A 461,373-nucleotide genomic window follows, 5' to 3' on the forward strand; every position below is an offset into this window, starting at 1 on the left:
GGGTAAATAATGCAAAAAGTTATGTTGATTTGTAATGCTGGTATGAGTAGTTCAGTAATGGCAAAAAAAACTACTCAACTATTACAAGAAAAAGGTCACGATATCCATTTAGATTCTACAACTATAGCATCTGCTGATAAAGTTTTTGCTTCAGATGAATATGAATTGATTTTAGTAAGTCCACAAATCAGGATGAAATTTGATGAATATTCTAAAAAAGCAGAAAAAAACAACAAAAAAATAGCCCAAGTAGGTTTTGATGCCTATGCTCCAATCCCAAGCGGAATTGAAAAAATGGCAAATCTTGTTTTAGAAAACATCTAATGAATTATCAAAAACCTGATGTAGAAAAAGTTATAAAAATCAGACGATATACCTCTCTGAGGTATCTAAATGCTATATTGTTTTTTATATGTCTTTATTGGCTTTTTAGTTTATTGCTTGTAGGAAAGAAGTTATCAGCCATTATTCCACTTATCATTATGATTCTAATATTGGTTACTGTTAAAGATCATTATTATTCCTTTACTAAAAAAGAAGTAGATATAAAAAGATCGAAAAACTTTTATATAATCATAACGATTATTAATATTATCGTAAGCATAGTGACCTTTAGCAATTATAGTTTGTTTTTTCCATATATAGCAAATAAAAACTATGCACTTATTTTAGCTGGAACAATGCTGATATTATCAATCTTACTGTATGTTAAAGCCAGCAAGATATATAAAAATACCGATAGGGTTTATGTAAAATACATGACAAATAATAAAAAATAAAAGAAAGTAGAAAATTATGTTTGAATTTTTAGAAAAATATTTTATGGGCCCTTTAACAAAACTTTCTCAGTATAAGTTAGTTAGAGCCATACAAGCGGCCGGCATGGCTTCAATATCATTTATTACAATTGGTTCATTGTTTCTAGTTATAAATGTACTACCGCAAGTAATACCAGGACTTGCAGGATTTTATGCAAATACATTTGATAAGATTACCCCGCTATATATGCTAGCAAATGTTGCTACAATGGGTATTATTACCCTATATTTCTTGGTGGTTATAGGTTTTGAATATACGAGATTGATTGCAGAAGAGGAAGATATTCCACTATCACCTATTTCTGGTATGCTTTTATCCTTATTTGGATTCTTTATGCTTGTGCCACAATTAGTATCAGGCCCTGAAGGGATCACAAAGTTAATGGATCCAGAAAATGGAATCATAAATGGTTGGACAATAGGAGATGCACCAGCAAGATTTGGTTCAACAGGTATCTTTACAGCAATTATAGTATCCTATGTAGTAATTAATATTTATAAATTCTTTATCAAACGAGATATAAGAATAAAAATGCCAGACAGCGTTCCTGAAGGAGTTGCTAACTCATTCTCAGCTTTAATACCAGTAGTAGTAATTTCAATTTTATTTATATTAGTAAATGGTATCCTAGTATCATTTGGAACAGACGTATTTGGACTTATTGCTATACCTTTTGGATTCGTGGCAAACTTAACAGGCTCATGGATAGGTATGATTATTATTATATTCTTCATCCAAGCTTTATGGTCAGTAGGTATTCACGGAGCTACTATAATAGGTTCTATACTTACACCAATATATCTATACAATATGGAACAAAACGCTGGTGGAGCACACATACCACTAGCTGGTGAATTTATGAACGCCTTTGCTTATAATGGTGGTTCTGGTGCAACCCTTGGTCTTGTTCTAATGATGGTATTTATTGCTAAATCAGACCAATTCAAATTATTAGGGAAAGCTGCGATAGTGCCAGGTATATTCCAAATAAACGAACCAATTATATTTGGTTTACCAATGGTTTATAACCCACACTTCATCGTTCCTTTCATATTATCACCAATGGTATCAGGAACTATAGCATACTTTGCTATAAGATCAGGCTTAGTAATGCCAGTAATAGCTCAACAACCATGGCCAACACCAGTAGGTATCAATGGATTTATCGCAACAGGTGGTGACTGGAAGGGTTTAGTATTATCTTTAGTATGTGCAGTTGCCAATACTTTAGTTTATTATCCATTCTTCAAAAAACGTGACAATGAACTATATCGCGAACAATTAGCAGCAGAGAAAAATATTGACCTTGAAGATGTAAAAATAAACGAAGAGACTAATGAAGTTTATGTTGATGATAAAGTAACAACAAAAGAACAAGTAATCAATAAGAATGAAGAAGTAATTGATAAGAACGAAAAAATAGTCATTGAATCTGATATAGATAAGGATAAGTAAAGGAGTAATAATGGCTTTAAGAGAAGATTTCTTATGGGGTGGAGCTACAGCTGCAAACCAGTGTGAAGGTGCTTATGACGTCGATGGGAGAGGTCTTGCCAATGTTGATCTATCTCCTGTTGGTGAAGATAGACAAGCTATAATCACTGGAAAAATGAAGATGTTCGACTTTGATGATGAACACTTCTACCCAGCCAAAGGCTCTATAGATATGTATCATAGATACAAAGAAGATATAGCACTTTTTGCAGAAATGGGCTTTAAAGTTTATAGATTTTCCATAGCTTGGACTAGAATTTTCCCAAAGGGTGATGAGAGCGAGCCTAATGAAGCAGGACTTAAATTTTATGAGGATTTGATAGATGAGTGTCTAAAACATGGCATAGAACCACTAATCACTATAACTCACTTCGATTTCCCAATGCATCTAGTACATGAATATGGCGGATGGAAGAATAGAAAAATAATAGATTTATATCAAAATTTAGTAACAGCTATATTTACTAGATTCAAGGGCAAAGTTAAATACTATCTAACCTTTAACGAAATAAATGTAATCCTAGAAGCTCCATTTATGGGTGCTGGTCTATACTTAGGAGATGAAGAAAATCCTAAGAAAGCAATGTATCAAGCAATCCACCATGAACTTGTTGCTAGTGCTCTTGCAACAAAGATTGCCCACGAGATAGACCCAGATGCTAAAATTGGGTGTATGTTGGCTTCAACTCCACATTATCCATTTAGTTCAAACCCAGAAGATATTTTTGCAGCTCAAAGAGTAAATTGGGACAACTACTTCTTCATAGATGTACAATCTAGAGGATATTATCCAACTTACAAATTAAAAGAGCTTGAAAGAGCGAACCTAATGCCTGAGATGGAAGAAGGAGACCTTGATATACTTCGTGAAAACACAGTAGACTTTATTTCATTTTCCTACTACACAACAAGAACCGTTAAATCGACAGGTTTTGATAAAAATGGAAATATAACCTATGAAGTAGTTGAAAATCCATACCTTGATAGAACAGACTGGGGATGGGAGATTGACCCTCTTGCATTTAGAACAACTCTAAATAATCTCTGGGATAAATATCAAAAACCACTATTTGTTGTAGAAAATGGTTTAGGAGTAGTAGATGAAGCTGATGAAAATGGCTATGTAGAAGATGATTATAGAATAAATTACCTAAGAGATCATATAAAACAAATGAAAGATGCAGTTGAACTTGATGGGGTTAACCTACTTGGCTACACAACTTGGGGACCAATTGATCTAGTATCAGCTGGAACTGGAGAAATGAAGAAGAGATATGGTTTCATCTATGTAGATCGTGACAATTATGGTAATGGAACTTTAAAAAGAACAAAGAAAAAATCATTTGATTGGTACAAAAAAGTCATAGCTTCTAACGGAGAAGATTTAGACTAATATAAACAAAGAAGAAGCCTTTATAATTCATTTTTGATTATAAAGGCTCTTTTCAAATAAAGGAGCATATAATGAAAGATGGTCTTAAGATTGTAACAATTGGTGGGGGGTCTTCCTATACGCCAGAGATAATTGAAGGTTTCATTGATAGATACGAGACTTTGCCTGTAAAAGAAATCTGGCTTGTCGATATCGAAGAAGGCAAAGAAAAGCTTGAAATAGTTGGCGCCTTGGCAAAAAGAATGATTAAGAAAGCAGGAGTAGGGATAGACCTACACCTTTGCTTGGATAGACGAGAAGCACTAAAAGATGCGGACTTTGTAACGACCCAAATCCGTGTTGGACAAATAGATGCAAGAATAAAAGATGAGAGAATACCATTAGAACTTGGCATGATTGGTCAAGAGACAAATGGGGCTGGCGGTATGTTTAAAGCCCTAAGAACTGTTCCTGTAATACTTGATATCATAAAGGATATGGAAGAACTTTGCCCAGATGCTTGGATGATCAATTTTTCAAATCCGGCTGGAATGATTACAGAGGCTGCCATAAATGTTGGAGGTTGGAAGAAGGCCATAGGTCTTTGCAATGCTCCTATAGGTATGCAGATGGAAGTTGGCAAATATTTGGGTGTCGATTACAGGGATATTCAAATGCAAATCCTAGGCCTAAACCATCATTACTTTGCGACAGATTTCTTAGTTGATGGCCTAAGCCAGATAGATAAAATAATCGACCTATATACAGGTAAAACTACTGGACCTATAACTATGAAAAATATAGATGCAGAGAAGTTTTCTGATGAATTTATCAGAGCAATAAGAGCTATACCAAACCCTTATATTAAGTACTATGTCAACAGCTCACAAATGTTGGCAGAAGAGCTAGAAGCTTTCAAAACAAACACTGTTAGGGCAGAAGAAGTCAAGAGAATTGAGCACGACTTGATGGAAAAATACAAAGACCCGAATCTTTGTGAAAAGCCAAAAGAGCTGGAGCTAAGAGGTGGGGCTTATTATTCGCTTGCAGCCTGTGAACTTATAAATTCTATTTATAATGACAAAGGAGACATCCAATACGTAAATACATTAAATGGAGAAGCTATAGATAATTTTGATTCCCAATATGTTATCGAATGTGCAGCAAAAATCACCAAAGACGGCCCAATCCCCCTAAAAATTGGCAAAGGCGATTACAAGCTTATGGGAACTATAAACACAATCAAGGCATTTGAAAAGATGACAGTAGAAGCTGCTGTTAGTGGAGATAGGGACCTTGCCATTGCAGCACTTACACTAAATCCTCTAGTTCCAAGCGAAGACCTTGCTATAAAAGTTTTTGATAGATTGCTTGAGGCTCACAAAGAATATTTGCCTAGATTTTGTGATTAATATGGTAAGCAAAAAAGTACTTTTGATTTGCCTAGGAGGAATGAGTAGTTCACTAATGGCAAAGAGCACAAACGAATCTTTAAAAAAACAAGGATATGACATTGCAATAGATGCCGTCTCTTCAACAGTCGATGATAAGATTTTAACAAGTGATAGCTATAAGCTAGTTCTAATTAGTCCACAAATCAGAATGAAATATGATGAATTTAAGCGAAAGGCTGATAAATTTGGCAAAAAGATAGTTCAAGTTCCTATTGATGCCTACGCACCTGTGGAACCATCAATGACAAAACTTACAAGCTTGATATTAGAAAGTTTATAAAGGAGTTACAAATGCGAAAACTATATCTAGTCCGTCATGGACAAACGCTCTTTAACTTAAGAGGAAAAACTCAAGGATGGTGTGATTCGCCACTAACAGAACTCGGTATAAAACAAGCAAAAATCACACGAGGATTTTTTGAAGATAATAATATAAAAATTGATGAAGTTTATTCATCAACATCTGAAAGAGCTATTGATACTGCAAGCATTATATCAGACTTGCCAATCAAAACATTGAAGGGTCTTAAAGAATGGAATTTTGGAAAGATGGAGGGAGAACCAGAAGACTTACAAAAAGTCCCGCGCCATGAAGGGCAAATGACCCATGAAAATTTCTTTGTCCCTTTTGGTGGAGAATCAGATGTAGAACTGCTAGAAAGATTCTCTGGTACAATAGATGATATTGTAGAAAATTCTCATGCAGAAAATATATTGTGTGTATCCCATGGAGGAGCCTTGTGGGTATATTACCTATCCAAGGTAGCAGAAAAAGATAACGAAGATGCCCAGTATTTTGGCAACTGCTGCATACTAGAATTTAATATAAGTGATGACAATGAGATTAAATATGTAGATATTCACAATCCAGCTAAGGGTAAGAACTAAATATTTAAAATATTGTAGAGAAATTAAAAAGACTTTCATTTTGACTACTTGTTTTTCAAATGAAAGTCTCTATTTTTTGTTTTATATAAATAATTTCAATCTCTTATTCCCAAACCTTCCAAAAACTCAAATATTTGCCTAAAGTATTCGTCTTGGTCGTAGAATTTGCATTCGGCGTGGTCGGCTGGAGTTGGGGTGTATAGGGATTTTTTGCCTTTGTGGGCCTTGTAGAGGTCGAAGCACATTTTTACTGGGACGAGTCTATCTGATTTGCCGTGAATGAAGAGGCCTGGAATTTTTGTGTTTTTCATGGAGTCTATGTTGGATTTATAAAAATCACTGGAGAATCTGATTTTACCTATTATATTTGCTATAAAAGTAATGGGATATACCAAGACTCCTAAATCGCCTTTTAGTTGGTCGATTTGCATGGCATAAAAACTTGTGTAGCCACAATCTTCTATGAAAGCTACTAGATTATCTGGATTGTCAGCTGCAAGAAACATAGTTGTCGCTGCTCCCATTGATTCGCCGTGGACAATGATTTTAGCTTCTTTGTCCATTTCTTTAATCCAAGAAATCCGTGCTTTCATATCTTCTTTTTCTTTGATTCCAAAGCTTGTGTAAGCTCCTTCACTTTGGCCGTGGGCTCTTTGGTCAGGAGCTAGTATTGAAAATCCTTTTTTGTAGTATTCATCTGCTAGGCTTAGCATGGATTTGGCGTCTGCTGTGTAGCCGTGGACTAAAATGACCCAATTGTTAGAAGTATCATTTTTTATGTACTTGCCATATAGTTTTAGGCCGTCAAAACTTTTAATGGTGCAAGGAGACATTATGTCCATATAGTAATCTTCTATTTTTGAGAGCCTTGCCTTATTTGCACTTATTTCTTGCTTAGCTTTTTTGTTTTCTTCCTTGCTTATTTTGATGGGGTCGTCTGTCATATAATATTTTCTAAGGCAAGCCTTGTTTACTAGGTGATTTGCCCCTATTATTAATGCTATTAGAATTATAAATAAGATTATAAGTATTATTTTCCCTATCATATTATATCTCTATGTTCTTTATTGAAGTCTATGAAGTCAAAGATTTTTTTATAGTAAATCTCCTCGTCATAGAGTTTGCACTCAGCATGGTCTGCGCCTTCTGCTATGTAAATTTCCTTTGGCCCTCTATGAGCTTGGTAGAGTTTTTGACACATAGATACTGGGACTATGTCATCTTTTCCTCCGTTGATGAAGAGGGTTGGAATTTTTGTTTTTCTCATAGCATCTTCAGTTGATTTGAAGAGGTCTGCTCCTATGAGAGGTTTTATGAATAGGTTTGCTACTAGAGCAGCAGGCTTATATAGGAATCTTAATCTCTTGTTGACCTGGTGTTCGTACATACCGTAGTATGTTGTGTAGCCACAGTCTTCAATTAAAGCTATGACATTTATAGGATTTTCTCCTGCCACATACATGGCTGTAGCTGCTCCCATTGATTCGCCTTGGATGACTATTTTTGCATGGGGATTTTTCTTTCTTATCCAATCTATCCAGCAGATTATATCCTTGCTTTCCTTTATACCATATGTAGTAAAGATGCCGGAACTTTTGCCGTGGCCTCTCAAATCTGGTGCAAGTACGGAATAGCCCTTTTTGTAATACCTGTCAGCTATGGTAAACATTGTGAGATTTCTTGCAGTGTAGCCATGGATTAGAATCACCCACAAATCCTTATTTGTACCAAAAAGATAGGCCCCGGATAGCCTAGTGCCATCGAAAGATTTTATAGTAACTTCATTCATGATCTCTGCATAGTGGTTTACTGTTGCAAAAACTTCATCTCTATCAGCAAAGAGATTTTCCCCAGCGTGTTCACTGATATTTTCTTTGATATCAGGATTGTAGTCCATATTGCCCAAAATCTTATTTATCCAAGTAATTAGATGGGCAAAGTGGCTTGCCATGACGAGAATTGCTAGAAGTATGATTATAAGAGATGCTATTCTTAAAATATACAATTATATCGCCTCACTTAATGGATCTTTATAGGACAAATTTCTCCAAATAATCCCCTATGCCATCTTCATCGTTAGAAAGTGTCAGGTAATCTGCCATATTTTTGATTGGCTCTACAGCGTTGGCCATGGCAACTCCCGTTCCCGCTATTTCTATCATGCTGGCATCGTTCATTTCATCGCCAAAGGCTATGATGTCAGCTTGGTCTATGCCGTATATCTTTGCAATTTCTAGGAGACTATTGCCCTTTGAAAGGCCCTTGGGCATAATCTCATAATAATTCCTATGGCTTCTTACTTGGCTTGTTTTATGACCAAAGTTTTCTTTTAGAAATGGGATGTGTTCTTCGAGGTTTGCCGAATCTGCTGCAAAGAGGATTTTGTTTGGATCAAAATCTAGCTTATCTCTAATGTCACTTACTATCCTTGCTTCAAGTCCTAGTAGCTTTTTTTCTGCCTCTAGAAATTTATGGTCTTTGTCAGATAATATCATATCTTTATAAGGGACTATTATATTTAGAAACCTAGTTTTGTCTAGGATTTCTAGGGCCAAATTTCTTTCTAAATTATGGTTTACTAAAACTTTGCCGCTAGCGTAATTTGTGATTGATCCACCATTATAGTTTGATAGGAGACCATCAAATTTGTCGAATTTAAGCTCTTTTGCTAGATCTTTGACTGCCTCTGTTGGCCTACCAGAAACTATAACAATTTTGTGTCCCATTTCGCCAGCCCTTATAAGGGCTTGACGTGTCCTGGGAGTGATTTTATTTTCGCTATTTAATAGCGTTCCATCGACGTCAACTCCAATGAGTTTCATATATTAGCCGATTACTTCCATTAATTCTTCGCCGTGGTTTGTTTGACCATTTGCCAGAAGATTGATTTCTTTATCGTCGGCATTGGTTATAATAACTGGTGATTCTACTGATTTGCCAGCTGCTTTGATTTTTTTAATATCAAATTCCATTAATAGGTCTCCAGCTTTTACCTTTTGTCCTTGGCTTACGTGAGAGGTGTATGGTTCGCCATTTAGTTCAACTGTGTCAAGGCCAATGTGTATTAGGATTTCAAGACCTGTATTTGAGGTAATTCCTAGGGCGTGTTTTGAGTCAGCTACCATTGAGATTTCACCATCAACAGGGCTATAAACCTTACCCTCGCTTGGTAAGATCAAGCTTCCCTTACCCACCATTTCTCCTGCAAAAACAGGGTCTTGGCATTCTTTGACGCTTGAAACTATACCTGTTATAGGTACTAAAACTTTATTGCTATAATTTGTATTTTCATTTTCTTTATCTTTTTTAAATAGATTTCCAAATAATGACATATTGCCTCCTAATTTTTTTGATTTGCTATAATTATACCCTTAAGTCGATTTTTTTAAGAATTAGTAACATATGTTACTGAATTTTTGTAAATTAGCTTTTATAATATAGACATAGTAAGAGAGATAAGAAAACACAAAGGAAGGTTAATATGTTTTGTTACCAATGTCAAGAAACAGCTAAAAATGAAGGATGTACTATTCAAGGTGTTTGTGGTAAAAAAGAAGATACAGCAAACAGCCAAGATTTATTAATATATGTTACAAAAGGACTTGCTGAAGTTGCTAATAAAATTGGCGAGGACAATGATAAAGTTTATGATAGGATTTCAAACAACTTATTTATAACAATTACAAATGCAAACTTTGATACAGATGCAATTATGAAAGTTGTTAAAGAAACTATCAAAATGAAAGATGAACTTTTAGAAAAAATTGAAAACAAAGAAGAATTATCTGATTTTGCTCTTTATACATCAATGGATGATGAAGAATTATCTAAAAAAGCAATTGAAGTTGGTGTTTTAAATATTCTTAATGAGGATGAAAGATCTCTAGTAGAACTTACTACATATGGCCTAAAAGGAATGGCTGCATACAACCACCATGCAAATGTACTTGGATATAGAGATGTGGAAGTTGATAGATTTATAGCTCACGCTCTTGAAGAGACCACAAAAGACGACAAGGAAATTCCTAGCCTAATTGACCTTGTAATGGCTACAGGTGAACACGGAGTAAAGGCAATGGCTCTATTAGATAAAGCTAATACAACAAGCTATGGCCATCCAGAAATTACAGAAGTAGATTATTCTGCAGGAGATAAACCAGGAATTCTAATATCTGGACACGATTTACACGATATGAAAATGCTACTAGAACAAACAAAGGGTAGCGGAGTAGAAATTTATACTCACTCAGAAATGCTACCTGCAAATTACTATCCAGAATTTAAACAATATGACCACTTCCACGGCAACTATGGTTCATCTTGGTGGCACCAAAATGAAGAATTCGAATCCTTTAATGGTCCAATACTTATGACAACTAACTGTATAGTGCCAATGAAGAAGAACAATACTTACCAAGATAAAATGTTTACAACAGGACAAGCAGGATATCCAGGATGTAAACATATAGAAGCAGATGAAAATGGCAACAAAGACTTCTCAGAAATCATTGAATTAGCAAAAACATGTGAAGCTCCAACTAATCTTGAGGATTTAAAGGTAGTAGGTGGATTTGCTCACAATCAAGTTATCCAATTAGCAGATAAGGTTGTGGAAGAAGTTAAAGATGGAAACATCAAAAAATTCGTAGTAATGGGTGGATGTGATGGTAGATTTAAAGAAAGAAACTACTATTCAGAATTTGCTCAAGGACTTCCAGAAGACTATGTAATTCTTACAGCAGGTTGTGCAAAATATCGCTACAACAAACTTGGTCTTGGAGATATCAATGGAATTCCAAGAGTCCTAGATGCTGGCCAATGTAACGACTCTTACTCACTAGTTCAAATTGCTCTAGCACTAAAAGATGCCTTTGGATTAGATGATATCAACGATTTGCCAATCGAGTATAACATAGCTTGGTATGAACAAAAGGCAGTAATAGTATTGCTTGCCCTACTAAGTCTAGGAGTAAAAAATATCCACCTAGGACCAACATTACCAGCTTTCCTATCAGAAACTGTAGTAGATTTCTTGGTAGAAAACTTCAATATTGCGCCAAACACAACAGTAGAAGAAGATCTAAAAACAATGACAGCATAAAATCACCAGTCTCCTTAATAAGGAGGCTGATTTTTTTAGAAAAAATTGACCTCGCAACTATATTTATAATAACTATGAAACCGTTTGCAAAATTAAAAAAAGTATATTATAATTTCTTTGGAGGACAATGAGTATGGATAAAAATCTGATAAACAAAGAACTTATCGATATTGTAAAAGAAGACTCGACTAAGGCAGTGGGATGCACGGAACCCGTCGCAGTTGCCTATGCTGCCAATGTAGGAGCAGAATATCTTGATAAGTCTAATATCGAAAAAATTGAGGTGCTTTGCAGTAAAAACATATTTAAAAATGGCAAGGCTGTCAAGATTCCAAACACAGGAAATCATGGTTTGGACTTAGCAGCAAGCCTAGGTGTTTTTACGGAGAAAACAACTAGTCCACTTTTAGTTTTTTCAAAGCTGACAGATGTTACTATTAAAAAAGCCAAAGACTTTGTCAAAGATGGGAAGGTTACAGTAAACTATATTGACAATGTTCCTGATGTATATGTAGAACTTTCAATATTTACAGGAGAAGATAAGGTCAAGGTAGTCCTAGCCAATTCCCACTCAAACATTGTAAAAATCATCAAAAATGGGGAAGTTATATACGATAATCCAACCGATGATGGCAAAGGGGACAAGGTCTCTATCAAAGATATGTCTTTTGAAGAGCTTGGACAAATTGTAAGGGACATGGACTATGATGATATTGCCTTTGTCTTAGAAGGAGTTGAGGTCAACCTCAATGCGGCCAATGAGGGCTTAGAAGGCTATGGTCTTGAACTTGGCAAGAAACTAAAAGAGCTAAAGGATGCCAAAATCTTGCCAGATAATTTTGTTACAGATACTAGGATTCTAACTGCAGCTGCAGCTGACATGAGAATGGGCGGTGGAGCTCTTCCTATAATGACATCTGGGGGCAGTGGTAACCAAGGAGTTGGCGTAGTTTTACCTATATACATAGTAGCAAAAAGAGAAAATCTGGATGATGAAAGTCTTGCAAGAGGTCTGTTTTTTGCACATATTATTAACCGCTATGTTAAGGAATATTCTGGTAAACTTTCTGGCTTATGTGGATGTGCTATAGGAGCAGCAATCGGTGCTAGTGCAGGAATTGCCTTTATGCTTGATGGTAGCGAAGAGGAGATAGAGGGCGCTTGTACCAATGTTTTTGCCAACCTTACTGGCATAGTATGTGATGGAGCAAAGGAGTCTTGTTCTATGAAACTATCAACCAGTGCAGAAGAATCGGTAATTGCAGCCTATCTTGCCCTAAATGGAGTGGTGACTGATGCTAATGTAGGCATAGTAGGTGATAGTATAGAAGAAACGATTATAAATATAGGCAAGTTATCCCACCTAGGTTTTGCCCAAACAGATAAAGTGATGTTGGATATAATAGATAGATAAAAGAGGTAAATTTATGGGAAAGAAAAAAATATTTGATAGTTTAATTTTTAAACTAGTTCTTGGTATCATTTTAGGAATAATTGTTGGAAATATAAGTAACGAGTCAGTTATAGTTGTAATAAATACGATAAAAGCAGTTTTGGGTCAATTGATCTTTTATGCAGTACCAATCATAATTTTGGGATTCATAACACCTGCCATAGTTTCTCTAAGTGAAGAAGCAGGCAGGGTGTTAACTATAACCCTAATCATTTGCTACATATCATCTGTTGGTGCAGCCTTGTTCTCACTAGTTGTTGGTAGGTCTGTGATTCCAAACCTACATATAGCATCAGAGCTTGCAGAGCAAAAACAAATTCCAGAGTCAATCTTTGAACTTAGCATAGATCCACTAATGCCAGTAATGACAGCTTTAGTAACATCAGTTATCCTAGGTCTTGGAGTAGTATGGTCAAAGTCAGAAACTTGGAATAAATTATTAAAAGAATCCAATAACATTACTTTGGAAGTAGTAAATAAAGTAATAATCAAAGTATTACCTCTATATATATTTACAACCTTTGCTGAACTTTCATACACAGGAGTGATAAATAAGCAATTACCAGTATTTATAAAGATTATATTTATCGTAATTATCATGCATTACATATGGCTTGCCTTGCTATACCTAATAGGTGGAGCTATTTCAAAGACAAATCCAATGGAAGTACTCAGAAACTACGGTCCTGCATATTTGACAGCACTTGGAACAATGTCTTCAGCTGCAACCCTATCAGTTGCCCTAAAATCAGCAGCAAAGGCTAAGACCCTCGATCCTAAGATAAGAGACTTTGTTATACCACTTTGTTCAAATACCCACTTATGTGGATCAGTACTTACAGAAACATTCTTTGTAATGGTTGTATCACAAATTCTTTATGGTAAACTTCCAGAATTAAGCTCCATGATACTATTTGTTATTCTATTGGGAATATTTGCTATAGGCGCACCAGGAGTACCAGGTGGTACAGTTATGGCTTCTCTTGGACTAATTATTTCTGTTCTAGGTTTTGATGATACAGGTACAGCGCTCATGCTTTCAATATTTGCCCTTCAAGATTCATTTGGTACAGCTTGCAACGTCACAGGAGATGGAGCAATAGCCCTTATGGTTACAGGATTACTAAAGAGAGTTCCAGGCAGGGGCAACAACCCAGCCTATGTTTATAAGGAAGAAGAAATTTAGAAAATAAATGCAAATTAATAAGCTCAGTCCTAGGAAATTAGGTCTGAGCTTTTCTTGTTTTTACCTTAATTTTTTATTGTTCTTTCTTCTTTTCTTATTTCCCACATATCATCTGCTGTCTTGTTCCATTCTTTTGCATATGGTGCACATTTGCCTTCTAGATCTTTTGGATCTTCTGGAGATATTAAATCAGTAGAGTGTGCATGTGTCTCATTGACCATTTTTGTAAGTTTGCCTGCATTTTCAAGCATTGGACATGGTTTAAACATATTGTCATTAAATGGTTGATTGTCATGGTAGGCCATAAATAGTGGAGCTTGCAAAGCTTCTAGGATAGTATTATCCCTAATATTTGAATCTGAATAGTGGATAAATACGCAAGGCTCCATATCCCCTTGAGAATTAATATGTAGGTAGTTTTTACCACCGGCTATACAACCGTTTATAAATTCACCATCATTTTGGAAATCTATGGCGTATATCTTGTGAGGACTAGATCCAGATCTAATCTCTCTAATTCTCTTTAAAATATATTTTCTTTGGTCTGGACTTGGTAAAAGTGATACATCAGCATCATTGCCAACAGGCATGTAATGGAAAAACCAAGCCAGTTTACAACCATGATCTATCATATTTGCTATAAATTCATCTGAAGTAACCTGTAAGTAGTTCTTTGATGTGTAGCAAACAGAAACACCGTAGAGAAGCTTGTGTTTTTTAAGAGTTTCCATAGCGTTAATAACCTTGCTATAAACTCCATCACCCCTTCTAAAGTCGGTAGATTCTTCTGTTCCCTCTACAGATAGGGCAAAGGAAATATTGCCAGCTTTAGCAACTTCCTCGCAAAATTCATCGTCAATTAGTGTGCCGTTTGTGAAGATATGAAAGGCAGAATCATTAAATTCATTGGCCAATTTTATAATATCTTTTTTTCTTACTAGAGGTTCTCCACCTGTTAGCAAGAAGAAATATGAGCCCATTTCATTACCTTGTCTTACTATACTTTGCATTTCTTCATAAGAAAGATTGTTTTTGTGGCCGTATTCGGCAGCCCAGCAACCAGTACAAGCAAGGTTACAAGCTGAGGTTGGATCAAATAATATTGTCCAAGGGATATTGCAATTATATTCTTTTTGCAATTGATTTCTCTTGGAGTTACCCTTATAGACAGCGTTGTAGGCTACTGTCATTATAAACTGTTTTAGGACATTATCGTCAATGTCATTTACTATATCTTCTGCAAAAGAGGCCCATTTTGATGTCGGATCGGAAAATTCTCCTCTGATTCTGTCAAGAGCGTGCTTGGCACTATTTTCCTCAGCATCTTTTGGCATTATGTACTTATCCATTATATCGGTGATATCTTCCATACCTCTTACTGGATCTTTTTTTATCTTTTTTAGTGCTATATCAATAGATTTTGAAAAAGCTAGCTTAGTAGTTTTATCTTTTAATGTTTCCTCCATATTTTAATCCTTTCCTATACTAAGACTATACTTAATATATTATATAAAACATAACTAATACAATAAAAAAATTTAAGATAAAAATATCTATAAATATAGTATATGAGGTTGATAAGGAAATTTCAAGTTATTTTAGTTTAATTTCTACAATATTTAAAGAAAATTCTTTCTATGGCAAGAGTAGAACAAAATTTGTAAAAACATCATCTATTTTTTATAATAAAGACGAGGTGAATTATGGATTTAAGACAAATTTCAATGTTTAAAAATTTAACTGACCAGGATATCAAATTAATAGAAGAAAAAAATATGATAGAAGAAAAGACATACCAAAAAGAAGACCACATCTTTAGGGTGGGAGATGTTACAGGAGATGCCTATTATCTTATAGAAGGTAGTATTTTGGTTTATAAAATTGATCCTAATGGCAAGAGATTTATCATAAAAAAGATTCAAAAACCAGGAGTTTTTGGGGAAGTCTACTCATATCTCAAAGAAGGCTTTGACTTTTCTGCCCAAGCAGAAGTAGCTAGCAAAATACTTATAATCCACGATTTTGCATCTATTTTCTCCTTTGGATCAGAAGAATTTTTGAAGTCATATATAGATATGCTTTCAAGAAAATGCCTAGAACTGTCGAGGACAAATCAAATCACGTCCCAGGCTAGCCTCCGCCAAAAAATAAGCAAGTATCTATTGTTAAATCAAGAAAACTCTCTAGTAAAGATAAATCTTTCTAGGGAAGAGTGGGCAGATATCCTAGCCACTACAAGGCCTTCCCTTTCTCGTGAACTTTCAAATATGGTCGATGATGGCTTGATAGAGATCAAAGATAAGACAATCAAAATTACAAATCTATCACAAATGGCTGATATCATATAAAAAAGGGTATTAGTGACTATAAGGAGAGTGCTATGGATTTAAGTAAAACATATGAATACGATGATATTAGTAAGTCAGATTTGCAAAAACGCCTTGCAAGGCTGATGAGAATTTGTGAAAACTTGGAGATTCCTGTCTTAGTTATGGTAGATGGTTTTGAATCTGCCGGCAAGGGTCATGTAATCAATGACCTAAGTGAGGAATTGAACCCTAAGTATTTTGATGTAGAAGTTTTTGAAAAAGACGAAGAATACGACAAAAAGTTTCCTTTTGCAAAGAGATTTTTTACTAATACCCCAAAAAAGGGTCATGTTAAAATATTTGATAGGTCATTTTACTATAAGCTATTTGACGATATAAAAATTAGCGAAAAGGACTTGGAAAAGCAAATCCAATCCTTAGAAAAAATAGAAAGAATGCTCTACGATGATGAGACTATCATTATCAAGTTTTTCTTAAATGTGAGCGAAAAAGAGCAAAAAAATCGAATAGATCAAATGAAGGATAGCAAGCAAAAGAGTTTCTATCTAACTAAGTCTGATATTGAGCAGAATAAAAATTATAAAAAATATAAAAAACACTTTGAAAATGTATTGGAGAAGACAAACTTTGACTTTAGTCCTTGGACTATAATTGATAGCGATGACTTGAAAAAAGCTTCAAAAATTATGCTCTACCAAATGCTTGAGATGCTAACTATTGGCATAGAGAGAGTATCTACACAGAAAAGAGATGATGAAAATACCGAAAGATTTATCGAAGATCAAAACTCTATTATTGAAAAATTGGACCTAGATAAGAGCATATCCAAAGACGAATACAAAGAGAAAAAGGATAAGCTCCAAAAAGAAGTTAGAGATGTAATATTTGAGCTTTATGAAGCTGGAATATCCACAGTTCTTGTCTTTGAAGGTGTGGATGCAGCAGGCAAAGATGGGGCTATAGAAAGACTTGTAAAAAAGGTTGACCCAAGACTATACACAGTCCATGCAATCTCAGCTCCAAGCAAGGAAGAGCTTGACCACCATTATTTGTGGAGATTTTATGATAAACTTCCTGAAGATGGCTATGTGGGAATTTTCTCTAGGTCTTGGTATGGCAGAGTTATGGTAGAAAGAGTGGAAGGATTTGCTACTACCAGACAATGGTCAAGGTCCTACGATGAGATTAAGGAATTTGAAAAAGAGATTGCAAATCACGGAACTTTGGTAATGAAATTTTTTGTGGTTATAGATAAGGATGAACAATACCAAAGATTCATGGATAGGGTTAATAATCCAGACAAAAATTATAAGATAACAGATGAAGATTGGCGCAATCGCAATAAATGGGGCCAATATATTGAAGCTATGGATGAGATGCTCTACCGCACTGATTTTGACTTTGCACCTTGGATAATAGTTGAGGGCAACGATAAGCCTTACGCAAGGATAAAGGTTATGGAAGAGTTCTTGGATAAGGCAAAGGCACATCTAAAAAAGATTGAGAAGAATAATAACAAATAATTTTTAATTTTCTTAAGTATTGTAGTATAATTAACACTGTAATATTTTAAGGAGATAAGATGAAGAATAAGAGATATTTAAGACTAGCATTAATTTTGGCTTTAGCAACACCACTAGCTGCATGTGGCAATAAGGCAGAAACTACAGAAGAAAAACCAGCTCAAGAGGCAAGTGAAGAAGTAAAAGAAGCTAAGGAAGATGGAGACCTAGCCGTAGAGCCAGATCCAGCAAATGAGATTGACAGCAAGGATTCAGGCGAAAAAGGCATCTATGACCTAGAATTTTCATACCTACCAGAAGGTTTTGGTGAAAACTTCAAAGATGAAAAAAATGATTTGCGTACTGTAGAATACGGTGCTCCAAAAAATCCAGCCCAAAAAATCACCGTTCAAATCTCAAATAATGAAGAGAGAATGGCAGGACTTGTAAGTGTTCCAGAAGATGCAGAAGATATCACCATTGGTGAAAACACTGGCAAATACTGGGATGATGGATCATTTAACTACATCTTTATTAAAGATGGCCAAAACGAAATCTACACCAGATCTACTCTTGAAAAAGAGGAATCTGTGAAAGTTGTTGAAGGTATAAAATAAGTTTTGTAAATGAGCTTCTGAGATATTTTTCTTGGGAGCTTATTTTTATAAGGAATAATCATGCAATATTACATAAGTTGTTTTTTTATTTATGCAGTAATTGGGTGGATCTTGGAAGTTTCTTTCCATGTGATTAGTCAGGGCAAATTTATTAATAGGGGCTTTCTAAACGGTCCTTATTGCCCAATATATGGATTTGGAGCTTTGGCTGTTGTTTTAATATTGGGAGATTTGGGCAATTCTAACAAGTTGTACATATTTTTTATGTCGGCGATTGTAGCTAGTGCCTTAGAATTAATCACAGGCTATATCTTGGAAAAAATCTTCCATAAGAGATGGTGGGATTACAGATCTAATAAGTTTAACCTTGGTGGTTATATATGTGCTGAGTTTTCCCTAATCTGGGGAGCAGTTTGCTATATCCTCTATGAAGCCATCCATCCCATGCTTAGAAAAGCTCTACATCTTATGCCAATAAAGATAATAATACCGATAAATGTAATAATGGGATTGATCTTTGTAGTTGATTTGATAGCTACAGTTATAACCTTGATGGGCTTAAGTGAGAAGTTCAAGATGATAGAAGACCAATCCAAAGATATCAGAAAAATGTCAGATGAAATCGGCCAAAAAGTTGCAGATAGGACCTTTGTTGCTTTAGACAGGAAAAAGGAACTTGAAAATTCTAAGATAGGCAAAGAATTTGACCAAAGAAGTGCTGAATTTAAAGAATTTTTTGACAAATTTGGAGAAAAGAGAATCCTACGTGCTTTCCCTAACCTATCAGAAGACTTGGAAGAGAAATGGAATAGGATTGATATCATCAAAAAGAAGAAGCACAAATGATTTTGAGGTGGTCATATGACTAAAGTTTATATAATATATTTTTTCATCTATGCCATAGTAGGATGGGTCTTGGAAGTTTCCTACAATGGGATAAGGGCTGGAAAATACATCAACTGCGGGGTTTTGAATGGTCCCTGGTGCCCAATCTATGGTTTTGCTGCCGTTTCTATAATATTGCTCCTAAACATGGTCGATACGGAGAATAAAATATTTCTATTTTTCGCTTCAATGATAATTGCATCAATTATAGAATTGATAACTGGATTTATCCTAGAGAAGATATTTCATAAGAAATGGTGGGACTATTCGGACAAGAAATTTAACATTGGTGGACATATTTGTGCGGAGTATTCCTTACTATGGGGAGCCCTTTGCTTTATCCTATACGAAGCCATCCACCCAATGATTAGATCTATGGTCTTTGCTATGCCTTACAAGCTAACACTTACTATAAATATTATAGTTGCTATTCTTTTTGCTATAGATACTACAGCAAGCTTCAATACAATTATAGGAATCAACAAGAAATTCAAACAGATCGAAAGATCATCAGAAAAACTTGGTGAGCTTACTAGCGAAATTGGCGAAAGAATTGCTGATAGGGGCATAGAAACAGCTGAATTAACAAGTGAAAAACGCAAAGAGTTCGACCAAAGAAGCGCCGAATTTAAAGCGATTTTTGAAAAGAAAAGTGAGAGGAGAATTCTCAAGGCCTTTCCAAATCTAATCCGTGACTTGGAAGATAGGGGCTATGATATCTCTGAGATAAAAGAAAAAATAAAAGAAAGATAAAATGCGCCGCCTTCCTGGCGGTTTTATTTTGCTGATTTTGCCTTATAATTATAGTAGAAAGTAGGTTTTTATGGTTAGAATTTATATAGTTGAAGATGACGAAGTTATATTAAAGTCTTTGGGGAAATTTTTGAAATCATGGTCTTATGAAGTATTTTCACCAGATGACTTTTCTTCTGTGTACGAAAATTTCCTTGAAATCAATCCGGACTTGGTCTTACTTGATGTGTCCCTGCCATTTTTTAATGGATATTATTGGTGTGAGAAAATCAGGTCTTCATCAAATGTGCCAATAATTTTCATTTCTTCTGCAGATGAAAATCTAAACAAGATTATGGCTATAAATATGGGGGCTGATGATTACATTACCAAGCCCTTTGACTTGGACTTGCTCCTTGCAAAGATAAAAGCAGTTTTGAGACGCTCCTACCAATACAGCGAAACTGTTAGCAAGCTTTCCTATAAAGATATAGAAATAGACAGAAATAGGATGGTATTAACTTTTGCTGGCAAGGATTTGTCCCTATCAAAAAATGAATATTTGATTCTTGAGATGATGTTCGAATATCCAGAAAAAGTCTACAAGAGGGAAGAAATAATGGACAAGATCTGGCAAACAGACGAATTTATTGACGATAATACTTTGACTGTCAATATAATGAGACTTAGGAAAAAACTGGAAGACATAGGACTTAGCGATTTGATAAAGACAAAGAAAAAGGTGGGTTATTACATTGAAAGAGATGTCTAAATTTATTAGAATTAAGGCCCATAGCCTGGTGATTTTCATAATCTTTTTTGTCCTAATGCTCTTTAGCATATCCTTTGGTATAGACAGAAACTATATTTATTATATCTTGATATTAGCAACGTTTTTCTTTGTGTTAAGTCTTGTAATTTCTTATATAAAATTTAGGAAAGCCTATAAGGAAATAACTATGTGGACCAATGACTTTTCATCTAAACCAAATTTTTTAATAAAAGAAAGCAAAATTTATAACAACATCATGACTATCTATGAGAAAAATAAGGACATGGAAAATTCTTTTGAAGATAAGATGAGACTTTTCAAGGACTATGTAAGCATGTGGGCCCATCAAATCAAAACTCCACTTTTTTCTCTGGACTTGATACTAAATGACCACCCCATAGATGATCATGCGGCCAAAGCTGAGCTTTTTGCTATAGAAGAATATATAGAAACTCTCCTATCCTACACCCGCCTTGAGTCCCTTTCTACAGACTTTGTCTTTGAGGAAGCCTCACTTGATGAGCTTATAAGTTCATCTATCAAAAAATATTCTAAAGTCTTCATAAGAAAGAAAAACAAGGTAGACTTTAAGCCAACAGGTCTTATGCTTACAACGGATAAAAAATGGTTTGCCTTTATCTTAGATCAGATTTTATCAAATTCAAACAAGTACACCCAAGCTGGGACAATTTCTTTTTATATGGAGGGTCTGAAACTCATCATAGAAGATACGGGCATAGGAATCAGAGAGGAAGACCTGCCTAGGGTTTTTGACAAGTCATATACCGGTTACAATGGCAGAATTTACAAGAAATCTACAGGTATCGGCCTAAGTTTGGTAAAAAGTGCTTGTGAAAATTTGTCTATAGATGTATCTATAGAATCAAAGCTTGGCCAGGGAACGAAAGTCATATTTGATCTAAAAAATGCCCTAAACTAACATATTGTCACATTAAGCCTATAAGTGTTATTTTAATGCAAGGATTTTTTCTTTTTTCTGTTGTAATATAGAGAAAAGATAAGAAAGGAAAGTGAAAATATGTTATTAAAAGTATCAAATTTAGAAAAAATATATAAGTCAAGATTATCTACAAACCAAGTTCACGCCCTTAACAATGTGAACTTTTCGGTAGAAGAGGGAGAATATATTGCAATCATGGGAGAATCCGGTTCCGGCAAGACTACCTTGCTTAACCTATTAGCTCTCTTGGATAAGCCAAGCAAGGGAAAAATAATATTAGAGGGTAAGGATCTTTCTTCCATAGCGGATGCAGAAATATCAAAGTTTAGACGTGACCACCTAGGTTTTGTTTTCCAAGATTTCAATCTTTTGGACACCCTAACCTTAAAGGAAAATATCCTCTTGCCTCTAATACTTGCAGAAGATGATCCCAAAACTTTTGATGAGAAGCTAATGAGCGTAGTCAAACCCCTAAGGATAGACCAACTATTAAATAAATATCCTTATGAAGTTTCTGGTGGCCAAAAGCAACGCTGTGCTGTGGCAAGGGCTCTCATTACCAATCCTAAATTGCTCCTAGCTGACGAGCCAACAGGTGCTTTGGACTCTAACTCTTCTAGGGAATTGATGGAAGTTTTCAAAGAATTAAATGAAAATGGTCAAACTGTAATAATGGTAACCCACTCCATCCAAGCGGCCTCAGGAGCAAGGAGAGTTTTGTTTATCAAAGACGGAAAGATTTTCCACGAACTTTATAACTCTGGATTTACTGACTATGAGATGAGCCAGAAGATATCTGACACCATGCAAATGCTCCAAAGAGGTGATATAAGATGAATTCCCTATATCACAGACTAGCAATAGATGGGATAAAAAGACATAAAAAACTTTATATACCATTTGTAGGCACAACACTATTTTTTATAGTATTAATAAATATATGCCTATCAATAAGTGCGGATCCATTGACAAGAAACTTTTTTGGACAAACAACCATAAGAACTCTTATGAATTTGGGTTCTGTAATATTGTTGATATTTGCACTATTAACAATTTTGACCAATTACAATTTCATTCAGAAAAACAAGGCTGAAGAATCTGCCCTGTACTTGACCCTGGGTATGGAAAAAAAGCATTTGGTAAAAATCTATATTTACGAGCTAATCAACTTATATATAAAGTCTATAATTATCGGAACTATAATTTCAGCTCTTATATATAAACTAGTCTTTGCTGGGTTTTTGCAAATGCTAGAGATAGATATGAATGTTTTAGAAACTGGGATATTTCCTACAATCCAACCCCTCCTACTCACAGCCCTTATATTTTTTCTAATATTTGCCTTATTACTAGCTAGGCAAATATTTAAAAGTAGAAACTTTAGCCCTATGTCTTTTAGATACCAAGCAAAATCTGGGCAAAAAACTCCGAAATATCCGATAGCTACAGGTATCTTTGGAATTTTGTGTATAGGGGCAGGATATTTTATAAGCCTTACAACACAAAATCCTATGGATGCTTTCAAACTATTTTTCCTTGCTGTAGTGCTAGTAATTGTAGGAACCTATGCAGCATTTTCAGTTATAGTATCAGGTGTACTGAAGCTTCTCCAACAAAAGAAGAACTTTTATTATAAAAAATCTAATTTTACAGCAGTTTCAGGCCTTATCTATAGGGTAAGAAATAGTGCCAAAACCCTTGCCAGCATTGCTATACTATCTACCATGGTAATTATTGTCTTAACATCTGGCTTCTCCCTTTACTTTGCAACAAGTGAAGTCCAAGAACAAATGTTTGCAACTGACTATAAATTGTCATTTCCAAATACCAATGACATTGATTTGTTTAGGGATGAAGTAGTCAAGGTTTTAAAAGATAATAATAAAACCGGACATATTTGGACCTACGAGAGTGCAGTACTTCCAGTCGATAGGGATGGAACAAGCATAAAAAAGAAAATTACAGATGACCAATCTCAAGATGGCAGCCAGATTGATGTGGTATATTTTGTCCTAGATCACCATTCTGCTTATGACTTTAAAGACAATGATGTTATCTTTTTACAAAGTAATGACAAAAGACAAATAGAAAAAATAGAGGGCATGGATCTAAAGATAAAAAAAGAATTGGCAGAAAAATATCCTACTCCTATATCCATAGCTGATTTATCAATCAATGACAAAGACCAGCTTATCTTTAAGGATGCTAAAATCTTTGAAAAAGTTGTACGTAGTTTTACACCTGACTGGTATGGTGGTGGCTATGAGACTGTAAATAATGTGAACTTTGATGTAGATGGAAATTATGATCCGAATTTAAGAGATAAAATATGGGATGAACTAAAAGATAATATGGATAATGATTGGTTTTCTTTGCAAGATAGCCAAGTTGAAAGAAATGATCTTCTAGCAGTTTATGCTGGAATATTCTTTGTGGGGATAATCCTAGGCCTAGGATTTTTGGTATCGACAGTTCTTGCAATTTACTACAAGCAACTTTCAGAGGGATTAGAAGATAAGGCAAGGTTTAAAACTATGAGACAGCTTGGTATGACTGATAAGGAAGCAAAAAAATCTATATCAAAGCAAATGGGCTTGGTATTTTTCTTGCCACTAATATTTGCTTTCGCCCATTCACTTTTTGCTATTCCTATCATAACTAAATTTTTACAAATGTTGAGTTTAAATAATCAAAATCTCTACTTAATGTGCTTAATTTGGGTATTTGTAGCTTATATAGTTTTTTACTTAGTGACTTTCAAGCTAACAGAAAAAACCTACAACAATATAGTATTAGACTAATAAAAAGCCTGCAAGGACTCCTTTCTTGCAGGTTTTTAGCTTATTATGTTTGTGATAAAGACCATTAGAGGCATTAGGATTACTGTTACAATGCCTGCTACAGCTATTGATAGGCCGCTCATGGCGCCTTGGACTTCTCCCATATCGCGGGCTTTGGTTGTTCCTAGGGCGTGGGCTACAGTGCCTATGCCAACTCCTTGGGCGACTGGATCTGTGATTTTGAAGACTTTGATAATTATTGGTGCTATTATGATGCCTACAATTCCACGAATTATAACTGCTATAGCGCTTAGGGCTACTATGCCACCGTATTCCTCAGATAAACCTATGGCTATGGCTGTTGTTACAGACTTTGGCAAGAGGGTTACAGTCATTACAAATTCTACTCCAAAAATTTTAGCAAGTATAACCGTAAGAAACATAGATATGAAACTTCCACCTATGATTCCAATCATTATTGCCTTGAAATTTTCTCTTAATATATCGATATTTTCATAAAGACTAACTACTAGGGCTACTGTTGCAGGTCCTATGAAAAAGGATATGATTGATCCTCCCATATTGTAATCTGCATAGGATATGCCAGCCAATGATAGAATGGCGGAGATGGTAACTATGGATAGGAGTAGTGGGTTAAAGATAGCTTTCAAAATCACATTATTAATCTTCTTGTTTACTTTTTTGCTAGCCTCAAAGACTACAAATGATAATATTATTCCAAAATACGAATTAGCAAACATCTTATTTTCCTTTTTGTACAATTGATACAAGCTTCATACTAACTACCATGGCAATGCTAGCAGTTATAAGAGTGATAACAAACATAGCAAAGAAATTTTGCCTAAATAAGTCAAAATTTTCTATGATACCTACGCCAGCTGGGACAAAGAGAAAACTCATATTTTCAAGTATGGTTTCTGAGGCTCTTTTGACATCGGTTGTTTTTAGGATCTTGGTCAAAAACAAGACAAAAAGTATGATCATGCCATAAATTGTTTCTGGTATTGGTAGGGGTAATATTGCTTTTAAGACGCTGCCGGCAAAGAGGGCTGCGATTAATATTGCAAATTGTTCTAAAAAATTCATATAAACTCCTTATTTTCTTTCCTTTATTATAATATAAGCTAATAAGATTTTAACATTAATTTTTCCCTTGACAAGTAAGAATTCCCTAGTATATTTAAAAGCAACCGGCAAAAGGCTAATTATTAAGCGTTAGCGTTTATTTTTAGATATTATCATAAATATTTCTAAAATTATGTAAAATATACCAATTAAGGCTTGATTTTATAAGTTTTTTGTTGTATTATTATATGGTGCTTTGAAGCAAGATGTTGCTTGGTTTGTAGGCCGCAAGCTAAGGGAACTCTTGACCAGCAAGTTTGAAAATATATTTCAAGCGCTTTCCAAAAAAATATCAAACGCCCGGAAGCGTGGCAAAGAAAGAGAGAGGAAAAATGGCTAATCAACAAAAGATCAGAATTAGACTAAGAGCTTACGATCACGAAGTTATCGATAGCTCAGCAGAGAAAATCGTAGAAGCGGTTAAAAGAAGCGGAGCAGAAGTATCTGGACCAATCCCACTTCCAACAGAAGTAGAAAAGATTACAATCTTAAGAGCGGTTCACAAATACAAAGACTCTAGAGAACAGTTTGAACAAAGAACACACAAAAGATTAATCGATATAATCAATCCAAATGCTAAAACACTTGATGCACTTAAGAAATTAAACTTACCTGCAGGTGTTGATATCGAGATTAAGTTATAATAACTGTAATTAGAATGATTGGATATTCAATCCGCTGTAATTAAGGAGGTACTCGAATGAAGAGTATATTTACAACAAAAGTAGGCATGACTCAAGTCATCGACGAAGATGGAGTTATTACTCCAGTTACTGTTCTAAAAGCTGAAGAAAATGTAGTTGTACAAGTTAAAACAGAAGAAATCGACGGTTACAACGCAGCTCAAATCGGCTACATAGACAAAAAAGAAAAAAATGTTAAAAAGCCACAAAAAGCTCATTTTGACAAAGCAGGTGCACCTTACAAAAGACACCTTAAAGAAATCAACTTCGGAAATGAAGCAGTTGAACTTAAAGCAGGTGACACACTAAGTGTTGATATCTTTGAAGAAGGCGAAATCGTAGACGTTGTTGCAACAAGCAAGGGTAAAGGAACTCAAGGTGCTATTAAAAGATGGAACTATGGTAGAGGTCCGGTATCTCACGGTTCTAAATCACACAGAGTTGCCGGTGCTCGTGCAGCAGGTTCAGATCCAGCTAGAGTATTCAAGGGTAGAAAAGGTTCAGGAAAAATGGGAAATGAACGCGTAACAATCCAAAACCTAAAAGTGGTTAAGGTTAGTGCTGACGACTCATACATCCTAGTTAAAGGTGCGGTTCCAGGACCTAAAGGCGGCGTAGTAGAAGTTAAACAAGCTGTCAAAGGCCAAAACTAAGGAGGACAGTAATGCCTAAAGTTAACGTTTTAAACATTAAAGGAGAAAATGTTGGCGAAATCGAGTTAAACGAAACTCTATTTGCAACTAATATCAGCAAGCAAGCTGTTTACGAAGTTGTAAAAAACCAACTAGCAAATAAAAGACAAGGTACACAATCTGCTAAGACACGTGCTGAAGTACGTGGTGGTGGACGTAAACCATTTAGACAAAAGGGAACAGGTAGAGCTCGTCAAGGTTCTATAAGAGCTCCACACTACACAGGTGGTGGTGTTGTGTTCGCTCCAAAGCCAAGAGATTATAGCTACAGCGTTCCAAAGAAACTTAGACGTAAAGCACTTTATTCAGTACTAACAAGCAAAGCTAACGAAAATGAACTAGTAGTACTAGATGAATTAAAGATGGATACATTTAAAACTAAAGAAGCAGCAAACATCCTAAATGCAATAGATGCTGGTAAGAAAGCATATGTTGTTACAGCTGAAAATGACAATGTAGTTTATAGATCATTTAGAAATATCGAAGGCGTAGATGTAGCTCCTGCAAACTTAGTGAATGTATATGACCTTGTAAGACATAACAAGTTAGTAATAACAAAAGATGCTATTGCTAAACTTGAGGAGGTATTTATCTAATGAAATCACCTTATGAAGTAATCAAAAGACCAATTATAACAGAAAAAAGCATGGGAATGCTTGATGAAAACAAATACACTTTTGAAGTAGATAAAAATGCTAACAAACCAGAAATTAAAGCTGCTATCGAAGCTATATTTGACGGTGTAAAAGTCAAAAAAGTTAGAACCATGAACTATGAAGGCAAAAAAGGTAGAACAAAATATGGTTATGGTAAAAGAGCAGACTGGAAGAAAGCTATCGTAACACTAACAGATGATAGCCAAGAAATCGAATACTTCGAAGGTTTATAAGGAGGATTTAAATGCCTATAAGAAAATTAAAACCAACCTCAAACGGCCATAGAAATATGTCTGTTTCTACATTCGAAGAAATTACTACAAACAAACCAGAAAAATCACTTCTAACTGACCTTAAATCTAAAGGTGGTAGAAACAATACAGGTAGAACCACAGTAAGATTTAGAGGTGGTGGAGTAAAAAGAAAATATAGAATTATTGACTTTAAGAGAAATAAAGATGGCATTCCAGCAAGAGTAAAGACAATTGAATACGATCCAAACAGATCTGCAAATATTGCACTCCTTGCTTATGCTGATGGTGAAAAAAGATATATCCTAGCTCCAAGAGGACTTAAAGTTGGAGATGAAGTACTTTCAGGAGCTGAAGCTGATATCAAACCAGGTAATGCACTTGAACTTAAAGATATCCCAGTTGGTACAACAGTACACAACATCGAATTACGCCAAGGTCAAGGCGGAATCCTTGTAAGGTCTGCCGGAGTTGGAGCACAACTTATGGCTAAAGAAGGTAAATTTGCAACACTAAGATTACCTTCAGGTGAAACAAGACTTATTCACTTAAACTGCAAGGCAACAATTGGTACAGTAGGTAACCAAGAACACGAATTAGTAAGACTTGGTAAAGCTGGTAAATCTAGATACCTAGGAAGAAGACCTCACGTTCGTGGTTCTGCAATGAACCCAGTAGATCACCCACACGGTGGTGGTGAAGGTAGAACACCAGTTGGTCGTCCAGCACCAATGACACCATGGGGCCAAAAAGCTATCGGTGTTAAAACACGTAATAAGAAAAAAGCTTCTAATCAATATATCGTAAGAAGAAGAGACGAAAAATAGGGGGATATAATGGCTAGATCACTAAAAAAAGGACCATTTGTCGATGATCATTTAATGAAGAAAATTGACGAATTAAATGAAAAAAATGAGAAAAAAGTTATTAGAACATGGTCAAGACGTTCTACAATATTCCCTGAATTTGTAGAACACACAATAGCAGTTCACGATGGTAGAAAACACGTGCCAATCTATATCACAGAAGATATGGTAGGACACAAATTAGGTGAATTCGTACCAACAAGAACATTTAGAGGCCATGCTAAAAAAGCTACTGAAGCAAAAGCGAAAATGCGTTAGGAGATAGAAATGGAAGTTAAAGCAACAGCTAAATATCAAAGAATATCTCCTCTAAAAGTTAACTATATTTGTAAAGAAATCAGAGGTAAGCAAGTAGACGAAGCACTAAACATTCTAAGATTTACAAACAAAAAAGGCGCTAGACTACTTGAAGATGTACTAAAAAGTGCTATTGCAAATGCTGAAAACAACAATGGTTTAGATAGAGAAAACCTAATAGTATCAAAAGCATTTGCTAACGATGCTCCAACATTTAGAAGATGGCATCCAAAAGCTAAAGGTGCAGCTTATCCAATACTTAAGAGAAACAGCCACATTGGTGTGGTTCTTACTAATATAGAAGACTAGGAGGAAAAAATGGGCCAAAAAGTAAACCCTAAGGGATTTAGAGTTGGTGTTATTAAAGACTGGGATTCAAAATGGTTTGCGGACAAAGAAGACTTCTCAGACCTACTAGTGGAAGACTATAACATCAGAAAATTAATCAAAAAAGAAATGTATGATGCAGGTATTGCAGATATCGAAATCGAAAGAGCTGTAAATAACCTTAAAATCACAATCTTTGCTGGAAAACCAGGAATGGTTATAGGTAAAGGTGGAGCAGGAATCGAAGAACTAAAGAAAAAAATCGAAAAAGTTGCTCCAGGTAAAAGAACAATCATCAACGTAGAAGAAATCAGATATCAAGACCTAAATGCTCAATTAGTTGCAGAAAATATAGCATCTGCTCTTGAAAACAGGGTTGCATTTAGACGTGCTATGAAACAACCAATCCAAAGAACAATGAGAGCGGGAGCTAAGGGTATCAAAACTATGGTATCAGGACGTCTTGGTGGAGCTGATATGGCTAGAAGTGAAGGATATTCAGAAGGAACAATTCCACTTCAAACACTAAGAGCTGACATTGATTATGGATTTGCAGAAGCAGATACAGAATATGGTAAAATTGGTTGTAAAGTTTGGATTTACAAAGGCGAAATCCTACCAGGAGAAAAAGCTGTTCGTGAACCAAAGATGAAAAATCAACCAAACAACAGAAACAAAAAAAGAAGAAATAATAACAGACGTCCTAATAGAAACAACAAGGAAAATACTAACAGATAGTATTTATATAAGGAGAGATAACTTATGTTAATGCCTAAAAGAGTTAAATATCGTAGACAACATAGAGGCAGAATGAAAGGTAAAGCTCAAAAAGGAAACCAACTAGCTTACGGTGAATACGGCTTACAATCACTAGAAGCTACTTGGATGACAGCTAACCAAATCGAGGCTGCTCGTCGTGCGATGACAAGATATATAAAAAGAGGCGGTCAAATCTGGATCAATGTATTCCCAGATAAACCAGTTTCTAAGAAACCTGCAGAAGTAAGAATGGGTTCTGGTAAAGGTGCTCCAGAATATTGGGTAGCAGTTATAAAACCAGGCCGTGTACTATTTGAGATGAGTGGTGTAAGCGAAGAGGTTGCTAGAGAAGCTATGAGGCTTGCTGCACAAAAACTTCCTGTTAAGACAAAATTCATCAAGAGACTTGAAGTGACAGGTACGGAGGAATAATAATGAAAGCAAAAGAAATCAGAAGTTTATCAGACCAAGATTTAGATAAAAAATTATATGATTTACAAGGTGAGCTTTTTAATCTTCGTTTCAGACTTGCAACTGGCCAATTAGAAAATCCATCAGAAATTGGAAATGTCAAAAAAGACATCGCAAGAGTTAAAACAATTCAAACTGAAAGAAAGCTTAATATAAATAGGGAGGCTTAAATTTCATGGAAAGAAATAGTAGAAGAGTAGAGCGTGGTGTTGTAGTTTCCGATGCGATGGATAAAACAATTACAGTTTTAGTAGAGGACAAAATCTCACACCCAGTTTACAAAAAAAGAATCAATAGAAGTAAAAAATACAAAGCTCATGATGAAAATAATGAAGCTAAAGTAGGCGATACAGTCGTAATTATGGAGACTCGTCCTCTATCAAAGACAAAAAGATGGAGACTTGTTAGAATTGCACAAGCTGCTGAAATTATTTAATTAATTAAGGAGATTATAATGATACAACAAGAAACTCGTATGAGAGTTGCAGATAACTCCGGAGCTCGTGAATTATCAGTAATTAAAGTTCTAGGTGGAACAGGTATAAGATACGCTAACATTGGAGATGTTGTAGTTTGTTCAGTTAAAAGTGCAACACCCGGCGGAGCGGTAAAAAAAGGTGACATTGTTAAAGCTGTAATAGTTAGAAGCAAAAGAGGTCTAAAAAGAATTGACGGATCAAAAATTAACTTTGACGAAAATGCAGCAGTAATCATCAAAGATGACAAATCACCAGTAGGAACACGTATATTTGGACCAGTTACCAGAGAACTAAGAAGAGAGGGATTTATGAGAATCATCTCCCTTGCTCCAGAAGTTTTATAGGAGGCACAAATGCACGTTAAAAAAGGCGATAAAGTTCAAATAATATCAGGCCAAGATAAGGGTCATGTTGGAGAAATACTTAAAGCTTTCCCAAAAGAAAATAAAGTAATAGTCGAAGGTGCTAACATTAGAATCAAACACCAAAGAGCAACTCAACTTGGTGGCGAAAGTGGAAGAATCGAAAAAGAATGCCCAATTGATGCTTCAAAAGTTCTACTTTATTCAGAAGAACTTAAAAAAGGTGTTAGAACTAGCAAAGTGTTTGAAGATGGTAAAAAAATCAGAGTAAACCATAAAACAAACGAGAAATTTGACTAGTTAGGAGATATTATGGCAAACAGATTAAAAGAAAAATACGAAAATGAAGTAGTAAAAGCATTAATTGAAAAATTTGACTACAAAAATGTAATGGAAGTTCCAAAAATAGAAAAAATAGTAGTAAACGTTGGTGTTGGTGAAGCAAAAGACAACCAAAACCTACTAAATTCTGTTAAAAACGAACTTGCTTTAATTACTGGTCAACAACCAATTGAAGCTCATGCTAAAAAATCAGTAGCTAACTTCAAACTTAGAGAAGGTCAAGCTATAGGAGCAAAAGTAACACTAAGACGTGAAAAAATGTATGATTTCCTAGACAAGCTAATCTCAATCTCACTACCACGTGTACGTGACTTTAGAGGTATCAATCCAAACTCATTTGATGGTCGTGGAAACTATTCACTAGGAATCAAAGAACAATTAATATTCCCAGAAATCAAATACGATGATGTTGATTTCATCCACGGTATGGATATTACAATTGTTACTACAGCTAAAACAGATGAAGAAGCTAAAGCATTCTTAGAACTAATGGGAATGCCATTTACAAAATAAAGGAGCGCTAAATGGCTAAAAAGTCAATGATAGCTAAACAAAAAAGACCACATAAATTTTCAACTCAAGAATATAACAGATGTAAAATTTGTGGTAGACCACATGGTTATTTAAGAAAATATGGAATTTGCCGTATTTGCTTTAGAGAACTAGCAAACGAAGGCAAGATTCCTGGAGTAAGAAAATCAAGCTGGTAATTAGGGAGGATAAATATTATGATGACAGATCCAATTGCGGATATGCTAACAAGAATTAGAAATGCAGTCAAAGCTAATCATAAACAAGTTAGCTTACCATCTTCTAATGAAAAGAAAGCTATTGCACAAATTCTTCTTGATGAAGGCTTCATAAACGGATTTAACGTAGAAGAAGACAATAAACAAGGAATTCTTACAATAGATTTAAAATATACAGAAAACGGTGAAAAAGTAATCTCAGGACTTAGAAGAATCAGTAAACCAGGTCTTCGTGTTTATGTAAAAGCAAACGAAGTACCAAAGGTATTAAACGGTCTTGGAACAGCAATTATTTCAACATCAAAAGGACTTTTAACTGACAAAGCAGCTAGATACGAAAATGTAGGCGGCGAAGTTATTTGTTACGTATGGTAAGGAGAAATATATGTCAAGAATAGGTAAACAACCAATCGATATACCATCTGGAGTAACAGTTGATATTGATGGTCAAGAAATTAGAGTTGAAGGACCAAAAGGAAAACTAGCTCAAAAATTCCCAACAACAATCGAAGTTGTTGAAAGTGACAATCAAATACTTGTAAATATTCCAGAAGAATATACAAAACAACAAAACATAGACCACGGTTTATTTAGATCACTAATTGCTAACATGGTAACAGGTGTTACTGAAGGTTATAGCAAGACTTTACAAATCGAAGGTACAGGATACAGGGCAGCAAAACAAGGCAACAACCTTGTAATGAACCTAGGTTTCTCTCACCAAGTAACAATGGCTGATCCAGAAGGAATCGAAGTAGAAGTACCAAACGATAGAACAATTGTTGTAAAAGGTGTAGATAAACAATTAGTAGGCTCACATGCTGCAAACATCAGAAAATGGAGAAAACCTGAACCATACAAGGGTAAGGGTATCAGATATGAAAACGAGCATGTAAGACGTAAAGTTGGTAAGACAGGTAAGTAGGAGATAATAAATGGCTAAAGATAATAAAAGACAAAGACTTTTAACTCGTAAAAAAAGAGTTAGAGCAAAAATCAGCGGAACTCCTGAAAGACCAAGACTATCAGTATATAAATCAAATGCCAACATCTATGCACAAATAATTGACGATGTAAACGGCGTTACACTAGTAAGTGCTAATACTTTACAAGAAGATGTAGCAGACGGATTAGAAAGCAAATCTAACATCGAAGCTGCAACAAAAGTAGGCGAAGCTATTGGTAAAAAAGCTATTGAAGCAGGAATTAGCGAAGTAGCCTTTGACAGAAATGGTAACCTATACCACGGTAAAGTTAAAGCTTTAGCTGAAGGCGCTCGTAGTGCTGGTCTTAAGTTTTAAGGAGCTATTAGATGAATTATTTATTAAGAAGTGAAGTAGAAAAACTAAACCTCGAAGATAGAGTAGTATCAATCAACAGAGTTGCTAAAACTGTAAAAGGTGGACGTAACATGAGATTTGCTGCATTAGTAGTTGTTGGAGACTCTAACGGTGTAGTTGGAGTAGGAACAGGTAAGGCTACTGAAGTACCAGAAGCAATCAGAAAAGCAAGCGAAGATGCTAAAAAACACATGATAAGAGTTCCACTAGTAGGAACAACAACTCCTCACAGAATCGAAGGAGTAAAAGGCGCAGGACATGTATTACTAATGCCAGCTAAAGAAGGTACTGGAGTTATCGCAGGTGGTCCAGTACGTGCTATATGCGAACTTGCTGGTTACAAAGATATCCGTGCTAAAAACTTAGGATCAAACAACCCAAGAAACATCATCAATGCTTGTCTAGACGCATTTGCTAAGATGAAGACTGTTGAAGATGTAGCTAAACTTCGTGGTATTCCGGTAGAAGAATTCGATTATTAAGGAGAAGACTATGGCACAATTAGAAATCAAACTTAAAAAATCTTTTATCGGCAGAAAAGATGATCAAATTGCAACAGCTAAAGCCTTAGGTCTTAGAAAGATCGGCCAAAGCGTTGTAAGAGAAGATAATCCAGCAGTAAGAGGAATGATTAACAAAATTCCATTTATGCTTGAAGTAAAAGAATTAAACTAGGAGTGTAAGATGAAATTACATGAATTACAACCTAACCAACCACTAAAAAAGAAAAAGAGAAAAGGTAGAGGTCCAGGTTCAGGTAATGGTACACGCGCAGGACGTGGACAAGATGGACAAAACTCAAGATCTGGTGGAGGAACAAGACCAGGTTTTGAAGGTGGACAAATGCCACTATACAGACGTCTTCCAAAAAGAGGATTTAGGAACATCAACAAAAAACAATATGAAGTCATCAATGTTGAAAGCCTAAACATCTTTGAAGATGGTACTGACGTAACACCAGAATTATTATTCGAAAACAAAATATTAAACAAAAACAAAGCTAAAGACGGAGTTAAAATCCTTGGCGATGGTGAGCTAAATGTTAGACTAAACGTTAAGGCTCACAAGTTTACAGCAAGTGCAAAAGAAAAAATTGAGCAAGCAGGCGGATCATTCGAAGAAATAGAAGTTAAAAAATGGGTAAAACCATCTAAGAACGATAAAGTTAGTGAATAATCTGCGAGGTGAGCAATGCTAGAAACAATAAAAAAAGCATCTAAAGAGCCAGAAATTAAGAAAAAGTTTTGGTTTACAATCCTAATGCTTGTAATCTATAGACTTGGAAACAATATTCCAATACCATTTATAGATCCACAAGCCCTTCGTGATGCATATTCAAATGTAGAAGGAACATTAGTTGATTATCTTAACATGCTAACAGGTGGGGGCCTATCAACCCTATCAATCTTTGCCCTAGGTGTACAACCTTACATCACTTCATCTATCGTAATGCAGCTATTAACAGTTGTAATACCAAGACTAGAAGAATTGACACGTGAGGGAGAACAAGGCCGTAAGCAAATCCAAAAATATACCAGATATATGACAATTGTCTTGGCTATATTCCAAGCAATAGCAGTAACTAATGGTCTATATGGATCTGCCTTATCAAATGCAACAGCATTTCAAAAGATTGTTATGAATGTTGTCCTAATCGGTGGCACAATGTTTGTAACATGGATGGGTGAAACAATTACCGAAAAAGGACTTGGAAATGGTACAAGTTTAATAATCTTTATGGGTATTATAGCTTCATTTCCAAAAACTATCGCTCGTTGGAAAGACCAAGTTCACTATGGACTAGTAGGTTACTTACCAATAGTAATCATGGTTATTCTAGTAATCTTAATAGTAATGAGCGTAGTATTAATATCAGAAGGTGAAAGAAAGATTCCAGTCCAATACGCCAAAAGAGTTGTTGGACGTAAGATGTATGGTGGCCAATCTACTCACATCCCAGTAAAAGTAAACATGGGCGGAGTAATGCCAATAGTATTTGCATCAGCAGTACTAGCAATACCATCAACTGTTTCCTTATTCTTTGGAAATGGTGGTCAATCTGGAATAACAAATTTCTTCCAAAATACAACAGTTGGATTTATACTATACTTAGTAATCCAATCTGCACTAATATTAATATTTGCTTACTTCTACAATCAAATTCAATTTAACACTGTAGAATATGCAAAACAACTTCAACAAAACGGTGGTTTCGTACCTGGAATTAGACCTGGTAAACCAACCAGTGACTACTTAGGAAAAGTTGCAACAAGAATCACATTCATTGGTTCGATTGCACTAGCCCTACTAACAATAATTCCAGCAATAGCTTCAAAATTACTAGGACTATCAATATCATTTGGTGGATCATCAGTAATAATCGTAGTAGGTGTAATAATCGAAACAATCAAACAACTTGAAGCAATGATGACTATGAAGCAATATAAAGGGTTTTTAAATAGGTAAAAGATGAATATAATTTTGTTAGGGCCTCCAGGAGCTGGTAAAGGTACACTTTCAAGCAAAATCATTGAAAACAAACAAGCAGTTCAAATATCAACTGGAGACATATTTAGATATAATATTTCAAATGAAACTGAACTTGGTTTAAAAGCAAAAGCTTACATGGATAAGGGAGAATTGGTCCCAGATGAACTAACAATAGATTTATTGTGGGACAAATTCGATAGCCTTGGTGAAGATCACAAGGACTCAATAATACTATTTGATGGATTTCCAAGAACCATAAGCCAAGCAAAAGCTTTGGATGATGGAATGGAAGAAAGAAATCAAAAGATAGATATGGTAATCTACTTTGATGTAGACGATGAAATCTTAATCCAAAGACTAACAGGAAGAAGAACTTGCCCAAAATGTGGAGCAACCTACCATATCACAAACAATCCACCAAAAATAGAAGATGTTTGCGACAAATGTGGAACTAAGTTAATCCAAAGAGCAGATGATACAATTGAAACTGTTAAAAATAGAATCGATGTATACAACAAACAAACCTCTGTACTCATTGAATATTACACAAATAAAGGTATATTAAAGAGTATTGATGGCACCAAAAAACCAGATCTTGTATACAAAGAATTCGAAGATAAGTTAGGGGAAATTAACTAACTTATGGTAAAAACAAAAGTTACATTAGAATCTTTAATTAGTTTCTAAGATATGTCTTATTAAGTTAAGGCAAAAGTAAAATTTTTTAAGACATGTTGAAGAATTAAAGGAGGTTCTATATATGTCAAAAAAAGATGCTATAGAAGTTACAGGAGTTGTCACAGAAGCTCTACCAAATGCAATATTTAAAGTAGAACTAGACAATGGACACGAAATACAAGCCCACATATCAGGCAAACTCCGCATGAACAGCATAAGAATACTAGAAGGAGATAAAGTAACAGTAGAACTATCTCCATACGACTTAAGCCAAGGACGCATTACTTGGAGACGTAAATAGTCCCATCATCTTGGGTGTAAAATCTGAAAGATTTTACATCTCTGAGATAAGCGAAGATGCAAAGCATCGAGCGAATCCAGAGAACTAAGCGAGTAGAAGCGAAGCTTTTGCGAGAGGATATCATCTTGGGTGTAAAATCTGAAAGATTACAAACTAAGATTATGACTATTCTATAAAGCATAAGTTTAACAGATAGGAGCATAACATGAAAGTTAGAGCATCAGTTAAAAAAATGTGTGATAAATGCAAAATTATCAAAAGAAACGGCAAAGTTATGATAATTTGCGAAAATCCAAAACACAAACAAAGACAAGGTTAGGAGGGTTTAATGCCTAGATTAGCTGGTATAGACTTACCAAGAGAAAAAAGAGCAGAAATTGGCCTTACCTATATCTATGGTATAGGACGTGCAACTGCAAACGAAATACTAAAAAACACAGGAATCAACCCTGATACTAAAATGAAAGATCTTACTGAAGAAGAATTAGGTAAAATCCGTGAACAACTAAACCACTACACAATCGAAGGTGACCTACGTCGTGAGACATCAATGAACATAAGAGCATTACGTGAAGTTGGTTCATACAGAGGATTAAGACACAAAGCAGGTCTTCCAGTAAGAGGACAAAACACAAAAAACAACGCTAGAACAAGAAAAAACAGAAAGGGTTAAGGAGAATAAATGGCAACTAAAGCAAAAACATCTCGTAAAAGAAGAGTTAAAAAACACGTTGAACGTGGCCAAGCTCACATTAACTCAACATTTAACAACACAATGGTAACACTAACAGATATGCAAGGTAATGCATTATCTTGGGCTTCAGCTGGACAATTAGGATTTAGAGGAAGCAGAAAATCTACACCATTTGCTGCACAAGAAGCTGCAGAAGTAGCTGCAAAAAAAGCAATTGATCAAGGATTAAAAACTGTTGAAGTGTACGTTAAAGGACCAGGTTCTGGACGTGAATCAGCAATCAGAAGCTTACAAGCAGCTGGCCTTGAAGTTACAATGATCAAAGACGTAACTCCAATCCCACACAATGGATGTAGACCACCAAAAAGAAGAAGAGTTTAATAAGGAGAAATAATGGCAGTATCAAAAGATCCAGTATATAAAAGAGCAAGAGCTTTAGGAATTTCTCCAGCATACTTAGGTTATACAGGCGAGTCAAAAAGACAATTACCACAAAGACGTGGCAAACTTTCTGATTACGGTATGCAACAAAGAGAAAAACAAAAAGCTAAATTTATCTATGGTGTATCTGAAAAACAATTTAGAGGATATTACGATAAAGCTACAAAAATCAAAGGACAAACAGGTGAACAACTAATAATCCTTTGCGAAAGAAGATTAGATAATATAGCATTTAGATCAGGACTTGCAAGAACAAGACGTGAAGCAAGACAAATCGTAACACACGGCCACTTACTAGTAAATGGCAAACAAGTAGACATCCCATCATACTTAGTAGAAGTAGGCGATGTAATAGAAGTTCGTGAAAAATCTAGAAGCAATACTTTATTTAAAACAATCAAAGAAGTAAATGCTACATTTGGTGTAGTTGATTGGATGACTTCTGACTTAGAAAACTTAAAAGTTACAATCAATAGATTCCCAGAAAGAGAAGATATTGATATTCCAGTTGAAGAACGTATGATCGTAGAGTTCTACTCTAAATAATAAATAAAAATAGTTGAGACTCAAGGAGATACCATGATCGAAAAATTAGATACAAAAATAGAAATTCTGGATATAAACGAAGAAGATAACTACGGAAAATTTGCTTTATATCCACTTGAACGAGGCTATGGTACAACCATTGGAAACAGTATGAGAAGGGTGTTATTATCATCCTTACCTGGTTCTAGCGTCTCTAAAATACTCATAGAAGGCGTACTTCATGAATTTTCAGTTATCGATGGAGTAGTAGAAGACGTTCCTGAAATAATATTAAATATCAAGGGTCTTGATGTAAAAAAACATTCTGATGAAGATGTAACATTATTTTTAGAAATCGAAGGACCAAAGATTGTAACAGCTAAAGATATCAGCAAAGATGCTTCAATTGAAATCGCAAACCCAGACCATTATATAGCAACAGTAAATGACAAAGCTAGACTATTCATTTCACTAGAAGTTACAAACGGTAAGGGATATAGAGTATCAGAATTTAACAAATCTGAATCAGATCCAATTGGAACAATTGCAATCGACTCTTCATTTACACCAGTAGAAAAAGTAAACTATTATGTAGAAAATACCAGAGTTGGAGAAATCACAGACTATGACAAACTTATAATCGAAGTTTGGACCAATGGAACAATCACTCCACAAGAAGCCCTTGCAGAAGGAGCAGGTATCCTAATAGATGACTTTAACTACTTTAAAGAATTACCAAACGCTTCTTTTGTAGAAGAAGACCAAAGTGAAGAAGTAGAAGAAGAAATCACTGAAGAAGAAGTGAGCGATAGCAACCTAAATAAAACTATAGAAGAATTAGACCTATCCTTACGTTCATTTAACTGCCTCAAAAGAGCAGGCTTTGATACAGTAGGTGACATAGTTGATAAATCTGAAGCAGAATTAAAAACTATCAAAAACTTTGGTAAAAAATCTTTAGAAGAAGTAAAAAATAAGGTTCATGACATGGGCCTTACACTAAAAGATGAATAGGAGGTAAGAATGGCAAATAAAAGAAAACTTGGCAGAAGAAGTGACCACAGAAACGCAATGCTAAGAAATCAAGTGACATCATTATTTGATAATGGTAGAATTGAAACAACAGTTACACGTGCAAAAGAAACACAAAAAGTAGCTGAAAAAATGATCACACTTGGCAAAACAAACACTCTTCACACCAGACGTCAAGCAGCAAGCTATATATATAAACCATCAACAGTACAAAAACTATTTGATGAAATCGCACCAGAATATGCCGAAAGAAATGGTGGATATACAAGAGTACTTAAACTAGGACCAAGAAGAGGTGACGGCTCTGAAATGGCTATTTTAGAGTTAGTTTAATAATCTATTGAAAATAAAATATTAAATCTCTGTTACATATAAGACCGCAAACTCGGCCTTATATGCCAAGAAATTGTGCGTCAAAATATGTCAAATCTAAAATGCCAATTTTAAAGTAGAGAGCTAGCATCTTTGTAAATCAAAGGTGCTTTTTTATTTGCAAAATTTTATGCATTTAATTTTATATATGCAATATATTGCAAAAGTATCTAGTTAACTTTACTACAATATCAAACAACATTTAGATTATTAGCTATGTTTAAAGGAATAATTTATTTATGGTTAATTTCATCTAATATATAAATATACCTAATTAAAAGCATATAAAAATTATAATGCTTCTAATCTTAAGCTTTAGCGTACTATTTAGTTGCAATAATATGAAATTTGTTTTATAATCATAACATATTGTAGGAAAGGAGAATTTATAATGAAAAATCACAAACAAAGAGCTTTATCATTGTTACTTAGCATGGTTATGATTTTATCTAATATTATGCCTGCCTTTGCGGCACATTCTTCTAATGAATTATCTAATAATGATTTAAGCTCGAAGGAAGTCACTAGTTTAGAAAGTGCACTTAAGAATTATTCTAATAATAATAACGGCACGTCTAAAGAACATTCCCCAAATGGGAAACTAAGGGTAGTAATTGAACTAAACAAAGAGCCTATAGCTAATATGGCAAATGCTATGGGCAAAACTGTTAAAGAACTTTCAACATCACAGATTAATACTTATGAAAAAAGAATCTTAGCTGAGCAAGATCTGCTGAAAGAAAAGATTCTTTCAGCTGATATCAAAACATATGATACAGGTGATGATAATAAGAAGTCAGATTATTCATATACTACGGTAATTAATGGTTTTTCTACTTATATAGATAGCAAAGATTTAGAAAAACTAGAAAGTCTTAAAGAAGTCAAGAATGTTTATATTGTAAATGAATACAATAGACCAAAAGACCTTCCAAATATGACTTCATCAGGTGTACAAGTTGGTGCCGACACTACTTGGAATTTAGGTTACAAGGGTCAAGGCATGGTAGTGGCTGTTCTTGATTCTGGTTTTGATATTAACCACAAAGACTTTAAAATCACAGATGCTAACAAAACAGCTCTTAAAAAGGCAGATGTGGAACTCATATCAAAGATAAATAATTTACCGGGAAAATATTATACAGATAAATTCCCTTATGCTTACAACTATTATGACAAGACTGATAAGATTAAGTCTGAAACAAGTAACCACGGTCAACACGTTGCTGGTACTATAGGAGCAAACGGACAAATCAAAGGTATAGCTCCAGAGGCACAACTTCTTGGTATGAAAGTTTTCTCAGATGATCCACTTTATTCTACCACTTTCTCTGATGTGTATGTAAAAGCTATAGATGATTCAGTAAAACTTCGCGCTGATTCAATAAATATGTCACTAGGTTCACCTGCTGGCAACTATATTTATGGATCGTTAGAGGATGTGGCAATAACTAAAGCTCGTGATGCAGGAGTGCAGGTGGCAATTGCTGCTGGTAATGAACACTCAATAATTGACGGTTTAGCTAATTTTGCAGATTCGTTGACAACTGGAGTTCCATATCCATTTGCCAAAAATGTAGATACAGCAGTTGTTGGTTCTCCATCACTTTACCAAGGAGATATTTCAGTAGCTTCTGTAAACAACACTCATATCCAAGGAAGATTTATAAAATATAAAACTAATAATGAAGAGGGAGAAATTCAAATTTCACCAGCTCATGAAGCCCCAAATCCATGGGAAGTTCTTACAGGAACTTACAAAGTATCTGATATCTTGGTGATGAATTCCGAAAACAAGGGTGATAAATCCAAGGCTCCTGGGGATGCCGCTTCATTTGAAGGTAAAGATGTCAAAGATAAGATTCTACTAATCGAACGTGGTAATACATTTACAGATACTATTGCTAATGCTCAAGAAAGAGGAGCTAAAGCAGTAATAATTTATAATAACAAGAGACCTGATGATACTTTGATGAATATGGCAGGTGGAGATATTGCAAAAATTCCATTTTTGCAGATTACTCGCCCAGACGGTCTAAAGATTATTGAAAACTTAGCTAGTATTAGTTTAACTTTCCCAGATGAAGTAAAAGCATTCAATCATCCACAAGCAGGATTTATATCCGACTTTTCATCTATTGGACCAACACCAGAACTAGGAATCAAACCAGAAATATCAGCTCCAGGTGGAGACATATATTCAACAGATAACGATGATTCCTATGTAAATATGTCTGGTACATCAATGGCAACACCACATGTTGCAGGAGCACTTGCTCTAGTGGGTCAAAGAATAAAAAATGATTCTAGCCTTTTTGGCAATATAAGCAAAGAGGAACGTGGAAGACTTGCTAAAATTCTTCTACTAAATACATCAAAACCTATTAAAAATCCTAATGGTGAATACTATGCAGTTCGCCAACAAGGATCAGGACTTATGGATATAAATGCTGCAACTTCCACAGATACTTATGTAATTGAAAAATCATCTGGTGAAGCTAAAGCAGAAGTTGGCAGTTTCAAAGATAATAAGATTACAATTAATCTTACAATCTTTAATAAATCAAAACAAAATAGACGTTTTAACATCCACGCCAATGCACTCACAGATGCTACAGAAGAATTTGAAGGATATGAATACTTGCTTGAGACAACAAGAAATATCGAAGGAATCAAAGTTTCTGGTGGTGGCGATGTAATCGTACCGAAATTATGCAAAAAAGAAGTTAGGGTCACAATTGATTTAAGTGAAGCCATTGCAAGTGGTGAGCTTAAAGAACAAAACTTTGTTGAAGGATTTGTTTTCCTTGATTCAAAGGATAAAAAAGCTAATTTATCTGTTCCATATTTAGGATTTTATGGAGACTACGAAGAGTTAAATGTCCTAGATGAACCTATAACAAATCTATACGACAATGATAAATCAAACGACCCAATGTTTACATCGACCCATCTATGTTATGTAGAAGATGGCAAAATAACATATCCAGCTACAAATCATACACCAAGCTATGTTAATACAAAAGTTAAGGGTTATGGAAATTCAGGATTAGTTTTAAGAACAACTCCATTACGTAATTTCGATAGGATAGAATACACTATCGAAGATAAAGATGGCAATGTCTTAGAAAACCTTGGTCAAACGGAAGCTGGCAGAAAAATTACAAATATGGCTACAGGACAAGCACCATACACATTCTTTGAAGAAGGAATCTGGGATGGCACTATTTCTGGCAAGCCACTAGAAGCAGGCAAAAGTGTTTACTATACAGCCAAGGCATACTATATGCCTAATTCTAAGCCACAAGTGATAAGATTTGAAGTTTCTACAGATGATACTTTCCCACAAGTAAAAGATATCAATGGAGAATTCAAATCTAGAAGAACTGTAGCTAGTTCAAGTGATCCATACTATAAAGATATAAATGGTGCCGACCTAAGATTAGCTTATGACAAAGAAAAAAGACAGATTACCTTTGAGGCCTATGATACTATCTCTGGTGTAGATGCTGTTATCCTATCAAATCCAGCAACTCTGAAATCAGAAAAACCACAGACTAAATTATGGCAAGGCTCTGATGAATTAAATACTATTAGAGATTTGGTTGATAAAGAAAAGGGTCTATACAAATACACAATTACCATCCCAGATGAAGGTTATGAAAATAACATAATTAATGTTCAACTAATAGATAAGGCATATAACCTTGTTACTGGAGCAGTAATCAGAGATGAAATTCAAGCCGATCCAAGGCCTACTGATGATACAAGTATTTATTCTTTTAATGAAAATACCAGAATACTAAGACTAAACGTAAAGCCAGGTGCCAATGTATTTTTGGTTCCAATCAAAGGTGGAGCTGATAATCCTACCCTAGATTGGTTTAACTTAGAGTCATTTGAAGATGATGATAAGGATGGCATAATAGACGGTAAACTTGCTAAGAAATATAAAGCTAATGAAGTATTTGCTCTAGTAAGTGGAGGTAGTCAAATCAAATACGTTCTTCCAGTAGGAGAAGACAAATCAAAACCTCTACCGCCAATTATTAATCCTATTATTAGTGGAGATACTACTAAAGAGATAACAGGTTTTGCTTATGAAGCAAATATGACTATCAAAGCTTATCAAAATGGAAAAGTAATCGGCGAAAGTAAATCTGATGATGATGGATTATTCAAAATTGATTTAGAAAATGATGTGAAAATGTCAGATGAAATTAGCATAACTGCTACACGTGATGGTCTAAATCTAACATCAGATCCAGCTAAGGTCCTTGCTGGTAAGATGAAAGCACCATTGGTTGACGGCAATGAGCTATTAGCTGAACAAACAGAAATAAAAGGTGATGCATTTTTACCATTTACTGATGTTGTATTTGAAAAAGATGGCAAAAATAGCCAAAGAGAAGAAATTGCAAAAGTTATATCTCAAGCCAATGGAAGATTTGCCCTATATGATATAAACTTTAGTGAACACGGTCTAAAAATTGGCGATAAGGTATATATCTATGCAGTAAAAGATGGACAAAAATCTGAAGAAACAGTTCTAACAATCAAAGAAGCTGACGGAATTGACCAACCTTCTGACAAATTAACCATGTTTATCAATTCACCAGGCCTTGTAAATGGATACAATTCAGCTGTACCATTTAACATAACAATGTTTGGTTGGGATAATCTAGATAAGGTCACATTTAATGGTGTAGAATTGCCATTTAAAGTAAATGAATATCAAAAAGTAATTCATCCAAAGACAAAAGAACAAGTTCACTACGGAAAAACATTCACAGTGGAAATATCCCTAGACCTAGAAGAAGGATATTATGATATACCAGTCATAGCTTACGATAACAAAAATGACCGCAAGTTTGGACTAACTAGAAGATTCTGGGTTGATAAAACAAAACCAGAAATATCTGTAGTAACATCAGAGCTTACAGAAGAAAGCACTGATGATGAGGGCAATAAAACTGTAAGCATAACAACTACAAATAATGAAGTTAACTTAAACCTTGTAGTCAAAGATAATGGACCAGAAGTAGTCCTACACAAAGGTCAAACACAACTTTATACAAGTGGAGTTACAGAAGCCAGTGGTTTTGCCCTTAAAGAAACAAATGCATCAGTAAATGATGTTATAAAACTAGGTGAAGAAAAAGAAGTAACTTATGAATATACTGTGAGTGATATAGCTGACAATAAGACAAAAATCACAGTTAAAGTCAAAAAAGAAGATCCTAGTCAAGAATCTCCTGACAAGTCGCCTATTATAAGAGCAAGTGATAGAACTGCTTATCTTGGCGAAAAATTAAACTTGCTATACCAAGTAAGTGCAAAAGATTATAAGGGCAATGACCTAACAAGCAAAGTGAGTTCAAATCCAAAAACCATAGATACATCAAAGCCTGGAGAATACAAAGTTAAATACTATGTCACAGATACAGATGGCAACTATGGAGAAAAAGTTGTTAGAGTAAAAGTTATAGCTCGTAAGGATAATCTAATCGATACAAGTGAACTTATAGCCAAAATTGGAGAAGCTAAAAAATATAGCAGTGAAAATTACTCACTAACTAGCTACCAACGCCTACAAGAAGCAATCAATGAAAGTGAATACCAAATAAAATCAGTATCATTGACAGATGAGCTTGTAAAGACATTGTTAGCTAACTTAGAAGAAGCTATAGAGGGTCTTGTTGATATTAGTGAACTTAAAAAAGCTTATGATATAGCAAATGAAGAGCTCACATATGGAAAAGAAGACTATACGTCAACATCTTACAATGAACTTAATAATATGGTTGAAGAAGCTAGATTAGTTTTGGCAAAAGAAAATCCTAGCCAAGTTGAAGTAGACCTTGCATTAAGAAATATAAATGAAGGATTGAAAAATTTACAAAGAAAAGCTAACAAAGATCAATTAATAAAACTTTATGATAGTCTAAATAAATCACTAGCAAATGGTGAAATTAGCTTAGATAAGTATAGCGAGGAATCTATGAATGCTCTTACAGAGATCCTTGCTAAGGCTAAGGAACTTATAGAAAATGAAGATGCCAGCCAAGAAGAGGTTGATAGCATATACGAAAAATTAATAGAAGCTCATAAAAACCTAGAAGAGAAGGAAATTCTTCAAGAAGTGGACAAGGAAAAATTAAACTTGCTATATGAAGAGGCCAATTCTATCGATAGAAACACCTTGACTCTATCTTCTGCAAAAGCTTTAGAAGAAGCCCTAAATAATGCTTATGAAGTCCTATCTAATGAGAATGTTAGCCAAGAAGAAGTTGATAAGGCTTATGATAATCTAGAAAAAGCTTTAAAAGATAGAAAAATCAAGGCAAACAAAGATAGCTTAAAAGCTCTTTTAGAAAAATATAATCAACTTGATAAGAATCAATACATGGAAGAATCCTACAAGATTTTTGAAGAAGTCTTAGCAAAGGCTAAAGAAATCGCTGAAGATAGCGAAGTAAGCCAAGAAGATGTTGATAAGATATCAAAAGACTTAATAGAAGCCTTTGACAAGCTTGAGAAAAAGCCAAGTGATTTAAGAAAAGAACTAGAAGCGTTGGTTGAAACTGCAGAATCTGAGCTTAAAAAATCAGGCTATAGTAGGCAGAGCGTGACAAACTTAAAACTTAGACTTTCATCAGCAAAAAGACTTCTTAGAAAAACAGATGTTAGCGATGAAGAACTAAAAAAGAATATCGAAGATTTGAAACTTGCCCTTAAAAATTTGAAATAAGCTATATGGAGCAGTCTTCTGCTCCTCTTGCTTATGAATATTAAGAAATTACAAATAGGAGTAATAAGTAGTGAAAAAGAATAAAATTCCAAAGGCGCTTGTCTTAGCCTTAGCGCTATTAACTCTTGCACCATCTTCAAGTGCAAGAGCTCAATCAGAAAATCCACCAGTATATAATTCTTCTGAAGTTGATAGCAGTGAAGTAGATAAGGCCCAAAGCGAAGTTGATAGGCTAGAAAAAGAAGTTGAAAAAGCAAAAGATGATTTAGACCTTGCAAAAAAAGATCTTGACCAAGCAAAGGCAGACCAAGAGAAAGCTGATAGTAAATTAAGCGATGCTAATGAAAAATATGAAGCTGCAAAAAAATCTGAAGAAGAAGCAAATCGCAAACTTAAAGAAGCCTTAGATAAACAGGCAGAAGCTAGCGACGAAGTAATAGATATCTTAGAAGAACAAAATACTCAAAGAGAAGCTCAAGCTGCCTTGGATGCTGCAAAAGCTGAGTTTACAGATGCAAAGGAAGATCAAGCTAAAAAACAAGCAGAAGCAAAACAAGCGGAAGCAAATTTTATAAAAGCAACAGCAGACTATTCAGATGCTTGGGAAGCTCTAGCAGCTGCAAATGATTATCTTGAAGAAGTTAAGTCAGACCATGACAAGCAAGTAGAAGAGATTAAGAAAAATATAGTTGATAGTGAAGCTAAGATAGAAGATTTAAACAAAAAAATAGATGAAAAAGATCCTGCTAAATATACAGACTCAAAAAAGGATGCTGATTTAAAGGAAAAGGATCAGTCTTTGGGCAATGTTGAAGAAGATTATATTGAGAAATCACAAAATCATACAGATGCAATCATTGACTTAAATAATGCAAAAAGTCAAATATTATCCAAAGAAAGTGAGCGTCAAAAACTCGAAGAAGAAACAAAAGAGGCTACAGAAAAATGGCATGAGATTTATACTAAATTAAAAAATGGTGACCCTTCTGTAAGTGAAGAAGATGAAGCAAAAGCCTACAAAGAGCAAAGAGAAATAGAAGAAAGAAATAAGGAAAAAATCACTTCTCTTAATGAAGAAATAGATCAATTAATTAAAGATTTGCCTGCTAAAGAAGAAAAAGTAGATCAGACAGCGAAGGCCTTGCAAGAAGTATTTAGAACGATGACAGATAAATCTGAAGAATACTACGGGTCTGAAGAAGGCAAAAATGTTATAAAAGATATAGCAAATGGTGATATAACAAAAGAAAATTATGAAGAAAAACTTGGAGAAGCCGAAAAAGCCATTGATGATGCCTTTGCCGAATCAGAAGAAGCTTTAGAAGCTTGGGAAAAAGCTCAAGAAGACTATAAAAATGCAGTCGATCAAGCAGAATTTGATAAGAAAAAGTATGAAGAAAATATAAGATATTATCAGGATCTTATTGACAAAGATAATGGATATTGGAAAGAATCGGACATAGAAGGATTTAAGCAAACGGTTGATTACTATAAGGGCTTATTAGAGAAGGTAAATGAACCAGTAGAAAAAGCTCAAAAAGATCTTGATGATGCTGAAGCTCGTTCATATAAGGCTAGTGAAAACCTAGCTAGGGCTGAGGCTAGACTAAATGCACTAGATGATGCTGAAAAAGCTTTTGATGATATAGAAAATATCAAGGCAGAAAAAGAAAAACTACAAAAAGACTTGAAAGAAGCCATAGAAAAATTAGCTGAAGATCAAAAGGCCTTAGAAGAAGCTGCTGCTGATCTTAAAGATGCTGAAGATATGGTTGATAAAGTTAAAAATATGATTGACGAGTCCAAGGCTGATTTGGATAAAACTCAAAAGGCATTAGAAGATGCTTACAGAAATAAAAAAGAAGCCGAGAAGAAAGTCAAAGAAGCTCAATCAGAAGTAGACAGATTAGAAAAAGTATTAGCTGGTAATAGTACTTCTCCTGAGGATTTGGCAAAAGCAAAAGAGAAGCTTGCAGCTGCAAAAGATGAAGCTAAAAATGCCAAAGAAGCTTTAGAAAAAGCAAAAGAAGATACTGCTAAGGCTAAAAAAGACTTGGATGATGCACAAGCAGAAAAAAATAAAGCTGATCAAAATCTTAAAGAAGCTCAAGATAAGAAAGACCAAGCTAATCAAAATCTTATTGATAAACAAGATCAATTACTTGATGCAAAAGATAAACTAAATTTGGCCAAAGCAAAGAAATCTATAGCAGATCTTGCTGACAGTGCTAAGGATATCGACGATGAAGATGTTAAAAACGCAGTATCCAAAGCAAAAGATGTATTGGCAAATCCAAGTGCAACAATAGATGAGATAAATAATTTGCGAAATGAACTTATAGATGCTATTGCCAAGGCGAAAGATAAACCATCTGAACCACAGACACCGGATCTAGATAGCAAATACAAAAAAGATGTCTTGGATAAGATAAAATCTCTAGATAATCTAACAGGTAAAGAAAAGGATGATTTTGCGAAAAGAATCGATGCAGCAAAGACCAAAGAAGAAGTCGATGATCTTTACAAAGAAGCTCTTGAATTAAATTCATCACGTGAAAAAACACATTCAGAAGAAAATAAACCAAGTAAGAAAGATGATTCAAGTGATCTTGCTAGTGATTTAATTTATGTACCTCATGGATATAAATACGTGAAAGAAGGCTTCTATCATAGATCAGATCTTGATTATATTTATAATAATCTCAAAAAAGCTATTGAAGATAATGAAGTTTATACTCGAGCAATCAAATTGTTATTTGAATATACTCCAAACACAGTTAAGAATGTAAGAAGTGAGCTTGAAAAACTTTTAGAAGAGTCACTCATCCTTCAAAAAGAAGGAAAAGATGCGTTATTAGAACTAGAGAAAATTCTAGGATATTAATGTGTTCTTGCAATAAAAGATAATATTACGTTAACGAAGATCCCACAATCTAGAGTATCTATTGTGGGATTTTTATATTAAGCTTTGGATTCCATAACGTAGATTGGGTAAATATCAGACAGGAAAGAAGGAGAGTTTATGAAATACGATTTGATTATATTTGATATGGATGGCTTGATGTTTGATACTGAGATTTTCTATTACAAATCTTGGAAGGCCTTTGAGGATAAGTACAATTTTTGCTTTGACATAGCAACACGCAACAGAATTGCTGGTATGAATGAAGATAATGTTAGAGATGAGTTTGCCAAAATTTTGGGTGACTATGATAAAGCGAAGAATTTGCGTGATGAAATTAATGCTTATAGGAAAGAAGGATTAAAAAACTACAAGGATTCTATAAAAAAAGAAGGCCTTGTTGAATTGCTAGAATTCCTAAAGGCAAATGGAATAAGAGCATGTATAGCTTCATCTTCTGACAAAGAGAAGATCTTATATTTAATAAAAAAAGAAAATATAGGAGACTACTTTGACTTTGTAGTATCTGGTGAAGATTTTGAAAACAGTAAGCCTGACCCAGAAATATTTGAAAAGGCTGCAGAGATAGCCAATGTTGATAAAAGTCGAGCACTAATCCTAGAGGATTCTCACAATGGGTACTTGGCAGCAAAGGCAAGTGGCATAGACTATCTAATCATTCACGACACATCATTTGATAAAACTTTTACAGCAGATAGAGAAGTAGCTTCCTTGTTAGATGTGATCGAATATATAAAATAATTATTTAAAATCACGGTTTAAAACTTGAAATAATTATTTAAAACAGATATAATTTCCTTAAGAAAAGCTTTTCTCTATAGGAGTACTATGGATTATTTAATAAAAATCAAAGAAAGATGGGATGAATTTACCCCCTCTGATAAAAAAATAGGTGAATATATAGTAGATAATCCCGAACAAATTGTAAACTATAATACTTTAGAGCTAGCTGATCTCATTGATACCAGTCAATCAGCTATAATAAGATTTATCAAAAAGATAGGCTACAAGGGATATATAGATTTTAAAATCGATGTTGCAAAATCGCTTGAAGAAAAAAATGAATTCTTATTGGATGAGGTCATATCAAAAAATGAAAGCATAGAAAATATTATTTCAAAAAGTAAGAATAATGTTTTAGCAACTGTAGAAAAAACTTATGCCCTCATTGATACTGAAGCCATTAAGAGATCTATAGATGATATTAACAAGGCTAATAATATCTATCTTGCTGGTGTTGGAAGTTCTGGGCTCATATGTGAGGATTTTTCCTACAAATTACAAAGATCGGGCAAAAAAGTTTTCTATCAAGTAGATGCCCATACAAACCTTGCCCTAGTTACCAATATAGACAAGGAAGATTTGCTAATAGCCATTAGTTATTCTGGCCTAACAAAAGAAATTTTAATTGCCTCAGAATATGCCAAAAAAGTTGGAGCAAAAGTTATAAGTATAAGCAAGTCTTTGAATAGTACCTTGGCTCATAATTCTAATGAACTCTTGCTCATTCCAGAAATTGAAAGAGAAATGAGATATGGGGCTATTTCTTCAAGATTATCATCACAAATAATAACGGATATTCTTTATTATGGCTATGTTGCTGCAAACACAGAAAAAGTTAACGAAAATATGAGAACTTCTAAAGAGTTGACAAATAAACTAAAGGATAAGTAAATGTTAGGATTTTCTTTATATTTTGAAAATGAAACTGATTTTGAAAAACAAATAGAAAAGTTTAAGGGTTTTGATTTATTATTTACATCTTTGCACTATCCTGCCAGTGATGAAACTTATGATAAGTTTCTAGACTTGTTGGATGTGGCCAAAGATATAAAAATTTGTGTGGATATCAACAATCAAACTCTAAAGGACCACCCAGATTTACTAGATAAGAATTTGATTATTAGACTGGATTTTGGATTTAGTCCAAGAGAGATAGCTAGTCTTTCAAAGAAGTGTCAAATAGCCATAAACGCCTCTACCGTCAATTATAAGTTTTTAGAAGACTTGGCAAAAGCAGATGCAAATATGGCAAATATGATAGCAATTCATAACTATTACCCTCTAGTATTTTCTGGCCTATCCCAAGAATATTTCCTAAGCCAAAATGAACTTATAAATTCCTTTGGCATTAGACTTGCGGCCTTCGTCCAAGGGAACACAAATCTTCGTGGCCCTGTATTTCGTGGCTTGCCTACATTAGAAGAAGATAGGAATCAAAATCCATACTTAAGCCTAGTTAAACTAAAAAGAAAATACAAGGTCGATGACTTTATATTGGCCGAAGATGTAGATGAATATAGTAAAAATTATATATTAAAATTTATCAATGCTGGAATTATAAGCCTACCTATTATTTGGGAAAATGATTATGAGTATTTATCAAAAATAAAAGTTCGTAATGACATTAGTGACTATATAATTAGAAACGAAAGAGAGAAAAAGGATATAAGCCCAGACAAGCCAAGGCCAATCAGGAGGGGAGATCTTGTTGTTTTGAACAATTTGTCAGGCCGCTACGGTGGAGAGGTTGAAATTGTAAAAAAAGACCTAGGTCTGTGTGATGATAGAAACCTTATCGGCAGGGTTGATGAGGCCTATATAGATATTTTGGATTTAATAAAAGGAGGTGATATTGTTGACTTCGACAGAAGATAGAAATCCTATAAGCTATGATTTGGATTTAAAATCAACTAGAGAAATTTTGGAAATTATCAATACTGAAGACCAGAAGATAGCTTACAAGGTAAAAGATGCCATGGATCAAATCGAAGCTTTGGTAGATGAACTTATCAATACATTTGCCAACGGTGGCAGATTATTTTACTTGGGAGCTGGAACAAGTGGTAGGCTAGGAGTTTTGGATGCATCTGAAACAGTTCCTACATTTTCAGTAGACCCAAAGATGGTAACAGGTCTTATAGCAGGGGGCGATGATGCACTAAGAAACCCTATAGAAAATGCAGAAGATTCCAAAGAAGCCGCAAAAGCTGACCTTAAAAAGGCAAATTTAACAAGCAATGATTTTGTAATTGGCATAGCAGCTAGTGGAAGGACACCATACTCAATTGGAGCTATAGAATATGCCAGAGAAATTGGAGCAAAGACTGGCTCTATTGCCTGCAACAAAAATGCTAAGATTTCTGAATATTCCGACTATCCAATAGAAGTAGAAACCGGTGCAGAAGTATTGAGCGGATCAACCCGTATGAAGGCTGGTACTGCCACAAAGATGGTTCTAAATATGATCACAACTACTGCCATGATTAAAATTGGCAAGGTTTATGACAACCTTATGGTCGACTTAAAACCAACCAATGAGAAGCTAGTAGATAGGGCGACAAAAATTATTTGCGAAATCATCGGATATGATTATGAATCGTCAAAGAAGATACTAAGTAAAGCCGATAACAATGTAAAGGCTGCAATAATAATGGCTACAAAGAATGTAGACTATGAAGAGTCTATAAAAATTCTTGAAAATAATAAAGGATTTATAAGAGAGGATTTGTAATGGATAATAATACATTAGCAAAATTATTAGTCGATGACTTTGGGGGTAGCGATAATCTCATAGAAGTTATCAATTGTATGACGAGAGTTAGAGTAAAAGTCAAAGATTCTAGCAAGGTAAACTACGGAGCTATTAAATCTCGCGAGGGCGTAATGGGCCTAGTTGAAGGAGATCAAATACAAGTAGTATTAGGACCTGGCAAAAGCGAAAAAGTTGCTAAGGCTATGGCAGAAATTTCAAATGCAACATTATCTGAAGAATTAGCAGCAGGCACTGACCTTGAAAGAAGAACTAGAGAAAACAAAGAAGCCTATAAGGCAAAACAAACACAAAGTGGCTTTAAGAAGTTCACAGCTACCATTGCTTCTATATTTGTTCCACTAATTCCAGCCTTTGTTGGTGCTGGCCTTATAGGTGGTATTGCATCAGTTTTGTCAAATATGGCAACAGCTGGTACTCTTACTGGTGACGGTGTAAATAACCTTATTCAGATTTTAAATGTCATGAAAAATGGTCTTTATGCTTACCTAAATATTTTTATAGGAATTAACACAGCAAAAGTCTTTGGAGCAAATGAGGGACTTGGTGGCGTTGTTGGAGGTATGGTTTACCTTACAGGCATGAATCCAGATATGCCTATAAGCAATATTTTCTTGGGAACTCCTCTTGCAGCAGGACAGGGTGGAGTAATAGGTGTACTAATTTCAGTTTTCCTATTATCTAAGATTGAAAATGCCCTCCACAAAATAATACCGGATTCTCTAGACATTATTTTAGTTCCTATGCTATCATTACTTGCAGTAGGACTTCTAACGATGTTTATCATAATGCCATTTGCTGGACTTATATCAAATGGACTAATAGGTTTTATTAACGGAGTAATCAATATCGGTGGTGCAGTATCAGGATTTATCTTAGGTGCCTTGTTCCTACCTATGGTAATGCTTGGCCTTCACCAAATCCTAACACCAATACATGTAGCGATGATTGAACAACAAGGTGCAACATACTTATTGCCAATTCTTGCAATGGCAGGAGCTGGACAAGTAGGAGCTGCGCTTGCAATACTTGTAAAATGTAGAAATAATAAACAAATCACAACCATAGCCAAAGGTGGACTTCCTGTAGGTTTCCTAGGAATCGGTGAACCACTTATATATGCCCTAACCCTACCAATGGGCAAGGCTTTCATCACAGCATGTCTTGGTGGCGGTATCGGTGGAGCTGTCATAGGAGCTATAGGATCAATTGGTTCAACAGCTATAGGACCATCAGGCCTTGCACTAATCCCACTTATTTACCAAAATAGATGGCTAGGTTATCTAGCTGGTCTTATCGCAGGCTATATAGGTGGATTTGTCTTGACATATTTCTTTGGAGTTGATCAGAAATATGTAGATGGAGCAAGCCTTGATAATACTAGCAAATTTGAATTTAAATAGATAATATAATGGAAAGTCCTAGGAAATAGGCTTAGTGATAAGCTTTGTTTCTTAGGGCTTCTTTTTATTTTCCTATGGATTTTTGCTATTGGCTCAAATGCTTGAAATTACAAGCTTTATACCTTGTGAAATTATTTGCCAAAGGACATATAAAATGATATAGTTAAATATAAGAAATTATACTTTTATAAAAATGAGGGTAAGGGTATGAAAAAGACACTGATTGATAAAGTTAATAATAAGAATTTCGCAGTGTTAAATTCCATGGATGATTGGGTGAGAGTTGTCGATTCAAATGCAAAGACAGTTTTCATCAATAATTCGCTAGACCTTGCTAGGAAAAAATCTGAAAGCTTAAGAATTTATCTTGATGAAAATATACCCTTAAACCTAGCTAGCGAGAATGATTCCATAAGAAATACTACTGTGATTGAAGAAAAGCTTATAAATGACAGATACTATAGTATCAAGGCTTCTCCTATTGTCATTGATGGGGATTATTCTGGTATTGTAGAAGTTTTTAGGGATATTACCCGCGAAACTAATATGAAAATCGACCTTTTTGATGCCAATAGAAATATGCTCGATGATGTGAGATTTGTAAGGAAAGTCCAATCTTCGATTTTGCCAAAAAATAAAGTTTATGGCAAGCTTGATCTCAAGGCTTATTACAATCCAAGCTCCAATGTTTCGGGTGATATGTTTGATGTGATAAAGCTTGATGATAACAAGTACGCTTTCTACATTGCCGATGTTATGGGCCATGGGGTTAAGGCATCTATTCTTACAATGTTTGTTAAGGTATCTATTAGCTCGATATTTGATAAGTATCCTGACTACACACCTAGCCAAGCCTTGCTAAAACTAAGAAGCCGTTTTTACGACCTTGATATAGATTCATCCCAATATTTCACTGCATGGCTAGGAATATTTGATTTGAATAATAATACCCTTTGTTTTTCAAATGCTGGTCACAATTGTCCGCCTATGATTTTTAAATCTGATGTAAAGGCTTGCGAATATTTGCACGCCAGCGGCAGGATGATATCAAATATTATAGAGCCAGATGTGTATAATGAGGTTACTACAGAGCTTAAAGATGGAGACCTGATTCTCTTTTTCACTGATGGAGTTATAGAAGCAACTGATGAAAATAATAAAGAGTTTGGTCTGGCAAGACTAAAAGAAGCTTTTTGCCAGCATAGGCAAATTGATAAGATATACGATGAAATAGAAGACTTTAGCTGGGGAGAACAAAAGGATGATATAACCTTGGCTATGATTACTTATAGGGAGAAATAATGGAATTAAATAAATTAATAGATCATACAAATTTGAAGGCTGAAGCAACAAGCGAAGATATCAAAAAGCTAGTTGATGAGGCTGTTGAACATGAGTTTTTTAGTGTATGTGTAAACTCATCATTTGTTAAATTTATCAATGATTATAACAAAGATGTAAAGATTGCAACAGTGGTAGGCTTTCCTCTAGGAGCTATGGCAACATCTGCCAAGGCCTATGAAACAAAGTGTGCCACCGAAGATGGGGCAAGTGAAATAGATATGGTTATAGAAGTTGGCCGCCTTAAGGAAAAAGATTATGACTATGTTTTAAATGACATCAAAGCAGTCAAAGAAGCTTGTGGAGACAATATCCTAAAAGTTATAATCGAAACTTGCCTATTAACTGAAGAAGAAATTGTAAAAGCCTGCGAACTTGCTGTAGAAGCTGGGGCAGACTTTGTAAAAACATCAACAGGATTTTCAACAGGTGGAGCAAAGGCTTCAGACATTGCTCTAATGAGAAAGACAGTTGGTCCAGATATTGGTGTAAAAGCATCTGGTGGCATCCACACTAAAGAAGAAGCACTAGAAATGGTAGAAGCTGGCGCAAGTAGAATTGGCGCAAGCAAATCCATAGAAATTTGCAAATAGGATAATTCATGGCAAATGAAGTAATGATGCAGTCTTTCGAGTGGGACACTTGGGCTGACGGCAGTTTTTATAAAAATCTAACAAAGAATGCAAAAAAATTAAAGGAAAATGGAATCGACGCCCTATGGCTTCCACCTATGACCAAGGGTGGGTCAGACATGGACGTGGGCTATGGAGCCTATGACCTATGGGACTTGGGAGAATTTGACCAAAAAGGAACTGTTAGGACCAAATATGGTACCAAAGAAGAACTCCACCAAGCTATAGACGCTCTCCATGATGCAGGCATCAAATGTTATGCAGACGTAGTATTAAACCACAAGGGCAACGGTGATGAAAAGGAAAAATTCCAAGCCATAATGGTAGACCAAAACAACAGGACCTTGGATGTTGCCGATGCGACTGACATAGAAGCTTGGACTCATTTCACCTTCCCTGGAAGAAATGGCAAATACTCTGACATGCAGTGGCACCGGTACCACTTCACAGGAGTTGACTACGACGACTTGTCCGGCACATCTGCAATTTATCGTATAGTTGGCGATGGCAAATATTGGGATACTGATGTTTCCAACGAAAAGGGCAATTTCGACTACCTTATGAATAACGACATTGACCACAATCACCCTGAAGTTCGTGAAGAATTATTTAAGTGGGCAGATTGGTTTATAGAAGAAACAAAAGTAGATGGCTTCAGATACGATGCATTAAAACATATATCAGAAGAATTTATCCACAGCCTATCAAGTCACATCATAGATGAAAAGGGCTTGGACAAGTTCTACTTGTTTGGTGAATTCTGGCAATATTCCAAAGAAGCCATAGAACATTATCTAGGTGCAACCAATCATCAAATAGACTTATTTGACGTGCCACTTCACTTCCACATGGAAGAAGCCAGCAAGTCTATGGGCAACTACGATATGAGAAAGATCTTTGACAATACCATTGTGGGAGACTTCCCAGCAGAAGCTGTAACCTTTGTAGATAACCACGACAGTCAGCCAGGCCAAGGCTTGGAATCTTGGATTGAACCATGGTTTAAGGAAATAGCCTATGCTCTTATCTTATTTAGGAAAGATGGATACCCTTGCATATTTGCAGGAGACTACTATGGCCTATGTGGACCAGTAAAAACAGAACCACTAGATCAGATGATCAACAATATGATAAGTGTCAGAAAGAAATATAATTTCGGAGACCAAGACGACTACTTTGACGACCCAGCAGTAATAGGTTGGGTAAGACGTGGCGATAATGACCACAAGCCACTTGCAGTTTTAGTATCTATCAAAGATATGGCAGAAAAACAAATGCACGTGGGAGAAGGTGAAGCAGGAGCGACCTATGTTGATCTATCTGGCAAAAACGAAGATGTTACAATAGATGAAGCTGGCAACGGAGTCTTTACAGTAGGACCAGGCCAAGTGACATACTGGGCAAACAAAGAAAGCTTATGAAATATTACGCAGTAAAAAAAGGCAGAAATCCTGGGATTTATACATCCTGGGATTCTTGTTTAAAGGAAGTAAAAGGATACAGTGGAGCAATCTATAAGTCCTTCAAAACTAAGGAAGAAGCCGAAATCTATATGGCAGGTGAAAAAAAAGAGTTAGAAATAGGAGCGAATTCAGTCATAGCCTATGTAGACGGATCCTACAACCAAAAGCTAAAAGTCTACGGGTCAGGAGTAGTATATATCACAGACGATAAAGAGCTTGAACTAATGAAATCCTACGACGATTCCTACCATATCCATAGAAATGTAGCCGGCGAAGTAAAGGCAAGCGAACTGGCCATAGAAAAAGCCATAGAAGATAAAAAAGAGCAAATTATAATCTACCACGACTACCAAGGCATAGCATCCTGGGCAAATGGAGATTGGAAAACAAACAACGACTTGACCAAAGCATATAAAAGATTTATAGACCAAGCAAAAAAGAAAATAAAAATAGACTTTGTAAAAGTAAAGGGTCATTCCAATGACAAATACAACGACAAAGCAGACCAGCTAGCCAAAGAAGCAGCAGGTATAGGATAAAAGGCAGGAGAAATCCCGCCTTTTAAAATCCTGGTTTTTTGCAAAAAAATTTATCTTTTTAATTATTAGTTTTATACGGTATGTAGAATATTGCATATATTGATTATATGTCTTATAGGTTTTTACTTGTTTAAGGATGTACCGTTGTATTAAGGGGGAAAACCCAGGGGAGTTACTTGTAATATATTTTTAAAAATATGAAAATGCTTTTATTATTTTACTTAATGAGTGTCTTTTATTCTTTTGGTAATTTTAGGCAATACCGCTGCACCTCGGGGGATAGGAATTAGGGGTAGCGGAGACCCCTTTTCCTTTCCCCCGATCCCCCTATACCTTCTACACCCCCTCCGCCACTGCGTGGGGCAATGATTAGTAGAAGTTCTCTTCGAGAATTCTTTTGTTATAATTGTTAATGCACTATAAGCTTGCACCATAAAGTATAAGTGTTTTTAAGCTTAGAGGTGGAAAAAATTGGTGTTTTAAGATCTCATAATTTCGTGTAAAAAATCGCACTGTTTGAGCGTAGCGAGTTTGCGATTTTTAGAAATTTGAGATTGATAAAACCCAAATTTTGGTATTTATACTACAACATCGCCCCACGCGAGTGGCCGTTTCGAGGGGGTAGCAGAAAAGGGGGTTTAAGGGGGAAAACCAGTTGGGGAGAATCGGAACTCCCCTGGGTTTTCCTCCTTAGGACGAAGCTATAACCTGAAATAACGGATTAATCTAAAGACATCAAAATAATATATAACTATCAAATCTTTACCAGTATTTTTCTAAAAAATACCAAACAACAAGTGCGCTGAAACCCCTGCAACCAAGCCTCCAATAGTATGTGATAAAATGGCTTTACCAGTAAGCTCTTTTGCTCCTATGGCGTCCATCATTGCTACGTGTGTTGATAGGTAGCCTGAGTAGCACATACATATAGATGTGAATACTGCCAAATCATTTGCTGTGGCTAGGTTATTTGCTACTAGACCCTTTACTACTCCAAGGGCTGCGCCAGCTGATCCTAGGGCTGTTATTGGGACAGCTATTGATTCGCTGAATGTGAAGCCGAATAGTGGGTTTAGGATGAAGGACAATTTGTTGCCTATCCAAGGTAATACTGGGACGCCTTCGTTGATTGCTCCTGTGTAGATGCCATCTGCTGGTGCTGTGTTTGTCAAAAGCATTATCATGGTGCAGATGCTTATTACTCCTGGGATTATTGAAAGACCCATATCTAGGCCTGATTTGCCACCTTCAAGGAGGGCTTGTATAAATCTTAGTCCAACAGATCCGTCTCTAATTATTCTAGAATTATGAGGTATGTCATCAAGGGATTCGACTGTTACCATTTCGCTTGTGCCATAATATTTTTTGCAAAAACTTTGCATTATCCTTACACTTACTATGGATCCTATAAGAGCACCTAGGTTTCCTATCATTGCAGCCTTGCCAGCTCCAGGGATTTTTAGAGATCCTATGCTACCTGTAACGATAAGCCCCATACCAAAGGCTGTACCAAGGTTTGTGAGCGATGGTAGCTGATATTTTTTAAAGAGCATCTTAAAATTATCTTCATCAGCCAAGGTTAAGATTGATGGGTTGTCTGACAGATAGCAATTCAATATACCAAGTGATGCTGCTCCTGGCAGATTGTATATTGGTTTCATTATTTTTGCAAGCATCACATTTATCAATGATATAAAACCAAATTCGGCAAAAAGTGCTGATAAAGCTCCTGTCAGTACGCATATGGCTGTCAGGTAGAAACAAGTATTAATCAACAAGTCAAAGGCTTGGTTCATAATAGTTGACAGCATATTGTATAGGCCCATGGTCTTTGCCAGGGGGATAAAAAATCCAAAAAATAAGATGACAAATATAAAGTTTTCTTTGCTAATATTTTTAGTATATTTTCTTTGATTTTCCATATAATACCTCTTACTAAATTATAATTGATTATAAAATTTATGTCTATTTGCTTGTAATAGATATTCCAATAAGTAAAATAGTATAAGTAATGGAAATGAAGTTCTTCCATAATTTATTTTAAAACCGCTAAAAGCTGATGACTTCTACACTTGTAGGGATTACCAGCTTTTTTTATTTGAGGAGATTTATGTTAGTAGATATAGGAATTATTTTTATTTTAGGAATTGTGTTTGCAAAATTTTCTGAAAAAATAGGCTTGGCACCAATAATAGGCATGCTCATTGCAGGAATTTTGATAAGTCCAAATCAATTGGGCTTAGTTAGCGATAATATTGTGAACTTAAGTAGTGATTTAAGGCAGATAGCCTTGGTGACAATACTAAGCCGTGCAGGACTTTCTCTAAATTTTGACAAGCTTAAAAAAGTAGGCAGACCTGCAATTTTGCTAAGTTTTGTGCCTGCTTCTATAGAGATGCTAGGAATTATTATATTTGGAAAGATGATCTTTAAGATTGACACTATTGATGCAGGCATCCTTGCAGCTGTTCTTGCTGCAGTAAGTCCTGCCATAGTTGTGCCTCGTATGATAAAGCTTATGAACGAGGGCTATGGCAAGGATAAGCATATAGCAGAGATGATTTTGGCTGGAGCAAGTGTTGATGATGTTTTTGTAATAGTATTCTTCTCTTCCTTCCTTGCCTTAAAAACAGGCGGAGAATTATCGGCTATGAATTTCCTAAATATCCCTATTTCCATAATTACTGGCATAATCTTAGGTCTTATTATTGGTAAAATACTAGGAAAAATACTTGTAAGCTTTGACATAGATCCGATTTATAAGGCTATGATTTTTATAAGTCTTGGATTTTTGACCCTAAGATTCCAAGAGATTGTAGCTGATTATATAGCAATATCAGCCTTGATTTCGATCATGACAGCTGGCATGGCTATAAATATGGAAGATGAGAGATTGACAAGTGACCTTTTAGGATCCTTTGGAAGATTGTGGAAGGTTTTTGAAGTGTTTTTATTTGTACTAGTCGGCATATCTGTAGACATGGCCTATGTAAAAGAATCGGGATTTCTAGCAGTTTTACTAATACTAATTGGCCTGATATTTAGGATGATAGGAGTGAATATATCACTTATTGGGACAAATTTAAATAAGGGCGAGAGATTGTTTACATCTTTTGCATATTTGCCAAAGGCAACTGTCCAAGCTGCCATAGGACCTGTGGCTTTATCCATGGGACTTGCTTCAGGCAATCTTATCTTGTCAGTATCTGTAATTGCTATACTTTTTACAGCTCCGTTGGGAGCAATCCTAACTGACAATACTTATGATAAACTACTTAAAAAGACTTAACTAAAAAAAGCTGAACCCTCCATCCCTAATGAGGATTTTGGGGTTCGGGTAAATTTTTATTTGTAAGATTCTTCTACTCTTATGATTTCATCTGCAAGTTTTAGATAGTACTTTTGGGCAACTTCTAGTTCAAATAGGCTAGAATCATCAAAATATGCTTGCATTTCATCTATTAATTCTTTTAATCTAGGGTCCTCACCGTGAGCTTCTTTTAAATCTTTGGCTCTGGCTACTAGGCCATTTATTCTATGGATAAGGCCCATAGTCCTTGCTTCTTTATCATTTTCTGTAAGGAGCTCTCTTAGGGTCCATTTGACATTATTTTCAGTTTCTCCTGCCTTATGTTGGATTGCTAGGTCGTTTTCACGCATCAAATCCAAGAAATCAAACAAATGATCTCTGTCAAAACCAACAAAAAGTATAAAAGGGAAATCAAGACTTGGGTCATCGGGAAGTTTTTCGTCACTTTTTTCAAAGCCATCAAAGCCCAATAAATAACCAATACGTTGGTCTATGCTATCTTTTTCCACTCTAATAATACCGACATTTTGATCATCGGCTAATTTTTCGAATTTTTCTATATCGTAATCTTCTTTGATATTATATAATAAAACTTTTGCCATATTACCTCTCTTTACTAAAATAACTATACTTTATAAGCAAATGATAAACAAATTTTCAAACTGGGTATAAATATGAATAAATACCACACAAACGGAGGGACTATGGCTATTAAGACAAGCGCTGGTTATCAAAGACCAGATTATTTAAGAAAAATAGAAAGTATATTAAGACAAGCAAAAGATGTATTAAGTCAACTTGAAAGATCAGAAAGAAAAATAGAAGGCAAATATGATTTCAATTCACATGGCTTGCTAAGAGGCAACTTTTTTGGCAACTTCCTAAGGGGCAACAAAGTATCTGCTGTAAATAGCAACATCGACCGTTCTCAGCAAGCCCTATTAGACCTTCATGCCAACTTGTTGCTATTTGATGAAGACTTGGCAAAGAAAATTTATTTGCCAAGCAAGATGAGCGAATTCTCATCAGCAAATGGCAAGACAAGTGACATCGCCATCAGAACAAATATGAGACTTAAACAATTTGACATAACAAAGGCAAAAAGATCCTTGCAAACTGTTATAAGAAGACTTGAAAACGAAGAGAAAAAAACTCGCTACGAGATAGCAAAAGAAAAAGAACTAGAAGAATATAAAAAAGATAAATTAAAGGGAAAAATAAATTAGTAAAAGGGACTTGCAATTCTGCAAGTCCTATTTGTATGGCATCAAATCATTGTCAATAAGTTTATTAATAGCATAGCCTACGCCAGATTTTAGATTGGATTTTGTTATGAAATCTGCATGAGCCTTTAATTCTTCGACAGAATTTTCCATGGCTACGGCAAAACCTGCATGCTCTAGCATAGGTATATCATTTCTTTCATTTCCTATACTCATTATCTCATCTTGGCTTATACCAAGTTCTTTTGCCATAACTCCAACAGCATAGCCCTTGTTGGTTTTCTTGTTCATTACTTCTATCAAAAATGGTGCAGTTCTTACTGCGTAATAATTTTCGTGAAGTGCTGTGGGCTTATTATGGTAAAGTTTATCAATAGCAGATTTACTACCCAGAATCAAAATTCTACCCAGTTTTTTATCTATGGGAAAGTCGCTGTAATTGATACGAGTTATGGGTAATTTGGAGATTTTTGCGTCTATCCTTGTGTAAATGCTAGGGTTTTTGTGGCGAGAATAAAATCCCTCATGATCCATAGCAGAAACTTCTACATTAAAATCTTTAACTAAGTCATCTACTATTTTAAAATCAGATGGGCATTGGTAGGTCCCAGAAATTGGCTCTTCTGTAAGATTATCAAATATATAAGATCCGTTTTGGCAAACAGAAAAATGATCTTTCCTATCTAGGCCCAACTTTTTAACTAGGCCCCTCATTCCAGAATAAGGTCTACCAGAAGCTAAGGCTATGTGCACACCCATGTCACGTGCCTTATCTATGGCTATTATATTTTCTTTTGTAAGTCTTTTTAGTGGAGTAACTAGGGTGCCATCCACATCAATTGTTATAAGTTTAATCATATGATTATTATAGCCTTAAAAATTATAATTTAAACAATTAAAGTAAATTGGGTATAAAATAAATATAAGCAAGTTTTAACAATATAAGGAGAAATTATGATAATCGGAATTCCAAAAGAGATAAAAGACCAAGAAAATAGGGTTGCAATAATCCCTGGAGCAGTAACAGAACTTAGCAAGAAAAATGAAGTATTTATAGAAAAAGGAGCTGGCCTTGGATCAGGCATAACAGATGAAGATTACATAGAAGCAGGAGCTAGTATCCTAGATACAGCAAAAGAAGTCTGGGAAAAAGCTGATATGATTTATAAAGTAAAAGAACCTCTAGAAGAAGAATACCAATATTTTAGAGAAGGATTAATCATCTATACCTACCTTCACCTAGCAAGCAACTTAGAACTGGCAAAAAAAATGGTAGATACAGGAGTAATAGGCATAGGTTATGAAACTGTACAATTAGAAGATAGAAGCCTTCCACTACTTCGTCCAATGTCTGAAATAGCAGGACGTATGGCAGTCCAAGAAGGAGCATCATACCTAACCAAACCAAACGGTGGGCGAGGAATACTTCTTCAAGGTGTACCAGGAGTAAGACCAGCTCATGTTGTAATAGTCGGTGCTGGTGTAGTAGGAACAGGAGCAACAAGAATAGCAGTAGGAATGGGAGCAAGGGTAACAGTCCTAGATGTAAACATTAATGCCCTAACAGCAATAACAAATATATTCCCAGATAAAGTTGAGACACTTTACTCAAACCCACTAAACATAGAAGAAAGCTTAAAAACAGCAGACCTTGTTATATCAACAGTACTAATCCCAGGAAGAAAAGCACCACAGCTAATCAAAGAAGACATGGTAAAACAAATGAAAGAAGGATCTGTAATAGTTGATGTGGCAATAGACCAAGGTGGATCAACAGACTTAACCAAAGGCCACCCAACAACACATACAGAACCAACATTTGTAAAATATGATGTAATACACTATGCTGTAGCAAACATCCCAGGAGCAGTAGCGATGACATCTACTTACGCCCTATCAAATGCAACAACAAGATATGCAAAAGCAATAGCAGACATGGGCTTAGAAGCAGCATGTCAAAGATTCCCAGAGCTTGAAAGTGGAATAAATACCTACAAAGGACATGTAACCTACCAACCAGTTGCAGAAGACTTAGAACTTGAATATAAACAATTAGATTTTGCTGAGTAAATAGCAATATATGAACACCTTAGAGGACTAGGGTGTTTTTTATTGGGACTTTTAACTATTATATTAGGCAAACCTAAAAAATACTTTACAAATAATAATAAATGCATTATAATGACCTTAATAAAATTATTAAGGAGAATTATATGATAAATAAAATTATATTATTAATACTAACATTAACGTCACTAACAGCTTGTGGAAATGCTAATCAAGCGGTAAATACTAACGATAAAGAGAATGCTGATGTTAGCCAAAGTGTAGAAAGTGAAAATAAAGAGCATGTAGATAAAGATGATAGTAAAGAAAAATCTGTTGGAGAAAATGATAAAGATACTGATGATAATAAAAAAACTATCACAGTTACAACAACTTTTATAGAAGATATGGTCCATGAGCTAATTGGAAACGATAAAGCAAATATTGAACTAATAATCCCAGCCGGTGAGGACCCACATATTTACGTACCAAAGCCAGAAGATTTCAACAAGATTACAGAAGCAGATCTAGTTTTATACCATGGTATCCACTTTGAAGGAAAGATGGTAGATGCCTTAGAAGGGGTAGGCTATGCTGTAACTGAAACTTTTGACAAAAATGATATAGGTGAAATGGAAGATGCAGAAGATGATTCTAGTATGGTAGAAGACCCTCATTTCTGGTTTGACCTAGACCTTTATGCTGAGGCTTTTAAAAATGCAGCAAACAAACTAAAAGAACTTTATGCTGATGATAGTGAAATGATTGGCCTAATCGATGAAAATCTTGATAAATACCTAAATGAGTTAGAAGATCTGGACGCGTATATAACTGACAGAATAGAAGAAATACCTGCTGGTCAAAGGTATCTAATCACCCCACATGATGCCTTCAACTACTTTGCTAGAAGCTACGATATGGAAGTTTTGGCTCCTCAAGGGGTCAGTACAGATTCAGAAGTAGCCAACAAAGACCTAGAAAGTACAGCAGACTTCATCGCCGATAAGAAAGTCAAAGCTATATTTGCAGAATCAACTACCAATCCTGAAAGAATGGAAAAACTTAAAGATATTGTAAAATCTAAGGGTTTTGAAACCGAAGTAATAAGTGGACATGGCAAAGAACTTTTATCAGATTCCCTAGCAGATCCAGGTGAAGCTGGCGACAATTTTATAGATATGTACAAACACAATGTCGACCTCATTGTAGATAATCTAAAGTAGGTGAGCTATGGAATATGCAATTAAAGTTAAGGACTTAAATGTCTCATACGGGGATAATTTAGTCTTAGAAAAAGTAAATTTACAAATTCCAATTAACACTAGAACAGCCATCATTGGAGCCAACGGGGCAGGCAAATCTACTCTAATCAAGGCGATTTTAAACTTAATCAAAAAAGATAGGGGAGAAGTAAAGATTTTTGGCAAGCCCTTAGAGGAAGTCAAGACCAATATAGCCTATGTACCCCAAAAAGATAGTGTCAATTGGAATTTTCCTACCACAGTTTATGATGTAGTCATGATGGGCCGCTACCCTTATATAAAAAAATTCAGCTCTCCCTCTGATAGAGACAAGGACAAGGTACAGGCCGCCCTTAATGAAATGGGCATCAGAGATTTGTCAGATAGGCAGATCAACAACCTATCTGGCGGGCAAAAGCAGAGGGTCTTTCTGGCCCGTGCCCTTGCCCAAGATGTCGACTTATATATATTAGATGAACCACTAACGGGCGTTGATATAAAAACTGAGGACATCATAGCCGATGAGTTTAAGAGATTGGAGGACTTAGGCAAGACTGTTATAGCTGTCCACCACAATATTTACACCTTGGATAAGTATTTTGATAATGTAGTTGTCCTAAACAAGGATGTCAAATATTCTGGTAGCTTATACAAAGATGATATAGATGTTGAAATTAACAAGGGCTTTAGGGGGTAGGCATGAGAGAATTATTATCGATGTATTCTTTTCAAATAGTCCTTATAGGAACAGTTTTGCTTGCTATAGTAGCTAGCATAATTGGTACTATCAATGTCTATAAAAACCAATCCCTAATAGGAGATGCCCTAGGCCACTCAACTCTACCTGGCATAGTCCTTGCCTTTATGATAACACGCCAAAGAGACCCAGCTATTTTGCTTATAGGAGCTATGGCAACAGCAGCCCTATCGTATTTTTTGATCCACTATTGCACAAAAAACAGCAAGATAGGAGCAGATGCCAATATGGCAATATTCTTATCTGGATTTTTTGGTCTAGGACTAGTCTTAAAGTCCTTTATCCAAGGCAATCCCAGCTATAGTGGCTCAGCTAGAGCAGGACTAGATAACTATATATTTGGCCAAGCAGCTTATCTACTAAGGCGTGACATAGACTTATTACTTATAGCCACAATCATATGTCTAGTAATAGTTGCTATAAACTTTAGAGATATAAAAGCTTATTTATTTGATAATGAGTTTTCCTATATGATAGGAGTTAAACAAAAATTATTAGATTACTTGATATTATTTATGACAATACTTGTGATAGGGGTTGGCATTAAGGCAGTGGGGGTAATCCTCATTAGTTCACTACTTATAATCCCAACTATTACAGCAAGTTATTTAACCAATGAATTTATGGGAGTAATGGCCCTATCAGCTCTTTTATCAACGATTGCTTCCCTTGCAGGTTGTGTAATCTCTACCATCTTTCCTGGATTTTCAACAGGACCTACTATAATCTTGTTTCAGGGAATGATTGCGCTACTTGTTATAGTTATTACAAAAATCACTCAGAAAGGAGCGAGAATATGACAAATTCCCTTATAGTTTTAATATTAACAGCAATTTCTTGCTCTCTGCTGGGTGTTTTTCTAGTCCTTAGAAATTTATCGATGCTAACAGATGCCATCAGCCACACAGTACTTTTGGGCATAGTCTTAGCATTTTTTATAGTACAAGACTTAGATAGTCCAGTTTTAATAGTTGGGGCATCACTGATGGGACTTTTGACAGTGTATTTAATAGAAACAATAGGTAACAAAGGAATTAGTAAATATGACGATGCCATAGGCATGGTATTTCCAGTACTTTTTGCTCTAGCTGTCATACTTATCAGCAAATTTTTTAGAAATGTCCATTTGGACTTAGATGTGGTTTTGATGGGAGAAGTCTTGTTTTCTTCACTTGTTAAAACTACTGTCTTTGGGATTGAAATTTCTAAAGCAGTTTTATACGGGCTTATCCTCTTGGCTTTAATCTTAGTATTTATCATAAGTCAATACAAAAAGCTTAAGATTTCGACCTTCGATAGGGAATTTGCCTATCTAATAGGAATACCTACAACAGCTATTTTCTATCTTTTGATGACTTTGACATCAGTAGCGGCGGTTGTGTCCTTCGATAGTGTAGGTGCTATACTTGTGATTTCATTTTTTATAGCCCCATCTGCCACAGCCCTAGCTTTTGCCAAGAGCCTTAAAACAAGCCTCCTATCGACAGCCCTAATAGCAACTATAAATTCAATAGTCGGTTTTGCCCTAGCCCTTAAGCTAAATGTTTCAATTGCTGGGGCGGTTGCAACTTGTAATATGCTTATTTATCTAGCTATGCTTATCCTAAAGAAGTATACTTCTAATAAAGCAAGCAACAAAGATGATGATAAGGAAAAAGCAAGAGATGACCAATTTGAATCCACAGAAGGAAGACTACTTAATCACCATATTTAAGCTAATGGGTGAGGGAGAGAAGGTTACCAATAAATCAATATCAACCCACCTAAACCTAGCCCCACCTTCTGTTACAGAAATGCTAAAAAAATTGAAAAAAGAAGGCCTGGTAACAGATGATAAAGAAAATCAGCTGACAGAAGAAGGGATAAAAGTAACTAAAAAACTCCTATCCAAGCACAGACTCTGGGAATATTTCCTAGAAAATGAACTGGGATTTTCCTGGAAAGATATCCACCCAATAGCAAGTGACCTTCAATCAGTAACAAACGATGAACTTTTAGAAAAACTCAACGCCTACCTGGGATACCCAGACTACTGCCCTCATGGTTCTATAATATTTATAAATAATGAAGAAACTCCAGATGATTTTATAAAAATGTCAGAAGCTAAAACTGGCAAAGCCTATATCATCAGGAGAATAAGAGATGATCACGATTTGTTAAGTTATTGTGAGAATATGGAAATAGGAATAGGAGATAAAATAAAATTTCTAGCCTATGACAAATTTGACAACACAGCTATAATTATAGAAAATGACAAAGAAAAAAGAATCTCTCCAAAGGCTTGTAAGGATATATACTTAAAAGAAATAGATTAGAAGAACTTAGTTTAACTAGGTTCTTTTTCTATATATTAACGGAAAATAAAGGTACAATTATCCCATGGAACTTAACAGAAAACGCTACAATGATTTAGATACTTATTATAAAATCAAATATGGAATGAAGATTATAAAGTTGCCCCTAGATGGTGGTTTTACTTGCCCCAACCGTGATGGAACTTTATCGTCACGTGGCTGCATATATTGTTCTGATGCTGGAGCTGGAGAGTGGACTTATAGGTCTGTTGGAGATATCAAAGAGCAAATTGCCTATCAGAAGAAAATCTTATCAAAGCCTGGTCGTGCGGAAGGATATATCGCTTATTTTCAAAACTTCACTAACACCTATGGAGAACTAGGAAAAATGCGTCAGATGTTTTATGCTGCCATAGATGAAGATGACATAGTTGGTCTATCTATTGCAACTCGTGCCGATTGCCTGCCATATGAAGTATTAAATTTGCTTGAAGAATTAAATGAAAACACAGATTTAACCATAGAACTTGGCATGCAAAGTGTCAATGATAACACATTGAAATTCATCAATCGTGGATATTCTCATCAAGAATTTGATAATGGCGTTCAAAAACTTGCTTATTTGGGTATAGAAATGGTAGCTCATATTATAGTGGGATTAGTTGGAGAAGATATTGATGACTATCTGAGAGATATATCCTACATAAACTATCGTGGGATAGAAGGAGTAAAAATCCACAATCTTTATATAGAAAATAATACTTATCTAAAATCCTACTATGAAAAAAATAATATAACTTATGATATGACCAAGGATGACTATGCAAATATAGTAGTAACTATGCTCCGTCATCTAAATCCTAAAGTTGTCGTAAATAGGCTTACAGGAGATGGGATTGGTGAAAATATAGCTTATCCAAGATGGTCAAAAAATAAGGGAGCAGTACTATCGACAATCGATAAAATAATGAAAGATGGAGATTTTAGACAGGGGGACCTATGGAAAGAAAATTAGCAAGCAAATATTATATAAATTCACTAGAAGGCGACAAATACTCAAAGAAAGATCAGACCATACTTTTGGTAGTTGACGAGCAACCAAAACTAATGAAAACCATGGAAAATGGCGAGCTTACTGTATTAAACACCTTGGTTTTGATAAAGGCGTTCAAAGAATATCAAATGCCAATTCTTGCAACAGAACAATATCCAAAGGGTCTGGGCAAATCTGACCAAAGATTACTAGAAGAAATTCCAGAAGATAAGATATTTGAAAAGACAATATTTGATGCGGCAACACCAGAAGTTCTAGACTTCATAAAAGAAAATAATATTACAAATGTTGTAGTGGTAGGAGCAGAAGGCCATGTTTGTGTTTACCAAACAGTGAGAACTCTCCTAGATTTGGGGCTAAATGTATTTTTTGTAAAAGATGCTATTAGCTCATATACAGAAGAACTAAAAGAAACTTCTGCCAATCTACTAGGTCAAATGGGAGCAGCAGTAGTAAATACAGAAATGCTATTATTTGACATAGCCTACGATTCCAAAGACAGCCACTTCAAAGTCATATCAAATCTTGTCAAAGAAATGAGAGCAAGAGACTAATAAATTTTCACCTAGTATTGCTAGGTGTTTTTTTATTCTGCTATTTTATCAGAGAAACTTGTCATTAATTATTTTATTATTATAAAAAATAGTTTATAATAATAAAATAAAGTTTAAGGAGAGTTTATGACTAATACTTTGATAAGTCCAGACAATATTTGGATGATTTGGGCGGTTTTATTAATTATTGTTGTCCTTGCTATGACAATCGAGAAAAAATATAAGTGGGGGAAAGTTTTAACTGGGGCAGTTATTGCTCTGATTTTTGCTGTGATTCTCACCAACTTGAAGGTTTTGCCTATGGAGTCAACAGTTTATGACACTGTTTGGGACTATGCTATTCCACTTTCTATTCCTATGCTCTTATTTAGGTCAAATATGAGAAAGATTTTTAAGGAATCTGGCAAAATGCTCTTACTTTTTACCATTGGTTCAATAGGAACTGTGCTTGGAGCCTTTCTTGCCTTTGGATTACTCAAAAATGCCATTCCAAACTTAGGAAGCGTCGCTGGAATGATGACTGGATCATACATTGGTGGAGGAGTCAATTTTGTAGCTTTAAGCCAAGTCTTTGACCTTGATAAGACCATGGTTTCAGCAACTACTGTAGCTGACAATTTCAATATGGCTATTTATTTTGTAATCCTATCAGCTTTGCCAAATATAGGATTTTTTAGGAAAAATTTCATCCAATCAGAAGCAAGTAACGAACACAAGGATGAATTTAACAAGAAAACCTATATATCAACCTTTGATTTGGCAATAATATTTGCAACATCTGCTGCTATAGTTGCAGTGAGTAATGTTATTGCAGGATTCTTTGCAGCAAAAATACCAACAACAAACGCCTTTAGCCTCTTGTTGAATCAACTTTTTGGCAATCCATACCTTATAATAACAACATTAACTATGATACTTACCACAACTTTTCCAAAATATTTTGAAAAGATAAGCGGAGCCGAAGAAGTTGGTTCATTTTTGATTTATATTTTCTTTGTAGTAATAGGAGTGCCAGCAAGCATACCACTTATCATAAAAACAGCACCACTACTTTTAGTATTTTGCTTTATAATGGTAGTAGTAAATATGCTTATGGTTTTATTGGGATCAAAACTATTGAAAGTATCCCTACAAGAAGCAATCATAGCATCCAACGCAAATATAGGAGGTCCATCAACAGCTGCAGCCATGGCCATATCAAAAGGCTGGTACCATCTGATAGGCCCAGGAATATTCGCAGGCCTCTTTGGCTATATAATAGGGAATTATCTAGGAACAATAGTAGGAAATGTACTAATGTAAAAGAGTCTTTATGGCTCTTTTTTCTTTTGTCATATTGCAAAAATTTTTTTATAGTATTTAATGAATTATGTACCGACATTTGCTGATTAATTCCTAGTAATTCACTTGGAATTAAGGCCCGTTTTGCGGTAGAATGTTAGTGTTAACTTTAAGGGAAATAAGTTATTTTTTAGATAACTTTTTTATAATAGAAAGGCTTTTTATGAATTTACATATGGGTCTTGATGTAGGGTCTACTACTGTAAAAATTGTGATTACAGATGAGAACTTTAATACCCTATACCAAGTATATAGAAGACATAAGTCTGATGTTAAAGAAACTGTAAGGGCTGTCCTTAATGAAGCTTTTGAGGAGTTTAAGGATGATTATATTACTATAAATGTTACTGGTTCTGGAGGAATGTTCCTTGAAAAGTATATGGGAATCAATTTCGTCCAAGAAGTTATTGCAGAAACTGCTGCAATTAGAAAATTTATTCCAGAAACCGATGTTGTAATAGAGCTTGGTGGTGAGGATAGCAAGATTACCTACCTATCAGGTTCTGTTGAACAAAGAATGAACTCAATCTGTGCTGGTGGTACAGGTGCCTTTATAGATCAAATGGCAGCACTTCTTGATACAGATGCATCTGGTCTAAATGACCTATCACAAAATTATAAGAAAATATACCCAATAGCTTCTCGTTGTGGGGTATTTGCAAAAACTGATATCCAAGCCCTTATGAACCAAGGGGCAAGTCGTGAAGATATTGCAATCTCAGTTTTTCAATCAGTTGTTAACCAAACTATATCAAACCTCGCCTGTGGTAGGCCTATAAAGGGTAATGTCACATTTTTGGGTGGACCACTTCACTTTTTGCCAGCCCTAAGAGACAGGTTTGTAGAAACTTTGGGAGAAGATGGTAATACATTCACAACTCCAGAGGATGCTCAACTTTATGTGGCAAAGGGCGCAGCTATCCTATCTGCAGAAAATGAAGAATATATTGCCTACAAAGACTTGATAAAGGAACTTAAAAAAGAATTGCCAGAAGATATGGAAATGACCAAGAAACTTGAACCACTTTTCACTTCTGAGAAAGAATACGAAGACTTTGTAGCAAATCATAAGACAGACCAAGTTATCTATGATGATATTAAGACTTATGAGGGACCGATATATGTAGGTATTGATGCGGGTTCCACAACTAGCAAGATGGTTTGGATTACAGAAGATGCCCACATCATCCATGAAGATTATAGGATGAATTTAGGTCGCCCACTTGAAGTTGTAATATCTATGCTAAAAGACGCCTATGCCAAGAAAAATCCAAAGGCATATATAGCATCATCTGGCATATGTGGCTACGGGGAGGACTTCATAAAAAACGCCCTCCATGTAGATAATGGTGAGGTAGAAACTATAGCCCACTATTCTGCGGCCAAATTTTTCAATCCTCATGTAGACTTTATCTTAGATATTGGTGGACAAGATATGAAGGCCATGCATATCAGAGAAGGGATAATCGACTCTATCCAGCTTAACGAAGCTTGTTCATCTGGTTGTGGTTCATTTTTATCAACATTTTCTGCATCAGTGGGAATGAGTGTAGAAGAATTCCAACAAAAAGCACTATTTGCCAAAGAGCCAGCAGACCTAGGAAGCCGTTGTACAGTTTTTATGAACTCCAAGGTCAAGCAAGCCCAAAAAGAAGGTTCAGAAGTTGGAGATATAGCGGCAGGTCTTTGCTATTCTGTAATCAAAAATGCTATTCAAAAAGTAATCAAGGTTCGTGATCCAAAGTCCCTTGGCGAAAATATAGTAGTCCAAGGGGGAACTTTCTACGGAGATGCTATACTTAGAGCCTTTGAAAAAATCACGGGCAGAAAAACCACAAGACCAGAGATAGCTGGACTTATGGGTGCTATGGGTATGGCCCTTATCAGCAAAGACAAGTCTACTGGCCAATCTTCATTGGCAGACATAGATGAACTTGAAAACTTCACTTATAAGCAAAAAAGTGCCCGCTGTGGTCTATGCACCAACAATTGCTCTCTAATCATTAACGTATTTCCTGACGGTTCTAGATATGTGACAGGAAATAGATGTGAAAGAGGTGCTGGTGTCAAAAAAGAAGAGACCATGGCTGATTTGAATATGTACAAATTCAAAAACGAACTTCTTTTCGATAGAAAGACTTTGGGAGATGCGGCTCGCATGGGTAGAGTTGGCATGCCTAGGGTTCTCAATATCTACGAAGATTACCCATTCTGGCACAAGTTTTTCACCTCTCTTGGCTTTGATGTAGTTCTATCTGGCAAGAGTGACAGGCAAATGTATGAGAAAGGAATTTCCTCAATCTCATCTGAAACAGCTTGCTATCCAGCCAAACTTGCCCACGGCCATATAGAAGATTTGGCAGCTCGTGATGACTTGGATTTGATATTTTACCCTGCAGTTTTCTATGAATACAAGCAATTTGACAAGGCCCAAAACCACATGAACTGCCCAGTTGTTTCTGGTTATCCTGACCTTATCAAAAACAACGTAGAAAGCCTAGAGGGTAAAAATTATATGAATCCTTACCTATCTCTAGAGAGCGAAAAAATTATCAGAGATAGATTAATAGAAGAATTTGAGGGCTACAGCCACAATGGCAATGTTCTTAAAAAGAAAGAGATTAAAAATGCAGTAGCAGCTGCTTGGCAAGAACTCCAAGACTACCACGATCAAATAAGGATTCGTGGTAAGGAAATAATTGACTATGTAAATGCTAACAAGCTAAATGCCATAGTCCTTGCTGGCCGTCCTTACCATATTGACCCAGAAGTCAACCACGGCATACCAGAACTTATAGAGGGAATGAAGATCCCAGTAATTTCTGAAGACGCAGTTGCCTACAACATCAAAGATATAGATGCCCAGGTTCGTGTACTAGACCAATGGTCCTACCATGCAAGACTTTATAGGGCTGCAGAATATGTAGCGGACAATCCAAATCTTCAACTAATCCAACTAAATTCCTTTGGTTGTGGTCTAGATGCTGTTACAACCGACCAAGTTCAAGATTTATTAGAAGCTCACGGCAAAATCTATACACTACTAAAGATAGACGAAGTATCAAACCTTGGTGCCATCAAAATCAGAATAAGATCCCTTCTCCAAGCCTTAAACCAAAAGAAAATGGAAGGTATTGAGTTTAAGACAGACCTAGATAGATTGGATTATTCTACACCAGAATTTACCAAGAAGATGGTTGAGGAAGGTTACACAATCCTTGCCCCACAAATGGCCAGGGAACACTTTAGAATCCTAGGCCCAGTCTTCCACCATTATGGTATTAATATAGAATTTTTAGACCATGTAAATGATAAGGTCCTAGACCAAGGGCTAAAATACGTAAATAACGACTCCTGCTATCCATCAATTACAGTAGTTGGTCAATTTATGGAAGCTGTCAACTCTGGTAGGTACGATACCGATAAGCTTGCAATAGTGATGACCCAAACAGGGGGAGCTTGCAGGGCAAGTAACTACGTTGGCTACATCAGAAAGGGTCTTCGAGATGCAGGATATCCAGATATTCCAGTAATTGCAATATCAGCCCAAGGAATCGAAACTAACTCTGGTTTTGACCTTAGAAAACCATCTGCTATACCATTTTTCAAGAGAGGCTTTAGGGCGATAATCTTTGGGGACTTGATAAATAGAGTCGCAAACGCAACTAGACCTTATGAAGTGGAAAAGGGAGCAACAGATAAGCTCAAAGAAGACTGGATTAGTCGTCTTGAAGTACTTGCTCCAACAATGACAGATAGAGAATATAAGGCTACCGTAAAAGAAATAGTAGAAGATTTTGATAATATTCCAGTGAAAGATATCAAAATTCCAAAGGCAGGAATCGTAGGAGAAATCCTTGTAAAATTCTTGCCAGAAGCTAATAATAACCTACAAAAGGTCCTAGAAGCTGAGGGGGCTGAGGTAATCCTACCAGATCTTACAGACTTCTTTATGTATTGTATGAAAAACTCAGAACTTAAGGCAGATATTTATAAAAAGTCCAAAATTTCTGCTGGAATTGGGAAAATCGGAATAAGCATTGTCGAATCCTACAGAAAACCAGTAAGACAAGCCTTAAGAGAATCAAAGAGATTTAACGAGCCGGAATACATCGACCAAATCGTAGAATACGCATCAGATGTAACAAGCCTTGGCAACCAAGCCGGTGAAGGCTGGCTACTAGCAGGTGAAATGGTAGAGTTGATTCACGCTGGAGCACCAAACATAGTCTGCATCCAACCATTCGGATGCTTGCCAAACCACATAACAGGTAAGGGTGTTATGAAAAAAATCAGAGAAGAATACCCTGAGGCCAATATCGTGGCCATAGACTATGACCCAGGTGCAAGTGAGGTCAACCAAATCAACCGTGTCAAGCTAATGATGAGCCAGGCACGTGACAATTTGAAGCAAAAAGAAATGGCGAATAATAATTAACTATTGAGGGGCTTAGGCCTCTCTTTTTGATTTCAATAAAATGCCATTGATGGTATAATCTTTCTTAAGTAAAAGAAAGAGAGATATATGAAAGCTAAAAGATTTTTTATTACACTTCTTGTAATACTTGTAGGATTTTTCGGATCAAAATTTATACTAGACAGACTTGAAGCTAGCCAAAGATTCAATATCAATGGCAACGAAAACATAATAAACGATGACGCAATAAACAAAGAAGAAGGCCAATATTTGATACTCTTAGTTGGAGTTGATAAGAACGGTAATGACGACAATACTGACTTTACTAGAACAGATACAATTATGCTCATAAGTGCTGACACAAAGACCGGTGAAATGGAGCTTATGTCCATACCTCGTGACTCAAGGGTGAAGATTAGAGACAAGTTTGACAAGGTAAACCACGCCCACGCCTTTGGAGGAATTGAGCTTACTATGCAAACCCTAAGGCAATTCTTGGGCCTTGACATAGACTATTATGTCCAAGTCAACTACCAAGCCTTGATAAACATAGTCGATGCCCTAGGTGGTGTAGACTATGATGTTCCAGAAGGTATCAACATCCACAAGGGTAAAGTAAAAATAAATCCAGGACCAAACCACCTAGATGGTAACGAAGTTATGTGGTATCTAAGAACCAGAAACATCTACAACAACGGAGACATAGGTAGGGTCAATACCCAACAAGCCTTTGTAAAAGCTATGGTAGATGAGATGGTCAAAAAGTCAAAAGATATGAACTTGATGACCTTTATCTCAAACTATATCAAATATGTAAAAACAAATCTACCAATGAGTGCTATGCTTGACTTGGCAGGCCATATCAATAGTTTTTCATCAGACAAAATGTCCACCCATACAGTTCCTGGTATGGAGCAGACCATAAATGGAACAAGCTATTGGATACCAGATTATGATAAGACCTGGCAAATTGTAGATGATAGTTATAGCAACTTCAAACTCAAAAATTGGAAAAAGGAAGACTCTGGTTACGAAGAATACAAGGACTTTGGGCAAATCGAAGACCAATCACAAACATCTGGCATTATAGAAAAAAAAGATGATGGTCAAGCAGAAGAGGCCCCTGTTCCAGAAACTCAAACAATACCAATGCAAAACAACAAGCAAAATTGGCAAGCACCAGCCCAAAATAACAACGAGTCATACCAAGCGCCAGCAGAAAATTATAATAATGATTATGTTGATGATGGTGGCTACGAAGAGTACGAAATAATAGAAATAACTACAACCACGACAGAAGAAGTGCCAGTTGAACAAGGAGAGTAGATCCTCAAGGAGGAAAGATGGATAGGCAAAGACGTCAAAGAAAAGACCAACACATAGAAAATTATCTAAAAACTAGAACAAGAGGAACAACCCTCCTAGACTGCGTATATATAGAGCACAATGCCCTATCAGACGTATCATTAAAGCAAATCGATACATCAGTTGAATTTATGGGCCAAAAGATTGCTATGCCCCTCATGGTAGATGCAATCACAGGTGGAGGCGATTCTTCAGCGAGCATAAATGAAGATTTATCTTCCATATGTGAAAGCATCAATATACCCATGGCAGTAGGAAGTGAATCTATAGCCCTCACAGATGAATCTAGCAGAGAGTCATTTGAACTAGTGAAATTAAAAGAAGATTTATTAAGGATAGGAAATTTGGGCTTTGAAAGAGACTATGAAGATTTTATATTTGCCAGAGACCTCATAGACGCCAAGGCTATGCAAGTCCACCTAAACATCGCCCAAGAGCTTGTGATGAAAGAAGGAGACAATGATTTCCACTCCTCAATAGATATAATAGGAGAACTAGTAGAAAAATTCCCCTATCCAATCATAGTAAAAGAAACAGGATCGGGCATATCAAAAGAAGTAGCCCAAAAACTAATAGAAAAAAATGTCCAATACATTGACGTTGCAGGCAAGGGTGGAACCAACTTCATAGAAATAGAAGACCTAAGAGACTTCGAAATGGACTATTCCGACCTTTACAACTGGGGCATACCAACAGCAAAATCTATAATAGATGTTAGAAGCGTATCAGATGATGTATTTATCATAGCATCAGGTGGCATAAAAACAGCCATGGATGTAGTAAAATCAATAATCATAGGAGCAGATATGGCAGCCATGACTGGAGAAGTTCTAAACTACCTATTAAGAGGTGGCTACCAAGCCTGCGAAGACTTCCTAAAAGAAGTCAACCACAAAATAAAAATTATAATGGCTCTACTAGGAGTAAGAAACATAGAAGAACTTAAAAAAGTAGATTATAAACTCATAGGAGAGCTAAAAGAATTAGTAGAAGGCTAGGAACCCCTGGTCTTTTTTCATGGAAAAAAGAGGAAAAAAGCTTTTTTATTTGAATGAATATATTTTTTTATTAATTTATTCTTTATAAGGAGCATTTCTTAAGCAACGGTTATTCTAGAGGGGAGCTCTGTCAAGAACCAACTGAAGGATTTTTTAAAGAAAACAGAAATGAAACATTTCTCTTTTAGTTCAAAAGTTTTGAATGTCTTATATTCTTTCTCTTATTTTAGGCTATACCCTTGTACCTCGGGGGATAGGAATTAGGGGTAGCGGAGACCCCTTTTTCCTTTCCCCCGATCCCCCTAAACCTTCTATACCCCCACCGCTCCTGCGGAGAGCAATGAGCAGTAGAAGTTTGCTTCGCAAATTCTTTTATTTTGATTTTATTAACTACCTGTATTATTCCAACACACCTGTCATTCTTGAGGGAGCTAAAGCGACCGAAGGATCTTTATCTACAACATTAATCTACTAAAAATCATATAGCTTAATATAGCTTAGAGGTGGAAAAAATTGGTGTTTTTAAATCTCATAATTTCGTTTGGAAAATCGCACTGTTTGAGCGTAGCGAGTTTGCGATTTTTAGAAATTTGAGATTGATAAAACCCAATTTTTGATGTAGATATAATACTCCGCCCCACGCGAGTGGCAGAGGGGTGCAATGGGTCGGGGGTCCGGGGAAGGGCAAAAGGGGCCTCTGCCGCCCCTACCGCCCTGCTCCCCGGAGTCGAAGGTATATCATAAAATAATAACTAAATTTAAGATATTTATTCCATAATAAATAAAAAATATTTCTTTATAAATGCTTATTTATTCCATTGAGCAATAAACAATTTAGTTATAGATATTTAGAAAATATCTATTGGTCATTATTTTACTTATATTTAATCAATTTTATTGCAATTTTTCACGTTTTATATGATAATTAACCTATAAAATATAGGAAGGTGGTAAAGATGCTTAATAATGATGTAACTATTGCTTTAAGTTTTATATTGGCAGTTATTTCACTGATATCTGTTCTGTTTACTGATAAGAAAATTCTTTTTGCCATAATTACTATTGGTCTTTTTGGATTTTTCTATTATCAAAATTCAATACACAATGTAGCAGATAATATGACTATCGTTACCTTTGTTATGGGAATCTCTTTGTTAGCCCTTGAGATTTTCATTCCTAGTTTTGGCATTATTGGTATCATTGGTACAATTTTGACTGTCTATTCTGTTATGGATAGCTATGAAAATAGTGAGACTGGAATAGCTGTTTTAGTTTTATCTGCTCTTGCTATAATTCTTACTGTGACAATTTATGTCAAGTTAGGTTTTTCTAATAATCTTTTTGACTCTTTTGTTTTAAAGAATGAAAATTCGGCACAAAGAGGCTTCAATAGCAAAAAAGATTATAGTGATTTGATAGGCAAGACTGGCAAATCTAAGACTATTCTTAGACCGACAGGTAGGGTTGAGATTGATGGCATATCCTATGATGCAAAGAGCGATTCCGATTTTATCGCAAAAGAGAAAGATGTTGAGGTTACTGGCATTCGTGATGGCCACATAATAGTAAAGGAGAAAATATGGACTTTATAATACCAGCAGCAATTATAATAATCGTACTTATAGTATTTTTCACAATGGTTCCAGTGGGACTTTGGATTACAGCTAGATTTTCGGGAGTTAACATTTCAATGGCAAGCCTTGTTGCTATGCGTTTTAGAAGGCTAAATCCTAATCTAATTGTAAATGCTCTTATCAAATCCCACCAAGCAGGTATTCCAATTAGAACTGAAGACTTGGAAAGTCACTACCTAGCAGGTGGTAACATCAACCAAGTTGTTGATGCCCTTATAGCAGCAGAACGTGCAAATATTGACTTAACATTTGAACAAGCAGCAGCAATCGACCTTGCTGGTCGTAATGTGTTCGAAGCTGTACAAGTTTCTGTAACACCAAAGGTTATCAATACACCAGTGATTGCAGCAGTTGCAAAAAACGGTATTGAAGTAAAAGTTATTGCAAAAGTAACTGTTCGTGCCAACATAGATAGACTTGTCGGTGGTGCCGGTGAAGAAACAATCATAGCCCGTGTTGGTGAAGGTATTGTAACAACAGTTGGTTCTGCAGATTCTCATGCCCAAGTTTTGGAAAACCCAGACAATATTTCCCAAACAGTTTTACTAAAGGGTCTTGATTCTGGTACAGCTTACGAAATCTTATCAATAGACATAGCTGATGTGGATGTCGGACGTAACGTAGGTGCAGAACTTCAACGTGACCAAGCTGAAGCTGATAAGAATATTGCCCAAGCCAAAGCCGAAGAACGCCGTGCCCAAGCTATTGCCCTTGAACAAGAAAACAAGGCAAAAGTTGTGGAAGCAGAAGCAAGAATACCAGAAGCTATTGCAAAGGCCTTTGAAGAAGGCAATCTTGGCATCATGGACTATTACAATATGAGAAATGTGAATGCAGATACAAAAATGCGTGAAAGCCTATCAGATGTAGATTCTGGTGATTTTGATGTCTAGGAAAAACAATAAGAAAAACTCCTACAAATCCTTTGATGATTGGCTAAACTCTGCCAAGAAATCAATAAATGAGTTTAAAGAAGAAATCGAAAGAGAACTAGAAGAAGAGGAAAATAAGAAAAAAGCCTCAGAATCCTCTGGCAAAAAGACAGTATATAGAAGATTTTCTGACAATGCTGACCTAAAAGAGCTTTTTCCAAGACCACAAAAGTCTAATCCTAGCCAAACTATAATGGATAAGAAATCCCACGAGGGCAATGTTAATCCAAAGGGAAGTATTAGTGGTAGTCCTATCATGGGCAATGAGGGAGATCCAGTAAATCCAGAGCTTAGAAAGAGGCTTGAAGAAAAAAGACGAGCTGAAAGAAATGCAGCAAGAAAAAAAGAAGAGAAGCTATCTATAGAAAGCTACAAGAGAAAATCTGTCAAAGAAGCTGAAAAGAAAGCTCAGATATCTTCTTTCAAAAAGTCTTTGAAAAACAAAGAAACATTTAGAAAGGCAATCCTTGCCTCAGAAATCCTAGGCCCTCCACTTTCTAAAAGAAATAATCATTAAAAAAGGTATAATAGAAAGACAAGAAAGCAATCGGAGGGATTGATATTAATAGAAGTATTAAGATAGATAATCAAAATGATATAAGAACCCTATTTGGAAATTTTGATTCCAATAGAAAATATATAGAAGAACGTTTCAATACAAAAATAAAACTTGCTGACGATGGAATTGAAGTAAGTGGCGAAGGCATAAACACAGAATTTGCCAAAGAGCTAATCATAGAACTATTAAATGAAATCAAGAAAAATGGTTCTATCGACTTTCAAAAGATAAAGTACCATGCAGATATGCTTGAACGCGAAAACAAGGATGTGATAAAACAAGCCTTGGATGATGCAATCATCACAACAGCAACAGGTAAGCCAATCAAACCAAAGACCTTGGGCCAACAAGCCTACATCGAAAAGATCAAAAACAATGATGTAGTCTTTGGCATTGGTCCAGCTGGTACAGGCAAAACCTACCTTGCAGTAGCCATGGCAGTAAGAAGTTTCAAGCAAGGTGAAGTCAATAGAATAATTTTGACTCGCCCTGCAGTTGAAGCTGGTGAAAGCCTTGGTTTCTTGCCAGGAGATTTGCAAGATAAGGTTGATCCATATCTTAGACCCCTTTATGATGGACTTTTTGAAATCCTGGGCTTTGAAACCTACCAAGGTTTTGTTGAAAAAGGCATGATAGAAGTAGCTCCCCTTGCTTACATGAGAGGTAGGACCTTGGATAATGCCTTTGTCATCCTAGATGAGGCTCAAAACACCACAAGTGAGCAAATGAAGATGTTTTTGACTCGCTTGGGATATGGATCAAAGGCCATCATAACAGGTGATAAGACTCAGGTAGACCTTCCAAGAGGTAGGATGAGTGGGCTAAAAACAGCCGAACGCATATTAAAAAATATCAATGGCATAGGCTTTCAAAACTTCTCGTCAATAGATGTTGTTAGACACCCGCTTGTACAAAAGATAATCGACGCTTACGACAGAGATGACCAAGCAAGAGAAGCAAAAAAACTTGAAGCAAAGAACAAAGAAGCTGAATAAAGTAGGTAGTAAATGAATCTTTTAATCACAAATGAAACTAATGAAAAAATAGAAATGGATGAGAAGTTAGAGAGCGTTATAAAAACAGTCCTTGAAACTGAGGGGCTTTCTTTGGCTTATGAAGTTTCTATTACTTTTGTAGATAAAGATGAGATTCACCAATTAAATAAAGAATTTAGGAAAGTAGATAGGCCAACAGATGTCCTATCTTTTCCTATGGATACAGACTTTATGGTTGAGGGTGTAGATGCCATGCTTGGCGATATTGTCATTTGCATGGATGTGGCAAAGGAACAAGCGAGAGACCTTGGCCATAGCCTAGATCGAGAGATAATGTATCTAACCTGCCATTCTACCTTGCATCTTTTGGGCTACGATCATATGAATGATGATGAGAAAAGAGAAATGCGTGCCCGCGAAAAAGAAGTTATGAAAATCTTGGGGGTCTTCAAAAATGACTGATAAGACTGATAGAGACCTTTTAAAAGAAGAACTTAAAAACGAAATCTTAGACGAATGGCGCAGAGAGGAAGATAGAAAAGAAGCTGCCCAGCAAAAGTTACACGAAAGGAATTTTGAAAAGGAAGAACTTTCCCATGGACAAAAGTTTCTAAAAGGCTTTGACTATGCCTACGAGGGCTTGGTTTGGGCCATCAACCATGAGAAAAATATGAAATTCCACTTGCTAATACTGGCCATACTTCTTGTAGGATCACTCTTCTTTAACCTATCTAGGGTTGAGATGATTACCTTGGTATTTGCAGTTTGTTTTGTCCTAGGCTTTGAGCTATTGAACACTTCCATAGAACAGGCAGTAAACCTAGCCAGTGGGGGCAAGTATTCATCCTTTGCCAAGGCTAGCAAGGACCTATCTGCTGCTGCAACCTTTATTGCTGCCCTAAATGCACTTTTTGTTGCTTATATGATATTTTTTGACAAATTTTTGGACTTTTATAATTCAGTTTTTGTGAGGATTACCAGAAGACCATCACACTTGGCAGTGATTACCATAGCCTTGGTTATTGTTGTCACAATATTTTTAAAGGGTATTTTCTATGAGGGACACGGTACAGCCTTCAAGGGTGGCTTTGTGAGTGGACATACCTCCCTTGCCTTTTGTATTGCTACCATAGGCATACTTTTGGTCGATGAACCACTAGTAAGGCTAATGTTTGCAGGTCTTGCTGTAATAGTTGCAGAAAGTAGGTATGAGGCTGATATTCACTCCATACCAGAGATATTTAGAGGAGCCATACTTGGTACATCCATGGCTATGGCTATATTTGGGATATTTTCATGAATGAGATTAAAGAATTAATACAAATGGCCCTAGACAACAAGGATAATTCTTACTCCCCTTACTCACATTTCAGAGTTTCATCAGTAGTAAAAACTAAGTCAGGAGCTATATATAAGGGAGTAAATATTGAAAATGCTGCATATTCGCCAAGTCTTTGTGCCGAAAGGTCAGCAATGAGTGCGGCCATCAGCAATGGTGAAAGAGACTTTTCCTATATTGTCATAAATGGCGATAGCAGGGATACTTTTCCTTGTGGAGTTTGCAGGCAATTTATCAGAGAATTTGCAGATTCTGACACCAAAATTGTAATAGCAAATTCTATAGATGATTACAAAGAATACACAATAGAAGAACTTTTGCCATATAGTTTTTCAAATGAGGACTTAAAAGATATATGAAATCAGGATTTATATCAGTAGTAGGTAGAGCTAATGTTGGCAAATCAACCCTCATGGCCAAGATCTTGGGTGAGAAGATTTCTATAATTTCCAACAAGGCCCAAACTACCAGAGATAAAATACAAATAATATATAACGACGAGGAAAGTCAGATAATATTTATAGACACACCAGGTATCCAAACCCCATCCAACAAGCTTCAAGAAAAACTCTTTGAATTTTCAGAAGAAAGCTTGAAAGAATCGGATATAGTTACTTTTGTAGTGGACAATTCCCTAGAAATCGGTAGGCTTGATAATGAGATTATAGCTATGCTTGAAAGAATTCACCTTCCAAAAATCCTAGTCATAAACAAAGTTGACTTATTAAGGGAAGATGAACTTGACCAAATCAAAGAAAAATACCAAGATATGGATATGTTTGATCAAATTATTGGGATTTCAGCACTAGAAGATAAAAATGTCAAGGCTTACATAGAAGCTATCAAGTCCATGCTAGATGAGGGCCCAGCCTATTACGATAGGGATATGATAACTGATAAGAGCGAACGCTTTATTGTATCAGAGATTATCCGTGAAAAGGCTCTAAATAACCTAAGCCAAGAAGTTCCTCATGGCATAGCCGTTCGCATAGATAATTTCAAAGAAAGGGAAAACAAGAGACTTATTGATATTGATGCAACAATCATAGTTGAAAGGAATTCTCACAAGGAAATTGTCATCGGCAAGGGGGGATCCATGGTCAAAAAAATCGGCATGGAAGCTAGAAAAGAGATCGAGACCTTCCTAGATTCAAAGGTCAATCTAAAGCTATGGGTCAAGGTTGAAAAAGATTGGCGCAAAAAAGAAAAAATGGTGGATAGATTTGGCTACAAATGACCTATCAGATGTGACAGGATTTATCCTAAGAGAATTCCCTTACAAAGAAACAAGCAAAATCTTGGAAGTTTTCACCAGGGAATATGGCAAAATTTCCGTAATAGCCAAGGGGATCAATGGGAAAAACAAATCATCTGCTACAAGTAGGCGCTTTGCCAAGGCGAATTTCAACCTCTATAAGTCTGGCAAAGACTTTTATGGCCTTAAGGAAATTAGCCTTATCAATGCCTATAGCAAGTCTAACAAAAATTTTGATGTGATATTGTATAAGTCGGCCATGGCAGATCTTTTATTAAGGACTATAGACCAAACTCAAATTGATGTGGTTTACAGACTCTTAGATAATAGTTTTTTGGCCTTTGAAAATGCAAGAGAAAACCAGTTAAATATTTTCTTGGCCTTTCTTTTGAAATATATATCATTTTCAGGATTTAAGCCAAACCTATCAACTTGCGGTGTTTGTGGGAAGAAGATTAACAATGAGGACTTGTATTTTTCCAATAGCCAAGCCTCTTTGATTTGTTCCGATGACAAATACCAGATTTATGATAAAATTTTTCTTACAAAAGAAGAATTTGTCTACCTAAAAAAATTATTATATACAAATTCAGAAGAACTTTCTTCTGTAAACTTAGTCAAATCAGTGGACAAAATGACTAAGCTAATTATTGACTACACCCTAGATAAGCTTGAAATAGCTAGATTTTCATCTATTGACTGGGTGTATAAGAAAGCTTTCGAAAGGAATTAATATGCTTTATTTTGAAGATTTAATACTAAAACTAGAACAGTATTGGATAGAAGCTGGCTGTTCGGTTATGTTTTCTTACGATACAGAAAAAGGTGCAGGAACTATGAACCCTCACACCTTCCTTAGGGCTCTTGGACCAGAACCATGGTCAGTTGTATATGTTGAGCCAAGCCGCCGTCCAGCAGATGGCCGCTATGGGGAAAACCCAAACAGGCTCTACCAACACCACCAATTACAAGTGCTCTTGAAGCCAACACCAGAAAATATCCAAGACCTATACCTAAAATGCCTAGAAACTATAGGCATAGATCCAAAAGAACACGACATCCGTTTTGTAGAGGATAACTGGGAATCACCAACTCTAGGAGCTTGGGGTCTTGGTTGGGAAGTATGGCTAGATGGCATGGAAATCACACAATTTACCTATTTCCAACAAGTTGGAGGCATCAACTGCGAGATTGAAAGTGGGGAGATTACAATTGGTCTAGAAAGACTTTGCATGTACCTACAAAATGTAGAAAGTGTTTACGACATCAAATGGTCAGAGAACTTGACTTATGGAGATGTCTTCAAACAAGCAGAGTATGAAAACTCAAAATATTCATTTGAAGATGCTGACAGCGATCTATTGATGAATTTATTTGATATTTACGAAAAAGAAGCCAATAGGCTCATTGACCTAGGTTTGATATATCCAGCCTACGACAATGTCCTAAAAACTAGCCACACCTTTAACACACTCGATGCAAAGGGAGCAATTTCAGTATCTGAAAGAAGCCACTACATCAAGAGAGTGCGTGATGTAAGTAGTAAGGTTGCAGAGAGATATTTACAAATTAGAGAAGAGCAAGGATACCCTCTTCTAAGAAAGGATAATGATGAGTAGATACTTATTAGAAATCGGTGTAGAAGAGATACCTTCAGATTATATTGACAAGACAAAGAGTCAATTAAAGGAAAAATTTGAAAAATTATTAGATGAAAACAAACTTACTTACGATCAAGTAAGGGTAGAATCAACACCTAGAAGATTTGCTATATTTATAGAAAATGTAAATGCAAATGAGTCTAGCGAGAAGATTTCAGTCAAAGGTCCAAGTGCAAAGATTGCCTACGATGAAAATGGCGAGCCAAGCAAGCCTTTATTAGGCTTTCTTAGAGGACAAAAGGCAGAGCTTTCTGATGTCATTGTAAAAGACTATAATGGCTCTGACTATATCTTCATAGAAAAAGAAGAAGAGAGCAAATCAGTAGCAGATGTTCTCAAGGAAAATGTATATGACCTTGTAAAATCTATTTCATTTAATAGGTCTATGCGCTGGGGTGGCAAATCAATCAGATGGGCAAGACCAATCAGATACTTTGTATCTATCCTAGATAATGAAGTCCTAGACTTTGATGCAGAAGGCATAAGAGTATCCAATGTCACAAAAGGACATAGAAGTCTTGGATCTGACCACATTGTAATAGATAAAATCGAAAATTATGAGAAATTATTAAAAGAAAACTATGTAATCCTTCCTTACAAGGAAAGAAGAGACACCATCCTCCGTGGCCTAAACAAGCACGACATGGAAAAGGGTGGGGAATACATGAAAGATGAGGCTCTACTTGATGAAGTCATAAACATAGTAGAATATCCAACAGTCCTAATTGGCGATATTGACCACAAGTACCTATCACTTCCAAAAGAAGTCATAGTAACACCAATGAAAGATCACCAAAGATACTTCCCAATGCTTGATGAAAACAAAAACCTCATGCCATACTTTATGCTGGTAAGAAATGGCGATGACAACCACAGCGAAAATGTAGTAGAGGGAAACAAAAAAGTATTGGTGGCAAGGCTTGAAGATGCCAAGTTCTTCTACGAACAAGATACAAATAAAAATCTAGAAGAATATGTGGAAGAATTGAAAAATCTAACATTCTTTGAAGGCTTGGGCTCCATGTACCAAAAGACCCAAAGGCTAGTAGAATTAACAGAGAAATTCCAACAAGAACTAAATCTTGGCGATGACATCAAAGAAGACCTAGCTCGTGCATCCTACCTTGCAAAAGCAGACTTGGTTACAAAGATGGTAATCGAGTTTACAGAATTACAAGGAACTATGGGCAAGATTTACGCTAAAGCTTCTGGCGAGGATCAAAGAGTAGCAAATGCCATAGAAGAACAGTACAAGCCAAAATCAGCAAATGACGATTTACCAGAATCAATGGTAGGCATAGTTCTATCCTTAGCTGATAAGATGGACTCAATAGTAGGTCTCTATGCCATAGAAAAATATGTAACAGGCAGCCAAGACCCATTTGCCCTAAGAAGGGCAGCTCTTGGACTTATCAATATTATCCTGGCAAACAACATAAATGTAGACCTAAAAGCCCTAGTAAACGATGCACTCATAGTTTATACAGAGAAAAATGGTCTTCCATTTGACTATGACCAAACTATGCAAAAAACTTTAGACTTTATCAAAGATAGACTAAAAAATATGTTAATCGATGAAGGTTATAGATACGATGTTGTAAACGCTGTGATTAACACAAGTGATTCCAATATCCTTAAGATCGACCAAAAAGTAAAGGCAGTAAGTGACTTTATCAAAGAAAATGACGAAGATTTGGCATATTTTACAAGAATAATAAATCTAACCAAAAATTCCAACGACACAAATATCGATACAAATCTTCTTGAAAATGATTTGGAAAAAGAATTTTATGAAGAAGTAGCAAATCTTCCTGAAGATGGTCTTGCAACAAGTGATGATTACAAAAATGAACTAGAGCTAATTGCTAAAACAGGATCAATTGGTAATAACTACCTAGACAATACAATGATAAATGTAGAAGATGAGGCCTTGAAATCAACAAGACTAGCTATGCTAAATATCTTGGCCAAGAGAATAAAAAAGGTATTTGACGTAAACGAAATTGTAAGATAGGAGATATGTATGCAAGATTGTCTAACTATTATAATAATTAGTGACTCGACAGGTGAGACTGCAAACACCTACCTAAAATCAGTAACAACTCAGTTTCCAGACCTTGAGACAAGGATTATAAGACGTCCAGATATCAGAAGTGAGGACGAAATCGACGAAATCATTAAAGAAATACCTGAATATTCTTTGATAGTCCAAACTATAGCAGACTATGACCTGGCACAATACCTAAGAGAGCTTTCAATAAAAAACAATATTGAAGTCTTAGACATCTTGGACTTTGGTATAGAAAAGTTTGAGAAAATTACTGGAAAAAAGGCCGTCAGAGTACCAGGTCTTACCCGTGCCCTATCCCAAGATTATTTCAATATGATAGAGGCCATAGAATTTGCCATCCAATATGACGATGGCAAGGACCCTAGGGGATTCTTAAAGTCTGATATAGTTCTCCTTGGAGTAAGCAGAACTAGTAAAACTCCAACAACTATGATTTTATCAACCAAAAATTACAAGGTTTCAAACTTGCCTTTGGTGCCAGAATCTAGACTGCCTCAAGAAATATTTGAAGTTGATCCAAGAAGGATAATTGGACTAATCATAGATCCAGACAAACTTGCTGACATAAGAGAGTCTAGGACCTTGGAATTGGGTCTTATAGGCAACTCTGTATACTACAAAGACCAAAGAATCCAAGCAGAACTTGCCTATGCCAAGGAAGTCTTCAGAGACTTGGATTGCAAGGTTATAGATGTAACCAACAACACTATAGAACAAACAGCAACAGAAATCGAAAGCTATTACAAGTCACAATTTGGCGAAGAAAATTAAAAAAAGATAGGAAGTATAAATGAGCTTAAATAAAATTATTGTCCTAAACTTTGGGGGCCAAACAGACCAACTAATCGTAAGAAGAGTTAGAGAACTTGGAGTATATGCTGAGCTACACCCATGTGATGTAGACATAAATTCCCTAGACTTAGAGGGACTTGCAGGCATAATACTCACAGGTGGACCACAATCAGTAAATGATAAAGAAAGCCTCAGAGCAGATAAGAAAATATTTGAACTTGGAGTACCAATACTAGGAATTTGCTATGGTCTCCAATACATCAACTTCAACTTTGGTGGAGAAATCGAAACACCAAAAAACGGCGAATACGGCAAAACACCACTATTTGTAGATAAAAATTCTAGTATTTTCCAAAATATCCCACAAGAATCAACCATTTGGATGAACCATAGGGATAGAATCAGCAAGCTTGCAGACGGCTTTAAGAAAACAGCTTGGACCCTAAACTGCCCAGTAGCAGGCATGGAAAACAAAGACAAAGACATATACGCAGTACAATTTCATCCAGAAGTAGTTCACTCAGAATACGGCAAAATCATGATAGCAAACTTTGTCCTAAACATCTGTAAGGCTGAGCAAACTTGGAAAATGGACGACTACGCCCAAAAAATGATAGAAGAAATCAAAGAAAAATACGCTGGCGAAAAGATGATTTGCGCCCTATCAGGAGGAGTAGACTCCTCAGTAGCAGCAACCATAGTATCAAAAGCAATAGGCGATAATCTCCAATGCATATTTGTTGACCACGGTCTCCTACGCAAAAACGAAGCAGAAGAAGTCATGGAAACCTACAAAAACCTAGGATTAAAAGTCAAAAAAGTAGACGCATCCAAGGAATTCCTAGACCTACTAAAAGGAGTAGAAGATCCAGAAACAAAAAGAAAAATTATAGGAAATCACTTCATAGAAGTCTTTGAAAGAGAAGCCAAAGAATTTGGAGATGCCAAATACCTAGTCCAAGGAACAATCTACCCAGACGTCATAGAATCTGGCAAAGACAAAGCAAGTGTCATAAAAAGCCACCACAACGTAGGCGGATTGCCAGAAGATATGCTATTTGAAGGACTAGTAGAACCACTAAGAGACCTCTTCAAAGACGAAGTAAGAGCCCTTGGTGAAACAATAGGAGTCCCACACGACATGGTATGGCGCCAACCATTCCCAGGACCAGGTCTTGGAATTAGAGTAATGGGAGACATAACAGAAGAAAAACTAGAAATAGTCAGAGAAACAGACGCAATACTAAGAGAAGAAGTCAAAAACGCAGGCCTTAACGAAGACATCTGGCAATACTTCACAGTATGGACACCAATCAAAACAGTAGGAGTAAAAGGAGACGCCAGAGCCTACGAAAACGTCATAGCAATCAGAGCAGTAGAATCCACAGATGCCATGACAGTAGAAGCAAGCAACCTACCATTCGACCTACTCCAAACCCTATCAAGCAGAATGATAAACGAAGTAGCCGGAGTCGGCAGAGTAGTGTATGATATAACATCCAAACCACCTGGAACAATTGAATGGGAGTAGTCCCGCGCTCCTGGGTGGAAAATGCGAAGCATTTTTCATCTCTGAGATAAGCTAATGCGCAAAGCGCGTTAGCGAATCCAGAGAACTAAGCGAGAAAACTCCACGAGAGTTTTCGAGAGGACAAACCATCTTAGATCAAAAATGAGAACTTTTGTCAAAAAGAATAAATTGAATAATAGTTCCAAGTGGTTTACATTTGGACAAAAAATTAGACCGTAGTTAAAAACTGCGGTTTTTTTTGCGTATATATTATGAGGATTAATTTATTTGGAGATCTACAATGGCTACTTTCAAATGTAACAAATAATATAAACCAGATTGCAAAAGCTACTAATACAATTGGTGTTATTTAAAAAAATGAAATCAAATCAATGAATAAAGAAATAGAAAAATTGGCAAAAGAAATATGGCAGATCCATTCCCTACTTCTTAATAAATTAAAAGAAAGTTCTGGTGATTAGTATGGCAATTACAAAAATACATCCTATAAAATCAACTCTAAATTTGGCAATAGATTACATTACCAAGAGTGAAAAAACTGATAAAAAAACTTAATATTCTCATATATAATTTATGAATATAAAAAAAGAATACCCTATATAAGAGTATTCTTGACAGGTAATAATATGCTGACCTTTGCGCCTATTTTATCAGTCCTATTTTCTAAAACAAGACTTCCTCCATGCATCTTAATAATTTGTTCGGCGACAAATAATCCGATACCATAGTTTTCTTTTGAATGCCTACTTTTGTCTCCTTTGTAGAATTGATCTGTTGCATATAATAGGTCTTCACTTGAAAATCCGTGTCCTTGGTCTACTATTGATATTTGAAGCTCATCAGCTTTGGAACATATAAGTAACTCAATGGTTGAGTTTTTAGGACTGTGTTCCTCAGCATTGCTAAGAATATTAAGAAAGGCTCGTTCAAAATTTTTTAAATCTACTATTAAAAAATCATCATCATAGTTAATATCTTCTAAAAGATTTAACTTATAAGTCGATGTGAATTCTTTAGCTAGTTTTTCAATGTTTTCTACAAATTCTTTTGCTCTAATTTGAGTAAAGTTTAATTCATTTGCTTGGTTAGATTTATTAACAAGCATTAAGGTTTCAATATATTTACCAATACGGTTTGTATTTTTCCTAATATAACCTAGATAGCTTTCCTGATATTCTGTTAGGTTTGTTTCTCCCAATAACTCTGAATTTCCCTTTATAATTGAAAGAGGAGTCTTTATATCATGGCTTAATGCTGAAATCTGATTTCTTTTTTTCTCTTCCTCTCTCCAGTTTGTCCTTAAAGATTCACTTAATCCTATTTTCATTTTTTCTAAACTATCTAATATGGCATTAAATTCCTGGATATTTGACTTTTTAACTTGGAAGTCTAAGTTTTGTTTCCCGATTTCTTCCGAAGCTTCTAGCAAAGGATTTAATTCTTTTGATATTTTCTTTGCCCAAATTAATGTGGTGGTAACAATACTAATAAGGCAAAATATTATCAGTAAAATTAGTAATAAAATATTTATTTGTGGTAGATTTTTTTGCATCCAAGGACTTTTATAATAAGGTTTTAGGTTATAAGCTACAAGTACATATCCATCTGATCTTTGTATTTCCATAAAAGATAAATTGGCATTAGAATAACCAGACCCCTTATGATAATTAAAGGCTATATCTTGGATATTCTTATTCATATTTGTTTCTAAAACTTTTTCGTCTTTTGATAAAAATAGATAAGAAGTATTGTTTGGTAGCATTGATTTATCGAAATTTTTTGAAGTGGCAATATCTATCCTTTTTTCAAGAATTAAACTCTCAGTATGGTTTGCAGGAAATATCCACTTAAATTGGAAAGAAGCAGATATAAAAGCCATTATTAATCCAACAGAGATTACTAGTCCTAGCCCAATACTTAACAAGTATTTAAAAAGTATATGTTTAAGAGATTGACCTTTTGATTTTAATTCCATTTATATCCGATCCCCCATACTGTTTCAATTGGATTTTCATCATATTTTTGAAATTTTGCCCTAATATTTTTTATATGTTCCGATATTGCAGATGCATCTCCTATACCATCAAATCCAAAGATAAGCTCATATATTTGGTCTCTTGAAAATACTTGTCCTTTTCTTTTTGCTAGTAATTCTGAAATTTGATACTCAGATTTTGTCAAATGAACTTTTTCATCTCCTACAAAGACTTCATTGGAAGATAAATCAAAACGAATCCCGCCTAGATTTAGACTAGTGTGTCGTTCTCTTTTTTCTCGTCTTAAATGTGCCTCTATACGAGCTAGGAGTTCTGCTGCACCGAATGGTTTTGTGATGTAATCATCTCCTCCAATTAATAAGCCTTCAACTATATCTTCTTCCATAGTTTTTGCCGTTAAAAAAAGAATAGGGCAGTCTACTTTAGCTCGAATATCCTTACAGAAACTAATTCCGTCAATACCTGGCATCATAATATCAAGTAGAATCAAATCATATTTACTAAGTTTAATATTATCAATCTCTAAAGGATTTTGATATACATCGACCTCATGATTGTTCTTTTTCAAAATATTTTTTATTAGTTCAAGCATATCTAACTCATCATCAACTGCAAGAATTAAAGACATTTTATCACCTCCTAATTTTAAATTAAAAACGTTTATTCACTAACAGATTTCCCATCCCACTTATTAAACCAAATAATTGAGGAAATAAATAGGATTAAGATAATAAACAAGGATACAAAACTCCAAATTCTAAACTCTTTATAAAAATAGGAAGGATCCGAAACTTTGCTCATAGTAATATACATAGCTGGAAGTCTAGATGACCACGTACAAGGAATAAAATACCAAATACTATCACCAATGGCAGTCATTGAAAGTAAAGCAATCATTGTTTCTAGAAAACCCAATCCTATAGATGCACCACTACTTAATTCAATTGATACCCAAAGATGAATCATGTATAGAGAAAGGCTGCTAATAAGAATTAAGAAAAATTCAATAAGCCAATCTAAGATATTTTGATATCCTGTTAATATTGCAAAAATTATAATAGCTAAAGATATCGAAACAACAAATCCCAATTCTAATACAAGGAGTTTTCCTAGATAAGCCTTAGTTCTAGATTTTGTAGTAGATAAGAGCACTTGAAATTTCCCAGCACCCATTTCCATATCAACAACTTTTGAACTTATAAAACTTAATATTATTGGGATTACTGCTCCTAAAAGTACAAAATAAGTTTGTACTATATCACTTTCTTCAAAATTTTCTAGTCCAGTGGTTTTTGATGCCAGATAAAATAATAAAGAATAGGCTATAGGTAAAACTATGTGAATCCAAGGAAGCCATGTGCCCTTGATTTTATATATTTCGGATTTTATTATTTTTATCATTATTTTACCTCTTGATTTGAAAACCATTTTGCACTTATAATTGTCAGTAATATAAATAGACATATAGATAAAATACAAGGAATAAGTAACGATGTGTTTGATATCATCGGATTTGATCCTTCTATTAAAACACCACTTGGTAGAATATGCATAACAGGAATCATTAATCTAATTCCCCAAGAATATGGACAATAAATCCAAAAAGCACTATCAGATATCAAAATTCCAAAGGCTAAACCTAATACTGCATTTATTGTAATACTTGCTATAAAGCCAAATTTTTTTGCTAAGAAAAAGCATAGAGGGACTTGCCAAATGTTGGTAATTATTAGTAAGAGACTTGCAAATACCAATGTGGAAAATCCATAGTTTGGTGTTAATTGCCCTCCAATTAAAAATTGAAAAATATACACTCCTAGCATATGAATTATAGCAGCAATACTCATATAAATAAATGCTGTAATTATTTTTGAAACCCATAACTTTTTGAGATTAATATTTAGAGGAAAAACTGCTCTGTAGTTTAATTTTCTACTTTCTTTTCTATCCATCATTGCTGGGATTAAGGCAAAAGTTGCAGGCATTATTATGACGTACCACCAGTTATAGGAATTAGTAGTGAAATAACTTGGCATAAGAAATAATGACAATAAGATTAAAGTTATTGGCATAATTACTAATAATTTCTTCAAGAAACTGTGCTTATGTTTTAAATTTTCTGCAAGAATATAATTTATCATTTTTTACATCCCCATTCCATTTTTTATAACATTCATAAAAAGTTCTTCTAAGTTGTCATCATGATTAATAATGTTTTGATATTGTAATTTTCCATTATTAATAATCCCAATATGATCAGCAGTTTGTTCAACTTCTGCTAAAATATGGCTAGACAAAATAACGGTTATTCCTTTTTCTGGGAAACTTCTTATTAAATCACGCAATTCCTGAATTCCTAGAGGATCAAGTCCGTTTGTTGGCTCATCTAAAATCAAAAGCTTAGGATTATTTAATAAGGCAATGGCGATACCTAGCCTTTGTTTCATCCCTAAAGAAAATTGACCACTTTTCTTTTTGCCAGTATCTTTTAAACTAACTATTTCCAAAACTTCATCAATCCTAGAATCTGGTAACCCTAGTAGGAGTGTCCTTACCTTTAAATTTTCCCTAGCTGATAAGTTCTCATACAAGGCAGGCATCTCTATCAAGGCACCAATATCCGATAAATCCTCACGACTCCACTCATGACCTTCAAAAAAGATTTGACCAGATGTTTTATGAATCATTCCAGTAATCATCTTCAATGTTGTCGATTTACCAGCTCCGTTAGGTCCTAGCAAGCCATAGATAGAATTCTCTTTTATTTTTAAAGAAACATCATCTACTGCTTTTTGTTTTCCAAATGTTTTAGTAAGATTTTTTGTTTCTAATATAAATTTGTCCATAAATGAACCTCCTATTCATTTTATAAACTTAGTATAAAATACAAATTTAAGGATTTCTTAAGGAAGATAAGATTATTTAAAAATTTAATAGCTTGTTTTTATCTTAAAAGTAAACATATTATCTGGGGCTGGGATGGGACTAAAAATTCGAAAACGTCCTATAATTAGGTGGATTTAGTGATACTCTAAAAAATAGAATCTAGTATTTTGAATGATTTGGGATATATCGGACGTTTGGAAAAGAAGAATGGGAATAAATCGACCGTTGATTTCGGTCGATTTATCCGAAAATCAGCTGAGGTAGCAGCGAGAGAGTTTGCGCAGCAAACGGGATTTTCGTTAGTCCCGCGCTCCTGGATGGAAAATGCGAAGCATTTTTCATCTCTGAGATAAGCTTTTGAACCGAAAGGTTCACAAGCGAATCCAGAGAACTAAGCGCATTAAAGACCATTGATTTTGGTCTTTAATGCCGAAAACCTAGTGCGAGAGCACGGGAGAGCTTTGAATAAGCGTGTTTTCGTGTAGCAAGCCGAGCGCACTTCCTTAAATATTAGGGTGAAAAATGCAGGGGTGGCCGTCATCCTGGACTCGGTCATTTTCGAGACCACTCCGTGGCGGGTATTCTCTGGATTGTCAACACCTATTTGTACAATCTAAAATCGAACGCACCATTATAATTTTAACTAGTTACTAGCTAAGATTTGGTTTCTATATTTAACTGGTGACAAGTAACCTAAGGATCCATGGATTCTTAGGTTGTTGTACCAATAAACATATTCTGATAGTTCTAATTTTAGTTGTTTTAAGTTTTTAAATTCTTTCTGATAAACAAATTCTGTTTTCATCACCTTATTAAATGCTTCAGCTACTGCATTATCATATGGACTTCCCTTTCCACTTAAGGATCTTTCTATGCCAAATATGTCTAGAATTTTATCTATGCTTTTGTTGTCAAATTCTCGTCCTCTATCTGTGTGAAATATTTTTATTTTATTTAATGGGTACTTGATTGAATATATTGCTTCTTTTACTAAATCTGCGCTCTTATTTTTTCCTGCTGCATATCCTATTATTTCTCGATTGTGTAAATCTATTATTGCACAGATGTAGTTCCAACTATTTCCTACTCTTACGTAAGTTAAGTCACTTACACATGCTTGTAAAGATGGCCTATTGTCAAATTGTCTATCTATCTTGTTATTAATCTTTTTATTGTTACATGTGGTTTTTTCTACCTTGTATTGTTTTACTGTATAGCTTGATACTAAGGCATGTTTTTTCATTATTCTGCATATTTTTCTTCGTGATACTATGATATCTTGTTTTTCCAACTCTACTTTGATTTTTCTTGATCCATATGCATTTTTACTTTTCCTGAATATTTCTTTGATTTTTTCTTCTAAAAGCTCTTCGGTTTTTAGGTTATATTTTGATTCTTTTTTGTTTAGATGATAGTATATTAAACTTCTTGGTATACCTAAAAACTTACACATTGCACTAGTACTGTATTTATCCCTATTTGAGATTATGAGCTTTACTTTTTGCCTAGTAGTAGTGCAGCTTGCTTTAAAATATCATTTTCCATTTCAAGCTGTTTTACTTTTTTTCTTAGTTTGATTAATTCCTTTTCTTCTTCTGTTCTATTATCATCAATGTCGAAGGAATTTGAGTTGTTGTATCTATTAACCCAATCTCTTATTGTTGATGGTGCTATGTCGTATTCTTCTCCCAATTTTTTATATGTGTAGTTACCTTGGTTAAAGATTTCTACCATCTGTTTCTTGAAGTCTTCTTCGTAGTGTCTAGCCAATTTAAAATCCCCCTTTGATTTCTTATTATTTATTGTATCAGATATTCGATTTTAAATTGTACTATTTACTGTATCCTTACCACTCAAAGCCAGACAGGCTAGCAAAAAACCAAGTGGAGAAACTCATGAGAGTTTTCGAGAGGATAGTACCCTGTGTGGAAGTTTTACCCAGAAAATAGCGCAGAGCGTGGAGAGCAGTGAAATTGTGATTTTCGTTAGTAGCAAAAAAATTATCTTTAAGTGAAAATAAAAACCTAATTGAAAGATTTATAAAAGAAAATCTAACATCACAAGAAATGATAGTAGATTATGCAATTCATGAAGGGTCAAGACAAAAATGGGTAATAATCTTATGTAGGTTGAAAGCTTTACTAGACTAAGAATAGATTTTTTACGAAAATTGTTACTTGTCCTAAAGCTTGGTAAGGTTCTAATTCTAATGAAAGTGATGATAAAATTATGAAAGAAAAACTCATTATTAAAAAATTAAGAGAAGATCGCAGAAATGAAACCTACACAAATAGAGGAATTAACCCAATATTCCAGCTAAATCCAAAATCAAAAATTTTGATAATTGGGCAAGCTCCTGGGGAAAGGGTTGAAGAAACTGGTATTTTATTTAATGATAAGAGTGGGGAAAATCTTGTCAAATGGTTGGGTATATCGGAAGACGTCCTCCATAGTGAAGATTTTTCTATAATTCCAATGGACTTTTATTATCCTGGAAAGGGAAAATCAGGCGATAAGGCTCCTAGATCTTTTATTGCAAAAGAATACCATCCACTATTATTAAATGAATTGAAGGATATAAAGTTAACCATTTTGATAGGAGCCTATGCTCAAAAATTTTATTTGAAGGATAAATTTAAGAAAAATTTAACTGAAACAGTAAAATCTTACAAAGAATTTTTGCCAGAATATTTCCCAATAGCCCACCCAAGTCCTCTAAACAACAGGTGGATAGCAAAAAATCCTTTTTTTAGAGAAGAAGTCTTGCCTGAGTTAAAGAAAATTGTAAAAAAGCTGAGATAAATTGTGTTTGTAAAAATTTATTGTATACCATTTTTATGGTAATGGTCATCAACAAGGAGAGAAAATATGAAAAAAATAAGTGCGAATATTTTAGACGGCAAATTTGAGCATTTGGTGGATGAGGATAATTTACAAATAACCCACCTACAAATCAAAAAGGGCGAAGAAATACCAAGTCACAAGTCAGATAAAAGTGCAGTAGTTGTAATTTATAAGGGTAAGGTAGATTTTAAGGAAGAGAACGGAAACCAGATAATAATCCCAGGTGATATAATCACAATGGATCCTAATGAAATCCATGCTCTTAAGGCTCTTGAGGATAGCGATTTGATGGTTATAAAAGTAAGAATTTAAGAATATATTTAGCTAAGATAGGCAGGTGGTTATTTTATCAACCTGCCTTTAATTTTTATATATTTAAGGAAAAATTTGGGGCATCATATATGAAAAAAGACTTAGTTTTATTGAAATTACAGAGGTTTTATGTTTTATAAGGCTAATTATCTTATTTTAGAAAGATATCGTGCTTGAAGATTATTTTATGGAGGTGTAAGACGGTATTATTGTTGGATTTTCCAAAAATGAACCTGGAGTTAATTAATATTTAGGGAAGATTGTTGCTAATGGTCTTGTTGGTACCCATATCCATGGTTACGATGGCAAGTATTTTGTCCATACTTACAACAAAATAAGCGGCTTCCACCTAAAACAACAAGAAAAGAAGTGATAAAAATGGCAGGTAGTTTTCATTTTTTGAATGAGCCATTAGAAAATGATGGGAAGGATTCGTTTTACAAATATATAGATTATCTCGATAGACTTCCTTCGTTTAAATTAACTGAAGAATAGAAAAAATATATTGAGAAGATTAGCTCACCCTTTGATATGAAAACTATAAAAATAGTGAAGAGTATCAAAATAGCATGATGAAACAGATCCAGGATAACTTTCAAAACTTTATCAAGGAAAATCAATATTATGAAATAGCAATTCCACTTATTAGAAAATTTAGCAATAGTTATGATAATTACTACAAGAAGTTGCTAAAGGCAAATGAACAGTATCTATATAATAAAAATCAATAATCGTAGGTTAGCGTCTACTTATCTTTAGTAGGTGCTTTTCTATGTCCAAATGTAAAGAGTTTTGAGGGGCAAGAGAAATAGTTTAATTGTATCAAAGATGGTTGGAAACTATAAATAGATTGAGTCTTTGGGAAAGGGACGAAACTAAAAATTTGAAAAGATATTATGATTAGGTGGATTTAGTGATACTTTTAAAAATAGAATGAAGTATTTTGAATGATTTGGGATATATCGTGCATTTGGGAAGGAAGAGTGGGAGTAAAGATTACTAGTTTATAGAAATCGAAGCATTATTAATAAAACATAATAAATTAAGACCACTTACATTTTAATAGAAGTGGTCTTAATTTAATTATATAGGATATTCATTTCATATTTTATATTTTTCTTTTATGTATTGAGCAATATTATCAGAATCTGGGTATATAAACTTTTTATTTATACCTATATTATCTAGTTCATGAAGTATTTGTTTTTTATTACTTATTACAATCTCATATTCATAATCAATCTTCTGTACCACCTGCTTAATCTCATTAATATTTAAAGTGGAGCTTTGTTTAGACGAAGGTAAGGTTTTTTCGGTACTTAATTGGTATATAAACAAACCCTCTTGATTTTTCCGTCTATCAAATTTTATAGAAGGTTTGTAAACTATTTTTGGGAATACGGGAAATTTATAATCACGTATTTCATAAGCTAATATAAATAGTATAATTAAAGGTTTATAATTTAATTTATCTATCCTATCAAGATAGGGGTTATCTTTATTAATATCGGTATCTATAATGATTTCCCTGACAAATTTTAGATTACAAAATTCTATATAAAACTTCTCAAGATTATCTTTTTCATTTGTATTACAATATCTATCTAACAGACTCATCAATTCTATTATTTTTTCTTCATTTTTAAGTATATTATAATCATCGTGTATAACTGTGTTCCTAAAGCCTTTATCATGAGCATCCAAGATATATTTACATAATTTTAATTTCGAATATATATTATTACTACTTATATAAGCCTTATCAAGTGACGCTTGAGCTAAGAAGTCAACCACAATATTTTTAAAAAAAGTTGAATTTGGGATTTTTAAAATTTTTCCTCCAGTTTCTTGAAAATGGCTTCCTATATCCTTAAATTCACTATTTATAGAGACTATATCACTTTCTTTATTATACATTTTAGAAGTTAGTGGATCGGCTCTACCTAGATCATTATTTATAGCATATATTATTCCATTAGAATCTATATCTTTTTCACAAGCGAAATATAGTGCTACTATTGGATTTTCAGTTATATCTAATAGTTCTGTTGGCAATCCATGATGTTGACAATATGCTATAAAACTTTCTCTACTATCACTGTCTAACATGTATCCAATTTCTCTAAAGTAATCACGTCTAGCTTCTCTTAGATCATTTTGAAATTGTGTTTTTCTATAGCTACTAGCTAGTAAAGGCTTTTTGTACTTGGCGCCTTCACCTCTAAAGAAAAATTTACTTCCATTTGATGTTATTTCTTGAAGAACTTCCATAAAACTAATTAAGTTTGTTATTTCAAATTTTTTCATGTCATAATTATACCGTTTAATGAGAGATATAATACCTTATAGGATTGTTAGATAATGCATATTTTGTTTATATATCTTGCTAAGATAAACTAGTGAGTGCTTAAGTTAAGTAAAAATAATGGTCTAGAATTAATAATAAAGGCGTATGGAGATACTTATAATCAAACTTATGAATTAAAAAATCAGGACTTTATTATAAAAAACTTTTAAAAGCAGAAATAATATAAAAACAAATACTTGAATAATAAAATAATATTAGATATTCTTTCTGGTCTATATTAATTTATTTAGAATTCTAGATCAAAATAAAATAAACAAGATTAGTATCATTCTTATGAAATTTTATAATTTCCAAACGTTAATGGAGGATTGTTAGAAAAAGAAAATATTACTCCATGAATGATTGAACAAGTAATAAGGACAGCAGATTATAACAAACCGTAAATTGCTATTATAACTATGGATTTTAGTAAAAATTATATTATGATTAGAGTAAAAGGAATTGATTCATTAGAAATTAATATGAGAGTAATAATCGGCATAGTTATTAAGAAAGGATGACAATGATAATACAGAATATTGAGTACCCCGAATTATTGATAGAAGCAATAAAAAATGATAAACTTGTGATTTTTTGTGGGGCTGGCATATCAATGAGTGAGCCAACCAATCTACCTAGTTTTAATGAACTTTCGGAAAAAATAGCTGAATTGACCAATCAAGAAAAAAGAAATGATGAATCCGATGAGCAGTACTTAGGTAGAGTAGAAAATTTAGGTCATGATGTACACAGTGAAGTTTGCAATATACTCAGTGAAACTCAGACTCAACCAAATACAAACCATGAAACTTTGATAGATTTTTTTAAAAAAGATATTCGTATTGTTACCACGAATTATGATATTATGCTTGAAAGCACCTTAGAAAAAAAGGATAGAAAAGCAAGAATATATTCATATCCAGCACTTCCGTATGGTGATAAATTTAATGGCATTGTTCATTTACATGGTAAAGTTAATAATCCTACTGATATTGTTCTTACAGATTCCGATTTTGGAAAATCTTATATGTATCGTGGAAATATAACAATGTTTTTAAGAGATTTATTTGAGTCAGAATATACTGTACTTTTCATTGGCTATAGTTATAATGACATTGTAATGAAGTATTTCACGAGGTCCTTACCAGACTTATCCGGTAAAAAAAGATATATTTTTACTAGTAATGACCAAGCTAGTAATTATAAGTTACTGGGATTGACCCCAATAATTTATGAAAAAAATAATTACAAACAAATATATGATTCTTTACTTAGAATATCAAATTTAGTAACCAGAGATGATAATAGCTGGAGTTTAAGAATTAATGACATTTCGGAAGAAGCTCCCAATAAAATAAATGATGAGTTTGATTTTGAAATTAAAGAAATATTAAATAATATACATTATTCCAACCAGTTCTTTGCAAAAGTAAAAGGTAGAGACTGGGCAGAATTTTTATTTAATCACGGATATTTTGATAATATTTTTTCTAATAATGATGTAAATGATTTTGGTATTCAAAGAATAGAATGGTTATCTAGAGAAATAATTGTAAATGAAACTGAGTTATTTCTGAGATTTTGCTACTATAAAGATTTTATATTGAGTAAAAAATTGCAGGTAGAAATTATAAAAATAATTTGTAATCATAATACTAAAATTAGAGTCATAGAAAAGTTGATTAATTTAATTGACTTTGATAATTTAGAATTTATATGGATAGGTCAATTGTTAGATGTTTGCTATTCAAATACACCAAAATTAGATTTTGTAGCAAGCGAAATTTATTCTAAAAGTTTATCATTCGTATCAAATAATAAATCCATTATTTCTGCAGATAAAATAGATATAGATTTCAAATTCGAAAAATATGTAAATGAACACTTATGGGAAAAGTACAAATTGTTCGATAAAACTGGATTGTCAACACCTATTTGTACAATCTAAAATCGATCGCACCATTATAATTTTAACTAGTTACTAGCTAAGATTTGGTTTCTATATTTAACTGGTGACAAGTAACCTAAGGATCCATGGATTCTTAGGTTGTTGTACCAATAAACATATTCTGATAGTTCTAATTTTAGTTGTTTTAAGTTTTTAAATTCTTTCTGATAAACAAATTCTGTTTTCATCACCTTATTAAATGCTTCAGCTACTGCATTATCATATGGACTTCCCTTTCCACTTAAGGATCTTTCTATGCCAAATATGTCTAGAATTTTATCTATGCTTTTGTTGTCAAATTCTCGTCCTCTATCTGTGTGAAATATTTTTATTTTATTTAATGGGTACTTGATTGAATATATTGCTTCTTTTACTAAATCTGCGCTCTTATTTTTTCCTGCTGCATATCCTATTATTTCTCGATTGTGTAAATCTATTATTGCACAGATGTAGTTCCAACTATTTCCTACTCTTACGTAAGTTAAGTCACTTACACATGCTTGTAAAGATGGCCTATTGTCAAATTGTCTATCTATCTTGTTATTAATCTTTTTATTGTTACATGTGGTTTTTTCTACCTTGTATTGTTTTACTGTATAGCTTGATACTAAGGCATGTTTTTTCATTATTCTGCATATTTTTCTTCGTGATACTATGATATCTTGTTTTTCCAACTCTACTTTGATTTTTCTTGATCCATATGCATTTTTACTTTTCCTGAATATTTCTTTGATTTTTTCTTCTAAAAGCTCTTCGGTTTTTAGGTTATATTTTGATTCTTTTTTGTTTAGATGATAGTATATTAAACTTCTTGGTATACCTAAAAACTTACACATTGCACTAGTACTGTATTTATCCCTATTTGAGATTATGAGCTTTACTTTTTGCCTAGTAGTAGTGCAGCTTGCTTTAAAATATCATTTTCCATTTCAAGCTGTTTTACTTTTTTTCTTAGTTTGATTAATTCCTTTTCTTCTTCTGTTCTATTATCATCAATGTCGAAGGAATTTGAGTTGTTGTATCTATTAACCCAATCTCTTATTGTTGATGGTGCTATGTCGTATTCTTCTCCCAATTTTTTATATGTGTAGTTACCTTGGTTAAAGATTTCTACCATCTGTTTCTTGAAGTCTTCTTCGTAGTGTCTAGCCAATTTAAAATCCCCCTTTGATTTCTTATTATTTATTGTATCAGATATTCGATTTTAAATTGTACTATTTACTGTATCCTTACCAAACATATTATATTAATATATTAAATAATATCTCAAATCAAATTTATAAATTGAAAAGATTTAAAATGATGGGATTTAATATAGAAGAATTTGATTTTGCTTCTTTCTATCCAAGATCTGAAGAGTATCTAAGCAATCATGAACAATTTCTTATTATTTTCAAAGAACTTTTATTAGGTATGGACAATAAGAATAAAGAATATTGGTATCAAACATATATTTCGTCAGATATTTCTATATTACTTAGATCTTCCTTGTTAATATTAAGGCACATGTCTAACATTACAGGTAAAGAGAAATTAGATTTATTAAAATCTAATAATATTAAAATTCTTTATATAAGCTTTAAGGAAGAGTTATTTTGGCTATATGCAGATATCTTCCCTAAATTGGAAGATGATGATAAAAAAATATTTTTAAATGAAATAATGAATGAAGAAAAGCTTTCTAATAATTTTACTGACGAATCATACTTTTATCAAAAATATAACTTACTAATTTGGCTACAAAGGTTTGATAAAAGCAATCAGGATATTATTAGTAACATAAATTCTATTAAAGAGAAATATGATTATTTTCAACCACGAGAAAACCCTGAAAAATCAATTGGACCTATTACAGTAAGATGGGGAGATGCTCAATTACCATATACTGACACAGATATTGTTAATAGCTTAGAAATAATTATTGATGAATTATTATCCTATGAAGGAGATGGGTTTGAACGAGCAGAGAGAATAACACTGATTAGAAAATTAGAGAAAATTTGTTCTGAAAATGAAAGTTTTAGAGAGAAACTTATAGAATTATTAATCAAGGAAAATGAACTAAATACCGATTTGTGGAGAGGCATTATAATGTCTTTAGAAAAATCTAATTTATATGAACAGAAGTTAATATATACTTTTGAGAAGATATTTTTTAATCCGCTAGTTGTTGATATTTATAATCTTGAGCTATCTCGTGTTATTTTTTCAATTGTAAATACAAGAAAGAGTATTAGTGATAATCTTGTAGATTTCTTTTATGAAAAGATCAAATTATTATGGAACGATTCTAGTAATACAGAAGAAAAATCACTTGGATATATGACGAGAGCATTGAATTCATCTAAAGGTAATTTAGCTCTATCAACAATAAAACTAATAGAAATTTCAATAAAGAATAGCGATGAAAAATGCTTAAAGGATAGTTTTAAAGTTTTTTTAGAACAAATGTTAAAAGAAGAAGGATATAATGATTCTTTAGTTGTTATACTAGGTAATGCTTCTTTCTTTTATAGTATTGATAGTGATTGGTGTGAAAAGTTTATTTTAGATAAATTTAAATCAAATGATGATGAAATACTAAAAATGGCATGGAGTGGTTTTGTACATCAGTCATATTTATATACAGAATTTGCGTTGGTTTTTGAACCTATATACCACGAAGCTATAAAAAACATTGATATTTTTGAGAAAGATATAAGAAAATTGATATTTAAGGGATATATGTCTTTAATTTTCAACTTTTCAGAAGATCCTATGGGAGATTATATTCATAATATATTTAGTGGTGATATTGCAGAGGAAACATTAGAATTATTTTATTTTGAGTTATAAAATGGTATTGACCAATTAGATAAAACGGGAAGGAAAGAAATATTTGATAAATGGATAAAGGATTTTTTAGATAGACGTTCACGAGATTATCCAATAAAAACATCTAACCATGAAAAAAACCTTATTATCAAATTTTTAGCGAAATTTCCTTACTTTACAAGCAATATAGATGAAATATTAATAAAATTTGATAAAGGATTTACTATAGAGCAATTTACTTTATATTTTTTCACAATAGATATTGAAATATCAAAAGATAATGTAAATCTAATAAATAAATTAATGATATTTATTACTAATCAAATGATAAATAATACACAGGAGTTAATAACTTATAATATTAAAGAAGATTTGAAAAGTGTATATTATGAAATTTTAAAATATGAATCGAATGCAGATAACTTAGAAGCAAACCTTAGGTTTATGAATATTATTCAATAAAGTCTCATACATCGCAAGATATTTAAAGAAAATTTATTTTAGAAGTATTAAAATTAAGCTCATAGAGTAACTTTAATAAAAAAACTAACAGCCTGGATAAAAAATACGACGGATACGTACCAATTAACTTAAAGAAGTTTTTGGTGTTGATAAGGAACAAATATCTAGTTTTATAAAATCAGTTATTGAAAACGGAAGATTAGTTTCAAGTAGAAAAAATGGAATGAAAATTACAAAAATTTATGACTATGGTGGGAAGCATTATGTTCTTTGTGCGATTGGAACAAATGGTTTTATAGTAACTGTTTACCCAAGATAGGAGTTAATTATGAAAAAATTAGAGATAATATTAGATTTAGGTGATGGACCAGTAGTGAGTAAGTATTACGACGAAAAATCTGATCGCTTGCTTACAGGCATAGATGTTGTTGATAATGATGAATATATCCAAAAATTAAATAATGAAATTCAAGATTTATATTCATCATATTATAAAATTGATTACAATGATGAACCCGTATATTTTGACAAAGACCAGGAGAAAAAAGATAAATACAAAATGCTTGATCTACTTGGGAAACTTATGAAAAAACTTGATGAAATAAATGATGGTTCATTCGAAATCGATGACAGAGAAACTGAGAGAGTTAAAAACTTATAAATTTTCTTCGGTATTGGGACAGGGGAGGGACTAAAATCTGAAAATCTCCTATGATTATATACATTAAAGGATATGATAAAAATTGTATATTAACAAAATTCAAGCTTAGTATAGTATCCTTGGTTTTTCATCCTGCTATAATTTAAATGAAGCTACTTAGAGCTTCCCCTACCTAATGTTTCAAACCGCTCTACTAGGGTATATTTATTTTAGTGTATATGAAACAAATAGTTTATTATAATAAAGGGAGAGATATATGAGTAAAAAAATTGGTTTTATTGTGGGGAGTTTGAGGAAAGATTCTTACAATAGAAAAGTTGCATAGAATATAGCGGAGCTTTTGCCAGAAGGCTTTGAGGCAAGCTTTATTGAGATTGGCGATTTGCCTTTATTCAATGAAGAATATGATGATGGCACATTGGAAATTCCAGAGTCCTATACTAGATTTAGAAACGAATTAGCAAATACTGATGCTTTTATATTTGTTACTCCTGAGTACAATAGGGCTATGCCAGCTAGCATCAAAAATGCTATCGATGATGGATTAAGACCATATGAAGATATGAAGTGGGCAGGAAAGAAAGTCGTTGTTATTAGTTCGTCAGTATCGATGACTGCAGGAGTTAGGGCAAATTATGAAGTCAGAACATCATTGGCATTTTTAGGGGCAACAGTTTTGGCTCAACCAGAAGTGATGCTATCAGAGATAAACAAATGCTTTGATGAAAATGGCAATATGATTGAATTTACTAAAGAATTTTTAGCAAGCTTTGTTGAAAAGTTTGTAGAATTTGTTAAATAAATTTTTGAAAGCTGTCAGATGATACTGGCAGTTCTTTTTTTATAGAAATGATGCCTAAGTGATTATTTTCTGTTTACTTGATATAGTTCTTATCCGGTATAGTTTAATTATAAGGAGTGCTTATGGAAAGAATTGAAAGCAAAAGATTAATACTTAGAAAATTTGTTAAAGAAGATGCCAAGGACATTTACCAAGGCTGGGCAAGTGATCCAGCAGTGACCAAGTATCTTACCTGGCACCCTCATAAAAATTTGAAAGAAACTGAACAGATATTGGATGTGTGGCTTGCAGCCTACGAGGGTAAAAATTGCTATAGATTTGCCATAGAATTAAAAGAAGAAAATAAGCTCATAGGTATGATTGATGTAGTAGGCTATGAAGATGGTATTCCAGAAATAGGCTATGTCCTTTCAAGGAACTATTGGAACAAGGGCTATATGTCAGAAGCCCTATCAACCTTTATGAATCTGCTCATATCTGAGGGCTTTGATAAGATCTACATAGAAGCCGATGAGAACAATATTGCTAGTAATGCCATTATAAGAAAGAATGGCTTCAAATTTCTGGGAAAAGATAGACGAATAAAATCTCAGTTCAAAAATGAAATGGTAAGCTTAAATACATATGAGTTTGTTAAATCTAAATGAGAATTTGGAGAAAATCTTAGAAATGAGGAAATATGGTAAAAGTTGTCGTATTGCTAATGTTAATTGTCCCGACTATTTATAACTTCATAGTCCAAAGAAATAATAAAATTAGGGTAAAAAAGAATTCTGACCTAGGATTTATCTTAGCGATTTTTGCGTCTATTACTAGCATTTTTTGGTACAGGCTAGATAGGAGTCTTATGGGTTTTCTTATTCTACTATCTGCAATCTTGCTTGTATATACTATAGGATTTTTACCAGGTCTTGGCAAAGATGGTATAGGTGTTTTTATGGGCTATAGTCCTATATTAAAATTTATCAGCTTTGATCAGATAAAAGATATAAATGTTGCAGAAAATTACAATGACATTGAACTTAGGATAAATGCCTTTGGTGATACATATAAGCAAGTTTATGAAATGAAAGATAAAGAGCAAGTGATTAAATTATTAAATGAAAATAGATTGATTAAGGGAGATATAGATGTTAGATAACAAGGGTTTTGACCTATGGGCAGATGATTACGACAAAAGCGTTGGCCTGTCAGATGATGACAATACTTATCCATTTGCAGGCTACAAGGAGATTTTAAATCAGATTTATAATGAGGTTCTCTCTATTGATGCTAAAAGAGTTTTGGACATAGGCTTTGGAACAGGAACTCTTACAAGCCAACTTTATGAAAAGGGAATCGAAATTTATGGTCAGGATTTCTCAAAAGAAATGTTTGATATAGCAAGAGAGAAAATGCCCCATGCAAAGCTATACTTCAACGATTTTTCTCGTGGACTAGATAAGAATCTTCTTACAAAAAAATACGATGCAATCATTGCAACATACTCCCTCCACCATTTAGCAGATGAGGATAAGGTTGACTTTATCAAGTCACTATTGCCTCTATTAAATGACGGTGGAAAGATTTTGATAGGAGATGTAGCTTTTAATACTCGCCATGAATTGGAAATTTGTAAAAATCAAGCAGGAAGCGATTGGGACTCTGAGGAATTTTACTTTGTCTATGATGAAATCAAAGACAGTTTCCCAAATTCGTCCTTTGATCAGATATCCCATTGCGCTGGTATAATAACTATAGGATAGTTACTTTCAATGAAAGTGAGATTACTATGGATAAAAGTAGTGAAGAATACATCAGCAAAAAAAGAGCCATTGACCTATGGGATTCTGGTAAAATAGATAATTTTGAAGTTGGCACAGTCAAGGGGCTTATGGACATACATTATGCCCTATTTCATGACCTTGAAGGATTTGATGCAGGTAAGATTCGAAAAGTCAACATATCAAAGGGGAATTTTCGCTTTGCCAATTCTATGTATCTGGAGCCTGCTCTTGACGCAATTGAACGAATGCCCGAAAATAATTTTGATCAAATAATTGAAAAGTACGTGGAAATGAATGTGGCTCATCCATTTATAGAAGGCAACGGAAGAGCAACGAGGATATGGCTTGACTTGATTTTAAAAAAGAATTTGGACAAGTGCATAGACTGGCAAAGGGTAGATAAGGTTGATTACCTGGAATTTATGAAAATTAGTCCTGTTAGAAGCAAGTACATCAAGATGCTTTTAAAAGAAGCTCTAACAGAAAAAATATCTGACAGAGAAGTGTTTATGAAGGGACTAGATCAATCATATATTTATGAAGGTCTGGATGATTTTAAGGCGGAGGAGATTGATTCTAAGCTTGATAAATAATATTTATACATGATTTAACCGTGTGCAATTCGACACGGTTGCCAGCTTAAGATAAGCAAAGCTAAAAATCATACATACAATGCATTTAAATTATAAGACCATCAAGGGGAAAATTTGATTAGTTTAGAAAAAATATCTGAAGAAAATTTCAAAGAATGCATAAATCTAGATCCTGGAGTCACAAACGAGGACTTTGCGGATAGTGTGGCCTACTCCTTGGCAGAAGCTTGGATTTATTATCCTGATATGAAGCCCTTTGCCATTTCTATGGATGGTGAGCTTATTGGTTTTGCTTTGCTATATCTAGGTGAGGAGAACTTTCAGATTATAAACTTTTTTATTGTGAAAGGCTTTAGGGATAGGGGATATGGCAGACAAGCTGCGAGACTTTGCATAGATTATTTAAAGGATGTTTACAAGGTAGATAGGATATCTGTTCCTGTTGATTGTAGAAATTATAGAGCTTTGAAATTTTGGAGAGACTTAGGTTTTGAAGAATCAAAGAATATCGAAGACGGATATGTATTTATGAGATGCCACTTGTAAGGTCTTAGTCACATCAACTTGGCTTTAGCGAGAAATAGTGGTATATTCTAAGGGAAATATAAAACATGGAGGTAAGTTTAATTGATTTTATAAGCAATATGGAAATTTTGATACTGATATTTAGCTCATTGAGCTTATTTTGGTATGCCATATTGTGAATAAGATTAGTCTACTTATCTAAGGATACGTCTATTCACTTTTTGTGGATAGGCTTTTTTTATTTTTCATAATGTGGCATAGGTCCAAAGGAGGATATATGTTACAGATTAAAAATTTAACAATACGATTAATAGAAGATGACAGGATTATTATCAAGGATTTTGATTTAACCTTAAATGATGGGGACAAGCTTGGCCTCATTGGCGAAGAGGGCAATGGCAAATCAATCCTTTTAAAAGCGATAGTAGATAGGGAAAATACAGAAAAATTTGCTAGTATTAGTGGAGAAATCTATGAGAATAATGAGATAATCGGCTACTTGCCCCAATCTTTGCCCAGCCAATATGAAAGTATGACTTCATTGGAATATCTTTACCACAAGCTTTCTTATGAATCCATAGAATACAATCTCTTGTATAGGTATATGAGTGAGTTCGACTTGCCAGACGACATCCTGGCAGAAGATAGACCTATGGCAAGTCTTTCTGGTGGGGAGAAGATAAAGTTTCTCTTGCTAGTAGAGTTGCTAAAAAATCCTAGTGTATTTCTCTTTGATGAGCCAAGCAATGACTTGGATTATGAGTCGGTGGCTTGGCTGAGAGATTTTATGGGACAATTAGAAATTCCTTTTATTTTTGTATCTCATGACACTAATTTGCTAAGTAAAATAGCTAATAGGATTGTCCACCTAGAACAGATTAGGAGAAGAAGTATGGCAAAGCACACAATTTCAAACAATACCTATGATGAATATGTGAGAAAAAGACAAAACTTTATCACGAGTGAAACCACAAGGGCTAATAAAGAGAGAGAGGAATTTGACAAAAAATTATACAGGTACAAGAGAGTCCACGATGCTGTCCAGCATGACCTTAGAGCTACTAAGGATGACTTAATCGGTAGAAATCTCAAGGATAAGATGCACACTGTAAAGTCCGTTGGCAAGAGACTTGAAAAAGAAGAGGAAAATCTAACCAAAAAACCAGACTATGAAGAAGCCATAGACATATTTTTCAACGAAGATATATATGTCCCAAATGGCAAGCAAATCCTAGATTTTAAGAAAGATGAGCTAAGGATTGGAAGTAAAATCCTAGCTAAAAATATTAACCTACAAATCATAGGACCAGAGAAAATCTGCATCGTTGGGAAAAATGGAGCTGGCAAAACCACTCTCCTTAAAGAAATCCTAAAAGAATGTGAGAACCTCAATCTAAAAGTAGGCTATATGCCCCAATCATATTTTGCATACGAAGAAGATGAAGTGAACGCCATTGATTACTTGTCACAATCTTTTTCCAAAGAAGAAAATATCAAAATATCAAACTTTTTGGGATCTTTGAATTTCAAAAGAGAAGAAATGTATAGAAATATATCAGACCTATCCGGAGGACAAAAAGCCAAACTTTTCTTTGCCAAGATGAATATAGACAAGGCAGAGGTCCTAATCCTTGACGAGCCAACAAGGAATCTTTCGCCCTTGTCAAAACCAGAGATTATAGAAGCACTCAAAGCTTACAAGGGAGCAATAATAGCTGTGTCCCACGACAAGGACTTTATAGACCAGGTTTTCGATAAGGTTTATGAGCTTAATAATCAAGGTTTAAAAATAATCGCCTAATCCTTTCGTTATCGCCTAAAATGTACCATATTTTAGGCGATTTTTTGGGGTATATAGTGAGCAAAGCTAAAGGAGGGAATTATGAAAGAAAATAAAACTATAATCAACAAAACTGTTAGGGAAGGAATCACCTTTGGATCAGCCCTTGCCATAGTTATTTCCTACACCACTTGGCACTCTATCCCTTGGGCGATCTTTCACGGAGTTTTAAGCTGGGCCTACGTTATATACTTTGTTCTAGTACATAATTAATGGATGATTTTGCCAGGTTAATATTTATCATTCATAACAATAGAACCTTATTCATCTAGGCCTCGGTTCTCTGCAAAATAAATATTTATTATCTTAGAATTGATGATATAATTAAGCTAAGAATACATAAAAGTGAGAGAAAAATGAAAATATTACGAAAAATTTTAAAACCTTGCCTTATCTTTGCCATGATAATAGCAATAAGCGCTTGCCAAAACAATAGTGCAGAGACCGAGAAACCATCTAAGATCTATCTTTATGGGGAAGAACACGGCAGTAAAGAGGACACAGAGAAGGAATTTGCCCTTTGGAAAGATTATTATGACAAAGAAGGAATGAGAAATCTCTTCCTCGAAGTGCCAAACTTTGTAGCAGGCTACCTAAACCGATGGATGGATGAGGATGATGATCAAATCCTAGAAATCCTTAGAGACCAGTACAAATATGCCCAAGGCAACAAACTCAAACATTATGGAACATTGCTAAGGCGTATCAAAAAAGAATGCCCGGAAACTGTCTTTTATGGGACAGACATTAGCGAATTTAATGATAGCTTGGGACTTGGATATCTAAAACTTTTAGATAAAAATAAGGACAAGACAGAAATCGATAGGGTCAAAGAGGTAATGGACCAAGGCGATAGAAGAGATGCCTATATCAAAGAGTACAAAGAAAACCAAGAAGATACCCACCTAGCAAGGATTGCTGACTATAGGGAACAAATGTTAGTCGAAAACTTCATTTACGAATTTGATAATCTTGAAGATAAGAGGATTATGGGCATATATGGAGCCTACCACGTTGCCAATCCCGAAAATTTACAATTTGGCGAAGCAGAAATAATGGCAGACCAGCTAAAAAGCCACTACGGTGATATAGTATCTACAAATATTTTGGCTGAAATGGAATAGTAAATATAGAGAGGACCAGCAGGATATTGTTGGTCTTTTCTTTATATAATAGTAAAAAACATACATTGCTAATCATTATTTTGGGTCTTTTGTTAGGAGGGATTTCTTATGGAGTGTCTTCCTATGTGCTAACACCTAAATATGATTCAAACGCTACTATGATAGTTAGCAATTCAACTGGTACAGATAGTCAAAATCCAGAACAGACCAATGTTGATTTTGGACAAATCCAAGCTAACAAGGCTTTGATTTCAACTTATTCTGAGATAGTTAAGTCAAGAGGTATTGCTGATAAGGTTATCAGTAACCTAAATCTTGATATGGATTATGGAGAATTTTCTGAGAAAGTTTCTATTGAGCCTGTAAAGGATACTCAGATTATATCTGTAAAGGTAGTTGATACCATTTCTGAGAGAGCCCAGGATATTGCCAATGAGACTGCAAATATCTTCAAAGATTCTATTGGGGATATTATGAAGGTTGATAATGTTCAGATACTTGATGGGGCGACATTGCCCGAAAAGCCTTCATCTCCAAATATCAAGAAAAATACTGCGATTGGAGTAGTTTTAGGACTTATTCTTGGTATTATGATTTCTATTTTTAAAGAACTTGCAGATACTACTATCAAGTCCCAAGACGATATTAACAAGTATTTCGACCTACCAGTTATTGGTATAATTCCAGATAAGAAGCAAGGATAAGATTATGGCAAAGAAAAAGAAAAATTATTATAATTCCTCAATGTATGATGAGGCTATAAGATCTGTGAGAACTAATATTCAGTTTTATGGTGTTGATAAGGAAAATAAAATAATATCTGTTACTTCGACCAAACCTGCTGAGGGTAAGTCTACAGTTATATATAATTTGGCCAAGTCTTTTGCAGAAAATGGTGACAGTGCTATTCTTCTTGACTGTGACCTTAGGAGTCCATCAATAGGCGAGATAGCAGGGGTTAATTTTAACCTTGGTATTACAAATTATCTTACTGGCAAGGCTGATATAAATGATGTTATTATCAAGGATAGGGAACAGAGCAATCTAGATTTGATTCTAACAGGTCCAATCCCACCAAATCCATCAGAGATGCTTGCTTCAAAAGTTTTTGCAAATCTTATCAAAAATCTTGCTGAGACCTATGACTATGTATTTATAGATACTCCTCCAGTGGGACTTTTTACAGATGCTTCAATTGTTTCTACTCTTTGCGATGGTATTTTCTATGTTGTGAAGTCATCTGATACCAAAAAGGAAGAAATATCCCAAGCTTTGGAAAATCTAAAGAGAGTAGATGCAAATATTCTAGGTATGGTTTTGACTCACGCTCAGCTAAAGAAGAGCAAGTACGGAAATTACTATTAAAATGATAGATATACACAATCATATAATCTATGGGGTCGATGATGGGTCTAGAGATATTGATGAGAGCTTGAAGATGGTAGAACTCTACCAAAAGGCAGGCTTTGACCAAATTATAGCAACAAGTCACTATGATAGGTCTAGGTATATGGTAGATGCTGGGGAAATCAAAGAAAAGGTTGAGATTTTAAATGAGCAATGCTCTAACAGGGGACTAGGTTTTAAAATATATCCAGGTCATGAGATTCAAGTTGAACTTGATATGATCAAGAAATTAAAATCGGGCGAGCTATTAACTTTGAATGCTTCAAAGTATGTGCTTTGTGAGCTTTCCTTTGTAAATAAGCCAAATTTTTTGAAGGACCTTTTTTACAACCTACAATTGGAAGGCTATATTCCAATCATAGCCCACGCAGAGAGATATCCTTATGTTGAAGACCACATAGAATGGCTTGAAGACTTTATCAAAGCTGGTGCCTTGGTTCAAATAAACTACGCATCTATAGAATCGCATGCTGACACTACTAGAGAACTATTGCAAAGAAATATGGTTCATATCATAGGGACAGATGCTCACCAATCAGAGTGGAGGAGCCCTGATATTTCAGCCTATAAGGATGAGATTCTAAAGATAATTCCAGAGGAGAAATTTGACAAGCTTTCAACCATCAACCCACAAAAAGTGATTGATGATGAGTATATTTCTAGCGACTTTGACAAAATCATCAGACCAGAAAAGACAAAGAAAAAAGGCATATTTAATTTTTGGAGAAAAAAATGAGAATAAGGAAATTTATTTATTCTGCTCTTATTTTATTCGCATTGACTTCTTGTAACAAAGAAGAGGAACATTATGAGAGTAAAAATGTGAAGGTGGATTCAGTCTTTGACAAGGCTGATGATTCTAAGGAATTCGACGCTGACAAAGAAAAATCTAAAAATGAAGATAAGGCAAAAGAAGAGAAAAAAGAAGAAAATCCAGCAGATGATAAAGCTGAAAACAATAATAAAGCGGAAGATAATGATCAACAAGCAAATAACAAGCCTGACAACAATGCAAAGAAATATAGGGTTGAAAATGGCGTAAATATGAGATCTGAGGCTAATACTGATGCTGACAATATAGTAGCTGTGATAGACCCAGGCACAGAGATTACCGCTCTTGAAGAAATCGAGCAAAACGGAAAAACTTGGATCAAGTTAGAATACCAAGGACAGACAGGATTTGTAGTAAAAGAATTTCTCCAAGAGGTAAATAATTAGCTTAGTTGAAAATGGCATCTTTGGCAATATAATAAACTTAAGAGAAGCCACCTCTTGAGCCAAAAAAGCCCTTGAATTTTCAAGGATAAAGGTAGAGGAAGATTCTCCATTAGAATCAAAAAGACAGTAGCTGCGAACTACTGTTTTTATTTTGCTAGTTTTGATAAAGAATGCTCCAAGGGTAAATAATTAGCTTTAGTTGAAAATAGACCTTTAAGCAATATAATAGTAGTAAGAGAAGCCACCTCTTAAGCCCAAAAAAGCCCTTGATTTATCAAGGATGAATGTAAAGGAAGATTCTCCATTAGAATCAAAAAAGACAGTAGGTGCAACTACTGTCTTTTTGTTTACTTGTTTTCGCATTTATAGACTATAAGACTAGCTACAATAGCTACTAACAAGGGAAAAATAAAATTTTCCAAAATGTAAAGGATTATCTCCATTTAAATCACCTCCTTTCGGAGACAATTTAATTATATCACAAAAATCTACAAAGACTTACAAAATACATGCGTTGATTGTGTATTTTTAAATAATATAATGATATCATGATTGAAAAAATATATAGACAAAAAAACAAAATATTATTAGGCCTACTTTCGATTTCTTTACTTACAAGTTGTGGTCAAAACCAAGGAGAAAAGGCAAAAGAGCCTGAAGTAGTCAAATTGGAAGAAAAAGAAAAGAAAGAAGAACCTACTCTTGATGACCTATCAGCCTTTTTGTATGAGAAACTTGACGGGCAAAAATTAGTCAGAAATTATGGGGAAGATACTGGATGGACCAACTTGGAATTTGGACCAGACGGAACTTTTACAGGTTCATATATGGGCAAAACTTCAGTTGATGGCTTCGATGGTGGCAGAAACTGGAAGGCAGCTGCTTATTATCTAGGAGAGGAAATCCATTCATCAGATTTTAAGGGAAGATTTACCATAGTCAAACAAATCAATGACTATGTATACATGATGAAACTTGAAGATTTTGAAATAACTTCAGAATACGGCCTCCACGACGACATATACTTTAACGTAGACTTTGCCCTAGGCATGAAAGAAGACGCCGACTACTACCTCTACATCCCAGGCACCCCAGGCAATCTAATGCCAGGAGAAGACTCAAGACTGGATAAGAATTACAAAAAAGAAGACGCCACAGAAGATAAGAGCCAAGGATTTATAATCTGGGAAAAATACGATGATGAGGTATTTAATCAGTTAAGTCTGTAGAAGACAATAAAAGATCCTTCGGTCGGCCATAGATGAATAGAAAACATATTTTTAAAAAATATGTGAAAATCTTTTTTATATTAGGAATAATGCATATCTTTTATTTTGTTTGTTGATTAAGGATATACCGTTGTAATAAGGGGGAAAACCCAGGGGAGTTAATAAGCCCGTCCGGCTGGTTGAGGACTCTCACCAACCGGTTACGAAAACTCGCTTCTTCGAAGCTCTCCCGTGCTCTCGCACTAAGTTTTCGGGGTAAAAGCCCAAAATCAATGGGCTTTTACCTCCCCTTTAAACCCCCTTTTCTGCTACCTCCTCGAAACGGCCACTCGCGTGGGGCGATGTTGTGGTATAAACACCAAAATTTGGGTTTTTGTAATCTCAAATTTCTAAAAATCGCAAACTCGCTACGCTCAAACAGTGCGATTTTTTAAACGAAATTATGAGATCTTAAAACACCAATTTTTTCCACCTATAAGCTTAAAATTACTTATACTTTATGGTGCAACATATAGTGCATTTACAGTTAAAACAAAAGAATTCTCGAAGAGAACTTCTACTACTCTGCGCACCACGCAGTGGCGGTGGGGGGAAAAAGGGGTTGGGGGGGGAAGGGGGTGTGGGGGAAGGGCCGTAGGGGTCTCCGCTACCCCTCGACCCTACCCCCTTAGGTCGAAGTCACAGCCTTAAACAATAATAAAATAAAATACATTTATTCCCTTCTATAATAATATGGGAAATTAAAAAGGGGTAAGTTATACTTCCCCTTTTTTCAAAATCCTCATTGCCCACAATATTGCAATGATTGATACTCCTACATCTCCAAATATTGCCATCCACATATTGGCTTTTCCTAAGAAGCCTAGGATTAGTATTACTAGTTTTACTAGCAAGATGAATGTTATGTTTTGTCTGACAGTTGTATTGGTGATGTCTGATATTTTTAATAGTTCATTTAGTTTTGAAAATTCGCCATTTACTACTAGGATATCTGATGATTCTATGGCGAGATCGCTTGCTGTTTCTCCCATGGAGATTCCAACACTTGCATTTGCAAGGACTGGGGCGTCGTTTATCCCATCTCCTACAAAGACTGTTTTTTCTCCTTTTTCTTCAAATTCTTTTAGGACCTTTAGTTTTTCATCTGGCATTACTTCTGCATAATAGTCGGTTAGTCCGAGTTTATTTGCTGTTTCTTTTACTACTTCTTCGCTATCGCCAGATACTACTAGGACTTCTTTGAAGTGTTTTTTGAGATTATCTATAGTTTCTTTTGTGTTTTTCTTGATATCATCTTCGATTATCACTTTTGCTGCTAGATTTCCATCTATAGAAAGGTATATTGACCTATCTTTTTCCTTCTCATCGTATCCAACGTATCTTGCTGAACCAATTTTGATTTCTTGGTCATCTGGGCTTATGGCTTTGACACCTAGGCCTTTTTCGTTTGTGACGTTTTTAAATAATTCTTGTTTTTCATCTCTATCTAAGCTTTCTACAACACCTTTTGCTATTGGGTGGGTGCTAAGTAGTTCGATATTGTAAATATAATCTAGGATTTCTTCCTTGTCATAATCTCCAAAATATTTGATATCTTCTACCTTGAATTTGCCAGTGGTAAGTGTCCCGGTCTTATCTGTCAGTAATACTTGGGCTTGGTTTAGGCTTTCGAAATATTGACTGCCTTTGATTAGTATGCCATTTTCACTAGCAAGGCCTAGGCCAGACATGAAGGTAAGTGGCACTGATAGGACTAGGGCACATGGGCAAGATAAGACTAAGAATGTTGCAGCTCGAAGCAAGTAATCATCCCAGGCTCCGTCAAAAAATAGGGGAGGGATTAGGGCGAGTAATACTGCAAGACCAACTACAATTGGTGTGTATACTCTTGCAAAACGTGTTACAGTTTTTTCGCTTTCTGACTTGCTACCTGCAGAATCTTCGATTAATTCCATAATCTTGGCAGCAACTGAATCTTCAAATTCTTTCTTTGCTTCCATTTGGATAATTCCTTGGGTCATTATTGACGAAGAAATTATCTCAGATCCTACTTCAACTTCAACTGGCATAGATTCGCCAGTCACCGATGAGGTATCCACAAGTCCGTGACCTTTGGTGACTACTCCATCAACTCCGATTTTTTCTCCATCGCGAACGAGGATTATATCGCCAACTTCGACTTCGTCTAGGTCGATTTCTGTTGTGGTGCCATCAGGATTTACCCTATTTGCAACTTCAGGTACCAAGTTTAATAGCCCTTTGATATTTTCCCTCGACTTATGTGTGGCAATCTCTTCGAAAAGCTCGCCAAAATTATAAAAAAGCATAACGGCAACAGCTTCTGTGTATTGACCGATTGCAAAGGCTGTGATAGTGGCTATAGACATCAAAAAGTTCTCGTCCAAAGCTTGGCCACGCTTAAGCATCTGGAAGGCTTCTTTTAGTACGTCAAATGCTACCATTATATAAATGATGGCAAAGACAATGATTATATAAGGGCTAGAAACATATCTATGATGATAAATACTTAGCACAAGAGTGAGGATGGCGATGACAATCAATCGCCTAAGCTCACTTTTGTGTTCATCTGTCATTGATTTAAACATATTATTTGGCCAAAAATACTGTTCCTGGTTCTATCTTGTCGGCTATTTTGTTAGCCTCATCAAGGATTCTATCAGCATTTGCATCATCTCTTACTTCAAGTTTTAGTTTTTCTGTCAAAAATGATAGGTTAGCATCTTCCACGCCGTCAATATTTTTGATAGCTTCCTCAATTTTTGCTGCGCAATTTGCACAAAGTGATTTGCTTGCTACTTTATATTTTAATTTCATAACTTACTCCTTAATATGTTCAATACCTGTCTCAAAAATCGTCTTTACGTGGTCATCAGCAAGTTCGTAGTACATTGACTTGCCGCTTCTCTTAGATCTGACCAAATTGTTATCCTTCAAACTCTTTAGCTGGTGGCTAATAGCCGACTGGCTCATATCCAAGGCTTCTGCAATTTCCCCAACAGAAGTAGGTCCACTAAAAAGCACATTCATAATCCTAAGTCTAGTCGAATCACCAAAAACCTTAAAAAGATCAGCTAAATCAAATAATATTTCATCATCTTTAATAGTTAACATTGCCACCTCTATTCATATGAGTATCTGTTCATATTTATTATAACTCATATGAAATTTTTGTCAATATAAACTTATATTAGGAAAATTTTACAAAGTAAGTGAAATATTAGGGTAGTAGATTAATGACAAGGAGGTGGATAGTGAATAATTTACTAGATATCAAAGGTCTGAGCGCTTATTATACTAAAGATAAGATGATTTTAAACTCATGTGATTTTAATATTGGCCAAAACGAAGTCTTAGCTCTTGTGGGCTCTAATGGATCTGGTAAGACTACTTTGATAAAGACTATTATGGATATTCATCCGGGTTTTAAAGTTGATGATGTTAGCTTTATGGGGGTAAAATCCGATTTTAAGGATCAAGACTTTAAGAAGAGTAGGATTGCAGTTTTTTCTGATGATAGGGCATTTAGATATTGGAGTTTTTGGGAATATGCCGAATTTTTACATAAGCTATATGGCAAGGACTTAGATCAAGATTATTTGAATTCTCTAATCAAAGGCTTTAACTTTAACAAATATGAAGATTACATATTAAAAGATTTGTCTATGGGTAATGCTAAGAAATTCTACATAATAGCTGCCCTTGGATTAAAGTTGCCTTTATTAGTTCTTGATGAACCGGTTGATGGTTTAGACTTTGAATCAACTGTATTTTTGTATCAAGAACTAAAAGCGTACAAAAAGTTTGGGTCAATTTTTATGTCGACTCATATCCTAGAGTCAATTAATGAAGTTGCAGATGCCTATATTCTCTTACACGATGGTAAAATTAGTGATAAAAAACAGATTACAGAAAAATTGAGAGCTGATGAAATAATGTCTAGTTTTGGAGCAAAAGATGTTTAAGCTTTTTACCAAAGACCTCCTAGATAGGCAGAGGATAATCAAATATTTTGTTTATGCCATCATCAGCTTTACTCTTTTGGATGGTCTATTGAAAAATAGACCAGAGATTACATTTAACAATAGATTTCTAATTTTTGTAGCTGTGGCTTTTGCTGGATCAATTTTTTATTATATAAGAGGATATGTTTCAAATGATAGAATATTATCTTATTATGCCTTGCCTGTGAGCAATGAGACTTTAAACAAAAACTTTATCTTTGCCATAATTATTGATAGCATCTTTAGCAAATTAGTTTTAGTTTTCATAGCTCTTTATCTATTAAAAGCACCTTTTGATTTTTATGCAAAAGTAACTATGATAATGCTTGCCATAACTTTTTTTGCCTTATCTATCAATACTTTAAACCTAAAATTGGCAAGTATGGCAATTATATTTATTCTAACAATTGTTTCTATTTATATGATTATCAGTTTTGATTTAGTTTACGGAGGGATTGCTACTATTGCAGACATAGTACTTGCGAAGATATTATTTAAAAACATATATTTTTCGAGTAAAAATAACGCAAAGATTTCCAAACTTAAGATAGCAAATTACTTCCTAAAGTTTTCTATGGATGAAAGTATATATATTATAAATACAATCTCAATTCTTGCTATGATTATATTTGCATCATTTGCCTTTGGAAATGAAATGGGGATTGTCATCGCCTTTGCAGTAGGAGCAGTGAATACTCCCTTGTTAACCATGTTTTCATCTAGTGAATCTCTAAGAGACTATGACAAAATGCTTCCAGACTCAAATATAAGCCTTAGAAAAGATTATATGAAAGTCCTAGCCATGTATTTTATAATTGTTAATATTTTTATAACTACAATTAACTTTAATAAGATTGAGCCCGGCTATTTATTATTTATAAATGCTTTAGTTCTTACAATTCTAGAAGTCTTATTTTCTTATAAGATTGAAACGCTAAGGCCAATCACAAATACAAAAACGCAAAATGAAATATGGAAACATCCTAGAAAATATATACTGCCAGTTCTTGTGTTTTGTATAAGTTTTGTGATTTTGATAATGTTATAAATTGTTTAAGTTCGAATAATTTTAATGAAAGGAGACAACCATGACTAATACAAGTAAAGCTTTAAGGATTATCATCTCTATAGTTTGGTTAGTAGCTGCTTACTTTTCTTACAAGCAAGACCAAGTTGTATTTGCTGTAATTTCTGTAGTTTTAGCTATTCTATTTCTTGTTATGGCCTTCAGAAATCCATCTGATCAAGCCAAGGGCAGGAAAAGAAATAGAACAAAATATTTCTTTTAATATGAATTGTTTTTAAACTCCTTTTTAGGAGTTTATTTTTTGGGTATAAATAGTGAAAATAATAAAAAATGATTAAGTATTGTGGCCTAAGCTATAAGTTGACAAATAATTTGCATATACTTTCGTTTTTTATATTTTTACTCAAAAGCTGAATTTTATAACATTTTGACAAATAGAAAGGAATTTAATATGAATAATAAAACGACAAATATCCTACTAGCAGTGGTTTTCCTTGTGGCTGCATTCTTTTCATTTAGATATGATCAAAGACCAATTGGGGCCTTCTCAGTGGTTATGGGCGTATTCTTCTTGTATAGAGCTTTGACAAACAAGGAAGATGTGAGTAAAGAAAAGGATTATAAATAAGAAGTATTACAGAAAACTCCCGCTTGGGAGTTTTTTGGGTATAATCTTAGTATAATAGTAAATTTATATGTAATTGTAAAAGAAGAAAGGATAGATAATGAACAAAACTAAGATTCAACAAATTATAGGAATTGTTGCAATGCTTTTCTCAGTTTATATGTTTTTTGATAAACGTGGGGGAGTAGGATTTATTGTACTTTTAATAGGGGCTATAGTATATGGCCTAGGTAAGAAAGAAGAAAAAGACAATCAAAATTACGTTCCTAGATAAGAATTTATGCCTTCCCAAGTGGGAGGCTTTTTTTGTATATATTTATTAGTGGAGATTTGTTATGAATGAGAGAAAATTGGAAAGTATACTTGCCGTAGTTTTTATAATCATATCCGTTTTTATGTTTTTTACTAAAAGGGGAGGCGTGGGATTTCTTGTGTTTTTGCTAGGCCTTGGCCTTTATATATTTAGTAGAAGAGGAACCGACTATAAATCAATGTAAAAAGGACCCCTGTGGGTCCTTTTGTGATTATTTGTGAAGTATGTCTCCGCTTTCAGCATCAAGTTCTACATCGTCGCCATCTTCAACGTCGATGCTGTAAACTATTTTGCCTTCGTCATTAGTTTCTATTTCGTATGATTTTACATAACCCTTGTTGTTTTCAAGAGCCTTTGCCATAGCATCTTTTGGAGCTAGGATTTTAGTAAAGTCGATAGCTGTATAATTTTCTTTATCATCATCAACTTCTTCTTCTTGACCTAGGATTTCACCGCTTTCAGCGTCAATTTTTGCTTGATATTCTTTTTCGCCGTCAAATCCTTCGATAGAGTAAGCGTAAGCTCCGTCATCTTCGTCAAGTTCTACGCTGTTGATTTCAAGGCCTTCAGCCGGGAAAGTTTCTTTGAATTTTGCTACAGCATCATCAAGGCTTACAGCAAATTCTTTTTCTTCTATACCAGATTTGAGGTCGTCAACTTTTTCTTCTACACTATCCTTTGCTTTGTCAACTTCTTCTGTAACTGCAGCTTCAGTATTCTTAGCTGCATCTTTGACATCTTCTTTAGCTTGGTTAGCATTTTCGTTGCCGCAGGCAGCTAATACTGTTGCCAAAGCTAGAGCAGATGCTCCGTATTTTAGGTTTTTAATTTTCATTATTCTTCCTCCTTAAATTTCATATTATGAATATACCCTCTTTATTATATTAATCAACAAATTAATAAAATAGAATTATCGGTGAAGATTTATTCGTAAAATGTAAAAGGAACTTAAAAACCTCTATGCTAGTTTGTTAAGGCTGTAGGAAGCCACTTGTTCTTTGATTTTCTCAAGAGTCGTATTTTCATCTATGGTTACTGCAATTTCAACGCTTGATTCAACTAGAGGAGAGCCGGCTAAGAGTACATTTTCCTTTAGGTCATCTTCTAGCATATCATAGGCCATCTCACAGTTCATCATAGATGATCCAAGGTCAAAGAATACTACGACTCCATCCTCAGCAAGTCTTGTCATTTTTTCGTTGATTTCTTCAAAGTTAGAGCCGAGTTCTCCATCTTCGGTCCCGCCAGAGTATTCGATATTGACATCACTTGCCATTTGACCTACCAATTCTTTTAGCCCTTCTGCTAATTTATGGCTGTGGCTGGCTATTAGTATATTAATCATTGATAGCTCCAAGAGTTTCTTTGACTAGGATATAAGAGCTTGCTGCGCCTGGGTCAATGTGGCCGATAGACCTTTCTCCAACGTAGGATGCACGGCCTTTTTTAGCCTTGATGTCCTTGGTTTTTTCCATGGATTCTTCTGCTATTTTAATAATCTCATCAAAAGATTTACCAGCATTTAGGGCTTCTGCTACTGGTTCTAGGACATCTACCATAGTCTTATCGCCTACTTCTGCCTTGCCTCTTTGCTTGACTCCATCTACTCCAGCTGTAAATGCTTTGTTTAGTTCATCACGGGTCAATTCTTCTACATCTTTAACGCTTGCGGCAAATTTCATAAAGAATGAACCGTAAAGAGGGCCGGATGCTCCACCTACCTTAGATAGCAAAGTAGTAGCAACTTTGTTGAAAAGAGTCTTGTAATCGTCAAAGTCAGCTTCTAGGGCTTCTTTAGTAAAGCCAAAGCCTTTGGCCATATTTACACCGTGGTCGGCATCTCCTATAGACCTATCTAGGTCTGTTAGATAATCCTTGTTGGCTATGATTTCATCTGCTGCTTGTAATATTAGTTTCTTAACATCATTAACTTGCATATATTTATTTCCTTACTATGTCTACATCTTGGTCTAGGAGGGCTAGTCTTTGGTCGTCAACCTTGTATAGGGTGATGGAGAATCCAGACATATCCATACTTGTCATAAAGTTGCCTACATAGGTGCGAGCAACTTTGATATTTTTTTCAGCTAGGTAGTCAGCAATGCTGTTGTTGATGACAAATAGTTCCATCTCTGGTGTAGCTCCCATACCATTTACCATGAGGGCATATTGGCTATTTGTATCTGTCACTTCAACCAAGAGTCTATCGATCATTTCTTTTGTGATCTCATCTGCTGATTTCATTTCTTCTTTTTGGATACCTTCTTCACCGTGGATTCCTATACCCATTTCAATTTCATTTTCTTCTAGGCTAAAGGATTCCTTGCCATCTGTTGGGTTGGTGCATGGTTTGCTTGCCATACCGATAGATTTGATATCTTCTACAATCTTATCAGCCATTTCCTTGATTTCGCTTAGGCTAGCTCCGTTTTCTGCCATAGCACCAAGGGTCTTGTGAACAAATATTGTTCCTGCAACTCCACGTCTGTCTTCCTTGTTTTCTACTACTATATCATCGTTGGTAATCACATAGTCGACTTCTATATCTTCCATTTCAGCCATTTCCTTGGCCATTTCAAAGTTCATAACATCGCCTTGGTAGTTTTTTACTACCATAAATACTCCCTTGCCAGAGTCAGCTCTTTTGATAGCTTCTAGGACTTGGTCTGGGGTAGGAGATGTGAAAACATCACCAGCTATGGCACAATCGAGCATACCCTTGCCAACATAACCAGCGTGAGCAGGTTCGTGACCAGAACCACCACCAGATATAAGGCCAACTTTGCCTTCTACTGGTGCATCTTTTCTAGCTATAACACTAGTGCCTTCGATTCTTACAATCTTTTCTGGATTTGCCTTTACCATTCCATCTAGCATTTGATCAATAATGTCTTCTGGCTTGTTTATAATCTTTTTCATACTTACCTCCGATTATAATATTCTTTCTATGATATATACCCATCATGGCAGATATTAATGATTGAAATATTGTAGTTTTCGCAGTATATTTATGGATATGATAATAGTGAAACAAAGGTCAAAGTAAGTCAAAAACTTTGGCTTTTTCATTGATATATATAAAGAAAGGATTAATCTTTGAATAAATTTAAGATAAATTCCGAATACAAACCAAAAGGTGACCAGCCCGAGGCTATTGCTAGTCTTGCCAAGGGCCTCAAGGAAGGCAAAAAGCACCAAATCCTCCGAGGGGTTACAGGTTCAGGTAAGACTTTTACCATGGCAAATATAATAGAAGAGGTCCAAAGACCAACTCTAATCCTTGCCCACAACAAAACCTTGGCCTACCAGCTATTTACAGAGTTTAAGGAGTTTTTCCCAGACAATGCTGTGGAATACTTCGTGTCCTACTACGACTACTACCAACCAGAAGCCTATGTAGCTGCAACTGACACCTATATTGCCAAGGACTCATCAATCAACGACGAGATCGACAAAATGCGCCACTCTGCTACCATGGCTCTTTTTGAGAGAAGAGATGTCATTATTGTGGCATCTGTTTCTTGTATCTATGGTCTGGGTGACCCTATTGACTACAAGGAACTTGTGGTTTCCCTAAGACCAAATCAAGAGATTGCCCCAGAAGAGGTAATGAGAAAACTCATAGATGTCCAATATGTGAGAAATGATATTGACTTTGACCGTGGGACTTTCAGACGTCGCGGGGATATACTAGACATTTTCCCGGCAGGTTTTGACCAAAAGGCCATAAGAATTGAGTTTTTTGGTGATGAGATAGAGGAAATATCTGAGTTTGATTCCCTTACTGGCAAGGTAACGGCAAAGCTTAGCCACGCCTACATTTACCCAGCCAGCCACTATGCAACAACTAGCGAAAAAACTGAAAAGGCTATAGTTACCATAGAAGAAGAGCTAGAGGAAAGACTTGCAGAACTCAATAGCCAAAATAAGCTATTGGAAGCCCAAAGGCTAGAACAAAGAACCCGCTACGACATAGAAATGCTAAAAGAAATTGGTTTTTGCTCAGGTATAGAAAATTATTCTAGACACCTAAGCCAAAGACCAGCCGGGTCTAGGCCATATACCTTGATTGACTATTTCCCAAAAGACTTTGTCCTCATGGTTGACGAATCCCACGTGTCTATCCCACAAGTAGGGGGCATGTACGAAGGAGACAGGTCCAGAAAGCAAAACCTAGTTGACTATGGTTTTAGACTTCCATCAGCTCTAGACAATAGACCTTTGAAATTCCATGAATTTGAAGGTTTAATCGACCAAGCAATCTATGTTTCAGCAACCCCAGGTCCTTACGAAATGGATAAGACTGGTGGAGAAATGGTTGACCAAATCATCCGTCCAACAGGTCTGCTCGACCCACTTGTAGAAGTACGACCTACAGAAAATCAAATCGATGACCTCATGGAAGAAATCAACAAGACTACAGAAAAGGGCGACAGGACTCTTGTTACAACTTTGACCAAGAAAATGGCAGAAGATTTGACAACCTATCTAACTCAAAATGGGGTAAGAGTAAAATACCTTCATTCAGATATCAAAACCATAGAAAGATCTGAGATTATCAGAGAGCTTCGACTTGGCGAATTTGACGTATTAGTTGGTATCAACCTCCTTCGTGAGGGTCTTGATATACCAGAAGTAAGCCTCATAGCTATACTTGATGCTGACAAGGAAGGATTCCTCAGGTCAGAGAGGTCTTTGATCCAGACAATCGGACGTGCAGCTAGAAATAGCGAGGGCCATGTAATCCTATATGGAGATTCCATAACCAAGTCCATGAAAATTGCCATGGATGAAACCAGTCGCCGCCGTGAAATCCAGATGGCCTTTAACGAAGAGCATGGCATAATACCAACAACAATCAGGAAAAACATCGGTGAAATGATTCAAGTAACCAAAGAAACCAAGGAAGAAGAAATCGAAGAATTTAGCCGTGACGATATAGATACAATTTTAATCAACCTTGAAAGTCAAATGTACAAGGCGGCAGAAGAGCTTGACTTTGAGCGAGCTGCCAACATTCGTGACCAAATCAAGTCTATGAAAGAAAATTTCCAAGGAGCATAAATTGACAGAACACGACATAGTTATAAAGGGTGCTCGCACCAACAACTTAAAAAATGTCAACATTACTCTGCCACGCGATAATATGATAGTTTTTACTGGGCTTTCCGGATCTGGAAAGTCCACTTTGGCCTTTGACACAATTTATGCCGAAGGACAAAGGCGCTATGTAGAAAGTCTATCATCCTACGCTAGGCAGTTTTTGGGCAATGTTGATAAGCCAGATGTGGATAGCATAGAGGGACTTTCCCCATCCATATCCATAGACCAAAAAACAACCAACAGGAACCCAAGGTCAACCGTAGCCACAGTCACAGAAATATACGACTACTATAGACTTCTCTATGCCAGAATTGGCGATGCTTATTGCCCAGTTTGTGGCAAGAAAATCGAAGCCCAATCCATAGACCAAATGGTAGACCATATCTTGGAATTACCAGAGAAAACCCGTATACAAATCCTTGCCCCAATGATAAAGGGCAAAAAAGGTCAGCACAAAAAAGCCCTAGAAAATATCCAAAAACAAGGCTTTGTGAGAGTTGTCATAGATGGCGAGAAATACGACTTAGCAGAAGAGATTGAACTATCCAAAACCAAAAAACACGACATATCAATTGTAGTAGATAGGATTGTAATCAAAGAGGGAATCAATGCTAGACTTACAGATTCTTTGGAAACTGCCCTAGGCCTTGCCAATGGCTTGGTCATAATCGATGTCATAGACGGTGAGCCTTTTATGATGAGTTCCAAGCTTGCCTGCCCAGATGGTCACGTGAGCCTGCCAGAGATTACACCAAATATGTTTTCCTTCAACGCGCCAATAGGCATGTGTCCAGATTGTAATGGCCTAGGTTTTCACTTGCAAATTGACCCAGAACTGGTAATCCCGCAGAAAAATCTTTCTATAGATGAGGGGGCCATAGATGCCTATGCTGGTTCTGCCAAGGGTTCATACTACTACGAAACTATCAAGGCCATAGCCGACCATTATGATTTTCCAACTGATAAGCCAATCAAAGATGCTCCACAAGAGATGATTGACGATATCCTTTATGGTACCGACTACGAGCTAAACTTTGTCTTTGACTCCAGATTTTCTGGCAGAAAGAGATACAAGGGCAAATTTGAAGGAGCTATCACTAACCTTACTGACAGGTACGAAAGGTCAAACTCTGACTCACTAAGAAAAAGAATTGGCGAATTCATGGGAGAAGAAGAATGCCACACCTGCCACGGAGACAGGCTAAAGCCAGAAGTTTTGGCCATCAAAATAAACGAGACAAATATATCAGATTTGACCAAACTATCTGTAGAAAAATCTATAGAGTTTTTTGACAAGCTAGAACTATCAGAAATGAAAGCAAAAATAGCTGAGCTTATCATCAAGGAGATTAAGGCTAGACTTAAGTTTTTAAATGACGTAGGCCTTGGCTACCTTACCCTAAGCCGAGCTGCTTCAACCCTTTCTGGAGGAGAAAGTCAGAGGATAAGACTTGCAACCCAGATTGGCTCAGGCCTTGTAGGAGTATGCTATGTCCTAGACGAGCCATCAATTGGACTCCACCAAAGGGACAACGACAAGCTAATCACTTCCCTAAGAAATCTCACAGACATAGGCAATACCCTAATTATCGTAGAACACGACGAGGATACAATACGTGAAGCCGACTATATAGTGGACATAGGTCCAAAAGCTGGTGTTCACGGGGGAGAAGTTGTGGCCAAGGGAAGTCTTGATGACATTGTAAATGCCAAAAATTCTATAACAGGCGACTACCTATCCGGTAGAAAAGAAATTCCAGTCCCTCAAACAAGGAGAAAATCTGACAAATTTATAGAGATTAAGGGCGCCAGGGAGAATAACCTCAAGGACATAGATGTAAAAATCCCTGTAGGAGTCCTCACATCTGTAACAGGAGTATCAGGATCAGGCAAATCTTCACTGATAAATGAGATTTTATACAAGTCTGTAACAAGAAGGCTCAACAAAACCAAGATTCGCCCAGGCAAACACGACGATATCCTAGGTCTTGATCAAATAGACAAGGTCATAGCTATCGACCAATCTCCAATAGGAAGGACACCAAGGTCCAATCCTGCAACCTACACCAAGGTCTTTGACAACATCCGCGATGTATTTGCCATGACCAACGAGGCCAAGATGAGGGGTTATGCCAAGGGCAGATTTTCATTCAATGTAAAGGGTGGACGTTGTGAAGCTTGCAAGGGTGATGGTACAATCAAGGTAGACATGATGTTCTTGCCAGATGTATATGTGCCATGCGAAGTTTGCCACGGCAAGCGCTACAACCGCGAGACTCTAGAAGTCAAATACAAGGGCAAAGATATATCAGAAGTTTTGGACATGACAGTTGAAGAAGGGATAGAATTTTTTGAAAACCACGCCCCAATTGTCAGAAAACTCCAAACCCTATACGATGTAGGACTTGGCTATATCAAGATTGGCCAACCATCCACAGAGCTATCTGGTGGAGAGGCTCAAAGGGTAAAACTTGCCACAGAACTAGCAAAAGTTGGCACAGGTCAAACCCTATATATACTCGATGAACCAACCACAGGCCTACACATGGCCGATGTCCACAAACTAATAGAAGTCCTAAACCGCCTAGTTGACCAAAACAACACGGTGGTTGTCATAGAGCACAACCTAGATGTAATCAAAGTATCAGACTATATCGTAGACCTAGGACCAGAAGGTGGAGATGGTGGTGGGACCCTAGTAGGAGCTGGAAGTCCAGAAGAGATAGCAAAAAACAAAAAATCATACACGGGCAAGTACCTAAAGAAAATTCTTAAAAAATAGGAGATAATAATGGGATTTGAAGATAAAAAAGACAACAAAGTAGACACAAAGAGAAACGGTAGACCAGTAAGTTTTTCAATGGGAGATGGTCAAGATTTATATATAGATCTACCAGAATCTATCCCAGGCCAAGAGGATATGGCTACTGATGACAGCGCAGAAGTTTCAGCAAAAGACTTAAGTAACAAGCTAAACAAAACAACAAAGGAAATCGAAGATTTACTAAAAAGTGTTGGTATTGACGATGTTTCAAAGATTTTAAATGAAGATAATTAATCAAGGCTGCTTCGGCAGTCTTTTTTAGTACTTAAAAATTAATTGTTGACAAGTACACTTGGCATATGTATAATTAAAATACCAAGTATACTTGTCAAAAAGGAGAAAAATATGAACAGAGAAGAAATACTGGCAAAGAGCAGAAAGGATTATGAGAAAAATGATGAATATCTCCTAGATGCACTGACAAAAGCAGGCAAGATTTCAAGTCAAGTTGGCCTAGTAGTGACTGCTATTATAGTGGCTGGAGATCAATTTGTCTTCAATACTTACAATTATGGAGCCCAAGCCATATACTTTGCTATTATGGGAACCATGGACATAGTTAGATATAAATATATCAAAGAAAAGAAAGACCTAGTTTGGGGAATAATCTTTGCAATAGGCTCAGTACTTAGTCTAGTCGCACATTTTATGAGTTTTAACTAAAAAAGGTCAAGCTATGAATGAAGAATTGATCCTAAAAAATAGGCTAAAAGAAGTAAGAAAGGCCAAAGGTTATTCCCAACAAAAGCTAGCTGACGAAGTTGGTGTTTCTAGAAATACTATAAGTTCAATAGAAACGGGCCAATTTAATCCGACTGCTAAGTTGGCCTTGATCTTGTGCATAGCCTTAGATGAAAAATTTGAAGATTTATTTTATTTTTAGCAATATTGATTTAATTTGGGTAAAATTGTAAGAGAAGTATTAATTATTTTTTGAAAATTATTAACTATAAAAGATAAAGGAGTAAAGCTATGATTGAGGTAAAAAATGTATCTAAATCTTTTGGCAAAGTCCAGGCTCTGGACGATGTTTCCTTTGAAGTAGACAAGGGAGATGTCTTTGGTCTGATTGGCCAAAACGGTGCTGGCAAATCAACCCTATTTCGTTCTATGATGAATTTCTTTGACGATTACAGTGGAGAGATTCTATATGATGGAAAACCAATAGCAAAAGTCCCTCTAGAAAAAATTGGATTTTTGCCAGAAGAAAGATCTCTTTCACCAAAAAAGACCATTGAAGAAGAAATCCGCTACTTCGCAAAGCTAAATCAAATGGACAGTATTCCCAAGGAAACTTTAGAAAAGTGGTTTGATAGATTCGAAATCAAGGGCAATCTTACAGACAAGATCAAGTCCTTATCAAAGGGTAACCAACAAAAAGTCCAACTCTTGGCAGCAGTAATATATAGGCCAGAATTTGTAATCCTAGATGAACCACTTTCAGGTCTTGACCCATACAATATCAGGCTATTGGAAGATATCATCAAAGAACTAAACTCCATGGGCATGACCATATTATTTTCATCCCACAACATGGAAAACGTAGAAGCCCTCTGCAATAAACTTGTCATGCTAAAAAACGGCAAAGTTGTCCTAAACGGTACTCCAGCAGAGATTAGAAATACTTATCCAAGAGAGGAAATCTTGGTAGAAACAGATAGGGACTTGCTGCCACTTATAGATGGCAAGGTCAAATCTTACACTAAAAATGGCAATATTTGGAAACTTTACCTCAATGACCAAAACGATAGCAGAGAGATCTATGAATCAATCAAAAATCACATAGGTTTTGTTAGCCAATTTAGCCAAGCTGCCCCTACACTAAACGAGATATTTGCAAAGGTGGTGGAAAGTCATGAATAGAATGAAAATTGTAGCCCAAGATACTTTGATGAAGCAAATCAAATCAGGTTCTTTCTGGTTTATGATCTTGTTCCCAATTATTATGATGGGCATAACCATGGCCATTGGCTATTTTGCTAGTAGCTCTGGCAACGACATGGCAGTCATAGCAGATGAAAGTATAGCACCATACTTTGAAAACAACCCAGACTATGATTTTAGGCTTATCAGCGAAGATGAACTTGATAAGTTATTAGACGATAAAGAAATATCATCCTATGCAAAAGTCAAAGATGACAATGGAATAATCACAGCAGACTATATGTCTGGCTCATCATCAATGGGTCAAAAACTAACCCTACAAAGTATCCTAGGCCAAATCCAAACTGATATCAACGCCCAAAAGGCCGACCTTAGCCAAGAACAGATAAAGGCCTTAGGAAAGATGCCAGTAATCAATGAAATCAGCGATGAAAAAGAAGAAAATAGGTCAATGGGTATGATAATCTACTTCATCTTCTTATTTTTGATGTATATGATATCAATCAGCTTTATAAATGTAGTCCTATCAGAAACAGCTACCGAAAAGGGAACAAAGATGATAGAATTCATCTTCTCATCAGTAAGACCTGGAGATTATTTTGCGGGCAAAATGACAGGCAACTTCTTAGCAGTCCTCATACAAATGATGACCTATGTAATATTTGGAGTCATAGGATTTAATATAGCAAAGGCCAAGGGCATACTAGATGGCTTGCCAATAGACCTAGCCATGGGCCCAAACTTTACCCCGATTTTGATAGAAATGATACTGCTATTCCTACTAGGGATATTCATCTTCCTAATAGCAGCAGGCATGCTAGGATCATTTGCAACAAAAGTAGAAGACGCCGGCAAAATGGGATCCCCACTAATATTTTTAATAGTAATCCTATTTTTCCTAGCCTTTAACCTAATCAATAAAGGAGATGTAATGGTTGGCAAAATCCTATCCTACGTACCATTCGCATCAACATTCTTCATGCCATTAAGACTACTAAACGGCTACGCCACAATAGCACAGGGAGCCATATCAGTAGTAATACTTCTAATCTCAATATTATTGATGTACAAATTTGGAGAAAAAGTTTATAAGAAAAATATACTAAACTATTCAACAGATGGTTTTTTCAAAAGAAAAAAGAAATAAAAAAGTTTTTATAAAAAACTTTAAGAAAAAATGGAGCATAATTGCTCCTTTTTTTGATGGGAAAAAAGTTTTTGAAAAAATAGTTTTTGTCTTAAGGAATTAATGTCTTTTATTTGATTATTCTTTAAGGGTGTACCGTTGCACCTCGGGGGATAGGAATTAGGGGTAGCGGAGACCCCTTTTTCCTTTCCCCCGATCCCCCTAAACCTTCTACAGCCCCACCGCCACTGCGTGGTGCGCAGAGCAGTAGAAGTTTGCTTCGCAAATTCTTAGTTTAGAAAATATATTGTATTTACTACATTTATAATTCCAAAAGACCTGTCATCCTTGAGGGAGGTTTTTTCAAGAGCCGACCGAAGGATCTCCATAAGATTGGTTAGCCTATGGGATTCTTCAGTCGCTATCGCTTCTTCAGAATGACAAGTAGGAGGGTACAAAACCGTGAGTATAGAGGAGGGAAAATTGTATTGTTTTCAAATTGTAGAATTTCGTTAAGAAATCGCACTGTTTGAGCGTAGCGAGTTTGCGATTTTAGAAATTCAAGATTTAGAAAACACCAATTTTTTTAGTCTATAATGCGAATTGACCCTATCAAATCGTAAGAATTTGCACAGCAAATTCTTACTAATTCGCTCCACGCAGTGGCAGAGGGGTGAAATGGGTCGGGGGCCCGGGGAAGGGCAAAAGGGGCCTCTGCCGCCCCTACCGCCCTGCACCCCGGTGTCGAAGAATAAACCTTAAACAATGATTAAATATAAGACATCTATCACTTTAAAAATGAAAAAATATATTTTTAGGAATTTTTTATAAAGATCCTTCGGTCACATTTGTTCCCTCAAGGATGACAGGTCTGTGTCATAACAATATATGAAAATTATATATTCCGATTAAAAAAGAAAAGTTCCTAACTTTGCCTTGCCCTAATATATCTCATAGGAGAATATATTGCCCAGGTGGTATTCCATAGCAAGTCTGCTCCCATTACAATTTCAAGCTTTCCATCATTTAAAGTTGGGTTTACTTGGGCTTGGGGTAATGTTATGGTGTCCTCATCTATTTTTATGGTGAGGGCGGTTTGGTATGTTAGATTTTCCTTGTCTAGGCCTAGCATTTCCATTGTTTCTCTTCGGCCATCTTTGCCTGTTATCTTATCGAAGATATTTTGGCTTATTGATGTGATTGGTCTTGATGTGTCTAGGGCAGCTAGTACTCGCTCTCCCATGAAGTCAACATATAGGACTGGGGAGTTAGGTTTTTCTTTGGCTTTTAGGTCTTTGAAATCATCTACTTGGACTTGGAAGTCGCCTATCTTTAGATTGCCCCTAAAGCATAGTTGGGAGATGATATTCCATCCTAGTATCATATCTGCTGGAAAGGCGTTGCCCTCTGGGTCTTTTATTAGGTCGAAATTTTCATCCTTTGTCACTACTACTGGTGCGGATCCTATTTCAAGTTCACCTAGATTTAGTCTGATTCTTGCTCGTCTCCATCCCTTTTTGTCATCAATTGGCTCATCGTCTATATAGTCTATGTCTATTTGCTCTGCTAGGGATTCCTTGATCAAGCTATTGCCCTTGGTGTCAAACATTGCTGTTACTGGCAAGCCCCCTGCTTTTGCCTCTATAAAGACATAGTTTAGGTATTTGGCATCAGAAACTGGTACTTTTGTAAATTTCATTTTTTCTCCTTAATTTCTCAAATCTTATAATTTCTTGTTGATTATGTCTATTTTTGTAATAGATTCGCCGTCAGTATAAAAAACATACTGGGTATCGTTGCCTGCATCAAAGACAAGGCTAACTTGGCCATTTTTGTCTTTTTTGCCAATGGACATTCTTTGAGGATCTTGATTTTGCTTATCAATTTTCTTAAGCTCATCTATGCCCTGGCCTAGGAATATATTGCCAATGCTTAGGTCAAGGCTCTGATCACTTGTGATTTTTGCAATTTGCCCATCTTTGATACTCACATCAAAGTTATTTGTATTCTTGATTACAAATTCTATATCATTAGCATTTTCATCTTTCAAAAACGGGGAATGTAGTTTTATCTTAGACTCCTCATTCGGGCCAAGGATTTTATCATTTTGATCTGTATCAAAACTTGCCCCCAAAAGCTCTTCTATCTCGGCTATGGTTTCTGGGAACTTGACACTTTGGCCAAATACTACAAATTCTCCATCCACATAGGACTTATCCCTCATAAAGCTTTTGGAAAATATTGCCGCTGATACTAGCTTGTCATTGGAAAAATATAGGGAAACATAGTCGCTTTTCGTTTGATAATTGATATTTTTTTCCTTATCAGTACTTGCTTCTTCTATATAATAATCATCCAAGACTTTCATGGCCCTGGAGTAATCGTCTCCAAACTTAAGTCCATTTATCTCGAAATTGTCATTTAGGGTAGAATTGATGTAAACCTCAGTAATCAAGGCATCCTTGCTAGGAATTTCCTTTTCGCTATTATTTTTAAGCGATGCTCCAAAATCATTTTGGGCTGATGAGAAATTTACCATCAACTGTTCGTCCTTGCTTAAAGTTTCCTTGTAATAATCATTTTCTACTAGCTCTACACCACTTTTTTTAAAGTCACTATACTTTAAAGGAAGCTTATAATTTTTGCCAGCTAGGCTAAAACTATTTTCTACTTTCTTGGGACTCTCTAGGGGAGCCAGAGAAGTTTTATTATTTTCCTTGGGATTTTGCCCGCATGATGTTAAAATAATTATAAATAAGACTAACAAAATTTTCTTCATATCATTTCCTACAATTTTAAAAGTTATTATAATTATAATACATTTTCTTTCATAAAAAAAGGCTAAATTTGAACAATGCAACCAGCAGTTTACAAATTTCCAAAACGAATTGCTGGTATGCACCTTTAAGATTTAATAAAATGATAGCAGAAAAACAAAGGAGGATTTTATGATATTAGCAGATAAAATTATAAATCTTAGAAAAAAAGAATCTATGACCCAAGAAGACCTGGCCCACGAAATGGGTGTCAGTCGCCAATCAGTTTCCAAGTGGGAAAGCTCTATGGCCATGCCAGATTTAGACAAAATAGTCAAACTTTCAAACATTTTTGGAGTATCCACAGACTTCCTACTAAATGATGACCTAGGTATGGAAAATATTATAGTAAATGACAATGAGGAAAGCAAAGAAAGATTGGTTGATCTTAAAGCTTTGAACGAATATTATGATAGCTACGAAAAAATTGCAAGATCAATTGCCCTTGCTATTCCACTTTTTATCCTATCTTCGTTGCCAGTCCTAATATTGGGAGGAACTAATGAGGGGTTGGCAATAGTTCTCACATTGATACTAGTGGCCATATCTGTAGCTATATGTATACACGCAGGCTTTGTTTCAGATTCTATAGAATATGTAGAAAAAGAATCCTACACCTTTGCCTATGGAGTGGAAGGCGTCATCAAGAAAAACCTTGATGCCTATATGCCGACATTAAAAAGAAACGTCATAATAGCAGTACTCTTATACATCCTATCCCCAATAGGCTATATAGTAGAAAACCCAGCAAAAGATGGATATAACATAGTATTTCTAGTCCTAATAGCCCTAGCAACTTCGCTTATTTCCTATACCCTTATCAAATATTCGTCACTTCGCGACATTTTGGCATACAGGGATCCTAAAAAACAAAAGAAAGAATCATGGATGAACAAGTTTTCAGCCATACTTTGGATATCAACCATAGCAATTTTCCTAATCTACAGCTACACAAGTGGCAATTGGGGCAGAAGTTGGATTATATTTGTCATAGCTGGCGTCATCCAAATAGCAGTTTCAATTATCTTTGACTAAAATAATATAAAGCACAGGTGTCAATTGGCACCTGTTTTTTTTCGGGAATTTTCACATCCTTTTTCTATATAAGTATAGAAGGGAGGTGAAAACCATGGAAGTAATCTGTATCTACAAAGAAGATGAAGATAAAGAAGACAAAGAGGACGAGACAGACAATCAATAGGAATGCGACAAGTTTTTTTCGCCCTATGGAAAGATTCTTTAGCGCGAAATAGTTTTTCTACTAGTATAAACTTCTAGAAATCCATGACCATCCTACAAATAAAAGCGAGGAGGTATATATGGATATAACAAAACTAATCGGAGACCTAGGCTTTCCAATAGTGATAACCCTGATACTAATCTATCAGATAGATGGGAAGCTAGACCAAATCTTACAAGAAATCAGAGAAATCAAAAACGACTAATAAGGAGGGCATATGCCATCAATTGACAAAATGCTAGCCTTTGCCAGATCCAAACACCACAAGGTGAAATATTCCATGGCCTACCCAGCTCGTCTGGGTCCAGGGTCCATGGACTGCTCATCCTTTGTCTACTATAGCCTCATAGCAGGGGGATTCTTGCCGGCAAACACCACCATAGGCAACACAGAAACCCTATACAAAGAAAAAGGCAAGGCCTTAGAAGAAATCTACTCCTACCAAGAAATCTTGCCCGGAGATATATTTATCAGAGGCATAGAGGGCAGATCTGCCGGAGCAGGCGGACACACGGGGATTTTCACCAGAAAAGGGGAAATCATCCACTGCAACGCCCTAAATAACACCGTCACCATCAACAACGAATCATCCTTCATCAGATATTTCTTGGACTGCAAGCGTTCATATGCCGAGCGCTACTTTAGGCCTGTAGGTAAAAGCGAGCAGAAATATATCAACAAAACTGGCAAGGCCATAGTCCACTACCCAACCAATGTCAGAGCTCACCCCTCAACCAAGGGCCCAATCGTAGCCACCTATCCAGCCAATTCCACCATCTACTATGATAGAATCCTTGCCGCAAATGGCTATTGGTGGCTATCATACATCGGCCAAAGCTCTGGCAAAAGGAGATATGTAGCCTACAAAGACAACAAAAATTCCTGGATTAGCCTCTAAAAGCTCACATTATGGGTATAAATAAAGCAAATAATCACACTTACCCAGATAAAGGAGGCTATTTTGGCTGATAAAAATACACAAAATCAAAACGAGAAAGTAGAACAAAATAAGAATGCAGAAGCTTTAACAAAAGACCTAGACCAAGGCGAAGAACTATACACAGGCTTTGGCTTTGGCAACATAGACACAGACGTAGAAGTCCCAAGCCCAGATCAATCAAGCTTCATTGAAAAAGAAGAAAAAATCATAGAAAAACCAAACTTAACAATAATAGATGACAGAAAAGAAGATCAAGTAAAAGAAATCGAAATAAGGACAAAAGAAAGCACAGATAGAAAAATCTCCTCAAAAATCACCAGCGAAAAAAGAGAAATACCAAGAGAAACAAAAGTAGTCATAGAGCCTCACCAAGGAAACATCAGAAGCCACCAAAGCACTATGGATGGGAGAGAAGTACAAACAAACTATCTCCTAGAAACAGAAGAGGGAAAGTCTTATCAAAGACCAATAACAAAGACTTATAGCGAAAGCTATCACAAAGCAAAGGAAAATGTGCAAAGATACACAGGCAAACAAAGCCCAGACTACGAACTAAAAGGCGTATACTTCACCAACAAACATCAAAGGGCAAACCCCCTAAGCCTCAAAAACCCACTAAACCAAGACCCAACCATAAACCCAATACCAATCAAACGCCACTACAAAAATATAAAAGCCAGCAAGAAAAAACAAATCCCATGGAAACCAATAGCCCTAGGCCTAGCCGCAACCATAGGAGCCTTCAAAATAATCACAGCAATCACAGATGATGAAGATGAAGGATTTATCTTTTAGAAAAAGAAACAAAACGCACTAAGAAAATGATGTGTACCCATAAAACTGGACACAATATTTAATTAACTAATTGTAGTGGATGCTAACCTATACTTTGTAGGTGGCATCCATTTTGTTTTGGATTGAATTCTCTCGTTATTGTAATAATCAATATATTCCTCTATTGCTCTCGAAAATTCTTCAAAAGAGCTATAGCTCTTTTCATAACCATAATAAATTTCATTTTTTAATCTTCCAAAGAATGTCTCCATAATGGAGTTATCATAGCAATTTCCCTTCCTTGACATTGATTGTCTTATGTCATGTTTTTTAAGCTCATTCACATAGTATTTATGTTGGTATTGCCATCCTTGATCTGAATGTAGTATCAGATTATTTAGTTTCGGAAATTTGTTAAATGCTTTTTCTAACATATTAGATATTTGTTTTAAATTAGGGCGTAAGGATAAGTCATAAGATATTATCTCATTTGTATACATATCAAGTATTGGAGAGATGTAGCATTTACCCCAAGAAAATTTAAATTCTGATACATCAGTGGCCCATTTTTGTAGAGGTCTATCTGCCTTAAAATCTCTATTTATTATATTATCAGCTACTTTACCTACCTTCCCCTTATATGAGTGGTATTTTTCTTTAGACCTTTTTCCGAATAGCTTTAACTCATGCATTATCCTTTGCACTCTTTTATGATTTATGACATAACCTTGATTTACCAACTCCATATATACTCTTCTTACTCCATATCTGCCTTTGTGTAAGTTAAATATTTGGGTTATTTTATCTGCGATATGACTATTCTTATTTTTTATCTTATCAACTTTATTTATTTCAAAATAGTATGTTGACCTTGGCATATCAATAGCTATTAAAAGATATTTTAGTTTGTATCCTTTTTCTTTGAGTTCTTTGACAATCGCTGCTTTTTCGCCTTGAGTTGCGCAGCGTAACGTTCTTCTCTCAAGGCGATCTCTTTTTTTATTATTTCATTTTCTGCCTTTATATATTCATTCTCTGCTCTAAGTCTTATTAGTTCTTCTCTTTCAGATTCATTAAGTTCTTTTACTTTATGGTTATTTTTACTTTTCATACTTGTATTTTTAGATTTACGGCCTTTCTTTTTATTAACAAGACCATTATATCCATAATTTTTATACTTGTTAACCCATGAATAGAGTTGTCCATCATTAATTCCGTATTCAATTGCTACAGACTTTATTGAATTTCCAGCTAATACCTTAGATACCATTTCTAACTTCTCATCAGGTGTCCAATTGATATTATTTCCATGTTTTAAAATTTCTGGTCCATGAAGTTCTTCTAACTTAAACCATATTCTAATTGAATCATGAAAGTTTTTTTCGGTGGTCCCTTCAGGTGTATCAGGCCATTTACCTTCCCTATACAACTGTACACATTCTTTTTTGAATTCATAACTATATTTCATAAAAAACACCCTCCTTACTGGTTTGTCCAGTAAAGAGGGTACATATCAAAAAAATGGTGCGTTTTTTTAATAAAAACTTTTAGAAAAAATCTTTTTTACAATGTTAACTTATATAGCATTACTTATTTCAACAGCCTATACTCTACGACATTCCCTGTCATCCTTCTTGACCTATCCCAATTTCGCTTTGTGAAATTGATGGAAGGTCAAATGTAGCGAAGTCCAAATCTATGATTTGGCTAACGGAGCCTACCGAGGGAGGTACTCTTAGGACCGACCGAAGGATCTCTATAAAAAATTCCAAAAAAGATATTTTTTTTATTTTAAAAATAATAGATGTCTTATATTTAATCATTGTTTAAGGCTGTCTCTTCGTCCTAAGGGGGAAAACCCAGGGGAGTTAATAAGCTCGTCCGGCTGGTTGAGGACTCTCACCAACCGGTTACGAAAACTCGCTTCTTCGAAGCTCTCCCGTGCTTCCGCACTAAGTTTTCGGGGTAAAAGCCCAAAATTAATGGGCTTTTACCTCCCCCTTAAACCCCCTTTTCTGCTACCCCCTCGAAACGGCCACTCGCGTGGGGCGATGTTGTGGTATAAACACCCAAAATAGGGTTTTATCAATCTCAAATTTCTAAAAATCGCAAACTCGCTACGCTCAAACAGTGCGATTTTCTAAACGAAATTATGAGATCTTAAAACACCAATTTTTTTCTCCTCTAAGCTTAAAAACACTTAGACTTAACGGTGCAGCTTATAGTGCATTAACAGTCCAAACAAAAGAATTTGCGAAGCAAACTTCTACTGCTCTGCGCACCACGCAGTGGCGGAGGGGGTGAAAAGGGTTTTGGGGGACCGGGGGAAAGGGTATAGGGGTCTCCGTAACCCCTAATCCCTATCCCCCGGGGTCGAAGCTATAACCTAGAATAAGCGAAAGAATATAAGACATTCAAAACTTTTGGACTAAAAAGAAACATATTTCTTTCTCATTTGTCTAAAACTTCCCATATCAAAAACGAAAGAAAATCTTAAATAGAGGGTCGTAAACCCTCTGTTCAAAGCCTACTCTTTATGGTACACTTAAAGTCTAATATAGACATCAAAAGTCATTTAATGTAAAATTATTATAGAAAGGAGACCCCTTATGTACCATATAATCGCTGTGCTTCCAGAAGAAGTGAAAGGATTTGGCTTGTGTGCTCGTGTTTATACAGAGACATCCACCTACATAGATAAGAAGACACCGACACATTTTTTAAATACTCTATACAAAGAAAAGGGCAGGTCCAAGAAGCTTATGGACCAAAAATTTAAGTCCATCACACAAATGTCAAGAAATATCCCCTACACCATCGACCAAAACCATGTGTTTTTCGGCTTCAAATACCGCAAGGCCATCTACGACAAGGAGGGACGTGGCTTTGTCAATGTCACTTGGGTTGACCATATCGAAGGCTCCCAGATTATCCTAAGGTCAGGTGAATCCGTATCCACCTTAAACCAGGCACCAAGCCTCATCCAAAACAGAAACAACGCCCTCATCATGCTCTACAGGGAAATGTCTGAGATCAATTATGACAACTTTGCCACCATCAGATACATCAACGCCAACATAATAAATGATAAAAGTTACAAAATTGAAACAAATAAACCTTGACACATTTATTTACAGTGCTAAAATATAAGTGAACTATCTATAATCATTTGCATATATTTGTATCAAACAAAGGCAAATGATGGAAAATAGATTAAGAAAGCATGGGCTGAAATCTTAATCATGAGTGCAAGCAAATACTGATAGTTTACCAAAGACTGCAGGCAAATATATATTTAAAATAAATATATCTATAAAATCATTGGCCAAGGTCTTAAAAATCTTTCATATTACCAATATGATAAAATACCCATTTGTAACCATTATGAAGACAATGTGTCTATTCTTTAATAGATATTTTTTAGAAATATTTATTTTTTGAACAAATGTGTTGCAAAAATGTAGAATCTAGGGTAATATAGAAAGTGTAAAGTGAGTACTAATTAAACAATTAGTAAATTAAAACGAGAAAACAAAAAGGAGAATATTTCTAATGAAAAGAAATAAAATCGCAGCTGGTGCATTAGCATTAGCTCTAGGACTAGGTGCAGTAGCACCATCATTCGCAGCTGATACAAAAGTATCTGCAGAATACACATATGACTACAAAGAAGCTAAAAATAAATTCATCGAAAAATGGAACGCTCTAAGAGCAGCTGAAAAAGCACTTGCAAAAGCTGAAGAAAATGAAGCAGCAGCAAAAGCAGCTTATGAAGCAGCACTTAAAGCATTAAACGATTTCGAAGCAGTATATGGTGACAATGGTTCATATATAACAACTCTTGAAAGATACAAAAAAGAAAGATATAGACACATTGACACATATGTAAAAGCTGGAGGACAAACACCAGGTACAGAACTTGTAAAAATTGAATCAGAAGATGTTGATACAATTGGTAAACATGTAACAGAAGTTTCAACAGAAGATGGTATCATTGACAAAACAAAAGCTGAAACACAAGCAGAAGCTGTTAAAGACATCGTAGCTCTAAACCTAAGAATCAAAGAATTCACAAAAGAAGATGGTTGGATTCAAAATCAAAGAGCTAACCTTCAAGCTGAATTAACAAGAAGACAAGGTGACTACAACGAAGCTCAAAACGCAAGACAAGCAGCTGAAAACGCTGTTGAAAAATTAACAAATGACGCAAAAACAGGTGAATACGATAAAGCTAAAAAAGAACTTATCAAAGAAGGCGTTGGCGTAGACGTAATCAACAGAGCTGAAAAAGCTGGCGACATCACACTTATCTTTAAAGATGTAAAACCAGCTAAACCAGTTGAAAAAGATGAAATCAAACCAGAAACAAGAGCAGCTCTAGAAAAAGCTATCCTTGACGCTAAAATCCAAATCAAAGCTGTTGAAACATTAAAGAAAACAACACCAAAAACAATCGCTGGCGTTGTTGACAAACTAGACAAACTAGTTAAAGAAGCTGAAGCAACAATCAAAATGTCTGAAGAACTTCTAGGCAAAAAAGCAGCTTTTAACGTAGTATCTACAGCTTACGCTGCAGACGAAGAAAAATCAGCTGAAGAAAAAGCTAAAGAATTAACAGAAAAATTAAACGAAAAAACAAAAGAGATCGAAGATACTCTTAAAGAAAACGAAGCTAACCAACCAGCTGAAGAAGAAACAAAACCAGAAACAAAACCAGAAGAAAAACCAGCTGACGACAAAAAAGACGAAGAAAAACCAGCTGAAGATAAAAAAGAAGACAAAAAAGAAGAAAAAACAACTACAACAACAAAAGTAGTTAAAAAAGCTGGTAACAACGCTAAAACAGGTATCGCTGGTGTAGCTGGCGTAGCAGGCGTTCTAGCAGCAGCTTCAGTTGCATACGCAGCAAGCAAAAAAAATAACTAATTAATAGTTATAAAAAAAGAGCCCACAAAAGAGTGCACTCAATAAGGCTCAAAAATAAATAAAGAAAAGTAACGCGCGGTACTCACTTGAAAAAACCATCCACAGCAATGTGGATGATTTTTTTTGGCCAAAAAATCCGAAAAATGCCTTTTAATATAATGATAATTTTTACAATTTGTATTCTTCACCACACCTTGTCATCCTTCTTGACTATCCCTAGTCTCTTCATCTTGGGTGGCAAATTACATTTGTCATCTTCGAGATGAGCTGAAAGCGAATCCGAAGAACTCTATGTGAAATTGATGGAAGGTCAAATGTAGCGAAGTCCAAAAGCAGGCCGCCCGCCACATACAGGGCGATTTGGCTAACGAAGCCTACCGAGGGAGGCCATTAAGGGCCGACCGAAGGATCTCTATAAAGAAAATGGAAAGAAATAGATTTCTTTACTATTTTAAATGAAAACATATCTTATATTTAATCATTATTTAAGGTTTATACTTCGACCTAAGGGGGAAAACCCAGGGGAGTTAATAAGCCCGTCCGGCTGGTTGAGGACTCTCACCAACCGGTTACGAAAACTCGCTTCTTCGAAGCTCTCCCGTGCTCCCGCACTAAGTTTTCGGGGTAAAAGCCCAAAATCAATGGGCTTTTACCTCCCCCTTTAACCCCCTTTACTGCTACCCCCTCGAAACGGCCACTCGCGTGGGGCGTTGTTGTAGTATAAACACCAAAAAAGGGTTTTATCAATCTCAAATTTCTAAAAATCGCAAACTCGCTACGCTCAAACAGTGCGATTTTTTAAACGAAATTATGAGATTTTAAAACACCAATTTTTTCCATTACTAAGCATAGCAGATTAATTACTTTAGATTTTTCGAAAACGTAAATAAAATCATTTTTAAAAAACAAAAGAATTCTCGAAGAGAACTTCTACTGCTCTGCGCACCACGCAGTGGCGGAGGGGGTGTAGAAGGTATAGGGGGATCGGGGGAGTTAAACAGCCGTTGACTTCGGCTGTTTAACCCGGAAACTCAGTGCGGTAGCACGAAGGAGCTTTGCAAAAAGCGAGTTTCCGTAGGAAAAAGGGGTCTGTCCTCTGTCAGCCGGACGGGCTAGTCAATCCCTAATTCCTATCCCCCGAGGTGCAAGGGTAAATACTTAAAACTATAATAAAATAAAAGATACTTATACACTTCTGATAGGAAAGAAACATATTTCTTTCCATTTTCTTTATAAAGATCCTTCGGTCGGTCCTAAAAGGACCTCCCTCCAGGATGACAGTGTGTAAGTTTCCACCGCTATAACTTATGTGTTCTTTACTTATATGCTTAGTGGTGCAGTTAATATTATGTAATCAGTCCAAACAAAAGAATTCGCAAAGCGAACTTCTACTAATCATTGCCCCACGCAGTGGCGGTGGGGGTGTAGAAGGTATAGGGGGATCGGGGGAAAGGAAAAAGGGGTCTCCGCTACCCCTAATTCCTATCCCCCGGAGTCGAAGTAAAAACTTTAAAAAGTAATTAAACTAAAGATATGCATAAAGTATAATAAAAAATAAATTTTTCCTATAGTTTTTGAAAACTATAGCACCCTCCATTTCTTTTGACTAAAGTCCAGAAAAATTGTATAATCATTGTGACTAAGTGTAAGTATTTTACTTACTTTAACACTGATTAGGAGACTAATATGTATAAGAAAAATATTAAAGTTGGAGCACTTGTTTTGGCACTTTCTTTTTCTGTTGCCAATCTGCAAGGACCACTACATACAAATACTGTTTATGCAAGTGAAGTGAGTGCGCCTACTAGTGAAAATTCCACTGTTGATACAAATGCTTTGAAGTCTTTGGTCGATGAAAGTGAGAATGTTAAAAAATCTAAGAAATATAACAATGCAACTCAAAGTGAAAAGAAAGCTTATGATGATGCTATTATCAATGCTTCTAGTGAGCTTGACAAAGGAAATCCTGCCAATATTGAAAAGCTTTATAAGGCTATAGAAGATGCAAAGGACAAACTTTCTGGCAATGTCTATGTGACTAGTTATGCCCGTGATGGTTTATCTTCTACTATTGCTATGGCAAGTAAATTAGCAGATGATGAGGCTCTTGATGAGACTGATAAGAAAAATCTTAATGATGCTATAAATAGTAGCAATGAGCTTTTGGCAGATGTTGAAAAATCTACCGATGAGATTGATAAGGCAAATTCTGATCTTGCTAGTCTAATCGATAAAATTATTAGCGAGAAAAACCTTGATGCTAGCAAGTATATCCTAAGTGGAGACGAACTTTCTAATCTAGAATCTGCAGAGCTCGCAGCTTATGGTAAGGCTAGGACCAATCTATATGAATTGATTGCTAATGCAAAAAAATTCCACGATGCAAATGAGAGTGCTGGTTTTGCTAATAAGCTTGCTGATGCTATTAATGCTGGCGTTGATGTTTATAACAATGTTAATTCCGAAACTGATGCTTTGCAAAAGGCTTACGATACCTTAAATAAGGCACTAAGTGATGCCCAACTTGCAAAAGATGAGAATAATACAGAGCTTAGCAGGTTAAAATCAAATCTAGAAAGCCTAGTTAATGAAAACTTTGCTGGAAAAGACAAGGCGAATAAGATTGCCCAAAGAACTTATGAGAATGCCCTTGCCTATGGTAAAACAGTTTTGGAAAAGAAAGATGCTAATCCTGCTGACTACCAAAGAGCCATCAAGAGCATAAGTATGGCAAAACTTGCTCTAAAACCAGTTGAAACCAAGACTATAGATGACGGTAAAACTGACTTACAAAGAGCAATTGAAAAGCTAGATAGATTAATAGCAGAAGCTGACACAATCAAAAATTCTGACGAATACAAAAATGCAGATAAAGATTCAAAAGATGCCTACGATATAGCCATTGGGGAAGCGAAGAAACTTAGCGAAAAAGATAAGGAAAGCTTAGATAAAGTCAATGAAGCTATTGGACTAATAGAGTCTGCAAAAGTAGGTTTTGGCAAAACTTCTGATGATAACGAAGAACTCAAGGCAGAAGCAAAGGCCCTACTTGATAAATTGAATACTTATACAAGTGATAAGAAAAATGTTGAATCAAGCAATTCATATAGGCAAGCTGACGATAAGTTCAAGAATGCTTATAAGCAAGCGATTGATGAAGCCCTTGCATTGCAAACCAAAAAAGCTGGTGGAAGGGCTATAACTCTAAAAGAGCTTAAAACTGCAGTAGATAAGGTAGAAAAAGCCCTCAAAGACATTGGCTATGATGCAAAAACAACTTATCCAAATGACCTACAAGCCTTAGTTGATGAGGCAAATGAATTTAAACAAAAAGAAGAATTTGTTAATAAAGCAAATTCAAACAATGAATACGAAAAAACTCTTGCAGATAACTATAGTAAACTTATAGAAGCAGCTAAAAAATATTTAGATAGCGGTAAAAACGACCAAGCTGTTTTAGACGACTATGTAAATAGGATCAATGACATTAAGATGGCAATTCTTGGTCAAATTAGCCAAGTTGAGCTCGACCTAAGAGGAGAGATTAGAAAAGCAAATCGCTTGATAAGTAAAGAAAGTTTCAAAACAGCAGAATCAAGTGCAGATAAGGATAAGAAAAAAATTGCTGATGATTACAAGGAGCTTATAGAAAAAGCTAACAGAATCTTAGCTAATGAAAATAGATCAGATGCTGATATGGCAAAACTTGTCGAAGACTTGAAAAATGCTCGTACAGTCATAGAAAATTTAGATCCACAAAATATAGCTATTGCAAAAATCAATGATTATATGGAACTGATAAGAAAAGTTTACAATCATCCAAAATATCTAGATGTGGCACAAAAGAATAGGACTAGATTGGAAGATGCTGTAAAAGCTGTAGAGAAAACTGACTTTACTAAAGAAGTTTCTCAAGATGAGCTAGATTTGTTGATTAGTAACCTTGAAGCAGGTCTTAATGCAAGTGATATCAAGGCAATAGTTGAAGAAATCAAAAATAACAAAGAATCTAAGCTAGAAGATCTAGTGGTAAAAGATTTAGTTGATCTTGCCAAAGAAGTTCAGAAAGATTCTGATTATCTAGATGTGTCACCAACTCAAAAGAAATCTTTTGAAGAAGCCCTATATGCTTTGGAAAAAGCTATATCTGATGATGATCAAAAAGCTATAGAATTAGCAAGAACTAGATTGATTTACACCCTTAATGCTAGCACTATAAAGCCTATTACAGATAAAATTTTGGCAAAAATTGGTGGAAATTCGGATTCAAAGAAAGAAATCAATCAATTAATTAATTTGATAAGCATTGGCGAAAAGGTCCAATCTCACAAAGACTATAAAGCTATCGACGATAGTTTGAAAAAAGACCTAACAGATGCTATTAGCCTTGCAAAAGATGCTATAAATAGAAAAGATGCTGGAAAAATTAATCAAGCCCTTAATAAATTAAGGGAAATATTAGAAAAAAAAGAATTTGAAAACATCCTTAAAGATATCAAAGAATCAATGCTAAATGACAACAAGGCAAAGATTAATGATTTCATTAAGGGAGATGCATCATTTAGAAAAGAAATAAAATATGTTAAGGCACAAAAGAGCCTAAAAGAAGCCTATATCAAAGCCCTTGATGATGCAAAGAAATTGATAGAAAAATCTGATGCAAGCAGTGAAGAAATCGAAGAAGCTTATAATAAGCTATTTAATGCTCGCAAAGAACTAGACGGTGATAAGTTCGAAGAAAGATTTGAAGCTCTTGCTAAAAAATACAAAGATAATTCTGATAAAATAACCGATTCTAAGATAAAGGCTGCTCTTGCTGACAAGATCAACGCTCTTAACGAAGATGGCAAGACTATGGACGACCTCATAGCTGTAGAAAAGGAACTAACAAACGCTCTACCAAAAGAAGGGGCTAAGGTAAGTGTAACAACTACAAGAGGAGGCGTACAGACTCCTGTAACTACAACAAGTACAAAAACAGTACCTGTGACAACAACCAAGAGTGTTCCAACAACTGTAACACCAGGATCAATTGTAAGAACAGGTATAGATTCTGTCATAGGTTATGTGGCAGTCCTAGCCATAGCAATATTGGGCTATGTATTTGTTTCAAAAAAGGGTAAAAAAGATAATACAAGTGATAAAAATGAAAAATACCAAGGAGATAAAAATGAATAATACAAGTAAGACAATTCTAGCAACCCTAGCGCTTTCTCTAGCACTAGTAGGTTGCGACAACGTAGTAAAAAATGACAAAGAAGGCGAAGCTCCAGTAGTAGAAGAAAACACTGAAAATGCTCCAGCAGAAAATGCTGAAGAAACTACTGATCAAGCTGCAGAAGACCAAGCAGGCGAAAATACTGACGAAAACTCAGAAGAAAATTCAGCAGAAGGTACAGAAGAAAACGCTGACGAAAATGCTGATGAAAACGCAGAAGAAACAAAAGATGACATGGCAGATGCTTCTGACAAAGACATCAGAGAAACACTAGAACAAGCAATCTTTGATAACAGAACACAAGCTCGTGCTATCGAAATCTTACTAGAAATGACACCAGAACAAGTAGCTGATATCAAACCAGAACTAGAACAAATGCTTGAAGATTCAAACCAACTTATTGACGAAGCACAAGCAACTCTAGATCAACTTGGAAACTAAAAAGATAAAAAAAGGGGAACTCCAAAAAATGGAGTTCCTTTTATAATGCAAAATTAATCTTCAAAAATACTTAAATACTTTCCATATCCTTCTTTTTCTAAATCTCCCTTTGGGATAAATCTTAGGCTAGCTCCGTTGATACAATAACGTAGTCCACCAAGTTCAGCTGGTCCATCAGGAAAAACATGGCCTAGGTGGCTATCAGCATCCTTACTTCTAACCTCAGTACGAACCATGCCGTGAGAGAGGTCTTCATGCTCCACTATATCAGAATCATCAAGTGTCTTAGCAAAAGAAGGCCATCCACAACCTGCATTGAACTTATCCTTAGATGAAAAAAGAGCTTCACCAGAAACTATATCAACATAAATTCCATCTTCATAAAAATCATCATACTCAGAAGAAAAAGGCCTTTCCGTAGCCGAATGTTGGGTCACTTCATAGGAAATTAGAGAAAGATTTTTCTTTAATTCTTCATCACTTGGTTTATTATACATAAAAAATCCTCCTTAAAAATGCACAAAAATCTTTGTTTAATAATGTGCTTCTTTGACTATACTATCATTATTGCCAAATCAAAATGTTTTTGTATTAATATATGAAAAAAATAAAATATTTTTATCGATATAGGGGATATCAACAAAGGATTTTTATAAAAAAAGTAAAAAGAAAAACTTTTCTTTTTACTTTTAAAGTGATGAATGTCTAGTATTCTCTCTATACTTTTAGGCTGTACCTTCGACCTAAGGGGGTAGGGTCGAGGGGTAGCGGAGACCCCTACGTCCCTTCCCCCTTACACCCCCAAACCCTTTTTACCCCCACCGCCACTGCGTGGTGCGCACAGCAGTAGAAGTTTGCTTCGCAAATTCTTTTGTTTGGACTGTTAATACAATATTCACTGCACCACTAAGCCTACAAGTGCAACATACATAGGATTTGAGGTGGGAAAATTGCTTTGTTTTCAAATTGCAGAATTTCGTTAAGAAATCGCACTGTTTGAGCGTAGCGATTTTGTGATTTTAGAAATTCAAGATTTAGAAAACACCAATTTTTTTAGTTTATAATGTGATTTCACCGTATCATATAGCAAGAATTTGCAGAGCAAATTCTTACAAGTTTCAGCTGGATTGTCAACACCTATTTGTACAATCTAAAATCGAACGCACCATTATAATTTTAACTAGTTACTAGCTAAGATTTGGTTTCTATATTTAACTGGTGACAAGTAACCTAAGGATCCATGGATTCTTAGGTTGTTGTACCAATAAACATATTCTGATAGTTCTAATTTTAGTTGTTTTAAGTTTTTAAATTCTTTCTGATAAACAAATTCTGTTTTCATCACCTTATTAAATGCTTCAGCTACTGCATTATCATATGGACTTCCCTTTCCACTTAAGGATCTTTCTATGCCAAATATGTCTAGAATTTTATCTATGCTTTTGTTGTCAAATTCTCGTCCTCTATCTGTGTGAAATATTTTTATTTTATTTAATGGGTACTTGATTGAATATATTGCTTCTTTTACTAAATCTGCGCTCTTATTTTTTCCTGCTGCATATCCTATTATTTCTCGATTGTGTAAATCTATTATTGCACAGATGTAGTTCCAACTATTTCCTACTCTTACGTAAGTTAAGTCACTTACACATGCTTGTAAAGATGGCCTATTGTCAAATTGTCTATCTATCTTGTTATTAATCTTTTTATTGTTACATGTGGTTTTTTCTACCTTGTATTGTTTTACTGTATAGCTTGATACTAAGGCATGTTTTTTCATTATTCTGCATATTTTTCTTCGTGATACTATGATATCTTGTTTTTCCAACTCTACTTTGATTTTTCTTGATCCATATGCATTTTTACTTTTCCTGAATATTTCTTTGATTTTTTCTTCTAAAAGCTCTTCGGTTTTTAGGTTATATTTTGATTCTTTTTTGTTTAGATGATAGTATATTAAACTTCTTGGTATACCTAAAAACTTACACATTGCACTAGTACTGTATTTATCCCTATTTGAGATTATGAGCTTTACTTTTTGCCTAGTAGTAGTGCAGCTTGCTTTAAAATATCATTTTCCATTTCAAGCTGTTTTACTTTTTTTCTTAGTTTGATTAATTCCTTTTCTTCTTCTGTTCTATTATCATCAATGTCGAAGGAATTTGAGTTGTTGTATCTATTAACCCAATCTCTTATTGTTGATGGTGCTATGTCGTATTCTTCTCCCAATTTTTTATATGTGTAGTTACCTTGGTTAAAGATTTCTACCATCTGTTTCTTGAAGTCTTCTTCGTAGTGTCTAGCCAATTTAAAATCCCCCTTTGATTTCTTATTATTTATTGTATCAGATATTCGATTTTAAATTGTACTATTTACTGTATCCTTACCAAGCACCACGCAGTGGCCGTTTCGAGGGGGTAGCGGAAATGGGGGTTTAAGGGGGAAAACCAGTTGGGGAGAATCGGAACTCCCCTGGGTTTTCCCCCTTAGTGCAACGGTACATCCTAAAATATGAGAGAGATTCTAAGACATTCAAAACATTTGAAGTAAAAAGAAAAATCTTTCTTTACTAATCTCTTTAAAAGATCCTTCAGTTGGCTCTTAAAAAAGAACCTCCCTCGGTAGGCTTCGTTAGCCAAATTGTAAATTTGGACTTCGCTACATTTGACCTTCCATCAATTTCGCAAATCGAAATTGGGATAGGTCAAGAAGGATGACAAGTGTGTTGATGAGATTCCGTTAGTAGACATAATAAAAGTTAATCTAATTTTATATGATAAATAAATCATACATATACATTATGATTAGATTTATTGGAAGAATATAAAACTCCTTTTAATGAAAAAACTGTAATATTCACCCTTACTGGAAAAATATTTTTTAATCAAATACCAATTTCTAGGATTTGATTTTTTATTTATTGATAGTACACTAATAATGTAATTAGCAATTAACACTAGCGAGTGCTAAAAATAATTAAGGAGATAATTTATGGAATTAAAACCTATAGGAGATAGAGTCGTTATTAAAAAAGCTGAGGCAGAAAAGACAACTCAATCTGGAATTGTTCTTCCAGAATCTGCTCAAGAAAAACCTGTATATGCAGAGGTTGTAGCTATCAGTGATGATATTTTAAAAGACGAAAAGAGAAAAGATTCTCTTGCTGTTGGGGACAAGGTAATTTATTCTCAATACGCAGGTACAGAAGTTAAATTAGATGATACTGATTACATTGTTGTAAAATATATCGATATTTTGGCAGTTGTAAAATAAGAAAGGATATAGATAATGGCTAAAGATATTTATTATGGTAAAGATGCCCGTGATGGTTTAGAACGTGGTATCGACAAACTAGCAAATGCAGTTAAAGTTACTCTTGGACCAAAGGGACGTAATGTAGTTCTTGACAAATCATACGGTGCACCAACTATTACAAATGATGGTGTAACTATTGCCCAAGAAATCGAACTTGAAGATAGATTTGAAAATATGGGAGCTCAACTTGTAAAAGAAGTTGCTACAAAGACAAATGATGTGGCAGGGGATGGTACAACAACAGCTACAGTACTTGCTCAAGCTATTATCAAAGAAGGCCTTAAAAACCTTGCAGCTGGTGCTAACCCAATCGTACTAAACAAGGGACTTAAAAAAGCAACAGATGTTACAGTTGACTACATCAAAGATAATTCTCACGACATAGTAGACAAACAATCCATAGAAAATGTTGGTACAATCTCATCAGCAGACCCAGAAATTGGTAAATTCATCGCTGATGCTATGGAAAAAGTAGGCAACGACGGAGTTATCACAGTTGAAGAATCAAAAACAACTGACACTTACCTAGATGTTGTTGAAGGTATGCAATTTGACAAGGGATACCTATCACCATATATGGCAACAGACAATGAAAAAATGGTTGCAGAACTTGAAGATCCATACATCCTATTAACAGATAAGAAAATCTCAAATATCCAAGACCTACTACCATTACTTGAACAAATAGTACAAGCTGGCCGCCCACTACTTATCATTGCTGATGATGTAGACGGAGAAGCACTAACAACACTTATCCTAAACAAACTAAGAGGAACATTCAACGTTGTAGCAGTAAAAGCACCAGGCTATGGTGATAGAAGAAAAGCAATGCTTGAAGATATTGCAATCCTTACAGGAGCAACAGTAATTTCTGAAGATTTGAATATGGATCTTAAAGAAACAGAAATTGAAATGCTAGGATCAGCTAAGAAAGTAAAAGTTGACAAAGACAACACTACAATAGTAGAAGGTAAAGGCGACAAAGATGCTCTAGAAGAAAGAGTAAGCCACATCCGCCAACAAATCGAAGCTGAAGAATCAACATATGAAACAGAAAAACTTCAAGAAAGAGTAGCAAAACTTGCAGGTGGTGTTGCAGTAATAAACGTAGGTGCAGCAACTGAAACAGAAATGCAAGAAAAGAAATACAGAATCGAAGATGCCCTATCAGCAACAAGAGCAGCAGTAGAAGAAGGAATAGTAGCTGGTGGTGGAGTAGTTCTAATCGGAGCTATCGAAAAAGTAGCAGAACTTAAAGAAAGCCTAGAAGGTGACGAAAAAACAGGAGCAGCAATCATAGAAAAAGCCCTAGAATCACCACTAAGACAAATAGTAGAAAACGCAGGAATGGACGGATCTGTAATAGTACAAAACGTTAAAACATCCGGCAAAGACGAAGGCTACGACGCATATAACGACGAATACGTAAATATGTTCGAAGCAGGTATCGTAGAACCAACAAAAGTAACAAGAAGCGCCCTACAAAACGCAGTAAGTGTATCAGGAATGATACTAACAACAGAAGCGGCAGTAGCAGACATACCAAAAGAAGAACCAGAAATGCCAGCAGGCATGCCTGGAATGTATTAAACTAGCCCGTCCGGCTGATGGAGGACCCTCCACGGAGTGGTCTTGCGAAGCAAGAGGCCTGCCCGGCGTCCTGAGAGGAGTCTCGCCCAAAAGGCGAGAAGAAACCGCAGGAGCGAAGCAACGAGGACTAAGCCAAGTGGCGATTAAGCGATATAAAAGAAAGTAAAACCAGTAGGATATAACAATCCTGCTGGTTTATTTCTTTTAGACAATTGATTATAAAAATGAGCCGAGGTGAAAAGATTAGATCCATGCTCCTCACCTTATCGTCATCCTCGAGCGACCGCAGGATCGAAGGATTCCTTTAAGTATCGCTTGCTAGGGGATATTTCGCATTTGCTGAATATGACAAGTGTCTTATTATACATAATTATTGTAAACTCAACGCAATTGTCATCCTTGAGCGAACGAAAGAGAGCGAAGGATCTCCCAAAGTACGATAAACCTAGGAGATATTTCGCTGTCGCTCAATATGACAGGTGTTGTAGTTAGATGAGCTATAGAAAATTAACACCCCTGTCATCCTAGAGTGACCGTAAGGAGCGAAGGATCTCACAGAATCCCCTTGTCTAGGAGATATTTCGCATTCACTCAATATGACAGGCACTTTATTAGGTATGAATAATGTAAATCTACACAATTGTCATCCTAGAGTGAACGAAGAGAACGAAGGATCCCTCAAAGGATCATCCCCTAGGGGATTCTTCGCAAAAGCTCAGAATGACAGTGTTAGTATATTAATTCAAATAGTGGGAACTCCAGTGCTCCTGTCATCCTAGAGCGAACGAAAGGAGCGAAGGACCTCCCAAAGTACGATTAACTATGAGATATTTCGCATACGCTCAATATGACAGTGGTACTTATATAAAACTATAAAAAAAAATTAGACTAAAGTCTGATCACTTATTATATGGTCGGGGTGAAAGGATTTGAAGTTTCGGGCGCCGCCTTCTCGAAGCCAGCACTATCAAAAAATAAAAATGGTCGGGGTGAAAGGATTTGAACCTTCGGGCCTCACCTTCTCGAAGCCAGCACTAACAAAAATTTAAAAATGGTCGGGGTGAAAGGATTTGAACCTTCGGCCTCATGTTCCCGAAACACGTGCGCTACCAAGCTGCGCCACACCCCGATAAGTATATGGTACTTTTGTATTGGTATTTTGCACATAATATTAAAAAAACTAGAGCATTCATTTATCCATGAACTCTAGTTTTATTTTTTATAAATTATGGTTTTTAATATATTCATAAGTGCTTTGAGGAACTAGGTTTTTGATTTGCTCAATCTTTCCATCCTCTATCAGTGCCCTCACTCGAGAGGCTGATATAACTTCTCCAGAGGATTCTTTTCTGGTGATTTCTACAAGGTCTAACTTATTTGGCTCATTTTCAAAGATTTCTCTCATAGTTTCATTATATAACCTAGTCGATTCATCAATTGGCTCAGTACCTACAAATCTTTTGTTGATACCAAGAGCTTTTCCTATATGGTATTTAAAAATTCTTGCATCAAGACTTGCGTGGATTTTGGTAATTGACTTCTCTTCGTCAATAAAATATGAAGGGAAGGTAGCCGATGATACAAGATATGAGTCTGTAGGATGGATTATGATATTATCGTAGTCTTTTACACCTAACTTTACCATGTTGTACCTATTTGTAGTAGAAAAATATGACGCATCTTCACTGACTACAAAAATATGTAAGTAAGTTGAGTGTTTTGCTCCATAATCGACTAAGTATTGGTGGCCCAGGGTAAAGGGGTTGGCATTTAGAACTACGGATCCAATTACATCGCCATCTACTTTAGATTGTTTAAGCTTTTCTATGTAAGATGCAAAACCATATCTTGCTTTTTGCATAAAGATTAATTCATTATCAACTCTTTCAATCACATTAAAACCTATTGCGGCAAATGAAGTCTCATAAATTGGCTTGGTGTAGACAAAAGCAGAATCATATGAATTTTGATTAATTTCATTAATAAGGGTGGTCATCATTTCGTTAAAAAGTGCCCCTCCCTTATAAGATGGGTCAATAGCTACACATTTTATAATGTTTTTATAAATTGAAGCTGTAGCAATGAGTTTGTCATCTTGGTACTTTCCAAATGTTTTTTGTACATTTTCTTCAAAACGTATCCCTTCTTGGTCGAGCAAAGCATTTACGTCATTTTTATCTTTTTCTATCAATTTAGGATAAATTTTAATCATTAAAGTCCTCCCTTAAATATTCCAAGGTCCTAATTGTAGTAAATAAATCAGCAACTCCGCCTGATGATATATGATTATTTACATAATAATCACTTAAAATTTTTGCTTGCATATAGAAATTTTCCCTATCATTTATTTTTAATATCTCACTAGATTTTTCTTGGACCATTCTCAGAGTTCTTAGATTAGACCTTCCTAAAGTAGTTGTATCATCAGTTTTTGCTATCAAATATAAAGTCAATTCTAAATCACTTATTTCTTTTAGGTAGTTATTATCTGCTATATTTGTTAGAGGTTTAAAGCCGTTTAAGGGATAGAATCTGATATCCTCTAAGTCATAGTTGTTCCGTTTTTTTGCTTTATTGTTCTTATTATAATCTGCAAGTAAGCCTTTTGATAATGTTTTTGTATAAGAACTTAAGTCCTTCCATTTTACTTTGCCCATATAAGCCTTGGCCAGAAACATATGCAAGAAAATCAAACCCTTATGGGTGTTTATGCCATCTGTAGCCTTAAACATTTGATCTTCAACATTTTTGCCGAATTCACGAAGTTGATAAAAATCACGAATTTCTTCCCATGGGACCTCTTGCAAAGATTTTATTATTGAATTTTTGGATTTTATAAACAGGTCGTAGTCCATGTCATCGTGAGATCCATTAGACCATAAGTTGACACAGCCAAAAGATAGTTTCCTATTCAATTCTTTATGTATTGCCTTTGCCAAAGCATTTGTGTAATTTTCAATATTTCTCATATAAATATTATAACATATGATAAAGGTACAAATACTATGAATAGATATAAAAAGCAAATTAAATGCTAATTTATAAATCAATGACTTCAATGAAATAGTAGTTACAGATTAGGATAGGAGTTTGTCAATGAAAACGATTATATTTTTACAATAAAACTAAAAAACATTTTAAAATAATACTTTATCAATGCCTTTGTTTTAAAGGGATAGATTTAACATGGATTTTACAAAAGGTTATATGAAAATGTTTGCAATATATACAACGCTGTGCTATAATAAAGCTGTAATTATATATTGTGGCAAAATATAAACTTGATTAGTTTCTATTTAATAAAAAATGATGCGTTTCTAATAACTTATAAATACTGGAGGGCAATTATGACTGAATATTACAACGCATGGAAAGAAATGTTTGAGAATTCTCAAAAAATGATGAATGACTGGATGGGAGCTTTTACTAATCCTGGCCAAGCTAAGGATAGTACCGATGCAAGTGCAAGCTTCAATCCTTACAACTATCAAGATTTTGTTAATATGCAACAAAATTGGTACAAAGATTGGAAAAATATGTACCAAGGAATGAACAATATGTACAAGGGGATGGATACAGCAAATTCAATGTTTAACGGTCCTTACCAAGTTTGGGTTGACATGATGGATTCTTATAATCCATTCCAAATAGGCCAAAGCATGAATCCTTTTAACCGTGACGTTTTTGAAAAAATGCAAAATTCACAAAAGTTGTATCTATCACTTTATGAACAATGGAAACAATTTAATGACCAAATTTTAAAACCAGGTAGTGATAATCTAAACAAGAACATCCATGAAATGGCTGAGCAGTTTAATAAAGTATTTACATCAAACTTTATTCCACTTATGCCAAAGGAATTGCAAGGTCTTGCACTAAATACTCAAAGCTATTTCAACACATATTTTAAATCAATGGAAAACTTCTTGGGTCCATGGGCATATGCTTATCAAAATATTGCTGATATTACAATGCAAAGTATGTTTGATGATCCTATGAAGTTCTCAGATACACTAAAACAATGGAAGGCTGCTTATGATCAAACATTTGGTATTTTGGTAAAATCACCAGTGGTTGGATCATCACGTGAGCTATTGGAACAAAATAACAAGGCTGTCAACGCTATGATTGAAATGCTTGTTGCAGTTTCTGAATATATGACAAGAACAGCTTCAATAGGATATAAGTACTCAAAAGAATACTTTGAAAACTATGCAACATCAATTCAAGAAGGAGAGCAACCAAAGACATTTAAAGAATTCTATGATATGTGGTCTAAATATGTTGAGGATGCTATCGAAACATATTTCTACACAGATGAATTTGCAGAAGTTTTAGCAAAAACAGCAGAAACTTCAATGATCTTTAAAGTTGAATATGATAAAGTTATAGAAAAATCTCTATCTAACCTACCAATAGTTACTATCTCACAAGTTGATGGTGTTTACGAAAAAGTATACAACTTAAGACGCGAATTAAGGGAAGTGAAAAAAGAACTAGGGGATCTAAAGGCTAGCCTTAATACAAAAACTGAACAAAAATAAGATGAACAATTAGATTGTGGAGGTTTATAATGTACGGAGATTTCAATTTCTTTGATATGAAAACCACTGTGGAAGATAATATCAAAACTCAAGAAAAATTTTTAAAAAGCTTTGAATCTATGATGAATGTCGAGGGCAACCTTGCCAATCAAACTCCTAGAGAGCTAGTATTCAAAGAGGATAAACTAAAACTTTATCACTACAACAAACAAGCAACAAAGGTAAGCAAGACACCAACTCTTATAGTATATGCCTTGGTAAATACTCCATCTATGATGGATATAAGCCAAGATAAATCTTTTATCAAAAAATTAGTAGAAAGTGGTCTTGACCTATACCTTATCGAATGGGGATATCCAACTCAAGAGGATAAGTATCTAACCCTTGACGATTATATTAATATCTATATAGATGATTGCCTTGACCATATTAGAAAAGAAAATAAAGTTTCAAAGATCAACATCCTAGGCGTATGCCAAGGCGGTACTTTCTCATTGATGTATACCGCTTTGCATCCTGAGAAAATCAAAAATGTAGTAACAATGGTAACACCAGTGGATTTCTCTACTGATGATGGTCTGCTATTCAAATGGGGCAAATATCTAAGCCCAGATACTATGGTAGATGCTTTTGGTGTGGTACCAGGGGACTTTATGAACACAGGATTTTTGACCTTAAGACCAATTTCTCTTATGGTAAACAAATATGTTGATGTTATAAATGACCTTGAAGACCCAGACTATGCATCAAACTTTATGACCATGGAAAAATGGATATTTGATTCACCAGGCCAAGCTGGTAATGCTTACAAGGAATTCCTAAATTCTATGTATAGAGAAAACAAACTAGCTAAGGGTGAGATGGAGATAGCAGGTAAGAAAGTTGACCTTAAGAAGATTACCCAACCTGTCTTAAACCTATATGCCAAAAAAGATAACCAAGTGCCAAACGCTGCATCCATACCACTAAAAGACCTAACAGGATCCAAAGACTTCACAGAAAAATGCTTCCCAACAGGTCACATTGGAATGTTTGTAAGTGGTAGAAGCCAAAAAGAAGTAGCACCAACAGTTGTTGAATGGCTACAACAGCGTTCTTAATAAAGGAGCTATGATGGAAGAAATTAAAGGATTAACCATAGATCAACTTGAAGTTGGCCAAAAAGCTTCATTTACAAAGACAGTAACAGAAGCAGATGTATATAACTATGCAGGAGTTTCTGGAGATTTTAACCCAGCTCATATGAACGAAGAGTATGCAAAAAATACTGCCTTTAAGACACGTATAGCTCATGGTATGCTTTCAGCAGGATTCATATCTGCAGTTCTTGGAACAAAACTTCCAGGACCTGGAACAATTTATCTTAACCAAGACTTAAAATTTACCAAACCAGTGCATTTCGGAGATACCATTACTGCTACTATAAGTGTTGAAGAATTGATAAAGGAAAAGAACAGAGCCATACTAAAAACAGTTTGTACAAACCAAGATGGTGACGTTGTTGTAGAAGGCACAGCAAAGGTAATGCCACCAAAATAAATTGACATTTGAAGGGAGCTTCTTTTGAGGCTTTCTTTTTTTGATATCGTTACCAATAATGAATTAACATTTAATAGCTATGATGTTATAATATAGAATATAGACTTATATAGTGAGATTAATGGTAGAAAATAAACCAATAAATCTCATCGTGCTTAGGCGAGAGTATTTTATCGCTTACATAAGAATTGTTATTCTAGAAAAAATAAAAGGAGTGAATCATGGACGTTTATGAAAAAGCATTAGGAAAGCATAAAGAATGGCAAGGTAAGGTTGGAACAGATGTAAAGGCTAAGGTTAATAATGCAGAAGATTTGACCTACGCTTACACACCAGGAGTTGCTGAACCTTGTAGAGAGATTGCAAAAGATGAAGCTTTAGCATACGAATACACAATGAAAGCAAATACTATTGCTGTAGTAAGTGATGGTTCTGCTGTTCTAGGACTTGGTAATATCGGTCCAAAAGCAGCTTTGCCTGTTATGGAAGGAAAGGCAGTACTTTTCAAAGAATTTGGTGGAGTAAATGCTGTTCCAATAGTTGTAGACACCCAAGATCCTGATGAAATCATAAATATTGTGAAAAACATAGCGCCAGGCTTTGGTGGAATCAACCTTGAAGATATATCTTCACCAAGATGCGTATATATAGAAGATACACTAAAAGAAGACCTAGATATACCAGTATTCCACGATGACCAACACGGTACAGCAATTGTAACAGTAGCAGCTCTTATCAATGCTCTAAAACTAGTAGACAAAAAACCTGAAGACATCAAACTAGTAATATCAGGAGCTGGTGCAGCAGGATTTTCTTGTGCAAAACTAATAAGAGATTTGGGAGTAAAAAACATCATAGTATGCGACTCACGTGGAGCAATCAGCGAACTTATGCTAAACTCAGGCAACCCAGTAAAAGCGCAGATTGCAGAAATGTTTAACCCAGAAAACTTTGAAGGAAGCCTAAAAGAAGCCTTAGTTGGAGCAGACGTATTTGTAGGAGTATCAGCGCCAAATATCATTGACGGTGATGACATCAAAAATATGAAGGATGATGCCATAGTATTTGCCATGGCAAACCCAGTGCCAGAAATAGACTACAACGAAGCCATAGAAGCTGGAGCAAAAGTAGTAGCAACAGGTAGATCTGACTATCCAAACCAAATAAATAACGTCCTAGCCTTCCCAGGAATCTTCAAAGGAGCCCTAGAATCTCGCGCACCACAAATCACAGATGAGATGAAAATGGCAGCAGCAAAAGCTCTGGCAGCCTTTGTAGAAGATGATGAACTAAACCCAGAATACGTAATCCCATCAGCCTTTGAAGAGGGCATAGCAGAAGCAGTAAGTAAGGCTGTAAAGACTTTAAAATAGAGTTATTTTTATAAAAAGAAGAACTAAATATGACCTGAACCCCAAAATCCGGAATACGGATTGAGGGGTTTTTCTATGCCAAAATACACAAAAAAATTTAAAATAAAATTAATACGAGAATACTTATCCGGTAAAAAAGGTGGACAACCTGCATTAGCAAATAAATATAATATTCCGGAAAGTACTCTAGAAAATCGGGTCAATAAATACAAGTCAGGAGGCTTTGATAACTTATCTAAAAAGTTAAAAAACAATAAATATACTAGTGAATTTAAACTATCTGTAATACAATATAGGCAAATCAATAATACTTCGCTTAGAGAGACTGCAGAGCATTTCAGCCTCGTAAATGGATCTATGGTATACAGATGGGAGAAATCTTATCAACAACGTGGTCTATCTGGGCTAGAAGATAACAGAGGAAGGCCTAAAAAAGATATGACCAAATCAAATAAGAAACAAAAGAATAATACTCCAATAAACGAAAGTGAAAGAGAAGAATTAATAAGACTAAGAGAAGAAAATAGACTTCTCAAAATGAAGATAATCTACGAAAAAAAGCTACAAGCCTTGCTACTAGAAGAGGAAGCAGAAGCAAGGAAAAGACAAAGATAATCCTCAATCTACAAAAAGAATATCCACAAAGTAAAATAGGTGAATGGCTAAGCATAGCTAAATTACCAAAATCATCATACTATGAGTGGAAGATAAAGTTACTTAATCCAGTAGATAAAGACAAAAAAGTTAAAGATGAAATTAAAACCATAGTAGAAGCGTCAAAAGGTAGATATGGCTACAGAAGAGTAACATTAACATTAAAAAATAAGGGATTTAAAATTAACCATAAAAGAGTTCTAAGAATAATGAGAGAGGAATCCTTGCTATGTACTAAATTCAAAACTAGATCAAGAAAATACTCATCATACAAGGGACAAATAGGCAAAGTAGCAGATAATGTTGTAAAAAGACAATTTACAGCAAGTAAACCAAATGAGTTATGGTTAACAGATGTAACAGAATTTAAAATTAAAGGTCAAGAAAAGAAACTGTACCTATCACCAATATTAGACCTATACAACAGTGAAATAATTAGCTATACACTAAGTAACCACCCAACAATAAACTTAACCAATACAATGCTAGAAAAAGCACTAGAAGAAAATAAAGACATTAAATATTTAACTATACACTCAGACCAAGGATTTCATTACCAACATAGTTCTTGGACTAAAAAACTAGAAAAGATGAATATAACCCAAAGTATGTCAAGAAAAGGCAATTGTCTAGACAATTCTCCAATGGAGAACTTCTTTGGGATATTAAAACAAGAAATGTATTATGGAGAAGATTTTAAAAGTTATGATCATTTGAGAAATGAGATTGAAAAATATATTAAATGGTACAATGAAGATAGGATTAAGACAAAATTAAACGGAATGTCTCCTGTTATGTACAGATTACATTCCGCTTAAAAGATTATTAAATTATTCCGTGTTTACGGGTTCAGGTCAATATAGTTTCTTCTTTTTTTGTCTAAATTTAAATTTAAAGTTTGAATTTCTAAAGATCTTTTAGTCAAAAATTACTTATTGACATATACAAAAAAATATGGTATTTTTATCTAGTTGCAAATGATAAGCAATATCAATAAAATGCAGCTTATTAAATTTAACTCACAAATATAGTAAATTTTACAAGGAGATCTGATGAAAAAAGGAAAAATTAAAAATACAGCTCTAGTAGCTGCATTATCTATATCATTTTTATTTTCCGGTGTATCATATGCCAGTGATGATTTTAAAGATGTCGATAAAAACGATGAGAATGTTATAGTTGAAAAAGAGGAAGTATTATCAAATTCAAGTCTGGATGTAAGCGATAATGAAAAAAAATCTGAGGAAGATCTAGAAGATAAAAGGATTACAAATGTTCTCTATTTTGAGGCCAAAGATCTTGAGGATAAGTCATCAAGTAATAATGGTGTTAATAAAGATGTGGTCATAAGCGAAATAGAGAAGACTGAGAGCCAGGATAATGCCGTAGCTGAGAGAGCATATCTAAACGATAAGCCAAATCTTACTAATGGAGAAGATGAACTAAAAGAAGAGAAGGATGCTAGTAAAAACATAGATACTGACAATAAATCAGAAGATCAGACTGATATTAAATCCAATACTGCAACCATAGAAAAGAAAACAATTATTGGAGATGTTGCTTATAAGAATGCAAATGATGAAAATAGAGTTGTCTATATAGCTGAGTTTACTGAAAAAGAATCTAGGGATAAAGCTTTAGAAGCTTTGAAATCAATAGCAAATACAAATGTTTTATATGAGTATAATACTTTGTTTAATGGGGTTGCTATAGAAACTTCATATGAAAATCTAGATAAAATCAAAGCTACCAATGGTATAAAATCTGTAGAGAAAGCCCAACAATTGCAACCTTTTATGAACCATGCCAGAGATGAAATAGGAGTAGATGAAGCAATTGATTATTTAAAGGCTATAAATGCAGAGTATGCTAATAAGTTTGATGGTAGGGGAAGTGTCATTGCAAATATTGATACTGGCGTTGATTACAGACACAAGGCAATGAGAATTGATGAGGATGCACTGCCATATCTTAAATACAAAAAAGAAGATTTGAAGGGGACTGATAAAGATTTTTGGTTGAGTGACAAGATACCACATGCATTCAATTATTACAACGGTGGAAAATCACTATTGAAAGATACGATGATGGAAGTGATTATTATGATCCCCATGGTATGCATATAGCGGGGATACTTGCTGGTAATGATACCAAGGAAGATATTGACAAATATAACGGTATAGATGGTATAGCTCCAAATGCTCAGATTTTCTCATACAAGATGTATTCAGATGCATCAAATGGTTTTGCTGGAGATGAAACCATGTTCCATGCTTTGGAAGATGCTATCAAACACAATGTAGATGTAGTTTCTATATCATCTGGATTTACTGGTACGGGTTTAGTTGGAGAAAAATACTGGCAAGCTATAAGAGCCTTGAGAAAAGCTGGTATTCCGCTGGTTGTAGCTACAGGCAACTATGCTACATCTTCTTCTAGCTCCTCATGGGACTTGGCAGCAAATAATGATTTGAGAATGACTGATACTGGAAATGTCACTAGAACAGCTGCTCATGAAGATGCTATAGCTGTAGCATCAGCCAAAAACCATATTGTAGAATTTGATAAGGTAAGTATAGGCGGAGAAGACTTTAAATATAGAAACATCGGAGCTTTCTTTGACAAGGATAAGATTATAAATACTGAAAAAGCCGATAAAGAAAGTGAAAAATTTAAATTTGTATATATAGGCAAGGGCCAGGACGAGGAATTAACAGGGCTTGATCTTAAAGGGAAAATAGCTGTAATGGATAGGATTTATACCAAAGACTTAAAGTATGCTTTCAAAAAAGCAACTGATAAGGGTGCTCGTGCAATCATGGTAGTAAATACTGTAAACTACTATAATAGAGACAATTGGACCGAATTACCAGCTATGGGCTATGAATCAGATGATGCAACTTCCGCCCAAGTATTTTCAGTATCTGGTAATGATCGTCTAAAAATATGGAATATGATCAATCCAGACAAACAAACTGAGGTCAAGAAGAACAATATAGAAGACTACAAGGATAAACTAGACCAATATTATCCACTTGATATGGCTTCATACAATGCCAACAAGCCAAATGTTGGAGATGAGAAAGAGCTAGATTTCAAATTTGCCAAAAACACAGACAAAGACTTGTACAAGGAAAATGTAATAGTACCGGCAGGGTCTACATCTTGGGGACCTAGAAATGACCTCTTACTTAAACCAGACATATCAGCTCCAGGCAAAAACATTAAGTCAACCCTAAATGTAATCGACGGCAAGTCAACTTATGGTTATATGTCAGGTACATCAATGGCTGCTCCAGTAGTAGCTGCATCAACTGTTTTAGTTAAGCCGAAAATCAATGAAATGTTAAATTCTCCTGTCCTAAAAGATTTGAAGGGGGATGACAAAATTGATTATACAAGCCTAACAAAAATAGCCCTACAAAATACTGCAACTCCAATGATGGATCCAACATCTTGGGAGGAAAAATCCTTGCATTATGCATCTCCTAGGCAACAAGGAGCAGGTCTTATCAATGTAGAAAAGGCAGTAAAAAACGATGTAATAGCTACTTACAAGAACACAGACTCATCTGGACAAGTAAACTCTTATGGGTCAATTTCCCTAAAAGAGATTAAAGGAAATCAAAAGTATTTTACAATCAAACTTCATAATACATCCAACAGGCCAATAACCTTTAAGGCCTCAGCATCAACTATTACAACAGATGCGATAACAGATAGGCTAAAACTAGACGAAACTTACAAAGATGAAAAATCAAATGATGGTAAACAAATAGTTCCAGAAATCCATCCAAACAAAGTAAACAATGCTTCAATAACGTTTGAGTACGATACTTTCACCATACCAGCCAACTCTAGTTTCGACCTAAATGCTGTAATAAATGTTGGGGATGCAGCAGACAAAAACCAATTTGTAGAGTCCTTTATCCACTTCCAATCTCAAGAAGAACTAGACCAAGCAAACTCAAATAATGTATATAAATTTGTTCAACCATCCCTGTCCATGCCGCTGATGGGCTTTGCAGGAAATTGGAACAATGAACCTATCTTAGACAAATGGGCTTGGGAAAAAGATTCAAATTCGAAGAAAATATATGGTTATGATGAAGATGGCAAACCCAAAATCCCTGGAACTTTGAACAAAGGAGCTGCTGGCCAATTTGGTATAGACAAGTTTAATCCAGCTGCAGTGATTCAAAATAGAAAGGATGGTCAAAGCAATTCCCTTGACCAAACCCCAAATCTATTTGCCTTCAATAATAATCAAGATTTGGATGCGCCAAACCGTAGCGAATCAAACATTGCAAGAGTATACCCTCTTGATGAAAATGGAAATCCTCAAAATGTTGAGTTAGAAAAAGGACTGACTCCATCACCTCTAGTTCTTAGAAGTGCGGAAGAAGGCATCATATCTATAGTTAATAACAAGGGTGAAGAAGGAGAGGTACAAAAGGACCTAAAAGTTATCTCAAGAGAACACTTCATCAGAGGAATACTCAATGCTAAAAGCAATGATGCCAAGGGGGTGAAATCTTCCAAATTACAAGTATGGGGAGACTTGAAATGGGATGGGCTCATATACAATCCAAGAGGATTAGAAGCCAATGTAGAAGAAGATAATCAAAATGACACTGATAAGCTAAGAGGACAGTTTGAGCCAATAGCAGAGGGTCAGTACTATTACAAATTTAAATATAGACTAACAAAAGACTATCCATGGCAAGAAAGCTATATACCAGTAAAAATCGATAACACAGCTCCAAAAATAGTAGATGTAGATTTTTCAAATCCTGAGAAAATTAAATTATTGGTAAAGGATACCTATCACAAGGCCAAAGCAGAATACAAAAATGAGACACTCTTTAGCAGGGACCAAAAATCACACCCAGAAAAGTTTGAAGAAGTAGCAAACGAAGTTTGGTACGCAGGTGCTGCACTGGTCGATATCGATGGAAATGTAGTAAAAGACCTCCCTGTAAGCTATGCAGGCCAGGGTGAAGGTAGGAACAGGAAACTAGACAAAGATGGAAATACAGTATATGAAATCACAGGGGCTGGAGATCTTAGGGGAAAAATAATAGAAGTTATAGCCCTAGATGGAGCAAGCAATTTTACCAAAATCCACAGAATAAAATTTGCTGACAAGGCAGATGAAAATGGAAATATATCCTACTACCTGATAGATCCTGACCAAGATTCATCTAAATTTGAAAAAATGGGAGAAATTTCCGAAGAAAAACTGAAAAATATAAAAAATAAAAGTGATTCAAACGGAGATGAAAATCATTCAAGCGTAGATGAAGCCGAAAAACCTACAGACCCTATAGAAGGAGAAGTAAGTCTAGAAATTAACGAGAAAGTATCTACTACAAGACCAGTTGAAGAAAAAGACCTCAAAAAAATAATAAAAAGGAAAACCCAAGAAATCCCTGACTTCATAAATGGCGGAACAATGATCGTAGAACTAGACTATCAATACGATGACAATGGCAATATCATAGCCTACGAAGATGGGTCAGCCTTAGAGTATGATACAGAAAATATTGATGACCTAAAATCAAAAGTTAAAGCGGTTGTAACTCCTTCAAATGAAGGTGGATTTGAATTGCTAGCAAGTGTAAAAAATGTTTCCAAGGATGCCAAAGTTTACTATGGAAATGACTTTAAATCTGTTGAAATAAAAGCTAGGAAATATGACCCAGCAACAAAGACTTTGACCTTTGATTTATATGCTAACATCAACGATGTAAATGAGGGTGTAGAATTTACTGGTGACATGAAGGTATTTGTAAGAGATGGTGGAAAAGTTGTGGCAAAAACTACAGTTAGAATGCCAGAAAAAGCTCCTGACAAGAAAGAAGTGCCTCCATATAGATCGAGCTACGGTAGTGTAATTGAAATGAGTGAAGCTGATTTGGTCAAGGCTCCAGAAGATCCAAGCAAGATGGGCACTGGCAAATTTTACTATGACAAGGAAAAAGACCAGTACTTCTTAAACAACAATATTGTTGTAAGAAAGGGTTATGCAGTCAGAGTAACAACATACAATCCAGGCAAAACTGACATGATTGAAAGTAATGGAGTTTATGATAAATCAGATATAGAAAAAATAAGAAATACGGATCCAAACATTAGGGCTTTATCAGAAACTATTATCTTTAGTGATAGTAGAAATAAAGAAGCTGACAGGAACTCTCAACCAGTTCTTATGGCTAGCAAAGAAGGTTTCAATATCATTAGATACCAAGTATTCAAAATCAAGGTAAACGACAAGGGTGAAGCAATCGATAAGGACGGTAATCTAGTAGATCCAAATAGCCCAGAGAAACTAGTATTGTATGGGCAAGATGGAATAGAATACACGGGTGAAAATGAGCCGGTAAAAGAAGATGGATCTATGCTTTATATAGACTCTAAACCAGTGAATTTATCCATAGATAATACTTACTTTAACCCAAGCAAGTCTAACAAGATCTATGTAAGAAATCCAGAATTCTACCTACGTGGGAAAATAGGCGACAAGGGTGGATTTAACTGGGAAATGAGAGTAAATGAATCAGTAGTAGACAATTATTTGATATATGGAGACCTACATTCTGATAATACTGGCGACTTCAACGTCAAGATGAATGTTAAAGATGGGGATATAATGGACTGGGGAATGAAAGATTATGCGACAAATGGATTCCCAGATGAAGTCAGAGATATGGATGGGAATATATTTCTAAAAACAGGATATTCTCCAATAAACACTAGAGCTATAGGAGTTCATTATCAGTTCTTGTATGACAATGTAAAACCAGAAATAACTGCTATTGATGATGGAAACACATCTATTGAATATGCTAAGGATAAATTTGTTAAGTTTAATATATCTGATAAACGTGATAATGAAAAAACTGGTGAGATTCAAGAACAACATATTTTTGTAAATGGGGTGGAATATAAGTCACTAGCAGATATTAAAAACTCGTCAAATGAAAAGCTCCATATAAAAATTGTAGCAAAAGACTTTGCTAGAAATACCACTGTCAAAGAATTCACCTTAGATCCTACAACTGGTAATGTAGAAGAAAAAGATAGGCTAAGTGTATCTGTAGATAATGTAGACAATAAAACAACGGATAAAGTCATATCTGGGGAAGATTATATATTACCACACTACCAGGGTGAGGAAAAACCAGGATATAAATTTGTTGGCTGGAAGGTAATTGGGGAAGATTCAATCAGAAGACCAAATAGTGTAATATTCCCAGAAGCTGATACAAAAATCCAAGCCCAATTTGAAAAAATAGAAGAGAAAAGAAAAGAAGAAAGCATTCCTACATTTGATATCAGGGAAAAGTATAAAAGAGAAGCTCTTGAGTCAGCTAAAAAAGCTGCGATTGATCAACTAAAGAAGGCAGGAATAAACTCAGAAATATACTTGGACCAAGTCAGAAAAGCAAAATCTATAGAAGGACTAGAAAGCCTCAAAGAAACTTTATTAAAAGCTCACCAAGATGGATTAAAAAGTACAGAAAATCCTAAAAAACCTCAAGAAGAAGAAAATCCACAAGTAGCAGAAAGTCCTCAAAAACCGAATATTCCTGTAGATTCGCAGACGTCAAATAATGAGGATAATTCTAAGGAAAACTCAGTGGTTAAACCATCGGATCCCCAAAGCTCACAGCAGTCAAGTAGTCCTGGAAAACCAGTAGAAGCTGAGAAAACTGAAAGCACAAAAGATAATCTTGCAGAGGTGAAAAAAGTAGAAAATCCAAAAATAGAAGAAACAGATTCTAGGCTTGAGAAAATACCAGTACCAAATGTAGGTAAAGAATCTGATAAGCACAATATTGTTGAAAATGAAAAAGATACTTATATAAAAATAGTTACAGATAAACAACTTGTAGTCAATTCTAAAAACAATTCAGATAATCCTATGTATAGGGATTTAAAAGCAAGCAAAAAATCAAAAAGATTTAATGAAGTTGCTAATAAATACGCTTCAACAAATGCCAAAACTGGGATTATAGGAACAGAAAGTATTATCATGACGGCTCTCGCAGCTTGTTTAGGATTATTCAATAGCAAAAAGAAAGATAATAAATAGTTATTCAAACTATTTTGCCTAATAATTTCAATAATGAAAATAGCCAAATCTTGAATTTAGATTGAAAAATCAGCATGTAAGAGTAAAGTAAATAGCGTATTATAAAGAGATTGTTGGTTTAAACAATCTCTTTTTTAGGCTCTTTATAAGGAAGTCTATTAATGTTAACTGATATAAAGAAACCTTGATGGTAAAAGCAATGGAAGCAAAAAATGTAGATTTAGTTAATACTAATGATTATCAGATTAATTAGAGTTTTTGAAAGAATATTTTGATTTAGAGGTATAGATGGACACATTTGCTATTTTATCTTCAGGATCATCGGGCAATAGTCTTTTTGTAGAGTACAAGGGGACAAAAATTCTGATTGATGCTGGATTTTCGGCAAAAAGAATTGAATATTTATTAGGAGAAATTGGCAAATCACCCAAAGAACTTGACGCAATCTTTGTAACCCATGAGCACGCCGACCACTCCAAAGGTCTAGGAACTATGAGTCGCAAGCACAATTTGCCAATATATGCCAACAATGGTACTTGGCAATCTCTAGTTAAAAATTGTGGTAAAATCAAAGAAGAAAATATAAAAGTTTTTGATACAGGTAAATTTTTAAGCTTTGGATCTATGGATATACTTCCAATCAAAATCCACCATGATGCCAAAGAGCCTGTTGGCTATATCATATATATTGGCAACAAAAAGATTACCATGCTTACAGATACTGGCATAGTTGATGAAAAAATAGCTTATGAGATAAAGGGTTCTGATATATACTACATGGAAGCCAACCACGACCTTGAAGCCTTAAAGCGTGGACCCTATCCATATCCTCTAAAGCTTAGAGTTATGAGCAATATGGGACATTTGTCAAATGACCAGTCGGCAGAAGTCCTGGCAGACGCCCTAGAGGGTAAAAGAGAACATGTTTACCTAGGCCACCTATCAGAAACCAATAATACGCCAGAATTATCAAGGCTTACAGTGGACAACTACCTAACAAGTCTGGGCCTAGATACCAAAAAAGATATTGTTTTAGATGTTGCAGATAGACACAATCCATCTGGGATTGTCAAATTATAGAGGAAAATAATGGAATTAGTTGAAATTGAAAGATCAATTATAAAAAAATATAGAAAAGAAATTTGGTCTCCCTTCATAAAAGCAATCAAGGAATTTGAGCTTATAAATGATGGGGATAAGGTTGCAGTAGCAATATCTGGGGGCAAGGACTCCCTACTTTTAGCCAAGGTCATAGAAGAACTTCACAAGCACTCCAAGGTGAAATTTGACGTAGCCTATATAGCAATGGACCCAGGCTATAGTCCAGAGAATAGAGAGCGCCTTGAAGAAAACTTCAAGTATCTAAATATAGATGGACAAATATTTGATACAGATGTATTTCAAATAGCAGAAAGCGTATCAAAGGGCCAATATCCATGCTATATGTGTGCCAGAATGCGCAGGGGAAGTTTATATTCCAAGGCTCAAGAGCTCGGTTGCAACAAAATTGCCCTAGGCCATCATATGAATGATGTCATAGAAACTATAATGTTAAATGTCCTATATGCGGGCAATTTCAAAACAATGAAGCCAAGACTCAAGGCCCAAAACTTTGAAAATATGGAGCTTATCCGTCCTTTTTATTATGTGAAAGAAGAAGACATCATAAAATGGCGTGACTATGTAGAACTTTTTGCCCTAAACTGTGCATGTTCAGTAACAAAATCCCAAGAAGCCTACACCAGGAAAATGATCAAAAATATGATAGCTAGTATGAAAGAGTCAAATCCTGATGTTGAAATGTCAATACTTCGTTCGGCAGAAAATGTCAACTGCGACATGGTTATAGGCTATCAATTACATGGTGAAAAACATTCTTTTATGGAGGAATTTAATGATTGAATTTTTAAAAGTACTAATACTTTCTATAGTTGAAGGGATCACAGAATTCTTGCCGGTATCTTCAACCGGACACCTTATTCTAGTAAACGAATTTGTAAAGCTAAATCCAGCAGAATTCTCCAATGCCTTTAACGTAATCATTCAGCTTGGAGCAATATTTTCTGTTGTCGTAATATACTTTCAAAGGCTAAATCCTTGGGATTATAGTAAGACCCACAAATATTTCCCAAAAAATTATGAAAATTTGAATGGTCAGTCAAGATTTTATTTTAGACTTACCCACCCAGATTCAAGAACTATGGAACTTTGGAAAAGGGTTATAGTGGGAATCTTGCCAGCAGGAGTCCTTGGATTTTTGTTTGATGACTTTATAGACGAACACTTATTTAACCCAATGGTTGTGGCAACCATGCTTCTACTTTGGGGTTTAATAATAATTTTTGTAGAAAAAAGAAATGACAACAAAACAGGTTTTGTTCATGATAATATAACAAATGTCCCATATAAAACTGTACTAGCCATAGGATTTTTTCAAGCCTTGGCCATGATACCAGGAACATCTAGATCAGCTGCAACCATAATGGGGGCAATGATCCTAGGATTAAGCCGAGAAGCAGCGGCAGAATTTTCATTTTTCCTAGCAATCCCAACCATGCTTGGAGCAACCTTGCTAAAGGTAGTAAAAAATGTCCATGGCTTTGCAGGAAGTCAATGGTTATTAATAGTAATTGGCATGGTTTTAAGCTTTGTAGTTGCATATATTGTTATAAAGAAATTTATGGAATACATCAGCAAAAATGACTTCATACCTTTTGGTATATATAGAATAATTCTAGCTGTTGTTGTGTTTATGTATTTTGGAATTATAAAATAGGAACGTTGTTGAAAAAGGAGTGGTTTTGATAAGATTCTTCGCATTCGCCAGAATGACAGATGGAAGGATGTAAAACTCTTTAATCTATAGAAAAGCATTCGATTCGCATACTGTCATCCTCGAGGGAACGGATTTTAGGGATAACAAAAGGATTTTTATTAGAATAATTTCGTTCAGGATTTGTTTATATTTTTTAATGATATGAATGTCTTCTATTTAGGTATAGTTTAAGGTTTTTTCGTTGTACCTCGGGGGATAGGAATTAGGGGTTACGGAGACCCCTTTTTCCTTTCCCCCGATCCCCCTAAACCTTCTACACCCCCTCCGCTCCTGCGGAGAGCAATGAGCAGTAGAAGTTCGCTCCGCGAATTCTTCTTTTTACTATTAGATTTTATTTTTAAGTAAATTTCTCACACGCAAGTTTTATACTATAGGAATGTCAATTTTTTAGTACCAATTTTATATTCTCCCAGGTCCTTTTTGAGACATTTCTCTTTACTATATTTGATATTTTTTCTTTTCCTGAACTAGGGTTGATGGGGTAGGTCATTAGTTTTGGGTCTAGTTTGTTTATTATATCTTTAAAAATAACCCTATGGTCGATTTTATTTTCGTACTTTGCCTTCATTAACAACAAAAACATTTCTCTATTATTAAAGGCAGAGAATTCGTCTACTGCTATATCTTGGTTAGCAACATATTTAACTCCGAAATTGGCCAATCTATGTTCCCAGTAAAACAAATCCATCATATTGATATTAGCCTTTTCAACTAAATCTTTATTTTCTCCAATCCACCTATCAAAACTCTCGTTAAAAATTGTATATTTTTTGGGAATTCCAGTAAGTTTGGATATTTCCTTGCCACTTGATGCTTCTCTTTTGCCATAAAAATCTTTAAATACAGCGGAATTATTACCAGTTATGTAAAGAGTATTTTCTGGAAAGTCTGGGCTATATAGAAAGTGTTGGGCTGTGAGAGTCTTTGGTAAAATTTGACTATCTTCTATATTCTCCTTGTAATAGTAGGCAAATTCATCTGTCAAAGGTGCTAACTTATCTAAAATTATTAGATCTTTGCCATAATCATTTAGAATTTCCTTTGCTATAACTAGGTCAGGATGATCTGCCTTTAGGATATTCATAGTCGATAGGAAGTACTTGGTGTCTATGCCAGCGTAAGAAGCAGCTGCATAGATGACTCTTGAGTCAAAGCCAGCAGTAAGGCCTAGTATCTTGTAATAGTCTCTTTTATCTATGGCCTTAAAAGAATTTACCAAAAGCTCTGTTGACCTATCTATGGCGTGATTGTAGTCTATATATGGAATTTCTAGCCAATATCTTTGACTAGTTTTTTGATCCATGTCATAGTAGTGGTTTGGCAAAAGTTTGTAGATATTTTCAAATCCTGTGGCATCTGAATACCGTTCTTCTTCGTTGATATTATAAAATTTGGAAGAAATATATTCTGTGAATTCAGGATCCTTATTTTCTGCATGGTCTATATAATAATTTATAATATTTGAGTTTGATCCTAGAATCATCTCAGGTCCACTTGAGTAGTATATATGTCTTGAAGTTGCTGGATCGTTAAAGATTTTCTTTTCCTTATCTGATATGTAAATTAAGATCCATCTACCAGTTAAGGATATGGATTTTTGTTGGAAATCGGCAAAATTATCCGATTTTCCTAGTATATCCTTTAGGATATCATAATCGCTGTAGTTAATATTATCAGGGTCTACGAAAAATCCTAAAAGTATGGCTCTTTTATCAGCCATACTTATGTCTACAATATTTAAATCCGGGTGGGTATAAAGTTTGTAATCATCAAACAATTTGGTTTCTTTCCAGGACTCTAATTTATTAGCCTCTTTTGTTATGACAAATTGTCTTCTGAATAATAACTTTTCCTTCAAAATCTGCTCCAATCTAATTTTTTTCTTATAAGATAACTATTTTACAAAACTAATAAAAAATGTAATTACTATCGGATTGCACAAGTTTACTGCTATGGCAAGGACTATAGGAAAGACAAACATTGCCACATCTGCTGGGCCTTCTTTCTCTATAATGGCTTCCATATTTGCTATGGCATTTGGTGTCTGGCCTAATCCTACTCCGCAATGACCTGCTGCTATGACTGCTGCATCGTAGTTTGATCCAGCAAGTTTAAAAGTAACAAGGCTAGTGTATATAGCTATAAATATAGCTTGACCTACCATAACAACTAGCATTGGGAGGGCAAGGGCTATAATTGCGCTGATATTTAATCCTATGAGGGCAAGGGATAGGAATAAGCTTAAGGATATATTGCCTACTGTATCTATGCTTTTTGTGTTGATGTCTTTTTTTAGGTAATCGTAAATGTTTCTTACAATAAGGCCTCCAAATTGACAACCTACATAGTAGGGGAAGTTTAGGCCGGTAAGAAGTAAGACTTTATTGATAAAAGTTCCCAAAAAGCTTGCAAGACCAACAATTATTATTGCCTTCATCAAAGATTTTTGGTCTAAATTTTCTATCTTGCCATCAAGGACATTCTGTCTTTCTATATTTTCACTTTTTAAGCTATGGTTTTTGATAAGTCTTTGGGCAACTGGACCACCAAATAGGGAACCTACCAAGAGTCCAAAAGTTGCTGATGCAACTCCTATTTCTGTGGCATTATTTGCTCCGTATCCTTCCATAATCTTGCCAAAACTTACAGCAGATCCTATGCCTCCTGTCATGGATGTAGATCCCATGGCAACTCCATAGAGTGGATTTATGTCAAAGAGCTTGGTAAATCCAACAGCTAGGATATTTTGTAAGGGCAAAAGTATTATAATAGCAAGTGCTAGTTTTATACCGAGGCTGCCACTTTTTTTTAGAGCCTTAAAGGAGCAAGCAAGGCCTATGGATGCGAAAAATATATTCATAAAGAAATCTTGGAGGACTTGGTCAAATTCTATATCAAAGCTTCCACTAGTCTTTAGCAAAAATACTAGAAAGCTTATTATTAGCCCTCCTATAACTGGAGCTGGTATAAAAAACTTCTTTAGAAATTCTAATTTTTCTTTGATTTTGTTACCCAAAATAAATGCAAGAATTGCAATTCCAAGGGTTTGTATCATATCTAATGTTATGTGCATATCTTCCTCTTTTCATTTAGCTTGCTTATATTATATATCTATATTGTTAAAATTAAATATGGAGAGTAAAAGATCCTTAATTATTTATGTGAAATCGTTGACATAGGCATAAAACTATGTTAATTTGAATATATAATAAATTCGGAGGATTTTATGAAAAAAAATGATAATGGACTGATAAGTTGGAAGAGTCTTACCTTTATGGCTTTTGCAACTTTGTGGGGTTTTGGTAATGTTGCCAATGGATTCATGTACTTTAACGGAATTCAAGTTATTTTCTCATGGATTTTGATGTTTGCCCTTTATTTTATACCTTATGCACTAATGGTAGGAGAATTGGGATCAACATTTAAAAATCTAGGAGGAGGAGTTTCTTCATGGATTGAACAAACTTCTACAACAAAGCTTGCTTACTATGCTGGATGGACCTATTGGTGTGTTCACATTCCTTATATAGCTTCCAAGGGTTCGGGAGCTTTGAAGGCTTTTTCTTGGCTTGTTTTTCACAATGCAGAAACCTTTGACACCTTCAAAACTTCTCATGTTCAAATAGTAACTCTAGCAATACTTTTGATCTTTGCCTTTATTGCAAGCCGTGGACTTAATCCGCTTAAAAATTTGACACAGATAGCAGGAAGTTCTATGTTTGTTATGGGAATTTTATATATTATCCTAGGACTTTTTGCACCGGTTGTTGCTCCAAGTGGCGACTATCAAAATATCGACTTTTCACTAAAGGCAATAGTACCAACATTTAACGTTGGATATTTTACTTCACTATCAATTTTGGTATTTGCAGTTGGTGGTGTAGAAAAAATATCTCCATATATCAACAAGATGAAGGGTGATCCTTCAAAAGGCTTCCCAAAAGCAATGCTTGCTGCAGCTATAATGGTTGTAATATCAGCTTTGTTTGGAACAGTTGCTATGGCTAGGATGTTTGATCCAGCTGTCATCAATGCGACTCAAGAAAGTTTTGACTCCTATGTAGCAAATGGAGCATATTGGGCCTTCCAAAAACTTGGCCAATACTATGGACTAGGAAACTTCTTCTTAATCATCTATGCTTTATCAAACCTAATTGGCCAATTGTCAATTTTGGTACTTTCTATAGATGCACCACTTAGAATCCTTTTAGGAGATCCAAAAATTAGTATCCATGTTCCACAAAAACTTTTAAGAAAGAACAAATACGGAGCATATATCAACGGTATCAAAATGGTAGTAATCCTATCTGGAACAATAATCTTATCACAAATCCTACTTCCAGGAGCTGCATCTGTTCTAAGAGCACTTACAAAACTAAACTCTGTAACTATGCCACTAAGATATCTATGGGTATTCATAGCTTATTACTTGCTAAAGAAAAATGCCATGGACAATGGAGAATACAAGTTTACCAAATCTCAAGGAGCTGGTAAATTCTGGGGCCTATGGTGCTTTATAATTACACTATTGTCATGCCTACTAGGAATGTATTCAGATGATAAAGTTACCATGGTTTTAAATATCTTAACACCAGTATTCTTGGTTGCTCTAGGTTTGATATTCCCAACTATAAGAGCCAAAGAGGATGGTAGAGCAAATACCTTTGTAGAATAATCTCGTTCCATCATTTGCACACTCTTAGGATAATTTTAGCAAAACTTTGTCTAAATGATATTCTAAGAGTGCAAATGATTTGGGACGATTTTTTTAATTTAATAATTTCTTAATGTATATTATGTAATAATAATTGAAAATCAGATGCAATATATTATATAATTAACTATGAATTGAGGAAATTATGAAAATTGTATTTTATATAGTAGGATTTGCCATATTTTATGCAATGATTGGCTATCCTATCACATTAATGATCTTAGATAAGATTATGAAAAGGAAAAATGACAAGGACTTATCCTACAAGCCCTTTGTTTCTATAATAATATCAGCCTACAACGAAGAAAAGGTAATAGAAAGAAAACTAGAAAATATTACAGAATCAACCTATCCCCACTATGAAGTTATAGTTGCCAATGATGCATCAAGCGATAGGACAGTTGAGATTTGCCAAAATTTCATCAACAATCACCCTGCCTATGACATTAAGGTCAACACAGTCAAAAACCACCTAGGCAAAACTAACGCCCAAGATGAGGCTGTTGATGTGGCCAAGGGAGAGATAATAGTATTTTCTGATGCAAACTCCATGTTTAAGGCTGATGCCATAGATGAGCTTGTGAGTTATTTTACAGATGATGACATTATCTATGTATGCGGATCGCTTATCTATGCCAAGGATGATGACATAGCTTCGGCTGTGGCGGAAAATTCCTATTGGGATATGGAACTTAAGATGAGAAAAATCGAATCAGAGATTGCAACAATTGCAGCCGGCAATGGTGCAATTTATGCTTGCAGAAAGAGTGATTACCGCCGTTATAACCTGGTAAGCTCTCACGACTATGAAATGCCTCTTTATGCTGGTATAAACCACATGAGGGCCCTTTATAATCCAAAGGCCATAGCCTTGGAGAAGGCTGGCCAGACTAGCAAGGATGAATTCAAAAGAAAGGTTAGGATGCAAAGAAGGATTTTGACCAATATTTTTACCAATCTTAGACGCTTAAATATTTTCGAATATGGTTGGTTTTCTTTCTTCCACTTTAACCACAAGACTTTGAGGTTTTTGCAAGCCTTTAACCACATAGTTTTATTTGTTGCTAACTTAGCTTTGTTAAACGAGGGAGACTTTTATAGGGTATTTTTCCTAATCCAAGTTGCATTCTTTACCCTTGCAGGAATTGGAAAATTAACTGAAAGTAAGAGCAAAGTTTTCTACTTCCCATATTATTACACTATGATGATGGCAGCTCAGCTTAAGGGTGGCTATAACGAGGCTACTGGAAAGAGCAAGGCAACATGGGAAAAAGCAGAGACAACGAGGTCATAGCATGAGCATAGAGGTATTAATTTCAACTATGAATGAAGAGTCCATAGCTTGCTTTAAGAGATTCAACCTAGAAACAGACGCCCTAATCATAAACCAAACTGATAAAAACGCTTATGAAGAGATAGATACAGGCAAATTTAAGGTTAGGATGATTTCAACTGATACTAGAGGACTTGGACTTAGCAGAAATCTCGCTATATTAAATTCTAGGGCCGATATCCTAGTTTTTGCAGATGATGATGAGGTTTTTGAAACAGGCTATAGCAAGGCCATAAGAGAAGAGTTTGACAAACACCCTGATGTAGATTTTTTCATATTTAAAACTATAATATATTTAAACGGCGAAGAGGTTGTAAAGGTTAAGGAAGAAAAAGACCTTAAACTTTACAATTCTTTAAGATATGGATCTGTACATTTTGTTTTTAAGAAAGATTCTATAATTAAAAATAACTTATCAGTTTCAACTTACTTTGGAGCAGGAACTGACAATGGTTCTGGTGAAGACAGCTTGTTTTTAAGAGATGCCTTTAAGGCAGGCCTTAAGATTAGAACAAGTACAAAGCTCATAGCCAAGGTCTATAATGACGATTCTACTTGGTTTACAGGTTATGATGAAAAGTTTTTTATTGACAAAGGAAAGCTTGCCAAGGCCTTGTTTCCAAGAACTTATAGACTATATATAGAACAATTTTTGCGAAGACATAAGGAAATGACAGAAGTTATCGATATTAAAAAGGCTCGCAAGCTTATGCTTAGCGGAGCAAGAGAATTTGGAGGAGAAGATGGAGAATAAAAGATCACTTTTTTCAGCAATCCCACCTGCAATCATAGCAGGAATTATCATAGGAATGCTAACATATTTTGGCCTAAACTATATGGGTTACAAGGAATACACAGCCCAAGCTAAGATTGTTACATCAAATGCTGAGGATGTAGATGATGCTAAGAATACTGCGCAAACTTATGCAGCAACAATCAATAGCTCAAAAATCAAACAAAAAACCTTAGAAACCCTTGCAATTGACTGGAATGTAGGCAAGTTAGATAGCAAACTTGACATAAAACCAACTGCAAATTCATCTATCATAGATATCACGGTGTCTGATACAAACAAGCTTCGTGCAGAAGATTTGGCTGACCAATATGCTGACTATGCTGTAAGGGTAATAAACAATATTTATGATTCTGGTGCAGAGGTTATGGAATATTCATATGGCTTGGCTTCCGTGACAGACAATACTATAAAATATGCTGGCTTTGCAGCAGGATCTGGGGCTATACTTTGGGCCTTAATTACAATGATTTCAATCAACTCCCACAACAAGAAAATCGCTAAAGCATACTTAAAAAATTCTAATAATGACGAAATAAAGGAAGTAAGAGAAGTCAAAAAAGTTGAAGAACCAAAAGAAAAGACCACAGTAGTTTCAGATTTAGGAGAAGATCAAGAATCTGGTACAACTAGGGTTATAGATAGCAAAGAGATAAATAGCAAGGTAAGTAATACTAATAAATACGAAATCCTTGGCAAATTACCTAGCTATGAAAAAGGAGAATTAGATGTTTAAGAAGCAAACTGATGAAAATAGGGAGATTCTTCTTCAATCATTTTATAATCTAGAAGATAAAATAATCCAAAAGATGGGTCGTAAAAATGTTTCTATAGCTTTCACAGCTACAAGTATTGGCACAAAAAAGACTGAAAATATCTTAAATATAGCAAGGCACCTTGCTGAAGATGGCATTAGTGTTTTAATGATTGATGCTGACCTTAGATATTCTAATTTGGATGACTTTGTAGAAGAAGATGCTGAACGTGGATTTATTGATGTAATCCTCGGTGGCTATGATGTAGACCAAGTTAAGATAAAAGATAGGGCCTACAAATCTTTATCTTATCTAAAAACAGGTGCAGTATCAGACTATGCTGATAAGTTTTTGGAACCAAAGGTTGTTAGAAACTTCTTTAGTGACATCAGCAATGAGTATGATTACGTCCTAGTTGACTTAACAGAAAATACAGATGTTGCTGAGGCAAATATGTTTGCTGCAAGTACTGATGCTTGCCTAGTATTTACTAAAGATGAGCTAAAATCTAGTGAGGAAACTCAAAATTCTTTAGACCAACTAGAAAAAGCAAATGCCAACATACTTGGCCTTGCAATAACAGACTATGATTATAGCGAAGATGAACTTGATGATTTGTTTGGAGGATATGATGAATAAAAGGTTAAAAAGTCTTGCTGTTTTTCTCTTGATACTAATGACAACAGCTTGCGCAGAGGACAAATATGTTTCTGTCCGCCACCCAGAAGACAGTAATGTAAGTGAAGTGTCTGATAGTGATCTTGAAGAAAATAATACTGACAGCGAAAGTGCAGACGAGAACACAGATGAAAATAATACAGAAGAGGCTAGCGAAAATACAGATGAAAACACTGACGAAAATTCTGAAGAAAGCTCTGATGGTGTGATCTATACTGTTGAAGATGTTGTAAATGTAAGACTTGCACCAAGTGAAAATTCAGCAATCATAACCCAAGCTGAACCAGGTCAAGATATTATAAAACTTGGAGATTCTGACAATTGGACAAGGGTAAGCATTTCCGGTCAAACAGGATATATCAGAAGCGATTTGATCAAAGAAAAATAGTCCACTTTAGAAAAAGATGAGGGATAGATGGAGATACTACTAATAAAAAACACTATATGGCCTGCTATTTTAACAATAGGGGTCATTAGTTTGTTGAATTACATCATAGATAGAAAAAAACTTAGCAAAATTATTGCTATCTTTGCAAGTCTACTAGGTCTAGGCATCATGGTCTATATGATTTATACCAACAACGCCTACCTATATTTGCAGCTTTATTTATTTATGTTCTTTCTATCCATATCCCTTGTGATTCTCGCTCTAAGAAAAAGTATAGATGCATTTACCATAATAGGTATTGTCCTTATGATTGTAATGTTAATCTTGCTTTTAAGGTTTACCTTAATTGAATAATAAAAAATAAGCTCTTTGGCCTATGATGTGTACCCATAAAACTGGACACAATATTTAATTAACTAATTGTAGTGGATGCTAACCTATACTTTGTAGGTGGCATCCATTTTGTTTTGGATTGAATTCTCTCGTTATTGTAATAATCAATATATTCCTCTATTGCTCTCGAAAATTCTTCAAAAGAGCTATAGCTCTTTTCATAACCATAATAAATTTCATTTTTTAATCTTCCAAAGAATGTCTCCATAATGGAGTTATCATAGCAATTTCCCTTCCTTGACATTGATTGTCTTATGTCATGTTTTTTAAGCTCATTCACATAGTATTTATGTTGGTATTGCCATCCTTGATCTGAATGTAGTATCAGATTATTTAGTTTCGGAAATTTGTTAAATGCTTTTTCTAACATATTAGATATTTGTTTTAAATTAGGGCGTAAGGATAAGTCATAAGATATTATCTCATTTGTATACATATCAAGTATTGGAGAGATGTAGCATTTACCCCAAGAAAATTTAAATTCTGATACATCAGTGGCCCATTTTTGTAGAGGTCTATCTGCCTTAAAATCTCTATTTATTATATTATCAGCTACTTTACCTACCTTCCCCTTATATGAGTGGTATTTTTCTTTAGACCTTTTTCCGAATAGCTTTAACTCATGCATTATCCTTTGCACTCTTTTATGATTTATGACATAACCTTGATTTACCAACTCCATATATACTCTTCTTACTCCATATCTGCCTTTGTGTAAGTTAAATATTTGGGTTATTTTATCTGCGATATGACTATTCTTATTTTTTATCTTATCAACTTTATTTATTTCAAAATAGTATGTTGACCTTGGCATATCAATAGCTATTAAAAGATATTTTAGTTTGTATCCTTTTTCTTTGAGTTCTTTGACAATCGCTGCTTTTTCGCCTTGAGTTGCGCAGCGTAACGTTCTTCTCTCAAGGCGATCTCTTTTTTTATTATTTCATTTTCTGCCTTTATATATTCATTCTCTGCTCTAAGTCTTATTAGTTCTTCTCTTTCAGATTCATTAAGTTCTTTTACTTTATGGTTATTTTTACTTTTCATACTTGTATTTTTAGATTTACGGCCTTTCTTTTTATTAACAAGACCATTATATCCATAATTTTTATACTTGTTAACCCATGAATAGAGTTGTCCATCATTAATTCCGTATTCAATTGCTACAGACTTTATTGAATTTCCAGCTAATACCTTAGATACCATTTCTAACTTCTCATCAGGTGTCCAATTGATATTATTTCCATGTTTTAAAATTTCTGGTCCATGAAGTTCTTCTAACTTAAACCATATTCTAATTGAATCATGAAAGTTTTTTTCGGTGGTCCCTTCAGGTGTATCAGGCCATTTACCTTCCCTATACAACTGTACACATTCTTTTTTGAATTCATAACTATATTTCATAAAAAACACCCTCCTTACTGGTTTGTCCAGTAAAGAGGGTACATATCACTAGCCAAGAGCTTATTTTAATACTAATTATTTTCTAAGATTGTTTTCTACAGCGTCGATTATTAATTGAAGGTATCCAGCTGTATCAACAAGAGTAGCACCTGTTACTTCATCAATTGCTTCACCTGGTGTAGCAGATTCGATTACTGATTTTACTTCTTCAACTGTTTTACCAGCAACAAAGTTTTCGATTGCAGCATAGTTATCTTTCAATGCTACTGTTGATTTAGCTTTTTCTGCCATTAGGTCTGAGTACATATCGTTGTTTTCTAGTTTTGAGCCTAGAACAACATTGCTATCCTTGTATCCTTCGCCAAATCCACCTTCTGATCCAGGAACGCCTGTGCCACCGTCAAGGTATTGGTATTCGTCAATGCTTGCAGCAATGATTTTATCTCCCTCAACAGCTACAACAGCATTACCAAAGCTCTTGTCACCGTGTGGAGCGCCTAGTGCGTATCTTACTTCTACATCATCTGGATTTTCAGCATCGCCAGATGTTACAAATGTGTTATCTTTTGCAGCTTCAACAATCATTCTTACAAGATTTGGTGTTGATTTGAATGTTGCACCTGTAATTGCATCTAGAATTTGTTCATCGTCATTTTCATTTAAGAAATCTTCTAGTTCAGCAATTGTTTTTCCCTTTACAAAGTCTGTAATACCATTGTAGGTTTCAAGCAATGTAACTTCGCTACCAGCTTCTTTCATATCAGCTGAGTAAGCTTCGTTATTGTCCATTTTTGATCCAAGGATTTTGCCTTCTGCTGTACCTTCTCCAAATGCTCCGTCTGAGTTTGGTACTGCCTTGTAGTCAGAGTCAGCTTCATAGTATTGGTACTCATCTATGATTGCATCAACAATTTTGTCTCCGCTTGTTGCTACTACAACGTTTGTGAAAGCTCCGTCTACTTCTTTAGGATATGCTCTGTGAAGTACTAGGTTACCCATTTCGGCAGGTGTTTCTTCGCTAGTTTCTTCCGCATCTTCTTCACTAGCTTCTTCAGAATTTTCGTCAGCTTTTTCTTCTTCTGTAGCTTCCTCTTCTGTTGCTTCTTCTTCGCTAGCTTCTTCTTCTGCTGGAGCTTCTGCTTCAGTTGTTTCTTCAGCTGCTTCGTCAGTAGTTTGTTCTTCTTTAACTTCGTTTGCTGGTTTTTCCTCATTATTGTTTGCACATCCAGCAAATGTTAAAGCTGTTGCTAGCATAATTGTTGCTATTGAATATTTCTTTTTCATTAACTCCTCCGTTAAAAATGTTGTGATACCTCATTACTATAGTACAAGATTATGTATAATTCAAATTATTAGAAAACTTTTCACTTTTTAGGGGTATAAGATTAAAAAGGAAATTAGGAGTATTATGCAAATTAATGTAGATAATCAGCCAGGACTTAGATTAGCTGGCAGAGCTTATAAATTAGAAAATGCAAGTGATGCAAAAGAAACTAGAAGAAAGTTTCTAGAAGAGTTTAAGGACCTAGATTTAAAAGAATTGGGTTCTTTCTGTGGACTAAGACAGTACAATGCCCTCGATGGAACTTTTGATTACTTTCTAGGCTTTGAAATATCTGACCCAGATTTTATCAAGGAATGGAGACTTGAAATTTATGAGATTGAAGAGTCCTTATATTTGGAAGTTCCAATCGATGGTGAGGATGGCCTAGAAGAAGGATATAGATATACTTATGAGGAATTTTTCCCAAACAAAAAGTATTTTCATTCCCTAAATCCAGACTTGGAGTTTTTCCAATATGATGGAAAGATACGAGAAATTGGCAATGTAAGTTTATTTATTAGCCTAATGGAAAATATCCACGCATGAGAGTGAGTTTTATATGAAAAAGATACTAACACTTGCCCTTATTACTATATGCTTATCATCTTGTACTATGTATCCAACAAGAAGAAGTGATGAGCAAATATTTTATGGGGATACTTTGATTGAAACAAGAGAAACACCAAAGGCAAAGAAAATAAACTCTAGTTTTACCTATAGCTTAGAAGAAGACTACAGGGATGATGAATGCCTTGAGTGCCAAATTGAAGATAATTACTAAAACTGGGTATAAATTAGAGAAAGAAGATAAGGAGAAATTTATGGGAAAATTAAAACTAGCTGCAGATTTGATAAAACTTAACAACAAATTAGGACTTTTGGACATAGGCGATGTGATTGGCCTAGCAAGTACTGCTTACAAGGTAAAAACTTTCGATCCAATGGATCACATGCCAGACTTTGACTTTTTTGTCGATGAAGAGATGGAAAGAGCGGAAAGAAGAAAAACTTTGCTTTTAGCAGGAGCTGCTGCAGGATGCGCTTATCTCCTATACAAAAATAGAGATGCAATATCAAATGCCTTTGAAAATAAAAAAGAAACTGCCCCAGAAATCGCTATAGATATAAAAACTAAGGGCAAAAAAGTTGTTTCAGATGTAAAGGAAAAAGGCGAAGAAATAGCTCACGATGTAGAAGAAGCGGTAGATGATACAAAAAAAGAAAGCAGAAAAGCTGTAGAATCTATTGACGTTAAGAATTCTTTCTACAACAAATAAAAAAATTATCCCGGAGAATTTCCGGGAATTTTTTATATTTGGGATAAAAATCCTTCTATATCAGATTTACTTGTCCTATAAGTTGTGACAAGTCTTGCTATGGTCTTGCCATCAATTAGGCCCATGGTCTCAAATTGGGCTATCTTTTGCCAATTCTTAAGTTCATCTGTGCTAAGCTCTACAAATACTTGGTTTGATTCGAATGGATAGGCAAGGTCGTAGCCTTTTTCTATTATTCCAGTGGCAAGGTCCTTTGCCATCTGGTAAGCAATCCTAGCTCCTTCTAAGTAACCATCTTCTTTTGCAAATACTGTTTCAAACATTATCCCTGGGATAAAGCTTTTAGCCATAAGCTGAGCTTTTTGCTTTTGTAGGTTTATAAAATGTTTTTTCAAATCATCATTTACGATTACAAGGGCTTCTGCATATAAGAAGCCATTTTTGGTTCCGCCAAGATAGAATATATCACAAAGATTAGCCAAGTCTTTTAGGCTATAATCACATTTTTCGCTTACAAGAGCGTGGGCAAGTCTTGCTCCATCCATGAAAAGATAGAGGCCATTTTCCTTGCAAAATTCATAGATTTCGCTAAGCTCCTTCTTTGTATAAACTTCTCCAAGTTCTGTTGTATTTGATATATAGACTTTTCTTGGTACAGTCATATATTCATTATCATAATGAGAATATTTTTCTTCAAGGAGTTTACGAGATAGCTTACCATCTTCTGATTTTATAGTTTCTATTTTTAGTCCTGTTGCCTCAATAGATCCTGCTTCGTGACCTTCTATATGGCCAGTTGTTACTGCAAGGATTGATTCTTCTTGCTTTAGACCACATGCAAGGCCTACAACATTTGCACCTGTTCCACCAGGTATGAAGTGGATATCAAGGTCATCATTTGCCAAGGTTTTTCTCATCAAAGCTCTAGCGTTTTCACAGTGCTTGTCAAAACCATAGCCTGTGTTGTACTCATCTTTTGCCTTTACTAGGGCATCTAGGATCTCATCTCTTCCAATATCATTATAATCATTTACGAAAAAATACATTTTATTCTCCTTTTGCTGGATTTTTCAAAGATTCTCTTATTGCTTCATTTAACATCTTAAGGTAGGCATCATAGGCATCCATGACTCCATAAAAGTGTACTCCATCTGTTCCAGCATAGTATTCTGGATGGGCCATAGCTTCCTTTTCCCATGGCATTAAAGTTACGAACTTATATTTTGGTGCGACTTTCTCCATAGCAACTGATACCCTGTGAGGTTGTTCATACCTATTATCGTAGCAAGTTACAAATATCAATCTCTTGCCAGCTGGGAGGGTCTTAATAATCTCTTCTAGGCTCTTTTCTGGGTCTTCTACGGCATTTGTTCCCATAGCAATGACTACAATAGAACCTAGATTACCCTCATTTTCCATTTGCTTTAATAGGTCTGGAGTGCTTTCAAGTAGCCTGCTTCCTTCTGCATTTACATATAGGCCAGGAATATTTTCTTGGAGCATTTCTCTATTGCCCAGAAGCACGCTATCTCCAATGACAGTAAAGGTTTGCTCTCCTGCAAGGCTGTCTATCCTGTCGTTATCCTTATCTATGATATCTTGAACTTTCTTCCTATCCATGTAGATTTTATCTATATCTTGCTTTATAGATTCTTGAAGGATTGATTTTTCAAGGCTTACCATATCATCTGAAGCATCTGATACGGTATAGGCTAGGCTAAAGCTTAGTAGGACCATAAAGACAAGGCCAAAATGGATCAAGCCTTGGTATTTATTATAGTCGATTCTTGGAGTCTTGATTTTCTCGCTTATAGGCTTAATATCTTTTCCTGAAAAAATTGGTTCAAAGATATGATAATTAAACAAAACCAAGATAACTGTCACTAGTATTGATACCAATAAGCCCAATGTGCCTGGTATTTTGCTTGAAATCATCACAAAGGCTGGCCAGTGGAATACGTACATACCATAGGAATACTCGCTTAGGCGATGGATTACTTTGCCTTCATCAAGATTTTTGTTGGAGTATCCTACAAGAATTAATATTCCTGTTATGATATCTGTTAGCAAAAATCCTATAAAATAAGTAGCTCTATTGTCATAGGAGAAAAGCAAGGACATAAGCAGTAATAGTCCAGAAAATATCATTGTAAGCTTATTGTAAGGAAGTCTATTAAAGGAAAATCTCTTTACAAATATTCCAAGCATAGATCCAAAAACAAAAGATCCCATCCTTGCTAGGTCAAAGAAGTAGACAAAGGATATATTTTCTTTCCTAAGAGCAACTAGCAAAAATGTCAAAATATAAGCATAGGCATACAAAATGATGCAAATTTCCATAAACTTTTTGGAAAATCTACGTTTTATATTTCTTTTATCTTTGACTTTCTTGTAGATACTTGCCATAACCCATGGCCAAATTATATAAAAATGAACCTCTATAGCTAGAGACCAAGTATGCATAAAAAGCTGCTTTACAAATTGATTCTCATAAGAACCACCACGCATTATTTCAAAAAAGTTGTAGTTGTAAGAAAAAGCCGCCAAAAACTGGTCAAAATACCTTACTGTATAGTCCTTATTAATAGCAAAAGCAAATATTGTAGTAAGACTTAGCATCAAAAGAACAGGAGGGAAAATCCTTACAAATCTTTTGAAATAAAAGTTTTTAAAATCAATAGACCCATCTTTGTAGAGAGAATCAATCAAATGAAAACTTATCAAAAATCCAGAAAGGACAAAGAGCATATTTACTCCAAGAAAGCCTCCTGGAAGAGCATTTGGGAAAAAGTGATAGGACAAAACTAAAAATATCCCCAAAAATCTAATATAATCTAAACCCTTAATCTTCATTTTTCATATCCTTATTCTTAAAAGTATTGCCATCTTTGATGTAAGTCTCGCCAGAATCAAGTTCAATCTCAATCTTAGAATTCCCCTTATCCTTAGAAAAATTAGCCTTGTAGGTAAAATCATCTCCAGTAAAAGTTCCCTCTCCATCAAATCTTCCGTTCTTAAAAGACCCTTGGTAGCTTCCCTTATCAGATTCAAGCTCACCCTTGCCATTGAACTTATTATTAACCATAGTCCCCGAATAATAAGTACCTTGGTCGATTTTATAAGCTTTTACTGTCTTAGTCTTCGGCTTGGCAAAAATATAAATTAGAGATATAAGCATAAGCAGAGCCAAAGCCAAAGACATATATGAAAGAAACTTCTTATTTTCCATTTATATCACCTCATACTATATTATGGGTATATTATATCAAAGAAATGGGGGATTTTATGAAATATTTTTATAAAGACATAAAAAAAGAAAATAATATTAGATTAAGAGGGGTTTTAAACACTGGAGATGACTTTGATCAGTCCAAAACTTATCCAACGGTTATATACTTCCACGGCTTTGCAGATGATAGAAATGGCCTGCAATTTATGAATATACAAAACTCCAAATTTTTGACTGCCAATGGCTATATAGTATTTCGTTTTGATTTTTCTGGCTGTGGAGAATCTGATGGAAGTTTTTTTGATATAAACTTATCTCGTGAAATAGAAGAAGCAAGGCTTATACATGACTTTGTCATAAACGAGCCTTATGTTGATAAGGAAAATCTATTTTGGAAGGGTCATTCTATGGGTGGATCGGTTGCGGTAGCCATTGCCCACGAGAAAAAGCCTAAGGCACTTTCCTTATTTTCACCAGCAGCAGATTTTAGTGAAGAAGAGAACTCCTTAATGAAATCACTAAAAGAAGCCTTTAGGTCATCCTATGTCAAAAAAGAAGGGGACGATGTAGGAGGGCTAAAAATCAGCGAGGAATTTATAAAAGATGTGACCAGCTATGACCTCTACGGATTGGCCCAAAAATACCAAGGCCCAGTGCAAATTATAAGGGGAGATGAAGATAAGATAATATCAAAAGAATCAAACAAAAAGCTATGCAAATCATTTGATAATTGCATGTACAAAGAAATAGAAGGAACAGACCATACATTTTCAGATTTTGACCAAAGATTAGAATCTTTCCAATTGATGTTTGACTTTTTTGATAAATATAGAAACTAAGAGGACTGGATTCAGTCCTTTTTTTCTGTGAATATATAGTGGAAATATTTTTTAAAAAGAAATATTTAGCTAAAAGTACTTTGAGAGATCCGTAGACCTTGGCCTTGTGGATGACAGGGATAGATATCTGTTCTCTTGAGGATTGCAGGGATATGAAAGTTAAAAGGTTATTAGCCATAAACAGCATAATATTTACAAACAACTGTAATTGTGATGGACCAAAAGTCGTCCGATAGATCTATGAGCAACAAGGGAATAAAATTTTAAATTATGATATTGATTATCATTACTTTATATGGTATACTTTAAATGCAGTTAAAAAGACCTCGGAATTTTAATTATATTTTAATAATTTATAAAAATTATTGTTTTATATAGAAAAGGAGTACTTATGCCTGTTACATTGTTTAGTGAAGGTGACTCAGTGAGAGTAACCATGATTAAGGGCAATGATCAAATTAGGAAACATTTATCAAATTTAGGAATAGTAAAGGGCAAAGAAATGACCTTACAAAGATTTGATGGTGTTAATTATATTTTCTTAATAGAGGGAAACAAAATTGCTCTAGCAAAAGATATTGCTAAAAGAATAATTGTTGAGGAGGTTGTTGGATGAAATCTTTAAGGGATGCCAAGGTAGGAGAAAATCTTAAAGTTGCTAAAATAAAGGGAGATGGTCCTACAAAAAGAAGAATAATGGATATGGGCATTACTAAAAATACTGATCTTTTTGTAAGAAAGGTTGCTCCATTAGGAGATCCCGTACAAATAAGTCTAAGGGGATATGAACTTACAATTAGAAAACATGATGCCGAAAATATAATAGTGGAGGAACTATGAGTTATACAGTAGCCCTAGCGGGCAATCCAAATTCTGGTAAGACCACTTTGTTTAACGCTCTTACTGGATCAAATCAAAGAGTTGGAAACTGGCCTGGTGTTACAGTTGACAAAAAAGAAGGAAATCTAAAAAGGCACAAAGATATAGTTATCCAAGACTTGCCAGGAATTTATTCTCTATCTCCATATACATTAGAGGAAAAAGTAGCTCGTGAATATTTGGTCGATGAAAGGCCAGATTTAATTGTTAACCTAGTTGACGGGTCAAATCTTATCAGGAATTTATACTTAACAAGCCAATTTATAGAACTTGGTATCCCAACAATACTTGCCTTAAATATGGTGGATATTGTAAAGCAAAGAGGGGATAAGATTGACAAAGGTGCTTTATCTGAACTATTGGGCTGCCCAGTAGTAGAAATCGTGGCAAATAAAGAAAAAGGAATTGATAAGCTAATTAGTGAAATTGAAAAAGCTAACAGCAATCAAACTTATCCAAAAGCTTTAGAATATTCTTATGATTTGGAGAATAAGCTAGCAGATATTAGAAATATTATAGACTCATATGTTGATGAAGATTTAAGAAGATTTTATACCATTAAAGCCTTTGAAAATGACGAGCAAATGGTAGAGAAAATAGGAATTAGTAATGATGATCTTAAGAAAATAGACGATATTAGATCTGCTTGCGAAGAATTTTATGACGATGACGCTGAATCTATTATAACTGGTGAAAGATATGAAAGATTGGAAGTGCTTGGTAGTAGAATACTAAAGAAAGCAGCTCCAAAGCTATCTACAACTGATAAGATAGATAATATTGTTACATCAAGAATCTTGGGTATACCAATATTTGCCCTTGTCATGTTCTTGGTTTATTCCCTTGCAGTTTACGAACATTCACCTGGAACTATGGCAACGGAAGCTGTAAATGGATTTTTTGATGATACATTGATTCCAGGAGCTCAAGCAGCTTTAGAAAGTGCAAGTATAAATGAAGTACTTGTTGGACTTGTAACAGATGGTATCTTAGCTGGTGTAGGAGCAGTACTTGGATTCTTACCACAAATGATGGTTATGTTTGCTCTTCTTTCTATACTTGAAGATATAGGATATATGTCGAGAGTTGCCTTTATCATGGATAGATTATTTAGACGTTTTGGCCTATCAGGAAAATCATTTATTCCAGCTATGATTTCGACAGGTTGTGCAGTTCCTGGTATCCAAGCTTCTAGAACTATAGAAAATGACAGAGATAGAAGGATTACAATAATGACTACATCATTTATGCCGTGCTCTGCAAAACTTCCTGTAATAGCCCTAATAGCAGGGGCATTTTTCCCAAGCAATAGGGCTCTTATTACCTTTAGTTTTTATTTTATAGGAATAGCGGCTATTGTAATGTCAGGTGTTATATTAAAGAAATTTAAGAAATTTGCTTCTGATCCTGCTCCTTTTATTATGGAGTTGCCTCCATACCATGCACCAAGGATAAAATCTGTTTTGCAAGATGTATGGAATAAGTCAAAAGCTTATGCAAGACGTGCTGGCACAATAATCTTACTTTCATCCATAGTAATTTGGTTTTTGACAAACTTTGACTTTAGATTAAATCTAGTTGAAGAAGATGGGGCAAATTCGATTATGGGAGTTATAGGCTCAGCTATAGGCTTTATATTTAAGCCATTAGGATTTGGCACATGGCAATCAATGGTCGCAACAATTTCTGGCTTTGTTGCTAAAGAAAATGTAGTAAATACCATGGGTATAGTTTTGGGTCTAGGCGCTGATATTACAGAAGAAAGTCCAGAACTACTAGCAGCCTTTAATGCAGCTATAGGTACACCAATAGCTGGTTACTCATTCTTGCTATTTAATATGCTTTGCATGCCTTGTTTTGCAGCGGTTGGAGCTATAAAAACAGAAATGGGTGATAATAAATGGACTTTGTTAACAGTAGGTTACCAAATGGGATTTGCATATGCAATTAGTTTTATTTTCTATCAACTTGCAAGGTTGATAGCTTATGGAACATTTACTCTATCAACAATAATAGCATTTATAGTACTAGTTGCTTTACTATACTTATTGTTTAGACCTCATAAGGCTATTGCAGATAACAATACTTATAAAGCAAGTGTTGCTCGCTAAATAAATAGGAGGTAAATATGAATCTACAATCATGGATTCTTTTAATTATGATTTTTATAGTGTGTGCATATATTGTATATACTAGATTTATAAAAAATGACGCAAATGAAGGCTGCAAGGATTGTCCAGGTCACAATCCAAAAAAAGGTTTCAATAAAAATAAATTCTAAGAAATAGTTTATACTAATATTTAAACTGTAATAATTTTTTGAAAGTCTTTGGATAAACTAGAGGCTTTCAAAAAATTTTGCATAACTATTGATAATGATTATCGTTATACGATACATTATAAAAAAATACATTATATAAGGAGAAGTAATATGTCAAAAGTAGCAATAATATATTGGTCTGGAACAGGTAATACAGAAAAGATGGCAGAAGCTATATTTACCAGATTAAAAGAAAAAGAAGTTGATGCAGATTTGATTCAAGCAGGTGCTTTCACAAGTGCTGATGTAGATAAGTACAATGCCTTTGCATTTGGTTGTCCAGCTATGGGTAATGAAGAGCTAGAAGAAGGCGAATTTGAACCTATGTTTGAGTCGGTAGAAGATAGTCTAGCTAACAAAGCTACTATTATCTTTGGATCATATGAATGGAATGATGGTCAGTGGATGATAGATTGGCAAGAAAGATGTGAAGATCATGATATAAACTTAGCAGCTAATGGCCTAACAGCTTACGGAGAGCCTGGTGAAGAGGATATTAACGCTTGCTATGATTTAGCTGACAGTTTAATCGCTATGCTATAGATATGGGTGATGAATTATTAGCCCTATACTGTAGCCCGGTTTTTGAAAGAATCAAACCATCTAATTTATTTTCCTTATCAAATTATAAATATGACGTTGATAGTTTGGTAAGGATATGGAATAAGGATTTCAACAAATATGGCATATATTTTAAGATCTTATCCACGAGACAAAGAACTTCGTCCATATTTTGCTTTAGAGAAGATCTGCTAAAAAAATTCATTAATACTAATGATACTAAATATTTTTTGAAATCTTGTGGATACGATACTAATAGCATTGATATCTGTACAGATTGTCTTAAAGATAGGTTATGCCAAAAGGATTTTCCTCATGAAATTGGATTATTACTTGGTTATCCCTATGAAGATGTGATAGGATTTATAGAAAACCAGGGCAAAAATTATCTTTGCAGTGGTTACTGGAAAGTTTATAAAGATAAAGATGAAAAATGTAAGACTTTTACTTTGTATAACAAAGCTAGGATGGAATATCTTTGTGCAATAAGACAAAGTACAAAGATACTAGAACTAGTTGAAAAAAATACTAAATAAAAATTAAATTCCTATCAAATTCATGCAAAGTCTCCTAAACAATATAAGCTTGATAGGAAGATACCTATATTTATAAAAGTTATTACACTATAAAATAGCAAGTAGATTGATAATACATTCATTCTAACTTGCTATTTTTAATTATAAAATGTTTTTTTTACACATGACTTAGCTTTCTCTAGAAGGTGATAGGCTAAAAATAATTGATTTTCTGCTATTGATTTAATTTTAGTTAGGGATGACTTGCATAATCATAATCCATGGTTATAATAATATGTACAAGTAAACCACGTAAATTTTATGTTTATTTTGATAAACGTATTTATATAAAAGGAGATTGTATGACAATTAAAATTAATTCCAAAGAATTAATAGGAAATACACCACTACTTAAGCTAACTTCTCTAAAAAAAGAGGGAAGAGCTGACATTTATGTTAAGGTAGAAAAAAACAACCTTGCAGGATCTATCAAAGACAGGATAGCCCTATATATGATCGAAGAAGCAGAAAAAGCAGGCAAGATCAAGCCAGGTGACACAATAGTGGAACCAACAAGTGGTAACACTGGTGTAGCCCTAGCAGCCCTAGCTGCAGCAAAAGGCTACAAGCTTATCCTAATTATGCCAGCATCAATGAGTAAAGAACGTGAACAATTGGCTAAAGCCTATGGTGCAGAAGTAATCAGAACCACAGAAAATGCTCTCCAAGGTTCAGTAGATAAGGCCAAAGAATTAGCAGAAAAGGAAGGATATTTCTTCCCAGACCAATTTTCAAATCCAGCCAATGTAAAAGCTCACTATGAAACAACTGGTCCAGAAATCCTAGCAGAAATCACCCCAGATGCTTTCATTGCAGGAGTTGGTACAGGTGGAACAGTAACAGGTGTTGGAAAGAGACTAAAAGAAAAAGATTCTAATATCAAAGTTTACGCTATCCAACCGGCTGAAAGCCCACTATTATCAGGAGGAAAAGCATCAAGCCACAAAATACAAGGTATAGGTGGTAACTTTATTCCAAAGAACCTAGACTTTGATGTTGTTGACGACATAGTAAGCGTGGCAAGTGATGATGCTATAAAAATGAGTAGACAACTTGCCAAAGATGAAGCTCTTGCAGTAGGTATCTCTTCAGGAGCAAATGTATGTGGTGCAATAGAAATTGCTGATAAGCTAGGAGAAGGCAAGGCAGTTGTAACAGTGCTTCCAGATACTGGCGAAAGATATTTATCTACAGAATTATATCCAGTAAATGATTAGTTATGAACAATACAAAGAGGAGCTTTTAGTATCGGCCCTAGAAAAAGATCCAGCTTTGAGAAGTAAGGAAGAAGCCGTACTCTATTCTCCTGGAGTAAAGGCTCTATTGTCCCATTACAGGGCCCACGAACTTTGGGAAAAGGGGAAATTTTATGAAGCCAATGAGATGGCCTTCAAATCTAGAATGGAAACAGGAATAGAGATTCACCCTGGAGCAAGTATTGGCAGAAGATGCTACATCGACCATGGAGTTGGTGTGGTTATAGGAGAGACAGCAGAAGTAGGGGACGATTGCCTTATGTATCATGGGGTAACCCTTGGTGCTGTTGCAAACAAAAAGGGCAAGAGACACCCTAGTGTAGGAAACAATGTAATGCTTGGAGCAGGAGCAGTAATCCTAGGGGATATCAAAGTAGGAGATAATGCCAAAATAGGCGCCAACGCTGTAGTGCTAGAAGATATACCGGAAAATTCAACAGCAGTAGGGGCTCCAGCAAGAATTATTAAAAGATAAAGAAAAACACTTCCAAAACTTAATGGAAGTGTTTTTTTGAATTATCCTAAAAGTATTCTATGGAAGTTTTTCTTCCCTTTTTTGATTATAATTTTTTTATCTTCGAATAAGTCTTCACTTATTTCCATTCCAACATCTGTGACTTTTTCATCGTTTACTGAAACTCCGCCTTGTTTTACAAGTCTTCTTGCTTCTCCGTTTGATCCTGTTAATCCAACATTTGTCATAAGTTGTAATAGGCCGATTGGTAAATCAGATTTACTGATTTCTGTTGTTGGCATAGCATCTTCGTTTCCTTTTCCAGCAAATAGTGCTTTTGCAGCATCTAGAGCTTCTTTTGCAGCATCTTCGCCGTGGATTAGCTTGGTCACTTCAAAGGCTAGGACTTCTTTGGCATGGTTGATATCAGCTGCTTCTGTAGCAGAGCCTAGTTTCCTACATTCTTCTGTAGGAAGGAAGGTAAGTTGAAGCAAGAATTTTGTTACATCCCTGTCGTCCACATTTCTCATATATTGGAAAAGTTCATATGGGCTTGTCTTTTCGCCATCTAGCCATACAGCACCCTTTTGGCTTTTTCCCATCTTTACACCATCAGCTGTTGTAAGAAGTGAGAATGTCATACCATAAGCCTTGGCTTCTTCCTTTTTGCGAACCAAATCTACACCACCTATGATGTTTGACCATTGGTCAGATCCACCAATTTCAAGTGTGCAATTGTGGCGGCGGTAAAGTTCTAAGAAGTCATAAGATTGTAAAAGCATGTAGGAAAATTCAAAGAAAGTCAATCCACCAGCTGCCATACGATTCTTATAGGCATCTTTTTTGATCATTTCATTAACCAAAAATTCATTTCCTACATCTCTTAAGAATTCCAAGAATTTAAGTTCTGTAAGCCAGTCTTTGTTGTTAACTACTGTAGCTGCATCATCACCAAATTCTAAAAATCTTTGGAACTGTTGGTAGAAGCTATTGGCATTATTGTCGATAGTTTCTTCTGTCATAACTTTTCTCATATCAGAACGACCAGATGGGTCACCGATTAGGGTTGTACCACCACCAAGTAGGGCAATTGGCTTGTGACCATAGTTTTGCATACGAATCATAACCATAATTTGGATAAGGTGGCCTACTGTTAGAGAATCAGCTGTAGCATCAAAACCACAGTAGAAGGTCATAGATTCGTTTTTAAGTTTTTCCTTAAGTTCAGCTTCATCAGTAGCTTGCTCATAGTAACCACGGTCCACGAGCTCATCAAAAACATTGTCATATTCTTTTTCGTAAGTAAATTTCATATATTCCTCCTAAAATAAGCACAAAAAAAGAGCATAAGAGGGCGAAAACGCGGTACCACCTCTTTTTATACTCTAAGCCTTGACAGACCCAAGGCAGGCCTTAAACAAAAGAAAGTTGTAATTCATAACAAAAGTTACTACTGGTCTTTCTTGTAAGTTTTATTTAGCTTTAGTATACTTCAGATAAAAAGTATTGGCAATTAATTTTTTAAAAAACTCCTATTGGACAAGTAAATGTCGTTATAGGAGTTAGTTTTTAGTTTGTGTAATACTTAGCTTGTGACTTATATAATCTTGAGTAGATGTTGTCGTATTTCATGAGATTATTATGGCTGTCGTAGGCTTTCACTTTGCCCTCGTCTAGGAGGAGGATTTTGTCGGTAAATCTTGATGAGCTCATCCTGTGGGAGATGAAGATTGCAGTTTTTCCTTCAGTCATTTGGTTGAAGTTTTCGTAGATTTTCGCTTCTGCCAATGGGTCTAGGCTTGCTGTTGGTTCATCTAGGATTATCAAATCTGGGTTTTGATATAGACACCTTCCTATGGCAAGTTTTTGCTTTTGGCCAAGGGAGAAGTCTGTTGCATCTTCAAATATATCCTTGTTTAGATAGGTATCAAAGCCCTTATCTAGGCCATCAATCCTTTCCTTTAATTCTAGCTCATTTAAGATTTGATCGATTTTTCCTTCATCATAGTCTTTTGTTCCAATTATATTTTCTTTTATGCTAAAGGGCATGATGGCAAAATCTTGGAGGACAGCTGAGATTTTTTTGTACAAGGATTCTTTTTGATAGTCATTTATATTTCTGCCATTGTATAAAATCTCTCCCTTATCAACTTCAAAAAACCTCAAAATGAGCTTAACTATAGTTGTTTTTCCGGCATTGTTGACTCCAACTATTGATATCTTATCTCCTTTATTGATCTTAAAAGAGATGTCATCTAAGATTAGTCTGTCGCTTCCTGGATAGGCAAAGGATACATTTTTAAATTCTAAACTTTCAAAGTCTGATGCTTGGTAAAGGTCTTCTTCACTTTCTACTTCTAGGTTCATAAATTCGTATAGGGGTTCTAAGTTTCTTAGAGTTATAGAAAAACCGATTGATTCTGAGAACATCTTTTGAAAAGACGTCATAAAGTTTTCGTTGGCCCTTATGATTGCAGAGAAATCTCCAAAGGATATTTGTGGACCGTAGGAAGCAGATAAGGTTCTCATGGCTACATAGGAGTAGGAAACTATCCTAAGTATTGAGTCTAGGAGAATCTTTATAGATCCAAAATTTGCCTCGTAAGTAAGGGAGTCGTTAAACTTTATGGTTATATCATCTACAAAACTAGAAGTTTTACCTTCTATCATCTGACCCATGTCGTAGGCTCTGATTCCTTTTGGAATTTATCAGCAGCCATTAGGGAAAAGTAATAGGAAAATCGTCTATTGATGCTTATCATTTCTTGGTCGATTTCTTGGCTGTAACTAGCTATGTTTTTGTCGATTAGGATTATTAGTATGGATATAATAAGTGAGAATATGACCAAATATGGGGAAAATCCTATTATTATAAGGCCGGTACCGACTATTACTGTGATGCCCTCTATGATATCTTTAAGGCAAAATAGGAGCTGGTGGACTTGTCCAAAAGTTATGGCAGAGCTTGCCTTTTCTTTCATATCCAAGACCTTAGTATCTTCTATATTGTAATAGGTCAAATCCATAGCCTTTTTGCTTATCTCAAAAGATATGTATTCGTTGATTCCCTGCCTTCTAATAAATTCCAATCTATTAAACCACCTAGATAGGCATTCTATGGCAAATTTTGCTATAAGAAGTATTATAATTTGCCTTATAAATTGATCCGCTGGCTTTGGATCAATCAATTGGTTGATGAAGATGCTTGGCACGTAGACATTTATCAAGGTTCCAAGTCCAGGAATAATTGACTTTAATAAAAGCATAATTATATACAAGGGATCATTTTTTGCCATCATTTTTACCAGCATCCACAAGGCTTTATATTTCATCATTTTCCTCCTGGTAGTATTTCTTTTGACTTTCATACATTTCTTTGTAGAGACCATTTTCTTTCAAAAGCTCGTCATGGGATCCGTATTCTTTGATATTTCCTCCATCAAGGAGCATGATCTTATCACAAAATCTTGTAGAAGCTAGCCTGTGAGAGATGAAAATCAAAGTTTTCCCTTCTGAAATATCATCGATTTCTTTATAAATAGCTTCTTCTGCTAAGGCATCAAGACTTGCTGTAGGCTCATCCATTATCAGAGAGTAAGTATTTTCCTTATAAAGAGCACGAGCTATGGCTATTTTTTGATTTTCTCCTCCAGAAAAATTGGTCCCGTCTTCTTCTATATTTTTTGTCATTTGTGTATCTATGCCATTTGGAAGCTGGTCTATTTTGTAGGAGAGTCCTGCTTGGTCCAGACATTGGATTACTTTCTGCCTATCAATATTATCAGAACTAGCTGCTACATTTTCTGCTATACTTACTGCCAAAGGCTCTACATTTTGTAAGACTGTGGCAAAGGCTCCAAAGCGGTTTTTAAGATCTATTTCTTGGCTGTCTATATCATTTATATAAATCTTTCCACTTGTAGGTTTATATAGACCTAGGATAAGGGAGACTATGGTAGACTTGCCAGCTCCGTTTACTCCAACTATGGCAATTTTTTCATTTGCCTTGATCTTAAAAGACAAGTTTTCAAGAACTAATTTATCACTTAAAGGATAGGCAAAGGACATGTCTTTAAACTCTATGGATATTGGCCCTGATATTTTCTCATCTCCACAAGTTGGCTCCAGGAGAGCTTTTATAAAGTCGTAGCCATCGGCAAAATACCTAAAATTTGACCTGGTTTCTGAAAGTTTAATAACAAAGTTAGAGATGACACTTACATATACACTAATAGATGTGATAATCAGTGTCAGACTTTTTAGGTTAATGGCATTTTTTATCACTTGCCCGCTTAGGTAATAGTAGCTAACTGCTTCTATGCCAACTAAGAGTATGGCTAGGACTGGGGATAGGTACATTTCTGGTCTTACAAATTTTCTTGAAAGCTTATACACATCGTCAACCATAGGCCCAAAACCCTTTATGAAATTTTCCTTGAAAGAAAATATGCGGATATCTTTAGCGTAGGTAAAATCACTTGCTTCTTTGTAATACCTGGATGCTTTCATAGATACTTTTTGCAGTTCGATATTGTGCTTATGCCTATAGGCATCTGTATAGTTTCTAATCAGAAGCTGCAATATTATAGAAAGTATCGCAAAGGCAAAAATCAGTGGGCTTAATCTAAAAATAATTATAGAAATTATTACAAAGGATACAAATGCTGATAGCAAAGGGTACATATCGTGGTAGATTCCCTCTAGGCCCTCGGTATTGTTTGTAAATGGGACATAGGCCTTGGAAGCTTCCGCAGAAAAATGGGAATTTTCTAGAAGGCCAAAGTCCATATCCATAGATTTTCCAGCAGCATCCATAAATTTATTCATTCTAGATTTCATGTAAATTGCATAGGTCTTATGATCTATTTGATGGGATATGACCGAACAAAGTAAAAACAAAATTCCATAAATAGCAATTGTCAAAATCATGGTTTTAAGATCACTTTGCTTTTCTATAAGATCGACCAAATAGTACATTATAAAGGCCTGCATTACAGGAATCACGCCATTTACTAGGGGATAAATAATTAGTGATAGTTTTATTTTCCAATTATCCTTAAATGGCTCATAGGCGAATTTTAATAGGTCAATTATAGAGGGTCTATCCTTGTGGAGATAGTATTTGATAGTCTCTTCGTCTTTTAAATATTCAGCTAAGTTTTTATTTTTCTCCATGGTCGTTCTCCTTGATATCTTCACTAAATTTTGTAAGGTTATCTATCAAATATTCAAATCCGTTTTTTCTCAGATAATAATAGTACTTGCGACCTTCCTTGCGGATTCCTACAAAGCCACAAATTAGAAGTTTATTGAGATGGTAGGAAAGGGTTGCAGGAGTGATGTAGAGCTTATCTGAAAGCTCCTTGGCATAGTAGTCAGATTCCTTTAGGTAATCTAGGATTTGGATCCTGGTTTGGTCTGATATTACTGTAAGATATTGGCTGATACTTAAGAGTTTGTGGCTTTCTTCGTTATTTTCATACTTATCAACCAGAACACCCAGCTTTACTGCCTTTGTATATCCATTAAAGTCCACATACCTAAACATCTGAGTATGTGGGGCAAAAAGTAGGATGGATATGGGAATTTCTAGATCTGCCGTATTGATCATTTCGTCTAAGCCAACTTGTTTGGCAAAATCATAAGCTATCTTATAATTTGTATCAACCAATTTATCATAACTTTCACATATTAGATCATCTAGGAGGTGGACTTTATCTTCGATAATCTTGGATAGTTTATTAAGTAAGGGCATAAGCCTTTGATACATATCATCAGTATTTTGGTAAGCTCTTAGCAGAGTCATGGTTTCCTTATCTGTAAAGGGTGAATTTGAAATATAGTCTATCATTTTGGAGCTATCCATATATTCTTTTAGCTCTTCATATGTCCTAATGCCAATTTCACCAAGACTTAGATAATCCAGGCCCAGATATTGGTAAAAAAATATGTCATAAAGTTCTTTAAAGAAATCATAAGTCAATCCATTGTTATTTTTCCTATCTAGGTTTTGAAATATAGATAGCATAAAAGGGAAGTAATTTTCATCTCCCTCTTCGTAGATATAGAAAAGATTTAATATATCCTCGTTTTTTTCGTCAAAGAATTCTTCGATTAGAAAATAGGCTTCGCTTCTTACTTCCCTTAGAAAATTCATATAAGCCGGATAAGAGTGGTAAATATCTTCCATTTGGACAACTTCTTTGGCAGAATTTTTGTAGTTGACATAGGAATCCTTCCAGTCAATGTTTTGTGGGTTAGAGTGAGCTAGGTAGTCTGTATAATTGAAAATCAAAAGTCCTGCTTCATTTTCAAAGTCTATATTCTTTTTTATCTTAAAAATTGCTTTAGTCATTACAAGTCCTTTCTTAGATTACAATCTAATAATAGATAGTTAACTTAGATATATATTTGTTAGCTCTATTATAGATTGAAATCTGTCTAATTTCAATAGACTAAAGTTTGATATTAATCTAAGATAAAAGGCTTGTAAAAATATCATAATTAAAAGACCACAATAGTTGGGTAGATAATAAGTTTTGAAGTATGATATATCTATATAATTTCGTTTAGTTTAAGAAAGGATAGGAAATGACAGAAAAAAAACCATATTATATAACAACTCCAATATACTATCCTAATAGTAATCTACATATTGGAAATACTTATACATCAATTATTGCTGACGTTTTAAAAAGATACAAAACATTAAATGGATACGATACCTACCTTGTTACAGGTACTGACGAACACGGTCAAAAAATCATGCGCTCAGCCATAGACCATGGCACAAGTCCACAAAAATTTGTTGATTTAATTGCTGAAGAAACAAAAATTTTGTGGGAAAAACTAGAGATTGAATACGATACTTTTATTCGTTCTACAGAAGACCAACACGAAGAAGATGTTAAAAATATTTTCACCAAACTTTATGACCAAGGTGATATCTACAAGGGCGAGTACAAGGGATACTATTGTACACCATGCGAAACATTTTGGACTGAAGCCCAGCTTGTAGATGGCAAGTGCCCAGACTGTGGTCGCGATGTGGAATACCAAGAAGAAGAATCATATTTCTTTAGACTATCCAAATACGAAGATAGGCTAAAAGAATTATTTAAAGAGCATCCGGAATTCTTAGAGCCTGCCTTTAGACAAAAGGAAATGCTAAATAACTTCATAGACAAGGGCCTATCTGACCTATCTGTGACCCGTAATTCCTTTGACTGGGGAGTAGATGTTCCTTTTGACAATGAGCACGTAGTTTATGTATGGATAGATGCTCTATCTTGCTACTTATCTGCAATCGGCTATGGGGATGACCCACAAAAATTTGAAAAATATTGGCCAGCAAGTGTTCACTTGATTGGTAAAGATATAGTTCGTTTCCATACAATAATTTGGCCAGCACTCTTGATGGCCCTAGATTTGCCACTACCAGAGAAAGTTTTTGCTCATGGATGGATTCTTTTCGACAATGACAAGATGAGTAAGTCCAAGGGAAATATCATGTATCCAGAACCACTAGTTGAACTTTATGGTGTGGATGCTCTTAAATACTTCGTCCTACGTGAGTTTAACTTTGGATCTGATGGTAACTTCTCAAGCAGGAAATTTATGGAAAGATACAACTCTGACCTAGTAAATGACCTAGGCAACCTACTTTCTAGAACTACATCAATGATTGATAAATATAACGGTGGACTTGTAGCAAAGGGTAGTGTGTCAGACCACTTTGATGATGAATTAAAAGACTTGGCAGGTAAGACCTATGAAGCATACACCAAACAAATGGATGCCTTTGACTTTAATGAGGCCCTACAAAGCGTGTGGACATTTATCAGACGTGCCAACAAGTATGTAGATGAGACAGAACCATGGATACTAGGTCGTGATGAAGCCAACAAAGAAAGATTAAATACAGTCCTATATAACCTAGCTGAATCACTTAGAATAGTTGCCCAACTAATAGAACCAGTGATGAAAAACACTACAAAAGAAATCTTGGAAAAACTAGGCACAGATAACAAAGGCTTTGAATCAGCGAGTGAATTTGGCCTACTTGAAGAAGGTGCCAAAGTAACAAAGGGCAAAAACCTATTTGATAGACTTGATATAGACGAAGAACTAGTAAAACTACACGGTCGCAACAATGAATTGATCGAAGAAAGACTAGGTAAAAGCACAGATTCTGACGATAAAGAAGAAGATGAACTTTCAGAAATTGCCTATGAAGACTTTGCAAAAGTAGAACTAGTTGTAGGAAAAGTCCTAGAATGCAAAGACCATCCAGATGCTGACAAGCTTTTAGTATTTACAGTAGATATTGGGGAAGAAACTCCAAGAACCATCATTTCTGGTATCAAAAAATGGTACAAGCCAGAAGAATTGGAAGGCAAAAATGTAATCGTGGTTAAAAACCTAGCCCCAAGAAAAATGCGTGGTATAGAAAGTCAAGGCATGATTTTATCAGCTGAATTTGGCGAAGACCTTGCAACACTTACAACCCTAAAAGATATGAAGCCAGGAAGCAAGGTTTCTTAATGAGATTAATTGATTGTCACTGTCACTTGACAGATGAGGCTTTTGATGATGACAGGTTATTTATAATAAATGACCTGTCTAATTTTGCTATTAAGGGGATAATAAATCCAGCAACCAATATCGAAGATTCAAAAAAAACCATAGCCCTAGGGGAGAAGTTTGACAATTTCTACCCTATGGTAGGCATTCATCCAGAAGAAGTGGACCAGATAAAAGATAAAGACTTAGAAGAATTAGAAATTTTGGCAAAAAATGACAAAGTCGTTGCCATAGGCGAGATTGGTCTTGATTATTATTGGAAAGATGACAACAAGGATAGGCAAAAAGAAATATTTATCCACCAATTACGACTTGCAAGAAAGCTTGACTTGCCAGCTGTAACCCATGTAAGGGATTCTAAAGATGATGTGATTGAAATTTTAAAAGACTACACAGACCTTAAAATCCAAATCCATTGTTTTTCCGATGACCTAAAGACTCTAAATACCTATATGGACATGGGTTTTTATATTTCCATAGGCGGAGTTGTGACCTTTGCTAATGGTACAAATGAGCATGTGGCAGCTAGAAATGTTCCTATAGAAAGGCTTATGCTTGAGACTGATAGCCCTTACCTTACACCAGAGCCATATAGGGGACTTAGAAATGACCCAAGACGTGTGGTAGAGGTAGCTAGAAAGATAGCAGAACTTCGAGATATGAAGATGGATAAGCTTGCCAAAAGAACTTACAAGAATACCGTGGAGTTTTTTAATTTATGATAAAAGAAACTATTGTAGTTGAAGGAAAAGATGATATAGCCAATGTAAAAAGAGCTATCGATTGTGAAATTATTGCAACTAACGGCCTTGCCTTTGGCAAAGATCTCATAGAAAGACTTAAAAAAATAGATGAGCGTACAGGCATCATAATTCTTACAGATCCCGACCATGCTGGCAAAAAAATCCGTGATAAGATTGCTCGCCACATTCCAAATGCAAAGCATGCCTATATTGATAGGAAACATGCCATCAAGAAAAATGACCTGGGCGTTGAAAATGCAGACCCTGAGATAATAATCGAGGCCCTCAAGAATGCTAAGGCAGAGATAGTGGAAAAAAGAAGTGAATTCGTGATGGCTGACTTGGTAAATAACGGCCTATCGATTGGACCTGGCTCAGCAGCAAAACGTGAAAAACTTGGAGATATACTTGGCATAGGATATTACAATTCCAAGCAACTATTAAGCAAATTAAATTCCTTTGCCATAAGTCGTGAGGAATTTGAAAGGGCGGTAGAACAGCTATGAAAAAATTATATTCACCAAAGGTTGTAAAAGAAATAATTGATTTCTATGATTTTAAATTCAAGAAATCTCTAGGCCAAAACTTTCTCATAGACAAGAACTTCGTTGATAAGATAGTCGATGCAGCTGAAATAGAAAATCAAAATGTCCTAGAAATCGGTCCTGGTATTGGAACTATAACCTATGAGATGGCAAAAGTCGCCAAGAAAGTTGTCGCAATTGAGATTGACCAAAACCTTATCCCAATCCTAGATCAAAACCTAGAAGAATTTGCCAATACCCTTGTAATAAATGAAGATATCCTAAAAGTTGACCTAAAAAACTTGGTTGAAAAGGAATTTAATGGGGAAAACTTCAAAGTAGTTTCAAATCTTCCTTACTACATTACAACCCCAATCATAGAAATGCTCATCACATCAAATCTACCATGCACCGACATGACCATCATGGTCCAAAAAGAAGTTGGCCAAAGGATGCTTGCAGATGAAAATGATAAGGAGTATAGTTCATTATCGGTCTTTGTAAAATTTTATTCAGAGGCAAAATTCTTGGTAAACCTACCAAAATCAGTATTTATGCCCCAACCAAAGATAGATTCTACCATATTAAATCTAAGGCTTAGGCTTTATGATGACAAAGTTAATCAGAAATTGCTCTTTAAACTAGTAAGAGCTGGTTTTAACAAGAGAAGAAAAACTATACTAAATTCACTTTCTGATGTAGCCAGCAAAGATGACCTAAGACTAGTTTTTGCAAATCTAGATTTAAAGGAAAATCTTAGGGCAGAAAACTTATCCGTAGATGATTATATAAATTTGGCCAATGAATTAGAAAATGTTGGGTATAAATAAGTAAGTAAGAATAAAATAAGGAGATAATAATGGCAGATATAAAAGTTTATACATCAAATACATGTGTTTTCTGTAAAGCAGCAAAACAATATTTCAATGAAAATAATATAGAATTTACAGAAATGAACATAGACGAAAATCCAGATGCAGTAGAATACCTTGTATCAAAAGGTTACAGAGGTGTTCCAGTAATCAGCATTGATGGAGAAGATATAGTAGGCTTTGACAAAGCAGCTATAGAAGCAAAATTAGCTTAAAAAGAAGAGGGTTAAGGCCCTCTTTTTTGGTGGAAAAATTTAAGGAAATAGAATGTATTTTCAAGAGATCCTTCGTTAGGTAGGTCCAAAAAGGACCTCGATAAGATGATAGTCTTTTGATATCATTTATCGAGTATGTAAGTTTAATAATCAAAAAAGAATTAGATAAGTATACTTCTTATCCTAATAGCTATAAACTACCCATAATTTCTATCCCACAAGGTTCAACGATATAAGCTAAACTATAATGAAATATGAAAAAGATACTTTTATTTTTAGAAAATAAACAAAATCTTTTTTGAGTTTTAATATCTTAGTTTTATTATTGCTTTAAAGTATAACTTCGACACCAGGGTGCAGGGCGGTAGAGACGATTAGCCCGTCCGGCTCATGGAGGACAGGCCCCTTATGCCCTTCCCGATATCTACAGTATGATCTAAACACTTATTAACTATAGTTATATAAATCTCTTATAAATACCAATATTATCTACTGTAACTCCTATCCCTTAGGGGAAAACCCAGGGGACCTTCGATTGTCCCCGCCGGTTTCCCCCTAAAACCCTCATTCTGCCGCCCCCTTAAACGACCACTCGCGTGGGGCGGAGTATTATATCTACATCAAAAATTGGGTTTTATCAATCTCAAATTTCTAAAAATCGCAAACTCGCTACGCTCAAACAGTGCGATTTTCTAAACGAAATTATGAGATCTAAAAACACCAATTTTTTCCACTACTAAGCATAAAAACACTTATATTTAATGGTGCAGTAAGTAGTGACATTAACTAAAATAAAAGAATTCTCGAAGAGAACTTCTACTGCTCTGCGCACCACGCAGTGGCGGTGGGGGTGTAGAAGGTTTTGGGGGGTTGGGGGAAAGTGTACTGCACCCCAAAAGTTGTACCTACTTTTGTTTTCCTATTGTATACTTTCGAAGTATTTGTTCCTGTATTGGACTGGGCTACAGTAGCCCAGCCTTTCTTTTATTCTCTCGTTGTTGTAGTATTGTATATATTCTTCTATTGCTTTTTCTAGTTGTTCATAGCTGTAGTAGGTTTTGCCTATGTATATTTCTCTTTTTAGTATTGAGAAGAAGTTCTCCATTATGGAATTGTCTAGACAATTCCCTTTTCTTGACATGCTTTGTTGTATTTGATTGTCTTCTAATGCTTTCGTGTAGGCTTCTTGTTGGTACATCCAGCCTTGGTCTGAATGAAATATTTTTCCTGATGTGCCTGATGTTGCTTTTAAGGCGCCTTGTAATGATTTGTCTACTGCCACATAGTTTGGTACTTTGCTTATTGAGTAGCTTATTATTTCTAGACTATACATGTCTAGGTATGGCATTAGGTACAACTTTTGTGTTTGCAGTTTGTTGTTTTTACCTTTTGTGTAGTATTTCATTTCTGTTGTGTCTGTTGTTATTTTTGTGTATGGGGCTTCTGATTTGAAGTTTCTGTTTATTATGTTTTCTGATGTTTTGCCTACTACTCCTTTGTATGATCTGTATTTGCTTGTTCGTTTTGAGTAGTTTTTTACTTGTAAGTTTTCTTCTTTGGTTATTTTTAGTACTTTTTTGTGGTTTACTTTTATGCCTTTTTGATGGAGTTTGGCTGTTATTCTTCTGTAGCCATAGCATGGGTTTTCTTTGGCTATTTTTTTGATTTCGCTTTTTATTTCTTTATCTTTGTCTTCTTCTTTTTCTTTTCTTTGCCAATACATGTAGGTAGATTTGCTTATTGTTAGTTCTTTTAACATAAAGTTTAATGGATATTTGATTCGGAGTCTTGTTACTATTTGACAGTCTAGTCTTGTTTTTTCATATCTTTTGAGTTCTTTGTTTCCTCTTCTTCTAGTAACAGACTCCTCAACGTTTTTTAATAGTCTAGTTCAAATTGAGCTTTTTGTAGGTCTTCTTGGAGCTGTTTTATTTCTTCTAGTGTTAGTTCTTCTGGCTTTTTATTTTCCATGATACAATTTTCTCTTTCTATTTTTAGATCAGGGATATATTCAAATACTTCTCCTTTTTTGTATTTGCTATACCACTCTTTTACTGTTGATGAGTCTCTTATCCCATATATGTTGGCTATTTCCCTGTTTGTTAAGTTTGTTGTTAGTTTTAATTGTATCACCTTTTTCTTTATTTCTGTAGGATAGTTTGTTGTTGTTTTTTGTTCTTTTAGTCCATCTTCTCCAAATTTATTGTATTTGTCTACCCATTCTTTTATGGTTTTGGGATCTTTTACTCCATATTTATTTGCTAATTGTTTTAGGGTTTTTGCTGAGTTTATGTACTCTTCTACTGCTTTTATTTTTAGTTGATAATCGTAGCTTGTCATTTTTCCTCCGTTGCAGTTTTTGGTGCAACTTTTGGGGGCTGGTACAAAGGAAAAAGGGGTCTCCGTTACCCCTAATTCCTATCCCCCGAAGTCGAAGCTAAATCTTAAAGTCAAGTTAATATATTTCTTACTTGAAGATTATAGAGATAAATAGATATTAAAATCTCACCCTTATGGCTTACTTATTTCAACATTTTGTATTTTGCCATTTAGGCCACCAAAGATGATTGTATAGCCATCTGAGCTTTGTAGATAATAGTGCTTCATGATTTTACTCTTATTATTTGGATCTTCTATAAGTTTATCTTTAAATTCCCCTTTAACATTATAAATGCTATCTAGGAGGGTGTGGCCCATTATTTCAAAATCCCAGTTATTATCCATAGCTTGGATTTGGAAGGAATTTACGTTCTTTTTGTTTTCATCTAGGCCAAGTTCTATAGCGTAGGCTTCTGTTTTTGCTATAGAATCACTGTCCCCATCAGTAAACCAAGTTGGTTTAAGCTCATTTGATTTGCCTAGCTTGCTTAGAGAAACTCTATTATCTCCAAGATCCCTATACTCGTAGCCATTTTCTATGAAGTCATCTATAGTTAGTGGCCATTGGTAAAGTTCGCCTTCTAGGATAAAGGAAGCGTCATCTCTTCTTTTGGTAGTGTAGCTAGTCTCTGGTGTAAGTTTTGTATAAGGGTTTTCCACTGGTTTTAAAAAGACTTCGGCAGCGTGAAGTAGGGGAAAGGTAAAGATAAATATAAGGTTTATAAGCAAAAACAAAACTACTTTTCCCTTATAATCTTTATTTACTCCATCGACAATAGCAAGCAGAGTCCCTACTAGTCCAAGGCTAGTGCAAAATAACACAGCTAATTTAAGTGGCCTATCATATCCTAAAAAATTGATGTATGAATATCTAAATATAAAGCAAATAATTAGGATAATCAGTGATATGAGGGGCAAGACCCTATATATTTTTTCTAATTTAGTTTTTCTCATAATCTGCTAACCTTTCATTAGGTATAATTTCAATTTGTATTAGTTTATCATCTTTCATAGTAAAAATCACCACATATTGGCCATTTAGATACATATAATACTGGTCATGGTTTAAATATATGATCTCTTTATCAGCAAGTTTCTCCTTAATTTGGCTTATGTTATCAGCCATTTTAATATCATCTAGGGAAAAATCCATACTTCCAAGACCATCTTTTGTAAGTTTGATATATGATAAGGATAATTCTCCTATATCAGAGTTTGCTCCAGTATTATTTGTAACTTGTCCAAAAAAGCTTGCTTGATCTTTGCTAAAGTAAATATCACAAACTTCACCCACGTCAAGATTTTGGATATCATCTGTAAAATCCTGGCCCTCTTTTTTTATCTTATATGTGAAGCCGTTTTGTGCAAAGCTATCTACTAGGCTTGGGAATGTGTATGAATAGCCATCTATTTTAAAATCACCTTCAATATTTTTCCTATGATTTTCTTCGGCCATATCTATATTTTTTTGTAAAGAAAAATTGTTATACATGAAATCACTTGCCTTATCACAAGATGATAGGCTAAGGCAAATAAGCAAACTTAAAAATATTTTCATTAATTTATACCTCATTGGTTAATTGTATCAGATATTTTACAAGATTTAAATAAATTAAATGTTATAATAATAGATATAGGAGGATATTATGTTTGATTTTAATAGCGCAAAAGAAAGAGTAGACAAGGTTACAAATAGAACCCATTTGTTCTATTCAGATTATTTTTCAGGAATATCTAATAATAACGTATACATAAAACCAGAAAATTTACAAAAAACTGGTTCCTTTAAGATTAGAGGAGCCTATAATAAGATATGTAAATTGAGCGAAGAAGAAAAAGCAAAGGGTATTATTACAGCTTCTGCTGGTAACCACGCCCAAGGTGTAGCTTTTTCTGCAAATGACCTTGGCATAGATGCGACAATCTGTATGCCAGAACAAACCCCAATGATCAAGGTCGATGGAACTTTGAAATATGGAGCAAAGGTAGACCTATTTGGTGAAAACTTTGATGCCTGCAAGGACCACGCCCTAGAACGTGCAGAAAAAGAAGGACTTACTTTTATCCCACCTTTTGATGACCTAGATGTCATAGAAGGCCAAGGAACCATAAGCCTTGAAATCTTAGAAGACCTAGAATATGTGGACTATGTAATTGTCCCTGTAGGTGGTGGTGGACTTATAGCTGGAGTTGCTAAATGCATCAAGCAAATTAGCCCACTTATCAAAGTTATTGGTGTTGAGCCAGTATCAGCCGCTTCTATGAAAGAAGCAGTTAAAGAAGGCAAAGTTGTAAAAGTAAAGGGAGTAGACACTATAGCTGATGGTACAGCAGTTGCAGAAGTTGGTAAATATACTTACGAGATTTGTAAGGACTATGTTGACGACTGGATAACTGTAACAGATGAGGAGGTTTTGATGGCCTTTATCAATCTAATGGAACGCCACAAACTAGTAGCAGAACCATCTGGTGCCCTATCACTTGCAGCCTTACAGAAAGTTAATTTCTACAACAAGAACGTTGTTTCAATCATAAGCGGTGGAAATATTGATATGAGCTTTATCTCTCAACTTATCAACCGTGGTCTATTTGAAACAGGTAGAATTACAAGAATTAACGTCGAACTACCAAATATACCAGGCAAACTTCAAGAGCTTCTTTCAGATATTGCCTATACAAAGGCAAATGTTGTTACAATTGACCAAGACAGCCTAAGAGAAGCAAGCAGATACAAGAATATAAATGTTGAAATCACACTTGAAACAAATGGTACAGAACATGTTAAGAAAATTCACGATCTTTTAAATAAGAAAGGATACATTATACATTGAAATTTGATGATTTAATCAAAAGGATTGCATATATATCTTACAAAAAACAAAATGATAGTGATATAAGTGATATCACCAATAACTCCCAATATATGGATGGCATTGATACCTTTGCAGCAATAAAGGGCAATGTCTTAGACGGCCATAAGTATATAGAAGATGCCATAGCAAAGGGCGCAAAAACCATAGTCCATAGCGAAGATATAGACTATGTAGATGGGATTAATTATATAAAAGTTGCTGATAGTAGAAAAGCTACTTCAGATATATCAAATATCCTAGAAGACTATCCATCAAAGAAAATGACAGTGGTGGGAGTGACAGGAACAAATGGCAAAACTACAACTTCTTCTTTGATATATTTTCTAATGAAGGAAATATATGGCAAGGCTACAAATATTGGAACTGACGGAGCCTTTGTAAATGGAGCAAGAACCGAGACACCAAATACAACTCCAGATATATTTTTCATCAACAAAGTATTAAACGAGAGTTTAGACCAAGGCATAGATAAGGTAGTCATAGAATCAAGTTCCCACGGCCTATCCCAAAATAGATTAAATGGCATAGACTTTGACTATGGAGTATTCACCAATCTTTCCACAGAACATTTGGACTACCACAAGACTATGGATGGATACTTTGATGCAAAGATGAAACTTTTTGAAGTTGCTAAGGTAAAAATTGCAAACTTTGACGACCCCTATGGCAGAAAGGCAAAGGAAAGATTTGCTGATGTGATTTCTTATGGTACAAGCGATGATGCTGATTACGTGGCCTATGACATAAAGAAAAATGATGGTAAAACAACATTTTTTGTAAAAGACCAAGAATTTACCATAAACACCATAGCAGATTATGAACTTTACAATTCTCTAGCTGCCATTACTGTTCTAAGTCAAATGGGAAATGACCTAGGAACAATTGCTGATAACTTAGTTAAATTTAAGGGAATTCCATCAAGATTCCAATATATAGAAAATGATTTGGGCAAGAATATTGTCATAGACTTTGCCCATACACCTGTTGCCTTTGATTCACTATTTAAATCAATACCACAAGATGTGAGGACCTATGCAGTTTTTGGAGTAAATGGCGACAGGAATGAAGAATTTAGAAGGCTTACTGGAAATATCTGTGCCAAAAATGATGTATTTGTAGTGGCAACTACAGATGATAACAAATTCGATACCTTTGAAAATATCACCAATGATTTGATCAAGGGCATCGAAGAATTTGGCGGAGAATATGAGAGAATCGAAAATCGTAAAGAAGCCATCAAGTGGGCTATAAGTCAAGCTAATGAGGGCGATTATATTGTCATGCTTGGCAAGGGCGAGGAGAGATTCTTAAAACACCATGGCAATGAGAAAACTTATTATAACGAATATGAAACTGTTCTAGAGGCTATAAAAGAGCAATGAAAATTCTCGTAATAGGAGCTGGTGTTTCTGCCCTGTTTTTTGCATCATTTATGGACGAGGGTCAAGTTACAATTATTGAAAAAAATGAATTTGCGGGCAGAAAACTTCTAGCAACTGGCAATGGTCGTTGTAACTTTACAAATCTTAACCAAGACAAGGAATTTTTTAAATCTGATAATCCAAACTTTGTGGATTTTGCTATAGATTCCTTTGATTCTAATAAGCTTATAGACTACTTTAATGAAATAGGCATAGCTACTACTCACCTGCCATCTGGTAGGTGCTATCCTCTTACTATGTCAAGCAAGACTGTGAGGGATAGCCTATTTCTTAAGGCATGTGAAAATGCAGAATTTATCTTTAACCAAGAAGTGACGGATATTGATTTTGATAAAAAAATTGTAAAAACCAAGGAAAAGTCATATCCTTACGACAAGCTAGTAATAGCAACAGGTGGCAAAACTTTGAAAAACTCAGGGTCTGATGGCAAGATTTTTGACCTTATAAAAGATAAGGTAAAGGTCACTCCTATGACCTATGGTATTACAAATTTTGAGACCAAGGAGAAATTTTCCAAAAAGGCCAAGGGCACAAAGATTAGTGGCAAAGCAAGTTTGATAGTCGATGGAAAGTATAGCAAATCATCTATTGACGATATTATTTTCCAAGATTATGGCCTTACAGGTACGGCAATTCTAGATATTTCTAATGAATTATCCATAAGCCTAAAAAATAAGGCCAAAAGCCAAATAGAAATCGACTTCTTCCCAGACTTAGCTAGGGAAGATTTTACTAGCTATGTGAGGAATCTTGCAAAAAAATTCCCTGCTAGGACCATAAAAGAGATTTTAATCGGTATAATAAATGAGAAACTAATTGATGATATCCTAAAAGTGGCTAAAATTAGCCCTGATAAAAAAGCAAAGAACTTAAATGCCAAGGATTTTGAAATGCTTTGTAGATCTTTGAAATCCTTGAAATTTAATGTGACAAAAATCCACGATAAGGTAAACGCCCAGGTGACCATAGGTGGGATAGATACAAGATATATAGACCCCAAAACTATGGCTCATGAAAAATACAAGGATGTATTTTTCATAGGTGAGTGCCTGGATGTGGCTGGAGATTGTGGTGGCTACAACATATGGTGGGCGGCTGCATCTGCTTTTGTATCATCAAAGTTTTTAAGGAGTTTGAATGTTTAAAATAAGTAGAAATTTAAATGAAATGAAATACAATGGCGAATCTATAAGGCTTGCTGTAATGGGAGCAGGCAAGATGGGAACATCTTTGATTTCCCAACTAGCCAATATAGATGCCATGGAAGTAAAACTAGTAATCGACAGAACCCCACAAAAGGCCATAGATGCTCTTGTTAGAAGTGGAGTTGCTGAAGATAAAATTATTTATACTGATGATTACAACGAAGGTTATGAAATCCTAGAAAAGGGTTATGTTTGTGTGTCTACAAACTACAGACTTTCCTACAAGCTTATGCAAATAAATGCTGTAGTTGACTGTACAGGCAATCCATCATTTGGAGCTGTTATAGCAAGAAAAACTATCCAATACCACAAGCACATGATTTCCTTTAATGTAGAATGTGAAGCAACAGTTGGACCAGTATTGCACGATATGGCCAAAAAAGCTGGCGTAGTCTATACTGGAATCCTTGGAGATGAGCCAGGAGCTATCATAGATCTTTGCGACCAAGCCTTTGGCATGGGCCTAGATGTATTAGTTTCAGCAAAGGGTAAAAATAATAGACTTGATGAGTATGTGACACCTGACCAGGTAAGGGCAGAAGCTATAGAAAAAGGTTTGAATCCAAAGATGCTCACATCATTTATAGATGGTACAAATACAATGATTGAGCTTAATAGCGTATGCAATGCATTAGGATTCTTGCCAGACACCTTTGGCTGCCACGGCATAGAGACAAGTCCAGAAAATGCAGTAGAAGACTTTAAATTAAAATCTGACGGTGGAGTCCTAGATAATTACAAGGTAGTAGAATTTTCCAAAGGAATGGCACCAGGCGTATTTATCATAGTCACAAGTGATAAGGAAGATGTCAGAGATTTGATGAAATTCTTAGGCTTTGGAGATGGTCCAAACTATTTAATGTACAGACCATATCACTTAACAAGTCTAGAAGCGCCAATTACAATATATAATGCTGTAGTAGAAAATGAACCTACAATAGCACCAATCCAAGGTCAAGTGGCAGATACAGTCACTATCGCCAAAAGAGATATCAAAAAGGGCGAAACACTAGATGGTATAGGAAGCGAAAAGGTATTTGGTAAACTTACTAGCCACACAAGATCAATGAAAGAAGACTTATTGCCAATAGGGCTAATCACTCCAAAGACAGTAGCAAAAGTTGACATCCCAAAAGACACTTTAATAGATATGACAATGGTAGAAATTGACGAAAGAGCTACAATAACAAGATTACGTCGTAGACAAAACTCAATGAAACTCTAGGAGAAGCCATGGACAAATTTGAAATAAATTCCAAATTTTTAAATAGAAACGTGACTTACAATTTTCTAGAAAATCCAGAATCCAACATATACATTTACTTCTTTGACGGTCAAAACCTATTTGACCTAGAAGAATGCTATATGGATGCTACATTTGAATTCAAAGAGGCCCTAGACAAAGCTAAGATTAGTGCAAATGTCGTTGGTATATATGCTCCATACGATTCAAATAGGACAAATGAGTACACTCCATACACTGAGGGTGACCCAGAAGCAGACTACTTTGACGATGACTTTACTTATAAACCTCTAGGCATTGAGACTGGAGAATTCATAGTAAAAGAGCTTATCCCACACATAGAAAAAGATAAGAAGGATATAGTAAGGCTAATAGGTGGAGCCTCCTTAGGAGGACTTATGAGCCTATATATGGGAGCTAAGTACCCTAAGATATTTCATAGAGTCCTAGCCATGAGCTCACACTTTAACATCAACCTAGTAGAATCAGGTCAAATGTTAAATGCCTACGATGGCAGAAACAAGCAAAAAGTCTATATAGACGTAGGAGATAATGAATACCAAGAAGACCCACTCCTATCTAGGTCATATGTGGACTTAAATAAGATGGCCTATGGAGTATTGAAAGATAAAGTCGAAAGCAAATTTGTCTACGCCAAAGGAGCAACCCACCACGAAAGAGACTGGGCAGAAAGAATGCCAGAGGCTTTAACTTATTTGCTAAATTAAGGAAGAATAAATTTTTTGTAAAAAATTTTATATTTAAAAACTAGCACCCTTAAGGGTGCTTTTTTGAATAAATAGATTTTCATATGAATCTTTTTTTATTAATTATATTAACGTAACTGTCATCCTTCTTGACCTATCCCCGGTCCCTTCATCTAGGGTGGCAAATTATATTTACCATCTTCGAGATGAGCTGAAAGCGAATCCGAAGAACCCTTTGCGAAATTGATGGAAGGTCAAATGTAGCGAAGTCCAAAAGCAGGCCACCCGCCACATACAGGGCGATTTGGCTAACGGAGCCTACCGAGGGAGGCCCTTTAAGGCCGACCGAAAGATCTTTATAAAGAATTTTGTAAAGAAAGATTTTTCTTGTTCTAATGAATTATTGTCTTTTATTTTGTTTGTAATTTTAGGTTTATTCTTCGACACCGGGGCGCAGGGCGGTAGGGGCGTTTAGCCCGTCCGGCTCATAGAGGACAGGCCCCTTTTGCCCACGAAAACTCGTTTCTGTCGAAACTTCTGCGTGCTCTCGCACTAAGTTTTCGGGATAAACAACCGAAATCAACGGTTGTTTATCTCCCCGGGCCCTCGACCCATTTCACCCCTCTGCCACTGCGTGGAGCGAATTAGTAAGAATTTGCTGTGCAAATTCTGGCGATTTAATTTGGTGAATTCGCATTATAGACTACAAAAATTGGTGTTTTCTAAATCTTGAATTTCTAAAATCGCAAACTCGCTACGCTCAAACAGTGCGATTTCTTAACGAAATTCTACAATTTGAAAACAAAGCAATTTTCCACCACATTTATGCAGGTAACTGACATACCTGTCATTCTGATTGAGCGCTAGCGAGAGAAGAATCTCCTGGCGTAATGGTTGTCTATGAGATCCTTCGGTCACATTCGTTCCCTCAAGAATGACAGGTGTGCCGGAGTTATTTATGCATTGAATATAATTTATATTATAAAAAAAGAATTCGCGAAGCGAACTTCTACTAATCATTGCCCCACGCAGTGGCGGAGGGGGTGATAGGGGTTTTGATATATCTTATCCTTCAATAGCAGTTTATGTTAGAAAGAAAAGAGAAGCTTCTAAAGAATGTTTCATTAAGCAAGTATATGATTTTGCTGATATGTTAGAATATGACTTTGGTGAACTTAAGCTTGTAATAGATGGCAAACTTGTTAGTTTAAATATGGCAGTTATGAGCTCCCCTGCTTCTAATTTTAGATGGGCTTATCTATACACAAGTCAAAATCAAGATGTATTCTTTGATTCACAAGTAAGATTTTTTAATATGATTGGAGGAATGTATAGAGAAATAGTCTATGATAATATGAGAAATGTTGTTAGTAAGTTCATAGGTAAAAATGAAAAAGAACTTAATCCAAGACTAATAGAGTTTGCCAACTACTATGGCTTTTCAATCAATGTAACCAATTGTTTTTCAGGAAACGAAAAAGGTCATGTTGAAGGAAGTGTTAGGATAATTAGAAAGGATGCTTTTTGTGAAAAATATGAGTTTGATTCAATTGATCAAGCACAAGAGTACTTAAATTCTAAACTTATGGAGTTAAATAAGGACTCTAAGATTAATGAGGAAAAGAAACACCTTCTAGTCCTAAGACCTACTTATGAACTATCAAAAGTATCTTTTGCTAGGGTAGATAAGTATTCTTTAATACAAGTTGATAAAAACAAGTATTCACTACCAGATTACATGGTTGGAAGAACTGTTCTTGTTAGAACTTATGCTAGGGAAATTAAAATATATGTAAATGATAAACTTCTAGCCGTTCATAAAAGAAAAGATGGTGCTAATGAATATAGCATTGACATCACTCATTACCTAAAATCATTAGCACGTAAACCAGGTGCAATTCGTAATTCTCTCGCCTTAAAAAGTCAGCCTGATTTAAAAAACATCTTCGATAAATACTTTACCTCTAACCCAAAGAAGTTCATAGAATTAATAGAACTTAACAAAGATAAGGGTATTGATCAAATAGTTGATATCTTAAATAACTATTCTAACACTAAGAAAGAACTTGATGTATTAGATATTGTAAAAACTGATAAAAAAGAAGCTGACATAGAAATAAAGGCAAGAAAAATAGTGTCCTCCTATGATAGCCTTGTTATTGGAGGCTAATATGAATATTAAAGAAGCTTCTAACATACTTAAGCTCTCTTATCTAAGAGAGTCATATGAGGATTTAATAGAAGAATCATCAAATCTAAACTTATCTAACGAAGACTTCTTAAAACTTTTCTTAGAAAGAGAGGTAGAAAGAAGAAAAAACAACGGGATAGCAAGAAGAATAAGAAATGCTAAATTTATCAACAAGAAATTCTTAGAAGACTTTGATAAAACAAAATATTCTCTAGAACTAAACAAAAAATTTGAATATCTTGAAACACTAAAATTCATAGATAACAAAGAAAACATAATCATGATAGGAACACCTGGTTGTGGAAAGACTCACTATGCAACTGCCTTAGGTATTAAGGCATGTATTGCTGGAAAGAATCTACTCTTTACATCAGTTCCCAACTTAGTAATAGAATTACAGGAGGCAATGAGTAAAAATCAAATTACTAATTACAAAAGAAAATTTGAAAAATATGATTTAGTAATACTAGATGAGCTAGGATATGTATCATTTGATAAAACAGGATGCGAAATATTATTTAATCTCCTCTCATCAAGAAATGATAAGGGATCAATAATATTAACCACAAACCTAAACTTTGAAAGATGGGAAGAAGTATTTAAAGATCCAATGCTAACGGGAGCAATAGTAGATAGACTTGCTCATAGAGCCCATATCATGGATATGTCTAGGGAAAAATCATATAGGATGGAAGATAGTATAGAGTGGTCAAAAAATATTTAAAAATATATGTAAAAGCGCCTTTCCCCTAGGGGAAAGCTAGTAAAAGATATTAAGTATTTCTTTACCATAAGTGGACCATTTTTCGGTTGCATTTACAGAAGCTTTTTATTATACTGACTACAGAACGAGAAAGGAGAATATATCAATGTCTGTTCAAAATAATAAACGATATCAATTTAACGAATTTCAAATTAAGCTGTTTATGGCAATGCTTATGGTATTAGATCATTTGCCACATATTCCAGGACTGGTGCCACCTTTATTGGTAGGTATATTCCATGCAGTAACACGTTGCGTGGGGGTATGGTTTGCATTTAATGCTGTAGAAGGTTTTCTGCATACAAGGAGTCAGATTCAATACAATCTGAGATTGTTTGGCTGGGCTGTATTTATGGCTGCTGGAAACAGTTTGATGGAAGTATTATTAAGAAGCAAAGATATTCATATTGATAATAATATCTTTTTGACACTGGCACTGGGTGTATTGATTCTGAATATAAATGCGGATTCCAAAAAGCGGTTCGTAAAAAATAGCTTAACAAGAGTGCTTCAAGTGTTGTTGGAAATTGGTGTATTTATTGTAGGATTCATATTTGCCGAAGGTGGTAATATTGTAATTCCATTTATGCTTATTACATATTTGTTTAGAGGATCACCTAAAAAGCGAAATTTGATATATATTATATATGCAGTAATTCTTGCAGCGTTGTCTATAAGTGATACATTCAATTATGAGGATCCAATGATTGCTTTGGATATGATGTTATATAATTCGGACTGGTTATTTATTACAGTTCTTCCATTTATGTATCTTTACAATGGGGAACGAGGCAAAAATAACAAATTTACAAAATATTTCTTTTATATTTTTTATCCTGCCCATTTGTGGATTATTGCGATCATAAGCTATTTTGCATAACAACAACGGAGGTTTTATAACGTTATATTGCCAACAAAACATCTCGGCAAGGTATATGAAGAAGATCCCTATACCGCTTTAAGCGATATCAATTTCAGCTGGATTGTACAAATAGGTGTTGACAATCCACATGGTGCGGTAGTACGGAGGAGCTTCGTAAGAAGCGAGTTTTCGCAGAAATGGGTTTAGGGGATTGGGGGAGTTAAACAGCCGTTGATTTCGACTGTTTAATCCGGAAACTCAGTGCGGTAGCACGAAGGAGCTTTGCAAAAAGCGAGTCTCCGTAGGAAAAAGGGGTCTGTCCTCTGTGAGCCGGACGGGCTTATTACCCCTAATTCCTATCCCCCGAGGTGCAACGGTACAGCCTCAAAATATAACAAAATTAAAGACAATTATTCCTTCTGCAATAAAAAAATATTTTTTGCTGTTTTTTACAACACTGTGATTAGTCCTAAAAAATAATGTCTATATAATGACAAAAAGATTTTCGATTATTTTCTAAAAATAATCAACAAAAAACCAGGCTTGTTGCCTGGCAAAAATATTTTTTATTTAAAAATTTCAGCTAATTTAGTTTCTTCTAGTTCTTTACCAAAGAATACCACATCTTTCACATCATTTTGATATTTGATGTCACCCCATAGGATTCCTCCTACGTATTGGTTTTCTTTTTTGAATAGTTTGTAGATGTTTCCGTCTTTTTCTGCTTTGATTTCTTCGATTCCTTCACCAGAGCTCATTCCTGCTGAGAAGATTTTTGTATCTCCAATCATTAGTGTTGAGAATGGCTTTGGTTTTTGGTAGTGCTCATCAGATCCTGTCATATTGTGACCAGCAATTCTTCCCATTTCTTGGCTGCTTGTCCATAAGCCTATTGTGAAATCTCCGATTTGTGCACAGTCGCCTGCTGCAAATACATTTTCTTTTTTGCTTTGTAGGTTGTCATCAACTACTATGCCACGGTCTACTTCAAGGCCTGATGCTTTGGCTAAATCTATGTTTGATCTTACTCCGGCTTGGATCATTATAGCATCTGCTGGGATTTCCTCGCCATCAGAAAGTTTGATTCCTTTAACCTTGCCATCTTCTACTAGAATTTCTTCTGTGAATTTACCTGTATAGGTTTTGATGCCCATTTCATTTAGGTCTTTTTCTAATTTTGCTGACAATTCTTTATCTAGTTGACGAGATAGTAGGTAGTCAAAGCTTTCTATAACTGTTACTTCTTTGCCAAGTAGTAGGGCAGAGTAAGCTGCTTCAAGTCCTAAGATTCCACCACCGATAACTACGACTTCTTCTTTGCCTTCTACATAGGCCTTAAAGTTCATAAGGTCATCTTTAGTTCTTATGGCAAAGACTCCTTCGCTTTCAACATTTTTTATTGGTGGGATAAATGGTCTTGCTCCTGTTGCAAGTAGTACTTTTCCATACTCAATCTCTTCCCCTGTTGATAGGTGAGCAATGTTCTTGTCAAGATCTAGCTTTTCTACTGCTGTTTCAAGTTTTTCTTCAATATGTCTTTCGCTGTACCAAGGTTGTTTTTTCACATAGATATCATCTTCGTTGAATTCTTTTGAAATCAAATCAGATAGTCTAGTTCTCCAGTATGTGCTTGGTTTTTCTGATGATACTATTAGAATACTAGCCTCAGAATCTTTTTTTCTAATTTCTTCTGTTGCAGATAAGCCTGCAATACCGTTTCCAATAATCAAATAATCGTACATTTTTACCTCTTTTAAATTAATTCTTTACTTATTACCATTATACATGAATCTTACCCGTTTTTGAAGAAAACTTGTAATTTCATAATGGTATAATAATTTTATGAGGATAGCAACATTTAACGATTTAGATAAAATATATAATATAGTAGAAAAAGCAAAAGCTTCACTTAAGAATGATGGCGTTGACCAATGGCAAAAAGGTAGCCCTGATAGAGGACTATTAGCTCGTCAAATCTCACGAAATAGGGCCTATGTCTACGAAAAGGATGGTCAAGTAATAGCTTATGCATATCTATCAGAAGACTATGAACCTACTTACTCTAGTGTAAGAAATATGATGAAGGGGGAAAATTCTATAACAGTTCATACCTTTTGCATAGATAGCGATTTTGGTAAGCAGGGGATTGCGACTAAATTTTTCGGTCAAATAATCGATTTTGCAAGAGGAGAAAATAGGGATGCAATAGAAATTGACACCCATGAGGATAATTTTAGGATGAGAGGACTCATAGAAAAGATGGGATTTTCATACATGGGCATTATATATGTCAATGATAATGGAATTCCTATGCCAAGAGTCGCCTATGAGCTGATATTATGATAAATGATAAGCAGAAAAAAGTTATATCTGCTAGCGATTATCCTGCTGCAGTCATAGCTGGACCTGGTACAGGCAAGACCTTTACCATAGTAAAAAAAGTCACAAACCTTGTAAAAAACAACGGCCTTGCACCAAATAGAATATTGATTACAACTTTTACAAAAAAGGCTGCAGCTGAGCTTAACGTTAGGATTCTTAGTGAGTTCAAAAAAGAGGGAATAAAAACTGACCTCGATGACTTAAAAATTGGCAACTTCCATTCCCTAGCCAATATTTTTATAGAAAAATATAAAAAACTTGATGATGATTTTTTCCCATCAATGGTCATAGACCAGGATATGGAAGGCTATATACTAGAAAAAAACCTTGGTATCTTTAAGGAAATTGAAGATTTTGATGAGTATATCAGATATGGAGAAGTTTATAAAATCCAGGAAACTTTTGAATCCATTATCAACAATCTTATTGACTTGGATAGGCTAAGGACTTCAAAAGACCCGATAGATAGGCTTTCCTATAAAATCTATATGACCCATCTTAACTTACTAAAGTCAATGAAATTAATGAATTTCCAGATGATTTTAAAAAAGTTTTACGACTTATTATCAGATGAGGTCATAGGCCAAGAGATTAGAAATTCAATAGATTTTGTAATAATTGACGAATACCAAGATACAAATCTTATTCAACAAGAAATCGCCTTTAAGCTATTAAAGGATAAGAACCTTATGGTTTTTGGTGATGATGACCAGTCGCTTTATAGCTTTAGGGGAGCGGATCCTAAAAATCTATTAGAATTTGACCAGGTTTGCAAGGATAAGCTTGGTAAATCTGCAAGTATCTACAAACTAGATATAAACTACAGATCAAACCAAGCCATCATAGACACTAGCCAAAAGTGGCTAAATAATTACTTTGGGGTAAATAGGTCAAAGCAACTAAAAGCTATAGATCAAGTGAAGAATCCCAACTCACTTGTAAGGGCAAGGGCAAATAACAAAGAAAATTTGCTAAAAATAATAAAGCTTTTAAACGGGAAGATAAATCTTGGGCAAATAGCTTTCTTATTTCCAACCCTAAATTCTGCCTATCCAAAGGAATTGGAAGCATTTTTTAAAGATGCGGGGATCAAAGTTATAAATTGGTCTTCTAGCAAGTATTTCTATAGGAGAGAAATCCAAATCCTAGTTTATATACTTGCCAGTATATATTCATCATATCCGTCCAATTTAGCCTATAATGACTATCTTAGCTATGAGGATAAACAAAAGTATTTTTTTAGGTCCTACTTGGCAAATTTATTTGACGATCAGTCTTTTAAGTCAGTAGAAATGGGCGAATTTATAGGGTATTTTAGAAATAATAATCCAAATTCTATAAGCGAGATAGTATATAAGGCTTTTTCTTTGCCGATTTTTGCTGATATTTTGGACAAAAAGCTAGGACAAATCAATAGCGATAGGGCTATGAGAAATATAGGCAAATTTACCAAAATAGTTTCCGACTACGAAGATATTTTTGAAGATGCTTCTGGTCTAGAATTCATCCACGGCTACCTGTATTATTTTTTCAAAAAAAATTCTATAAAAGAATTTGATGATAGCACTCCTGACTACGATGCAATCAATTTTATGACCATTCACAATGCCAAGGGCTTGGAATTTGATACAGTATTTGTATCGGGCTTAAATGATTACCCAAGAGAAAATAGTAAGAAATTATTAGAAAAATATGACTATGCGAGGGTAGATAAGGATTCGGCTGAGAAGGATTTTTATAGAAAATATTACACTGCCTTTACTAGGGCAAAGAATCTTTTGGTAATCTTGGATAATTCTAGGGACCAAAGACTAGTAGACTTTGCAAATAGCTTAGACAATGCTTCCAAGCTATCGACTATAGATTTTCAAAAAATCGATATAGAAATCCCAAAACCAATCCTATCCTTTACTACAGACATAGAAGTTTATGAATCTTGTCCACTAAAGTATAAGTTTATAAGGAAATTAAATTACAAACTTCCAAAATCCAAAAGTCTAATCCTAGGAACGAATATTCATGCCCTAGCTGAATATGTAGGACTTCATGATGTTGTAGATGAAGAAAAGTTAAATGAGATTTTAGCTACAAACAATGCTTATAAAAAAGCTATTGATAATTTCCGCAAGCAAAACTTCGACCTAAGCTTAAGCGAGGTCAATTACAAGGTTGATAGAGATTTTTATATACTCCAGGGAAATATCGACCTTATCTTAGCTGATGGGTCTATAATGGATCTTAAAACTGGCTCATATGATCAAGAGACTTTAGAAAAATACAAAAACCAGCTGATAACCTATAAGTATCTTTGCGAAATTAATGGGCATTATCCAAAAAAGCTCTACCTATATTTCATAGAAAAAGACCAAGTCATAGAAGTTAGCCAAGAAGACTTTTCTATAGAAAAAATTGACCAAATAGCAAAAAAAATTTTCGAAGAAAATATTTATAAAAAAACTGATAAGAGGGTAGAATGTAAGTATTGCCCTATGAAATATTACTGCCATAGAAATTGATCTACTGTGCAATACAATATAGTTAGGTGATAATATGATTGAATCTCAAATGTTAAAGGGTGTAATCGAGGGTGTAATCCTCCACATCATAAAAAATAATGAAACATACGGCTACGAAATAGTAGAAGAACTCAAGAGAAGTGGTTTTTATACCATGACTGAGGGAACAGTCTATCCAATCCTACAAAGAATGACCAAAAAGGGGTATATTCTAGCATCATACAAAAAATCAGAGATTGGACCTAGACGCAAGTATTATTACATCAGCAAAAATGGTGAAAGGTACTTGGAAAATTTTTACCAATCATTCAGTGAGCTAAATCAAGCTGTAGAAAATGTCATAGATAGGGGAAATAAATGAGAGTAGATAAGATGATAGGAAATGCTAATCTTGATACCAGGAGAAATATCAAGAGAAATGCAAAAAAAGGTGCCTTAGTAATAAATGGTGAAGTGGTAAAAGACACATCTACCCAAGTTGATCCAAATGTCGATGAAGTTTTTTACATGGGTGAATATGTAGATTATTTCGAAAATATTTATATAATGATGAATAAGCCGTCTGGCTATTTGTCTGCAACAATTGATGAAGATCCAACTGTCATAGATTTACTAGACCCATTTTACCAAAATCTTGACCTATCAATAGCAGGTCGTCTGGATAAGGGCACAAGAGGACTTTTGCTAATCTCTACAGATGGCAAATTCGTCCACAAGGTAACCAGTCCAAACTCAAATATAGAAAAAACTTACCTTGTTGAAACAAGAGATGATATAGATGAATCTTTCATAGAGAAATTTCAAGAGGGTGTGGAAATAAAGGAAGAAGCATATATTGCAAGACCTGCCAAACTTGAGATAATTGCTGATAAAAAGGCAATAGTCAAGGTAACAGAAGGTAAATTTCACCTTGTAAAAAGATTATTTTCAAAACTTGGCAATGAAGTCATCTCTCTAAAGAGAACTGCGATTGGAGACCTTAGCCTAGATCCACACTTAGAAGAAGGCTCATACAGAGAATTAACTGAGGAAGAATTGGATTTATTTATTGACTAAAATATTTTATAATATATTGAGTCTTAGGAGGATAGCTTGTACAAAAATTATATAAAAAAAATACTGGACTTTGTGCTAAGCTTTCTTTTGCTCATAATTCTAAGCCCAGTATTTTTAATAATAGCAATAGTATCTAAAATTGAAGAGCCCAAGGGTACGATTTTCTTTAAGCAAGAAAGGGCAGGAGTAGATAATAAGCCATTTATGTGCTACAAATTCAGGTCTATGAGCATGGATGCTCCAAAAAATGCATCGACATGGGAGCTAGAGAACCCGGATTCCTTTATTACTCCTCTGGGCAAATTTCTAAGAAAAACCTCTCTAGATGAACTTCCACAGCTAATAAATATTGTAAAAGGCGATATGAGTTTTGTAGGCCCAAGGCCTGTTATCTTAAAGGAAAGAGAACTCTTAGATCTAAGAGAAGCAAATGGTTCGGCTGGGGCCAAGCCAGGCATTACTGGTCTATCTCAAATATCAGGTAGAGATAATCTAGACCCAGCCACCAAGGCCCAAACCGATGCTATATATGCCAATGATATTACCTTTATAAATGACCTTAAGATTATCCTTAAAACCATACCAAAAGTATTTAAAGCCGAGGGGGTTAGAGAGGGGAAACAAGATTTTTAAAAAAATCAAGGAAAAGATTTGCAAAACTTTATAATTTGTGATAAAGTTTAAGTATAATAATATAAGTGATGAGAACGAGCTGATAATGAAATTACAGGCTCGTTTTGTCTTTTATTGGGGGTATTATGAACACTTCTAACGTTTTTGAACAACTATATAGCAATCCTGTCATCATGGCAGTAAAAAACAACAGAGACTTGGAGAAGTGTTTGGAAAACGAAAACACTGTTGTTTTTGTCCTTTATGGCAATATCGATACTATTCCCATAATAGTAGAAAAGTTAAAGTGCAAAAATAAAACTGTAATCGTTCATGAAGACCTCATTGAAGGATTGTCAAGTTCTTATTATGCGGCAAGTTTTATAAAGAAATATACCAAGGCTGATGGCATAATCACTACCAAGCCATCAAATGCTTCTTATGCAAGAAAGATGGGACTTTTCACAGTCCTAAGATTTTTTGTGTTTGACTCCATGGGATATGAAAATATGAAACAAACCATAAAGGATGCAAACTGCGATGTAATCGAAATGCTACCTGGCATAATGCCTAACCTAATAAAAGACATCAAAAAAAGAACCAATATACCAGTAGTTGCAGGGGGTCTTATAACTACCAAAGAAGAAGTTATGGCAGCCTTAAACTCAGATGCTATTGCAATCTCATCATCAAATTATAGTGTTTGGCAAATGTAAGGAGGAATTTATTATGAGTAAGTACATTATGGCCTTAGACGCAGGAACAACAAGCAATAGAGCGATTATTTTTAACAAACAAGGTGAAATCATATCTGTTGCACAAAAAGAATTTACCCAACACTTTCCAAAGCCAGGCTGGGTAGAACACGATGCTACAGAAATTTGGTCAACTCAACTTGGAGTTTGTACAGAAGCTATAGCAAAGAAAAATATCGATCCATCTGAAATAGCTGCAATCGGTATTACCAACCAACGTGAAACTACCATAGTTTGGGATAAAGAAACAGGCGAACCTGTTTACAATGCAATCGTTTGGCAATGTCGTCGTACAGCAGATATGGCTGACCAACTTGTAAAAGATGGTTATGGCAAGATGATCAAAGAAAAAACTGGTCTTGTAGTTGACCCATACTTCTCAGCTACAAAGATCAGATGGATTCTAGACCACATTGAAAATGGTCAACAAAGAGCTGAAAATGGCGAACTATTGTTTGGTACAGTTGATACTTGGTTGGTATATAACTTAACTCGTGGTAAAGTTCATGTTACAGACTATACAAACGCTTCAAGAACTATGCTTTATAACATAAAGGAACTAAAATGGGATGATGAACTTTGCGAGATGCTCAATATTCCAAAATGCATGCTACCAGAAGTAAAACCATCATCTTGTGTTTATGGCGAAACTAACGAAAAATTATTTGGCGCACCAATAAAAATAGCAGGTATGGCAGGAGACCAACAATGTGCATTGTTTGGACAAACTTGCTTCAACCCTGGAGATGCAAAAAACACTTACGGAACAGGTGCTTTCTTACTAATGAACACAGGCGAAGAAGCAGTAGAATCTCAAAACGGTCTACTTACAACTATAGCTTGGGGTCTTGAAGAAGGAAAAGTAAACTACGCTCTAGAAGGTTCAATCTTTGTTGCAGGTTCTGCTATCCAATGGTTAAGAGATGAACTAAGAATCGTAGATGCTTCTGATGATACAGAATATATGGCAACAAAAGTTGACGATACAGACGGTTGCTACGTAGTACCAGCATTTACAGGTCTAGGTGCTCCATACTGGGATCCATACGCACGTGGAACAATAGTAGGAATTACCCGTGGTACAAGCAAATATCACATTGTAAGAGCAACACTAGAATCACTAGCATATCTAACAAATGACGTTCTTGCAGCAATGTCAATTGACTCTGGTACTGAGCTTCACGAACTTAAAGTTGACGGTGGAGCAAGTGCAAACAACTTCTTGATGCAATTCCAAGCTGATATGATCCAAACAAAGGTAGAAAGACCAAAAACACTAGAGACAACAGCACTTGGAGCAGCATACCTTGCAGGCCTTGCAGTAGGTTACTTCCAAAACCAAGATGAAATCATCAAAAACCGTCTAGTTGACCGTGAATTCACACCTCAAATTTCAAAAGAAGAAAGAGACAAAAAAGACTACAACTGGCAAAAGGCAATTTCAAGATCAGTTGACTGGGCAAAAGATTTAAAGTAAATATAAATTGAGAAAGAGCTACTAAATTTTATGGGTGCTCTTTGACTAAAAAGGGCCAGCTATGGTCCTTTTTTATTACATATAAGGAGAAAATATGAGAGATGTAGTAATAATTGGTGCAGGTGTAACAGGAACATCTTTAGCCTACAATTTATCCAAATTTAAGGGTGACTTTCTAGTAGTAGAAAAACACGCTGATGTTTGCGAAGAAACAAGTAAAGCAAACTCTGCCATCTGCCACGGTGGTTACGATGCAGAACCAGGCAGTATGAAGGCAAAAATGAATGTAGAAGGCAACCACATGATGAGAGAGATAGCAGATGAATTATCTTTCCCATATAAGCAAATAGGAACTCTAGTTCTATGCCACAGAGAAGAAGATTTCCCAAAACTACAAAAGCTATATGACCAAGGTATAGAAAATGGAGTTTCAGGCATGGAAATAATCTACAATGAGGAAATTCTAAAGATGGAACCTCACGTAGAAAAAGACGTATATGCAGCTTTATACAGCAAAGAAGCTGGTATAGTAGATCCGTTTTTGATGAATGTAGCCTACGCAGAAGGTTCAAATCTAAATGGTGTAGAATACAAATTAAATGCAGAAATAGTCGAAATAAAAGAAGTTGATGACCATTACATATTAAAAACTAAAGACGGGGAAGAAATAGAAACAAAGGCTGTTGTAAATGCAGCTGGTCTATACTCAGATGCTATCCATGATATGGTTATGGCTGATAACAAATTTGAAATCAGAGCTCGTCGTGGAGAATATTTACTCCTAGATAAGGCTACAGCAGGATACGTAAACCACGTACTATTCAACTTGCCAACAGAAAAAGGTAAGGGAATCTTAGTATCACCTACCATAGATGAAAACACCCTCATAGGTCCAACATCTGACTTTGTAGATGATAAGGCTGACCTAGTTACAACAAGAAAAGCTATAGAAGAAGTAATAGATAAGGTAAATGATACAGTAGATAACGTTCCAGTACGCCAAGTAATCACATCATTTTCTGGTAACAGAGCCCACGAAACTAGCGGAGACTTCATCTTACAAGAGACTAAGAAAGGATTCTTTGACTGCGTAGGTATCGAATCTCCAGGCCTTACATCAGCACCAGCCATAGGTAAATACATGGCAAATTTGGTAAAAGACTCTCTAGAATTAGCAGAAAATCCTGATTTTAAAGCAGGCAGAAATCCTATACCAAAAACAAGTGAAATGACTGCCGAAGAACACAACGAACTTATAAAGAAAAATCCAAAATACGGAAAGATTATCTGTAGATGTGAGAAAGTCACAGAAGGTGAAATCATAGATGCAATCCATGCACCAGTTGGAGCGACTACAGTTGATGGCATCAAGAGACGTTGCCGTGCAACAGCAGGTAGATGCCAGGGTGGATTCTGCCTTCCATCTATTATTGAAATTCTATCCCATGAACTTGGAGTGGATCAAGAAGAAATAACCAAAAAAGGCAACAAATCCACATACATTGAAAAGAGAGTTAAGTAAGGAGAAACAAATGCGCGATTATGATTTAGTAATAATTGGTGGAGGTCCTGCAGGACTTTCTGCCGCTGTAAAAGCATATGATGAGGGAATTAAAAACATCCTAGTTGTAGAGCGTGACAACAAATTAGGTGGTATCTTAAACCAATGTATCCACAATGGATTTGGCCTACAAAGATTTAAGGAAGAACTTACAGGTCCAGAATACGCTCATAGATTCATCAAAGAAGCGAGAGAACGTGACATAGACATAATGCTTAATACCATAGTAATGGATATGCACGAAGACAAAACACTACTTCTAATGAATGAAGAACGTGGTATGTTTGAAATAAAGCCAAAGGCAATCATCCTAGCTATGGGTTGTAGGGAACGTCCAAGAGGAGCCCTAAACACTCCAGGAAGCAGACCAGCAGGTGTTTATAGTGCAGGTACAGCTCAAAAACTAGTAAACCTAGAAGGATATTTGCCAGGCAAGAAAGTCGTAATCCTAGGATCTGGTGACATAGGCCTTATCATGGCTCGTCGTATGACCCTAGAGGGAGCTAAAGTAGAATGTGTAGCAGAACTTATGCCATTTTCAGGTGGTCTAAAGAGAAACATAGTTCAATGTTTGCACGACTATGACATCCCACTTTACTACTCAACAACAATCTCTGGCATAAAGGGAACTGACAGGGTAGAGGGTGTTTACCTATCAAAGGTTGATGAGAACCTAAGAGTTATAGAAGGAACAGAAAAATTCATAGAATGTGATACAGTTTTACTTTCAGTAGGCTTATTACCAGAAAATGAACTTACTAAAGAAGCAAACATCAAGCTTGACCCAAAGACAAAGGGTGCCTATGTATCTGACAAACTAATGACAAGCGTAGATGGTGTATTTGCAGCAGGTAACGTACTCCACGTTCACGACTTAGTAGACTTCGTATCAGAAGAAAGTGAACAAGCGGCAGTAAATGCATCAAATTATATCAAGGGAGAATATACTCACACTAGCGAAAAGATAATAGAAATGGTAGCTGGAGATGGAGTATCCTACACACTTCCACAATACCTAGACTATGAAAATATGGACGATTCTATCATAGTAAAATTCAGAGTAAATAATGTATATCCATCTAGAAAAATAGCTGTTTATACTGATGATAAGTGCATTATAGAACGCAAAAAAAGAGTATTAGCTCCTGGTGAAATGGAACTATTAAGACTTAAAAAAGATGATATAGATACAGATACTAAGAAAGTCACAATACAATTGGAGGAAGTATGAAAAAGCAATTTACATGTATAAACTGTCCTTTGGGTTGCCAAGTAGTAGTAACCATGGACGGTGACGAGATTACAAATATTGAAGGAAACAACTGTAAACGTGGAGAAATCTATGTAAGAGACGAGATCAAAGATCCAAAGAGAATGGTTTGCTCTACAGTTAAAATAAGTGGCAATGATGCCTATAGTGTTCCAGTAAAGACAGAAACAGCCATCCCAAAAGGACTTATCTTTGAATGTATGGAAAAAATCAACCAGACAGAAATCAAAGCTCCAGTTCATATAGGAGATGTAGTTATAGAAAATCTCCTAGACACAGGAGTAAATGTAATAGCAACTGACGAAAGATTGTAAGCAACATAAAAGATCCATTCAAATCTGAGTGGATCTTTTGCTTATTTATTCAAAACATATTTTTCTATAGCTTCGCCAACAGCTCCCTCTTCATTGGTCGCATCTGTCACATATGTTGCTACATCTTTAACTTGAAGATGGGCATTATTAACAGCAACTGATGTTCCTGCTGCCTCTAACATGGCAACGTCATTGTAGTTATCACCAATTGTGAGAGTCTCACTTATGTCAAAACCGTAGTGGTCGCAGACTTTCTTAAGGGCGATTCCCTTGTCCACACCCTTGGCATTTATTTCCATAAACATATCAGAAGAGTAGGCAATCTCGACATCATAATTTGTAATAGCTGCTATATCTACTTCTAGTGAGTGCAAGAAGTCTATATTTGTATCTTTTATCAAGGCCTTAAGTATCAGCTCATCTTCCAAGAAATCAATATTTCCATCCTTGATTTCTATAACCTTACTATCGTTGGTATATATGTGATTTCTTTCAATAGGGTCAAGGTTTATAGCATATTTCTTATCTAGAGTATAGATGTAAGCTTGCAAATTATTGTCTTTGCAATAATCAAAGACTGCCTTTGCATACTTAAATTCTAGTGGAAGTGATGATACAATTTCTCTCTCTAGGGCCTTAATTATGATTGCACCGTTACAGCAAATTATAAACCTATCTTCGTCTATGACACCAGCCTGATTTGGTATATCGTGTAGTTCGTATGGGCCACGACCAGTTGCTAGCATAACTACAATCCCCATTTCCTGGGCCTTGGCTATGGCTTCTCTATTTCTTTGGGGCACATTTTTATTTTTGTCTACTAGGGTTTCATCTATGTCGGATGCTATTAATTTAATCATATTTTTCCTATAAGTTAATTTTGTCCCAAGAATTTGATGATATCATCAGATTCGTACATGTATTCTCCATCATGGTATAGGCATGGCACTTGTCTTTTGCCACCTTTTTCTATGAGTTCATTCATAGCTTCTCTATCTTCTTCTATATTCACTATTTCAATTTCGATATTATTTTCTTCCATAAAGTTTTCGACTTTTCTGCAATAAGGACAAATAGTTCCTACAAATAATTTGTAATCTTTCATTTTTTTCTCCTATATTTTCATAATTAGCTCATTATAGTATATTATACTAATAGTAAGAAAATTTTAAAGGTGGCAAAATGAAATCTAAAATAATGAGCGTGATTAGATTTATCCTAATCCTTATAATACTAGCCTGCATTGCTATCCTAGGCAAAAGGCTCCTAGACTATAGAACCAATGCACACAACAACAAAGAAATATCTGACATAGTAAAATCAGTTGAAGAAGAAACAGGGGTTGAAGAAAGTGAAACTGAAGTCAATCTCGACAACAAAGATGAGTACACCAAAAAGCAAGAACACTATGCAAAAATCATAAATGCCTTGAAAAAACAATATAACAATGACGATATCATAGGCTTTATAGACATACCAGGAGCAGATGTTTCCTATCCTGTAGTCCAAGGTCCAGACAACGACTTCTATCTCAGACGTGGTCTTAACAAGGAGTATGATATTGCTGGTTCAATATTCATTGATATGAACAATACACCAGATTTCAATGATGACAATACAGTAATCTACGGTCACCACTTGGAAATCAAATCAATGTTTACTCCACTTGACCAATACAGAAAACAAGAATTTGCAGAAAAGCACCAAACAGTCTACTTGGCAACCCTAAATGAGCTTAGAGAATATAAGATTTTCTCAGCCTACGGTATACCAGCTGACTACCAATATAGGACCCTATACTTTACTAATAGGGACGATGTGGTGCCTTTCTTTAACCAGCTAAGAAGCAATTCAGAAGTCTTACTTGATAGTCCAACCTTCAAGGAAGACGACCAAATCATCACCCTATCAACCTGCCAATACGACTACGAAGACCAAAGACTTGCAATCCACGCAGTTAGGGTTAGATAGATGTATTATAAAACAAAAGAAAAAAGAAAACTTGATATAGTAGAATCTCCTGATGGCCTAATCCTTAGGGAAGACTCCTTCAATCCCACCCATATATTTGAATGTGGCCAAGCCTTCAACTTCCACAAGGAAGAAGATGGATCTTACACAGCAGTGTTTTTGAATATGATAATAAATCTTTGGGAAAAAGAAGATTATGTCCTAATCAGAAATGTATCTTTAGAAGATTTTTATGAATACTTTTATGATTACTTTGATTTGGGGACTGACTATGGGAAAATCAAAGAGGAACTTTCTTACGATGAAAACCTAAAAGTCGCAAGTGACTATGGCTATGGGATAAGAATCCTAAACCAGGAGATGTTTGAAACAGTAATATCCTTTATCATTTCTGCTAACAATGGCATAGCAAGGATAAAAAAAGCTGTAAGGATTATAAGCGAACGTTATGGGACCTACATAGGAGAATACATGGGCCGCGCCTATTATTCCTTTCCAAGGCCGGAGGTCCTAGCAGAAGTTGACCCAGCGGATCTTAGAGAATACGCTAGGGTAGGCTTTAGAGATGTGAGAATTGTAAAGGCAAGCCAGATGATTAGAGATGGTTACCTAGATTTCGCACGCGATATGACCCTTGATAGCTTAGATTTAAAAGAAAAATTAATGGAAATGCCAGGCATTGGTCCAAAAGTTGCCGATTGCATCTTGCTCTTTACCTTCCATCGCAGAGAGACTTTCCCAGTTGATGTATGGATCAAGAGAGTTATGGAGACCTTATTTATTGGCCATGAAGTACCAAAAAAATTGGTTGATAACTATGCAAGAGATATTTTTGGCGAAAATGCTGGCTATGCCCAACAATACCTATTCTATTATGGTAGGGAAGAAAAAATAGGAAAATAATTTGACTGGAATCTTCCAGTCTTTTTCTTTGCCCAAATCCAAATGTTAAATCTATGTAAAGTCGATTAAATAAAGGCCTAGGATGGTATAATTATAATAGAAATACTCAAGGAGAAGGCCATGAAAAAAATATTATCAGTTCTCTTATCACTAATTTTACTTGTATCTTGTTCTTCTACTCCAGAAGAAAAGAATTCTAGTTCTCATTTTCAAACTTCCCAAAGCTCTGGGGAGACGCTAAAGATTGTGGCAGGTTCTGAAAACAAGGAACTTGAGCCTATCATTGAAGAATATGCCAAGGCAAATAAGCAAAATATAGAAATAGATTATTTGGGGTCCTTGGACATCATGAGATTATTAAGCGACCCTGACATTGCTTACGATGCTGTTTGGCCAGCTTCATCTATTTGGCTAAATATGGGAGATACCAACCACATCTTAAAATACCAAGAAACCACATCCCAAAGTCCGGTTGTTTTTGGCATCAAGAAGTCCTTGGCCGAAGACCTCGGCTTTGTAGGAAAGGATGTGACTGTCAAAGAAATAATAGATGCCATAAATTCCGGCAAACTAAAATTTACCATGACATCAGCAACCCAGTCAAACTCTGGTGCATCTGCCTACCTAGGATTTTTAAATGCCCTAGCAGCTGACAAAAACGGTCTTACAAGCGAGGACTTAGCAAATGAAGACTTGCAAAATGAAATTACCTCCCTACTTGCAGGAGTAGAAAGGTCCTCTGGTTCGTCAAACTGGCTTACAGAACTGTTTTTATCAGGCGATTACGATGCCATGGTAAACTACGAGCAGCTAGTAATTGCAACCAACAAGGCCTTGGAAGAAGAGGGCAAAGAAACTCTTTACCTGGTTTATCCAGTAGATGGCCTATCTATATCAGATTCGCCCCTTGCCTATGTGGACAAAAATGATAGTGCAAAGGAAGAAGCCTTCAAGAAATTTCAAGAATATCTCCTATCCGATGAGGCTCAAAGTCAGATTGAAAAAACTGGCAAGAGATCTGCCTATGGTACAGTTCGTGAAGAAAACAGGGATATCTACAAAAAAGACTGGGGCATAGACTTGGATAAAACCATAAGTCCGATTAGATTTCCAAAGGCAGAAGTAATCATGGAAGCCCTCAATATGTACCAAAGTGAGTTCAAAAAACCAGCCTTTACTATCTATGTCCTAGATTATTCTGGATCTATGGGAGGAAATGGCGGCTATGAACAAATGAATGAGGCGTTAGAGCAAGTTCTAGTACCAGAAAATGCCAAGGCCAACCTACTTTTAGGAACCAGCAAAGACTTGACATATATACTGCCTTTCTCAGATATGGTTCTAGGGGAATTGATGGCTAGTGGAAATGGGGAAGAACTTGATAACCTCTACCAAGAATTATCAGAAAATTACAGGCCAGAAACAGCAACCTTTATGTATGAAGCTATTGACGAGGCTATATCCATACTAAAAAACAACGAGGATGAGCTAAAGGACTATAGTCCAGCCATAGTTGTTCTAAGCGATGGTATGCCAAATGGTCCAATGGACTTTGACCAACTCAAAGAATCCTACCAAAGTCTGGGCTACGATGTGCCAATCTTTAGCATCCTCTTTGGAGATGCCAGGAAAGAGGACCTAGAAGAGATAGCAACAATGTCAAAGGCTCGAGTATTTGATGGTAGAAGCGATATGATAAAGGCCTTCCAAAATGTAAAAGGATACAATTAATGAAGGAATCTCTTAGAAACTTTAAGGCACTTTTGGTCTCTTTACTAACTTTTTTCGCCCTGCTTTTGGGTCTTAAATGGCACTTTATAGTGGCAGCCATCCTTGCGGTAGGTGTCTATGTTGGAGTTTACCTAATCAGCAAACCAAAGATAATGATAGGCAACACAGACATAGAAGCCCTAGAAAATGGCCAAGAAATCAATCAAATCTATAAAGATTTTGAAGATGACATAGGAAAATTAAAGGCCTTAAATGCAGACATCAATGATAAAGAAATCAGTGGCAAAATTGGCAAACTTATCAAAACTTGCCTAGACATAAGATTTTACCTAGAGAAAAATCCAAGGGAAATATCTAGATCTAGGTATTTCTTGGACTATTATGTAAAAACTGCAAGTGAAATCGTCAAAAACTACAGCGACTTGGAAAAATCCAATGTGAGTTTGGATAAGTTCAACGAGATCAAAGATAAGTCCAATCAGTCACTAGATTTATTAAATGAAATTTTTTCCAAACAACGTGACTCCTACCATAAAGACAAGATTAACCAACTTGAGGTGGAGACAGACCTACTTGAGCAAACTATTAAGCTTGGAGGAGAGATAAAATGAAAGAGAAAAAATGGGGATTTTTGGTCCTACTTTTAGTCATAGCCCTAGCTGGTGGCTATATGTACTGGACTAAGCAGGCTCCAGAGAAGGTAGAAATATCTGGTTTTATTGGCGGTGAAAAGATTCCCCTTGTAGAAAACCAAAATTTTAAGGACAAGGTCAAGAAATCCTACGGCCTATCCATGGACTACCGCAAGGAAGGCTCCCTTGCTATGGCAGAAGTTGATACGGAAGGCAAGGATTACTTGTGGCCATCTAGCCAGCTTGCCCTAGAACTTTTTAGAAAACATGGTGGCAAGGACTTGCAAAACGAGATAATTTTCAACACTCCCATAGTTTTATACTCCAGAAAGCTTGTAGTCGATGCTCTTATCAAAGAGGGGATTGTAAGAGAAGATGAGGGGGTCCACTACATAGATATGGTAAAGCTTGCCAATCTCATGGTAGAGGAAAAGACTTGGGATGATATAGGTTTATCAGAACTTTATGGACCAATACTTGTCGATACAACAGATCCCAACCAATCAAACTCCGGCAATATGTTCCTAGGCCTTTTGGCCAATGCCCTCAATGGCAACAAACCCGTGACCATGGCTTCAATTGACAATGTAGCTTCTGATATAGAACGAATTTACAATCAAATTGGCTATATGCAGACATCATCTATAGATATGTTCAATCAATTCCTTCGCCAGGGCTTGGGATCTTTCCCAATTATAGCTGGCTACGAATCACAGCTTTTGGAGTTTTCCAAGCAAGAGCCAGAAATGTATGACAAGATTAAGGACGATGTTATAATCCTATATCCAGAACCAACTGTCTGGTCTTCCCACGTCTACATTGCCCTTACAGAAAATGGCAAAGTTGGCCTAAACGCCCTCATGGATAAGGACATCCAAGCCCTAGCATGGAAAGAACATGGATTTAGAACAATAGTAGCAGGCACGGAAAACCCAGAAGATTTTCAAGTAAAAGGCATGGCAAATCAAGTAACAAAAATCATGCAAATGCCAAACATAGAAGTAATGCAAGAATTAATGGAGATTATAAAATAAGGAGCAAATTATGGCAGATTATTCTCTAGACAACTTGATGCAAGATAGTGGCAAAACTACCGATATCATATTAGACAAAAACGAGCTTGCAGAAGTAACAGAAAAAAGAGTACAGAACATGAGTCCAGAAGACAGGCAAAAAATCGACCAAATCAAAAATCAAATAGACCTTAGAAATTCCAGCCTGTCATCTATCTATGGGACCAATGCCCAAAAAGGTATAGCAAAGTTTTCTGATGAAATCCTATCTGAAGTAAGGTCCAAAGATACTGGGGAAGTAGGGGATTTGATGCGTGATTTGCTAGTGAAGGTAAATGATGCCGACATTCAAAATTTTGGCGAGAAATCTTTCCTAGACAAGTTTTTTGGCGGACCAAAAAAACAAGTTGAAAAATACTTGGCCAAATATCAAAATATGGAAACCCAAATTGACAAGATATCTGCCCAGCTTGAGACAGCTCGTATGAGCCTACTTAAAGACATTGGTGTATTTGATAAGCTCTATGAAGAAAATATAGCATATTTCAAAGATCTAGAAAGATACATCATAGCAGGTGAAGAAGCCATAGAAGAGATGAGAAGCGAGGCCTTACCAAAGCTTTACAAAGAAGCTGAAAATTCTGACGAACCTATGGCCATGCAAATAGTGCGTGACTTTGAAGAAAATGTCAACCGTTTTGAAAAACGTATATTTGACCTTAAGACATCCAAGGCTGTTGCCTTGCAAACAGCTCCACAAATCAAGCTGATCCAAAACAACGACCAGTTATTAGCTGACAAAATCACTGATTCTATCAACAATACAATCCCACTTTGGAAAAGCCAAGTTGTCATAGCCCTAGGCCTCAACCGCCAACAAGAAATAGTAAAAATGCAAAGGGAAGTGTCAGATACAACCAACGAGCTTTTGCGTAGGAACTCTGAAAACTTGAGAAATTCAACAGTAGAAATCCAAAAAGAAGCCCAAAGGTCTACCATAGATGTTGAAACCATAAAAGAAGTCAACCAAAATCTTATAGCAACCATAGAAGAATCTATGCAAATTCAAGAAGATGCCAAAAACCAAAGAAAAGAAGCAGAAAAAGAACTTGTCATGGTTCAAGAAGAATTACGAGAAGAACTAGCCAAAACTTTAGCTCCTCAAACCAGGGGAGAATAAGAAAATGATTGCAATTTAGCCTAGCTTTGTGGTACTATATAGTCAATATGGAGGACTCATGAAAAATACAGGAAAAAGATTAAGAAAATACACAGCCCTAGCCTTAGCCCTGGCTATAGTAAGCCCAGTGGCAGCTTTTGCAAGCGAAGAAGACCAAGCTGATATTATTCTTACAGAAACAAAGCTAGAAACCATCCCTTACCAAAAATCTCTAACAATGAGCCTATCAGAAGATGGCAGGAAAATTTCCTATGATATTAACATCAATAAAGACCAAGCAAAAGGAAATCTAATCGCTTATATATACCAATTAGGCCAAAGCAATATTGAAAACCTAAGCCTAGAAGGTCGAAGCATTGACACAGACTTGGCTAAGGCTATAAAAGTAGATTTAAAAGATCAAAGCAAACTAAAACTAACAGCTGACATCAAAGAAGGAATGACAGACAACCTATCATTTGATCTAGTCCTTGTAGATGGCGATGACTACAAAGACCACACGCATATTGATGCAAAGCTAGTGATAAATGCAGACAAATTAGAAGTCGAAGAAGTAAAGAAAGATTCAACAAACCTAGGCCTATCAGGTCTATTAACTGACTCAGAAACTATATCTTGGACAGATAGCCTAGTAAACAATACTAATGAGCCTATAAAAACTGACTATATCCTAAATGTCAGCCCCAACCAAAGTGTTGAAAATCAAAAATTAAGCCTAGATTTTTATCATCTTACAAGCGAGGGTTACAAGCTAGAAGAATCAAATTCCTATGACCTAGGATCTATTAAAGACCTAGAAATCGCACCTCACAGCCTAGTAAAATTATCATTTACTACAAAAGCAATGCCAAGCAATGAAGCTTACCAAATAAATGATGCTATTGTCACAAACAATAAGACAGCTAGTAAAGAAGAATTATTAGTAACTGACAAGACAAAAGAAGTTCAGGCAAAAGATTTAACCGAGGATTTAATCGATACAAGTAAAGAGATCCAAACAACTCTTGTAGCAAACGAAAAAAACCAAGATACCGATGTAACTAGCAAAACAGATGAAAAACTAGAAGAAAAGCTTGGCGAAGTCAAAACAGTAACTGTTGATGATAACAAGGCTAAAACAAAAGAAGTCCAAGCTCAAGAATTGACCCAACAAATCAACTCAATAAGCGGACAAATTAGCCAAATCTTACAGGAAAATGAAGCTCAATTGCCAGCTACAATAATGAATGAGTCAAAGAGCGAAGAAAAATCAGAAAGTTCAAAAGAGTTAACAGCCATTGAACTTACAAATAAACTTGAAAGAATCAAGGGAGAAATAGAACAAACCCTAAAACAAGTTGTAACAGCTGACCAATACAATAAGCTCATAACAACAGAGGCTGAATCTACAAAAGAAGAAGAGGCTCAAAGCTTAATAAAGACTCTAAATGATCAAACAAGTCAAATACTAGAAGTCCTAAGACAAGTAGAACTTGGCCAAGAAGCCAACTACCTAGACCAACATCCAGAAGAATTAGCAAAAATCGACAAGCTTTTGGACGATGTAGAAAAATTTGACGAAAATACAAAGAAAACAATAAAAGAAAACCAAGAAAAAAATAAAGACTACGTAAGCCCACACTTTGTGATGGTTAAGGAAGATTTCTCCAAAGAAGTTTATAAAAAACTAGAAAATGTTGTAACTGTAACCCTAGACCCTCTAGAAAGAAAGCAAACAACAATGACAAAAGAAGAAGTCAAAAGAGAATACCCATCCATAGCCCACTACTTAGAAAACCTAGAACTAAGAAGTGACTTACTAAATACTCTAAAATAAGAACTAAGGCCTCCGGGAAACCAGGGGTCTTATTTTTTTTGGAAAATAGCCACCTTGTCATCCTGTACGAATGATTTGTATAGGAGATTATTCGCATTCGCTCAGAATGACAAGGGGGTGTGGTTGTGCTAACTCTGTTTATTTGAATACGTAAATGTCACTTCTCACCCCTGTCATCCTCGAGGGAGCGAACGCGACCGAAGGATCTCATACAGCACTATTCAGCCAGGAGATTCTTCGCAGAAGCTCAGAATGACAAGAGCTTGTGGTTGCGCTAACTCTCTTTATTTGAATATGTAAATGAAACTTCCCACTTGTCATCCTCGAGGGAGCGAACGCGACCGAAGGATCTCATAAAGCACTGTTTATCCAAGAAATTCATCGCAAAAGCTCAGAATGACAGGGTTTAGGAGTAAGAGTCTATTCTCTACTTATGTCATCCTCGAGGCCGCAGGCCGAAGGATCTTTATTTATGAAACATTCATTAGTATGTTATCTTTCAATTACCATAGAACCTCACAAACTAGCTCACTTTTTTTGTCATTCTACTTATTTATATCTATCAAATACTACTATTTTTCTAAAATTTTATGCCTAGTGATTTTTTTATCTTTATTTTTTAATCCGACTAAAATACTACATTATTTTTATGATTGTTGGGTTTTTAACAAAAATAATTAAAAAATAAATATATTGTGTGTAATTAATTTTTCATATACTGTATAATAAAATAAATAATTAAATTAATACAGCTAATGTAGCTTTTCTTTATCCAGTATAGGATGAATAAATATTTATAAAAATGTTTTCATTTATAAGTATTGTTTTCTATGCTATATATTACATATCGATTATATCTAATTTATTGATAATAGAAAGCACTAAGTGTTTTTTTAATAGCTATATTTGTAGTTGATTTTAATTCGGAATATATGAAAGGAAAACGGGTTTTATGAAGAATTATATTAAGAATTTATTTCTAAAAGTAACGTCGTTGGTTTTAGTATTGTTTCTAACCTTACCAAGCCAAATTATGGCATCGGCAATGACGAGTATAGATGACAAAACTTATGATGGAAATAAGAGCATTATGGGTCTTACTGGTCTGTATATGACAAGTAACGATGACTTGATTGACAAGCCTATTGAAAACAAGCAAGTTTTAGCAAGCGATAGGTCCATAGAAGAAACTAATGATTTCCTTATAGAAAAATCAGCCAGTATTTCAAAAACTACAGGACTTATTACATATAAAATTGCTGTAACAAATAAGGAAAAAGCAAGTGGCGATAATCAAAGCATAGTATTTGCAATAAATTCAAATCTTAGTGATATGAAAGTAGAAAAGGTCACAGCTTTAAGTGCTGATGGATATGAAAGAGAAATATCCTACAAAGAAAATAGCCCATCAATATTAGAAAGAGACAAAGATATTGAAACATTTGGTCTTTCTACAGCGAATGATGATAATACCACCGTTTATTACATAAGTGCAAAATTAAGTGATGATTCGCTAAAATCATTAGAAGAAATAGAAAATCCTACTGATATTTTTGCTCTAGATTATGCAATACTTGATGGTGAGCAAGCACTTTATCAACAAAGATATAGCTTAATAATAGATGATCAAAACCATGGTGGACATTTTGCTTTGCTAGAAAATGAAGATTCAACTAGCAATATTAATGCTATATATAATCCAGGATCTTCTAATCTTTTTGGACATAGTCCAGCTACTATATCCTACACAGATTTTATTTTAGCTAAAGATGATCAAGAATTCATTTATAAACTTCAACCTGATGATAATCAAGCTACAGAAAATTCCCAAATCAACATAGACTTCTACCAAGCAAAGAAAGAAGGTTATGTAATAAATAAAACATATAGTCAAACCATTCCTTTTACCAAAGAATTAAAATTGCAAATCCCAAGCGGACAATTAGCAAGAATAAAATTTACATCAACAGTAAGAGAAAATGTAAATCCTCAAAACTTTATATTTAACAACAAAACTATAGCAAACCCAGACTATAAAATTACTTCAAGCAATGAGGAAGAATCAGATGAAGATCCTCTGCCGGCTGAATCTTTTGATAAAGATGAAGGGTCAAAGTCTTCCAATGGTATCATAGCACACGATAAGGACCAAGATTTTTCTGCAAATCCAAATACTGAAAAAGCAGAAACATCAAGTGATAATTCTTTTAATAACAAATCAGGGACAAACTCCTCCAATGATAGCATAGCACACAATAAGGACCAAGATTTTTCTGCAAATCCAAATACCGAAAAAGCAGAAACATCAACAGATAATTCTTTTGATAGCAAGTCAGGGTCAAACTCGTCCAATGATATCATAGCAGATGAAAAGGAGCAGGATTTTTCTACGAATTCAAAGACAAAAAAAGAAGACCCAACCATAGGTGAATCTTCTAATAACGAATCAGGGTCAAACTCTTCCAACGATATCATATCAGACCAAGAAGACCTAGATTTTTCTTCAAATTCAAAAACCGAAGATAAGGTATCTGCTATAGCTATCAACAAAGATGGTTATATAGCAAAACTAAACAATGAATCTAGACTAACAAACGAATTAGAAGAAGCTATTAATGATATTACATCAACCCTAGAAGCTTATAATAATGACGAAATATACTTAGATGAATTACAAGCATCTATTGGTCAAATAGCTAGCGAATATAATTTAGAATCTAGTCAGATAGAAGAGATAATCAATGCTTTGATTTCTGGTCTAAATGATGCGAAGCACAAAGTAGCTAAGCTAAATGTTTCTGACATTGAAAAAGCTATAGCTTCTAATGATGGAAATAGAAATGTAGAAAAAGCTTTAGCCGGTCCAGAAGCTAAGATACCTTCTGAGTATCTTGATAGACTAGTAAGCGAGAAACTTCAAGAAGAAGGAATAACTATAGAAGACTTCCAAAACTATATGTACGAATTGGAAGACAAATATGGCCTTAGCAATGAAGATGTAGATAGAATCTATACAGAAAACGAAGAAGCTATCAAAAATCTAATCTCAAAAGCTCAAGAAGAAAAAACCACAGGTGATGTATTTGTAGCATCTGATGGATTTGCTAATAAGCAATTTATACTTCGAACACAAATGGATGTCTTAGCTGTTCCAAATTGGCAAATTCCTGCTAATTGGCACTTTGATGTAAACATTGGACCATACCTATATCCAGCTTCTAATGAACTTAAACCATTAACAGATGCAAATGGCAAGGTTGTTGCCACAGCTAAATATATAGAAGCAGAAAATAAAATTAGATACACTTTCCCAGAAGCTCTTAAAGTTAGCAAGAATATAGATATAGATCAAATGCTAGCCTTTAACACATCAAAAATTGGCGATGCTTCACAAATTGACATCAATATTAGTGTAAAACCAAAAAATATGCTAAGAAAGTCTATGCCAACTATGACTGTAAGAGCTGATGATGACTCACCAGTTGTAACAGCATTTCCAGGAGGAAAAGTTCCAGTTAAGACTCCTACAGAACAACAAGGCCTAACGAGGACATATCCTTATAATGTAGACTATTGGACATATCAATACTATGATGCTTCAAAAAACACTGTTAACTGGGACATAAGAGTTGAAACTGATCAAGTTAACCTAGACCACTTAGACTACCAAAATTTGGGAGTATCACTATATGCTCCAGAAAATCAAAAATTATCAAATTATAAAGTAACAGTTAGAGACTACTTAGGAAATGATATTTCTACAAATGCTAATGCATCCAAAGTCCGTGAAGGTGTTTCTTCTGAAACAGGAACAACAATTAACACAGGAACTTTGAAAGCTTCGCCTACAAAAAATCTTTTGACTTACAACTTTGATATCCCAAAATCAAGTCTTCCAAAAGATTTAATAATTCATGTAGAAGCTACACCAACTGATGCAGCTAGATTTACTTTTTATGATTTGGGGCTAAGGTTAACTCCAGATAATAATTATATCAATACAATAGTTCAACAATTCAAAGATGATTGGGCTAAGTTAGTGGCTGCCATGCCTTGGATAATTCCATATAAAAGTGGAGATGCAGTAGCAGCCAAGTTCGAGAAGGGCTTTAATGTAGTAGATACAAGATTACCAGCCTATACTTATGGAATTAATAATGACAAATATAGCACTCGAGTTTACGCTGATAAATCAAGATCGATTTACGGTCAGTTTACAAATAATGAAGAAAAGATAAAGTGGCAAGTTTCCGAGACTTTAAGATTACAAGATGATGATAGACTTGTTTCAAAAGGAAGTCTAGGAAGTGATGTTTTAAATGCTAATTTCATTAATTCTAAGCAAACAAAGCTATCGGCATATATAGAAGTCCTTGAACCTAATAATGACGGTTCATTTACTAGAAAATATGAAACCACAACAAATAGTGACTCCTCATTCAGAGATGGATTATCTAAAGTTACCAGCACACTAAAACCAGGTACTGTAATCAACTATATTTTCACAAATACAGTGGATGACCCAAATTCTGAATCTAGCATAAAAATTAATTTTAATGAGAGATTAGATTATGCTGGGGGAAGCTATGGTGGAGAACAGACAGCTTCAATTAGTAAATTATCAATTGAAGAAAAAAATGATAGATTCCATATAGGAATGGAATTTAGACCTGTTAGAACAGGTAAGACATGGAGATATAGTCAGAACGAAGGTGATTATGCATACCGTGTATACGAAAACTATGATATGGTATTCTGTATAAACCCAGGTGTACCATCACCTGTAAGTGATAAATTCTGGAAAGATGATGCATATCAAATTCATAAAGAAACAGCTACACTAGAAAATTTAAAAAAGAGATTACCTCAATCTAGTAGTGGAACTTACTACACGAGATTTACACCAGAAGTAATTGAAGATAGATTGAAAAAAACATTCTATTATGCAGAGCAGTTAAGAGAAGAAAAAAACCTAGATGATTTTCAATACTATGAAATGGTTAAGTATGTAGTGAATTATTTCACATATTCAAAACAAGCTTGGGATTTGTATGGAAGTCCATCTAGTGGAAAATATATAGCTCCAAGCTCAAACGCAACTGAATTACTGAATCGAGTGAATAGTGCTCAAGGTTGGAACCAAGAAAAAGCTGACTCTGTATTAATTGAAGCTTACTGGAATACAAAGGAAAAAGCTAAGAATGGAGATATTGGAGTACCAGGAGACTCTTACGCACATGGTGACCAATGGCAAAATATGATTACTGGAAAGGTAATTAAACCATTCAAATTTAACAAAATTAAAGAAGATGGACAAGCTCTTAAAGATGCAAAATTCGTAATTAGAGATGAAAATGGAGTAGTTATAAAAGAATTCACATCTAATGGTGCTGAACAAGAACTTTATTTAAAACCTGGAAAATATACAGTTGAAGAAGTTTCTTCACCAAGCGGATATAAACTATTAGAAAAATTTAGTTTTGAGATAAAGACAGGTATAGAGAAAATAGAAAAAAAAGATATTCCTCTATTAAAAAATTACGTGGTAGGTGCAGTAAATGATATTGGATACAACTACAAACAACCTATTCCACAAGAAGAAACTGTTAGATACCTATACGATACCACAACAGTTTACAGAGACTTAGGCAGGAAGTTTATTGAATCTAAGGAATCTAAGAAAAAATTTGAAGGTGGTAACTATGTTCAAGAATACTACGAAGTAGAATTTGATGAGAATCATAATAATGTTGACAGTAATGGAAATAAGTTAGTATCATTTAATAATGATAAATTATCAATAGAGGCTAAAAATATAAAGGGTGCAAAATTAGAAGTAAGCAAAAAACTTCTAGCAGCAGACGGTGAGTATCACAATCTTCCTGGTATAAAGTTTACGTTAAAAGAGGATAAATTATTAGGAGAAAAAAAAGAAGTAACAACTAATAAAGATGGTATTGCAGTATTTGATAACCTCCCACTAAACTCAAAATGGACATTAACAGAAACTATTCCAAACGGAATTTTTAACCATAATGCTACTTGGAAAGTGAGTGTAGACGCTACTGGCAAAGTTACTATCACAGAAAATGGTGATACTTCTGGCCTTGGAAAAGAAAGTACTATAGATAAAGACAAAGGTACAATTACTATCTACAACAAGACCGAGCAAAATAGCAGCTTCAAAATCAAAAAAGTTGACCAAGATCGCAAGCCACTTGGTAATGTAGGTTTTACTCTTTATCAACAAGATAAAAAAACACCTATAAGAAGTAAAGATAGTTCGAATACAGAGTACTTCACAAATGCAGATGGTTACCTATACTTCTCCAATCTACCAGATGGAATATATTACCTAAAAGAAACAACAGTTCCAGATGGCTATGCTGTTCTAAATGATGGCTGGACAGGGCTTAAGATTGAAAGTGGCAATGTGACAATCATAGAACCAGAAGATGAAACTGCGTCAGAAAATGCTACACAAAAAGACTACTCAAAAGTAGAAATTTCAAATACCAAACCAAATGGTGCGAATACATGGATTGAATATGATATTGTAAATCATCTGGATAATGTTGATGTATCCTTTACCAAATATGGAATAACAAAAGATAGCAACGGTAAAGAATACACACAAATCCTCCCAGGTGCAGTATTCAAACTACAAATACTAAAAGACAATAAATTTGTCGACACTGGTAAGACTGCTACATCTGATTCTAGCGGACAAGTAGTATTTAAGGGCTTATCATCAGGTGAGTACCAAATCATAGAAACTGAAACAGCTAGCGATGCATACAGAAAACCAGATGGAGCTGTGAAGACTTTCAAAGTTGAAGCAGGAAAAGTATATATTAAAACTGCTAATGGATATGAAGAATATATAGACAATGAAAATGACTATATCTATAACGAGCAAAAGGGTCTAGGTAAACTAAAAGTCCACAAAGAAGATGATCATGGAGAAAATCTTGCAGGCGTAGAATTTACCCTCTACAAATTTGATCTAACAAATCAAGATAACGCCCTAGATGTAGTAAACTCTGCTACTACAAATAGTGATGGATATGCGGTTTGGGAAGAACTTCCTTATGGCAAATACTGGATTAAGGAAACTAAGGCAAGACCAGGATATATCTTGGATACTGAAAAGAAATTAGTAAACATAACAAAAGACTACTCAGTGCCAGATCCAACAAACCCTCGAGATATATCAAATAGCATTAGTATTGACCAATCATATGTTTACTCAACAGAAGGTAATATATACCAAGTTTATCCTAACTACGGTCAAGGTTTAGTAGCAAATCTTACACTAAATATAAATCCTCAAACAAAAGTAATCCCTGGTGATCAATTCACCCTAAGATTGTCTGATAACCTTGATTTAGACGGAGTTGGTAATGTCTCTGACGGCTCAGATGGCAAGTACGACATCATTGGCAGAGACGGTACTATAGCCAAGGCTAGCATAGGAAAAGATAGAAAAACTATCACCTATACCTTCACCAATGCTATAAGAAATAAGTCTGTTTCTTCAATGAGATTAGTAGCTCCAATGTATCCAAACAGACTTTTAGTACAAAAAGACTCCACTCCACAATTTAGTATAAGCATTGGTCGATCAAACTTTGTAAAAAATAATATGACAGTGTACTACTCACACTATCAAAAAGATAATACAAAGCCTTTCCTTAATGCTTACACCTACAAGCTTGATCCACAGGAAAATAAATTTACTGTGATAGCCTATGTAAATAGCAATAGAGTGAATTCTAAAAACAAGCAATACCTATTTGAGGCCAATACTCCTGTAAGTATAGATAGTTTTGAAACTTATAGGTCTAGTAACAACAATCTCTTGCCAGCTTCATACGGCATAGATTTTGATAATCCTGGTCAATATGGCTTAACATACCTAGGTGATATCTATAACTATAATAATGCTAATCAATACTGGGTCGAACTAGAAGCTAACAATAATTACACTTATGTAATTAAGATTGAAGGAACACTAGAGTCGCCAAGGCCAACAGCATTTGAGACTCAGTCCTATCTGACTCATACCTTTAACGATGGTTCTTGCGTGACCTACACAGCAAATACCTGGTCTAGATTCTACGATCCATGTGCATGCAGTGATACAAGCACAGATAATCCAGAGCCTTCCGAGCAAATGCTAGAATTTGTAAACAAGGAAAACTCCATTGAATTTACAAAAGTAGATGAATCAGAAGATCCACTACAAGGTGCCAAATTCAAACTTGTAAAAGATGGTAAGGATTATGGTGATATCCAAACATCTGATGACCAAGGTAAATTTGGGTGGAAGAAACTAGAAGAAGGTAGATACCAAGTTATCGAAATAGATGCTCCAAGAGGATATGCAAAACCGCAAGATTCAGTATCAAGCTTTGAAGTCAATGAAAATGGTGAGATCATAAATATCAAAGATAACACCACAATCATAAAAAACTACAAAGCTAGCCTACCAATAACAGGTGGACCTGGTTCATTTATAGGCTTTGCTCTATTAGGTACAGCAGTCATGCTAACAGCCTTAGCATACTTTGGCTTCTACCAAATGAGGAGTATTCCTTTCAAAAGAAGAAGATTAGTATAGATAATTTCACAATACTTGTATAGACACGAGAACCCCGGAAGTAGAATCCGGGGTACTTGTGCTGTCAAGAATTTATTAATATTGGGTATTTTCGTGTAAAAAACATAAATTTTATCAATTCATTTTTTTCTATAATCTCTCAAATGTCTATTTATCAACATCTTTCACTTTTCTATATATTTGACTAATTTAATACATTATATACAAGTTTACTTGAATCTGATATAATGATTCCAACAAAGGGCTAAGGTTAGCTCTATTTTGGATTTTTAATTTTAGAAAATACTAAAACTAATGGAAAAATATTCGGGAGAGGGATTTATGAGAAAGAAATTACAAAACTTTATGATAAAAGCATTTTCGCTATGTTTGGCTTTTATCCTAGTATTTCCAACCAACCTATTTGCCATGGGATTGGACAATACGAAAACAAGAAAATACAAGGCTTCAGCTAGTATTATGGGACTAGCTCAGGCTGATACTACAGGTCAAAATGACAATGAAGTCACAGACCAAACTCTATTAGAAACAGAAATTACAAAAAAGGAAACGGATGAGTATCTAATAGAAAAATCTGCACGCTTATCCAAGACGACTGGTCAGATCGACTATCAAATAAAAGTTATTGCCAAGGATAAAAGAGCAGAAGACAAAATATCAGCAAGTTTTGCCATAAGCCAAAACACTGACCTAAAAGACCTAAAGCTAGAGAAAGTATGTCAGATACATACCGACCATAGCCAAGAAGAAATCAAATACCAAGAACAAAGACCATCTATCCTATACACCAATGATTCCTTTGAAACCCTAGGAGTCACAACAGAAAATAAGGACTTGGTTTATTACCTAAGTGCAAAATTAACAGATGAAGCGTTGGCAGCTATCAATGATAAATCACCTATTATGGATCTAACATTTAGCATAGGTGCCCACTTACAAGATAGCTACAGCCTAAGCATAGAAAAACTTGAGCTTAAGGGCGAAAATGGACAAGAGAACAAATCTATACAGACCCTAAAGGAAGAGCCAGTTCAACAAATAAAAGCTATCTTTAAGGAAAAAACTTCATCTCTACTAGGAGAAAAGCCAGCAGAGATCACATGGACTGACTATATATTGCCTACAGAAAAAACCACCTATGACATCAAACTTGACCAAAATCAAGAATTATCTCAAGTAAAAATCGACTTCTACCAAGCTAGTGAAAAAGGATATGTTATCAAAGACGAACACACTCAGACAATGGACTTTGCCCAAAGTCTTAATTTGCAAATTCCGAAAGACCAAATTGCAAAAATAGAAGTAAGTACAAAAGTAAAGGGCAATCCAAAATCTTTCACTTACAATAACAAAGAAATCCCAAATCCATATTACAAAGAACAAACTAGACAAGCAGAAGAAAAATCAGATGACAAAGAAAACACCGAAAAAGACGAAGATCCTTTGCCGTTAGATCCTGCAAAGGAGAAGACAAGTGCAAAGTCTTCTGATGATAGAATAGCAGATGACAAAGATATTTCTACAGATACTTTAAAAGAAGAATCCCAATCAGCCATAGAACTTAACAAAGAAGCCTATATCCAAAATGTAGAAAACAAAGAACCAGTCAATCAAATCGCAAAGGCTCTAGCTTCATACAATAATAATGAAATTGATTTTGACCAAGTAAAAGCTTCAGTAGAATCTATATCCAAGGATCAAAACTTAGGAGAAAGCCAAACACAAGAGATCATAGAAGCCCTTCTAATTGGCCTTAATGAAGAAAACCACAAGGCAGCAACAATCAACCCAGCTGACCTTACAGTAGATATCAAAGAAGCTATGGAGGAAGAAGAGCCAAAGCTAACTGATGCAGAAATCAAAGATTTGATCAAGGAAGAATTTGCCAAAAAGGATGCCGGCCAAATCACAGAAGAAGAATTGGAAACATCACTTGCAACAATTAGAGAAGATAATAATATTGACAAGGAAGCCTTCTTCAATATATTGGCAGACTTATACAAAAATGCTGAAATAGAAAATGATGGCGAAGAAAATCCAAGCGAAAAAGAAGAATCTATCGACACAGAAAAAACAAAAGAGGAAGCTCTAGAAGAAAAGCTAGCAGAAGAAGACCTATCAACAGAAGATTTCATAGCCTTCCTAAAATCTTATGTAAAATCATATGACATAAAAGAAGACCAACTAGAAGCACTACTTAAAGGAAATCAAGTAGAAGTAGAAAAAGTAATCGGGGACTTCACTATTGATGAAATAGTGGCAGCAGCTTACTTAGAAGGGCTCAACCCACATATATTTGCAGGAACAAATAAAGCGATTTTAGATGCAGATTTCTCCAATGAAAAATTTATTACGGAACTAGAATACTCCGCAGAAACTCTAACCAGATCCACAAACGAAGACAAGCTTTTTGAAATAGTTAAGAAAAGTCAATCTAATTTGTCACACCAACAAATTAGAAGCGACTACGTAGGTTGGAAGATAAATATACCTGGCAAAGACAATTCAGGTAATGATATCACAGAAATTAAAAAAGATAAGTACGAATATGATTATATGAATTTCTCCATCTATGCACCAGCAGGTCAAAGTCTAGAAGACTACAGGGTTGTTGTAGAAGATGGAGAAGGTAGACCTACAAGTTATTCTGGTTCAATGACAGAGAAAAAGGGTGAACATTACCTTTATAAATTCTCCATCCCTAAAGACAAGCTTTCAGAAAAAGGCTACAACATCTATGTAGTTGCCAAAGCAGAAAAGAAACGTCAAAACTACGCAATTGGTCTAAAAATCGCCCCTGATAAAAACTATGTGACAGAAATAGCTGATAACTATAAAGAAAAATTTGAAGAGTTAAAGAAGAAATATCCTCTACTAATCAAATGGATAGACACATCAGCTGCCAACCCATATAGAAATGGCATAGAGCTACTAGATACCAGAATGGTATATCTAGAACCAAAAGGCTGGCAAGACCTTTTCCCATACAATGGTTTTAGGTCTCTAGATTACAACGACAACGTAACAGACACTGACAACATCAAAAATACAGTATCAATGTTTGGTAATATTGACAAAGACGGAAATATTACATGGACAATATCTGAAACATTCCCAGCAGAAAAACTTGAAAACAAAAACACTGTTGGTCTAGATGCCTACTCAGTAAAATCTGATAGTGGAAATCTAGGGAAACCTAGTGTACAAATCCTAGTACCAAACAATGAGGGTGGCTACACAGTTACAAATCTAGATAAAAATGTAGAACTTGCAACTTTACAAGAAAAAATAGGTAGCAAACCAGGCACAATCGTAAACTACACCTACAAAGATACAGCAAAAAACAAAGAAGAGTTTACAACCCTAATCCTAGATTCAGGCAAAGCTGCATCCATTGCCTATAAACCAAGCCTACTTCAAAGAGAAGAAGGAGCAGAGAAAGACACAACTGGCCTAGCCTACCTCCATAAGGTTCAAGAACACAAGGACGGTCCAGGCTACGAAGTCGCCCTTGCTAACGACCAAGCCCATACACTAACGGCTTTTATACCAAAAAATCCAAGTGCAAATCCAAGATACAATGATCCAGCCTTCAAGGACACAGGAGTTGTAGTATTCTGTCTAAACCCAGGAAAACCTGAGCCAACAAGACAGTATAAGTTTAACGGAACCATTACCAAAGGCGAGTGGTCAACAGATAAAGGCTCATGGGCAAAGCATGGTAGAGACCTTGCATCCCTTGCCACAGCCAGCGAAGCCAAAGCATCACCACTTTATAAGGGACAAGCTAATGATAGCTTTTATGCTAGCCTATATGCACACATACTAAGAATGTATTGGTACGGCCAAGAAATGGCAAAAGAATACCAACTTGACCAACAGTCATACTACAAAATTATCCAATACAACCTTTACTACTGGATAGCAGGAGAAAACTACGCAGAAAACTTTAGAAATGGTGGAGGATACAACCCTAATTATTTCTCAAGTGCAGAATACAGCTATGCCCAAGGACTAAAGAACCGTATAAGCCAAGGAAAAGATTGGGACAAGGTAAACTATGACGAAGATATAGAAATTTACTACTATGGCCACGACAAATCTAGGTCCTATCAAAACACCATCACAGGGGATACCAAAAGAAAATCTAAAAAAGGTAGCGTTACAGTAAATAAAATCGACCAAAACGGAAAGAAACTTTCTGGAGCATATTTCCAATTACTTGACGAGAATAGAAACCCAATCAAAACCCTAGTAACAGATGCAAATGGAGAGGCAGTATTTGAAGACCTTGACTATGGCACCTACTATATAAAGGAAGTTCAAGGACCAAAGGGTTATCAATTTACAGAAGAGATTTCTAAAGTTACAGTAGGAGAGAAACAAGCTCACGTAAGCTTTACCGCAAAAAATACCAAAAACGAAATAGAATTTAGAAAAGTAGATGAAAATGGCCTTGCCATGGGCGGAGTTGTCTTTGAACTAAGACAAAATGGCAGACCTATTTCTGACCAAGAGAAAACATCTGGCAAAGATGGTAAATTCTCATGGAAGGAACTTACACCAGGTTACTATGAAGTAGTGGAAAAGAAGGTTAATAATCCACTATATAGCGAAAACGAAGGCAGAGTTGTAGCAAGCTTTAGGGTAGATGAAAATAATAAAATTCAAGACAAAAAAATATACTTCCCTAAGGATTCTAACAAGGATGATATTGTAAACAAAAAGAACGAAGGCAAACCTATTGGTATAGAATTTACCAAGGTTGACCTTAATACAGGATATCCTCTAGAAGGAGCGGAATTTGTCCTAGAATATAGAAAACCAGACTCATCTATCTTTAGAGAGTTACCAGGATCTAGGAGAAGATCAAATAGCGAAGGTAAACTTGTTTGGAACGACCTAGTAGATGGAGACTACAGGGTAATAGAAACCAAGGCTCCAGATGGTAATTACGACACTGATCTAAACCTTGGAGAAAAAGCTACATTTACTATAGCTAAGAATCAAAATGGTTACTACGAAATAAAAAATGTAACGCCAGAAAATAAAGAGATTACCAACAAGGAAAAACCAGAAGAGCCTAAAGAATACTTTGGCGAATTTGAATTTAGCAAGGTAGACTCTGAAGACAAGAAACCACTACAAGGAGTGGAATTTACCCTTACATCGGATGGACAAGTTGGCCCAGAAAAAGATAAATTTTACTACAAGGTCAGCAAGACAACAGATGCAGATGGTAAAATCGAATACACCAAGCTATATCCAGGCACCTACACCCTAACGGAAACAAAACAACTACCAGGCTATAAGGAAAATACAAAGACTTGGACTGTTGTGGTAGATGATGAGGGGAAAGCAACAGTTAAGGCTGATGGTGAAAGTAATTATAACTTAGAATTCACAGGTAACGATACAGCTCTTCGTAATACAAACTATGCCTATATAAAAGAAACATTAGAGCAAAATCCAAATAATCCAAATGGAATGATTTATAGGATAACAATCAAACCTAAAAGAGAACTTTATCAAGTAGTTCTTGGTTTTGATAGGTGGAGCGGTTTAAGCAGTTATGGTTTAGAACAGAATTCATATATACGTAAGAGTTCTTTGCCAGAAGTTGGACAAGAGAAAACTTTCAAATACTATATTTCAATAAAAGATGTTGAAACATTCAAAAAAAACACTCCAACATCACCAATTGGATCCATACAGGTATGGTATGATGAAATAGGAAACTACGAGAGTGTTGGAAGTAAACCAAAATTCACCTTAAAATCAAATTCTGAATCATCTGGCCTAACCATCACCAACGATAAGGAAAAGCCAGAACCAGCAAGTCTTACTATCAAAAAAGTAGATAGCGAGACGAATGAAGGCCTTGAAGGTGCTAAGTTTAGACTTTATCACACAAGAAATGATGCCGAAAATAACGGTCATTATATTCAAGAAGTAGAATCGAATGAACATGGTTATGCAATTTTTGATTCTCCAGAGATTCAGAATAACACAACCTACTATGTAAAGGAAATAGCTCCTCCAGAAGGCTATAAAATTACTAGTGCAATCACAGAAGTAAAATCATCTGCAACAGAGGATAATACCATAAACGCAGAGATACCAAACGAAAAGAACAACGCTCGTTTTGAACTCTACAAAAAAGGCGACGACGGTGAATACCTGAAAGGTGTTATCTTTAAGCTTACAAATAAGACAACAAATGAATCTGTAGAGTTAACTACAGATGGAAATGGCTATATTTTCTATGACAAGCTTAAGCCAAAGACTAGCTATGAACTAGAAGAAATTAAATCAGCCCAAGGCTACACACGTAATGAAGATAAGGCAACAATTACAGTAGATAAATCTGGAAATGTTACTGTAAATGAAAACGACCTAGCAAAAGCAAAAGAAGGCGAAAACCAAGGTCTAGTACTTGTAGCAACCAACATCAAGCAGCCATCAATAGACTTTGTAAAACAAGACGGAGCTAACAAAAAGGCCCTATATGGTGCAGAATTTGTACTATATAAAGATGGTGAAAAAGTTACAAACTCACTAACATCTTCTGACAAGGAAGGTAAGTTTGGCTTTGACAACTTAGAAGACGGCTCATACACAGTTTATGAAACAGCTTCACCAGAAGGTTATCCATACCTGGAAGAAAAACTTAAAGTTGCAACATTTACTGTTAAAGACGGTAAAGTTACAGAGCTTAAAACCAACCCGGATTTTGGGGAAACTCAAACAAGTGAAGTTGATACTAGTAAAACTTATGTAATCTACAACAAAGTTAACGAGATTAAGTTTAAGAAGGTTAATAATAATAAGGAAGCTTTAAAGAGAGCTAAGTTTAAACTTGATAGAGTTTGGGATAGCTATGATGATAGCGGAAAGCTTCAACCTAATAGAGAAACAGTATTAGAAGATATTGAAACCCTAGAAGATGGTATTATATCCCTGTCAGCAACTAAAGCAGGTAGGTACCAACTTGTAGAAACCCAAGCACCACAAGGATACAAGCAAATTAATACCAATAACGCTGCTGGTGGACAGATTGTAGCAGAGTTTACTGTAGAAAGAATAACTCTTGATATTAAAAACGTCTTAGTTGGAAACAAGTATATCCAAGATATGAAAGATTATAGTGGAGACCTTGAAATAGTTAACAAGAAAGATGTAAATGGTAAGTTCCAAGTTAATAAAGTCGGAAAAAATGGAGATTCAACCATTCCATTAACTGGTGCCAAATTCTTACTAAAAGATATAGAATCAGGCCAATATGTAATGACAGACGGAACATTTACAACAAACTCAGGTGCTGCCCTTACAAATGGAGACGCTACAGTCAACTACGTAAACCTACCAGTAGGAAAATACGAACTAAGAGAGTTCAAATCGCCAGACGGTTATGTAAGAACTATCAATACTTGGAAGGTAGTAGTAAATGATGATGGCACAACAACTATCAGCGAAAATCCGAAGCTTGATACTGATGTTGATGCTGAAATAAATAACGGAAATACAAGCTCACCTGAACTAAAACTAGTAAACAAATCCAATGAGATAGAATTTACTAAGATAGATAGCGAAGATAGCGAGACTGAAAAACCTCTTGCAGGAGTAGAGTTTGAAATCTGGTGGGACCAACAAGGTGATAAGAACAATACTGATGTAAAATATAAGAAATATGTAAGAATTCAAAACCCTGATAAAACAGAAGATGCAGAGGATAAATTCATCTTTACAACTGATGAAAAAGGTAAATTCAAACTATCAAACCTAAAAACAGGTCACTACAAGATCTACGAAACCAAGATTCCAGTAGGCTATAAAGTTGAGGATAAACTAGTAGACAACGAACCAATAAAGGATGCAAAAGGTGAATTTGTAAATGAATTCTTTGTAGATATCGACGGAGATATCAAAAAGAACGATAAGGGTATAGTAGGCGGAGAAGATGACGTCTTAGTTACTACCATCAAAAACACCCCAATCACTGGTAAATTTAGAGTTCAAAAAGTTGGCGAAGATGGAGTCGATAAACTTGAAGGTGCTGATTTCGAACTTTATAAAGTTGATGAAAATGGCGATAAAGTGGGAAAAGCTATCGAATCAAAACCTATAGATGGAGTAACTGGACTAGTAGAATTTACCGACTTAAAGAAAGGCAAATACCTACTTGAAGAAACAAAAGCTCCTAAAGGATACGTGATGAGCGCAGCTAAGTGGGAAGTCACTGTAGAAGATGATGGCAAGCTAAACATATCATCAGATGATGAATCATCTTACTTCACTAGAACAGACGACACACTTACTTTAAACGTAGTAAACAAAAAACCAACCTACCCATCCACAGGTGGCACCGGTGTAAAAATCGCCTTCGCCCTAATAGGTACGGCAGTAATGATCACAGCACTAGCGTTTTTTGGAATCTTAAACACTTCCAAAACTAGACGCAGATAAAAATAAAAACTAAATAACAAGTAAATAAAAACTGAATAACAAGTGAAAAAAATTAGCTCAGAGAAAAACACTCTGGGCTTTTTCTTTACCCAAAACTACCAATCCACCACCTCTGCATCCTAAAGAAAGTAACAAAAGCACTATGTAACCCCTCCTGTCATCCTAGAGGGAAAACAAGCCGTCCGCTCGCTTTAGGACAAGCCGAAGGATCTCACAAGAAACCCACACCCCTTCCTGTCATCCTCGAGGGAAGTCTTATCAAGACTGACCGAAGGATCTCACAAATGATCAATCCAGTGGGATGTTTCGCATTCGCTCAATCAGACTTTGACAAATGTCCTCCACTAGCCGGACAGGCTTGTCTTTGAAACAATCTGATATCTGGCCTACCATCCATTTTTTCAAAAATGGGGTTAGGTCATTAAACATGACAGTGGTGGTGCTAATGACTTTATGAGTTAAAAATTATGAATTGCTAGCACTCTATCAGGATTAGATTGGAGTATTAGAGGCTAGCATAAAAAAACACTACAATACAAGAACGTTGTTTTCCCCCAAGTATTATCCTATATATCCTAGGTATTCTTTGTCCTTATCTTTTTTCATATCACTTTATTCATTTTATCAAGAGTTTTATTAAAACTCTTTTAACTATATTGGGGAAATATAATGGCAAATATTTTCTAATATTTCTGATAAACATTGGTATTTCAATTATTATACTTTTATTTATATTGGGAAATTTTTTCTACATTATATATACAAAATTACTTTAATTTGATATAATGATGCTAACAAAGGGCTAAGGTTAGCCCTATTTGGGATTTCTAATTTTAGAAAATATTAAAATTAATGGAAAAATATTTGGGAGAGGGAATTATGAAAAGGAACATTAAAAACTTTATGATAAAAGCGTTTTCAATGTGTTTAGCTTTTATCCTAGTATTTCCAACCAACCTATTTGCCATGAGCTTGGACAATACGAAATATTACAAGGCTTCTGCTAGTATTATGGGACTAGCTCAGACTGATACTACAAGTCAAGATGACAATGAAGTCACAGACCAAACTCTATTAGAAACAGAAATTACAAAGAAGGAAACGGACAAGTATCTAATAGAAAAATATGCAAGATTATCCAAAACTACTGGACAAATTGAATACATGATCAAGGTCCATCCAAAGGATGAAGAATCCAAGGACAAGATCACTACAAGTTTTGCTATAAGCAAAAATACTGACCTAAAAGACTTGAAAATAGAAAAAATAAGTCAAATACATAGTGATAATTCACATGCAGAAATCAAATATCAAGAACAAAGACCATCTATCCTATACAACAACGATGCCTTTGAGACTCTAGGAGTCACAACAGATAAGGCGGATTTGGTCTATTACTTGAGCGCACAATTATCAGAAGAAGCACTAGGAAAAATAGACGAGAAAACTCCTAGCATGGACCTTGATATCAACGTAGCAGAAGCAGGTGCTAATTTATATCAAGATAGGTATGCCCTAAGCATAGACAAAATGGAAGTGGTAGGCGAAGATGGAGAAGATACCATCGAGACTCTAAAAGAAAAAGAAAATCCAACCCACCAAGTCAAAGCTATATATAAAGAAGGAAGTTCAAATTTGCTAGGAGAAAATCCAGGAGAGATTACTTGGACTGACTTTATCCACGCAGATGATGACAAAGAATTCACAACTGACATCAAGCTTGATGAAGGCCAAGATGCCACAGACTCACAAATCAAAGTTGAATTCTACCAAGCTAATGAAAAGGGATATACATTAAAAGAAGACTTCACAAAAGAAATTCCATTTACTGAAAGTCTCAAACTTCAAATCCCACTAGGTTTCATTGCCAAAGTAGAACTAAAGACAAAAGTTACAGAAAATAAAAAAGAATACTCTCTAAATCAAACCAAAATTCCAAACCCTATATATAAAGAAGAAAAGACAGAAGAAAGACCAGAAGAAGACGACGCAGATCCTCTGCCAGAAGAAACTTCAAAAACAGAAGAATCAAAGGGTACTAGTGAAGAGAAAATTATACCAATAGACCCAGAAACAAACGAAGCTGTAATTGATCATTCTCTAGTTAGTGAAGACGATACAGAAGAAACAAAATCTGCAATCAACCTCAACAGAGATAGTGTCATCAACAATTTTAAAAATAATGAGAAGCTAAATCCAGTCGTTGAAATCACAATCAATAACATTAGCTCTCTTTTCAACGCTTATAATAAGGATGAGATGACCTACGAAGAATTCCTAGCAAATCTCAAATCACAAGCAAAAGACCTTTCAAAAGAAGAATTTGCAGAAATAGTACAAGGACTCATAGCAGGACTCAACCAAGAGACCTACAAGGTAGCAAATATTGACGAGGACCAATTACTAGCAGAAGTCTATGGAAAAGATGAAGCTGAAGAACAAGCAACAGAAGAAAAACCTGTGACAGAAACAACAGAAGCTGACACAGAAGAAACTTCAAATGCTGAAAATGGCAATGTAGAAACAGAAACAACAGAAGACTTCAGAACCCCAGAAGACAAAATCAAAGATAACGCCCTAGAAAGCTTCGATAAGAGCCTAAACCAAGCCAAAGAAGCAAGCAAAAAGCCACAAGAAGACGATAGATCTCTAATAGGCAATATTTCAGAAGGCATCAAGGGAATCTTCGGCCAGTCCAACTTACAAAAAGCTGACCAAGAACTAAAAGCAGCACTTGCAGAAGGCAAGTCTCTAGAAGAAATCCAAGGACTATTGAATAGCTTCGAAGAAAACTACCAACTTTCAAGAGAAGAACAAGTTAAGCTTATGGAAGACAATGGCGATGCCATCAAAGCACTCATTGCAAAAGACTCTGAGACAAATTTCAGACCACATATTTTTGCAGCATCTGAGCTAAAACTAGACGGTAAAAAGTTCCATGTCTTGACAAGGTTTGATACATCAACAGTAAATGGTCCAATCAAAAAAGGTCAATATTTTAATATTCATCTTGATGACAAGTTAACAGTTAAGAACCCTAAGGAATTAAAGTCAATTTACAATGGCAATACTGAGATAGCTAAACCATCTTACGATGAGGCTAATAATATAATAAAGTATGAAATCTTAAATGATATTAAAGAAAAGCTACAAATACCATTAGATATCCCTGTGGATTATAAGACAAATAAAATTGAACTAGATGAAAATGGTGAATTTGTTGTTGTTAATAAGGTATCTGGACTTGGAGTTACAGATCCTAAAAGCCTACTACCACAAAGAGTAGATAGAAATGGCAACCTAGCAGCAACAATCATTGAACCTGAAAAAAAAGAAGTAGCTGAATTAATAGAAGTCGATATGGATCCATACAGGGTGTATACAGACGCCAATGCTACACCAGTGATAAAAGATGGTAAACTTTTAGGTTTCAATTGGACAATAAAAGTAACCTCAGATACCGACTTATTTGATTTAGGTTACAAGGCAAACTTTACAACAGTTAAAGGATCAGGCCTTGAAAAAATAGAAGATAGAAATAAATCTCTAGGTCTAACAGACCAACTTGATGGTGCTTTTGGAATTAATGACTCAAAACACCATAAAGTAGACCAAGCAGGCATTAGGGAAGTTACCTACAATCTCTACACACCAGTAGAAGAAACTCCACAAGAAAAGTATATGATGGATATTTCTATCATCCTTACTGAAAAAGGAAAAGTTGGTGCAAAGAGAATTGTAGTAAACGAAGGTTGGCCAATAGAAAAGGTAAGAGAAAAAACACCAAGTCGTGTAGGCATGAACAACAGGACTACCATCCTTGGTGAATTTGCAAATGAATCAACAGCCAAATGGACTGTAACAGATGCAGTTTCAACTGGCGATAAAGATGTTACATTACCATTAGAAAACAGACAACTTCAAGGTGATCAAACTGGTTCTATGGGACAAACTGCAGCTTACAAAATAGATCCATCTTCTGGGATGATGGTTAATGACGATACTGGTGCAAATGGAAGTAAACCAGTAGGAACCATAGCAGTTTATGAATACACAGGTGCTATAGGCGAAGATCAAAAAGACCCACAAACCCTTGGTGGAGTGTCTATCTCTAGATACCAAGATGTCACAGTAGACCAAAACTGGAACCTACCAGACGGTCAAAAGATGCCATCACAAACCATCACAGTTACAGACAAAGATGGAAACAAGTCAGAAACAAAAGTAAAAGAAGGTCCAGTTGTTTCTGATGAAACTGGCAAGCAAAGAATTATCACAGTTCCAGGTGTAAAGTATTGGGATATAGATAACAATGGAAATGCAAGCTTTAGAGACCATACAATAAGCCAAACTTTCCCACAAGGAAAAGGAACAATAAATGGCAAAGAGTACAAGTACAGTGAGAATGCTAACTATTATAGACCAGACACAAGAGTACACTATATTCAAAACTCTTTAGAAGAAGATACAGACAAAAAGCCAGCTACCTTTACAGTTATCAAAGTAGATAGCAAGGATCCAGAAAAAAGAATTACTGGAGCAAGTTTTGACCTTCTTGGAGCTAATGTAAGTATAACAACAGATGCTAATGGTGAAGCAACATTTAGAAACATCAAACCAGGTAGATATTATCTAACAGAAACAAAAGCTCCTGATGGATACAAAATAGATCAGAATCAAAAAACTATAGAAATATCAGATAATGGACAGATAACAGTCTATGGTGGCAATGCAAAGCTATCAGCAGGATCTGGCAAAACGGCAATAGTAGAACACTCTGACTATCCAAGCTGGCCAGACTTTATGAACACCATGCATTATGGCAAACTTGATGATCAAGGAAATTTAGAATTCTATGTCTACCTAAAACCATTCGCACCAAGACTAGGTGGCAGGACAGATAAAGATACTAGATTTAATATATCTATCCCAGGAGTAGATCTAACAAATGCTAATGTAACTGTTCACGATCTAGACCCAGAGTATAGAGAGTATTACACAATTCAAATGCAAGATCAAACCATGGATAAAGCCATAATTTTTGATAATGTAATTGGAAAGACTAATAAAAACGGTGTTATTACTGGAACTCCAAATTCTACTGATCCATATACTGGAAAAACAGGCTATAGCATATCTATTCCAGCAAAACGCTTTGGTGATGATTGGGGTTTCCTAGTTAAGGTTAATGCAAAAGTGGGAACAGATAAGAACCCAATTACCCTAACCTATGATTGGTTAGCAGACAAAGATACAGCTACCAACTCCAAAATACAAGAAGCTGTAACAGTAAGCACCAATAATGAAGAAAATGGACACCCAACCATAACCATTACCAACGAGGCCTTCAAGAAAAGCTCAATAGAAGTAGCAAAATTTGCAGATAGCTTAGATAGCGAGGGCAACAAAATAAAACTTCCAGGCGCAGAATTTGTTCTAAAGGATGCAAATGGAAAGCCTATAACAACTGCCTATACTAAAAAAGAAGGAAAAGTGGATTTCGGAGAATTCCCTCCAGGAACCTACTACCTAGAAGAACAAACTGCACCAGCAGGCTACGAAAAATCCGATGTTTACTTTGAAGTAAAAGTAAATGAAAAAGGCGAAGTAACCTATACTGCTAAGTTCAAAACATCATCTGGTACACCAGTTCCGGGCCAAGATTACTTTATAGAAAAGGGTGAGGCAACAAGCTCAGATGCAAAAGCAGAAGTGCTTGAAATTCACCAACATATGGATGTAAAGGACTCTGGTATAGGTAGGTTCCAAGGAATATGGGAAGCCTATGAACTAGAATCATTAAAATATAAATTAGATGCAAGACTAAATATTGCAGGTCCAGGAGCAAGGTTTGAAATCCAATTTGATAAAAACCTAGACTTTACCCAATACTTTACAGAGTTCCCAGACCTTTATAAAGATGGCAAAGTCATAGCAAAACCATACTTTGACCGCAATACAAATCTTCTAACATATGTATTTACAGAAAATGCAGCAAAAGGTGAGACTACTGTAAGCCTTAACCTGGTTGGTATGATTCCAAACAAATTCTATGCAAAGACTCACGGCAAATATAAAATTACCAACGTTGTTGCACCGGGAGTTACAGTTACTGATCCAAATAGTAACCAAACAGAGACAATCGACGTAGATGCATATTTTGGAGAATACGACGCTAAAAGAGATTATAATCACAAACCTCTTTCATCACCACCTTCTCAAGCATATTACTTTAGAGATGTATACCAAGATGAAAATGGTCAGTGGTATGTAAAGGCCTTTGCATATTACAATCCATATGGTCTTTATTCAGGTGGGGCGAAGAACATCAATTTCAACTGGATGTCTACTAATTACCAAAAAGACAAAATCCAACACGAATGGAATGCTAATGGTAACTTACCAGCCTTCCAATTGGATAATGTTAAGGTATATAGAACAGATAAAAGGTTGACAAATGCGACGTATAACAATGGTACTAAAGATATAACAGAAGAAGTAAGCGCAGTCATGCCTCTATCCATGGGTATAAGACCTGAACAAGATCCAAGCACTTACAGAAAGGTATTTGAAACAAATATAGATCCAGGTTCTTTTAAATCAGCATCAAGTAACGATGTTTATTTAGAATATAATCCAAAAGAAATTAAAAGTGACTCTACTCTACAATACGATGCTCCACTAAAGATGACAATGCCTAAAATATCTGGCGAAAAAGAAGGCTATGTAATAGAGCAAACATTTAAGATTCCAGACATTAAGAAATTTAATGAGAACTGGAGAGCCTTCTATATGGGTCAAAATACTGTCCTTAGATCAACCTTTGTAACTGGACCTAACAAGAACTACGGAAACGCTGACCAAACGGGCCAAGAAATACCAAAATTCTACAAAGAAATAGTTGGTATCATAAATAGAAAGTTCACACCAGGACAGTTTAAAATCACAAAGACTGAAGACAATACTGGCAAAGCCCTACAAGGAGCAGTATTCACCCTGACAGATGCATCTGGCAATACCATCTACAGATCATCTGACACTAATGGATTTGTAGAATTTAAAAATCTAGAGCCAGGCAGATACACACTAAGAGAATCACAAGCTCCAAAAGGCTACACTGGCTCAAAGGAAAAATGGGAAGTTATAGTATCAAATGATGGCTCTGTAAGAATCGAAGAGACATCAGTTACAGGCTCTGGAGATATCTATACTGGAAATAATACAAATGTAATTAACATACCAGTAACAAATAGAAAAATTGGAGAAAACTTCCAAGTATTCAAGAAAGGTGAAGACGGCAAGCCACTTAAAGGAGCAACCTTCACCATTACAAAACAAGGTGAAACTAATCCTATTGCTACAGTCACTTCAGATGCAAATGGTTTAGTAGAATTTAAAGCAAACCTAAGTGAAGGAACCTATATTATAGAAGAAACTGAGGCTCCAGATGGATATAACAAGCTGGACCAAAAATGGGTTTTAGTTATTTCTAAAGATGACAAAGGCAAGCTTGTTAAAAAAGTTTATAACTACTCATCAAGGACATCTGCTGACGAAAAGTCTCTTCTTGGTGAAGAAGGAACACGTTGGGTCAATGTAAAAGACAGAAAACAAATTGGCTGGGAATCTTTTGACAACAGAAATACTGGATGGGCAGGTAACAGTACCGAAGCTGAGCACATGGGTACAAGAATAATTGCTATAAACAAAAATAAGAAATATGTCATCCAGAGATATGTAATCAACCCAGAAGCGATACAAACAAAAGGTATAGATGGAGTAACTTCAGCTACAATCCACAGAGAAAAACCAAACTATCCAAATATGGATTGGTATAATGGTGAAGACTACAAAGTATTTACTTTAGAGCCTAAAAAAGGTGCAGATACTGATGGCAAAGTGACAGGTCTAATATCCGACCTAAGACTTGCTGATTATACTGTTACTGATATCACAGCTGATGTAAAGCAAACAGCACAGTCTGATTCCACATCACACTATAACGAAACCAGACTAAAATTACAAATACCAGAAACTAATAAGCCTATAGTAATAGATGTCAAGATACCTTACAAAGACGAAAATGGTGGCGTAGGTACAGGCATGGACTGGAGAGAAAATGGTATAACCTACTGGAAGTCCGACTACTATGAAAGAGTATCAGAGATAGTATTAGGAGATACAGTCGCTTCAGAAGTTGGATCCATCAAAGGTTCATATATAGGAGAAAACTCCCTTGACGTCACAAACGAACCAAAGACTTATGGTTTTAAGATTAAAAAGGTAAAAGAAGGAGCAACTGAAACACTTATCCCTGGAGCAAAATTCAAACTAATAGGCCCAGATCCTAGCACAGAAGAAAGAGAAATGACCACAGGATCTGATGGTATGATTTCCTTTAATGGCTTAAAACCAGGTAAGTATGAACTAGAAGAAACAGAGCCAGCACCAGGCTATGAAAAAGCTGACAAAAAATGGCAAGTTATCATAACCAACGAGGGCAAGGCTTATATAAAAGCTGATGAAGAAACATCATCAACCAACAGACTTGCAGCAAGAAGACTACAAAGTACTAAGGCAAATGATGGACTAGAAATATCTGATGAAAGAGTTCCAGCAGCTCAGATGGCAGATGATGGTTGGATGGAAGTTGACCCAGATAGGTCTAGTGGTAGAAAGACAACTGATTTATCTAAAGCTAAATTTGGAAGTACAAAGATTACAGAAATCAATAAAGATACTAAGAGATTTAGACAAGAGTTCACATTCCTAGAATCTGAATATGGCTCAAAAACTAGAGAGATTCAAATTCATAGACAACCAGAATCTTACGACCTCAAAAAAGAAGATATTACTATTAAGATATATCAGGCTGACGGAACTGATGTTACAAGTAAGATAATATTCAATAATAAAGTTGTAAATAATAAAAAATACAGAATTGTAAGTAATAAAATACCTGCAACCATAAAGGGAACTCTAACTGTAAAAATAGAAGCACCTTACAATCCGGCTTATGGCATAGGTTTAGGTAGTAATTACAACAACAATACAGTTGCTACTTTTGATAATAAGGCATGGATAACAGATTCCTACGAGAACGAATCAGGTATTAAAGGCAAAGTTCAAAATTATACAGTAAGTTTCGCTGCTAACGGTGGAAATGGAACTATGGACTCTCAACAAGTAGAAGAGGGACAAACATTCACCCTACCAGAAAATAAATTCACCCCACCTAGTGGAAAAGAATTTAAGGCTTGGTCAGTTAATGGAGAAGAAAAAGCTCCTCAAGATACAATCACTGTAAATGCTGATATAGAAGTTACAGCTATCTGGAAAGATGCTCAAGTTACTATTAGCTTTGATGGAAATGGAGGAACTTACCAAAAGGCTCCAGAAAAAGTTGATAAAGGGTCATCTTATATGCTACCAGGTAATCCATTCATAGCTCCAGAAGGCAAGGAGTTTGCTGGATGGATAGTAGGATCAAGTATAAAACAACCTGGAGAAAGCATAATAGTAGATAATGACATCACTATAAAAGCTCAATGGAAGAATAAAGCACCTGAAACCTATACTATTACAGTTAGTAAACTAGAAAATGGTACATTAATACCTAGCACAAATTCTGCAACAGCAGGTACAGAAGTTAAGTTAACAGTGACACCAGATGATGGATATGAAATAGATTCTGTAACAATAAATGGTAAGGCTCTATCAGCTGATGCTAGTGGGAATTATAAATTCACCATGCCAGCAGCAAATGTAACATTATCTGCTACATTTAAGAAAAAACAAGAGGAAATCAAACCTCCTGCAGGAGCCATTTTGATTAAAGACGAGGGTTACCCAATCACCAACAAGCAAACAGGTCTTGAATTTACTGTATTTAAGGTAAATAACCTCAACAGAAGACTTCCTGATGCAGAATTTACTATCGTAAAATATAAAGATAACACTTATAAGGAATTAGATGGTAAGTTCACAAAAGCAACAGGCACATCTGATGAAAATGGCCTTGTACAATTTAAAGACGAAAATGGTAATGTTGTAAGTCTACCAAAGGGACACTATATAATAACAGAAACCAAAGCACCAGAAGGTTATAAGAAGGCTCAAGCACCTTGGAAGCTAGAAGTCTATGAAGAAGCTGGTCAGCTTAAGGCAAAATATTCTGGACCAGAAGATACTGCAAATGGACTTTTAACATCAGACAAGGCAAAAGCACAGTCAAATAACAGTACTGAACTTCAAAAAACAAATAATGGTATTAAGTATAAGTCAAGACTAACCTATATCAACCCAGAATCTAAGACTTATGTCAAAGAGTCTATATTGATACTAGAAACTATACAGGTAACGGAAAGCTCAACGTTCAAATCACTCCTAAATATAAGAGGGATGAAATAGATTATGTACCAGATAAAAATGGTGCAAAATCTCCAGATACAATAGTAGAAGGTGTGAAAACTGCCTATAGAACTACCTACAAGATAACAGGTGGAGTGGAAGACACTGAAATAGACAATGTCTTAAGATACTACGACCTATCAAAACCAAATGTTACAATGAAAAACACCGCAAGGTGGAGACCATTTGACTGGGGATTTGATGAAGACTTACTAAACCTTGACAAGGGAGTCTACTTTATAGATATAGAAGGCTTCTATGATGATGCTATAATCACTGGATATGATAGCAAGCAAAAGAAAAATACTATCCCTGAAGCTGATCAAGGAAAACTTGACCTTAATATAGACTTCTATGATGGAGAAAGAAAATTCCAACAAAGAATTAAAGATAAAAGTGGAAATCTAACATGGACTAAAGGTACAGATATAAATGATGCTTACCTACTTGGAAATGTCCATCTAGGCTATGTTGGCAAAAATGCACAAGGCCAGGATGTGCCAACTGAAGCTGGACTAAAAAGGGAAAATCCTAATGACAAGTACCCACTATGGTTAGGCAAAAAAGGTGGACGTATATATCCATCATTAGATCAAGGAACAAAAACAAGTATTTCAACAAGAGTTGATATAAGCTCTCTTTATTCATCAGATGAGATGAAGGGAGTGCCACAAGATGGTTTGACCTTGACAAATGAAGAAGAAACTTATAACATCACATTCTCAAAACACGGTAGAGATAATCCAGATTACAAAATAGATGGAGAAGAAGTTACAAAGAAGAGACTTGAAGGTGCTATATTCAAGCTTCAAGAAGACAATGGTATAACATTTGAAGATGTACCAGGATCATATGTTGCATCAGCATTTAACGGTTACTTCGGATTTAGAGGACTTAAACCAGGTCGTTATAGACTGCTAGAAGTGAAGGCTCCAGAAGGATATGTACCAATCAAAGATCCACTACTTTACTTCACAGTAGAAACTATAGCCACAAACTCTGGTAAGATAATTCACCCATTAACTGGTAAAGAAGTAGATATAAAATCTATCCAAGTTAAGTTCCCAGGTAATAAGACAGTTTATGAGCTTAAGAACTTAACAATGGTTGACCCAGCTGATAAAACAAAAACTGTAGCAATAAGCACAGTTGACTCTGACAAAATAGATATAGAAAAAGCTGAAATTATCGATCCAAATGATAATACAAAGAAAGTACCACTTAAAGACCTAAGCATTCCAGGAGACAAACAAGATTATAAGATTGGCCACACAAGAGTAGTAGAAGGCAAGAGTGGATATATCTCCCTAGAGTACGACAAGGCCAACGGAGTTTACCAATACGTACCAGAAAAATCAACTACAACAGAAGAAGGTAAACTAATAGACTACGTAACCAGCGCCACAGCTAAAAACATGGGTAAGATCATCAACGAAAAACCAGGTGAAGGTGAAGTAACCATTAAGAAATTTGACCAAAATGGAAATGAACTAAAAGCCTCTAATCTTTTACCAGGTGCAGAGTTTACGTTAATAAATCTTACAAATGGCGATAGAAAAACTGGTACTATAGGAACAGAAGGAACCCTAAAATTTGACAAGCTTCAAATAGGTAACTACAGACTTGTAGAAACAAAGTCTCCAGACGGTTACGAAAACAATAACCAAATCTGGCACTTTTCTATCGGTGGTGAAGGTCTAGACCCGTATTCAGGACCAATTGCAAGAACAGGTGTAGATTTATCTGATAAGATTACTCTACAAACAATAAAAGCTTCTGTCCTAAATCCAGATGCTAAAACAAGCACAGAGATAACAACACAAAACAATGAAGTTCATCCACATTTAGGAGAAAGTATAGAATTTGAAAACAAATTCGTATTAGCACCTAATACAAAGATTAACCCTGGCGACTTCTTTACCCTAAAGATGAGCGAAGATATTGACCTTAACGGTATCTTTGAATATGAGATAGAAAATCTGGACATAATCGCTCCAGGAGTAGGTACAATAGCAAAAGCTGATTACAATAGAAATGCTAGAACTATAACTTACACCTTCACAGATTATGCAAAAACTTATACTCTAGTAACGTTTTCAAACAAACTCACTGCCTTTGTAGACCTATATAAGGTTAAGTCAAATGCAAATAAAAATGTAGGATTCAGAATATCAGAAAATGATAAAAACCAGTATAAGAATGTAAATGTAGTCTATGACCAAGACTACGGTCGACAAGCAGACCACTTTGGAAACACGATTAATATCACTTCCAAGATTGTAAAATACGATCCAAAAACTGGCGAATTCTTACACTACTACTACATCAACAAGCTAAAAGACTTCTCATATGGTCCGATTGAGTTTAGATACGAATCAGGCCAAAGAATAGATGATCTAAAAATTGATGTAGCTAAGGTTTATAACAATAATTGGCAACTAAGCTCTACTATGCCAGATTCATTTGCAGTAAATGAATCAAGCAACAATCTATATCCATTTGAAAATGCAGTTCGTTATCAATGGCTAAATAGAGGATACTATGCTCCAGTTCATTTCAATGACGGAATTGGACGAGGCGACTCATATATAGTAAAGGTCACAGGTAGGGTTGGAGACAAAGATAAATCAGAGTATACTGGTTTTGGTACTTTATATAAATTTAACCAAGGCTACACGCCTACTCATGCCGAAAGACATGACTCAATCCGTTACTTCAAAAACGAATCGACAGCCGAAACCACACTAGAAATCCAAGCATTCAACCCAGAAAATAAGATTACCTTTAAGAAGGTTGACCAAAATGGTAAGGCCCTTGCTGGAGCTAAGTTTAGACTTGATTACCTAGCGCCAAATAGTTCTACTTGGTCTCAAGGAAGTGAAAGAGATACAGACAAAGATGGTGTACTAAAACTTACTAAGTTAAAGCCAGGCAAATATAAGCTCACAGAAACTTCAGCACCAGAAGGCTATAAGATGGCTACAAACCCAATAATGGAATTTGAAGTAGATAAGAACGGTAAAATAACTAAAGAAGTAACATCTGTCGACGGAAAATCTACAACAACCCAAGATATAAGTGGATCTACAAACTATATAGTCAACAGTAAAACTTATGAAATTGAGTTTAAGAAAGTAGATGCAGATGACAACACTAAAGCACTTGAAGGAGCAGAATTTGAAATTTGGTATAAAGCCCAAGAATCAGATGATTACTCTAAGGAAAAACTAAAATTATACCAAGATGCTTCAGGAAATAAGATAGTCCTAAAAGCTGACGAAACTGCACCTACAGGCTATACTGAAGTTGAGAAATTCACTACAGGAGAAGATGGATTAGTTAAGTTTAACTTTACCGAACAAGGCTACTACGCTATTAAGGAAGCTAAAGCTCCTAAAGGCTATATAGCTCCAAGAGACTATGTAAAAGAATTTGTAGTAAAGGATGGTAAAGTCCAAGCTGACAGATACAAGACAGAAATGGATGTATCTAAGACAAAGAGTTGGACATCTGTTAATAATATGCTAAATGACGTTTATGCAACAGATATAACCATGAAGTTCAACTCTGATCATGAAAAAATCACTTATGTGAAGGATAAGTCAACAATCACATTGTCAGGATTGCCTTATGATAATGATTTCAAAGCGAAGAATAATTTGACAAGTGATGGAATAACTATTAGTGCAAAATTAGTAAATAAGAATAACCAAAGCTCTGATACTAAGACTTACACTCTTGAGTCAACTGACTATACTAATAATGAGGGTAAGATAACTATTAACCTTTATGAATTAGTAAAAGAATTGGAAAACAAAACTGGTGATTCATTCGAATCAGAAAATACCATTGAATTATCAATGTATTCAACTCTAGCTCTTGATACAACATTAGATATAACATCTAATCTTGTAATAGGAGATGGAGAAGACAAGATAAGTGAAGATAGGACCTTCAATATAGGAACAAAGGGCAACGAAAAAGTTGACCACTCCTACACTTTCACAAATCTTGGTGCACCAAAACTACCAATACCTATAGAAAACAAGAAATCTACCTACCCACTAACAGGTGGCAACGGAGTATTTACAGGCTTTGCAATCATAGGTACAGCAGTTATGCTTACAGCATTAGCATATTTTGGCATTTACCAAAATGACAAAAATAGAAGAAGATCTGCAAGGTACAAGAAATAATTCTAGAATATAGAGTTTTTAACAAGCACTAAAGGGGATAAGCCCCTCAAGTGCTTGTTTTTTTATCTTTCCATCAAAACTTTGAGCTTCTTAAGGCTTAAGCTGTGCCTGTTTGATACAGTTTTGGAAGAAATATTTAATATATGACCTATTTCCGCATTGGACAAGTCCTCCCAATACTTTAGTCTTATAATTTCCTGGTCTTTTTGGCTGAGCTTTCCTATGGCAAGATAGAGGTCCTTGTAATTTTCAAGAATATGAACTTCAAAATCATAATCATCGGGGATGGTATCAACTATAGGATTGCCATTCTGGTCGAAATCATCCAGACTTTGGGGATTTTGTTTCTTTGCCCTGTCTAAATAGTGGTAGCGAAGTTGATTTTTCAAGAAATTCCCAAAAGTCCCCTTGCTTTCATCATAGGCAGGAATACACTCCACAAGAATCATACTAGTCTGGTCAATGTCCTCATCATAATCAAAAGAAGGAAACTTCCTTGCCATTGATATTAAAAGTGGCATATAAGAATCAATAATTTGCTTTGAATTGGCTAGTGTAATTTGCATAATAAAACCTTTCAAAGCGGCCGCTTATTAAATTTGTCGACACAATTATGGTATAAGAAAAAGAAGAAAAAGTTTAATTGGATAAAGGGCAATAAGAAGAAAAGAAAAGGGATAAAAGGGGAGACGTGTGGAGGAGAGCTATGGGATAAAAGGAATAATGCGAAAAAATTAATTGTTATAAGAGGAGAGTGAGCAACACACCAAATCTTTGATTGTCATCCTAGAGGGAAAACTAGCCATCCGCCTCCTCTTTGTCATCCTCGAGGCCGTAGGCCGAAGGATCTCACAAAGTTACGATTAGCCAGGGGATTCTTCGCTGACTCTCAGAATGACAGGGGTATAGTGTTTACACTAATGATTTAATACGCATTATCGTTCCAAAAATGCAACGTAAAATGAAACGCAAATTTTACGTTGCATTTTTTTACTTTATATTCTATGATATGACTAAGGAGAAGTTATGGAAGTATATAATTATGAATTAAAATCAAAGCTTACTGATAAGTTCCTTAAGACTGTTTCATCATTTGCCAATTATAATGATGGTAGGATAATATTTGGTTTGGACAATGAGGGCAATGCTGTTGGTATGGATGATTTAGATGGGGCCAAGCTAGCTATTGAAAACAAAATTAATGATAGTATCAAACCTAGACCAGAGTTTAAAATCGATATTGACTTTGAGAATTCTAGTATAATTTTGACTGTTTTTGAAGGGGAAAACAAGCCTTACTATTATCATAATAAAGCTTATAAAAGAAGCGACTCCTCTGATGTAGAGGTGGATAGAGATGAACTTAGTGAACTTATACTATTTGGAAAAAATTTGGATTATGAGCAATTAGCTAGTAAGGAGCAAAATTTAAGCTTCAATTATTTTAATTCTGAAGTAATGAGTCAAATTAATATAAGCAATCCAGGACTTGATATTTTAAAAACTTTTGATCTCTATGATGATAAGAATGGATATAATGTCGCTGGTCTTTTAATATCAGACTCCAATAATTTTAACATTATCGATTTGGCAAAATTTGGTGATAGTATTAGCGACATAGAGTTTAGAAAAACCATTAAAGGCATTTCTATTCTAGAAGCATTCAATATGACTGTGGAATATTACAAACAATACTATAACCCCGAGGTTATAGAAGGTAAGCAAAGAAATACTATTGAAAAAATACCTCTTAAAGCTTTTAGGGAAGCATTAGCTAATGCTTTAGTACACAGAAAATGGGACAGGGATGAATATATTAGCATTAGTTTTTATGATGATAGAATAGAAATTACATCACCTGGTGGTCTCCCTAATAATATCAGTGAATATGAATATCTCAATAGTAGGGTGTCCTCTCCTAGAAATCCCATTATTTCGAATATATTTTTTAGATTGAAATACATTGATAAATTAGGTACTGGTATTTTTAGGATTAAAGAAGCTTATGAAAATAGTACTTCTATTCCTTCGTTTGTGATTAGCGAGAATTTCGTAACGGTTGTATTGCCGATATTAAAGAGTATTAATATGGAAGATTTTTCACAAGAGGGCCAAGAAATACTAAGAATTTTAGAAAAATCTGATGAAAAATCAAGGCTTGAGCTAGAAAAAATCACAGGCTATAATAAAACAAAGACAATAAGAATTCTCAATGAACTACGTGAGATTGGAGCAATAGAAGTAGTGGGTATCGGCAGAGGTACAAAATATAAAAGTAGAATCTAAATAAACGAAAGGCATTATCGTTCCAAAAATGCAACGCAAAATGAAACGCAAATTTTACGTTGCATTTTTAATTGGAACGTATTTTTTTGTCATTTGTAAAAAAAGCAAACCGCTGTCTCTAGGGAAAACTAGCCGCCTATACACTGTCATCCTCGAGGGAGCGAACGCGACACTAATCCTTCCACATTGTCATCCTTCTTGACCTATCCCCAGTCCCTTCATCTTGGGTGGCAAATTACATTTGCCATCTTCGAGATGAGCTAAAAGCGAATCCGAAGAACTATATATTGAAATTGATGGAAGGTCAAATGTCGCGAAGTCCAGAAGCAGGCCGCCCGCCACATATAGGGCGATTTGGCTAACGGAGCCGACTGAGGCCGTAGGCCGTAGGAACTCCTATAGCAGCAATTCAGCCAGGGGATTTTTCGCAAAAGCTCAGAATGACATGCGGGTGTCTAGGATCTACGCTCTACCTTTGTCATCCTTGAAGGAGCGAATGCGACCGAAAAATCTTTAGTCTTAATCCTACTTTCCAATATTCATCTATTTTCGCCCTTGTCTGAAAGAATTTTTTATATTTAATAATTTTGTTCTAACATCCCTAAAAATCAAGCTTTTTTGATTGTATAAATCCTAGCTTTAAGATATAATATAGGTGACTAAGTCTGTTTTATTACAGAATACGGGAATTATAGAAAAATTTTATTATAGGAGTTGTTATGAACGGGAAATATAAATCAAAAGTATTGGCCGGTTTGCTGAGCTTATTTATGGTGCTTGGCGTGATTCTTTCACCACTTGCCTATGCTAAAGAAGAGGGTAACACCCAGACTTATGGCAACATTGATATTGATGTGCCTAGAAATGGCAATGACGCCAAAGATGATGCAAAACCTCGTAAATTTAGATATTTCAAAGTATCTGATAAAGAATCTACTAATGAAGAGCTTGAAGCTCTTTACAAAAAAGTCGATGCTATGAAGATGGAAGAAGTTGTAAAGGCATACGGAGAAGGAACAGAATCAGAACCTTCAAAAGTAAAGACTGGTGATGATGGAGTTTCTTATGATTCTTTCGAGCTTAGAGGTCTTCCTGCAGGTACATATGTTCTTAAGGAAACTGAAGAGTCCGCTAATGACCACCAATACAAAATGGTAGCTATAGCTTGGTGTTCTCAAGAAGGGGTAACAGAGATTAGCTATGTTAAGGATAAGGTAAGAGAGGATAATAGACCTTTAATCTTGAACAAGGTTGGTGTGATTTCAGATGAGAAAGGCAATGGAACAGAAGAAAAGCTTTCTGGAGTTGTATTTAACTTAATTGATATAGACAAAGAAAAAAATAACGAGGAAGACTCTATAGTAAAACTTGTTAAAGATAAAGATGGCGTTTATTCTTACATAAATGATAGCAAAGATGCCATTACAGATTTAGTAACTAATGAAGATGGTCAAATTATCATCAATGATTTGCCAGAAGGAAACTACAAGTTCAAAGAGATAAAAACTGACGAAGATAAGGGTTACAAGATTTTCGAAGGTAAGGAATATTCTGAGGATATAAACTTTATTCCAAGCAATGGTAAAAATATCACCGTTACTAATGAAAAGGAAGAAAAAAATACTCTTCACCTCAAAAAAATCGACGGAACTGACCCGAAAAACCCAATCACCCTAGCTGGTGTAGAATTTGAACTTTATGCTGCTTCTGGTGATGATCTTTTCCCAGTTGGAGTTGACAAAGATGGTAAATATATAATCTCAGATGGCAAAAACACTGAAGGCATGGATTTGAATTTCATCTACAAAACTGATGAAAATGGATCAATAATCCTAACAGATTTGCCAAAACCACCAGCAGGATATAGATATGAATTTAGGGAAGTGAAAACTCTTGATGATTACGTGCTTGTATCTGACAGGACCTATCCAGCAGAGTTTGGCAAAGCAATTACTGTCGAAAACTACAAGGATGAATTTATTGAAATTAACCTAACCAAGAAAGACCAAATTACACCAAATAAGGTCCTTGACAAGGTTGGTTTCCAATTATACAGAACTAAGATTAATAAAAATGAAAATGGTACAGCTCGCAAGGAAAGAGAACTTGTGGGACTTGTTGGAAGCACAGGAAGCTATCAATTTGATAGCAATGCTGGCGAATCAAACTTAATCTACCAACTATATACCAATGAAAATGGGGAAATCAAAGTTACTGGTTTGCCTGATGGTGACTACTATTTCAAAGAAAATGAACCATTGAAAGACTATGATTCAGCTGAAAACCGTGGCAAGGAAAATGCAAGACCTTTCTCAAGGAAACTTAGCAAACAAACCCTTACAAACAAGCCAAAAGATGTTGTTCCACCAGATGGAAACAGGAAGAAAAAGGGTGGCTACAAATTTATCAAGATAGATGATTCCAAGGAAAAGAACAGACTTGCTAATGCTGTATTTGCCGTATTTATTGAAAATGATAAGGGAGAATACATTCCATATGTCGTAAATGAAAAGGGACAGTATGCTCCAGATGACAAAGATGCCAAGAGATTGACATTAAAATCAGCATCAAACGGTGAATTCGAAGTACAAAATCTTCCACTTGGCAAATATATGTTACGTGAAACAGCTGCTCCAAATGGATATATATTGGATGTAAATCCTATTAAGTTTGAAATCACAAGCAATAGCTATGAAAAAGATGCTATTATGATTGTAAATAAAAAGGATACAAAAAAGACTGTTGTTCCACCAACGGTAACACCACCTGGAAAGACAAACACTCCAGGAACAACACCACCATCAACAACAGTAAAACCACCAACAACTTACTATGTTCCAGGCAACAAGACAAGAATCCCAAGGGGACCACTAGTAAAAACAGGTGACATCAGAATAGTAATCCTAGTAGCTCTAGGAATAGTGATGATTGTAGCTGGATCAATAATAGTAAATAAAGACGAAAAAAATCAAAAAATTCAATTAGCTTAGGCTAGAATTTAAGAGAAAATAGAAGGTTTCAAGAAGAAACCTTTTATTTTGCTTTATAAGAGGACTGTTATGGTGATGTGAAAATACAATGATAGATACTTACAGCGGTGTCATTCTGAGCGAAAGCGAAGAATCCCCTGGGTGCAGGGTGCTTTGTGAGATCCTTCGGTCGGCCTCAAAGGCCCTCCCTCGAGGATGACAGGTTGAGAGTACATATTTTTAAAAAATATGCGAAAATCTTTTTTAAATTAGACCTTATGTATATATTTGATTTTGATTATATTTTAGGATATAGCTTCAACACCGAGAGAATTGTGAGTCATCTGTTCTCAATAAATAAGTCTTGTAGCTAAACATAATTTATATGATTGAAGTTTATACTTCGCTAATTGGGGACCCTTTAAGGGCGTTCCGATTCGCCCTCCAAAGGATCCCCAAACCCCTACCAAACTCACCCTAACGGCCACTCGCGTGGGGCGGAGTATTATATAAACATCAAAAATCGGGTTTTATCAATCTCAAATTTCTAAAAATCGCAAACTCGCTACGCTCAAACAGTGCGATTTTTTAGACGAAATTATGAGATCTAAAAACACCAATTTTTTCCACCTCTAAGCTTAAAAACACTTATACTTTATGGTGCAGCTCATAGTGTATTAACAGTTAAAACAAAAGAATTCTCGAAGAGAACTTCTACTAATCATTGCCCCACGCAGTGGCGGTGGGGGTGTAGAAGGTATAGGGGGATTGGGGGAAAGGAAAAAGGGGTCTCCGCTACCCCTAATTCCTATCCCCCAAGGTACGAAGGTACAACCTGTAATAATAAAAAAACAAAAGATATACATTCCTTATATGATAAGAAGAAAAATACTTCTTTTTGATTTCTTTACAAAGATCCTCGGTCCTTTACCTTATGATAGCAGTTTACATATTAGAAAAAACAATAAATAATAGAGGTTTTTGATGCCTTTTAATAAGAAAAAAGTTAAAGAAGAAAAAGTTAATAAAGTTAAGAAGAAAAAGCCCCAGTCCAAGGCTTCTAAATGGATTTGGAGGTCTGTTTTCCTTATTGGTTTTTTGGTTATGTTCTATCCTTTGATCAACCGCTTGTACTATCGTATAGATTCTACAGGGCAAGTTGATACTTTTAAGGCTGGGACTAACAACCTTTCTACAGATGAGGTCAAAAGACGTATAGGTCTGGCTCATGCTTACAATGAGTCCTTGTCTGGTGAGAATATTGCAGATGACCCATATACTAGGAAAAAGCAAGAAGAGGGTCGCAAGGAATATGCTCGTATGTTGGAAGTGTCTGAGATGATAGGACACGTGGAGATACCTCGTATCAACCAAGACTTGCCAATTTTTGCAGGTACTAGCGAGGACATCCTCCAAAAGGGTGTAGGCCACCTTGAAGGTACGTCTCTTCCAGTTGGAGGCAACTCAACCCACGCTGTTTTGACAGCTCACTCTGGTTTGCCTGAGGCAACTTTATTTACCCACCTTAACCAACTTGAGATTGGAGATAAGTTCTATGTTCACAACATAGAAGGGGTTATGGCCTATCAAGTAGACCAGATTAAGGTAATAGAGCCTAGCAATTTCGATGATTTGATGGTTGCTCCAGGTCACGATTATGTGACACTTTTGACTTGTACGCCGATAATGATTAACACTCATAGACTTATAGTAAGGGGGCACAGAGTACCATACGTACCTGCTGTGGATGAAGAATTGATTAGAACAAACAAAGCAAACTGGATATTTAGAATATTATTTTTCGTAGCCTTATTCTTGATTATAGTTCTTATCATAAGACTTATTAAGTTAAGACGTGAGAACAAAGACTATTACAAACGTCTAGAAGAAGTTAGGAAAGAACAAGAAGATTTGAAGAAGATGTTTATGAACTCAGGCAATTTTAGAAATTACCAAGGATCTTCGGATATGTTTGAGCAGATGAGGTCTACGGATCCAAAGAATACTGATGGTCCAAACAATCTAGGTAATAGTAATGAATAGGAAGGGCATACTTAAGAAAAACCTGCCTTTCATCCTCATCTTTATCCTAGGACTGTTGATTTTTGCCTATCCGCTTATAAGCCAGAAGTACTATGAAATAGAATCTACCAATGAAGTTGTAGAGTTTAAGAAGAAAACTGATGAAGTTGACAAGGCTGATGTAGAAAAACGTATAGACCTAGCTCGTGCCTACAACTCTACCCTAGATCCTTCTAGGCTTGCCGATCCTTTTACAGAAAAGGAAAAAGAGGGTCGAGCAGAATATGCTAGGATGCTTGAGGTAAATGAGATGCTAGGCCATGTGGAAATACCGAGGATTGGCCAAGACTTGCCAGTATATGCTGGTACAAGTGATGATGTTCTGGAGAAGGGTCTTGGCCACTTGGAAGGTACATCTCTTCCTATAGGCGGGACTTCCACCCACACGGTTATCACTGGTCACAGAGGCTTGCCAAACGCCAAGATGTTTAGAAACTTGGACCAATTGGTAGAAGGAGATATCTTCTATATCCACAACATAGAAACAACCCTAGCTTATCAAATTGACCACATTGAGGTTGTAGACCCATCGAATTTTGAACCAGTTATGGTCAAGGAAGGCGAAGATTTGGCAACACTTTTGACCTGTACACCATATATGATCAATTCACACAGGCTCTTGGTAAGAGGTCATAGAATCCCATATCAGGAAGCCATAGACGATGGTGTGGCCAATACACCTAGACTAAAACCAGACTTCTTACAATTATTCTTGGTAATGCTACCAGTAATAGTATTTTTGCTAATAATATTGATAAGAGAAGCGAAGAGGAGAAAGAGATTGTCAAGGGAGGTAGAGAGTATTGAACAAGAAATTAAAGCTTACAAAAACTAATACACTTGGATATATCCTAATACTTGTGGGACTTTTGTTTGTAACAATTCCACTTATAAGGAGATCTTACAAAGACTACTCTGCCCGTATGGCTGAAAAAGAATTTAGGCAAATCCAAGAAAATAGAAACAAAGAAGAAGTCGCAGAAGAAACAAAAAATGCAGAAGAGTACAACGAAATAGTGAAAAATTCTGACATAACTGTAAGTGACCCATTTACAGCCGAAGACTACAAGACAAGTTATGAGAAGTTTCAAAACACAAATATTCCCTTTGCCTATCTAGTGATTCCAAAGCTAGATAAACGCCTACCCTTATATCTTGATGCAACACTTGACCACATATCAAGAGGGGTTGCCCAAGTAGATGGGACTTCTATCCCAGTAGGTGGCCCAGGCACAAGGTCAGTCATAGCTGGCCACAGGGGCTGGTGGGGAGATACCATGTTCCTATACCTTGACCAGCTAAACTACGGTGACTATGTCTATGTAGAGCGTGCCGAACAAACTATGCGCTATGTAGTAAGCGACAAGGAAGTCATCGACCCTTACGATTGGGACAAATTGGCCCCAAGGGGGGATGCGGATATTATAAGTCTTATGACTTGTTCACCATTTTTGCCACCAAGACCAAATAGACTCTTGGTAAATTGTGTTCGTGATGAAACAACGAAGACCATAGCTGAGGAATTCAAACTCCTAGGCACAGATGACTATCCAGTAAGTCAAAAAGATGAGGAAGAAAACAAAGTTTCATCAACAGACAAAACAGTAGCAATGACAAGGATAGCAACCCTAGTTCTTGCAATACTTGGAACACTACTATTTATATTAATATTAATAAGATTTATAAGAAGACTAAAAAATACAATTAATAATCGATGATTATTACCCCAGATATGTTAGTAAAACTTAAATATCTGGGATTTTTAGTTGATTTAATACTGATAACTATCAAGCTTGCTAAAATAAATTCTTAAGGAAGAACTTGCAAAAGATATATATATTAAAAAATTTTAAAGTCCTTATACTGTTGAGTTTTATTAGCTTTTATTATAAGATTTATTAAACATATACTATGTTTATATTCATTTGATGATATAATAGTACTTGTAGGATTATGAATAATGATAAATATTAGACTTATATCAGATTTGAGATATAAATTTCTATAAATGGCCGAATCGTCATCCGACAGACTAAGCAAAGAAGAAATATATTTTTATCCTACTTTTTAACTAAAACAATTAATTAAAATATATGACTAGTTATTAGATAGTCATTTTGTAACTCATAGAAAGGAGGTTAAATGATTGATTAACAAAGTAATATCAGCCTTTATGGCTTTTTCTATGATGTTATCCTCGACGATAACGCCCATAAAAGCAACAAGTACACTTGATAGCAATGCTTACACTATCATGAGTCTTGATGATAATAATCAAAGTGAAGAAAATAATGAATCCATTTTATTAGAAAGTGATAGCAAGCCAGAAACATCTAGCGACATTGAAGTTAAAGATTCATCAGAAGAAAAAATAATATATAGCCAGCAGTCGTTAATAGCAGACATCTATACTGACAATTCTTTTGGCAAAGATTTGGATTATCAAATTAAGATAAAAGGAACATTCCCAGAAGATGCTAGTATCAAGGCATATATTAAGGCTAATAACGAAAAGTCTTCTGATAGAGAAGATATCCTCTCCTTTGCCTATGAAATATTTGATAAAGATGGAAATGTTATAGAGGAGAATTCATCACAGACCTTTGAGATAGAGATAAAGTCAGATGAGATTAGCTCAAATGATCAATATTTTCTCTATGAAAATAATAGATATAAAACAATAAATAAGTTCAATCTCCTTGATGGATCTATAACTTTCTATTCAAAAGCTAAGAGATTTATCCTAGAGCGAAATAAGACCAAAGACTTGGATAGTAAAGAATCGAAGCTAGAAGATGATTTTGATGAAGAACTTACTTACCAAGATCTTTATGCAGAAATATATAAGGATAAGTCCTATGATAAAAAAGCCTATGACCCAACAAAGATTAAGCTTAATGGGCTTTTACCAGTAGGTGCAAGGGTCAAAGCTTATCCGGTAGAAATCAAAATAGAAGGTCAAGAAGTCCTAGCAGCCTATGACATTACAGTTTTTGACAAGGATGGCAAGGAGTACAAGGTAGGCCCAGATAATAATATCGGGGTAAAAATAACCAACAAAAAAATCAAAAAAGCCAAAAAAGTTGACGTCTACCACAAGGAAAATGAATTTGCACCAGAAGAAAGAATAGATAATAAGACAAAAACTGATGACACTGTTGCCTTTAGGGCGGATAGTTTCTCAATATATGCTATTACAGAAGCTGAGGCTAAAGCGACTAGGACTTATGAATTTTGGGTTCTTGATATAAATTCCAATAAAGAAAAATTAGTCAATAAGCAAACTATCAGAAGCGGACAATCTTTGACATCTCCCCCTATACCAATTTTGGATTCTGGAGAGAAATTCGAAGGCTGGTATCACTTAGATATAGATAAATATGGTAGCGATATGGTGGAATTTTCCAAACCTATATATTTTGATTCTGATACGCCTGAAACAATAGAGCTTGTGCCTGTATTTACCAACCAAGCTTATATTGACTTTAGGCAGAGGGTCTATATAAGTAAGGAAAATAAAGGAGATTATACAATCCCTAATGATTACAAGCTTTCTGCAGATGGTTTCTATAGGAATAGCCAAGGTGAGAAATTATATCGTGATGAAGTTTTAAAGACCCGCATACAAGAATTTGATAAGATAATAGGGCAGGCAACAGTTCCTATATTAAAAAACGAAGAGGGGTCAATATTTGCTTACTGGTCCTTGGATCCTTATGGTAAAAAGCCTTTTGATATAGAAAATACGCCAATAACAAGAGAGCTAATCATAAAACAAGGAGAAAAATCAGGGATTAGTCAAAAAGTTAAGTTGGATTTATTTGCAAATTTCAAGACAGGCTATACTATAAGTTTTGATTCTGATGGTGGAAGCCATGTTACCAAAGTTCTTGTAAATCAGGGAGAAAAAATTGACCCTAATAAGGTAATCGATCCTTTGAAACCAGGCTATAGATTCAAAGGTTGGTCCCTATCCAGAGGTGGGGAGATAGTAAAAGTTTCTGACATAGATGTAAATAAGTCTATGACTCTTTTTGCTATCTATGAAAAACTTCCAGGTACTTACACTGTTAGCCACTATACAGAAAATATTTACGATAATAATTTTACTTTTTATAAGAGCGAAAGTTTTGTAGCATCAGTGGGCAGCAATACGCCTGATGGTGAACACTTTAGAGATAAGACCAATAGCGAGGTAGCAAAGGATCTAGTATCAAAGGGCTATACCAAGCCGAAGTCTACAAGTCCATCGGATAAGTCTAAGCCTGTAAAGGGTGATGGCAGTACAAATATTAATGTATACTATAGGAGACCAAGGTATAAGATTAATATTTACACCACAGGGATATTGCAAGGAGTGGCTAGTCTTAGGTTTTCTGACGAACTTAAGGAAGGTGAAGATACTGCAGAAGTGTGGAAAAGAGCTGAAAAGTTAGTTAATAGATATGAAGTTAGAGAAGGTGACTTAAAAGGAACGATACTAAAAACGCCGCCTAAGATGCCTGCTAAAGAATTAAATCTTATATTTGTACCTACATTGGGTAATGAAGATTGGTTTGTTAACTATATAGAAGTAGATGAAAATGATAAGCCTATTTTAGATGCTTATGGAAATCCCAAAGTATTAAGGAAAGAAGCCCACAACGCTATTATTGCAGGTGTGGAAACTTACAAAGGTGGAGGCGATCTGGAAGGTTTCACCTTTAGGTATGTAACAGAGCCTGGAAACGATAAAGATTCTCCAAAAGTTTATACTATAGGAGAAGCCAAGGAAGTTAGAACCTATTATAGGAGAAATAATTATAAGCTTACATTTAAAACAAATAACAACAATTTCAAAGATAAGTTATTAAGCCTAGCTTATGAAACAAATATTAATTCATATGTACCAACAGATATTAAGATAGGCATGGTAGATAAAGAAGGATCTGTTTTTAAGGGATGGTATGATAACCCAGAATTTACTGGAATTCCTCTTGATTTTTCTAATTTAACAATGCCGGCTAAGGACATTACTATCCATGGCAAATGGGAAGCAGAAGAATACAATGTAAGAATATATAAAGAAATGACAACTCCAGGGCAAATTAGTAGTCCAGAGAAAATGGAAGAATTTTTAGTTAAAAAATATGATAAATTGTCTAAAGACGATAAAAGGCTTAACGCAATAAAACCAGAAAAGATAAAAGACAAAGCCGATACTAGATTAGTTTGGTATAGGTTTAGCAATGGTCAATTCGAGCCTTATGACTTTAATGAACTTATAACTACACATTTGTTCTTATATCCAGTTTGGCAATACTTAGACCCAGTTACAAACACCTATAAGACTTTAGAAGATGTAAATACTATAACTTACACTGATGGACAAAAGTTATTTATAGATAAGAACCTATACTTGAATAATGCAGCAGCTATCTTACAAGGACCATATACCTTAGAAGATGGCAGCAAATTAGATAATCCAAATGGTATAAAAGGGAATATATTTCAAGATTTTATCATCCCAGAAGGTAAGCACTTTCAAGGTTGGTTATTAGATAATAATCCGGGAAGAGTATACCTACCTGGAGAGCTAATAAATGTTAATAAAGACCTTAAATTTTATCCAAAGTGGGGAGAATACAAGAATACATCAATTATTTTATACAATATGATGCCAAATACAGACAAAAAAGACTTTTCCAGACGACAAATACCTGAAAATGGGATTATTACTCTGCCAGATTTAAAAAAAGATGGGTGGAGATTTCTAGGATGGTCAAAGACCAAGGATGGTCTAGTCCAATTTAAAGGTGATGATCAGATTATGGTTACAAGCGAAAATGTACCGAATGAACTTTTTGGAATTTGGGATGTAAATAGAACCATAGTGATAAATGAAAATCAACCAGATGGATCAGATAATACTTATAGTAGAGAAAATATTGCAAATGGAACAATAAAACTTATAAAACCTGCAGAAATAAAGGGTTATAGATTCTTAGGTTGGGCTACTGAAGAAGGAGCCAAGATTCCAGAATATGATCCAGAAGCAGAACTTAAGGTGGATGATAATACACCTTTGCCTGAAAAACTATACGGTGTATGGCAAAAAACTCAGCAGTTGACTTTTCACAACACAAATATAGATTACAAGACGACTTCTGCCAAAGCAGATGATGTAACCATCAAAGTGACCTATCAATTAAATGGTGAAAAGTTCAGCTATGATGAGAAGAAATTAAAAATCAAGCATAATCAAAGTGTAACTATTGACCTTCCAATAGAAGCAAGCGATGTAAAATACCAAATAATTCCCAATGATTACTACAAACTTATCAAAGTTACACCAGAAAAACTAGGAGGTAGACTTGGAGACCATTATGGAGATGGAGTAGACAATATTAGTGTTGAAATAGTCGTAGCTCGTAAGAGATTGACTTACGATTCAAATATTGACAGCATATATTTTGATGGAATAAGAGATGAAAATGGAACAATCATTGCTCCATTTTATACAAAAACCTTAGATAAGGATGGCTTAAACTACCACCATACTGATAGTTTTTATATTAAAGATAAAATGCCAAAGGGATTTAAATTCCTAGGCTGGTCAAGTACCCCAGATGGCAAGAATATGGTGGCTTATACAAAGAATACCAAGCTCATAGATATAAAAGAGGAGAAACTATATGCTATATGGTCCAGACCTAAAAAGTTTGAATTTGTCATAGATAATCCTAATGGTGACAAAAATATCAACTACACAGTCAAACTTGATAATTATTATGACAAAGAAAAAACTTACAACGGCGAAGCCATACTAGAAACGCCAAGTGCAAGTAATGTGAAAAATATTGTTCTAAATTCTTCTGGATATAGTTATGAAATAATAAAACCAAAATCTCCAAAGACAGATGGAAAATTTGACACATATACCTATATAATTAAAGTAAATACAGTTGTACCTACTGGTGTCATAGACAAGATAGGACCTATGGCCCTGGCCTTTGTACTTGCTATCTTGGGATTAGCCCTTAGACTATATAAGAAATATTTGCTTAGAGGAGGTTTTGATGAATGAACTTGAAAATGTTGAAGAATTTCTAAGAAAAGTCAAATTTAAAAAGCAAACCATAGGCGGGGTTTCTGAAAGTGACGTTTTGGCAAAGCTACAACAAATCTCAGACCTCTACGCTCAAGCTTTCAAAATCCAAGAAGCCAAGTACCATGCGATACTAGAAGAAAAGGATAGAGAATTAAGGCGATTAAGGGGAGAAGATGGATAATATAAGACCCCCTTCCCATAAGAAGAATACGATAGAAACTGTTGATTTTACCAATGTTAATAAAATAATCAAAAAAAGAAGAAAAGATCTGGCAAACAAAAATGCGATAAAATCTTTTTTTAAGAAATTATTAATGATAGTAGTCGTTTTTTACTTCTTGTTCACTTTCATATTTGGATTTCAAGTCATCTACAATGATGATATGTTTCCAAAGATGGTTCCAAGTGACTTGTTGATCTACTACAGGCTCGATAGAGATTTCTATGTGGGTGATGTAGTAGTGGTAGATAAGAATGATGCAAACTACACGCTAAGAATTGTGGCGAGTGGTGGAGATACAGTAGATATCTCCGAAGAAGGACAGCTGATAGTAAATAACTCATACCAAGCAGAAACAAACATTTTCTATCCGACTGGGCAATATGACCAAACAGAAAGCCAAGTCACATTCCCGATGAAATTAAAAGAAAATGAAGTTTTCGTCCTAGGAGATATGAGAAAAGGCGCCAAAGATTCCAGATACTTTGGCCCGGTAGAAAAAAATGAGATCAAAGGCAAGGTATTTACCTTACTAAGAAGAAGCGGATTCTAATGACCTAACCGCAGTCCCATCACCTTGGGTGACAAATCGAAGATTTGTCATCTTCGAGATGAGCTAATTCCGAAGAACTTGCGAAGCAGAATGTATGGTAGGTCAGATATCGCAAGCACGCCTGTCCGGTGTCCTGAGAGGACCCACCACGGAGTGGTCTTGCAAAGAAAGAAGCCCGTCCGGCTGAGAGAGGACTTTCAAAGTTACGAAGTAACTTTGTCAGCAAGCCGACTAGAAAGCTAGATTTATTCGGCCCGTTGCCATCCTGAGCAAGCGAAGCGCGTCGAAGGATCTCTTAAAGAAAGAATCACTTTCTATCAGGAAAATAATTATAAGGAGAAAAACATGAATATAAACAATATTTTCAAAAAAGTAACAGGTGTAGTACTAGCAGGAGCAATTGCATTTGCAGGTTTTGCTGGTAGTGCAAATGCAGCAAGTGGTGCGATTAATACTAAAGGTAGTTCAGATGCTTTAACATCTACACCAGAGATATCAAAAGAGGTTACAGGAGCAGAATACTTTGGTGGTGGTACATTTACTTATACACTTACAGCAGAAGAAGCCCCATCATACACAGGATTTGCTCCAAGAACAAGCAAAACACCATTAATTGGCCTAACCGATGGCAAAATTGAAATTGCTGGTGGCCAAACTACTGGCACAGAAGCTATCACTGTAAACCAAGATGCAGTAGATAAAGCTCAACCAGGTGTTTATAGATATCAAATCAAAGAAGAAGCATCTGGCATAGCTGGTATGACAGATGATACTAGAACATTTGATGTAGATGTATTTGTAACAAGCGACAATGGAACAGGTAGAAAAATTGCCTACTATATAGTATCTGTAGATGGTCAAAAAGCTGAACTTAAATTTACCAATAAATTAACGCAAGAAGATCTAAAAATTACCAAAACAATTACAGGTAACCAAGCAAATCTATCAGATACATTTAAATTTACAATTAAAGTAAATTCAAAAAGTAACACATCTGTAAGATATACAACAGCAAATGTAAGTGATCCAAAAACCGACCAAGCAGTAACAACAGGTTCTGCATTTACTGTAGATGGTGTTACAAATAAAAGTACTATAACTCTAACTGGTCTTGCTGCTGATGACACAGTAACAATCACAGAATCAGATGCTAAAGATGGCGGCTATAAGGCAAATGTATCTGGTGGACTTACATTAAGTGGTGCTGATGTTGATAAGAATGAAGCAACTGGCACTGCAACAATTACAGCTGGTATAGCTGATATAGCTTGGGAAAATAGCCGTACAGCAGAAATCCCAACAGGTCTTATAGAAAACATTGGGCCATTCGTAATAGCTATCCTAGCAGCAGGATTTATCTTATTCATCTACTTTAAAAACAACAAAAAAGAAGAGGAATTAGCATAAAGTATATATTTTAAAGGAGCTGGCATTTGCAGGTATTAGCAGATATATCGCGTATAGGCGAGAAAATCCTTGATCGCCTTGTAGCTATCATTTTAATATTGGTCATACTTTTCGCAGGCTACTCTCTTTGGAATTCCTATATGCTTTATCGTGGTGGATTTGCTGGTGATGAACTTTTGAAATTCAAACCTCAAATTACTGCAGATGGAGAAAACCCTACTTTGTGGGATTTGATGAAAATCAACGAAGATGTCATAGCTTGGATTACTATAGATGACACCAATATAGACCACCCAGTCCTCCAAGGAGAGGACAATATGGAATATGTCAACAAGGATGTCTACAAAAAGTTTGCCCTTTCTGGGTCAATATTTTTAGACTACCGCAACAAGAAAGATTTTACCGACCCATACTCACTCCTATATGGCCACCATATGGACCAGGGAGGGATGTTTGGTGATGTAGTCCTCTTTGAAAATAAAGATTATTTTGATAAGCATAGGACTGGCACACTTTATTTGCCAGATAAGACATATAAGATAGAAATATTTATGTGCTCTAAGGTTGATGCCTATGACCATCTTGTTTTTAATCCAGCTTCTATAGCGACTATGGATCAAAGACAAGAACTCATAGACCACGCAAGGCAAACAAAACTCCAAGAGCGAGATGTTAAGATTGGCAATGACAGAATCATAGCCTTATCCACTTGTGAGAAGGCTACTACCAACGGTAGGACTGTGATACTTGGAGTACTTCGACCTATAAATGGAGATAAGTGATGAAAATTTTTAGAAGAATAAGCAGAATATTAATATTGGCTATTATAGTCCTATTTCCATTTGTCGACTCAGATGCTTCCAGTGTCAGTGTGCCAATAAGTGTAGATTGGTATTATGGTGATGAAAAATGGGATCAGTCTCCTCATATGTCAGATGTAATAGTTGAACCTATTAATGGAGCACCGTCAGTAAAAGATTCTTTTTCTGGTGTCGGAGATTTATCTTTCAACTTCCAGCCAGAATTCAAAAATCCTGGCAAGTATGAGTATTTAGTCTACCAAACTAATGAAGATATCATAAAAGAAGATAAGAGTTTTATTTATGACAAGACAGTTTATAGGTTAATATTTTACGTTCAAAATTCTAGCAAGGGACTAATAGTATCAGCCTATGCTTACAACAATGAAGATTATTCAGATAGTAATATAGGCAAAAGCCCAGAGATTAAGTTTAAGAACAATGACCCGAATAAGGATAGCGGATCAGCGGCAAAGCCAAATAAACCAGGCGAAACATACCCTGGCAAAACTTCACAAAAAGACAATCCGAAAGCTAAGCCTAAAAATACGATAGACCTAGCAAAAGCTTCTGGCCAAGAAGAAGTTTCGAAAAACAAAAATCCCAAAGCAAATGTACAAACAGGCATAGAAAGTCTGATGCCATGGCTACTAGTTCTATTAATCGCTATAATAGCTTATCGTCATACAAAAAATGATATATTCAACAACAAGGCTCGTAGTTAATTACGAGTTTTTTCTTTGCAAAAGATTAAAGCTTAACAAAAGTTTTCTAAAGTAATGAAAAAAGCTCTTTTTTCCTTGCTAATAAAATATGTTATAATAGTAAAAAAGCCTAGGAGATTTACATGGATATTATAAAACCATCAACTATTGCCGGTGTTATGGAATTACTTCCAGCCGACCAAGAAGTTTTTGACTACATAAAAAATACTATAGAAGAAACATTCAAAGATTATGGATTTGCCTCAATTGACACCCCTGTCATAGAAAAAAACGAAATACTTTTTGCCAAGGGTGGCGGCGAGACAGAAAAGCAAATTTTTGAGATAGCAAGCGAATCCAAGGATATGAGCCTACGTTTTGACCTCACGGTTCCCCTTGCTCGCTATGTGTCAGAACACTTCTCTGACCTAAACTTCCCATTCAAGAGATACCAAATTGCTAAGGTTTATAGGGGTGAGCGCAACCAAAAGGGTAGATACAAGGAGTTCTACCAAGCAGATATAGACATCATTGGCCACAACGACCTATCTATATATAATGATGCTATCTTGCCTTTTGTAATGTACAAGGCCTTTGAAAAACTAGACTTGCCAGCTTTGACCTTCCATATCAACAATAGGAAATTGCTAAATGGATTCTTTCAAAGCCTAGAAATAGAAGACACTACTGAAGTTTTGAGAACTATAGACAAAAAGGACAAGATTGGCATCGAAAAGACTCATAGCCTACTTAGTGAAATTGTTGGAGGAGAAAAGGCAGAAGAAATACTTGCCTTTATCCAAAATCCAGCGGCAGGCCACAACCTTATAGAAAGCCTTAAAGAATTTGACGGCAATGACCTATACAAAGATGGCCTTGAGGAACTCGCGATAGTTTATGACTATATGCTAGCCTTTGGAGTGCCAGAGGCAAATATCAAAATCGACCTTGCCATAACTAGGGGTCTAGACTATTACACATCAACAGTATATGAAACCTTCATCAATGGCTATGAATCCATTGGTTCCGTATGTTCTGGTGGTAGGTATGAGAACTTGGCCAACAACTTCTCCAAACAAAACTTGCCAGGAGTAGGTATGTCAATTGGCCTAACCAGACTATTTTACCAACTCCAAGAGCTAGGCCTTGTTAGCCAAATGCATGGATCAACTTGCGATGTCCTTGTTTTGCCAATGGATCCATCCCTACACATCTACGCTATAGAAGTCCTAAAGAAGGTCAAATACCAGGGCCTAAAGGCAGATATTTACCTAGAAAGTGGCAAGTTTAAGAAGAAGATCAACTATGCCGACAAAATAGGAGCCAAATACGCCATCATAATAGGCGAAGAAGAAGCTAATAATAAGGAAGTATCCATCAAGAATATGGAAAGTGGAGAACAAACCAAGCAAAAAATCGAAGATTTGCATATAGGCAATTGATTTCATAGTAAAATACTGCTATACTATTAGTAGGTAAAACTAGCAATTAATAAGAAAAATTTATGGAGGTCATTATGACAAAATTAACTGAAACAGTACAAACTGGCGATTGGGCAAGTGAAAAACACGTACCAGAAATCACAATCGAAAAATGTGAAGACGGCAAAATCAAAGTTACAGCAGCAGTTGGATCTGAAATCGAACACCCAAACACATTAGAACACCACATTTCTTGGATTAAAGTATTCTTCCAAGCAGAAGATGGCAAATTCCCAATCGAAATTTCTTCATATGAATTTAACGCTCATGGAGAAGATGATGTACTATCAGTACCAAGCGCAACAGGTATCCTTAAGACAGACAAAAAAGGTACAGTTTACGCACTAAGCTACTGCAATATCCACGGTTTATGGGAAAATGCAGCTGAATTAAACTAAATATTATGATAGAGAATCAGACACATAGGCTTATTTTGTGTCTGATTTTTTTTGTTCACTTAAGTGAGTTGAGCGAACGAATGTGAGCGAAACAAAAAACCACCTGCTATGCAGGTGGAGGGATTAAGCTTTAGCTTCAAGACCAAAAAATTCTCACTTGTAATATAATTGTGATAACCACATGCACAATAAAAACAAGGAGAATAAATTGGACAACAATAGTTTATCACATACAAAATGGAGATGTAAATATCATATAGTATTTGCCCCGAAATTTAGAAGACAAGAAATATATGGGAAACTAAAAAAAGACATAGGTCAAATACTACGAGAACTATGTCAAAGAAAAGGAATAAACATAATAGAAGCGGAGCTGTGCCCAGATCATGTCCATATGCTTATAGAAGTACCACCAAAATATAGTATCTCAGAAATAATGGGATATCTAAAAGGAAAAAGTTCACTAATAATATTTGATCGACACGCAAACTTAAAATATAAATATGGAAACAGACATTTCTGGTGTAGAGGTTATTACGTAGATACAGTAGGGCGAAATGAGAAAATGATAAAAGAATATATACAAAATCAACTAAAAGAAGACTATTATGCGGATCAAATAAGTATCAAGGAATACTATGACCCGTTTACGGGAGAGTCAGTAAAAAGAAGCAATAAATAAACTGCTTAAGCAGAAGCTGAGAAAGTGGTGCATGTGGAGGTAATACTCGGAGCCCCAATAGGGGCGTGCCGGTATTCGCGCCTTCTAGGCGCTGTGCAAACTACCAGCTAAGCTGGTAGTTCTGATTAGGTGAAAATGGAGGTGGTAACTTTTAGTAAAATATATAAATAAAATTTTGACAAAGTGTAGATGGCGTTATATAATACAAATGAAGGTTAAAAAGATAACATAGTTTTAATTAAAGGAGATAGTATGGATTTTACGATAGATAATACCCATAAAATGCTAAGAGAAATGTACAGAGACTTTGCAGTACGTGAAGTTGAGCCTCTAGCAGCAATCATTGACGAAGAAGAAAGACCACCTTATGAAAATATACCAAAGCTAAAAGATGCAGGATTCTTTGGTATTCCAATTCCAAAAGAATACGGTGGAGAAGGTGGAGATTACCTAGGATATGTAATGGCTGTAGAGGAATTATCAAAAGCTTGTGCATCTACTGGAGTAATAGTTTCAGCTCATACATCTTTATGTGCATGGCCAATTGAAAAATATGGTACAGAAGAACAAAAACAAAAATACCTAACAAAACTTGCAACAGGTGAACATATAGGAGCATTTGCCCTAACAGAACCAATGGCTGGTACAGATGCATCTATGCAACAAACAATAGCTCATATATCAGACGATGGTAAATATTACATATTAAATGGTTCAAAAATATTTATCACAAACGCAACTCTTGCAGACACATTTATAGTTATAGCAATGACTGACAAATCAAAGGGAACACACGGTATTTCTGCATTTATAGTAGAAAAAGACACCCCTGGATTTACAGTTGGACTACCTGAAAAGAAAATGGGTATCCACGGATCTGCAACATGTGAACTTATTTTTGAAGACTGCAAAGTACCTGTTGAAAACTTACTAGGCAAAGAAGGTAAGGGATTCAAGGTTGCTATGACAACACTTGACGGTGGACGTATTGGTGTAGCTGCTCAAGCACTTGGAATCGCAGAAGGCGCTTTAGAAAAAACATTAGACTATGTAAAAGAAAGAGAACAATTTGGCAGACCTTTAGCAAAATTCCAAAACACACAATTCCAATTAGCAAACCTAGCAAATCAAATTGAAGCAGCAAAATACCTAGTATACAAAGCAGCTTGCGACAAAGACGCTGGAGCCCCTTACACAGTAAGTGCAGCAAATGCAAAACTATTTGCAGCTGAAACTGCTATGAACGTAACAACCAAATGCGTACAACTATACGGTGGTTATGGTTACACAAGAGATTACCCAGTAGAACGTATGATGCGCGATGCAAAAATCACAGAAATTTACGAAGGTACATCAGAAGTTCAAAGAATGGTAATAAGCGGAAGCTTATTTAGATAATAGGAGTTAATTGTGAATATATTAGTATTAATAAAACAAGTACCAGACACAAACGAAGTAAAGATTGACCAAGAAACTGGAAGAATCATGAGAGAAGGTCTTCCTTCAATCATCAACCCAGACGACTTGGCAGGACTTGAAGAAGCATTAAAAATCAAAGACCAAAACGGAGCTCACATCACAGTTCTAACAATGGGACCTCCACAAGCAGCAGCAGCCCTACAAGAAGCTTACGCTATGGGAGCTGACGAAGTAATCCTACTAACAGATAGAGCATTCGGTGGAGCAGATACTTGGGCAACATCGACAGCACTATCAGGTGCAATCGGTTCTATAGAATACGACCTAATCATAGCAGGAAGACAAGCTATAGACGGTGATACAGCACAAGTTGGCCCACAAACAGCAGAACACTTACACATCCCATCAATTTCTTATGTAGAAGAAATAGTAGATGTAAACTCTTCTAATATCACAGTAAAAAGACAATTTGAAGATAGATACCAACTTATCAAAGCAAACTATCCTCTATTAATCACAACACTTGGTGAAATGAACCAACCAAGATACATGAGAGTATCAAGAATTTACGACTGCAACAGAGAAGACGTTGTAAAAGTTTGGACAGTTGATGATATAGAAGTTGATAGAGACAACATAGGTTTACAAGGCTCTCCAACTAGAGTAAAAAGATCCTTCACAAAAGGAGCTAAACAAGCTGGAAAAGTATTTGATGTACCTGCAGACGAAGGTGCAAGCCTAATAGTTGATAAGTTAAGCGAAGAGTTTTTAATTTAAGGAGTTAAGATGTCCGAATATAAAAATGTATTAGTAGTTTGCGAACAAAGAGATGGCCAATTACAAAATGTATCACTAGAACTAATTGGTAAGGCTCGTGACCTAGCAAACGATCTAGAAAGTAAAGTAATTGCAGTAATCATAGGTAAGAAAGTAGAAAACCTATCAGAAGAATTGATAAAATACGGTGCTGATGAAGTTTACTACCACGAAGATGACAAGCTAGAAAAATACCTTACAGAACCATATGTAAAAGCAACAGTAGCTATCATCAACGAACTAAAACCAGAAGTAGTACTATTTGGTGCAACAACTATAGGTCGTGACCTAGCACCAAGAGTATCTGCCAGAGTAGGCTGTGGACTAACAGCAGACTGTACAAAACTAGAAATAGACGAAGAAACTGGCCTACTAAATATGACCCGTCCAACCTTTGGTGGTAACCTAATGGCAACCATCCAATCACCAGAAGCTCGTCCACAAATGTCAACAGTAAGACCTGGTGTAATGCCAAAACAAGACCCAGACGAAGCAAGAGAAGGTCAAGTTCACCACTTTGACGTAGAACTTACAGATGAAGACGTAAACGTTCAAATCATCGAAGAAAAACAAGAAGACAAGAAAAAAATCAAAATCGAAGATGCAGAAGTACTAATAGCTGTAGGCCGTGGTATAGGATCAGCAGACAATATGAACCTAGCATACGAACTAGCAGAAGTACTAGAAGGTGAAGTAGCATCATCAAGAGCTGTAGTAGATGCAGGTTGGCTAGAAAAAGACCGTCAAGTAGGACAAACAGGTAAGACAGTAAGACCAAACCTATACATTGCCCTAGGAATCTCAGGAGCAATCCAACACCTGGCTGGTATGGAAGAATCTGACCTTATCGTAGCTATCAACAAAAACCCAGATGCAAACATATTCAACGTTGCAGATGTTGGAATCATAGGCGATATCAACGAAGTAGTCCCAGAACTAATCAAGAAAATCAAACTTGCAAAATCTGCAAAATAATCCCCTGACAAATTGAGAACAATTATCATTGAAAAACATTTTCATATCATATATACTATATATGTTGACAAATAATTTGGAGGATATCAATGGACTACAACACAATCAAATATGAAGTAAACGAACATATAGCAAAAATCACAATGAATAGACCAAAAGCTCTCAACGCTCTAAACTCAGAAGTTTTAGACGAGCTTGACAAATGCCTAGATGAAATCAAGGCAAATAACGACCTTAGAGTTCTAATCATCACAGGTGAAGGCAGATCATTTATAGCTGGAGCAGACATCAAAGAAATGTCTGACCTTGGTGGACTAGAAGCAAAGGCTTTCGGCAACAAGGGTCTATCAGTATTTAGAAAAATCGAAACTCTACCAATCCCAGTAATAGCAGCAGTAAACGGCTTTGCTCTAGGTGGCGGCTGCGAACTAGCTATGAGCTGTGATATCAGAATCGCATCAAACAAAGCTCTTTTTGGTCAACCAGAAGTAGGTCTTGGCCTAATCCCAGGCTTTGGTGGTACACAAAGACTACAAAGACTAGTAGGACAAGGTTGGGCAAAATACCTAATCTACTCAGCAGAAAACATCAAAGCTGACAAAGCCCTAGAAATTGGCCTAGTTCAAGATGTAGTAGAAGTAGAAGAACTAGAAGAAAGAGTAAACACTCTAGCAGAAGCTATAGCAAGCAAGGCTCCAATAGCTGAAAAACTTGCCAAAGAAGCTATCAACCAAGGTGGACAAGTAGATATCGACCAAGCGATGAGAATCGAAGAAAATGCCTTTGGCCTAGTATTTACAACAGAAGATAAAAACATTGGAACACAAGCATTCATCAACAAAGAAAAAGCAGAGTTTCAAAACAAATAGGAGGAAATAATGAAAATTGGTGTAATTGGATCAGGAATCATGGGTGGTGGTATTGTAGAAACTGCTGCCAAAAGCTACGAAGTAGTAGTAAGAGATATCAAAGATGAATTCTTAGAAAAAGCAAAAGCAAGAATAGAAAAATCTTACGCTAAACAAGTTTCTAAAGAAAGAATGACAGAAGAAGAAAAAGAAGCTGCTCTAAAAAACATCACATACACAACAGAAGTAAAAGACTTAGCAGACTGTGACGTAGTAATCGAAGCTGCAACAGAAAACCCAAAACTAAAAAAAGAAATCTTCAAAGAATTAGATGAAGTTGTAAAAGAAGGCGCAATCCTTGCATCAAACACATCATCACTTTCAATTACAGACATAGCTGCAGTAACCAATAGACCAGAAAATGTAATTGGTATGCACTTCTTCAACCCAGTTCCAGTAATGAAACTTGTTGAAGTAATCAGAGGACTTCACACATCTGATGAAACTAATAAAGCAATATTTGAACTAGCAGAAAAACTAGGCAAACAACCAATAGAAGTAAAAGAAGGACCAGGATTTGTAGTAAACAGACTTCTAATCCCAATGATCAACGAAGCAGTTGGCGTACTAGCTGATGGACTAGCAAGCGTTGAAGACATCGATAAGGGTATGCAACTTGGTGCAAACCACCCAATGGGACCACTAGCACTAGGTGACCTAATAGGCCTTGATACATGTCTAGCAATAATGGAAGTACTATATAACGAATTTGGCGACAGCAAATATAGACCAAATCCACTATTAAGACAAATGGTAAGAGCTGGAGACCTAGGTAGAAAAACAGGTAAAGGTTTCTACGATTACAGCAAATAAAACAATAACAGAAAATAAAAGAAAGGAATATAAATGACTAAAAAAGTAGTAATAGCAAGTGCAGCAAGAACACCAGTAGGTTCTTACGGCGGAGCATTCAAAACAGTATCAGCTAGAGAACTAGGTGCAGTAGCAGCTAAAGAAGCAATCAAAAGAGCAGGCATCAAACCAGAAGATATAGACGAATCAATCCTAGGTTGTGTACTACAAGCAGGCAATGGCCAAAATATCGCTCGTCAAATAGCACTAGATGCAGGTATTCCAATAGAAAAACCAGCAATGACACTAAACATCGTTTGTGGTTCAGGACTAAGATCAGTATCACTAGCAGCACAAATGATTATAGCTGGCGACTGTGATGTAGTATTAGCAGGTGGTACAGAATCAATGTCACAAGCTCCATACCTACTAACAGACGAAAGATGGGGAGCAAGAATGGGAGACAAAAAAGTTGTCGATGAAATGATCAAAGACGGCCTTTGGGACGCATTCAATGACTATCACATGGGAGTAACAGCAGAAAACATCGCTGAAAAATTCGGCCTAACAAGAGAAGAACAAGACGAACTAGCAGCAACAAGCCAACAAAGAGCAGAAAAAGCACGTGCTGAAGGTAGATTCAAAGACGAAATCGTACCAGTAGAAGTAAAGGGAAGAAAAGGCAAAGTAACTGTAGTAGAAGAAGATGAATACATCAAAGAAGGCGTAACAGCTGAAGGTATAGCTAAACTAAGACCAGCATTCATCAAAGACGGTACAGTAACAGCAGCAAACGCATCAGGAATCAACGACGGTGCAGCAGCCCTAGTAGTAATGAGCGAAGAAAAAGCTAAAGAACTAGGCGTAACACCACTAGCAACAATCGTATCATACGCAACAGAAGGTGTTGATCCAAAAATCATGGGAACAGGCCCAATCCCAACAGTAAGAAAAGCTCTAGAAAAAGCTAACCTAACACTAGAAGACATCGACCTAATCGAAGCAAACGAAGCATTCGCGGCACAAGCCCTATCAGTAATCAAAGAACTAGGTCTAAACACAGACATAGTAAACGTAAACGGTGGAGCAATAGCAATCGGTCACCCAGTAGGAGCATCAGGAGCAAGAATCCTTACAACACTTCTATATGAAATGCAAAAGAGAGACTCTAAAAAAGGTATCGCAACACTTTGTATAGGTGGCGGTATGGGTACAGCAGTAGTAGTAGAAAGACCATAATAACAAAAGACCCCAAAACCCGCCCGAAAAAGGTTTTGGGGTTTTATAATGCTAAAAAGAATATTGCTATAAGACTTATAGCAAATAGCAAAAAATTTAAGTAAATAACTAAAAAAAACCACAAATATTTTATCAATATTGGCCAATTTCCCTACAATGCCTAAATTCTAGCAAAAAGGTATTGTATGTTATTTTCAAATCATATATAATATAGGAAACAAAGTAATTGTACGCACTTTACTGCGTAATCGTGTTACAAGTAGTTGAAATTTCATCAACGAATAATGTCAACCTATTACTTTCTTCTAAAGATCGACTCCGATCGAGCTAGGATATACCCTAGAAAAAATACTTGACGATTCTTCAAAGTATTTTCGAAGTTTTATCAAAAGAATCAAACATATCAGATACACCATATTTTCTCACGGGAAAATGCTAGCCTACATAACCGTAGCTACTTATGTCACATAGCGTTGGGAAAAGAAGTGTATCAAATTGCTTTTTCGCAAAATACAAGACAAAGGAGAAAAAACAAAATGAAAAAAGCAACAAATAGAATTTTGTCATTCTTAACAGCTTTTGCAATGGTAATCGGTGTACTAGTAGCTCCATTCACAAGCGCTAACGCTGCTGAAACTGGTGGAGAAACAGAACAACCAAAATCAGAAGTTACAAAAACTGTTACACTTCACAAATTAGTGATGAGCAAAGCTGATTTAGAAGCATGGAAATCAGAAGATATTGAAAAAGCTGGTTATGACGGATCTCAAAACACTGACCAATTAAAAGCTTTATTAGAAGGCAAAACTCTTAATGAGGTAGCAGGAGTATACTTTGCATTCAAAGATAAAGATGGATATGTAACCATTAAAGAAGGTGAAACTACAGAATATGGTAGAGTAGCTTCTTTAGATGCACAATTACCAGAAGGATTTAAACTTCTTGCAGGAAAAACTGAAGCTGCTGGTATTACATTTAATACAAGCGGATTAAAAGGTGACTTCACAATCGAAGAAATCCACGAAAAATCTTCATATGTAGGTGAAGAAGGCGAAGCAATCACAGACAGCAAAGCTGTTCCAGTAAAAATTACACTTCCATTAGTAAACAATGAGGGTGTTGTTGAAGATGCTCACGTTTATCCAAAGAACACAGAAGAAAAACCACAAATTGACAAAAACTTCAAAAAAGACAACAAAGTTTTAACAAATGCTGAGGGAAATTTTGATGAGTACTATACAGATGAAGAAAAAACTGCTGGTGCTCAAACAGGCGATATCAATCATGGCGCTGATTACGATAATTACAATAAGAAAAAATTAATTGCTAACGGTGAAATTGGTAAAAATATTCCTTATGAAGTTAAAACAAAAATCCCAGCAAAATCTAACCTAAAATTAGCTAAATGGGACGATAATATGTCAGCAGGTCTTACTTATAATAAAGATTTAAAACTAACAATAGCTGATAAAGAAATTAAAAACACTGAAGAAACTACTTACTACACTATAAAAGAAACAGACAGTGGTTTTGTTCTTAGACTAGAAGAAGCAGGTCTTGATCTAGTAAATAATAAAGATGAAGCTGTAGAAGTTAAACTAGTTTATTCAGCAACAGTAAATAGCGATGCTATAGCAGACATTCCAGAAACAAACGACGTTAAGTTCAATTATGGCAATAACCCATCAAAAGAGACAGAACCAGTTCCTGGCAAGCCAAATACAGATGGCGAACTAAAAGTTGAGAAAACTTGGGACGACGGAGTATGGGCAGAAGGAGAAAGTGCTACTTTCGAACTTAGAGACGCTGAAACTGGTAGAAAAATAACAGCAGATGACCTTGTAGAACCAGAAGATGAAGCTGCAAAAGCAGAATTTAAAGAATATAAGAAAAACTTTAATGCAGAAGTAACAATAGGTTACCCAGGAAAAGATGCTGATGGAAAAGATGTATCAAAAACATCAGATTCTTGGAAATATCTAAATCCAGATAAACAATATATCGCAGTAGAAACAAAATCCACATCTCCATCAGACGTTGAATACGTACAAGGTGAAGACGGAACATTAAAAGCAACAAACCACAAATCAAACAACCCAAAACCACTAAACCCAACAGAACCAAAAGTTGTACTAGGTGGTAAGAAATTTGTAAAAACTAACCAAGATGGTAAAGAAAGACTAGCTGGAGCAGAATTCTACGTTAAAAACGCAGAAGGTAAATACCTAGTAGCAGATCAAAAAGATGCAACTAAAGTAACAGAAGCTAAAAATGCTCTTGATGAAGCAGTAAAAGCTTACAATGCACTAGATGCAGATAAACAAACAGATGAAGAAAAAGCAAAAGTAACTGCTGCTCAAGAAGCTTACAACAAAGCTTTCAAAGAAAATGCAACAGCTTACAAATGGGAAGATGCTAACACAAATGCAGTAGTATTAACATCTGACGGACAAGGTAAGTTTGAAATCTCTGGTCTTGAATATGGTTCATACAAACTTGAAGAAAAAACTGCTCCAAAAGGATACGCTAAACTAAACGGCGAAATCGACTTTACAGTAGCAAAAGATACTTATAAAGGTACAGCAGAAGAGTTTAAGTATGAAGTTGAAGTTAAAGAAGGCGAAACACAAACTTATGGTAAACAAGTACCAAACAAGAAAGTATCAATCCCACAAACAGGTGGAATCGGATCACTAATCTTTATCGTAGCAGGTCTAGCAATCATGGGTGTTGCATTCGTAGCTATGAAAAAAAGAAACGCTGTAGAAGCTTAATCGCTGATATAGTAACAAAAAACTAAATAAGAAAAAGCAATAAGAGAGCTCAGGACAAAAATCCTGAGCCCTTTTTTTTCTTGACCTAACCCAATTCTCCGCAGGAGAATTGATGGTAGGTCAAATGTCGCGAAATAGAAATCTTCGATTTCGTTCTGGAGCCGACCTTGTCTAACCCCATCGCACAAAGTGGGATGGAAGGTAGGTTAAATGTCTCGAAGTCCAAAAGCAGGCTGCCCGCCACATACAGGGCGATTTGGCAAACGGAGCCGACTCTTTTCTAACCCCAGTCCCATCATCTAGGGTGACAAATTGAAAATTTGTCATCTTCGAGATGAACGAACGTGAATCCGAAGAACTAAGCGAAAAAGATAGAATATCTTTTGAGAGGATAAGTGGGATGGTAGGTAGGTCAAATGTCAGTTAATCAAATCAACTGCAATATAATAAGGAGATAATAAATGATTAGTATTTGTATCACGCAGTTACTGTTATTTGTATTAAATATACTTATTTTAATAACATCTAAGGATAATTTCACAATATTTGATGCAACAAATTTACTGATATTAGCAATTCTAATTATTATATTTATATTAATTATAAGTTATGAATATAGAATAGAATTAAGAAAAGAATCTGCAGAATCTTTTTTTGTATTATCAGTTATGTCGTTTAATGTACTAGTTTCTCTTATATATATACTAACATTCTTTCAGCATAAAATAAATTTTATAGATAATAATATTGAAATATTAGTTAGATTTTTGTTTTATGTCTTTGTACCAATTATTATATTAAGATTAGCTAGAAAAAATTTTTTGAAAATTTCATTTTTTACTGAGATCAAATTTATTTTATTATTTCTTGTTATTGGATATATCGCATTGCTAGATTCAGATTTATTTAATTCATTATTTATTTTATTTTTTATAGCTTGTAAAAGATTAGATAGAGAAGAAATTAGTGTGTTGTATAACAGAAATAATAATGGTAAAAAAATCAATAATAAAAATCAAAATCTTAATGAAGATAATAACTTTTTAAAGGAATTTTCAAATGATAAAAATTTTTATGATCTATTTTTTGCCTTTCTTTATTTATCATTATATTTATCTATACACTGTGGTTTAGCTTACTTAGTATTTGGGCCCTATGAAGGTGTAAAATGTCCTGATAATATAATGTATTCAATTTATGTGGGAGTAAATATTCTTTTAAATATGGAGATTTTTGTTGGATTGTACAGCTGGAAAAAACTCAGAAGAAGACTTACTAAATCTTTTTCTAATTTCATAAATAAAATAATCAATGATATTAATATTATAATTAGCTAATGTTTTGTTAAGAGATAAGTGTTCTTTCAATACATCAATGGTTGTTCGTTGTGAACAGATAATTGGATTCAAAATATGGTATAATTTTCTTAAGGAGTAATTATGAAACTATATTTGGAAAATATTGGGAGATTATCCAATACTGAAATAATTATAGACGGTATAACTGTTATAGCAGGCAAAAATGGTACTGGGAAAAGTACAGTAGGCAAATCATTATATAGTATGTTTTATAGTTTTTATGACTATAAGGAAAAAATCGATGATTTGCGTAAGAATATGATTATTTCTGAAATCAGAAGACGTACTAGCTCATTTTTCATTAGAAGTATAAACGGGGATTTAATAAATTCATTTTTGATAAATCTATATGAAAATAGGAACGAGTATAGAGAAGATGATGAAAAACTTAAAAAACATATTATTGAATTTCTTAATGAGGTAGATAGTCTTAAAGAATACAATATACCAAGCAAATCTTCTTCTGATGATGAGGTTGATCAGGAATTGATTGATGCTGTATTAGAAATATTATTTATGAATGATGATAAGTTACTTTCCTATATAATCAAACAAACTTTTTCTTATGAATTTAATAATCAAATTAAGAATTTAGCTAATATTGATAAAAATTCTGTGATAGACGTACAGATTAAAGATACTAATTTGAGAGTTAATATAAATGAGAGTAACAATTTTTCAGTAAATAACCCTATTTTAATTAACAAGAAAATAGTTTATATAGATGATCCGTATATCGTTGATGAAATTTCAATATATCCTTATTATGATCAATCAATATTAGATTTTAATAATCATAGAGATGATTTGATTAATTTATTGAACAAAGATAAAAGTCCCTCAAGCTTATTGATAGATGAAAGTCTATCAATAATTGATGATCATTTGAATAAGGCCAGCAAAATTAATATTTTAAAGAGTAATGATAGATATTTTTATAACTCAGAAGATGATGATCAAGGTAAAATAGATATTAAAAATGCCTCAACAGGTTTAAAAACTTTTATTATTATAAAAATGTTACTTGAGAATGGTTCTTTGCAAAAGAATGGAACTATAATATTAGATGAGCCTGAAACACATCTACATCCCGATTGGCAAATAATCTTTGCTGAACTGATTGTTTTATTGAACAAATATCTAGGTATGCATATTTTGATAAATAGCCATAGCCCGTATTTTGTGAGGGCAATAGAGGTTTATTCTGCAAAACACGAGGTGGCTGATAAATGCAGATATTATCTATCCTATAATAATCATGATACTGGTTTGTCTGATATCAAAGAGGTTAGTGAGTCAATAGATGAAATATATTCTAAACTTGCTGAAGCTTTTGATATTTTAGAGCAAGATAGTGTAAACTAAGTGATTGCTTATGGATAGGATATATTTAGAAGATGTCATTGTAGATTTTTTTGATTATGAGTATTGCAGAGATTTTGATCTTGTGGAAATATTTAGTGATTATTCAAGAACTTCCTATGATGATAATGCTAGCGTGAGTCTGATTGATTCCAATGAAGCTTGCTTTGATTTTGATAAAATCAAAGAATTTTATATACAGAAACATAATAAGAAACACAAACTTATAAGCAATAGAAAAAATCCAGGGGCTAAGTTCACGTTTTTAAGAGACTATAGTTCTAATGATGCAATTAAGAAAATTGATGGGATGGATTTTTTTGTGGAATTCAAAAATGAAGCCAGCCCTAAGAAAAATAAGATTGAAAGCAAGATTAGAGAATCGATGTTGATTTATCTGGATATCATGGATGTGAAGATTTCGTATACTAGAGAAAATTTGGGATATATTTTGGTGTACAATCCTAGTAAAAGCAATAAAGATACTAACGTGGTTGGTCAACATAAAAATTTCGATATTATTCAAGGAAAAATAAAATCATTTGCTAAAGAAAAAGTTGACAAATTCGGTTTGGTATCAAATTATGAAGACTTTTATTTTAAAGAAGTCAAGGTTCTTTCAAAGGAAGAGTTTACAAGGATTTATAATTTATAGAAACCAATAGCACTTTTTTGCAGTAGATATTTCACATCTGCTCATTGTGGTAACGTTGTGTGAGTATGTAAAATCTTGCTACATCTTCGTCCTGTCATCCTCGAGGGAAGTCCTACAAGGACTGACCGAAGGATCCTTAAGGAATGCACTCAACAAGGGGATTCTTCGCCTTTGACTCAGAATGACAGTGGGTTTGGGGCAGAACAACAGTGAGACTTATCATTCTTCATGGACACTCCCCACCCTGTCATCCTCGAGGGAGAAACACGACCGAAGGATCTCATAAAGCACCGCTAATCCAGGAGATTCTTCGCATCCGCTCAGAATGACAGGCGGGTAGCTAGGATCTACGCTCTCCCCCTGTCATCCTAGAGGGAGTGAATACGACCGAAGAATCCCATAAAGCACCGCTAGTCTAGGAGATTCTTCGCATCCGCTCAGAATGACAGGCGGGTAGCTAGGATCTACGCTCTCCCCCTGTCATCCTAGAGGGAGTGAATACGACCGAAGGATCCCATTGGTAAGGATACAGTAAATAGTACAATTTAAAATCGAATATCTGATACAATAAATAATAAGAAATCAAAGGGGGATTTTAAATTGGCTAGACACTACGAAGAAGACTTCAAGAAACAGATGGTAGAAATCTTTAACCAAGGTAACTACACATATAAAAAATTGGGAGAAGAATACGACATAGCACCATCAACAATAAGAGATTGGGTTAATAGATACAACAACTCAAATTCCTTCGACATTGATGATAATAGAACAGAAGAAGAAAAGGAATTAATCAAACTAAGAAAAAAAGTAAAACAGCTTGAAATGGAAAATGATATTTTAAAGCAAGCTGCACTACTACTAGGCAAAAAGTAAAGCTCATAATCTCAAATAGGGATAAATACAGTACTAGTGCAATGTGTAAGTTTTTAGGTATACCAAGAAGTTTAATATACTATCATCTAAACAAAAAAGAATCAAAATATAACCTAAAAACCGAAGAGCTTTTAGAAGAAAAAATCAAAGAAATATTCAGGAAAAGTAAAAATGCATATGGATCAAGAAAAATCAAAGTAGAGTTGGAAAAACAAGATATCATAGTATCACGAAGAAAAATATGCAGAATAATGAAAAAACATGCCTTAGTATCAAGCTATACAGTAAAACAATACAAGGTAGAAAAAACCACATGTAACAATAAAAAGATTAATAACAAGATAGATAGACAATTTGACAATAGGCCATCTTTACAAGCATGTGTAAGTGACTTAACTTACGTAAGAGTAGGAAATAGTTGGAACTACATCTGTGCAATAATAGATTTACACAATCGAGAAATAATAGGATATGCAGCAGGAAAAAATAAGAGCGCAGATTTAGTAAAAGAAGCAATATATTCAATCAAGTACCCATTAAATAAAATAAAAATATTTCACACAGATAGAGGACGAGAATTTGACAACAAAAGCATAGATAAAATTCTAGACATATTTGGCATAGAAAGATCCTTAAGTGGAAAGGGAAGTCCATATGATAATGCAGTAGCTGAAGCATTTAATAAGGTGATGAAAACAGAATTTGTTTATCAGAAAGAATTTAAAAACTTAAAACAACTAAAATTAGAACTATCAGAATATGTTTATTGGTACAACAACCTAAGAATCCATGGATCCTTAGGTTACTTGTCACCAGTTAAATATAGAAACCAAATCTTAGCTAGTAACTAGTTAAAATTATAATGGTGCGTTCGATTTTAGATTGTACAAATAGGTGTTGACAATCCACATAAAGCACCGCTAATCTAGGAGATTCTTCGCATCCGCTCAGAATGACAGGCGGGTAGCTAGGATCTACGCTCTCCACTTGTCATCCTCGAGGGAAGTCCTACAAGGACTGACCGAAGGATCTTTCTTAGCACATTTCCCTATTTTAGTAAATGCTTTCCCTACTAGTGTTCTCTAATAAAACTCTCAATTTACTCGCTCTATGATAATTAAAAATCTGTTTATAAGGGTGCTATTATTATCAAAATTGCTTTTAAGGCAGATAGGACGTATAATGTTATTAACCATGATTTCGAGAATTATTGCATGGTATGATATAAAAAGGACGAGCCCCACGCTCGTCCTTTTTATATGCTAATTATCATCTTTATGCAATCTATCCATTTGCGTATATAGTCCGCTATGATGGATGCAATGATTTCGAGAATCACTCGCATAGTATCACCTCCTCTCATGCTATAAGAGTTGATGATAACATATTAATTATATCACATTTGTTATACATTAATTACAAGAAACATAACCCGAATTCCACATTCACACAACATGATAGTGCTCTGAAAGTTTTATCGCTTTATATTATCTCCTGCCCTGTCATCCTCTAGGCACATAAGTTTAGAAATTCCTTGTAGCTTTACTTATATATCCTATAGCTCACTTCAGCTACAGGTAGTCCTATTATAGTGTTTATATCTCCACTTATTCTTTTTACAAATCTAGGGTCTAGGTCTTGGATGCCATAGGCTCCAGCCTTGTCCATTATATTTTCTTCTTTCAGATATTCGTTAATCACACTTGAAAGTTCTTCATAGAAGTTAACAAATTCTACTTCAGCTATGGTATAGAAAGTATTTTCATAATCTTTCATTTTAAGGCAAACACTGGTTATGACGTGGTGAGTTTTGCCAAAGTAAGATAGGAACATTTGACGTGCTTTATCTAAGTTGCGGGGTTTGTTGTATATTTGATCATCCATTACTACCATAGTGTCAGCTGATATGTACATGGTATTATTCTCCATTTCAATGTTGGACTTGGCACGGCTTATTTGACAGCAAGTCATTCCAACACGATGGATAAATTCTTCGTTCTTGTATTTTTCCATATAATGCTTTTCTATTGTTCTTTCATCAATGTTAGTTTTACATATTTGTGGGTTTAAAAAACTTAATAAACTTGCCCTACGGGGTGATCCACTTAGTAGGATATAGTTCTCTATTGGATCTTTCTTACCGGTTTCTATGAAGTCGTAGATGTAGTTCATATTAGCTCCTTTGATACTATTAGTCTAAGAATGTTATTTTTTATGTTCTGACCAAATTGTATTTCTTTTATGAGTATTGTATTATTTGCATGTATGGATGCAAATCAAGAAGGCGAGATTATTGTATTACCAATACCCTGTCATCCTTCTTGACCTATCCCAATTTCGTTTTATGAAATTGATGGAAGGTCAAATGTCGCGGAGTCCAAATCTATATGATTTGGCTAACGGAGCCGATTGAGGCCACAGGCCGTAGGATCTCACAAAGTGCAGTTCATCCAGGAGATTCTTCGCATCCGCTCAGAATGACAGGTGGGTGGGCAGTATTAACGATATTGGTAAAAAAGAACGACGATTCCAACTTGTCATCCTCGAGGGAAGTCCTACAAGGACTGACCGAAGGATCCCTCAGGAATGTATTCAATAAGGGGATTCTTCGCCTTTGGCTCAGAATGACAGGGTGGGGAGGATAGTATTAACGCTACTGATAGAACAAAAGATCGATGCTTCCAACTTGTCATCCTCGAGGGAGTAATAAGCCGTCCGCTCGCTCTAGGACCGACCGAAGGATCTTTATAAACAACCTTTTCTAAATCTGAATCATATCCTTTCACCACTAATTCTAATTGACTTATACCACTTTCCAAGTATATTAATTACACAAAGTGTGTATAATGTGTACCAGGAGATATTTATGATTAGAAAAAATATAACATTAACTAAAGAACAGAATAATTTGATAGAAAAAGCTGCTAAGATTAAAGGTGTATCTTTTTCTGAATTCTTACGCAATTCTGCTATTAATGAAATTAAACGTCAAAATGAACTAGATTTGGCAGAATTCTTAAAAGCTAATTGTAAAAATGCAAGCGATGAAGAGCAAAAAGAATTTGAATCAATGGGTTTTGAATCCTATGATATGGGCGATTTTGAGGAGATTTCATTAGATGAACTCCTATAAGGTTAAATACCACAAAAAAGCTAAGAAATTCATAAAGACCCATGGCAAAGATGGTCTAAGATTCTACAAGGCTTTTGCAGAAATGGCTGAAAATAAAGAAAATTCCTATAAATACGATATTGTGACCTATAAGAGCAAGGATAACAATATGTTTAGGCTAAGAATTGGAAAATACAGGGCGATTTTCAAAGTTGTTGATGATGAGATTATAATTTACGTCTTGAATATTGATAGCAGGGGAGATATTTATAAGTAGTGATAAAAAATCACAAGTAATTAAATATGACATTTTGAAGTAGCTTTGTGGGGAATTTATTTGTATAGGAGATTCTTCGCCTTTGGCTCAGAATGGCAGTGGGTGTTAGGGAAGAACAACAGTAAGACTTATCAATCTTCATGGACACTCCCTCTCTGTCATCCTCGAGGGAACGAATGCGACCGAAGGATCTCATAAAGTAACGTTCAGCCAGGGGATTCTTCGCATCCGCTCAGAATGACAGGTAGTGGTTGGTTGTGTTTACGCTTTTCCCCGTTGTCATCCTGAGGCCGCAGGCCGTAGGATCTCGCGAAGTACCCTTCATCCAGGGGATTCTTCGCCTTTGGCTCAGAATGACAGTGGGATGGGTTGGATTGACGCTCCTCCTTTTGTCATCCTTCTTGATCTATCCCAATTTCGTTTTATGAAATTGATGGAAGGTCAAATGTCGCGAAGACCAGAAGCAGGCCGCCCGCCACATACAGGGCGATTTGGCTAACGTAGCCTACCGAGGGAGTGAACACGACCGAAGGATCTTTTCTTAGAACCATTCCTTTTATCCATATTTTAAAAATCGACTATTACTATAATATAACATCCAAGCAAAAAAGGTGATGGTGTATTTTTACACTCATCACCTTTTTTATATCTTAATTTTTAAATTTGATTGGGTTTGCGTAGGTTAGGATTTCTTCTCCTTTTATATTTACCTTTTGGGTAGATGATCTTTCTTTTGTATTTTCGCTATCTACTAGGGCTTCTGTGACTGATAGGACTGGTTCTACGCAGGCGTCTTTTTCTTTGAATATTTGGACCCATTCGTCAAATGTTTTGGATTTGATATCTTCTATGATTTGTTCTTTGTATTGGCCAGCTGATTCTATTGTGACTCCTTTTTCTAGCCAATCTTCGTGGCCCAATACTTCTAGTAGTGTTTTGAAGAATTTGCCTTCTACTGATCCTATGGATATATATCTACCGTCTTTTGTTTGGTAGAAGTCATATATACCGCTACCATTTAGCCAGTGGCACTCTCTAGTAGGATTGTTCTTATCTAGCATAGCTCCTGCGCCAAGCATTGAGTTTAATGGTATGAGTGAATCTAGGATTCCGACGTCTATGAATATAGACTTGCCATTTTCTTTTCTCTTGTTGTGGGCTGCTAGTATTCCTATGATGGCGTTTAGTGATGATGCAATATCTCCAATTTGGCTACCGTATAGGACTGGACCAGATTCTTTTCTACCAGAGAAGCTTGCCACGCCGGATAAGGCTAGGTAGTTGATATCATGGCCTGCTCTGTCTTTGTATGGACCGTTTTGTCCGTAACCAGATAGGGAGCAATAGATGATGTCTGGGGCAAATTCTTTGACTTCGTCATATGATAGGCCAAATTTTGCCATAGTTCCTGGTCTAAATTGTTCTATGATACAGTTATAACCTTCTTCTTTTATCAAGCGTTTTACTTCATTTACCCCATCTTCTGATTTTAGGTCTAGGAATATTTCATCTTTGGCATGGTTCATCCATGCGTAGTTTGCGCTAACTCCATTTGATGTTTTTGGTTCCATTTCCAAAACTAGGTCAGGTCTGTTTGGAGCAGATATTTTTGTTACTTTTGCTCCCATTTCAGCAAGTTACCAGGTAGCATATGGTCCAGGCAATAGTGTTGTGAAGTCCAAAATTTTTAAATCATCTAGTAAGTTCATTGATCCTCCTAACGTTTTCTTACACTTTTAAAATTTTGTGAATTGTTGTCTTTTATAGTTTGCTAACTATACTAATAGGTAAATTACCCTTTATCATCGAAAATCAAACACATACTAAAGTTTATATTATAAAATTTATAAAAAAATGTCCTATAATGAAAATGTTTGTAGGTTTTTGAAATAATTGGGTATATGTATAAGGAAAACAATTTAACTAGACAAAATAAAGATTTTAAGGAGTTTAAAAAAATGGACGTGAAAAAAGTTTTAGTTGTTGGCGCAGGTCAAATGGGCGGAGGAATTGCACAAGTTTTTGCCCAATCAGGTTTTGAAGTATTGTTATACGATTCATTTGAGGGAGCAGTAGAGAAAAGAATCGACTTCATTACCAGTATTCTAGATAAGGATGTTAAAAAAGAAAAGAAAACTCAAGAAGAAAGAGATAAAGCTCTTGCAAATATCAAAGAATGTAAAGAGTTAAGCGAAGCTAGCGATGTAGATGTAGTTGTTGAAGCTATTATTGAAAACTTGGATACAAAAGGTGAACTTTACAAAAATCTTGGCGAAATAGTAAGTGACGATTGTATCATGGCTTCAAATACATCATCTCTTCCAATAACTGAGCTTGCAAGCCGTTATAAGAACCCTGAGAAATTTATCGGTATGCATTTCATGAACCCGGTTCCTGTGATGAAACTTGTTGAAATTATTAGAGGATTACAAACTTCTGATGAAACTTACCAAGTGATTCATGACCTATCTGAAGCTATAGGCAAGGTTCCAGTTGTATGTAATGACGTTCCTGGATTTATTTCTAACAGGGTTCTTCAAGTTTACATCAATGAAGCAATTTCTTGCTTAAACGAGGGTGTAGCTAGTGCAGAAAATATCGACACTATTATGAAACTTGCAACAAATAACCCAATGGGCCCACTAGAATTGGCTGACTTCATCGGTCTTGATACTGTTAAGTATATACTTGATGTACTTTATGAGGGATATGGAGATCCAAAATATGCACCAAATCCACTTCTTAAAAACTATGTAAGAGCTGGTTGGTTGGGCAAGAAGACAGGCAAGGGTTTCTACGATTACGAGAATAAATAATTGGGGGATATGACGATGATTAATATGGATTACTTACTAACAGAAGAGCAAAAAGCCTTTAGATATGAAGTTAGGGATTTTGTAGAAAAGAAGATTAAACCAAATGCTTTTGATTGGGATGTAAACGATGTTTTCCCACTAGAAGTTATCAAGGAAATGGGCGAAAAAGGTTGGCTAGGTTTGCCTTGGCCAAAAGAATACGGTGGCATGGGCAAAAGCTTCCTAGAATATGCTATCCTTGTTGAAGAAATTTCTAGGGTTGATGCAGGTGTTGGCGTATTTATGTCAGTTCACTCATCAGCAGCAACTAGCCCAATATATGATTGGGGTACAGAAGAACAAAAGAAATACTGGATCCCACAACTTGCTAGTGGAGAAAAACTAGGAGCCTTTGTTTTGACAGAATCTGACGCGGGATCTGATGCTGGTGGCCTACAAACAAGCGCAGTACTAGATGGAGATGAATTTGTCATCAATGGCGAAAAGATCTACATCACCAACGCACCATATGCAGATATCTATATAGTATTTGCCCTAACAACTCCAGGTATTGGAACCAAGGGCATCACAGCCTTTATAGTAGAAAAAGGCACCCCAGGTTTTGAGATTCCAGATACCTACAGCAAAATGGGCTTACACTCATCATCTACAGGAAGATTGACCTTTAATAATGTGAAAATTCCAAAAGAAAACCAACTAGGTCCTGAAGGAAAAGGATTCAATATAGCCATGACAACCCTAAACGGTGGAAGAATCGGTATAGGATCACAATCTTTAGGTATAGCTCAAGGTGCATTGGAAGAAGCAATCAATCACACCAAGTCAAGATACCAATTTGGTAAGCCTCTAGCAGCAATCCAAGATATCCAATTTAAGATCGCTGATATGGGAACAAGAGTAAACGCAGCAAGACATATGGTTTATACAGCTGCAAAGATGAAGGATGAAAAACTTGACTTCCTAGAAGCAGCAGCTATGGCAAAACTATTTGCATCTGAAACAGCAGGTTATATCACAGACCAAGCATTGCAAATGCACGGTGGTTCTGGCTACATCAGTGGTATTCCAATAGAAAGAATGTACAGAGATACCAGAGTAAATAGAATCTACGAAGGTGCATCAGAAGTCCAAAAAATAGTAATCTCTAGATCAATGATAGGTAAACTTGGTGGAGATTCTAAGGACAAAAAAGATACAAAGAAAGCTAAAAGAAAAATAACTGGTGAGCGTAAAAACGTTATTATAAACGAAGGTTCTCCAGAAGAAAAAGTAGATAAACTTATAGAAGCAATAGGAGCCGAAAATCTAAAGGCAGAAAAAGTTGATATCAATGGACCAATAAGCGATGCCAAAAATGTTGTAGCCTTTGGTATGGGCCTAGAAAAAGAAGAAGACATGGAACTTATAAACGAGCTTGCAAACGAGACAGGATCTATAGTAAGCGCTTCTAGACCAATAGCAGAAAGCAGAAAATGGATTGGTATAGATAGATATATAGGACTTTCTGGCCAAAACTTCCCAGGCCAAAGATATATCGGAGTGGGAATCTCTGGTCAAGTTCAACACTTGTTGGGCCTAAAGGAAACTGACGAGATCATAGTAATAAACAACAATCCAAATGCACCATTCTTTGCAGAAGCAGACTACGGTATAGTGGGCGATTACAAGGAAATTCTTCCAGTATTAATAGAGAAATTAAGGGGTTAACTAAAGCTATATGACTTATCAAGACAAATACCAAGAAAAATTAATAACAGTTGATCAGGCAGTAGACTTAGTCAAAGACGATATGAACATAGACTATGGTTGGTCTATATCAACATCTAGATACTTTGATAAAGCTTTGGCAAAAAGATTAGGTGAATTTAACAACATCCACATACGTGGAGGTTGTGAGCTAACAGAACCTGCTGTATTTGCCGCAGATCCAGAAAACGAACACTTTACCTATACTTGCTATCACGGCCTTGGAGCTATGAGAAATGTCCTCAAAACTGGCCAAGCTTTCTATGCACCAATGAAATATTCTGAGCTGCCATCATACTTTGAGAGAGGATATCTAACAACAGATATCTATGTGATGCAAGTAACTCCAATGGATAAAGATGGATACTTCAACTTTGGTCTATCAGGATCATACACCAGAGCAGGCTTTGAAACTTCTGATATAGTAATACTAGAAATCAATGAAAGTATGCCAAGAGTTTCTGGTGGATCTGATGCCAATATCCACATAGACGAGGTTGACTATATCATCGAAGGCGACAACCCAGAACTTAAGGGCATACCAAATATGGGCTATGGAGAACTTGAAGAAAAGGTAGCAGAGCTAGTAGTGCCAGAAATAGTAGACGGTGCTACAATCCAAATCGGTGTTGGAAACCTACCAAATGCTATAGTTTCACTATTGGCCAAATCTGATGTAAAAGACTTAGGCTGCCATACAGAGCTATTTGTAGACGGTTTCCTTGATTTGATCAAGGCAGGTAAGGTAACTGGTATGAGAAAGAAACTAGACAGGGGTAACCACGTATTTACCTTTGCCTTAGGAAGCCACGAACTTTACGATTATATGGAAAACAACCCACAATGCATCGTAAGAAGCGTTGACTATGTAAACAGCCCATCAGTCATTAATCAATTTGACAACTTTGTAAGTATCAATGGAGCCATCCAAATCGACTTGCAAGGTGAAGTATCTTCCGAATCAGTAGGATATAGACATATATCTGGTTCAGGTGGAGCCCTAGACTTTATGCTTGGAGCATACGAATCCAAGGGTGGTAAGTCCTTTGTAACCTTGCTATCAGCAAGAGAAGGATCAGATGGCAAGCTAGTATCAAACATAGTACCAAACTTTGCAACAGGAACCATGGTAACAGGTACACGTGCCAACACTCACTACATTGCAACAGAGCAAGGTCTAGTTAACCTAAAAGGTAAGTCCGTATGGCAAAGAACCGAAGATATCATATCAATTGCTCACCCACAATTTAGAGATGAGCTAATCAAAGAGGCAGAAAGAATGAAAATTTGGAGAAAATCTAATAAGTAATCCACAAAAAGAAAAAATCGGGCCAATTGACCCGATTTTTGTTTTGAAATTATTAAATGGAACTTGGAGTTTTGAGTGTGTTTGCTAGTTCATAAATTGCCATAATATCGTCCTTTTTTGCTGGATGATTGTCTATTACATATTGGCATAGGTCAAGCATCCAGACCACAACATATTTGGATAAATAAAAGCCTTGGATTCCATTTGCAAGAATCGACCTTCTGCCATTTTTGACTATATCATCCCTCATTTGGGCAAAATACTTAGTGAAGTGTTCGTTGGATTTTTTGTCAAGTATTAATGTCTCTATCAGAACTATAAGGGAATCTAGGTACTTTTGGTCGATAGGGTTTATCCTAAATTCTATATTGTTTTGTTCGTTTAAGTATATATCTTCCTCAACTTGGTAATTTTTATAGGCTTTTTTGTACTCTTCTATATCAAAATTTGCAAAAAAATGGGGATATAGGCCGTAGGGAAACTTTGATTTTTCTATTGTTTTGCCCAAATATTCTAGTTCATTTTTCCCACTGTCAAACGAAGCTATAAATATGGGCGATAGGATCACCAAAAGTTTTAAATTATTGTTTTCTTCATCATTTGTGAAGATTAGTTTTGTATAGTCTTTATTTTTTTCTATATTCATTGGATTACATCAAAAAACTTTGCACCATTTGCTTTTGCCAAGTCTTCTGCCTTTAATTTGAGCCCGTGACCAACTTTTCCTGCCGAAATTTTTATATATGGTAGGTCTTTTGCACTAGCATCTATGACTACTGGATAGTCTTTTTTCATGGCAAGGGAGGTTGTTGCACCTCTTTCATAGCCTACTTTAGATTTTAATTCTTTTAGCGGCAACATTTCCAATTTTTTGACACCTAGGCATTTGGCAGCTTTTTTGAAATTTATATTTGCTTTCCCAGGTATGACAAAGATATATATGTCCTTGGTGTTTGATACGGTTGCCAAGGTTTTGTATATGTAGTGTATGTCCTGGTGGGTCTTTTCTGAAAGGTCTACCGATGATACAAAATCTCCCTCCAAGCCATAGTCTTGGTGGTCATATTCGATATTTAAGTTGTCTAATATTCTCATTGCATTTGTTTTTATTTCTTTTTTCATAAAATCACTTCCTATTTGCCTATTATACTATAAATTGTTCAAAGATAATGGGTATAAAGCTAAAAAGAATTGGAGTATTTATGGAAACTATTATTACCTATGTTTACCACTCTTGCTACAGTGTGGAAACTAAAGATTTATTTATTGTTTTTGATTATTATAAGGGAAAATTAAATATTCCTGAAGACAAGGAAGTTATTTTTGTATCTACTCATGGACACTCTGACCACTACACATCAGAGATTTTGAAACTGCCAGACAGGGATAATATGACCTATATCCTATCTAGCGATATAGGAGAGCTTCCAAGTGATGAAAATATAGTTTTTATCAAAAATAACAAACTTACTATGGACCATCTAAAGACTTTGTATAAGGCTTGTAATGTTCATTTTGTAGATAAAAACATGACATACCAAATCAAATTAACTTCTGGTAAAATAATTGATGTCAAAACTTTTGGGTCTACAGATCTAGGCATATCAATATTGATGGATGTTGATGGTGTGAATATTTTCCATGGAGGAGATCTAAACTTTTGGGCTTGGCCAAGTAATGATGATTCAACCATGAAAAAAGAATACGATGACTTTATGGTTGAAGTTAATAAGATTAAGAAAGAAGAGATAGATATTTGCTTTTTTGCCCTAGATAATAGGCTGGAAGAGAACTATTATAAGGGAGCTGATATTTTTATTAGGGAAGTTAGACCAAAAGTTTTCTTTCCTATGCATTTTGGATCTAATGAGCAAGTATCAAAAAGATTTAAAGAAGATTATAAATACGACTTTACTGATGTGAGAGAGATAAAAGAAGAAAATCAAATAGAGATGATTTATAGATGATTAATGTGGTATAATATATTATTATATCTTAGAAATAAAGATATATTATATTCCGTTAATAAGTGAGGGAATAATATGGAAAAAATAGCAGTACTAGTTGACACTGCATCAGATATAGATATCAAAATGGCTGAAGAACTTGGCATATATCTTTTGCCTTTGTATGTTAACTTAGATAACAAGTACTATAAAGATAGGATTGATATTTCTCCAGACGAATTTTATGCTTGGATGGAAAAAAGCGACACAATGCCAAAGACATCTACTGCATCACCAGGAGATCTTACTGAGATTTATGAAAGAATCAAAAGTGACGGCTATAACAAACTAATAGCCATAAGTCTTAGCAGTCATTTCTCAAGTACCAATAATCTTATGCAGATGTTTGATGCAGATGGACTAGAAACTTATGTATTTGATAGTAAAAATCTTACTATGACCGAAGGATTTTTTGCCATCTATGCAAAGGAATTGATAGATCAAGGCTTATCTTTTGAAGAAGTCATAGATAAGCTAAATCAAAAGAGGAACGATTCTCACGTTTTCTTTACCTTGGAAACTTTCAAATACTTGGTGGAAGGAGGCAGAGTCCCAAGAACCTTTGGTAAAATTGGAGATGCTCTTTCAGTAAAACCAATCATAACTGTAAACCCAGAGGAGGGGACTTTCAAGTTAATGAAAGTTGCTAGAGGAGAGAAGAGAGTACTAAGAGAGCTTAAGAAAATTGGTGAAAGCTTAGTGGCCGATGTAAAAGATTATTACTTATTCTACGGACATGGTGGTTATGACCAAGCTCTAGCGAAAATAGAAGATAGTTTAGGCGATGTGATAGCCAATGCCAAGAAAGTATATAAGGTGCAGATATCACCAACTCTAGGGGCAAACACTGGCCCGGGCTTGTTTGGCTTTGGAATTTTTACACTAGATTAAGAAAAGTATTCATGGATTTGTCCATGAGTATTTTTGTATACAGGGAAATATTTTAATTTAGATATAATATATATAATAAGAAAAGGATTAATTATGGAAAAGATAGCAATAATAACAGACTCGACCGCTGATTTATCAGAAGCTTATATAAAAGAAAATAATATATACGTTGCAAATTTGTATGTTATTTTAGATGATAAGATTTATGAGGATAGAAAAGAGATAAAGGCTGATGATTTTGCAGCAATAAATGAATCCGACAGAGACTATACAGCAAAAACATCTGCGACTGCACCCGATGATTTTTCTAAACTTTTTGCAAAGGTAAAGGAAGATGGATACGACACTGCCATATATATAGGCATAAGTCCAAAGCTATCAGCAACACTTACAAATTCTAATCTTGCCGAAACAGGTGATCTTAAGGTTCACATTGTCGACAGTGGAAGTGTATCCTTGATGGAAGGAATAATTGTAAACTATGCAGTTGATTTGCTCAAAGAAGGTTTAGCTGCCGATGAGATAGTAGAAAAACTAAATTCTAGCATAGGTAAGCAATACTCTTACTGCTATTTTGACACCCTCAAATACCTCAAGGCAGGTGGAAGAATAGGCAAGCTTGCAAAAAGAGTATCTACTATATTTAATGTAAAACCACTATTGGTACTAGACGGAAAGGGAGATTTTGAACTAGTTAAGCTAAAACTTACCAGAGAAAAAGCCTACAAGCTAATAGAAGAAAAAATTAGAGCGGATATTGGGGATGCTGAAAATTATTATCTATTTTATGTATCTGGCAAGGATGATTATGTCATAGATGAGCTTAGGGAAAGACTTGTAGATATAGATTCTAAGGCTAAGAGTATCCACCAAGGGCGTTTTGGATCAGTTGTATCAGCCCATGCTGGTAGTAAGACCTTTGCTCTAGGATATCTAGTAATTAATGAGTAAAAAAGTCTTGACAAGATTTATAATTTAGGGTATTATACTTTGCATAGACAACGAAGAAGTACCCAATTACTCACCTACCGACATTGGTTTGTAGGTTAATAGTTTTAAAATTATATTTTTAAAATTTAAACGGGTACTTTGTGCCCGCTTTTTTTATGCAATTATACATTGGAGGTATAACTATAAAAGATTTAAGAATAAATGATGAAATTAGAGCTGACCAGGTAAGATTAATCGATGAAAATGGTAACCAAGTAGGTATTACATCTCTTCGTGACGCCCTAGACCGTGCTGATGAGAAAAGACTTGACCTTGTACTAATGAGTCCAAATGCAAAACCACCAGTTACTAGAATCATGGACTACGGAAAGTTCAAATATGATCAAGAGAAAAAAGAAAAAGAAAATAGAAAAAATCAAAAAAATGCTCAACTAAAAGAGACTAGATTTTCTTTAAATATTGAAGATAATGACTTGCAAACAAAGGCAAATCAATCTATCAAATTCTTAAACAACGGGGATAAAGTAAAAGTTTCTATTAGATTTAGAGGCCGTGAACTAGGACGCAAAGAGCCTGGCTATGAGCTGATGGACAAATTTACCCAAATGCTTGGCGATGCCGGTGTGGTTTACAAAAAGCCAAAAATGGAAGGTAGATCTCTAGTAATGTTTTTAGAACCAAATACAGATAAGGAGTAATATATGGCAAATAAAAATAAAACAAGAAGAGCAGCTGCAAAAAGATTTAAAGTTACAGGAAGTGGTAAACTTATGAGAAGAAAAGCTTATAAAGGCCACTTAACAGCAAAGAAATCTCCAGCAAGAAAGAGAAGACTAAGAAAAGGTGCTGTACTTTCAAAAGCTGACAACAAGAGAACAAAAGAATTATTAGGAATGTAATCTCAAAGGAAGGTAAGGAAAAATGGCAAGAGTAAAAAGAGGATTAAACGCTAAAAAAAGACATAAAAAAGTATTAAGACAAGCTAAAGGATACTACGGTTCAAAACACACTCTATATAGAACAGCCAACCAAGCTGTAATGAAATCACTAAACTATGCTTACATTGGACGTAAACACAGAAAAAGAGATTTCAGAAAACTTTGGATTGCAAGAATCAACGCTGCAGCTAGAGCAAACGGAACAAGCTACTCACAATTTATGGGTAACCTTAAAAAAGCAAACATCGATATCAACAGAAAAATGCTTGCTGAAATTGCAGTAGAAAACCCAGCTGAATTCACAAAATTAGTAGAACTAGCTAATCAAAACGCTTAATTAACAATATAGATGATTATAACTAGTAGTGATAATCAAAAATATAAATATATAAATAAACTTAAACAAAAAAAGTTTAGGGATAAGGAAAATTCCTTTATAGTAGAATCAAAAAAATTGGTAGAAGAGGCTATCTCTTCTGCTGATATTGATTTTATTTTTTTAAGCGAAGAAAACAAAGATTTCCAATGTGATTTGCCAAAGATAATTCTAACGAGGGAACTTTTTGATAAAGTCACTGGTATGGTTACAAGCGATGGCTTCGGAGCTGTTGTAACAAAGCCAGCTTATAAGGAAGTTTCGGCTAGTAGGGTCTTACTCTTAGACCAGATAAATGACCCTGGAAACATGGGAACAATCATAAGGTCTGCTGAAGCCTTTGGTTTTTATGACATTATCCTTATGCCCAAAACTTGTGACATATACAATGAAAAAACTTTGCGAGCCTCTATGGGCTCTATATTTAGATTGAATATTATAAAGAAAAATCTAGATCAAGTAAAAAAACTAAAAGAAAATTATGAGATGGTATCTGCCGACATGAGTGGGTATGATATTAATGAATGTGATATTGATGGCAATTTGATACTAGCCATAGGAAATGAAGCCAATGGTTTGTCAAAGGATATTAGATCTTTGACAGATACATTTGTCAAAATCCCTATGAAAGGTCAGATTGAATCACTAAATGCAGCTATTGCAGCTAGCATTATTATGAATAAACTTAGCTTGTGAATCGACAAAAGTTTAGCTATTCTTATACAGCAAGAGGGGATGATGAGAGCCTTTTAAGTTCCGGCTAGATAATTCACCGATGAAGCTTGATATGAAAATTGATACGGCTAAGCCCCGTTATAAGCTTATGAGTGGATTTTATTTTTATAAAATCAATTAAGGTGGTACCGCAGAATTTCTGTCCTTTTTAGGATGGAATTTTTTTATGCAAAAATTTAGGAGAAGATGATGGAAGCAAAACTTAATGACATACTGGCAAAAGCAAAAGGAGAAATCGAAGCTGCAAGTAGCCTAGATGATTTGGAAAAGGCAAGGGTTAAATATCTTGGCAAAAAGGGCCTTATTACAGACCTAAAGAAAAATATTTCTAAGTTGCCAAAAGAAGAAAAACCAATGGCTGGTAAGCTAATAAATGAAAACAGCAAAAAGATTGAAGAGGCACTTGGACAAAAAACTGAAGCCCTTAACAAAGAAATCCTTAAGGAAAAAATTAAAAAAGAAAAACTTGATGTGACAGCCAACTTTGATAGGCACGATAGTGGCCACCTATCACTAATCAACCAAACTCTAGATGATTTGGAAACAATCTTTCAAAATATGGGCTTTGAAGTTGTAGATGGTCCAGAAATTGACACAGTCAAAAACGTATTTGATGACCTAAACTCACCAGCAGACCATCCAGCAAGGTCAACATCTGATACTTTCTACATTACAGATGACATTTTGCTACGCCCACACACTTCATCAGTACAAATTCGCGTGATGAATGAGGGCAAACTTCCTATCAAGATGGTTTCAGCAGGTAGGGTTTTTAGAAACGATGAAGTAGACAGAACCCACTCACCAATGTTCCACCAATTGGAATGCTTGGTTGTAGATGAAAATGTGTCTATGGCAAATCTTAAGGCAACCCTTGAGACTTTTATCAAGGAAATGTTTGGCGATGATATAGAACTTAGATATCGTCCTCACCACTTCCCATTTACAGAGCCATCACTCGAAGTAGATGCAACTTGTCCAATATGTCATGGAGAGGGTTGTCCTGCTTGTGGTAATACAGGTTGGTCTATGGAACTTCTTGGCGGAGGTATGGTTCATCCAAATGTACTAGAAGCTTGTGGCATAGACAGCGAAAAATACACCGGCTTTGCCTTTGGACTTGGAGTTGATAGAATTGCCATGGTTAGATATGGCCTTGATGATATCCGCTTACTTTATGACAATGACAAAAGATTTATCGAACAATTTTAGGAGATATAATGTTAGTACCTTTAATTTGGCAAAATGATTATGTAAAAATCGACAAAGATATAAAAACTATTACAGATAGACTTTCAGAAACTGGATCTCACGTAGAAGAAGTTACTATAAGAACAAGTGACCTAAAGGGAGTTGTTGTAGGCCATGTCCTAGAACAAGAAAAACACCCAAATGCTGACAGACTCAAAGTATTAAAAATTGACATAGGCAAAGATGAGCCAACTACAATTATCACAGCTGCACCAAACACCAAGGTTGGAGACTATCTATTTGTCATAACAAGTGGAACAAAGCTTGATAATGGAACAGAAATTGGCGACCATGACTTTTTTGGTATAAATTCAGAGGGTATGCTCACTTCCTATAGCGAGCTAGGCTATCCAGACAATGTTATTCCAAAGGAACTAAAAGATGGAGTTATTATCCTAAATGGAGAATTTGAACCAGGAACTCCTGTAAGCGAAGTACTAAAATCAAATACTCCAGTTATAGAATATGAAATCACACCAAACAGACCAGATTGTCTTTCTATCATAGGTATGGCAAGGGAAAGTGCTGCAAGTTTTGGTCAAAAAATCAGTCTTCCTTCTGTAGATTATCCAGAAAGTGAAGAAAACATCATTGAATTGACAAAAGGATTGACTCTAGATTCTGATAAGTGCAACAAATTTATCCTAAGAGCTGTGACAGATGTAAAAATCGACAAATCACCTCAATGGTTACAAAACTACCTTATCCTTGCTGGTATGCGTCCTATTAATAACATAGTAGACATTACAAATTTTGTAATGCTAGAAACAGGTCAACCACTTCACGCTTATGACTTGGACAAAGTTTCTGGCAAAGAACTTATAGTAAGAGATGCAAAAGAAGGCGAAATCCTAAAGACCATTGATGGCGAAGAAAGAGAACTTGATCCATCTATGCTTGTAATAGCTGACGGAGAAAAGGCTGTTGGCCTTGCAGGAGTTATGGGTGGTTTCGACACTGAAGTAACAAATGATACTAAAAACATCTTGCTAGAAGCTGCTAACTTTGATTCAACAACAGTTAGGGAAACTTCCAAAAAACTAGGCCTTAGAAGTGAGGCATCAAACCGTTTTGAAAAAGGCATAGCTGTTGACATGGCTGACTTTGCATCAAAAAGAGCCCTAAAACTTATCTCTGACTTAAACATTGGTAAAGTTGCCAAGGGACTTCGCTGGGTAGGCAATGATAATAGCGAAGAAAAGTATGTAAATCTCAGGATTTCAAGATTAAATGCCCTAAGCGGAGTGGACTTCACCATGGATGAAGCTATAGAAAACCTCGAGCTTCTAGAATTTGAAGCCATAAAAATTGACGATAATACAATTAAGGCAAAAGTTCCTTTCTTTAGAACTGACATAGACATAGAAGCAGACCTCATTGAAGAAGTTGTAAGACTTTATGGTATGGGCAAGATTGAATCAAAACCACTAAAATCAACCCTACAAAGGGGCATCAGATCAAAGGCGAGATTATTGCGCGATGATTTGAAGAATGCCTTAGTTGGTCAAAAATTTTCTGAGATTACTACTTATTCTTTCATCTCACCAAAAGAATTTGACAGGATGGGCATAGAAAAAGATTCTAAACTTCGCGATACCATCAATCTTATCAACCCACTTGGTGAAGACTTCTCAGTTATGAGAACTAGTCAAATACCAAATATGCTGGATGTAATCTATAAAAATATCAATCGTGGCCAAAAAGACCTTAGACTATTTGAACTTGGAAAGGCATTTGTCAAATGTGATGATAAGCTCCCTAGAGAAGATGACACATTAACAATGGCGCTTTATGGTTCATATGATTTTTATGATATGAAGGATTTCTTTATCAAGGCTATGGCAAATGTTGGCTTAAGAGGATTTAGCTTTGTGTCAAATGAAACAAACCCAATTCTTCACCAGGGAAGGTCTGCAGATATCTACCTAAAAGATGATGAAATCGGTATGATTGGTGAAATCTCCTATGAAATTAGGGATGAATATAGTATCAAAAAGGGATGCCAAATACTAGAAATAAATCTTTCTCAAATCCTTGACCAAAGACAAGTAGAAAGAAAATATAAGCCTCTTCCAAAATATCCAGCTATCACACGCGACTATTCCTTTGTTACTGACAGGGATGTAGAATCCAAATTTATTGAAGATATAATTAGAAGTAAGGGAGAAGATTTGGTCAAAGAAATCGAACTATTTGACGTATACACAGGCGATCAGATTGCAGATGACAAGAAATCAATCTCATACAATGTAAGCTTCAGATCTGATGATAGAACCCTCAAAGAAGAAGATATGTCCGAGATAGAAAAAAATATTTTGAAGGAACTAGAAGAAAATAATATTATTTTACGTGGTTAGGAGTATAAATGTCTGAAAATAAAGTTCAAGTTGAAATTGACGGTGTAAACTACACACTTCTGACAGATGAAGATGAAGATCAAATCAGAGATATTGCAAAATACGTAGAAAAGAAAATCAGTGAAGTAAAATCACAACGTTTAAGCTTTGACAGAGAATTAGTTCTTACTAGTTTAAACATAGCCAATGACTTGTTCAATGTGGGCAATAAATACAATAACTTAAAGGAAGATTCAAGAGAGGCAGTAGAAAACTACCCAAGCCTTAGCGAAAATTATAAAAAAGCTATAGAAGAAAATGAAGATTTGAGAAATAGGCTTGATGAAAAAGTTGAGCAAAACAAAAATCTTGAAGAAGAAAATGCCAGCCTTTATAGAAAAGTTAAAAACAACGAAGAGTCCACAAAAACCATAGAAAAACTTAGAAATGAAGTAAAAAAACTCCAAGAAGAAGTTATCAGCTTAAAAGCAGAGAATGATAATTTTAAGGAAAAACTTTAATGACAAAAACTGAAATCCTAGCACCTGTTGGTAACTTCGACATGCTTTATGCAGGCCTTGCTGCTGGTGCTGATAGCTTTTATCTAAGTCTTGATGAATTTGGTGCAAGAGCCTATGCCGAAAATTTCACTATTGAAAATATCAAAGAAGTGATTGACCTAGTCCACCTCTTTGGAAAGAGGGTATTTATAACCATGAATACTCTCATAAAAGATAGTGAAATGGCAAAGGCTATTTCCTATGTGGAAAAACTTTATGAATACGGAACTGACGGGCTAATTATCCAAGATATAGGATTTTTCTCTATCATAAAAGATAAAGTTCCTGGCATGGAGCTTCATGCATCAACCCAGATGGCTGTTAGGGAATACTATGGGGCAAAATATTTGGCATCTCTTGGTTTTGATAGAATTGTCATAGCCAGAGAAACTCCAATAGAAGAGATTAGAAAAATCGCCAAACTTCCTTGCGAACTAGAAGTTTTTGTCCACGGATCCTTGTGTGTGTCCTATTCTGGCGAATGTTTGATGAGTTCATATTTTGGTGGCAGATCTGCAAATAGGGGCAGGTGTGCTGGACCTTGCAGGCAAAAATACCAGCTCATTTCAAATGGCAAAGTCCTTGCCGATGACTATTTTCTCAATATGAAAGATCTAAATGCCATAGACAATATAGACGAGCTTCTAGAAATTGGCGTAGACTGCATCAAAATCGAGGGTCGTATGAAGACAGCAGAATACGTATATACTGCTGTTTCTAACTACAGGTCCAAGATTTATGAGGATAATTACAATAAAAATGATTTACTAGACTCATCAAATAGAGGCTACACTGATGGTTTCATTTTTGGACAAAATAGAGACTATATAGTTTTGAAAGATGACAATAAGCATAGGTCTGTCGGAAAGATTGCAAGTGAAAAAGGTAAAAAATACTTCGTCAGCAATTCTAATCTTAATCTTGGAGATAATCTAGAAATCACAACTGATATGGGCAAGAAATTACCATTTACTACAACCAGAGCCTACAAGGCTGGAGAGAAAATTTTCCTAGATAAATATAAGGATGGCAAAATTAATTCTAATGTTCTTATGCTAAATTCTACTTCCTTAAATCAAGACTTAGAAGAAGGACTAACAAGATACAAAAATCTAGATGTAAAATTGCATTTTGAGGCAAAAATTGACGATTATCCAAAGCTTACAATAGTCCATGGCAAGCACACAGCAACTTACATTCACAATGTAAAAGCTGAAAAAGCTAGCAAAATTTCTATAACTGAAGCAGACGTCAGAGACAATTTATCCAAGTTTAATGATGAAATTTTTGAGCCAAGCTTGATTGAAGTTGATATAGAAGATGGGATTTTCCTTAGAAAAAAGGACATAAACCAATGCCGCCGCGAGGCTATTAGCTTACTTTGCCAAGAGATACTAAAGGATTATCATAGGGAAGCTTTCGAAATCACTCTGCCAGAACATAAGACAAGAGATAATATAAAAGCAGAGAAAAATATAGAGCTTTTGACTAACCATATATCAAGAGAATTGCTAGATGATTTTGACAATGTTTATATAAGATCCTTTGATAAAAAATATGCTGGACTTAACTTATACCTTAACCTTGACTCACACGATGATTATGATATTGAAAAGCTTTTAAGTTATATTAAAGAAAATAAAATTCATGGTGTGATTTTAAATAATTATAGGGATTTATATTTTATAGATGATTTCAAAAACAATGATATAAAAATTAGGATAGGCAGATATCTCAATGTTTTCAATTCCTATGCCTATGATTTCTACGCTGACTTTGCAGAAAGTATCACATCGTCGGTAGAAAGTGATTTTGCAACTATAAATAAACAAGACTTACAAGTGGAAGCCCTAGCCTATGGCAGGATAGAGCTTATGAATATGAGACATTGTCCATTTTCTGTTATTAAAAAATGTGGCTTAAAAGGATGCAAGACTTGTTCCTTTAACAACGCGAGTATGAAGTCCTTTGATGGTAACGAGATGAAAGTTATCCGCTACGGCTCATATTCTAAGATTTATCCAGAAGAAGCCAGTATAGTCGATATTAGTAAATTTACCAATCAGGTCTCACTGCTTTATTCTGTTATGGAAGATGATGACATAAAAAATACAATGAAGATATCCCAAAGATACGAGAAGGGAGTTATTTAATGCAAGAAAGAACTTTAGAAGTCCTAGAGTATAGGAAAATTTTAGAAGCCTTATCTAAAGAAGCACGCTCAATGCTGATTAAAAATAAAATTTTAAATTTAACTCCTATGACTGATATTGACGATATAAGAGAAGAGCTAGATCATACATCACAGATGTTTGGAGTTATCAAGAGATTTGGCAATATTGACTTATTTGGCCTCTATGATTTTACAGATATGATTTCCTATGTTAGGAAAAAGGGTATCCTAGAAGCCTACGAGCTCTTGCAAGTCAATGACTTACTTAGAGCTTGTGAATATCTCAAAGAATACGGTAAAGGCATATCAGAGCCTTATATAAAAGACCTATTTGATAGGATTAATACCGACGACTTTTTAAGAAAAGAGATTGAAAGATCAATCATTAGTGAGGATGAAATAGCTGACAATGCATCAGGGACCCTAAGAAATATCCGCAGGCAAAAGGCTCGTAAAGAACAAGAAATCAAGGCGAAACTTAATTCCTATGTGACAAATTCCAAATTTGATGACGTCCTTCAAGACAAGGTAGTTTCTGTAAGAGATGGTAGATATGTTGTTCCTGTAAGAACTAATAAGAAGTCAGCTATAGGTGGCATCATCCACGACAAGTCCTCAAGTGGCAATACTATTTTTGTTGAACCAGCTGCCATAGTTGAACTTAACAACCAGTTTAGGGACTTGGAATTAAAGGAAGAAGAAGAAATTAGAAGAATCTTGGATAGGCTATCAAGGCTTACAGAAGCCTTTGACGTGGAGATTTTAGCAAATCAACAAATAATGGGCCGCATAGACTTCTTGGCTGCCAAGGCTAAATATGCCATTAACAAAGAACACTCATTACCAAAGATTACAGATGAGAAAATAATGAGTCTAAAACAAGCCCGCCACCCATTATTGAAGGGAAAGGTTGTACCTATTGATGTCTCAATAGGAGGCGACTACCTAACTCTTATAATTACAGGACCCAACACAGGTGGTAAGACTGTATCACTTAAAACTGTTGGACTTATCAGTCTTATGGCCCAAAGTGGACTTTATATTCCAGCAGAAGAAGGGTCTATAGTAAATGTATTTGATGATATATATGTAGATATTGGCGATACCCAATCCATCGAAATGAGCTTGTCTACTTTCTCTGCTTCTCTTACTAATGTAGTAGATATTTTATCCAAAGCAAGCGATAAGTCTTTGGTATTACTAGATGAGGTTGGATCTGGTACTGACCCTACAGAAGGTGCAGCCCTAGCTATATCAATACTAGATAACCTTAGAAAAAGAAGGGTAATGACCTTTGCCACAACTCACTACAGTGAACTAAAATACTATGCTGTAGACACAGAGGGCGTGATGAATGCATCAGTAGAATTTGATGTAAACACTCTTTCTCCAACCTACAGACTAGAGATTGGTACACCGGGAAAGTCAAATGCTTTCGAAATTTCAAAAAGACTTGGTCTTGACCAAACAATACTCGACAACGCCCAAAGTCTTCTAGGAGAAGATACGAGAAATGTAAATAAGATTTTAGAACAGATCGAAGAAGATAGGAAAGTTCTTGAAGATAAAAACGTCGAAATCGATAGCTATAAGAGAGAAATAGAAAAGATAAAAAGAGAACTAGAAGCCAAATCCAAAGAAGTTGAGAAAGAACGCCAAAAAATTATAAGAGAAGCTGAAGATAAGGCCAATGAAATTCTAGAAAAGGCTAACAGTGAATCTCAAGAAATGCTAAAAGAGGCCAAAAAATCCAAAAATGCCAATACAAGTGACATCGATAGATCCTTAAACAACATTAGAAATAGATACAAGAAAAACAAGATTGATAGACAAAAAGACGGACTAAAAGTCAAAAAATCCAAAGATATACCAGATGACCTAAAAATTGGAGATAAGGTAATCATAGCGGGTCTTGGCGAAGAAGCAGAAGTTATATCTGCACCAGATCAAAAAGGCGATATCAAAGTCCAAATGGGTATACTAAAAATGGATTCAAATATCAAAAATGTAACAAAGATTGCAAGTGTCGATGAAACTAGAAAAAATATCAACAAAGTGTATAATGCAAAGAAAGTAGCGAGTTTTTCACCAACCCTTGATTTAAGAGGCCAAAGGCTAGATGAGGCTCTCTTAAAAGTAGACAAATATCTAGATGATGCCATGCTTACAGGCCTTGATGAAGTAAAGATTATCCACGGCATGGGGACTGGAGCACTTAGGAAGGGTATCACAGAATATCTTGAATCTAATAAAATGATTGGATCATTTAGAACTGGTAATGACAAAGAGGGTGGTTTTGGTGTAACCATCGTAAGCCTAAGTTAATATAAGGAGAATTTATGAAAGATCAAAAAGTAATTATTGCTAAAAAACTAGAAGAATTAGACCTTGGACTATCATATGACGAAATCTATGACCTAATAGAAATTCCACCACAAGATGATATGGGTGACTATTCATTCCCATGCTTTTCACTAGCAAAAATTAAAAGACAAAACCCAGCTCAAATAGCAAGCGAACTAAAAGATCAAATTGGCGAGCTTGAAACATTTGAAAAAGTTGAAACACTAAATGCTTATATAAACTTCTATTCAGACAAAGCATTTATCCAAAACCAAGTATTAAATGAAGTACTAAAAGAAAAAGAAAACTATGGTAAAAAACAAATTGGTACAGGAAAAAATGTAACCATAGACTTCTCTGCTCCAAATATTGCAAAACCATTCCACATTGGTCACATAAGATCAACTGTAATCGGTGATGCTATCAGAAACATCTACAAAGCTTTGGGCTACAACACAATAGGCATCAACTATATAGGTGACTATGGTACACAATTTGGTGTAATGATTGCAGCTTACAAACTTTGGGGAGACAAAAAAGCTATAGATGCTGACCCAATCAATGAATTATTAAAACTATATGTAAGATATAATACAGAAGCCGAAGATGATCCAAAGATGATGGATGCAGCTAGACAAGAATTTAGAAATCTTGAAGAAGGCCAAGAAGAAGCTGTAGAATTGTGGCAATGGTTTAAAGACCTTTCACTTAAAGAATTTGATAGAGTATATGCAATGCTTGATATCGAATTTGATAACTACCACGGTGAAAGCTACAACGCTGCTGCAGAACCACGTGTAATATCAGAACTAAAAGAGAAAAACTTATTAGTTGATTCTGAGGGAGCTCAAATCATTGACCTTACAGATGAAGACCTTCCACCAGCAATCATCCTAAAATCAAATGGGTCAAGTGCTTATATCACAAGAGATATTGCTACAGCAGAAAACCGTGATATTGAATATGGCTACTACAAAAACTTATACGTCGTAGCAAGCCAACAAAACCTACATTTCCAACAATTAAGAAAAATCTTAAAGAAGATGGGTCACGATTATTGGGAAGATTGTATCCACATTCCTTTTGGCCTTGTATCTATGAAAGATAAGACGCTATCAACAAGACGTGGTCACGTTATCTTTCTAGAAGACGTACTAAACAAGGCAATTGAAAAGACAAAAGAAATCATGGCTGACCGTGATGCTGATATAGAAAATATCGACGAAACAGCTCAAATTGTTGGTATTGGTGCTGTTAAGTTCCAAGAGCTATACAACAACAGAATCAAAGACTATGTATTTAACTGGGATAACCTACTAAACTTCAACGGTGAAACAGGCCCATACGTACAATACACCTACGCTCGTGCAAAATCTGTACTTGCTAAAGCAGGCAAAGAAGAATTTGCAGAACTTGACTTCAAGAACTTAAACACTCCAGAAGAAATGGCTCTTATTAAATCAATAGCTGGCTTTGAAGATTCATTAATAAAAGCACACGACAAATATGAACCATCAATCGTTTCTAGACAAATCATGGAAATAGCCAAGAACTTCAACAAATTCTACAATGCTCACCAAATCATGGTAGAAGATGAAGATGTTAAAAACGAAAGACTTGCTCTAACATATGCTGCTTCTATTGTTATCAAAGAAGGACTAGCATTACTTGGAATCAAAACTGTTGAGAAAATGTAATGAATGATAGGCTAAAGGACTTTATTGAAGTAACTGGCAAGGCTTTTAAAGAAAGCTTTGCCAAGTTAGACAAAGTATATATAGCATTTATAGTTATATTAGCTAGAGCCTTTTACCAGAATTATAAAATGACAGGGATGTTTTCAAGAACTATGGCAGGGGGGCTAATCAATTACTTTATTGATGCTGCCCTTCTTTGCTTTGTAGCACAATCCTTGAGAAGTCTTGTAGTTTATGGCAATCCTGGCAAAAAATCTATAGGAAACTCCCTAGGTAATTTTTTTCAGCCAATATTAAGTACAGTCTTCTACTATTATCTTATAAGCATGGTATTATCAATTATCCAAAGAGGCATGAACTTTGCGGGCTATTTGATAACAATGGTAGCATTTGAATTTTTTATGTCGGCAATGGTAGAAGAAGTGTATATAAATGGCAAGTCAGGATTTGATGCAATAAAATCATCAGCAAAATTTGTTTGTGACAATGTTATAACCTATGGCATCCTATCTTTAATATTCATAATTATTGGAGTTTATTTCACTTATAACTTCACCTACGGACTAAGCCTAGGACTTACAAAGGCTGGATACATTTTGATATATGCAGTTTTTGAGCTATTATTTTATCTGGTTAGGGGACATCTATTCAAATACTTAAACGATCACCCATACCGCCAAAGAAAGTTTATGAGATATTAATATGAATAATTATTTTCGAAAATATACAGAAAATTTGGCATATCTAAACTTAAAGGAAACTTCTTCCAATCAACTATTAAAAGATCTAGATTTGCCAGTATATATCGACGATATGAAAACTGGTATTATGACAGGTCAGATGCAAGAAGAAATTTCCTTAGAAAAATTCTTGGATGGAATGATTATAAACATAGGCGTTGATCCTGATTTTATCCATGCTGACGAGTACAAGGTTATTTTAAACAAGTACATTCCAGACATTTCTAAATACACTGCAAGCAAGGCCTTAGCAAGTGATGATAGAGATAAGTCCCTTTTGTTTTTGAGGGGTGGATATATTCTAAATCCAGAAGATAATTACAATTCGTATCTATACGCCAGATATTTATGGACTATTGCTTTTGATTTAGAAGAAGAAAATGCAGATCGATTTGTAAAAGAAAGTCTTAAAATCTTGCAAGATATAATCTCTAGAGATCAAAACTTTGCTATAGCTTACTATGAACTAGGCAATATTTACAAGAACTTGGGAGAATATATCAAGGCAAGAAGCTATTATAACAATGCCTTGCAAAAAACTGATTCACCAGAAGCCATGGATGAAATAAGGGATAAGCTTACAGAAATAAATGACAATGCAGAAATTGAAGAAGCTCTTTATTTTATTGGCAAATCTAGGTATGATGATGCAATCAAAAAATTAACTGGGCTTCTTTCAAACAAGAAACGTGCTGATGCATATTATTATCTGGGAGTTGCCTACCAAAATATCGGCCAATACGACAATTCTATTATGGCTTTCGAAAATGCCCTTGATGCAGGTGCAGATTTTAGAGAAGTTTACAACGACTACGGAGTCTCCCTATACTTAAGGGAAAAACCATACGAGGCTTTAAATATTATAGAAGAAGGCTTAGGCAAATATCCATCAGATCCAAGGCTTTCCTATAATAAAATACAAATTAACTTAGTCATAGGAAATATTAATAAGGCAAAGGAAGATATTGAAGAATTGCTAACTTTCGATGATTTAAGCGATGAGATAAGGCATAACTTGATGATAATCAAAAATCAATTTGAAATATAAGACCTCTAGGGGTCTTTTTTAGTGAGGAATTATGATAATAATTAGAAATATTATTCTAGAATCTGACAACAAAGATAAGCTTAGGGCAAAAATTGCAAAACTAATCAGACGCAAAGATTTTGAATATGAAATTTTTAGAAAATCTATTGATTCTCGCAAGAGAATAAAGTTTAACTACCAAGTTTTAGTAAATATAGATTTGTCAGAAAAGGAAATTAAGAAGATAAAGGGAGCTGAAAGCTTCGCCTATAAAGATTTTTCTATAGAAATTAACAATCCACCAAAAGAAGTTGCAATAGTAGGATCTGGACCAGCTGGATTATTCTGCGCTTACATCTTAGCTCAAAACGGAGTAAAGGTAAAAGTAATCGAACGAGGTGAGCCAATAGAAGATAGGATAAAAACTATCGAAAATTTCAAAAAAACTGGCAAACTCAATCCAGAAAGTAATATCCAATTTGGAGAAGGCGGGGCAGGAACATATTCCGATGGAAAACTTACAGCAAGATCCAAAGACCCAAGGGTTAGATTAGTTCTTGAAACCTTTCACAAACATGGAGCACCAGATGATATACTAATAGACTCCAAGCCACACATAGGGACAGACTTGTTAAGAGATGTAATTGTAAATATGCGTAAAGAAGTCATAAACAATGGAGGTGAGTTTCTATTCTCCCACCATATGGACGATATAAGTATAAACGATGGGAAAGTAAGTGATTTAACCATCAATGGTGAGAAATTAACAAGTGGATCCTATGTCCTAGCCCTTGGACACTCAGCAAGAGATAGTTTTGAGATGTTAAAAGATAAAATAAAAATGGAAAACAAAAACTTTGCCGTTGGATTTAGAATTGAACATAAGAGAAAAACTATAAATGATGCCCAATATAATGGCAAAGAAACTGATATAGATAATAATCCCTTGCCAGCTGCTTCATACAATCTCTCCTATAATAATAGAGAAAAGGGCTTATCAGCCTATACATTTTGTATGTGCCCAGGTGGATATGTAGTAAATGCAAGTAGTGAAGAAGGTGAACTTTGTGTCAACGGAATGAGCTATCATGCAAGAGATGGAGAAAATTCAAACTCAGCAATAATAGTCACAGTTGGAGAGGAAATTTACGGTAAAAATATTTTAGATGGAATGAGATTCCAAAGAGAAATAGAATCCAAGGCATATAAACTAGGAAGTGGAAAAGTACCTGTTCAACGATATGTAGATTATAAAAATAATAAAGCTACTGAAGAATTTGGTCATATAAAACCATCAATTGAAGGTTTTTATCAAAAAAGCAATCTAAGGGGTCTATATCCAGAAGAAATTGAAGCAATGATCATAGAAGCAGTGGAAAACTGGGGCAAGAAAATCAAAGGCTTCAATAATGATGATGCTATACTAGCTGGAGTGGAAACAAGATCATCATCTCCAATAAAAATGTTAAGAGATGGCGAAAATAAAGCAGAGGATGTTGAAAACTTATATGTAATAGGTGAAGGTTCAGGCTTTGCAGGAGGTATAGTTTCATCAGCCATAGATGGTATAAAGACAGCAGAATATATATTAAAAAGAAAATAAGATAAAAACATTTGACATTCAAAATAAAAGGGTGTATACTTTTATAAGTCGCTTCTAAGAAATGAAGATGATAAAAAAGATTTTTTAAAATTATTTTTAAAAAGTCTTGACAAAAGTATTTTTTAGTAGTAGACTATTAAAGTCGTTACAAATAAACGACATTGAACCAGATAACTGGCCCGTCCGGCCAGAAGAGGACCCTCAATGGAATTGCCGCAAGGCGTAGCCTGAGGACTCGTTATCTACAATGAAATTTAATATCAATGATTATGTAAAAACAAAACATAATCAACCTATCAAAAAACTTTAAATAAGTTATTGACAACTTATCCAAGTTGATTCTTTTGAATATAAGGATGATTAAAATAAATCACGCATTGATTTTAGATCAGTGTAAATGAGAAGAGCTTGAATCAGTAAGTTCTTATGAATTAAACTTTAACCTACATTATATATGTAGAAGGGTGTCCGACATACTGGACAATACTTTTCATGAGAGTTTGATCCTGGCTCAGGATTAACGCTGGCGGCGTGCATAACACATGCAAGTCGAACGATGAAACTCATTAGACTTCTTCGGAATGACAATGAATGGATTAGTGGCGAACGGGTGAGTAACGCGTGAGTAACCTGCCTTACACAAGGGGATAGCCTCTGGAAACGGAGAATAATACCCTATGACATTAATACTTCGCATGAAGCATTAATCAAAGTGTTAGCGGTGTAAGATGGACTTGCGTCTGATTAGCTAGTTGGTGAGATAACAGCCCACCAAGGCAACGATCAGTAGCCGGCTTGAGAGAGTGTACGGCCACATTGGGACTGAGACACGGCCCAGACTCCTACGGGAGGCAGCAGTGGGGAATTTTGCACAATGGGGGCAACCCTGATGCAGCGACGCCGCGTGATTTAGAAGGCCTTCGGGTTGTAAAAATCTTTTGTATAGGAAGAAAATGACAGTACTATACGAATAAGGTCCGGCTAATTACGTGCCAGCAGCCGCGGTAATACGTAAGGACCGAGCGTTGTCCGGAATCATTGGGCGTAAAGGGTACGTAGGCGGTTAGAAAAGTTAGAAGTGAAAGGCTATAGCTCAACTATAGTAAGCTTTTAAAACTGTTTAACTTGAGAGATGGAAGGGAAAGTGGAATTCCTAGTGTAGCGGTGAAATGCGCAGATATTAGGAGGAATACCGGTGGCGAAGGCGACTTTCTGGCCATTATCTGACGCTGAGGTACGAAAGCGTGGGTAGCAAACAGGATTAGATACCCTGGTAGTCCACGCCGTAAACGATGAGTGTTAGGTGTCTGGAGTAAATCTGGGTGCCGCAGCTAACGCAATAAACACTCCGCCTGGGGAGTACGCACGCAAGTGTGAAACTCAAAGGAATTGACGGGGACCCGCACAAGCAGCGGAGCATGTGGTTTAATTCGAAGCAACGCGAAGAACCTTACCAAGTCTTGACATATTACGGCGTGTTTTAGAGATAAGACACTATATCTTCGGATAACTGTAATACAGGTGGTGCATGGTTGTCGTCAGCTCGTGTCGTGAGATGTTGGGTTAAGTCCCATAACGAGCGCAACCCCTATGGCTAGTTACCATCATTAAGTTGGGGACTCTAGCAATACTGCCGGTGACAAACCGGAGGAAGGTGGGGATGACGTCAAATCATCATGCCCTATATGACTTGGGCTACACACGTGCTACAATGGCAGGTACAGAGGGCGGCGAGACGGTGACGTCAAGCGAACCTCAAAAAGCCTGTCCCAGTTCGGATTGCACTCTGCAACTCGAGTGCATGAAGTTGGAGTTGCTAGTAATCGCAGATCAGAATGCTGCGGTGAATGCGTTCCCGGGTCTTGTACACACCGCCCGTCACACCATGGAAGTTGGCAATACCCGAAGCCTGTGAGCGAACCTTTATGGACGCAGCAGTCGAAGGTAGGGTCAGTAACTGGGGTGAAGTCGTAACAAGGTAGCCGTATCGGAAGGTGCGGCTGGATCACCTCCTTTCTAAGGAAGCCCGGCCTGGTGGGTGGCAAATTAGCGAAGCGATTTGCCATAATTTGTCAGTTGCAAAGCAACGACAAATTACGCCTCTAAATAAGTAACTACCACAGTTACCATAATCGCAGAGGAACAAACACCAGTAACCGGAACGGGGAACGATACGTTGTTCCCCAACCGAAAGAAACAAACTACGTATTCATTGATATTAAATATATGGGGGTATAGCTCAGCTGGGAGAGCACCTGCCTTGCACGCAGGGGGTCAAGAGTTCGAATCTCTTTACCTCCACCATAATGACCTATCCCAATTCATCAAAGATGAATTGATGGAAGGTCAGACGTCGCGGCGTTTCAAAGTTTCAAAGAAACTTTGTCAGCAAGCCGACGAGTTTGATCTAGGGTAAAGTCATTAAAGTCAGGATTTCCAAACGCGCGAAGCGGGTTTGTAGAAATCTACGACGCTAATCGTATGGATAAATAATCTGTACATTAGAAAACATGGACCACTTAAACTGAAGGAAAAACCAGTACAACAAGTACTAGCGTTATTTTGCCTCTGTCATATAAATATGACAGAATTCAAAATAATTCGAAATCAAAGATTTCGAACCCCCTCAGCTTAGGCTTACAACTAAATAGCAAACAATATTTCCAGTCAAGAAAGAAAGGGCGCCAGGTGGATGCCTTGGCACATGAAGACGAAGAAGGACGTAAGTGAACGAAAACTAGGGCAAGCTCACAAAAAGCCATGACCCCTAGGACTCCGAATGGGGAAACCCGGCTGTGGAAGACACAGTCATCATTAAGTAAATACATAGCTTAATGAAGTAAGACCCTGCGAACTGAAACATCTAAGTAGCAGGAGGAAAAGAAAGAAAACTCGATTTTCCAAGTAGCGGCGAGCGAAAAGAAAACAGCCCAACCCAGTAAGAAATATAAATGCAAGTCAAATCATTTGGGAAAATGAACCAAAGAAAGTGAAAGTCTTGTAGACAAAAGCCAAAATATTTTTGGGAGCAAGTAGCAGTGAACACGAGGAATTTGCTGTGAAGACAGGGGGCCCATCCCCTAAGGCTAAATACTAACATGTGACCGATAGCGAACAAGTACCGTGAGGGAAAGGTGAAAAGAACCCCGCAAGGGGAGTGAAAAAGAACCTGAAACCTAGTGCCTACAAGCAGAGAGAGCACAATAGTGTGATCTCGTACCTTTTGTAGAATGGGCCAGCGAGTTATCATATAAAGCAAGATTAAGCATTTAAGATGCGAAGTCAAAGCGAAAGCGAGTCTTAACAGGGCGAAAGTTAGATATGATAGACCCGAAACCGGGTGATCTATCCATGGTCAGAGTGAAGGTGAAGTAAAATTCACTGGAGGCTCGAACCGGGTGCGGTTTAAAACGCATCGGATGAACTGTGGATAGGGGCGAAAAACCAAACGAACCCGGAGATAGCTGGTTCTCCTCGAAATAGCTTTAGGGCTAGCCTATGACCAAAGATTTAAGGAGGTAGAGCACTGAATGGCCTAGGGCGGCATACCGTACCAAAGCCTATCAAACTCCGAATGCCAAAAAATCAGGTCATGGAGTCAGACTTAGAGGGATAAGCTCCTAAGTCGAAAGGGAAACAGCCCAGACCGACAGCTAAGGTCCCAAAATCTGGATTAAGTGGAAAAGGATGTGAACCTACCAAGACAACCAGGACGTTGGCTTAGAAGCAGCCATACATTCAAAGAATGCGTAATAGCTCACTGGTCAAGTGGGTTTGCGCCGAAAATAAACGGGGCTAAAATCCAGTACCGAAGCTTCGGATTGATAGAGAATTTAAATCTATTCACATAAAAGGAAACCATAAAAAAGGTAAAAGAAAAAACTTAACTAGGAAATATTAAAACACACAATCAAGATAAAACGAGTTATCAAAAATTTACGCAAATATCAAACACAAAGATAAAGGTAAGATCGGCAGAACAAAAACAAATCAAAAGATTTGAAAAAAAGATAAGATAACTACGATATCACCGAAAACAGACATACAAAAAAAGTATGACCCTGGTTAAGCGTATTCAAAAACCAAAAAAGTGGTTACTTATGTATAGATTTAAACTCTCTATCAGTGGTAGAGGAGCATTGTATTAGGGGTGAAGCCTAAGCGAAAGCAAGCGTGGACTTAATACAAGAGAGAATGCTGGCATGAGTAGCGAGAAGGAGAGTGAGAATCTCTCCCGTCGAAACCCTAAGGACTCCTGAGCAAGGCTCGTCCCCTCAGGGAAAGTCGGGACCTAAGGCCAGGCCGAAAGGCGTAGCCGATGGACAACAGGTTTAGATTCCTGTACCGCTTAAAGTCGCTAAAGAGACGTGATGACGCAAGAGGATAAGCTAGCTGCCCGATGGATGGCAGTCTAAGCACAAAGGCTGATTAGTAGGCAAATCCGCTAATCATAAAAGCTAATGTGTAATAGGCATCGAAAACATAAGTAGAGAAATAGCCGACTTCAAATTGCCAAGAAAAGTCACTATCAAGACCAAAGCGCCCGTACCAAAACCGACACAGGTAGGGAGGTAGAGAATACCAAGACGCGCGGAAGAACCTTTGTTAAGGAACTCGGCAAAATGTCCCCGTAAGTTAGCGAGAAGGGGAGCCTGAGCGATCAGGCCACAGAAACCAGGCCCAAGCGACTGTTTACCAAAAACACAAGTTTCTGCAAAATCGAAAGATGACGTATAGGAGCTGACACCTGCCCGGTGCTGGAAGGTTAAGGGGAAGGCTTAGAGCAATCGAAGGCTAGAACTTAAGCCCCAGTAAACGGCGGCCGTAACTATAACGGTCCTAAGGTAGCGAAATTCCTTGTCGGGTAAGTTCCGACCCGCACGAAAGGTGCAACGATTTGGGCACTGTCTCAACAAAGGATCCGGTGAAATTGTAGTAGTCGTGAAGATGCGACTTACCCACGCTAGGACGGAAAGACCCCGTGGAGCTTTACTGTAGGCTGATATTGGATTTTGAGATTAGACGTACAGGATAGTTGGGAGACAAAGAAGTGTGTACGCCAGTATACACAGAGTCACCCTTGGGATACCAACCCTCTAATATCAAAATTCTAACATTGACCCATGAACCTGGGCAATGGACATTGTCAGTTTGGCAGTTTGACTGGGGCGGTCGCCTCCCAAAAAGTAACGGAGGCGTTCAAAGGTTCGCTCAGAATGGACGGAAACCATTCGCAGAGTACAAAGGCACAAGCGAGCTTAACTGCGAGAGACACAGCTCAAGCAGAGTAGAAATACGGACTTAGTGATCCGGTGGCACCGCATGGAAGGGCCATCGCTCAACGGATAAAAGCTACCCCGGGGATAACAGGCTTATCTCCCCCAAGAGTCCACATCGACGGGGAGGTTTGGCACCTCGATGTCGGCTCGTCTCATCCTGGGGCTGAAGTAGGTCCCAAGGGTTGGGCTGTTCGCCCATTAAAGAGGCACGCGAGCTGGGTTCAGAACGTCGTGAGACAGTTCGGTCCCTATCCAGCGTGGGCGTAAGAAATTTGCGAGGAGCTGTCCCTAGTACGAGAGGACCGGGATGGACATACCACTGGTGTACCAGTTGTTTCGCCAGAAGCATAGCTGGGTAGCTAAGTATGGCATTGATAAGTACTGAAAGCATCTAAGTACGAAGCAACCCTCAAGATAAGATTTCTAAAAGAAGGTAAAGAAAATACCTTAGATAGGTCCAAGGTGTAAGTACAGTAATGTATTAAGCTAAAGGATACTAAACTTTAAATCTTGACTGGAAATATTGTTTGAGAGACCTAACCCAATTTGCAAGGCAAATTGATGTAGGTCCTCGTTCAGAGTGTCACAATGGTTAAGACCGTAGGTCTTAAGCTTGGTAGACACTTACGAACCAATCGTATGGATAAATAATCTCATAGATGGTTAGTTTTACTGAACGCTATTAAAAGGTTCAAACAATACAGTAGCGATAGCACTAGGGATACACCTGTACCCATACCGAACACAGAAGTTAAGCCTAGTAACGCCGATGGTACTCGGAGGGCGACCTCCCGGTAGAGTAGGAAGCTGCTGAATAAAAGAAAGCCCGTCCGGCTTGTGGAGGACCCTCCATGGAATGGTCGAGCGTAGCGAGAGCTAGTCAATTGACTAGTTCTTTTTTAATTCAAAATATAATCAAACTTATCTTATTATTCTAGGAGGGTGACCTTCCCGGTGAGTGTCAAATGTGCCTTGATTTGGTTCATTTGACCCCAAAATGAGCCACGGGAGTGGCGAGGAATTGGCGCAGCCAATGGATTTTAGTGGAAGTTGCTAAATGTAAGCAAGCCCGTGCGTCTAATGGAGCACCCTCCATGGAATGGTCGAGCTTAGCGAGAGACTTAATCTTTTGACTAAGTCATTTTTAGTACTTGCATCTGTCCACTAAAACCCACTTATTTCAATAGCTGTTGTGTGCTATCATACTCAGTATACAGAAAACAAGCTAGTCTGGCTCATAAAGGAAAGCACCCATAAACACGGAATAACTTAGTAATTTTAAACTGAAATTTAATCTGTAATCAAGAGTGTCACTCTGCTTAATTTTGTTATTATCCTGTCTTATATCACCACTTGATATATTTTTCTATCTCTTTTCTTAATTATTTATAATTCTAAATTACTATAAGTAAATCAATGTAAACTTATACTAGTTTAAGTGAAAATATATAATAAAGGCAATAATAGCTGTTTACGTATTATAAAAAATACTTGACAAGATAAGTTTACAAGAGTAAACTTATTTTAAGTATTAAGTCTACAGTTGTAAACAGGAAGGAGTGAAAAAGAATGGGTGCAATAGTATATAATACTCATATCACAGATGCTGAATGGGAAGTCATGCGTGTAGTTTGGGCAAATGATCGAGTAACTAGTAAAAAAGTTATCTCCGTATTGAAAGAAAAAATGGACTGGACACAATCCACTATCAAAACGATCTTAGGTCGATTAGTTGAGAAAGGCGTACTAAATACAGAGCAGGAAGGTAGAAAGTTTATTTATACTGCCAATATTGAAGAGAAAGAAGCCGTAAGGGATTATGCAGAAGATATTTTTAACCGTATTTGTAAAAAGAAAGTCGGAAATGTAATAGGAAACATCATTGAAAATCATGTCTTAAGCTTCGATGATATAGATCTATTAGAAGAAATATTAGAGAAGAAAAAAGCTTTCGCAGTAGAAGAAGTGGATTGCAATTGTCCAGAAGGACAATGCGAGTGTCATTTACATCATCATTAAGAATAAGGAGGAATTTAAAATGAACAATAACAACAAACATTCATCCCACAGTCACCATAATCATGGAGACATGGATCACTCAAAACATGAGCACCTAAGCACGGAAGAACATGGAGACCATAATAAGGATCAACATCACGATCATCATGCTGGTCATGAACACGGCGGACACGGAGGGCATGACCACCATCATCACGGAAACTTTAAGGAACTATTTTTAAAGTCATTACCACTAGGAATCATTATTATGCTCTTATCCCCTATGGCTGGGTTTGACCTACCATTCCAGTTTACTTTTCCATATTCTGATATTGTAGTAGCTATTTTATCTACTATATTAATTATTTATGGTGGACGTCCATTCTATCAAGGTGCAGTTGATGAATTTAAACAAAAAGAACCTGGAATGATGGCACTCGTTTCTTTAGGTTTAAGTGTTTCATATTTATACAGTATTTATACTGTAATAGCAAGCTACGTAACAGGTGAACAAATTATGGATTTTTTCTTTGAATTTGCTTCATTACTATTAATCATGTTATTAGGTCACTGGATTGAGATGAAAGCTATTGGAGAAGCAGGAGATGCACAAGAAGAACTGGCTAAGCTAGTACCAAAAGATGCTCACGTTGTGTTGGAAGACGATTCAATTGAAACACGTCCAGTTGCTGACTTAAAGGTAGGTGATTTAATTCGTGTTCAAGCTGGGGAAAATGTGCCAGCAGATGGGACTATCGAGCGCGGAGAATCACGTCTAAATGAAGCTCTTTTGACTGGGGAATCTAAGTCAATTAAAAAAGGACCTGGCGATGAAGTAATCGGGGGCTCAACAAATGGAGAAGGGGTTCTTTATATTAAAGTACTTGAGACAGGTGATAAGTCCTTTATCTCTCAAGTACAGGATTTAATCAGCCAAGCTCAAAGTCAACCTTCTCGTGCAGAAAATATTGCTCAAAAAGTTGCAGGGTGGCTCTTCTATATTGCGGTAACTGCCGCGCTAATAGCTTTTGTAGTATGGATGCTTGTAGCAGATATTCCAATGGCAGTAAAATTTGCTATCACAACATTAGTTATAGCTTGTCCACATGCATTGGGTCTTGCTATTCCACTAGTTACTGCCCGTAGTACAAGCTTAGGAGCTAGCCGTGGCTTACTAGTAAAAGACCGTGAGGCTTTAGAAATAGCTCAAGATGCAGATGTGATGATTTTAGATAAAACGGGTACTTTAACAACTGGTGAGTTTAAAGTATTAGACGTTGAACCTTTTAATAACAAATATAATAAAGAGGAAATCATTGCCTTACTGGCAGGTATTGAAGGAGGATCTAGCCACCCTATTGCTCAATCAATTATAAGTTTCGCTGACCAAGAAGGTATAAGTCCAGTATCATTTGATTCAATTGATGTGATTTCCGGTGCTGGCGTAGAAGGAAAAGCCAAGGGCCATAGTTACCAATTAATCAGTCAAAAAGCATACGGACGTAATCTAGATATGGATATTCCAAAAGGAGCTACTCTCAGTATATTAGTAGAAAACGATGATGCCATTGGTGCTGTATCTTTAGGAGACGAATTAAAACCAACCAGCAAAGAGTTAATACAAGCTCTTAAAAAGAACAATATACAACCAATTATGGCAACAGGTGATAATGAAAAAGCGGCTTTAGGTGTATCAGAAGATTTAGGGATTGAATATAGATCAAATCAATCTCCACAAGACAAGTATGAATTGGTAAAAGCACTTAAAGATGAAGGAAAAAAAGTTATCATGGTAGGTGACGGTGTCAATGATGCCCCTTCTCTTGCCTTGGCAGATGTTGGTATAGCTGTTGGTGCTGGGACTCAAGTTGCATTGGATTCAGCAGATGTCATATTGACTCAATCTGATCCAGGAGATATTGAATCATTTATTGAATTAGCACACAAAACAACTCGTAAAATGAAACAAAACCTCTTTTGGGGAGCTGGTTATAACTTTATAGCTATTCCTCTAGCTGCGGGAATTTTGGCCCCTATTGGTATCACATTAAGTCCTGCAGTAGGAGCAATTCTAATGTCTTTGTCAACAGTCATAGTCGCAATTAATGCTATTTTATTAAGATTAGATCCAAAAATATGATAGTTAACATATAGAATAATTGAAACCCTTTAAAGAATAAATACCATAATTTTACAGAAGAGGAAGAGATGTAAGTACTTTAAAAATCATCTCTTCCTTTTTATTGTTTATAAAGACCTTATTTATAATGAAGAAAGACCATTAGACTGATTTTTTTAGCTTTGTCCGAATTTCGAAAGTTAATAAATTAGGGGAAAAGTACCAATGGTCACTATTTCAACTGGCAAAATATTACGAAAAACAGATAAGGAGAAGGATACATTTGGATTCAAAGTGTAAGTATAAATGGATAAGGAGGGATATTTCCTGATAAGTGGATTGTAAAAAGAAGTTTTGATAATCCATAAATATATGTTTTACTATATCTAATACAGAAAATAAACCAGCATAGATTGTGGAAGAAAGTATCCCTATATATGTAGACTTCATGGATGTCGAGTGAAACTAGACTTAGTCATTTGACTGAGTTTTTTTAGTATCTAATTTATATGTTATAAACAATACTCAATTTATTGATTGAATTTTTACATAGATTAATCTATAATAATTATGTAATTATTTTGTAATAATTTATTTACTTATTTTTGAAAGGATTATCTATGGCTAGTTTTAAAAATAAATTAATGGCTCTTGCTTTTTGTTTTACCATTATTTCTTCTCCCATATCTTATGCATCAGATCTTGTCAAGTATAATGATATAAATCTAGACGAGGTTTTGGATGATAATGGGATATATTATGATAAAAAAGAAGTAGAGAATAGGATTAAGGAATATATAAATAATCCAAATGCTGATGTTGTTCCAGATTTTAAGCCTATTGAAGAAAAAGTTACTGAGGAAACGACAGTGAATGAAAATGGTGATGTTGAAGTAACAGAAACTACTGAGACCACATATGAAGATCAAAAAAATGAACCTATTTATTCAAAAACTCCTGTTTATAAAAAAGTTGTGGATATTTCTGAACACCAAAACCCTAGTTTGATCAATTATGATAAGTTTGCCAAAAGTATCGATGGGGCAATCCTACGTACTTCTATAATGGATGCAGACACCTTAAATATCAGGACTGATTATCATCTAGAAGAACACTATAGACAGCTTAATAGCAGGGGAGTTCCTTTGGGATTCTATCACTATTCTCGAGCTATCAACCCAAGAGAAGCTATTAGAGAAGCTGAATATGTAAGTAGAGTTTTAAAAAATAAAAATGTATCTTATCCTGTTTATATAGACATAGAGGATGACAAAAGGCAAGCAAAGGCGTCTAAGGCCGACATTTCTGAAGCTGCTGAAGCCTTTATACTTGCCATGAGAAGAAATGGTTACGTATCCGGTATATATTCATATCCTTGGTTTGCCAATAACTATTTGACCAAAGATGTGAGAAACAAATACGAATTTTGGATAGCTGACTACGCTTCAAAGAACTTTACCAAATACAATGGTTCTGACTTTGACTCTTGGCAGTTTACTGACAAGGGGTACTATAATGGATATAAATATAATGTAGATACAAGTGTAGTCTATAAAGATTATCCTATGATTATAAAGGGTAGATCTAAAAAGAGCATGGATGAGCTTGTAAGCGAAATAATAGCTGGAAGACGGGGTACAGGTGCCGAGAGGAAAAAACGCCTCATATATGCAGGTTATGATTATAATATCGTACAAAAGGCTGTTAATGAAAGATTAAAAATTACTAGAGCTTAAGGAGGAAATCATGGCAGAATTAAAATTTGATATAGTTGAAAATCTTGGAGTACTTTCTACAAATGCTAAGGGATGGACAAAGGAACTTAACCTTGTTTCTTGGAATGAAAGAGATCCAAAATATGATATCAGAGATTGGAACGAAGATCACACTAGAATGAGCAAGGGTGTAACCCTTACTAAAGAAGAAGCAGAAGTACTAAAACATATCCTTGCAGAGGAGGAATTTTAGTGAGCGATAGAGACAAGCTATTTGAAATATTTGACAAGCTTGATATCAAATATGATATGGTAGAGCATCCAGCTGCTGAAACTACAGAAGAAGCTGATAGGTATATAGAAGGCAAGGAAGGTGCTAGGACTAAGAATCTTTTCATGGCCAATAGAAAGGATAGGCAATACTATCTTATCGTTATGGACGATCAAAAGATGATTAGTATAAAAGATTATAACAAGCTTTTAGATGAGAAAGGTATGCATTTTGTCCAGCCAGAAAAGATACTAGAAATATTGGACCAAGAAGTTGGCATAATCTCAGTATTTGGTCTTATCAATACTGATGAAGATATCAAAGTTATCTTTGATAAGGATATGATAGACGAAAATGAAATTATGACCTTCCATCCAGATGACAATACGAAGACAGTTTTTCTAAAGAATGAGGACGTATTCAGATTTGTTAAAAATGCTGGTTATGACTATCAAATATTTGACTTCCAAGCAATTCCAGAATTTTAAGAAATAAGCCCTTGGCAATCCAAGGGTTATTATTTTGCCATTTTTATAGATAAAATGTGTAAAAATAGTATAATTTCACAAGAATAGAAGGTGAATATGATATATTTTGACTATGCAGCAACGTCTGTAAAAAGAGATGAAATTTTAGAATATATACTAAAAAACAAGGAAGCATTTGATGGCAATCCGGATAGCTTGCATGCTAAGGGAAGAGAGGCTAAGAAAATACTAGAAGATTCTAGGAGACAAATTGCCCAATCAATAGGTGCAGATCCAAGAAATGTGGTATTTACATCTGGTGCTAGCGAGGGAAACAATACTGTTATCAAGGCTTTTAAAGATAATAAAATTATAACAAGTGCTATAGAGCATGATTCTATACTAAATACTATAGATAAAAATAATGCTATCTTGCTTGATGCCAATAACGATGGAAGAATTTCTCTTGATGATCTAAAAGATGCGATTGACGATCAAACAAAGCTTGTGGCTATAATGTATGTGAATAACGAAACTGGCGCCATACAACCTGTAAAAGAAATCGGAGAATACCTCAAAGACAAGGACATATGGTTTCACGTGGATGCTGTTCAAGCCTATGGTCATATTGATATAGATGTTGATGATATAAATTGTGATTCTCTATCATTATCTGGCCACAAAATTGGTGGATTAAATGGTTTTGGGATTTTTTATATGAGAGAAAATCTAAAGCCATTAATTACAGGTGGGGAGCAAGAAAAAGATAGGCGAGCAGGGACTTCTTTTGTAGCTGGCGCATATTCTATGGCAGAATCTTTCCCACTTATGGTTGAGGAAAGAGCTCACATTAAGGAATTGAAATCATATTTTATAGAAAAACTTGAAAAGTCAAACATTTCTTATGAGATTAACGGGTCTACAGAAAATTCATCTGACCATGTGCTAAACTTATACTTTAGTGATTATAAGTCAGATTTTCTACTAACATATTTAGACATGAATGGAATTTGTGCATCGGCAGGTTCTGCTTGTAGGGCTGGATCTATTTTGCCTAGCCATGTCATTTCAAATATGTACGACGAAGATAGAGCAAGACATTCTATACGTTTCTCCTTTGGTTATACCAATACAAAAGAAGATATTGATAAAGCTATAGAAGTCCTAGAAAGGCTAAATAATGAAAGATAAAAAAGATACAAAAGTAGTAGTAGGCATCAGTGGGGGAGTAGATTCCTCTGTAGCCGCCCTACTATTAAAAGAAGAAGGCTACGATGTAGTCGGTATTTTTATGAAAAATTGGGATGATACTGACGAAAATGGCGTTTGCACTGCAGAGGAAGACTACGAAGATGCAGTAGCTATAGCAAACCAAATAGGAATCCCATACTATTCCATAAACTTTGAAAAGGAATACTACGACAGGGTATTCACTTATTTCCTAGATGAATATAAAAAGGGAAGGACACCCAATCCGGATATAATGTGTAACAAGGAAATCAAATTCAAAGCATTCTTGGACTATGCCAAGAACTTGGGAGCAGACTATGTAGCAACTGGCCACTATGCTAGAGTGGATAGATCAGGGGAAGAAACAGTCATGCTTCGTGGCCTTGATTCTAACAAAGACCAAACATATTTTTTAAGCCAACTTTCCCAAGAGCAAATCAAAGATGTTTTGTTTCCTGTAGGTGAACTACAAAAATCAGAAGTACGTGACATTGCTCATAAATATAAATTGGCAACGGCTGACAAGAAAGATTCTACTGGGATTTGCTTCATAGGAGAGCGTGATTTCAATGAATTTCTATCAAACTACTTACCAGCCCAACCAGGTAATATTGTAGATACAGATGGAAATATCCTAGGCAAACACGACGGTTTGATGTATCACACCATAGGCCAAAGAAGAGGACTTGGTATTGGTGGAGAGGGTGAAGCTTGGTTTGTTTGTGGCAAAGATCTTGAAAAAAACGAACTAATAGTTTGCCAGGGCAAAAATAATCCACTATTATTTTCAAATAGGCTTTTGGCGAGTGAATTCTCAACTTTTACCAATAAAAAAATCCCAACAGAATTTGACTGTACAGCCAAATTCCGCTACAGACAACAGGATATCAATGCCCATGTAAAAGTGCTTGATGATGATCATGTGGAAGTGACATATGACCCAACAAAGGCAGTAACTCCAGGACAAGCTGCTGTATTCTACATGGGAGAAGTTTGTATTGGTTCAGCTATCATCGATGAAGTTTACAACGGAGATAAGAGACTTAAGGTCTGATGTTAAGACTACTAGGAAAACTAGTAGTTTTTTTATTGTTTAGAATACTATTAATAACTATGTAGGTATATATGATAAAATTAATAATTATAAATAAACTTTAACTAAAAAATACTAAATATAACTAAAAAAATAATTTTATTTTTATATAAAAATTATATAATTTAAGGGCAAGTACTTCTGTTAAACATTGATATTACAATGTTTAAAAAATAAAAAATAAATGTTTATAAGAAATATAATCGGGTATATATTTACCAACATAATTTTAACACATTTGTGATAATCTTATGTATAAAAGAAAAGATGATGAATAAGGAGGAAAACCATGAATAAAAAGTTATTGCTAGCAGGTCTTTGCATATCTTTTGCTCTATCGCCTGCACTTGTTGCAGAAGCTAGTGATAATGCAGAAGTAACTGCAACTAGCACAGAAGCACCAGAGAATGTGCCTATAGATAAGATTCCAGAAGATGCAATGAATAAAGTATTTGTTGTAAAGGAAATAAACGAAGAAGGTACAAGTGCTGTACTATATGAAGAAGGTAATGAAAAGAGCGAATACGTACTAGACTTAAATCAATTCCGTGACGATGATGTAAAAGTCAACAACCGTTACAAGATTTATTGGAATGGGGTTGCCTTCACATCATTCCCAGCAAAATTTGGCCACATCTACAGGGTAGAAAAACTTGATCCTCTAGATGAGAACGATGAGTTCGAAAATATGCCAATTGATCAGCTACCAGAAGATCATGAATCAATGGAGTTTGAACTATTAGAAATTAACAAAGACGATGAGAATCCTATGGCAACTCTTGCAGAAGTTGGCAATCCAGATAATAAGTATGTAATAAAGCTTAAAATGTTGCTAGATAAATATGCAGGAGTAGGCGATGTTTATAAAATATACTGGGATGGAGTTTCATTAAAATCTTATCCAGCCCAATTTGGAAAAATATATAGGGTTGAAAAGGTAAAGGCAAATCATTATGATGAATCTGAAATGAAAGAACTTGCTATATCTATGTTTGATGCCCTAGTACAAAACCAAGCTGCTTCGATTCTATTAGAACAAAGTCCAAAAACCATTGCAAATATTAAACCAGCCCTAGAAAAACTAATGGGTGAAACTAATGGACTAATGGAAGAAGCATATAGTGTGTTCTTAACTGACAAAGAAAAAGAAGATGGAAATAAAGATACTGCTATAGTTAAGATTATACAGTACAAATATGATAAAAAGCTTGAATCTATGAGTGATCAAGAATTAGCAAAATCAATCTTCCAAAATATGATTATGACAAATGCAGGTAAGATGCTCCTAGACAAAACACCAAAAACTGTAAAGAGCATCGAAAAAGAACTTAAAGAAAAAGTTGAAAGCTCAGAAAAACTTGTAGAAGATGCAATTAAGACATTAAAATAGCAAAGAGTAAGTGCCTCAAATCTTAGATTTGGGGCATTTTTTGCATTTTAAATAGATTTGATAAATACTTGCTGTCAAGTGAGTTTTTTTGTAACTTTTTTATCAGTTTTTTTATAATTATGTAAAAACTAAGGTATAGTGAGAGACAAGCATAAATTATATTTTGATTTATAAATATTGCCTATATAATGATTATATAAAATATAAGAAGAAAGAAATTTTTATGACTTCAAATAATTACGACTTTATTGGATCTGATTTAAGAAAAATAAGAGAAGAAAAGGGCATTACGAGAAAGCAAATCGCCGAAGAAATGTTTATTTCTGAGGAAACTATCAGGAGAATAGAAAAGGGAGAGAATGACCCAAGACTTTCTACCTTAGTTCCCATTTGTGAGTATTTGGATATTGACCTAAGAGATATAATAAACCATCAACAGGCCCTCTATCACAGTATGGTAAAGCTAAGAAAGGATATAAATTACTTGGTCAACAATTCTTCCTTAGATAAGGCAAAAGATTTGATGGATTCTTTTGATGCCATGGATTTTAAGACAAATTTAAATTACGAGAAGGAACTTTTTGCTACTAAACATTATTTTAATGGTATTTTGATCCTAAAGGATAATATGATAGAAAGTAATCCAGCAGATGAATTTGAGCAAGCCATGGCTGACATGAATACTAAGTTTAAAGTATCAAAGTTTAAGGATTACAAGTATGATGAGTTCTCATTAAGGATACTATTGGCTTTGGCCATAAGTCTGTACAAAAAGGGAAACTTTGACTTATATAGGGACATTATGTTTGAAATAGAGGGATATCTAGATCCTAACATGGATAACTATTATATTTTTGCTTACAATCTTGCAACTACATATCTAAGAGCAGGCGATAAGGTAGAGTCGCTTAAAATATGCAATATAGCTATAGCAAATGCCAAAACAATCAAAGAGACTTATTATCTGAATATGATTTACTACCTAAAAGGAGTCAATCATCTGGGAATGGATCAGATAAAAGAGGCCAAAGAAAGTTTTAATTACTCTTTAGCCCTTACAAATATTTTTTCGGAAAATTCACTTTATGATAGTATTTCCAAGCAAGTAGACATTATGCTTAATAATCATAAATAATATATTTAATAAGTAAACACGCAAATGTGTATTTATTTTTTTCGCTAAGGCTGGTATTATAAAACCATCAAGGAGGTAGACAAATGAAATCATTAAAGAATACTTTTATTTTTGCACTTTTATTATCTCTAGTTTCATTTTTTGGAGCAAAGGATACTAAGGTAGCCATCAATACAGAATGGGATGATTATCTAATTGATCAATTTTATGTAATTGAAGATGTAGAAAACGTATAGCAATAATTAAACTCTTTAAAAAAATAAGAGGGTAGAATAATCGAATAAATACGCCAATATTCCAAATCGATTATTTTACTCTCTGCAAAAGTAAAACAAATTTTAAATGTTTACCTCCTTATTATAATATAAAAAGTTTGTTTAGTAAACTTTAATTAGAAAAGGAGTAATAATGAAAAACAATAAACTATTTATCGGGGCACTATCAGTAACACTTCTTGCTAACACAATTGTACCAGCTTGCCAAACAGCAGGAAATGTCAGTCCACTAAGAACTAGTGTTGTATACGCAGCTGGAGAAGAATCTAACAACAAATCTGATGCACTAGAGAAATTAGACTACCTAGGAGATTTGATTAAGGGAATTGAAAATATTGCAGGTGGGCTAACAGGTAATCAATTTGATTGGCTAAAGGCCCTTAAAAATGCATATGATTTGACATCTAAGATTCTTAAAAATGGCCTAGTAAGTGCTTCTGAAATCAGAACAAAACTTATCCCTAGAATTGACCTACTAATAAATGTTGCAGAAATTATAACAGCTGATGCCACAGAATTAGTTGATAGCCAACAACAAGCTCATGTTATAGTTGGTTTTTCTGTAACTCATGCTTTACTAAAAGCTCTTGATTTATTTGAAGGTCCTGAAGGACTAAACAAAGCTTCTGATGACTTGAAAGCTTCATTAGAAAAAGCTCGCCAAGTACCAAAGTTAACTGAAGATTCCAAGAGAACTCACTATACCTTAGAAAAACTTGATAGAGCAATTAGCAATGCCAAATCAATTAGAAACAAGGAATTAAAGTATAAACTAGATCCAAATAAACTTGCTGAAGTAGATATGGCTATCAAAAAAGCAGTAGATGTTAGAAGAAATAGTCAAGCCACAGTAAGCGAAGTTAACTCTATAACAGATGAATTAAATAAGCTAATAGACGAAGCTTATAAGTCTATACCAGAAGGAGAAAGAACAGCAAATGAGCTTGCAAAAGCTCCTCTTGCAAAAGACATACAAGCTGCAAAAAACTTACGTGATTTCAAATTAAAAGGAAATGTTGAATCATCTGTTATAAAAGAACTAAATAGAGCAATCGCAAAAGCAAATAGAGTATTAAACGATAGCAAAACTACTGTAAATCAAGCAAATGCTGCTGATGAAGAAATACTTGCTGCAATAAAAACAGCAGAAGCTGATCTTGTAGCAGAAGAGACTCCTAGCGAAGTAGTCGAAGAAGAAATTAGTGAAGAAGAAGTTAGCGAAGAGACAAGTGATGAAATAGAAGCTTATGACGAAAATGAAGAAGCATCTATTGATGAAAGTTTAAGTGAAGAAGAAAACCTAGTAGAAGAGAATATAGAAACTGAAACTATTGAAGAAATAGACGAATAATAAATAAGAAAATGACCTCCTAGGATTTTTCATAAGGCAAAAATTAGGAGGTCACTTTTTTTTTACCTTAACACAGTCTTAACAATTACCGTGTTATTATTGGTATAGGTTAAGGAGGGTATTATGAAGAAAAAATTAATACTAACAACAAGTTTAGCTCTTGCCTTGGCAATTACAAATATTGGCCAAGTTAGAGCAGATGATTCAAAAGATGAAATGAAAGATGAAAACAAAATTGAAGAAGTAATGGATGAAAAGGATGAAAAAGTCACAGAATCTTATATTGTAAAAGAAATCATGGATGACTATGTAATCCTTAACAAAAAAGGCTATGAAGATGACCTTTACCAAGTAGAAAAAAGTGCATTTGAAAAAATGAAGCTTGAAGCTGGCAAAGAATTTGAAATCACAAGTGATGGAATAATATTAAAATCAAATCCAGCTCAATTTGGCAAAATTTATGAAATCAAAGAAACAGAAAAAGAAGAAGCTACAGAAGAAAAAGTAACTGACCAATTCCAAGTTAAAGAAATAAACGAAGAAGGAGTTACTGTAGAAAAAATTGGATCTGAATCAGAAAAATATATGGTTGAGAAAAAATATTTTAATAATGACCTAAAAGTTGGAGATAAATATAACATCACTCACAATGATATAGTTATGAATTCATATCCTGCACAATTTAACAAGATTTTTGATGTAGAAAAAATTGAAGAAGCTATAAAAGAAACTGCAAGTATCACAAATATTTACAAGGTAAAAGAAGTAAATGAAAATGGAATTATCCTAGCTTACTACAGCAAAGAAGATGGATCTGAGTTAATGGAAGATAGTAGTGATTTGTACATGGTTGAAAAGAAAGAATTTAAAGAAGATGTAAAAGTTGGTGATAAGTACAAAATCACACATTCAGATGAAATTCTTACTAGCGAACCAGCTCAATTTGCTAAGATAACAAAGATTGAAAAAGTTGATGAAACAAAACCAGCAGATGAAAACAAAGGTAAAGAGAATAAATCAAAAGACAACCAATCTAAAGACATGAAAACACCTGACAAAAAAGATACAACAAATGATAAGAAAACTAGCGAAAATAGTAAAATGAATAATAACAAAGAAAATAAAGATGGTAAAATGGCTGGCAAAAATCCTAAAACAGGAATTGTAAGTTCAATAGGACTTGTAAGCCTTCCGCTGCTTTCGGCAGTTGCACTTTGGAAAAGTAAAAAATAATAATAAATAAACCTCCAAATATATATTATGTTATAAGACCCTCACTATAAAATAGTGAGGGTTAATTGTTTGCAATAATTAAAATTCAATTTCCATAACTATTGGCGTATGGTCTTGTCTGTCACCAGAATCAATAATATCAGATCTTTTTACCTTTTCTTTTATCCTATCAGATACAAGGAAATAGTCGATTCTCCAGCCTGAGTTATTGATTTTGCTTGTTTTTACTCTTTGGGCCCACCAAGTATACTTGCCCTCTACATCGCCATTGATGTGGCGGAAGGTGTCTATAAAACCTCTGTTTAATAGGTTAGTAAAGCCCTCACGTTCTTCATCAGTAAAGCCTGCTGACATATGGTTATTGTCAGGGTGGGCAAGGTCGATTTCCTTATGAGCAACGTTAAAGTCTCCTGCAGCTATTACTGCTTTCTCTTTATCAAGTTTTGATAAATAATCGGCATATTTTTGATCCCAAACTTGGCGAAGTGGCAGTCTTATTAGTTCGTTTCCTGCATTTGGTGTGTAAACTTGGGTGAAGTAAAAGTCATCAAATTCTAAAGTTACTATTCTTCCTTCCAAATCCATAGGTTCTGGTGCATCTATAAATGGGAAGTTAGAGTTAACTTCCAATTCTTTTTTATATAAGGTCATGCATCCAGCGTAAGATTTTCTAGCGCCTTCAGAAGAATTTACGTGAACGTAATTATATTCTGGGAAAAATTCTTCTAGCTTTTCCTTATGCTTTTTACTAAGGCCTGTTTGTGGCAATTTTGTTTCCTGCAAGGCAATTACATTAGGGTCTTCTTTTCTTATAGTTTCGAAAACATCACGTGTCATATGAGCTCTATTAGAATCACTTGTTAGAGCTGCATTTAGTGAATCTATATTCCATGAAATAAATTTCAAATTAATCTCCTTTTAAATTTCTATCTTACTTTAACTATAAAATTTTTATGAATAAATGCAAGCTCATAGATATTAGAAATTTGTAATAAATATGTAGAATTTTTTATTGTGGGTATAATAAATATAAGAAAGACTTACAAAGGAGGACATTATGAACAAAAAAATTTTTGTATTAGGCCTTAGTATGGCATTTGTTTTTTCAATTGGAAATAATGTCTACGCTAATAATACAAGTATAGAAAGTCAACAGAATGAAGAAAATCGTACATATGTTTATGAAGTTATCAAAGTAGGAGAAAAAAGTGTAACTTTGCTTTATCAAGGAGAAATCAAAGACGACTCTATGATTATAGAAGAAGTCGATAAAAATACCAATCTTGACCTTGATAAGAAATATTTTGCAGATGATGTAAATATTCACGATATGTATCAAATAAAGAGCAAAGAGAAACTTTCTAGTTTAGATAAGGAAAATATCAAAAAAGAAGATATTAGCCTTAAGGAAAAGTATGTAAAACCGACAAATATGGCCAAAGAAGATTTGCCAAAAAATACAGAAAAATTAGATTTTGTAATAGAAAGTATTAAGGGCGATAAGGAAAGTGGATTTGTTGCAACCATTGCTGAAGTTAATAATGAAGATAATAAATATTCCATTAGCGGGGATGACTTGCGTGATGACAATCCACAAAAAGGTGATAAGTACACCATTTATTGGGATGGTGTCACATTAGAATCTTATCCAGCTCAATTTGGTAAAATTTTTAGAGTTGAAAAACTAGCAAAAGAAGATCAAAAGACACTAGAATTTGAAATAGATGAAATTGTGATAGATAAAGATAATAAATCTGCTATAGTTTTTGAATCTGCCAATAAGACCAATGTATTTTCCATAAATCTAGAAGATCTAAAAGATGAGAATGCAAAAGCTGGCGATAGATACGAAATCACTTGGAATGGCATAGCTACCAAATCAATTCCAGCTCAATTTGGCGAAATTTATGAAGTAAAGAAAACTTTTGAAAATAAGGAAGAACTTAAAGAAATAGCTGTATTTGAACTTGTTGATATTACTGATAGCAAGGAAGGTAAGGATGCTAACCTTAAAAAATCAGATTCTTTCGGTGAAATAAACCTAATAATGCTATCAGAACTAGAAGATGACAAGGCTAAAATAGGGGATAAGTATTCGATTACCTATACAAAAGATGAACTAGGACACATAGGTGTCATAGAAAAAGTTGAGAAAGTTAAAAAAGATAATAATACTGATGTAGATTTTGATGAACTTAAAAAGGTAGTTGATGAAGCTGGAAGTATAGTGCTGGGTGATGGTACATTTACAAGAGATAGCGCTGATAGATTTCAAAAAGCCTTTGAAAAGGCCAAAGAGATCTTAGATAAAGCTGATGCCAGCCAAGAAGAAGTTGACAAGGCTAGCAAAGAATTAAGAGAAGCTATAGATGGACTTAGTGAAAAAACAGGGGTTATAACTCGTCAATTTGTCCTAACAGAAATTTTCGAAAAGGGAGGTAAAAAAGCTCGTCTTACTGACTCAGAGAATAAGGATGTGGAATTTACAATAGACTTTGAAAGCTTGGGAGATCCAAATGCCAAAGTCGGCGATATTTACAATGTTACTATGGAACATGTCGATCCAAATGAATCAGCTTATCAAATGGGCAAGATTACAAAAATAGAAAAAGTTCCAAATTATGGAAGACTAATTGATGCTATAGAAAAAGCTAAAAAAGCTTACGACAAGAACAAAACTTACACAAAAGAAAGTTTAGCAGCTTATAACAAAGCCTTTGAAACTGCTCAAGATATGATCGCCAAGAATTCGCTAGATACTCCACAAAATGTAGACAAAGCAGCAAGCGAGCTAGAAAAAGCAGCTGATGGCCTCAAAGAAGTCAAAAAAGACGTAAATAAGAAAGAGACTTCTAAAGAAAATAAAAAGGCAAAAACTGTAAAGGGTTGGAATCCTAATACAGGAATCACTCCAGTTGCACCACTACTAGGAGTAATCGCTGGGGCAGGATATTTATTAAAAAAGAAAAAATAGTTAGAAATTGCGGGTAAGAAATTGCCCGTAATTTTTTTGCCAAAAAATATATGCTATAATAAAGTTATGATACTAGAAGCATTTGAAAATATCCGAGTTGATAAATACATCTCCGACGAATTTGAAGAAATTCCAAGAGAGAAAATCAAAGAATTTATCAAGGATAAAAAAATAAAAGTAAATAATAAAAATATCAAACCATCTTACAAATTAGAAATTGGTGATGAGATTGAAATAGACGATGAGCTTTTTGAAGTCCCAGAAATCTTAGCAGAGCCAATGGATTTAAAGATTGTCTATGAGAACGAAGACTACGCCATAATTGATAAGGATGAAAATGTTATAGTCCACCCGGCAGGATCTATAATCACAGGCACTTTGGTAAATGGTTTGCTCTATAAGTACGGCTATGATGGCCTATCTCACATTGGAGGAGATGATAGGCCAGGGATTGTTCATAGGCTCGATAAGGATACAACAGGGCTTATGGTAATTGCCAAAAACAATGAAACTTACAAGTATTTGAAGGGACTTTTTGAAACAAGGCAAGTCTACAAGGAATATCTGGCTATTGTCTTTGGAAATTTTGATCAAAAATCTGGTCGCATAGAAAATTATATGGACAGGGATAAGAGCAACCCTAGGAAGATGGCTGTATGTCCAAGTGGGAGAAAGGCAATTAGTGAATATGAGGTCATAAAAGAAGTGGAGGGGTATTCACTAGTTAAAATCCACATATTAACTGGTCGCACCCACCAAATTCGTGTACATATGACCCATATCAACCACCCCTTGCTAGGAGATCCGGTTTATGGCAATGTCAAGCACAAGTTTAACCTCGACCACCAACTCTTGCATTGCACAAGGCTTGGCTTTAAAGACCAAAATGGTGAATATGTGACCTTTACTGCACCTGTCCATGCCAAATTTCAAAAATATCAAGATGTCTTAGGACTTGGAGATTAATATGTATTCAAAAACTATAACTTGTTCCCTCTTGGGACTTAATGGAAAAGCAATAGAAGTAGAAAGTGATATAACAACGGGTTTGCCAAACTTTCTAATAGTTGGCTTGCCGGACTCATCAATCAAAGAATCCAAGGAGAGGGTGAGGGTAGCAATACTAAACTCAGGCTATAATTTCCCACCTGGTAGGATAACAGTAAACTTATCTCCAGCTGATCTAAAAAAAGAAGGAACTCAACTTGACTTACCAATAGCAATCTCCCTTTTATCCTCAATGGGAGTCATTACATATCTTTATGACGATTATGTATTCTTGGGAGAATTGTCCCTTGCAGGCAAAATTGTTCCTATAAGAGGTGCTCTAGCCATGATTATTTCTATGCGTGAGCTGGGATACAAAAAATTTATAATAGCAGAAGAAAATAAGGACGAATGTGCTATTATAAACGATGTGGATATTTTGCCTTTTGATAATCTAAACGATATAGTAAGCTTTTTAAATAAGGAAAAGGAAGTAAAGCCCTACCAATTAGATTTACATAAAATAGATAACCAAGTGACTTATGACCTAGATTTTTCTGACATAAAGGGTCAAGAGAGTCTAAAACGTGCCTTGCAAATAGCAGCTGCAGGTGGTCACAATGTACTAATGATTGGCCCACCAGGATCTGGAAAAACTTTCTCTGCCAAGCACCTTCCAACCATTCTGCCGGATATGAATTTTGATGAAAAGGTAGAAGTAACCAAGATATATTCTATAATGGGACTTTTGGATAAGGGTCAGTTGGTAAATGAAAGACCATTTAGGTCACCCCACCATAGCGCAAGTGAGGTAGCACTTATTGGTGGAGGGCACTCTATACCAAAACCAGGAGAAATATCCTTGGCTCATAGGGGAGTTTTGTTCTTGGATGAATTCCCAGAATTTAACAAAAAGACCATAGAAGCCTTGAGGGAACCCCTTGAAAATCGTGAGATTAATATTTCAAGAGCTCAAGCTTCCCTAAAATACCCATCGGATTTCATATTAATTGCAGCTATGAACCCATGTCCATGTGGTAACTACGGCAATCCTCTTAAAGAGTGTACTTGCACACAAAATGAAATACGTAGGTACCTAAACAAGATCTCTGCACCTATTTTGGATAGAATCGATATTCACATAGAGATTGCTCCGGTTAAATATGAGGACTTGAAAGATAAGTCTCCATCAAAATCATCAGCAGAGCTTAAGGCAGAAGTTGCCAAGGCAAGAGTAATCCAAGATGAGCGCTACAAAAATGAAAAAATAAGATCAAATTCTGAACTTTCTACCAATCAGATGAAAAAATATATCAAACTTAATCCAGAAGTAGAGAAAGTTGCTCAACTTGCCTTTAATAAATACAATTTTTCAGTAAGAAGCTTCAACAAAATCTTGAAAATGGCAAGGACTATAGCTGACCTTGATGGAAGCTTAGAAATAGAACAAAAACACGTCCTAGAAGCAGTGAGATATAGGGCACTTGATGATAAATATTGGACGGTATAAAATGCTTGATCAAAGAGAAATAAATTCGAATATAGATAAATTTGTATATGACCTCCTAGACTATGCCATATATCACAAGGCAAGTGATATACACATAGAAGGTGAGGAAACATACGCCAGGATAAGGCTTAGAATAGATGGGAAACTTAGTGAAATCTTGCATATAAATAGAGATAATTATGAAAAACTAGTTTCAAAAATAAAACTTTTATCAAAAATGGATATAAGCGAGCACAGGAGACCCCAAGATGAGAGCCTAAAACTTCCTGGCTTTGAAAATGTTGATTTTAGAGTGTCTAGTATCGGCACTATTAATGGAGAAAAGCTTGTAATCCGTATACTTTCGACAAGTGAATATGAGAAAAAAGCTAACTTGCTTGGTTTTTCAGACAACTCCAAAGAAATTTTGTATGAAGCCATGAAAAATAAATCTGGCATGATTATATTCTCTGGACCAACAGGTTCTGGAAAGTCTACTTCCTTGTATTCTTTGCTAAATAGCCTAAATTCTGAAAGAGATAATATAATTACAGTCGAAGATCCTGTGGAATACAATATTGAGGGAATCAATCAAATAAATATCAACGAAAAAATCGACTTTTCCTTTGCCAAGGCCCTAAGGTCCATACTAAGGCAAGATCCGGATATAATCATGGTGGGAGAAATCAGAGACTATGAAACAGCTCAAATTGCAATAAGAGCAGCAATAACAGGGCATTTGGTCCTCACAACTCTCCATACCAATAACGCTTTATCCTCAATAATAAGGCTAAAAGATTTGGGCATAGAAAATTATCTGCTGTCATCAGCTATAAATGCAGTAGCCAGCCAAAGACTAGTAAGAAAACTTTGTGATTGCAAAATAGAAGATAAGATGACCGATAGTGAATACGAGCTAGCAAAGAGATTTGTCGATATTGATAGAGACGCAAGCATTTATAGACCAAATGGATGCCCACATTGTAACGACGGTTACAAGGGCAGAGAAGCATGTGAAGAAGTATTTGTAATAGACGATAAATTCAGGGACCTAATCAGAAATGGAAAGATTGACCTAGTAAGTCTAAATAAATACGCCAAAGAAAATAAGTTCAAATCCATGATAGCTAATGGTTTAGACAAGGTAATGGACGGTACAACTAGCTTAGAAGAGATAATTTCTGTAATGTATGACCAGATATAAATTATTAGAATAGCAATCCCCTCAGACATATATAAGCTGAGGGGGTTGTTTCTATTATTTTTCTTTGTTAATTTCAAACACTTTGCCTAGTCCTATAAGTCCTAGTGATGGTATTTGTTTTGACGAATCATTTGCCAAAAAGTTTGCATATTTGCCTGTAATAATTATTTCAGGTTTTTCATTTTTTAATTTGCGTTCATCAATTATATTCTCTATAATCCCCCAGCAAGCATTTTGATAGGCGTGGAAAATCCCGCTTTGGATTGATTTTGTTGTATTGTTTCCAAGAATTTTATTTGGTCTTAGAATTTCTACTTGGGGAAGTTTGGCGCTTTCTTGGTGTAGAGCTTTTTCAAAAAGGTCAATTCCAGGGAGAATCACTCCACCTAAGAATTCTTTTTTGTCATTTATATAATCAATAGTTGTGATAGTTGAAGCTGATATAATTATGATGTTTTTATCATAGAAATCACTCGCTCCAACAGCTCTGATTATTCTATCTGTGCCGACTTCTTTTGGATTCTCACATTTTATATTTATTCCTGTCTTTACTCCAGGAGAAATTATTATTGGATTTTTATTAGTAATTTTTTGTGAAATTTTGCTATAGCTTTCTAATAATTCTGGAACAACTGTAGAAATTATTACATGATCAATATCAGAAAATTTTATTTCCTTATCCATTAGCATTAGCTTTAGGATGAGGTAAATCTCATCTATCGATTTATTTTTGTCAGTTGTTATTTCAAAATTACCTATTAGCTTTTTATTTTCAAATATTCCTACATTTGTAATTTTGTTTTCTATGTCAATTGCAAGTAACATTTTACCTTCTCGTATTCTTTACAGCTTTTACTACTGATGTTGCTAGTATGACAGAAAGTATTGCTTCTGGAATTCCTGATGTGATTGATACTCCAAGGATTGTAGATTTGGCACTTTCTAGTGGAATATTTACTGCTTTTACGTATTTTTCAGCATAGATTACATATATGCCGCCTAGGACAAGTATGGTATTAGTCATTGATCCGACAAAGGCACCTATGGCTACTGGAAAGTCTAAGGTTGGTGTTTTTTGTGAATAGATTAATAGACCAATTGTAATTAAAAGTAGAATTACAACCAATACTATGTTTAGTTTTGATGCACCAGTTTTGATGTTTCTATAGAGTAGAAAAACAAGTCCTAGTAAGATTAGTGTCCACAATACTTTTGTTAGTACTTTTAATGTTTTTTCATCTTTGCCTTTAAGAGCATTGTAAGCATAGTAAGAAGTAATGCCTATAAGTATCCTTGGGACTATTGATATAAGTGGGTTGTAGAATACAAAAGATACCGGATTAGGTCTAATGATAGCATTGGCTAGGGATGATATACCAAATATCAAACCTACCAGTGCGCCTACTAGTGGTCCTTCTACAATGGCTGCAATGATTACTGGAATATGCATGGTTGTAGCATTTATTAGGCCAAGTGGTATTAGCCCTAGTGGTGTAAGGGAAAGTACTACTGTTATAGCACCGAGAATGGCAGCTGTAACAAGTTTTTTGCTCGTTAGTTTTTCTTTTTTCATTTTTACCTCCTGATACGGTTCATATTGATACCGTTCTTTCTTTGTTCACTAACTTAGCTTTTATTTTGCTAGGATCAGTTAAGTATCCTGCCTTTAAATAAGCTATATAAATTATAGCATAAAAAAACAGATAGTAAAGTTATTAGTTATAAATCTAACGAGTAATATTTAAGTGTCTTATCTTTAAAAACGGTATAATACTTCTAGACTTTATGAAGAGGGAACTATGGAAGATATAAAAACACCAAGTCACGTTGCTATAATACTTGATGGGAACGGACGTTGGGCTCAAAAAAGAAATATGCCAAGGACTTTTGGCCACAAAAATGGAGCAGAAAATGTAGTCGATATAGCTATCCACGCCAAAAAACGTGGAGTAAAATATTTGACCCTATATGCATTTTCTACCGAAAATTGGAAAAGACCAAAAAAAGAAGTTGACTATTTGATGAAACTTCTTATTAAGTTTGTAAATGATAAAATTGATCAGCTTATGGAAGAAGATTGTAAGTTGAACTTTTTGGGAGATTTGTCCGCTATTCCTGACCAAACTAGAAAGGCAGTCGAATTGGCACTTGATAGAACAAAGGATAATAAATCTCTGTTTATAAATATTGCTTTAAACTACGGTGGTAGGAACGAGCTAGTCCATGCTTTTAAAAGTATTATTAGCCAAGGATACAAGGCAGAAGATATAGATGAAAAGCTCATTTCTGAAAATTTATATACTAAAGATATACCAGACCCAGATTTATTGATTAGACCTGGTGGTGAGCTTAGAATATCAAATTTTTTGATTTATCAAATTGCCTATAGCGAGCTATATTTTACTGATAAGCTATGGCCAGATTTTTCTTATGAGGACTTTGATAAGGCTATAGAAGAATATTCTAGACGTAACCGCCGATTTGGAGATGTCAAATGAATTTGCTAAAGAGAACTTATGGTGGAGCTATAATCCTACTTGTGATATTTGCCATAACATATTTGGGCCACTTATCACTAAGTATTGGATTTACAATATTTTCCCTTATAGCTATAAGGGAGATTACGGAAGCTTTTGCCAATATTAATATAAAACTTCCAAAAACTTTATTATATATTTGTGATTTAGCCATAATGGGGGCTGCATACTGGCAAGATAAAGATGCCTTCATTCTAGCAATTATTTTTTCTGTCATAGCACTACTAATTTATATGATTTTTAAGGAAGATGTGTCTTTTTATACAATTAGTATTGGGATTTTTATCCTTATGTATATCCCTACTTTGATGGGAACTATTATTAGAATCAGGGACATAAATTATATTTGGCCTTTATATATCACAGCCTGGGGATCTGATACCTTTGCTTACCTAGTAGGTTCTACTATAGGTAGGAGTAAGATCAAATCAATAGCTCACATTAGTCCCAAAAAGACTATCGAAGGATGTATAGGTGGTATAATTGGAGCTTTGGTTTTAAATTTGATTTACCATAAATATTATTTAGTTGGTATTAACACATCTTATGTTATAATTTTTTCAGTATTTGGAGCTATCTTATCCCAAATTGGGGATTTGGTGGCAAGTTTTATTAAGAGAAAAACGGGAATAAAAGATTTTGGCAATATAATCCCAGGCCATGGGGGAATTGTAGATAGATTTGATTCTATGATATTTATTGCCCCAATCCTTTATCTTTTTTCCATCATGTAAGGAGAGTAAATGGGAACAATTATTATAGCCATTGTCATGTTCTTACTTCTGGTAACAATCCACGAGTTTGGACATTTTATAGTGGCAAAATTATCCGGCATAAAAGTAAATGAATTTGCCGTAGGTATGGGACCAGAGATAGTCTCAAATCAGAAGGGAGAAACAAAGTATTCTCTAAGGCTTCTACCAATTGGTGGATATTGCGCTATGGAAGGGGAAGACGACGAGTCAAATGATCCAAGAAGTTACGACAACGCACCTGCTTACAAGAGGTTTTTGACAATTCTCGCAGGGCCTCTTATGAATCTGATACTTGCAGTTATTGTGTTTACCATAGTTGCCTTTAACAGTGGAACTGCTACAAATTCTGTTGGTGGCTTTACTGACGATTCAAAGGCAAAAGAAGCTGGAATTATCTTGGATGATGAGATTTTGAGTGTTGGAGATAGGGAAATTAACGATTTTACTGATATTTCAAAGAATCTTACAAGTTTCTATGAGACTAATCCAAAAGATAAGCCAGTGACTGTTAAGGTTAGAAGAGATAATGAAGAGAAGTCCTTTGATATCATCCCATCATTTCAAGATGATATGGCCTATATTGGTGTAACTGCCAAGATGCGCGATGTGGGATTTTTGGAAGCTATTGGACTGGGTTTTAAAGAAACAGGTCGAAATATTAAACTTATTTTTACTGTTTTGGGCAATCTATTTACGGGCAAACTTTCCTTTGGAGCCCTAAGTGGACCAGTTGGCGTAGTAAAGGAAATTGGCAATCAAGCTCAAAATGGAGTGATGAATGTCCTATACTTCTTGTCATACATCAGCGTAAACCTTGCAGTTTTCAATTTGATTCCATTTCCAGCCCTTGATGGATCAAAAATATTTACCAATCTCTATGAGATGATTACAAAAAAAAGGGTCAACAAGAAAATAGAAGAAAAGGTGACTATTGCAGGATTCATAATACTCTTATCCTTGATATTAATAGTCACAATAAAAGATATATTTACACTTTTTTAAGGAGATGTAATGAGAAAAAATACTAGAAAAATTTATGTGGGAGAAGTTGCAATTGGAGGTGACTCTCCTATTTCTATCCAATCAATGACAACAGAAAAGACTAGCGACATAGATGCTGTAGTAAGGCAAATCAACGCCCTAGAAGAGGCAGGCTGTGACATATCTAGATCAGCTGTAAATGATATGGATGATGCAAAAGCAATCCCTGAGATTAAGAAGAGAACCAATCTGCCTTTTGTGGCAGACATACAATTTGACTACGAGCTAGCCCTTGCTGCTGTAGAAAATGACTGTGACTGCCTAAGATACAATCCAGGTAATATTGGTAGTGAGGATAAGGTTCGTGAGATTGTCGAAGCTTGCAAGAAAAAAGATATTCCTATAAGAATTGGCGTAAACTCTGGCTCTATTTCCAGAGAAATTGTGGATAAATTTGGAGGAGTTAATGCTGATTCTCTTGTGGCAAGCGCCATGTCAGAGATAAAAATCCTAGAAGATATGGATTTTTATAATATGAAAATATCTGTCAAATCTTCTGATGTTAATACCATGATTGATGCCTATAGGAAGCTATCAGACCTTGTTGACTATCCACTTCACCTTGGTGTAACTGAGGCTGGTCCTTTGTACCAAGCCCTCGTCAAATCATCAATCGGCATAGGATCTTTGCTTAAAGATGGGATAGGAGACACTATCAGAGTTTCTATAACTGGAGATCCTGTAGAAGAAGTAAAGGCCGCAAAGACAATTCTAAAGGCACTAAACCTACGCCGCGATGGCCTTGACATTGTTTCATGCCCAACTTGTTCAAGAACAACAGTAGATTTGGAAAAGATTGTCGCAGAAGTAGAGGAAAAATCAGCAGGAATAGGAGTAAATGCCAAGGTTGCAATCATGGGATGTCCTGTAAATGGACCTGGCGAATCTAAGGAAGCTGACTATGGGATTTCTGCAGCAAATGGCATGGGATTCCTATTTAAAGATGGAAAGACAATCAAAAAGGTAAAAGAAGAAGAAATAGTGGATACACTTTTGGAAGTTTTAAAAGAAAGCCATCTAAATGAAAATTGATTTAAGTAAGTTCGTAGAAATCAAAGAAAATGAATATACTATAACAAATGCCATATATTTTAAAGAAAATAATGAGCTAAAATTAACCATAGAATCGAACCTCGATCACCTTGATGAAAAGATAAGGTCATCCTTAGACGAGTATTTTTCTTATGTGACACTCACAATTGAATTTATAAAATTATCTCCAGCTGTGGAAGAAGATTCTGCTGGCAATGATATTACAGAAACTATTAACGAAGTAGAGGTCATAGAAGATCAGGACTTAGAAAGTGAAGTTCCTGAGACTCTAGTAGAGAATGAAGAGGATAGTGAGAGTGATTCTTGTGATGATATCCTAAAGAAAAAGGAAGAAGAGCTTAAGGCTCGCATAAGCCATGCTATTGATAACAGCAAGAAAGAGGAAAAAAAGCAAGAAGAGCCAGTTGACGGTTTAAATTTTGGTAGGAAGATTAGGGAAGATGTGATTCCTATTTCAGAAATTTATTCCAAAAAAGGCCTAAGAGTTTCCCTTATAGGAACTGTCTACAGCCTAGATGTCTTCCAAACAAAAAACAATTACTTTATATATACCTTTGACTTAGAAGATGAAAGTGATGCCATAGCTTGCAAAATATTTGCATCTGAAAAGACTAATCCTAAGCTTGCTGATCTTAAAAACGGCATAGCAATTCAAGTAGAGGGAGTACTAAATTACGATGACTACGCCCACGATGAGGTTTTTACAGCCAATTCAGTAATTCCTGCTACAATTTCCAAAAAAATAGACACTGCTATAGACAAACGCATTGAGCTAGAAGTTCACAGCAAGATGACAAACTTAGATGGCTTTGTGGACAATGCTGATATTGTAAGAGTTTTAAATGATTGGAATTGGGATGCAATTGGCATCACAGACACAGCTACCCTTCAAGGCTTGCCTGATCTTTACGAAGCTATAAGTAAAACTGGCAAAAAGATGCTACCAGGCGCTGAGCTTTTGCTAGTAGAAGATGAGCTAAGAATACTTACTAATCTATCTGAAAACCCTGTTCCTAAAATTAAGGATATAAAGGACCAGGAATTTGTAGTCTTTGACTTGGAAACTACAGGGCTTTCTAGATTTGCTGATAAAATCACAGAAATTGGCGCTGTAAGAGTAGTTAATGGTGAGATTACAGAAATCTTTAATGAGTTAGTAAATCCAGAAAAGCTCATTCCAGACAAGGTCATAGAGTTAACAGGAATTACCAATGAAATGGTTATGGATAAGGATAAAATTGATGAGGTTTTACCAAGATTTCTAGATTTTGCAGGAGATGCCATATTAGTTGGACAAAACTCTGACTTTGATATTGGCTTTGTAAGGGAAAATGCAAGAAATCTAGGCTATGACTTTTCTCCGATTTACATGGATACCCTACCTATGGCTCGTGCCTTATTTGACGATATGGGTAGGTTTTCTCTTGATAAAATAGCTAGAAAGTTAAATATACCAGCCTTTAACCACCATAGGGCGAGTGACGATGCTAGAGCAACTGCTCAAATTTTCATAAAAATGTTTGATATGATAATGGAACAAGACGTTGATTTATCTAATATCAATAAGCTTACCACACATTATCCAAAGGCGAAGTTTGAAACATTTTCTGCCATAGTATTTGCCAAAGACCAAGTTGGTCTTAAAAATCTATACAAGCTAATTTCAAAATCAAGGATGGAAAATTTTGCCAACGAGGGCAAAACTCCTATTTCCCTGCTCAAGCAATACAAGGAAGGTTTGCTTGTGGGAAGCGGTGGCCATGGAGGACTACTATTTAACTATCTTTTAAATGGATATCCACAAAGTAAGGTTGATAGTGCCCTAGAACTTTTCGATTTCCTCCAAGTAGAACCTCTTGAAATTTTTGCGGATGAAGTTAACAATGGCAAGATAAGAAGTTTTGACCAAGTAAAAGAGATTAATACAAGGATAATAAACCTTGCCAAAGAAAATGATAAGCTAGCTGTTGCAACAGGCGGAGTGAGATATCTTAAACCAAGCGATTATATCTTGAGAAATATCCTCCACAAGGGCCAATATTTCAGATACCACGAGAATAGACCACTTTATTATCTAAGGACTACGAAGGAGATGCTGGATGGATTTTCTTACCTAGATAGGAATTTGGCCGAAGAGCTTGTAATCAAAAATCCAAAGCTCGTTGCAGAACAAATCGAAGATATAAGACCGATTCCTCCTGGAACTTTCCCACCAAAAATTGAAGGATCTGATGAAAAACTCAGAGATGCTTGTTTTACAAAAGCTAAGTCAATATATGGAGACCCTTTGCCACAGATTGTGGAAGATAGACTAAATCGTGAGCTAAATTCCATAATTTCAAATGGCTATGCAGTTTTATATATCATAGCCAAGGAGCTTGTAGGAAAGTCAAACAGAGATGGATACCTTGTAGGATCAAGAGGATCAGTAGGATCATCATTTGCAGCTACAATGGCAGATATAACAGAAGTAAACCCCCTTTCCCCTCATTATGTATGTCCAAAGTGTAAGCATAGCGAATTTTTTGAAGAAGATAGGCTAGGGGCAGGTATTGACTATCCAGATAAGGATTGTCCAATCTGTGGAAGTCCTATGAATAAAGATGGTCACAACATACCATTTGAAGTTTTCCTAGGCTTTGAGGGAGACAAGGAACCAGATATAGACCTAAATTTTGCGGGAGAATACCAACCTACAATCCACAAATATACCGAAGAACTTTTTGGTGAGGGCAAGGTATTTCGTGCTGGAACCATAGGTGCTATCCAAGATAACACGGCTTTTGGTTACATCAAAAAATACAGCGAAGAGTACAATGAAACATTCACCAATGCCCAGATTAGAAAACTTCAAAGGGGTCTTAAGGATGTTAAGAGGACCACAGGTCAGCACCCGGGTGGACTGATAGTTGTGCCAAATGACATAGAAATATTTGACATAACCCCAATCCAATATCCAGCAGATGATCCAAAAGATGACATCAAGACAACCCACTTTACCTACAATATGATGCATGAAACTTTGCTAAAACTTGACTTGCTTGGCCATGATGTTCCATCTATCATCCGTGCCCTCCAAGATCTGACAGGAACTGATCCCCTTAAGATAAAAATGGGCGATCCAGAAGTTATGAAGATATTCTCAAATACTGAGCCGCTTAATATCAAGCACGACTTTTCCAATAACGAGATAGGTACTCTTGGGATACCAGAATTTGGAACTAACTTTGTGCGAGGCATGTTAAAAGAAACATTTCCAACCAAGTTTTCTGAAATGACTAGGATATCAGGCCTATCCCACGGAACAGACGTATGGAACAACAATGCTCGTGACATAATTGCAGCAAAAACTGCTGGATTTGATGAGATTATATCAACTCGTGATGATATCATGAACTCACTAATTCAAAAAGGACTTGATAAGAAAAAGTCTTTCCAAATCATGGAAATTGTAAGAAAGGGAAGGTCACTTTCAGAAGAACAATTGGCCTATATGAGAGAAAATGGAGTTCCAGAATGGTATATAGAATCTTGCCTAAAGATAAAATACCTATTCCCGAAGGCTCACGCTGTAGCATATTGCTTGATGAGTTATCGTATAGCCTACTACAAGGTTTATTATCCAAGAGCCTTTTATGCCACATATTTTAATACCAAAGTCAATGATTTTGTCTACTCAATTATCATTAATGGTCTAGAATCTATACAAATGGCTCTTAAATCCTACCAAGAAAGATATGATCTCACGGCTCGCGATGAGAACATAAGAAAAGTTTTGGAAGTAGCTGAAGAGATGTATGCCAGGGATATTATGATTGATAAGGCCGATTTATATAAATCTGAAGCAACAAAGTTTATCCTAAGTGAAAAAGAAGGCTACATATTGCCACCACTTAGCTCAGTAGACAATGTTTCAGAGGCTATGGCCATAGATATAGTAAATGAACGTGAAAAAGGCGAATTTATATCAGTTGAAGATTTAAATTCTAGGACTTCCATAAACAAAAACGCCATGGATTCACTAAAGAATTTTGGAATCATAGATAATATGGGCGAAGAAAATCAAATAAGTCTATTTGATGGAATGTTCTAATGTCTAAAAAAAGATAGAATCATAATAATTGTAAGATGCTATATGAATATGTCTAAAAGCATCATGGAATAGTAAAAACATAATAACAAAATGCCCTACATTGGATTTCCAATAGTTAGGGCATTTTTTATGAGTTAAGTGGACTAAATTCTGTTTTTGTAAAAAATGATTTTTTATTTCTAAAACCAAAAACTGAAATAACTACTTGTGGGCAATTAATCAAAAGTGCTTCTAATCTAGGGTCATAGTAGGTTGTGACTAAATCAGATTCTTCTTTTTTGTAATTTTCTTCATTGCCGCCTTTAGTAGAAATGTTTAGCTTTATGGTAGAGATAGAACAGCAACCAATGGATGATTCTATATCTTCTCTGATAAATATCTTATCTATATTTTTTCTTTTTATATAGTCCTGTGCTTTTTTATTATATACAAATTTCATTATATAAGTCCTTTTAAAAATAGGGGGCAAAGCCCCCTAAAATTATTATTGCAATGTAATAGCCCTAATTCTGTCTTTGTTTTTCTTTGATTTATTTACTACAAAGTATGTGTAAGCTATTGCAATTACCGCACCAATTATAAGTGCTAGATTGTAGTTCATACCAAAACCTACTGCTGGATCGTATAGGATAAATGAAAATACTATAAATGTATAGAATATTCCAGGAATTAGAGCTATACGATAGTTTTTGCCGCTGTTTAGTAAGAAACTTGTTGCCATTGCTAGAGCAAATAGTGCTACTAATTGGTTTGTAAATCCGAAGTATCTCCAAAGCATATTAAAGCCATTTGGATTTGATTTTGCCCAGTAAAGTAAGAATATTGCAGGAACAAATAATACTGCGGCAACTCCAATTCTCTTTGCTGGTACTTTTTGATCTATATTTAATTCTTCAGCTACAATAAGTCTAAGTGATCTAAACGCTGTATCTCCAGATGTAATTGGAAGTGCTATTACACCTATAATAGCTAATAAACCACCGACTTTTCCCATGAAAAATCTTGAGATTTCACCAACCATAAGGGTTGCACGTGTATCCATTGGAACAATTCCTTGTGATAATAAAACTATAGCACCAGCAGCCCAGATCATAGCTATAAAGCCTTCTGCAATCATTGTTGAGTAGAATGTTGCTCTGTTTTCTCTTTCAGAAGCTACTGTTCTTGAAACAAGGGTTACTTGAGACCCGTGGAAACCAGAAAGTATACCACAAGCTACAGTTATGAAAAATGATGGGATGAATTTTTGTCCTGTTGGGTGATCAGCAAGTAGGCCAGCTCCTTGGAAAGATAAGTGTCCAGCACCTTTAGTAAGAACACCAATTAAAACTCCTATAGCAGATACAATTAAAAATGCACCAAATAATGGATAAACTCTACCGATTAGTTGGTCAATTGGTAATACTGTTGAAAGTATGTAATATAAGAAAATAATTGCATAGATTACCCATATTGCGTTTGAACCCTCGGCAACACTCATAAGGTCATTAGCAATCAAATCTCCAGGTGTGTAAACAAATACAGTTCCTGTAAGAAGCAATAGTACTGCGATAACTATATTATAAAATTTACGAGTACCATTTCCTAAATATTTACCAACTAGTTTTGGAACTTGAGCTCCTCCATTTCTCATAGAAATACTACCTACAAGAAAATCGTGTACTGCTCCAGCAAATACGCATCCAAGAGGGATAGCTATAAATGCTATTGGTCCAAATAATATGCCTTGTATTGGTCCTAAGATTGGGCCAGTACCAGCTATGTTTAGTAAGTTTATTAGCCAGTTTTTCCATTTTGGCATAGCAACAAAATCGATGCCGTCAGCCTTGCTAACAGCTGGGGTTTCTCTATCATCTATACCTAGTTGATTTTCTACGTATTTTGAGTAGAAAAATCCACCAACTAGAAGGATGACTAAACCTATTAAAAATAACGCCATATAATACCTCCTAATTATGTATTAATTATAATGACTATTAAATTATAAACATTAAATAAAAAAATTGCAAGTTTTTTAGCAAAGTAGAATAATAAGCAAGTTTAATTTACTATGATGTATATAGTATTGACAAATGTCATACTAGAATAATTACAAGTATAACTTTAAAATTATTGAGTTATTAATAATAAGGGTGAAGAAATAAGTCTATTTGATGGGATAGATGAAGTTAGTCAATAAAAAAGATGGAGCTATTACAAATAATAGATTATATCTATCTACTATTATGCAACAGCTCCACTATAAAATTAGTCAAGTTTAACTGACGAAAATTCTGTTTGAGAAACTAATGTTTTCATATTACCAATGCCAACAGCTGTTATTATTATTTCTGGTGAACTTTTTAAAAACTGGTTTATAGCTGGGTGATAATTTGTATTTATCCCATCAAAATAATCCTTGATATATTCCTTGTCATCTTTTACATGACTTTTAATATCAATTCTTACACCTCGGATGCCACAACATCTGCTGCCAGTTAGGACTGGTTTTATATATACATTTTCAATTTTTTTATCTTTGATTAATTCTTTTGCACTATCTGTATATACAACTTTCATATTATCCTCCTTTTATATTTTAAACAAAAAGAGGCCACTAGGGCCTCTAAATTATTAAATTACTCAAGGATTATATGAGCTATTCTATCTTTATTTTTCTTACTTGCATGAAGTGTACCGTAGCCATAAGCTGCTGTTAGTACTAAACCAATGATTAGTGCTATAGGATAGCTTACTCCAAATCCTACCTTTGGATCGTATAGGATAAATGATGATACTATAAATGTATAGAATAGGCCAGGTATAAATACGATTAAGTAATTTTTGCCCTTGTTCATCAAGTAGCTTGTTGCAGCTGCTAGAGCGAAAATACCAACTAATTGGTTCATAAAACCGAAGTATCTCCAAATCATGTTAAAGCCATTTGCGTCTGATTTAGCCCATACTAGTAGTAAAATTGCTGGTATGAATAGAAGAACAGAAAGTCCTAATCTCTTTCCTGCTGCTTTTTGATCTAAGTTAAGTTCTTCAGCAACGATTAATCTAAGTGATCTAAATGCTGTATCGCCTGTTGTTATAGGAAGTGCTATAACACCGATAACTGCGATTACACCACCAACTTTGCCCATGAAGTATCTAGAAACTTCACCTACCATTAATGTAGCTGGTGTATCAAGTGCTGTATTTTGTGAGAATAGTACCATTGCACCTGCTGCCCAAATCATAGCTATGAAACCTTCACAAATCATTCCTGAGTAGAATACTTGTCTGTTTTCTCTTTCGCTACCAATTGTTCTTGAAATAAGAGTTGATTGAGTAGCATGGAAGCCGGAGAGTATACCGCAGGCTACCGTTACAAAGAATGCAGGGATGAATTTTTGTCCTGTTGGGTGTTCATATAGTAAGCCGCTTTGGTTTGGCATACTTAGGTGTTGTAAGTTACCATTCATAAATAGACCTATAAATATACCAACTGCTGATATAATAAGGAATGCACCAAAGATTGGATAGATTCTTCCTATTAATTGGTCAATAGGTAGTACTGTAGATAGTAGGTAATAAAGGAATATTATAGCATAGATAATAAATACTTGGTTAGAAGCTGGGTCAATATTTAAGATATCGTTTGCAATTAAGTCGCCAGGTGTGTAAACAAATACAGCTCCTACTAGAAGTAAAAGCACTCCCATTACTATGTTATAAATTTTACGAATATTATTTCCTATGTACTTACCAATTACTCTTGGCATTTGAGCTCCACCATTTCTCATTGAAATAGTACCCATTACGAAGTCGTGAGTTGCTCCTGCAAGCACGCAACCGATTGGGATAGCTAGAAATGCAATTGGTCCAAATAAAATACCTTGGATAGGTCCTAAGATTGGGCCGGTTCCAGCGATATTTAACAAGTTAACAAGCCAGTTTTTCCATCTAGGCATTACAACGAAATCGATACCATCAGCTTTTTTTATTGCTGGTGTTGGATTATCACCAATTTCAAGTTGTTTTTCAACATAACCTGAATATAGGTAACCGCCTCCAAATAGTATAATAAGTCCTACAAAAAATAATAGCATATAAACCTCCTTAGTCTCTATTATTTTCACCTTAATTATAAATCCTTTCACAAAAAAAAGCAATAGGAAAATGTTTTATTTGAGTGTTTAAAAGATCTCTTTTTAATGATAATAAAAATTGAATAAATGAATGAAAAGAGTATAGTTATTTTTAGTAAAAGGGTGGGAGGATTTCCGCTCTTTTGTATTGTATGGAGCAAAGGATGGATAATAAGATGGATTTAATAACAACACTTAAACAAACCTTTGAAGAAGATATTGAAAATCTGGGATATGAACTGGTAGACATTGACTTTAGAACTACTAAAGAAGGCAGGATGCTTACCTTTTATATCTATGATGAAGATGGAATAGCAGTAGATGATTGTGAGAAAGTTAGTAATTTCTTGGACGAAAAGCTTGATGAACTTGACCTAATAAAGGGTCAGTATTATCTGGAGGTTTCAAGCCAAGACTTATCTAGACCTTTGAAAACTGACAGAGATCTGATTAGAAATTACCAGGAACTTTTGAAAGTTAAGTTAAAAACAGGAGACTTCTTCCTTGGACATATTGAAGAAATAAATGAAGATGACCTTGTTTTTAGAGTGGAGAAAGATAAAAAAGAAGAGAAAGTTTCAGTAAATAGAGAGGATATTAAAAAAATCAATATAGAGATTGTATTTTAAGGGGAAATTATGAATGAAGAATTTATGCTAGCCTTGGATGAGCTAGAAAAGGATAAAAATATTGATAAGGGTGTTATCCTTGAAGCACTTGAAAAAGCTTTGATCAAAAGCTATCAAAAAAACTACGACAATGCAGAAAATGTCGATGTTGTAGTTGACAAGGAGACAGGAAATATCGAGGTCTTTGCCCTTAGGACTGTAGTTGATGAAGTAAATGACAATGTCAACGAAATCTCATTGAAGGAAGCAAATGAAATTGATAAAGAACTTGGCATTGGTGATGTTGCAAGGATAAAAATCGCACCAAAAAATTTTGGACGCGTTGCAGCTCAAACTGCTAGAAATATTGTAATCCAAAAAATCAGAGATGCCCAAAGGGACTCTGTTTACGGAGAATATTTGGACCGCGAAAATGAAATGATAACTGGAACTATCCAAAGAGAAGATAAGTACAATGTATATATTAATCTAGATAAAATCGAAGGAGTAGTTCCACTAAAAGAACAAGTGGCAAGTGAGAAATACATTCCTAACGAAAGAATGAAATTCCTTATTAAGGATGTTAAAAGTTCATCAAAAGAACCACAAATTATCTTATCTAGAGCAAGTGAGAATTTAGTTAAAAGACTTTTTGAACTAGAAGTTCCAGAGATAAATGATGGAACTATAGAAATATATTCTATAGCCCGTGAGGCTGGTTCTAGAACTAAAATAGCAGTTTTTTCTAACGATGATGCAATTGATGCAGTCGGAGCTTGTATAGGTTACAAGGGAGTTAGGGTAAATTCTATAGTTGATGAACTTCAAAACGAAAAAATTGACATTATTAACTATGATAAGGATATAAAAGTATTCATATCAAATGCTTTATCACCAGCTGATATAGTTGATGTTTTGATAAATGAGAAGAAGAAGCAATCACTAGTTGTAGTAAATGACTACCAACTATCCCTTGCCATTGGTAAAGAAGGTCAAAACGCAAGACTTGCAGCAAGGCTTACAAGCTGGAAGATAGATATCAAGTCAAAAGAAGATTTCGATACAATGAGCCAAGAAGATATAGACCAGATACTTGGTCTAGTAGATGATGAAGAAGAGTCTAGCGAAAGTAAGGAAGAAGCTTTAGCAGGTGAAGATTTAGAAGAAGCTAGCGAAGAAAGCCTTGCTAATCTTGATGATGATCAAATTGAAGAACCATCAGATGAAGATCATGAATTAATTGATCAAGAAGATTTGTCAGAGGATGAAAAATAAAATGGCAAAAGCAAAGAAGATTCCCCAAAGGAAATGTATAGTTTGTGGTAATCTTTATGATAAAAACGACTTGCTTAGGATTGTAAATAACAAAGACCTAGGCGTTGTGATAGATGAAACTGGAAAACTTAACGGTCGTGGGGCATACATTTGTAAAAACGAAGCCTGCCTTAAGGACGTTAGGAAGAACAATAAGCTTAATCGAGTATTCAAACAAAAAATTGATGACAAACTTTATGAGGAGTTAGAAGCTTATGAATTAAAATGAGGTGTTATAAATGGCTGATAAAATGAGAGTATATGAACTAGCAAAGAAACACAATATGCCAGCAAAAGAAATGGTTGAATTTCTAAATGATGAATTTGGTCTAGCAATCAAGTCCCACATGTCAAATGTAAGTGGAGATGACCTAATTCTTATAAATGAGTATTTTGAAGAAGATAAAAAAGAAAAAACAGACAAAAAAAATAATACAGAAAAGAATAATCAAAAGAAAGTAGAAGAGAATTCTTTAGATAAAAAACCAAATATGAGTAAACATAGCCAAATAAGAAATAATGATATAGATGATTTATACGATGACGAAAATGTAGCGAAAAAAGAGAAATTTTCTAAATCAAATAAAAATAAAAGCCAAAAGAAATCTGACCAAGCTAAAAGCTACAACAACGAAGATTTTGTAGCAAACAAAACGAAGAAGAACAGAAAGAAAAAAAATAAAAAGTCAAAGGGACCGAAGGCAAATAACCAAGCTACAAATACCAAAGAAGAAGCAAATTCAAAAATCGAAATTCCAGAAGTTATAAATGTTGGAGCATTTGCAGAAAAAATCGGAGAAAATCCTAATGTAGTTATAGGCAAACTAATCCAACTTGGAGTTATGGCTGGTCTAAATGATCCAATAGAATTTGATCAAGCTGAACTTATTGCCATAGATTTTGGCAAAGAAATCACTCTTGAACAAGAATATTCTGCTATAGAAGAGCAATCTCTAGACTTAGACTATGAAGACAATGACGAAGATCTAATCACACGTGCTCCAGTAGTTTCAGTAATGGGACACGTTGACCATGGTAAGACTTCTATCCTAGATTCAATCAGAGATACACATGTAACCCGTGGAGAAGCAGGTGGTATAACCCAACACATAGGTGCATACTCTGTTGACCTTGATGGTAGAATGATTACCTTCCTAGATACCCCAGGACACGAAGCCTTCACAGAAATGAGAATGAGAGGGGCACAATCAACTGATATTGCAATTCTTGTAGTTGCTGCAGATGATGGGGTTATGCCTCAAACAGTAGAAGCAATCAACCACGCTAAGGCTGCTGATATTCCAATAGTTGTAGCAGTAAACAAGGTTGATAAAGAAACAGCTGATCCAAACAGAGTAAAACAAGAACTTATGCAATACGGTCTAGTTGCCGAAGATTGGGGTGGAGATACAATCACAGTTGATGTTTCTGCAAAAACAGGTCATAACATTGACGAACTTCTCGAAATGGTACTACTTGTTGCAGAGATGAAAGAACTAAAGGCAAATCCAAATAGAGCTGCAGTTGGTCTAATCATTGAAGCTCAACTTGACAAGGCAAGAGGTCCAGTAGCAACTGTCCTAGTACAAAAGGGAACTCTTCACGAAGGGGACAATGTCCTAACTGGTTCTGCATCTGGTAGAATCCGTGCAATGTTTAACTCCAAGGGAGAAGCTATCAAAGAAGCTGGTCCATCTATTCCAGTACAAATCCTTGGTTTATCAGACGTGGCAGAAGCTGGTGATAAGCTATTTGCTGTAGAAGATGAAAAGACAGCCAGAGCCTATGCAGCAAAAGCTGAAGAACAAAAAAGAGAAGAAAGACTTATGGCCAAAGGTGCTAGCCTTGAAGACATATCAGGCGAAGCATCAGAAGGCGAGCTAAAAGACTTAAATATCATTGTAAAAACAGATGTTAGAGGAACTGTAGATGCAGTTAGCCAATCACTAATCAAGCTATCAAATGAAGAAGTAAAAGTTTCAGTTGTAGCTGGTGCAGTTGGTGGTATTACTGAATCTGACGTACTACTAGCTCAAGCATCAAATGCTATTATCATAGGCTTTAACGTTCGTCCAACCCAAGGAGCAATGGAAAGAGCCAAGGATAATAACATTGAAATTAGAACATATAGCGTAATCTATGAAGCTATAGAAGATGTAGAGAAAGCTATCAAAGGTATGCTTGACCCAGAATTTGTAGAAGAAGTTCTAGGCCGTGCAGAAGTACGTGATACCTTTAGAGTGCCATCAGTTGGTACAATAGCTGGTGTTATGGTTACAAATGGATCTATACCAAGATCTGCAAAAATCAGACTACTACGCGACAACATAGTAATCTTTGATGGTGATATCACTTCTATGAAGAGATTTAAAGACGATGCCAAAGAACTTGCTTCAGGCTATGAGGGCGGTATTGGACTAAATAGATTTAACGACATCAAAGTTGGCGATGAGATGGAAGCTTACCAAATAGTCGAAAAAGAGAGAGAATAGAATGAAAAAAATAAGAACAGAAAGAATAGGTGCAGAAGTCCAAAAGGAATTGTCAAAAATCATCAGAGATGACTTAAACGACCCTAGGCTAGCTGATACCGCTGCTGTTTCTGTGATAGAAGTTAGGGTAACAAATGACCTATCCTTTGCTGATTGCTACATCTCTGTTCTAGGAGATACTAGCAAAAAAGATGATGTTATAGATGCTCTTAACCAAGCCAAAGGATATATCAAAGTCCTAATAGGGGACAGGATGAGCCTTAGATCTATGCCAGAATTTAGGTTCAAACTTGACGAATCTATAGAATATGGTGCATACATGGATAAGCTCATCAAAGAAACAATAGAAAAAGATGAAAGGTCTCATATAGAAGATGAAAATTAGCAAAGAAAAATTAGACAAATTAATGTGCTTTATAGATGAGGCAGAAACTATAGCCATAGCTTCTCATGTGGACCCAGATGGAGATAATCTGGGATCTACCCTTGGCTTTGCAAGGGCCCTCAGAAATTATGGCAAGGATGTCGATGTTATAGGCCATGATGAGATAGATGATTATTTGAAATTCTTACCTGACTTAGAATATTATTCAAAAGATCACAGAGATTCTTATGACCTATTTTTCGTCCTCGATGCATCTGAGATGGAAAGAATTGGAACAGCACTACCAATAGCTCGAAATTCTAAAAAAACAGCAGTAGTTGATCACCATGTAGGTGGTGGAATCCAAACTGACCTAAATATCATAGTTGATGATTCACCTGCCACTTGTGAACTTATTTATGAAATCATAGATAGACTAAATCTTCCTCTAGATAAGATTACAGCAAGCTTACTATTTACAGGAATTGTCACAGATACTGGTAGATTTTTGTATACAAATGTAACAGAAAACACCTTTGTGACGGCTGGAAAACTTTCCACAGCTGGTGCTGATATGGAATATATCTACAGAAATTTATACCAATCCAAACCAATCAAAGTAATGCAATTTGAAAATGAAATGATTGCAAATGCTGAATTTATTGGCAATAAAGTTTTTGCCATAGCATCTAAAGACCTTGTAGAAAAACATGGAGTACAAATTGGCGATGCAGAAAATGTGGTAAACCAACTAAGAGATTTAGATGGTGTAGATGTTTCTATGATTATCAAAGAATACGGCCCAAATGAATTCAAGGCATCACTTAGATCAAAAGATGTTGATGTATCAAAAACAGCTCGTGAAAACGGTGGCGGAGGCCATATCAGAGCTAGTGGATTTACAATCTTTGCTGATAACCTAGACCAAGCAAGAGATAAAGCCTTAAAGATTTTAGAAAGTATAAATGATTAGCGGAATATTAAATGTAAACAAAGAAGTCGGCATATCTTCTAACAAATGTGTAGGCCTTGTTAAAAAAGCCTTAAACACTAAAAAAGTTGGTCACACTGGAACCCTAGACCTTGAAGCAGAAGGAGTTTTGCCAATTGTAATAGGCAAGGCAACTAGGGTTTCTGATTTTCTTATGGATGAGAAAAAGGAATACATCACAGAAGCTATATTTGGCTCTCGCACCGATACATTAGATTGGTCAGGCCAAGTAGTGGAAGGATCTGATAAGACTTTTACAAAAGATGAACTTATAAGTGAGATGGAAAACTTCAAGGGTCAAATCACCCAAGTCCCACCTATGTATTCAGCTATTAAGATTAACGGAAGTAAGATGTATGACTTGGCTAGAAAGGGTATAGAAGTTGAAAGAAAGACTCGAAAAGTCACAATTTATGATTTTAAGCTCCTAGACTTTGACTTTCCAAAAGCTACTTTTAAAATCACTTGCTCTAAGGGAACCTATATTAGGACCCTTATAGACGACTTGGGAGAAGCCTTGGGATCTTTTGCCTATGTAAATAAGCTCACTAGGTCAAAGGTTGGAGATTTTGTCATAGAAGAAGCCATAAGTTCAGCAGACTTACTGGAAATGGACAAAGATCAAATTTTAAAGTATATAAAGCCAGTTGATTATGCCCTTAAGGATTACAAAGAGATAAAGCTTGATAAATCTTACTTTAAACAAGCGACAAATGGCATGACTATGAGACTTGATGCTTTATACTCTGATGATTTGCTAAGAGTTTATATAGAAGATCAATTCATAGGACTAGGAAAAAATTTTAAAAATGAAGACCGATATTTCCTAAAAATGGAGAAAGTATTTTATGAGAAATAATATAAAAGTAGTAGACCTTGACCAAGGACTTACTGATGTAGAAGCTAAGGTAGTCTCCCTTGGCAACTTCGATGGAGTCCATATTGGCCATCAAAAACTAATGCAAACAAATATTGACCTGGCAAAATCTATGAATCTAGTTCCTTCGGTTTTGCTTTTTAAGGAAAATAGCAAGAAAACTCTAACTAAGGAATCCCTATATCTTACAAGTATAGATGATAAGATTGAGATGCTTGCAGATATGGGTATAGAAGATTTTTGTATATTAGAATTTAACGACAAATTTAAATCACTTTCCCCATTAGAATTTATTAGAGATATCTTATATAAAAAGTTAAACACAAAAGTAGTCGTTGTTGGTGGAGACTATAGATTTGGCAAAAATGCTTCTGGAAATGTGGATGTGCTCAAAAAATATGAAGAAGAATTTTCTTACAAGACCAAGGTAGTTGATTTTATCTACGATGGTGATAAAAAAGTATCTTCTGGAACAATAAGAGAACTTATAAAAGAAGCTGAAATTGCAAAGGCCAATGAGTATTTGGATAGACCTTATCAAATAAGAGGATTTGTGACCCATGGCTACAAAAGAGGCAGAACTTTAAACTTTCCAACTGCAAACCTTAAGTTAAATTACGACTATGTAATACCGGCAGATGGAGTATATCTGACACGTGTTAATGTCAAAGGTAAAGCTCATTTTGCCCTAACCAACATTGGCAAAAACCCTACTTTTGAAAATATGGATAGGAAAATCGAAACTTATATACTTGATTTCTCAGATGAAATATATGATGAATTGATTTCTTTAGAATTTTTGGAGTTTTTCAGAGGAGACTACAAATTTAATAGTGCTGAAGAGCTTATAGAGCAGATGGAAACTGACAAAAAAATGGCCTACGATACTATAAAAAATAAGTATTTGTAATCTTTACAAATGCTTTTTTTATTGGTATAATAGCTAAAGTACCTAGGCTCAGTGATTGAAACCTCGACTTTTACCGGGCTTAAGGCAAATATAATAACGGAGGAAATTATGTTAACATTAGAAAAGAAACAAGAACTAATCAAAGAATACCAATTAGAAGAAGGAGACACAGGTTCTCCAGAAGTACAAATAGCTATTTTAAGCTACAGAATTAAAGATTTAACAGAGCACCTTAAGGCTAATCCAAAAGATCACTCATCAAGAAGAGGACTTTTCAAAATGATTAGACGTAGAAGAGGTTTACTAAACTACTTAAAAGATAATGATATTGATAGATACAGATCAATAATCGAAAGAGTAGGAATCAGAGGTTAATTATTGGCGGGGTTATACCCGCCTTATTTTTTAGGGAGAAATTATGGAAAAAAATTACAAGTATAGTTCAAATCACGGCTTTGATCTAGATGTGACAATAGGAAAATTTGCAGAACAAGCCAACGGAGAATGTTACATAAAAAGTGGGGATACATCCCTTTTAGTAACAGCAGTAGCAAGCGAAAAACCAAGAGAGGGCATAGACTTTTTTCCTCTAATTTGTGATTTCCAAGAAAAGCTATATGCTGTAGGGAAAATACCAGGTGGGTTCTTAAAAAGAGAAGGTAAGGCAAGTGATGAAGCAACCCTTATCAGCCGCCAAATGGATAGACCACTAAGACCACTTTTCCCTGAAAACTACTATAACGACGTTCAAGTCATTGCAACAGTATTTTCTATGGATGAAGATAACAAGCCAGACTGCCTATCTACAATAGGCGCAAGCATTGCCCTTGGCATATCTGACATACCATTTAATGGGCCTGTTGCAGCAGTATCTGTAGGCTATGTGGATGGAGAATATATCATCAATCCAAACGAAGCACAAAGAGAAAAATCACTGCTTGAGCTTACAGTTGCAGGTAGCAAGGATGCTATAAATATGGTGGAAGCTGGAGCAAACGAGCTTACTGAAGATAAAATGCTTGAAGCAATGCTAATAGCTCATGAAGAGATTGGCCATATTTGTGACTTTATCCAAACAATAATTGACGAAATAGGCAAAGAGAAAAATATGGTGGAAGTAATAGTTCCATCTGAGCTAGAAGAAAAAATCATAGCAGAGTATTCTGAAGCTATTAAAGGCTCTATCAGAACAACTGATAAAATGGAACGTGGAGAAGCTATCTTTAATATAGAAGAAGCAGCCAAAGAAAAATTCCTAGAAGACTATCCAGAAAGTGAAGATGAAATCCACAGAGTCATTGATGATATCATGAAAAAAGAAGTTCGTCGTATGATTTCTATTGATAAGATCAGACCAGATGGACGTCAAATGAAAGAAATCAGACCACTTTCAGCAGAAGTTAGTACACTACCTAGAGTTCACGGATCAGGTTTATTCAAGAGAGGTCAAACACAAGTATTATCTGTAGTAACCCTTGGTTCACCAGCAGATGTACAAATCATTGATGGCCTAAACCGCAAAGAAATCCAAAAACGCTACATGCACCAATACAACTTCCCACCATTTTCAGTAGGGGATATCAAACCACTAAGAGCTCCTGGCCGTCGTGAAATAGGACACGGTCGTTTGGCAGAACGTGCACTTATTCCAGTTTTGCCAGAATTAAGTGAGTTCCCTTATACAATTAGGGTTGTTTCTGAAGTATTATCTTCAAATGGTTCAAGTTCTCAAGCATCAATCTGTGGTTCAACCCTATCACTAATGGATGCAGGTGTTCCAATCAAAAAACCAGTAGCAGGTATAGCTATGGGTCTTATAAAAGAAGAAGATTCTATTTCAATCCTTACAGATATCCAAGGTCTAGAAGACCACTTAGGAGATATGGACTTTAAGGTAGCTGGTACACGTGATGGTATCACAGCTTTACAAATGGATATGAAAATATCAGGAATCACAAGAGAAGTCCTAGAAGAATCTCTAGCAAATGCCAAAGAAGCTAGGATGCAAATCCTTGACTTAATAGAATCAACTATCCAAAACCCACGTGAAGACATATCAGAGTTTGCACCAAGACTATTTACCATAGACATAGACCCAGAAAAGGTTCGTGATGTAATTGGTTCTGGTGGAAAGACAATCAACAAAATCATCGATGAAACTGGAGTAACTATAGAAACAGAAGATGATGGACACATTACAGTTGCATCAGTAGATGGTGAAAGTGGTAAACGTGCCATAGAAATGATCAAATCTATTGTAACAGATCCAAAAGCTGGCGATGTTTACACTGGCAAAGTTACAAGGATAATGAACTTTGGTGCCTTTGTAGAAATTGCTATTGGCAAAGAAGGCCTACTTCACATATCTCAAATAGATCACAAACGTGTTGGCAAGGTCGAAGATGTTCTAAGTGTTGGAGATGAAGTAAAGGTAGAAGTTACAGAAATCGACAAACAAGGTAGAATTAATCTTTCAAGAAAAGCCCTTCTTCCAAAACCAGAAAGAGATGAAAAGGAAGAAAGACAAGATAGAAAAGAGAGACCAAGAAAACAAGAAGCTTGGCCAGCAGATGAAGATCCAAGAGACCACAATAATTAAAAAAATAATCGGTTTTAAGCTATGTGATATGTACCCTCTTTACTGGACAAACCAGTAAGGAGGGTGTTTTTTATGAAATATAGTTATGAATTCAAAAAAGAATGTGTACAGTTGTATAGGGAAGGTAAATGGCCTGATACACCTGAAGGGACCACCGAAAAAAACTTTCATGATTCAATTAGAATATGGTTTAAGTTAGAAGAACTTCATGGACCAGAAATTTTAAAACATGGAAATAATATCAATTGGACACCTGATGAGAAGTTAGAAATGGTATCTAAGGTATTAGCTGGAAATTCAATAAAGTCTGTAGCAATTGAATACGGAATTAATGATGGACAACTCTATTCATGGGTTAACAAGTATAAAAATTATGGATATAATGGTCTTGTTAATAAAAAGAAAGGCCGTAAATCTAAAAATACAAGTATGAAAAGTAAAAATAACCATAAAGTAAAAGAACTTAATGAATCTGAAAGAGAAGAACTAATAAGACTTAGAGCAGAGAATGAATATATAAAGGCAGAAAATGAAATAATAAAAAAAGAGATCGCCTTGAGAGAAGAACGTTACGCTGCGCAACTCAAGGCGAAAAAGCAGCGATTGTCAAAGAACTCAAAGAAAAAGGATACAAACTAAAATATCTTTTAATAGCTATTGATATGCCAAGGTCAACATACTATTTTGAAATAAATAAAGTTGATAAGATAAAAAATAAGAATAGTCATATCGCAGATAAAATAACCCAAATATTTAACTTACACAAAGGCAGATATGGAGTAAGAAGAGTATATATGGAGTTGGTAAATCAAGGTTATGTCATAAATCATAAAAGAGTGCAAAGGATAATGCATGAGTTAAAGCTATTCGGAAAAAGGTCTAAAGAAAAATACCACTCATATAAGGGGAAGGTAGGTAAAGTAGCTGATAATATAATAAATAGAGATTTTAAGGCAGATAGACCTCTACAAAAATGGGCCACTGATGTATCAGAATTTAAATTTTCTTGGGGTAAATGCTACATCTCTCCAATACTTGATATGTATACAAATGAGATAATATCTTATGACTTATCCTTACGCCCTAATTTAAAACAAATATCTAATATGTTAGAAAAAGCATTTAACAAATTTCCGAAACTAAATAATCTGATACTACATTCAGATCAAGGATGGCAATACCAACATAAATACTATGTGAATGAGCTTAAAAAACATGACATAAGACAATCAATGTCAAGGAAGGGAAATTGCTATGATAACTCCATTATGGAGACATTCTTTGGAAGATTAAAAAATGAAATTTATTATGGTTATGAAAAGAGCTATAGCTCTTTTGAAGAATTTTCGAGAGCAATAGAGGAATATATTGATTATTACAATAACGAGAGAATTCAATCCAAAACAAAATGGATGCCACCTACAAAGTATAGGTTAGCATCCACTACAATTAGTTAATTAAATATTGTGTCCAGTTTTATGGGTACACATCAATGAGCTTAGGCCGATTTTTTAATTGTAAAATATTGGTTAATATAAAGTAAAATTTATGTTAATTTTATTAGATATTAAAAAATAATGATATAATTTTCCTAGGAGGATCCTATGGACAATATTATTGAAGTAAGGGGCTTGGTAAAGTCTTATAAAAAACTAAAAGCAGTCGATAATCTAAACTTAGATGTCAAAAAGGGAGAAATCTTAGGTTTGCTGGGCCCAAATGGTTCAGGTAAGTCAACGACGATAAATTGTATGCTTGCCTTACTTTCTAAGGATAGTGGGTCTATTAAGATTTATGGCAAAGAAATGACCCCGGAATCCTATGACATAAAGGCAAAAATTGGGGTGGTTTTTCAAGATGTAGGTGTCTATGAAGAGCTTAGCGTCTATGAAAATATTGATTATTTTTGTGGCCTCTACATAAAAGATAAAAACAAAAGAAAAGAGCTTGTAGGAGAGGCTTGTGATTTGGTTGGTCTCAATGACTTCTTGAAATTTAAACCAAAAGAGCTTTCTGGTGGACTCTTAAGAAGACTAAACATAGCCTGTGGTATAGCCCACAAGCCAGAAATCATTATTTTTGATGAACCGACAGTTGCTGTCGATCCTCAATCTAGAAATAATATCTTGGAGGGGATCAAAAAATTAAATCAAGATGGAGCTACAATAATATACACTTCTCACTATATGGATGAAGTAGAAGAGCTCTGTGATTACATAGTAATTATTGATAGGGGCCAGGTCATAGCCAAGGGTACAAAAGAAAGTCTCAAAGATTTGATAGATATAAATGAGAAAGTATCATTTGCAAGTGATAAGCTAAGTGATGATAATTTAGAGAAAATAAAGGCAATGGATCATCTTATAGATATAGAATATAAGGATGGTTTCTATCATTTAAACTTTGCTCATGGTAAAAATAACCTTATAAATTTGATTGATTTCTTTAATCAAAACTCTTTAGAGTACGATGATTTGACTAGCCAATCTCCGAGTCTTAACGATGTATTTTTGTCTCTTACAGGCAAAGAATTGAGGGACTAGGATGTTTGCTCATGAATTTAAAAAGACTCTTAAAGTCTTTATGCGACAAAAAGTAATGATTTTTTGGGCCCTAATCTTTCCTCTAGTTTTGGGAGTATTCTTTAAACTTGCCCTGGGTAATGTTAAGGATTCCAATAATTTTGAAGCAATTAAAGTTGGAGTAAATGAAAGCCTGCTTGATGATGAGTATTTTAAAAACTTTACTGATCAAATGAAAGAGGAAGACTTACTTGACCCAATAGCATCCATAGATAACAAAATCTTAGATCAAGATGATATAAGTGCTTATATAGAAAAAAAAGATAAGGTTCTTTTAAAGAAAAATGGGGTTAGAGAAAGCATTCTTGTAAACATACTAAAGTACTATTCCATGAATGAAAATATGGTAAGAACCATAATGGAGAAAAATCCCAACACTGATATTTCAAATATTTTTGTCGATAAGACTCATATAGAAAGTGATATACCAAATAAGGATATGGATCCTACTATGGTGTTCTTCTATGCACTAATTGGTTTTCAAATCATATATGGTTATTCCTGGGGGCTTTCTATAATCTACCAATATGAAGCAAATTTGACCACTATAGCAAAAAGAAATGCCATATCACCACTTAATAAAAGAATAAGTCTTTTGGCATCTATGAGTGTAGGATTTTTGTTAAACTTTTTCATTGCCTTATTTACAATGCTAATTTTTAATAAAGTTTTAGGCGTGGATTTTTCTAATAGAATCCCCCAATTGTTGCTGATAGTAGCCATAGGATCGGTCACAGGAGTAAGCCTTGGTATGGTAATCGGAGCAAGCAACAAGGCTGACATTGAGACAAAGCTTGGCCTAGGCATAGGTATATCCCTGTTATTGTCTTTTCTAGCCGGAATGATGGTATCTGGTATAAAAATAATCATAGCCGAGAAAGCACCTTTGATAAATAAGATTAATCCAGTAGCTTTAATCAGTGATGGCATATATTCCTTGTACTATTACCAAAGCTTAGATAGGTACTACAATAACATTATTTGCCTAGTGGGAGTTACCCTAGGACTTATCTTATTAACTTTTATATTTACTAGAGGTAAGCAATATGATAGTCTTTAAAAATTACTTTAAAATATTAAAAAGTCACAAGAAATCATTGATGCTTTACACAATTATATTTTTAGTTTTGATGTTTATATTTGCTGGAACCGGTGATCCAGTTGATAAATTTACAACAACTAAATTACCTATTTATGTAAAAGATGAGTCAAATACTGAAATCTCTAAGGCTGTAGTTGATTTTATAGACAAAAATCACATTCTTGTTGATGTGGATGAAGATATGCTCGATGACAAATTATTTTACGAAGAGATAGTCTGTGCCATAGATATACCAAAGAATTTTGAAAAAAATCGAGTATTGAAGTTTAAAGAAGTATATAATGATTCATTCACTCTATTTGCAAAAAATGATTTAAATTCTTACTTAAATCAAATAGAAGCTTTTGAAAGTGCTGGATTTGCCACAAGTGAGGCTATAAAAAATACAGAGGATAATTTTGCTAAAGAGATAGATGTCAAAGTCAATTCTATTAGCAAAAACTACAAAAAAGATAGCCCATATTATTTTCAAATGATGGCATATGTTATAATGAGCCAGATAATTCTCGTAGTAGGAACCATCAATCTTACTTACAATAAGGAGATGACAAAAAAGAGAAATCTCATCTCTCCAATGAAGAAATCTAGTCAAGATTTACAGCTTATCTTGGGACATATTGTATCGGGTCTTGGAATTTGGCTAATTTATGTAGTCTTATACTACATATATTTTAAAGATTTTTCATTTTCAAGGCAAGTTAGACAAATGATGGCAAATGCACTTTTGTTTACAGCAACCATAGTTTGCTTTGCGGTCCTTGTTTCAAAACTTGCAAAAAAAGAAAACACCATAACTGGGGTAATGAACGTATTTTCCTTGGGATCATCATTTCTTACAGGAATATTTGTTCCCCAAGAACTTTTAGGTGATTTTGCTATCAAAATAGGCAAAATATTCCCAGCCTTTTATTACGTTTCAAATATAAAAGATATCATGAGCAAAGCTGATTATTCCTTTATCAATAAGAATAGCCTTATATTAATTGGTTTTTCCCTAGGATTTATAATACTTACGATAATAGCTAAGCCAAAGTTAGAAAAATAAGAAGAGCAACTAGATAAGCTGGTTGCTTTTTCTATTTAAGCCGTTGAGGTTTCTTTTTTTGCTCATTTCAGATATAATTTATAGGGAGGTAGATTATGGCTAATAGTAAAAATCAAAATAGAATAAGAAAGACATCTACTAGAAAGCCTCCTAAAAATTCTAAGAATAAAAAACGCACTCGGTCATTTGATTTTAATATTTTTTCATTGATAATGATGGGACTTAGTGCATTCTTGTTTATATTTATCCTATCAAGTAACACTGGAAAGCTCGGCAATGCCATAACTAATTGGTTTACAATAAGTTTTGGCAAGATTTCAATAATAATGCCTGTGATAATTTTTATAAGCTTCCTTTTTGCCTATAGGGACAAGTACAAAGAAAATTTAGGTAAATTCTTGCTCTTGTACTTGGTATTTCTGCTAACACTTGGATTTTTGTCAAAGGACTTAGTAAGATATGATCTTTCATGGACTATTGATTATAACAAGGCCCATGCAAGTCTTGGTGGAGGAATACTTGGCGGATACATAGCATATTACTTGGTAAGTTTTATTGGAACTTTGGGCTTAAATATTTTGTATATTATCTCGGTATTTTTATTTTTGGTAGGGATAAGCCCCCTAACTTACAGAGAGTTTTTCGTAAGACTTAGGAATTTAATAGTCTTTATTGCAAATAAGATAAGTTCATTTGTTAAAGATCAAAATGAAAAAATCAAGGAATCCAGAAATGAGGATGAAGAGATAAGTGTTGATACTCTACCAAATGATAGCAAAGTCTATGAGAATCCTATAGAAGATATAGAAGAGAGAAAAGAAAAAGAAGACTTTGACCAAGCTTTTGACGAAGAGACAGTAGTAAAAAGGGCTCCTATCAAAGCTTATGATTTCGACAAGGATGAAGAAGTCGAAGTAAGAAGCTACAAGTCAAAACAAATCGAAATGAAAGACTTGGATGAAGGCATAAAAAAAGAATTTGATAATTACAATTATCCGACCATAGACTTATTAGAAGATAGGACAAATGCAGGATCTATAGACGAAAAAGAGATCAAAAACAAGGCACTCGCCATAGAAGAAACCCTTGAAAGTTTTGGTATAGGGTCAAAGGTGGTCCAAATCGATGTAGGGCCTACTGTGACTTGTTATGAGCTAAAACCACAAAGGGGTGTAAAAGTAAGCAAAATATTAAACTTATCTGATGACCTGGCCTTATCCCTTGCAACAAGTGGGATTAGGATTTTAGCCCCTATTCCAGGCAAAAGCCATGTAGGTATTGAAGTGCCAAACAAGAGCAAGGAAATAGTAGGATTTAAGGAAATTATATCGACATCTAATTTCCAAAATGCCAAATCCAAAATACCTTTTGCTATGGGTAAGTCAATTTCTGGTGACCCAATAGTATCTGGAATTGAAAAGATGCCCCACCTTTTAGTATCTGGAGCTACAGGCTCTGGTAAGTCTGTTTGTATCAATACAATTATTATGAGTATTCTTTACAAGCACTCTCCAGATGAAGTCAAACTCTTGATGATTGACCCAAAGGTTGTAGAACTTTCTGTGTATAATGGGATACCACATCTTATAATGCCAGTTATCACAGATCCAAAAAAGGCAAGTTCATCGCTTTTTTGGGCAATATCTGAGATGGAAAAAAGATATAAGGCCTTTCAAAAGTACCATGTCAGAGATATAGAAGGATACAAAGAGGCAGCTAAAACAGATGAATCCATGGAAAATCTTCCATATATTGTTGTAATCATAGATGAGTTGGCCGACCTTATGATGACTGCGGCTAGTGAAGTAGAAGATTATATTATGCGCCTTGCACAAAAATCTCGTGCCTGTGGAATCCACTTGGTCATAGCAACTCAAAGACCAACAGTCGATGTCATCACAGGAACTATTAAGGCAAATATTCCATCAAGAATTTCTTTTGCTGTAACTAGCCAAACCGATTCAAGGACTATTCTTGATACAGCTGGCGCAGAGAAACTCCTTGGCAAGGGCGATATGCTATTTGCATCAAGTGATTCTATGAGACCACTTAGGATTCAAGGAGCCTTTGTATCAGACAAAGAAGTACTAAATGTAGTTGAACACATCAAAAAAGAAAGCCAAGCAAGCTATGATGAAAAGGCCATAGAAACTGTGGAAGAAAAATCAAAGGTAGCAGAAATTGACGATGAAGATGAACTTTTAGATGAGGCTACAAGAATCATAATAGAAGAAAACACAGCATCAGTTTCACTCTTGCAAAGAAAACTTAGGATAGGTTATGCAAGGGCTGGCAGGATTATAGACCAGCTAGAAACAAAGGGTATAGTAGGCCCCTATGAGGGTAGCAAACCACGTAAAGTCTTGGTAGATAAATCTTATTTTGAAGGAGAGTAGGATGAATATAGCAAATAAGGTCACAACATTAAGATTGATATTAATACCAATATTCGTAGCCTTTTATTATTTCATGGGCAGAGATAACAACATTGCAGCAATTATATTTATAATCGCTTCTCTTACAGATGCCCTAGACGGTCACTTGGCTAGAAGCCGCAATCTTATCACAAACTTTGGTAAATTTGTAGATCCACTTGTAGATAAGGTACTCACTATGGCAGCCTTCATAGTTTTAGTAGAAGGACAAATTATACCTGCATGGGCAGTTATAATAATTATTGCCCGTGAACTAATAATTACAGGCTTCAGGACTCTTGCTGCAGACCAAGGCATAACAATAGCTGCAAGTATGTGGGGCAAGGCAAAAACAACTAGCCAAATGATAGCACTAGTATGTCTATTGCTGGATGTTGAAGTCTTAAACAATATTGGAATCTATATATTTTATATAGCAGTTGCCTTAACAGTGATTTCTGGAGTAGACTATATAGTTAAAAATAAACAAGTTCTTGATTTAGAAAATATTTAGGAGATAAAAATGGATGCAAACAAACAAAAGGCATTAGATCAAGCCTTTAAAAATATAGAAAAAAAATATGGCAAAGGCTCTATAATGAAGATGGGAGAAGCGCCAAGAGTGTCTGTTTCTGCCATTCCAACAGGAGCCATAAACCTTGATATAGCCCTAGGCATAGGTGGTATACCAAGAGGTAGGGTTATAGAAATTTATGGACCAGAATCTTCTGGTAAGACAACCCTAGCCCTCCATATGATTGCCGAAGACCAAAAACAAGGCAATATGTGTGCTTTCATAGACGCAGAGCATGCTATGGATGCAGACTATGCTAGAAACCTAGGAGTAGATATAGATAATCTTATCCTTTCTCAACCAGATACTGGGGAGCAAGGCTTAGATATAGCAGAATCCCTAGTTCGTTCTGGTGCAGTAGATCTTATAGTAATAGATTCTGTAGCAGCCCTAGTTCCTAGAGCAGAAATCGAAGGTGAAATGGGAGATAGCCACGTTGGCCTACAGGCAAGACTTATGAGTCAAGCCCTAAGAAGGCTAACTGGTGTTATTGCAAAATCAAACACAACAGTAGTATTTATAAACCAACTACGTGAAAAAGTTGGGGTAATGTTTGGATCTCCAGAAACGACAACAGGTGGTCGTGCCCTCAAATTCTACTCATCTGTAAGGTTAGATATCAGAAGAATTAAGACAATCACTGAAGGGGACAATTCAATTGGATCTCGTACCAGAGTAAAGGTAGTAAAAAACAAGGTAGCTCCACCATTTAAAGTAGTAGAATTTGATATAATGTATGGAACAGGTATATCAAAATCTGGTGTAATCCTAGATACAGCAGTGGAAATGGACATAGTTGACAAGGCTGGTTCATGGTTCTCTTACGATGGCGAGAAACTAGGCCAAGGTAGGGAAAATGTAAAAACATACCTTGAGGAAAACCAAGATATAATGAATGAAATTGAAGGTAAAATCAGAGCAACCCTAGCACCAGAACTAAAAGAAAATATGGATGAAAATGGAGAAGATACCCAAGAAAGCTTGGATTTAGAATAGTCGTTTTAGAAGAACAAAAAAGAAGTATTAGTGATTTCTAGTACTTCTTTTTCTTATAAAAAACTAAGTTGGTTGGAATTTCTATCTGAAAGTTTTGATATTGAGATCCCAATTAGTCTAATGTATTCATTTTTGTAAGAGTCTTTGAGTAAGTCAGTTGCTGCTCGATATATCTCTTCTTTTTTGTAGACTGGTTCTTGGAGGGTTATTGCCCTGGTTATAGTTTTGAAGTCAGCATTTTTAAGCTTTAAATTGACAGTCTTGCCCTGCAAGTCTTTACTAGCCAAATCACTTTCTATTTTTTCTGAAATTTCTAACAAATAGTCATTTAATATATTTATATCATTAGTGTTATTTGCAAAAGTTCGCTCACGACCCAAAGACTTTCTTTGCCTAGTAGGATTAATTTCCCTATCGTCTATGCCACGGATTACATTATAAATATATGTCCCATGCTTGCCAAAGAGTCCTATTAGAAACTCTTGGTCCAATTTCATCAAATCTCTGATAGTATAAATGCCTATCTTTCTAAGTTTTGCTACTCCATGGCTACCTAAACCGTGAACCTTTTTGATATCAAGATCTAGGAGAATATCGGGCAGGTCATCTTTTGATATTTCTTTGATCCCATGTGGCTTGTTCCAATCGCTGGCAAGTTTTGCCAAAAATTTATTATACGAAATCCCTATAGAAACGTTAATCTTAGTTTTGTCAAAGACTTCATTTTGTATAGTTGCTGCTAGTTTATAAGGATCTTTGGAAGTTACTTGTAGGTAAGCCTCATCTATAGAAACTTGCTCAAAGTTTATGGCATAATCTCTAATAATATCAAAGACTTCCTTTGATTTTTCCCTATAATAAGGATGGTCAACCTTAAGCAATATGAGATCAGGACAAAGCTCTTTTGCCATAAAAACTGGCATAGCAGAGTGGATGCCATATTCTCTAGCCTTGTAATTAGCTGTAGTTATTATTGATTTGTTGGAGAGGCCTCCTACTGCAAGAGGGAAGTTTTTTAGCCTTGGATTCCTAAGTTCCTCACAAGAAGCGTAAAAGGCATCACAATCTATATGTAAAATATTGTTCATATTATCACCACTGATATTATACGACATATATCTTGGGTATAAATACAAGGAATTAGGGAAAGGACTTTTTTGATATGGATAAAATAAAAGATGAATACTTAGAAAAACTAAATAGAGGGGAAAAAGTTGTAATGCCCCTTCATGAAGAGAGGGTTATAGTAAGAAAAGAAAAAAAGGTTGTTGAAGAAATAATTATAAGGCGTGAAAAATATATAGAGATGGAAACTATTCGCGTACCTGTTAGAAAGGAAGTCATTTCTATAGATGAAAGTAAAATAAACTACGAAGATTAATAAAATATTTTGCTAAAAATCATTTATTTTATGTTTAGGAGTATATTGCCCGGGTATATATTAAATAGAAGATGACAACCATGTATGCTTATAACCAAAGGAGATTATAATGGCAAATTTTGAAACATTCAGAAGTGAAGAAGAACTATTAGCAAGAATCGACCAACTTAGAGCACAAGGATTTAAAGACAGCGAACTAGAAGTTATTTCTGCAAATGAAATCAAAAACAATGACACTCTCAGATACTACGGTATCTCAGATAGAGCAAGAAAAGAAGTATTGGATCCAGAATATAATGGAGTTTATGCTTATTATACAGGAGAAGATTTAGATCCAGCATACTTTGGTGATTTCGGCTTTGACAGTACAGTCTCTGATGAAGCAATTGGAGCAGTTGAAAATGGTAACTACGTACTAGCTATCGAAAGAGAAGGATACCTAGAAAATCCTGAATATATCGATGCTGCTTTTGAAAATAGAAAAGATTATATAGATAAAGACATTCTTGAAAGAGAAGACCTTTCTAAAAACGAAAAAATCCAACTTCACGAAGAAAGACTAAGAGTAAACAAAGAAAAAGTTCAATCTGGTGAAATCGGACTTAAAAAACACGTTGTAACTGAAACTCAAGAGATTGAAGTTCCAGTAGAAAAAGAAAGAGTAACAATCGAACGTCACGCAGTAGACGGTGAAAAAGTTGCTGATGGATATAACTTCGATTCAACTGATGAAGAAATCAGAATTCCAATCCATGAAGAAAGAGTAACAGTTGACAAAGAAGCTTATGTAAGCGAAGAAGTAGAAATTAACAGAGAAAATGTAACAGAAAATCAAACAGTTTCTGAAGAAGTTAGAAAAGAAAAACTTGATGTAGTTGAATCAGGTGATGTTAAAGAAGTTGATTCAGATAAAGACGGTCTATTATAAAAAAATGTAAAGTTTTAGCCCAGGTTATCCTGGGCTTTTTAAGTGGATAAAATTAGTAAATCAAGTAAAATTTACTTATGAGAATAGATAAATTTTTAAAGAATTCAAGAATAATAAAAAGACGCAAAGTAGCAAAAGAGGCTTGCGAAAATGGCAGAGTAAGTATAAATGGCAATATTGCAAAAGCTGGATCAATTGTCAATGAGGGTGATGAGATAGAAATCGTATTTGGCAAGAGCAATCTAAAAGTTCGCGTCAAAGATATAATCGATGGAGCCAAAAAGGCTGATGCTAGTGAAATGTATGAGGTAATAGATGGCTAAAAAAAAGTCTTATGCAAAAAAAAGGAAGGCTAAAAATACTAAGTTCTTTGTTATGATTCTTATCTTGACCCTGCTTTTTGCTGGCTTCATTTACTACACAAACTCCAAGATGGATGCTGAGCTTAGAGAACTTGATCAAGAGATGACTTCAAATAAAAAGAAGATGCAAGAACTAGACGAAGAAATCACTAGCCTTGAAGATGACTACGATATAAGAAATACAGATGAATTTAAGGAAAAGATAGCCAAAGAAAGACTTGGCATGGTCAAAAAAGACTCTGAAGAAAATTTCGATGATGGAGAGTCTAATGATGAAAATGCTAATCCTGAGAGTGTAGAAAACGACGAAGACAATAATGACAATCCTAACTAGATTTAAAGATAATATAATTTACCACAAGCTTATAGATTTTGGCGATACCATAATAGTTGGAGCAAGCGGAGGGCCGGATAGTCAGTTTTTAATTTACTTATTAAATCAAATAAAAGAAGAATATAAGCTTAATATAGTCCTTGCTCATCTCAATCACCTACATAGAAAAGAAGCTATTAATGATGAAAATCTAGTCATAGAAACAGGCAAAAAGCTTAAACTTGATGTGAGAGTTAAGAGAGCTAGCATGGATGATTTTGCAAGAGAGAAGAAAATCTCAGCTGAAGATGCAGGCAGAAGACTTAGGTATGAATTTTTTAGGGAAATTGCTGGAGAATTTGATAATGGGATAATTGCTGTCGCCCACAATAAGGACGATCAAGCAGAAACCGTCCTTATGAGAATGATAAGAGGCACGGGACTAGATGGCTTAAGAGGTATGGATTTTAGATCTGAAGATATTATAAGACCTATTTTAACTTTTGAAAAAAAGGAAATTTTAGCATATCTTAATGAGAATAACATTCCCTATGCCCTTGATCAAAGTAATTTTTCCAATGATTACACTAGAAATTATATAAGAAATGAAATAATACCAAGAATGGAAAAAATCAATCCAAGACTTAAGGATAGTATATTCTCACTTTCTGATTTAGTAAAAAATGATTTGGCAATTATAGATGATAATATAAAAAATATTAGTAAGGATACCATAAAAAGTATATCAAATGATCAAATTAGCTTTGATAAAAATTCATTTGAAAGCTTATCATCTCCTTATCAAGCAAGGATATTAAGATCTGCAATTGAGGATTTGAATGGGTCAACTAAGGATTTTAGCAAACAAAATATTGATGACTTTATAAATCTAACAAATCTTTCTAATGGCAAAAAAATCATCAAGGATGATTTGGAATTTTCAAAGTCTTACAAGTCATATGATTTAAGAAAGATAAGAAGTGAATCATTATCCGATGAAAAAATATATTTATCTTTGGGAGAGGAAAAATCTTTCAATGGCTATATGATATCAGCAGACCTTGTAGATAAGGCTAAAGATAAAGCTAAAACTATAGGATATTTTGACTATGATAAACTAAACTTTCCCCTAGAGATAAGAACTCGCAAGAATGGGGATAAGTTCAATCCCCTCGGATTTGGACATAGTAAAAAATTAAAAGATTTTTTTATTGATGAAAAAATTGATAAAATAGATAGGGATAGGATTCCCCTTATCTTATCAGATGGGAAGATAATTTGGTTAGTTTCTTATAGATTAGCAGAAGATGCTAAGATAGATCAGAGGACAAAAAAAATAGTTAGAATAGAGGTTACTAATGATTAGCGATACAAATTCAATGATAGAAAAAGTTTTAATAGACGAAGATAGTATAAATATTCGCATTAAACAACTTGCAAAGACAATAAACGAATATTATGCAGACAGCCAAGGGCCTTTGATAATGGTTGGTATCCTAAAGGGATCTGTTATGTTTATGTCTGAACTTGCAAAGTATGTTAAAGTAGACACGGCTATGGAATTTATGGCGGTTTCATCCTATGAGGGAACAACTTCAACTGGCAATGTCAAAATACTAAAAGATTTGGATACAGATATCAAGGATAAGAGTGTACTTTTGGTTGAGGATATCATAGATACCGGCCACACTCTCCTAAACTTAAAAAATAACCTATCAAAAAGAGATCCTAAGGATATCAAGATTGTAACTCTTCTAGATAAACCAGAAAGACGAGTGGTAGATATCAAGGCTGACTGGTATGGATTTAAAATACCAAATGAATTTGTAGTTGGCTTTGGTTTGGACTATAATCAATTAATGAGAAATATCCCATATATAGGTGTTTTAAAAAGATCTGTATATGAAAAAGAGCAAGATTAGGGCTAATGGCCCTTTTTTATTTAAGGAGGTTTTATTATGAATGGAAATATGGATATGTTTATTTTGATTTTATATGTAGCAATTATTTTGTTTTTTGCATATAGGATTTTTAAAACCAAAAAGAACAAGTCACTATTAAGTGGTGAGGTAGGTGAATTTGGTAGAGAAATTTCAAAATTAGAAATCGGTCTTTTGGTAGTTTTGTTAGTTACAGGCATTATTAATTTTTACCAAGGATTCAAATTAAACGACAAGACTAGTATGGCAACGGCGGGAGTTATGATTGTTCTAGCTCTAATATTTGGCCTATATTCTAAAAACAAGATGTATATTGGGGAAAATGGCATACTAGCAAATTCTAATTTTTACAATTACAAAGAGCTTAAAAAATGGGGCTTTGATAAGGAAAGTTCTGACCTTGTTTTGCAAGTTAAAAAAGATAACCAAAGTTCAAATGAGATTGTAAAAGTAAAAAAAGAAGATATAGAAGCTATTAATAATCTAATTAGAAAATATAAACTAAATAAATAGCTTGATTTTATCAGATTTTGTCGTATTATATTAGAGTTAAATTTTAGTGATTTACTCTAAGGAGAAAAGATGTTACTTGTAGTAGATATAGGAAATACAAATACAGTTCTCGGTGTTTTTGACAAAGATGAATTATTATTTAGGTATAGAGTGGCTACAAATTTAAAGCGAACTAGCGATGAATTGGTAGCTACCCTTTTTAATATGTTCGGCGTTCACAATGTAGATAAGGACAAGATTGAAGATACAATTATTTCTTCAGTTGTACCAGATATAATGTATAATTGGCAGTCTTGCAACAGGAAACTTTTTGGCAGAGAGGCCTTGATAGTTGATTATAAGACTGATACTGGTATAACTATTGACTATGACTCTCCAAGAGAAGTTGGGGCTGATAGAATTGTAGATTCTGTTGCTGTTTATAGTAAGTATGGCGGCCCATCTATCATAGTAGATATGGGTACAGCTATAACCTTTGATGTTATTACCGAAGATGGGGCATACCTTGGTGGTTCGATAGCACCGGGCATAAAGATTGCCCAAGATGGTTTGTTTGGATCAACTGCCCAATTACCAAAAATTGAGCTTAGGGAACCAAAGAGTGCAATTGCCACAACCACATCAGAAAGTATGAATGCCGGTATAGTTTTTGGTTATATATCAATGATTGATGGTCTGGTTGAACAGATTATGAAAGAACTTCGCAATGACTATCATGTAGAAGATGATATAAATGTTATTGCAACTGGTGGATATTCCGAGCTTATTTCTGTAGAATCAAAATATATTAATATCATCGAGCCTGATTTGATGCTGGATGGTCTAAGAATTATTTATGAGCGAAACAAGAAATAAAGAAATAATGCTAGCTCCCCTTGCGGGAGTAACGGATGTTGCCTTTCGCATTATTTGCGAAAAATACGGAGCGGACAAAACTTTTACTGAAATGGTTAGTGTAAATGCCATGGCCTTTGACAATAAACAAACTGACGAGATAATGTTTATTTCAGATAAGGAAAAACATGCCAATATACAAATTTTTGGTAGGGATCTAGAAAGAATTGAAAAGGCAGTAAAAGAAAAGATAAATCCACTGGATAATGTAAAAGAAATAAGTTTTAATATGGGCTGTCCTGCACCAAAGATCTTTAAAAATGGTGAAGGTTCTGCTCTGATGAAAGACCTAGACCAAGTAGACAAAATAACAAAAACTTTGAGAAAATCAACTGATAAGATAATAAATGTAAAGTTTAGAACTGGAGTAGATGATAGCCATAAAAATTACCTAGAAGTTGGTAAAATGTGTGAGACAAATGGCATAGATTATGTCATCCTCCACGCAAGAACAAGGGACCAACATTACCAAGGCAAGGCTAGCTGGGAAGATATAAGAATATTAAAAGATAATTTGTCTATACCAGTAATAGCAAATGGCGATGTCTTCACAGTAGAAGATTTTATCAATATAATGGATGAAACAAAAGCCGATGGAGTCATGCTTGCCAGAGGGGCCATGGGAAATCCATTCTTGTTTAAGTATATCAAAGATTATTTGAAAAATGGTTCTTACCAAAAGGTTCGTCCAGCTGAGATAGTTGATCAAATACGCGAACAATACGAGCTCTCCTTGCTGTATAAGGATGAGAGATTAGTAGTAAATCAAATGAGAAAGCATGTAGGCTGGTACATTAAGGGCCTTCCAAACGCTACAAAAATTAGAGAAAAAGTAAATACACTAAAGACTAAAGAAGAAATATTTAGTTTGTTAGATGAATATAAGGATGTTTTAGAGGAAGAAAATGACAGAGAATAAAGAAGTAATTTTATCAAAAGAGTACCTAGAAAAGCTAGAAGATGAACTGGAATATCTTAAAACAAAAAGAAGACCAGAAATAGCAGAAAAAATCAAAATTGCAAGATCTTTTGGAGACTTATCAGAAAATGCTGATTACGATGAAGCCAAAAACGAACAAGGTGAAGTTGAAAGTCGTATAGCAAAAGTCGAAGATATGATTAGAAATGCAAAAACCATTGAAGTTGACCTAAACTCTGATGTAGTAGGAGTGGGAAATACTGTAACAGTTTTTGATGAAGAGTTTGATGAAACATTGGACTACAAAATCGTAGGTACTGCAGAAAGTGATCCAGTAAAAGGATTTATTTCAAACGAATCACCTGTTGGTGCAGCACTATTGGGTAAGAAAGTAGATGACAGAGTTGAAGTAGTAACACCAAATGGGAAAATGTACTTCACAGTAAAAGGCATCAATTAAAAAAGGAGCGAAAATGACAGATCAAGATTTAAATGAAATGCTACGAATTAAGAGGGAAAAGCTAGAAGAATTAAAAGCAAATGGCAAGGACCCTCATGAAATTGTTAATTTCAAAGACCGTACACCATCAAAGGAAATCAAGGACAATTTTGACGAATTTGAAGGCAAATCAGCAAGAATAGCTGGTCGTATTATGGCTAAACGTGGCCATGGTAATATGAGCTTTATGGATATCCAAGATGAAAGTGGGATCATACAAATCGTAAACCGTAAAAATGTAATCGGAGATGAGTTCAAAGAAGTTAAAAAATATGATATTGGTGATATAGTTGGGGTAGAAGGTGAAGTTTTCAAAACTAACCAAGGCGAGATATCAATAGAAACACACACACCACAACTACTAACCAAGTCTTTACAAATGCTTCCAGAAAAATGGCATGGCCTAAAAGACCCAGACCTTCGTTACAGACAAAGATATCTTGATCTTATAGTAAACCCAGAAGTAAAGGAAGTTTTTGTTCTAAGAAGCAAAATTATTTCTGAAATCAGAAAATTCTTGGATAATAGAGGATTTTTGGAAGTTGAAACACCTATATTAAACACTATAGCAGGTGGAGCTACAGCTCGTCCATTTATCACCCACCACAACACCCTAGATATAGATATGTATCTAAGAATTGCAAACGAACTATACCTAAAAAGACTAATCGTTGGTGGTTTTGACAAGGTATATGAAATGGGCAGAATGTTCAGAAACGAAGGAATGGACGCAACTCATAACCCAGAATACACAGCTATGGAATTGTACCAAGCCTATGGTGATTATGACGACATGATGGAAATCACTGAACATTTGATTGAAACTGTTGCTACAAATGTACTTGGTAAAACAAGCATAGAATATGATGGCAATGAGATCGAATTAAAGGCACCATGGAGAAGACTTCCAATGATTGATGCCATCAAAGAAGAAACAGGCATTGACTTTAACGAAATCACAAGCTATGAAGATGCGGTTGCTATAGCTAAAGAGAAAAATGTTGAAGTTAAAGAAAGCCGTGGCGAAATCATCGCAGAATTCTTTGAAGAATTTGTAGAAGAAAAACTTATCCAACCGACATTTATCATAGATTATCCAGTGGAAATATCACCACTTGCAAAAAGAAAGAATGACGACAAATCATTAACATATAGGTTCGAAGCCTTCATCAACGGAAAAGAAGTAGCAAATGCCTTCTCAGAACTTAACGATGCAGCTGACCAAAGAGAAAGATTTGAAGCTCAAGTTGCAAAACGTGAAAAAGGTGACGATGAAGCTCAAATGATGGATTATGACTTTGTAAATGCTCTAGAAGTAGGACTTCCTCCAACAGGTGGTCTAGGTATAGGTATAGATAGGGTTATAATGCTTCTAACAGGTCAACATTCAATCCGTGACGTATTGCTATTCCCAACAATGAAACCAACAGGTAAAAACGCTGTTGAAAACAAAGAAGCAAGTGTTCAAACTATTGATCACGAAGAAGAAGTTATAGATTTTACAGGTGTTAAAACAGAAGAATTCTATGATGACATAGATTTTGATAATTTTGCTGCTTGCGACTTTAGAGTAGTTAAAGTTAAAAATTGTGAAGAAGTACCAAAATCTAAGAAACTATTAAAATTCACCCTAGATGATGGTAGTGGAGAAGATAGAATTATCCTATCTGGTATCAAACAATACTACAAGCCAGAAGAATTAATAGGTAAAAATCTAGTAGCTATAGTGAATCTTCCACCAAGAGCTATGATGGGAGAAGAATCAAATGGTATGATTCTATCAGCAATACATGAGCAAAATGGCGAAGAAGGTCTAAATGTTCTAATGGTAAGCAATAGAATACCAGCAGGAGCAAAAATAGAATAAGCAGATTAACTTCCTAATCCCAAAAGATTAGGAAGTTTTTTGATGGATTTTATTATCAATTTCCTTGTTAAATTATTATATATACATTTTTGCAAAAAAATCTATAAATCAAAGAAGCTGGGGTATAATTTCCTTAAAGGAGTTATTATGGCAGATATTTCAAATTACAAGGACACAAGTGTAGCGAAAAAATTTATCAAAAATTATAATCTTGCAACATTATTTTTATCAATAGGAATGTTATTAGTTATTATATCATTTATCCCCTTGCTTATTATTGAAAGTCAACAAGCAGAGAACAAATACATACCGACTATAATTATAGCAGCTCTTGGCTTATTGATGATAGTAGTAAGTAATTATAAAATAAGCTCACTTAAGCAAGCAAATAAGACAAAATACACTGTTGCAGCTTATGACTATGTGGATGATAGGTCTATAGAAGTTAAAAAGATTTTCAGACGTGATTTGATCATAGGAATTTTGATAATTATATTAAGCATAAGTTTTTATTTCTTATTGAAAACCAATACTATTATCCAAGAAGATTATATAAAATACTTTAATTCTTTTCTCATATTGTTATTTGCTATAGGAGTTTTTCTCATAGCTAATAGCAAGGGAAAACGCGATGCTTTGAAGTATATAAAAGAAAACATCTAGTTTTATTCTAGGTGTTTTTTAATTTCTTTTGAAAATATCTCTGGTATAACTTTATCTATGACATCGTCTAGACAATTATCATACCTGTTTCCAATAATTGCTTGAATCATTTTTTTGAATTTATTAAGCTTATTAATAACTTCAGATCCAAAGAAAGTTTCTCCGTCTTTTAGTTATTTTAGAATACAAATTTAATTTATTTTATCAAATTATATACTTATAAAGAGTTCTAAGCTCATGAATTTACATATGATTAATTCTTGTTTAGAAAAAGTTATATGATATTTTTTAATAAATGTTTTGATAAAAATCTATACTAGATAAGTAGAAATTATAATTTATATCATTATTTTGAAATAATTAAAACAGATTAAAGTATATTTATCAATTTATAAGAATTATTATAAACAAATGATAAAAATATTTCTTTTTACTTTATTGACAAATAACATTATTGATGCTAACCTATTCATTGGACGGTTTGTAAGCTTGATTTTAACAGATTAAAGTAACAAATCGGTTTTAAGAAAAGGTTTGTTCATTTGCCTTTTCGATTTATTACATAAGGAGGTAAAAATGAAAAAGAAAAGTATTCTTACTGATATGAGACTACATATTATTATTTTACTTGTAGTTATTGCAGCAGAAGCTATTGGAATTATTCCATTTGATCTTGGAATTGTTAAATTTAAGCTTCTACCAATGATCTACGCACTTATTATTGGAATTATTGTAGCTCGTAGACTAAGTAAAAGTTCTATTTCAGAACGTGATATGGCAAGAGCTGGTGAATATGTCAGCATTTCTTGTTTGTTCTTGATTGCTTTTATGGCAACAGCTATTGGACCAAATATTTCTACTGTTATTAAGGCAGGACCTGCTTTAATCTTACAAGAATTTGGTAACCTTGGTACAATTTTTATTTCTATTCCAATTGCAGTTTTTGTATTTAAAATGGATAGAACAGCTATTGGTTCTGGTTTTTCTATTTCTAGAGAAGAAGGACTTGGAATTGTTGCAAATTTATATGGATTAGATTCTCCAGAAGGTCGTGGAGTTATGGGTTCATACATAACAGGAACACTTCTTGGAACAATTGCATTTTCTATAATTTCATCAATTTTTGTAAATATTCCATGGTTTAGTCCTGAATCATTATCTATGGCTGCAGGAACTGGATCTGCATCTATGATGAGTGGAGCTATAGCTCCAATTATCGAAGCTTTTCCAGAAAAAGAACAAGCATTAATGGGATATGGTGCTACAAGTCAAGTTTTATCAGCAGTTGATACAGTTTATGTTGCATTTTTCTTAGGAATTCCTATAGCAGAATGGCTATATAAAATTTGTAAAGGAAAAGAAAAATATGAAGCAGAAAAAGCTGCTCTTGCTCCAACTCGTCATATTGAAAAAAAGGATGAAAAAGAAGTAAATTTAGGCTTTGGAAAAACTCTTTCAAAATATTTAGGAGTTTTATGTATAACAGCAGTAATTTCTATAGCTGGTCTTTATATTTCAAGTATTAGAATGGGATCAGATTCAACCATTGCAGATGTTTTAGTTGGAATGCTTTGGTTATTTGGTATTACTGTATTTGGTTTAATTTTGGATCTTTTACTTCAAAAAGTTCACATAAATTTACCAACAATTCTATATATAGCATTTTTAGCATCTTTCGCATCAATTCCTGGAATTTCACCAGTGGCAGCACCTTTCAATGAAGCTATGGCTCATCTAGATTTATTGCCACTTTGTACACCAATTTTGGCATACGCTGGAATTTCATCAGCAAAAGAATTAGATTCATTCAAAAAACAAGGTCTAAAAATAGTAGTAATAACATTATGTGCCCTAGTAGGAACTTATATAGGCTCAGCTGTTATTGCAAATATTGTATTAAAATTGATGGGAACAGTTTAATAATTTATAGAACCTTCCAAAATTTGAAGTTACCCATAGAAATGGACACAATATTTAATTAATTAGTTATAGTGGATGCTAACCTATATCTTATAGGTGGCATCCATGTTTTAAATTTTCTGGACCATGAAGTTTTTCTAACTTAAAGCATTTTCTGATTGCATCATGAAATATTTTATCCTTAACTCCTTCAGGTGTATCCGCCCATTTTCATTCTCTGTACTACTGTATACATTCTTTTTTTAATTCATAACTATATTTCATAAAAATACCCTCCTTACTGAGTTTTCTAGTAAAGAGGGTACATATCATTTTATCAGATGAGTTAATTTTTTAATATCTTTCATAATTACCTGATTTTAAACTTTCTGTAAGTTTAGATGGCTTCTTTCTTATATTTTCAACAATGGTAAATTCTGACCTATTTACAGCAGCGAGTTTTGTATCATCGGACCATATTTTGCAATCTACAGTAACAGTCCTTTTTCCTCTTTTAATTATTTCAGATTTGGCATAAATATATTTAGTATCCAAAATTGGTCTTAAAAAATTAGTATATGAGCTTTGAGTTGGAGCGGTATATTTTAATTGATTGGCCAGAATACCAGTTGCAACATCAGCAAGGGCCATAATTATAGCTCCGTGTACAGCTCCAAGTTCATTTTTATATTCATCTTTAAAGGGGATTCTCATCTCCAAATATTGATCATTCATTTCATGTATTTCTACACCTAAAGTATCGTTAAATGTCATAAACTCCTCCGTACATTAGATACTTATACCCTTAAAGCGTAAAATGTTGTAGAATATATATAGTATAATTATAATATTTAGAATAATAGGAGCAATTAGTGAAGATAAATAGAAAAATTTTTAGTGTATTATTCCTTAGTGTTTTTTTGGTAGCTTGTTCTAGCAAAGAAGCTGAACCTACTAGCGAAGAAGAAGTAGTTAGAACAGCTGATTTGATTGAAAATATCAACCAAAGCCAAAATGATGAAAACATTGATGAAAATATTCAAAACGAGGAAGTAATAGAAGAAAATAGCCAGGAAGTTGATAAAAAAGAAACTGAAGAAGATCAAGAAGACCAACAGTTATATACAGTTAAGATAAAGACTTTTGGCGATATCATGGCTCACCTAGCTCAAATCCAATACGCCTACAACAAGGGTGGCGGGGCCTACGATTTTTCAGATTCATTTGCCTACGTCAGTGATTATATTAGCGATGCAGATATTTCTATAGGAAATTATGAAACAACAACCAATCCTAACTTGGCATATGCAGGATTTCCTAGATTTAATGCGCCAAAGGAATACCTAGAAGCTATCAAAGATGCAGGATTTGATGTCCTTTCAACAGCCAATAACCACTCACTTGACACAGAGGTCGAAGGCTTATTTACAACAATTGAAGCTATGGATGAATTGGGCATTGACCATGTGGGTTCAAAAGAGTCTGGAGAAAGTAGAATTTTGTATAAAAATGTCAATGGAATAAAATTAGCCTTTTTAGCCTATACTTATGGTGCAAATGGTCTAGTTGACCTAGTTCAAGTTAGAGAAGAAATACCGGAACTAAATTACCTTAACCCAGAAGAAATACAATCTGACATCAAAGAGGCGAAGGCAAATGGTGCTGATTTTGTAATAGTCTATCCACATTGGGGCATAGAATATCATTCTGATCCAAGTGCTGACCAAGTAGAACTAGGTAGAGAAATGATTGAATGGGGAGCAGACCTTGTCATAGGCAACCACCCACACGTTGTTGAACCGTACGAATACTACGAAGCTAGTGATGGTAGGACTGGCTTTATAGCCTATGCTCTAGGAAACTTTATCTCTTTTCAAAACCTTGAAAACAACAACGATATTAGAACAGAACAAGCAGTAAGCTACGAGATAGACTTGGCTAAAAATCCTAAAAATGGATCAACATCAATTGAAAATATTGAGGCTCATCCAATCTGGGTGGGTGTAAAATATAATGACTTTGGAACAAGTGTTCAAACACATGTGGCAGAAGATTTCCTAGATGGTGGAAAATACTATGACGAAGTTGATGACTACCAAAGATCGAGAATCCAACAAGCTTATGATATGACTGTTGAAACCATAGATAAGGGAAATTAGAATGAATTCTTTTACAAGTTTTGAACTTTCTATACTAAATGCTATACAAAAAATAAGAAGCCCATTTCTAGATGAATTTATGGTTGCCATATCTTCTCTAGGAAATGGGGCAATACTTTGGATATGTTTAATAATAGTATTCTTATCAACAAAGGAATACAAAAAAATGGCACAAATAATGATTATTGCCTTTATAGGAAACTTAATAATTATAAACCTGGGCCTAAAAAACATCGTTGATAGAACAAGGCCATATGAATACGTTAAGGGACTAGAATTATTAATACCAAAAGTAGGAAATGCCTCATTCCCATCAGGACACAGCTCATATGCTGCCACATTTGCGACAATTATACTATTTATGGGCAAATCAAAATCACTAAGAATATTCACCTTAGTTTTGGCTATTTTAATCTCATTTAGCAGGCTATACCTCCACGTCCACTTTCCGTCAGACGTTCTAGCAGGTATAATACTTGGCATTGTAATAGGAATATTATCAATGAAATTTTATTTTTCGGGATATTATAAAAAACTGCGTTTACAAGGCAAATAAAATATGGTATACTATCTTAGTAACCATTTTGCCGGTGTGTTGGAATTGGCAGACGAGACAGACTCAAACTCTGTTGTCCACCAGGGCGTGTGGGTTCGAGTCCCACCACCGGCACCATAACTCGCCTCCCCGGCGCAGAGAGGGGTCGTGCCCTATAGGCACGAAACAACCGCAACGAAGTGAGGACCTAAAAATCGCCGAAGGCACAATTTAAACAAGCCCGTCCGGCTAAGAGAGGACCCTCCACGGAGTGGTCGTGCTTAAGCACGAAGCCCGCGCGGCTAAAGGAGCGCTCGCGCCAACAAGCGCGAAATAACCGCAGACCCGTAGGGTCGAGGACCAAAAAAGCTTCAATACATATTAAAAATGCTCATAATCCACAGATTATGGGCTTTTTTTAATGCAATCTTTAAAATATCAACCATATGCGTTATACTATTACTAAGGAGTTCTTATGACAAAAACACTAATGTTAATTGATGGATCAAGTTTAATATTTAGGGCTTTTTTTGCTCTGCCTAATCTTACAAATAATGATGGGGTTATGACAAATGGTGTCTATGGATTTTTGACCATGTACCAGAATGCCTTTGATAATTACAAGCCGGATTCAGTACTTGTTGCTTTTGACAGGTCTGGCAAAACTTTCCGTCATGACGAATTTAAAGATTACAAGGCAACTAGAGATAAGATGCCATCAGAACTTTCTTATCAATTTGGTATTTTAAAAGATATCCTTGATTCAATGGGAGTAAAATATACTGACCTTGATGGCTACGAAGCTGACGATATTGTAGGAACCTATGCAAATATGGGCCAAGAAGCTGGTTATAAGGTCGTAGTAATCACTGGAGATAGGGACTATCTGCAGTTGGTTGATGAAAATATTACTGTCTATCTTACCAAAAAGGGTATTTCCGATATGGTGGAATACAACCTTGCAACTATAGAGGAAGAATTTGGTCTAAGTCCAAAGCAGCTCATAGATGTTAAGGGACTTGAGGGTGATAAGTCAGACAATATACCAGGTGTAGATGGTATCGGTCCTAAAAAAGCAATTGGCTTTATCAAAGACTACGGGTCAATAGAGGGGCTTTACGAGCATATAGATGAAGTTTCTGGGAAAAAGACTAAGCAAAATCTGATTGACAGCGAACACATTGCCTATATGAGCAAGAAAATCGGAACCATTGTCACTAATGCACCAGTAGAAATTGACTTAGATGATTTGAAATTAGGTCAAGTTGATGAGAAAAACCTTAGAGAGAAATTTTCTAAGTATAACTTTAATAAATTTATAGAAAAACTTGATAAAAATAGCGATGTAGCAGTAGAAGAAAAATCTTTTGACCTAGATACAACAAATGACTTAAAAGCTTTAGTTGATAAGATAAAAAGTGGCAAAGAATTTACTTTTAAGGCCATATATGATGGGGATAACTACATCCACTCAAATATTCATAAGATTGCTATAAAAACAAAAGATTCAAAAACATTTATCGTAGACCCAGATGAAGATTTTGTTGGAGATTTTAAAGATATTTTTGCAGATGGGAAGATAATAAAGAATTCATTTGATATCAAAGAAGACATAGTCTTACTCGATAAAATCGGCATAGATGTAGAATTACCTTACCATGACCTAATGCTCATGCATTATCTGATAGATCCTTCCAGGTCATCTTATGATGTAAAAACCTTAAGCCAAGCTTACTCTGATTACGAAGTGATAAGCTCGGTTGATCTCATAGGCAAGGGAGCAAAAACAAAATCATATATGGATATAGACCAGGATGATTTGAATAATTACTTAGGATCTGTCCTATACACATTGGAAAATACAAAGGATAAATTAGTTAGCGAACTTAAAGATTATCAAATGTATGACCTTTATGAGGATATAGAAATTAAATTATCCAAGGTTTTATCTGAAATGGAAATTGCTGGATTTGTCACAGATAGAGAGGTTTTAGAAGGCTTAAAAGCTGAAATAGATGAGATTATAGAAAATCTTACAAAAGACATTTATGAGCTGTCAGGATCAGAATTTAATATTAATTCTACCAAGCAACTTGGAGAAGTCTTATTTAAAGACTTGGACTTGCCTGTTATCAAAAAAACCAAAACAGGATTTTCTACTGACGCATCAGTCTTGGAAAAACTTAGGGATAAGCACCAAATAATACCAAAAATCGAACAATACAGGGAAATGTACAAGTTGCGTTCAACCTACATTGAGGGCCTTGAAAATTCTATAGATGAGGATGGTAGGATAAGATCTACTTTTAGACAAAATATTGCATCGACTGGTAGACTTTCTTCAACGGAGCCAAATCTTCAAAACCTACCTATAAGGACTGAAGAGGGCAGAAAAATCAGAAAAGCCTTTAAAGCAAGTCCTGGTATGATTTTGATAGATGCTGACTATTCTCAGATAGAACTTAGGATTCTAGCTTCCCTATCAGAAGATCAAAATATGATAGATGCCTTTATAAATGGTGTAGACATACACACAAAGACAGCATCAGAAGTTTTTGATACTCCACTTGAGGAAGTTACAAAAGTTCAAAGATACAATGCCAAGGCTGTAAACTTTGGGATAATATATGGTATAAGCGACTACGGTCTTTCTCAAAATCTAAATATTCCTAGAAAAGTTGCTAAAGATTATATAGAAAACTACAAGGCAAGTTATCCAAATATCAAAAAATATATGGATAATATTATCAAAGAAGCAAGAGATCAAGGTTATACTGAAACACTATTTCACAGGAGAAGGTATATACCAGAGATTTCATCAAGGAATTTCAACGTAAGAAGCTTTGGTGAGAGAGTTGCATTGAATACTCCAATCCAAGGAACGGCTGCTGATATCATAAAAATAGCTATGATAAAAACTTATGAAAATCTCAAAGAAGCTGGCCTTGATGCTAGAATAATCTTACAAATTCACGATGAGATTATCCTTGAATCAAGCATTGATGATAAGGACCAAGCAATAGAGATATTAAGAAAGTCCATGGAAGAAGCCGCAAAACTTCCTGTCCCACTATTAGTTGATATAGATACTGGAGAGAGTATGTATGAATCCAAGTAAAATAGTAATTACAGGAACCATAGCCTCTGGCAAGTCTACCTTATCAAGGCTATTATCCGATTTGGGTTTTACAGTCCTATCAGCGGATGAAACAAACAGGCGATTATTAGAAGTTGGTGGTTTAAATTACCAGGCTATCAAGAATTCACCTTCCTTTACCGATGCCTTTGATGGTGATAACTTGGATAAGAAAAAATTAGCGAAGATTATTTTTTCAGATGAAGATAAATTATTGGAATTAAATCAATTAACCCACAAAAATATCGTTAATGAGCTAGAAAAAACTATTGATAGCCTGGATGAAAAAGTGGTTTTTGTAGAAATTCCTCTATATTTTCAAATGAAAGAGAAATTTGCTTGTGATGAAGTTTGGCTTGTAACTGCAAATCACGATACCCAAGTAGAAAGGCTGATGGATCGAGATAATATAGATGCATCCTATGCCAAAGAAAAGATAGAAAAGCAAAAAGAGCAAATCCAAATGCAAGAGCAAAGCGATGTAGTTTTTGACAATAGCGGTTCTGTAGCAGATTTGATCAAAGAATTAAAAATAGTTTTGGAAAAAAAGGATTTATTATGAAAGTTTTAAAATTTATAGGAAAAGTCTTAGGATTTATTCTTCTGACAGTCCTTACCCTAGTGGCAGTAAGCTATGGGGTGATTGCCTACCAAACATCTAGAACTCAGATAAATTACCAAGATCAGATAAATGAGTATTCAAATAAATACAATGTCGATCCCTTGCTTACAGCTTCTATTGTAAAGGTCGAATCAGATTTTGATAATGATGCACAATCTCACCAAGGAGCCAAGGGTTTGATGCAGTTATTAGATGAGACGGCCAAACACTCAGCAGAAGTCATAGGAGAGGACTACTATCCAGATAAGCTAAATGACATTTATTATAACCTCAAACTTGGGGTTGGCTATTACAACTACCTATATAATTATTATAACAACAAGGAATTAGCCCTTGCTGCCTACAATGGTGGGGTAGGAAATGTCGACAAATGGATAGATCAAGGAATTCTTGATAAAGTAAATCCAGATATCTCAAAGATACCTTTTGATGAGACAAGGCAATATGTCACAAAGGTTATGGCAAATTATGAAGTTTACAAGACTTTTTATAAGGATGGACTTCCAACTAACCTTGAATTATCAGATTTGGGGCAACTTGCATATAACAATTTTATGATTTTTTTGGGCAATATTTTAGATGATATTGCCTAATTAGTTGCTCAATAATTAAAACTAATTTATAATAGTTAATGGAAAGAAAATAAGAAGGAGATTTTTATGGCCCAAGATGTTTTAACATTTAAAAAGGGTGTACATATAGACGAGTATAAAGAGCTATCTGAAAATAGTGATTTATTAAAATTGGAAGTACCAAAAACTGTGGTTATTCCATTGACTCAACACATAGGCGCCCCAAGCAAATGTTTGGTTAACAAAAAAGATGAAGTGGCAATAGGCGATTTAATCGGCCAGGCTGTTGGTAATTTCTCAGCAAATATCCACTCATCAGTAGCAGGTGTTGTAAGCGATATTATCGATATCCAAACCGCCTCAGGTAAAAACTCACAAGCAGTAGTGATTGATACTGAGGGATATGATCAAGCAAAAGAGTACATACTAAATGATAACGTTAGCTTACAAAAAGAAGAAATTGTAGCAAAAATCAAAGAAGCTGGAATAGTTGGTATGGGTGGAGCAGCCTTCCCAACACATATCAAATATACACCAGCAAAAGCTGTAGATACAGTTATAGTAAATGGTGCAGAATGTGAACCATATGTTACCTGTGATGATTACATATTAAAAAATAGACCAGAAGCAATAGTAAAAGGTCTAGAGCTCTTAGTTACTGCAGCTGGAGCAAAAGAGGGAATCATAGCAATTGAAGATAACAAGGCAAAGGCTTATGAAGTTATAGCAGATTATCTTAAAGATTATGCAAACAATGCAACTAATATGCCAGAACTAAAAGTAGTAAAACTTGCTACAAAATACCCTCAAGGTGATGAAAAAAGATTAATTGATGCAACACTAAATAGAGTAGTGCCATCAGGTGGTCTTCCAATGGATGCTGGAGTAATAGTTTCAAACGTATCAACTGTAAATGCAGTTTATGAAGCTATTTATTATGATAAGCCTCTCATAGAAAGAGTTATGACAGTTACAGGTCACAATGTAGCTAATCCTACAAATATGCTTGTTAAAATTGGTACTCCATTTGATTTTGCCCTAGAAGCGTCAGGAGGTACTAAGGGAGAAATTGGAAAACTTATAAACGGTGGACCAATGATGGGTATTGCCCAACCAAAAACTGACCTTCCAATAGAAAAAGCAACTAACTGTATACTAGTTCAAACAACAGAGGAAGCGATCCCACCAGTTACTGAACCATGTATCAGATGCGCTAGATGTGTAGAAGTATGTCCAGTTAACCTATTACCTCTATATATCCACAAATATTCACTAAAAGAGAAATTTGACAAGGCAGAAGAACTAAGAATTATGGACTGTATAGAATGTGGATCATGTTCTTATATTTGCCCATCAAAGAGACCTCTTGTAGAAGCAATCAGATTTGGTAAGAGACAAATAAGACAAGCAGGTAAATAGGAGGAGATATATGGAAGATACAAAAAGACTATTAGTTACATCTTCTCCACACGTGAGAAGTAACCGCAATGTTAGAAAAGAAATGCTAGATGTAATAATTGCCCTAATTCCAGCAGGAATTGCAGCATTTTATTACTTTGGATATAGGTCCTTAGTTTTAGTTCTAGCATCAGTTTTAACTTGTGTGGCAACAGAAACATTATTTAACAAAGCAAGAAAGAAAGAAAACACAATTCATGACCTATCAGCAGTTGTAACAGGCATCTTACTTGCCTACAACGTGCCATTTACCCTACCAGTTTGGCAAATAGTAATCGGCTCAATATTTGCAATTGCTGTTGTTAAAATGGCCTTTGGTGGACTTGGACAAAATATTGTAAACCCAGCTTTAGCAGCTAGAGCATTTTTACTAGCTTCATGGTCAAGCAATATGAGTAACTTCGTGCCACCTCAAAGAGTAGCAACACTAAAACACGTTAGTGACATTGCATCAGTATCTGCTGCAACACCACTTTCAGATCCAAATGCATATTCTCTTATGGATTTATTTTTAGGAAATATACCAGGATCACTTGGTGAAGTATCAGCACTAGCATTAATTATAGGTTTTATTTACCTATTAATCAGAAGAGTAGTAAGCTTTAAAATGCCACTTATTTACATAGCAACAGCTACAATATTATCTGGCCTATTCACAGGATTTGATAACATCTTAAAAGATATTTTATCAGGTGGTCTATTACTTGGTGGATTTTTCATGTTAACTGACTATACTACAAGCCCTGTTACTCCAAAGGGACAAATAATATATGCAGCTCTAGCAGGACTTATCACAGCTGTTATTAGAGCCTTTGGCGGATATCCAGAAGGGGTAAGCTATTCAATCTTACTTGCAAACCTTGTAGTACCAATAATTGAAAAATATACTATGCCAAAGGTATTTGGTGTGGATTATAGCAAACAAAAAGGAGTAGCAAATGAATAATTTTAAATTAGGTTTAAGATTATTTGTTATAACAGCAGTAGTAGCACTAGCTCTTGCATTTACAAATAGTCTGACAGCTCCAGTAGTTGCAGAAAATCAAGCACAGGAATTAAAAAAATCTCTATCTGTAGTGTATCCTGCAGATTCATATGAAGAATTAGAAGTGGATAAACCAGAAACAGTAGAAAATGTTTATAAAGCCATTACAGCTGATGGAGAAGGATATGTATTCCAAATCAATTCTCCTGGTGGTTATGGAGGGGACATCGAATATCTAATCGGTGTTGATCCAGATCATAATATAACAGGATTTGCTCCATTAGACCAATCAGAGTCACCAGGATTTGGTGCTGAAATGGAACAAGATTTCTTTAAAGAGGGAATGGTTGGAGTAAATATGGATAATGAAGTTGGATATTCAGAAGCTGGTGGTGAGAATGAAATCGTAGGTATTTCTGGAGCTACTATTTCTACTACAACTATTGTAAAAGGAATTAACGATGCTAGGGAAGTACTAGCTAGTCTAGAGTAGGAGTTATTATGGAACAACAAATAGACAGACCTCTTGTAGACGAAAATACAAAGGTAGATAGTAAAAGAAAACAGAAAGTAAACCTAGGTAAGGTATTTTCCGATGGTATATTTAAAAACAATCCTGTATTTGTCCAATTAGTTGGGATGTGTTCGGTACTAGGTGTTTCATCAACTTTACAAAATGCTTTTGGTATGGGATTATCAGTTATATTTGTATTAGTGATGAGTAACCTTGTAGTATCTTTACTTAGAAACTTTATAAAAGATGAAATAAGAATCCCATCATTTATCGTAATTATTGCAGGCTTTGTAACTATAGTTGAGTTAGTACTTAGGGCATATGTACCTTCTTTATATAAATCTTTAGGTATATTTATTCCACTAATCGTAGTAAACTGTGTAATCCTTGCTCGTGCAGAAGGATTTGCTTCAAAAAATGGTCCTGTAGCATCTATTGTTGATGGATTAGGTCAAGGGTTGGGATATACATTAGCAATATCTGTGCTAGCGTTTTTTAGAGAATTATTAGGAGCAGGAACAGTATTAGGAAAAACTATTATTCCAGCAGAATACACAATTGGATTCTTGCAACAGCCAGCATCATCATTTATAGTACTAGGTATATTATTTGCAGCTTATGCAGCTTATACAAACAAAAAAGAACGTAAAGCTGCTTTAGCTAAATAGGAGTGTATATGTCAGATTTAATATCAATAATAATTGGTGCAATATTTGTATCAAACTATGTATTAGGACAATTCTTAGGAATTTGCCCAACTTTAGGGGTAACCAGTAAAGTTGAAACAGCTCGTGGTATGAGTTTTGCTGTAATATTTGTAATAACTCTTGCTTCTATAGTAACTTGGTTTATCCAATATTACTTACTAGAACCACTAAATATTGAGTATCTACAAACTGTAGTATTTATCTTAGTTATAGCATCTTTAGTACAATCAGTAGAGGCTGTAATGAAGAAAAATATGCCTAGCTTATATGGAGCTTTGGGGGTATTCTTACCACTAATTACAACTAACTGTGTAGTACTAGGCGTAGCTATAAAAACTATTACAAACCAATATGATTTGCTTCAAACTATTGTTTATGCCCTAGCAGCATCATTAGGATTTATGCTAGCTATGATGATCCTATCATACATAAGAGAAAGAATTGCAGAAAATGATACTCCAGAAGCCTTTAAGGGTGCGCCAATGAGTCTTATTACTCTAGGACTTATGTCAATAGCATTTATGGGCTTTGCAGGATTATAGGAGTCATTTATGAATGAGATATTATTACCAGTTGTAGTTCTAGGGACCTTAGGATTTTTATTTGCTATTGCCCTTGGTCTAATAAGTTCAAAATTTAAAGTAGAAACATCAGTTACAGAAGAAGCCGTAAGAAATGCCTTGCCAGGTGCAAACTGTGGTGCCTGTGGTTATCCAGGATGCGATGGATGTGCAGCAGCAATAGCAAAAGGTGAAGCACCAGTAAATGCATGCGTAATAGGTGGACCTTCCACAACAAGCTTGGTAGCAAGTGCAATGGGAGTGGAAGCAACAGGAAGCGACAACAGACAAGTTGCCGTTGTAAAATGTAATGGTGACTGCGACAGTGCTAAAGATATGTTTGAATATTCTGGACTTACCGATTGTAGAGCTCAAATAGCTTTATTTGGTGGTAAAAAAGAATGTAACTTTGGCTGCCTTGGCTGTGGAACTTGCGAAAATGTATGTGCATTTGATGCAATCCACGTACATAATGGAGTTGCCAAAGTAGATCGTGACAAATGTGTAGCATGTGGTAAGTGTGTCAAAGCTTGTCCAAAAGACATCATAACACTTGTACCATACGATCAAAAAGCTGTAGTTTTATGTTCAAACCAAGAAAAAGGTAAGGATGCTAGGAAAAAATGTGACAAAGCATGTATTGCTTGTACACTTTGCGCCAAAACTTATCCTGAAGGTTTTGAAATGAAGAAAAACTTATCAGTAGAAAATATCAATCCAGAATTGAACGTAGAATTATTAAAAGCAGCAGCAGAAAAATGTCCAAACAAATGTATTGAAGTTTTTAATTAATTAGCAAAAATAAGCCGGTTATCCGGTTTATTTTTTTTCCCTAGATTTGGCCTTAAAATTGACATTAAATTATATAAAATGTAAACTCATATAATGAGGTATTTATATGAAATTTAAAAAAGGAGATATATTTATATCCCTAGGATTATTGATATTAAGTTTTTTGTTGGCCATTTATTTTCAAAGCTTTAATAGCAAAGAAGAAGGTCAATATATAAGGATAGAACACAATTCAAAACTTGTGGGAGAGTACCCACTTGATGTTGATAAAGAGATAGTGCTAGATGGCGATGGTAAGTATAACAAGGTTGTCATCAAAGATGGCAAGGCTTATATGAAAGAAGCAAATTGTAGGGATCAAATTTGCGTTCATATGAGAGAGATTAATGTTGATGGTGAAACAATCATATGCTTGCCAAATAGAGTCTATGTAGAAGTAATAGATAAGTCAAAAGAAGATGATAGTATAGATAGGGTGAACCGATGAAAGATATAAGAAATGTAACAAATATAGCCTTGCTTACAGCTATGGCTCTTGCCATATCTTTACTTGAGCATATGATTCCATTGCCAGTTCCAATACCAGGGGCAAAGTTAGGCTTTTCAAATATGATTATTCTAATCACCCTTTATATGTATGGTTTCAAATCAGCTTTACTGGTAGGGGTTTTAAAGTCTTTTCTATTGATGCTAATAACAGGATCGGTTTCTGCATTTTTCTATTCTATAGCAGGAGCAATATTGTCAGCCATAGCCATGGCTATCGCCCTAAAATACCTATCAAAAATCACAAGTTTTATAGGTATAAGCGAGATTGGTGCGTTTTTCCACAATCTTGGACAGATACTTGTTGCTATGGTATTTATGGGCAATGTAAAGATGATTATATATTTTCCAGCCCTTGTAATAATGGGAGTTTTCACAAGTTTTTTTGTTGGACTTAGCGTAAATTACGTAACTAGCCATATGAAGAAATTAAATCTTGGAGATATTAATAATGAAAAAGACGATTAAAGATTTTGATTTATCTGACAGGCCAAGAGAAAAGCTGATTAAAGAGGGTTCAGATTCACTAAGCGATGAAGAACTTTTGGCCATAATATTATCTACTGGCACCAAAGAAAAAAACGCCATTGAACTAGCAAGAGAAATACTAGCAAATTTTTCCTACCAGGAATTATACGACATAGAAGTAAATGAACTTACTAAGATAAATGGAATCAAAGCTGCCAAGGCCAGCAAAATTGTCGCATCCTTAAAATTTGGCAAGAGAATAGCCAAAAGAGTCAACCAGAGATCTATAACAAAAATAGAAAAAAGCGAAGATATCTACAATTTTCTAAAAGAAGAGCTAGCTGATAAGAAAAATGAGTTCTTTTATGCTATCCTTCTTGATACAAAAAATGTTATAATATCTAAAGAACTAGTAAGTAAGGGGACTTTGGATTCATCCCTTGTCCACCCTAGGGAAGCCTTTAGGCCAGCTATCAAAAAATCTGCAAAATCAATAATTTTTGCTCACAACCACCCAAGTGGTAATCCAAAACCTTCAGCTGAAGATTATAATATTACCAGAAGGCTGGTAGAAGCTGGCAATTTATTAGATATTAATGTTCTTGACCATATAATAATAGGAGAAAATGATTATTATAGTTTTAAAAAAGAGAATGACATATAGGAGCAAATAATAAATGAAATTTAGGATGATTGCAAATGACTTTGCAATTGATTTAGGAACAAGCACTGTTTCAGTGTACAAAAAAAATGAAGGATTGGTTTTAAGCGAGCCTTCTTTGATGGTATTAGATGAGAATTCTACCAAAGTTTTGGCTGTAGGAAACGAAGCCAAGGAAATGCTTGGCAAAACTCCATCTAACATCCACGTTGTAAAACCAATAGTTAATGGTGTTATAACTGATTTTAACTTGACTGAAGCAATGTTAAATTATTTTTTTAATAAGATAAATCCTGGTATGAGCCTTATCCAACCAAAGGTTGTTATTTCAATACCAGATGGGATTACAGATATAGAGACTAGGGCTATAGAAGATGCAGCCTTGCATGCTGGTAGTAGAGAAATAATCTTAGCCCCACAAACCCTAGCTCAAGCCTTCGGCATGGGATTATCTCCAGATGACCCTAGGGCCATACTTATGGTTAGCATGGGAGCTGGCACTACAGAAGTATCTGTCCTTTCCTTAAATGGCATAGTTACCAATGCTTCTCTTAAAAAGGGAGGAGACTATATAGATGAGGCCATTATTGACTTATTTAAGAAGAATAAGAAACTAGATATAGGGAAGAATACTGCTGAAAATATCAAAAATAATATCCTAAGTCTTAGAGTCAAAGATGGAGATTTGTCAATGGATGTTGATGGTAGAGATATGATTTCAGCAAGCCCAAAGACAGTAGAAGTAAAGAGCCGTGATCTAGTGGAAGCTGTGATTACTTATGCTGATGAAGTAATGAATATGATCTATGAAGTTTTAGAAAAGACTCCGCCAGAGCTAACAGGAGACATTAGAAGAGATGGATTCTATTTGTCAGGTGGATTTGCAAATCTTAAGGGAATCAGAGAATATATAGAATCTAAGCTTAAGATTTCTTCATACATATCAGAAGAGCCTGGTCTTGATGCAATACTTGGGGCAGGAAAAATTCTAGAAGAACCTGATAGATTTTTGAAATATCGTAAGTAGGTAAAAATGGTTTACAAAAGAGTAAAGAAAACTAACAAATCTTTTTTAATAACTATAGGTATTTTAGTTTTGCTAATAATAATTTCTTCCCAAACAGATACAATTTCTGGTGCAGGATCAAACTTGGCAAATACAATCTTTAAGCCAATAGAGAAAGTGACTTATTCCATATCATCAGAGATTATGGGCCAAGTTGAAAGAACAGTTGGATCAAGAGAAACTAGAAGTCAAGTTGAAAAATTAGAAGCAGAAAATAAGGCCCTAGAAATAGAAAATGCTAGGCTAAATACTATTATAAATAAGGAAGAATTCCTAAAAGAGGAAAGAGACGCCATAAGCTCTTCTGGCAACCAATACTTGAAGGCAAGCGTTGTAAATACTGATTTAAATTCTATGACATCCAATTTTACCATCGATAAGGGCAAAAAAGATGGAGTCAAAAAGAATGACATCATCCTTCAAGCTATAGGAGAAAGTGACTATTATACAGGCCTTGTAGGCAAGATTACTGAAGTTTTTGAGAATACAGCTAGAGTAGTGACTATAAATAATGAGGCAAATGATGTTTCATTTATCAACGCTAGAAGCAATGACTATGGAGTTATAGATAAGTTTACATCAAAAACTATCCAAGGTTATATGCTAGATGTAGATAGTGGAGCCAAAAACTCGGATGTACTTCTAACTTCTGGCCTAGGTGGAGTCTACCCATATGGTATATATATTGGTACAATTTCAAATGTTTCAATGAGCCAAGATTCCCTTAGAAAAAATATAACTATAGATTCACCAGTCGACTTCAACCACCTTTATAGGGTTTTGGTATTAAGTGGCAAAAGTGAATATCAATCTGATGAAACTAAGGATAATACAAAAGAAGATGGAGGAATGAATGAATAAATTTAAAACATTTTTGATTTTACTTATATCATTTATCCTACAAACTACTATTTTTTCTAAGATAAATATATTTGGAGCAAATATCAACATAATTATCCCAGCCATTGTCGCAATTTCTCAAATATTGGGCTACAAAATTGGTGGCTTTGGAGCTTTGATTATTGGCCTTGTTGAAGACTTTTTATTTACTAGCTTCATAGGGGTTAGAGCCTTATCATATTTTTTGATAGGATCTTTTGTTGCAAGTGATGTGATGAATATTAGTAAAGATAAACCAAGTGGAGCTATATCAACTTTTTTTGCTAGCATATTTAATTTCTTTTTGATTAATTTGATTTACTATGTTTTTACGAGCAAAACTACATTGGGCACATATCTTCCAATACCACTGCTTGTTGAAGCCTTACTAAATTCATTGATTTATTTGATTTATATAAATCTAGTAAAAAAAGTTATGTATATACCAACATACAGGATGTAGGGGTGGTCTTTAAGTGAGAAAACAAAAAGAAAGACGATTAATACTTATCCAAGTCCTGGTTGTAATAGCTCTCCTTGCAATTGTAGCAAGACTATACACAGTTATGATCAGCCAAGGAGATTATTACAGGGACTTATCAGATAACAGGAAAGTTAAAGAGGTAGACGAGATTGCTAGCCGTGGAAATATATATGATAGAAACGGCAAAATTTTAGCAACAAGTGTACCTGCTTTTGCTGTACAAATTTATAAGGACCAGTTATTAAAACTTGATGATGAGGATAGAATTGATAGCATTTCTAAGCTTGTAGATATCCTAGAAGAAGATGGGGTAAACTATACTGATGGCTTTGCAATAAAGCTAAATTCTTTTGCTTATAAGAGAAACGAAGACTACTTTATCTTAGGGCAAATGCCAAATGAACTTGTTGTATCAACTCTTATAGATAATGATTTAATCTATGATTTTCTAACATCAACTATTAAAGATGAAAATATAGAATATGAGACAATAAAAACAGCCCTCTTGGCTCTTAAAAAACGCGGAATAGATATACCTGCTCACGTAAGCCAAAAAGACGGAAACTTAGAAGTTACTTTTAAGGAAAATTCAGAAGAAAAATTAAAGTCTTCTGGTTATTCTATAGATGAAAATCCTATAGATGTAGTAGTACGAGCTGTTGGCAACGACAAGTCTGTTTTGCTATCTATACTTGAGAACTCAAATGCGAGAATTCTTGCCTATAATATATTAAATGAAAGAGGCCTACTTGGAAGCCTTACTCTAAAAGATTATGCAGTAAAAGCCGATGAGGAGTTGATAGAGAAAAAGGCTAAGCTTTCAAAAGCCTATCCTGAAATAAGTCTCGAAAGTACTCCTAGTGATGATTTCTATGAGATAGTAAAATCTTCTACAATAAAAGACGTCTTGACCCAAGCTATTGTCAAAGACGATGGGGCTTATGTTATACCTGCAGATATCCTTATCCAAGAGTTGGAAAATAAGGGCATCTATGCAAACTTTGATACTGAAGTAATCACTGATACAGAAGATGACAGAAATCTTTATAAGGTAAATGTTAAATTTAGAAATGCCCAAGCTGGCTCTCCGGTAGATGAACTAGCAAGGCTAGCAGATGAACACGGCCTACTAAAACCACTTATATTATCAGAAGATATAAAATATATGGCTCAAAATGCCAATACAAAGAATAATATATATCCGAACATAGATGTAAGTGAAGATGACCCAAAAGATTGGGACTACACTTTTAACATAGAAAAAGACAATTTCTACACTTACTATGCAGCAAAGGATAAGGTCAATCCAAGAAAAAAAGTTGTCGAAGTTTTAAACAAAGAGAAAGATCCTAAGGAAATATTAAACTATCTTAAAAAAATTAATGGCTTGGAAAATTTCTCAGACCTTGAAGCTGTTGGTATTCTTACCATTGATAACCAAGTAAATAGACAAGGCAACTTCGGTTATAGGCCAATAAGCTTGGTATATAATATCGACGAATCAACCGTATTAAAAATCGAGGAAAATATAAAAGCGACATCTGGAATAGATGTAAATACTATTCCTATAAGGTCTTATCCAAATAGGTACCTAGCAAGTCATATTTTGGGCTATATGGGACCAATTGCCACAGAAGAAGAAATGGACAAATATGTCAAAAAAAGAGACTATTTGAGAGATGAAATCATAGGTAAAACTGGTATAGAGGAGTCCTACCAAGACAACCTAAAAGGGAAAAATGGCAAGAGCCTAGTGACTGTTGACTCAGCAGGTAATAGAAAGCAAACTATATCACAGTCACCATCAGAACCAGGAGATGACCTATACTTATCCATTGATGCTGATCTTCAAGAACAAGCCGAAAAATCCCTAGCAGGAGTTTTAAAGGCAATTAGAGAGGGTACAGACTACCAATCAGAATATGGAATATTTAGACCTCTAAGGAGAGCAGCCTATGCCGAAAGTGGGGCGGTAGTAGTATCTAATGTCAAAACTGGTGAGGTCTTGGCTATGGCAAGTTTGCCAGACTACGATCCGAACCTATTTTCAACAGGTATCTCTCAATCAGACTGGGAAAGCTTACAAGTACCAGAAGATAGTGGTCCACTTGTACCAAGACCGATGCTAAATATAGCTAGTCAAAGTGCTGTCATGCCAGGATCTACCTTTAAACTTGTAACAGCTCTTGCTGCCTTGGAAAATGGCCTAGACCCTCAAGCTGTAATCACTGACTACGGTTATATTGAAATAGGAAATAGACGATTTAACAACCTTGCTTGGACAGAATATGGAATTACCCAAGGTGAGGAAAACTTATACGGAGCCATAAGAGATTCTAACAACTTTTATTTCTATGTTCTAGCCCTTGGTGAGAACCCTAGAGACGGCAAGTCTATAGGAACCAAGCTTGAACTAAATGATATTAGAATTGCAGCAGAAAAACTTGGCCTAGATCAAGTCACTGGTGTAGAAATAAATATACCTAAAGAATCATCAGGTAATATTCCATCAATTGACAAGAAAATTCAAATAACTAGGGCCATGCTAAAAGCATATCTTGATGAAAATCTTCCTCTCCACCTAAAGGATGAAGTCAAAAAATCAAGAAGTGAATTTGAAAATGATGTTCTAGATATAGTAAACTTTACAGATAATCCAAAGGAATGGAATCGTAACAAGATTATAGAATTCCTAGATGAAAGAGGATATGATCCTGAACTAATCCTTGAAGGAGAGAGGGCAGGACTTGCAGACACAATCAAATATACCTACCTAAACCAAGCTGAGTGGGATATAACGGATATGTTAAATATAGTTATGGGCCAAGGGCAAAATGCCTATACTCCACTACAAATGAATAGGGCCATAGCAACTCTTACAAACGGAGGATATCTAAACAAATTCACCCTAGTAGATAAGGTAACCAACCACGATTCAGGAGATATTTTATTTAATAATGTCACTGAGGGAACAAGGATAGAATTAAAAGATAGAAAATACTTAGAAGATATCAAATATGGAGCCTTGCTTGTAGCACAAAACAACAAAATACTAAGCGAACTTCCAGTAGAAATTGGTATCAAAACGGGTACAGCAGAAGTAGAAGGTAAGAACGCTGATGGAGTAGGATATGATTCCTATGCGTGGATGGTTGGATTTGCACCATATGATGATCCAGAAATCGCCATAAGCATTATCCTAACCCAAGGGGATACCTCTTACAATGTATCGCCTATAATGAGAGATATAGTAGCCAAATATTTTGATTTGAATGTATACTCATCAAACCAAAACGAAAGCCCGGAAAATGTAGACACTGCTCAGTTTGGCGACAACGTTCCAGACCAAGGCGGTGATTTGATAGAAAATTTAGATAATAATATTACCGATATTACAAACGAGATTAATGGTAATAACCAAAATATGGAAAATCTTGATGATAATCAGGGGGGAATATGAAAGTTTACGTTATAAAAGGTGAAAATGGAATAGGCAAAACAGATTTTGCTGTAAATCTTGCCGAATACTTACAAAAAAACGGCAAGGTGCTTTTAATTCAGGCCAAAAGAAACGCCAATTCTAATATTGAAGATTTCTTTCAAAAAGATGGGATGATAACCTATGACCTAGCTGATTATTTTTCATCTTTGGCAGGTCTAGATAAGATTATAGTCCATGAAACTGACAATCTAGACTTTATAATTAGCCCTCTTTTGGAAGATAAATATGATTTAGCAAGTGAGGATTTAAATAAACTTCTATCTGAAGTCTCATACGATTATATAATCTTAGATGAAGTAAATCCAGATTTCTTAACTGAAAAAACAACAGTAGAGATAATTAGTCAAAATCAAGTTAATAGTACAATCACTGCTGATACATTTTTCATAAATAAAGCAGATGAGGATTATGATATAAGAAATCATAAGCAAGCTATTGATGGGAAAAGTGCAAGATTTCTAGGTACTGTAAAAAATGGACAGTATTTTAAGGATGTTATAGAAAATTTAGTTAATGGCAATGCTGTAGCTATTGCAAAATTGGGCTTTTTTGAAAAGTTAAAAATGAGTTTTAGAAAATAAGAAAAAGGACTTGTTTGAAGTTTATGATTTGTTAAAACTTCGAACCAAGTCCTCTTTTCTTGCTTTTGTTAATTTTTTGATAGCTATTTCCCTTTTTAGAGCTTCAGATTTATTATCAATCTCCTCATAATAAACAAGTTTACATGGTCTTTTTGATCTAGTGTATTTTGCACCCTTGCCAGAATTATGAAGAGCTATTCTCTTTTCAAGGTCCATACACCAACCAGTATACAAAGAATTATCCTTGCATCTTAAGATATAAACATAGCCGTAAGTCATTGGAAAATCTCCCCGATGACCCTAGATATAATATCGTATTCAAAACCTTTTGAAGAAAGATACCTGTAAACTTTTTGTTTATTATCATAGTCCGTTTTTCCACGAGATTTTTTTACTGCAAAATCATAGGCCTTTTGGAATTCTTCATCATCTGATATATATGATAGATAAGTTTCTATAAGCTGGTCATCAATTTTTTTCGACCTCAAGGCATAGCGAATCTTATTTCTTGACCACTTTGATATATTGCTCTTGTCGTTTATAAATGATTTTACATAAGCTTTATCATCTATTAGCTTGAAAGATTTTAAAAACTCTATAGTCTTATTAATAGCATCAGCATCAAAATCATTATCCTTAAGTAATTTTTCGAGCTCAAAAGAAGTTTTTTGACTATAGGAAATTTTTCCTAGAGCAAAATTTTTAGCCATATTATATTGATTTTCTTTTAAAATTTCTTTATATGTATCAAAATCGACCTCATCTTCTAAAGATAAATTCAAATCATTAAAAAAATCATAAGTTATAGAAAATTCTTCTCCAGCTATGGTTAGGATAATTAGATTGTATTTATCAGAATAATCTATTTTTTCAATAATCATATGCTAGCTATTGAAATATAAGCATTATATATAATTGGAGCAACCATAGCTATAGCTATAACTATTGCAAAAATTTTTAGTAATGTCTTCTTATTTTTCATCATCTCACCTCTAGATTTATTTTACTACTAAAAGTTTAATTTACATTTAAATAAAAAATCTAATAAAAAACTTGACACATAAGATATAAGATTATATAATATATCTTGCAGTTAAATATTGAGGCCTTGTGCTAGTAAAGCTATTGTAAAATTTATTTAAGAAAAACTTGACATATATTTTATATAGTGTATACTAGATAGGGTAATGACCTGGTGGGTATGGTCCAGTTGGTTAAGACACCTGGTTGTGGCCCAGGAGGCCGTGAGTTCGAATCTCACTACTCACCCCATGCGGGATTGGCGGAATTGGCAGACGCGCTAGACTTAGGATCTAGTGAGAATTTCTCGTGAAGGTTCAAGTCCTTTATCCCGCACCATAATATGAAAGTAATCGTTGATTTTCAATGGTTACTTTTTTTATTGATTTTGTTTATACTAATTGAAAAATAAGTTGATTGTAATATAATGATGATAAGAGATGCAACCTCTTTTCATCTAAAAAAGCCCTTGAAGCTCACAGCACAAGGTAACAGAAAGTATACGATTCTTCATAGAATCAAAAAAGACAGTAGCGACCACTACTGTCTTTTTCTTTGCGTTCACTTAAGTGAGTTGAGCGAACGAATGTGAGCGAAACAAAAAACCACCTGCTATGCAGGTGGAGGGATTAAGCTTTAGCTTCAAGACCAAAAAATTCTCACTTGTAATATAATTGTGATAACCACATGCACAATAAAAACAAGGAGAATAAATTGGACAACAATAGTTTATCACATACAAAATGGAGATGTAAATATCATATAGTATTTGCCCCGAAATTTAGAAGACAAGAAATATATGGGAAACTAAAAAAAGACATAGGTCAAATACTACGAGAACTATGTCAAAGAAAAGGAATAAACATAATAGAAGCGGAGCTGTGCCCAGATCATGTCCATATGCTTATAGAAGTACCACCAAAATATAGTATCTCAGAAATAATGGGATATCTAAAAGGAAAAAGTTCACTAATAATATTTGATCGACACGCAAACTTAAAATATAAATATGGAAACAGACATTTCTGGTGTAGAGGTTATTACGTAGATACAGTAGGGCGAAATGAGAAAATGATAAAAGAATATATACAAAATCAACTAAAAGAAGACTATTATGCGGATCAAATAAGTATCAAGGAATACTATGACCCGTTTACGGGAGAGTCAGTAAAAAGAAGCAATAAATAAACTGCTTAAGCAGAAGCTGCGAAAGTGGTGCATGTGGAGATAATACTCGGAGCCCCAATAGGGGCGTGCCGGTATTTGCGCCTTCTAGGCGCTGTGCAAACTACCAGCTAAGCTGGTAGTTTTGATTTACGTGCGCTCGGCACGAGCATATTCTAAAAGGTGAAAGTCCTAAGTGTACCCGGTAGTGGGAAACACATAGCCAAAGGCAAGGGTGTCCACCGTGAGGTGGAATCTGAAGGAAGCCCTAGGCAAACTCTTGGTCTGACGAACAGAAATCACATCAGGCAGTTACGTAGGATAAGCTTGCGTAACAAAGTAAAGTCCAATAGCTACACGGAATACGTAAATGTAAATGTGGCAGATATATGAGAGGAAAGAATATGCCCTTACCCGAGGAGGTCTCACTAGCAAACCAGTAGTAACAACTAATAGTGAGAAGTCAGCAGAAGTCATAGTACTAGAAAAAAAACTAGGAAGGACTGAACTACAGGAGGTATAAAATTATGAAAGAAACTAATCATGACAAAGACTGTAGAAAATCAACCAGACTAATCAAAGATAGCTCGGAAAGTGAAAATAAAATAGCTGGACACAGTCATGATAAGATTAACTCAAAAGAAAATACCAAAAATGAACTGATAGAAAAAATACTCCATAAAAACAACCTAAACGAAGCCTTTAAAAGAGTAAAATCCAATAAAGGCTCAGCAGGAATAGATGGAATATCAACAGAAGAACTCCTAGAACATCTAAAAGAAAACAAAGATAAAATACTAGGACAAATAAGAGCAAGGAAATACAAACCCAAACCAGTAAAAAGAGTACAAATACCAAAATCAAATGGTAAGAAACGAAACCTAGGAATACCCACAACAACAGATAGGGTAATACAACAAGCAATAGCACAAGTATTAAGCCCAATCTATGAAAAGAAATTCTCAGAAAACAGCTATGGATTTAGACCGAATAGAAGTGCCCATGATGCCCTAAAAAGGATAAAAGAAATAGCAGACGAAGGATATACTTGGGTAGTAGACTTAGACCTAGAACAATACTTCGACACAGTAAACCAATCTAAACTCATACAAATCCTATCAGAAGAAATAAAAGATGGAGAAGTAATATCCCTAATACACAAATATCTAAAATCAGGAATAATGATAGATGGAATAAAAGTAAAATCAGACAAAGGAGTACCACAAGGTGGACCCCTAAGCCCACTACTAGCAAACATCTACCTAAATGAAGCTGACCAAGAATTTGAAAAATGGGGATACAAATATGTAAGATATGCAGACGACATGCTAATATTCGCAAGAAATAGAAAAGCAGCCGAAAGATACTACAAAAGAGTCAAGAAATTGTTAGAAGGAAAATTAAAACTTAAAGTTAACGAGGAGAAGACCTCAATAAGAAAATTAAGTCAAACAAAATATTTGGGATATGGCTTTTACCAAAACAACGGAACCCAATTAAAAGTACACAAAGAAAGCTTAAAGAAACTAAAAGCAAAACTAAAGGCAGTAACAAGTAGAAGTAATGCATTAGGCTATAGGCAAAGAAGAATAAAAATCAACCAAATCATAAGAGGATGGATTCAATATTTCAAACTAGCAAATATGAGAAAGCATCTTCAGAAACTAGACGAATGGTTAAGAAGAAGAATCAGAATGTGTGCATGGAAAGGCTGGAAGAAAGTAAAAACTAAATTTACAAACTTAGTAAAATTAGGAACAGAAAAATTCCAAGCTTGGAAATGGGTAAATACACGCAGATCCTATTGGAGAATAGCCAAAAGCCCAGTACTAAGCAGAGCTCTTAACAACAAAAGAATAGCTGAAAGGGGTTATATGTCCCTAGTCAGCTATTACAATAAAGTTCATATTAAACTGTAGAACCGCCGTATACGGACCCGTACGTACGGTGGTGTGAGAGGTCGGTAGATGAATTAATCATCTCTCTCCTACTCGATTTGTTTTTGGAATGATAGTTGCTTATTGCAATTAATATTATTCCTACTAGCAAGGGAAAAATAAAATTTTCCAAGATGGAAGTAAACAAGTTTAATCACCACCTTTCACCTATTAATTAATAGGCAATATAATTATAGCATATAGTATATTTTGGTTAAATAAAAATGGACCATTAATAACATTGAAAATCTTAAATATATCATATGAATTTTAATAATAATTCAAAGCATAATAAAATAATTTATCTTTTACTCTGTTAAAAATTTTCAAAATAGGTTATAATTTATATTAATAGGAGGGTGTTTTGCAAAAATTTAAAAGAGTTGTATTAAAACTAAGCGGTGAAGCCCTAGCAGGTGATAGGGGCTTTGGATTTGATGATAATGTTATTGAAAATATTTGCCAATCTATCAAAAAACTACATTCGCTAGGTGTTGAAATAGCAATTGTAGTTGGTGGTGGCAACTTCTGGAGAGGAAGATCTGGTACTACTATCGATAGGGCAAGCTCTGATAATATTGGAATGCTTGGAACAGTTATGAATGGTCTTAGGATTCAAGGTTCTCTTGAAGAGATGGGCCTTGATACTCGTCTTATGACTGCAATTGATATGAAAGAAGTTGCAGAACCATATATAAGAAGACGTGCTATAAGACACTTGGAAAAGGGAAGAATTGTTATCTTTTCTGCTGGAACAGGTCTACCATATTTTTCAACTGATACTACTGCAAGTTTACGCGCTCTTGAGATAGATGCCGATGTAATACTTCTAGGTAAGACTGGTACTGATGCAATTTATGACAAGGATCCAAATATTTATGACGATGCCATAAAATACGATAGGCTAACCTATAAAGAAATCCTCCAACAAGAAATAAAGATTATGGATACAACTGCATCAAGCCTTGCTATGGATAATAATATGCCACTAATAGCATTTGGTATAGATGATCCTAAGAATATGGTGAGGATTTTTACTGAGGAAGAAGATATTGGTACAATTGTAAAGGAGAAATTTTAATGAATTACGATCAGATTAAAAATACAGCTAATAAAGAAATGAAGCAAGCTGTTGAATCTTTTGAGACAAGAATAGCAAATATTAAGGCAGGCCGTGCAAGCGAATCTATCTTGGATGGTATTACATTCTCATATTATGGAACTGAAACACCAATCAACCAAGCTGCAACTGTTTCAATCCCAGAAGCAAGACTTCTAGTCATCAAGCCTTGGGATAGAAAAAATATTGGTCCAATAGAAAATGCTATTTTGAAAGCTAATATTGGTATAACCCCACAAAACGATGGTGAAGTGATAAGACTTCCTTTCCCAGTACTTACAGAAGAAAGACGTAAGGAATATACCAAAGAAGTTAACAAGTATGCAGAAGAAGCGAAAATATCTGTAAGAAACAAAAGACGTGATGCTATGGATGAAGTCAAAAAATCAGAAAAATCTGGCGACATAACAGAAGACGATAGGTTTTCACTAGAAGAAGAACTTCAAAATATCACAGATAAGAATATTAAATTACTAGAAGAAGTTGCTGATAAGAAAAACAAAGAGTTACTATCTGTATAAAAAGTGAATGATCTTAATAAAATAAAAGATATATTAAACAAGGACATTATCCCTCAAAAAATTAACAGCAGGGTTATGTCCTTGTTTTTAAAACAATTATCATTGTTGCTAAATTCTGGAATAGCAATTGATACTAGTTTAAAAATAATCGAAAGGCAGAAAGTTGACAAGAATCTTACCAAGGCACTGGCAAGTGTGAATGGAGATTTAGATAGAGGCCTATCCATATATGAAGCCTTTACCAACAATGAAAAGTATTTTAATCCTATGATCATAGCCTTTATTAAAAGTGGTGATAAAAGCGGCAAGTTTTCAGACATTTTGGATGATTTATCAACTTATATTGGAGAAGAAGATAAGAATAAGTCCACTATAAAAGAAGCCTTGACTTATCCAATTGTTCTTTTCGCTATGACGATTTTGATAGTTGTACTTATTCTAAATTTTGTCTTGCCTACATTTCAAAATCTCTTTGCAGAAAGTGGCCAAAGTTTGCCAAGAGCTACAATGATATTATTGGCGGTAAGTGAATTTATTAATAATTATGGCTTTCTAATCCTGCTTATAGTTTTGGTTATAGTATTTTCAATCCTAATACTAAAAAAAGACGAGGATGTGGCCTATAAAATAGATAGCTTGCATTATAAACATGGCCCATTTAAAAATCTTAGGCAGGAAAAGCTAGAATATCAAATATCATCTTTGTTATTTATACTAAGATCTGGCGATATTGAAATAAATGACTCGCTAAGACTTATAAAAGAGTCCTTTAAAAATACATATATAAAAGCTGAGATAGATAAAATTATAAGGGATTTGGATCATGGATTGACCCTATCAAATAGTATTGAAGATAAAAAAGATTTTAGTCCACTTTTTAAATCGATGATTAAGATAGGAGAGGATAGTGGAAACTTGCTTGAGGCCTTGCAGAAAGCAAGCCAATATTATGCCAACGATTACATATATAAACTAAAGAGAATAGCCAATCTTGCAGAACCACTTATGATTATTTTTATGAGCATAATAGTTGGATTTGTAGTTTTTTCAATTGCCATACCGATATTTGATTCAGTAAATGCAATATAAAAAGGAGCTTATATGAAAAATAAAAAGAAGAAAGGTTTCACCCTTATTGAACTTGTCATAGTTATTGCGATAATTGGCATACTTGCTGCCATAGCTATACCAAAATATCAGCAATCTAAGAAACAAGCAGCAATTTCTGCCCACAAAGCCAATGTACATATGCTAGAATCAGCAGCTACTATGAGATTAGCCGATGGGGTTGATAAAGATATAACCTGGCCAGATGGAGAAGAAAAAGAGTACGTTCAAAGTTGGCCAAAAGTACCAGATGCCTTAAAAAAGGAATTGGGTGAAAACTATACTGTAACAATAAAAACGAATGGTGATATAGAAGTAAAAACAGAAACTGAAACGGATAATGCTGCTAACTAAAATTTTTATATTTATTATAGGGAGCACTTTTGCTTCCTTTGCAAATCTTGTAGTTTTAAGAACTATCAGGGGTGAAAGTATAGTTTTTCCTCAAAGCCACTGCGATTCTTGTGGCCATAGGCTAAGGGCAAGAGACTTAGTCCCTATATTATCCTACATTTTTCTAAGAGGCAGGTGCAGGTATTGTAAAAGCAAAATTCCTCTAGAATCTTTTATGGTTGAACTTATCCTAGGGCTAGTATTTGCGATAATTTTTGATTATTCAAATATTCTAGGATCTATTTTATTGTTTTTTGGCCTAATGCTTGCCCTTATTATAGCCTTGATTGATTTAAAGACATACGACATCTATATGGTCCAAGTTGGTATATTATCAATAATTGGACTTATTTATAGGTACCTATATATTGGCTTTGATATAAAATTTGTCTATATTATTTTAGGCTTTGCTATTAGCTATTTGTTGATTTATTTAATATCCAAAGCTGGGATTGGGGATGGAGATATTTATTTTTACCTAGCCATATTCCTATTTCTAGAAAATGACTTAATAATACGGTTCGTTCTTATATCAATCTGGCTTGGGGCAATCTATGGAATATCTATATTTTTAAAGTACAGGTCCTTAAAAATTGAAATACCTTTTTGTATTTTTATTTTTATGGCTTTTTTAATTATAGTCTTATTTAGAGGTTATCCGATATGAAAAAACGTGGCTTCACCCTAATAGAGTTAGTAGCAGTTCTTGGGATAATATCTCTTGTAAGTGCTATTGCAATTATGAGATTTAACATAATCGACAATTTCAAGGCAAATATAGAATTGCAAACGTTGATAAATGACTGTGATTTTGCCAAGATGAAGGCCATAAGTACAGGGGAAGATTACTTATTAATATTTGATAAGAATTCTTATAGTGTTTTAGGAGCTTCCAAGTATTTAAATGACGCAGAAATAGAAAGAAATTTAGATAATATTTACTTTTCTTCTTATAATAGTGAGAAAAAAATTCGATTTAATAAAAGTGGAACAGTTACGTATCCAGGTACGATAAAAATCAATGTACCTAAAGGTGCTGATGACGATAAGCTAGTAGAATTAAGAGTAAGGGTTGGTTTGGGTTATGTTAGGTACAAAAAATAAAAAATTAGGATTTACTCTAATTGAAACTATTATTGCCCTAGGATTTTTAGCCCTTATTGCTATGTTTTTACTCCCGGCATTAAGTAAGCTCAATGAGAATTCTAAGAAATTTAAGGACCAGGCAAAAATAGTCTACGCCCTCCAAGCAGCTATTGAAGAGGAGAAATCTTTTTCGGATAGCCCATACGGATCGAAGTTGGTAAATATTAATGGCTATGATATTTATATTGATAGACAAAGTTATAGGGAGAATTTAGATTATATAAGAGCAGAGTATGAAAATTTTGAACTTGAGGTCATAGAGGTGGTAGATGAAAAAACGTGGTTTTACACTAATTGAACTTCTTGCAAGTCTTGCTATAATTTCTGTCCTAATCTTGGTAGTATCTTCACTATTTTCTATTGCTATAAATCTAACAGAAAAATCTTATGAAAATGAGCTTGATTACAAGGAATATTCCTATGCCTGCCTTTATGTGGATAATATAGTAAGAAGTGCCTATAAAATTGATCTACTAGATGAGCCAAATGGTGTGACTAATTTTGTGGCCTATGTTAAAAATCCAAATGAAGGAGGACAATTTGATACTTATGTTTTTGATTTCAAGCAAAATTCGCATAGCAACGGTGAACTTGTGGTATATATGAATAATATTTCAACTGAAAATAGCGATACTAATATCATTAGCCAAAATGGCAAAAACCATTCGCCATCAAAAATATCAAAGTGCCAATCTGCCAAAATCACATACGAAGAAGGCAATATCATACATATATTAATCAATGAAAATAGCCAAAAGTTTAGATACGAAAGCAAGATTTACTTGGGGAATAGACTATGAAAAAGGCATTTATCTCAGTTTATACTCTTCTAGTTCTATTTATTATCTCCTTGACCATCACCTATATCTACAACCAGCAGAAAAACTCTGCTTCCTATGCCAAGGGTCTATATGAGAAAAAACAAGCCCAATATTTGGCAGAATCTATTATGAATACTTTTATGGAAGAAAATAGCGACCAAGTAGCTGAGATTATTTTAGATGATTATGACAAGAAAAGTGAGGAGGATGAGAATAATGAAGAAGATAGTAAAAAAACAAAAAAGACAACAAAGTCTATAGGGAATAAGAGATATAAATATGATAATAGTACTTATACGATTAATATATCTAGAGTAGGCCATTATTATAGAAAAGAAATTGATGGCTTATATCTTATTTTTCTAGACAATGTAAGTGTTGGCGATTCAAAGGCTGATAGTGAAATATATATAAAAGTTTTTGATAAAAAAGACGAAAATGATGAAGAATTTGACAAAAATCGTCTAAGAATTGAAATAAGACATACATATTAGCTTTGTAAAAAGTACTTATTTGGTATAATACATATAGAAACTTAAAAATAAAAGGAGCCAAAATGAAAATTTTAGTAATTAACTGTGGATCATCTTCACTAAAGTATCAATTATTTGACATGGAAAATGAAGATGTATTAGTACAAGGACTTGTTGAAAGAATTGGAATCGAAGGAAGCCGTCTAGTTCAAAAAAAAGATGGTGACAAATATATCATCGAAGAACCAATGGCAAACCATACAGAAGCTGTAGGACATGTTTTTGACGCCCTAGTAGATAGCGAAAATGGTGTAATATCAAGCCTTGATGAAATCGATGCTGTAGGACACAGATTCGTTCACGGTGGAGAAAAAGCTACAAAATCAGCACTAATCAATGATGAAGTAAAAGCTATCATCGAAGATTCTGCAAAATTTGCGCCACTTCACAACCCAGCAAACCTTATGGGATTAAAAGCTTGTGAAGAACTTCTACCAAATGTACCAAATGTAGCAGTATTTGATACAGCTTTCCACCAAACTATGCCAGCAAAAACATTCCTTTACGGTATTGACTACAAATACTATGAAGAAGATGGCATTAGAAAATACGGATTCCACGGAACAAGCCACAATTATATTACAAATAGAGCAGCAGAATTACTTGAAAAACCAGTTGAAGAAACAAATATCATCTCAGCTCACCTAGGAAATGGTTCATCAATTACAGCAGTAAAAGATGGTAAATCTTTTGATACAACAATGGGACTTACACCACTTGAAGGTCTGGTAATGGGAACAAGATCAGGTGACCTAGACCCAGCTGTAGTAACATACATCGAAGAAAAAGATGGTGTTTCTGCAAGTGACATGAACAATATCCTAAACAAAGAATCAGGTGTACTTGGAGTATCAGGAGTAAGTTCAGACTTTAGAGACCTAGAAGATGCAGCTAAAGAAGGCAATGAAAGAGCTCAAGTTGCCCTTGATATGTTTGCTACAAGAGCAAAGAGATACATCGCAGGATACATGGCAGAAATCGAAAAAGTTGATGCTATAGTATTTACTGGTGGTATAGGTGAAAACTCAATAGAAATGAGAGCAGACATCCTAAAAGGTTTTGAACAATTTGGCATCAAAATTGATCCTGAGAAGAACAATGTACGTGGTGGAGAACATGTGATTTCAACTGATGATTCAAAAGTTAAAATCATGGTTATAGCTACAAATGAAGAGCTTATGATAGCAAGGGATACTAAAAATTTAGTTAAATAATTCTCTTGACAAGAAAGGGCACTCAATATATAATATTAAAGATTGCTAAAACTGATAAGAGGAGGTGTAAGGATGGCAGTACCAAAGAGAAGAACATCAAAAACAAGAAAAAACAAAAGAAGAGCCTCAGCTTATACTTTGAATAGATCAAATTACGTTGAGTGTCCAAGTTGCCACGAGCCAAAACTTCAACACAGAGTTTGCCCAAACTGTGGAGAATATAAAGGCGAAGCAATAATTGATGCTAATTAAGGTAGTGTTTTTGCACTATCTTTTTTTATACCCAAAAGAGGATATATGAGAATACTAATTGACACCTATGGAGCAGATGCTGGTTGCAAAGTTATTGTCGATGGAGCAATACTAGCAAAAGAAAAAAGAGACTTCACACCTGTCTTTTTAGGTAATGAAAAAGAAATAAAAGAAAATATTAACGGTAGGATTTCTGATTATGAAATAATACCTACTGATAGCTTTATATCAAACGATGAGGACCCAGTAAGAGCCATTAGAAGAAAAAAGGATGCATCCATAGTCCTAGCTTATGAGAAGTCAAAAGAAGAAGGATATGATGGTCTAGTATCTGCAGGATCTACTGGAGCCTTGCTTGCTGGTGGACTTTTCCTAGCTGGTAGAATAGAAGGTATAAAAAGAGCCTGTCTTGCAGCAAATATCCCTTCTATAAATGACAATATTTGTCTACTTATGGATACTGGGGCAAATATGGATTGCAAGGCAGAATTCTTATACGAATTTGCCCTAATGGGTTCAATCTACCTAGAAAATACAATGGGAATAGCAAATCCAAGTATTGGACTTTTAAATGTTGGAGTAGAAGAACATAAGGGAAACAAGCTTACAAAAGAAACATATGCTCTATTAAAGGAAAGCAAACTAAACTTTGTAGGCAATGTAGAATCAAGAGACCTATTTACTGGTAAGGTAAATATTCTTCTTGCGGATGGTTTTGATGGAAATATCGCCATAAAAACAGCAGAAGGAGTATTAAAGCTTATGGGATCTCAAATAAAATCAACAATTTATAAGTCCACAAAAAATAAAATTGCTGGAGCCTTATTAAAAAATGACCTCAAGGCTATGACCAACAAATTTTCATCCGATGAAGTTGGAGGAGCTCCACTTCTTGGGGTAAAGTCTTATGTATATAAGGCACATGGAAATACCAATGAACTTGCATTTTCCAATGCTATTTTAGGATTAATGAATTATATAGAAAGAAATACAATTGAAAAAATCGAAGGAGAAATAAAATGATTAGAGACGAACTAATAGCTTTAGCCAATGAAAATCTTGACATTGACTTTAGTGAAATGGAAATGACTACAAAGTTATCTGATTTGGACATTGATTCAATCGATATGCTAGATTTCATCATGCTTATTGAAGAAAAATTTGAAATAGAATTTGAAGAAGATGAGCTAGACGAGATAGAAACCCTTGGCGATATCGCTGAACTTATAGAAAGCAAAAATTAATGGGACTAAGCAATATTAGACTTGCCCAAATAAAAGAATTTGAAGATAGGATTGGCTACACTTTCAATGATAAAAAGTTGATCGATGTAGCCTTTACTCATTCATCCTTTATAAATGAAGCCAAAAAGGGTGCAAAAAGCAACGAAAGACTTGAGTTCTTGGGGGATAGCGTCCTAGATATGGTTGTAAGCGAGATTTTGTTCAAAAATTACAACAACAAACCAGAAGGCTGGCTAACCAAGACCAGATCAAGACTTGTATGCACAGATTCTTTTTCTAAGGCGAGCGAAAAATATGATTTGACCAGCTTTTTAAACTTTGGTAAAGGAGAAAAAAAGCAGGGTGGCAAATTAAAAAAACACGTAAAAGCTGACACATTTGAAGCAGTTTGCGCTGCCATTTACCTTGATGCGGGTTATGAATTTTTGTATGACTTCTTGGTAGAACATTTTAAAGAGGAAGCCCTTGAAATAATAGAGGATGATTCACTTTTTAATGATTATAAGACCAGGCTGCAAGAGTATTACAATTCCCATGGCAAGAAGATTTTAAAATATACTCTCATCAAAGAAGAGGGGCCAGAGCATGACAAGCTATTTACCATGGCTGTTAAAGAAGGAAATAGAACCCTTGCAACAGGTATGGGCAAAAACAAGAAAAAAGCTGAACAAGATGCTGCAAAAAATGCTTATGAGATGATAAAAAATGGCTAAGAAAGAATATATTATTCCAATATTTATACCTTTTTTGGGTTGTCCGCACGATTGTGCCTTTTGCAACCAAGTAAAAATCACAAATTATAAGGACAAGATGGAACCATCTAAGGTCATTTCTGAGATAGAAAAAAATCTAGCCTATTTTCCGGCAAATGACAATATAAAAGAAATTGCTTTTTTTGGTGGATCATTTACGGGACTTGATTATGATGTGATGACTGGCTACTTAAAAATAGCCAAAGAATACAAGGAGAAGGGAATTATTGATAGAATCAGACTTTCGACCAGACCTGATTATATAAATAATTTCATTCTTGACACACTAAAAGACTACGGAGTAGACATAATTGAGCTTGGTATCCAATCCCTAAGCCAAGATGTCCTAGATGCCAATGAACGTGGCCATAGTGTAAGTGCAAGCAAGGATGCATCTCAATTAATAAAATCCTATGGAATAAAACTAGGCCATCAAATAATGCCGGGCCTTTTTATGGACAGTAAAGAAAAGATGATAAGTACGGCAATAGAATCTATAAAAATAGGACCAGATATGGTGAGGATTTATCCTACCTTGGTTATCAAAGATACCAAACTTGCCTTTCTTTATGAGGCTGGAATTTATAAGCCTTTAGACCTTGATGAGGCTGTGGAAATATCAAGCGAAATAGCTATGCTATACATGTATAAAGGCATAGATATTATTAGGATTGGCCTACAGCCTACAGAAAATATTAACGAAGGCAAAGATGTCATAGCCGGACCTTTTCATCCAGCCTTTAGGCAGCTTGTGGAAGCAAATATTTATAGAACTTACCTAGAAGAAATTATTTGTGATGAAGAAATAGAAGATGAATTGACTATCTTTACCAATGATAGGAATATTTCTTTGATAGCGGGAAATAATAAGTCAAACAAAAAATATTTTTATGATAAGTACAAAATCAAAATCAAATTCAAGTCGTCCAGAGACCAATACATTCTTTATAAGGATAAGAAGATTGATTTTGATCTGGACTTATTTATTAGAAATTATGTAGAAAAAAACTACGGTGGTGATTTACTATTAGATTAGAAAGTATTGAACTTAAGGGATTTAAGTCCTTTGCAAACAAAACTACAATAAAATTTGATAATCAAATAACTGCCATAGTTGGACCAAATGGCTCTGGTAAGTCAAACATTTCCGATGCCATAAGGTGGGTTTTGGGTGAGCAATCAGCCAAATCCCTTCGTGGTGGCAAGATGAATGATGTTATTTATCAGGGTGGGGAGAAGAAAAGTCCTCTAAATCTTGCCGAAGTTAACCTTACATTTTCCAATAAAGACCATAGCCTAGACATTGACTATGACAAAGTTGTAATTACCAGAAGGATTTTCCGAGACGGTGAAAATGAATACAAAATCAATGGCAAGAAAGTTAGACTAAAAGATATCAGAGAACTTTTTCTTGATACAGGTATAGGCAAAGAAGGCTATACCCTCATCGGCCAAGGCAGGATTGATGAGATTATAAGTTCATCAAACCTAGAAAGGCGTGCCATCTTTGAAGAAGCTAGTGGTATATCAAAACACAAGTACAGGAGAGATGAGGCGGTAAAAAAGCTTGATAGGGTTACTGAAGACTTGGAAGTTATTGAATACGAGTGGGAATATAAGTCCAAGGACTTAGAAAAGCTTAAAAATCAAGCGGCAAACTACCAAAAATGGCAAGAATTAACCAGTGATTTGGATTTTAAATCATATTCTTACTTTAAAAATAAATCTCAAAAATTATCTGAAAAAATAGATCAGACAAATAATAAGATTGACGAAATTTCTGGTATTTATAAGGAAAAATCTCAAAGGCTCAAAGAGCTAAACAAAAAAAGCCAACCTTTTGAAATAGAATATCAAGAATTGACTTCTGACATTGAAGCTTATCAAATGAAGCTAAGGAGTCTAGAAAGAAATGTGGAGTCCGCAAAAAATAATTTGGATTTGAACAAGCAGAAACTAGACTATACCCAAAAAGATTTGGATAGGATTAGCTTAAATTTTGGTCAAAATGATAAGAAAACCCAAGCTTTGAAAGCTGACCTAGATTTGGAAAATAAGAATTTAGATGAGAAAAATGCCCTAATAAGTGACCTGAAAACAAAAATTGCTGATAATGAAAGTGAAATTCTAAGCATAAATCAATCAATTGATGAAAAGTCTACTATCCTAGCAAAGAGAAGAGAAGAAAAAGATAAGCTAGACAAGATAATTTATGACTATGAGATTACAAGCAAAACAAGGGAAATCTTGGAGCAAAAACGTAGCCAGGAAGATAAGGAAAAGAAAGAAAAATTAGATCAAATTGACAGCGAAATAGAGCTTATAACAAAAGACTTGGATGCTTATAAGAAAGATAATGAAAACTTACTAGCCGAAAACCTAAAACTAAAATCTGCTATAGAAAAGTTAAACGATGATTTTGAAAAAGATTCTATAGCTATCAAGACTATAGAAAATGATATAGGCAAGAATAATATTGAGCTAAAGACAGCCATCAATGAATATAAGTTTAACAAAAATTTGATTGAAAGAAATGAGGGCTATTTTTATTCAGTAAGTGATTTTTTGAATAAAACCAAGCACTTATCCCATCTTTATGAGGATACCCTTGCAAATCTTATTACGATTAACAAAGGATATGAAGAAATAATCGACAATTTGATAGGAAGTGCCCTACAAAATATAGTTACCAGAACTAAGGATGAGACAAGAGATTTAATAAATTTTGTCAACAAAAATCATCTAGGTAGGATAACTTTTCTACCAATTGATTCCATAAAGTCCTATAGGAAAAATAAGCCAAATGAGGCTGAAGTCATAGCAATGGCCTATGAACTTGTTTCTTATGACAAAAAGCTAGAAGATATAATATATCACTTCCTAGGATCAACTGTTGTAGTGAAGGATATAGACCAAGCTATAAGCCTTTCCAAGAAAATCAATGGTTATAGGATTATAACCCTAGACTTGGATGTGATAAATAGTTGGGGATCTATGGCAGCAGGTTCCAATAAAAACAAAAAATCTAACACAGGGATTTTAAATCGTAGGCAAAAACTTGAAGAAAGTAAAATAAATATCCAAAATCTTCGTTCTAAGGCTATGACAATGGATAATGACCTAAAGTCCCTCTATAAAAACATAGAGGAAACAAAGACAAAGATATCTACCTCAAACCAAGCTTTTGCTAAAAACCAAGAAAAAATTAGTGATGTAAAGTCAAATATAACAAATCTCAATTACAAGATTGAAAACCTATCAAGTCAAAAAACTGACCTAGAAGTTAAACTAGGAAATGATCTTGACAAAGTAGAAGACATTGATATTGAAGCTTTAAAAGATAAACTTAGCAAGCTAAATATTGTGGATTTGGAAGAAGAACTTAAAGCTCTTGAAAGTAAGAAAAGTGATCTTTCTTTAGTGCTTGCAACAGATAAAAACTCCCTTGAAAGCCACAGCCGTGATATCAATATGCTAACAAATTCTATAGGAAAACTTAAAGATGAGCTAAGCAACTTGACCTATAGCCAGAAATACGAGTCAAAATCTAAGGCGGAAAACATATCTTTGATTGAAAAAATCAAAAAAGAAAATGATACTTATATAGAAAGCATCAAAAAGGCAAAAGTAGAGATTGATGATATTAATATCAATTTAAGCAAAGGACAAGCAAAGCTAAAAGAAATAGAAAGCGAAAATCAAAGTCTAATCAAAGATTTAAAAAATATCGAAGAAGAGATTTCAAATATTAATCTAGAAAAAGTTAAACTTGACTATAGCCTTGAGGGATACAAAAAAGATTATCAAAATCTAAGTGATGAGATTGAACCTTTTATAACAAAAACCATAAGTGAACTCGAAGAATCCTATAAGGATAGAGAAATTATATCTGCTAATAAAAATGATTTGGTAAATTTACAAAAATCTATCAATAATATAGGATATTTTACTGCTGATTCATTAAAAGAATACGAAGAAATCAAAGAGGAATTTGACTTTACTAATAAGCAACTTAAGGATTTGAAGGAATCAAAAGAGAACATCATCCAAATGATAGAATCTCTAGAAGTAGAAATGAAAGAAGAATTCAAAAAGAATTTTGAAATCATAAATGAGAAATTTCAAAGGATATTCCAAACTCTTTTCATTGGAGGTGAGGCTAGGCTAAAGCTTGATAACGAAGATGAGTTACTTGCAGGCGTTGATATTATAGCAAGACCACCTTCCAAGTCTTTTAAATCTATATCACTATTATCTGGTGGAGAAAAGGCACTTACTGCAGTTGCACTTTTGTTTGCAATATTTGAGACCAATCCAGCACCATTTGCAATCCTAGATGAAATAGATGCCGCTCTTGATGAGACAAATATCAAAAGATATATAGAGTATTTGAAACTACTATCAGAAAATTCTCAGTTTATCATGATAACCCATAGGCAAACCACCATGCAATTGGCCGAAAAGATTCACGGCATCACAATAGACGATGATGGTATAAGTCAGATATATTCCATTGACTTTGAAGAAAATTGAAAAATCAAGGGCAAAAAGTAAAATATAGGCAAAGGAGAGTCTATGGCAATTAGAAATATTAGAATTGAAGGCGACCCAATACTTAGAAAAACTTCTAAAAAGGTCCCTCAAATTACAGATAGAATTAAAATATTACTTGATGACATGGGCGAGACCATGTATGCAGCTGATGGCGTAGGCCTTGCAGCTCCTCAAGTTGGTATATTAAAACGCGTGATAGTTGTAGATCCACGTGATGAAGAAACTGGTCTAGTTAAACTAGTAAATCCAGAGATAATAGAAGCAGATGGAGAGCAAATTGGAGTTGAAGGATGTCTTTCAATACCAGAATTTAACGGCACAGTTAAAAGACCTGAGCATGTTAAAGTAAAATACTTAGATGAAGATGGTAATGAAAAAATCTGGGATGCTCACGGCTTTCCAGCAGTAATACTTTCCCACGAAATAGACCACTTAGATGGTATTTTGTTTAGGGATAAGTATATAGATGAGGTTAAATACGACGTTGAAAATGCTTAATATATGTTTTATGGGGACTCCAAAGTTTGCTGTGCAGACTTTGGATGTTCTTTATAATGATGAAAATTTTGATGTAAAGCTAGTAGTAAGCGGGAAAGATAAGAAGAGATCAAGAAATAAAGTTACACCTACTGAGGTCAAAAAATATGCCACTGATCATGGCATAAATGTAGTAACCCCTGATTCAGTAAATACAGAAGAATTTGTAAATGAATTAGAAAAACTTAATATAGATTTTATAATAGTAGTTGCCTTTGGACAGTTGATAGGTGGCTTGTTATTAGAAAAATATAAAGACAAAATAATAAACCTCCACCCGTCAATCCTCCCAAAATACAGGGGAGCAGCTCCTATGCAATTTACCTTGCTAAATGGAGAGAAACAAACATCTCCAACAACTATGCTAATTGAAAAGGGCATGGATAGCGGAGACATATTAATGCAAGAGATAGTAGATGTGGATATCAAGGATGACTACTATAGCTTAGAAGAGAAAATGTCAGAATATGGATCTAAGGCTATAAGAGATACACTTATAAACTTTGATGAGCTTTATAAAAATAGAATCAAACAAGACCATGAAAAGGCTACATTTACCAAAAAAATCACCAAAGAAATGGGCAAGATCAATTGGAATGATGATAGCCTAAAGATTTACAATCAAATCAGAGCCCTGATAGATTATCCAACAGCTTACTTTGCATACCAAGATAAAAATGTAAAAGTTTTGCAAGCGGAAATTTTAGATTCTTATGATCCAAATTCAGGATATGTCTATGAAGCAGATAGCAAAAAAGGCATTATTATTGGAACAGGAGATTCTGCTATAAAGATAAAGAGACTTCAATTCCCTGGCAAAAAAGCTATGGATACAAAAGCATTCTTGATGGGCAATGACTTTGAAAAAGGAATCACTCTTTGATGAATGAATTTGAAATACCTTTAAATATTCTATATAAGGTCCTATACCAGGATCGAAAATCAAACGAAGAGATAAATCTTTATGCAAAAAAGACTGACAATCTGCCTTTAGCAACAAAGATTGTCTATGGAGTATTAGAAAATAAAATTTACCTTGATTATATGATTAGGAAGCTTTCTAATATAAGGCTTAAAAAAATCAACCCTAAAATCCTAATAATTCTAGAGATGGGGATCTATAATATTCATTTTCTAGAAAAAAAGGACTATGCTGTAGTTAACGAACTGGTTAACCTAACAAAGAGTGTGGATAGGAGATCAAAGGGTTTTGTAAATGCGATTTTGAGAAATTTTATAAGAGATGAAAAAGAAATTGCAACTATTTATGAAAGAGATGACATAAAAGCCCTATCGATTAGATATTCCTTGCCAGAAGACCTAACAAATTATATTTACCAAAATTATGGCATGGATTACACCAAAAAATTTTTAAGATATATAAATAGTGAACAAATTATATCTATTAGGGTAAATAATCTAAAAACAAATAAGGAAGACTTAAAAGAAAAACTCGAAGAGTCTGGCTACAAAATAGAAGATGGGAAAATTTCAAAAAACGCCCTTAGGATTTTAAATCCAGCGGGATTAGCTGAAAGTAACGAATTTAAAGATGGACTTTTTACCATCCAACAAGAATCTTCTATGAAAACCATAGAAGTCTTAGATCCTAAAAAAGGTGCAAAAATTTTAGACTTATGTGCAGCGCCAGGCACCAAAACTTCATATATTGGTGAATATATTGAAAATGATGGAGAGATCATTGCTAACGACCTATTAGAACAAAAGCTTTCCCTAATCAAAGAAAATATTGATAGATTAGGACTAAAAAACATAGAACTTACATCTTTTGATGCGGCCATATTGCAAGATAAATACGTTGATAGCTTTGATTATGTCCTAGTTGATGCACCTTGTTCTGGCCTTGGGGTTATGGGAAGAAAAGCAGAAATACGTTATAATAGAAGTATCGAAGATATAAAAACCCTAGCTAAACTTCAAAGGGATATTTTAGCTAATGCAGTCAAATATCTGAAGACTGGAGGAAAACTTTTATACTCTACTTGCACTATAGGAAGTATTGAAAATAAGGCTAATTTTGAATACTTAAGGTCTATGAATGACCTTGAATTGATACCTATAGATGGCAAAGATTATATAGAGTATGTAAACTTTGAGGATGAAACTGACGGATTTTTTATAAGTGAATTTAAGAAGATATAATATGAAACAAAGTATAAATGACAAGACAATTAAAGAATTAGAAGATATTTTCCTAGAAAAAGGCTATCAAAAGTTTAGAGCCAAACAGGTTTTTAGGCAAATTCACGTAAATAAAGTCAATGATTTTAGTAAGATGACTGATCTTTCTAAGGATATGAGAGAAAGTTTGTTGGGTGAATTTGAAATCGATAAGGTGAGCCTACTCAAAACTTTTGAATCAAAGGTCGATTCTACTAAAAAATATTTGTTTGAACTAAAAGATGGCAATATCATTGAAGCAGTTTTCATGGACTATAAGGATAGAAAAACCATATGCATCTCATCACAAGTTGGTTGTAGGATGGGATGTACTTTCTGTGCTTCCACAAAAAATGGCCTAGAAAGGCATATGACAGCCTCAGAATTAATAGAAGAAGTTTACAGCCTTGAAAGATTAAATGGAGATATCAACAATATTGTAATAATGGGTATTGGCGAGCCATTAGATAATTATAAGAATATTACAAAGTTTTTAGAAATTATCACAGATGAAAATGGTAGAAATTTATCTCACAGATCAATCACCTTGTCTACATCTGGCTTAACTCCAAAAATATATGACCTTGCTGATTCTGGCCTTGATGTAAATCTTGCTGTAAGTCTTCACTATGCAACAGATGAGAAAAGAAAAAAATATATGCCCGTTGCCAAGAAGTATGATATAAAGGGACTTATCAAAGCAACTGATTACTATCTAGATAAGACAAAAAGAAGAGTATCTTTTGAATATGTTGTAATAGATGGTGTCAACAACCTTGATAGCGATGTCGATAATCTCAAAAAACTTCTTAAGGGTAAAAATATACATATTAATCTTATCCCATTAAATCCAATCGAAGAATTTAAGCATGGTAAGACAACAAATAAGATTATAAATGATTTTAAGGAAAAACTTACAAGAAACGGCCTAAATGCCACAGTTAGATACTCTATGGGCCAAGATATAGATGCTAGCTGTGGACAGCTAAGGAATAACTACGCGAGGTAATGATGAAATTTAGTACAATTTCCAACATTGGAAAGGTTAGACAAACAAATGAAGATTCCTACGGAAATGTTTCTATAGAAAACTATGACTTTTTTGTGGTTGCCGATGGTATGGGTGGCCACAGCGATGGAGAGGTTGCAAGCAGCTTAGCATGCACTTCATTTACTGATTTTATAGAAAACTCTAAAGTCGAAGACTTTGATAGCATTGTAGATTTTCAAGAAAAAGCAATACTCTATGCCAATAATGAAGTTTATAAGTTAGCTACAGAAAAAAACGAAAAAATGGGCACAACTGTAGTCTGCCTTTGTATAGACTATACAGAAAATATCCTACACATTGCCCATGTTGGTGATTCTAGAATTTATTTATTTAGAGCCGATGAGCTTATCCAACTAACCAAAGACCACTCACTAATTAATGAACTTATAGATAGTGGTGCTCTTAACGAAGAAGAAGCAAATCACTTTGCCAATAAGGCTGCAGTTACAAGGGCAGTTGGAGTGAGTGCTGATATTATGCCAGATAATAAATCTCTAGCATATGAGAAAGATGACATAATCTTGCTTGTGACAGATGGGCTTACCAACGAGCTTGAGCCTAAGGATATTGTTGAAGTAATCAAAAATTATGATGATGTTTTTGACATTTCAATGAATCTGGTTGATATGGCTATTGATAAGGGTGGCCGAGACAATGTGACGGTTACTACTGTTAAGATCTAAGAGGGTAGTTATGGAAAAATTAGTTTTAGACGGAAGGTATGAAATTATAGAGCAAATAGGCGTAGGAGGTATGGCCAAAGTTTACAAGGCCAAGGATAGACTCCTGGACCGATTTGTAGCTATCAAGGTTCTTAAAGACCAATACGCAGAAGATAGCGAATTTCTCAAAAAATTTAATAATGAAGCCCAATCTGCTGCCAAACTATCCCATGTAAACATTGTAAATGTCTTTGATATAGGAGAGGACCTATACAAGGGACAAAGAATATATTATATAGTAATGGAATATGTGGAAGGTCAAACTCTTAAGGATTTGATTTTATCAAAGGGTAAGCTATCTAACCAAGAAATAATAGATTATTCTGTCCAAATAGCCAAAGCTCTTAGGATGGCTCACAATGCTGGGATAATCCATAGAGATATCAAACCTCAAAACATTCTAATTGATAATTATGGTCTACTTAAAGTAACCGATTTTGGTATAGCAAGGGTTTCATCAAATGCTACGATAACCTACACTAGTTCCATTCTAGGAACAGTCCATTATATTTCACCAGAACAAGCCAAGGGCAATATAGTTGACGAGAAGAGTGATCTTTATTCCCTAGGTGCTGTAATGTATGAGATGGCAACTGGCAAAGTACCATTTGATGCTGATAACTCTGTTGGCATTGCTCTTATGCATATACAAGATGAACCAGTTATTGCCAAAGAACTTAATCCAGACCTGTCAGATCATCTAAATTATATAATAATGAAGCTTCTAAAAAAGGAAGCATCAGAAAGATTTTTAAATACTAGAGAATTGATAGATGCATTGGAAGATGAAGATTATATTTATGACCAGGAAGATCTTTCAGAAACTGCTCCAATCCCAATAGTTGTTCCAAAAGATAAGGTTACTAGCAAAGTTTACCAGCAAAACTACGATGAAGAAGAGGAAAAGGAAAAAGAAGCAGTTTATGTTTCAAATCCTGACAAGAAAAAATCTTCCAACAAGGATAAAAAGGCAAAAAAACTTTGGCCACTTATAATTCTAGCCTTAGTTCTAGTAGCAGCGGTGTATTTTTTAAGAAACAGGACTAGCAGTAAGCAAATCGAAGTACCAACGGTATTAAACCTCAATCAATCTCAAGCTATAAATGAACTTGAAAGAAGAGGGCTAAAGGCAAATATCTCACTAACAGAAGAAAGTGATGAATACGAAATTGGCAAGGTAATGAGCCAAGACCCAAGCCCAAACACCAAGGTTGACAGAGGGAGTCAAGTCAACTTAGTCATAAGTAAAGGCAGGGAAGTCGAAGTTCCAGACCTTAGAAATATGACCATAGCCCAGGCTGAAGAAGTCCTAAAAGAAGCTGGCCTTAGACTAGGCCGTACTATGACACAAAAAAGCGACAATGTAGATAAGGACCTGATTATTAGCCAAGATCCAAGATCATATAGCAAACTTCAAGCTGGAAGTGAAATAGATGTTACAGTAAGTACTGGTCCAGATGGCAGAGTTGAAACTATTGAAGTTCCAAATGTCCTTGGTCACACTGAACAAGATGCCAGAGCTATTTTAAGCCAAGCTGGTCTAGCTCTTGCGAATGTCAACTACTACAATAGTGACAATACACAACAAGGACTTGTAATGAATCAGTCAATAGCAGCAGGTACAAGAGTTGCCAAGGATTCTCAAATAGAGATATCCATTTCAACAGGTCCAAAAGAAGAAATTCCAGAAGAAAATGATATAAAAGATGTCGAACTAAGAGTTGAAATAACAGAGCCAAAAGACCAATACAATGTAGTAGTTTACGATATAGTAAACGGTCAAAGAGGCCAAAGCATTTATAGTGGAACACAAACTTATGCAGAAGTTGAAAACAATGGCGGAGTGCTCATAGTAAACGTAAGAGCAAGCGTAGGAGCCTATCTAGAAATAGTTGTAGATGGTCAATCCTACGGAGTAACTGCGGTAAATCAATGATTGGTAAAATTATAAAAGCACAAAAAGATCTCTACTATGTCAAAAGCAAAGACGAGATTTATATGTCAAAAGCAAGGGGGAATTTTCGCATAAGGGGGATTAAGCCTCTTGTTGGCGACAATGTTAAGATAGAATTAACAGAAGATAATACAGCCTACATTACACAAATACTTGATAGGCAAAATGAAATCAAAAGGCCAAACATTGCAAATATAGATCAAATGTTAGTTTTTGTAACTATCACTGATCCACCTTTGAATTTATTTAATCTTGATAAGTATCTGGCTATGTGCGAACATGAAAACATTGATGTTGTAATTATAATATCCAAAATCGACCTTACAACTGATGAAAAAATTGATCAAATAATTGATATATATGAGCCTCTTGCCTATAGAATAGTAAGTATAGATAATTATAATGATTTTCCAATGGATGTGATAATCCCAATATTAAAAGGAAAAACTTCGGCAGTTTCAGGAGCCTCAGGAGTTGGTAAAAGCACATTTTTAAATAATCTTGTAGAAAAAAATATAGAAATTGGTGAGATTTCCCAAAAATCAAAGAGGGGGAAGAATACAACTCGTCATACAGAGATTTTTGCCATAGATGAAGATACCTTTATCTTTGATACTCCAGGCTTTGATAGTTTTGATTTTGATTTTATAGAAGATGAAAATCAACTTAAATATACTTTTAGGGAAATGAAAAACGCAAACTGTAAGTTTAAAGATTGTAATCATATAAATGAGCCAAATTGCCAAGTGAAAGAGTCCTTAAAAGAGGGTGAGATTTCACAAAACAGGTATGATAATTACAAAATGTTATTTAATCAATTGAAAGAAAGGCGAGAAAACAAATGGTAGAACTAGCTCCTTCAATATTATCTTGTAACTTTGCAAACTTAGAAGAAGACATAAAAAAAACTCAGGGAACAGATTTAAAAATGCTCCATGTAGACGTTATGGATGGAATATTTGTTCCAAACATTTCTTTTGGCTTCAAGGTTATAGGAGATCTTAGAAAGATTACTGATTACTATTTTGACACTCATCTTATGATCGAAGAGCCAATCAGATACATCAAAGATTTTAAGAAAGCAGGTGTAGATAGACTAACAATTCACTATGAAGCTTGCAAAAACCTTTATGAAACTATAAAGGAAATCAAAGATAATGGTATGGAAGTTGGTCTTACTTTTAAACCAGCAACTGATATGAACCTAATGCTTCCTTACCTTGATAAGATTGACTTGTTGCTTGTAATGAGCGTAGAACCAGGCTTTGGAGGTCAAAGCTTTATGGAAGATTCGCTTGATAAAATCAGATTTTTTAGAAAATACATAGATGATAATAATCTAGATGTAAAAATCCAAGTGGATGGTGGGATCAAAACTACAAATGTCGATAAGGTAATAGATGCAGGTTGTGATATTGTTGTAGCTGGTTCAGACGTTTTTGCTAGCGATATAAGAGAAAAAATAAATAAATACTACCAAATATTTAAGGAAAAGTCACTATAATTAGTGGCTTTTTTTTAATTAGGGGTAAATATATACAAACAAATTGTTAATATATTGGAAGGAGATAAAATGACAAAAAAAGAGAACAAACATGATTTTAAGAAAGCACCTCTAACTCCTCCAGGATTAGATAAGGTTAAAAAAGTAGCCGATAATGCTAAGCAAAAAGATTTAAAAAATAATAAAGTTGATAACAAAGGCAAGGCTTTTACTACAAATAAAGGTCTAAAAATGGCTGAGGATGAATTTTCATTAAAGGCTGGCAGACGTGGACCAACTTTATTGGAAGACTTTCATCTAAGAGAAAAAATTATGCACTTTGACCACGAAAGAATTCCTGAAAGAATTGTCCATGCCCGTGGTGTAGGTGCACATGGCGTGTTTAAATGTACAAAAGATATGAGCGAATACACTAAGGCTTGTCTATTTACTGAGGAAGGCAAAGAGACTCCACTATTTACTAGAATTTCTACAGTAGCAGGTTTTAGGGGCTCTACAGATACACCTCGTGATGTTCGTGGCTTCGCTCTCAAATTTTATACAGAAGAAGGCAACTACGATATTGCAGGAAATAATATGCCGGTTTTCTTCATCCAAGATGCTATCAAGTTCCCTGATTTTGTTCATGCAGTAAAGCCAGAACCAGATACTGAAGTACCACAAGCTCAGTCAGCTCACGATACATTTTGGGATTTTATAAGCCGCAACCAAGAATCAGCACATATGACTATGTGGGCTATGAGTGATAGGGCAATACCACTAAACTTAAGAATGATAGATGGCTTTGCTGTTCACACCTTTAGATTTGTTAATGCAGAAGGCAAGGGAACATTTGTTCGTTTCCAATGGAATCCACAACTAGGTGTTCATTCTAGAGTATGGGATGAGACCTTGAAAGTATCAGGGAATGATCCAGATAGCCAAAGAAAAGATTTGTACGATGCAATAGATGAGGGCAACTATCCAGTTTGGGACTTCTGTGTCCAATTATTGCCAGAAGAAAAAGAATTTGATTTCCCATTTGATATCTTGGACCCAACAAAAGTATGGCCAGAAGAAGATATACCAAAAATAAAAATTGGTGAAATAATTTTAAATAGAAATGTTGATAACTTCTTTGCGGAAACTGAACAAGTTGCCTTTAACCCTGGCAATATTATTCCTGGAATCGACTTTTCAAATGATCCACTTCTTCAAGGCAGACTTTTCTCATATACTGATACCCAACTACTAAGACTTGGTGGACCAAACTTTGCTCAAATTCCAATAAACAGACCAATCGCAGAAGTTCATAACAACCAAAGAGATGGTTGGCACCAACATATGATTAATCAAGGACCAGTTTCTTATCAAAAATCTGCTATCGACGACCAATCACCATATTATGAAAGTGTTGAAAATGGTGGTTATGAACATTACCAAGAAAAGGTTGACGGACAAGTTATCAAAGACCGTGACGATAGCTTCAGAGATCACTTCTCCCAAGCAACAGCATTTTATAATTCACTATCAAAAGTTGAACAAAAACATATTATTGATGCATTTTCTTTTGAACTATCAAAGGTAAAAAGAGAAGAAATCAGACAAAATGTTGTAGATATGTTTGCCAATGTTGATAAGGCAATGGCAGAAGAAATTGCAAAAAATGTTGGAGCTGATAAGCCAGATGCCAAACGTGGTTTCGACCCTGTAGGAACAAAACCTACAAAAGAAGCAAAATCAGTTAAAATGCCTGAATTTTCTCAAGAAAATACTATCTTTAAGCCAGATACACTTAAAGTTGGCATATACTCTGATAATGACGATGACTTTGACTTCAAAAAACTTGTAAAAGCTATAAAAGCTAGTAAGGCAAAGGCAGAAATCATACAAGGCAATTTAAATAAGACCAAAGATGGTTTGATGGTAAATCATAGATATGAATCAATCCATCCAGTACTAGAAGATGGGCTAATCATAGTAGTTCCAGAAAAACCAAGCCATGATTTTATGAAAAATGTAGGCGAGTTTGCAGATGAAACCTTCAAACACTACAAACCATTATGGATTATAGGAGATCCTACTGATATTCTTAGTGAAGATAAGCAAAAAGGCGATGGTGTAATGGTTACTAAGGATGGTAAGGATATCGATAAATTTATAGAAAACTTAAGTAAACAAAGATTCTGGGATAGAGACGGATCAAATTAGTTAAAAAAATACCACTAGGCGGGAAAAAATCCTACCTAGTGGCTTTTTATTTTGAATTCAAAATAAAAAAAGCATTATATTATGCTTTTTGTACTTTTCCAGATTTTAAACATTTAGTACATACGTTGATTGATTTTGGAGATCCATCTACTATAGCTCTTATTTTATGCACATTTGGTTTAAAAGTTCTGTTAACATTTTTGTGTGAGAAAGTAATAGTATTACCTGATTTTGTACCTTTTCCACAAATATCACATGCTTTTGCCATATAAACACCTCCTAGCTTTTTACAATTAATCTTTATTATTTTACCAAATCAGGAGTGAAATTACAAATTTTTTTATATCAGATAAGTATTTAAATTAAGGTATAGTAAATTATAAGATTTAATTTATTAAATCTAGGAGGACGTATGGATTACAAATCTATCTACGAGGGTAAGGACTTTGGGGATATTTCCTTTGGTACAGCTCTCAAAGATTACACAACTTGGGGCATCGGTGGACCAGCTGATGTGCTAGTTAAAGTAAATAATGAAGAACAATTAAAAAATCTTTTGATATTTAATAATGAAAACAATATAAAAACAACCGTAATAGGACTTGGATCAAATCTTCTCATAACAGATAAGGGTATAAGGGGATGTGTCTTAGTCTTAGCCGACAATTATGATGATATCAAGCTTAATGGAACTGAGATAACAGTTCTTGCGGGTACTTCACTAAATAAAGCAGCAAAATATTCAATTGATAATGGCCTAACCGGTATGGAAGAAATTTCTGGTATACCAGGGTCAGTTGGTGGAGCAGTTTCTATGAATGCGGGCGCCTATGGCAAGGAAATCAAAGATGTTTGCATTAGTGTAAAAGCATTTGACCTAGCTGGCAATGAATATAATTTTACTAATGATCAAATGAACTTTTCTTACAGACATTCAAAAATATTTGACCAAGATCTCATAGTTTCTAGTGCTACTTTTAAATTACAAAACGATGATAATAATGAAGCTTTGGAAAAGTATGAAGACTATACAAATAGACGTGAGACTAAGCAGCCACTAGATAAGAAATCCGCAGGCTCTACTTTTAAAAGGCCAGAAGGCTCATATGCATCCAAGCTTATTGATGAGTGTGGACTAAGAGGTTACAGAGTTGGAGATTGCCAAGTTAGCGAAAAGCACTGTGGATTTATCATCAATGCAGGAGAAGCTACTAGTGCTGATATGCTAGCCTTCATAGAAGAAGTTGCAGGCATTGTTTATGAAAAAACAGGTTTTAAGTTAGAACGTGAGGTTAAATTAATCGGAGACTTATAATGAAACTTAAGATAATTACTGGTTTAAGTGGATCTGGAAAGACAACTGCCCTAAGGGCTTATGAAGATATGGGTTATTATGCTATGGACAATTCTCCAGCATATTTGATTGAGAAATTCATAGAACTAAATGAAACTCAAGCAAATCCTATTGAAAAAATGGCAGTTGTAATAGATTTCCGTTCCCACAATATAGATAGCGATATGAAACAATCTTTTCTAAATCTCAAAGAGAAGAACAAGGATACTGAAATTATATATATTTATTGTAATGATAGTGTGCTTTTGACTAGATATAATGAACATCGCAGACCTCATCCACTGGGTGAATATGGTAATGTAGCAGATGGTATAGAAAAGGAAAAAGAACTCTTAAAAGAAATAAGGCAAATATCTGATAGATTCATAGATACCAGTAATTATAATGCAAAAGAACTTAAGAAAGTTATAGAAGACTCCGCATCTAACGAGAACAATATGATAATAAATCTCTTATCATTTGGCTACAAGTATGGGGTTAGCGAGGACTTTGACTTTGTCTTTGACGTAAGATTTTTGCCAAATCCATTTTATATTGATGAGCTTAAGCCGCTTAATGGAACTGATGAAAAGCTTAAGGCTTATTTGGACCAATTTCCTATAATTGATGAGTTTTTGGATGATACTTATAAGTTATTAACAAAACTAATTCCAGAGTTTAAGAACCAAGGCAAAAATACCCTTACCATTGCAATTGGATGCACAGGGGGCAAGCACAGGTCAGTTTACATTGCCCAAGCTTTGTATGAAAAAATGAAAGATGATGACTATATATTAATTATGAAACACAGAGAAAAGGATAGGTGGTAAAATGCAATATTACAAAAGACTACCCTTAGAAGATGTAAAAAATGCTAGGGAACTTGGTGGAGTACCAACCATGGATGGCAAAGTCACCAAGTGGGGCAAATTTTTGAGGACAGCAACCCTCGATGATATAAAAATTGATGATATTAAAACATTAAAAGACTACGGAGTAGAATCTATAATTGACCTAAGAAGAGCAGGAGAGATTCCCTTTGATAGCAAGTCACATGAGCTGATCAAAGAAAACTTCAACTACAATCATATTTCTCTAGCTCCATCTGAAGAATTTCGCAAGGAAGAAATACAACAAATTATCAATAAAGAAGTATCTATTGGTTCTACTTATAGAAATCTTATAGACAATTATCCTAAGATTAAAGAGATTATGGAAGTATTTGCAGCAACCGATGGCATAAGTCTATTTCACTGCCAAGAAGGCAAGGATAGAACAGGCATTATTTCCATGATTTTGATGGGTCTTGCCAATGTTGGTAGATCTGATATTATTGCAGATTATGAAGTTTCATCAGCCTACCTTGGATATATAGAAAG

407 protein-coding genes, 5 tRNA genes, 3 rRNA genes, 5 pseudogenes, 1 riboswitch and 1 other annotated feature (2 of these 422 running past the window's edge) are annotated in these 461,373 nt (G+C 35.1%); of the genes and pseudogenes, 349 read left to right on the forward strand and 71 right to left on the reverse strand.

Features of this window, described 5'->3' with window-relative positions:
* The 8 genes from QNH69_RS03605 to QNH69_RS03640 form a co-directional block, all read left to right on the forward strand.
* Window positions 1-10 carry the final stretch of a PTS lactose/cellobiose transporter subunit IIA gene (locus QNH69_RS03605; protein WP_282929245.1) on the forward strand. Its footprint begins 320 nt before the window's first position, so 10 of the gene's 330 nt are visible here — the last part of the coding sequence; its start codon lies beyond the left edge, outside the window; it ends in the stop codon at window positions 8-10.
* Entirely contained in the window at window positions 10-324 is a 315-nt protein-coding gene (locus tag QNH69_RS03610) for a PTS cellobiose transporter subunit IIB (protein ID WP_282929246.1), read from the forward strand. Before QNH69_RS03605 ends, QNH69_RS03610 begins: the two co-directional genes overlap by 1 nt.
* Entirely contained in the window at window positions 324-779 is a 456-nt protein-coding gene (locus tag QNH69_RS03615) for a hypothetical protein (RefSeq protein ID WP_282929247.1), read from the forward strand. Before QNH69_RS03610 ends, QNH69_RS03615 begins: the two co-directional genes overlap by 1 nt.
* A 16-nt stretch (window positions 780-795) precedes the next feature.
* On the forward strand, window positions 796-2,274 hold the full coding sequence (celB, locus tag QNH69_RS03620; RefSeq protein ID WP_282929248.1) for a PTS cellobiose transporter subunit IIC: 1,479 nt from the start codon (window positions 796-798) through the stop codon (window positions 2,272-2,274).
* A 10-nt stretch (window positions 2,275-2,284) separates the two neighbouring features.
* Window positions 2,285-3,706, forward strand: coding sequence for a 6-phospho-beta-glucosidase (locus tag QNH69_RS03625; RefSeq protein WP_282929249.1), 1,422 nt, complete (start codon window positions 2,285-2,287; stop codon window positions 3,704-3,706).
* Window positions 3,707-3,777: 71 nt separating this feature from the next.
* On the forward strand, window positions 3,778-5,097 hold the full coding sequence (locus tag QNH69_RS03630) for a 6-phospho-beta-glucosidase (protein ID WP_282929250.1): 1,320 nt from the start codon (window positions 3,778-3,780) through the stop codon (window positions 5,095-5,097).
* Between the two features lies 1 nt (window position 5,098).
* A complete protein-coding gene (locus tag QNH69_RS03635; protein WP_282929251.1) occupies window positions 5,099-5,419 on the forward strand; it encodes a PTS cellobiose transporter subunit IIB in 321 nt (106 codons plus the stop codon).
* Between the two features lie 11 nt (window positions 5,420-5,430).
* Window positions 5,431-6,027: a histidine phosphatase family protein gene (locus QNH69_RS03640; RefSeq protein ID WP_282929252.1), complete on the forward strand. Its 597-nt coding sequence runs from the start codon at window positions 5,431-5,433 to the stop codon at window positions 6,025-6,027.
* Between the two features lie 95 nt (window positions 6,028-6,122).
* On the opposite strand, the gene QNH69_RS03645 is transcribed toward QNH69_RS03640, so the two are convergent.
* Genes QNH69_RS03645 through QNH69_RS03660 form a run of 4 tightly spaced genes read right to left on the reverse strand, consistent with a single transcriptional unit; the run spans window position 6,123 to window position 9,359 of the window.
* Window positions 6,123-7,073 (reverse strand): alpha/beta hydrolase, encoded by a 951-nt coding sequence (locus QNH69_RS03645; protein WP_282929253.1) that lies wholly within the window; start codon window positions 7,071-7,073, stop codon window positions 6,123-6,125.
* Window positions 7,070-8,032: an alpha/beta hydrolase gene (locus tag QNH69_RS03650; RefSeq protein ID WP_282929254.1), complete on the reverse strand. Its 963-nt coding sequence runs from the start codon at window positions 8,030-8,032 to the stop codon at window positions 7,070-7,072. The genes QNH69_RS03645 and QNH69_RS03650 overlap by 4 nt, the downstream gene beginning before the upstream one ends.
* Window positions 8,033-8,057: 25 nt before the next feature.
* Window positions 8,058-8,849: a Cof-type HAD-IIB family hydrolase gene (locus tag QNH69_RS03655; protein WP_282929255.1), complete on the reverse strand. Its 792-nt coding sequence runs from the start codon at window positions 8,847-8,849 to the stop codon at window positions 8,058-8,060.
* A 3-nt stretch (window positions 8,850-8,852) separates the two neighbouring features.
* Window positions 8,853-9,359 (reverse strand): PTS glucose transporter subunit IIA, encoded by a 507-nt coding sequence (locus QNH69_RS03660; protein WP_282929256.1) that lies wholly within the window; start codon window positions 9,357-9,359, stop codon window positions 8,853-8,855.
* 149 nt (window positions 9,360-9,508) lie between these two features.
* Between QNH69_RS03660 and hcp the strand changes: the two genes are divergently transcribed.
* The 3 genes from hcp (at window position 9,509) to QNH69_RS03675 (ending at window position 13,767) form a co-directional block, all read left to right on the forward strand.
* A complete protein-coding gene (gene hcp / locus QNH69_RS03665) occupies window positions 9,509-11,128 on the forward strand; it encodes a hydroxylamine reductase (protein ID WP_282929257.1) in 1,620 nt (539 codons plus the stop codon).
* 127 nt (window positions 11,129-11,255) lie between these two features.
* The gene (locus tag QNH69_RS03670; RefSeq protein WP_282929258.1) at window positions 11,256-12,542 is read left to right on the forward strand and encodes an L-serine ammonia-lyase, iron-sulfur-dependent, subunit alpha; all 1,287 of its coding nucleotides are present in this window, start codon (window positions 11,256-11,258) and stop codon (window positions 12,540-12,542) included.
* 13 nt (window positions 12,543-12,555) lie between these two features.
* Window positions 12,556-13,767 (forward strand): dicarboxylate/amino acid:cation symporter, encoded by a 1,212-nt coding sequence (locus QNH69_RS03675; RefSeq protein ID WP_282929259.1) that lies wholly within the window; start codon window positions 12,556-12,558, stop codon window positions 13,765-13,767.
* 65 nt (window positions 13,768-13,832) lie between these two features.
* Here QNH69_RS03675 and QNH69_RS03680 read toward each other — a convergent pair whose 3' ends face one another.
* A complete protein-coding gene (locus tag QNH69_RS03680; protein ID WP_282929260.1) occupies window positions 13,833-15,233 on the reverse strand; it encodes a radical SAM protein in 1,401 nt (466 codons plus the stop codon).
* A gap of 237 nt (window positions 15,234-15,470) precedes the next feature.
* Here QNH69_RS03680 and QNH69_RS03685 point away from each other — a divergent pair, with 237 nt between their 5' ends.
* The 9 genes from QNH69_RS03685 (at window position 15,471) to QNH69_RS03725 (ending at window position 24,367) form a co-directional block, all read left to right on the forward strand.
* Window positions 15,471-16,115, forward strand: coding sequence for a Crp/Fnr family transcriptional regulator (locus tag QNH69_RS03685; protein WP_282929261.1), 645 nt, complete (start codon window positions 15,471-15,473; stop codon window positions 16,113-16,115).
* 32 nt (window positions 16,116-16,147) lie between these two features.
* On the forward strand, window positions 16,148-17,620 hold the full coding sequence (locus tag QNH69_RS03690) for a hypothetical protein (RefSeq protein ID WP_282929262.1): 1,473 nt from the start codon (window positions 16,148-16,150) through the stop codon (window positions 17,618-17,620).
* A 59-nt stretch (window positions 17,621-17,679) separates the two neighbouring features.
* Window positions 17,680-18,216 carry a DUF4367 domain-containing protein gene (locus QNH69_RS03695; protein WP_282929263.1) on the forward strand — a complete coding sequence of 179 codons (537 nt, stop codon included), beginning with the start codon at window positions 17,680-17,682 and terminating at the stop codon, window positions 18,214-18,216.
* A gap of 60 nt (window positions 18,217-18,276) precedes the next feature.
* Window positions 18,277-19,062 (forward strand): putative ABC transporter permease, encoded by a 786-nt coding sequence (locus QNH69_RS03700; protein WP_282929264.1) that lies wholly within the window; start codon window positions 18,277-18,279, stop codon window positions 19,060-19,062.
* A 15-nt stretch (window positions 19,063-19,077) separates the two neighbouring features.
* On the forward strand, window positions 19,078-19,854 hold the full coding sequence (locus QNH69_RS03705; RefSeq protein ID WP_282929265.1) for a putative ABC transporter permease: 777 nt from the start codon (window positions 19,078-19,080) through the stop codon (window positions 19,852-19,854).
* A gap of 70 nt (window positions 19,855-19,924) precedes the next feature.
* On the forward strand, window positions 19,925-20,605 hold the full coding sequence (locus tag QNH69_RS03710; protein ID WP_282929266.1) for a response regulator transcription factor: 681 nt from the start codon (window positions 19,925-19,927) through the stop codon (window positions 20,603-20,605).
* A gap of 187 nt (window positions 20,606-20,792) precedes the next feature.
* Window positions 20,793-21,545 carry a sensor histidine kinase gene (locus QNH69_RS03715; RefSeq protein WP_282929267.1) on the forward strand — a complete coding sequence of 251 codons (753 nt, stop codon included), beginning with the start codon at window positions 20,793-20,795 and terminating at the stop codon, window positions 21,543-21,545.
* Window positions 21,546-21,644: 99 nt separating this feature from the next.
* A complete protein-coding gene (locus QNH69_RS03720) occupies window positions 21,645-22,403 on the forward strand; it encodes an ABC transporter ATP-binding protein (RefSeq protein ID WP_282929268.1) in 759 nt (252 codons plus the stop codon).
* Window positions 22,400-24,367, forward strand: a complete 1,968-nt coding sequence (locus tag QNH69_RS03725; protein WP_282929269.1) for an FtsX-like permease family protein — start codon at window positions 22,400-22,402, stop codon at window positions 24,365-24,367. Before QNH69_RS03720 ends, QNH69_RS03725 begins: the two co-directional genes overlap by 4 nt.
* Window positions 24,368-24,402: 35 nt before the next feature.
* Here QNH69_RS03725 and QNH69_RS03730 read toward each other — a convergent pair whose 3' ends face one another.
* Both QNH69_RS03730 and QNH69_RS03735 read right to left on the reverse strand, forming a co-directional pair.
* Complete coding sequence (locus QNH69_RS03730) at window positions 24,403-25,107, reverse strand: LrgB family protein (RefSeq protein WP_282929270.1); 705 nt, start codon at window positions 25,105-25,107, stop codon at window positions 24,403-24,405.
* A gap of 1 nt (window position 25,108) precedes the next feature.
* Entirely contained in the window at window positions 25,109-25,453 is a 345-nt protein-coding gene (locus tag QNH69_RS03735) for a CidA/LrgA family protein (RefSeq protein WP_282929271.1), read from the reverse strand.
* 371 nt (window positions 25,454-25,824) lie between these two features.
* Here QNH69_RS03735 and rpsJ point away from each other — a divergent pair, with 371 nt between their 5' ends.
* The 41 genes from rpsJ (at window position 25,825) to QNH69_RS03940 (ending at window position 58,904) form a co-directional block, all read left to right on the forward strand.
* Window positions 25,825-26,136 carry a 30S ribosomal protein S10 gene (gene rpsJ / locus QNH69_RS03740; RefSeq protein ID WP_044565289.1) on the forward strand — a complete coding sequence of 104 codons (312 nt, stop codon included), beginning with the start codon at window positions 25,825-25,827 and terminating at the stop codon, window positions 26,134-26,136.
* A gap of 56 nt (window positions 26,137-26,192) precedes the next feature.
* A complete protein-coding gene (rplC, locus tag QNH69_RS03745) occupies window positions 26,193-26,828 on the forward strand; it encodes a 50S ribosomal protein L3 (protein WP_044565290.1) in 636 nt (211 codons plus the stop codon).
* Window positions 26,829-26,839: 11 nt separating this feature from the next.
* Window positions 26,840-27,463: a 50S ribosomal protein L4 gene (gene rplD / locus QNH69_RS03750; RefSeq protein ID WP_282929272.1), complete on the forward strand. Its 624-nt coding sequence runs from the start codon at window positions 26,840-26,842 to the stop codon at window positions 27,461-27,463.
* Window positions 27,463-27,756, forward strand: coding sequence for a 50S ribosomal protein L23 (gene rplW, locus QNH69_RS03755; RefSeq protein ID WP_282929273.1), 294 nt, complete (start codon window positions 27,463-27,465; stop codon window positions 27,754-27,756). Before rplD ends, rplW begins: the two co-directional genes overlap by 1 nt.
* An 11-nt stretch (window positions 27,757-27,767) precedes the next feature.
* Window positions 27,768-28,601, forward strand: coding sequence for a 50S ribosomal protein L2 (gene rplB / locus QNH69_RS03760; protein WP_282929274.1), 834 nt, complete (start codon window positions 27,768-27,770; stop codon window positions 28,599-28,601).
* A 9-nt stretch (window positions 28,602-28,610) separates the two neighbouring features.
* Window positions 28,611-28,898 (forward strand): 30S ribosomal protein S19, encoded by a 288-nt coding sequence (gene rpsS, locus QNH69_RS03765; RefSeq protein WP_044565294.1) that lies wholly within the window; start codon window positions 28,611-28,613, stop codon window positions 28,896-28,898.
* 9 nt (window positions 28,899-28,907) lie between these two features.
* Window positions 28,908-29,246: a 50S ribosomal protein L22 gene (gene rplV, locus QNH69_RS03770; RefSeq protein ID WP_044565295.1), complete on the forward strand. Its 339-nt coding sequence runs from the start codon at window positions 28,908-28,910 to the stop codon at window positions 29,244-29,246.
* A gap of 9 nt (window positions 29,247-29,255) precedes the next feature.
* A complete protein-coding gene (gene rpsC, locus QNH69_RS03775; protein ID WP_282929275.1) occupies window positions 29,256-30,002 on the forward strand; it encodes a 30S ribosomal protein S3 in 747 nt (248 codons plus the stop codon).
* Between the two features lie 24 nt (window positions 30,003-30,026).
* Window positions 30,027-30,455 carry a 50S ribosomal protein L16 gene (gene rplP, locus QNH69_RS03780; RefSeq protein ID WP_044565297.1) on the forward strand — a complete coding sequence of 143 codons (429 nt, stop codon included), beginning with the start codon at window positions 30,027-30,029 and terminating at the stop codon, window positions 30,453-30,455.
* A gap of 2 nt (window positions 30,456-30,457) precedes the next feature.
* A complete protein-coding gene (gene rpmC / locus QNH69_RS03785; protein WP_044565298.1) occupies window positions 30,458-30,664 on the forward strand; it encodes a 50S ribosomal protein L29 in 207 nt (68 codons plus the stop codon).
* Between the two features lie 5 nt (window positions 30,665-30,669).
* Window positions 30,670-30,930: a 30S ribosomal protein S17 gene (gene rpsQ, locus QNH69_RS03790; protein WP_282929276.1), complete on the forward strand. Its 261-nt coding sequence runs from the start codon at window positions 30,670-30,672 to the stop codon at window positions 30,928-30,930.
* 18 nt (window positions 30,931-30,948) lie between these two features.
* Window positions 30,949-31,317, forward strand: coding sequence for a 50S ribosomal protein L14 (gene rplN / locus QNH69_RS03795; RefSeq protein ID WP_044565301.1), 369 nt, complete (start codon window positions 30,949-30,951; stop codon window positions 31,315-31,317).
* A 9-nt stretch (window positions 31,318-31,326) separates the two neighbouring features.
* Window positions 31,327-31,635, forward strand: coding sequence for a 50S ribosomal protein L24 (gene rplX, locus QNH69_RS03800; RefSeq protein WP_044565303.1), 309 nt, complete (start codon window positions 31,327-31,329; stop codon window positions 31,633-31,635).
* A gap of 12 nt (window positions 31,636-31,647) precedes the next feature.
* Entirely contained in the window at window positions 31,648-32,190 is a 543-nt protein-coding gene (gene rplE, locus QNH69_RS03805) for a 50S ribosomal protein L5 (RefSeq protein WP_044565304.1), read from the forward strand.
* Window positions 32,191-32,201: 11 nt separating this feature from the next.
* Window positions 32,202-32,387, forward strand: coding sequence for a type Z 30S ribosomal protein S14 (locus QNH69_RS03810; protein WP_073998432.1), 186 nt, complete (start codon window positions 32,202-32,204; stop codon window positions 32,385-32,387).
* 18 nt (window positions 32,388-32,405) lie between these two features.
* Window positions 32,406-32,801: a 30S ribosomal protein S8 gene (rpsH, locus tag QNH69_RS03815; RefSeq protein ID WP_282929277.1), complete on the forward strand. Its 396-nt coding sequence runs from the start codon at window positions 32,406-32,408 to the stop codon at window positions 32,799-32,801.
* A 10-nt stretch (window positions 32,802-32,811) separates the two neighbouring features.
* Complete coding sequence (gene rplF / locus QNH69_RS03820) at window positions 32,812-33,351, forward strand: 50S ribosomal protein L6 (RefSeq protein WP_044565307.1); 540 nt, start codon at window positions 32,812-32,814, stop codon at window positions 33,349-33,351.
* A gap of 10 nt (window positions 33,352-33,361) precedes the next feature.
* Entirely contained in the window at window positions 33,362-33,727 is a 366-nt protein-coding gene (rplR, locus tag QNH69_RS03825) for a 50S ribosomal protein L18 (protein ID WP_282929278.1), read from the forward strand.
* An 11-nt stretch (window positions 33,728-33,738) separates the two neighbouring features.
* Complete coding sequence (gene rpsE, locus QNH69_RS03830) at window positions 33,739-34,248, forward strand: 30S ribosomal protein S5 (RefSeq protein ID WP_044565310.1); 510 nt, start codon at window positions 33,739-33,741, stop codon at window positions 34,246-34,248.
* 10 nt (window positions 34,249-34,258) lie between these two features.
* Window positions 34,259-34,441, forward strand: a complete 183-nt coding sequence (gene rpmD, locus QNH69_RS03835) for a 50S ribosomal protein L30 (protein WP_044565311.1) — start codon at window positions 34,259-34,261, stop codon at window positions 34,439-34,441.
* 9 nt (window positions 34,442-34,450) lie between these two features.
* Window positions 34,451-34,942 (forward strand): 50S ribosomal protein L15, encoded by a 492-nt coding sequence (gene rplO, locus QNH69_RS03840; protein WP_282929279.1) that lies wholly within the window; start codon window positions 34,451-34,453, stop codon window positions 34,940-34,942.
* A 15-nt stretch (window positions 34,943-34,957) separates the two neighbouring features.
* On the forward strand, window positions 34,958-36,232 hold the full coding sequence (gene secY, locus QNH69_RS03845) for a preprotein translocase subunit SecY (protein ID WP_282929280.1): 1,275 nt from the start codon (window positions 34,958-34,960) through the stop codon (window positions 36,230-36,232).
* Window positions 36,233-36,235: 3 nt separating this feature from the next.
* The gene (locus tag QNH69_RS03850; RefSeq protein ID WP_282929281.1) at window positions 36,236-36,895 is read left to right on the forward strand and encodes an adenylate kinase; all 660 of its coding nucleotides are present in this window, start codon (window positions 36,236-36,238) and stop codon (window positions 36,893-36,895) included.
* A 121-nt stretch (window positions 36,896-37,016) separates the two neighbouring features.
* Complete coding sequence (gene infA / locus QNH69_RS03855) at window positions 37,017-37,235, forward strand: translation initiation factor IF-1 (RefSeq protein ID WP_282929282.1); 219 nt, start codon at window positions 37,017-37,019, stop codon at window positions 37,233-37,235.
* A 205-nt stretch (window positions 37,236-37,440) separates the two neighbouring features.
* Complete coding sequence (gene rpmJ, locus QNH69_RS03860; protein ID WP_282929283.1) at window positions 37,441-37,554, forward strand: 50S ribosomal protein L36; 114 nt, start codon at window positions 37,441-37,443, stop codon at window positions 37,552-37,554.
* A gap of 9 nt (window positions 37,555-37,563) precedes the next feature.
* Window positions 37,564-37,908 (forward strand): 30S ribosomal protein S13, encoded by a 345-nt coding sequence (rpsM, locus tag QNH69_RS03865; protein ID WP_044565319.1) that lies wholly within the window; start codon window positions 37,564-37,566, stop codon window positions 37,906-37,908.
* 9 nt (window positions 37,909-37,917) lie between these two features.
* Entirely contained in the window at window positions 37,918-38,310 is a 393-nt protein-coding gene (rpsK, locus tag QNH69_RS03870; protein ID WP_282929284.1) for a 30S ribosomal protein S11, read from the forward strand.
* A 12-nt stretch (window positions 38,311-38,322) separates the two neighbouring features.
* Complete coding sequence (gene rpsD, locus QNH69_RS03875) at window positions 38,323-38,916, forward strand: 30S ribosomal protein S4 (RefSeq protein ID WP_044565322.1); 594 nt, start codon at window positions 38,323-38,325, stop codon at window positions 38,914-38,916.
* Between the two features lie 33 nt (window positions 38,917-38,949).
* Window positions 38,950-39,909 carry a DNA-directed RNA polymerase subunit alpha gene (locus QNH69_RS03880; RefSeq protein WP_282929285.1) on the forward strand — a complete coding sequence of 320 codons (960 nt, stop codon included), beginning with the start codon at window positions 38,950-38,952 and terminating at the stop codon, window positions 39,907-39,909.
* Window positions 39,910-39,918: 9 nt separating this feature from the next.
* A complete protein-coding gene (gene rplQ, locus QNH69_RS03885; RefSeq protein ID WP_044565324.1) occupies window positions 39,919-40,260 on the forward strand; it encodes a 50S ribosomal protein L17 in 342 nt (113 codons plus the stop codon).
* A gap of 430 nt (window positions 40,261-40,690) precedes the next feature.
* A complete protein-coding gene (locus QNH69_RS03890) occupies window positions 40,691-47,050 on the forward strand; it encodes a S8 family serine peptidase (protein ID WP_282929286.1) in 6,360 nt (2,119 codons plus the stop codon).
* 70 nt (window positions 47,051-47,120) lie between these two features.
* Window positions 47,121-49,934: a hypothetical protein gene (locus tag QNH69_RS03895; protein ID WP_282929287.1), complete on the forward strand. Its 2,814-nt coding sequence runs from the start codon at window positions 47,121-47,123 to the stop codon at window positions 49,932-49,934.
* A 138-nt stretch (window positions 49,935-50,072) separates the two neighbouring features.
* A complete protein-coding gene (locus QNH69_RS03900) occupies window positions 50,073-50,714 on the forward strand; it encodes an HAD family phosphatase (RefSeq protein WP_282929288.1) in 642 nt (213 codons plus the stop codon).
* An 87-nt stretch (window positions 50,715-50,801) separates the two neighbouring features.
* A complete protein-coding gene (locus QNH69_RS03905) occupies window positions 50,802-51,647 on the forward strand; it encodes a MurR/RpiR family transcriptional regulator (RefSeq protein ID WP_282929289.1) in 846 nt (281 codons plus the stop codon).
* Window positions 51,648-52,631 carry a MupG family TIM beta-alpha barrel fold protein gene (locus tag QNH69_RS03910; RefSeq protein WP_282929290.1) on the forward strand — a complete coding sequence of 328 codons (984 nt, stop codon included), beginning with the start codon at window positions 51,648-51,650 and terminating at the stop codon, window positions 52,629-52,631.
* Window positions 52,603-53,487, forward strand: a complete 885-nt coding sequence (murQ, locus tag QNH69_RS03915) for an N-acetylmuramic acid 6-phosphate etherase (RefSeq protein ID WP_282929291.1) — start codon at window positions 52,603-52,605, stop codon at window positions 53,485-53,487. Before QNH69_RS03910 ends, murQ begins: the two co-directional genes overlap by 29 nt.
* Window positions 53,487-54,929, forward strand: a complete 1,443-nt coding sequence (locus QNH69_RS03920; protein WP_282929292.1) for a PTS transporter subunit EIIC — start codon at window positions 53,487-53,489, stop codon at window positions 54,927-54,929. Before murQ ends, QNH69_RS03920 begins: the two co-directional genes overlap by 1 nt.
* A 207-nt stretch (window positions 54,930-55,136) precedes the next feature.
* Window positions 55,137-56,231 (forward strand): PP2C family protein-serine/threonine phosphatase, encoded by a 1,095-nt coding sequence (locus tag QNH69_RS03925; protein ID WP_282929293.1) that lies wholly within the window; start codon window positions 55,137-55,139, stop codon window positions 56,229-56,231.
* Window positions 56,231-56,863 carry a deoxyribose-phosphate aldolase gene (gene deoC / locus QNH69_RS03930; protein WP_282929294.1) on the forward strand — a complete coding sequence of 211 codons (633 nt, stop codon included), beginning with the start codon at window positions 56,231-56,233 and terminating at the stop codon, window positions 56,861-56,863. The genes QNH69_RS03925 and deoC overlap by 1 nt, the downstream gene beginning before the upstream one ends.
* 8 nt (window positions 56,864-56,871) lie before the next feature.
* A complete protein-coding gene (locus QNH69_RS03935; protein WP_282929295.1) occupies window positions 56,872-58,323 on the forward strand; it encodes an alpha-amylase in 1,452 nt (483 codons plus the stop codon).
* Entirely contained in the window at window positions 58,320-58,904 is a 585-nt protein-coding gene (locus QNH69_RS03940; protein ID WP_282929296.1) for a ribonuclease H family protein, read from the forward strand. The genes QNH69_RS03935 and QNH69_RS03940 overlap by 4 nt, the downstream gene beginning before the upstream one ends.
* Window positions 58,905-59,680: 776 nt before the next feature.
* Here QNH69_RS03940 and QNH69_RS03945 read toward each other — a convergent pair.
* Complete coding sequence (locus tag QNH69_RS03945; protein ID WP_282929297.1) at window positions 59,681-60,826, reverse strand: hypothetical protein; 1,146 nt, start codon at window positions 60,824-60,826, stop codon at window positions 59,681-59,683.
* A gap of 82 nt (window positions 60,827-60,908) precedes the next feature.
* Window positions 60,909-60,980, forward strand: a riboswitch (Fluoride riboswitch).
* 34 nt (window positions 60,981-61,014) lie between these two features.
* Between QNH69_RS03945 and QNH69_RS03950 the strand changes: the two genes are divergently transcribed.
* Window positions 61,015-62,193, forward strand: a complete 1,179-nt coding sequence (locus QNH69_RS03950) for a cation:proton antiporter (protein WP_282929298.1) — start codon at window positions 61,015-61,017, stop codon at window positions 62,191-62,193.
* A gap of 56 nt (window positions 62,194-62,249) precedes the next feature.
* Here QNH69_RS03950 and QNH69_RS03955 read toward each other — a convergent pair whose 3' ends face one another.
* Complete coding sequence (locus tag QNH69_RS03955; RefSeq protein WP_282929299.1) at window positions 62,250-62,816, reverse strand: DUF3783 domain-containing protein; 567 nt, start codon at window positions 62,814-62,816, stop codon at window positions 62,250-62,252.
* A 102-nt stretch (window positions 62,817-62,918) separates the two neighbouring features.
* Between QNH69_RS03955 and QNH69_RS03960 the strand changes: the two genes are divergently transcribed.
* The gene (locus QNH69_RS03960) at window positions 62,919-63,440 is read left to right on the forward strand and encodes a hypothetical protein (protein WP_282929300.1); all 522 of its coding nucleotides are present in this window, start codon (window positions 62,919-62,921) and stop codon (window positions 63,438-63,440) included.
* 27 nt (window positions 63,441-63,467) lie between these two features.
* Here the strand turns inward: QNH69_RS03960 and QNH69_RS03965 are convergent, their stop codons facing one another.
* A complete protein-coding gene (locus tag QNH69_RS03965) occupies window positions 63,468-64,295 on the reverse strand; it encodes a Cof-type HAD-IIB family hydrolase (RefSeq protein ID WP_282929301.1) in 828 nt (275 codons plus the stop codon).
* 96 nt (window positions 64,296-64,391) lie between these two features.
* Between QNH69_RS03965 and ald the strand changes: the two genes are divergently transcribed.
* The 26 genes and pseudogenes from ald to mobC form a co-directional block, all read left to right on the forward strand.
* Window positions 64,392-65,507 carry an alanine dehydrogenase gene (gene ald, locus QNH69_RS03970; protein ID WP_282929302.1) on the forward strand — a complete coding sequence of 372 codons (1,116 nt, stop codon included), beginning with the start codon at window positions 64,392-64,394 and terminating at the stop codon, window positions 65,505-65,507.
* 143 nt (window positions 65,508-65,650) lie between these two features.
* Window positions 65,651-66,706 (forward strand): zinc ABC transporter substrate-binding protein, encoded by a 1,056-nt coding sequence (locus QNH69_RS03975; RefSeq protein ID WP_282929303.1) that lies wholly within the window; start codon window positions 65,651-65,653, stop codon window positions 66,704-66,706.
* Window positions 66,707-66,713: 7 nt separating this feature from the next.
* Window positions 66,714-67,421, forward strand: coding sequence for an ABC transporter ATP-binding protein (locus QNH69_RS03980; protein WP_262121574.1), 708 nt, complete (start codon window positions 66,714-66,716; stop codon window positions 67,419-67,421).
* Between the two features lie 2 nt (window positions 67,422-67,423).
* The gene (locus QNH69_RS03985) at window positions 67,424-68,281 is read left to right on the forward strand and encodes a metal ABC transporter permease (RefSeq protein WP_262121576.1); all 858 of its coding nucleotides are present in this window, start codon (window positions 67,424-67,426) and stop codon (window positions 68,279-68,281) included.
* Window positions 68,278-69,195 (forward strand): metal ABC transporter permease, encoded by a 918-nt coding sequence (locus QNH69_RS03990; RefSeq protein WP_262121579.1) that lies wholly within the window; start codon window positions 68,278-68,280, stop codon window positions 69,193-69,195. The genes QNH69_RS03985 and QNH69_RS03990 overlap by 4 nt, the downstream gene beginning before the upstream one ends.
* Window positions 69,146-69,796 (forward strand): metal-dependent transcriptional regulator, encoded by a 651-nt coding sequence (locus QNH69_RS03995; RefSeq protein ID WP_282929304.1) that lies wholly within the window; start codon window positions 69,146-69,148, stop codon window positions 69,794-69,796. Before QNH69_RS03990 ends, QNH69_RS03995 begins: the two co-directional genes overlap by 50 nt.
* Window positions 69,797-69,860: 64 nt before the next feature.
* Window positions 69,861-70,790, forward strand: a complete 930-nt coding sequence (locus QNH69_RS04000) for a TIGR01212 family radical SAM protein (RefSeq protein WP_282929305.1) — start codon at window positions 69,861-69,863, stop codon at window positions 70,788-70,790.
* Window positions 70,775-71,383 (forward strand): isochorismatase family protein, encoded by a 609-nt coding sequence (locus tag QNH69_RS04005; protein ID WP_282929306.1) that lies wholly within the window; start codon window positions 70,775-70,777, stop codon window positions 71,381-71,383. Before QNH69_RS04000 ends, QNH69_RS04005 begins: the two co-directional genes overlap by 16 nt.
* Before the next feature lie 126 nt (window positions 71,384-71,509).
* Complete coding sequence (locus QNH69_RS04010; RefSeq protein ID WP_282929307.1) at window positions 71,510-72,685, forward strand: DUF819 family protein; 1,176 nt, start codon at window positions 71,510-71,512, stop codon at window positions 72,683-72,685.
* A gap of 202 nt (window positions 72,686-72,887) precedes the next feature.
* Entirely contained in the window at window positions 72,888-77,162 is a 4,275-nt protein-coding gene (locus tag QNH69_RS04015) for a 2-hydroxyacyl-CoA dehydratase (RefSeq protein WP_282929308.1), read from the forward strand.
* 87 nt (window positions 77,163-77,249) lie between these two features.
* Window positions 77,250-78,467, forward strand: coding sequence for an LCP family protein (locus tag QNH69_RS04020; RefSeq protein WP_282929309.1), 1,218 nt, complete (start codon window positions 77,250-77,252; stop codon window positions 78,465-78,467).
* A gap of 17 nt (window positions 78,468-78,484) precedes the next feature.
* Complete coding sequence (fni, locus tag QNH69_RS04025; RefSeq protein WP_282929310.1) at window positions 78,485-79,504, forward strand: type 2 isopentenyl-diphosphate Delta-isomerase; 1,020 nt, start codon at window positions 78,485-78,487, stop codon at window positions 79,502-79,504.
* Window positions 79,505-80,460: 956 nt separating this feature from the next.
* The gene (locus QNH69_RS04030; protein ID WP_282929311.1) at window positions 80,461-81,096 is read left to right on the forward strand and encodes an NfeD family protein; all 636 of its coding nucleotides are present in this window, start codon (window positions 80,461-80,463) and stop codon (window positions 81,094-81,096) included.
* A complete protein-coding gene (gene floA / locus QNH69_RS04035; RefSeq protein ID WP_044566485.1) occupies window positions 81,084-82,031 on the forward strand; it encodes a flotillin-like protein FloA in 948 nt (315 codons plus the stop codon). Before QNH69_RS04030 ends, floA begins: the two co-directional genes overlap by 13 nt.
* Window positions 82,024-82,587 (forward strand): hypothetical protein, encoded by a 564-nt coding sequence (locus QNH69_RS04040; protein WP_282929312.1) that lies wholly within the window; start codon window positions 82,024-82,026, stop codon window positions 82,585-82,587. The genes floA and QNH69_RS04040 overlap by 8 nt, the downstream gene beginning before the upstream one ends.
* 80 nt (window positions 82,588-82,667) lie before the next feature.
* On the forward strand, window positions 82,668-83,624 hold the full coding sequence (locus tag QNH69_RS04045) for a PhoH family protein (RefSeq protein ID WP_049944475.1): 957 nt from the start codon (window positions 82,668-82,670) through the stop codon (window positions 83,622-83,624).
* Window positions 83,625-83,636: 12 nt separating this feature from the next.
* Complete coding sequence (gene ybeY / locus QNH69_RS04050) at window positions 83,637-84,086, forward strand: rRNA maturation RNase YbeY (RefSeq protein WP_282929313.1); 450 nt, start codon at window positions 83,637-83,639, stop codon at window positions 84,084-84,086.
* On the forward strand, window positions 84,079-84,924 hold the full coding sequence (locus QNH69_RS04055) for a diacylglycerol kinase (protein WP_282929314.1): 846 nt from the start codon (window positions 84,079-84,081) through the stop codon (window positions 84,922-84,924). Before ybeY ends, QNH69_RS04055 begins: the two co-directional genes overlap by 8 nt.
* Entirely contained in the window at window positions 84,921-85,322 is a 402-nt protein-coding gene (gene cdd / locus QNH69_RS04060) for a cytidine deaminase (RefSeq protein WP_282929315.1), read from the forward strand. The genes QNH69_RS04055 and cdd overlap by 4 nt, the downstream gene beginning before the upstream one ends.
* Window positions 85,319-86,200 (forward strand): GTPase Era, encoded by an 882-nt coding sequence (gene era / locus QNH69_RS04065; protein WP_282929316.1) that lies wholly within the window; start codon window positions 85,319-85,321, stop codon window positions 86,198-86,200. Before cdd ends, era begins: the two co-directional genes overlap by 4 nt.
* Complete coding sequence (recO, locus tag QNH69_RS04070; RefSeq protein WP_349252248.1) at window positions 86,145-86,951, forward strand: DNA repair protein RecO; 807 nt, start codon at window positions 86,145-86,147, stop codon at window positions 86,949-86,951. Before era ends, recO begins: the two co-directional genes overlap by 56 nt.
* A gap of 1 nt (window position 86,952) precedes the next feature.
* The gene (gene glyQ, locus QNH69_RS04075) at window positions 86,953-87,837 is read left to right on the forward strand and encodes a glycine--tRNA ligase subunit alpha (RefSeq protein WP_282929317.1); all 885 of its coding nucleotides are present in this window, start codon (window positions 86,953-86,955) and stop codon (window positions 87,835-87,837) included.
* Complete coding sequence (gene glyS, locus QNH69_RS04080) at window positions 87,830-89,893, forward strand: glycine--tRNA ligase subunit beta (RefSeq protein WP_282929318.1); 2,064 nt, start codon at window positions 87,830-87,832, stop codon at window positions 89,891-89,893. Before glyQ ends, glyS begins: the two co-directional genes overlap by 8 nt.
* A 9-nt stretch (window positions 89,894-89,902) precedes the next feature.
* Complete coding sequence (locus QNH69_RS04085; protein ID WP_282929319.1) at window positions 89,903-90,721, forward strand: pyruvate, water dikinase regulatory protein; 819 nt, start codon at window positions 89,903-89,905, stop codon at window positions 90,719-90,721.
* A 19-nt stretch (window positions 90,722-90,740) separates the two neighbouring features.
* Window positions 90,741-92,273 (forward strand): glutamine-hydrolyzing GMP synthase, encoded by a 1,533-nt coding sequence (guaA, locus tag QNH69_RS04090; protein ID WP_282929320.1) that lies wholly within the window; start codon window positions 90,741-90,743, stop codon window positions 92,271-92,273.
* Window positions 92,274-92,515: 242 nt separating this feature from the next.
* Window positions 92,516-92,734, forward strand: a pseudogene (gene mobC, locus QNH69_RS04095) (plasmid mobilization relaxosome protein MobC); the annotation flags it as partial.
* 134 nt (window positions 92,735-92,868) lie between these two features.
* On the opposite strand, the gene QNH69_RS04100 reads toward mobC, so the two are convergent.
* The 6 genes from QNH69_RS04100 to QNH69_RS04125 form a co-directional block, all read right to left on the reverse strand.
* Window positions 92,869-94,248, reverse strand: coding sequence for a HAMP domain-containing sensor histidine kinase (locus QNH69_RS04100; protein WP_282929321.1), 1,380 nt, complete (start codon window positions 94,246-94,248; stop codon window positions 92,869-92,871).
* Window positions 94,239-94,898 carry a response regulator transcription factor gene (locus QNH69_RS04105; protein ID WP_282929322.1) on the reverse strand — a complete coding sequence of 220 codons (660 nt, stop codon included), beginning with the start codon at window positions 94,896-94,898 and terminating at the stop codon, window positions 94,239-94,241. Before QNH69_RS04105 ends, QNH69_RS04100 begins: the two co-directional genes overlap by 10 nt.
* Window positions 94,899-94,930: 32 nt before the next feature.
* Entirely contained in the window at window positions 94,931-95,671 is a 741-nt protein-coding gene (locus QNH69_RS04110) for a lantibiotic immunity ABC transporter MutG family permease subunit (protein WP_282929323.1), read from the reverse strand.
* On the reverse strand, window positions 95,671-96,411 hold the full coding sequence (locus QNH69_RS04115; RefSeq protein ID WP_282929324.1) for a lantibiotic immunity ABC transporter MutE/EpiE family permease subunit: 741 nt from the start codon (window positions 96,409-96,411) through the stop codon (window positions 95,671-95,673). Before QNH69_RS04115 ends, QNH69_RS04110 begins: the two co-directional genes overlap by 1 nt.
* Window positions 96,412-96,414: 3 nt before the next feature.
* Window positions 96,415-97,116 carry a lantibiotic protection ABC transporter ATP-binding protein gene (locus QNH69_RS04120; protein ID WP_044566544.1) on the reverse strand — a complete coding sequence of 234 codons (702 nt, stop codon included), beginning with the start codon at window positions 97,114-97,116 and terminating at the stop codon, window positions 96,415-96,417.
* Window positions 97,117-97,799: 683 nt separating this feature from the next.
* A protein-coding gene (locus QNH69_RS04125) for an IS3 family transposase (protein WP_282930180.1) occupies window positions 97,800-98,890 on the reverse strand; the annotation gives its coding sequence in 2 pieces (ribosomal slippage) (window positions 97,800-98,653 and window positions 98,653-98,890; 1,092 coding nt in all).
* Between the two features lie 495 nt (window positions 98,891-99,385).
* On the opposite strand from QNH69_RS04125, the gene QNH69_RS04130 reads away from it, so the two are divergent.
* From QNH69_RS04130 to QNH69_RS09320, 3 genes and pseudogenes are all read left to right on the forward strand, one after another.
* A complete protein-coding gene (locus tag QNH69_RS04130; protein ID WP_282929325.1) occupies window positions 99,386-99,958 on the forward strand; it encodes a uracil-DNA glycosylase family protein in 573 nt (190 codons plus the stop codon).
* 66 nt (window positions 99,959-100,024) lie between these two features.
* On the forward strand, window positions 100,025-100,312 hold the full coding sequence (locus QNH69_RS04135; RefSeq protein WP_073998335.1) for a cupin domain-containing protein: 288 nt from the start codon (window positions 100,025-100,027) through the stop codon (window positions 100,310-100,312).
* Window positions 100,313-100,708: 396 nt separating this feature from the next.
* Window positions 100,709-101,043, forward strand: a pseudogene (locus tag QNH69_RS09320) (MerR family transcriptional regulator); the annotation flags it as partial.
* 370 nt (window positions 101,044-101,413) lie between these two features.
* Here the strand turns inward: QNH69_RS09320 and QNH69_RS04145 are convergent.
* Entirely contained in the window at window positions 101,414-102,619 is a 1,206-nt protein-coding gene (locus tag QNH69_RS04145; RefSeq protein ID WP_282929327.1) for an FRG domain-containing protein, read from the reverse strand.
* Between the two features lie 563 nt (window positions 102,620-103,182).
* Between QNH69_RS04145 and QNH69_RS04150 the strand changes: the two genes are divergently transcribed.
* Window positions 103,183-104,607, forward strand: coding sequence for an SIR2 family protein (locus QNH69_RS04150; RefSeq protein ID WP_282929328.1), 1,425 nt, complete (start codon window positions 103,183-103,185; stop codon window positions 104,605-104,607).
* Window positions 104,608-104,633: 26 nt separating this feature from the next.
* Here QNH69_RS04150 and QNH69_RS04155 read toward each other — a convergent pair.
* A protein-coding gene (locus tag QNH69_RS04155; protein WP_282930180.1) for an IS3 family transposase occupies window positions 104,634-105,724 on the reverse strand; the annotation gives its coding sequence in 2 pieces (ribosomal slippage) (window positions 104,634-105,487 and window positions 105,487-105,724; 1,092 coding nt in all).
* Window positions 105,725-105,906: 182 nt separating this feature from the next.
* Here QNH69_RS04155 and QNH69_RS04160 point away from each other — a divergent pair.
* From QNH69_RS04160 to QNH69_RS04235, 16 genes are all read left to right on the forward strand, one after another.
* Window positions 105,907-107,442 (forward strand): hypothetical protein, encoded by a 1,536-nt coding sequence (locus tag QNH69_RS04160; RefSeq protein WP_282929329.1) that lies wholly within the window; start codon window positions 105,907-105,909, stop codon window positions 107,440-107,442.
* 769 nt (window positions 107,443-108,211) lie between these two features.
* Window positions 108,212-108,544, forward strand: coding sequence for an RNA helicase (locus tag QNH69_RS04165; protein ID WP_282929330.1), 333 nt, complete (start codon window positions 108,212-108,214; stop codon window positions 108,542-108,544).
* A gap of 340 nt (window positions 108,545-108,884) precedes the next feature.
* Window positions 108,885-109,346, forward strand: coding sequence for an NAD(P)H-dependent oxidoreductase (locus QNH69_RS04170; RefSeq protein WP_282929331.1), 462 nt, complete (start codon window positions 108,885-108,887; stop codon window positions 109,344-109,346).
* 122 nt (window positions 109,347-109,468) lie between these two features.
* The gene (locus QNH69_RS04175) at window positions 109,469-109,993 is read left to right on the forward strand and encodes a GNAT family N-acetyltransferase (RefSeq protein WP_282929332.1); all 525 of its coding nucleotides are present in this window, start codon (window positions 109,469-109,471) and stop codon (window positions 109,991-109,993) included.
* 32 nt (window positions 109,994-110,025) lie between these two features.
* On the forward strand, window positions 110,026-110,487 hold the full coding sequence (locus QNH69_RS04180; RefSeq protein WP_282929333.1) for a hypothetical protein: 462 nt from the start codon (window positions 110,026-110,028) through the stop codon (window positions 110,485-110,487).
* The gene (locus tag QNH69_RS04185) at window positions 110,477-111,091 is read left to right on the forward strand and encodes a class I SAM-dependent methyltransferase (RefSeq protein WP_282929334.1); all 615 of its coding nucleotides are present in this window, start codon (window positions 110,477-110,479) and stop codon (window positions 111,089-111,091) included. Before QNH69_RS04180 ends, QNH69_RS04185 begins: the two co-directional genes overlap by 11 nt.
* Window positions 111,092-111,117: 26 nt before the next feature.
* The gene (locus QNH69_RS04190) at window positions 111,118-111,705 is read left to right on the forward strand and encodes a protein adenylyltransferase Fic (RefSeq protein ID WP_282929335.1); all 588 of its coding nucleotides are present in this window, start codon (window positions 111,118-111,120) and stop codon (window positions 111,703-111,705) included.
* A 114-nt stretch (window positions 111,706-111,819) separates the two neighbouring features.
* A complete protein-coding gene (locus QNH69_RS04195) occupies window positions 111,820-112,251 on the forward strand; it encodes a GNAT family N-acetyltransferase (protein ID WP_282929336.1) in 432 nt (143 codons plus the stop codon).
* 256 nt (window positions 112,252-112,507) lie between these two features.
* Window positions 112,508-114,031, forward strand: coding sequence for an ATP-binding cassette domain-containing protein (locus tag QNH69_RS04200; protein ID WP_282929337.1), 1,524 nt, complete (start codon window positions 112,508-112,510; stop codon window positions 114,029-114,031).
* 81 nt (window positions 114,032-114,112) lie between these two features.
* Window positions 114,113-114,283, forward strand: coding sequence for a hypothetical protein (locus tag QNH69_RS04205; protein ID WP_282929338.1), 171 nt, complete (start codon window positions 114,113-114,115; stop codon window positions 114,281-114,283).
* 143 nt (window positions 114,284-114,426) lie between these two features.
* Window positions 114,427-115,194: a hypothetical protein gene (locus tag QNH69_RS04210; RefSeq protein WP_282929339.1), complete on the forward strand. Its 768-nt coding sequence runs from the start codon at window positions 114,427-114,429 to the stop codon at window positions 115,192-115,194.
* 65 nt (window positions 115,195-115,259) lie between these two features.
* Window positions 115,260-115,898: a Wzz/FepE/Etk N-terminal domain-containing protein gene (locus tag QNH69_RS04215; protein ID WP_282930189.1), complete on the forward strand. Its 639-nt coding sequence runs from the start codon at window positions 115,260-115,262 to the stop codon at window positions 115,896-115,898.
* 4 nt (window positions 115,899-115,902) lie between these two features.
* The gene (locus QNH69_RS04220; protein WP_282929340.1) at window positions 115,903-116,559 is read left to right on the forward strand and encodes a CpsD/CapB family tyrosine-protein kinase; all 657 of its coding nucleotides are present in this window, start codon (window positions 115,903-115,905) and stop codon (window positions 116,557-116,559) included.
* A gap of 1 nt (window position 116,560) precedes the next feature.
* Entirely contained in the window at window positions 116,561-117,337 is a 777-nt protein-coding gene (locus QNH69_RS04225) for a CpsB/CapC family capsule biosynthesis tyrosine phosphatase (protein WP_282929341.1), read from the forward strand.
* Window positions 117,334-117,819 (forward strand): SH3 domain-containing protein, encoded by a 486-nt coding sequence (locus tag QNH69_RS04230; protein ID WP_282929342.1) that lies wholly within the window; start codon window positions 117,334-117,336, stop codon window positions 117,817-117,819. Before QNH69_RS04225 ends, QNH69_RS04230 begins: the two co-directional genes overlap by 4 nt.
* Window positions 117,820-118,367: 548 nt before the next feature.
* Window positions 118,368-119,048, forward strand: coding sequence for a hypothetical protein (locus tag QNH69_RS04235; RefSeq protein ID WP_282929343.1), 681 nt, complete (start codon window positions 118,368-118,370; stop codon window positions 119,046-119,048).
* Between the two features lie 755 nt (window positions 119,049-119,803).
* On the opposite strand, the gene QNH69_RS04240 is transcribed toward QNH69_RS04235, so the two are convergent.
* From QNH69_RS04240 to QNH69_RS04250, 3 genes are read right to left on the reverse strand one after another with little or no spacing between them, the layout of a single operon-like run.
* Entirely contained in the window at window positions 119,804-121,654 is a 1,851-nt protein-coding gene (locus tag QNH69_RS04240) for a heavy metal translocating P-type ATPase (RefSeq protein ID WP_282929344.1), read from the reverse strand.
* 1 nt (window position 121,655) lies between these two features.
* Window positions 121,656-121,883 carry a cation transporter gene (locus QNH69_RS04245; protein WP_282929345.1) on the reverse strand — a complete coding sequence of 76 codons (228 nt, stop codon included), beginning with the start codon at window positions 121,881-121,883 and terminating at the stop codon, window positions 121,656-121,658.
* A 3-nt stretch (window positions 121,884-121,886) separates the two neighbouring features.
* Window positions 121,887-122,180: a metalloregulator ArsR/SmtB family transcription factor gene (locus QNH69_RS04250; RefSeq protein ID WP_282929346.1), complete on the reverse strand. Its 294-nt coding sequence runs from the start codon at window positions 122,178-122,180 to the stop codon at window positions 121,887-121,889.
* A gap of 140 nt (window positions 122,181-122,320) precedes the next feature.
* Between QNH69_RS04250 and QNH69_RS04255 the strand changes: the two genes are divergently transcribed.
* The 5 genes from QNH69_RS04255 to QNH69_RS04275 all read left to right on the forward strand — a co-directional run bounded on the left by QNH69_RS04255 (window position 122,321) and on the right by QNH69_RS04275 (window position 124,996).
* Window positions 122,321-123,031: an ATP-binding cassette domain-containing protein gene (locus QNH69_RS04255; protein ID WP_282929347.1), complete on the forward strand. Its 711-nt coding sequence runs from the start codon at window positions 122,321-122,323 to the stop codon at window positions 123,029-123,031.
* Window positions 123,024-124,118 carry a hypothetical protein gene (locus QNH69_RS04260; protein ID WP_282929348.1) on the forward strand — a complete coding sequence of 365 codons (1,095 nt, stop codon included), beginning with the start codon at window positions 123,024-123,026 and terminating at the stop codon, window positions 124,116-124,118. Before QNH69_RS04255 ends, QNH69_RS04260 begins: the two co-directional genes overlap by 8 nt.
* Window positions 124,119-124,158: 40 nt before the next feature.
* Window positions 124,159-124,359, forward strand: coding sequence for a hypothetical protein (locus tag QNH69_RS04265; protein ID WP_282929349.1), 201 nt, complete (start codon window positions 124,159-124,161; stop codon window positions 124,357-124,359).
* A gap of 189 nt (window positions 124,360-124,548) precedes the next feature.
* A complete protein-coding gene (locus QNH69_RS04270) occupies window positions 124,549-124,725 on the forward strand; it encodes a hypothetical protein (protein ID WP_154649920.1) in 177 nt (58 codons plus the stop codon).
* A gap of 97 nt (window positions 124,726-124,822) precedes the next feature.
* Window positions 124,823-124,996 (forward strand): hypothetical protein, encoded by a 174-nt coding sequence (locus QNH69_RS04275; protein WP_154649921.1) that lies wholly within the window; start codon window positions 124,823-124,825, stop codon window positions 124,994-124,996.
* Between the two features lie 250 nt (window positions 124,997-125,246).
* Here the strand turns inward: QNH69_RS04275 and QNH69_RS04280 are convergent, their stop codons facing one another.
* The 4 genes from QNH69_RS04280 to dhaK form a co-directional block, all read right to left on the reverse strand.
* Window positions 125,247-125,870, reverse strand: coding sequence for a PepSY domain-containing protein (locus QNH69_RS04280; RefSeq protein ID WP_282929350.1), 624 nt, complete (start codon window positions 125,868-125,870; stop codon window positions 125,247-125,249).
* Between the two features lie 123 nt (window positions 125,871-125,993).
* Window positions 125,994-126,380 carry a dihydroxyacetone kinase phosphoryl donor subunit DhaM gene (dhaM, locus tag QNH69_RS04285; protein WP_282929351.1) on the reverse strand — a complete coding sequence of 129 codons (387 nt, stop codon included), beginning with the start codon at window positions 126,378-126,380 and terminating at the stop codon, window positions 125,994-125,996.
* The gene (dhaL, locus tag QNH69_RS04290) at window positions 126,373-126,972 is read right to left on the reverse strand and encodes a dihydroxyacetone kinase subunit DhaL (RefSeq protein WP_282929352.1); all 600 of its coding nucleotides are present in this window, start codon (window positions 126,970-126,972) and stop codon (window positions 126,373-126,375) included. Before dhaL ends, dhaM begins: the two co-directional genes overlap by 8 nt.
* Window positions 126,973-126,976: 4 nt before the next feature.
* Window positions 126,977-127,954, reverse strand: coding sequence for a dihydroxyacetone kinase subunit DhaK (gene dhaK, locus QNH69_RS04295; RefSeq protein WP_282929353.1), 978 nt, complete (start codon window positions 127,952-127,954; stop codon window positions 126,977-126,979).
* A 177-nt stretch (window positions 127,955-128,131) separates the two neighbouring features.
* On the opposite strand from dhaK, the gene uvrB reads away from it, so the two are divergent.
* The 7 genes from uvrB (at window position 128,132) to QNH69_RS04330 (ending at window position 135,993) form a co-directional block, all read left to right on the forward strand.
* Window positions 128,132-130,099 (forward strand): excinuclease ABC subunit UvrB, encoded by a 1,968-nt coding sequence (gene uvrB, locus QNH69_RS04300; RefSeq protein ID WP_282929354.1) that lies wholly within the window; start codon window positions 128,132-128,134, stop codon window positions 130,097-130,099.
* Between the two features lies 1 nt (window position 130,100).
* Window positions 130,101-132,920: an excinuclease ABC subunit UvrA gene (uvrA, locus tag QNH69_RS04305; protein ID WP_282929355.1), complete on the forward strand. Its 2,820-nt coding sequence runs from the start codon at window positions 130,101-130,103 to the stop codon at window positions 132,918-132,920.
* 9 nt (window positions 132,921-132,929) lie between these two features.
* Complete coding sequence (locus tag QNH69_RS04310) at window positions 132,930-133,196, forward strand: hypothetical protein (RefSeq protein ID WP_282929356.1); 267 nt, start codon at window positions 132,930-132,932, stop codon at window positions 133,194-133,196.
* Window positions 133,197-133,307: 111 nt separating this feature from the next.
* Window positions 133,308-133,625 carry a DUF6442 family protein gene (locus QNH69_RS04315; protein WP_282929357.1) on the forward strand — a complete coding sequence of 106 codons (318 nt, stop codon included), beginning with the start codon at window positions 133,308-133,310 and terminating at the stop codon, window positions 133,623-133,625.
* A 13-nt stretch (window positions 133,626-133,638) separates the two neighbouring features.
* The gene (locus tag QNH69_RS04320) at window positions 133,639-133,845 is read left to right on the forward strand and encodes a helix-turn-helix transcriptional regulator (protein WP_073998293.1); all 207 of its coding nucleotides are present in this window, start codon (window positions 133,639-133,641) and stop codon (window positions 133,843-133,845) included.
* Window positions 133,846-133,934: 89 nt separating this feature from the next.
* Window positions 133,935-134,825: an ATP-binding cassette domain-containing protein gene (locus QNH69_RS04325; RefSeq protein WP_282929358.1), complete on the forward strand. Its 891-nt coding sequence runs from the start codon at window positions 133,935-133,937 to the stop codon at window positions 134,823-134,825.
* Window positions 134,818-135,993 carry an ABC transporter permease gene (locus QNH69_RS04330; protein ID WP_282929359.1) on the forward strand — a complete coding sequence of 392 codons (1,176 nt, stop codon included), beginning with the start codon at window positions 134,818-134,820 and terminating at the stop codon, window positions 135,991-135,993. The genes QNH69_RS04325 and QNH69_RS04330 overlap by 8 nt, the downstream gene beginning before the upstream one ends.
* A 904-nt stretch (window positions 135,994-136,897) precedes the next feature.
* Here the strand turns inward: QNH69_RS04330 and QNH69_RS04335 are convergent.
* Window positions 136,898-137,671 carry a hypothetical protein gene (locus QNH69_RS04335; protein WP_282929360.1) on the reverse strand — a complete coding sequence of 258 codons (774 nt, stop codon included), beginning with the start codon at window positions 137,669-137,671 and terminating at the stop codon, window positions 136,898-136,900.
* Between the two features lie 24 nt (window positions 137,672-137,695).
* A complete protein-coding gene (locus tag QNH69_RS04340) occupies window positions 137,696-138,751 on the reverse strand; it encodes a hypothetical protein (RefSeq protein ID WP_282929361.1) in 1,056 nt (351 codons plus the stop codon).
* A gap of 169 nt (window positions 138,752-138,920) precedes the next feature.
* Here QNH69_RS04340 and QNH69_RS04345 point away from each other — a divergent pair, with 169 nt between their 5' ends.
* From QNH69_RS04345 to QNH69_RS04360, 4 genes are all read left to right on the forward strand, one after another.
* Window positions 138,921-139,823: a helix-turn-helix transcriptional regulator gene (locus tag QNH69_RS04345; RefSeq protein ID WP_282929362.1), complete on the forward strand. Its 903-nt coding sequence runs from the start codon at window positions 138,921-138,923 to the stop codon at window positions 139,821-139,823.
* Between the two features lie 284 nt (window positions 139,824-140,107).
* Entirely contained in the window at window positions 140,108-140,233 is a 126-nt protein-coding gene (locus tag QNH69_RS04350; protein ID WP_282929363.1) for a YvrJ family protein, read from the forward strand.
* Window positions 140,234-140,245: 12 nt separating this feature from the next.
* Entirely contained in the window at window positions 140,246-140,926 is a 681-nt protein-coding gene (locus QNH69_RS04355; protein ID WP_282929364.1) for a peptidoglycan amidohydrolase family protein, read from the forward strand.
* A gap of 63 nt (window positions 140,927-140,989) precedes the next feature.
* Window positions 140,990-141,763: a hypothetical protein gene (locus QNH69_RS04360; RefSeq protein WP_282929365.1), complete on the forward strand. Its 774-nt coding sequence runs from the start codon at window positions 140,990-140,992 to the stop codon at window positions 141,761-141,763.
* A gap of 62 nt (window positions 141,764-141,825) precedes the next feature.
* Here QNH69_RS04360 and QNH69_RS04365 read toward each other — a convergent pair whose 3' ends face one another.
* Both QNH69_RS04365 and QNH69_RS04370 read right to left on the reverse strand, forming a co-directional pair.
* On the reverse strand, window positions 141,826-142,680 hold the full coding sequence (locus tag QNH69_RS04365) for an IS3 family transposase (RefSeq protein WP_282930181.1): 855 nt from the start codon (window positions 142,678-142,680) through the stop codon (window positions 141,826-141,828).
* Window positions 142,644-143,210, reverse strand: coding sequence for a helix-turn-helix domain-containing protein (locus QNH69_RS04370; protein ID WP_282928976.1), 567 nt, complete (start codon window positions 143,208-143,210; stop codon window positions 142,644-142,646). Before QNH69_RS04370 ends, QNH69_RS04365 begins: the two co-directional genes overlap by 37 nt.
* A 1,141-nt stretch (window positions 143,211-144,351) precedes the next feature.
* Between QNH69_RS04370 and QNH69_RS04375 the strand changes: the two genes are divergently transcribed.
* From QNH69_RS04375 to QNH69_RS04390, 4 genes are all read left to right on the forward strand, one after another.
* Window positions 144,352-144,864 (forward strand): hypothetical protein, encoded by a 513-nt coding sequence (locus tag QNH69_RS04375; protein ID WP_282929366.1) that lies wholly within the window; start codon window positions 144,352-144,354, stop codon window positions 144,862-144,864.
* 430 nt (window positions 144,865-145,294) lie between these two features.
* Window positions 145,295-146,668, forward strand: a complete 1,374-nt coding sequence (locus tag QNH69_RS04380) for a hypothetical protein (RefSeq protein ID WP_282929367.1) — start codon at window positions 145,295-145,297, stop codon at window positions 146,666-146,668.
* A 1,686-nt stretch (window positions 146,669-148,354) separates the two neighbouring features.
* Complete coding sequence (locus QNH69_RS04385; protein WP_282929368.1) at window positions 148,355-151,846, forward strand: hypothetical protein; 3,492 nt, start codon at window positions 148,355-148,357, stop codon at window positions 151,844-151,846.
* Window positions 151,839-152,327, forward strand: a complete 489-nt coding sequence (locus QNH69_RS04390) for a hypothetical protein (RefSeq protein ID WP_282929369.1) — start codon at window positions 151,839-151,841, stop codon at window positions 152,325-152,327. The genes QNH69_RS04385 and QNH69_RS04390 overlap by 8 nt, the downstream gene beginning before the upstream one ends.
* A gap of 53 nt (window positions 152,328-152,380) precedes the next feature.
* Here QNH69_RS04390 and msrB read toward each other — a convergent pair whose 3' ends face one another.
* Window positions 152,381-152,824: a peptide-methionine (R)-S-oxide reductase MsrB gene (msrB, locus tag QNH69_RS04395; RefSeq protein ID WP_282929370.1), complete on the reverse strand. Its 444-nt coding sequence runs from the start codon at window positions 152,822-152,824 to the stop codon at window positions 152,381-152,383.
* Window positions 152,825-153,507: 683 nt separating this feature from the next.
* Window positions 153,508-154,598 (reverse strand): IS3 family transposase gene (locus tag QNH69_RS04400; protein ID WP_282930180.1). Its coding sequence is split into 2 segments (ribosomal slippage): window positions 153,508-154,361 and window positions 154,361-154,598, totalling 1,092 coding nucleotides; the frame shifts between segments, so codons are not numbered across the junction.
* A 720-nt stretch (window positions 154,599-155,318) separates the two neighbouring features.
* Here QNH69_RS04400 and QNH69_RS04405 point away from each other — a divergent pair.
* Together QNH69_RS04405 and groL are read left to right on the forward strand one after the other, a co-directional pair.
* Window positions 155,319-155,600: a co-chaperone GroES gene (locus QNH69_RS04405; RefSeq protein WP_282929371.1), complete on the forward strand. Its 282-nt coding sequence runs from the start codon at window positions 155,319-155,321 to the stop codon at window positions 155,598-155,600.
* A 15-nt stretch (window positions 155,601-155,615) separates the two neighbouring features.
* Entirely contained in the window at window positions 155,616-157,232 is a 1,617-nt protein-coding gene (gene groL, locus QNH69_RS04410; RefSeq protein WP_282929372.1) for a chaperonin GroEL, read from the forward strand.
* A 1,052-nt stretch (window positions 157,233-158,284) separates the two neighbouring features.
* On the opposite strand, the gene QNH69_RS04415 is transcribed toward groL, so the two are convergent.
* The 3 genes from QNH69_RS04415 to QNH69_RS04425 form a co-directional block, all read right to left on the reverse strand.
* A tRNA-Pro gene (locus QNH69_RS04415) sits at window positions 158,285-158,361 on the reverse strand.
* A gap of 90 nt (window positions 158,362-158,451) precedes the next feature.
* Window positions 158,452-159,444 (reverse strand): [citrate (pro-3S)-lyase] ligase, encoded by a 993-nt coding sequence (citC, locus tag QNH69_RS04420; protein WP_282929373.1) that lies wholly within the window; start codon window positions 159,442-159,444, stop codon window positions 158,452-158,454.
* The gene (locus QNH69_RS04425) at window positions 159,437-160,201 is read right to left on the reverse strand and encodes a triphosphoribosyl-dephospho-CoA synthase (protein ID WP_282929374.1); all 765 of its coding nucleotides are present in this window, start codon (window positions 160,199-160,201) and stop codon (window positions 159,437-159,439) included. Before QNH69_RS04425 ends, citC begins: the two co-directional genes overlap by 8 nt.
* A gap of 378 nt (window positions 160,202-160,579) precedes the next feature.
* Between QNH69_RS04425 and QNH69_RS04430 the strand changes: the two genes are divergently transcribed.
* The 11 genes and pseudogenes from QNH69_RS04430 to QNH69_RS04480 all read left to right on the forward strand — a co-directional run bounded on the left by QNH69_RS04430 (window position 160,580) and on the right by QNH69_RS04480 (window position 176,216).
* On the forward strand, window positions 160,580-161,776 hold the full coding sequence (locus QNH69_RS04430) for a poly(R)-hydroxyalkanoic acid synthase subunit PhaE (RefSeq protein ID WP_282929375.1): 1,197 nt from the start codon (window positions 160,580-160,582) through the stop codon (window positions 161,774-161,776).
* Window positions 161,777-161,805: 29 nt separating this feature from the next.
* Window positions 161,806-162,876: a class III poly(R)-hydroxyalkanoic acid synthase subunit PhaC gene (gene phaC / locus QNH69_RS04435; protein WP_282929376.1), complete on the forward strand. Its 1,071-nt coding sequence runs from the start codon at window positions 161,806-161,808 to the stop codon at window positions 162,874-162,876.
* Between the two features lie 22 nt (window positions 162,877-162,898).
* On the forward strand, window positions 162,899-163,315 hold the full coding sequence (locus QNH69_RS04440) for a MaoC family dehydratase (RefSeq protein WP_282930190.1): 417 nt from the start codon (window positions 162,899-162,901) through the stop codon (window positions 163,313-163,315).
* Window positions 163,316-163,536: 221 nt separating this feature from the next.
* Window positions 163,537-164,688: an NADP-dependent malic enzyme gene (locus tag QNH69_RS04445; protein ID WP_282929377.1), complete on the forward strand. Its 1,152-nt coding sequence runs from the start codon at window positions 163,537-163,539 to the stop codon at window positions 164,686-164,688.
* A 75-nt stretch (window positions 164,689-164,763) separates the two neighbouring features.
* Complete coding sequence (locus tag QNH69_RS04450) at window positions 164,764-165,303, forward strand: helix-turn-helix domain-containing protein (RefSeq protein ID WP_282929378.1); 540 nt, start codon at window positions 164,764-164,766, stop codon at window positions 165,301-165,303.
* Window positions 165,291-166,160: pseudogene (locus QNH69_RS04455) on the forward strand (IS3 family transposase); the annotation flags it as partial. The gene QNH69_RS04450 and the pseudogene QNH69_RS04455, both read left to right, overlap by 13 nt.
* 234 nt (window positions 166,161-166,394) lie before the next feature.
* On the forward strand, window positions 166,395-167,468 hold the full coding sequence (locus QNH69_RS04460; protein WP_282929379.1) for a protease inhibitor I9 family protein: 1,074 nt from the start codon (window positions 166,395-166,397) through the stop codon (window positions 167,466-167,468).
* Window positions 167,459-173,440, forward strand: a complete 5,982-nt coding sequence (locus QNH69_RS04465; RefSeq protein WP_282929380.1) for a S8 family serine peptidase — start codon at window positions 167,459-167,461, stop codon at window positions 173,438-173,440. The genes QNH69_RS04460 and QNH69_RS04465 overlap by 10 nt, the downstream gene beginning before the upstream one ends.
* Before the next feature lie 288 nt (window positions 173,441-173,728).
* Window positions 173,729-174,520, forward strand: a complete 792-nt coding sequence (locus tag QNH69_RS04470) for an MBL fold metallo-hydrolase (protein WP_282929381.1) — start codon at window positions 173,729-173,731, stop codon at window positions 174,518-174,520.
* A gap of 9 nt (window positions 174,521-174,529) precedes the next feature.
* A complete protein-coding gene (locus QNH69_RS04475; RefSeq protein ID WP_282929382.1) occupies window positions 174,530-175,342 on the forward strand; it encodes an ATP-binding protein in 813 nt (270 codons plus the stop codon).
* Entirely contained in the window at window positions 175,335-176,216 is an 882-nt protein-coding gene (locus QNH69_RS04480) for an undecaprenyl-diphosphate phosphatase (protein WP_282929383.1), read from the forward strand. The genes QNH69_RS04475 and QNH69_RS04480 overlap by 8 nt, the downstream gene beginning before the upstream one ends.
* A gap of 439 nt (window positions 176,217-176,655) precedes the next feature.
* On the opposite strand, the gene QNH69_RS04485 is transcribed toward QNH69_RS04480, so the two are convergent.
* Both QNH69_RS04485 and gltS read right to left on the reverse strand, forming a co-directional pair.
* Window positions 176,656-178,134, reverse strand: coding sequence for a hypothetical protein (locus tag QNH69_RS04485; protein WP_282929384.1), 1,479 nt, complete (start codon window positions 178,132-178,134; stop codon window positions 176,656-176,658).
* A gap of 36 nt (window positions 178,135-178,170) precedes the next feature.
* Window positions 178,171-179,349, reverse strand: a complete 1,179-nt coding sequence (gene gltS / locus QNH69_RS04490) for a sodium/glutamate symporter (RefSeq protein ID WP_282929385.1) — start codon at window positions 179,347-179,349, stop codon at window positions 178,171-178,173.
* A gap of 153 nt (window positions 179,350-179,502) precedes the next feature.
* Between gltS and QNH69_RS04495 the strand changes: the two genes are divergently transcribed.
* From QNH69_RS04495 to QNH69_RS04525, 7 genes are all read left to right on the forward strand, one after another.
* On the forward strand, window positions 179,503-180,951 hold the full coding sequence (locus tag QNH69_RS04495; RefSeq protein ID WP_282929386.1) for an amino acid permease: 1,449 nt from the start codon (window positions 179,503-179,505) through the stop codon (window positions 180,949-180,951).
* A 184-nt stretch (window positions 180,952-181,135) separates the two neighbouring features.
* Window positions 181,136-182,284: a glycosyltransferase gene (locus QNH69_RS04500; protein WP_282929387.1), complete on the forward strand. Its 1,149-nt coding sequence runs from the start codon at window positions 181,136-181,138 to the stop codon at window positions 182,282-182,284.
* A 1-nt stretch (window position 182,285) separates the two neighbouring features.
* Window positions 182,286-183,077, forward strand: a complete 792-nt coding sequence (locus QNH69_RS04505; RefSeq protein ID WP_282929388.1) for a glycosyltransferase family A protein — start codon at window positions 182,286-182,288, stop codon at window positions 183,075-183,077.
* Window positions 183,067-183,852 (forward strand): chain-length determining protein, encoded by a 786-nt coding sequence (locus QNH69_RS04510; protein ID WP_282929389.1) that lies wholly within the window; start codon window positions 183,067-183,069, stop codon window positions 183,850-183,852. Before QNH69_RS04505 ends, QNH69_RS04510 begins: the two co-directional genes overlap by 11 nt.
* Window positions 183,845-184,510 (forward strand): CpsD/CapB family tyrosine-protein kinase, encoded by a 666-nt coding sequence (locus tag QNH69_RS04515; protein ID WP_282929390.1) that lies wholly within the window; start codon window positions 183,845-183,847, stop codon window positions 184,508-184,510. Before QNH69_RS04510 ends, QNH69_RS04515 begins: the two co-directional genes overlap by 8 nt.
* Entirely contained in the window at window positions 184,503-184,937 is a 435-nt protein-coding gene (locus QNH69_RS04520; protein WP_044566673.1) for an SH3 domain-containing protein, read from the forward strand. The genes QNH69_RS04515 and QNH69_RS04520 overlap by 8 nt, the downstream gene beginning before the upstream one ends.
* A gap of 27 nt (window positions 184,938-184,964) precedes the next feature.
* Window positions 184,965-185,291, forward strand: a complete 327-nt coding sequence (locus tag QNH69_RS04525) for a hypothetical protein (RefSeq protein WP_044566674.1) — start codon at window positions 184,965-184,967, stop codon at window positions 185,289-185,291.
* Between the two features lie 58 nt (window positions 185,292-185,349).
* Here QNH69_RS04525 and QNH69_RS04530 read toward each other — a convergent pair whose 3' ends face one another.
* The 3 genes from QNH69_RS04530 to QNH69_RS04540 all read right to left on the reverse strand — a co-directional run bounded on the left by QNH69_RS04530 (window position 185,350) and on the right by QNH69_RS04540 (window position 188,018).
* Complete coding sequence (locus QNH69_RS04530; RefSeq protein WP_282930181.1) at window positions 185,350-186,204, reverse strand: IS3 family transposase; 855 nt, start codon at window positions 186,202-186,204, stop codon at window positions 185,350-185,352.
* Window positions 186,168-186,734: a helix-turn-helix domain-containing protein gene (locus tag QNH69_RS04535; RefSeq protein ID WP_282928976.1), complete on the reverse strand. Its 567-nt coding sequence runs from the start codon at window positions 186,732-186,734 to the stop codon at window positions 186,168-186,170. Before QNH69_RS04535 ends, QNH69_RS04530 begins: the two co-directional genes overlap by 37 nt.
* Before the next feature lie 75 nt (window positions 186,735-186,809).
* A complete protein-coding gene (locus QNH69_RS04540; RefSeq protein WP_282929391.1) occupies window positions 186,810-188,018 on the reverse strand; it encodes a peptidoglycan-binding protein in 1,209 nt (402 codons plus the stop codon).
* A gap of 124 nt (window positions 188,019-188,142) precedes the next feature.
* Here QNH69_RS04540 and QNH69_RS04545 point away from each other — a divergent pair, with 124 nt between their 5' ends.
* The 3 genes from QNH69_RS04545 to QNH69_RS04555 are packed head-to-tail and all read left to right on the forward strand — an operon-like array spanning window position 188,143 to window position 189,335.
* Window positions 188,143-188,604 (forward strand): GyrI-like domain-containing protein, encoded by a 462-nt coding sequence (locus QNH69_RS04545; RefSeq protein WP_282929392.1) that lies wholly within the window; start codon window positions 188,143-188,145, stop codon window positions 188,602-188,604.
* A gap of 13 nt (window positions 188,605-188,617) precedes the next feature.
* The gene (locus tag QNH69_RS04550) at window positions 188,618-188,839 is read left to right on the forward strand and encodes a hypothetical protein (protein ID WP_282929393.1); all 222 of its coding nucleotides are present in this window, start codon (window positions 188,618-188,620) and stop codon (window positions 188,837-188,839) included.
* A 40-nt stretch (window positions 188,840-188,879) separates the two neighbouring features.
* Complete coding sequence (locus QNH69_RS04555; protein ID WP_282929394.1) at window positions 188,880-189,335, forward strand: hypothetical protein; 456 nt, start codon at window positions 188,880-188,882, stop codon at window positions 189,333-189,335.
* Window positions 189,336-189,367: 32 nt separating this feature from the next.
* Here the strand turns inward: QNH69_RS04555 and QNH69_RS04560 are convergent, their stop codons facing one another.
* From QNH69_RS04560 to QNH69_RS04570, 3 genes are read right to left on the reverse strand one after another with little or no spacing between them, the layout of a single operon-like run.
* Window positions 189,368-190,381 carry a beta-eliminating lyase-related protein gene (locus QNH69_RS04560; protein ID WP_282929395.1) on the reverse strand — a complete coding sequence of 338 codons (1,014 nt, stop codon included), beginning with the start codon at window positions 190,379-190,381 and terminating at the stop codon, window positions 189,368-189,370.
* Between the two features lies 1 nt (window position 190,382).
* Entirely contained in the window at window positions 190,383-192,188 is a 1,806-nt protein-coding gene (locus QNH69_RS04565; RefSeq protein ID WP_282929396.1) for an acyltransferase family protein, read from the reverse strand.
* Window positions 192,178-192,564, reverse strand: coding sequence for a hypothetical protein (locus QNH69_RS04570; RefSeq protein WP_282929397.1), 387 nt, complete (start codon window positions 192,562-192,564; stop codon window positions 192,178-192,180). Before QNH69_RS04570 ends, QNH69_RS04565 begins: the two co-directional genes overlap by 11 nt.
* A gap of 56 nt (window positions 192,565-192,620) precedes the next feature.
* On the opposite strand from QNH69_RS04570, the gene QNH69_RS04575 reads away from it, so the two are divergent.
* The 9 genes from QNH69_RS04575 (at window position 192,621) to epsC (ending at window position 199,469) form a co-directional block, all read left to right on the forward strand.
* Window positions 192,621-193,403: an alpha/beta fold hydrolase gene (locus tag QNH69_RS04575; protein ID WP_282929398.1), complete on the forward strand. Its 783-nt coding sequence runs from the start codon at window positions 192,621-192,623 to the stop codon at window positions 193,401-193,403.
* A 391-nt stretch (window positions 193,404-193,794) separates the two neighbouring features.
* Complete coding sequence (locus QNH69_RS04580; RefSeq protein WP_044566695.1) at window positions 193,795-194,019, forward strand: FeoA family protein; 225 nt, start codon at window positions 193,795-193,797, stop codon at window positions 194,017-194,019.
* Window positions 194,016-194,243 carry a ferrous iron transport protein A gene (locus tag QNH69_RS04585; RefSeq protein ID WP_282929399.1) on the forward strand — a complete coding sequence of 76 codons (228 nt, stop codon included), beginning with the start codon at window positions 194,016-194,018 and terminating at the stop codon, window positions 194,241-194,243. The genes QNH69_RS04580 and QNH69_RS04585 overlap by 4 nt, the downstream gene beginning before the upstream one ends.
* Window positions 194,240-196,393, forward strand: coding sequence for a ferrous iron transport protein B (feoB, locus tag QNH69_RS04590; protein ID WP_282929400.1), 2,154 nt, complete (start codon window positions 194,240-194,242; stop codon window positions 196,391-196,393). Before QNH69_RS04585 ends, feoB begins: the two co-directional genes overlap by 4 nt.
* Before the next feature lie 17 nt (window positions 196,394-196,410).
* Window positions 196,411-196,563 carry a FeoB-associated Cys-rich membrane protein gene (locus tag QNH69_RS04595; protein WP_282929401.1) on the forward strand — a complete coding sequence of 51 codons (153 nt, stop codon included), beginning with the start codon at window positions 196,411-196,413 and terminating at the stop codon, window positions 196,561-196,563.
* A 150-nt stretch (window positions 196,564-196,713) separates the two neighbouring features.
* Window positions 196,714-197,145: a flavodoxin gene (locus QNH69_RS04600; RefSeq protein WP_282929402.1), complete on the forward strand. Its 432-nt coding sequence runs from the start codon at window positions 196,714-196,716 to the stop codon at window positions 197,143-197,145.
* 2 nt (window positions 197,146-197,147) lie between these two features.
* Complete coding sequence (locus QNH69_RS04605) at window positions 197,148-197,699, forward strand: DUF3793 family protein (RefSeq protein ID WP_282929403.1); 552 nt, start codon at window positions 197,148-197,150, stop codon at window positions 197,697-197,699.
* 341 nt (window positions 197,700-198,040) lie between these two features.
* On the forward strand, window positions 198,041-198,955 hold the full coding sequence (gene cysK / locus QNH69_RS04610) for a cysteine synthase A (RefSeq protein WP_282929404.1): 915 nt from the start codon (window positions 198,041-198,043) through the stop codon (window positions 198,953-198,955).
* On the forward strand, window positions 198,948-199,469 hold the full coding sequence (epsC, locus tag QNH69_RS04615) for a serine O-acetyltransferase EpsC (RefSeq protein WP_282929405.1): 522 nt from the start codon (window positions 198,948-198,950) through the stop codon (window positions 199,467-199,469). Before cysK ends, epsC begins: the two co-directional genes overlap by 8 nt.
* Window positions 199,470-199,510: 41 nt before the next feature.
* Here the strand turns inward: epsC and tyrS are convergent, their stop codons facing one another.
* From tyrS to QNH69_RS04640, 5 genes are all read right to left on the reverse strand, one after another.
* Window positions 199,511-200,761 carry a tyrosine--tRNA ligase gene (tyrS, locus tag QNH69_RS04620; RefSeq protein ID WP_282929406.1) on the reverse strand — a complete coding sequence of 417 codons (1,251 nt, stop codon included), beginning with the start codon at window positions 200,759-200,761 and terminating at the stop codon, window positions 199,511-199,513.
* 256 nt (window positions 200,762-201,017) lie between these two features.
* Complete coding sequence (locus QNH69_RS04625; protein WP_282929407.1) at window positions 201,018-202,127, reverse strand: ABC transporter ATP-binding protein; 1,110 nt, start codon at window positions 202,125-202,127, stop codon at window positions 201,018-201,020.
* Window positions 202,115-202,783 (reverse strand): hypothetical protein, encoded by a 669-nt coding sequence (locus tag QNH69_RS04630; protein ID WP_282929408.1) that lies wholly within the window; start codon window positions 202,781-202,783, stop codon window positions 202,115-202,117. Before QNH69_RS04630 ends, QNH69_RS04625 begins: the two co-directional genes overlap by 13 nt.
* A complete protein-coding gene (locus QNH69_RS04635) occupies window positions 202,770-204,623 on the reverse strand; it encodes an ABC transporter ATP-binding protein (RefSeq protein WP_282929409.1) in 1,854 nt (617 codons plus the stop codon). The genes QNH69_RS04630 and QNH69_RS04635 overlap by 14 nt, the downstream gene beginning before the upstream one ends.
* Complete coding sequence (locus QNH69_RS04640; RefSeq protein ID WP_282929410.1) at window positions 204,610-205,803, reverse strand: winged helix-turn-helix domain-containing protein; 1,194 nt, start codon at window positions 205,801-205,803, stop codon at window positions 204,610-204,612. Before QNH69_RS04640 ends, QNH69_RS04635 begins: the two co-directional genes overlap by 14 nt.
* Window positions 205,804-206,039: 236 nt before the next feature.
* Between QNH69_RS04640 and metG the strand changes: the two genes are divergently transcribed.
* The 5 genes from metG to QNH69_RS04665 are packed head-to-tail and all read left to right on the forward strand — an operon-like array spanning window position 206,040 to window position 210,385.
* On the forward strand, window positions 206,040-207,992 hold the full coding sequence (gene metG, locus QNH69_RS04645; RefSeq protein WP_282929411.1) for a methionine--tRNA ligase: 1,953 nt from the start codon (window positions 206,040-206,042) through the stop codon (window positions 207,990-207,992).
* Window positions 207,992-208,753, forward strand: coding sequence for a TatD family hydrolase (locus tag QNH69_RS04650; RefSeq protein ID WP_282929412.1), 762 nt, complete (start codon window positions 207,992-207,994; stop codon window positions 208,751-208,753). The genes metG and QNH69_RS04650 overlap by 1 nt, the downstream gene beginning before the upstream one ends.
* Window positions 208,750-209,280: a ribonuclease M5 gene (rnmV, locus tag QNH69_RS04655; RefSeq protein WP_282929413.1), complete on the forward strand. Its 531-nt coding sequence runs from the start codon at window positions 208,750-208,752 to the stop codon at window positions 209,278-209,280. The genes QNH69_RS04650 and rnmV overlap by 4 nt, the downstream gene beginning before the upstream one ends.
* Window positions 209,277-210,128, forward strand: coding sequence for a 16S rRNA (adenine(1518)-N(6)/adenine(1519)-N(6))-dimethyltransferase RsmA (rsmA, locus tag QNH69_RS04660; protein WP_282929414.1), 852 nt, complete (start codon window positions 209,277-209,279; stop codon window positions 210,126-210,128). The genes rnmV and rsmA overlap by 4 nt, the downstream gene beginning before the upstream one ends.
* A gap of 29 nt (window positions 210,129-210,157) precedes the next feature.
* On the forward strand, window positions 210,158-210,385 hold the full coding sequence (locus QNH69_RS04665) for a glutaredoxin family protein (RefSeq protein ID WP_282929415.1): 228 nt from the start codon (window positions 210,158-210,160) through the stop codon (window positions 210,383-210,385).
* A 919-nt stretch (window positions 210,386-211,304) separates the two neighbouring features.
* Here QNH69_RS04665 and QNH69_RS04670 read toward each other — a convergent pair.
* From QNH69_RS04670 to QNH69_RS04685, 4 genes and pseudogenes are all read right to left on the reverse strand, one after another.
* A pseudogene (locus tag QNH69_RS04670) lies at window positions 211,305-212,210 on the reverse strand (IS3 family transposase); the annotation flags it as partial.
* A 53-nt stretch (window positions 212,211-212,263) separates the two neighbouring features.
* Entirely contained in the window at window positions 212,264-212,725 is a 462-nt protein-coding gene (locus QNH69_RS04675) for a transposase (RefSeq protein WP_282929416.1), read from the reverse strand.
* A 171-nt stretch (window positions 212,726-212,896) separates the two neighbouring features.
* A complete protein-coding gene (locus QNH69_RS04680) occupies window positions 212,897-213,718 on the reverse strand; it encodes a hypothetical protein (RefSeq protein ID WP_282929417.1) in 822 nt (273 codons plus the stop codon).
* On the reverse strand, window positions 213,705-214,322 hold the full coding sequence (locus QNH69_RS04685; protein ID WP_282929418.1) for a hypothetical protein: 618 nt from the start codon (window positions 214,320-214,322) through the stop codon (window positions 213,705-213,707). Before QNH69_RS04685 ends, QNH69_RS04680 begins: the two co-directional genes overlap by 14 nt.
* An 88-nt stretch (window positions 214,323-214,410) precedes the next feature.
* Between QNH69_RS04685 and ilvA the strand changes: the two genes are divergently transcribed.
* The 8 genes from ilvA to QNH69_RS04725 all read left to right on the forward strand — a co-directional run bounded on the left by ilvA (window position 214,411) and on the right by QNH69_RS04725 (window position 224,068).
* Window positions 214,411-215,595: a threonine ammonia-lyase gene (gene ilvA / locus QNH69_RS04690; RefSeq protein WP_282929419.1), complete on the forward strand. Its 1,185-nt coding sequence runs from the start codon at window positions 214,411-214,413 to the stop codon at window positions 215,593-215,595.
* On the forward strand, window positions 215,592-217,019 hold the full coding sequence (locus QNH69_RS04695) for a UDP-N-acetylmuramoyl-L-alanyl-D-glutamate--2,6-diaminopimelate ligase (RefSeq protein ID WP_282929420.1): 1,428 nt from the start codon (window positions 215,592-215,594) through the stop codon (window positions 217,017-217,019). Before ilvA ends, QNH69_RS04695 begins: the two co-directional genes overlap by 4 nt.
* Window positions 217,016-218,224: an aminoacetone oxidase family FAD-binding enzyme gene (locus tag QNH69_RS04700; RefSeq protein WP_282929421.1), complete on the forward strand. Its 1,209-nt coding sequence runs from the start codon at window positions 217,016-217,018 to the stop codon at window positions 218,222-218,224. Before QNH69_RS04695 ends, QNH69_RS04700 begins: the two co-directional genes overlap by 4 nt.
* Complete coding sequence (locus QNH69_RS04705; protein WP_282929422.1) at window positions 218,217-219,509, forward strand: NAD(P)-dependent oxidoreductase; 1,293 nt, start codon at window positions 218,217-218,219, stop codon at window positions 219,507-219,509. Before QNH69_RS04700 ends, QNH69_RS04705 begins: the two co-directional genes overlap by 8 nt.
* Before the next feature lie 8 nt (window positions 219,510-219,517).
* Window positions 219,518-220,255 (forward strand): alpha/beta hydrolase-fold protein, encoded by a 738-nt coding sequence (locus tag QNH69_RS04710; protein WP_282929423.1) that lies wholly within the window; start codon window positions 219,518-219,520, stop codon window positions 220,253-220,255.
* Window positions 220,256-221,384: 1,129 nt separating this feature from the next.
* Window positions 221,385-222,404 carry a hypothetical protein gene (locus QNH69_RS04715; RefSeq protein ID WP_282929424.1) on the forward strand — a complete coding sequence of 340 codons (1,020 nt, stop codon included), beginning with the start codon at window positions 221,385-221,387 and terminating at the stop codon, window positions 222,402-222,404.
* Window position 222,405: 1 nt separating this feature from the next.
* A complete protein-coding gene (istB, locus tag QNH69_RS04720) occupies window positions 222,406-223,149 on the forward strand; it encodes an IS21-like element helper ATPase IstB (protein WP_282929425.1) in 744 nt (247 codons plus the stop codon).
* A gap of 145 nt (window positions 223,150-223,294) precedes the next feature.
* The gene (locus QNH69_RS04725) at window positions 223,295-224,068 is read left to right on the forward strand and encodes a TraX family protein (RefSeq protein ID WP_282929426.1); all 774 of its coding nucleotides are present in this window, start codon (window positions 223,295-223,297) and stop codon (window positions 224,066-224,068) included.
* A 548-nt stretch (window positions 224,069-224,616) separates the two neighbouring features.
* Here QNH69_RS04725 and QNH69_RS04730 read toward each other — a convergent pair.
* Entirely contained in the window at window positions 224,617-225,792 is a 1,176-nt protein-coding gene (locus tag QNH69_RS04730) for an FAD-dependent oxidoreductase (RefSeq protein ID WP_282929427.1), read from the reverse strand.
* 100 nt (window positions 225,793-225,892) lie between these two features.
* On the opposite strand from QNH69_RS04730, the gene QNH69_RS04735 reads away from it, so the two are divergent.
* From QNH69_RS04735 to QNH69_RS04780, 10 genes are all read left to right on the forward strand, one after another.
* Window positions 225,893-226,393 (forward strand): GNAT family N-acetyltransferase, encoded by a 501-nt coding sequence (locus QNH69_RS04735; protein ID WP_282929428.1) that lies wholly within the window; start codon window positions 225,893-225,895, stop codon window positions 226,391-226,393.
* A complete protein-coding gene (locus tag QNH69_RS04740; protein ID WP_282929429.1) occupies window positions 226,390-228,948 on the forward strand; it encodes an ATP-dependent DNA helicase in 2,559 nt (852 codons plus the stop codon). Before QNH69_RS04735 ends, QNH69_RS04740 begins: the two co-directional genes overlap by 4 nt.
* A 34-nt stretch (window positions 228,949-228,982) precedes the next feature.
* On the forward strand, window positions 228,983-229,309 hold the full coding sequence (locus tag QNH69_RS04745) for a PadR family transcriptional regulator (protein WP_195890896.1): 327 nt from the start codon (window positions 228,983-228,985) through the stop codon (window positions 229,307-229,309).
* Window positions 229,306-230,004, forward strand: a complete 699-nt coding sequence (locus tag QNH69_RS04750) for a pseudouridine synthase (protein ID WP_282929430.1) — start codon at window positions 229,306-229,308, stop codon at window positions 230,002-230,004. The genes QNH69_RS04745 and QNH69_RS04750 overlap by 4 nt, the downstream gene beginning before the upstream one ends.
* A gap of 36 nt (window positions 230,005-230,040) precedes the next feature.
* Window positions 230,041-230,637, forward strand: coding sequence for a sugar transferase (locus QNH69_RS04755; RefSeq protein WP_282929431.1), 597 nt, complete (start codon window positions 230,041-230,043; stop codon window positions 230,635-230,637).
* A gap of 125 nt (window positions 230,638-230,762) precedes the next feature.
* Window positions 230,763-231,332 carry a glycerol-3-phosphate responsive antiterminator gene (locus QNH69_RS04760; RefSeq protein WP_282929432.1) on the forward strand — a complete coding sequence of 190 codons (570 nt, stop codon included), beginning with the start codon at window positions 230,763-230,765 and terminating at the stop codon, window positions 231,330-231,332.
* A gap of 13 nt (window positions 231,333-231,345) precedes the next feature.
* Window positions 231,346-232,848 carry a glycerol kinase GlpK gene (gene glpK / locus QNH69_RS04765; protein WP_044566766.1) on the forward strand — a complete coding sequence of 501 codons (1,503 nt, stop codon included), beginning with the start codon at window positions 231,346-231,348 and terminating at the stop codon, window positions 232,846-232,848.
* Between the two features lie 94 nt (window positions 232,849-232,942).
* Window positions 232,943-234,370, forward strand: a complete 1,428-nt coding sequence (locus tag QNH69_RS04770) for an NAD(P)/FAD-dependent oxidoreductase (protein WP_282929433.1) — start codon at window positions 232,943-232,945, stop codon at window positions 234,368-234,370.
* A 10-nt stretch (window positions 234,371-234,380) separates the two neighbouring features.
* Window positions 234,381-235,640: an NAD(P)/FAD-dependent oxidoreductase gene (locus QNH69_RS04775; protein ID WP_282929434.1), complete on the forward strand. Its 1,260-nt coding sequence runs from the start codon at window positions 234,381-234,383 to the stop codon at window positions 235,638-235,640.
* A complete protein-coding gene (locus QNH69_RS04780; RefSeq protein ID WP_282929435.1) occupies window positions 235,637-235,993 on the forward strand; it encodes a DUF1667 domain-containing protein in 357 nt (118 codons plus the stop codon). The genes QNH69_RS04775 and QNH69_RS04780 overlap by 4 nt, the downstream gene beginning before the upstream one ends.
* Window positions 235,994-236,034: 41 nt before the next feature.
* Here the strand turns inward: QNH69_RS04780 and QNH69_RS04785 are convergent, their stop codons facing one another.
* Window positions 236,035-236,853, reverse strand: coding sequence for a Cof-type HAD-IIB family hydrolase (locus QNH69_RS04785; RefSeq protein ID WP_282929436.1), 819 nt, complete (start codon window positions 236,851-236,853; stop codon window positions 236,035-236,037).
* A 14-nt stretch (window positions 236,854-236,867) separates the two neighbouring features.
* Window positions 236,868-237,098, reverse strand: coding sequence for a glutathione S-transferase N-terminal domain-containing protein (locus QNH69_RS04790; RefSeq protein ID WP_282929437.1), 231 nt, complete (start codon window positions 237,096-237,098; stop codon window positions 236,868-236,870).
* 77 nt (window positions 237,099-237,175) lie between these two features.
* Here QNH69_RS04790 and srtB (QNH69_RS04795) point away from each other — a divergent pair, with 77 nt between their 5' ends.
* The 11 genes from srtB (QNH69_RS04795) to QNH69_RS04845 all read left to right on the forward strand — a co-directional run bounded on the left by srtB (QNH69_RS04795) (window position 237,176) and on the right by QNH69_RS04845 (window position 276,934).
* Window positions 237,176-237,964: a class B sortase gene (srtB, locus tag QNH69_RS04795; RefSeq protein WP_282929438.1), complete on the forward strand. Its 789-nt coding sequence runs from the start codon at window positions 237,176-237,178 to the stop codon at window positions 237,962-237,964.
* A complete protein-coding gene (locus QNH69_RS04800) occupies window positions 237,965-238,867 on the forward strand; it encodes a DNA glycosylase (RefSeq protein ID WP_282929439.1) in 903 nt (300 codons plus the stop codon).
* Between the two features lie 120 nt (window positions 238,868-238,987).
* Window positions 238,988-240,598: a VWA domain-containing protein gene (locus tag QNH69_RS04805; protein ID WP_282929440.1), complete on the forward strand. Its 1,611-nt coding sequence runs from the start codon at window positions 238,988-238,990 to the stop codon at window positions 240,596-240,598.
* The gene (locus tag QNH69_RS04810) at window positions 240,598-241,209 is read left to right on the forward strand and encodes a 5-bromo-4-chloroindolyl phosphate hydrolysis family protein (RefSeq protein ID WP_282929441.1); all 612 of its coding nucleotides are present in this window, start codon (window positions 240,598-240,600) and stop codon (window positions 241,207-241,209) included. The genes QNH69_RS04805 and QNH69_RS04810 overlap by 1 nt, the downstream gene beginning before the upstream one ends.
* A complete protein-coding gene (locus QNH69_RS04815; RefSeq protein WP_282929442.1) occupies window positions 241,206-242,264 on the forward strand; it encodes a substrate-binding domain-containing protein in 1,059 nt (352 codons plus the stop codon). The genes QNH69_RS04810 and QNH69_RS04815 overlap by 4 nt, the downstream gene beginning before the upstream one ends.
* A 10-nt stretch (window positions 242,265-242,274) precedes the next feature.
* Window positions 242,275-243,423: a toxic anion resistance protein gene (locus tag QNH69_RS04820; RefSeq protein ID WP_282929443.1), complete on the forward strand. Its 1,149-nt coding sequence runs from the start codon at window positions 242,275-242,277 to the stop codon at window positions 243,421-243,423.
* A 58-nt stretch (window positions 243,424-243,481) separates the two neighbouring features.
* A complete protein-coding gene (locus QNH69_RS04825; RefSeq protein ID WP_282929444.1) occupies window positions 243,482-245,239 on the forward strand; it encodes a hypothetical protein in 1,758 nt (585 codons plus the stop codon).
* 952 nt (window positions 245,240-246,191) lie between these two features.
* Window positions 246,192-253,862, forward strand: a complete 7,671-nt coding sequence (locus QNH69_RS04830) for a SpaA isopeptide-forming pilin-related protein (protein WP_282929445.1) — start codon at window positions 246,192-246,194, stop codon at window positions 253,860-253,862.
* 321 nt (window positions 253,863-254,183) lie between these two features.
* Window positions 254,184-262,328: a SpaA isopeptide-forming pilin-related protein gene (locus QNH69_RS04835; protein ID WP_282929446.1), complete on the forward strand. Its 8,145-nt coding sequence runs from the start codon at window positions 254,184-254,186 to the stop codon at window positions 262,326-262,328.
* 879 nt (window positions 262,329-263,207) lie between these two features.
* Window positions 263,208-272,738 carry a SpaA isopeptide-forming pilin-related protein gene (locus QNH69_RS04840; RefSeq protein WP_282929447.1) on the forward strand — a complete coding sequence of 3,177 codons (9,531 nt, stop codon included), beginning with the start codon at window positions 263,208-263,210 and terminating at the stop codon, window positions 272,736-272,738.
* 53 nt (window positions 272,739-272,791) lie between these two features.
* The gene (locus QNH69_RS04845) at window positions 272,792-276,934 is read left to right on the forward strand and encodes a SpaA isopeptide-forming pilin-related protein (protein WP_282929448.1); all 4,143 of its coding nucleotides are present in this window, start codon (window positions 272,792-272,794) and stop codon (window positions 276,932-276,934) included.
* 62 nt (window positions 276,935-276,996) lie between these two features.
* Here the strand turns inward: QNH69_RS04845 and QNH69_RS04850 are convergent, their stop codons facing one another.
* Window positions 276,997-277,500, reverse strand: coding sequence for a sigma-70 family RNA polymerase sigma factor (locus tag QNH69_RS04850; RefSeq protein WP_282929449.1), 504 nt, complete (start codon window positions 277,498-277,500; stop codon window positions 276,997-276,999).
* Window positions 277,501-277,960: 460 nt separating this feature from the next.
* Here QNH69_RS04850 and QNH69_RS04855 point away from each other — a divergent pair, with 460 nt between their 5' ends.
* From QNH69_RS04855 to QNH69_RS04975, 25 genes are all read left to right on the forward strand, one after another.
* On the forward strand, window positions 277,961-279,220 hold the full coding sequence (locus QNH69_RS04855; protein WP_282929450.1) for an ATP-binding protein: 1,260 nt from the start codon (window positions 277,961-277,963) through the stop codon (window positions 279,218-279,220).
* Between the two features lie 719 nt (window positions 279,221-279,939).
* Complete coding sequence (locus QNH69_RS04860; protein ID WP_282929451.1) at window positions 279,940-282,210, forward strand: SpaA isopeptide-forming pilin-related protein; 2,271 nt, start codon at window positions 279,940-279,942, stop codon at window positions 282,208-282,210.
* A gap of 963 nt (window positions 282,211-283,173) precedes the next feature.
* Window positions 283,174-284,232 (forward strand): class C sortase, encoded by a 1,059-nt coding sequence (locus QNH69_RS04865; RefSeq protein WP_282929452.1) that lies wholly within the window; start codon window positions 283,174-283,176, stop codon window positions 284,230-284,232.
* Window positions 284,225-285,106, forward strand: coding sequence for a class C sortase (locus tag QNH69_RS04870; RefSeq protein ID WP_282929453.1), 882 nt, complete (start codon window positions 284,225-284,227; stop codon window positions 285,104-285,106). Before QNH69_RS04865 ends, QNH69_RS04870 begins: the two co-directional genes overlap by 8 nt.
* Entirely contained in the window at window positions 285,075-285,989 is a 915-nt protein-coding gene (locus tag QNH69_RS04875) for a class C sortase (RefSeq protein WP_282929454.1), read from the forward strand. Before QNH69_RS04870 ends, QNH69_RS04875 begins: the two co-directional genes overlap by 32 nt.
* Before the next feature lie 428 nt (window positions 285,990-286,417).
* Window positions 286,418-291,337: an InlB B-repeat-containing protein gene (locus tag QNH69_RS04880; protein WP_282929455.1), complete on the forward strand. Its 4,920-nt coding sequence runs from the start codon at window positions 286,418-286,420 to the stop codon at window positions 291,335-291,337.
* Window positions 291,330-291,542 carry a hypothetical protein gene (locus QNH69_RS04885; protein WP_282929456.1) on the forward strand — a complete coding sequence of 71 codons (213 nt, stop codon included), beginning with the start codon at window positions 291,330-291,332 and terminating at the stop codon, window positions 291,540-291,542. The genes QNH69_RS04880 and QNH69_RS04885 overlap by 8 nt, the downstream gene beginning before the upstream one ends.
* Window positions 291,535-292,134, forward strand: a complete 600-nt coding sequence (gene lepB, locus QNH69_RS04890) for a signal peptidase I (protein ID WP_282929457.1) — start codon at window positions 291,535-291,537, stop codon at window positions 292,132-292,134. The genes QNH69_RS04885 and lepB overlap by 8 nt, the downstream gene beginning before the upstream one ends.
* Window positions 292,135-292,479: 345 nt before the next feature.
* Window positions 292,480-293,541, forward strand: coding sequence for an FctA domain-containing protein (locus tag QNH69_RS04895; protein ID WP_282929458.1), 1,062 nt, complete (start codon window positions 292,480-292,482; stop codon window positions 293,539-293,541).
* Between the two features lie 26 nt (window positions 293,542-293,567).
* On the forward strand, window positions 293,568-294,323 hold the full coding sequence (gene srtB / locus QNH69_RS04900; protein ID WP_282929459.1) for a class B sortase: 756 nt from the start codon (window positions 293,568-293,570) through the stop codon (window positions 294,321-294,323).
* Complete coding sequence (locus QNH69_RS04905; protein WP_282929460.1) at window positions 294,323-295,066, forward strand: hypothetical protein; 744 nt, start codon at window positions 294,323-294,325, stop codon at window positions 295,064-295,066. Before srtB (QNH69_RS04900) ends, QNH69_RS04905 begins: the two co-directional genes overlap by 1 nt.
* Before the next feature lie 122 nt (window positions 295,067-295,188).
* Entirely contained in the window at window positions 295,189-296,487 is a 1,299-nt protein-coding gene (gene hisS, locus QNH69_RS04910; protein ID WP_282929461.1) for a histidine--tRNA ligase, read from the forward strand.
* Window positions 296,488-296,561: 74 nt separating this feature from the next.
* Window positions 296,562-296,924, forward strand: coding sequence for a desulfoferrodoxin family protein (locus QNH69_RS04915; protein ID WP_044566806.1), 363 nt, complete (start codon window positions 296,562-296,564; stop codon window positions 296,922-296,924).
* A 181-nt stretch (window positions 296,925-297,105) separates the two neighbouring features.
* Window positions 297,106-297,606 (forward strand): IS200/IS605 family transposase, encoded by a 501-nt coding sequence (gene tnpA / locus QNH69_RS04920; protein WP_084593708.1) that lies wholly within the window; start codon window positions 297,106-297,108, stop codon window positions 297,604-297,606.
* A gap of 252 nt (window positions 297,607-297,858) precedes the next feature.
* Complete coding sequence (locus QNH69_RS04925) at window positions 297,859-299,004, forward strand: acyl-CoA dehydrogenase (RefSeq protein ID WP_282929462.1); 1,146 nt, start codon at window positions 297,859-297,861, stop codon at window positions 299,002-299,004.
* A gap of 12 nt (window positions 299,005-299,016) precedes the next feature.
* Window positions 299,017-299,802 (forward strand): electron transfer flavoprotein subunit beta/FixA family protein, encoded by a 786-nt coding sequence (locus QNH69_RS04930; RefSeq protein WP_044566809.1) that lies wholly within the window; start codon window positions 299,017-299,019, stop codon window positions 299,800-299,802.
* A 9-nt stretch (window positions 299,803-299,811) separates the two neighbouring features.
* Window positions 299,812-300,816, forward strand: a complete 1,005-nt coding sequence (locus tag QNH69_RS04935) for an electron transfer flavoprotein subunit alpha/FixB family protein (protein ID WP_282929463.1) — start codon at window positions 299,812-299,814, stop codon at window positions 300,814-300,816.
* Between the two features lie 89 nt (window positions 300,817-300,905).
* Window positions 300,906-301,685, forward strand: a complete 780-nt coding sequence (locus QNH69_RS04940; RefSeq protein WP_282929464.1) for an enoyl-CoA hydratase-related protein — start codon at window positions 300,906-300,908, stop codon at window positions 301,683-301,685.
* A gap of 9 nt (window positions 301,686-301,694) precedes the next feature.
* Window positions 301,695-302,537 carry a 3-hydroxybutyryl-CoA dehydrogenase gene (locus QNH69_RS04945; RefSeq protein ID WP_282929465.1) on the forward strand — a complete coding sequence of 281 codons (843 nt, stop codon included), beginning with the start codon at window positions 301,695-301,697 and terminating at the stop codon, window positions 302,535-302,537.
* 33 nt (window positions 302,538-302,570) lie between these two features.
* Window positions 302,571-303,755, forward strand: coding sequence for an acetyl-CoA C-acetyltransferase (locus tag QNH69_RS04950; protein WP_282929466.1), 1,185 nt, complete (start codon window positions 302,571-302,573; stop codon window positions 303,753-303,755).
* Between the two features lie 536 nt (window positions 303,756-304,291).
* Window positions 304,292-306,529 (forward strand): pilin N-terminal domain-containing protein, encoded by a 2,238-nt coding sequence (locus tag QNH69_RS04955; protein ID WP_282929467.1) that lies wholly within the window; start codon window positions 304,292-304,294, stop codon window positions 306,527-306,529.
* A gap of 461 nt (window positions 306,530-306,990) precedes the next feature.
* Entirely contained in the window at window positions 306,991-307,866 is an 876-nt protein-coding gene (locus QNH69_RS04960) for a hypothetical protein (RefSeq protein WP_282929468.1), read from the forward strand.
* Window positions 307,867-307,968: 102 nt separating this feature from the next.
* Window positions 307,969-309,252: an ATP-binding protein gene (locus QNH69_RS04965; protein ID WP_282929469.1), complete on the forward strand. Its 1,284-nt coding sequence runs from the start codon at window positions 307,969-307,971 to the stop codon at window positions 309,250-309,252.
* Between the two features lie 10 nt (window positions 309,253-309,262).
* Window positions 309,263-309,904 (forward strand): hypothetical protein, encoded by a 642-nt coding sequence (locus QNH69_RS04970; protein WP_282929470.1) that lies wholly within the window; start codon window positions 309,263-309,265, stop codon window positions 309,902-309,904.
* A 636-nt stretch (window positions 309,905-310,540) separates the two neighbouring features.
* A protein-coding gene (locus QNH69_RS04975) for an IS3 family transposase (protein WP_282930180.1) occupies window positions 310,541-311,631 on the forward strand; the annotation gives its coding sequence in 2 pieces (ribosomal slippage) (window positions 310,541-310,778 and window positions 310,778-311,631; 1,092 coding nt in all).
* A 691-nt stretch (window positions 311,632-312,322) separates the two neighbouring features.
* Here the strand turns inward: QNH69_RS04975 and QNH69_RS04980 are convergent.
* The gene (locus tag QNH69_RS04980) at window positions 312,323-312,952 is read right to left on the reverse strand and encodes a Maf family protein (RefSeq protein WP_282929471.1); all 630 of its coding nucleotides are present in this window, start codon (window positions 312,950-312,952) and stop codon (window positions 312,323-312,325) included.
* 694 nt (window positions 312,953-313,646) lie between these two features.
* Between QNH69_RS04980 and QNH69_RS04985 the strand changes: the two genes are divergently transcribed.
* Together QNH69_RS04985 and QNH69_RS04990 are read left to right on the forward strand one after the other, a co-directional pair.
* Window positions 313,647-313,913, forward strand: coding sequence for a DUF6290 family protein (locus QNH69_RS04985; protein WP_282929472.1), 267 nt, complete (start codon window positions 313,647-313,649; stop codon window positions 313,911-313,913).
* A complete protein-coding gene (locus tag QNH69_RS04990) occupies window positions 313,900-314,169 on the forward strand; it encodes a type II toxin-antitoxin system RelE/ParE family toxin (RefSeq protein ID WP_282929473.1) in 270 nt (89 codons plus the stop codon). Before QNH69_RS04985 ends, QNH69_RS04990 begins: the two co-directional genes overlap by 14 nt.
* Window positions 314,170-314,819: 650 nt before the next feature.
* On the opposite strand, the gene QNH69_RS04995 is transcribed toward QNH69_RS04990, so the two are convergent.
* On the reverse strand, window positions 314,820-315,797 hold the full coding sequence (locus QNH69_RS04995) for a CaiB/BaiF CoA-transferase family protein (RefSeq protein WP_282929474.1): 978 nt from the start codon (window positions 315,795-315,797) through the stop codon (window positions 314,820-314,822).
* Between the two features lie 330 nt (window positions 315,798-316,127).
* Between QNH69_RS04995 and QNH69_RS05000 the strand changes: the two genes are divergently transcribed.
* From QNH69_RS05000 to QNH69_RS05010, 3 genes are read left to right on the forward strand one after another with little or no spacing between them, the layout of a single operon-like run.
* On the forward strand, window positions 316,128-316,985 hold the full coding sequence (locus QNH69_RS05000) for a 3-hydroxyacyl-CoA dehydrogenase NAD-binding domain-containing protein (RefSeq protein ID WP_282929475.1): 858 nt from the start codon (window positions 316,128-316,130) through the stop codon (window positions 316,983-316,985).
* A 9-nt stretch (window positions 316,986-316,994) separates the two neighbouring features.
* Window positions 316,995-318,692, forward strand: coding sequence for an acyl-CoA dehydrogenase family protein (locus tag QNH69_RS05005; RefSeq protein WP_282929476.1), 1,698 nt, complete (start codon window positions 316,995-316,997; stop codon window positions 318,690-318,692).
* Between the two features lie 10 nt (window positions 318,693-318,702).
* Window positions 318,703-320,040: an acetyl-CoA hydrolase/transferase C-terminal domain-containing protein gene (locus tag QNH69_RS05010; protein ID WP_282929477.1), complete on the forward strand. Its 1,338-nt coding sequence runs from the start codon at window positions 318,703-318,705 to the stop codon at window positions 320,038-320,040.
* 52 nt (window positions 320,041-320,092) lie between these two features.
* Here the strand turns inward: QNH69_RS05010 and QNH69_RS05015 are convergent, their stop codons facing one another.
* Window positions 320,093-320,686, reverse strand: a complete 594-nt coding sequence (locus tag QNH69_RS05015; protein WP_282929478.1) for a hypothetical protein — start codon at window positions 320,684-320,686, stop codon at window positions 320,093-320,095.
* Entirely contained in the window at window positions 320,683-321,162 is a 480-nt protein-coding gene (locus QNH69_RS05020; RefSeq protein WP_282929479.1) for an aminoacyl-tRNA deacylase, read from the reverse strand. The genes QNH69_RS05015 and QNH69_RS05020 overlap by 4 nt, the downstream gene beginning before the upstream one ends.
* Window positions 321,163-321,242: 80 nt before the next feature.
* On the opposite strand from QNH69_RS05020, the gene QNH69_RS05025 reads away from it, so the two are divergent.
* From QNH69_RS05025 to QNH69_RS05180, 32 genes are all read left to right on the forward strand, one after another.
* On the forward strand, window positions 321,243-322,007 hold the full coding sequence (locus tag QNH69_RS05025) for an MBL fold metallo-hydrolase (RefSeq protein ID WP_282929480.1): 765 nt from the start codon (window positions 321,243-321,245) through the stop codon (window positions 322,005-322,007).
* Between the two features lie 75 nt (window positions 322,008-322,082).
* On the forward strand, window positions 322,083-322,937 hold the full coding sequence (locus QNH69_RS05030) for a DegV family protein (protein WP_282929481.1): 855 nt from the start codon (window positions 322,083-322,085) through the stop codon (window positions 322,935-322,937).
* A gap of 93 nt (window positions 322,938-323,030) precedes the next feature.
* The gene (locus QNH69_RS05035) at window positions 323,031-323,888 is read left to right on the forward strand and encodes a DegV family protein (RefSeq protein ID WP_282929482.1); all 858 of its coding nucleotides are present in this window, start codon (window positions 323,031-323,033) and stop codon (window positions 323,886-323,888) included.
* A 44-nt stretch (window positions 323,889-323,932) separates the two neighbouring features.
* Window positions 323,933-324,050: a sequence feature (ribosomal protein L20 leader region), on the forward strand.
* Window positions 324,044-324,586, forward strand: coding sequence for a translation initiation factor IF-3 (gene infC, locus QNH69_RS05040; RefSeq protein ID WP_282929483.1), 543 nt, complete (start codon window positions 324,044-324,046; stop codon window positions 324,584-324,586). It overlaps the preceding feature by 7 nt.
* 3 nt (window positions 324,587-324,589) lie before the next feature.
* Entirely contained in the window at window positions 324,590-324,787 is a 198-nt protein-coding gene (gene rpmI / locus QNH69_RS05045; RefSeq protein WP_044565627.1) for a 50S ribosomal protein L35, read from the forward strand.
* 22 nt (window positions 324,788-324,809) lie between these two features.
* A complete protein-coding gene (rplT, locus tag QNH69_RS05050) occupies window positions 324,810-325,163 on the forward strand; it encodes a 50S ribosomal protein L20 (RefSeq protein WP_282929484.1) in 354 nt (117 codons plus the stop codon).
* Between the two features lie 12 nt (window positions 325,164-325,175).
* Window positions 325,176-325,898 carry an RNA methyltransferase gene (locus tag QNH69_RS05055; RefSeq protein WP_282929485.1) on the forward strand — a complete coding sequence of 241 codons (723 nt, stop codon included), beginning with the start codon at window positions 325,176-325,178 and terminating at the stop codon, window positions 325,896-325,898.
* Between the two features lie 228 nt (window positions 325,899-326,126).
* The gene (gene pheS / locus QNH69_RS05060) at window positions 326,127-327,149 is read left to right on the forward strand and encodes a phenylalanine--tRNA ligase subunit alpha (protein ID WP_282929486.1); all 1,023 of its coding nucleotides are present in this window, start codon (window positions 326,127-326,129) and stop codon (window positions 327,147-327,149) included.
* Between the two features lie 8 nt (window positions 327,150-327,157).
* A complete protein-coding gene (pheT, locus tag QNH69_RS05065; protein ID WP_282929487.1) occupies window positions 327,158-329,545 on the forward strand; it encodes a phenylalanine--tRNA ligase subunit beta in 2,388 nt (795 codons plus the stop codon).
* Window positions 329,546-329,553: 8 nt separating this feature from the next.
* On the forward strand, window positions 329,554-330,045 hold the full coding sequence (gene zapA / locus QNH69_RS05070; protein ID WP_282929488.1) for a cell division protein ZapA: 492 nt from the start codon (window positions 329,554-329,556) through the stop codon (window positions 330,043-330,045).
* A complete protein-coding gene (locus QNH69_RS05075; RefSeq protein ID WP_282929489.1) occupies window positions 330,045-332,237 on the forward strand; it encodes a U32 family peptidase in 2,193 nt (730 codons plus the stop codon). The genes zapA and QNH69_RS05075 overlap by 1 nt, the downstream gene beginning before the upstream one ends.
* A complete protein-coding gene (locus QNH69_RS05080) occupies window positions 332,237-334,582 on the forward strand; it encodes an endonuclease MutS2 (RefSeq protein ID WP_282929490.1) in 2,346 nt (781 codons plus the stop codon). Before QNH69_RS05075 ends, QNH69_RS05080 begins: the two co-directional genes overlap by 1 nt.
* A gap of 14 nt (window positions 334,583-334,596) precedes the next feature.
* Window positions 334,597-336,297, forward strand: coding sequence for an arginine--tRNA ligase (argS, locus tag QNH69_RS05085; protein ID WP_282929491.1), 1,701 nt, complete (start codon window positions 334,597-334,599; stop codon window positions 336,295-336,297).
* The gene (locus QNH69_RS05090; protein ID WP_282929492.1) at window positions 336,297-336,998 is read left to right on the forward strand and encodes a hypothetical protein; all 702 of its coding nucleotides are present in this window, start codon (window positions 336,297-336,299) and stop codon (window positions 336,996-336,998) included. The genes argS and QNH69_RS05090 overlap by 1 nt, the downstream gene beginning before the upstream one ends.
* Window position 336,999: 1 nt before the next feature.
* Window positions 337,000-338,085, forward strand: coding sequence for a tetratricopeptide repeat protein (locus QNH69_RS05095; protein WP_282929493.1), 1,086 nt, complete (start codon window positions 337,000-337,002; stop codon window positions 338,083-338,085).
* 31 nt (window positions 338,086-338,116) lie between these two features.
* Complete coding sequence (locus QNH69_RS05100) at window positions 338,117-339,667, forward strand: FAD-dependent protein (RefSeq protein ID WP_282929494.1); 1,551 nt, start codon at window positions 338,117-338,119, stop codon at window positions 339,665-339,667.
* 488 nt (window positions 339,668-340,155) lie between these two features.
* Window positions 340,156-341,683 (forward strand): 16S ribosomal RNA (locus QNH69_RS05105).
* Between the two features lie 212 nt (window positions 341,684-341,895).
* Window positions 341,896-341,971: transfer RNA gene (locus tag QNH69_RS05110), tRNA-Ala, on the forward strand.
* 361 nt (window positions 341,972-342,332) lie between these two features.
* Window positions 342,333-345,464: ribosomal RNA gene (locus QNH69_RS05115) — 23S ribosomal RNA — on the forward strand.
* Window positions 345,465-345,645: 181 nt separating this feature from the next.
* Window positions 345,646-345,762: ribosomal RNA gene (rrf, locus tag QNH69_RS05120) — 5S ribosomal RNA — on the forward strand.
* The 16S, 23S and 5S rRNA genes sit together here with 1 tRNA gene alongside, the layout of an rRNA operon.
* Window positions 345,763-346,515: 753 nt before the next feature.
* Window positions 346,516-346,965: a CopY/TcrY family copper transport repressor gene (locus QNH69_RS05125; protein WP_282929495.1), complete on the forward strand. Its 450-nt coding sequence runs from the start codon at window positions 346,516-346,518 to the stop codon at window positions 346,963-346,965.
* A gap of 19 nt (window positions 346,966-346,984) precedes the next feature.
* Window positions 346,985-349,084 (forward strand): heavy metal translocating P-type ATPase, encoded by a 2,100-nt coding sequence (locus QNH69_RS05130; RefSeq protein WP_282929496.1) that lies wholly within the window; start codon window positions 346,985-346,987, stop codon window positions 349,082-349,084.
* 599 nt (window positions 349,085-349,683) lie between these two features.
* Complete coding sequence (locus tag QNH69_RS05135; RefSeq protein ID WP_282929497.1) at window positions 349,684-350,799, forward strand: GH25 family lysozyme; 1,116 nt, start codon at window positions 349,684-349,686, stop codon at window positions 350,797-350,799.
* Window positions 350,800-350,809: 10 nt separating this feature from the next.
* On the forward strand, window positions 350,810-351,031 hold the full coding sequence (locus QNH69_RS05140) for a PC4/YdbC family ssDNA-binding protein (protein WP_044565426.1): 222 nt from the start codon (window positions 350,810-350,812) through the stop codon (window positions 351,029-351,031).
* Complete coding sequence (locus QNH69_RS05145) at window positions 351,031-351,537, forward strand: YbaK/EbsC family protein (RefSeq protein ID WP_282929498.1); 507 nt, start codon at window positions 351,031-351,033, stop codon at window positions 351,535-351,537. The genes QNH69_RS05140 and QNH69_RS05145 overlap by 1 nt, the downstream gene beginning before the upstream one ends.
* A 96-nt stretch (window positions 351,538-351,633) precedes the next feature.
* A complete protein-coding gene (locus QNH69_RS05150; protein WP_282929499.1) occupies window positions 351,634-352,707 on the forward strand; it encodes a cysteine desulfurase family protein in 1,074 nt (357 codons plus the stop codon).
* Window positions 352,697-353,800 carry a tRNA 2-thiouridine(34) synthase MnmA gene (mnmA, locus tag QNH69_RS05155; protein WP_282929500.1) on the forward strand — a complete coding sequence of 368 codons (1,104 nt, stop codon included), beginning with the start codon at window positions 352,697-352,699 and terminating at the stop codon, window positions 353,798-353,800. Before QNH69_RS05150 ends, mnmA begins: the two co-directional genes overlap by 11 nt.
* Window positions 353,801-354,128: 328 nt before the next feature.
* Window positions 354,129-355,229 (forward strand): hypothetical protein, encoded by a 1,101-nt coding sequence (locus QNH69_RS05160; RefSeq protein ID WP_282929501.1) that lies wholly within the window; start codon window positions 354,129-354,131, stop codon window positions 355,227-355,229.
* Between the two features lie 223 nt (window positions 355,230-355,452).
* Window positions 355,453-356,364: a helix-turn-helix domain-containing protein gene (locus QNH69_RS05165; RefSeq protein ID WP_282929502.1), complete on the forward strand. Its 912-nt coding sequence runs from the start codon at window positions 355,453-355,455 to the stop codon at window positions 356,362-356,364.
* 83 nt (window positions 356,365-356,447) lie between these two features.
* Window positions 356,448-356,600: a hypothetical protein gene (locus tag QNH69_RS05170; RefSeq protein ID WP_282929503.1), complete on the forward strand. Its 153-nt coding sequence runs from the start codon at window positions 356,448-356,450 to the stop codon at window positions 356,598-356,600.
* Between the two features lie 172 nt (window positions 356,601-356,772).
* Window positions 356,773-357,990: a CAMP factor family pore-forming toxin gene (locus QNH69_RS05175; protein WP_282929504.1), complete on the forward strand. Its 1,218-nt coding sequence runs from the start codon at window positions 356,773-356,775 to the stop codon at window positions 357,988-357,990.
* 123 nt (window positions 357,991-358,113) lie between these two features.
* Window positions 358,114-359,223 (forward strand): hypothetical protein, encoded by a 1,110-nt coding sequence (locus tag QNH69_RS05180; protein ID WP_282929505.1) that lies wholly within the window; start codon window positions 358,114-358,116, stop codon window positions 359,221-359,223.
* Window positions 359,224-359,301: 78 nt separating this feature from the next.
* On the opposite strand, the gene QNH69_RS05185 is transcribed toward QNH69_RS05180, so the two are convergent.
* Window positions 359,302-360,129 carry an exodeoxyribonuclease III gene (locus QNH69_RS05185; protein WP_282929506.1) on the reverse strand — a complete coding sequence of 276 codons (828 nt, stop codon included), beginning with the start codon at window positions 360,127-360,129 and terminating at the stop codon, window positions 359,302-359,304.
* 151 nt (window positions 360,130-360,280) lie between these two features.
* Here QNH69_RS05185 and QNH69_RS05190 point away from each other — a divergent pair, with 151 nt between their 5' ends.
* The 4 genes from QNH69_RS05190 to QNH69_RS05205 all read left to right on the forward strand — a co-directional run bounded on the left by QNH69_RS05190 (window position 360,281) and on the right by QNH69_RS05205 (window position 365,877).
* Entirely contained in the window at window positions 360,281-362,197 is a 1,917-nt protein-coding gene (locus tag QNH69_RS05190) for a hypothetical protein (RefSeq protein ID WP_282929507.1), read from the forward strand.
* Between the two features lie 66 nt (window positions 362,198-362,263).
* Window positions 362,264-363,163 (forward strand): RluA family pseudouridine synthase, encoded by a 900-nt coding sequence (locus QNH69_RS05195; protein WP_282929508.1) that lies wholly within the window; start codon window positions 362,264-362,266, stop codon window positions 363,161-363,163.
* 1 nt (window position 363,164) lies between these two features.
* Window positions 363,165-364,694, forward strand: a complete 1,530-nt coding sequence (locus QNH69_RS05200; protein WP_282929509.1) for a YifB family Mg chelatase-like AAA ATPase — start codon at window positions 363,165-363,167, stop codon at window positions 364,692-364,694.
* Window position 364,695: 1 nt separating this feature from the next.
* Window positions 364,696-365,877: a GspE/PulE family protein gene (locus QNH69_RS05205; RefSeq protein WP_282929510.1), complete on the forward strand. Its 1,182-nt coding sequence runs from the start codon at window positions 364,696-364,698 to the stop codon at window positions 365,875-365,877.
* A 54-nt stretch (window positions 365,878-365,931) separates the two neighbouring features.
* On the opposite strand, the gene QNH69_RS05210 is transcribed toward QNH69_RS05205, so the two are convergent.
* Both QNH69_RS05210 and QNH69_RS05215 read right to left on the reverse strand, forming a co-directional pair.
* Window positions 365,932-366,702, reverse strand: a complete 771-nt coding sequence (locus tag QNH69_RS05210) for a type III pantothenate kinase (RefSeq protein WP_282929511.1) — start codon at window positions 366,700-366,702, stop codon at window positions 365,932-365,934.
* 1 nt (window position 366,703) lies between these two features.
* Window positions 366,704-367,453: pseudogene (locus tag QNH69_RS05215) on the reverse strand (ECF transporter S component); the annotation flags it as partial.
* Between the two features lie 223 nt (window positions 367,454-367,676).
* On the opposite strand from QNH69_RS05215, the gene QNH69_RS05220 reads away from it, so the two are divergent.
* The 5 genes from QNH69_RS05220 to QNH69_RS05240 are packed head-to-tail and all read left to right on the forward strand — an operon-like array spanning window position 367,677 to window position 375,356.
* Window positions 367,677-368,375, forward strand: a complete 699-nt coding sequence (locus tag QNH69_RS05220) for an isoprenyl transferase (RefSeq protein WP_282929513.1) — start codon at window positions 367,677-367,679, stop codon at window positions 368,373-368,375.
* Complete coding sequence (locus QNH69_RS05225) at window positions 368,372-369,148, forward strand: phosphatidate cytidylyltransferase (protein ID WP_282929514.1); 777 nt, start codon at window positions 368,372-368,374, stop codon at window positions 369,146-369,148. The genes QNH69_RS05220 and QNH69_RS05225 overlap by 4 nt, the downstream gene beginning before the upstream one ends.
* Window positions 369,149-369,157: 9 nt before the next feature.
* Window positions 369,158-370,171 carry a M50 family metallopeptidase gene (locus tag QNH69_RS05230; protein ID WP_282929515.1) on the forward strand — a complete coding sequence of 338 codons (1,014 nt, stop codon included), beginning with the start codon at window positions 369,158-369,160 and terminating at the stop codon, window positions 370,169-370,171.
* A gap of 9 nt (window positions 370,172-370,180) precedes the next feature.
* Entirely contained in the window at window positions 370,181-371,242 is a 1,062-nt protein-coding gene (ispG, locus tag QNH69_RS05235) for a flavodoxin-dependent (E)-4-hydroxy-3-methylbut-2-enyl-diphosphate synthase (RefSeq protein WP_282929516.1), read from the forward strand.
* Window positions 371,232-375,356 carry a PolC-type DNA polymerase III gene (locus QNH69_RS05240; protein ID WP_282929517.1) on the forward strand — a complete coding sequence of 1,375 codons (4,125 nt, stop codon included), beginning with the start codon at window positions 371,232-371,234 and terminating at the stop codon, window positions 375,354-375,356. Before ispG ends, QNH69_RS05240 begins: the two co-directional genes overlap by 11 nt.
* A 127-nt stretch (window positions 375,357-375,483) precedes the next feature.
* Here the strand turns inward: QNH69_RS05240 and QNH69_RS05245 are convergent, their stop codons facing one another.
* From QNH69_RS05245 to QNH69_RS05260, 4 genes are all read right to left on the reverse strand, one after another.
* Window positions 375,484-375,795 carry a hypothetical protein gene (locus tag QNH69_RS05245; RefSeq protein ID WP_282929518.1) on the reverse strand — a complete coding sequence of 104 codons (312 nt, stop codon included), beginning with the start codon at window positions 375,793-375,795 and terminating at the stop codon, window positions 375,484-375,486.
* A 45-nt stretch (window positions 375,796-375,840) separates the two neighbouring features.
* On the reverse strand, window positions 375,841-377,295 hold the full coding sequence (locus tag QNH69_RS05250; RefSeq protein ID WP_282929519.1) for a carbon starvation CstA family protein: 1,455 nt from the start codon (window positions 377,293-377,295) through the stop codon (window positions 375,841-375,843).
* Window positions 377,296-377,603: 308 nt separating this feature from the next.
* Window positions 377,604-377,915, reverse strand: a complete 312-nt coding sequence (locus QNH69_RS05255) for a hypothetical protein (RefSeq protein WP_282929520.1) — start codon at window positions 377,913-377,915, stop codon at window positions 377,604-377,606.
* Window positions 377,916-377,974: 59 nt separating this feature from the next.
* Window positions 377,975-379,432, reverse strand: a complete 1,458-nt coding sequence (locus QNH69_RS05260) for a carbon starvation CstA family protein (RefSeq protein ID WP_282929521.1) — start codon at window positions 379,430-379,432, stop codon at window positions 377,975-377,977.
* A 215-nt stretch (window positions 379,433-379,647) separates the two neighbouring features.
* Between QNH69_RS05260 and rimP the strand changes: the two genes are divergently transcribed.
* The 18 genes from rimP (at window position 379,648) to recA (ending at window position 398,339) form a co-directional block, all read left to right on the forward strand.
* Window positions 379,648-380,100 carry a ribosome maturation factor RimP gene (rimP, locus tag QNH69_RS05265; RefSeq protein WP_282930191.1) on the forward strand — a complete coding sequence of 151 codons (453 nt, stop codon included), beginning with the start codon at window positions 379,648-379,650 and terminating at the stop codon, window positions 380,098-380,100.
* 9 nt (window positions 380,101-380,109) lie between these two features.
* Window positions 380,110-381,354 (forward strand): transcription termination factor NusA, encoded by a 1,245-nt coding sequence (gene nusA / locus QNH69_RS05270; RefSeq protein WP_282929522.1) that lies wholly within the window; start codon window positions 380,110-380,112, stop codon window positions 381,352-381,354.
* 1 nt (window position 381,355) lies between these two features.
* Window positions 381,356-381,622 (forward strand): YlxR family protein, encoded by a 267-nt coding sequence (locus QNH69_RS05275; RefSeq protein WP_044566344.1) that lies wholly within the window; start codon window positions 381,356-381,358, stop codon window positions 381,620-381,622.
* 10 nt (window positions 381,623-381,632) lie between these two features.
* On the forward strand, window positions 381,633-383,885 hold the full coding sequence (gene infB, locus QNH69_RS05280) for a translation initiation factor IF-2 (RefSeq protein WP_282929523.1): 2,253 nt from the start codon (window positions 381,633-381,635) through the stop codon (window positions 383,883-383,885).
* Between the two features lies 1 nt (window position 383,886).
* Entirely contained in the window at window positions 383,887-384,270 is a 384-nt protein-coding gene (rbfA, locus tag QNH69_RS05285; protein WP_282929524.1) for a 30S ribosome-binding factor RbfA, read from the forward strand.
* Window positions 384,260-385,222, forward strand: a complete 963-nt coding sequence (locus tag QNH69_RS05290) for a bifunctional oligoribonuclease/PAP phosphatase NrnA (RefSeq protein ID WP_282929525.1) — start codon at window positions 384,260-384,262, stop codon at window positions 385,220-385,222. The genes rbfA and QNH69_RS05290 overlap by 11 nt, the downstream gene beginning before the upstream one ends.
* The gene (truB, locus tag QNH69_RS05295) at window positions 385,215-386,099 is read left to right on the forward strand and encodes a tRNA pseudouridine(55) synthase TruB (protein WP_282929526.1); all 885 of its coding nucleotides are present in this window, start codon (window positions 385,215-385,217) and stop codon (window positions 386,097-386,099) included. Before QNH69_RS05290 ends, truB begins: the two co-directional genes overlap by 8 nt.
* Window positions 386,089-387,027 (forward strand): bifunctional riboflavin kinase/FAD synthetase, encoded by a 939-nt coding sequence (locus QNH69_RS05300; RefSeq protein WP_282929527.1) that lies wholly within the window; start codon window positions 386,089-386,091, stop codon window positions 387,025-387,027. Before truB ends, QNH69_RS05300 begins: the two co-directional genes overlap by 11 nt.
* Before the next feature lie 108 nt (window positions 387,028-387,135).
* Window positions 387,136-387,402: a 30S ribosomal protein S15 gene (rpsO, locus tag QNH69_RS05305; RefSeq protein ID WP_282929528.1), complete on the forward strand. Its 267-nt coding sequence runs from the start codon at window positions 387,136-387,138 to the stop codon at window positions 387,400-387,402.
* A 43-nt stretch (window positions 387,403-387,445) separates the two neighbouring features.
* Window positions 387,446-389,626, forward strand: coding sequence for a polyribonucleotide nucleotidyltransferase (gene pnp, locus QNH69_RS05310; RefSeq protein ID WP_282929529.1), 2,181 nt, complete (start codon window positions 387,446-387,448; stop codon window positions 389,624-389,626).
* Window positions 389,627-389,698: 72 nt separating this feature from the next.
* A complete protein-coding gene (locus QNH69_RS05315; protein WP_282928976.1) occupies window positions 389,699-390,265 on the forward strand; it encodes a helix-turn-helix domain-containing protein in 567 nt (188 codons plus the stop codon).
* Window positions 390,229-391,083, forward strand: a complete 855-nt coding sequence (locus QNH69_RS05320; RefSeq protein ID WP_282930181.1) for an IS3 family transposase — start codon at window positions 390,229-390,231, stop codon at window positions 391,081-391,083. Before QNH69_RS05315 ends, QNH69_RS05320 begins: the two co-directional genes overlap by 37 nt.
* Window positions 391,084-391,230: 147 nt before the next feature.
* Entirely contained in the window at window positions 391,231-392,169 is a 939-nt protein-coding gene (locus QNH69_RS05325; protein WP_282929530.1) for an ABC transporter ATP-binding protein, read from the forward strand.
* A 40-nt stretch (window positions 392,170-392,209) separates the two neighbouring features.
* Window positions 392,210-393,268, forward strand: a complete 1,059-nt coding sequence (locus QNH69_RS05330; RefSeq protein ID WP_282929531.1) for an ABC transporter permease — start codon at window positions 392,210-392,212, stop codon at window positions 393,266-393,268.
* A complete protein-coding gene (locus tag QNH69_RS05335) occupies window positions 393,255-394,355 on the forward strand; it encodes an ABC transporter permease (RefSeq protein ID WP_282929532.1) in 1,101 nt (366 codons plus the stop codon). The genes QNH69_RS05330 and QNH69_RS05335 overlap by 14 nt, the downstream gene beginning before the upstream one ends.
* A gap of 95 nt (window positions 394,356-394,450) precedes the next feature.
* Complete coding sequence (locus QNH69_RS05340; protein WP_282929533.1) at window positions 394,451-396,751, forward strand: DNA translocase FtsK; 2,301 nt, start codon at window positions 394,451-394,453, stop codon at window positions 396,749-396,751.
* 1 nt (window position 396,752) lies between these two features.
* Entirely contained in the window at window positions 396,753-397,283 is a 531-nt protein-coding gene (pgsA, locus tag QNH69_RS05345; RefSeq protein ID WP_282929534.1) for a CDP-diacylglycerol--glycerol-3-phosphate 3-phosphatidyltransferase, read from the forward strand.
* 9 nt (window positions 397,284-397,292) lie between these two features.
* The gene (recA, locus tag QNH69_RS05350) at window positions 397,293-398,339 is read left to right on the forward strand and encodes a recombinase RecA (RefSeq protein WP_282929535.1); all 1,047 of its coding nucleotides are present in this window, start codon (window positions 397,293-397,295) and stop codon (window positions 398,337-398,339) included.
* Between the two features lie 53 nt (window positions 398,340-398,392).
* On the opposite strand, the gene QNH69_RS05355 is transcribed toward recA, so the two are convergent.
* Window positions 398,393-399,427, reverse strand: coding sequence for a DNA polymerase IV (locus QNH69_RS05355; RefSeq protein ID WP_282929536.1), 1,035 nt, complete (start codon window positions 399,425-399,427; stop codon window positions 398,393-398,395).
* 74 nt (window positions 399,428-399,501) lie between these two features.
* On the opposite strand from QNH69_RS05355, the gene QNH69_RS05360 reads away from it, so the two are divergent.
* The 13 genes from QNH69_RS05360 (at window position 399,502) to QNH69_RS05420 (ending at window position 410,538) form a co-directional block, all read left to right on the forward strand.
* Window positions 399,502-399,720 carry a DUF2382 domain-containing protein gene (locus QNH69_RS05360; RefSeq protein WP_282929537.1) on the forward strand — a complete coding sequence of 73 codons (219 nt, stop codon included), beginning with the start codon at window positions 399,502-399,504 and terminating at the stop codon, window positions 399,718-399,720.
* Window positions 399,721-399,829: 109 nt separating this feature from the next.
* Window positions 399,830-400,648, forward strand: a complete 819-nt coding sequence (locus QNH69_RS05365; RefSeq protein WP_282929538.1) for a YsnF/AvaK domain-containing protein — start codon at window positions 399,830-399,832, stop codon at window positions 400,646-400,648.
* Between the two features lie 77 nt (window positions 400,649-400,725).
* On the forward strand, window positions 400,726-400,971 hold the full coding sequence (locus QNH69_RS05370) for an RNA-binding S4 domain-containing protein (RefSeq protein WP_282929539.1): 246 nt from the start codon (window positions 400,726-400,728) through the stop codon (window positions 400,969-400,971).
* Window positions 400,964-401,344 carry a septum formation initiator family protein gene (locus QNH69_RS05375; RefSeq protein ID WP_282929540.1) on the forward strand — a complete coding sequence of 127 codons (381 nt, stop codon included), beginning with the start codon at window positions 400,964-400,966 and terminating at the stop codon, window positions 401,342-401,344. Before QNH69_RS05370 ends, QNH69_RS05375 begins: the two co-directional genes overlap by 8 nt.
* The gene (tilS, locus tag QNH69_RS05380; protein ID WP_282929541.1) at window positions 401,328-402,689 is read left to right on the forward strand and encodes a tRNA lysidine(34) synthetase TilS; all 1,362 of its coding nucleotides are present in this window, start codon (window positions 401,328-401,330) and stop codon (window positions 402,687-402,689) included. The genes QNH69_RS05375 and tilS overlap by 17 nt, the downstream gene beginning before the upstream one ends.
* Window positions 402,682-403,245: a hypoxanthine phosphoribosyltransferase gene (gene hpt / locus QNH69_RS05385; RefSeq protein WP_282929542.1), complete on the forward strand. Its 564-nt coding sequence runs from the start codon at window positions 402,682-402,684 to the stop codon at window positions 403,243-403,245. Before tilS ends, hpt begins: the two co-directional genes overlap by 8 nt.
* 36 nt (window positions 403,246-403,281) lie before the next feature.
* A complete protein-coding gene (locus QNH69_RS05390) occupies window positions 403,282-403,776 on the forward strand; it encodes a DUF5673 domain-containing protein (RefSeq protein ID WP_282929543.1) in 495 nt (164 codons plus the stop codon).
* A gap of 69 nt (window positions 403,777-403,845) precedes the next feature.
* Window positions 403,846-404,631: a type III pantothenate kinase gene (locus tag QNH69_RS05395; RefSeq protein WP_044565468.1), complete on the forward strand. Its 786-nt coding sequence runs from the start codon at window positions 403,846-403,848 to the stop codon at window positions 404,629-404,631.
* Window positions 404,612-405,589 carry a tRNA dihydrouridine synthase DusB gene (gene dusB / locus QNH69_RS05400; RefSeq protein WP_282929544.1) on the forward strand — a complete coding sequence of 326 codons (978 nt, stop codon included), beginning with the start codon at window positions 404,612-404,614 and terminating at the stop codon, window positions 405,587-405,589. Before QNH69_RS05395 ends, dusB begins: the two co-directional genes overlap by 20 nt.
* On the forward strand, window positions 405,576-406,049 hold the full coding sequence (gene greA, locus QNH69_RS05405; protein WP_044565470.1) for a transcription elongation factor GreA: 474 nt from the start codon (window positions 405,576-405,578) through the stop codon (window positions 406,047-406,049). The genes dusB and greA overlap by 14 nt, the downstream gene beginning before the upstream one ends.
* Window positions 406,050-406,062: 13 nt before the next feature.
* A complete protein-coding gene (lysS, locus tag QNH69_RS05410; protein WP_282929545.1) occupies window positions 406,063-407,955 on the forward strand; it encodes a lysine--tRNA ligase in 1,893 nt (630 codons plus the stop codon).
* A gap of 147 nt (window positions 407,956-408,102) precedes the next feature.
* Window positions 408,103-408,618: a hypothetical protein gene (locus QNH69_RS05415; RefSeq protein WP_282929546.1), complete on the forward strand. Its 516-nt coding sequence runs from the start codon at window positions 408,103-408,105 to the stop codon at window positions 408,616-408,618.
* Between the two features lie 576 nt (window positions 408,619-409,194).
* Complete coding sequence (locus tag QNH69_RS05420) at window positions 409,195-410,538, forward strand: DUF3100 domain-containing protein (RefSeq protein WP_282929547.1); 1,344 nt, start codon at window positions 409,195-409,197, stop codon at window positions 410,536-410,538.
* A 333-nt stretch (window positions 410,539-410,871) separates the two neighbouring features.
* Here the strand turns inward: QNH69_RS05420 and QNH69_RS05425 are convergent, their stop codons facing one another.
* Window positions 410,872-411,291: a PaaI family thioesterase gene (locus tag QNH69_RS05425; protein ID WP_282929548.1), complete on the reverse strand. Its 420-nt coding sequence runs from the start codon at window positions 411,289-411,291 to the stop codon at window positions 410,872-410,874.
* A 98-nt stretch (window positions 411,292-411,389) separates the two neighbouring features.
* Between QNH69_RS05425 and QNH69_RS05430 the strand changes: the two genes are divergently transcribed.
* From QNH69_RS05430 to QNH69_RS05525, 20 genes are all read left to right on the forward strand, one after another.
* A complete protein-coding gene (locus QNH69_RS05430; protein ID WP_282929549.1) occupies window positions 411,390-412,676 on the forward strand; it encodes a CapA family protein in 1,287 nt (428 codons plus the stop codon).
* A gap of 1 nt (window position 412,677) precedes the next feature.
* Entirely contained in the window at window positions 412,678-413,232 is a 555-nt protein-coding gene (locus tag QNH69_RS05435) for a phosphatase PAP2 family protein (protein WP_282929550.1), read from the forward strand.
* A 30-nt stretch (window positions 413,233-413,262) separates the two neighbouring features.
* Window positions 413,263-413,349, forward strand: a tRNA-Leu gene (locus QNH69_RS05440).
* Window positions 413,350-413,686: 337 nt separating this feature from the next.
* Entirely contained in the window at window positions 413,687-416,329 is a 2,643-nt protein-coding gene (polA, locus tag QNH69_RS05445) for a DNA polymerase I (protein ID WP_282929551.1), read from the forward strand.
* The gene (gene coaE, locus QNH69_RS05450; protein ID WP_282929552.1) at window positions 416,316-416,909 is read left to right on the forward strand and encodes a dephospho-CoA kinase; all 594 of its coding nucleotides are present in this window, start codon (window positions 416,316-416,318) and stop codon (window positions 416,907-416,909) included. Before polA ends, coaE begins: the two co-directional genes overlap by 14 nt.
* Window positions 416,906-417,562: a lytic transglycosylase domain-containing protein gene (locus QNH69_RS05455; protein WP_282929553.1), complete on the forward strand. Its 657-nt coding sequence runs from the start codon at window positions 416,906-416,908 to the stop codon at window positions 417,560-417,562. The genes coaE and QNH69_RS05455 overlap by 4 nt, the downstream gene beginning before the upstream one ends.
* Window positions 417,563-417,628: 66 nt before the next feature.
* Complete coding sequence (rsxC, locus tag QNH69_RS05460; RefSeq protein ID WP_282929554.1) at window positions 417,629-418,960, forward strand: electron transport complex subunit RsxC; 1,332 nt, start codon at window positions 417,629-417,631, stop codon at window positions 418,958-418,960.
* Between the two features lie 10 nt (window positions 418,961-418,970).
* A complete protein-coding gene (locus tag QNH69_RS05465) occupies window positions 418,971-419,945 on the forward strand; it encodes an RnfABCDGE type electron transport complex subunit D (protein ID WP_282929555.1) in 975 nt (324 codons plus the stop codon).
* A complete protein-coding gene (locus QNH69_RS05470; RefSeq protein WP_282929556.1) occupies window positions 419,938-420,477 on the forward strand; it encodes an FMN-binding protein in 540 nt (179 codons plus the stop codon). The genes QNH69_RS05465 and QNH69_RS05470 overlap by 8 nt, the downstream gene beginning before the upstream one ends.
* Window positions 420,478-420,485: 8 nt before the next feature.
* Window positions 420,486-421,166: an electron transport complex subunit E gene (locus QNH69_RS05475; protein ID WP_282929557.1), complete on the forward strand. Its 681-nt coding sequence runs from the start codon at window positions 420,486-420,488 to the stop codon at window positions 421,164-421,166.
* Between the two features lie 8 nt (window positions 421,167-421,174).
* Window positions 421,175-421,747 (forward strand): RnfABCDGE type electron transport complex subunit A, encoded by a 573-nt coding sequence (locus QNH69_RS05480; protein ID WP_282929558.1) that lies wholly within the window; start codon window positions 421,175-421,177, stop codon window positions 421,745-421,747.
* A 9-nt stretch (window positions 421,748-421,756) separates the two neighbouring features.
* Entirely contained in the window at window positions 421,757-422,557 is an 801-nt protein-coding gene (locus tag QNH69_RS05485) for an RnfABCDGE type electron transport complex subunit B (protein ID WP_282929559.1), read from the forward strand.
* 106 nt (window positions 422,558-422,663) lie between these two features.
* Entirely contained in the window at window positions 422,664-423,044 is a 381-nt protein-coding gene (locus QNH69_RS05490) for a NusG domain II-containing protein (RefSeq protein ID WP_282929560.1), read from the forward strand.
* On the forward strand, window positions 423,041-423,571 hold the full coding sequence (locus QNH69_RS05495; RefSeq protein WP_282929561.1) for a Gx transporter family protein: 531 nt from the start codon (window positions 423,041-423,043) through the stop codon (window positions 423,569-423,571). The genes QNH69_RS05490 and QNH69_RS05495 overlap by 4 nt, the downstream gene beginning before the upstream one ends.
* Window positions 423,555-424,235: a DNA repair protein RadC gene (gene radC, locus QNH69_RS05500; protein ID WP_282929562.1), complete on the forward strand. Its 681-nt coding sequence runs from the start codon at window positions 423,555-423,557 to the stop codon at window positions 424,233-424,235. The genes QNH69_RS05495 and radC overlap by 17 nt, the downstream gene beginning before the upstream one ends.
* Window positions 424,236-424,248: 13 nt before the next feature.
* Window positions 424,249-425,259: a rod shape-determining protein gene (locus tag QNH69_RS05505; RefSeq protein WP_282929563.1), complete on the forward strand. Its 1,011-nt coding sequence runs from the start codon at window positions 424,249-424,251 to the stop codon at window positions 425,257-425,259.
* Window positions 425,260-425,265: 6 nt separating this feature from the next.
* Entirely contained in the window at window positions 425,266-426,159 is an 894-nt protein-coding gene (gene mreC / locus QNH69_RS05510) for a rod shape-determining protein MreC (RefSeq protein ID WP_282929564.1), read from the forward strand.
* Window positions 426,152-426,640, forward strand: a complete 489-nt coding sequence (gene mreD, locus QNH69_RS05515) for a rod shape-determining protein MreD (RefSeq protein WP_282929565.1) — start codon at window positions 426,152-426,154, stop codon at window positions 426,638-426,640. The genes mreC and mreD overlap by 8 nt, the downstream gene beginning before the upstream one ends.
* 13 nt (window positions 426,641-426,653) lie before the next feature.
* Complete coding sequence (locus QNH69_RS05520; RefSeq protein ID WP_282929566.1) at window positions 426,654-430,121, forward strand: penicillin-binding transpeptidase domain-containing protein; 3,468 nt, start codon at window positions 426,654-426,656, stop codon at window positions 430,119-430,121.
* A complete protein-coding gene (locus tag QNH69_RS05525) occupies window positions 430,118-430,744 on the forward strand; it encodes a hypothetical protein (RefSeq protein ID WP_282929567.1) in 627 nt (208 codons plus the stop codon). Before QNH69_RS05520 ends, QNH69_RS05525 begins: the two co-directional genes overlap by 4 nt.
* A 21-nt stretch (window positions 430,745-430,765) precedes the next feature.
* On the opposite strand, the gene QNH69_RS05530 is transcribed toward QNH69_RS05525, so the two are convergent.
* Window positions 430,766-431,023, reverse strand: a complete 258-nt coding sequence (locus QNH69_RS05530) for a GIY-YIG nuclease family protein (protein WP_282929568.1) — start codon at window positions 431,021-431,023, stop codon at window positions 430,766-430,768.
* Window positions 431,020-431,625 carry a regulatory protein RecX gene (locus QNH69_RS05535; RefSeq protein ID WP_282929569.1) on the reverse strand — a complete coding sequence of 202 codons (606 nt, stop codon included), beginning with the start codon at window positions 431,623-431,625 and terminating at the stop codon, window positions 431,020-431,022. The genes QNH69_RS05530 and QNH69_RS05535 overlap by 4 nt, the downstream gene beginning before the upstream one ends.
* A 314-nt stretch (window positions 431,626-431,939) precedes the next feature.
* On the opposite strand from QNH69_RS05535, the gene QNH69_RS05540 reads away from it, so the two are divergent.
* From QNH69_RS05540 to QNH69_RS05680, 29 genes are all read left to right on the forward strand, one after another.
* A tRNA-His gene (locus QNH69_RS05540) sits at window positions 431,940-432,016 on the forward strand.
* A 1-nt stretch (window position 432,017) separates the two neighbouring features.
* A tRNA-Leu gene (locus QNH69_RS05545) sits at window positions 432,018-432,103 on the forward strand.
* Between the two features lie 348 nt (window positions 432,104-432,451).
* Window positions 432,452-432,952, forward strand: coding sequence for an IS200/IS605 family transposase (gene tnpA, locus QNH69_RS05550; protein WP_084593708.1), 501 nt, complete (start codon window positions 432,452-432,454; stop codon window positions 432,950-432,952).
* Between the two features lie 503 nt (window positions 432,953-433,455).
* Window positions 433,456-434,847 carry a group II intron reverse transcriptase/maturase gene (gene ltrA / locus QNH69_RS05555; RefSeq protein ID WP_282929570.1) on the forward strand — a complete coding sequence of 464 codons (1,392 nt, stop codon included), beginning with the start codon at window positions 433,456-433,458 and terminating at the stop codon, window positions 434,845-434,847.
* Between the two features lie 382 nt (window positions 434,848-435,229).
* Window positions 435,230-435,946: a UMP kinase gene (pyrH, locus tag QNH69_RS05560; protein ID WP_044565498.1), complete on the forward strand. Its 717-nt coding sequence runs from the start codon at window positions 435,230-435,232 to the stop codon at window positions 435,944-435,946.
* Window positions 435,946-436,506, forward strand: coding sequence for a ribosome recycling factor (gene frr / locus QNH69_RS05565; RefSeq protein WP_282929571.1), 561 nt, complete (start codon window positions 435,946-435,948; stop codon window positions 436,504-436,506). The genes pyrH and frr overlap by 1 nt, the downstream gene beginning before the upstream one ends.
* A gap of 3 nt (window positions 436,507-436,509) precedes the next feature.
* Window positions 436,510-437,595 carry a type II secretion system F family protein gene (locus tag QNH69_RS05570; protein ID WP_282929572.1) on the forward strand — a complete coding sequence of 362 codons (1,086 nt, stop codon included), beginning with the start codon at window positions 436,510-436,512 and terminating at the stop codon, window positions 437,593-437,595.
* Between the two features lie 12 nt (window positions 437,596-437,607).
* Complete coding sequence (locus QNH69_RS05575) at window positions 437,608-437,967, forward strand: prepilin-type N-terminal cleavage/methylation domain-containing protein (protein WP_282929573.1); 360 nt, start codon at window positions 437,608-437,610, stop codon at window positions 437,965-437,967.
* Window positions 437,954-438,673 (forward strand): A24 family peptidase, encoded by a 720-nt coding sequence (locus QNH69_RS05580; protein ID WP_282929574.1) that lies wholly within the window; start codon window positions 437,954-437,956, stop codon window positions 438,671-438,673. Before QNH69_RS05575 ends, QNH69_RS05580 begins: the two co-directional genes overlap by 14 nt.
* Entirely contained in the window at window positions 438,670-439,110 is a 441-nt protein-coding gene (locus QNH69_RS05585) for a prepilin-type N-terminal cleavage/methylation domain-containing protein (protein ID WP_282929575.1), read from the forward strand. The genes QNH69_RS05580 and QNH69_RS05585 overlap by 4 nt, the downstream gene beginning before the upstream one ends.
* Complete coding sequence (locus tag QNH69_RS05590) at window positions 439,091-439,450, forward strand: type II secretion system protein (protein WP_282929576.1); 360 nt, start codon at window positions 439,091-439,093, stop codon at window positions 439,448-439,450. Before QNH69_RS05585 ends, QNH69_RS05590 begins: the two co-directional genes overlap by 20 nt.
* Entirely contained in the window at window positions 439,422-439,952 is a 531-nt protein-coding gene (locus tag QNH69_RS05595; protein ID WP_282929577.1) for a prepilin-type N-terminal cleavage/methylation domain-containing protein, read from the forward strand. Before QNH69_RS05590 ends, QNH69_RS05595 begins: the two co-directional genes overlap by 29 nt.
* A complete protein-coding gene (locus QNH69_RS05600) occupies window positions 439,949-440,467 on the forward strand; it encodes a hypothetical protein (RefSeq protein WP_282929578.1) in 519 nt (172 codons plus the stop codon). Before QNH69_RS05595 ends, QNH69_RS05600 begins: the two co-directional genes overlap by 4 nt.
* Window positions 440,468-440,529: 62 nt before the next feature.
* Entirely contained in the window at window positions 440,530-441,720 is a 1,191-nt protein-coding gene (locus QNH69_RS05605) for an acetate kinase (protein ID WP_044565508.1), read from the forward strand.
* A 72-nt stretch (window positions 441,721-441,792) separates the two neighbouring features.
* Window positions 441,793-441,972 (forward strand): 50S ribosomal protein L32, encoded by a 180-nt coding sequence (gene rpmF, locus QNH69_RS05610; RefSeq protein ID WP_044565509.1) that lies wholly within the window; start codon window positions 441,793-441,795, stop codon window positions 441,970-441,972.
* A 45-nt stretch (window positions 441,973-442,017) separates the two neighbouring features.
* Window positions 442,018-442,995: a phosphate acyltransferase PlsX gene (plsX, locus tag QNH69_RS05615; RefSeq protein WP_282929579.1), complete on the forward strand. Its 978-nt coding sequence runs from the start codon at window positions 442,018-442,020 to the stop codon at window positions 442,993-442,995.
* On the forward strand, window positions 442,992-443,216 hold the full coding sequence (locus tag QNH69_RS05620) for a phosphopantetheine-binding protein (RefSeq protein WP_044565512.1): 225 nt from the start codon (window positions 442,992-442,994) through the stop codon (window positions 443,214-443,216). The genes plsX and QNH69_RS05620 overlap by 4 nt, the downstream gene beginning before the upstream one ends.
* Window positions 443,216-443,929, forward strand: a complete 714-nt coding sequence (rnc, locus tag QNH69_RS05625) for a ribonuclease III (protein ID WP_044565513.1) — start codon at window positions 443,216-443,218, stop codon at window positions 443,927-443,929. The genes QNH69_RS05620 and rnc overlap by 1 nt, the downstream gene beginning before the upstream one ends.
* On the forward strand, window positions 443,922-445,004 hold the full coding sequence (locus QNH69_RS05630; protein WP_282929580.1) for a radical SAM protein: 1,083 nt from the start codon (window positions 443,922-443,924) through the stop codon (window positions 445,002-445,004). The genes rnc and QNH69_RS05630 overlap by 8 nt, the downstream gene beginning before the upstream one ends.
* A gap of 5 nt (window positions 445,005-445,009) precedes the next feature.
* A complete protein-coding gene (gene smc, locus QNH69_RS05635) occupies window positions 445,010-448,501 on the forward strand; it encodes a chromosome segregation protein SMC (RefSeq protein WP_282930192.1) in 3,492 nt (1,163 codons plus the stop codon).
* Between the two features lie 42 nt (window positions 448,502-448,543).
* On the forward strand, window positions 448,544-449,020 hold the full coding sequence (gene def, locus QNH69_RS05640; protein ID WP_044565518.1) for a peptide deformylase: 477 nt from the start codon (window positions 448,544-448,546) through the stop codon (window positions 449,018-449,020).
* On the forward strand, window positions 449,013-449,942 hold the full coding sequence (gene fmt, locus QNH69_RS05645) for a methionyl-tRNA formyltransferase (RefSeq protein WP_282929581.1): 930 nt from the start codon (window positions 449,013-449,015) through the stop codon (window positions 449,940-449,942). The genes def and fmt overlap by 8 nt, the downstream gene beginning before the upstream one ends.
* A complete protein-coding gene (rsmB, locus tag QNH69_RS05650; protein ID WP_282929582.1) occupies window positions 449,942-451,222 on the forward strand; it encodes a 16S rRNA (cytosine(967)-C(5))-methyltransferase RsmB in 1,281 nt (426 codons plus the stop codon). Before fmt ends, rsmB begins: the two co-directional genes overlap by 1 nt.
* Window position 451,223: 1 nt before the next feature.
* Window positions 451,224-452,249, forward strand: coding sequence for a 23S rRNA (adenine(2503)-C(2))-methyltransferase RlmN (gene rlmN, locus QNH69_RS05655; protein ID WP_282929583.1), 1,026 nt, complete (start codon window positions 451,224-451,226; stop codon window positions 452,247-452,249).
* Window positions 452,250-452,251: 2 nt separating this feature from the next.
* Window positions 452,252-452,974, forward strand: coding sequence for a Stp1/IreP family PP2C-type Ser/Thr phosphatase (locus tag QNH69_RS05660; protein WP_282929584.1), 723 nt, complete (start codon window positions 452,252-452,254; stop codon window positions 452,972-452,974).
* A 10-nt stretch (window positions 452,975-452,984) separates the two neighbouring features.
* The gene (gene pknB / locus QNH69_RS05665) at window positions 452,985-454,949 is read left to right on the forward strand and encodes a Stk1 family PASTA domain-containing Ser/Thr kinase (protein ID WP_282929585.1); all 1,965 of its coding nucleotides are present in this window, start codon (window positions 452,985-452,987) and stop codon (window positions 454,947-454,949) included.
* Window positions 454,946-455,815 carry a ribosome small subunit-dependent GTPase A gene (gene rsgA, locus QNH69_RS05670; protein WP_282929586.1) on the forward strand — a complete coding sequence of 290 codons (870 nt, stop codon included), beginning with the start codon at window positions 454,946-454,948 and terminating at the stop codon, window positions 455,813-455,815. Before pknB ends, rsgA begins: the two co-directional genes overlap by 4 nt.
* Window positions 455,809-456,471, forward strand: coding sequence for a ribulose-phosphate 3-epimerase (rpe, locus tag QNH69_RS05675; RefSeq protein ID WP_282929587.1), 663 nt, complete (start codon window positions 455,809-455,811; stop codon window positions 456,469-456,471). The genes rsgA and rpe overlap by 7 nt, the downstream gene beginning before the upstream one ends.
* Window positions 456,472-456,540: 69 nt before the next feature.
* Window positions 456,541-458,661: a catalase gene (locus QNH69_RS05680; protein WP_282929588.1), complete on the forward strand. Its 2,121-nt coding sequence runs from the start codon at window positions 456,541-456,543 to the stop codon at window positions 458,659-458,661.
* 79 nt (window positions 458,662-458,740) lie between these two features.
* Here the strand turns inward: QNH69_RS05680 and rpmB are convergent, their stop codons facing one another.
* Window positions 458,741-458,929, reverse strand: coding sequence for a 50S ribosomal protein L28 (rpmB, locus tag QNH69_RS05685; RefSeq protein ID WP_044565528.1), 189 nt, complete (start codon window positions 458,927-458,929; stop codon window positions 458,741-458,743).
* Between the two features lie 144 nt (window positions 458,930-459,073).
* Here rpmB and murB point away from each other — a divergent pair, with 144 nt between their 5' ends.
* The 3 genes in view from murB to QNH69_RS05700 are tightly spaced (at most 1 nt apart) and all read left to right on the forward strand, a layout consistent with a single transcriptional unit that may run on beyond the window.
* Window positions 459,074-459,976, forward strand: coding sequence for a UDP-N-acetylmuramate dehydrogenase (gene murB, locus QNH69_RS05690; RefSeq protein ID WP_282929589.1), 903 nt, complete (start codon window positions 459,074-459,076; stop codon window positions 459,974-459,976).
* Window positions 459,976-460,824: an RNase adapter RapZ gene (rapZ, locus tag QNH69_RS05695; RefSeq protein WP_282929590.1), complete on the forward strand. Its 849-nt coding sequence runs from the start codon at window positions 459,976-459,978 to the stop codon at window positions 460,822-460,824. The genes murB and rapZ overlap by 1 nt, the downstream gene beginning before the upstream one ends.
* A gap of 1 nt (window position 460,825) precedes the next feature.
* On the forward strand, window positions 460,826-461,373 hold the 5' portion of the coding sequence (locus QNH69_RS05700) for a tyrosine-protein phosphatase (protein WP_282929591.1). It continues 169 nt past the right edge of the window; only the first 548 of its 717 coding nucleotides appear in the window; it begins with the start codon at window positions 460,826-460,828; its stop codon lies off the right edge, out of view.

It is taken from the genome of Anaerococcus sp. Marseille-Q7828 (assembly GCF_949769285.1).
Classification (GTDB): domain Bacteria; phylum Bacillota; class Clostridia; order Tissierellales; family Peptoniphilaceae; genus Anaerococcus.

Bases quoted from the DNA above. Each gene is read 5' to 3' on its own strand.
- QNH69_RS04840 (WP_282929447.1), top strand. From the start codon at position 263,208: ATGAAAAGGAACATTAAAAACTTTATGATAAAAGCGTTTTCAATGTGT.
- QNH69_RS04870 (WP_282929453.1), top strand. From the start codon at position 284,225: ATGAATAGGAAGGGCATACTTAAGAAAAACCTGCCTTTCATCCTCATC.
- QNH69_RS04730 (WP_282929427.1), bottom strand. From the start codon at position 225,792: ATGTACGATTATTTGATTATTGGAAACGGTATTGCAGGCTTATCTGCA.
- QNH69_RS03810 (WP_073998432.1), top strand. From the start codon at position 32,202: ATGGCTAAAAAGTCAATGATAGCTAAACAAAAAAGACCACATAAATTT.
- rapZ (WP_282929590.1), top strand. From the start codon at position 459,976: ATGAAACTTAAGATAATTACTGGTTTAAGTGGATCTGGAAAGACAACT.
- QNH69_RS05480 (WP_282929558.1), top strand. From the start codon at position 421,175: ATGTCAGATTTAATATCAATAATAATTGGTGCAATATTTGTATCAAAC.
- QNH69_RS03705 (WP_282929265.1), top strand. From the start codon at position 19,078: ATGACTAAAGTTTATATAATATATTTTTTCATCTATGCCATAGTAGGA.
- QNH69_RS05245 (WP_282929518.1), bottom strand. From the start codon at position 375,795: ATGAAATTTGTATATAATAAAAAAGCACAGGACTATATAAAAAGAAAA.
- QNH69_RS04425 (WP_282929374.1), bottom strand. From the start codon at position 160,201: ATGAGAAATATTGAAAATTACACAAATGCTTTGGCAAAGGCAATACAT.
- pheT (WP_282929487.1), top strand. From the start codon at position 327,158: ATGTTAGTACCTTTAATTTGGCAAAATGATTATGTAAAAATCGACAAA.
- QNH69_RS04230 (WP_282929342.1), top strand. From the start codon at position 117,334: ATGAGAATAAGGAAATTTATTTATTCTGCTCTTATTTTATTCGCATTG.
- QNH69_RS03910 (WP_282929290.1), top strand. From the start codon at position 51,648: ATGTTAGGATTTTCTTTATATTTTGAAAATGAAACTGATTTTGAAAAA.
- QNH69_RS03615 (WP_282929247.1), top strand. From the start codon at position 324: ATGAATTATCAAAAACCTGATGTAGAAAAAGTTATAAAAATCAGACGA.
- cysK (WP_282929404.1), top strand. From the start codon at position 198,041: ATGACAATTAAAATTAATTCCAAAGAATTAATAGGAAATACACCACTA.
- QNH69_RS04110 (WP_282929323.1), bottom strand. From the start codon at position 95,671: ATGATAAAAATAATAAAATCCGAAATATATAAAATCAAGGGCACATGG.
- QNH69_RS03715 (WP_282929267.1), top strand. From the start codon at position 20,793: ATGTGGACCAATGACTTTTCATCTAAACCAAATTTTTTAATAAAAGAA.
- QNH69_RS03630 (WP_282929250.1), top strand. From the start codon at position 3,778: ATGAAAGATGGTCTTAAGATTGTAACAATTGGTGGGGGGTCTTCCTAT.
- QNH69_RS04275 (WP_154649921.1), top strand. From the start codon at position 124,823: ATGAACAAAACTAAGATTCAACAAATTATAGGAATTGTTGCAATGCTT.
- murB (WP_282929589.1), top strand. From the start codon at position 459,074: ATGGATTACAAATCTATCTACGAGGGTAAGGACTTTGGGGATATTTCC.
- infC (WP_282929483.1), top strand. From the start codon at position 324,044: ATGCAATTATACATTGGAGGTATAACTATAAAAGATTTAAGAATAAAT.
- QNH69_RS05135 (WP_282929497.1), top strand. From the start codon at position 349,684: ATGGCTAGTTTTAAAAATAAATTAATGGCTCTTGCTTTTTGTTTTACC.
- QNH69_RS05680 (WP_282929588.1), top strand. From the start codon at position 456,541: ATGACAAAAAAAGAGAACAAACATGATTTTAAGAAAGCACCTCTAACT.
- QNH69_RS05660 (WP_282929584.1), top strand. From the start codon at position 452,252: ATGAAATTTAGTACAATTTCCAACATTGGAAAGGTTAGACAAACAAAT.
- QNH69_RS05230 (WP_282929515.1), top strand. From the start codon at position 369,158: ATGGGAACAATTATTATAGCCATTGTCATGTTCTTACTTCTGGTAACA.
- QNH69_RS04745 (WP_195890896.1), top strand. From the start codon at position 228,983: ATGATTGAATCTCAAATGTTAAAGGGTGTAATCGAGGGTGTAATCCTC.
- QNH69_RS05535 (WP_282929569.1), bottom strand. From the start codon at position 431,625: ATGATTATTGAAAAAATAGATTATTCTGATAAATACAATCTAATTATC.
- dusB (WP_282929544.1), top strand. From the start codon at position 404,612: ATGAGCGAAACAAGAAATAAAGAAATAATGCTAGCTCCCCTTGCGGGA.
- QNH69_RS04515 (WP_282929390.1), top strand. From the start codon at position 183,845: ATGTTTAAGAAGCAAACTGATGAAAATAGGGAGATTCTTCTTCAATCA.
- citC (WP_282929373.1), bottom strand. From the start codon at position 159,444: ATGATTAAAATTTATCCTAAATTGATAGAAAAAGATAAAAATGACGTA.
- rpmJ (WP_282929283.1), top strand. From the start codon at position 37,441: ATGAAAGTTAGAGCATCAGTTAAAAAAATGTGTGATAAATGCAAAATT.
- QNH69_RS05055 (WP_282929485.1), top strand. From the start codon at position 325,176: ATGATTATAACTAGTAGTGATAATCAAAAATATAAATATATAAATAAA.
- infB (WP_282929523.1), top strand. From the start codon at position 381,633: ATGGCTGATAAAATGAGAGTATATGAACTAGCAAAGAAACACAATATG.
- rplR (WP_282929278.1), top strand. From the start codon at position 33,362: ATGGCTAAAGATAATAAAAGACAAAGACTTTTAACTCGTAAAAAAAGA.
- ispG (WP_282929516.1), top strand. From the start codon at position 370,181: ATGAGAAAAAATACTAGAAAAATTTATGTGGGAGAAGTTGCAATTGGA.
- QNH69_RS04665 (WP_282929415.1), top strand. From the start codon at position 210,158: ATGGCAGATATAAAAGTTTATACATCAAATACATGTGTTTTCTGTAAA.
- QNH69_RS05220 (WP_282929513.1), top strand. From the start codon at position 367,677: ATGGAAGATATAAAAACACCAAGTCACGTTGCTATAATACTTGATGGG.
- QNH69_RS04260 (WP_282929348.1), top strand. From the start codon at position 123,024: ATGTTTAAGCTTTTTACCAAAGACCTCCTAGATAGGCAGAGGATAATC.
- QNH69_RS04245 (WP_282929345.1), bottom strand. From the start codon at position 121,883: ATGAAATTAAAATATAAAGTAGCAAGCAAATCACTTTGTGCAAATTGC.
- QNH69_RS04005 (WP_282929306.1), top strand. From the start codon at position 70,775: ATGGAAAGAAAATTAGCAAGCAAATATTATATAAATTCACTAGAAGGC.
- rpsM (WP_044565319.1), top strand. From the start codon at position 37,564: ATGCCTAGATTAGCTGGTATAGACTTACCAAGAGAAAAAAGAGCAGAA.
- feoB (WP_282929400.1), top strand. From the start codon at position 194,240: ATGAGTTATACAGTAGCCCTAGCGGGCAATCCAAATTCTGGTAAGACC.
- greA (WP_044565470.1), top strand. From the start codon at position 405,576: ATGACAGAGAATAAAGAAGTAATTTTATCAAAAGAGTACCTAGAAAAG.
- QNH69_RS04390 (WP_282929369.1), top strand. From the start codon at position 151,839: ATGAATAATACAAGTAAGACAATTCTAGCAACCCTAGCGCTTTCTCTA.
- QNH69_RS04800 (WP_282929439.1), top strand. From the start codon at position 237,965: ATGTATTATAAAACAAAAGAAAAAAGAAAACTTGATATAGTAGAATCT.
- QNH69_RS05595 (WP_282929577.1), top strand. From the start codon at position 439,422: ATGAAAAAACGTGGTTTTACACTAATTGAACTTCTTGCAAGTCTTGCT.
- rnmV (WP_282929413.1), top strand. From the start codon at position 208,750: ATGATAAAAGAAACTATTGTAGTTGAAGGAAAAGATGATATAGCCAAT.
- argS (WP_282929491.1), top strand. From the start codon at position 334,597: ATGAAAGATCAAAAAGTAATTATTGCTAAAAAACTAGAAGAATTAGAC.
- rpsC (WP_282929275.1), top strand. From the start codon at position 29,256: ATGGGCCAAAAAGTAAACCCTAAGGGATTTAGAGTTGGTGTTATTAAA.
- QNH69_RS04525 (WP_044566674.1), top strand. From the start codon at position 184,965: ATGGAGATACTACTAATAAAAAACACTATATGGCCTGCTATTTTAACA.
- srtB (WP_282929438.1), top strand. From the start codon at position 237,176: ATGAAATCTAAAATAATGAGCGTGATTAGATTTATCCTAATCCTTATA.
- QNH69_RS03685 (WP_282929261.1), top strand. From the start codon at position 15,471: ATGGATTTAAGACAAATTTCAATGTTTAAAAATTTAACTGACCAGGAT.
- deoC (WP_282929294.1), top strand. From the start codon at position 56,231: ATGGAATTAAATAAATTAATAGATCATACAAATTTGAAGGCTGAAGCA.
- QNH69_RS05620 (WP_044565512.1), top strand. From the start codon at position 442,992: ATGATTAGAGACGAACTAATAGCTTTAGCCAATGAAAATCTTGACATT.
- QNH69_RS04265 (WP_282929349.1), top strand. From the start codon at position 124,159: ATGACTAATACAAGTAAAGCTTTAAGGATTATCATCTCTATAGTTTGG.
- QNH69_RS05205 (WP_282929510.1), top strand. From the start codon at position 364,696: ATGCTTGATCAAAGAGAAATAAATTCGAATATAGATAAATTTGTATAT.
- hcp (WP_282929257.1), top strand. From the start codon at position 9,509: ATGTTTTGTTACCAATGTCAAGAAACAGCTAAAAATGAAGGATGTACT.
- QNH69_RS04980 (WP_282929471.1), bottom strand. From the start codon at position 312,952: ATGAACTACATCTACGACTTCATAGAAACCGGTAAGAAAGATCCAATA.
- QNH69_RS04555 (WP_282929394.1), top strand. From the start codon at position 188,880: ATGGGAAAATTAAAACTAGCTGCAGATTTGATAAAACTTAACAACAAA.
- QNH69_RS04965 (WP_282929469.1), top strand. From the start codon at position 307,969: ATGAAACTATATTTGGAAAATATTGGGAGATTATCCAATACTGAAATA.
- QNH69_RS03640 (WP_282929252.1), top strand. From the start codon at position 5,431: ATGCGAAAACTATATCTAGTCCGTCATGGACAAACGCTCTTTAACTTA.
- rpsO (WP_282929528.1), top strand. From the start codon at position 387,136: ATGTTAACATTAGAAAAGAAACAAGAACTAATCAAAGAATACCAATTA.
- rplV (WP_044565295.1), top strand. From the start codon at position 28,908: ATGGAAGTTAAAGCAACAGCTAAATATCAAAGAATATCTCCTCTAAAA.
- QNH69_RS04790 (WP_282929437.1), bottom strand. From the start codon at position 237,098: ATGAAAGATTACAAATTATTTGTAGGAACTATTTGTCCTTATTGCAGA.
- QNH69_RS03880 (WP_282929285.1), top strand. From the start codon at position 38,950: ATGATCGAAAAATTAGATACAAAAATAGAAATTCTGGATATAAACGAA.
- dhaK (WP_282929353.1), bottom strand. From the start codon at position 127,954: ATGAAAAAGATTATAAACAAGCCAGAAGACATTATTGATCAAATGCTA.
- mreC (WP_282929564.1), top strand. From the start codon at position 425,266: ATGGTTTACAAAAGAGTAAAGAAAACTAACAAATCTTTTTTAATAACT.
- QNH69_RS05375 (WP_282929540.1), top strand. From the start codon at position 400,964: ATGGCTAAAAAAAAGTCTTATGCAAAAAAAAGGAAGGCTAAAAATACT.
- QNH69_RS04160 (WP_282929329.1), top strand. From the start codon at position 105,907: ATGATGGGATTTAATATAGAAGAATTTGATTTTGCTTCTTTCTATCCA.
- ilvA (WP_282929419.1), top strand. From the start codon at position 214,411: ATGTTTGATTTTAATAGCGCAAAAGAAAGAGTAGACAAGGTTACAAAT.
- QNH69_RS03610 (WP_282929246.1), top strand. From the start codon at position 10: ATGCAAAAAGTTATGTTGATTTGTAATGCTGGTATGAGTAGTTCAGTA.
- QNH69_RS03725 (WP_282929269.1), top strand. From the start codon at position 22,400: ATGAATTCCCTATATCACAGACTAGCAATAGATGGGATAAAAAGACAT.
- hisS (WP_282929461.1), top strand. From the start codon at position 295,189: ATGGATATTATAAAACCATCAACTATTGCCGGTGTTATGGAATTACTT.
- QNH69_RS04815 (WP_282929442.1), top strand. From the start codon at position 241,206: ATGAAAGAGAAAAAATGGGGATTTTTGGTCCTACTTTTAGTCATAGCC.
- QNH69_RS05495 (WP_282929561.1), top strand. From the start codon at position 423,041: ATGAAAGATATAAGAAATGTAACAAATATAGCCTTGCTTACAGCTATG.
- QNH69_RS04225 (WP_282929341.1), top strand. From the start codon at position 116,561: ATGATAGATATACACAATCATATAATCTATGGGGTCGATGATGGGTCT.
- glyQ (WP_282929317.1), top strand. From the start codon at position 86,953: ATGCTTTATTTTGAAGATTTAATACTAAAACTAGAACAGTATTGGATA.
- QNH69_RS05590 (WP_282929576.1), top strand. From the start codon at position 439,091: ATGTTAGGTACAAAAAATAAAAAATTAGGATTTACTCTAATTGAAACT.
- QNH69_RS04955 (WP_282929467.1), top strand. From the start codon at position 304,292: ATGAAAAAAGCAACAAATAGAATTTTGTCATTCTTAACAGCTTTTGCA.
- QNH69_RS05095 (WP_282929493.1), top strand. From the start codon at position 337,000: ATGAATAATTATTTTCGAAAATATACAGAAAATTTGGCATATCTAAAC.
- epsC (WP_282929405.1), top strand. From the start codon at position 198,948: ATGATTAGTTATGAACAATACAAAGAGGAGCTTTTAGTATCGGCCCTA.
- plsX (WP_282929579.1), top strand. From the start codon at position 442,018: ATGAGAATACTAATTGACACCTATGGAGCAGATGCTGGTTGCAAAGTT.
- QNH69_RS04925 (WP_282929462.1), top strand. From the start codon at position 297,859: ATGGATTTTACGATAGATAATACCCATAAAATGCTAAGAGAAATGTAC.
- QNH69_RS03660 (WP_282929256.1), bottom strand. From the start codon at position 9,359: ATGTCATTATTTGGAAATCTATTTAAAAAAGATAAAGAAAATGAAAAT.
- QNH69_RS05505 (WP_282929563.1), top strand. From the start codon at position 424,249: ATGAAATTTAGGATGATTGCAAATGACTTTGCAATTGATTTAGGAACA.
- rplT (WP_282929484.1), top strand. From the start codon at position 324,810: ATGGCAAGAGTAAAAAGAGGATTAAACGCTAAAAAAAGACATAAAAAA.
- QNH69_RS04540 (WP_282929391.1), bottom strand. From the start codon at position 188,018: ATGAAAAAGAAATATTCAATAGCAACAATTATGCTAGCAACAGCTTTA.
- glyS (WP_282929318.1), top strand. From the start codon at position 87,830: ATGAGTAGATACTTATTAGAAATCGGTGTAGAAGAGATACCTTCAGAT.
- QNH69_RS05465 (WP_282929555.1), top strand. From the start codon at position 418,971: ATGGAAGATACAAAAAGACTATTAGTTACATCTTCTCCACACGTGAGA.
- QNH69_RS03850 (WP_282929281.1), top strand. From the start codon at position 36,236: ATGAATATAATTTTGTTAGGGCCTCCAGGAGCTGGTAAAGGTACACTT.
- QNH69_RS05080 (WP_282929490.1), top strand. From the start codon at position 332,237: ATGCAAGAAAGAACTTTAGAAGTCCTAGAGTATAGGAAAATTTTAGAA.
- QNH69_RS04995 (WP_282929474.1), bottom strand. From the start codon at position 315,797: ATGGGAGCAAAAGTAACAAAAATATCTGCTCCAAACAGACCTGACCTA.
- cdd (WP_282929315.1), top strand. From the start codon at position 84,921: ATGAATGAGATTAAAGAATTAATACAAATGGCCCTAGACAACAAGGAT.
- QNH69_RS04340 (WP_282929361.1), bottom strand. From the start codon at position 138,751: ATGAAGAAAATTTTGTTAGTCTTATTTATAATTATTTTAACATCATGC.
- QNH69_RS05100 (WP_282929494.1), top strand. From the start codon at position 338,117: ATGATAATAATTAGAAATATTATTCTAGAATCTGACAACAAAGATAAG.
- QNH69_RS04785 (WP_282929436.1), bottom strand. From the start codon at position 236,853: ATGATTAAATTAATAGCATCCGACATAGATGAAACCCTAGTAGACAAA.
- rsmB (WP_282929582.1), top strand. From the start codon at position 449,942: ATGAATGAATTTGAAATACCTTTAAATATTCTATATAAGGTCCTATAC.
- phaC (WP_282929376.1), top strand. From the start codon at position 161,806: ATGTACGGAGATTTCAATTTCTTTGATATGAAAACCACTGTGGAAGAT.
- QNH69_RS03655 (WP_282929255.1), bottom strand. From the start codon at position 8,849: ATGAAACTCATTGGAGTTGACGTCGATGGAACGCTATTAAATAGCGAA.
- QNH69_RS03680 (WP_282929260.1), bottom strand. From the start codon at position 15,233: ATGGAGGAAACATTAAAAGATAAAACTACTAAGCTAGCTTTTTCAAAA.
- QNH69_RS05390 (WP_282929543.1), top strand. From the start codon at position 403,282: ATGAATGGAAATATGGATATGTTTATTTTGATTTTATATGTAGCAATT.
- QNH69_RS04105 (WP_282929322.1), bottom strand. From the start codon at position 94,898: ATGTCTTTAATTCTTGCAGTTGATGATGAGTTAGATATGCTTGAACTA.
- QNH69_RS05490 (WP_282929560.1), top strand. From the start codon at position 422,664: ATGAAATTTAAAAAAGGAGATATATTTATATCCCTAGGATTATTGATA.
- nusA (WP_282929522.1), top strand. From the start codon at position 380,110: ATGAATGAAGAATTTATGCTAGCCTTGGATGAGCTAGAAAAGGATAAA.
- QNH69_RS05315 (WP_282928976.1), top strand. From the start codon at position 389,699: ATGAAATATAGTTATGAATTCAAAAAAGAATGTGTACAGTTGTATAGG.
- QNH69_RS05225 (WP_282929514.1), top strand. From the start codon at position 368,372: ATGAATTTGCTAAAGAGAACTTATGGTGGAGCTATAATCCTACTTGTG.
- QNH69_RS04860 (WP_282929451.1), top strand. From the start codon at position 279,940: ATGAACGGGAAATATAAATCAAAAGTATTGGCCGGTTTGCTGAGCTTA.
- QNH69_RS05075 (WP_282929489.1), top strand. From the start codon at position 330,045: ATGACAAAAACTGAAATCCTAGCACCTGTTGGTAACTTCGACATGCTT.
- glpK (WP_044566766.1), top strand. From the start codon at position 231,346: ATGAGTAAGTACATTATGGCCTTAGACGCAGGAACAACAAGCAATAGA.
- QNH69_RS04575 (WP_282929398.1), top strand. From the start codon at position 192,621: ATGAAATATTTTTATAAAGACATAAAAAAAGAAAATAATATTAGATTA.
- QNH69_RS04015 (WP_282929308.1), top strand. From the start codon at position 72,888: ATGAATTTACATATGGGTCTTGATGTAGGGTCTACTACTGTAAAAATT.
- QNH69_RS04545 (WP_282929392.1), top strand. From the start codon at position 188,143: ATGCAAATTAATGTAGATAATCAGCCAGGACTTAGATTAGCTGGCAGA.
- hpt (WP_282929542.1), top strand. From the start codon at position 402,682: ATGATTAGCGATACAAATTCAATGATAGAAAAAGTTTTAATAGACGAA.
- rpsD (WP_044565322.1), top strand. From the start codon at position 38,323: ATGGCAGTATCAAAAGATCCAGTATATAAAAGAGCAAGAGCTTTAGGA.
- lepB (WP_282929457.1), top strand. From the start codon at position 291,535: ATGGATAATATAAGACCCCCTTCCCATAAGAAGAATACGATAGAAACT.
- QNH69_RS03945 (WP_282929297.1), bottom strand. From the start codon at position 60,826: ATGGAAAATCAAAGAAAATATACTAAAAATATTAGCAAAGAAAACTTT.
- ybeY (WP_282929313.1), top strand. From the start codon at position 83,637: ATGAATCTTTTAATCACAAATGAAACTAATGAAAAAATAGAAATGGAT.
- QNH69_RS04475 (WP_282929382.1), top strand. From the start codon at position 174,530: ATGGAATTAGTTGAAATTGAAAGATCAATTATAAAAAAATATAGAAAA.
- QNH69_RS05130 (WP_282929496.1), top strand. From the start codon at position 346,985: ATGAACAATAACAACAAACATTCATCCCACAGTCACCATAATCATGGA.
- rplN (WP_044565301.1), top strand. From the start codon at position 30,949: ATGATACAACAAGAAACTCGTATGAGAGTTGCAGATAACTCCGGAGCT.
- QNH69_RS04375 (WP_282929366.1), top strand. From the start codon at position 144,352: ATGTACCATATAATCGCTGTGCTTCCAGAAGAAGTGAAAGGATTTGGC.
- rplD (WP_282929272.1), top strand. From the start codon at position 26,840: ATGCCTAAAGTTAACGTTTTAAACATTAAAGGAGAAAATGTTGGCGAA.
- QNH69_RS03920 (WP_282929292.1), top strand. From the start codon at position 53,487: ATGGATAATAATACATTAGCAAAATTATTAGTCGATGACTTTGGGGGT.
- QNH69_RS04605 (WP_282929403.1), top strand. From the start codon at position 197,148: ATGGGTGATGAATTATTAGCCCTATACTGTAGCCCGGTTTTTGAAAGA.
- QNH69_RS04100 (WP_282929321.1), bottom strand. From the start codon at position 94,248: ATGGAATTAAAATCAAAAGGTCAATCTCTTAAACATATACTTTTTAAA.
- QNH69_RS04355 (WP_282929364.1), top strand. From the start codon at position 140,246: ATGCCATCAATTGACAAAATGCTAGCCTTTGCCAGATCCAAACACCAC.
- QNH69_RS03625 (WP_282929249.1), top strand. From the start codon at position 2,285: ATGGCTTTAAGAGAAGATTTCTTATGGGGTGGAGCTACAGCTGCAAAC.
- gltS (WP_282929385.1), bottom strand. From the start codon at position 179,349: ATGCACATAACATTAGATATGATACAAACCCTTGGAATTGCAATTCTT.
- QNH69_RS03890 (WP_282929286.1), top strand. From the start codon at position 40,691: ATGAAAAATCACAAACAAAGAGCTTTATCATTGTTACTTAGCATGGTT.
- QNH69_RS04120 (WP_044566544.1), bottom strand. From the start codon at position 97,116: ATGGACAAATTTATATTAGAAACAAAAAATCTTACTAAAACATTTGGA.
- QNH69_RS05200 (WP_282929509.1), top strand. From the start codon at position 363,165: ATGTATTCAAAAACTATAACTTGTTCCCTCTTGGGACTTAATGGAAAA.
- QNH69_RS05420 (WP_282929547.1), top strand. From the start codon at position 409,195: ATGAAAAAGAAAAGTATTCTTACTGATATGAGACTACATATTATTATT.
- QNH69_RS03925 (WP_282929293.1), top strand. From the start codon at position 55,137: ATGAAAAAGACACTGATTGATAAAGTTAATAATAAGAATTTCGCAGTG.
- QNH69_RS05240 (WP_282929517.1), top strand. From the start codon at position 371,232: ATGAAAATTGATTTAAGTAAGTTCGTAGAAATCAAAGAAAATGAATAT.
- QNH69_RS03905 (WP_282929289.1), top strand. From the start codon at position 50,802: ATGGATTATTTAATAAAAATCAAAGAAAGATGGGATGAATTTACCCCC.
- QNH69_RS04500 (WP_282929387.1), top strand. From the start codon at position 181,136: ATGAAAATTGTATTTTATATAGTAGGATTTGCCATATTTTATGCAATG.
- rplO (WP_282929279.1), top strand. From the start codon at position 34,451: ATGAAATTACATGAATTACAACCTAACCAACCACTAAAAAAGAAAAAG.
- rpsS (WP_044565294.1), top strand. From the start codon at position 28,611: ATGGCTAGATCACTAAAAAAAGGACCATTTGTCGATGATCATTTAATG.
- infA (WP_282929282.1), top strand. From the start codon at position 37,017: ATGTCAAAAAAAGATGCTATAGAAGTTACAGGAGTTGTCACAGAAGCT.
- rpmB (WP_044565528.1), bottom strand. From the start codon at position 458,929: ATGGCAAAAGCATGTGATATTTGTGGAAAAGGTACAAAATCAGGTAAT.
- QNH69_RS04445 (WP_282929377.1), top strand. From the start codon at position 163,537: ATGGACGTTTATGAAAAAGCATTAGGAAAGCATAAAGAATGGCAAGGT.
- QNH69_RS04630 (WP_282929408.1), bottom strand. From the start codon at position 202,783: ATGATGAAATATAAAGCCTTGTGGATGCTGGTAAAAATGATGGCAAAA.
- QNH69_RS05020 (WP_282929479.1), bottom strand. From the start codon at position 321,162: ATGAAAAAAGAAATAAAAACAAATGCAATGAGAATATTAGACAACTTA.
- QNH69_RS04945 (WP_282929465.1), top strand. From the start codon at position 301,695: ATGAAAATTGGTGTAATTGGATCAGGAATCATGGGTGGTGGTATTGTA.
- QNH69_RS04250 (WP_282929346.1), bottom strand. From the start codon at position 122,180: ATGTTAACTATTAAAGATGATGAAATATTATTTGATTTAGCTGATCTT.
- QNH69_RS04185 (WP_282929334.1), top strand. From the start codon at position 110,477: ATGTTAGATAACAAGGGTTTTGACCTATGGGCAGATGATTACGACAAA.
- QNH69_RS05290 (WP_282929525.1), top strand. From the start codon at position 384,260: ATGAAAATTAGCAAAGAAAAATTAGACAAATTAATGTGCTTTATAGAT.
- QNH69_RS05330 (WP_282929531.1), top strand. From the start codon at position 392,210: ATGCGACAAAAAGTAATGATTTTTTGGGCCCTAATCTTTCCTCTAGTT.
- QNH69_RS04735 (WP_282929428.1), top strand. From the start codon at position 225,893: ATGAGGATAGCAACATTTAACGATTTAGATAAAATATATAATATAGTA.
- QNH69_RS05355 (WP_282929536.1), bottom strand. From the start codon at position 399,427: ATGAACAATATTTTACATATAGATTGTGATGCCTTTTACGCTTCTTGT.
- QNH69_RS03710 (WP_282929266.1), top strand. From the start codon at position 19,925: ATGGTTAGAATTTATATAGTTGAAGATGACGAAGTTATATTAAAGTCT.
- rpsJ (WP_044565289.1), top strand. From the start codon at position 25,825: ATGGCTAATCAACAAAAGATCAGAATTAGACTAAGAGCTTACGATCAC.
- rbfA (WP_282929524.1), top strand. From the start codon at position 383,887: ATGAAAAAAATAAGAACAGAAAGAATAGGTGCAGAAGTCCAAAAGGAA.
- QNH69_RS05415 (WP_282929546.1), top strand. From the start codon at position 408,103: ATGGCAGATATTTCAAATTACAAGGACACAAGTGTAGCGAAAAAATTT.
- QNH69_RS03940 (WP_282929296.1), top strand. From the start codon at position 58,320: ATGAAATATTACGCAGTAAAAAAAGGCAGAAATCCTGGGATTTATACA.
- QNH69_RS04040 (WP_282929312.1), top strand. From the start codon at position 82,024: ATGTCTAGGAAAAACAATAAGAAAAACTCCTACAAATCCTTTGATGAT.
- QNH69_RS04505 (WP_282929388.1), top strand. From the start codon at position 182,286: ATGAGCATAGAGGTATTAATTTCAACTATGAATGAAGAGTCCATAGCT.
- QNH69_RS05425 (WP_282929548.1), bottom strand. From the start codon at position 411,291: ATGACATTTAACGATACTTTAGGTGTAGAAATACATGAAATGAATGAT.
- QNH69_RS04850 (WP_282929449.1), bottom strand. From the start codon at position 277,500: ATGCAAATTACACTAGCCAATTCAAAGCAAATTATTGATTCTTATATG.
- QNH69_RS04595 (WP_282929401.1), top strand. From the start codon at position 196,411: ATGAATCTACAATCATGGATTCTTTTAATTATGATTTTTATAGTGTGT.
- rplW (WP_282929273.1), top strand. From the start codon at position 27,463: ATGAAATCACCTTATGAAGTAATCAAAAGACCAATTATAACAGAAAAA.
- QNH69_RS03975 (WP_282929303.1), top strand. From the start codon at position 65,651: ATGATAAATAAAATTATATTATTAATACTAACATTAACGTCACTAACA.
- fni (WP_282929310.1), top strand. From the start codon at position 78,485: ATGGATAGGCAAAGACGTCAAAGAAAAGACCAACACATAGAAAATTAT.
- rnc (WP_044565513.1), top strand. From the start codon at position 443,216: ATGGGACTAAGCAATATTAGACTTGCCCAAATAAAAGAATTTGAAGAT.
- QNH69_RS03985 (WP_262121576.1), top strand. From the start codon at position 67,424: ATGAGAGAATTATTATCGATGTATTCTTTTCAAATAGTCCTTATAGGA.
- QNH69_RS03900 (WP_282929288.1), top strand. From the start codon at position 50,073: ATGAAATACGATTTGATTATATTTGATATGGATGGCTTGATGTTTGAT.
- rpsH (WP_282929277.1), top strand. From the start codon at position 32,406: ATGATGACAGATCCAATTGCGGATATGCTAACAAGAATTAGAAATGCA.
- QNH69_RS03670 (WP_282929258.1), top strand. From the start codon at position 11,256: ATGAGTATGGATAAAAATCTGATAAACAAAGAACTTATCGATATTGTA.
- groL (WP_282929372.1), top strand. From the start codon at position 155,616: ATGGCTAAAGATATTTATTATGGTAAAGATGCCCGTGATGGTTTAGAA.
- QNH69_RS04805 (WP_282929440.1), top strand. From the start codon at position 238,988: ATGAAAAAAATATTATCAGTTCTCTTATCACTAATTTTACTTGTATCT.
- QNH69_RS04235 (WP_282929343.1), top strand. From the start codon at position 118,368: ATGATTGAAAAAATATATAGACAAAAAAACAAAATATTATTAGGCCTA.
- mreD (WP_282929565.1), top strand. From the start codon at position 426,152: ATGAATAAATTTAAAACATTTTTGATTTTACTTATATCATTTATCCTA.
- QNH69_RS04150 (WP_282929328.1), top strand. From the start codon at position 103,183: ATGATAATACAGAATATTGAGTACCCCGAATTATTGATAGAAGCAATA.
- QNH69_RS04200 (WP_282929337.1), top strand. From the start codon at position 112,508: ATGTTACAGATTAAAAATTTAACAATACGATTAATAGAAGATGACAGG.
- QNH69_RS04675 (WP_282929416.1), bottom strand. From the start codon at position 212,725: ATGACAAGCTACGATTATCAACTAAAAATAAAAGCAGTAGAAGAGTAC.
- QNH69_RS04165 (WP_282929330.1), top strand. From the start codon at position 108,212: ATGAAAAAATTAGAGATAATATTAGATTTAGGTGATGGACCAGTAGTG.
- rsxC (WP_282929554.1), top strand. From the start codon at position 417,629: ATGGCCCAAGATGTTTTAACATTTAAAAAGGGTGTACATATAGACGAG.
- QNH69_RS04345 (WP_282929362.1), top strand. From the start codon at position 138,921: ATGATATTAGCAGATAAAATTATAAATCTTAGAAAAAAAGAATCTATG.
- def (WP_044565518.1), top strand. From the start codon at position 448,544: ATGGCAATTAGAAATATTAGAATTGAAGGCGACCCAATACTTAGAAAA.
- QNH69_RS04830 (WP_282929445.1), top strand. From the start codon at position 246,192: ATGAAGAATTATATTAAGAATTTATTTCTAAAAGTAACGTCGTTGGTT.
- rplP (WP_044565297.1), top strand. From the start codon at position 30,027: ATGTTAATGCCTAAAAGAGTTAAATATCGTAGACAACATAGAGGCAGA.
- QNH69_RS03735 (WP_282929271.1), bottom strand. From the start codon at position 25,453: ATGAATTTTTTAGAACAATTTGCAATATTAATCGCAGCCCTCTTTGCC.
- rplB (WP_282929274.1), top strand. From the start codon at position 27,768: ATGCCTATAAGAAAATTAAAACCAACCTCAAACGGCCATAGAAATATG.
- QNH69_RS03995 (WP_282929304.1), top strand. From the start codon at position 69,146: ATGACCAATTTGAATCCACAGAAGGAAGACTACTTAATCACCATATTT.
- QNH69_RS05005 (WP_282929476.1), top strand. From the start codon at position 316,995: ATGACGATGATTAATATGGATTACTTACTAACAGAAGAGCAAAAAGCC.
- QNH69_RS04380 (WP_282929367.1), top strand. From the start codon at position 145,295: ATGAAAAGAAATAAAATCGCAGCTGGTGCATTAGCATTAGCTCTAGGA.
- guaA (WP_282929320.1), top strand. From the start codon at position 90,741: ATGAGCTTAAATAAAATTATTGTCCTAAACTTTGGGGGCCAAACAGAC.
- QNH69_RS03990 (WP_262121579.1), top strand. From the start codon at position 68,278: ATGACAAATTCCCTTATAGTTTTAATATTAACAGCAATTTCTTGCTCT.
- QNH69_RS05605 (WP_044565508.1), top strand. From the start codon at position 440,530: ATGAAAATTTTAGTAATTAACTGTGGATCATCTTCACTAAAGTATCAA.
- QNH69_RS04210 (WP_282929339.1), top strand. From the start codon at position 114,427: ATGAAAATATTACGAAAAATTTTAAAACCTTGCCTTATCTTTGCCATG.
- QNH69_RS04330 (WP_282929359.1), top strand. From the start codon at position 134,818: ATGAATAGAATGAAAATTGTAGCCCAAGATACTTTGATGAAGCAAATC.
- rpmI (WP_044565627.1), top strand. From the start codon at position 324,590: ATGGCAAATAAAAATAAAACAAGAAGAGCAGCTGCAAAAAGATTTAAA.
- QNH69_RS04240 (WP_282929344.1), bottom strand. From the start codon at position 121,654: ATGTTTAAATCAATGACAGATGAACACAAAAGTGAGCTTAGGCGATTG.
- QNH69_RS04770 (WP_282929433.1), top strand. From the start codon at position 232,943: ATGAGAGATGTAGTAATAATTGGTGCAGGTGTAACAGGAACATCTTTA.
- QNH69_RS04535 (WP_282928976.1), bottom strand. From the start codon at position 186,734: ATGAAATATAGTTATGAATTCAAAAAAGAATGTGTACAGTTGTATAGG.
- QNH69_RS04580 (WP_044566695.1), top strand. From the start codon at position 193,795: ATGCCTGTTACATTGTTTAGTGAAGGTGACTCAGTGAGAGTAACCATG.
- fmt (WP_282929581.1), top strand. From the start codon at position 449,013: ATGCTTAATATATGTTTTATGGGGACTCCAAAGTTTGCTGTGCAGACT.
- QNH69_RS04585 (WP_282929399.1), top strand. From the start codon at position 194,016: ATGAAATCTTTAAGGGATGCCAAGGTAGGAGAAAATCTTAAAGTTGCT.
- rplE (WP_044565304.1), top strand. From the start codon at position 31,648: ATGGCAAACAGATTAAAAGAAAAATACGAAAATGAAGTAGTAAAAGCA.
- QNH69_RS03720 (WP_282929268.1), top strand. From the start codon at position 21,645: ATGTTATTAAAAGTATCAAATTTAGAAAAAATATATAAGTCAAGATTA.
- QNH69_RS04465 (WP_282929380.1), top strand. From the start codon at position 167,459: ATGCATATAGCGGGGATACTTGCTGGTAATGATACCAAGGAAGATATT.
- frr (WP_282929571.1), top strand. From the start codon at position 435,946: ATGAATTACGATCAGATTAAAAATACAGCTAATAAAGAAATGAAGCAA.
- rplF (WP_044565307.1), top strand. From the start codon at position 32,812: ATGTCAAGAATAGGTAAACAACCAATCGATATACCATCTGGAGTAACA.
- QNH69_RS04825 (WP_282929444.1), top strand. From the start codon at position 243,482: ATGAAAAATACAGGAAAAAGATTAAGAAAATACACAGCCCTAGCCTTA.
- QNH69_RS04010 (WP_282929307.1), top strand. From the start codon at position 71,510: ATGACTAATACTTTGATAAGTCCAGACAATATTTGGATGATTTGGGCG.
- era (WP_282929316.1), top strand. From the start codon at position 85,319: ATGAAATCAGGATTTATATCAGTAGTAGGTAGAGCTAATGTTGGCAAA.
- QNH69_RS04750 (WP_282929430.1), top strand. From the start codon at position 229,306: ATGAGAGTAGATAAGATGATAGGAAATGCTAATCTTGATACCAGGAGA.
- QNH69_RS04450 (WP_282929378.1), top strand. From the start codon at position 164,764: ATGCCAAAATACACAAAAAAATTTAAAATAAAATTAATACGAGAATAC.
- QNH69_RS04130 (WP_282929325.1), top strand. From the start codon at position 99,386: ATGAAAGAAAAACTCATTATTAAAAAATTAAGAGAAGATCGCAGAAAT.
- QNH69_RS04000 (WP_282929305.1), top strand. From the start codon at position 69,861: ATGGAACTTAACAGAAAACGCTACAATGATTTAGATACTTATTATAAA.
- QNH69_RS04565 (WP_282929396.1), bottom strand. From the start codon at position 192,188: ATGAAGATTAAGGGTTTAGATTATATTAGATTTTTGGGGATATTTTTA.
- QNH69_RS03965 (WP_282929301.1), bottom strand. From the start codon at position 64,295: ATGATTAAACTTATAACAATTGATGTGGATGGCACCCTAGTTACTCCA.
- QNH69_RS05010 (WP_282929477.1), top strand. From the start codon at position 318,703: ATGACTTATCAAGACAAATACCAAGAAAAATTAATAACAGTTGATCAG.
- QNH69_RS04810 (WP_282929441.1), top strand. From the start codon at position 240,598: ATGAAGGAATCTCTTAGAAACTTTAAGGCACTTTTGGTCTCTTTACTA.
- dhaM (WP_282929351.1), bottom strand. From the start codon at position 126,380: ATGATTAATATACTAATAGCCAGCCACAGCCATAAATTAGCAGAAGGG.
- QNH69_RS04885 (WP_282929456.1), top strand. From the start codon at position 291,330: ATGAATGAACTTGAAAATGTTGAAGAATTTCTAAGAAAAGTCAAATTT.
- QNH69_RS05600 (WP_282929578.1), top strand. From the start codon at position 439,949: ATGAAAAAGGCATTTATCTCAGTTTATACTCTTCTAGTTCTATTTATT.
- QNH69_RS05370 (WP_282929539.1), top strand. From the start codon at position 400,726: ATGAGAATAGATAAATTTTTAAAGAATTCAAGAATAATAAAAAGACGC.
- QNH69_RS04820 (WP_282929443.1), top strand. From the start codon at position 242,275: ATGGCAGATTATTCTCTAGACAACTTGATGCAAGATAGTGGCAAAACT.
- pknB (WP_282929585.1), top strand. From the start codon at position 452,985: ATGGAAAAATTAGTTTTAGACGGAAGGTATGAAATTATAGAGCAAATA.
- QNH69_RS04985 (WP_282929472.1), top strand. From the start codon at position 313,647: ATGATTAGAAAAAATATAACATTAACTAAAGAACAGAATAATTTGATA.
- rplQ (WP_044565324.1), top strand. From the start codon at position 39,919: ATGGCAAATAAAAGAAAACTTGGCAGAAGAAGTGACCACAGAAACGCA.
- QNH69_RS04145 (WP_282929327.1), bottom strand. From the start codon at position 102,619: ATGAAAAAATTTGAAATAACAAACTTAATTAGTTTTATGGAAGTTCTT.
- QNH69_RS05630 (WP_282929580.1), top strand. From the start codon at position 443,922: ATGGCTAAGAAAGAATATATTATTCCAATATTTATACCTTTTTTGGGT.
- QNH69_RS04385 (WP_282929368.1), top strand. From the start codon at position 148,355: ATGTATAAGAAAAATATTAAAGTTGGAGCACTTGTTTTGGCACTTTCT.
- QNH69_RS04960 (WP_282929468.1), top strand. From the start codon at position 306,991: ATGATTAGTATTTGTATCACGCAGTTACTGTTATTTGTATTAAATATA.
- QNH69_RS05030 (WP_282929481.1), top strand. From the start codon at position 322,083: ATGGAAAAAATAGCAGTACTAGTTGACACTGCATCAGATATAGATATC.
- QNH69_RS04135 (WP_073998335.1), top strand. From the start codon at position 100,025: ATGAAAAAAATAAGTGCGAATATTTTAGACGGCAAATTTGAGCATTTG.
- QNH69_RS04405 (WP_282929371.1), top strand. From the start codon at position 155,319: ATGGAATTAAAACCTATAGGAGATAGAGTCGTTATTAAAAAAGCTGAG.
- QNH69_RS05165 (WP_282929502.1), top strand. From the start codon at position 355,453: ATGACTTCAAATAATTACGACTTTATTGGATCTGATTTAAGAAAAATA.
- QNH69_RS05335 (WP_282929532.1), top strand. From the start codon at position 393,255: ATGATAGTCTTTAAAAATTACTTTAAAATATTAAAAAGTCACAAGAAA.
- QNH69_RS05000 (WP_282929475.1), top strand. From the start codon at position 316,128: ATGGACGTGAAAAAAGTTTTAGTTGTTGGCGCAGGTCAAATGGGCGGA.
- QNH69_RS04550 (WP_282929393.1), top strand. From the start codon at position 188,618: ATGAAAAAGATACTAACACTTGCCCTTATTACTATATGCTTATCATCT.
- metG (WP_282929411.1), top strand. From the start codon at position 206,040: ATGACAGAAAAAAAACCATATTATATAACAACTCCAATATACTATCCT.
- QNH69_RS03950 (WP_282929298.1), top strand. From the start codon at position 61,015: ATGTTAGTAGATATAGGAATTATTTTTATTTTAGGAATTGTGTTTGCA.
- QNH69_RS04715 (WP_282929424.1), top strand. From the start codon at position 221,385: ATGTTAGAATATGACTTTGGTGAACTTAAGCTTGTAATAGATGGCAAA.
- QNH69_RS05025 (WP_282929480.1), top strand. From the start codon at position 321,243: ATGGAAACTATTATTACCTATGTTTACCACTCTTGCTACAGTGTGGAA.
- lysS (WP_282929545.1), top strand. From the start codon at position 406,063: ATGACAGATCAAGATTTAAATGAAATGCTACGAATTAAGAGGGAAAAG.
- QNH69_RS04570 (WP_282929397.1), bottom strand. From the start codon at position 192,564: ATGGAAAATAAGAAGTTTCTTTCATATATGTCTTTGGCTTTGGCTCTG.
- QNH69_RS04220 (WP_282929340.1), top strand. From the start codon at position 115,903: ATGGCAAAGAAAAAGAAAAATTATTATAATTCCTCAATGTATGATGAG.
- QNH69_RS04520 (WP_044566673.1), top strand. From the start codon at position 184,503: ATGAATAAAAGGTTAAAAAGTCTTGCTGTTTTTCTCTTGATACTAATG.
- QNH69_RS04315 (WP_282929357.1), top strand. From the start codon at position 133,308: ATGAACAGAGAAGAAATACTGGCAAAGAGCAGAAAGGATTATGAGAAA.
- QNH69_RS05190 (WP_282929507.1), top strand. From the start codon at position 360,281: ATGAACAAAAAAATTTTTGTATTAGGCCTTAGTATGGCATTTGTTTTT.
- mnmA (WP_282929500.1), top strand. From the start codon at position 352,697: ATGAAAGATAAAAAAGATACAAAAGTAGTAGTAGGCATCAGTGGGGGA.
- QNH69_RS04030 (WP_282929311.1), top strand. From the start codon at position 80,461: ATGCTTAATAATGATGTAACTATTGCTTTAAGTTTTATATTGGCAGTT.
- QNH69_RS04335 (WP_282929360.1), bottom strand. From the start codon at position 137,671: ATGAAATTTACAAAAGTACCAGTTTCTGATGCCAAATACCTAAACTAT.
- QNH69_RS05140 (WP_044565426.1), top strand. From the start codon at position 350,810: ATGGCAGAATTAAAATTTGATATAGTTGAAAATCTTGGAGTACTTTCT.
- truB (WP_282929526.1), top strand. From the start codon at position 385,215: ATGATTAGCGGAATATTAAATGTAAACAAAGAAGTCGGCATATCTTCT.
- QNH69_RS04430 (WP_282929375.1), top strand. From the start codon at position 160,580: ATGACTGAATATTACAACGCATGGAAAGAAATGTTTGAGAATTCTCAA.
- QNH69_RS03980 (WP_262121574.1), top strand. From the start codon at position 66,714: ATGGAATATGCAATTAAAGTTAAGGACTTAAATGTCTCATACGGGGAT.
- rplX (WP_044565303.1), top strand. From the start codon at position 31,327: ATGCACGTTAAAAAAGGCGATAAAGTTCAAATAATATCAGGCCAAGAT.
- rpmD (WP_044565311.1), top strand. From the start codon at position 34,259: ATGGCACAATTAGAAATCAAACTTAAAAAATCTTTTATCGGCAGAAAA.
- QNH69_RS04725 (WP_282929426.1), top strand. From the start codon at position 223,295: ATGTCTGTTCAAAATAATAAACGATATCAATTTAACGAATTTCAAATT.
- rpsK (WP_282929284.1), top strand. From the start codon at position 37,918: ATGGCAACTAAAGCAAAAACATCTCGTAAAAGAAGAGTTAAAAAACAC.
- QNH69_RS04175 (WP_282929332.1), top strand. From the start codon at position 109,469: ATGGAAAGAATTGAAAGCAAAAGATTAATACTTAGAAAATTTGTTAAA.
- rpsE (WP_044565310.1), top strand. From the start codon at position 33,739: ATGAATTATTTATTAAGAAGTGAAGTAGAAAAACTAAACCTCGAAGAT.
- QNH69_RS04460 (WP_282929379.1), top strand. From the start codon at position 166,395: ATGAAAAAAGGAAAAATTAAAAATACAGCTCTAGTAGCTGCATTATCT.
- QNH69_RS05180 (WP_282929505.1), top strand. From the start codon at position 358,114: ATGAAGAAAAAATTAATACTAACAACAAGTTTAGCTCTTGCCTTGGCA.
- QNH69_RS05300 (WP_282929527.1), top strand. From the start codon at position 386,089: ATGAGAAATAATATAAAAGTAGTAGACCTTGACCAAGGACTTACTGAT.
- QNH69_RS04625 (WP_282929407.1), bottom strand. From the start codon at position 202,127: ATGGGTCAGATGATAGAAGGTAAAACTTCTAGTTTTGTAGATGATATA.
- QNH69_RS04510 (WP_282929389.1), top strand. From the start codon at position 183,067: ATGGAGAATAAAAGATCACTTTTTTCAGCAATCCCACCTGCAATCATA.
- QNH69_RS05325 (WP_282929530.1), top strand. From the start codon at position 391,231: ATGGACAATATTATTGAAGTAAGGGGCTTGGTAAAGTCTTATAAAAAA.
- QNH69_RS04990 (WP_282929473.1), top strand. From the start codon at position 313,900: ATGAACTCCTATAAGGTTAAATACCACAAAAAAGCTAAGAAATTCATA.
- QNH69_RS04115 (WP_282929324.1), bottom strand. From the start codon at position 96,411: ATGATAAATTATATTCTTGCAGAAAATTTAAAACATAAGCACAGTTTC.
- QNH69_RS04775 (WP_282929434.1), top strand. From the start codon at position 234,381: ATGCGCGATTATGATTTAGTAATAATTGGTGGAGGTCCTGCAGGACTT.
- QNH69_RS05015 (WP_282929478.1), bottom strand. From the start codon at position 320,686: ATGAATATAGAAAAAAATAAAGACTATACAAAACTAATCTTCACAAAT.
- QNH69_RS05530 (WP_282929568.1), bottom strand. From the start codon at position 431,023: ATGACTTACGGCTATGTTTATATCTTAAGATGCAAGGATAATTCTTTG.
- QNH69_RS05035 (WP_282929482.1), top strand. From the start codon at position 323,031: ATGGAAAAGATAGCAATAATAACAGACTCGACCGCTGATTTATCAGAA.
- QNH69_RS05435 (WP_282929550.1), top strand. From the start codon at position 412,678: ATGAATTCTTTTACAAGTTTTGAACTTTCTATACTAAATGCTATACAA.
- QNH69_RS05255 (WP_282929520.1), bottom strand. From the start codon at position 377,915: ATGAAAGTTGTATATACAGATAGTGCAAAAGAATTAATCAAAGATAAA.
- QNH69_RS04685 (WP_282929418.1), bottom strand. From the start codon at position 214,322: ATGAAAATATTTTTAAGTTTGCTTATTTGCCTTAGCCTATCATCTTGT.
- QNH69_RS05175 (WP_282929504.1), top strand. From the start codon at position 356,773: ATGAAAAACAATAAACTATTTATCGGGGCACTATCAGTAACACTTCTT.
- QNH69_RS05250 (WP_282929519.1), bottom strand. From the start codon at position 377,295: ATGGCGTTATTTTTAATAGGTTTAGTCATCCTTCTAGTTGGTGGATTT.
- pgsA (WP_282929534.1), top strand. From the start codon at position 396,753: ATGAATATAGCAAATAAGGTCACAACATTAAGATTGATATTAATACCA.
- QNH69_RS05485 (WP_282929559.1), top strand. From the start codon at position 421,757: ATGAATGAGATATTATTACCAGTTGTAGTTCTAGGGACCTTAGGATTT.
- QNH69_RS04055 (WP_282929314.1), top strand. From the start codon at position 84,079: ATGACTGATAAGACTGATAGAGACCTTTTAAAAGAAGAACTTAAAAAC.
- QNH69_RS04635 (WP_282929409.1), bottom strand. From the start codon at position 204,623: ATGGAGAAAAATAAAAACTTAGCTGAATATTTAAAAGACGAAGAGACT.
- rsgA (WP_282929586.1), top strand. From the start codon at position 454,946: ATGATTGGTAAAATTATAAAAGCACAAAAAGATCTCTACTATGTCAAA.
- secY (WP_282929280.1), top strand. From the start codon at position 34,958: ATGCTAGAAACAATAAAAAAAGCATCTAAAGAGCCAGAAATTAAGAAA.
- QNH69_RS04915 (WP_044566806.1), top strand. From the start codon at position 296,562: ATGACAAAATTAACTGAAACAGTACAAACTGGCGATTGGGCAAGTGAA.
- QNH69_RS05260 (WP_282929521.1), bottom strand. From the start codon at position 379,432: ATGCTATTATTTTTTGTAGGACTTATTATACTATTTGGAGGCGGTTAC.
- QNH69_RS03645 (WP_282929253.1), bottom strand. From the start codon at position 7,073: ATGATAGGGAAAATAATACTTATAATCTTATTTATAATTCTAATAGCA.
- QNH69_RS05340 (WP_282929533.1), top strand. From the start codon at position 394,451: ATGGCTAATAGTAAAAATCAAAATAGAATAAGAAAGACATCTACTAGA.
- coaE (WP_282929552.1), top strand. From the start codon at position 416,316: ATGAATCCAAGTAAAATAGTAATTACAGGAACCATAGCCTCTGGCAAG.
- QNH69_RS03935 (WP_282929295.1), top strand. From the start codon at position 56,872: ATGGCAAATGAAGTAATGATGCAGTCTTTCGAGTGGGACACTTGGGCT.
- msrB (WP_282929370.1), bottom strand. From the start codon at position 152,824: ATGTATAATAAACCAAGTGATGAAGAATTAAAGAAAAATCTTTCTCTA.
- QNH69_RS04480 (WP_282929383.1), top strand. From the start codon at position 175,335: ATGATTGAATTTTTAAAAGTACTAATACTTTCTATAGTTGAAGGGATC.
- radC (WP_282929562.1), top strand. From the start codon at position 423,555: ATGAAAAAGACGATTAAAGATTTTGATTTATCTGACAGGCCAAGAGAA.
- QNH69_RS04180 (WP_282929333.1), top strand. From the start codon at position 110,026: ATGGTAAAAGTTGTCGTATTGCTAATGTTAATTGTCCCGACTATTTAT.
- QNH69_RS04650 (WP_282929412.1), top strand. From the start codon at position 207,992: ATGAGATTAATTGATTGTCACTGTCACTTGACAGATGAGGCTTTTGAT.
- tilS (WP_282929541.1), top strand. From the start codon at position 401,328: ATGACAATCCTAACTAGATTTAAAGATAATATAATTTACCACAAGCTT.
- QNH69_RS03955 (WP_282929299.1), bottom strand. From the start codon at position 62,816: ATGGCAAAAGTTTTATTATATAATATCAAAGAAGATTACGATATAGAA.
- QNH69_RS04270 (WP_154649920.1), top strand. From the start codon at position 124,549: ATGAATAATAAAACGACAAATATCCTACTAGCAGTGGTTTTCCTTGTG.
- QNH69_RS04560 (WP_282929395.1), bottom strand. From the start codon at position 190,381: ATGTATTTTTTCGTAAATGATTATAATGATATTGGAAGAGATGAGATC.
- QNH69_RS05160 (WP_282929501.1), top strand. From the start codon at position 354,129: ATGAATAAAAAGTTATTGCTAGCAGGTCTTTGCATATCTTTTGCTCTA.
- QNH69_RS04705 (WP_282929422.1), top strand. From the start codon at position 218,217: ATGTTTAAAATAAGTAGAAATTTAAATGAAATGAAATACAATGGCGAA.
- QNH69_RS04350 (WP_282929363.1), top strand. From the start codon at position 140,108: ATGGATATAACAAAACTAATCGGAGACCTAGGCTTTCCAATAGTGATA.
- rlmN (WP_282929583.1), top strand. From the start codon at position 451,224: ATGAAACAAAGTATAAATGACAAGACAATTAAAGAATTAGAAGATATT.
- QNH69_RS03700 (WP_282929264.1), top strand. From the start codon at position 18,277: ATGCAATATTACATAAGTTGTTTTTTTATTTATGCAGTAATTGGGTGG.
- QNH69_RS04190 (WP_282929335.1), top strand. From the start codon at position 111,118: ATGGATAAAAGTAGTGAAGAATACATCAGCAAAAAAAGAGCCATTGAC.
- QNH69_RS04740 (WP_282929429.1), top strand. From the start codon at position 226,390: ATGATAAATGATAAGCAGAAAAAAGTTATATCTGCTAGCGATTATCCT.
- pheS (WP_282929486.1), top strand. From the start codon at position 326,127: ATGGAAGCAAAACTTAATGACATACTGGCAAAAGCAAAAGGAGAAATC.
- QNH69_RS04970 (WP_282929470.1), top strand. From the start codon at position 309,263: ATGGATAGGATATATTTAGAAGATGTCATTGTAGATTTTTTTGATTAT.
- QNH69_RS03675 (WP_282929259.1), top strand. From the start codon at position 12,556: ATGGGAAAGAAAAAAATATTTGATAGTTTAATTTTTAAACTAGTTCTT.
- QNH69_RS05470 (WP_282929556.1), top strand. From the start codon at position 419,938: ATGAATAATTTTAAATTAGGTTTAAGATTATTTGTTATAACAGCAGTA.
- QNH69_RS04680 (WP_282929417.1), bottom strand. From the start codon at position 213,718: ATGAGAAAAACTAAATTAGAAAAAATATATAGGGTCTTGCCCCTCATA.
- QNH69_RS04780 (WP_282929435.1), top strand. From the start codon at position 235,637: ATGAAAAAGCAATTTACATGTATAAACTGTCCTTTGGGTTGCCAAGTA.
- rpmC (WP_044565298.1), top strand. From the start codon at position 30,458: ATGAAAGCAAAAGAAATCAGAAGTTTATCAGACCAAGATTTAGATAAA.
- QNH69_RS05360 (WP_282929537.1), top strand. From the start codon at position 399,502: ATGGATAAAATAAAAGATGAATACTTAGAAAAACTAAATAGAGGGGAA.
- QNH69_RS04905 (WP_282929460.1), top strand. From the start codon at position 294,323: ATGAAAATTTTTAGAAGAATAAGCAGAATATTAATATTGGCTATTATA.
- QNH69_RS05365 (WP_282929538.1), top strand. From the start codon at position 399,830: ATGGCAAATTTTGAAACATTCAGAAGTGAAGAAGAACTATTAGCAAGA.
- QNH69_RS05150 (WP_282929499.1), top strand. From the start codon at position 351,634: ATGATATATTTTGACTATGCAGCAACGTCTGTAAAAAGAGATGAAATT.
- floA (WP_044566485.1), top strand. From the start codon at position 81,084: ATGGACTTTATAATACCAGCAGCAATTATAATAATCGTACTTATAGTA.
- QNH69_RS05525 (WP_282929567.1), top strand. From the start codon at position 430,118: ATGAAAGTTTACGTTATAAAAGGTGAAAATGGAATAGGCAAAACAGAT.
- rpe (WP_282929587.1), top strand. From the start codon at position 455,809: ATGGTAGAACTAGCTCCTTCAATATTATCTTGTAACTTTGCAAACTTA.
- QNH69_RS04205 (WP_282929338.1), top strand. From the start codon at position 114,113: ATGAAAGAAAATAAAACTATAATCAACAAAACTGTTAGGGAAGGAATC.
- tyrS (WP_282929406.1), bottom strand. From the start codon at position 200,761: ATGAAATTTACTTACGAAAAAGAATATGACAATGTTTTTGATGAGCTC.
- rimP (WP_282930191.1), top strand. From the start codon at position 379,648: ATGGATTTAATAACAACACTTAAACAAACCTTTGAAGAAGATATTGAA.
- QNH69_RS04895 (WP_282929458.1), top strand. From the start codon at position 292,480: ATGAATATAAACAATATTTTCAAAAAAGTAACAGGTGTAGTACTAGCA.
- QNH69_RS04320 (WP_073998293.1), top strand. From the start codon at position 133,639: ATGAATGAAGAATTGATCCTAAAAAATAGGCTAAAAGAAGTAAGAAAG.
- QNH69_RS03635 (WP_282929251.1), top strand. From the start codon at position 5,099: ATGGTAAGCAAAAAAGTACTTTTGATTTGCCTAGGAGGAATGAGTAGT.
- QNH69_RS03960 (WP_282929300.1), top strand. From the start codon at position 62,919: ATGGCTATTAAGACAAGCGCTGGTTATCAAAGACCAGATTATTTAAGA.
- QNH69_RS04310 (WP_282929356.1), top strand. From the start codon at position 132,930: ATGGGATTTGAAGATAAAAAAGACAACAAAGTAGACACAAAGAGAAAC.
- tnpA (WP_084593708.1), top strand. From the start codon at position 432,452: ATGCACAATAAAAACAAGGAGAATAAATTGGACAACAATAGTTTATCA.
- polA (WP_282929551.1), top strand. From the start codon at position 413,687: ATGACAAAAACACTAATGTTAATTGATGGATCAAGTTTAATATTTAGG.
- pnp (WP_282929529.1), top strand. From the start codon at position 387,446: ATGGAAAAAAATTACAAGTATAGTTCAAATCACGGCTTTGATCTAGAT.
- QNH69_RS04495 (WP_282929386.1), top strand. From the start codon at position 179,503: ATGAAAAAAAATGATAATGGACTGATAAGTTGGAAGAGTCTTACCTTT.
- QNH69_RS04085 (WP_282929319.1), top strand. From the start codon at position 89,903: ATGCAAGATTGTCTAACTATTATAATAATTAGTGACTCGACAGGTGAG.
- rpmF (WP_044565509.1), top strand. From the start codon at position 441,793: ATGGCAGTACCAAAGAGAAGAACATCAAAAACAAGAAAAAACAAAAGA.
- QNH69_RS05575 (WP_282929573.1), top strand. From the start codon at position 437,608: ATGAAAAATAAAAAGAAGAAAGGTTTCACCCTTATTGAACTTGTCATA.
- QNH69_RS04020 (WP_282929309.1), top strand. From the start codon at position 77,250: ATGAAAGCTAAAAGATTTTTTATTACACTTCTTGTAATACTTGTAGGA.
- QNH69_RS05585 (WP_282929575.1), top strand. From the start codon at position 438,670: ATGAAAAAACGTGGCTTCACCCTAATAGAGTTAGTAGCAGTTCTTGGG.
- tnpA (WP_084593708.1), top strand. From the start codon at position 297,106: ATGCACAATAAAAACAAGGAGAATAAATTGGACAACAATAGTTTATCA.
- recA (WP_282929535.1), top strand. From the start codon at position 397,293: ATGGATGCAAACAAACAAAAGGCATTAGATCAAGCCTTTAAAAATATA.
- rsmA (WP_282929414.1), top strand. From the start codon at position 209,277: ATGAAAAAATTATATTCACCAAAGGTTGTAAAAGAAATAATTGATTTC.
- ald (WP_282929302.1), top strand. From the start codon at position 64,392: ATGATAATCGGAATTCCAAAAGAGATAAAAGACCAAGAAAATAGGGTT.
- QNH69_RS04865 (WP_282929452.1), top strand. From the start codon at position 283,174: ATGCCTTTTAATAAGAAAAAAGTTAAAGAAGAAAAAGTTAATAAAGTT.
- QNH69_RS04710 (WP_282929423.1), top strand. From the start codon at position 219,518: ATGGACAAATTTGAAATAAATTCCAAATTTTTAAATAGAAACGTGACT.
- QNH69_RS04950 (WP_282929466.1), top strand. From the start codon at position 302,571: ATGACTAAAAAAGTAGTAATAGCAAGTGCAGCAAGAACACCAGTAGGT.
- istB (WP_282929425.1), top strand. From the start codon at position 222,406: ATGAATATTAAAGAAGCTTCTAACATACTTAAGCTCTCTTATCTAAGA.
- QNH69_RS04325 (WP_282929358.1), top strand. From the start codon at position 133,935: ATGATTGAGGTAAAAAATGTATCTAAATCTTTTGGCAAAGTCCAGGCT.
- rpsQ (WP_282929276.1), top strand. From the start codon at position 30,670: ATGGAAAGAAATAGTAGAAGAGTAGAGCGTGGTGTTGTAGTTTCCGAT.
- QNH69_RS04600 (WP_282929402.1), top strand. From the start codon at position 196,714: ATGTCAAAAGTAGCAATAATATATTGGTCTGGAACAGGTAATACAGAA.
- QNH69_RS04855 (WP_282929450.1), top strand. From the start codon at position 277,961: ATGGAAGTATATAATTATGAATTAAAATCAAAGCTTACTGATAAGTTC.
- ltrA (WP_282929570.1), top strand. From the start codon at position 433,456: ATGAAAGAAACTAATCATGACAAAGACTGTAGAAAATCAACCAGACTA.
- QNH69_RS04370 (WP_282928976.1), bottom strand. From the start codon at position 143,210: ATGAAATATAGTTATGAATTCAAAAAAGAATGTGTACAGTTGTATAGG.
- QNH69_RS05275 (WP_044566344.1), top strand. From the start codon at position 381,356: ATGGCAAAAGCAAAGAAGATTCCCCAAAGGAAATGTATAGTTTGTGGT.
- QNH69_RS04835 (WP_282929446.1), top strand. From the start codon at position 254,184: ATGAGAAAGAAATTACAAAACTTTATGATAAAAGCATTTTCGCTATGT.
- QNH69_RS04280 (WP_282929350.1), bottom strand. From the start codon at position 125,870: ATGAAAATTAAAAACCTAAAATACGGAGCATCTGCTCTAGCTTTGGCA.
- QNH69_RS05580 (WP_282929574.1), top strand. From the start codon at position 437,954: ATGCTGCTAACTAAAATTTTTATATTTATTATAGGGAGCACTTTTGCT.
- zapA (WP_282929488.1), top strand. From the start codon at position 329,554: ATGTCTGAAAATAAAGTTCAAGTTGAAATTGACGGTGTAAACTACACA.
- dhaL (WP_282929352.1), bottom strand. From the start codon at position 126,972: ATGCAAGTTAATGATGTTAAGAAACTAATATTACAAGCAGCAGATGAA.
- QNH69_RS05210 (WP_282929511.1), bottom strand. From the start codon at position 366,702: ATGTTACTTGCAATTGACATAGAAAACAAAATTACAAATGTAGGAATA.
- QNH69_RS05195 (WP_282929508.1), top strand. From the start codon at position 362,264: ATGATACTAGAAGCATTTGAAAATATCCGAGTTGATAAATACATCTCC.
- QNH69_RS05475 (WP_282929557.1), top strand. From the start codon at position 420,486: ATGGAACAACAAATAGACAGACCTCTTGTAGACGAAAATACAAAGGTA.
- QNH69_RS03690 (WP_282929262.1), top strand. From the start codon at position 16,148: ATGGATTTAAGTAAAACATATGAATACGATGATATTAGTAAGTCAGAT.
- QNH69_RS04940 (WP_282929464.1), top strand. From the start codon at position 300,906: ATGGACTACAACACAATCAAATATGAAGTAAACGAACATATAGCAAAA.
- QNH69_RS05170 (WP_282929503.1), top strand. From the start codon at position 356,448: ATGAAATCATTAAAGAATACTTTTATTTTTGCACTTTTATTATCTCTA.
- QNH69_RS04700 (WP_282929421.1), top strand. From the start codon at position 217,016: ATGAAAATTCTCGTAATAGGAGCTGGTGTTTCTGCCCTGTTTTTTGCA.
- QNH69_RS05090 (WP_282929492.1), top strand. From the start codon at position 336,297: ATGAATGATAGGCTAAAGGACTTTATTGAAGTAACTGGCAAGGCTTTT.
- QNH69_RS04640 (WP_282929410.1), bottom strand. From the start codon at position 205,803: ATGACTAAAGCAATTTTTAAGATAAAAAAGAATATAGACTTTGAAAAT.
- QNH69_RS03730 (WP_282929270.1), bottom strand. From the start codon at position 25,107: ATGTTTGCTAATTCGTATTTTGGAATAATATTATCATTTGTAGTCTTT.
- rplC (WP_044565290.1), top strand. From the start codon at position 26,193: ATGAAGAGTATATTTACAACAAAAGTAGGCATGACTCAAGTCATCGAC.
- QNH69_RS04760 (WP_282929432.1), top strand. From the start codon at position 230,763: ATGAACACTTCTAACGTTTTTGAACAACTATATAGCAATCCTGTCATC.
- QNH69_RS05395 (WP_044565468.1), top strand. From the start codon at position 403,846: ATGTTACTTGTAGTAGATATAGGAAATACAAATACAGTTCTCGGTGTT.
- QNH69_RS05125 (WP_282929495.1), top strand. From the start codon at position 346,516: ATGGGTGCAATAGTATATAATACTCATATCACAGATGCTGAATGGGAA.
- celB (WP_282929248.1), top strand. From the start codon at position 796: ATGTTTGAATTTTTAGAAAAATATTTTATGGGCCCTTTAACAAAACTT.
- QNH69_RS03695 (WP_282929263.1), top strand. From the start codon at position 17,680: ATGAAGAATAAGAGATATTTAAGACTAGCATTAATTTTGGCTTTAGCA.
- QNH69_RS04470 (WP_282929381.1), top strand. From the start codon at position 173,729: ATGGACACATTTGCTATTTTATCTTCAGGATCATCGGGCAATAGTCTT.
- QNH69_RS05455 (WP_282929553.1), top strand. From the start codon at position 416,906: ATGAAAGTTTTAAAATTTATAGGAAAAGTCTTAGGATTTATTCTTCTG.
- QNH69_RS04935 (WP_282929463.1), top strand. From the start codon at position 299,812: ATGTCCGAATATAAAAATGTATTAGTAGTTTGCGAACAAAGAGATGGC.